The sequence below is a fragment of the Streptomyces sp. NPDC001832 genome (assembly GCF_040297265.1).
In the GTDB taxonomy this organism is placed as follows: domain Bacteria; phylum Actinomycetota; class Actinomycetes; order Streptomycetales; family Streptomycetaceae; genus Streptomyces.
This window is the reverse complement of sequence record NZ_JBEOYU010000001.1, coordinates 1-403,787: the sequence shown is the minus strand read 5'-3', so window position 1 is coordinate 403,787 and position 403,787 is coordinate 1. Positions and strand designations below refer to the sequence as shown.

General features: G+C 69.4%; 364 protein-coding genes, 1 tRNA gene, 6 pseudogenes and 3 riboswitches. Of the genes and pseudogenes, 215 read left to right on the top strand and 156 right to left on the bottom strand.

Features of this window, described 5'->3' with window-relative positions:
- Window positions 1-441: 441 nt before the first annotated feature.
- Complete coding sequence (gene glnA / locus ABT115_RS01865; RefSeq protein WP_351782839.1) at window positions 442-1,851, bottom strand: type I glutamate--ammonia ligase; 1,410 nt, start codon at window positions 1,849-1,851, stop codon at window positions 442-444.
- A gap of 264 nt (window positions 1,852-2,115) precedes the next feature.
- On the opposite strand from glnA, the gene ABT115_RS01860 reads away from it, so the two are divergent.
- On the top strand, window positions 2,116-2,583 hold the full coding sequence (locus ABT115_RS01860) for an RDD family protein (protein WP_351782836.1): 468 nt from the start codon (window positions 2,116-2,118) through the stop codon (window positions 2,581-2,583).
- 93 nt (window positions 2,584-2,676) lie between these two features.
- On the opposite strand, the gene ABT115_RS01855 is transcribed toward ABT115_RS01860, so the two are convergent.
- The 4 genes from ABT115_RS01855 to lipB form a co-directional block, all read right to left on the bottom strand.
- Window positions 2,677-3,384, bottom strand: a complete 708-nt coding sequence (locus tag ABT115_RS01855) for a DUF4191 domain-containing protein (protein ID WP_351782834.1) — start codon at window positions 3,382-3,384, stop codon at window positions 2,677-2,679.
- 19 nt (window positions 3,385-3,403) lie between these two features.
- Window positions 3,404-3,604, bottom strand: coding sequence for an SCO2195 family GlnR-regulated protein (locus ABT115_RS01850; protein ID WP_351782831.1), 201 nt, complete (start codon window positions 3,602-3,604; stop codon window positions 3,404-3,406).
- Between the two features lie 329 nt (window positions 3,605-3,933).
- Window positions 3,934-4,899 carry a lipoyl synthase gene (lipA, locus tag ABT115_RS01845; protein ID WP_351782828.1) on the bottom strand — a complete coding sequence of 322 codons (966 nt, stop codon included), beginning with the start codon at window positions 4,897-4,899 and terminating at the stop codon, window positions 3,934-3,936.
- 132 nt (window positions 4,900-5,031) lie between these two features.
- On the bottom strand, window positions 5,032-5,844 hold the full coding sequence (lipB, locus tag ABT115_RS01840; RefSeq protein WP_351782825.1) for a lipoyl(octanoyl) transferase LipB: 813 nt from the start codon (window positions 5,842-5,844) through the stop codon (window positions 5,032-5,034).
- A gap of 262 nt (window positions 5,845-6,106) precedes the next feature.
- Between lipB and ABT115_RS01835 the strand changes: the two genes are divergently transcribed.
- Window positions 6,107-7,822 carry an NsdA family TPR-like regulatory protein gene (locus ABT115_RS01835; protein ID WP_351782822.1) on the top strand — a complete coding sequence of 572 codons (1,716 nt, stop codon included), beginning with the start codon at window positions 6,107-6,109 and terminating at the stop codon, window positions 7,820-7,822.
- Window positions 7,823-7,867: 45 nt separating this feature from the next.
- Here the strand turns inward: ABT115_RS01835 and ABT115_RS01830 are convergent, their stop codons facing one another.
- Together ABT115_RS01830 and ABT115_RS01825 are read right to left on the bottom strand one after the other, a co-directional pair.
- Entirely contained in the window at window positions 7,868-9,175 is a 1,308-nt protein-coding gene (locus ABT115_RS01830) for an NAD(P)/FAD-dependent oxidoreductase (RefSeq protein WP_351782819.1), read from the bottom strand.
- A 216-nt stretch (window positions 9,176-9,391) separates the two neighbouring features.
- On the bottom strand, window positions 9,392-10,291 hold the full coding sequence (locus tag ABT115_RS01825; protein ID WP_351782816.1) for a TIGR01777 family oxidoreductase: 900 nt from the start codon (window positions 10,289-10,291) through the stop codon (window positions 9,392-9,394).
- A gap of 171 nt (window positions 10,292-10,462) precedes the next feature.
- On the opposite strand from ABT115_RS01825, the gene ABT115_RS01820 reads away from it, so the two are divergent.
- Window positions 10,463-10,990: a GNAT family N-acetyltransferase gene (locus ABT115_RS01820; protein ID WP_351782813.1), complete on the top strand. Its 528-nt coding sequence runs from the start codon at window positions 10,463-10,465 to the stop codon at window positions 10,988-10,990.
- Window positions 10,991-11,032: 42 nt separating this feature from the next.
- Here ABT115_RS01820 and ABT115_RS01815 read toward each other — a convergent pair whose 3' ends face one another.
- From ABT115_RS01815 to ABT115_RS01785, 7 genes are all read right to left on the bottom strand, one after another.
- The gene (locus ABT115_RS01815; protein WP_351783056.1) at window positions 11,033-11,554 is read right to left on the bottom strand and encodes a DUF4240 domain-containing protein; all 522 of its coding nucleotides are present in this window, start codon (window positions 11,552-11,554) and stop codon (window positions 11,033-11,035) included.
- A 61-nt stretch (window positions 11,555-11,615) separates the two neighbouring features.
- On the bottom strand, window positions 11,616-12,587 hold the full coding sequence (locus ABT115_RS01810; protein ID WP_351782810.1) for a helix-turn-helix transcriptional regulator: 972 nt from the start codon (window positions 12,585-12,587) through the stop codon (window positions 11,616-11,618).
- Window positions 12,588-12,772: 185 nt separating this feature from the next.
- Window positions 12,773-15,445, bottom strand: coding sequence for a pyruvate dehydrogenase (acetyl-transferring), homodimeric type (aceE, locus tag ABT115_RS01805; RefSeq protein ID WP_351782807.1), 2,673 nt, complete (start codon window positions 15,443-15,445; stop codon window positions 12,773-12,775).
- A gap of 254 nt (window positions 15,446-15,699) precedes the next feature.
- Window positions 15,700-16,323, bottom strand: a complete 624-nt coding sequence (locus ABT115_RS01800) for a GntR family transcriptional regulator (protein WP_351782804.1) — start codon at window positions 16,321-16,323, stop codon at window positions 15,700-15,702.
- Window positions 16,324-16,634: 311 nt separating this feature from the next.
- Window positions 16,635-18,458 carry a 2-oxoglutarate dehydrogenase, E2 component, dihydrolipoamide succinyltransferase gene (sucB, locus tag ABT115_RS01795; RefSeq protein WP_351782801.1) on the bottom strand — a complete coding sequence of 608 codons (1,824 nt, stop codon included), beginning with the start codon at window positions 18,456-18,458 and terminating at the stop codon, window positions 16,635-16,637.
- Window positions 18,459-18,518: 60 nt separating this feature from the next.
- Window positions 18,519-19,907, bottom strand: a complete 1,389-nt coding sequence (gene lpdA / locus ABT115_RS01790) for a dihydrolipoyl dehydrogenase (protein ID WP_351782798.1) — start codon at window positions 19,905-19,907, stop codon at window positions 18,519-18,521.
- Between the two features lie 376 nt (window positions 19,908-20,283).
- A complete protein-coding gene (locus ABT115_RS01785) occupies window positions 20,284-21,858 on the bottom strand; it encodes a leucyl aminopeptidase (RefSeq protein ID WP_351782795.1) in 1,575 nt (524 codons plus the stop codon).
- Between the two features lie 258 nt (window positions 21,859-22,116).
- Between ABT115_RS01785 and ABT115_RS01780 the strand changes: the two genes are divergently transcribed.
- A complete protein-coding gene (locus ABT115_RS01780; protein ID WP_351782792.1) occupies window positions 22,117-22,947 on the top strand; it encodes an endo alpha-1,4 polygalactosaminidase in 831 nt (276 codons plus the stop codon).
- Window positions 22,948-23,140: 193 nt separating this feature from the next.
- Here ABT115_RS01780 and cobS read toward each other — a convergent pair whose 3' ends face one another.
- Window positions 23,141-23,920, bottom strand: coding sequence for an adenosylcobinamide-GDP ribazoletransferase (cobS, locus tag ABT115_RS01775; RefSeq protein ID WP_351782789.1), 780 nt, complete (start codon window positions 23,918-23,920; stop codon window positions 23,141-23,143).
- Window positions 23,921-24,008: 88 nt separating this feature from the next.
- Between cobS and ABT115_RS01770 the strand changes: the two genes are divergently transcribed.
- Window positions 24,009-24,773 (top strand): hypothetical protein, encoded by a 765-nt coding sequence (locus ABT115_RS01770; RefSeq protein WP_351782787.1) that lies wholly within the window; start codon window positions 24,009-24,011, stop codon window positions 24,771-24,773.
- A gap of 7 nt (window positions 24,774-24,780) precedes the next feature.
- On the opposite strand, the gene ABT115_RS01765 is transcribed toward ABT115_RS01770, so the two are convergent.
- The 4 genes from ABT115_RS01765 to ABT115_RS01750 all read right to left on the bottom strand — a co-directional run bounded on the left by ABT115_RS01765 (window position 24,781) and on the right by ABT115_RS01750 (window position 29,976).
- On the bottom strand, window positions 24,781-26,586 hold the full coding sequence (locus ABT115_RS01765; RefSeq protein WP_351782784.1) for a phosphatidylglycerol lysyltransferase domain-containing protein: 1,806 nt from the start codon (window positions 26,584-26,586) through the stop codon (window positions 24,781-24,783).
- Between the two features lie 92 nt (window positions 26,587-26,678).
- On the bottom strand, window positions 26,679-27,779 hold the full coding sequence (gene cobT, locus ABT115_RS01760) for a nicotinate-nucleotide--dimethylbenzimidazole phosphoribosyltransferase (protein WP_351782781.1): 1,101 nt from the start codon (window positions 27,777-27,779) through the stop codon (window positions 26,679-26,681).
- Window positions 27,780-27,874: 95 nt separating this feature from the next.
- Entirely contained in the window at window positions 27,875-28,714 is an 840-nt protein-coding gene (locus ABT115_RS01755) for a class I SAM-dependent methyltransferase (RefSeq protein WP_351782779.1), read from the bottom strand.
- A 59-nt stretch (window positions 28,715-28,773) separates the two neighbouring features.
- Window positions 28,774-29,976 carry a bifunctional adenosylcobinamide kinase/adenosylcobinamide-phosphate guanylyltransferase gene (locus ABT115_RS01750; RefSeq protein ID WP_351782776.1) on the bottom strand — a complete coding sequence of 401 codons (1,203 nt, stop codon included), beginning with the start codon at window positions 29,974-29,976 and terminating at the stop codon, window positions 28,774-28,776.
- 128 nt (window positions 29,977-30,104) lie between these two features.
- Here ABT115_RS01750 and ABT115_RS01745 point away from each other — a divergent pair, with 128 nt between their 5' ends.
- Window positions 30,105-30,314 carry a hypothetical protein gene (locus ABT115_RS01745; protein ID WP_351782773.1) on the top strand — a complete coding sequence of 70 codons (210 nt, stop codon included), beginning with the start codon at window positions 30,105-30,107 and terminating at the stop codon, window positions 30,312-30,314.
- Window positions 30,315-30,548: 234 nt separating this feature from the next.
- Here the strand turns inward: ABT115_RS01745 and ABT115_RS01740 are convergent, their stop codons facing one another.
- The 3 genes from ABT115_RS01740 to ABT115_RS01730 form a co-directional block, all read right to left on the bottom strand.
- Entirely contained in the window at window positions 30,549-31,625 is a 1,077-nt protein-coding gene (locus ABT115_RS01740) for a S1C family serine protease (protein WP_351782770.1), read from the bottom strand.
- Between the two features lie 90 nt (window positions 31,626-31,715).
- The gene (locus tag ABT115_RS01735; protein ID WP_502969009.1) at window positions 31,716-32,459 is read right to left on the bottom strand and encodes a class I SAM-dependent methyltransferase; all 744 of its coding nucleotides are present in this window, start codon (window positions 32,457-32,459) and stop codon (window positions 31,716-31,718) included.
- A gap of 140 nt (window positions 32,460-32,599) precedes the next feature.
- The gene (locus ABT115_RS01730) at window positions 32,600-33,199 is read right to left on the bottom strand and encodes a DUF3043 domain-containing protein (RefSeq protein ID WP_351782767.1); all 600 of its coding nucleotides are present in this window, start codon (window positions 33,197-33,199) and stop codon (window positions 32,600-32,602) included.
- 315 nt (window positions 33,200-33,514) lie between these two features.
- Between ABT115_RS01730 and ABT115_RS01725 the strand changes: the two genes are divergently transcribed.
- The 5 genes from ABT115_RS01725 (at window position 33,515) to ABT115_RS01705 (ending at window position 40,016) form a co-directional block, all read left to right on the top strand.
- Window positions 33,515-34,297, top strand: coding sequence for a PspA/IM30 family protein (locus tag ABT115_RS01725; RefSeq protein ID WP_351782764.1), 783 nt, complete (start codon window positions 33,515-33,517; stop codon window positions 34,295-34,297).
- Between the two features lie 9 nt (window positions 34,298-34,306).
- On the top strand, window positions 34,307-34,585 hold the full coding sequence (gene pspAA, locus ABT115_RS01720) for a PspA-associated protein PspAA (protein WP_351782762.1): 279 nt from the start codon (window positions 34,307-34,309) through the stop codon (window positions 34,583-34,585).
- A 168-nt stretch (window positions 34,586-34,753) separates the two neighbouring features.
- Window positions 34,754-36,013, top strand: a complete 1,260-nt coding sequence (locus tag ABT115_RS01715) for a sensor histidine kinase (protein ID WP_351782759.1) — start codon at window positions 34,754-34,756, stop codon at window positions 36,011-36,013.
- Window positions 36,010-36,705 carry a response regulator gene (locus ABT115_RS01710; protein ID WP_351782756.1) on the top strand — a complete coding sequence of 232 codons (696 nt, stop codon included), beginning with the start codon at window positions 36,010-36,012 and terminating at the stop codon, window positions 36,703-36,705. The genes ABT115_RS01715 and ABT115_RS01710 overlap by 4 nt, the downstream gene beginning before the upstream one ends.
- Window positions 36,706-36,872: 167 nt before the next feature.
- Window positions 36,873-40,016 carry an efflux RND transporter permease subunit gene (locus tag ABT115_RS01705; protein WP_351782753.1) on the top strand — a complete coding sequence of 1,048 codons (3,144 nt, stop codon included), beginning with the start codon at window positions 36,873-36,875 and terminating at the stop codon, window positions 40,014-40,016.
- 78 nt (window positions 40,017-40,094) lie between these two features.
- Here the strand turns inward: ABT115_RS01705 and ABT115_RS01700 are convergent, their stop codons facing one another.
- Both ABT115_RS01700 and ABT115_RS01695 read right to left on the bottom strand, forming a co-directional pair.
- Window positions 40,095-40,289 (bottom strand): DUF397 domain-containing protein, encoded by a 195-nt coding sequence (locus ABT115_RS01700; protein WP_351782751.1) that lies wholly within the window; start codon window positions 40,287-40,289, stop codon window positions 40,095-40,097.
- The gene (locus ABT115_RS01695; protein ID WP_351782749.1) at window positions 40,268-41,113 is read right to left on the bottom strand and encodes a helix-turn-helix domain-containing protein; all 846 of its coding nucleotides are present in this window, start codon (window positions 41,111-41,113) and stop codon (window positions 40,268-40,270) included. The genes ABT115_RS01700 and ABT115_RS01695 overlap by 22 nt, the downstream gene beginning before the upstream one ends.
- Window positions 41,114-41,263: 150 nt before the next feature.
- Between ABT115_RS01695 and ABT115_RS01690 the strand changes: the two genes are divergently transcribed.
- Complete coding sequence (locus tag ABT115_RS01690; RefSeq protein WP_351782746.1) at window positions 41,264-41,629, top strand: hypothetical protein; 366 nt, start codon at window positions 41,264-41,266, stop codon at window positions 41,627-41,629.
- A 139-nt stretch (window positions 41,630-41,768) separates the two neighbouring features.
- On the opposite strand, the gene nadA is transcribed toward ABT115_RS01690, so the two are convergent.
- A complete protein-coding gene (gene nadA / locus ABT115_RS01685) occupies window positions 41,769-42,965 on the bottom strand; it encodes a quinolinate synthase NadA (RefSeq protein WP_351782743.1) in 1,197 nt (398 codons plus the stop codon).
- Window positions 42,966-43,188: 223 nt separating this feature from the next.
- Between nadA and erpA the strand changes: the two genes are divergently transcribed.
- Entirely contained in the window at window positions 43,189-43,545 is a 357-nt protein-coding gene (gene erpA, locus ABT115_RS01680; RefSeq protein WP_189540679.1) for an iron-sulfur cluster insertion protein ErpA, read from the top strand.
- Between the two features lie 113 nt (window positions 43,546-43,658).
- On the opposite strand, the gene ABT115_RS01675 is transcribed toward erpA, so the two are convergent.
- Complete coding sequence (locus tag ABT115_RS01675) at window positions 43,659-45,125, bottom strand: hypothetical protein (protein ID WP_351782740.1); 1,467 nt, start codon at window positions 45,123-45,125, stop codon at window positions 43,659-43,661.
- 138 nt (window positions 45,126-45,263) lie between these two features.
- Complete coding sequence (locus tag ABT115_RS01670) at window positions 45,264-45,461, bottom strand: hypothetical protein (protein WP_351782737.1); 198 nt, start codon at window positions 45,459-45,461, stop codon at window positions 45,264-45,266.
- Between the two features lie 160 nt (window positions 45,462-45,621).
- Here ABT115_RS01670 and ABT115_RS01665 point away from each other — a divergent pair, with 160 nt between their 5' ends.
- The gene (locus ABT115_RS01665) at window positions 45,622-46,596 is read left to right on the top strand and encodes a carbohydrate kinase family protein (RefSeq protein ID WP_351782734.1); all 975 of its coding nucleotides are present in this window, start codon (window positions 45,622-45,624) and stop codon (window positions 46,594-46,596) included.
- Window positions 46,597-46,610: 14 nt separating this feature from the next.
- Here the strand turns inward: ABT115_RS01665 and ABT115_RS01660 are convergent, their stop codons facing one another.
- Window positions 46,611-47,993, bottom strand: a complete 1,383-nt coding sequence (locus ABT115_RS01660; RefSeq protein ID WP_351782731.1) for a cysteine desulfurase/sulfurtransferase TusA family protein — start codon at window positions 47,991-47,993, stop codon at window positions 46,611-46,613.
- 311 nt (window positions 47,994-48,304) lie between these two features.
- On the opposite strand from ABT115_RS01660, the gene ctaC reads away from it, so the two are divergent.
- The 4 genes from ctaC to ABT115_RS01640 all read left to right on the top strand — a co-directional run bounded on the left by ctaC (window position 48,305) and on the right by ABT115_RS01640 (window position 52,779).
- A complete protein-coding gene (gene ctaC, locus ABT115_RS01655; protein ID WP_351782729.1) occupies window positions 48,305-49,267 on the top strand; it encodes an aa3-type cytochrome oxidase subunit II in 963 nt (320 codons plus the stop codon).
- Window positions 49,264-51,000, top strand: a complete 1,737-nt coding sequence (ctaD, locus tag ABT115_RS01650; protein WP_351782726.1) for an aa3-type cytochrome oxidase subunit I — start codon at window positions 49,264-49,266, stop codon at window positions 50,998-51,000. The genes ctaC and ctaD overlap by 4 nt, the downstream gene beginning before the upstream one ends.
- Window positions 50,997-51,395, top strand: coding sequence for a cytochrome c oxidase subunit 4 (locus tag ABT115_RS01645; protein ID WP_351782723.1), 399 nt, complete (start codon window positions 50,997-50,999; stop codon window positions 51,393-51,395). Before ctaD ends, ABT115_RS01645 begins: the two co-directional genes overlap by 4 nt.
- Window positions 51,396-51,513: 118 nt before the next feature.
- Complete coding sequence (locus ABT115_RS01640; protein ID WP_351782720.1) at window positions 51,514-52,779, top strand: L,D-transpeptidase; 1,266 nt, start codon at window positions 51,514-51,516, stop codon at window positions 52,777-52,779.
- 54 nt (window positions 52,780-52,833) lie between these two features.
- On the opposite strand, the gene ABT115_RS01635 is transcribed toward ABT115_RS01640, so the two are convergent.
- Complete coding sequence (locus ABT115_RS01635) at window positions 52,834-53,235, bottom strand: DNA-binding transcriptional response regulator (protein ID WP_351782717.1); 402 nt, start codon at window positions 53,233-53,235, stop codon at window positions 52,834-52,836.
- A gap of 187 nt (window positions 53,236-53,422) precedes the next feature.
- Here ABT115_RS01635 and ctaE point away from each other — a divergent pair, with 187 nt between their 5' ends.
- The 6 genes from ctaE (at window position 53,423) to ABT115_RS01605 (ending at window position 60,649) form a co-directional block, all read left to right on the top strand.
- Window positions 53,423-54,043 carry an aa3-type cytochrome oxidase subunit III gene (gene ctaE / locus ABT115_RS01630; RefSeq protein WP_351782714.1) on the top strand — a complete coding sequence of 207 codons (621 nt, stop codon included), beginning with the start codon at window positions 53,423-53,425 and terminating at the stop codon, window positions 54,041-54,043.
- Window positions 54,044-54,105: 62 nt separating this feature from the next.
- Complete coding sequence (gene qcrC / locus ABT115_RS01625; RefSeq protein WP_351782711.1) at window positions 54,106-54,915, top strand: cytochrome bc1 complex diheme cytochrome c subunit; 810 nt, start codon at window positions 54,106-54,108, stop codon at window positions 54,913-54,915.
- Window positions 54,912-55,964, top strand: a complete 1,053-nt coding sequence (qcrA, locus tag ABT115_RS01620) for a cytochrome bc1 complex Rieske iron-sulfur subunit (protein WP_351782708.1) — start codon at window positions 54,912-54,914, stop codon at window positions 55,962-55,964. The genes qcrC and qcrA overlap by 4 nt, the downstream gene beginning before the upstream one ends.
- Entirely contained in the window at window positions 55,961-57,610 is a 1,650-nt protein-coding gene (gene qcrB, locus ABT115_RS01615) for a cytochrome bc1 complex cytochrome b subunit (RefSeq protein ID WP_351782705.1), read from the top strand. The genes qcrA and qcrB overlap by 4 nt, the downstream gene beginning before the upstream one ends.
- A 124-nt stretch (window positions 57,611-57,734) precedes the next feature.
- Window positions 57,735-58,799 (top strand): anthranilate phosphoribosyltransferase, encoded by a 1,065-nt coding sequence (gene trpD, locus ABT115_RS01610; RefSeq protein ID WP_351782702.1) that lies wholly within the window; start codon window positions 57,735-57,737, stop codon window positions 58,797-58,799.
- A 105-nt stretch (window positions 58,800-58,904) separates the two neighbouring features.
- Window positions 58,905-59,022: riboswitch (SAM riboswitch) on the top strand.
- 175 nt (window positions 59,023-59,197) lie between these two features.
- Window positions 59,198-60,649, top strand: a complete 1,452-nt coding sequence (locus ABT115_RS01605; RefSeq protein ID WP_351782699.1) for an aminotransferase class V-fold PLP-dependent enzyme — start codon at window positions 59,198-59,200, stop codon at window positions 60,647-60,649.
- Between the two features lie 22 nt (window positions 60,650-60,671).
- On the opposite strand, the gene ABT115_RS01600 is transcribed toward ABT115_RS01605, so the two are convergent.
- Both ABT115_RS01600 and ABT115_RS01595 read right to left on the bottom strand, forming a co-directional pair.
- Entirely contained in the window at window positions 60,672-60,953 is a 282-nt protein-coding gene (locus tag ABT115_RS01600; protein WP_072483264.1) for an Lrp/AsnC family transcriptional regulator, read from the bottom strand.
- Entirely contained in the window at window positions 60,950-61,702 is a 753-nt protein-coding gene (locus tag ABT115_RS01595) for a rhomboid family intramembrane serine protease (protein WP_351782696.1), read from the bottom strand. The genes ABT115_RS01600 and ABT115_RS01595 overlap by 4 nt, the downstream gene beginning before the upstream one ends.
- A gap of 161 nt (window positions 61,703-61,863) precedes the next feature.
- Here ABT115_RS01595 and ABT115_RS01590 point away from each other — a divergent pair, with 161 nt between their 5' ends.
- From ABT115_RS01590 to ABT115_RS01575, 4 genes are all read left to right on the top strand, one after another.
- Window positions 61,864-62,106: a hypothetical protein gene (locus ABT115_RS01590; RefSeq protein WP_351782693.1), complete on the top strand. Its 243-nt coding sequence runs from the start codon at window positions 61,864-61,866 to the stop codon at window positions 62,104-62,106.
- Between the two features lie 37 nt (window positions 62,107-62,143).
- Window positions 62,144-63,505, top strand: a complete 1,362-nt coding sequence (locus tag ABT115_RS01585) for an NYN domain-containing protein (RefSeq protein ID WP_351783050.1) — start codon at window positions 62,144-62,146, stop codon at window positions 63,503-63,505.
- Between the two features lie 285 nt (window positions 63,506-63,790).
- Entirely contained in the window at window positions 63,791-64,816 is a 1,026-nt protein-coding gene (locus tag ABT115_RS01580; protein ID WP_351782691.1) for a C40 family peptidase, read from the top strand.
- Window positions 64,817-65,086: 270 nt separating this feature from the next.
- Window positions 65,087-66,280, top strand: a complete 1,194-nt coding sequence (locus ABT115_RS01575; RefSeq protein WP_502969008.1) for a hypothetical protein — start codon at window positions 65,087-65,089, stop codon at window positions 66,278-66,280.
- A 7-nt stretch (window positions 66,281-66,287) separates the two neighbouring features.
- Here the strand turns inward: ABT115_RS01575 and ABT115_RS01570 are convergent, their stop codons facing one another.
- Window positions 66,288-67,535, bottom strand: a complete 1,248-nt coding sequence (locus ABT115_RS01570; RefSeq protein ID WP_351782688.1) for a glycosyltransferase 87 family protein — start codon at window positions 67,533-67,535, stop codon at window positions 66,288-66,290.
- Between the two features lie 109 nt (window positions 67,536-67,644).
- Here ABT115_RS01570 and ABT115_RS01565 point away from each other — a divergent pair, with 109 nt between their 5' ends.
- Window positions 67,645-68,787: a glycosyltransferase family 4 protein gene (locus tag ABT115_RS01565; protein WP_351782685.1), complete on the top strand. Its 1,143-nt coding sequence runs from the start codon at window positions 67,645-67,647 to the stop codon at window positions 68,785-68,787.
- 84 nt (window positions 68,788-68,871) lie between these two features.
- Here the strand turns inward: ABT115_RS01565 and ABT115_RS01560 are convergent, their stop codons facing one another.
- A complete protein-coding gene (locus ABT115_RS01560; protein ID WP_351782682.1) occupies window positions 68,872-70,668 on the bottom strand; it encodes an AMP-dependent synthetase/ligase in 1,797 nt (598 codons plus the stop codon).
- Between the two features lie 282 nt (window positions 70,669-70,950).
- On the opposite strand from ABT115_RS01560, the gene ABT115_RS01555 reads away from it, so the two are divergent.
- The 6 genes from ABT115_RS01555 to ABT115_RS01530 all read left to right on the top strand — a co-directional run bounded on the left by ABT115_RS01555 (window position 70,951) and on the right by ABT115_RS01530 (window position 76,037).
- Window positions 70,951-71,757 (top strand): metallophosphoesterase family protein, encoded by an 807-nt coding sequence (locus tag ABT115_RS01555; protein ID WP_351782679.1) that lies wholly within the window; start codon window positions 70,951-70,953, stop codon window positions 71,755-71,757.
- A gap of 107 nt (window positions 71,758-71,864) precedes the next feature.
- Window positions 71,865-72,314: an SRPBCC family protein gene (locus tag ABT115_RS01550; protein ID WP_351782676.1), complete on the top strand. Its 450-nt coding sequence runs from the start codon at window positions 71,865-71,867 to the stop codon at window positions 72,312-72,314.
- 4 nt (window positions 72,315-72,318) lie between these two features.
- Complete coding sequence (locus tag ABT115_RS01545; protein WP_351782674.1) at window positions 72,319-73,644, top strand: ArsA family ATPase; 1,326 nt, start codon at window positions 72,319-72,321, stop codon at window positions 73,642-73,644.
- A gap of 83 nt (window positions 73,645-73,727) precedes the next feature.
- Window positions 73,728-74,186 carry a DUF5304 domain-containing protein gene (locus ABT115_RS01540; protein ID WP_351782671.1) on the top strand — a complete coding sequence of 153 codons (459 nt, stop codon included), beginning with the start codon at window positions 73,728-73,730 and terminating at the stop codon, window positions 74,184-74,186.
- Between the two features lie 72 nt (window positions 74,187-74,258).
- Window positions 74,259-75,200, top strand: coding sequence for an ROK family glucokinase (locus ABT115_RS01535; protein ID WP_351782668.1), 942 nt, complete (start codon window positions 74,259-74,261; stop codon window positions 75,198-75,200).
- A gap of 78 nt (window positions 75,201-75,278) precedes the next feature.
- Window positions 75,279-76,037, top strand: a complete 759-nt coding sequence (locus tag ABT115_RS01530; protein ID WP_351782665.1) for an endonuclease/exonuclease/phosphatase family protein — start codon at window positions 75,279-75,281, stop codon at window positions 76,035-76,037.
- A 79-nt stretch (window positions 76,038-76,116) separates the two neighbouring features.
- On the opposite strand, the gene ABT115_RS01525 is transcribed toward ABT115_RS01530, so the two are convergent.
- Complete coding sequence (locus ABT115_RS01525; RefSeq protein ID WP_351782662.1) at window positions 76,117-76,818, bottom strand: hypothetical protein; 702 nt, start codon at window positions 76,816-76,818, stop codon at window positions 76,117-76,119.
- On the bottom strand, window positions 76,811-77,590 hold the full coding sequence (locus ABT115_RS01520; RefSeq protein WP_351782659.1) for an alpha/beta hydrolase: 780 nt from the start codon (window positions 77,588-77,590) through the stop codon (window positions 76,811-76,813). Before ABT115_RS01520 ends, ABT115_RS01525 begins: the two co-directional genes overlap by 8 nt.
- 207 nt (window positions 77,591-77,797) lie before the next feature.
- Here ABT115_RS01520 and ABT115_RS01515 point away from each other — a divergent pair, with 207 nt between their 5' ends.
- The 4 genes from ABT115_RS01515 to ABT115_RS01500 all read left to right on the top strand — a co-directional run bounded on the left by ABT115_RS01515 (window position 77,798) and on the right by ABT115_RS01500 (window position 81,631).
- Window positions 77,798-78,526 (top strand): lysophospholipid acyltransferase family protein, encoded by a 729-nt coding sequence (locus tag ABT115_RS01515; RefSeq protein WP_502969007.1) that lies wholly within the window; start codon window positions 77,798-77,800, stop codon window positions 78,524-78,526.
- A 50-nt stretch (window positions 78,527-78,576) separates the two neighbouring features.
- On the top strand, window positions 78,577-79,800 hold the full coding sequence (gene macS / locus ABT115_RS01510) for a MacS family sensor histidine kinase (RefSeq protein ID WP_351782653.1): 1,224 nt from the start codon (window positions 78,577-78,579) through the stop codon (window positions 79,798-79,800).
- Entirely contained in the window at window positions 79,797-80,489 is a 693-nt protein-coding gene (locus ABT115_RS01505) for a response regulator (RefSeq protein WP_351782650.1), read from the top strand. Before macS ends, ABT115_RS01505 begins: the two co-directional genes overlap by 4 nt.
- A gap of 113 nt (window positions 80,490-80,602) precedes the next feature.
- Window positions 80,603-81,631: a 6-phosphofructokinase gene (locus tag ABT115_RS01500; RefSeq protein WP_351782647.1), complete on the top strand. Its 1,029-nt coding sequence runs from the start codon at window positions 80,603-80,605 to the stop codon at window positions 81,629-81,631.
- A gap of 86 nt (window positions 81,632-81,717) precedes the next feature.
- Here the strand turns inward: ABT115_RS01500 and ABT115_RS01495 are convergent, their stop codons facing one another.
- Complete coding sequence (locus ABT115_RS01495) at window positions 81,718-83,655, bottom strand: anthranilate synthase family protein (protein WP_351782644.1); 1,938 nt, start codon at window positions 83,653-83,655, stop codon at window positions 81,718-81,720.
- Between the two features lie 93 nt (window positions 83,656-83,748).
- The gene (locus tag ABT115_RS01490) at window positions 83,749-83,805 is read right to left on the bottom strand and encodes a trp operon leader peptide (RefSeq protein ID WP_107408160.1); all 57 of its coding nucleotides are present in this window, start codon (window positions 83,803-83,805) and stop codon (window positions 83,749-83,751) included.
- 114 nt (window positions 83,806-83,919) lie between these two features.
- Here ABT115_RS01490 and ABT115_RS01485 point away from each other — a divergent pair, with 114 nt between their 5' ends.
- Together ABT115_RS01485 and ABT115_RS01480 are read left to right on the top strand one after the other, a co-directional pair.
- Entirely contained in the window at window positions 83,920-85,266 is a 1,347-nt protein-coding gene (locus ABT115_RS01485) for a class II 3-deoxy-7-phosphoheptulonate synthase (protein ID WP_351783045.1), read from the top strand.
- 169 nt (window positions 85,267-85,435) lie between these two features.
- Window positions 85,436-85,732 (top strand): (2Fe-2S)-binding protein, encoded by a 297-nt coding sequence (locus ABT115_RS01480; protein ID WP_351782641.1) that lies wholly within the window; start codon window positions 85,436-85,438, stop codon window positions 85,730-85,732.
- Between the two features lie 12 nt (window positions 85,733-85,744).
- On the opposite strand, the gene bfr is transcribed toward ABT115_RS01480, so the two are convergent.
- A complete protein-coding gene (gene bfr, locus ABT115_RS01475; protein ID WP_351782638.1) occupies window positions 85,745-86,224 on the bottom strand; it encodes a bacterioferritin in 480 nt (159 codons plus the stop codon).
- A 154-nt stretch (window positions 86,225-86,378) separates the two neighbouring features.
- Here bfr and ABT115_RS01470 point away from each other — a divergent pair, with 154 nt between their 5' ends.
- Window positions 86,379-87,011 (top strand): sulfite oxidase-like oxidoreductase, encoded by a 633-nt coding sequence (locus tag ABT115_RS01470; protein ID WP_351782635.1) that lies wholly within the window; start codon window positions 86,379-86,381, stop codon window positions 87,009-87,011.
- Window positions 87,012-87,095: 84 nt separating this feature from the next.
- Here ABT115_RS01470 and ABT115_RS01465 read toward each other — a convergent pair whose 3' ends face one another.
- From ABT115_RS01465 to thiO, 5 genes are all read right to left on the bottom strand, one after another.
- On the bottom strand, window positions 87,096-87,953 hold the full coding sequence (locus tag ABT115_RS01465; protein WP_351782632.1) for a deoxyribonuclease IV: 858 nt from the start codon (window positions 87,951-87,953) through the stop codon (window positions 87,096-87,098).
- A gap of 5 nt (window positions 87,954-87,958) precedes the next feature.
- On the bottom strand, window positions 87,959-89,863 hold the full coding sequence (gene pknB / locus ABT115_RS01460; protein ID WP_351782630.1) for a Stk1 family PASTA domain-containing Ser/Thr kinase: 1,905 nt from the start codon (window positions 89,861-89,863) through the stop codon (window positions 87,959-87,961).
- 110 nt (window positions 89,864-89,973) lie between these two features.
- A complete protein-coding gene (locus tag ABT115_RS01455; protein WP_351782627.1) occupies window positions 89,974-90,768 on the bottom strand; it encodes a thiazole synthase in 795 nt (264 codons plus the stop codon).
- 2 nt (window positions 90,769-90,770) lie between these two features.
- Entirely contained in the window at window positions 90,771-90,989 is a 219-nt protein-coding gene (gene thiS / locus ABT115_RS01450) for a sulfur carrier protein ThiS (RefSeq protein WP_351782624.1), read from the bottom strand.
- Window positions 90,986-92,170, bottom strand: a complete 1,185-nt coding sequence (gene thiO, locus ABT115_RS01445) for a glycine oxidase ThiO (protein WP_351782621.1) — start codon at window positions 92,168-92,170, stop codon at window positions 90,986-90,988. The genes thiS and thiO overlap by 4 nt, the downstream gene beginning before the upstream one ends.
- A riboswitch (TPP riboswitch) is annotated at window positions 92,168-92,281 on the bottom strand. It overlaps the preceding gene by 3 nt.
- Before the next feature lie 165 nt (window positions 92,282-92,446).
- Between thiO and ABT115_RS01440 the strand changes: the two genes are divergently transcribed.
- The 5 genes from ABT115_RS01440 to ABT115_RS01420 all read left to right on the top strand — a co-directional run bounded on the left by ABT115_RS01440 (window position 92,447) and on the right by ABT115_RS01420 (window position 96,864).
- The gene (locus ABT115_RS01440; RefSeq protein WP_502969005.1) at window positions 92,447-93,628 is read left to right on the top strand and encodes an NAD(P)/FAD-dependent oxidoreductase; all 1,182 of its coding nucleotides are present in this window, start codon (window positions 92,447-92,449) and stop codon (window positions 93,626-93,628) included.
- A gap of 68 nt (window positions 93,629-93,696) precedes the next feature.
- Complete coding sequence (locus ABT115_RS01435; protein ID WP_351782616.1) at window positions 93,697-94,062, top strand: Rv2175c family DNA-binding protein; 366 nt, start codon at window positions 93,697-93,699, stop codon at window positions 94,060-94,062.
- A gap of 102 nt (window positions 94,063-94,164) precedes the next feature.
- Window positions 94,165-94,818, top strand: coding sequence for a thiamine phosphate synthase (thiE, locus tag ABT115_RS01430; protein WP_351782613.1), 654 nt, complete (start codon window positions 94,165-94,167; stop codon window positions 94,816-94,818).
- Between the two features lie 99 nt (window positions 94,819-94,917).
- A complete protein-coding gene (gene metF / locus ABT115_RS01425; RefSeq protein WP_351782610.1) occupies window positions 94,918-95,835 on the top strand; it encodes a methylenetetrahydrofolate reductase [NAD(P)H] in 918 nt (305 codons plus the stop codon).
- A 48-nt stretch (window positions 95,836-95,883) separates the two neighbouring features.
- A complete protein-coding gene (locus ABT115_RS01420) occupies window positions 95,884-96,864 on the top strand; it encodes a hypothetical protein (RefSeq protein ID WP_351782607.1) in 981 nt (326 codons plus the stop codon).
- Between the two features lie 85 nt (window positions 96,865-96,949).
- Here the strand turns inward: ABT115_RS01420 and ABT115_RS01415 are convergent, their stop codons facing one another.
- The 5 genes from ABT115_RS01415 to ABT115_RS01395 all read right to left on the bottom strand — a co-directional run bounded on the left by ABT115_RS01415 (window position 96,950) and on the right by ABT115_RS01395 (window position 103,044).
- Window positions 96,950-98,485, bottom strand: a complete 1,536-nt coding sequence (locus ABT115_RS01415) for a phytoene desaturase family protein (RefSeq protein ID WP_351782604.1) — start codon at window positions 98,483-98,485, stop codon at window positions 96,950-96,952.
- Between the two features lie 88 nt (window positions 98,486-98,573).
- A complete protein-coding gene (locus ABT115_RS01410; protein ID WP_351782601.1) occupies window positions 98,574-99,173 on the bottom strand; it encodes a DUF4126 domain-containing protein in 600 nt (199 codons plus the stop codon).
- A gap of 382 nt (window positions 99,174-99,555) precedes the next feature.
- A complete protein-coding gene (locus ABT115_RS01405; protein ID WP_351782598.1) occupies window positions 99,556-100,167 on the bottom strand; it encodes a TetR/AcrR family transcriptional regulator in 612 nt (203 codons plus the stop codon).
- A gap of 29 nt (window positions 100,168-100,196) precedes the next feature.
- Window positions 100,197-102,284 (bottom strand): YhgE/Pip family protein, encoded by a 2,088-nt coding sequence (locus ABT115_RS01400; protein ID WP_351782595.1) that lies wholly within the window; start codon window positions 102,282-102,284, stop codon window positions 100,197-100,199.
- On the bottom strand, window positions 102,256-103,044 hold the full coding sequence (locus ABT115_RS01395) for an ATP-binding cassette domain-containing protein (protein WP_351782592.1): 789 nt from the start codon (window positions 103,042-103,044) through the stop codon (window positions 102,256-102,258). The genes ABT115_RS01400 and ABT115_RS01395 overlap by 29 nt, the downstream gene beginning before the upstream one ends.
- Window positions 103,045-103,210: 166 nt before the next feature.
- Between ABT115_RS01395 and ABT115_RS01390 the strand changes: the two genes are divergently transcribed.
- From ABT115_RS01390 to ABT115_RS01380, 3 genes are all read left to right on the top strand, one after another.
- Complete coding sequence (locus ABT115_RS01390; RefSeq protein ID WP_351782589.1) at window positions 103,211-103,714, top strand: SAV_6107 family HEPN domain-containing protein; 504 nt, start codon at window positions 103,211-103,213, stop codon at window positions 103,712-103,714.
- 183 nt (window positions 103,715-103,897) lie between these two features.
- Window positions 103,898-104,656, top strand: a complete 759-nt coding sequence (locus ABT115_RS01385; protein WP_351782586.1) for a class I SAM-dependent methyltransferase — start codon at window positions 103,898-103,900, stop codon at window positions 104,654-104,656.
- A 293-nt stretch (window positions 104,657-104,949) separates the two neighbouring features.
- On the top strand, window positions 104,950-105,342 hold the full coding sequence (locus ABT115_RS01380) for an SCO2097 family morphological protein (RefSeq protein ID WP_351782583.1): 393 nt from the start codon (window positions 104,950-104,952) through the stop codon (window positions 105,340-105,342).
- Window positions 105,343-105,439: 97 nt separating this feature from the next.
- On the opposite strand, the gene ABT115_RS01375 is transcribed toward ABT115_RS01380, so the two are convergent.
- The 4 genes from ABT115_RS01375 to ABT115_RS01360 all read right to left on the bottom strand — a co-directional run bounded on the left by ABT115_RS01375 (window position 105,440) and on the right by ABT115_RS01360 (window position 111,101).
- Window positions 105,440-107,863 carry a transglutaminase TgpA family protein gene (locus ABT115_RS01375; RefSeq protein WP_351782580.1) on the bottom strand — a complete coding sequence of 808 codons (2,424 nt, stop codon included), beginning with the start codon at window positions 107,861-107,863 and terminating at the stop codon, window positions 105,440-105,442.
- Complete coding sequence (locus ABT115_RS01370) at window positions 107,860-109,254, bottom strand: DUF58 domain-containing protein (protein ID WP_351782577.1); 1,395 nt, start codon at window positions 109,252-109,254, stop codon at window positions 107,860-107,862. The genes ABT115_RS01375 and ABT115_RS01370 overlap by 4 nt, the downstream gene beginning before the upstream one ends.
- The gene (locus ABT115_RS01365) at window positions 109,254-110,297 is read right to left on the bottom strand and encodes an AAA family ATPase (protein WP_351782574.1); all 1,044 of its coding nucleotides are present in this window, start codon (window positions 110,295-110,297) and stop codon (window positions 109,254-109,256) included. Before ABT115_RS01365 ends, ABT115_RS01370 begins: the two co-directional genes overlap by 1 nt.
- A gap of 240 nt (window positions 110,298-110,537) precedes the next feature.
- On the bottom strand, window positions 110,538-111,101 hold the full coding sequence (locus tag ABT115_RS01360; protein WP_351782571.1) for a beta-class carbonic anhydrase: 564 nt from the start codon (window positions 111,099-111,101) through the stop codon (window positions 110,538-110,540).
- A 543-nt stretch (window positions 111,102-111,644) separates the two neighbouring features.
- Here ABT115_RS01360 and rsmH point away from each other — a divergent pair.
- The 16 genes from rsmH to ABT115_RS01280 all read left to right on the top strand — a co-directional run bounded on the left by rsmH (window position 111,645) and on the right by ABT115_RS01280 (window position 129,690).
- The gene (gene rsmH / locus ABT115_RS01355) at window positions 111,645-112,610 is read left to right on the top strand and encodes a 16S rRNA (cytosine(1402)-N(4))-methyltransferase RsmH (RefSeq protein ID WP_351782568.1); all 966 of its coding nucleotides are present in this window, start codon (window positions 111,645-111,647) and stop codon (window positions 112,608-112,610) included.
- A 49-nt stretch (window positions 112,611-112,659) separates the two neighbouring features.
- The gene (gene ftsL / locus ABT115_RS01350; RefSeq protein WP_351782565.1) at window positions 112,660-113,253 is read left to right on the top strand and encodes a cell division protein FtsL; all 594 of its coding nucleotides are present in this window, start codon (window positions 112,660-112,662) and stop codon (window positions 113,251-113,253) included.
- A 4-nt stretch (window positions 113,254-113,257) separates the two neighbouring features.
- Window positions 113,258-115,240 carry a peptidoglycan D,D-transpeptidase FtsI family protein gene (locus ABT115_RS01345; RefSeq protein ID WP_351782562.1) on the top strand — a complete coding sequence of 661 codons (1,983 nt, stop codon included), beginning with the start codon at window positions 113,258-113,260 and terminating at the stop codon, window positions 115,238-115,240.
- Between the two features lie 18 nt (window positions 115,241-115,258).
- The gene (locus ABT115_RS01340) at window positions 115,259-116,986 is read left to right on the top strand and encodes a UDP-N-acetylmuramoyl-L-alanyl-D-glutamate--2,6-diaminopimelate ligase (RefSeq protein WP_351782559.1); all 1,728 of its coding nucleotides are present in this window, start codon (window positions 115,259-115,261) and stop codon (window positions 116,984-116,986) included.
- A gap of 4 nt (window positions 116,987-116,990) precedes the next feature.
- On the top strand, window positions 116,991-118,397 hold the full coding sequence (locus tag ABT115_RS01335) for a UDP-N-acetylmuramoyl-tripeptide--D-alanyl-D-alanine ligase (RefSeq protein ID WP_351782556.1): 1,407 nt from the start codon (window positions 116,991-116,993) through the stop codon (window positions 118,395-118,397).
- On the top strand, window positions 118,394-119,464 hold the full coding sequence (mraY, locus tag ABT115_RS01330; RefSeq protein ID WP_351782553.1) for a phospho-N-acetylmuramoyl-pentapeptide-transferase: 1,071 nt from the start codon (window positions 118,394-118,396) through the stop codon (window positions 119,462-119,464). The genes ABT115_RS01335 and mraY overlap by 4 nt, the downstream gene beginning before the upstream one ends.
- 5 nt (window positions 119,465-119,469) lie before the next feature.
- Window positions 119,470-120,927 (top strand): UDP-N-acetylmuramoyl-L-alanine--D-glutamate ligase, encoded by a 1,458-nt coding sequence (murD, locus tag ABT115_RS01325; RefSeq protein ID WP_351782550.1) that lies wholly within the window; start codon window positions 119,470-119,472, stop codon window positions 120,925-120,927.
- Window positions 120,928-121,040: 113 nt separating this feature from the next.
- Window positions 121,041-122,489, top strand: coding sequence for a putative lipid II flippase FtsW (gene ftsW / locus ABT115_RS01320; protein ID WP_351782547.1), 1,449 nt, complete (start codon window positions 121,041-121,043; stop codon window positions 122,487-122,489).
- Window positions 122,490-122,495: 6 nt separating this feature from the next.
- Window positions 122,496-123,590: an undecaprenyldiphospho-muramoylpentapeptide beta-N-acetylglucosaminyltransferase gene (gene murG, locus ABT115_RS01315; protein ID WP_266361976.1), complete on the top strand. Its 1,095-nt coding sequence runs from the start codon at window positions 122,496-122,498 to the stop codon at window positions 123,588-123,590.
- Between the two features lie 51 nt (window positions 123,591-123,641).
- Entirely contained in the window at window positions 123,642-124,436 is a 795-nt protein-coding gene (locus ABT115_RS01310; protein ID WP_351782543.1) for a cell division protein FtsQ/DivIB, read from the top strand.
- Between the two features lie 276 nt (window positions 124,437-124,712).
- A complete protein-coding gene (gene ftsZ / locus ABT115_RS01305) occupies window positions 124,713-125,927 on the top strand; it encodes a cell division protein FtsZ (RefSeq protein ID WP_351782540.1) in 1,215 nt (404 codons plus the stop codon).
- Window positions 125,924-126,682 (top strand): peptidoglycan editing factor PgeF, encoded by a 759-nt coding sequence (pgeF, locus tag ABT115_RS01300; RefSeq protein WP_502969001.1) that lies wholly within the window; start codon window positions 125,924-125,926, stop codon window positions 126,680-126,682. The genes ftsZ and pgeF overlap by 4 nt, the downstream gene beginning before the upstream one ends.
- Before the next feature lie 6 nt (window positions 126,683-126,688).
- A complete protein-coding gene (locus ABT115_RS01295) occupies window positions 126,689-127,408 on the top strand; it encodes a YggS family pyridoxal phosphate-dependent enzyme (protein WP_351782535.1) in 720 nt (239 codons plus the stop codon).
- A 126-nt stretch (window positions 127,409-127,534) separates the two neighbouring features.
- Window positions 127,535-128,152: a cell division protein SepF gene (locus ABT115_RS01290; protein WP_351783042.1), complete on the top strand. Its 618-nt coding sequence runs from the start codon at window positions 127,535-127,537 to the stop codon at window positions 128,150-128,152.
- A gap of 70 nt (window positions 128,153-128,222) precedes the next feature.
- Window positions 128,223-128,507, top strand: coding sequence for a YggT family protein (locus ABT115_RS01285; protein ID WP_351782532.1), 285 nt, complete (start codon window positions 128,223-128,225; stop codon window positions 128,505-128,507).
- Window positions 128,508-128,556: 49 nt separating this feature from the next.
- Window positions 128,557-129,690, top strand: a complete 1,134-nt coding sequence (locus ABT115_RS01280; RefSeq protein ID WP_351782529.1) for a DivIVA domain-containing protein — start codon at window positions 128,557-128,559, stop codon at window positions 129,688-129,690.
- Window positions 129,691-129,995: 305 nt separating this feature from the next.
- On the opposite strand, the gene ileS is transcribed toward ABT115_RS01280, so the two are convergent.
- Window positions 129,996-133,229, bottom strand: a complete 3,234-nt coding sequence (ileS, locus tag ABT115_RS01275; RefSeq protein WP_351782526.1) for an isoleucine--tRNA ligase — start codon at window positions 133,227-133,229, stop codon at window positions 129,996-129,998.
- A 539-nt stretch (window positions 133,230-133,768) separates the two neighbouring features.
- Here ileS and ABT115_RS01270 point away from each other — a divergent pair.
- The 5 genes from ABT115_RS01270 to ABT115_RS01250 all read left to right on the top strand — a co-directional run bounded on the left by ABT115_RS01270 (window position 133,769) and on the right by ABT115_RS01250 (window position 137,482).
- Window positions 133,769-134,635 carry a TraR/DksA family transcriptional regulator gene (locus ABT115_RS01270; protein WP_351782523.1) on the top strand — a complete coding sequence of 289 codons (867 nt, stop codon included), beginning with the start codon at window positions 133,769-133,771 and terminating at the stop codon, window positions 134,633-134,635.
- 58 nt (window positions 134,636-134,693) lie between these two features.
- Window positions 134,694-135,284 carry a signal peptidase II gene (gene lspA / locus ABT115_RS01265; protein ID WP_351782521.1) on the top strand — a complete coding sequence of 197 codons (591 nt, stop codon included), beginning with the start codon at window positions 134,694-134,696 and terminating at the stop codon, window positions 135,282-135,284.
- 23 nt (window positions 135,285-135,307) lie between these two features.
- Entirely contained in the window at window positions 135,308-136,249 is a 942-nt protein-coding gene (locus tag ABT115_RS01260) for an RluA family pseudouridine synthase (RefSeq protein WP_351782519.1), read from the top strand.
- Window positions 136,246-136,722, top strand: coding sequence for a GNAT family N-acetyltransferase (locus tag ABT115_RS01255; RefSeq protein WP_351782516.1), 477 nt, complete (start codon window positions 136,246-136,248; stop codon window positions 136,720-136,722). The genes ABT115_RS01260 and ABT115_RS01255 overlap by 4 nt, the downstream gene beginning before the upstream one ends.
- A 181-nt stretch (window positions 136,723-136,903) precedes the next feature.
- Window positions 136,904-137,482, top strand: a complete 579-nt coding sequence (locus tag ABT115_RS01250) for a dienelactone hydrolase family protein (protein WP_351783039.1) — start codon at window positions 136,904-136,906, stop codon at window positions 137,480-137,482.
- A 59-nt stretch (window positions 137,483-137,541) separates the two neighbouring features.
- Here ABT115_RS01250 and ABT115_RS01245 read toward each other — a convergent pair whose 3' ends face one another.
- The 4 genes from ABT115_RS01245 to ABT115_RS01230 form a co-directional block, all read right to left on the bottom strand.
- Window positions 137,542-139,200 (bottom strand): alkaline phosphatase D family protein, encoded by a 1,659-nt coding sequence (locus ABT115_RS01245; RefSeq protein WP_351782513.1) that lies wholly within the window; start codon window positions 139,198-139,200, stop codon window positions 137,542-137,544.
- Between the two features lie 97 nt (window positions 139,201-139,297).
- Entirely contained in the window at window positions 139,298-140,113 is an 816-nt protein-coding gene (locus ABT115_RS01240) for a thioredoxin domain-containing protein (RefSeq protein ID WP_351782510.1), read from the bottom strand.
- Between the two features lie 49 nt (window positions 140,114-140,162).
- A complete protein-coding gene (locus ABT115_RS01235; protein WP_351783036.1) occupies window positions 140,163-140,885 on the bottom strand; it encodes a hypothetical protein in 723 nt (240 codons plus the stop codon).
- 266 nt (window positions 140,886-141,151) lie between these two features.
- A complete protein-coding gene (locus ABT115_RS01230) occupies window positions 141,152-142,486 on the bottom strand; it encodes a DUF2252 domain-containing protein (RefSeq protein WP_351782507.1) in 1,335 nt (444 codons plus the stop codon).
- Window positions 142,487-142,676: 190 nt separating this feature from the next.
- On the opposite strand from ABT115_RS01230, the gene dnaE reads away from it, so the two are divergent.
- On the top strand, window positions 142,677-146,216 hold the full coding sequence (dnaE, locus tag ABT115_RS01225; protein ID WP_351782504.1) for a DNA polymerase III subunit alpha: 3,540 nt from the start codon (window positions 142,677-142,679) through the stop codon (window positions 146,214-146,216).
- A gap of 114 nt (window positions 146,217-146,330) precedes the next feature.
- Here dnaE and ABT115_RS01220 read toward each other — a convergent pair whose 3' ends face one another.
- Window positions 146,331-146,510 (bottom strand): hypothetical protein, encoded by a 180-nt coding sequence (locus ABT115_RS01220; protein ID WP_351782501.1) that lies wholly within the window; start codon window positions 146,508-146,510, stop codon window positions 146,331-146,333.
- A gap of 224 nt (window positions 146,511-146,734) precedes the next feature.
- Between ABT115_RS01220 and ABT115_RS01215 the strand changes: the two genes are divergently transcribed.
- The 4 genes from ABT115_RS01215 (at window position 146,735) to ABT115_RS01200 (ending at window position 150,810) form a co-directional block, all read left to right on the top strand.
- Window positions 146,735-148,006: an NYN domain-containing protein gene (locus ABT115_RS01215; protein ID WP_351782498.1), complete on the top strand. Its 1,272-nt coding sequence runs from the start codon at window positions 146,735-146,737 to the stop codon at window positions 148,004-148,006.
- A gap of 154 nt (window positions 148,007-148,160) precedes the next feature.
- The gene (locus ABT115_RS01210; RefSeq protein WP_351783033.1) at window positions 148,161-149,135 is read left to right on the top strand and encodes an ABC transporter ATP-binding protein; all 975 of its coding nucleotides are present in this window, start codon (window positions 148,161-148,163) and stop codon (window positions 149,133-149,135) included.
- A gap of 27 nt (window positions 149,136-149,162) precedes the next feature.
- Window positions 149,163-150,041, top strand: a complete 879-nt coding sequence (locus tag ABT115_RS01205; RefSeq protein ID WP_351782495.1) for an ABC transporter permease — start codon at window positions 149,163-149,165, stop codon at window positions 150,039-150,041.
- Window positions 150,042-150,075: 34 nt separating this feature from the next.
- On the top strand, window positions 150,076-150,810 hold the full coding sequence (locus tag ABT115_RS01200) for an ABC transporter permease (protein WP_351782492.1): 735 nt from the start codon (window positions 150,076-150,078) through the stop codon (window positions 150,808-150,810).
- A gap of 63 nt (window positions 150,811-150,873) precedes the next feature.
- Here ABT115_RS01200 and ybaK read toward each other — a convergent pair whose 3' ends face one another.
- The 4 genes from ybaK to ABT115_RS01180 form a co-directional block, all read right to left on the bottom strand.
- Window positions 150,874-151,380, bottom strand: a complete 507-nt coding sequence (gene ybaK / locus ABT115_RS01195; protein ID WP_351782489.1) for a Cys-tRNA(Pro) deacylase — start codon at window positions 151,378-151,380, stop codon at window positions 150,874-150,876.
- A gap of 32 nt (window positions 151,381-151,412) precedes the next feature.
- The gene (locus tag ABT115_RS01190) at window positions 151,413-152,156 is read right to left on the bottom strand and encodes an LON peptidase substrate-binding domain-containing protein (protein WP_351782486.1); all 744 of its coding nucleotides are present in this window, start codon (window positions 152,154-152,156) and stop codon (window positions 151,413-151,415) included.
- A 5-nt stretch (window positions 152,157-152,161) separates the two neighbouring features.
- Window positions 152,162-153,199 carry a hypothetical protein gene (locus ABT115_RS01185; RefSeq protein WP_351782483.1) on the bottom strand — a complete coding sequence of 346 codons (1,038 nt, stop codon included), beginning with the start codon at window positions 153,197-153,199 and terminating at the stop codon, window positions 152,162-152,164.
- Between the two features lie 269 nt (window positions 153,200-153,468).
- Window positions 153,469-155,070 carry an oxidoreductase gene (locus ABT115_RS01180; protein WP_351782480.1) on the bottom strand — a complete coding sequence of 534 codons (1,602 nt, stop codon included), beginning with the start codon at window positions 155,068-155,070 and terminating at the stop codon, window positions 153,469-153,471.
- 138 nt (window positions 155,071-155,208) lie between these two features.
- On the opposite strand from ABT115_RS01180, the gene hisD reads away from it, so the two are divergent.
- The 8 genes from hisD to hisF are packed head-to-tail and all read left to right on the top strand — an operon-like array spanning window position 155,209 to window position 160,955.
- On the top strand, window positions 155,209-156,531 hold the full coding sequence (gene hisD / locus ABT115_RS01175; protein WP_351782477.1) for a histidinol dehydrogenase: 1,323 nt from the start codon (window positions 155,209-155,211) through the stop codon (window positions 156,529-156,531).
- Window positions 156,528-157,673, top strand: a complete 1,146-nt coding sequence (locus ABT115_RS01170; RefSeq protein ID WP_351782475.1) for a histidinol-phosphate transaminase — start codon at window positions 156,528-156,530, stop codon at window positions 157,671-157,673. The genes hisD and ABT115_RS01170 overlap by 4 nt, the downstream gene beginning before the upstream one ends.
- Window positions 157,670-158,266, top strand: coding sequence for an imidazoleglycerol-phosphate dehydratase HisB (gene hisB, locus ABT115_RS01165; protein WP_351782472.1), 597 nt, complete (start codon window positions 157,670-157,672; stop codon window positions 158,264-158,266). Before ABT115_RS01170 ends, hisB begins: the two co-directional genes overlap by 4 nt.
- Window positions 158,263-158,430, top strand: a complete 168-nt coding sequence (locus ABT115_RS01160; RefSeq protein WP_351782469.1) for a CG2302 family histidine operon protein — start codon at window positions 158,263-158,265, stop codon at window positions 158,428-158,430. Before hisB ends, ABT115_RS01160 begins: the two co-directional genes overlap by 4 nt.
- An 11-nt stretch (window positions 158,431-158,441) precedes the next feature.
- Complete coding sequence (hisH, locus tag ABT115_RS01155; protein ID WP_351782466.1) at window positions 158,442-159,083, top strand: imidazole glycerol phosphate synthase subunit HisH; 642 nt, start codon at window positions 158,442-158,444, stop codon at window positions 159,081-159,083.
- A complete protein-coding gene (priA, locus tag ABT115_RS01150; RefSeq protein ID WP_351782463.1) occupies window positions 159,083-159,808 on the top strand; it encodes a bifunctional 1-(5-phosphoribosyl)-5-((5-phosphoribosylamino)methylideneamino)imidazole-4-carboxamide isomerase/phosphoribosylanthranilate isomerase PriA in 726 nt (241 codons plus the stop codon). Before hisH ends, priA begins: the two co-directional genes overlap by 1 nt.
- Window positions 159,805-160,203 (top strand): RidA family protein, encoded by a 399-nt coding sequence (locus ABT115_RS01145; RefSeq protein ID WP_351782460.1) that lies wholly within the window; start codon window positions 159,805-159,807, stop codon window positions 160,201-160,203. Before priA ends, ABT115_RS01145 begins: the two co-directional genes overlap by 4 nt.
- Complete coding sequence (gene hisF / locus ABT115_RS01140) at window positions 160,200-160,955, top strand: imidazole glycerol phosphate synthase subunit HisF (RefSeq protein ID WP_327366853.1); 756 nt, start codon at window positions 160,200-160,202, stop codon at window positions 160,953-160,955. The genes ABT115_RS01145 and hisF overlap by 4 nt, the downstream gene beginning before the upstream one ends.
- 73 nt (window positions 160,956-161,028) lie before the next feature.
- Here hisF and ABT115_RS01135 read toward each other — a convergent pair whose 3' ends face one another.
- The gene (locus ABT115_RS01135) at window positions 161,029-161,661 is read right to left on the bottom strand and encodes a TIGR03085 family metal-binding protein (protein WP_351782457.1); all 633 of its coding nucleotides are present in this window, start codon (window positions 161,659-161,661) and stop codon (window positions 161,029-161,031) included.
- 84 nt (window positions 161,662-161,745) lie between these two features.
- Here ABT115_RS01135 and hisI point away from each other — a divergent pair, with 84 nt between their 5' ends.
- From hisI to lgt, 11 genes are all read left to right on the top strand, one after another.
- Window positions 161,746-162,129, top strand: a complete 384-nt coding sequence (gene hisI, locus ABT115_RS01130; RefSeq protein WP_351782454.1) for a phosphoribosyl-AMP cyclohydrolase — start codon at window positions 161,746-161,748, stop codon at window positions 162,127-162,129.
- An 11-nt stretch (window positions 162,130-162,140) separates the two neighbouring features.
- Window positions 162,141-163,634 carry an anthranilate synthase component I gene (locus tag ABT115_RS01125; RefSeq protein WP_351782451.1) on the top strand — a complete coding sequence of 498 codons (1,494 nt, stop codon included), beginning with the start codon at window positions 162,141-162,143 and terminating at the stop codon, window positions 163,632-163,634.
- A 14-nt stretch (window positions 163,635-163,648) separates the two neighbouring features.
- Window positions 163,649-164,308 carry a TIGR02234 family membrane protein gene (locus tag ABT115_RS01120; protein WP_351782448.1) on the top strand — a complete coding sequence of 220 codons (660 nt, stop codon included), beginning with the start codon at window positions 163,649-163,651 and terminating at the stop codon, window positions 164,306-164,308.
- Between the two features lie 128 nt (window positions 164,309-164,436).
- Window positions 164,437-164,685, top strand: coding sequence for an HGxxPAAW family protein (locus tag ABT115_RS01115; protein WP_351782445.1), 249 nt, complete (start codon window positions 164,437-164,439; stop codon window positions 164,683-164,685).
- A gap of 152 nt (window positions 164,686-164,837) precedes the next feature.
- Window positions 164,838-165,305 carry a DUF2752 domain-containing protein gene (locus ABT115_RS01110; protein ID WP_351783030.1) on the top strand — a complete coding sequence of 156 codons (468 nt, stop codon included), beginning with the start codon at window positions 164,838-164,840 and terminating at the stop codon, window positions 165,303-165,305.
- Between the two features lie 115 nt (window positions 165,306-165,420).
- Window positions 165,421-166,230 (top strand): indole-3-glycerol phosphate synthase TrpC, encoded by an 810-nt coding sequence (gene trpC / locus ABT115_RS01105; protein WP_351782442.1) that lies wholly within the window; start codon window positions 165,421-165,423, stop codon window positions 166,228-166,230.
- A gap of 8 nt (window positions 166,231-166,238) precedes the next feature.
- Window positions 166,239-166,451: a tryptophan biosynthesis modulator TrpM gene (gene trpM, locus ABT115_RS01100; RefSeq protein ID WP_351782439.1), complete on the top strand. Its 213-nt coding sequence runs from the start codon at window positions 166,239-166,241 to the stop codon at window positions 166,449-166,451.
- A 135-nt stretch (window positions 166,452-166,586) separates the two neighbouring features.
- Window positions 166,587-167,867, top strand: a complete 1,281-nt coding sequence (gene trpB / locus ABT115_RS01095; protein ID WP_351782436.1) for a tryptophan synthase subunit beta — start codon at window positions 166,587-166,589, stop codon at window positions 167,865-167,867.
- Window positions 167,864-168,676: a tryptophan synthase subunit alpha gene (gene trpA, locus ABT115_RS01090; RefSeq protein WP_351782433.1), complete on the top strand. Its 813-nt coding sequence runs from the start codon at window positions 167,864-167,866 to the stop codon at window positions 168,674-168,676. Before trpB ends, trpA begins: the two co-directional genes overlap by 4 nt.
- Before the next feature lie 235 nt (window positions 168,677-168,911).
- Window positions 168,912-169,730: a DsbA family protein gene (locus ABT115_RS01085; RefSeq protein ID WP_351782430.1), complete on the top strand. Its 819-nt coding sequence runs from the start codon at window positions 168,912-168,914 to the stop codon at window positions 169,728-169,730.
- Between the two features lie 107 nt (window positions 169,731-169,837).
- A complete protein-coding gene (lgt, locus tag ABT115_RS01080) occupies window positions 169,838-170,854 on the top strand; it encodes a prolipoprotein diacylglyceryl transferase (protein WP_351782427.1) in 1,017 nt (338 codons plus the stop codon).
- A gap of 146 nt (window positions 170,855-171,000) precedes the next feature.
- Here lgt and ABT115_RS01075 read toward each other — a convergent pair whose 3' ends face one another.
- The 3 genes and pseudogenes from ABT115_RS01075 to ABT115_RS01065 form a co-directional block, all read right to left on the bottom strand.
- Window positions 171,001-171,813 carry an HpcH/HpaI aldolase/citrate lyase family protein gene (locus ABT115_RS01075; protein WP_351782424.1) on the bottom strand — a complete coding sequence of 271 codons (813 nt, stop codon included), beginning with the start codon at window positions 171,811-171,813 and terminating at the stop codon, window positions 171,001-171,003.
- A complete protein-coding gene (locus ABT115_RS01070; protein ID WP_351783027.1) occupies window positions 171,810-172,943 on the bottom strand; it encodes an ADP-ribosylglycohydrolase family protein in 1,134 nt (377 codons plus the stop codon). Before ABT115_RS01070 ends, ABT115_RS01075 begins: the two co-directional genes overlap by 4 nt.
- A gap of 198 nt (window positions 172,944-173,141) precedes the next feature.
- Window positions 173,142-174,251, bottom strand: a pseudogene (locus ABT115_RS01065) (ADP-ribosylglycohydrolase family protein); the annotation flags it as partial.
- A 264-nt stretch (window positions 174,252-174,515) separates the two neighbouring features.
- Here ABT115_RS01065 and ABT115_RS01060 point away from each other — a divergent pair.
- The 4 genes from ABT115_RS01060 (at window position 174,516) to ABT115_RS01045 (ending at window position 182,395) form a co-directional block, all read left to right on the top strand.
- A complete protein-coding gene (locus ABT115_RS01060; RefSeq protein ID WP_351782421.1) occupies window positions 174,516-175,250 on the top strand; it encodes a VIT1/CCC1 transporter family protein in 735 nt (244 codons plus the stop codon).
- Window positions 175,251-175,658: 408 nt separating this feature from the next.
- Complete coding sequence (gene gltB, locus ABT115_RS01055; protein WP_351782419.1) at window positions 175,659-180,236, top strand: glutamate synthase large subunit; 4,578 nt, start codon at window positions 175,659-175,661, stop codon at window positions 180,234-180,236.
- Window positions 180,229-181,689: a glutamate synthase subunit beta gene (locus ABT115_RS01050; RefSeq protein ID WP_351782416.1), complete on the top strand. Its 1,461-nt coding sequence runs from the start codon at window positions 180,229-180,231 to the stop codon at window positions 181,687-181,689. Before gltB ends, ABT115_RS01050 begins: the two co-directional genes overlap by 8 nt.
- A gap of 199 nt (window positions 181,690-181,888) precedes the next feature.
- On the top strand, window positions 181,889-182,395 hold the full coding sequence (locus tag ABT115_RS01045; protein ID WP_351782413.1) for a pyridoxamine 5'-phosphate oxidase family protein: 507 nt from the start codon (window positions 181,889-181,891) through the stop codon (window positions 182,393-182,395).
- On the opposite strand, the gene ABT115_RS01040 is transcribed toward ABT115_RS01045, so the two are convergent.
- From ABT115_RS01040 to ABT115_RS01030, 3 genes are read right to left on the bottom strand one after another with little or no spacing between them, the layout of a single operon-like run.
- The gene (locus ABT115_RS01040; protein WP_351782410.1) at window positions 182,375-183,412 is read right to left on the bottom strand and encodes an acyl-CoA dehydrogenase family protein; all 1,038 of its coding nucleotides are present in this window, start codon (window positions 183,410-183,412) and stop codon (window positions 182,375-182,377) included. The genes ABT115_RS01045 and ABT115_RS01040 overlap by 21 nt on opposite strands.
- Complete coding sequence (locus ABT115_RS01035; RefSeq protein ID WP_351782407.1) at window positions 183,412-184,557, bottom strand: acyl-CoA dehydrogenase family protein; 1,146 nt, start codon at window positions 184,555-184,557, stop codon at window positions 183,412-183,414. The genes ABT115_RS01040 and ABT115_RS01035 overlap by 1 nt, the downstream gene beginning before the upstream one ends.
- Complete coding sequence (locus ABT115_RS01030; RefSeq protein WP_351782404.1) at window positions 184,557-185,429, bottom strand: enoyl-CoA hydratase; 873 nt, start codon at window positions 185,427-185,429, stop codon at window positions 184,557-184,559. Before ABT115_RS01030 ends, ABT115_RS01035 begins: the two co-directional genes overlap by 1 nt.
- A 93-nt stretch (window positions 185,430-185,522) precedes the next feature.
- Here ABT115_RS01030 and ABT115_RS01025 point away from each other — a divergent pair, with 93 nt between their 5' ends.
- From ABT115_RS01025 to ABT115_RS01005, 5 genes are all read left to right on the top strand, one after another.
- Window positions 185,523-186,305 (top strand): SDR family oxidoreductase, encoded by a 783-nt coding sequence (locus ABT115_RS01025; RefSeq protein WP_351782401.1) that lies wholly within the window; start codon window positions 185,523-185,525, stop codon window positions 186,303-186,305.
- 30 nt (window positions 186,306-186,335) lie between these two features.
- Window positions 186,336-186,947, top strand: a complete 612-nt coding sequence (locus ABT115_RS01020; protein WP_351782399.1) for a TetR/AcrR family transcriptional regulator — start codon at window positions 186,336-186,338, stop codon at window positions 186,945-186,947.
- Window positions 186,948-186,990: 43 nt separating this feature from the next.
- Window positions 186,991-188,148, top strand: a complete 1,158-nt coding sequence (locus ABT115_RS01015; protein WP_351782397.1) for an acetyl-CoA C-acetyltransferase — start codon at window positions 186,991-186,993, stop codon at window positions 188,146-188,148.
- A 338-nt stretch (window positions 188,149-188,486) separates the two neighbouring features.
- Window positions 188,487-188,690: a cold-shock protein gene (locus ABT115_RS01010; protein WP_003969786.1), complete on the top strand. Its 204-nt coding sequence runs from the start codon at window positions 188,487-188,489 to the stop codon at window positions 188,688-188,690.
- Between the two features lie 175 nt (window positions 188,691-188,865).
- Window positions 188,866-190,515 carry a DEAD/DEAH box helicase gene (locus ABT115_RS01005; protein WP_351782394.1) on the top strand — a complete coding sequence of 550 codons (1,650 nt, stop codon included), beginning with the start codon at window positions 188,866-188,868 and terminating at the stop codon, window positions 190,513-190,515.
- A gap of 110 nt (window positions 190,516-190,625) precedes the next feature.
- Here ABT115_RS01005 and ABT115_RS01000 read toward each other — a convergent pair whose 3' ends face one another.
- Genes ABT115_RS01000 through ABT115_RS00985 form a run of 4 tightly spaced genes read right to left on the bottom strand, consistent with a single transcriptional unit; the run spans window position 190,626 to window position 194,042 of the window.
- A complete protein-coding gene (locus ABT115_RS01000; RefSeq protein ID WP_351782391.1) occupies window positions 190,626-191,690 on the bottom strand; it encodes an NAD(P)H-dependent flavin oxidoreductase in 1,065 nt (354 codons plus the stop codon).
- Window positions 191,690-192,430, bottom strand: coding sequence for a CoA-transferase subunit beta (locus ABT115_RS00995; protein ID WP_351782388.1), 741 nt, complete (start codon window positions 192,428-192,430; stop codon window positions 191,690-191,692). Before ABT115_RS00995 ends, ABT115_RS01000 begins: the two co-directional genes overlap by 1 nt.
- The gene (locus tag ABT115_RS00990; RefSeq protein ID WP_351782386.1) at window positions 192,427-193,302 is read right to left on the bottom strand and encodes a CoA transferase subunit A; all 876 of its coding nucleotides are present in this window, start codon (window positions 193,300-193,302) and stop codon (window positions 192,427-192,429) included. Before ABT115_RS00990 ends, ABT115_RS00995 begins: the two co-directional genes overlap by 4 nt.
- Window positions 193,299-194,042 carry an enoyl-CoA hydratase family protein gene (locus tag ABT115_RS00985; protein WP_351782383.1) on the bottom strand — a complete coding sequence of 248 codons (744 nt, stop codon included), beginning with the start codon at window positions 194,040-194,042 and terminating at the stop codon, window positions 193,299-193,301. Before ABT115_RS00985 ends, ABT115_RS00990 begins: the two co-directional genes overlap by 4 nt.
- Window positions 194,043-194,128: 86 nt before the next feature.
- On the opposite strand from ABT115_RS00985, the gene ABT115_RS00980 reads away from it, so the two are divergent.
- Window positions 194,129-195,082: an SDR family oxidoreductase gene (locus ABT115_RS00980; RefSeq protein WP_351782381.1), complete on the top strand. Its 954-nt coding sequence runs from the start codon at window positions 194,129-194,131 to the stop codon at window positions 195,080-195,082.
- 59 nt (window positions 195,083-195,141) lie between these two features.
- Here ABT115_RS00980 and ABT115_RS00975 read toward each other — a convergent pair whose 3' ends face one another.
- Window positions 195,142-196,176 carry a hypothetical protein gene (locus ABT115_RS00975; protein WP_351782378.1) on the bottom strand — a complete coding sequence of 345 codons (1,035 nt, stop codon included), beginning with the start codon at window positions 196,174-196,176 and terminating at the stop codon, window positions 195,142-195,144.
- A gap of 152 nt (window positions 196,177-196,328) precedes the next feature.
- Between ABT115_RS00975 and ABT115_RS00970 the strand changes: the two genes are divergently transcribed.
- Window positions 196,329-197,105 (top strand): S1 family peptidase, encoded by a 777-nt coding sequence (locus ABT115_RS00970; RefSeq protein WP_351782376.1) that lies wholly within the window; start codon window positions 196,329-196,331, stop codon window positions 197,103-197,105.
- 29 nt (window positions 197,106-197,134) lie between these two features.
- On the opposite strand, the gene ABT115_RS00965 is transcribed toward ABT115_RS00970, so the two are convergent.
- On the bottom strand, window positions 197,135-198,940 hold the full coding sequence (locus tag ABT115_RS00965; protein WP_351782373.1) for a glycoside hydrolase family 35 protein: 1,806 nt from the start codon (window positions 198,938-198,940) through the stop codon (window positions 197,135-197,137).
- 238 nt (window positions 198,941-199,178) lie between these two features.
- Here ABT115_RS00965 and ABT115_RS00960 point away from each other — a divergent pair, with 238 nt between their 5' ends.
- The 5 genes from ABT115_RS00960 to ABT115_RS00940 all read left to right on the top strand — a co-directional run bounded on the left by ABT115_RS00960 (window position 199,179) and on the right by ABT115_RS00940 (window position 206,335).
- Window positions 199,179-200,120, top strand: coding sequence for a helix-turn-helix domain-containing protein (locus ABT115_RS00960; RefSeq protein ID WP_351782370.1), 942 nt, complete (start codon window positions 199,179-199,181; stop codon window positions 200,118-200,120).
- 11 nt (window positions 200,121-200,131) lie between these two features.
- Window positions 200,132-200,470, top strand: coding sequence for a chorismate mutase (locus ABT115_RS00955; protein WP_351782367.1), 339 nt, complete (start codon window positions 200,132-200,134; stop codon window positions 200,468-200,470).
- 151 nt (window positions 200,471-200,621) lie between these two features.
- Window positions 200,622-203,123, top strand: coding sequence for an aminopeptidase N (gene pepN, locus ABT115_RS00950; RefSeq protein WP_351782365.1), 2,502 nt, complete (start codon window positions 200,622-200,624; stop codon window positions 203,121-203,123).
- Window positions 203,124-203,525: 402 nt separating this feature from the next.
- Window positions 203,526-204,923 carry a pyridoxal phosphate-dependent decarboxylase family protein gene (locus ABT115_RS00945; RefSeq protein WP_351782362.1) on the top strand — a complete coding sequence of 466 codons (1,398 nt, stop codon included), beginning with the start codon at window positions 203,526-203,528 and terminating at the stop codon, window positions 204,921-204,923.
- Window positions 204,920-206,335 (top strand): lysine N(6)-hydroxylase/L-ornithine N(5)-oxygenase family protein, encoded by a 1,416-nt coding sequence (locus tag ABT115_RS00940; RefSeq protein ID WP_351782359.1) that lies wholly within the window; start codon window positions 204,920-204,922, stop codon window positions 206,333-206,335. Before ABT115_RS00945 ends, ABT115_RS00940 begins: the two co-directional genes overlap by 4 nt.
- A gap of 86 nt (window positions 206,336-206,421) precedes the next feature.
- Here ABT115_RS00940 and ABT115_RS00935 read toward each other — a convergent pair whose 3' ends face one another.
- A complete protein-coding gene (locus tag ABT115_RS00935; protein ID WP_351782356.1) occupies window positions 206,422-208,227 on the bottom strand; it encodes a bifunctional metallophosphatase/5'-nucleotidase in 1,806 nt (601 codons plus the stop codon).
- 95 nt (window positions 208,228-208,322) lie between these two features.
- Between ABT115_RS00935 and ABT115_RS00930 the strand changes: the two genes are divergently transcribed.
- Both ABT115_RS00930 and pyk read left to right on the top strand, forming a co-directional pair.
- Complete coding sequence (locus ABT115_RS00930) at window positions 208,323-208,631, top strand: hypothetical protein (RefSeq protein WP_351782353.1); 309 nt, start codon at window positions 208,323-208,325, stop codon at window positions 208,629-208,631.
- A 125-nt stretch (window positions 208,632-208,756) separates the two neighbouring features.
- Window positions 208,757-210,190, top strand: coding sequence for a pyruvate kinase (gene pyk / locus ABT115_RS00925; protein WP_351782350.1), 1,434 nt, complete (start codon window positions 208,757-208,759; stop codon window positions 210,188-210,190).
- An 8-nt stretch (window positions 210,191-210,198) separates the two neighbouring features.
- Here pyk and ABT115_RS00920 read toward each other — a convergent pair whose 3' ends face one another.
- Together ABT115_RS00920 and ABT115_RS00915 are read right to left on the bottom strand one after the other, a co-directional pair.
- Window positions 210,199-210,975 (bottom strand): transcriptional regulator, encoded by a 777-nt coding sequence (locus ABT115_RS00920; RefSeq protein WP_351782348.1) that lies wholly within the window; start codon window positions 210,973-210,975, stop codon window positions 210,199-210,201.
- A gap of 109 nt (window positions 210,976-211,084) precedes the next feature.
- A tRNA-Leu gene (locus tag ABT115_RS00915) sits at window positions 211,085-211,159 on the bottom strand.
- 95 nt (window positions 211,160-211,254) lie between these two features.
- Here ABT115_RS00915 and ABT115_RS00910 point away from each other — a divergent pair.
- Window positions 211,255-211,917: an ANTAR domain-containing response regulator gene (locus ABT115_RS00910; protein ID WP_351782345.1), complete on the top strand. Its 663-nt coding sequence runs from the start codon at window positions 211,255-211,257 to the stop codon at window positions 211,915-211,917.
- Window positions 211,918-211,991: 74 nt separating this feature from the next.
- On the opposite strand, the gene ABT115_RS00905 is transcribed toward ABT115_RS00910, so the two are convergent.
- From ABT115_RS00905 to ABT115_RS00885, 5 genes are all read right to left on the bottom strand, one after another.
- Complete coding sequence (locus ABT115_RS00905) at window positions 211,992-212,708, bottom strand: ABC transporter ATP-binding protein (RefSeq protein WP_351782342.1); 717 nt, start codon at window positions 212,706-212,708, stop codon at window positions 211,992-211,994.
- Window positions 212,705-213,589 (bottom strand): ABC transporter ATP-binding protein, encoded by an 885-nt coding sequence (locus ABT115_RS00900; RefSeq protein WP_351783025.1) that lies wholly within the window; start codon window positions 213,587-213,589, stop codon window positions 212,705-212,707. Before ABT115_RS00900 ends, ABT115_RS00905 begins: the two co-directional genes overlap by 4 nt.
- 5 nt (window positions 213,590-213,594) lie before the next feature.
- Window positions 213,595-215,457 (bottom strand): branched-chain amino acid ABC transporter permease, encoded by a 1,863-nt coding sequence (locus ABT115_RS00895; RefSeq protein ID WP_351782339.1) that lies wholly within the window; start codon window positions 215,455-215,457, stop codon window positions 213,595-213,597.
- 5 nt (window positions 215,458-215,462) lie between these two features.
- On the bottom strand, window positions 215,463-216,392 hold the full coding sequence (locus ABT115_RS00890; RefSeq protein WP_351782336.1) for a branched-chain amino acid ABC transporter permease: 930 nt from the start codon (window positions 216,390-216,392) through the stop codon (window positions 215,463-215,465).
- Window positions 216,393-216,492: 100 nt separating this feature from the next.
- Window positions 216,493-217,701 carry a branched-chain amino acid ABC transporter substrate-binding protein gene (locus ABT115_RS00885; RefSeq protein ID WP_351783022.1) on the bottom strand — a complete coding sequence of 403 codons (1,209 nt, stop codon included), beginning with the start codon at window positions 217,699-217,701 and terminating at the stop codon, window positions 216,493-216,495.
- 678 nt (window positions 217,702-218,379) lie between these two features.
- Between ABT115_RS00885 and ABT115_RS00880 the strand changes: the two are divergent.
- A pseudogene (locus ABT115_RS00880) lies at window positions 218,380-218,922 on the top strand (YciI family protein); the annotation flags it as partial.
- Window positions 218,923-219,206: 284 nt separating this feature from the next.
- On the opposite strand, the gene ABT115_RS00875 reads toward ABT115_RS00880, so the two are convergent.
- Both ABT115_RS00875 and ABT115_RS00870 read right to left on the bottom strand, forming a co-directional pair.
- Window positions 219,207-219,677, bottom strand: coding sequence for a PaaI family thioesterase (locus ABT115_RS00875; protein ID WP_351782333.1), 471 nt, complete (start codon window positions 219,675-219,677; stop codon window positions 219,207-219,209).
- Between the two features lie 100 nt (window positions 219,678-219,777).
- On the bottom strand, window positions 219,778-222,081 hold the full coding sequence (locus ABT115_RS00870; protein ID WP_351782332.1) for an FdhF/YdeP family oxidoreductase: 2,304 nt from the start codon (window positions 222,079-222,081) through the stop codon (window positions 219,778-219,780).
- A 159-nt stretch (window positions 222,082-222,240) separates the two neighbouring features.
- Between ABT115_RS00870 and polA the strand changes: the two genes are divergently transcribed.
- Complete coding sequence (gene polA / locus ABT115_RS00865; RefSeq protein WP_351782330.1) at window positions 222,241-224,952, top strand: DNA polymerase I; 2,712 nt, start codon at window positions 222,241-222,243, stop codon at window positions 224,950-224,952.
- 51 nt (window positions 224,953-225,003) lie between these two features.
- Here the strand turns inward: polA and ABT115_RS00860 are convergent, their stop codons facing one another.
- Complete coding sequence (locus tag ABT115_RS00860; protein ID WP_351782328.1) at window positions 225,004-225,843, bottom strand: DUF4184 family protein; 840 nt, start codon at window positions 225,841-225,843, stop codon at window positions 225,004-225,006.
- Window positions 225,844-226,029: 186 nt separating this feature from the next.
- Between ABT115_RS00860 and ABT115_RS00855 the strand changes: the two genes are divergently transcribed.
- The 3 genes from ABT115_RS00855 to pgfA all read left to right on the top strand — a co-directional run bounded on the left by ABT115_RS00855 (window position 226,030) and on the right by pgfA (window position 229,037).
- On the top strand, window positions 226,030-227,706 hold the full coding sequence (locus tag ABT115_RS00855; protein ID WP_351782326.1) for a lytic transglycosylase domain-containing protein: 1,677 nt from the start codon (window positions 226,030-226,032) through the stop codon (window positions 227,704-227,706).
- A gap of 142 nt (window positions 227,707-227,848) precedes the next feature.
- The gene (locus ABT115_RS00850) at window positions 227,849-227,989 is read left to right on the top strand and encodes an SPW_0924 family protein (RefSeq protein WP_351782324.1); all 141 of its coding nucleotides are present in this window, start codon (window positions 227,849-227,851) and stop codon (window positions 227,987-227,989) included.
- A 37-nt stretch (window positions 227,990-228,026) separates the two neighbouring features.
- Window positions 228,027-229,037 carry a cell envelope lipid trafficking protein PgfA gene (gene pgfA / locus ABT115_RS00845; RefSeq protein ID WP_351782321.1) on the top strand — a complete coding sequence of 337 codons (1,011 nt, stop codon included), beginning with the start codon at window positions 228,027-228,029 and terminating at the stop codon, window positions 229,035-229,037.
- Window positions 229,038-229,231: 194 nt separating this feature from the next.
- On the opposite strand, the gene hrpB is transcribed toward pgfA, so the two are convergent.
- Together hrpB and ABT115_RS00835 are read right to left on the bottom strand one after the other, a co-directional pair.
- Window positions 229,232-231,760 (bottom strand): ATP-dependent helicase HrpB, encoded by a 2,529-nt coding sequence (gene hrpB, locus ABT115_RS00840; protein WP_351782318.1) that lies wholly within the window; start codon window positions 231,758-231,760, stop codon window positions 229,232-229,234.
- 62 nt (window positions 231,761-231,822) lie between these two features.
- On the bottom strand, window positions 231,823-232,635 hold the full coding sequence (locus tag ABT115_RS00835; RefSeq protein ID WP_351782315.1) for a class I SAM-dependent methyltransferase: 813 nt from the start codon (window positions 232,633-232,635) through the stop codon (window positions 231,823-231,825).
- A gap of 397 nt (window positions 232,636-233,032) precedes the next feature.
- Here ABT115_RS00835 and rpsA point away from each other — a divergent pair, with 397 nt between their 5' ends.
- The 3 genes from rpsA (at window position 233,033) to coaE (ending at window position 236,308) form a co-directional block, all read left to right on the top strand.
- Window positions 233,033-234,544, top strand: a complete 1,512-nt coding sequence (gene rpsA / locus ABT115_RS00830; protein ID WP_351782312.1) for a 30S ribosomal protein S1 — start codon at window positions 233,033-233,035, stop codon at window positions 234,542-234,544.
- Window positions 234,545-234,728: 184 nt separating this feature from the next.
- Window positions 234,729-235,667, top strand: coding sequence for a PAC2 family protein (locus ABT115_RS00825; RefSeq protein WP_351782309.1), 939 nt, complete (start codon window positions 234,729-234,731; stop codon window positions 235,665-235,667).
- A 38-nt stretch (window positions 235,668-235,705) separates the two neighbouring features.
- A complete protein-coding gene (coaE, locus tag ABT115_RS00820; protein ID WP_351782307.1) occupies window positions 235,706-236,308 on the top strand; it encodes a dephospho-CoA kinase in 603 nt (200 codons plus the stop codon).
- A gap of 89 nt (window positions 236,309-236,397) precedes the next feature.
- Here the strand turns inward: coaE and ABT115_RS00815 are convergent, their stop codons facing one another.
- Entirely contained in the window at window positions 236,398-236,676 is a 279-nt protein-coding gene (locus tag ABT115_RS00815) for a DUF6343 family protein (protein ID WP_351782304.1), read from the bottom strand.
- Window positions 236,677-236,766: 90 nt separating this feature from the next.
- On the opposite strand from ABT115_RS00815, the gene ABT115_RS00810 reads away from it, so the two are divergent.
- The gene (locus ABT115_RS00810; protein WP_351782301.1) at window positions 236,767-236,973 is read left to right on the top strand and encodes a hypothetical protein; all 207 of its coding nucleotides are present in this window, start codon (window positions 236,767-236,769) and stop codon (window positions 236,971-236,973) included.
- Window positions 236,974-237,101: 128 nt separating this feature from the next.
- Here ABT115_RS00810 and ABT115_RS00805 read toward each other — a convergent pair whose 3' ends face one another.
- Window positions 237,102-237,449, bottom strand: coding sequence for a hypothetical protein (locus ABT115_RS00805; RefSeq protein WP_351783020.1), 348 nt, complete (start codon window positions 237,447-237,449; stop codon window positions 237,102-237,104).
- Window positions 237,450-237,689: 240 nt separating this feature from the next.
- Between ABT115_RS00805 and ABT115_RS00800 the strand changes: the two genes are divergently transcribed.
- The 3 genes from ABT115_RS00800 (at window position 237,690) to ABT115_RS00790 (ending at window position 243,141) form a co-directional block, all read left to right on the top strand.
- Complete coding sequence (locus ABT115_RS00800; RefSeq protein WP_351782298.1) at window positions 237,690-238,688, top strand: slipin family protein; 999 nt, start codon at window positions 237,690-237,692, stop codon at window positions 238,686-238,688.
- Window positions 238,689-238,867: 179 nt separating this feature from the next.
- The gene (locus tag ABT115_RS00795) at window positions 238,868-241,828 is read left to right on the top strand and encodes an SCO1167/SCO6262 family helicase (protein WP_351782295.1); all 2,961 of its coding nucleotides are present in this window, start codon (window positions 238,868-238,870) and stop codon (window positions 241,826-241,828) included.
- Window positions 241,825-243,141, top strand: a complete 1,317-nt coding sequence (locus ABT115_RS00790; RefSeq protein ID WP_351782292.1) for an SWIM zinc finger family protein — start codon at window positions 241,825-241,827, stop codon at window positions 243,139-243,141. Before ABT115_RS00795 ends, ABT115_RS00790 begins: the two co-directional genes overlap by 4 nt.
- Window positions 243,142-243,192: 51 nt before the next feature.
- Here ABT115_RS00790 and ABT115_RS00785 read toward each other — a convergent pair whose 3' ends face one another.
- The gene (locus tag ABT115_RS00785; RefSeq protein ID WP_351782289.1) at window positions 243,193-243,504 is read right to left on the bottom strand and encodes a hypothetical protein; all 312 of its coding nucleotides are present in this window, start codon (window positions 243,502-243,504) and stop codon (window positions 243,193-243,195) included.
- Window positions 243,505-243,907: 403 nt separating this feature from the next.
- Between ABT115_RS00785 and ABT115_RS00780 the strand changes: the two genes are divergently transcribed.
- Both ABT115_RS00780 and ABT115_RS00775 read left to right on the top strand, forming a co-directional pair.
- Complete coding sequence (locus ABT115_RS00780) at window positions 243,908-244,639, top strand: DUF7873 family protein (RefSeq protein ID WP_351782286.1); 732 nt, start codon at window positions 243,908-243,910, stop codon at window positions 244,637-244,639.
- A 31-nt stretch (window positions 244,640-244,670) separates the two neighbouring features.
- Window positions 244,671-244,756: pseudogene (locus ABT115_RS00775) on the top strand.
- Window positions 244,757-245,072: 316 nt separating this feature from the next.
- On the opposite strand, the gene ABT115_RS00770 reads toward ABT115_RS00775, so the two are convergent.
- Entirely contained in the window at window positions 245,073-245,690 is a 618-nt protein-coding gene (locus tag ABT115_RS00770) for a cysteine peptidase family C39 domain-containing protein (protein WP_351782283.1), read from the bottom strand.
- A 118-nt stretch (window positions 245,691-245,808) separates the two neighbouring features.
- Window positions 245,809-245,933: pseudogene (locus ABT115_RS00765) on the bottom strand (aminotransferase); the annotation flags it as partial.
- Window positions 245,934-246,206: 273 nt separating this feature from the next.
- Between ABT115_RS00765 and ABT115_RS00755 the strand changes: the two are divergent.
- Together ABT115_RS00755 and ABT115_RS00750 are read left to right on the top strand one after the other, a co-directional pair.
- Window positions 246,207-246,713: a cupin domain-containing protein gene (locus ABT115_RS00755; RefSeq protein WP_351783017.1), complete on the top strand. Its 507-nt coding sequence runs from the start codon at window positions 246,207-246,209 to the stop codon at window positions 246,711-246,713.
- A gap of 284 nt (window positions 246,714-246,997) precedes the next feature.
- Entirely contained in the window at window positions 246,998-247,360 is a 363-nt protein-coding gene (locus ABT115_RS00750; RefSeq protein ID WP_351782280.1) for a cupin domain-containing protein, read from the top strand.
- A 4-nt stretch (window positions 247,361-247,364) separates the two neighbouring features.
- Here the strand turns inward: ABT115_RS00750 and ABT115_RS00745 are convergent, their stop codons facing one another.
- Both ABT115_RS00745 and ABT115_RS00740 read right to left on the bottom strand, forming a co-directional pair.
- A complete protein-coding gene (locus ABT115_RS00745) occupies window positions 247,365-248,702 on the bottom strand; it encodes an MFS transporter (RefSeq protein ID WP_351782277.1) in 1,338 nt (445 codons plus the stop codon).
- A gap of 196 nt (window positions 248,703-248,898) precedes the next feature.
- A complete protein-coding gene (locus ABT115_RS00740; protein WP_351782274.1) occupies window positions 248,899-249,855 on the bottom strand; it encodes a glycerophosphodiester phosphodiesterase in 957 nt (318 codons plus the stop codon).
- A gap of 215 nt (window positions 249,856-250,070) precedes the next feature.
- On the opposite strand from ABT115_RS00740, the gene ABT115_RS00735 reads away from it, so the two are divergent.
- The 5 genes from ABT115_RS00735 to ABT115_RS00715 all read left to right on the top strand — a co-directional run bounded on the left by ABT115_RS00735 (window position 250,071) and on the right by ABT115_RS00715 (window position 257,201).
- Window positions 250,071-250,958: an MHYT domain-containing protein gene (locus ABT115_RS00735; protein WP_351782271.1), complete on the top strand. Its 888-nt coding sequence runs from the start codon at window positions 250,071-250,073 to the stop codon at window positions 250,956-250,958.
- A gap of 62 nt (window positions 250,959-251,020) precedes the next feature.
- Window positions 251,021-253,141, top strand: coding sequence for an excinuclease ABC subunit UvrB (gene uvrB / locus ABT115_RS00730; protein WP_351782268.1), 2,121 nt, complete (start codon window positions 251,021-251,023; stop codon window positions 253,139-253,141).
- A gap of 132 nt (window positions 253,142-253,273) precedes the next feature.
- A complete protein-coding gene (locus ABT115_RS00725; RefSeq protein WP_073747806.1) occupies window positions 253,274-253,852 on the top strand; it encodes a TerD family protein in 579 nt (192 codons plus the stop codon).
- A 133-nt stretch (window positions 253,853-253,985) separates the two neighbouring features.
- Complete coding sequence (locus ABT115_RS00720) at window positions 253,986-255,899, top strand: TerD family protein (RefSeq protein WP_351782265.1); 1,914 nt, start codon at window positions 253,986-253,988, stop codon at window positions 255,897-255,899.
- Between the two features lie 264 nt (window positions 255,900-256,163).
- Window positions 256,164-257,201, top strand: coding sequence for a TerC family protein (locus ABT115_RS00715; protein WP_351782262.1), 1,038 nt, complete (start codon window positions 256,164-256,166; stop codon window positions 257,199-257,201).
- Between the two features lie 122 nt (window positions 257,202-257,323).
- On the opposite strand, the gene ABT115_RS00710 is transcribed toward ABT115_RS00715, so the two are convergent.
- Window positions 257,324-257,980, bottom strand: a complete 657-nt coding sequence (locus ABT115_RS00710) for an MBL fold metallo-hydrolase (protein WP_351782259.1) — start codon at window positions 257,978-257,980, stop codon at window positions 257,324-257,326.
- 10 nt (window positions 257,981-257,990) lie between these two features.
- A complete protein-coding gene (locus ABT115_RS00705; protein ID WP_351782256.1) occupies window positions 257,991-258,680 on the bottom strand; it encodes a maleylpyruvate isomerase family mycothiol-dependent enzyme in 690 nt (229 codons plus the stop codon).
- Between the two features lie 179 nt (window positions 258,681-258,859).
- On the opposite strand from ABT115_RS00705, the gene uvrA reads away from it, so the two are divergent.
- The 12 genes from uvrA to pgi all read left to right on the top strand — a co-directional run bounded on the left by uvrA (window position 258,860) and on the right by pgi (window position 274,054).
- Window positions 258,860-261,880, top strand: a complete 3,021-nt coding sequence (gene uvrA / locus ABT115_RS00700) for an excinuclease ABC subunit UvrA (RefSeq protein ID WP_351782253.1) — start codon at window positions 258,860-258,862, stop codon at window positions 261,878-261,880.
- A 416-nt stretch (window positions 261,881-262,296) separates the two neighbouring features.
- Window positions 262,297-262,725: a Rieske (2Fe-2S) protein gene (locus tag ABT115_RS00695; RefSeq protein ID WP_351782250.1), complete on the top strand. Its 429-nt coding sequence runs from the start codon at window positions 262,297-262,299 to the stop codon at window positions 262,723-262,725.
- Between the two features lie 137 nt (window positions 262,726-262,862).
- Complete coding sequence (uvrC, locus tag ABT115_RS00690; protein WP_351782247.1) at window positions 262,863-264,881, top strand: excinuclease ABC subunit UvrC; 2,019 nt, start codon at window positions 262,863-262,865, stop codon at window positions 264,879-264,881.
- Window positions 264,878-265,843 carry an RNase adapter RapZ gene (rapZ, locus tag ABT115_RS00685; RefSeq protein ID WP_351782244.1) on the top strand — a complete coding sequence of 322 codons (966 nt, stop codon included), beginning with the start codon at window positions 264,878-264,880 and terminating at the stop codon, window positions 265,841-265,843. The genes uvrC and rapZ overlap by 4 nt, the downstream gene beginning before the upstream one ends.
- Window positions 265,840-266,874 (top strand): gluconeogenesis factor YvcK family protein, encoded by a 1,035-nt coding sequence (locus ABT115_RS00680; RefSeq protein WP_351782241.1) that lies wholly within the window; start codon window positions 265,840-265,842, stop codon window positions 266,872-266,874. Before rapZ ends, ABT115_RS00680 begins: the two co-directional genes overlap by 4 nt.
- Complete coding sequence (whiA, locus tag ABT115_RS00675; RefSeq protein WP_351782238.1) at window positions 266,865-267,854, top strand: DNA-binding protein WhiA; 990 nt, start codon at window positions 266,865-266,867, stop codon at window positions 267,852-267,854. The genes ABT115_RS00680 and whiA overlap by 10 nt, the downstream gene beginning before the upstream one ends.
- Before the next feature lie 452 nt (window positions 267,855-268,306).
- Entirely contained in the window at window positions 268,307-269,314 is a 1,008-nt protein-coding gene (gene gap / locus ABT115_RS00670) for a type I glyceraldehyde-3-phosphate dehydrogenase (RefSeq protein WP_351782235.1), read from the top strand.
- 109 nt (window positions 269,315-269,423) lie between these two features.
- Complete coding sequence (locus ABT115_RS00665; protein ID WP_351783014.1) at window positions 269,424-270,635, top strand: phosphoglycerate kinase; 1,212 nt, start codon at window positions 269,424-269,426, stop codon at window positions 270,633-270,635.
- Between the two features lie 6 nt (window positions 270,636-270,641).
- Window positions 270,642-271,418: a triose-phosphate isomerase gene (gene tpiA, locus ABT115_RS00660; protein WP_351782232.1), complete on the top strand. Its 777-nt coding sequence runs from the start codon at window positions 270,642-270,644 to the stop codon at window positions 271,416-271,418.
- Window positions 271,419-271,532: 114 nt separating this feature from the next.
- Window positions 271,533-271,769 (top strand): preprotein translocase subunit SecG, encoded by a 237-nt coding sequence (gene secG, locus ABT115_RS00655; RefSeq protein WP_351782229.1) that lies wholly within the window; start codon window positions 271,533-271,535, stop codon window positions 271,767-271,769.
- A gap of 109 nt (window positions 271,770-271,878) precedes the next feature.
- Window positions 271,879-272,214 (top strand): RNA polymerase-binding protein RbpA, encoded by a 336-nt coding sequence (locus tag ABT115_RS00650; protein WP_072483070.1) that lies wholly within the window; start codon window positions 271,879-271,881, stop codon window positions 272,212-272,214.
- A 163-nt stretch (window positions 272,215-272,377) separates the two neighbouring features.
- Window positions 272,378-274,054, top strand: a complete 1,677-nt coding sequence (gene pgi, locus ABT115_RS00645) for a glucose-6-phosphate isomerase (RefSeq protein ID WP_351782226.1) — start codon at window positions 272,378-272,380, stop codon at window positions 274,052-274,054.
- A gap of 159 nt (window positions 274,055-274,213) precedes the next feature.
- Here the strand turns inward: pgi and pgl are convergent, their stop codons facing one another.
- The 5 genes from pgl to tkt are packed head-to-tail and all read right to left on the bottom strand — an operon-like array spanning window position 274,214 to window position 280,832.
- Complete coding sequence (gene pgl, locus ABT115_RS00640) at window positions 274,214-274,996, bottom strand: 6-phosphogluconolactonase (RefSeq protein ID WP_351782223.1); 783 nt, start codon at window positions 274,994-274,996, stop codon at window positions 274,214-274,216.
- Entirely contained in the window at window positions 274,993-276,018 is a 1,026-nt protein-coding gene (gene opcA, locus ABT115_RS00635; RefSeq protein WP_351782220.1) for a glucose-6-phosphate dehydrogenase assembly protein OpcA, read from the bottom strand. The genes pgl and opcA overlap by 4 nt, the downstream gene beginning before the upstream one ends.
- The gene (zwf, locus tag ABT115_RS00630; RefSeq protein ID WP_351782217.1) at window positions 276,015-277,547 is read right to left on the bottom strand and encodes a glucose-6-phosphate dehydrogenase; all 1,533 of its coding nucleotides are present in this window, start codon (window positions 277,545-277,547) and stop codon (window positions 276,015-276,017) included. Before zwf ends, opcA begins: the two co-directional genes overlap by 4 nt.
- Window positions 277,548-277,552: 5 nt before the next feature.
- A complete protein-coding gene (tal, locus tag ABT115_RS00625) occupies window positions 277,553-278,695 on the bottom strand; it encodes a transaldolase (protein WP_351782214.1) in 1,143 nt (380 codons plus the stop codon).
- Window positions 278,696-278,729: 34 nt separating this feature from the next.
- Complete coding sequence (tkt, locus tag ABT115_RS00620; protein WP_351782211.1) at window positions 278,730-280,832, bottom strand: transketolase; 2,103 nt, start codon at window positions 280,830-280,832, stop codon at window positions 278,730-278,732.
- A 351-nt stretch (window positions 280,833-281,183) separates the two neighbouring features.
- Between tkt and ABT115_RS00615 the strand changes: the two genes are divergently transcribed.
- Entirely contained in the window at window positions 281,184-282,137 is a 954-nt protein-coding gene (locus tag ABT115_RS00615; RefSeq protein ID WP_351782208.1) for a heme o synthase, read from the top strand.
- Between the two features lie 98 nt (window positions 282,138-282,235).
- Window positions 282,236-282,592 carry a hypothetical protein gene (locus ABT115_RS00610; RefSeq protein WP_351782205.1) on the top strand — a complete coding sequence of 119 codons (357 nt, stop codon included), beginning with the start codon at window positions 282,236-282,238 and terminating at the stop codon, window positions 282,590-282,592.
- A 126-nt stretch (window positions 282,593-282,718) separates the two neighbouring features.
- Here ABT115_RS00610 and ABT115_RS00605 read toward each other — a convergent pair whose 3' ends face one another.
- The 3 genes from ABT115_RS00605 to ABT115_RS00595 all read right to left on the bottom strand — a co-directional run bounded on the left by ABT115_RS00605 (window position 282,719) and on the right by ABT115_RS00595 (window position 285,577).
- Window positions 282,719-283,732 carry a COX15/CtaA family protein gene (locus ABT115_RS00605; protein ID WP_351782202.1) on the bottom strand — a complete coding sequence of 338 codons (1,014 nt, stop codon included), beginning with the start codon at window positions 283,730-283,732 and terminating at the stop codon, window positions 282,719-282,721.
- A 100-nt stretch (window positions 283,733-283,832) separates the two neighbouring features.
- Window positions 283,833-284,600, bottom strand: coding sequence for an ABC transporter permease (locus ABT115_RS00600; protein WP_351782199.1), 768 nt, complete (start codon window positions 284,598-284,600; stop codon window positions 283,833-283,835).
- The gene (locus ABT115_RS00595) at window positions 284,597-285,577 is read right to left on the bottom strand and encodes an ABC transporter ATP-binding protein (RefSeq protein ID WP_351782196.1); all 981 of its coding nucleotides are present in this window, start codon (window positions 285,575-285,577) and stop codon (window positions 284,597-284,599) included. The genes ABT115_RS00600 and ABT115_RS00595 overlap by 4 nt, the downstream gene beginning before the upstream one ends.
- A 136-nt stretch (window positions 285,578-285,713) precedes the next feature.
- On the opposite strand from ABT115_RS00595, the gene ABT115_RS00590 reads away from it, so the two are divergent.
- From ABT115_RS00590 to ABT115_RS00555, 8 genes are read left to right on the top strand one after another with little or no spacing between them, the layout of a single operon-like run.
- Window positions 285,714-286,463, top strand: coding sequence for a helix-turn-helix transcriptional regulator (locus ABT115_RS00590; protein ID WP_351782193.1), 750 nt, complete (start codon window positions 285,714-285,716; stop codon window positions 286,461-286,463).
- A complete protein-coding gene (gene sufB, locus ABT115_RS00585; RefSeq protein WP_351782190.1) occupies window positions 286,460-287,881 on the top strand; it encodes a Fe-S cluster assembly protein SufB in 1,422 nt (473 codons plus the stop codon). Before ABT115_RS00590 ends, sufB begins: the two co-directional genes overlap by 4 nt.
- A gap of 60 nt (window positions 287,882-287,941) precedes the next feature.
- On the top strand, window positions 287,942-289,159 hold the full coding sequence (sufD, locus tag ABT115_RS00580; RefSeq protein WP_502969000.1) for a Fe-S cluster assembly protein SufD: 1,218 nt from the start codon (window positions 287,942-287,944) through the stop codon (window positions 289,157-289,159).
- Window positions 289,159-289,476 (top strand): bifunctional 3-phenylpropionate/cinnamic acid dioxygenase ferredoxin subunit, encoded by a 318-nt coding sequence (locus tag ABT115_RS00575; RefSeq protein ID WP_093899509.1) that lies wholly within the window; start codon window positions 289,159-289,161, stop codon window positions 289,474-289,476. Before sufD ends, ABT115_RS00575 begins: the two co-directional genes overlap by 1 nt.
- A gap of 7 nt (window positions 289,477-289,483) precedes the next feature.
- Window positions 289,484-290,248: a Fe-S cluster assembly ATPase SufC gene (gene sufC / locus ABT115_RS00570; RefSeq protein WP_114243913.1), complete on the top strand. Its 765-nt coding sequence runs from the start codon at window positions 289,484-289,486 to the stop codon at window positions 290,246-290,248.
- Complete coding sequence (locus ABT115_RS00565) at window positions 290,245-291,501, top strand: cysteine desulfurase (protein ID WP_351782186.1); 1,257 nt, start codon at window positions 290,245-290,247, stop codon at window positions 291,499-291,501. The genes sufC and ABT115_RS00565 overlap by 4 nt, the downstream gene beginning before the upstream one ends.
- A 26-nt stretch (window positions 291,502-291,527) precedes the next feature.
- Window positions 291,528-291,983 (top strand): Fe-S cluster assembly sulfur transfer protein SufU, encoded by a 456-nt coding sequence (gene sufU, locus ABT115_RS00560; RefSeq protein ID WP_351782183.1) that lies wholly within the window; start codon window positions 291,528-291,530, stop codon window positions 291,981-291,983.
- Window positions 291,980-292,318, top strand: a complete 339-nt coding sequence (locus ABT115_RS00555; protein WP_030974666.1) for a metal-sulfur cluster assembly factor — start codon at window positions 291,980-291,982, stop codon at window positions 292,316-292,318. Before sufU ends, ABT115_RS00555 begins: the two co-directional genes overlap by 4 nt.
- 116 nt (window positions 292,319-292,434) lie before the next feature.
- Here ABT115_RS00555 and ABT115_RS00550 read toward each other — a convergent pair whose 3' ends face one another.
- Entirely contained in the window at window positions 292,435-293,535 is a 1,101-nt protein-coding gene (locus ABT115_RS00550; RefSeq protein ID WP_351782180.1) for a DUF7847 domain-containing protein, read from the bottom strand.
- 236 nt (window positions 293,536-293,771) lie between these two features.
- Here ABT115_RS00550 and dapD point away from each other — a divergent pair, with 236 nt between their 5' ends.
- The 4 genes from dapD (at window position 293,772) to ABT115_RS00530 (ending at window position 298,729) form a co-directional block, all read left to right on the top strand.
- Window positions 293,772-294,761: a 2,3,4,5-tetrahydropyridine-2,6-dicarboxylate N-succinyltransferase gene (dapD, locus tag ABT115_RS00545; RefSeq protein WP_351782177.1), complete on the top strand. Its 990-nt coding sequence runs from the start codon at window positions 293,772-293,774 to the stop codon at window positions 294,759-294,761.
- Between the two features lie 431 nt (window positions 294,762-295,192).
- Complete coding sequence (locus ABT115_RS00540) at window positions 295,193-296,647, top strand: hypothetical protein (RefSeq protein ID WP_351782174.1); 1,455 nt, start codon at window positions 295,193-295,195, stop codon at window positions 296,645-296,647.
- Between the two features lie 207 nt (window positions 296,648-296,854).
- Window positions 296,855-298,315, top strand: coding sequence for an alkaline phosphatase PhoX (locus ABT115_RS00535; protein ID WP_351782171.1), 1,461 nt, complete (start codon window positions 296,855-296,857; stop codon window positions 298,313-298,315).
- Window positions 298,316-298,498: 183 nt separating this feature from the next.
- Window positions 298,499-298,729, top strand: a complete 231-nt coding sequence (locus tag ABT115_RS00530) for a hypothetical protein (RefSeq protein ID WP_351782168.1) — start codon at window positions 298,499-298,501, stop codon at window positions 298,727-298,729.
- Window positions 298,730-298,852: 123 nt separating this feature from the next.
- Here ABT115_RS00530 and ABT115_RS00525 read toward each other — a convergent pair whose 3' ends face one another.
- The 3 genes from ABT115_RS00525 to ABT115_RS00515 form a co-directional block, all read right to left on the bottom strand.
- Complete coding sequence (locus tag ABT115_RS00525; protein WP_351782165.1) at window positions 298,853-300,070, bottom strand: TerD family protein; 1,218 nt, start codon at window positions 300,068-300,070, stop codon at window positions 298,853-298,855.
- A gap of 242 nt (window positions 300,071-300,312) precedes the next feature.
- On the bottom strand, window positions 300,313-301,764 hold the full coding sequence (locus ABT115_RS00520) for a peptidoglycan D,D-transpeptidase FtsI family protein (protein WP_351782162.1): 1,452 nt from the start codon (window positions 301,762-301,764) through the stop codon (window positions 300,313-300,315).
- A 147-nt stretch (window positions 301,765-301,911) separates the two neighbouring features.
- Window positions 301,912-302,682, bottom strand: a complete 771-nt coding sequence (locus tag ABT115_RS00515) for an IclR family transcriptional regulator (protein ID WP_351782159.1) — start codon at window positions 302,680-302,682, stop codon at window positions 301,912-301,914.
- Window positions 302,683-302,837: 155 nt separating this feature from the next.
- Here ABT115_RS00515 and ABT115_RS00510 point away from each other — a divergent pair, with 155 nt between their 5' ends.
- Entirely contained in the window at window positions 302,838-304,358 is a 1,521-nt protein-coding gene (locus ABT115_RS00510) for an aldehyde dehydrogenase (NADP(+)) (protein ID WP_351782156.1), read from the top strand.
- A 226-nt stretch (window positions 304,359-304,584) separates the two neighbouring features.
- Window positions 304,585-305,019, top strand: coding sequence for an ankyrin repeat domain-containing protein (locus tag ABT115_RS00505; protein ID WP_351782153.1), 435 nt, complete (start codon window positions 304,585-304,587; stop codon window positions 305,017-305,019).
- A gap of 89 nt (window positions 305,020-305,108) precedes the next feature.
- On the opposite strand, the gene ABT115_RS00500 is transcribed toward ABT115_RS00505, so the two are convergent.
- Window positions 305,109-305,315: a DUF397 domain-containing protein gene (locus ABT115_RS00500; RefSeq protein WP_351782150.1), complete on the bottom strand. Its 207-nt coding sequence runs from the start codon at window positions 305,313-305,315 to the stop codon at window positions 305,109-305,111.
- On the bottom strand, window positions 305,312-306,190 hold the full coding sequence (locus ABT115_RS00495) for a helix-turn-helix domain-containing protein (protein ID WP_351782147.1): 879 nt from the start codon (window positions 306,188-306,190) through the stop codon (window positions 305,312-305,314). The genes ABT115_RS00500 and ABT115_RS00495 overlap by 4 nt, the downstream gene beginning before the upstream one ends.
- A gap of 129 nt (window positions 306,191-306,319) precedes the next feature.
- Here ABT115_RS00495 and ABT115_RS00490 point away from each other — a divergent pair, with 129 nt between their 5' ends.
- The 9 genes from ABT115_RS00490 (at window position 306,320) to ABT115_RS00450 (ending at window position 311,565) form a co-directional block, all read left to right on the top strand.
- Complete coding sequence (locus ABT115_RS00490) at window positions 306,320-306,796, top strand: ATP-binding protein (protein ID WP_351782145.1); 477 nt, start codon at window positions 306,320-306,322, stop codon at window positions 306,794-306,796.
- Window positions 306,789-307,139 (top strand): DUF6262 family protein, encoded by a 351-nt coding sequence (locus tag ABT115_RS00485; protein ID WP_351782142.1) that lies wholly within the window; start codon window positions 306,789-306,791, stop codon window positions 307,137-307,139. Before ABT115_RS00490 ends, ABT115_RS00485 begins: the two co-directional genes overlap by 8 nt.
- A 21-nt stretch (window positions 307,140-307,160) precedes the next feature.
- Window positions 307,161-307,355, top strand: a complete 195-nt coding sequence (locus ABT115_RS00480) for a hypothetical protein (RefSeq protein ID WP_351782139.1) — start codon at window positions 307,161-307,163, stop codon at window positions 307,353-307,355.
- Window positions 307,356-307,726: 371 nt separating this feature from the next.
- The gene (locus tag ABT115_RS00475; RefSeq protein WP_351782136.1) at window positions 307,727-308,560 is read left to right on the top strand and encodes an NAD(P)H-binding protein; all 834 of its coding nucleotides are present in this window, start codon (window positions 307,727-307,729) and stop codon (window positions 308,558-308,560) included.
- Window positions 308,561-308,670: 110 nt separating this feature from the next.
- Window positions 308,671-309,180: a transposase gene (locus ABT115_RS30835; protein ID WP_502968999.1), complete on the top strand. Its 510-nt coding sequence runs from the start codon at window positions 308,671-308,673 to the stop codon at window positions 309,178-309,180.
- A 460-nt stretch (window positions 309,181-309,640) separates the two neighbouring features.
- Complete coding sequence (locus ABT115_RS00465; protein WP_351783076.1) at window positions 309,641-309,877, top strand: hypothetical protein; 237 nt, start codon at window positions 309,641-309,643, stop codon at window positions 309,875-309,877.
- Window positions 309,878-309,884: 7 nt separating this feature from the next.
- Window positions 309,885-311,129, top strand: a complete 1,245-nt coding sequence (locus tag ABT115_RS00460; protein ID WP_351782133.1) for a hypothetical protein — start codon at window positions 309,885-309,887, stop codon at window positions 311,127-311,129.
- A complete protein-coding gene (locus tag ABT115_RS00455; protein WP_351782131.1) occupies window positions 311,081-311,257 on the top strand; it encodes a hypothetical protein in 177 nt (58 codons plus the stop codon). Before ABT115_RS00460 ends, ABT115_RS00455 begins: the two co-directional genes overlap by 49 nt.
- Window positions 311,254-311,565 carry a hypothetical protein gene (locus ABT115_RS00450; protein WP_351782128.1) on the top strand — a complete coding sequence of 104 codons (312 nt, stop codon included), beginning with the start codon at window positions 311,254-311,256 and terminating at the stop codon, window positions 311,563-311,565. Before ABT115_RS00455 ends, ABT115_RS00450 begins: the two co-directional genes overlap by 4 nt.
- An 88-nt stretch (window positions 311,566-311,653) precedes the next feature.
- Here the strand turns inward: ABT115_RS00450 and ABT115_RS00445 are convergent, their stop codons facing one another.
- Complete coding sequence (locus ABT115_RS00445) at window positions 311,654-311,866, bottom strand: hypothetical protein (RefSeq protein ID WP_351782125.1); 213 nt, start codon at window positions 311,864-311,866, stop codon at window positions 311,654-311,656.
- Window positions 311,867-312,486: 620 nt separating this feature from the next.
- On the opposite strand from ABT115_RS00445, the gene ABT115_RS00440 reads away from it, so the two are divergent.
- Window positions 312,487-314,076: an ABC transporter substrate-binding protein gene (locus ABT115_RS00440; protein ID WP_351782122.1), complete on the top strand. Its 1,590-nt coding sequence runs from the start codon at window positions 312,487-312,489 to the stop codon at window positions 314,074-314,076.
- A 136-nt stretch (window positions 314,077-314,212) separates the two neighbouring features.
- Here ABT115_RS00440 and ABT115_RS00435 read toward each other — a convergent pair whose 3' ends face one another.
- Window positions 314,213-316,300: a HelD family protein gene (locus ABT115_RS00435; protein WP_351782119.1), complete on the bottom strand. Its 2,088-nt coding sequence runs from the start codon at window positions 316,298-316,300 to the stop codon at window positions 314,213-314,215.
- A gap of 259 nt (window positions 316,301-316,559) precedes the next feature.
- On the opposite strand from ABT115_RS00435, the gene ABT115_RS00430 reads away from it, so the two are divergent.
- Together ABT115_RS00430 and ABT115_RS00425 are read left to right on the top strand one after the other, a co-directional pair.
- Window positions 316,560-317,279, top strand: a complete 720-nt coding sequence (locus ABT115_RS00430) for a DsbA family oxidoreductase (RefSeq protein ID WP_351782116.1) — start codon at window positions 316,560-316,562, stop codon at window positions 317,277-317,279.
- Between the two features lie 35 nt (window positions 317,280-317,314).
- Window positions 317,315-317,629, top strand: a pseudogene (locus ABT115_RS00425) (hypothetical protein); the annotation flags it as partial.
- On the opposite strand, the gene ABT115_RS00420 reads toward ABT115_RS00425, so the two are convergent.
- The 6 genes from ABT115_RS00420 to ABT115_RS00395 all read right to left on the bottom strand — a co-directional run bounded on the left by ABT115_RS00420 (window position 317,577) and on the right by ABT115_RS00395 (window position 323,437).
- Window positions 317,577-318,602 carry a VOC family protein gene (locus ABT115_RS00420; RefSeq protein ID WP_351782113.1) on the bottom strand — a complete coding sequence of 342 codons (1,026 nt, stop codon included), beginning with the start codon at window positions 318,600-318,602 and terminating at the stop codon, window positions 317,577-317,579. The pseudogene ABT115_RS00425 and the gene ABT115_RS00420 overlap by 53 nt on opposite strands.
- Window positions 318,603-318,707: 105 nt before the next feature.
- Window positions 318,708-319,601, bottom strand: a complete 894-nt coding sequence (gene thpD / locus ABT115_RS00415; protein ID WP_351782111.1) for an ectoine hydroxylase — start codon at window positions 319,599-319,601, stop codon at window positions 318,708-318,710.
- A 3-nt stretch (window positions 319,602-319,604) separates the two neighbouring features.
- On the bottom strand, window positions 319,605-320,003 hold the full coding sequence (locus tag ABT115_RS00410) for an ectoine synthase (RefSeq protein ID WP_093539722.1): 399 nt from the start codon (window positions 320,001-320,003) through the stop codon (window positions 319,605-319,607).
- A gap of 83 nt (window positions 320,004-320,086) precedes the next feature.
- A complete protein-coding gene (gene ectB, locus ABT115_RS00405; protein WP_351782108.1) occupies window positions 320,087-321,355 on the bottom strand; it encodes a diaminobutyrate--2-oxoglutarate transaminase in 1,269 nt (422 codons plus the stop codon).
- A 107-nt stretch (window positions 321,356-321,462) separates the two neighbouring features.
- Window positions 321,463-321,993 carry a diaminobutyrate acetyltransferase gene (gene ectA / locus ABT115_RS00400; RefSeq protein ID WP_351782105.1) on the bottom strand — a complete coding sequence of 177 codons (531 nt, stop codon included), beginning with the start codon at window positions 321,991-321,993 and terminating at the stop codon, window positions 321,463-321,465.
- A 337-nt stretch (window positions 321,994-322,330) separates the two neighbouring features.
- Window positions 322,331-323,437 carry a pyridoxal-phosphate-dependent aminotransferase family protein gene (locus ABT115_RS00395; RefSeq protein ID WP_351783009.1) on the bottom strand — a complete coding sequence of 369 codons (1,107 nt, stop codon included), beginning with the start codon at window positions 323,435-323,437 and terminating at the stop codon, window positions 322,331-322,333.
- A 164-nt stretch (window positions 323,438-323,601) separates the two neighbouring features.
- Here ABT115_RS00395 and ABT115_RS00390 point away from each other — a divergent pair, with 164 nt between their 5' ends.
- Entirely contained in the window at window positions 323,602-324,678 is a 1,077-nt protein-coding gene (locus ABT115_RS00390; RefSeq protein ID WP_351783006.1) for an amidohydrolase family protein, read from the top strand.
- A gap of 226 nt (window positions 324,679-324,904) precedes the next feature.
- Window positions 324,905-325,903: an SCO1860 family LAETG-anchored protein gene (locus tag ABT115_RS00385; RefSeq protein WP_351782102.1), complete on the top strand. Its 999-nt coding sequence runs from the start codon at window positions 324,905-324,907 to the stop codon at window positions 325,901-325,903.
- 133 nt (window positions 325,904-326,036) lie between these two features.
- Here ABT115_RS00385 and cobC read toward each other — a convergent pair.
- From cobC to ABT115_RS00310, 15 genes and pseudogenes are all read right to left on the bottom strand, one after another.
- A pseudogene (cobC, locus tag ABT115_RS00380) lies at window positions 326,037-327,086 on the bottom strand (Rv2231c family histidinol phosphate aminotransferase CobC); the annotation flags it as partial.
- Between the two features lie 28 nt (window positions 327,087-327,114).
- Window positions 327,115-328,023, bottom strand: a complete 909-nt coding sequence (locus tag ABT115_RS00375; protein WP_351782097.1) for a sirohydrochlorin chelatase — start codon at window positions 328,021-328,023, stop codon at window positions 327,115-327,117.
- Window positions 328,020-328,628: a precorrin-8X methylmutase gene (locus ABT115_RS00370; RefSeq protein ID WP_351782094.1), complete on the bottom strand. Its 609-nt coding sequence runs from the start codon at window positions 328,626-328,628 to the stop codon at window positions 328,020-328,022. Before ABT115_RS00370 ends, ABT115_RS00375 begins: the two co-directional genes overlap by 4 nt.
- Window positions 328,625-330,367, bottom strand: coding sequence for a precorrin-3B C(17)-methyltransferase (gene cobJ, locus ABT115_RS00365; protein ID WP_351782091.1), 1,743 nt, complete (start codon window positions 330,365-330,367; stop codon window positions 328,625-328,627). The genes ABT115_RS00370 and cobJ overlap by 4 nt, the downstream gene beginning before the upstream one ends.
- Window positions 330,364-331,620: a precorrin-6y C5,15-methyltransferase (decarboxylating) subunit CbiE gene (gene cbiE, locus ABT115_RS00360; protein ID WP_351782088.1), complete on the bottom strand. Its 1,257-nt coding sequence runs from the start codon at window positions 331,618-331,620 to the stop codon at window positions 330,364-330,366. Before cbiE ends, cobJ begins: the two co-directional genes overlap by 4 nt.
- Entirely contained in the window at window positions 331,617-332,465 is an 849-nt protein-coding gene (gene cobM, locus ABT115_RS00355) for a precorrin-4 C(11)-methyltransferase (protein ID WP_351782085.1), read from the bottom strand. Before cobM ends, cbiE begins: the two co-directional genes overlap by 4 nt.
- Window positions 332,466-332,641: 176 nt before the next feature.
- A complete protein-coding gene (cobI, locus tag ABT115_RS00350; protein ID WP_351782082.1) occupies window positions 332,642-333,388 on the bottom strand; it encodes a precorrin-2 C(20)-methyltransferase in 747 nt (248 codons plus the stop codon).
- Complete coding sequence (locus ABT115_RS00345; protein ID WP_351782079.1) at window positions 333,385-334,842, bottom strand: cobyrinic acid a,c-diamide synthase CobB; 1,458 nt, start codon at window positions 334,840-334,842, stop codon at window positions 333,385-333,387. The genes cobI and ABT115_RS00345 overlap by 4 nt, the downstream gene beginning before the upstream one ends.
- Window positions 334,805-335,404: a cob(I)yrinic acid a,c-diamide adenosyltransferase gene (cobO, locus tag ABT115_RS00340; RefSeq protein WP_351782076.1), complete on the bottom strand. Its 600-nt coding sequence runs from the start codon at window positions 335,402-335,404 to the stop codon at window positions 334,805-334,807. Before cobO ends, ABT115_RS00345 begins: the two co-directional genes overlap by 38 nt.
- Window positions 335,404-337,407 carry a putative cobaltochelatase gene (locus ABT115_RS00335; protein WP_351782073.1) on the bottom strand — a complete coding sequence of 668 codons (2,004 nt, stop codon included), beginning with the start codon at window positions 337,405-337,407 and terminating at the stop codon, window positions 335,404-335,406. Before ABT115_RS00335 ends, cobO begins: the two co-directional genes overlap by 1 nt.
- Window positions 337,408-337,574: 167 nt before the next feature.
- On the bottom strand, window positions 337,575-341,240 hold the full coding sequence (gene cobN, locus ABT115_RS00330) for a cobaltochelatase subunit CobN (protein ID WP_351782070.1): 3,666 nt from the start codon (window positions 341,238-341,240) through the stop codon (window positions 337,575-337,577).
- Between the two features lie 8 nt (window positions 341,241-341,248).
- The gene (locus tag ABT115_RS00325; protein WP_351782067.1) at window positions 341,249-342,808 is read right to left on the bottom strand and encodes a cobyric acid synthase; all 1,560 of its coding nucleotides are present in this window, start codon (window positions 342,806-342,808) and stop codon (window positions 341,249-341,251) included.
- The gene (locus tag ABT115_RS00320; RefSeq protein ID WP_351782064.1) at window positions 342,805-343,848 is read right to left on the bottom strand and encodes a cobalamin biosynthesis protein; all 1,044 of its coding nucleotides are present in this window, start codon (window positions 343,846-343,848) and stop codon (window positions 342,805-342,807) included. Before ABT115_RS00320 ends, ABT115_RS00325 begins: the two co-directional genes overlap by 4 nt.
- 145 nt (window positions 343,849-343,993) lie before the next feature.
- A riboswitch (cobalamin riboswitch) is annotated at window positions 343,994-344,122 on the bottom strand.
- 169 nt (window positions 344,123-344,291) lie between these two features.
- A complete protein-coding gene (locus ABT115_RS00315; protein WP_351782061.1) occupies window positions 344,292-344,522 on the bottom strand; it encodes a hypothetical protein in 231 nt (76 codons plus the stop codon).
- Between the two features lie 31 nt (window positions 344,523-344,553).
- Window positions 344,554-345,828, bottom strand: coding sequence for an inorganic phosphate transporter (locus ABT115_RS00310; protein ID WP_351782058.1), 1,275 nt, complete (start codon window positions 345,826-345,828; stop codon window positions 344,554-344,556).
- A 424-nt stretch (window positions 345,829-346,252) separates the two neighbouring features.
- Between ABT115_RS00310 and ABT115_RS00305 the strand changes: the two genes are divergently transcribed.
- Both ABT115_RS00305 and ABT115_RS00300 read left to right on the top strand, forming a co-directional pair.
- On the top strand, window positions 346,253-347,380 hold the full coding sequence (locus ABT115_RS00305) for an alpha/beta hydrolase (protein WP_351782055.1): 1,128 nt from the start codon (window positions 346,253-346,255) through the stop codon (window positions 347,378-347,380).
- Between the two features lie 185 nt (window positions 347,381-347,565).
- Complete coding sequence (locus tag ABT115_RS00300) at window positions 347,566-348,876, top strand: hypothetical protein (protein WP_351783003.1); 1,311 nt, start codon at window positions 347,566-347,568, stop codon at window positions 348,874-348,876.
- 39 nt (window positions 348,877-348,915) lie between these two features.
- Here ABT115_RS00300 and ABT115_RS00295 read toward each other — a convergent pair whose 3' ends face one another.
- Window positions 348,916-349,329, bottom strand: coding sequence for a VOC family protein (locus ABT115_RS00295; protein ID WP_351782052.1), 414 nt, complete (start codon window positions 349,327-349,329; stop codon window positions 348,916-348,918).
- Window positions 349,330-349,550: 221 nt separating this feature from the next.
- On the opposite strand from ABT115_RS00295, the gene ABT115_RS00290 reads away from it, so the two are divergent.
- From ABT115_RS00290 to ABT115_RS00280, 3 genes are all read left to right on the top strand, one after another.
- Complete coding sequence (locus ABT115_RS00290; RefSeq protein WP_351782049.1) at window positions 349,551-351,149, top strand: ABC-F family ATP-binding cassette domain-containing protein; 1,599 nt, start codon at window positions 349,551-349,553, stop codon at window positions 351,147-351,149.
- 342 nt (window positions 351,150-351,491) lie between these two features.
- Complete coding sequence (locus ABT115_RS00285) at window positions 351,492-351,713, top strand: helix-turn-helix domain-containing protein (RefSeq protein ID WP_018518904.1); 222 nt, start codon at window positions 351,492-351,494, stop codon at window positions 351,711-351,713.
- Window positions 351,714-351,866: 153 nt separating this feature from the next.
- Window positions 351,867-352,658 carry an enoyl-CoA hydratase/isomerase family protein gene (locus ABT115_RS00280; protein ID WP_351782046.1) on the top strand — a complete coding sequence of 264 codons (792 nt, stop codon included), beginning with the start codon at window positions 351,867-351,869 and terminating at the stop codon, window positions 352,656-352,658.
- An 87-nt stretch (window positions 352,659-352,745) separates the two neighbouring features.
- On the opposite strand, the gene ABT115_RS00275 is transcribed toward ABT115_RS00280, so the two are convergent.
- Entirely contained in the window at window positions 352,746-353,447 is a 702-nt protein-coding gene (locus tag ABT115_RS00275) for a hypothetical protein (RefSeq protein WP_351782043.1), read from the bottom strand.
- 92 nt (window positions 353,448-353,539) lie between these two features.
- On the opposite strand from ABT115_RS00275, the gene ABT115_RS00270 reads away from it, so the two are divergent.
- The 5 genes from ABT115_RS00270 to amaP are packed head-to-tail and all read left to right on the top strand — an operon-like array spanning window position 353,540 to window position 355,854.
- On the top strand, window positions 353,540-354,004 hold the full coding sequence (locus ABT115_RS00270; RefSeq protein ID WP_351782040.1) for an Asp23/Gls24 family envelope stress response protein: 465 nt from the start codon (window positions 353,540-353,542) through the stop codon (window positions 354,002-354,004).
- Between the two features lie 32 nt (window positions 354,005-354,036).
- Window positions 354,037-354,228: a hypothetical protein gene (locus ABT115_RS00265; RefSeq protein ID WP_327275937.1), complete on the top strand. Its 192-nt coding sequence runs from the start codon at window positions 354,037-354,039 to the stop codon at window positions 354,226-354,228.
- A 5-nt stretch (window positions 354,229-354,233) separates the two neighbouring features.
- The gene (locus ABT115_RS00260) at window positions 354,234-354,587 is read left to right on the top strand and encodes an Asp23/Gls24 family envelope stress response protein (protein ID WP_351783000.1); all 354 of its coding nucleotides are present in this window, start codon (window positions 354,234-354,236) and stop codon (window positions 354,585-354,587) included.
- Window positions 354,584-355,270: a DUF6286 domain-containing protein gene (locus tag ABT115_RS00255; RefSeq protein WP_351782037.1), complete on the top strand. Its 687-nt coding sequence runs from the start codon at window positions 354,584-354,586 to the stop codon at window positions 355,268-355,270. The genes ABT115_RS00260 and ABT115_RS00255 overlap by 4 nt, the downstream gene beginning before the upstream one ends.
- The gene (amaP, locus tag ABT115_RS00250; protein ID WP_351782035.1) at window positions 355,267-355,854 is read left to right on the top strand and encodes an alkaline shock response membrane anchor protein AmaP; all 588 of its coding nucleotides are present in this window, start codon (window positions 355,267-355,269) and stop codon (window positions 355,852-355,854) included. The genes ABT115_RS00255 and amaP overlap by 4 nt, the downstream gene beginning before the upstream one ends.
- A 192-nt stretch (window positions 355,855-356,046) precedes the next feature.
- Here amaP and ABT115_RS00245 read toward each other — a convergent pair whose 3' ends face one another.
- The 6 genes from ABT115_RS00245 to ABT115_RS00220 form a co-directional block, all read right to left on the bottom strand.
- On the bottom strand, window positions 356,047-356,802 hold the full coding sequence (locus ABT115_RS00245) for an SDR family oxidoreductase (protein WP_351782032.1): 756 nt from the start codon (window positions 356,800-356,802) through the stop codon (window positions 356,047-356,049).
- Window positions 356,803-356,807: 5 nt separating this feature from the next.
- Entirely contained in the window at window positions 356,808-358,607 is a 1,800-nt protein-coding gene (locus tag ABT115_RS00240) for a glycoside hydrolase family 15 protein (RefSeq protein WP_351782029.1), read from the bottom strand.
- A 131-nt stretch (window positions 358,608-358,738) separates the two neighbouring features.
- The gene (locus ABT115_RS00235) at window positions 358,739-359,563 is read right to left on the bottom strand and encodes an SURF1 family cytochrome oxidase biogenesis protein (protein WP_351782997.1); all 825 of its coding nucleotides are present in this window, start codon (window positions 359,561-359,563) and stop codon (window positions 358,739-358,741) included.
- 71 nt (window positions 359,564-359,634) lie between these two features.
- Window positions 359,635-359,868, bottom strand: a complete 234-nt coding sequence (locus ABT115_RS00230; protein WP_078532401.1) for a metallothionein — start codon at window positions 359,866-359,868, stop codon at window positions 359,635-359,637.
- Between the two features lie 64 nt (window positions 359,869-359,932).
- Window positions 359,933-360,931 (bottom strand): DEDDh family exonuclease, encoded by a 999-nt coding sequence (locus tag ABT115_RS00225; protein ID WP_351782026.1) that lies wholly within the window; start codon window positions 360,929-360,931, stop codon window positions 359,933-359,935.
- A 29-nt stretch (window positions 360,932-360,960) separates the two neighbouring features.
- A complete protein-coding gene (locus ABT115_RS00220) occupies window positions 360,961-361,635 on the bottom strand; it encodes a TetR/AcrR family transcriptional regulator (RefSeq protein WP_351782023.1) in 675 nt (224 codons plus the stop codon).
- A gap of 126 nt (window positions 361,636-361,761) precedes the next feature.
- Here ABT115_RS00220 and ABT115_RS00215 point away from each other — a divergent pair, with 126 nt between their 5' ends.
- The 7 genes from ABT115_RS00215 (at window position 361,762) to ABT115_RS00185 (ending at window position 368,466) form a co-directional block, all read left to right on the top strand.
- Entirely contained in the window at window positions 361,762-362,562 is an 801-nt protein-coding gene (locus ABT115_RS00215) for an acetoacetate decarboxylase family protein (protein ID WP_351782020.1), read from the top strand.
- The gene (locus tag ABT115_RS00210) at window positions 362,559-363,443 is read left to right on the top strand and encodes an SDR family NAD(P)-dependent oxidoreductase (RefSeq protein WP_351782017.1); all 885 of its coding nucleotides are present in this window, start codon (window positions 362,559-362,561) and stop codon (window positions 363,441-363,443) included. The genes ABT115_RS00215 and ABT115_RS00210 overlap by 4 nt, the downstream gene beginning before the upstream one ends.
- 10 nt (window positions 363,444-363,453) lie before the next feature.
- Window positions 363,454-364,731 carry an amidohydrolase family protein gene (locus tag ABT115_RS00205; protein WP_351782014.1) on the top strand — a complete coding sequence of 426 codons (1,278 nt, stop codon included), beginning with the start codon at window positions 363,454-363,456 and terminating at the stop codon, window positions 364,729-364,731.
- Window positions 364,731-365,960 carry an amidohydrolase family protein gene (locus tag ABT115_RS00200; protein WP_351782011.1) on the top strand — a complete coding sequence of 410 codons (1,230 nt, stop codon included), beginning with the start codon at window positions 364,731-364,733 and terminating at the stop codon, window positions 365,958-365,960. The genes ABT115_RS00205 and ABT115_RS00200 overlap by 1 nt, the downstream gene beginning before the upstream one ends.
- Before the next feature lie 25 nt (window positions 365,961-365,985).
- Window positions 365,986-366,699, top strand: a complete 714-nt coding sequence (locus ABT115_RS00195) for a VIT1/CCC1 transporter family protein (RefSeq protein ID WP_351782008.1) — start codon at window positions 365,986-365,988, stop codon at window positions 366,697-366,699.
- 202 nt (window positions 366,700-366,901) lie between these two features.
- Window positions 366,902-367,780 carry a sterol desaturase family protein gene (locus ABT115_RS00190; protein WP_351782005.1) on the top strand — a complete coding sequence of 293 codons (879 nt, stop codon included), beginning with the start codon at window positions 366,902-366,904 and terminating at the stop codon, window positions 367,778-367,780.
- A complete protein-coding gene (locus ABT115_RS00185) occupies window positions 367,777-368,466 on the top strand; it encodes a lysoplasmalogenase (protein ID WP_351782003.1) in 690 nt (229 codons plus the stop codon). The genes ABT115_RS00190 and ABT115_RS00185 overlap by 4 nt, the downstream gene beginning before the upstream one ends.
- Window positions 368,467-368,612: 146 nt before the next feature.
- Here the strand turns inward: ABT115_RS00185 and ABT115_RS00180 are convergent, their stop codons facing one another.
- Complete coding sequence (locus ABT115_RS00180; protein WP_351782000.1) at window positions 368,613-370,034, bottom strand: CoA transferase; 1,422 nt, start codon at window positions 370,032-370,034, stop codon at window positions 368,613-368,615.
- Between the two features lie 112 nt (window positions 370,035-370,146).
- A complete protein-coding gene (locus ABT115_RS00175; protein ID WP_351781997.1) occupies window positions 370,147-371,682 on the bottom strand; it encodes a S8 family peptidase in 1,536 nt (511 codons plus the stop codon).
- Window positions 371,683-371,972: 290 nt separating this feature from the next.
- Here ABT115_RS00175 and ABT115_RS00170 point away from each other — a divergent pair, with 290 nt between their 5' ends.
- The 3 genes from ABT115_RS00170 (at window position 371,973) to moaA (ending at window position 375,161) form a co-directional block, all read left to right on the top strand.
- The gene (locus ABT115_RS00170) at window positions 371,973-372,338 is read left to right on the top strand and encodes a DUF485 domain-containing protein (RefSeq protein WP_351781995.1); all 366 of its coding nucleotides are present in this window, start codon (window positions 371,973-371,975) and stop codon (window positions 372,336-372,338) included.
- The gene (locus ABT115_RS00165; RefSeq protein ID WP_351781992.1) at window positions 372,335-373,975 is read left to right on the top strand and encodes a monocarboxylic acid transporter; all 1,641 of its coding nucleotides are present in this window, start codon (window positions 372,335-372,337) and stop codon (window positions 373,973-373,975) included. The genes ABT115_RS00170 and ABT115_RS00165 overlap by 4 nt, the downstream gene beginning before the upstream one ends.
- 196 nt (window positions 373,976-374,171) lie before the next feature.
- A complete protein-coding gene (moaA, locus tag ABT115_RS00160; protein ID WP_351781989.1) occupies window positions 374,172-375,161 on the top strand; it encodes a GTP 3',8-cyclase MoaA in 990 nt (329 codons plus the stop codon).
- Here moaA and ABT115_RS00155 read toward each other — a convergent pair.
- Window positions 375,158-375,415, bottom strand: a complete 258-nt coding sequence (locus ABT115_RS00155; RefSeq protein WP_351781986.1) for a hypothetical protein — start codon at window positions 375,413-375,415, stop codon at window positions 375,158-375,160. The genes moaA and ABT115_RS00155 overlap by 4 nt on opposite strands.
- A gap of 245 nt (window positions 375,416-375,660) precedes the next feature.
- On the bottom strand, window positions 375,661-376,026 hold the full coding sequence (locus ABT115_RS00150) for a DUF3099 domain-containing protein (protein ID WP_351781983.1): 366 nt from the start codon (window positions 376,024-376,026) through the stop codon (window positions 375,661-375,663).
- 249 nt (window positions 376,027-376,275) lie between these two features.
- Between ABT115_RS00150 and ABT115_RS00145 the strand changes: the two genes are divergently transcribed.
- Window positions 376,276-376,551 (top strand): GlsB/YeaQ/YmgE family stress response membrane protein, encoded by a 276-nt coding sequence (locus ABT115_RS00145; RefSeq protein WP_351781980.1) that lies wholly within the window; start codon window positions 376,276-376,278, stop codon window positions 376,549-376,551.
- A 125-nt stretch (window positions 376,552-376,676) separates the two neighbouring features.
- Here ABT115_RS00145 and tyrS read toward each other — a convergent pair whose 3' ends face one another.
- The 3 genes from tyrS to ABT115_RS00130 form a co-directional block, all read right to left on the bottom strand.
- Window positions 376,677-377,942 carry a tyrosine--tRNA ligase gene (gene tyrS, locus ABT115_RS00140; protein WP_351781977.1) on the bottom strand — a complete coding sequence of 422 codons (1,266 nt, stop codon included), beginning with the start codon at window positions 377,940-377,942 and terminating at the stop codon, window positions 376,677-376,679.
- 126 nt (window positions 377,943-378,068) lie between these two features.
- On the bottom strand, window positions 378,069-379,463 hold the full coding sequence (locus tag ABT115_RS00135) for a metallopeptidase TldD-related protein (RefSeq protein WP_351781974.1): 1,395 nt from the start codon (window positions 379,461-379,463) through the stop codon (window positions 378,069-378,071).
- Window positions 379,460-380,983, bottom strand: coding sequence for a TldD/PmbA family protein (locus tag ABT115_RS00130; RefSeq protein WP_351781972.1), 1,524 nt, complete (start codon window positions 380,981-380,983; stop codon window positions 379,460-379,462). The genes ABT115_RS00135 and ABT115_RS00130 overlap by 4 nt, the downstream gene beginning before the upstream one ends.
- 319 nt (window positions 380,984-381,302) lie before the next feature.
- Between ABT115_RS00130 and ABT115_RS00120 the strand changes: the two genes are divergently transcribed.
- From ABT115_RS00120 to ABT115_RS00100, 5 genes are all read left to right on the top strand, one after another.
- Entirely contained in the window at window positions 381,303-381,551 is a 249-nt protein-coding gene (locus ABT115_RS00120) for an ATP-binding protein (protein WP_351781969.1), read from the top strand.
- Between the two features lie 506 nt (window positions 381,552-382,057).
- Window positions 382,058-382,954, top strand: coding sequence for a helix-turn-helix transcriptional regulator (locus ABT115_RS00115; RefSeq protein WP_351781966.1), 897 nt, complete (start codon window positions 382,058-382,060; stop codon window positions 382,952-382,954).
- Between the two features lie 309 nt (window positions 382,955-383,263).
- Complete coding sequence (gene fabG, locus ABT115_RS00110; protein ID WP_351781963.1) at window positions 383,264-383,983, top strand: 3-oxoacyl-[acyl-carrier-protein] reductase; 720 nt, start codon at window positions 383,264-383,266, stop codon at window positions 383,981-383,983.
- A 5-nt stretch (window positions 383,984-383,988) separates the two neighbouring features.
- A complete protein-coding gene (gene fabI, locus ABT115_RS00105; RefSeq protein WP_351781960.1) occupies window positions 383,989-384,756 on the top strand; it encodes an enoyl-ACP reductase FabI in 768 nt (255 codons plus the stop codon).
- Between the two features lie 168 nt (window positions 384,757-384,924).
- Window positions 384,925-385,317, top strand: a complete 393-nt coding sequence (locus tag ABT115_RS00100) for a hypothetical protein (RefSeq protein ID WP_351781958.1) — start codon at window positions 384,925-384,927, stop codon at window positions 385,315-385,317.
- A 38-nt stretch (window positions 385,318-385,355) separates the two neighbouring features.
- On the opposite strand, the gene ABT115_RS00095 is transcribed toward ABT115_RS00100, so the two are convergent.
- Entirely contained in the window at window positions 385,356-386,021 is a 666-nt protein-coding gene (locus ABT115_RS00095; protein WP_351781955.1) for a FadR/GntR family transcriptional regulator, read from the bottom strand.
- 120 nt (window positions 386,022-386,141) lie between these two features.
- On the opposite strand from ABT115_RS00095, the gene ABT115_RS00090 reads away from it, so the two are divergent.
- From ABT115_RS00090 to ABT115_RS00075, 4 genes are all read left to right on the top strand, one after another.
- Window positions 386,142-387,443: a CynX/NimT family MFS transporter gene (locus tag ABT115_RS00090; protein ID WP_351781953.1), complete on the top strand. Its 1,302-nt coding sequence runs from the start codon at window positions 386,142-386,144 to the stop codon at window positions 387,441-387,443.
- A gap of 26 nt (window positions 387,444-387,469) precedes the next feature.
- Complete coding sequence (locus ABT115_RS00085; RefSeq protein WP_351782994.1) at window positions 387,470-387,580, top strand: SGM_5486 family transporter-associated protein; 111 nt, start codon at window positions 387,470-387,472, stop codon at window positions 387,578-387,580.
- Window positions 387,581-387,715: 135 nt separating this feature from the next.
- On the top strand, window positions 387,716-387,922 hold the full coding sequence (locus tag ABT115_RS00080; RefSeq protein ID WP_351781950.1) for a hypothetical protein: 207 nt from the start codon (window positions 387,716-387,718) through the stop codon (window positions 387,920-387,922).
- Between the two features lie 74 nt (window positions 387,923-387,996).
- Complete coding sequence (locus ABT115_RS00075) at window positions 387,997-388,515, top strand: SixA phosphatase family protein (RefSeq protein ID WP_351781947.1); 519 nt, start codon at window positions 387,997-387,999, stop codon at window positions 388,513-388,515.
- 270 nt (window positions 388,516-388,785) lie between these two features.
- On the opposite strand, the gene serB is transcribed toward ABT115_RS00075, so the two are convergent.
- Window positions 388,786-390,042, bottom strand: coding sequence for a phosphoserine phosphatase SerB (serB, locus tag ABT115_RS00070; protein WP_351781944.1), 1,257 nt, complete (start codon window positions 390,040-390,042; stop codon window positions 388,786-388,788).
- 390 nt (window positions 390,043-390,432) lie between these two features.
- Here serB and ABT115_RS00065 point away from each other — a divergent pair, with 390 nt between their 5' ends.
- On the top strand, window positions 390,433-393,015 hold the full coding sequence (locus ABT115_RS00065; protein WP_351781940.1) for an ABC transporter ATP-binding protein/permease: 2,583 nt from the start codon (window positions 390,433-390,435) through the stop codon (window positions 393,013-393,015).
- A 92-nt stretch (window positions 393,016-393,107) separates the two neighbouring features.
- Here the strand turns inward: ABT115_RS00065 and ABT115_RS00060 are convergent, their stop codons facing one another.
- Window positions 393,108-393,881 (bottom strand): transglycosylase SLT domain-containing protein, encoded by a 774-nt coding sequence (locus tag ABT115_RS00060; protein WP_351781937.1) that lies wholly within the window; start codon window positions 393,879-393,881, stop codon window positions 393,108-393,110.
- A gap of 496 nt (window positions 393,882-394,377) precedes the next feature.
- On the opposite strand from ABT115_RS00060, the gene ABT115_RS00055 reads away from it, so the two are divergent.
- Both ABT115_RS00055 and ABT115_RS00050 read left to right on the top strand, forming a co-directional pair.
- Window positions 394,378-395,523, top strand: a complete 1,146-nt coding sequence (locus tag ABT115_RS00055; RefSeq protein WP_351781934.1) for a GAF domain-containing sensor histidine kinase — start codon at window positions 394,378-394,380, stop codon at window positions 395,521-395,523.
- Window positions 395,516-396,160, top strand: coding sequence for a response regulator (locus tag ABT115_RS00050; protein WP_351781931.1), 645 nt, complete (start codon window positions 395,516-395,518; stop codon window positions 396,158-396,160). The genes ABT115_RS00055 and ABT115_RS00050 overlap by 8 nt, the downstream gene beginning before the upstream one ends.
- A 118-nt stretch (window positions 396,161-396,278) precedes the next feature.
- On the opposite strand, the gene ABT115_RS00045 is transcribed toward ABT115_RS00050, so the two are convergent.
- On the bottom strand, window positions 396,279-397,058 hold the full coding sequence (locus ABT115_RS00045) for an Rv1486c family protein (protein WP_351781929.1): 780 nt from the start codon (window positions 397,056-397,058) through the stop codon (window positions 396,279-396,281).
- A 143-nt stretch (window positions 397,059-397,201) separates the two neighbouring features.
- Here ABT115_RS00045 and ABT115_RS00040 point away from each other — a divergent pair, with 143 nt between their 5' ends.
- From ABT115_RS00040 to ABT115_RS00025, 4 genes are all read left to right on the top strand, one after another.
- Window positions 397,202-397,999 (top strand): ABC transporter ATP-binding protein, encoded by a 798-nt coding sequence (locus tag ABT115_RS00040; RefSeq protein WP_351781926.1) that lies wholly within the window; start codon window positions 397,202-397,204, stop codon window positions 397,997-397,999.
- Between the two features lie 87 nt (window positions 398,000-398,086).
- Window positions 398,087-398,515 (top strand): NfeD family protein, encoded by a 429-nt coding sequence (locus ABT115_RS00035; RefSeq protein WP_351781923.1) that lies wholly within the window; start codon window positions 398,087-398,089, stop codon window positions 398,513-398,515.
- A 146-nt stretch (window positions 398,516-398,661) separates the two neighbouring features.
- Window positions 398,662-399,594, top strand: a complete 933-nt coding sequence (locus tag ABT115_RS00030; protein ID WP_351781920.1) for an SPFH domain-containing protein — start codon at window positions 398,662-398,664, stop codon at window positions 399,592-399,594.
- Window positions 399,595-399,656: 62 nt separating this feature from the next.
- The gene (locus ABT115_RS00025; RefSeq protein ID WP_351782991.1) at window positions 399,657-400,424 is read left to right on the top strand and encodes a sulfite exporter TauE/SafE family protein; all 768 of its coding nucleotides are present in this window, start codon (window positions 399,657-399,659) and stop codon (window positions 400,422-400,424) included.
- 60 nt (window positions 400,425-400,484) lie between these two features.
- On the opposite strand, the gene ABT115_RS00020 is transcribed toward ABT115_RS00025, so the two are convergent.
- The 3 genes from ABT115_RS00020 to ABT115_RS00010 all read right to left on the bottom strand — a co-directional run bounded on the left by ABT115_RS00020 (window position 400,485) and on the right by ABT115_RS00010 (window position 402,590).
- On the bottom strand, window positions 400,485-400,991 hold the full coding sequence (locus ABT115_RS00020) for an HNH endonuclease (RefSeq protein ID WP_093895792.1): 507 nt from the start codon (window positions 400,989-400,991) through the stop codon (window positions 400,485-400,487).
- Between the two features lie 233 nt (window positions 400,992-401,224).
- A complete protein-coding gene (locus ABT115_RS00015; RefSeq protein WP_351781917.1) occupies window positions 401,225-401,755 on the bottom strand; it encodes a YbhB/YbcL family Raf kinase inhibitor-like protein in 531 nt (176 codons plus the stop codon).
- Window positions 401,756-401,807: 52 nt separating this feature from the next.
- Window positions 401,808-402,590 (bottom strand): sporulation protein, encoded by a 783-nt coding sequence (locus ABT115_RS00010; RefSeq protein WP_351781914.1) that lies wholly within the window; start codon window positions 402,588-402,590, stop codon window positions 401,808-401,810.
- Between the two features lie 73 nt (window positions 402,591-402,663).
- On the opposite strand from ABT115_RS00010, the gene ABT115_RS00005 reads away from it, so the two are divergent.
- A complete protein-coding gene (locus ABT115_RS00005; RefSeq protein WP_351781911.1) occupies window positions 402,664-403,305 on the top strand; it encodes a DNA-3-methyladenine glycosylase in 642 nt (213 codons plus the stop codon).
- Window positions 403,306-403,787 lie beyond the last annotated feature (482 nt).

The window sequence follows — 403,787 nt, the reverse complement described above, 5'->3', positions numbered from 1 at the left end:
CTGGTGGTGAGACGCCTGGTACTCCGGCGCCTGGTACGCCGAAGCCTGGTGGTGAGACGCCTGGCACCCCGGTGCCTGGTACCCCGGTTCCTGGTACTCCGGTGCCTGGTGGTGAGACGCCTGGTACTCCGGCGCCTGGTACGCCGAAGCCTGGTGGTGAGACGCCTGGCACCCCGGTGCCTGGTACCCCGGTTCCTGGTACCCCGGTTCCTGGTACCCCGGTTCCTGGTACCCCGACGCCTGGTGGCGAGACGCCTGGCACCCCGGCCCCTGGCGGCGGCACCATGACCCCCGGTGGTGGCGTCAGCACCGCGGCGTGAGTCCTCCGCTGGTGTCCTACACCCATAGTTGATCGTTCATGAGCCCTCATCAGTTTCTTGATGAGGGCTCATGAACCTGTGCGGCAGCGAGCCACACCAAGAGGTATGGCCACCCCGCCTTTTAGAGGTCGAAGTACAGCTCGAACTCGTGCGGGTGCGGCCGGAGCTGGATCGGGGCGATCTCGTTGGTGCGCTTGTAGTCGATCCAGGTCTCGATCAGGTCGGACGTGAAGACGCCGCCGGCCTGCAGGTACTCGTTGTCCGCCTCCAGGGCCTCCAGGACGGCCGGGAGGGAGGTCGGGACCTGCTGGACGTTCGCGTGCTCCTCGGGAGCCAGCTCGTAGAGGTCCTTGTCGATCGGCTCGGCGGGCTCGATCTTGTTCTTGATGCCGTCGAGGCCTGCCATCAGCAGAGCGGAGAAGGCGAGGTACGGGTTCGACGACGGGTCCGGGGCGCGGAACTCGACGCGCTTGGCCTTCGGGTTCGAGCCCGTGATCGGGATACGCATCGCGGCCGAGCGGTTGCGCTGCGAATACACCATGTTGACCGGGGCCTCGAAGCCGGGGACCAGGCGGTGGTACGAGTTCACCGTCGGGTTGGTGAAGGCCAGCAGCGACGGGGCGTGCTTGAGGACGCCGCCGATGTAGTAGCGGGCGACGTCCGAGAGACCCGCGTAGCCTTGCTCGTCGTAGAACAGCGGGTCGCCGCCGGCCCACAGGGACTGGTGGACGTGCATGCCCGAGCCGTTGTCGCCGAAGATCGGCTTCGGCATGAAGGTCGCGGTCTTGTTGTTGCGCCAGGCGACGTTCTTCACGATGTACTTGAAGAGCATCAGGTCGTCGGCCGCGGCGAGCAGCGTGTTGAACTTGTAGTTGATCTCGGCCTGGCCCGCGGTGCCGACCTCATGGTGCTGGCGCTCGATCTGGAGGCCGCTCTTCTCCAGCTCGAGGGACATCTCGGCACGCAGGTCGGCGAAGTGGTCGACCGGCGGGACCGGGAAGTAGCCGCCCTTGTAGCGGACCTTGTAGCCGCGGTTGTCCTCGAGCGCACCGGTGTTCCAGGCGCCGGCCTCGGAGTCGATGTGGTAGAAGCTCTCGTTCGCCGACGTCTGGAAGCGGACGTTGTCGAAGACGTAGAACTCGGCCTCGGGCCCGAAGTAGGCGGTGTCGGCGATGCCGGTGGAGGCGAGGTACGCCTCGGCCTTCTTGGCCACGTTCCGCGGGTCACGGCTGTACTGCTCGCCGGTGATCGGGTCGTGGATGAAGAAGTTGATGTTGACGGTCTTGTCGCGGCGGAACGGGTCGACACGGGCGGTCGACAGGTCCGCGCGCAGTGCCATGTCGGACTCGTGGATGGCCTGGAAGCCGCGGATCGACGAGCCGTCGAAGGCAAGCTCGTCGGCCGGGTCGAAGGTCGCCGCCGGGACGGTGACGTGCTGCATCACACCGGGCAGGTCACAGAACCGGACATCGATGAACTTGACGTCTTCGTCGGCGATGTACTTCTTCGCGTCGTCAGGGTTCTGGAACATCCAACTCCTCCTACTCCCGGCCCGGGAGGGACGGGGTTGTAGCTCGTGGTGCGGCCAGTGCGGTGGCACACGCTGGACCCGACCATAGGCAGACCGGATTTCTCAAGCATGACCCATTTGTTTCGCAGAAGTAAACCGAGCTGGGGGCGAGCGGCGCCTCGTGGCCGGTCCGGAGCCCTCGTTTCTGCCGGGCGGGTGCCCACAGCGGCCCTCCTGCGGCCCCCGCCCGGAAGGGCGCGCGGGCGGGCGCAGTACCGTGGTCGGGTGGACAAGAGGCAAGCAATCGGATCGTGGCTCTCCGGGCCGCGCGCGACCGCCGAGGAGATGGGGGTCGAATTCGGCCACCGGGGCGAGCGGCTCGGTCTGCCCGAGCGAGGGCCGGGATCCGTGGCGCCGCTCGGCCGGCGTTTCGGCGCGCTCTTCATCGACTGGTCCCTGTGCATGGTGATCGCATACGGGCTGTTTGCTCGCGGTGACCAGCAGGCGGCCGCGAACTGGACGCTCGGCATCTTTCTCGTGCTGAGTGTGCTCACCGTCGGGACCATCGGCTGCACGCCCGGCAAGCGTCTCCTGGGCATCAGGGTCGTCGCCGAGAACGGCGAACGGCTCACTTTCGGGCGGGTGATCGTCCGGAGCGTGCTGCTGTGCCTGGCGATTCCGGCCCTGGTCTGGGACCGCGACGGCCGCGGCCTGCACGACAGGCTGGCCCGCGCGGTTCAGGTCCGTATCTGAGCCGAAGACGGAATGAAGAGGGCGGGTTGCGAACCGATTCGGTTCGCAACCCGCCCTCTTCCGTACGTACAGCGGATACTTACGGCGTAAGCGTCAGCGCATCTTTCCGCCGCGCGGCATCCGCATGCCCTTCGGCATCGGGCCCTTGGGCAGCGGCATGTTGCTCATCAGGTCCCCCATCGCCCGCAGCCGGTCGTTGGCGGCCGTCACCTGCGGGCCGTTCAGGACGCGCGGCAGCTTCAACATCTTGGTGCGCACCTTCTTGAGCGGCACCTGGCCCTCGTCGTTGCCGACGATGATGTCGTGCACCGGCACGTCGACCAGGATGCGTGCCATCTTCTTCTTCTCGGCCGCGAGCAGCGGCTTCACTCGGTTCGCGTTGCCCTCGCCGACCAGCACGATGCCTGCCTTGCCCACGGCGCGGTGGACGACGTCCTGGCTGCGGTTCATCGCGACCGCAGGGGTCGTGGTCCAGCCACGGCCCACCCGGTCGAGCACTGCCGCCGCGGCGCCCGGCTGTCCCTCCATCTGGCCGAAGGCCGCGTGCTCGGCACGCCGTCCGAAGACGATCGCCATCGCGAGGAGGGCCAGTACGAAGCCCAGGATGCCCAGGTAGACCGGGTGGTCGATCAGGAAACCGACCGTAAGGAGGACACCGAAGGTGACGATTCCCACACCCGCGATGACAAGACCGATCTTGGGGTCGGTCCGCCGGGTCATCTTGTAGGTCAGGGCGATCTGCTTGAGCCGCCCCGCGTTCTCGGCGCTGTCCGCGCCTTCAGTTTTTGCCTTCCTCGCCATGTACGGAAGTTTACGTGGCCTAGGAGCGGCGGTCGGCCGCGGCCTCCAGTACGGATTGGGCCTCGACCCGGTCCTTGGCCCGGCGCCGGTCCTCCAGGACGGCGGTCCAGGCGTTGCGGCGGGCAGTGCGTTGTCCGCCGCTCAGCAGCAGCGACTCGACGGCACGGAGGGCATCGGTGACGGAAGGGATGGCGGTGGCGCGTACCGGCACGGCCTGCATCGTGGAAATCTCCTCGGAGCGGATGTGCGGACTGAGTTGAGTGGACTCAGCTGCCCGGGCCGATCTGCCCGGGACTGCGTTGCGCGAAGTGGTGGCGTGCGCTGGGTGCGGGAAGCAGGGGTGGCAGCGGCCCGCAGAGTCGCTGCGCCGTTGCACCCAGTGTCATTGCTCGGTGTTACCAGCGCATGACCGGTCGGTCAAACACCAATGAAACCTTTATATGGGCGCCGCGCACGTTGACGCGGCCCATACGCGCTCCCCGCAGGGCGGGAGCGCGTATGGGCCGCGTCGAATCAGGTACTGCTGTTCAGTGCTTCTTGTGCTCGGCTTCACACGGCGGGCGCCGCCGCGACGGCGCCGCGCCGCTCGATCGCCTGCTGGAAGAGACGGCCCGCGCGGTACGAGGAACGGACCAGCGGCCCGGACATCACGCCGGAGTAGCCGATCTCGTCGGCCTCCTCCTTCAGCTCCACGAACTCCTGCGGCTTCACCCAGCGCTCGACCGGGTGGTGGCGCACGGACGGCCGCAGGTACTGCGTGATCGTGATGAGCTCGCAACCCGCGTCGTACAGATCCTGGAGCGCCTCGCTGACTTCCTCGCGGGTCTCGCCCATACCGAGGATCAGGTTGGACTTGGTCACCAGGCCGGCTTCGCGGGCCCGCGTGATGACCTCCAGGGAGCGCTCGTAACGGAAACCGGGGCGGATCCGCTTGAAGATCCGCGGCACTGTTTCGACGTTGTGCGCGAGCACCTCGGGGCGCGAGGAGAAGACCTCGGCGAGCTGCTCGGGCACCGCGTTGAAGTCGGGGATCAGCAGCTCGACCTTGGTGCGGCCGGGCTCCCGGTCCGCGGTCAGCGTGTGGATCTGGCGCACGGTCTCCGCGTACAGCCAGGCACCGCCGTCCTCCAGGTCGTCGCGTGCGACGCCGGTGATGGTGGCGTAGTTCAGGTCCATCGTGACGACGGACTCGCCGACCCTGCGGGGCTCGTCCCGGTCCAGCGCCTGCGGCTTGCCCGTGTCGATCTGGCAGAAGTCACAGCGCCGGGTGCACTGGTCGCCGCCGATGAGGAACGTGGCCTCGCGGTCCTCCCAGCACTCGAAGATGTTGGGGCAGCCGGCCTCCTGGCACACCGTGTGCAGACCCTCGCTCTTCACGAGCTTCTGCAGCTGGTTGTACTCGGGGCCCATCTTCGCCCGGGTTTTGATCCACTCGGGCTTGCGCTCGATGGGGGTCTGGCTGTTCCGGACCTCAAGGCGCAGCATCTTGCGCCCGTCGGGTGCGACAGCGGACACTCCGGCACTCCCCTTTGCTTTCACTGCATTGGATTCTTCGGCGAACACCAGGGTACGCCCGTGGTTCAAACGGCTTTACGTCTGGCCAACCTGTGGCCGGCAGGGCCTATTCCCCGCCGGGCGACCAGGCTGTCATGGCGTGGCCGCGGCATCCGTCGGGCGCTCGATGGTGCGCGGGGCGAGCTCCGCGTTCTCCAGGACGTCCTTGAGGTGCTTCTCGACGACCGGGAGCACGTCCGCGATCTTGATGTCGCGGCCCAGCTCGTACGCGAGTGATGTGACGCCCGCGTCCCGGATGCCGCACGGCACGATGCGGTCGAACCAGGTGTTGTCCGGGTTCACGTTGAGCGCGAAGCCGTGCATCGTCACCCCCTTGGCGACCCGGATGCCGATCGCGGCCAGCTTGCGGTCCTCGCGGCGCTGCCCGGCGTTGGACGGGGCGTACTCGGGGCCGTTCAGCCGCGGGTCGAACTCCTCGTCCTGCAGGCGGGGGTCGAAGTCGAGGGAGAGGCCGCCGACCGAGGGACGGTCCTCGACCGGGTCGCCGAGGACCCAGACCCCGCTGCGGCCCTCGACCCGGGAGGTCTCCAGACCGAATTCGGCGGCGGTACGGATCAGCGCGTCCTCCAGCCGGCGGACATGCGCGACGACATCCACCGGGCGGGGCAGCTTCTGGATCGGGTAGCCGACCAGCTGTCCGGGGCCGTGCCAGGTGATCTTTCCGCCACGGTCCACATCGATGACCGGGGTGCCGTCCAGCGGGCGCTCACTGTCGGTCGTGCGCCGCCCCGCCGTGTAGACGGGCGGGTGTTCCAACAGCAGACAGGTGTCCGGGACGGTGTCCTCGAACCTGGCCGCGTGCACCTCGCGCTGCTTCTCCCAGGCTTCCCGGTAGTCGACGGCTTCCTCGCCGAATCCCAGCCGGACGAACCGAAGCTCGGTCACGACAGATGCCTTCCTACTCGCGGTGCCGGGAGCCGGGGTGCCCGGAGCCACGCCACCATGCACTGAATCAGCCCCGAGCCACTGTACGACCGGACTCCGCGAGGTGGCTCAGCAGGTCGGTCCCGTCAGTACCACCCCCCAATCCTCACACGATCGGATGAAAGCGAAGCGAAGGTGGCTGCGACCGCCGCAGAGGCCGCTAAATTCACGCCGTTCCATTAGGGCTGCCCCCCGGCCCCGAAGGCAGGAGACCGTACAGCTGATGTCGGAACGACCTCCGCAGCGCACCCCCAACCGTCGGCTCGCCTCGCTCATCGCAGAGGCCGGCTTCTCCAACGCCGGCCTCGCCCGCAGAGTGGACCAACTCGGCCTGGAACACGGCCTCGACCTGCGGTATGACAAGACCTCCGTGACCCGCTGGCTGCGCGGCCAGCAGCCGCGCGGAACCACCCCCGCGCTGATCGCCGAGGTCTTCACCCGGCGGCTCGGACGCCGCCTCTCCGCGCAGGACCTGGGCCTCGACGCATGTGCCCCTGTGTACGCGGGCCTGGAGTTCGCGGCCACGCCCGCCGAGGCGGTCGACATCGTCAGCGGACTGTGGCGCAAGGACTCGGGCAGCCATGCGGAGCTGCGCAAGATCGCCTTCACCCCGGCCGGGCTCGTCGTCCCCAGCAGGGACTGGCTGATCGGCCGGGCCGACGAGTGGGTCGGACGGGGGAGCGAGTCCTCGCCCCCGGTGCCGGGCGTGGCCGGTGGTGCCCGTGCGGCTGGTGGGCTCGGCAGGTCCGTCGGGGGCTCCGGGGCCTCTGGGACTGCGGGGACTGCTGGGGCAACCGAGGCCGGCGGTCTCGGCGGGGCGCGCGGGATCGGACCGCAGGGGTTGCCCGGGCCGCACTGGCCCGGCGCCGGTGGGCACGGTGTGACGGGGGCGTCCGGCGTCAGTGGTCGCAGCGGGGCTCGTGGGCCCGTGCCGTCCCGGCGTTCCGCGCCCTCGACCGCTCCCGCCTCCCTGGGAACAGGACTGCCGGGCGCCCCCGGCGTCCCCCGGCAACGGCAGAGCGACCGCGGCTCCGGCCAGCGGGTCAGTAGCGGTGATGTCGCCGCCCTGCGGTCGGTCGGCGAACTCTTCCGCGCCCTCGACAACGCCTACGGCGGCGGCCACGCCCGGCAGGCCCTTGTCCGGTATCTGGAGCACGAGACGGAACCGATGCTTCGTGGGACCTATGGGGAGGTGACCGGGCGCCGGCTCTTCTCCGCCGCCGCCGATCTGACCCGGCTGGCGGGTTGGACCTCGTACGACATCGCGGCCCACGGGCTGGCCCAGCGGTACTTCGTCCAGGCGCTGCGGCTCGCCCAGGCCGCGGGAGACCGTGCGTATGGCAGCTACGTCCTGATCACCATGAGCCGGCAGGCGGTCTACCTCGGGCACGGCAGGGAAGCCGTACAGCTGGCCCGCGTCGCCCAGCAGGGCATCGGTTCATCGGCGCCGCCCGTCGTCCAGGCACTGCTGCACGCCGTGGAGGCGCGCGGTCACGGGGTGCTCGGCGAGGCCAGGCCCTGCACCACCTCGCTGGCGCGGGCGGAACGCGCGCTGGAGGCCGCCCGTTCGGGGGGCGAGGTGCCGCACTGGGCGCGGTACTTCGACGAGGCCCAGCTCGCCGACGAGTTCGGCCACTGCCACCGGGATCTGCAGCAGTACCGGGCCGCGGCGCAGCACGCCGAGCGCTCCCTCCAGCTGCGCGCCCCGGCGTACGCCCGCAGCCGGCTGTTCTGCCGGGTGGTGCTGGCCTCCGCGCGGCTCGGGCTCGGTGAGCTCGACCAGGCGTGCGCGCTCGGCGCCGAGGCCGCCCAGCAGGCGGCGGAGATGCGGTCGGTACGGGCGACGGAGTACGTACGGGACTTCGAGCGCCGCCTGGAGCCGTACCGGGACGCGGCCGCGGTGCGGGGATACCGCGAACGGGTCGCCGCGCTGGGGTGAGTCCGAGCAGGCCACCGGCCGGGCCCCGCGCCCGGGGAACGAGTCCTACGCCGCTTCGGGCAGCACCGCCCCGCTCCCGTGCCCCGGCCGTACACCCAGGTCGGTGAGGATGGCCTCGGCCGCGCGACGGCCCGAGAACAGGGCGCCCTGGACCGTGCTCGTGTCGCGGTGGTCGCCGCACACGTACAGCCCGGCGAGCAGCCGGACCGGGCGGCGCAGATCGTGCGGGGCCGGCATCGCGGGCACCGCCTCGGGGTCGTGGTGGGCGGCCAGCAGCTCCCAGTCGTCGGTGGGGGTGCCGTACAGGGCGGCGAGATGGGTGCGGACCGCGCGGTCCAGGTCGGGCGGCGGAGTGCCGAGCACCGTCGAGCTGATCAGGGGCCGGCCGTGCGGGGCACGCGAGGGGTCGACCGCGCTCATCACCGCGGTGTGTGTGACCGGCCCCGAGCGGTCGGCGTCCAGCAGCAGCGAGGCGCCGGTCGGCGGAGGAGCGGGGGCGGTGTGGTGAAGGACCGTCACGGGGTGGAAGGACGGCACCCGCAGACCGGGCAGCAGTTCGGCTGCGGCGCCCGCGCCGGTAGCCAACAGCAGGGATCGGCAGCCCAGTTCGCCGTGCTCCTTGGTGCGGACCGAGGTGATGTCGGCAGCCGTGACATGCACACCAGTCCGTACGGTGCCGGGCGGCAGCGCAGCCGCGAGCAGTTCAGGCAGCCTTCCCGAACCGCCCGCCGGTACGCACAGCCTGCCGCGCGCATAGTCGCGCAGGGCGAGATCGGCGCACCGGCTGGACGTGATCAGCTCCGGATCGCTGAGCAGCGCGGCGAGCAGCGGACGCAGGAAGCCGTTGACCGTACGGGAGGTCAGGCCACGGTGGGACAGAGCGGCGAGCGCGGTCTGTTCGGGCCGGGCCAGGATGCGGGCGGCCGAGGTGGCGGCGAGCCGGGACAGGGCGGCGCCCAGCCGGGCCTGGTCGATCGGCCCGCCCATCGGCGGACGAGGGGCGCTCGCCAGGGCGCGCACCACCTTGAATGCGCCCCGAGCGCCCCGTACATCACCGGTCCGGTAATGACGACCCTCGCTGTGCACGAGCACCCCCGGAGCGAAGTTGCGCAGTACGAGCCCTCCGAAGGCGGGCATCCGGCGGAGCTCCGGGTACGAGGTGCTGAGCAGCGGGCCGATGTGGTCGAGCCGGAAGCCGTCCACGTCGGCGGTGGTCATCCGGCCGCCGACCCGGGGGCCGGCCTCCAGGACGCTGACACTTACCCCTGCGCTGGTCAGTTGGTGGGCGGCTGACAGACCGGCGATCCCGGCCCCGATGATGACGACGTCCGCATGGTGTGCCGAGCTGAGCACATGCCCTCCCCGAGTCGGCGCAACTACTGGGAGGCTCTTGCCCCCAACAGGCCCTCGGAATGCCCGAGTTCGCAAGGAGGCTAGGAGGGGGGCCGGTGCGGGCGCAGTCGCGCGCGCCGGGGGCACTGTTGCACGGGGTCGCACGTCCGTCCGAATTCGAGGAGGAGGTGCGGGCCGGGGCCGCGCATGGCGCGGTCCGGTGCGTGCCCGGTGCGCTCAGCGCAGCGCCGCGCGGATCGCCTCGTCGATTCCCGGGAAGGCAAACACGAAGCCCGATTCCAGCAGTCGGCCCGGCAGCACCCGCTGGCTGCCCAGCACATCCTCCGCGAAGTCCCCCAGGGCGATCCGCAGGGCCGGTGCCGGGGCGGTCAGGAGCGTGGGGCGGCGCAGCACACGCCCCATCGCGGCCGTCACCTCGCCGTTGGTGACGGGGTCGGGGCCGGTCAGATTCACCGGACCCGACAGCGATTCCGTGTCCAGGATGTGCCGCAGGGCCGCGACCTCGTCGTGCAGCGCGATGAAGCTCCAGTACTGGCGTCCGTTGCCCAGCCGCCCGCCGAGCCCCGCCCGGAACAGAGGGAACAGGCGGCCCCAGGCCCCGCCCTCACGGCCGACGACCAGACCGGTGCGCGCGTGCACCGTCCGTACGCCCGCCTCCTGAGCGGCGGCCGTGGCCGCCTCCCACTCCACGCACACGGACGGCAGGAAGCCCTCGCCGGCCGGGGCGCTCTCGTCGACCGCGCGGTCCCCGGTGTCGCCGTAGTAGCCGATGGCCGATCCGGACAGCAGTACCTTCGGCGGGACATCCAGCGAGGCGACCGCCTCGGCGACGGCCGTCGTCCCGAGCACCCGGCTGTCCCGGATCTCCTGCTTGTACGCGGGTGTCCAGCGGTGGTCGCCGACCCCGGCCCCGGCGAGATGGACGACGGCGTCGCAGCCCACCAGGCCCGCCACGTCCACGTACTGGCGTTTGGGGTCCCACTCCACCTCGTCACCGGCCCGCGCCGGATGTCGCACCAGGCGCACGACCTCGTGCCCGTCGGCCCGCAGCGAGCGCACCAGCGCCGCTCCGATGAGTCCGGATGCTCCGGTGACAGCGATACGGGAGTGCAGCATGGGGCCCATCCTGCCGCAACGATCCCGGCGCGCCTCACTTGCCGGGCCGACGACCTCCGGCGCGTCGCCGATCCGCGCCGAGCCGCGAAGGTCCGCGCCGAGCGCGGAGATCCGCGCCGAGCCGCGAAACGGGGCTGACCGGGCAGGTGGCGGCGTGGCACAGTGGCGCGCATGCCAGAGATCCACACGGACCCCGTCCACCCGGTCCGCTCCGCTGTCCGCTCCGACGAAACCGCTCTCGGTGAACTCGACCGTGCCACCTGGTCGACGCTGCACGCCGTGGCACCGAGGCCGCAGCCCCCGTACGCGCCGTTCTTCGACGACTGCCACAAGCCCGAGGACTTCCTCGTGGCCGAGGCGGAGAACGCGGCGGGAGAGATGCGTCTCGCCGGGTACACCAGGCTGGTCCCGCCGACCCCGCTGGCCTGCAACACGCATGTCCGGCAGATACAGGGCCTCGCCGTGGCCGACTGGGCGCGCGGCCGCGGTATAGCCAGGGCCCTGCTGCGGGCCGCGTTCGCGGCGGCGCGGAGTGACGGGGCGAACCGGATGACGCTGCGGGTGCTCGGGCACAACGCACCCGCGCGGGCCCTGTACGAGTCGGAGGGGTTCGTCGTCGAGGGTGTGCTGCCCGGTGAGTTCTTCCTGCACGGGCGTTACGTCGACGACGTCATGATGGGCCGCTCGCTCGCCCCGTGACACCTCGTTCCCTTTTGCCGTCGGGCCCGCGCCCGGCGCCTCTCAGCCGGCTCCGAACCGCTCCCAGAGCGCGGGGAAGCGTTCCGCCAGGGCCGTGTCGTCCTCGAAACTGACGGGGGTGCCCTCCGGCTCGGAGGTCTGGGGCGGCAGGCCGAGGTCCGGGGCGACCACGCCGGTGAGCTGTTCGTACGCCTCGTCGGCGGCGTAGCCGAGATCCTCGGCGTCCCCGTCGATCTCCTCGTCGAAGTCGTCCAGCAGATCGGCGAGGCTGTCCGGATCGTGCAGAGCACCCTCGAAGATCTCCCGGCCCTGCCCGATCAGCCAGTAACGGAAGAAGTCGAAGGCGTCGTCGCTTGCGCCGCCGAGCAGCACGGCGGCGGCGCCCCACAGCTCCCAGCGATAGGCGCGGTTGTAACGGGCCTCGAAGTGCCTGGCGAAATCCAGCACGGCTTCGGGATCGAGCCGCACCAACCGTTCGACGAGCAGGTCGGCCTGGTCCTCGGGGTCGCCCTCGGCGGCCTCGCGGGTGCTGTCGATGATCTCCCAGAACTCCGTCTCGTCCATCACGGGACAAGCATCGGCCTTGACGGCAGGCGACGCACGCGGACGCGGCGGAAAGAAACCTTCAGCGATAGAGGTCGCGCAGGCGTTCGGCGGCTGAGGTGAACCGCGCCCGCAGCACTGCCGGTTCGAGGACCTCCGACTCCGGCCCCAGGGCCAGCAGTTGGCTGTACGCGACATCGAGGGACTCGACCGGCAGGGTGATGGTGAGCCGCCCCTGTGCGTCGGGCGGGCCGGCCGCGGCCAACGCGTCCTGGACCGCCGAACGGTCCATCGCGTACGGCAGTCGGCGTACACCGTCCTTTGTCACCCGTACCGTCACCTCGGTACGCAGGAGCGAGCGGGCGAACTGGGCGGCCCGCTCGTCCCAGAAGCCCGGAAGATCGAACCGCTCGTCGCGTTCGAACCGCTCGTCCGACAGTGCGACGGCCGAGAACCGGTCGATCCGGTACACCCGGAAGTCGTCCTCCACGCGGGCGCAGAGATACCAGACCCCGGCCTTCAGGACGAGTCCGTACGGCGCCAGCTCCCGCTCCACCTCGTCGTCCCGGCCACTGCGGCGGTAGCGGGCGTGGACGATCCGGTCGTCCCAGACCGCTTCCGCGACGGCGGGCAGCAGTTCGGGGGTGACCGGCTCCTGGTACCAGCCGGGAGCGTCCAGGTGGAAGCGCTGGGCGGCGCTGTCCGAGGCGCCTCGCAGGGACGGGAGCAGGGCCGCAGACACCTTGAGCCGGGCGGCGTACGCGGCGTCCTCCAGGCCCATCTCGCGCAGGGCGGACGGCAACCCGGAGAGGAAGAGTGCCTCGGCTTCGTTACGGGCGAGTCCGGTGAGGCGCGTGCGGTACCCGCCGATCAGCCGGTAGCCCCCGGCCCGGCCACGGTCCGCGTACACCGGCACGCCCGCTTCGGAGAGTGCCTGCGCGTCCCGGGTGACGGTCCGTTCGGACACCTCGAGCTCCTGGGCGAGCTCGGCGGCGGTCATGGCGGGGCGGGACTGCAGGAGCAGCACCATTTTGATGAGACGGGCGGCACGCATGGGGCCATTGTGGCCGCGGTGGGTTGTGGCCCGCACACCGGGGACGGCCTCGAATGCCGGTCGGTCTTGAGCCCCGGCCGGGCTTGATGTGGCTTGATTTTCAAGCCCGGGCGGGGCGCGAGGACGAGGCCCCCGCAGGACCGGGGGCGCGGCGGCAGCCGGGCGTACCCGGCCGCCGTCACGCGTCAGAGCCCGTACCGCTCCCGGGCCTCCTTGACCGCGGACGCGGTCACCTCGCCGCGGCGGGCCAGCTGGGCCAGGGCCGCGACCGTGATCGACTGGGCGTCGACACCGAAGTGGCGGCGGGCCGCTTCGCGGGTGTCGGAGAGCCCGAAGCCGTCCGTGCCGAGCGAGGACCAGTCCTGCTCCACCCACTGGCTGATCTGGTCCGGGACCTGCCGCATCCAGTCACTGACCGCGAGGACCGGACCCGGTGCGCCCTCCAGCGCCTGGGTCACGTACGGCACCCGCTGCTCACCGCGGAGCAGTGCCTCGTCGCACTCCATCGCCTCGCGGCGCAGCTCGCCCCAGGACGTGGCGGACCAGACGTCGGCCGTGACACCCCAGTCCGCGGCGAGTAGTTCCTGGGCCTCCAGGGCCCAGTGGATCGCCGTGCCGGAGGCCAGCAGCTGCAGACGCGGTGCGTCCGCCGTGGCGGGCGTGCCTTCCTTGAAGCGGTAGAGGCCCTTGACGATGCCCTCCTCGACGCCCTCCGGCATCGCGGGCTGCGGCTTCGGCTCGTTGTAGACCGTCAGGTAGTAGAAGACGTTCTCGGCCTCGGGGCCGTACATCCTCCGCAGACCGTCCTTGACGATCACCGCGATCTCGTACGCGAACGCCGGGTCGTAATTGAGCGACGCGGGGTTCGTGGACGCGATCAGGTGCGAATGGCCGTCCGCGTGCTGGAGCCCCTCACCGGTCAGGGTGGTCCGGCCCGCGGTGGCGCCGACGATGAAGCCCTTGCCGAGCTGGTCGGCGAGCTGCCACATCTGGTCGCCGGTCCGCTGCCAGCCGAACATCGAGTAGAAGATGTAGAAGGGGATCATCGTCTCGCCGTGCGTCGCGTACGACGTGGCGGCGGCGATGAAGTCGGCCATGGCCCCGGCCTCGGTGATCCCCTCGTTGAGGATCTGGCCGTCCTTGGCCTCCTTGTAGTACATCAGCTGCTCGCGGTCGACCGGCTCGTAGGTCTGGCCCAGCGGCGAGTAGATCCCGGCCGACGGGAACAGCGACTCCATGCCGAAGGTGCGCGCCTCGTCGGGGACGATCGGCACCCAGCGCTTGCCGGTCACCTTGTCCCGCATCAGGTCCTTGACCAGGCGCACGATCGCCATGGTGGTGGCCATCTCCTGCTTGCCGGACCCCTTGTACAGGGCCTTGAACGCGCGTTCCTCCGGCTCGGGCAGCGCCACAGCGTGCACCCGGCGGGCCGGCGCGGGGCCGCCGAGAGCGGCACGGCGCTCCTGGAGGTACCGGACCTCGGGGGAGTCGCCGCCCGGGTGGCCATAGGGCACCACGCCGTCGACGAAGGCGCTGTCCGGGATCGGGAGTCCGAGCAGCTCGCGCATGTCCTTGAACTCGTCGACGGACAGTTTCTTCATCTGGTGGTTGGCGTTCTTGGACTCGAAGCCCTTGCCGAGCGTGTGGCCCTTCACCGTCTGGGCGAGGATCACGGTCGGCGCGCCCTTGTGCTCGAGGGCGGCCTTGTACGCCGCGTACACCTTGCGGGCCTCGTGGCCGCCGCGCGAGGTGTAGAAGCACTCGGCGATCTTCGCGTCGGTGAGCAGCTTCGCCAGTTCGGCGAGCGCGGGATCGGCGCCGAAGAAGTGCTCGCGGATGTACGCGACGCCGCGAGTGGCGTACGTCTGGAACTGGGCGTCCGGGACCTCCCGGAGCCGGCGGACCAGCGCACCGGTGGTGTCCAGCTGGAACAGCTCGTCCCAGGCGTTGCCCCAGAGCGTCTTGATGACGTTCCAGCCGGCGCCGCGGAACGCGCCCTCGAGTTCCTGGACCACGCGGAAGTTGGCGCGGACCGGGCCGTCGAGGCGCTGGAGGTTGCAGTTGATGACGAACGTCAGGTTGTCGAGCCGCTCACGGGCCGCGAGGGCGAGGGCGGCGGTCGACTCGGGCTCGTCCATCTCACCGTCGCCCAGGAAGGCCCAGACGTGCGAGTCCGACGTGTCCTTGATGTTGCGGTTGGTCAGATAGCGGTTGAAGCGCGCCTGGTAGATCGCCGAGAGCGGGCCGAGGCCCATCGACACGGTGGGGAACTCCCACAGCCAGGGCAGCCGCCGCGGGTGCGGATAGGACGGCAGACCGTCACCGCCCGCCTCCTGGCGGAAGTTGTCGAGCTGCTGCTCGCTGAGCCGGCCGTCGAGGAAGGCACGGGCGTAGATGCCGGGGGAGGCGTGGCCCTGGAGGTAGAGCTGGTCGCCGGAGCCTCCCGCTCCCTCCTTGCCGCGGAAGAAGTGGTTGAAGCCGGTCTCGTACAGCCAGGCCGCCGAGGCGAAGGTGGCGATGTGACCGCCGACGCCGGACCGGGAGCCACGGGTGACCATCGCGGCCGCGTTCCAGCGGTTCCAGGCGGTGATCCGGGACTCCATCTCCAGGTCGCCGTCGAACGCGGGCTCGGCGGCGGTCGGGATGGAGTTGACGTAATCGGTCTCCAGCAGCTTGGGCAGCGCGAGACCGGCGCCCTCGGCGTGCTGGAGCGAGCGACGCATCAGGTACGCGGCGCGGTGCGGGCCCGCGGCCTTGGTGACGGCATCCAGGGAGGCAGCCCATTCGGCGGTCTCCTCGGGGTCACGGTCCGGGAGCTGGTCGAGCTCGCTCGGAAGCTTTCCTACGGGGTCGGTCATGATCGCCGCCTTCCGGAGTGGAGGGGGGTGGAGAAAGGCCCTGACTGGCAGGACAGGGCGACGGGGCCGGTGGGCCCGCGAGGTGAACTCTAAGTCGCCGATCGATGATCGATCAAAGGCTCAAGGGCAAAACTTCTCGATGTGAAGAAATTGGCATTCGGTGCCGCGAAACGGGGCACGGAGTGACGGGATTTAACGCACGAAAGGGGTGCTCGCCTGCACGGATGAGCGCCCCTCACGACACATGCGTACCCTCAGGCGCGCGGTGCACAGCCGAGCACATGTTCCTTGACCAGCACACCGATGTTCGGGTCCTTCCGCAGGAACGCCTCGATGAGCGCCTCGTGCTCCTCCGCGTACGACTTCTGGACCGTGCCCAGCCACCGGATCGACAGGGCGGTGAACACCTCGATGCCCAGCCCCTCCCAGGTGTGCAGCAGCACGGAGTTCCCGGCGGCCCGTACCATCTCGCGGTGGAACGCCACGGTGTGCCGCACCTGCGCTTCGCCGTCGGCCAGCCGGTCCGCCTCGTATAGCGCCGCCACATGCGGCGCGAGCCGTGAGCAGTCCTCGCCGAGCGCCTCAGCCGCCAGTTCCGCCGCGATCTGCTCCAGGCCGGCCCGCACCGGATAGCTCTCCTCCAGATCGGCCGCGGTGAGATTGCGGACCCGGACTCCCTTGTTGGGGGCCGACTCGATCAGCCGGAGCGTCTCCAGTTCCCGCAGCGCCTCGCGTACGGGTGTCTGGCTGACCTCCAGTTCGGTGGCGATCCGTCGCTCCACGATCCGCTCACCCGGTTTCCAGCGCCCGCTGACGATCCCGTCCACGATGTGCTCGCGGATCTGTTCGCGCAGCGAGTGGACGACGGGCGGGGTCATGAGGAGCTCCTTCGGGGCAAACCGGTGCTGTCTGCGCCATCACGGCTGCCGGGGCGACCGGTGATGTCCAGTGCTGCGACCGGAAAGGTTCACCGGCTCGCGACGCCCGGCACGGCACCTCGCTGCGTTGTCGCATCACCCCAGTACGTCCAGTACGAGGGCGATCCTCCGCCTTGCGATGCACCGCACCGGACGCCGCGAGCTTCCCGGCAGACCTTTCCGGACGTAGCACTAGACAATACGGCGGCGCCCCCGCCCGGAAGTGTTCCGGACGGGGGCGCCGCCGGTGAGGCTGGTTACAGCCGTCGTGCTCAGAGGCCGAGCTCGACCTCGAACTCACCGGCCTCCAGGATCGCCTTGACCGCGGTCAGGTAACGGGCGGCGTCCGCACCGTCCACCAGACGGTGGTCGTAGGAGAGCGAGAGGTACGTCATGTCGCGCACCGCGATCGTCTCGCCGAGGTCCGGGTGGTCGATGACCACCGGGCGGCGGACCGTGGCACCGATACCCAGGATGGCTGCCTGGCTCGGAGGCACGATGACGGTGTCGAACAGCGCACCGCGCGAGCCGGTGTTGCTGATGGTGAAGGTGGCACCGGACATGTCGTCCGGCGTCAGGCCGCCACCGCGGGCCTTGCCGGCCAGCTCGGCGGTCTTCTTCGAGATACCGGCGATGTTCAGGTCGCCCGCACCCTTGATGACCGGGGTCATCAGACCCTTCTCGGCGTCCACGGCGATGCCGATGTTCTCCGAGTCGAAGTACGTGATCGTGCCCTCGTCCTCGTTGATCCGGGCGTTGATGACCGGGTGGGCCTTCAGTGCCTGGGCCGCCGCCTTCACGAAGAACGGCATCGGGGACAGCTTGACGCCCTCACGGGCGGCGAACGCGGCCTTCGCCTGGTTGCGCAGCTTCATCAGCTTCGTGATGTCGACCTCGACGACCGAGGTCAGCTGGGCCTGCGAGTGCAGCGCCTTCATCATGTTGTCGCCGATGACCTTGCGCATGCGGGTCATCTTGACCGTCTGACCGCGCAGCGGTGAGACCTCCAGCTTCGGCGCCTTCGAGACTGCCGGGGCAGCGGCGGCGGCCGGAGCCGGGGCAGCGGCGGCGGCCCTGGCGGCCTCCGCGGCGGTGACGACGTCCTGCTTGCGGATACGGCCACCGACACCGGTGCCCGTGACCGAGCCCAGGTCGACGCCGCTCTCGGCGGCGAGCTTGCGGACCAGCGGCGTGACGTACGCGCCTTCGTCACCGGAGGGCTCGGCAGGGGCGACCGGGGCCGGAGCGGCCGGGGCGACCGGAGCCGGAGCGGCGACCGGCGCCGGGGCGGCGGGCGCCACCGGGGCCGCAGGGGCGGCCGGAGCGGCCGGAGCGGCCGGGGCCACCGGAGCGGCCGGGGCCACCGGAGCGGCCGGGGCCACCGGGGCCGGAGGGGCGGGTGCCACCGGGGCCGGAGCCGGGGCGGGGGCGGCGGCGGGTGCCGGAGCGGCCGGGGCCGGGGCAGCCGCCGGGGCGGCACCTGCGGCACCGATGACGGCGAGCTTGGCGCCGACCTCGGCGGTCTCGTCCTCGGCGACGACGATCTCCAGCAGCACACCGGAAACCGGGGCCGGGATCTCGGTGTCGACCTTGTCCGTGGAGACCTCCAGGAGGGGCTCGTCCTCCGTGACCTCCTCGCCGACCTCCTTCAGCCAGCGGGTGACGGTGCCCTCGGTGACGCTCTCGCCGAGCGCCGGCAGGGTGACGTCGGTACCGGCGGCGCCACCGGCAGGTGCGGCGGCGGCCGGGGCCTCGGCCACGGGGGCCGGGGCAGCAGCGGGGATCTCGGCGGCCGGTGCCGGGGCCGGGGCGGCCACGGGCTCGGCGGCCGGGGCCGCGGCGGCGGCAGGCGCAGCCGTGCCGTCGTCGATGACGGCCAGCTCGGCGCCGACCTCGACGGTCTCGTCCTCGGCGACCTTGATGGAGGAGAGAACGCCGGCCGCGGGGGCCGGGATCTCGGTGTCGACCTTGTCGGTCGAGACCTCGAGCAGCGGCTCGTCGGCCTCGACGCGCTCGCCCTCGGCCTTCAGCCAACGTGTGACAGTGCCCTCGGTGACGCTCTCGCCGAGCGCCGGAAGGGTTACGGAAACCGACATGGTTTCAGTTGCTCCTTACGAAAGTGCGGAAGTAGGTCGGTCGTCGCGCCCGTCGACTGATCAGTCGTGGGAGTGCAGCGGCTTGCCGGCCAGGGCCAGGTGGGCCTCGCCGAGCGCCTCGCTCTGGGTCGGGTGGGCATGGATGAGCTGCGCGACCTCGGCGGGCAGCGCCTCCCAGTTGTAGACCAGCTGGGCTTCGCCGACCTGCTCGCCCATGCGGTCACCGACCATGTGGACGCCGACCACGGCGCCGTCCTTGACCTGGACGAGCTTGATCTCGCCCGCGGTCTTGAGGATCTTGCTCTTGCCGTTGCCCGCGAGGTTGTACTTCAGAGCGACGACCTTGTCCGCGCCGTAGAGCTCCTTGGCCTTGGCCTCGGTGATGCCCACGGAGGCGACCTCGGGGTGGCAGTACGTCACCCGCGGGACACCGTCGTAGTCGATCGGAACGGTCTTCAGACCGGCCAGCCGCTCCGCCACCAGGATGCCCTCGGCGAAGCCGACGTGCGCGAGCTGGAGCGTCGGGGCCAGGTCACCCACGGCCGAGATGGTGGGCACATTGGTCTGCATGTACTCGTCGACGAGGACGTAGCCGCGGTCCATCGCGATGCCGGCCTCCTCGTAGCCCAGGCCCTGCGAGACCGGGCCGCGGCCGATGGCGACCAGCAGCACCTCCGCCTCGAACGTCTTGCCGTCGGCGAGGGTCACGCGGACGCCGTCCTGCGTGTACTCGGCGCTCTGGAAGAACGTACCGAGGTTGAACTTGATGCCGCGCTTGCGGAAGGCGCGCTCGAGAAGCTTCGAGCTGTTCTCGTCCTCGACCGGGACGAGGTGCTTCAGGCCCTCGATGATCGTGACGTCGGTGCCGAAGGACGTCCACGCCGAGGCGAACTCGACGCCGATGACGCCGCCGCCCAGCACGATCGCGGACTTCGGGACACGGTCCAGCTTCAGCGCGTGGTCCGAGGAGATGATGCGGTTGCCGTCGATCTCCAGGCCCGGCAGCGACTTCGGCACGGAGCCGGTCGCGAGCAGCACGTGGCGGCCCTGGACGCGCTGGCCGTTCACATCCACCGAGGTGGGGGAGGAGAGCCGTCCCTCACCCTCGATGTAGGTGACCTTGCGCGAGGCGACGAGACCCTGCAGACCCTTGTACAGGCCCGAGATCACGTCGTCCTTGTACTTGTGGACGGCCTCGATGTCGATGCCCTCGAAGGTGGCCTTGACACCGAACTGGCCGGCCTCGCGCGCCTGGTCGGCGATCTCGCCGGCGTGCAGCAGGGCCTTCGTGGGGATGCAGCCGTTGTGCAGGCAGGTACCGCCGACCTTGCCCTTCTCGATCAGAGCGACGTCCAGGCCCAGCTGCGCTCCGCGCAGGGCCGCGGCGTAACCGCCGCTACCACCGCCGAGGATCACTAGGTCGAAAACGGTGCTGGCGTCGTTCGCCACGTCACGTCCTCCATGCATGTGCGCCGTACGCCGGGCCCCGTCGCTGGGGGATGACCGGCCGGTCGGCTGGTGTTCGGCCGCTTTTGATATTCGGCCCTGTGGTGGGGGCCCTGTCCTGCCGAGAACCCATCTTTGCACTTGTTGGCGGTGGGCGGGACGCGGGGCCCGGGTCCGAGGCGGATGATCAGCCGTCCCAAGTGGTTACCGCCGCGTAATGATTTCGTTGAGAGCGAAACCTGCTGGATCCGTGCTGCGACGCCGCCGCCCATGTGCCGGTCGGTCTTACGGCCTGATCCACTCGCTATCGTGCACCAGGCCGTTACGGCCCCGGACGCATGCCGGGGCCGTATGCCGGGGCCGTATGTCAGCTGAGACCTCAGCCGAGGTCTCCGGCAGCGGTGCGCTCCGCCAGCTTCACCAGCGTGCGGACCGCGGAACCGGTGCCGCCCTTCGGCGTGTAGCCGTACGGCGCGCCCTCGTGGAAGGCCGGGCCCGCGATGTCCAGGTGCGCCCAGGTGATGTCCTCGCCCACGAACTCCTGCAGGAACAGACCGGCCACCAGGCCGCCGCCCATCCGCTCGCCCATGTTGGCGATGTCGGCGGTCGGGGAGTCCATGCCCTTGCGCAGGTCGGCGGGGAGCGGCATCGGCCAGGAGGCCTCGCCGACCTCCTCGGCGATCTCGTGGATGGAGGTACGGAAGGCGTCGTCGTTCGCCATGATGCCGAAGGTGCGGTTGCCCAGTGCCAGCACCATCGCGCCGGTCAGGGTCGCCACGTCGACGATCGCGTCCGGGTTCTCCTCACTGGCGCGGGTCAGCGCGTCAGCGAGGACGAGCCGCCCCTCGGCGTCCGTGTTGAGGACCTCGACGGTCTTGCCGCTGTACATGCGCAGCACGTCACCGGGGCGGGTGGCGTTGCCCGACGGCATGTTCTCGGCGAGCGCCAGCCAGCCGGTGACATTGACCCGGAGACCCAGACGGGCGGCCGCGACGACGCTCGCGAACACGGCGGCGGCGCCGCTCATGTCGCACTTCATCGTCTCGTTGTGACCGGCCGGCTTCAGCGAGATGCCGCCCGAGTCGTAGGTGATGCCCTTGCCGACCAGGGCCAGGGTCTTCTCCGCCTTCGGGTGCGTGTAGGCGAGCTTCACCAGACGCGGGCCGTGGGCCGAGCCCTGGCCGACGCCCAGCAGACCGCCGAAGCCGCCCTTGACGAGCGCCTTCTCGTCGAGGACCTGCACCTTGATGCCGTGCTCCTTGCCCGCGGCGGTGGCCACGGCGGCGAAGGACTCGGGGTACAGGTCGTTCGGCGGGGTGTTGATCAGGTCGCGGGCGCGGTTGATCTCCTCGACGACCGCGACGGCGCGCTCGGCGGCCGCCTTGAACGCCTTGTCGCGCGGCTTGGTACCGACCAGTGCGACCTCACCGAGCGGCAGCTTCGCGCCTCCCCCAGAGCCTCCGGCCTGGGAGGTGCCCCCTCCGTTCTTCTTGCCCTTGGGCGCCAGCTTGTTCTCGCCGCCCTGGTACGCGGTGAAGGCGTACGCACCGAGGAGCGCGCCCTCAGCGATCGCCTCGGCGTCCTCGGTGGATGCGATGGGCAGCGCGAAGCCGGCCTTCTTCGAACCGCTCAGGGCGCGGGCGGCCGAGCCCGCGGCCCGGCGCAGCGCCTCGGCGTCGTACGCGTCGTCCTTCGCCGGGACGGAGCCGAGTCCGACCGCGATGACGACCGGGACCTTGAGGCCGGCGGGTGCGGGGAGCTTGGTCACCTCGCCCTCGGCACCTGCGGCGCCCAGGGCCTCCAGGACGGTGGCGAGCTTTCCGTCGAACGCCTTGTCCACGGCCTCGGCGCCGGGTGCGAGGACCGGACCCTTTGCGCCCTTGGCGACGCCGACGACGAGTGCGTCGGCGCGCAGCGTCGCCGCACCGGCAGTGCTGAGAGTGAGAGCAGTCACGGTGGTGAAATCTCGCTTCCGTTGAGTTCGTAGTCGGTCGAGGGGTGGGCCGACCGTGCCCGGCGCATCGTAGACGCCGCCGCAATGTGCCGGGAATGAGCCTACGCGCGCCTTTGCTGCGGCATCACGGCGGCGGGTCGTCGTGCCCCGTCGCTGCGTAGATGCCACGGCTCCGGGCGGCCGGGGCCGGGGCCGTTCAGCTCGAACGGGCGGTGGAAGTAGGGTTGTTCGCAGTGCCGGAACGACGGGGGGAGAACCATGCGTGCCCATGGAGCTGCATGTGCTACCAGGCCGGGACCGGCGCTGTCGGCCACCGTGCTGATGCTGCTGCTGGCCCTGCTGACGGGCTGCACCTCGGCGCCGGAGCCCGAAGCCACGGGTTACTGGCGCCCGGAGCCGGGCATCGACTGGCAGTGGCAGCTCTCCGGTCGGCTCGACCCCACGGTGGACGTCCCGGTGTACGACATCGACGGCTTCGAGAACGAGGCTTCGGCGGTCGCCGATCTGCACCGCCGGGGCCGCAAGGTGATCTGCTACATCTCCACCGGCGCCTGGGAGGAGTTCCGCCCGGACGCCGGGAAGTTCCCCGCCTCGGTACTGGGAAAGAGCAACGGCTGGGAGGGGGAGCGGTGGCTCGACATCCGCCGCACGGACATCCTGGAACCGCTGATGGAGGAGCGGATCGCGATGTGCGCGAAGAAGGGCTTCGACGCGGTGGAGCCCGACAACATGGACGGCTACCGCAACGAAACGGGCTTCCCGCTGACCGCCGCAGACCAGTTGCGCTACAACCGGCTCATCGCCGATATCGCCCACCGCCATGGACTCGCCGTCGGTCTGAAGAACGACCTCGGCCAGATCCCGGAGCTGGAGCCGGACTTCGACTTCGCGGTCAATGAGCAGTGCGCGCAGTACGGGGAGTGCGATGCCCTCACCCCGTTCGTGAAGGCGGGCAAGGCCGTCTTCCATGCGGAGTACGAGCTGCCGGTCACCCGGTTCTGCGCCGAATCGAAGCGGCTCGGGCTCAGCTCGCTGCGCAAGAAGTACGAGCTGGGCGTGTGGCGCCAGGAGTGTCCGAAGGCGCCTTAGGGCCTGTCCGGCGGATCACGGCCGGGGTCGCGGTGTCTGGCACGGCACCTCGCGGCGTTGCCGAAACGTCCGAATAGCTCCTTCCCCAAGCTCTCAAGGAGCAGGGGAGACCCCATCTGCGGACGCCCCGGCGCCTTGCGATGCACCGCACCAGACACCGCGCCCTGTCCGACCCTGATCCGCCGGACAGGCCCTAACCAAGCGCCAGGGCCACCAGGGCCGCCGTCGCCGCAGTCTCCGCCAGTGCGCCGAAGACATCGCCGGTCACTCCGCCGAAGCGCCGCACACAGTGCCGCAGCAGGAGTTGGGCGACGCCGAGGGCGGCCAGCACGGCGAGGGCATGGTGCAGCGCCCCGTACCCGCCGAAGAGCGCACCGGCACCCGCGCAGGCCGCGACCGCGACGGCCCCGACCGCCACCGCGGCCCGGACCGTGACCGTCCCCGCCACTACCGCACCCAGCCCTTCCGGACGGGCCGCCGGTACGCCCCGACGGGAAGCCAGGGTGAGCGCCAGCCGGGCGGTGACCGCGGCGACGGCCGCCGCCACCGCTCCGTGCGCCCAGCTCTGCCCGTACAGCTGGTAAAGGGCCGCGACCTGGGCCAGCAGCACGAACAGCAGGGTGATGACACCGAACGGCCCGATGTCCGACTGCTTCATGATCCGCAGGGCGTCGTCGGCGGGCTTGCCGCTGCCCAGGCCGTCGGCGGTGTCCGCGAGACCGTCCAGATGCAGACCCCGGGTCAGCACCGCCGGCACGGCGGCGGAGGCGACCGCGGCGAGCAGCGGACCGGAGCCGAGCAGGAGCAACAGACAGCCGGGCACCGCCGCGAGCAGCCCCACCAGGAGACCGGCGAGCGGCGCGCACAGCATCCCGGCGCGGGCGGCCTGGCGGTCCCAGCGGGTGACGCGGACGGGGAGCACGGTCAGGGTGCCGAAGGCGAAACGCAGGCCATGGCTGTTCAGGGAGGTCACGGCGCGCAGGCTAATCGGTGTGACGGGCCGATAGATTGTGCAGAACGCCGCATATGGTGACAGAAGCGACTTTTCGGGAGTGGGTGGCATGGGTCACTGGTTCGATCAGAACATCGTCGAGCCGGGAAAGCTGCCGCTGCTCCTCGCCCTGGCCGCCTTCGTGCTCACCTTCGCCATCACCCGGGTCATCACGCGGATGATCCGGGCGGGGAAGGGCCCGTTCCGCAACATCACGCCCGGCGGAGTGCATGTCCACCATGTGGTGCCCGGTGTGGTGTTGAGCGTCGTCGGCGGCTTCGGGGCGGTCGCCAGCGGACGCCAGGGCGTCGCCGCAGGGGTCTGCGCGGTGATCTTCGGCATGGGTGCGGGTCTGGTGCTGGACGAGTTCGCCCTGATCCTCCACCTCCAGGATGTGTACTGGACCGAGGAGGGCCGCCAGAGCGTGGAGGCCGTGGTCCTCACCGCGGCGCTGGTGCTGCTGGTCCTGGCCGGATTCTCACCGCTCGGCGTGAACGAGCTGAGCAGTGACCAGCAGCAGGGCAGGCTCGGCGTCATCCTGACCCTGGTCGTCAACTTCTGCTTCGTGCTGATCGCCCTGTTCAAGGGCAAGGTGCGGCTCGCGGTCGTCGGAACCCTCGTCCCGTTCCTCGCGCTGATCGGGGCGATCCGGCTGGCCCGGCCGACCTCGATGTGGGCGAAGCGCTTCTACCACAACCGCCACCGCGCCCGCGCCAGAGCGGTGCTGCGCGCGTACCACCACGATGTGCGCTGGGCAGGCCCACGCCGCAGATTTCAGGACCTGATCGGCGGTGCTCCGGACCATGGAGCAGCGCCGTCAGGCAGACGGCGGTGACCAGGTCTCAGCCACCCGCCCCGAGATGCGAGCGGTGCATCCACTTGGGCAGACCGGGCGCCTCCAGGAACCCTTCGGCGCGGCCCGCCGCGAGGCCGATGCGCACGAGGTCGGAGCTCTTCTCGAAGAGCATGAAGCGCGGCTCCCAGATCGGTCGGTACTTGGCGTTGGCACGGTAGAGCGACTCGATCTGCCACCAGCGCGAGAAGAAGCTGAGCATGGAACGCCACAGCCTCAGCACCGGTCCGGCGCCGAGCCGTGAACCCCGCTCGAAGACCGACCGGAACATCGCGAAGTTCAGTGAGACCTGGGTGACCCCGATCTCTTCGGCACGCCGCAGAAGTTCGATGATCATGAACTCCATCAGGCCGTTCTCGGCGTCCCGGTCACGGCGCATCAGGTCCAGCGAGAGGCCGTTCGGCCCCCACGGCACAAAGCTCAGTACGGCGCGCAACTCACCGGGCCCGCCGCCCTCTTTGGTGGGCGAATTGCGGCATTCGAGCATCACGCACTGCCCGTCGGCCGGATCGCCAAGCCGACCCAGCGCCATCGAGAAGCCGCGCTCGGTCGCCCCGTCGCGCCAGTCGTCGGCGCGCCGCACCAGTTCGGCCATCTCGTCGTCGGGGATGTCCGCGTGCCGGCGCAAGGTCACCTCGTACCCGGCGCGCCTGACCCGGTGGTACGCCTGGCGGACGGTCCGCATCGCCCGTCCTTCGAGGGTGAAATCAGCCGTCTCCACGATCGCTTCGTCGCCCAGCTCCAGGGCGTCGAGGCCGTGCCGCGCGTAGACGGTGCCGCCCTCCTCGCTCGCGCCCATCACCGCCGGGATCCAGCCGTGCTCGCGGGCCTCGGCCAGCCACGGATCGATCGCTCCGGGCCAGGCCTCCAGGTCGCCGATGGGATCACCGGAGGCGAGCGAGACCCCGCCGACCACCCGGTAGGCGACGGCGGCCTTCCCGGTCGGTGACCAGATGACGCTCTTCTCCCGGCGCAGTGCGAAGTAGCCGAGCGAGTCGCGGTCGCCGTGCTTGTCGAGCAGTGCCCGCAGCCGGGCCTCGTCCTCGGGGGTGATCGGGTCGACGGCCCGGCGGGACCGGAACGCCGCGTACACGACGGCGATCAGCAGCAGCGTGGAGAGGATGTTGATGGTGACGTTGACCCAGCCGGGCGTGGTGATACTGGGGAATTCGGCTTCGTCGGCGGCGACCGAGACCAGCCGCAGGGCGCCGTAGCGCCAGCGGTCCAGGAAGGACGAGAGGTATTCGTTGTGCGCGGTGTTGGTGAGGGTGACCAGACCCGCGGCGATCAGCGAGGTGACCAGCAGCCCGCCGACCGCGACGGCGGCGGCCAGCTTCGGGTTGGACCGGTCGCCCTTCGCGTAGAACTCGCGCCTGCCGAGGACCAGCGCCAGGACGAAGACGGCCGTCAGCGCCAGCGAGATCCAGTTCTGCGGGTACTGCCGGACCTCCGGGGACGAGATCACCACGGCGAAGAGCAGCAGCAGAAGACTGCTCACCACCATGTTCACGATCCAGGCCGCCCGCTTGCGGCGGCGCATGGTGACCGCGAGGAAGAGCGCGACCACCCCGGAGGAGAAGCCCGCGGTGAGCAGGTACGGGGTGAAGTAGTCCGCGGTGTTGTGGCGGCGCAGATCGTTGCCGAGAGTGACCCAGACGGCGCTCAGGAAATTGATGAACGACACGACGCGCAGGTACCAGATGGTGAACGCGGCGCTGCGGCGTGACCGGACGGTGCTCGGTGGCCGAGTGCTCTCACGCCCGGATACCGAAGCGACCAATCGGACCTCTCCCATGAAAAGCGATCATATGCCGCATTACGCTGCATGAGGGGACTGCGCTGCGGCCGGTGCTCGGCGGCCGCAGCTCTGCCGGGTTCGACAGCCTCTCAGCCTTTGGTCACGTCGCTTCCGTCGGCCTCTTCGTCGGCACCGTCCTTCTCATCGGCGACGGGTGCACGCTCCGGCAGCTCGGCCGCCAGCGCGGCCGCGGCCCGGACGAGCGGAAGTGCGAGCAATGCCCCACTTCCTTCGCCCACGACGACGCCGTGGTCCAGCAACGGGTTGAGCGCCATCCGGTCCAGCGCCTTGGTCTGAGCCGGCTCACCGCTCGCCTGACCCGCAAGCCACCAGTCCGGCGCCCGGAAGGCCGCCCGCTGGCCCACCAACGCACAGGCCGACGAGACCACACCGTCCAGAATCACCGGCAGCCTGCGCACGGCGCACTGCAGCAGGAAACCGGTCATCGCGGCCAGATCCGCACCGCCCACCGTGGCCAGCAGCTCCAGCTGATCACCGAGGACCGGCCTGGCCCGCCGCAGCGCGTCCCGGATCGCCGCACACTTGCGCATCCACGCCAGATCGTCGATGCCCGCACCGCCGCGCCCGGTGACCACCGAGGCGTCCGTGCCGCACAGCGCCGCGATCAGCGTCGCCGCAGCCGTCGTACCGCCGACGCTCAGATCGCCGAGCACCACCAGATCGGTGCCGGAGTCGGCCTCCTCGTCGGCGATCGCCATGCCGAGACGTACCGCCTGCTCGGCCTCCTCGGCCGTCAGCGCGTCCTCGATGTCGATCCGGCCGCTGCCGCGCCGCACCCGGTGACGTACCACCGACTCGGGCAGCAGTTCGGGGTCGCAGTCCAGACCGGCGTCGATGATGCGTACCGGCACGGAGAACTGGCGCGCCAGCACGGCGAGCGGCGTCGCACCCTCCAGCGTGGCTCGTACCAGCTCGTACGCGCTCCCGGCCGCTCGCCCGGAGACGCCCAGTTCGGCAATCCCGTGGTCACCGGCGAAAATCACCACGCGCGGCTGCTCGATCACCTTGACCGGTACGGACTGCTGGGCGGCCGAGAGCCATTCGCCCAGCTCGTCCAGGCGGCCGAGGGCGCCCGGGGGAACAAGCAGGCGCTCCCGGCGTTCCTCGGCATCGCGCCGTACGCCGCCGTCGGGGCGTTCGATCAGGTCGGAGAAGTCGTCCAGATTCACGGGAGTCTGCCTCGCGGGTCGTTACGTGGAGTGGGCCTGCGAGCCCGGCGGCGGGCTCACTGCGGAACAGTACCCGCCATGTTTCTGACACTCGGTCAGTGCGCGGTTCCGCCCCCGAACCGCAGCTGCGTCATCGCGGGCGTCAGGGTCCGCAGCCCCGGAAGCAGTGACTGGATCCGGATCAGCTCGCCCATCGCGCCCCGTCCCCGCGGCAGCCGCAGAGCCCGCACCTCGGTGATCCCCGGGTGCGCGCCGCGCAGCTTGTGCCGCTCGCCGGGGTTCATCGCCCAGCGCATCGGCGGAATGGTCATCCCGCCGACCTTCGACGTGCCGGCCATCGTGCCCCTGGCCAGCCAGCGCGCCATCGTGTCCAGTACGAGGATGCCGCCGGGCAGCCGTTCCGCGCAGGCCGCCAGGATCCTCCGTACCTCCTTGGGGGGCAGATACATCAGCAGACCCTGCGTCGTGACGACAACACCGCGGCCCTCCGGGTCCTCGATCTCGTCCAGCCAGGACAGATCGGTCGCCGAACGGGACAGGGTGCGCAGCCGGTCCGAGGCGGGCAGCAGCGCCCGGCGCAGCTCGGCGACCTCGGGCAGTTCCACGCTCAGCCAGTGCAGCCGGCCGTTGTCGACCCGCCAGAAGCCGGTCTCCAGACCGTCGCCGAGCGCGACCACGGTGGCCTGCGGCCGGTCGGCGAGATACCTCTGCACAGCCAGATCGAAGCAGCGCGAGCGCAGGCCCTGAGCCTGTGAGAGGAAAGCGTTCGGCCGCCCGAACCGTTCCGCGAAGGGGTAGTCCAGATCCTTCAGCAACCGGACCGCCATCGGATCATCCAGCACGGCATAGGGCTGCGCCGCCTCGTACGCGCGGTTGTAGAGCGTCCACAACAAGGTCTCCGGAACCCCGCTCAGCATGGGTCGCACGCGTGCCATGTCCGCTCCTCCTTCTCGTGTCTCGTGTTCCGTTCCTGCGTTCCGTTGCCGTGTTCCGGTCAGCCACGCAGCGTCAGTACCTGCCCGGCGACCACCAGCAGCACCTGTTCGCACTCGTCGGCGAACGCGGCGTTCAGCCGGCCCAGCTCATCCCGGAACCGACGCCCGGCAGCCGTCGCGGGCACCACGCCCGAACCGGTCTCATTGGTCACGGCGACGACCGTGCGCCGCGTTCCGCGCACCGCGGCGACCAGCTCGGCGGTCCGCTCCCGCAGCGCGTTCTCGCCGCCGTTCGACCACGCCTCGTCGTCCCAGGCAGCCACCCGGTCCATCGCATCCGTCAGCCACAGCGACAGGCAGTCGATCAGCAGCGGAGGCCCATCCGACTCCAGCAGCTCCACCAGCTCACAGGTCTCCTCGGTGCGCCAGGCGGCCGGCCTGCGCTCCCGGTGCAACCCGATCCGGGCCGCCCACTCCGCGTCGCCCTCCCTGCCTCCACCGGTCGCCACGTACACCACCTCGGGGAACGTCTCCAGGCGCCGCTCGGCCTCCACCGACTTCCCCGACCTGGCCCCGCCCGTCACCAGCGTGCGCCGCGGTATGTCCGGCACCGAGTGGTACTCGCCCACCACCAGCGTCGTCCCATCCGGCACGGCCCGCGCGCCGGCTGCCGCGAGCCGCCGGTCCAGCTCGGCCCCGAGCGGTGCGTCATGGTCCAGATGGACGGCGATGATCTCGGTCGTCGGCACGATCGCCTCGACGGCCCGCAGCCGCGCCACCGCGTCAGGACGCCCGACCACATCGCCGGCCACCACGTCGTAAGGCTGTGCCACCTGGTCCGCGAGAGCGGAGGGCGCGGCGCCCGGCGGCAGGTAGAGCAGCCGTGCGCCCTCCGGAGCCGTCACCTCGTACCCCGTCCCTGGTGCGTCCATCGGCACGGCCCGCACCCGGTGGCCACTGATCAGCGTCAGCTCCCGCCCGTCCGGCACCCGTCCCGCAGGAGGCAGTCCGGCGGGCAGCTCCAAAGCGGGCCCGTCGTGCGGATGGGTGAGCAGCACCTGCCGTACGGCGCTGAGCGAGTGCCCCGCACGGGCTGCGGCGAACACGGCCCCAGGGGTGAGATCGAGCAGCAGCGCGTCGTCGACCAGCAGCGCGGTCGCGGCCCGCGAGCGCATGCCGCGTGCGGTGGCGCAGGCGGCGCAGGGGCATTCGGGTCGCGGCAGCCCGTCGGGGGCTCCGGTGCCGAGCAGAGTCAGTTCCACGCCTTTGATCCTCCCGCGTCCGCGCAGCGGGTGCGCGACCTGGGGGGCGTCCGGGCGGGTGCAGGACCCGTTCCCGCTCTGGTTCAAGGCACTAGGCTGCGGGCAGCAAAGTGACCCAGGAGGCGGACATGGCGTGGACGTGGCGGTTCGAGAAGTCCGATGGTACGGAGACGGAGCCGGCCCTGCAGCCGGAGGAATTCACTACGCAGGGCGACGCGGAGTCCTGGATCGGTGAGTACTGGAAGGAACTCCTCGACGGCGGGGCGGACCAGGTGACGCTCTTCGACGACACGACAAAGATCTACGGCCCCATGAGCCTCCAGGCCGACCAGGACTGATTCGCCCGGCGCATGAGCAGTCGTACGGGCTCGGGCCTGTCTGTGAGCCCGTACGGCTGACGACGGGCCCCTAGTGCCGCGACAGGCAACGTTCGCCCCGTCGCGACGCCCGGCACGCACTCTCGCCGCACCGGACGAAAGCCCAAGTACGTCCAGTACGAGGGCTTCCGGCCGGCACACCGAGAGCACGCACCGGACGCCGCTCCTTGACGGGAAGCGTTGCCTGCCGCGGCACTAGATCTCGCCCAGGGTGACCTTCGCCGTCGCCTCCGCCCCGTTGCGCAGATACGTCACCGTGACCTTCTCACCCGGCTTGTCCGAGGCCAGCGCCTCCGACAGGGACGTGATCGTCGTGACCGGCACATCTCCGATCTTGATGATGACGTCGCCGACCCGCAGCCCCGCCTTGTCCGCGGCGCCGCCTCTCGTCACGCTGACCAGCGCGACCCCGGCCGGCTGGTAGTTGATGTCGACGATCGTGCGTCCGGTGATGTCCAGCGCTGCCCGGCCCGAGTTGGTGACCTTGCCGCTCTTGATGATCTGATCGGCGACAGTCTGCACCATCGACGCGGGGATCGCGAACCCGATCCCCGGCGCCGCGGTCTCGTTCATCTGCGGTTCGACCGCCGCGAGCGTCGGGATGCCGATCACCTCGCTGTTCAGGTTGACCAGCGCACCGCCGCTGTTGCCCGGGTTGATCGCCGCCGAGGTCTGCACCATGTTCGCGATCGTCGCGCCCGTGCCACCACCCGCGCGGCTCTCGCTGACGGTCCGGCCCAGCGCCGAGACGATGCCCTGGGTGACGCTGGAGGACAGCCCGAGCGGCGAGCCCATCGCCAGCACGATCTGTCCCACCTCGACCTTCCTCGAGTCGCCGAACTTCGCGGGCTTCAGTCCTTTCGGAACGCTGTCGAGCTTGATGACGGCCAGATCCTGTTCCGGATAGGAGGCGACCAGTGAGGCCCGCAGCACCTTCTCGCCGGTGGCGACGGTGACCTGGAACGTCCTCTCGTTGCCGACCACGTGGGCGTTGGTCACGATATGGCCCTTGGAGTCGTAGACGACGCCGGAGCCCAGGCTGGTGGAGGTGCCGATCTGCACGACCGACGGCAGCACGTTCTTGATCACGTCCTGGTATTCGGTCTGCAGATCACTGGCGGTCCGGGAAGCGGGGGCCGACTTGGTGGCTTCGGCCGCCGGTGAACCGGAGCCCTCGTCCGAGCAGCCGCTCACCAGGACGACTGCACAGACACCTGCGGTCAGAGGCAGCAGCAGACGGCGCACACGGCTGCGGGAGTGAGATGCATCCATGCCCGAATTATCGCTTTTAGCCCTATTGGTGGCCCGTTAGGTTCGGCCGACCGGGCACGCCGCACGACTCCAACGACGGGCCCGCAGCCCTTAGCCCCGCACCCCGCAGAGATGCAGCAGCGCGGCCACCCGGCGGTACGGATCCGTCCGCCCGGCCCGGTCCTCCGCGGCCAGTACCTGCTCCAGCTCGTCGGCGGCCGGTAGTTCCACGTCATTGCTCACGTGGTCCGTGAAGACGCGTACCCCGTACCAGGTGTGCAGGGGTGCCGCGATCCCGGCGAGCGTGGCCGTCAGTGCGTCCAGCCGGTCGGCCCTTACCGGGAGACCCAGCCGATTGGTGTACGCATCGGTGTCGAAGGCGGCCAGCGCCGTGTTCCAGTCCCCGGCGGTCCCGGGGCGCATCGCCAGCGCGTCGGCGTTCCGTACGAGCAGCGAGAGCAGTCCGCCCGGGGCCAGCATCCGGGCAAGTCCGGCCAGCATCGCGTCCGGCTCCCGGACATACATCAGCACGCCGTGGCAGAGCACCACATCGAAGCTGCCGGGCAGGAAGTGCACCCCGGTGTCCAGGCCGTTGCCCTCGATGAGCCGGACCCGTTCGCGGATGCCCGCGGGCTCGCTGCCGAGCGAATCCCGGGCCACCCGCAGCATGTCGGCGTCGGCCTCCAGGCCCGTCACGCTGTGACCGGCCCTGGCCAGGCGCAGCGCCTGAGTGCCCTGGCCCATGCCTACATCGAGTACGCGCAGCCGCTGCCCGACCGGGAAGCGGGCCGCTATCTGCTCGTCGATCTGCCGGGCGACGAGCTCCTGGCGGACAGTGTTGCGCAGCCCGCCCAGCCCTTTCAGCCACGCCGAGGAGGCTCCCGAGAACCCGGTGACGGTGACAGGGGCAGGGGCAGGGGCGGGGACAGGGGCAGGGACGGCGTCGGCCGTCGGGCCGGCGGACGGACCGCCGGCCGAGCCGGAGATATCCGTACTCAGGGCCGCTCTCCACGCTTGACCTGCGGCTTCGGCAGCCGGAGCCGACGCATCTGAAGCGTACGCATCAGAGCGTAGGCGACCGCGCCACGCTTCGGCGTATCCGGGAAGCGCTCCTTCAGCTGCTTCTTCAGGCGGAACGCGAGGCCGATCGAGTCGATGACGATCAGCGCGATCACGAGGAGCCAGAGCAGCAGCGAGATGGCCTGGATGTTCGGCACCTGGATCACGCTGAGGATCAGAATGATCACAGCGAGCGGAAGGAAGAACTCCGCGATGCAGAAACGCGAGTCCACGTAGTCGCGGACGAAGCGCCGCACCGGGCCCTTGTCGCGAACCGGGAGATAGCGCTCGTCGCCACTGGCGAGCGCCTCACGCTGCTTGGCCAGGTCCACACGGCGCGCTTCGCGCTGCCGCTTCTTGGCCTCCTTGCTGTCGAGTGGCGCGCCACCGGCGGCACGACGGCGCTGCGACTGGGCTTCGCTGCGCTTGGGGGTGGGGCGACCTTTGGGGGCCTGCGGGTCGCGGGGCTGCTTGGAGAGGTCCGCCGTCACCTTGCCGGTGGGCGCCTTCTCTTCCTTCGAACGGCTACGGAACACAAGGCCCAAGGGTACGGGTTCGATCGCCGCGACCCCAGGCCGGTCGGGAACGATCCGGCAACGGCCTGTGTCCCGGCAACGACCTGTGTCCTCGCAGGTGTCCCCACGGGACCGCCGCGGACACCTCCGCCGGTTCACCCGAAACCCCGCCTACTCCCTGGGCCGGAGCGATTACCAGGTGCGGTCGTCCTTGGGGAGGAGCACATCTGCGCTCGAACAGTGCGGTAATAGAGGCAGGGCCCGTACTGTGGGTTCTGTTGGAGTGCTGGAGCTCAGTCCGTCAGAAGGGGGCGCGCGAAGCCCATGAGCGGTGTCATGAAGCGTATGGGGATGATCTTCCGCGCGAAGGCAAACAAGGCCCTTGACCGGGCCGAGGATCCGCGCGAGACCCTCGATTACTCGTACCAGAAGCAGCTGGAGCTGCTTCAGAAGGTACGCCGCGGTGTCGCCGACGTGGCGACCTCGCGCAAGCGGCTGGAGCTGCAGCTGAATCAGCTGCAGGGGCAGTCGTCCAAGCTGGAGGACCAGGGCCGCAAGGCGCTCGCGCTCGGCCGCGAGGACCTGGCCCGCGAGGCGCTGTCCCGGCGCGCCGCGCTCCAGCAGCAGGTCACCGACCTGGAGACGCAGCACACCACGCTGCAGGGCGAGGAGGAGAAGCTCACTCTCGCGGCCCAGCGGCTGCAGGCCAAGGTCGATGCCTTCCGTACCAAGAAGGAGACGATCAAGGCCACCTACACCGCGGCTCAGGCACAGACCCGGATCGGCGAGGCCTTCTCCGGGATCTCCGAGGAGATGGGCGATGTCGGTCTGGCGATCCAGCGGGCCGAGGACAAGACCCAGCAGCTGCAGGCCAGGGCCGGTGCGATCGACGAGCTGCTCGCCTCCGGCGCCCTGGACGACCCGACCGGGACGGCGAAGGACGACATCGCCGCCGAGCTGGACCGGATCTCCGGTGGTTCGGATGTGGAACTGGAGCTGCAGCGCATGAAGGCCGAGCTGGCCGGCGGCCCCACCCAGCAGCAGGCGATCGAGGGCAGCTCGCATGATGCGGCGCAGCAGCAGTCGTCGCAGTCTCCGCACAAGTTCGACAAGAGTTAAGGCAGCGTCATGATCGTACGGATCATGGGGGAGGGCCAGGTCGCACTGGCCGACAGCCATCTCGCCGAGCTCAACAGGCTCGACGACGAACTGCTCACGGAGGTGGAGAGCGGTGACGGTCCCGGCTTCCGCTCCACTCTGGAGGCACTCCTCGTCAGGGTGCGCGAGCTCGGCACACCCTTGCCGGACGACTCCCTGGAGCCGTCCGAGCTGATCCTGCCGTCGTCCGACGCGACTCTTGAAGAGGTGCGCGCCATGCTCCGGGACGACGGACTGATCCCCGGCTGACGCCGGTCGCTCTCCAGCATCCGCATCCGTGCCCCGTGTCCGGTCCGCCGGACACGGGGCACGGCCGTGTCCGCGGCATGGGGTTCCGGGGGGTTCAGCACGCTTCGTGCCGGTCTCTCCGTACGACCCGGACCGAAGCACGCGCGACACGCCGTAACGTAGCCTGGCGTGACCACCCTCGGAACCGGGGTTCTGCGCGTCCGGCACTGCCTGCGCGACCATCCCCTCGCGCTGGACGCCGCGCTCGCCCTGGTCGTACTCGTGGCCATGATCACCGGGTCGTTCGTCGACACGCACGCACCGAGCGGGCCCACCTTCGGCACCCGCAGGCCCGAGTCGAGCAGCGTGTTCCTGATGGTGCTGGGCGCCGTCGCGCTGATCTGGCGGCGGCTCAGCCCCATGCTGGTGCTCGCGGCCACCGCTGGTCTGGCGTTCGTCGAGCTGGTGAGGTTCGAACCGCCCACCCCCGTGGTGATGAGCACCGTCATCGCGCTGTACACCGTCGCCGCCCGTACCGACCGGCCCACCACCTGGCGGGTCGGTCTGCTGACGACGGCCGCGCTGACCGCCGCCGCGATGCTCTTCGGCTCAGCACCCTGGTACGGCCAGGCGAACCTCAGTGTCTTCGCCTGGACCGGCATGGCCTGCGCCGCGGGGGACGCCGTCCGTTCCAGGCACGCCTTCGTCGATGCGATCAGAGAGCGTGCCGAACGGGCCGAACGCACCCGTGACGAGGAGGCCAGGCGCCGGGTCGCCGAGGAGCGGCTGCGGATCGCCCGCGATCTGCACGACGTCGTCGCCCACCACATCGCCCTGGTCAACGTCCAGGCCGGGGTGGCCGCCCACGTCATGGACAAGCGCCCCGACCAGGCCAAGGAGGCGCTGGCCCACGTCCGGGAGGCCAGCCGCTCAGCGCTCAACGAACTGCGGGCCACCGTCGGGCTGCTGCGTCAGTCCGGCGACCCGGAGGCGCCGACCGAACCGGCCCCGGGGCTCGCGGTCCTCGACGATCTGGTGGACACCGTCCGGCGTGCCGGGCTCCCGGTCGAGGTGGCCTGCACCGATGGGTGGCCCCCGCTGCCCGCAGCCGTCGACCTGGCCGCCTACCGGGTGATCCAGGAGGCGCTGACCAATGTGCGCAAGCACGCGGGCCCCGGGGCGAAGGCCGAGGTGAGCGTCGTACAGGTCGGCGCCACGGCCGAGGTCACCGTGATCGACAACGGCTCGGGCGGAGGCGTCAACAACGGGGACGGCGGCGGTCACGGCCTCCTCGGCATGCGTGAACGTGTCACCGCACTCGGCGGCTCCCTCACCGCAGGGCCCCGCTACAGCGGCGGATTCCGGGTTCATGCGACCCTGCCCGTCGAGGCCCGCACGGCAGAGTCCAAGGAGTCGGACACGGTGGGCCGGACGGGGGAGAACGCATGACACCGCCCATCAAGGTACTGCTCGTCGACGACCAGGCGCTGCTGCGCAGCGCGTTCCGGGTGCTGGTCGACTCGGAGGCCGACATGGAGGTGGTCGGCGAGGCGGCGGATGGCGCGCAGGCCGTGCAACTGGCCCGATCGACCCGTGCCGACGTGGTGCTGATGGACATCCGGATGCCCGGTACGGACGGACTCGCCGCCACCCGAATGATCAGCGCCGATCCGGAACTGGCGGACGTACGGGTCGTCATGCTCACCACCTTCGAGGTGGACGAATACGTGGTGCAGTCGCTGCGTGCCGGGGCATCAGGCTTCCTCGGCAAAGGGGCGGAACCGGATGAACTGCTCAGTGCCATCCGTGTCGCAGCGGGTGGCGAGGCGCTGCTCTCGCCGGCCGCGACCAAGGGTCTGATCGCCACCTTCCTTGCGCAGGGCGGCAGTTCGGGCGGTGACGGGCCGAGCACGGCGGAGTACTCCGAGCGGCTCACCGCGCTCACCGGCCGCGAGCGCGAGGTGCTGGTCCTGGTCGCGGGCGGCCACTCCAACGACGAGATCGCGGAGCGGCTCGTCGTCAGCCCACTCACCGTCAAGACCCATGTGAACAGGGCGATGGCGAAGCTGGGCGCGCGGGACCGGGCCCAATTGGTGGTAACTGCTTATGAATCGGGCCTGGTGCGCCCCAGGGCGGAGTGACAGAGATGGAGATACGGCGTACTCCACCTGCGGTATACGCGGCATAAGAAAGCGACCTTGGGCCGACGTCCGGGCACTGATGGATGAGCGATCGTATGGAAGGGCCGGGTCCGTCCCCGAGTCACCCGCCCATCTGCCGCGCCAGCCACAGAAGAGAGACTCCACCCATGTCCTGGCTGTCCAGATTCAGCCTCGCGCAACGGGCCCTGATCGGACTGATCTCGATCGTCGCCCTCGTATTCGGAGCGATCGCGATCCCGCAGCTCAAGCAGCAGCTGCTGCCCACCATCGAACTCCCGATGGTGTCGGTGCTCGCCCCCTACCAGGGCGCGTCCCCCGATGTGGTCGAGAAGCAGGTCGTCGAACCACTCGAGAATTCCATCAAGGCAGTCGACGGCGTCACCGGTATCACCTCGACCGCCGGCGAGGGCAACGCCGTCATCATGGCGACCTTCGACTTCGGCAGCGAGGGCACCAAGCAGCTCGTCGCCGACATCCAGCAGGCCGTGAACCGCGCCCGCGTCCAGCTTCCCGACGACGTGGACCCGCAGGTCGTCGCCGGCTCGACGGACGACATGCCGACCGTCGTCCTCGCCGTCACTTCCGACAAGGACCAGCAGGCGCTCGCCGACCAGCTGGACCGCACCGTCGTCCCCGCGCTGCAGGACATCGACGGCGTCGGCCAGGTCTCCATCGACGGCGTGCAGGACCTCCAGGTCTCCATCACCCCCGACGACAAGAAGCTCGCGGCTGCCGGTCTGAACGCAGCGACGCTCTCCCAGGCGCTCCAGGCGGGCGGCTCGACCGTCCCCGCCGGTTCCTTCTCCGAGTCGGGCAAGAGCCGCACCGTCCAGGTCGGCGGCACCTTCACCTCCGTGAAGCAGATCGAGGACCTGCGGGTCACCGGCCAGGACCCGGCGACGGGCAAGCCCGGCAAGCCGGTCCGTGTCGGTGACATCGCCACGGTGAAGCAGGAGCCGTCCAGCGCCGTCTCCATCACCCGCACCAACGGCAAGCCGAGCCTCGCCGTGATGGCCACGATGGACAAGGACGGCAGCGCCGTCGCCATCTCGGACGCGGTCGAGGAAAAGCTCCCCGACCTCCGCAAGGACCTCGGCGCCGGTGCCGAACTGACCGTCGTCTCCGACCAGGGCCCCGCCGTCTCCAAGGCGATCTCCGGTCTGACCACCGAGGGTGCGCTCGGTCTGCTCTTCGCGGTCATCGTGATCCTGGTCTTCCTCGCGTCGCTGCGCTCGACCCTGGTCACCGCGGTCTCCATCCCGCTCTCCGTGGTCCTCGCGCTGATCGTGCTCTGGACCCGCGACCTGTCGCTCAACATGCTCACGCTCGGCGCGCTGACCATCGCGATCGGCCGCGTCGTCGACGACTCGATCGTGGTCCTGGAGAACATCAAGCGTCACCTCGGCTACGGCGAGGAGCGCCAGTCGGCGATCATCACCGCGGTGAAGGAAGTGGCCGGCGCGGTCACCTCCTCGACCCTCACCACGGTCGCCGTCTTCCTGCCGATCGGTCTCGTCGGCGGCATGGTCGGCGAGCTCTTCGGCTCGTTCTCGCTGACCGTCACCGCGGCCCTGCTCGCGTCCCTGCTGGTCTCACTGACGGTGGTTCCCGTCCTCTCGTACTGGTTCCTGCGCGCCCCCGAGGGCAGCACCGAGAACCCGGACGAGGCCCGTCGCAAGGCCGAGGAGGAGGAAGCCCGCAGCCGGCTCCAGCGGCTGTACGTTTTGGTGCTGCGCTTCGCGACCCGGCGCCGCGTCACCAGCATCGCCATCGCCGTCGTGGTGCTGCTCGGCACGTTCGGCATGGCCCCGCTGCTGAAGACCAACTTCTTCGACCAGGGCGAGCAGGAAGTCCTTTCCATCAAGCATGAGTTGGCCCCCGGCACCAGCCTGGCGGCCGCCGACGCGGCGGCCAAGAAGGTCGAGAAGGTCCTCGCCGGCGACAAGGGCGTCAAGGACTACCAGGTCACCGTCGGCTCCTCCGGCTTCATGGCGGCCTTCGGCGGGGGTACGGGCTCCAACCAGGCCTCGTACCAGATCACCCTGAAGGACGCGGGCGACTCCGAGGCCGTGCAGAAGCGCCTTGACACGGAGTTCGGCAAGCTCGACGGCATTGGTGACACCACCATTGCCGCGGGCGGCAGCTTCGGCAGCCAGGACCTCAGCGTCGTGGTCAAGGCCGCCGACGCCGACGTCCTGAAGAAGGCGTCCGAAGAGGTCCGGGCCGAGGTGGCCAAGCTCAAGGACGTCACCGACGTCCAGAGCGACCTGGCGCAGAGCGTGCCGCGCATCTCGGTCAAGGCCAACGCCAAGGCCGCGGACGCCGGGTTCAACCAGGCCACGCTCGGCGCGGCCGTCGCCGGAGCGGTCCGCGGTACCCCGTCCGGCAAGGCGATCATGGACAATACCGAGCGTGACATCGTCATCAGGTCCGCCCACCCGGCCACCACGATGGCCGAGCTGAAGCACCTTCCGCTGGGCCCCGTCGAGCTCGGCCAGATCGCCGACGTCGAACTGGTCCCCGGACCGGTCTCGATGACCCGGATCGACGGCCAGCGCGCCGCGACCATCACCGCCAAGCCCACCGGTGACAACACCGGTGCGGTCAGCGCCGCGCTCCAGAAGAAGATCAACGCGCTGAAGCTCCCGGACGGCGCCACCGCCACCATCGGCGGTGTCTCCGAGGACCAGAACGACGCGTTCCTGAAGCTCGGCCTGGCCATGTTGGCCGCGATCGCGATCGTCTTCATGCTGCTGGTGGCGACCTTCAAGTCCCTCATCCAGCCGCTGATCCTGCTGGTCTCCGTCCCGTTCGCGGCAACCGGCGCGGTCGGCCTGCTCGTGGTCACCGGCACCCCGATGGGCGTCCCGGCCATGATCGGCATGCTGATGCTGATCGGCATCGTGGTCACCAACGCGATCGTGCTGATCGACCTGATCAACCAGTACCGGGCGCAGGGCATGGGCATCGTCGAAGCGGTCATCGAGGGCGGCCGCCACCGGCTCCGCCCGATCCTGATGACCGCACTCGCGACGATCTTCGCCCTGCTCCCGATGGCACTCGGCGTCACCGGCGAGGGCGGCTTCATCTCGCAGCCGCTCGCCGTGGTGGTGATCGGCGGCCTGGTCACGTCGACCCTGCTGACGCTGCTGCTGGTGCCGACGCTCTACGCGATGGTGGAGCTCCGCAAGGAGCGCCGCGCGGAGAAGAAGGCGATCAAGCAGGCGAAGAAGGCGGGCGTCGCGGCGCCGGCCGAGGAAGTCCGCGAGGCGGAGCCGTCGGGCGTGTAGTAGATCCTGAAACGGGGAACGGCCTGTCCCACGCGGGAGCGTGGGACAGGCCGTTCCGCTTTTCTGCTTTTCCGCGCCCTACTTGAGGGAGGTGATGAAGTCGTTCCAGGCGGGGGTGGGGATGAGGAGTGCGGGACCGGTGGGGTTCTTGCTGTCGCGTACGGGGATGATGCCGGGGAAGTCGTCGGCGATCTCGACGCACTCGCCCCCGTTGGAGTTGCTGTAGCTACTCTTGCGCCAGCGGGCGGTGCTCAGCTCGGGGATGTGTCGCATGATGTATAGCCCTCCATAACCGTCCGGATCATGAGCGCCGACTCGGGCAGCGATAGCGCATTGGCCCGCAGTACCTCGTACTGACGCCGCCACTTCTTCACCACGTCCGGATCCTCGTAGAGATGGCCGGCCTGGATGCCCTCTTCGTAGGCCACCCGCGTGCCGTCGGTGAGCGTCAGCAAAGTCAGCGCGCCGCCCATGAGCGAGTGGAGCCCCGCGCTGAACGGCATCACTTGAATATTACTGTCCGGAGTATCCACTTGGGCGAGCAGTGAAGCCAGCTGCTCGTGCATGACCACGGGGCTGCCCATCTGCCGCCGCAGCGCGGCCTCGTCGATGATGGCCCATCGGAAAGGAGGCGCATCCGAGCGCTGCCTCTCCTGCCGGGACATTCGCGCCGTGACCCGTTGCTCAACCTGTTCCTGGCTCAAGTCTCTTTGACAGCGGAGGAATTCGCGCGCGTACTCCTCGGTCTGAAGCAGCCCGGGCAGGGCCTGCGCCCCGTACTGCTCTATGACTTCGGCTTTGGACTCGAAGTCCATGTACCGGCGGTACTGATCCGGATGGATCTCTCTCTTGGCCAGCTCGTACAGCCCGTGGAAGTGCTTGTCCGTACCGAACGCCGCGTCGAGCCGACCCGGAATGTCCGGCGGAGGCATCAGCTCCGCCGTCTCGATCCGGGCGAGCGTGCTCTTGCTGGAGTTCAGGATGTCCGCCAGCTGCACGAGGGAGAGATCCGCACGCTCGCGATGGCGGCGCTGCTCGGAGCCGAAGTAGTGGCGGGCGGAGAGGTACGGGGTCAGGGGCTGAGGTTTGAACGTCATGGTGCGCGCCTTCCGTGTGTCCCGCTCTCAACGCCGGGACAGGGCAACCCTGTTGGTGCGATGCGCCGCAGCGCGACGATTGCGGCACACACGGTAACCAGCGTGTGAGGCAGGGCGCCAGGGTGCCCCTCGAACGGAGGCAGTGACGACATGATGTTCGATGCGAAGGGACGGCTCATGCGGTTGCTCCCATGGGTCAACCAGAGCGGGGCGCCGTGCTACCTGAGCACCGACGACCCGGACAGCCGACTGTCGCGGTTGGCCGACGAGGTGGAGGCGGATCTGCTCGACTCCGCCGAGTACGTACTGACCGAGGCGCGGGCGCTGCTGGCGGAGACCGTGGTGGGGGAGCGGGAGTTGCGGTTCGCCGGAGTGCGGCTCGCGGAGTCGCTGCGGGACACCCTGCGGATCGCCACGAGCCGGGGAGAGCGGCTGGAGGTAGGGCTCATGCTTGCGGAGGACGACGAAACCGGGGCTTACGCAGCCGAGCACTGCTCTCGTAACAGCGGGGCTTGAGCGGCAGCCCCGGAGGGGCGGAGCAGTCCCGTGCCCCCGTACCTGTGCAAGCTGTGGGTACAGCAGCGTAGGTACGGGAGGGTCGCCCGGTGCCGGACGGGACAAAATCGGCCTGTCCGGCACCCGGTGACAGCACTCGTTACGGCAGCGCCAGCATCCGCTCCAGCGCCAGCTTCGCGTACTTCTCCGTCTCCGGGTCGACCTCGATCCGGTTGACCAGGTTCCCCTCGGCCAGCGACTCCAGGGCCCACACCAGGTGCGGAAGGTCGATGCGGTTCATCGTCGAACAGAAGCACACCGTCTTGTCGAGGAAGACGATCTCCTTGTCCTCGGCCGCGAACCGGTTCGCCAGGCGGCGCACCAGGTTCAGCTCCGTGCCGATCGCCCACTTCGAGCCGGCCGGCGCCGCCTCCAGGGCCTTGATGATGTACTCCGTCGAGCCGACGTGGTCCGCCGCCGCCACGACCTCGTGCTTGCACTCCGGGTGCACCAGCACATTGACGCCCGGAATCCGCTCGCGCACATCGTCGACGGACTCGACGGAGAAGCGCCCGTGCACCGAGCAGTGCCCGCGCCACAGGATCATCTTGGCGTTGCGCAGCTCCTCGGCGGTGAGGCCGCCGTTCGGCTTGTGCGGGTTGTAGAGGACGCAGTCGTCCAGGGACATCCCCATGTCCCGGACCGCGGTGTTCCGCCCCAGGTGCTGGTCGGGCAGGAAGAGCACCTTCTCGCCTTGCTCGAAGGCCCACTCCAGCGCCCGCTTCGCGTTGGACGAGGTGCAGATCGTGCCCCCGTGCCGACCGGTGAAGGCCTTGATGTCGGCGGAGGAGTTCATGTACGAGACGGGCACGACCTGCTCGGCGACCCCGGCCTCGGTCAGCACGTCCCAGCACTCGGCGACCTGCTCGGCGGTGGCCATGTCGGCCATGGAGCAGCCCGCGGCCAGGTCCGGCAGCACGACCTTCTGGTCGTCGGTGGTCAGGATGTCCGCCGACTCGGCCATGAAGTGCACACCGCAGAAGACGATGTACTCGGCCTCCGGGCGCGCGGCGGCGTCCCGGGCGAGCTTGAACGAGTCGCCGGTGACGTCCGCGAACTGGATGACCTCGTCGCGCTGGTAGTGGTGGCCGAGGACGAACACCTTGTCCCCGAGCTTCTCCTTGGCCGCGCGGGCACGCTCCACCAGGTCCGGGTCGGAGGGGGACGGCAGGTCGCCGGGGCACTCGACGCCGCGCTCGCTCCTCGGGTCGGCCTCGCGGCCGAGCAGGAGCAGCGCGAGGGGCGTCGGCTGGACGTCGAGATCCTGGACGGGGTGGGCCGTGGTCACGTCACGCACCCTTTCTTTTCTGCGGAGGAGCCTTTTCGTCGAAATGACGTTATCTATCATAACCGCTTTATGTCACTTTGACGATGGCGATAGTGTCGATGTGACGCATCCCCTGGGATGCCCGGTGTGCGAGCATGAATGGAACAGGCAAGCGCTTGGCCCGGAATGAATCCGCGGTCCCGTCGGTTGCAACGTCGGCAAGCAGTCTCCGTACAACCCGGGAGAGAAGCAGATGTCCGTATCGGACGAGACCACCACCGTGAGCGACGGCATCCTCCTGTCCGACGCCGCCGCAGCCAAGGTCAAGAGCCTGCTGGAGCAGGAAGGCCGTGACGACCTGGCGCTGCGCGTCGCCGTTCAGCCCGGCGGCTGCTCGGGCCTGCGCTACCAGCTCTTCTTCGACGAGCGTTCGCTCGACGGCGATGTCGTGAAGGACTTCGACGGCGTCAAGGTCGTCACCGACCGGATGAGCGCTCCGTACCTGGGCGGCGCCTCCATCGACTTCGTCGACACCATCGAGAAGCAGGGCTTCACGATCGACAACCCGAACGCCACGGGCTCCTGCGCCTGCGGCGACTCCTTCAGCTAGGCCCTGAAGGCATAGGCAGCAGCGGAGCAGCAGAACGGCGGCGGCCCCGGATTCGATTCCGGGGCCGCCGCCGTTGCCGTACGCGGGGGCTGCCGTACGCGGGGGCCAAGGCGTCAGGCGCGGGGCACGGCGCCGCCGGACGCCGCGTCGACAACGGTCCGGTCGCCGAGCGGGGCGTCCAGTGTCACCGTCCGGGTCAGCTCCTTGGCGATCATGATGCAGACCTTCTTCTCGACCGGCTTCGACTCCGTCACCGTCACCCGCACCGTGTTCCCCTCCTCGGTCGCGCTCGCCGCGTACTTACTGCACACCCCGCCCCAGAACTTCACCGACAGGGTCCGCCCGTCGGTGCTGTACGACAGGATCTGCCGCTCGGTCTTTCCCGTGTCCCCCGAAGGCGGTGCGGTCGCCGGCGGTGCGTCCTTCGCCAGATACGCGGGGTCCACGGCGATCTGCGACACGGTGTCACCCGTGTCGCCCGCGGCCGGCCGCACCGAGAAGAGCCAGGACGGTACGAGCGTCTGCTTGCCCGCCACGTACTGCTTGGTCAGTCCGAACTCCGCCTTGTCGACCGTCACGGTCGTCGTCGGCCGCTTTGCCCCGGTCCGCGTCCCGCAGTGGGCCTCCGGCGACTTAAGGTCATCCTGTAGCGGTACGGGAGTGGCGCACCCGCCGATGTCCGCGCGTCCGTCCGTCCGGGACGCCGCCCCGTTCAGCTGCTTCAGCGCCTCGCCCGCGCTGATCACCGGATAGCTGTCGCCCTTCTCCAGCCCCTTCAACTGTCCACTGCCGCCGACCACTTCACCGTCCGGACCCACCTGGATCCCGGTCGACCAGCCGTAGGTGGGAAGTCCGTCCACCACCGGGTCGGCGTTCACCACCCGTACCGAACCCATGAGTTGGCGGGCGTCGAGCGCGGAGTCGTCCTGCCCCACCGCCTTCAGAACCGGTGTCGCGGCAGCCTTGGCGGCGCTCTCGCTCACCGGGGAGCCGCTGCCGCCCGGGGCCGGTTTCTCGCTCGAACAGACCGTGGTGCTCTGGCAGTTGTCCGTACCGCCGGAGCCGTACCGGGCGAAGCTCCAGGTGCCCGGAGCCTGCTTGTTCACCCGCAGGACCGGGTCCGAGCCGTCCCCGTCGGACCCCACCTTCCAGGACGTGCCCTCCGCACGCGGCGCTCCCTGCACCCCCAGCGCCTTGGCCAGCCTGGCCACCTCCGCCTCGGTGACCGTTCCCTCCGCGCGCTGCACCGCGGCCGTACGCGGCCCCTCGGGCAGCTCGCCGGACGCGCGGTAGACGACCTGGCCGCCGTTCGGATCGGGCTCACCGACCGCGATGCCCTGGGAGGGTGCGTCAGGTGCCGTCGGGTCGCCCGCGTGCTCGTCCAGGGCCAACACGGGAGGGGTGCGCTCCCCGTTGCCCGCCGCGCTGCCGCTGCTTCCGCCTTCCCCGTCCGCGGCGGTCGCGGCCCAGTACGCACCACCGCCTCCAGCCAGCAGTACGGCTGCCGCCACCGAGGCCACGGCGAGCGGTGAACGCCGCCGGGGGCCGGTCACGTCGTTGTCGGGTCGCTCGGTGCTCACCGCATCGCTCCTTCGCCTGTATCCCGTCACAGACCGTCACCCGGCCTGCCGTCCGTCCCGCGGGTGGGGACGACGGTGGGACGGGGCACAGGAGCGCACGGTTCCCTCGGGGGGTATGGAACGCGATCGGTGCCGGTCTCAGTCGCCGTAGTCGGACATGGCGTCGATCAAGCGGGCGGACTCGGCGGGCACGGTAACCCCGTGAATCAGGGACGGTGCCACCCGAACGGGCGCGGACTTCGCGGGGGCCACCCAGTGCGGAGCCATCCGTGCGCAGTCGCCGCGCAGCTCGGCCAGGCTGATCTCGGACTCGCGCTCAGCGCTGTGGTTCGACATATCCGCACCGTAGGCCCCGCACGTCACAGGAAGAAAGTCCTACTATCGGGTAGTTTTTCCCCCTTCATGGTGAGTGCGGGGAACGGGTAGCGTGAACTGTCACGCCGCCCCGGGAACGCAGTCACCCGTTCCCCCCGATCTCCGCAGGAGCAGTCTCCCCGTGCGAATCGCAGTCACCGGCTCCATCGCCACCGACCACCTCATGACCTTTCCCGGCCGTTTTGCCGACCAGTTGGTCGCGGATCAGCTGCACACGGTCTCGCTCTCCTTCCTGGTCGACAACCTCGACGTGCGCCGGGGCGGTGTCGCCGCCAATATCTGTTTCGGCATGGGTCTGCTGGGCACGAGCCCGATCCTGGTCGGTGCCGCGGGCTCCGACTTCGACGAGTACCGCGCCTGGCTCGACCGCCACGGCGTCGACACCGATTCGGTCCGGATCTCCGAGGTCCTGCACACCGCCCGGTTCGTCTGTACGACGGATGCCGACCACAACCAGATCGGCTCCTTCTATACGGGCGCGATGAGCGAGGCCCGGCTCATCGAGCTGAAGGCCGTCGCCGACCGCGTCGGCGGCCTCGACCTCGTCTCGATCGGCGCCGACGACCCCGAGGGGATGCTCCGCCACACCGAGGAGTGCCGCTCCCGCGGAATCCCGTTCGCCGCGGACTTCTCGCAGCAGATCGCCCGGATGGACGGCGACGAGATCCGGACCCTCCTCGACGGCGCCACGTACCTCTTCTCCAACGAGTACGAGAAGGGGCTCATCGAGTCCAAGACCGGTTGCAGCGACGAGGAGATCCTGGCCAAGGTCGGGCACCGGGTCACCACGCTGGGTGCCAAGGGTGTCCGGATCGAGCGGGCCGGCCAGGAGACGATCGAGGTCGGCTGCCCGGAGGAGGAGATCAAGGCCGACCCGACCGGCGTCGGCGACGCCTTCCGGGCCGGCTTCCTCTCCGGTCTCGCCTGGGGCGTCGGCCTGGAGCGCGCCGCCCAGGTCGGCTGCATGCTCGCCACGCTGGTCATCGAGACGGTCGGCACTCAGGAGTACACCCTGCGCCGCGCCCACTTCATGGACCGCTTCACCAAGGCGTACGGCGACGACGCCGCCGCCGAGGTCCGCACGCACCTGGGCTGATCCGGAGAAGAACCTCAGGTGAGCCGGCGGACCACATAGGCCGAGCCACGGTCCGCCGGCTCCTCGCCCACGTACTCCTGCTCGCGCATCGCGCACCAGGCCGGGATGTCCAGGCGCGCCGCCTCATCGTCGGAGAGTACGGTCACCGTCCCTCCCAGCGGCACCTCTCCGATCACCTTTGCGAGCTCGATCACAGGGACCGGGCAGCGCTTCCCGAGGGCGTCGACCACCAGGGACGCGGTCACGGCAGGGGAGAGGGGCGCCGAAACGGGCGCCCCCAGCCTCTCCCGTACCTCTGCCACCACCCGGGGCAGCACGTCCAGGAAGCGCTCGACCTCCTCGTCCGTGGTGCCGACCGGCAAAGAGACCCGTACGTTCCCCTCCGACAGCACCCCCATCGCCCTGAGCACATGACTCGGCGTGAGCGTGCTGCTGGTGCAGGACGAACCGGATGATACGGAGAATTCGGCCCGGTCCAGTTCATGGAGCAATGTCTCTCCGTCGACATAGAGACAGGAGAAGGTCACCAGATGCGGCAGCCGCCGCACCGGATCACCGACCACCTCCACATCGGGCACCAGCTGCGGCACCCGGGCCCTGATGCGGTCCACCAGGGCCCGCAGCCGCACGGACTCCGCCGCCGCCTCCGCCCGCACCGCCCGCAGCGATGCCGCCGCGGCCACGATCGCCGGAAGGTTCTCGAAACCCGCGGCCCGCCCCGACTCCCGTTCGTCGGCCGGTCCTTGGGTCGCGAACCGCACCCCCTTTCGTACCGCCAGCAGCCCGACACCCGAGGGCCCGCCCCACTTGTGGGCGCTGGCAGCCAGCAACGACCAGCCGTCCGGCACGGGCCGCCAGCCCAGTGACTGCGCGGCGTCCACCAGCAGCGGCACCCCCGCCGCCCGACAGGCCTCCGCGACCTCCGCCACCGGCTGCTCGGTGCCGACCTCGTGATTGGCGGACTGCAGACACGCCAGCGCGGTGTCCTCGCGCAGCGCATCCGCGTACGCCGCCGCGCTCACCGCCCCCGACCGGTCCACCGCGACCTCGAAGACCGATCCGCCCCGCGCCTCATGGGTGGCGGCCGAATGCAGCACCGACGAGTGTTCCACCGCGGAAACGACCAGATGGCGGCCGGTACGCCGCCGTCCTGCGAGAGCCCCGGAAATTCCGGAGTGCACCGCTTGCGTCCCCGAAGGAGTGAACGTGAGCTCGTCCGGACGGCACTCGACGGCCTCAGCGGCGGTCTCCCGGGCCGCGTCCAGCAACAGCCGGGCCCGCCGCCCCTCGCGGTAGAGCCTGGCCGGGTCGGCCCACCCCTCGTCGAGCGCGGCAAGCAGCGCCTGGCGTGCGACGGGGTGCAGCGGAGCGGAGGATGCGGCGTCGAAGTAGGGCACACGACCACGCTAAGGGCTGTCCCGTAATCCGTCGCGCGCCCGCCAGGGATTACGGGACAGCCCTTGGCTCGCACCCGGGACGGGTCGCCCGTCCAGTCAGGAGAGGGAGCGTCAGATGGTGGCCGGAAGCCAGTATTCCACCCCTTCGGGGTGTCGGACGGCGCGTTGGGCACCCTCCCCGCGCGCCCCCAAATAGCGTCCAGTAGGGTTTGGTCCGCATAAACATCCAAACCCCTGCCCGCGTCAGGGCGGCGACCGACCAGACAGACGGCCGCGCCGATGCGCGGGCGAGACTCTCGGGAAGGCGCTACGTGAGTCCCAACGGCTCCGACCGCTCGTCGCGGCGCCCGATGCGGCGGAAGCTGCCGCAGGTGCTGACTGCGGGCCTGATCCTGGTGACCGCCACCGGTTGCACATATGAGGACTTTCCCCGCCTTGGTATGCCTACGCCGGTTACGGAAGAGGCACCACGGATCCTTTCTCTCTGGCAGGGCTCGTGGGCGGCAGCGCTCGTCACGGGCGTGCTGGTCTGGGGCCTGATCCTGTGGAGCGTCATCTTCCACCGGCGCAGCCGCACCAAGGTCGAGGTTCCTCCGCAGACCAGGTACAACATGCCCATCGAGGCGCTGTACACCGTGGTCCCTCTGATCATCGTCTCGGTGTTCTTCTACTTCACCGCGCGCGATGAATCGAAGCTCCTCGAGCTTTCCCCGAAGCCCGACCACACCATCAACGTGGTCGGCTATCAGTGGAGCTGGGCCTTCAACTACATCGAGAACGTGGACGGCTTGCCCTCGACGGGCAAAGAGATCCCCAAGGAGCTCGACGCCATCCCCGACAAGTACCGGGATGAATTCCCCAAGGGCGCGGAGGGTGTCTACGACTACGGCGTCCCGGGCACCCGGAACCCGCAGAACGGCAACCCGGGCCCGACCCTGTGGCTGCCGAAGGGCGAGACGGTCCGCTTCGTTCTGACTTCGCGTGACGTCATCCACTCCTTCTGGGTGGTGCCGTTCCTCATGAAGCAGGACGTCATTCCGGGCCACACCAACGCCTTCGAAGTGACTCCCACCCAGGAGGGCACCTTCAAGGGCAAGTGCGCCGAGCTCTGCGGCGTCGACCACTCCCGGATGCTCTTCAACGTCAAGGTCGTCTCCCCGGAGCGCTACCAGGCGCACCTCGAGGAGCTGGCGAAGAAGGGCCAGACGGGCTACGTGCCGGCCGGTGTCAAGCAGACTGAACCGGCCAGGAATGCGGAGACGAACAAACTGTGAGCATCCACAAGGAAACTCAGGGTGCCGCGGCAGCAGACGACTCGTACGAGGACGAGCTGCCGGTCCGGCGGAAGAAGCCGGGAAACCTCGTCGTCAAGTGGCTGACCTCCACTGACCACAAGACGATCGGCACGATGTACCTGGTCACATCGTTCGCGTTTTTCTGCATCGGCGGCCTGATGGCGCTCTTCATGCGCGCCGAGCTGGCCCGTCCCGGCACGCAGATCATGTCGAACGAGCAGTTCAACCAGGCGTTCACGATGCACGGCACGATCATGCTGCTGATGTTCGCGACGCCGCTGTTCGCCGGATTCGCGAACTGGATCATGCCGCTGCAGATCGGTGCTCCCGATGTGGCGTTCCCGCGGCTGAACATGTTCGCGTACTGGCTGTACCTCTTCGGCTCGCTCATCGCGGTGGGCGGCTTCCTCACCCCGCAGGGTGCGGCCGACTTCGGCTGGTTCGCCTACTCCCCGCTCTCGGACGCCGTCCGCTCGCCGGGCATCGGCAGCGACATGTGGATCATGGGTCTGATCCTTTCCGGCTTCGGTACGATCCTTGGTTCGGTCAACTTCATCACCACGATCATCTGCATGCGTGCCCCCGGCATGACGATGTTCCGCATGCCGATCTTCGTCTGGAACGTCCTGCTGACCGGTGTGCTGGTCCTGCTGGCCTTCCCGGTTCTCGCCGCCGCGCTCTTCGCACTGGAGGCGGACCGCAAGTTCGGTGCGCATGTATTCGACGCGGCCAATGGCGGCGCGTTGCTCTGGCAACACCTCTTCTGGTTCTTCGGCCACCCAGAGGTGTACATCATCGCCTTGCCATTCTTCGGAATCATTTCCGAAGTGATTCCGGTCTTCAGTCGAAAGCCGATGTTCGGCTACATCGGTCTGATCAGCGCGACGATCGCCATCGCAGGCCTCTCCGTGACCGTGTGGGCGCACCACATGTACGTCACCGGCGGTGTGTTGTTGCCGTTCTTCTCATTCATGACATTCCTTATCGCGGTACCGACCGGTGTGAAGTTCTTCAACTGGATCGGCACGATGTGGAAGGGATCACTGTCCTTCGAGACACCGATGCTCTGGGCCATCGGCTTCCTGATCACCTTCACCTTCGGTGGTCTGACCGGCGTGATCCTGGCGTCGCCCCCGTTGGACTTCCACGTCTCGGACTCGTACTTCGTCGTCGCGCACTTCCACTACGTCATCTTCGGCACCGTGGTCTTCGCGATGTTCTCCGGATTCCACTTCTGGTGGCCGAAGTTCACCGGCAAGATGCTGGACGAGCGGCTCGGCAAGATCACGTTCTGGACGCTGTTCGTGGGCTTCCACGGCACGTTCCTGGTGCAGCACTGGCTGGGTGCCGAGGGCATGCCGCGTCGTTACGCGGACTACCTCGCCGCAGACGGCTTCACCGCGCTGAACACGATCTCGACGATCTCCTCGTTCCTGCTCGGCCTGTCGATGCTGCCGTTCTTCTACAACGTGTGGAAGACCGCCAAGTACGGCAAGAAGATCGAGGTCGACGACCCGTGGGGCTACGGCCGTTCGCTGGAGTGGGCGACCTCCTGCCCGCCGCCGCGGCACAACTTCCTCAGGCTGCCGCGGATCCGTTCCGAATCCCCGGCGTTCGACCTGCATCACCCGGAGATCGCGGCGCTCGAGCAGCTGGAGCACCCCTCCGCGGATGACAAGGCCCTCGCCGGCGGCAAGGAGTCGGGCAAGTGAAGATTCAGGGCAAGATGTTCCTGTGGCTGAGCGTCTTCCTGCTCGCCATGGCCATCACGTACGGCGTGTGGGCGAAGGAGCCGGCCGGTACCACCACACTCTTCCTGGCCTTCGGCCTGAGCGTCATGATCGGCTTCTACCTGGCCTTCACGGCGCAGCGGGTCGACGCCATGGCTCAGGACAACAAGGAAGCCGACGTCGTGGACGAGGCCGGCGAGGTGGGGTTCTTCTCCCCGCACAGCTGGCAGCCGCTCTCGCTGGCCTTCGGTGCTTCCCTCGCCTTCCTGGGCATCGTCTTCGGCTGGTGGTTGCTCTACTTCTCGGTGCCGGTGATCCTGATCGGTCTGTTCGGCTGGGTCTTCGAGTACTACCGCGGTGAGAACCGCACCCAGTGACAGCGAGTCACCGCTCCACCTGACGGGGGGCCTGTACTTCTCCACCAAAAGGAGTACAGGCCCCCCGTTTGCAGTCACAATGCGCGCTGATAGGGATGAATCTCCATAGCGTGTGTTCATGAACCACACGCCGCCGCGCTTCCGCCCCGTAGTGAGCTGCACTCTGCTGGTCGTGACCCTGGTCGCAGGTGTCACCGCCTGCGCAGGGTCCAATAGCAACCCGCTCGCGGCGAAACCGTACGACGCGGCGAACGAGATCTCGTCCAACGTCCCCGAGGGCGACGGCAAGGCCGACTCCGACAAGCCCCTCGAAGTATCCGTCGACGGCGACGACGGCCGGATCACGGACGTGTCGGCCGTGGACGCGATCGGACGCCATCTGGCCGGCGAGCTCGACGCCGACGGGAAGCGCTGGCACTCCACCTCCCCGCTCGCCGCCGGCACCCGCTACACCGTCCGGGTCAGCACGGAGGACAGCGACGGCGCCCCGGGCAGCCGCACGCTCTCCTTCGAGACCGCCTCCGCCAAGGCCAAGAAGCTCCTGAAGGTCACCTTCGGTCCTGAGGCGGGCACCTACGGCGTCGGACAGCCCATCACGGCGGAACTCAGCGCTCCGGTCAAGGACAAGGCGTCCAGGGCCATCGTGGAGCGCGCCCTGCAGGTCCGCTCCACGCCCGCTGCGACCGGCTCCTGGTACTGGGTCGACGACAAGCACCTGCACTACCGCCCCAAGGACTACTGGCCCGCCAAGGCCACCATCGACGTCACCAGCGGCCTGGCGGGCATCAAGGTCACCGACGCGCTGTACGGAGCCCCCGCGACGGCGCTGAAGCTCACCACGGGCGACCGTGTCGAGGCCATCACCGACGCCGCCACGCACACGATGACTGTCAAGCGCAACGGGAAAGTGATCAACACCATTCCGGTGACCACCGGCAAGCCCGGCTTCTCCACGCGCAACGGCGTCAAGGTCGTGCTGAGCAAGGAGTACTCCGTACGCATGCGCGGCGAGACGATCGGCATTTCGACGGACTCGTCCGACTCGTACGACCTACAGGTCTACTACGCGACCCGCGTCACCTGGAGCGGCGAGTACGTGCACGCAGCCCCCTGGTCCACCGGCTCGCAGGGGCTCGCGAACGTCAGCCACGGCTGTACGGGCATGAGCACCAGCCTGGCCGAGTGGTTCTACAACACCGTGCGCCCGGGCGACATCGTCCAGGTGGTTCGCAGCCAGGGCGAGATGATGACGCCGTTCGACAACGGCTACGGCGACTGGAACCTGTCCTGGGACAAATGGCAGCAGGGCAGCGCCCTGCAGAAGAACGACGCCCCGGACCGCACGGACACGATCCAGGCGGCGCGACTGCGCCCCGAGGTCTGACCGGCCCGGGGAGTGCGCTGCCCCCCAGTGGGACCGCAGCCACCCGGCAGCCTCTCAGGCGTCCACGCAGTCCCTGCTGCGCAGCAGAGCGGCCAGGGCGTCCGCGAACTCGACCGGTTCGACCGGCAGGGTCACCGCGGCGTCCGCACGGCTCCAGGTGGCCAGCCAGGCGTCCTGCGGGCGCCCGATCAGCAGCAGTACGGGCGGGCAGTGGAAGATCTCGTCCTTGATCTGCCGGCAGACGCCCATGCCGCCCGCGGGTGCCGTCTCGCCGTCCAGGACACAGACATCGATGCCACCGTTGTCCAGTGCCTCCAGGACGGCGGGCAGGGTGGCGCACTCAAGGAACTCCACCGGTGGCACATCGGCCGCAGGCCTGCGCCCGGCTGCCAGCCTCACCTGCTCACGGGTGTTGGCGTCGTCGCTGTAGACCAGGACCGTGGCGGTCGGCTGCATTGTTCCTCCGTGACATCTGTGTCTTCGGGGCTTTCCGGGCATGAACCGATGGGCGGATCGTACTCCGCCCGATGGCCCGTCAGTACCGCCCGGGACAGCGGATTCATGGGCTGTTCGGGGAAGGCACACCCTGTTGACACACCGAACGGCACCCCCCGGAGTGAGGGCGGGATAAGGGACCGACATAATGTCGGTCGTGGCGACAGCAACGACAGTAGAAACCGGGCACGCGCACCCGTCGGTCAATCGACCGAACCTCACCAGCGTCGGAACCATCATCTGGTTGAGTTCCGAGCTGATGTTCTTCGCGGCCCTCTTCGCGATGTACTTCACCCTGCGATCGGTGATGGGACCCGACCACTGGAAGGAAATGGCTTCGGCCCTGAACTTCCCGTTCTCGGCGACGAACACCACGATCCTGGTGCTCTCCTCACTCACCTGCCAGCTCGGCGTCTTCGCCGCGGAGCGGGGCGACGTGAAGAAGCTCCGTACCTGGTTCGTGATCACTTTCGTGATGGGTGCGATCTTCATCGGAGGCCAGATCTTCGAGTACACCGAGCTGGTGAAGGAGGAGGGCCTCTCGCTGTCCTCCGACCCGTACGGCTCGGTGTTCTACCTGACGACCGGCTTCCACGGGCTGCACGTGACAGGCGGTCTCATCGCCTTCCTGCTTGTTCTGGGCAGGACATACGCAGCCAAGAGGTTCACCCACGAACAGGCCACCGCCGCCATCGTCGTGTCCTATTACTGGCACTTCGTCGATGTCGTATGGATCGGCCTCTTCGCCACGATCTACATGATCAAGTAACCGGGCTCGAACCCGAACCACATCCAGCATCGACGCAGAAGATCCTGACACCGGGGTAATCCGTGAAAAAGCTCTCCGCACGACGACGCCATCCGTTGGCGGCGGTCGTCGTACTACTCCTCGCGCTGGCGGCCACTGGGGGGCTGTACGCCGCGTTTGCGCCCGCGAGTAAGGCGCAGGCCGACGAAACCGCCCAGTCCCTCGCCATCGATGAGGGCAAGAAGCTGTACTCCGTCGGTTGCGCCAGCTGCCACGGAACCGGCGGTCAGGGCACCACCGACGGGCCGAGCCTGGTCGGCGTGGGCTCCGCCGCCGTGGACTTCCAGGTCGGTACGGGCCGTATGCCGGCGCAGCAGCCGGGCGCCCAGGTACCGAGCAAGAAGGTCATCTACAGCCAGGCCGAGATCGACCAGCTCGCGGCGTATGTCGCGTCGCTCGGCGCCGGTCCGATCGTTCCGACCAAGAATCAGGTCAGCCCTGAGGGTGCGGACATCGCCAACGGTGGCGAACTGTTCCGTACCAACTGCGCACAGTGCCACAACTTCACCGGCCAGGGTGGTGCGCTGACGAACGGCAAGTACGCGCCCAGCCTTGAAGATGTGGACCCGAAGCACATCTACGAGGCCATGCAGACCGGCCCGCAGAGCATGCCGTCCTTCCCGGACACGACGATGCCCGAGCAGGAGAAGCGGGACATCATCGCGTACGTCGAGGCCGTGAACAGTGACCAGACGGCGAGCCCGGGTGGTCTCTCGCTGGGTGGCCTGGGGCCGGTCAGCGAGGGCTTGTTCGCCTGGATCTTCGGGCTCGGCGCACTGATCGCAGTTGCCATTTGGGTCGCGGCCCACACCGCTAAGGCCAAGAAGTCATGAGTAGCCAAGAGATTCCAGACGAGAACCTGCCTGCTGAGCAGGGCACCGCGCGCGGCGCGGTAGAGGTCGCGGAAGACCCGTTCGCCGACCCGGGGCTGCCGGCCCACAAGCCGCGCATCCAGGACATCGACGAACGGGCCGCGAAGCGCTCCGAGCGCGCCGTCGCGTTCATGTTCACGCTGTCCATGCTGGCGACGATCGGCTTCATCGCCTCGTACGTCATCTTCCCGGTCGACCAGATCGTGTACATCTGGCCGTTCGGCCATGTGAGCGCGCTCAACTTCTCCCTGGGCCTGACCCTGGGCGTGGCCCTCTTCACGATCGGTGCCGGTGCCGTCCACTGGGCGCGCACCCTGATGTCCGACGTGGAGGTCGCCGACGACCGGCACCCCATCGAGGCCGAGCCCGAGGTCAAGGCGAAGGTCCTTGCAGACTTCGCGGCAGGTGCCGAGGAGTCCGCGTTCGGCCGGCGCAAGCTGATCCGTAACACCCTTTTCGGCGCGCTGGCCCTGGTGCCGCTCTCTGGTGTGATGCTGCTGCGTGACCTCGGTCCGCTGCCGGAGAAGAAGCTCCGCAGCACTCTGTGGGCCAAGGGCAAGCAGCTCATCAACATGAACACGATGGAGCCGCTGCGTCCCGAGGACGTCGCGGTCGGTTCGCTGACCTTCGCCATGCCCGAGGGCCTGGACGAGCACGCGGAGGACTTCCAGAACCAGATCGCCAAGGCCGCGCTGATGATCGTCCGTATCGAGCCGAAGGACATCAAGGACAAGCGCGAGCGCGAGTGGGCCCACGAGGGAATCGTGGCCTTCTCCAAGATCTGCACCCACGTCGGCTGCCCGATCAGCCTGTACGAGCAGCAGACGCACCACGTGCTCTGCCCGTGCCACCAGTCCACCTTCGACCTCTCCGACGGCGCCCGCGTCATCTTCGGTCCGGCCGGCCACGCCCTTCCGCAGCTGCGGATCGGTGTGAACAGCGAGGGCAACCTCGAGGCGCTCGGTGACTTCGACGAGCCCGTCGGTCCTGCATTCTGGGAGCGCGGATGAGTACTGCGACGACGAACACGTCTGGTGCCGGCGCACCGGGCAAGCGCAAGGCGCCCGCCGGTGAGCGGGTGGCCGACTGGGCGGACGGCCGGCTCGGGATCTACTCCCTGGCCAAGGCCAACATGCGCAAGATCTTCCCGGACCACTGGTCCTTCATGCTCGGTGAGATCGCCCTTTACAGCTTCATCATCATCATCATCACGGGTGTGTATCTGACGCTGTTCTTCCACCCGAGCATGAACGAAGTCGTGTATCACGGCTCGTACGAGCCGATGCAGGGCATCAAGATGTCCGAGGCGTACGCCTCGACGCTGGACATCAGCTTCGACGTCCGCGGTGGTCTGCTGGTTCGCCAGATCCACCACTGGGCCGCGCTGATCTTCCTGGCCGGCATGTTCGTGCACATGATGCGCGTCTTCTTCACGGGTGCCTTCCGCAAGCCGCGTGAGATCAACTGGCTGTTCGGCTTCCTGCTGTTCGTGCTGGGTATGTTCACCGGCTTCACCGGCTACTCGCTCCCGGACGACCTGCTCTCCGGTACGGGTGTCCGCTTCACCCAGGGCGCGATCCTGTCGATTCCGGTCGTCGGCACGTACATCTCGATGTTCCTGTTCGGCGGAGAGTTCCCCGGCCACGACATCGTCGCCCGGTTCTACTCGATCCACATCCTGCTGCTGCCGGGCATCATGCTCGGCCTGCTGGTGGCGCACCTGATTCTGGTCTTCTACCACAAGCACACGCAGTTCGCGGGTCCCGGCCGCACCAACAAGAACGTCGTCGGCATGCCGCTGCTGCCGGTGTACATGGCGAAGGCCGGTGGCTTCTTCTTCCTGGTCTTCGGCATCATCGCCATCATCGCGGCCATCGCCACGATCAACCCGATCTGGGCCATCGGCCCGTATCGCCCGGACCAAGTGTCCACCGGCGCCCAGCCCGACTGGTACATGGGCTTCGCCGAGGGTCTGATCCGAGTGATGCCTGGCTGGGAGATCAACATCTGGGGTCACACGCTCGTCCTGGGTGTGTTCATCCCGCTGATGGCCTTCGGACTGGTACTCGCGATCATCGCGGTCTACCCGTTCATCGAGTCCTGGATCACCGGGGACAAGCGCGAGCACCACATCCTGGACCGCCCGCGCAACGCCCCGACCCGGACGGCCTTCGGTGTCGCCTGGATCACCGAGTACGTCGTCGTCTTCATCGGCGGTGCCAACGACCTGTGGGCCACGCACTTCCACCTGTCGCTGAACGCCATCTCCTGGTTCGTCCGGATCTTCATCTTCGTCGGACCGGTCATCGCGTTCGTCGTCACCAGAAGGATCTGCCTGGGCCTCCAGCGTCGCGACAAGGAGAAGGTGCTGCACGGGCGCGAGTCCGGCATCATCAAGCGCCTGCCGCACGGTGAGTTCGTCGAGATCCACGAGCCGCTCGGCCCCGAGCAGCTGCACACGCTCACCGCGCACGAGCAGTACGAGCCGGTCGAGATCGGCCCGACGGTCGACGAGAACGGTGTCGAGCGCAAGGTGTCCGTACTGGAGAAGCTGCGGGCCAGGCTCAGCAAGGGCTACTACGGCGAGAACAACCAGATCGCCAAGCCCACCGCCGAGGAATACAAGGAGATCACCAGCGGCCACGGTCACCACTGATCGCCTGAACTGATCGCCACAGCAGGAGCCCCGTCCATCCGATGGACGGGGCTCTTCGCTGTCCGCGACGCTCGATAGGCTGGGGGTCCCCCTTTTTTTCGGCTGTGGACCCCAGGAGCGGACCATGAACGTTGTGACCCCGGTCGGCGGCGGCAGCGTGGCGGACCGTTCCTGGCCCGGCGTGCTGAACCCGCTGCTGCGTGGCGAGAACCTGACCGCGGACGACACCGCATGGGCGATGGACCGCATCATGAGCGGTGAGGCGACCGATGTGCAGATCGCCGGGTTCGCGGTGGCCCTGCGGGCCAAGGGCGAGACGGTCGACGAGGTGTCCGGCCTGGTGCGCGCGATGTACGAGCACGCCAACACCATCCACGTACCCGGTCGTACGGTCGACATCGTCGGCACCGGCGGCGACCTCGCCAAGACGGTCAACATCTCCACGATGTCGGCGATCGTCATCGCGGGTACCGGCGCCAAGGTCGTCAAGCACGGCAACCGCGCCTCCTCGTCGGCGAGCGGTTCCTCCGATGTACTGGAGAAGCTCGGCGTCAATCTCGAGCTCAGTGCGCAGCGGGTCGTCGAGGTCGCCGAGGCGGCGGGCATCACCTTCTGCTTCGCGGTGAAGTTCCACCCCGCCCTGCGCTACGCCGCCAAGGCCCGCAAAGAGCTCGGCGCCCCGACGACGTTCAACATCCTCGGGCCACTCACCAACCCGGCCAAGGTGCGCTCCCAGGCCATCGGCGTCGCCGACCTGCGGATGGCGCCCATCGTCGCCGGTGTCCTCGCCGAGCGCGGCAATTCGGCGTTGGTCTTCCGCGGCGACGACGGCATGGACGAGTTGGCGACGACCTCGACCTCGCGCGTCTGGGTGGTCCGGGACGGATCGGTACGCGAGGAGGCCTTCGACCCGCGTGACGTCGGTCTGGAGCTGGTGCCGGCACAGGCGCTGCGCGGCGCCGACGCCTCGTACAACGCGGAGGTGGCCCGCCGGGTGCTGGCCGGCGAACGAGGACCCGTACGGGAGGCCGTGCTGCTCAATTCGGCAGCGGCGCTGGTTGCGCTGGACCCGGCAGACGGCACGCTGAACGAGCAGCTTGCCGCCGGGATCGCGAAGGCCGCCGAGTCCATCGACTCGGGGGCGGCCCGGCAGGCGCTGGAGCGCTGGGTAGCGGTCAGCAACGCCTGAGAGGCCATCCGACAGCCTCTGAGAGGACGGAATGTGACGCAGGGCGCGGTCCAGATCTTGGACCGCGCCTTGCGCGTTGACCTACGTATGGCAAGATGCTCGGCAGGTCATGAGTGACAGCGACTACGGCCCCGGCCCGCTGTCCGGCAACCCTCCGTCCGTGGCGGGGTGCCCCGGGTGAAGACCAGGCCGTAGGCAGCGAGGTCTGCGGCAAGCGCGGGCCCCTCGGCATCTGTGAATGCCAGCCCCCGGGGTCCTGGTCCCTAGGGAGTCTCTTGTGAGCACGCGAATGCGATAGGGCTTCTCGGCCCTCCTCCGCACACTCTTTTTCACTTTCTGCTGCGCTGCCGCGTATCCGCCGGCGCATGCAATTCGCCTGCCTGTTACGGGAGTTCGCCATGTCTGTCTTCACCGCTGCCGCCGACCAGTCGCTTTGTACCCCTTTGCCGGTTCTGGGAAAGGATGTAACGGTTCCGCTGGTCACGGGTGGTGAAGTCGCGTACGCCGCTCTCGACTACGCCGCCAGCGCCCCGGCTCTGCAGCGCGTCTGGGACGACGTCGCCGCGTACGCCCCCTACTACGGCAGTGTCCACCGCGGTGCCGGATACCTCTCGCAGCTCTCCACGGACCTCTTCGAGAACAGCCGCGCGACCGTCGCGGAGTTCCTCGGCTGCCGCGCCGAAGACCAGGTGATCTTCACCCGGTCGACCACCGACTCACTCAACCTGCTGGCCGCCGTCATTCCCGCCGACTGCCAGGTCTTCGTGTACGAGACCGAGCACCACGCCTCGCTGCTGCCGTGGCGCGACGCCCGGGTGACCTATCTGAACGCCCCGCGCACTCCGGCCCAGGCCGTCGAGACGCTGGAGCGGGCGCTCGCCGACCGTGCTCCTTCCCCGAGCTCTCAACTTCGTTCGGGCAGGTCAGGCCCCGTTGGCCCCGCGCTGGTCTGCGTCACCGGCGCCTCCAACGTCACCGGCGAGCTGTGGCCGGTCAAGGAGCTGGCGGCTGTCGCGCACGCGCACGGTGCCCGGATCGTGCTGGACGCCGCGCAGCTCGCCCCGCACCACCCCATCGACATCGCCGAGCTGGACGTCGACTGGGTCGCCTTCTCCGGACACAAGCTGTACGCGCCGTTCGGCTCGGGCGTGCTCGCGGGCCGGGCCGACTGGCTGCAGGATGCCGAGCCGTACCTGGCCGGCGGCGGCGCCTCGCGCAAGGTCGCCCGCCGCACCGACGGCGGTGTCGACGTCGAGTGGCACTCCACCGCCGCCCGCCACGAGGCCGGTTCTCCCAACGTCATCGGCGTGTACTCGATCGCCTCCGCCTGCAAGGCGCTCACGCAGGCGGGCTTCGACAACCTGGTCGCCCGGGAGCAGCACCTCGTCACCGCGGTCCGGGCCGGTCTCGCCGACGTTCCAGAGGTCAAGGTGCTCTCGCTGTTCGGCGAAGACGCTCCGCGGGTCGGCGTGATCTCCTTCGTGGTGGAGGGCTGGAACAGCTCGCACTTCGCCGCGGCACTCTCCGCCGAGTACGGAATCGGGGTCCGCGACGGACTGTTCTGCGCCCACCCGCTGGTCCGCACCCTGCTGGGCAGCGACCCGCAGGAGGTCGGCGAGTGCGGCGTGCCCGAGGCCGGGACGGGCGAGATCCCCCAGTCTCGAACTGACTCGACCGGGGGGACCCGCTCGCTCAACGCGATCCGGGTGAGCTTCGGGGCCGGTACGCCGGACGAGCACATCGAGCGATTCGTCCGCGCGGTCAAGGAGCTGGTGAGCAAGGGCGCCCAGTGGCAGTACCGCACTGAGGACGGCCGCTGCGTCCCGGACCGGGGCGCAGCGCAGCTCTGACGCCCTGATGGAAGGGGCGTATCTACGCGTCGAGGCCGATGGCGAAGGCGGCCTCCAGGTCATGCTGCGAGTACGTACGGAAGGCCACGTGCGTGTCCGTGGCTTCGACGCCGGGGATCTTGCTGATCCGGCCGGGGATGACGTCCGCCAGATCGTCGTGCCTGGCCACCCGGACCATGGCGATCAGGTCGTACGTACCGGTGACCGAGAAGACCTCGCTGACGCTGTCCAGTGCGGCGATGGCCTCGGCGATCTCGGGAATCCGGTCCACGCTGGTTTTGATGAGCACGATCGCGGTGATCACGGCTGGCTTTCTCCCTCGGTGACCGTGGCTGGAGTCTTCACTCTATCCGTACGCCCGTAACGCCCCCAGGCGTAGAGGAAGCCGAGGGCGAAGCCGACCACATGGGCCAGATAGGCCACGCCGGGGCCCCCGCTGCCCGCGCCATGGACCGCCAGCCACTGCAGGACGAACCAGAAGATCAGCACGATCCAGGCGGGGAAGCGCAGCGGCAGGAAGAAGAGGAAGGGGAACAGGCTGGTGACCCGGGACCTGGGGAACAGGTACAAGAACGCCCCCAGCACCGCCGAGATCGCCCCCGACGCGCCGACGAGCGTCTGGTCGGACGTGGCGTGGGCAGCCGCGTAGGCGACCAGGGCGAGATAGCCGCAGCCGAGATAGAAGAAGGTGAACTCGGCATGGCCCATGCGCTCCTCGGTCATCGCCCCGAACACGTACAGGAAGAGCATGTTGCCGAGCAGATGCAGCCAGCTGCCGTGCACGAAGAGGGCGGTGAGCGGGGTGAGCAGGGCGCGTGCGGAGCCGTCCCACAGCTCGCTCGGGATCACGCCCCAGCGTTCGAAGTACCCGGCCTGGGCGGCGAGCAGGGCATCGGCGGTGCTGTGGGACGGGTTGAAGCCGGAGAGCGGGCTGATCAGGAAGACCAGACAGCACGCGGCGATCAGGACATAGGTCACCGGCGGTCCGCCCGAGGCGACCGTCCGTAGAGGTTTGCTGGTCAATCTGCCGCCCGTGGCCCGCCGATCGATCATGAGCAGAGCATGACGCAAGCGGAGCGAACGGGACAGACCGCCTCGCCGTGTCGGGGGGACGTGGGGAGGCCGTAGGGTTACGCCAGGACATCCGCAGTTCGACGGCGCACCGCGAGATCCTTGAAGCAGGCAGCACGAGGCTCGATGAAAGAGGACGCACGATGACGACGGTTCCCAAGCCGACCGACGGGACCCGCTGGCGCTGCACGCTCTGCGGAAATCTCACTCGGTTCGACGTGACGCGCTCCTCCAAAGTCATCGAGTACGTCCATCTCGACCTGGCCGGGGAGCCCACCGTCGAGGAACGCGAGGTGGTCAGTGAGACCATCGAGTCGGTGCGCTGCCGTTGGTGCAATGCGGTGGATCAGATCGAACTGGTGGACAGGCCGGCTGCCGACTCCTGACGGGGCCGTGCAGACAGACAATTTGGGGTGACGGATGGTGGAGCAGCCCGCTAGCGGCGCAGAGTCGGCCGGCGCGGCCGACGACGCCGTCGAGGCGCTCGACCGCCCGCTGCCCGAAGGTGTGCGGCGACGGGTCGTCGCGCTGGTCTCGGACGCGTTCGGCGGCCTGACGGTCACCGAACTCCCGGCCCAGCTGAGACAGTACGTCCGCTTCACCCCGACCCGGCGCGCCAAGTTCGCCGGTAACGCGATGGCGGCCGCGCTGGAGGGCGACCCGCTGTTTCGGCAACGCATCTCCGAACGGCTCAAGGAGGGGCAGCCGGAGCTGACGGCCGCGCTGGAGGCAGGTTCGCCGCCCGCCGCCGCCGATCCCGTCGATGTGGCCGCCGCGGCCTATGTGCTGCGCCCGGCCGGCTGGGTGAAGCTGGTTGTCTCCGCCGGCGAGGAGGCCCGGCGGGCCGATAGCGAGCGTGCCGAAGAGGAGAGCCGCCGCGAGCTGGAACGGCTGCGCGAGGAACTCGCCCAGGCCCGTTCCCAGACGAAGAACGAGACCGAACGGCTCCGCGGCGAGCTGGACGCGGCCCGCAAGGAGGCCGAATCCCTTCAGCGGAAGCTGCGCAGTGCCGTCAACGAGGTCAAGCGCGGCGAGGCCGCGCTGCGCCGCAGCCGGGCCGAGATCGACGCCGTACGGTCCGAGGCGGCCGCTCAGGTCTCCGCGGCCGAGAGCGAGTCCCGTCGCCTCAAGGCGCGGCTCGGTGAGGCCGAGGCATCCGTCGAGGCGGGCCGCAGGGCCGCCAGGGAGGGCCGCTCGGTCGAGGACATGCGGCTGCGGCTGCTGCTGGACACGGTGCTCGACGCAGCCCGCGGGCTCCGTCGCGAACTGGCCCTGCCGCCCTCCTCGTTCCGCCCCGCGGACAGTGCCGACGCGGTCGAGCCCGGCAGGATGTCGCCCAAGGACATTGCCGCCAGGGCCCTTTCGGAGACCGATCCGGCCTTGCTCGACCAGTTGCTCGCGCTGCCGCAGGCACATCTGATCGTGGACGGCTACAACGTCACCAAGACCGGCTATCCCCAACTGCCGCTGGAGAAGCAGCGGCTGAGGTTGCTGGGCGGTCTCGCGGTCCTCGCGGCGCAGACCGGCGCCGAGATGACCTGTGTCTTCGACGGGGCCGAACTGGCCGCCCCGGTGCTGCTGGCGCCGCCGCGCGGGGTCCGGGTGCTGTTCAGCAAGCCTGGTGTGACCGCCGATGAACTCATCCGTCAGCTGGCGCGCGCCGAACCGCCGGGCCGGCCCGTCGTGGTGGTCTCCACCGATCGCGAAGTCGCCGACGGAGTAGCGAAGGCGGGCGCCAGGCCCGTTGCATCCGTCTTGCTCCTGAAGCGCCTTTCGCGCGTCTAGTGGCACTTGCCGGGACTCGGTGGAAATCAGGGAACGGACCGTCAAGTGACCGCTACGCCCTGTGTGATGTGGGTAAAGAAGTATCTCCTGTGACGAGATTTTTCTTGTGAGGATTTGAACTGATCACAAGTTGGTCACTAGGGTCGGGCCTCGAACCTTCGCACGGTTGATCACCCATCCGGGGTGACAGCGAAGGCACCGCCGAGTCCGTGACGTCCACGGAGCCGGGGATTCCAGTCCCCCCACAGCCCGGTAGGCGGCTCGAGGAAGAAGGAGCTCGCCTTCGTGGCGTCCCACCGTCGTCCCAAGCAGCCGAGCCGCGCCCGTGTGACTGTGCTCACCGCGACCGCCGCCGCGGCCGTGGCCCTGTCCTCCCAGGCGGCCCAAGCCGACCCGAAGCCCTCCAAGAGCGAGGTCAAGGCGGAGGTCGACAAGCTCTACCACGAGGCGGAGGTCGCCACCGAGCGGTACAACGGGGCCAAGGAGAAGCAGGAGAAGCTGGAGAAGGAAGTCAGCGCCCTGCAGGACAAGGTGGCCCGCGGGCAGCAGGAGGTCAACGCGCTCCGCAGCGGCCTCGGTTCGCTCGCCGCCGCGCAGTACCGCTCCGGTGGCATCGACCCGTCGGTACAGCTCTTCCTCTCCTCGGACCCCGACAGTTTCCTCGACGAGGCCTCGGCCCTCGACCAGTTGACGGCCAAGCAGACCGAGTCGCTGGAGAAGATCCAGGAGAAGCAGCGGGTCCTCGCACAGGAGCGCAAGGAGGCCCAGGACAAGCTCGATGATCTCGAGGAGGTCCGCAAGACGCTCGGCGAGAACAAGAAGAAGTTCCAGGGCAAGCTCGCCGAGGCGCAGAGCCTGCTCAACACCCTGACTGCCGCCGAGCGCGAGAAGATGCGCGAGGACGACCAGCGCGCCAGCCGCGCCGCGAGCGACCGGGTCGATCTGGGCAACGAGGCGCCCGCCTCCGGCCTTGGCGCCGCTGCCCTCCAGGCCGCCTCCACCCAGCAGGGCAAGCCGTACGTCTCCGGCGGCACCGGCCCCAACTCCTACGACTGCTCGGGCCTGACCCAGTGGGCCTACGCCCAGGCCGGCGTCAACATCACCCGCACCACGTACACCCAGATCAACGAGGGCACCCAGATAGGGCGCGGCGCGCTGAAGCCGGGCGACCTGGTCTTCTTCAACAACACCTCGCACGTGGGCCTCTACGCGGGCAACAACACCGTCCTGCACGCCCCGTACCCGGGCGCGGTGGTCCGCTACGAGTCGATGAACACCATGGGCAGCTTCCAGGTCGGCGTGCGTATCTGACGACGCCCGAACGGGCGAATTCCCGCGCCCGCGCAGACAGTCCGCCCCGCCGGAGACCACAAGTCACCGGCGGGGCTTACCTGTTCGCGTCACCCCGTCCGCCCGGTGCGGCCTTTGGCCGCTCCATAACCGTCCGACTACTGCCTGCCTGCTGTGCGGCGTCTCCTCGGTCACCCGCGTCCGACGCGTATCCTCGACCGGGTGACCTGGATCGGCGGACGGCACACCGCACGGGCGGGGCGTGACGCAGTACTGCGCACGGCGGGAGTGCTGCTCGCCGGGATGCTGTTCGCCTCCGCCTGCGCGGCCCCCGGCGACAGCGCCGCCCCGGACTCCACCGCCCGCTCCATCCGCGCCACCTTGGACCGTCGCGCAGCCGCTGTACTGGATCACGATGCGGATGCCTATCTGGCCGCCATACACCCGCAGGCCACCGGGTTGCGCGCGGCCCAGCGCAGGGAACTGGACAACCTCGCGGACGTACCGCTGAGCTCATGGACGTACGAGCTGACGGACCTGACCGGACAGGGCGCCTACCGGGCCACTGCGGACGTCCGGCTGCGCTACCGGATCAAGGGCTACGACGCCGCCCCGGTAGTCGCGGACCGGGTGCTCGATCTGAGACGGGACAGCGCGGACGGCCGCTGGTACATCGTCGGCGACCGGGCGGGAAAGGGCGGCGGCCAGCAGCTCTGGCAGCAGGGCGATGTCCAGGTGGTACGCGCAGAGCACAGCCTTGTCCTCGGGGTTGGCCGCACCGAGCAGGAGCTGCACCGGATCGCCCAGGCCGCGGACCGTGCGGTGCCCGCCGTCTCGGACGCCTGGCCGGAACGCTGGGCCGGCCGCGTGGTGGTGCTCGTACCGCACACCGTGGAGGACATGGCGGGGCTGCTGGGGTCACCGGTGGCGAACTACCGGGGCATCGCGGCGGTCACCACCGGACAGACCGGCGGCCCGGACCGGGCGCCCACGGACCGGGTGATCGTCAACCCGCAGGCGTACGGCATGCTCGGCACCTTCGGGCAGCGGATCGTCCTCACCCACGAGACCACCCACGTGGCCACCCGCACCCGCACCTCCGCCGCCACCCCGACCTGGCTCTCCGAGGGCTTCGCCGACTGGGCGGCCTACCGCGCCGAGGACCGTACCGCCGCGCAGGCCGCGCCCGAACTGGCCGACGCGGTCCTGAGCGGCGATCTGCCCGCCGGACTCCCCACGGACGAGGACTTCGGCTTCGCGGGCGACTCGGCGCGCCTGGCGAGGGCGTACGAGGGAGCCTGGCTGGCCTGCGAGCTGATCGCCGATCACTGGGGCGAAACGAAGCTGTTCGCCTTTTACCAGGCCGTTGGAGGGCACCCGGGGCGGGACGGGGCGGTGGAGCAGGCCATGCGGGAGGTGCTCGCCACGACCCCGCAGGACTTCACGGCACGCTGGCGGGAGTATCTGCGCTCCCGGCTCGGCTGAGAGGCTGTCAGGTGCCGACCGGCTCCGCTTCCCGGCTGGCGCCGGACCGCGCAGCCGCCCGCCACCCGCCCTTGCGCGGCACCCCGGACACCGTCTGCCGCCACAGCTGCCGGCAGGCGATCAGCGTCGCCGCGACCAGCAGGCCGTTGCGCAGGAACATCAGGGTCACACCCGTCGCGTCGCTGGTCACCACATGGCCGAACCCGAGCGGGAACTCCAGCTGAGTGACACCCGTGGCGAGCAGCACCAGAACGGCCGGCAGCCCCATCCGGCTGTCGCGGAAGAGCACGCAGACCGCCGCCAGGCCGACCAGCCACAGCATGTACTGGGGGCTGATCACCCGGCTCGTCGTCGTGAACAGCAGCACCGCCGTGAACGCCGCGTCGGCCGCGGTGTTCACCCGGAAGTCACGGGCCCGCAGCCGCCACACCAGCAGCCAGCCGAACGCCACGACGGACAGACCGAGGGCGAGCGCGCTCACCAGCGGTACATACGGACCAAGGAACTCCAGCGAGCCGTAGTGCAGCTCCACCCGGCCCTGCCAGCCGAACTGCCGCCACACATGGAAGACCAGCGCCCCCAGCGACTCGACCTCGGTGCCCCGGTCGCGTTGGAAGCCGAGAAAGGCCAGCGCACCGGGCATCGCCGCGATGCACACCAACAGCAGCCCGGCCGCCGCCACCGCAGCGGCCGTCCACGCCCGGCGCGTCTGCGACCCACGAGCGGTACCGGCCAGGATCAGCGCCGGCCACACCTTCAGCAGCGCACCGACCGCGGCCAGCACCCCCAGCACCCGCGGATGCCGCACCCCCGCCAGCAGCGCCGCCACCGCCACCGCCACCACCATCACGTCGTAGCGGGCGTACGCGGTCGTACCGAGCAGCGGCACCCCCGCCACCCACACCCAGGCGCCCGCCCACCGGCCGGTCCGGCGGCCCGCGTACAGCAGCAGCCCCAGCACCAGCCCGTCGCACAGGAACGCGAGGACGAAGAAGGCCGAGGTGTAGTCCAGGAACGGCAGCAGGGCGGGGGAGAGGATGGCGAGCGCGGCGAGCGGCGGGTACTGCCAGGTGACGTCGGACTGCGGGTACGTACCGGTCTTCAGGACCTCGGACCAGCCGTGATAGATCACCGACACATCACTGGTCACGTCCGGTCCGGGCAACGTGATCACCTTCGTGACACAGAGCAGCAGCGCGACCCTGGTGAGGGCCCACACCGCCAGAGCGAGCCGCGCGCCGGTCGATCCCGTCATGAACGCTTCATCCGTTTCGTCAGTGGTACTCGGGGTGTAAGACGAGTCATCATGCCCGCCCGGCCCGCGAGAGAGCCATCGGCCCGGCCGCCCGGTACTGTCGGCCGGGATGGACAAGACCCTGATCGTGACGAACGACTTCCCGCCCCGCCCCGGTGGCATCCAGGCATTCCTGCACAACATGGCACTGCGTCTGGACCCCGGACAGATCGTCGTATACGCCTCCACCTGGAAGCACAGCCCCGAAGGCATCGCGGCCACCGCCGCCTTCGACGCCGAGCAGCCGTTCACCGTCGTCCGCGACCGTACGACGATGCTGCTGCCGACCCCGCGGGTCACCCGGCGCGCGGTGCAGCTGCTGCGCGTGCACGGCTGCACATCTGTCTGGTTCGGCGCCGCGGCCCCGCTCGGGCTGATGGCTCCGGCGCTGCGCAGGGCCGGAGCCCGCCGCCTGGTCGCCACCACGCATGGGCACGAGGCGGGCTGGGCCCAGCTGCCCGCGGCCCGGCAGTTGCTGGGAAGGATCGGCGAAAGCACGGACACGATCACCTACCTCGGGGAGTACACCCGCTCCCGGATCGCCACCGCACTCAGCCCCGAGGCGGCCGACCGCATGGTCCAACTGCCGCCCGGAGTCGACGAGAAGACCTTCCACCCGGGCTCCGGCGGGTACCTGATCAGGGCACGTCTCGGGCTCTCGGACCGGCCCGTCGTCGTCTGTGTGTCACGGCTCGTGCCGCGCAAGGGCCAGGACACGCTGATCCTCGCGATGCCCGCGATCCTGGCGCAGGTGCCGGACACGGTGCTGTTGATCGTCGGTGGCGGACCGTACGCCAAGGAGCTGAAGCGGCTGGCGGAGGAGACGGGGGTCGGCGACTCGGTGCGCTTCACCGGGCCGGTGCCGTGGGACGAGCTGCCCGCCCACTACGGCGCGGGCGACGTCTTCGCCATGCCGTGCCGGACCCGCCGCGGCGGCCTCGACGTGGAGGGCCTCGGCATCGTCTTCCTGGAGGCGTCCGCGACCGGACTGCCAGTGGTGGCAGGCGACTCGGGCGGTGCGCCGGACGCCGTGCTCGACGGTGAGACCGGGTGGGTGGTGCGCGGCGGCTCCGCGGAGGAGTCGGCCGACCGGATCGTCACCCTGCTCCGCGACCCGGAGCTGCGGCAGCGGATGGGGGAGCGGGGGCGGACCTGGGTCGAGGAGAAGTGGCGCTGGGACCTGCTGGCCGAGAGACTCCGTGCGCTGCTCTGACCCCACGTGAAGCGGTACGTGAAGCCCGCGAGGACGTGAGAGGGGCCCGCGCACACCGTGCGGGCCCCTCTCACGTGGTTCCTGTCAGCCCCGGTAGATCGACTCGACCTCGTCCGCGAAGTCCTTCGCCACCACATTCCGCTTCAGCTTCAGCGACGGCGTGATGTGACCCGCCTCCTCCGTGAACTGGGAGGCCAGGATGCGGAACTTGCGTACCGACTCCGCCTTGGACACCGCGGCGTTCCCGTCGTCCACCGCCCGCTGCACCTCGGCCAGCAGCTCCGGGTCCTCACGCAGCGACACGGCCGTCGAGCCGGCCGGCTTGCCGTGCTCCTCGGCCCAGCGGCCCAGGAACTCCTCGTCCAGGGTGATCAGCGCGCCCACGAAAGGCCGTCCGTCGCCGACCACCATGCACTCGGCGACCAGGGCGTGCCCGCGGATGCGGTCCTCGATCACCGCGGGAGCGACGTTCTTGCCGCCCGCCGTGACGATGATCTCCTTCTTGCGGCCGGTGATCGTGAGATAGCCGTCCTCGTCGAGCATGCCGATGTCGCCCGTGTGGAACCAGCCGTCGTCCAGCGCCTCGGCCGACGCCGCCTCGTTGTTCCAGTATCCGGTGAACAGGTGCTCGCCGTGCAGCAGCACCTCGCCGTCGTCGCCGATCCGGACGACCGAGCCGGGCAGCGGCTGGCCGACCGTACCGATCTTCTGCCGGTCCCACGGATTGAAGGTGGTGGCCGCACAGGTCTCGGTGAGGCCGTAACCCTCGAGGACGGTGAAGCCGATACCGCGGAAGAAGTGGCCGAGCCGCTCGCCCAGCGGTGCGCCGCCGGAGATCGCGTACTCGCCGCGTCCACCGAGCACGGCCCGCAGCTTGCCGTAGACCAGCCGATCGAAGATCTTGTGCTTGAACTTCAGGCCCATGGACGGGCCCTGAGCGGTACTCAGCGCGCGGCTGTACGCAATCGCCGTGTCCGCGGCCTTGTCGAAGATCTTGCCCTTGCCGTCGGCCTGCGCCTTGGCGCGCGCCGCGTTGTAGACCTTCTCGAAAACCCGCGGCACACCGAGGATCAACGTCGGCCGGAAGGAGGCCAGTTCATCGGTGAGGTTCTTGATGTCCGGTACGCAGCCGAGCTTGATCGGGGCCATCACCGAGGCCACCTCGACCAGCCGTCCGAAGACATGCGCGGCGGGCAGGAAGAGCAGTACCGAACACTCGCCGGTACGGAAGAGGGGCTTCAGCCGCTCCACCACATTGCCGCACTCCGCGAAGAAGCTGCGGTGCGTGAGCACACAACCCTTGGGACGGCCGGTGGTGCCCGAGGTGTAGACGATGGTGGCCGGATCGTCGGCCCGGGCGCTCGCGCTGCGCAGGTCCACGGTCTCCTCCGAGACCTCCGCACCCGCCGCGGTCAGCTCGTCGACTGCGCCCTTGTCGATCTGCCACACATGGCGCAGCTCCGGCAGCCGGTCGCGCACCGAGGCGACGGATGCCGCGTGCGCGTCGCTCTCCACGAGGACCGCGACCGCGCCCGAGTCGCCCAGGATCCACTGCACCTGCTCGGCGGAGCTGGTCTCGTACACCGGCACCGTGACCGCGCCCGCGCTCCAGATCGCGAAGTCCAGCTGCACCCACTCGTAGCGGGTACGGGACATCAGGCCGACCCGGTCACCGGGCTGGACGCCCGCGGCGATCAGGCCCTTGGCGGCAGCCCTGACCTCGGCCAGGAACTGTGCGGCGCCGACGTCGGTCCACCTGCCCGCCACCTTGCGGCTCATCACCGCGACATCGGGATGCTGAGCGGCATTGCGGCGGATGAGATCCGTCAGGTTGCCGTCCGAGGGGACCTCGTACAGGGCCGGAAGGCTGAACTCGCGCAAGACTGCTGCTCCTCATCGGGCTCCGGTGCCACGGCTCTGTGTGACGCACCGGCTGCGGTCCGAGATGGGCGGGTGCTCAGTGGGGGTGAGCACGATTGGACCTGCCCGGACGTTACCCACCAGTACTCGGTTACCGATAGGGGGTTCCGGCCAGATGTCTTACGCGTCACACACAACGGTGATCCTTGCGCGCACAGTAGTCCACTGCGGTGACCGCCCGGAGGTCGTCGCAGGTCCGGCGGCCTCTACCCAGGTGGAGAACAGAGTTCTAGGGTGATCGCCATGCCAGCCGTACCGAACAGCCGAGGAACCTCGACCGCACGGCGCACGCGCGTTCATGTGGTCAGTGACGTGCACGGCAACACCGAGGCCCTGGCCCGCGCCGGGGACGGCGCCGACGCGCTGATCTGCCTCGGTGACCTGGTGCTCTTCCTCGACTACGCCGACCACTCGCGCGGCATCTTCCCCGATCTGTTCGGCGTGCGGAACGCCGACCGGATCGTCGAACTGCGCACCGCTCGCCGCTTCGAGGAGGCCCGCGAGTTCGGCCGCGGCCTGTGGGCGGGCATGGACCGCAACGCCGCGATCGTCTCGGCGGTGCGCAAGCAGTACGCCGAACTCTTCGCCGCTTTCCCCACCCCGACGTACGCCACCTATGGCAACGTCGACATCCCCGGCCTGTGGCCCGAGTACGCGCACCCGGGCATGACCGTCCTCGACGGTGACCGCGTCGAGATCGGCGGCCGCGTATTCGGCTTCGTCGGCGGTGGCCTGAAGACCCCGATGAACACCCCGTACGAGATCGGCGACGAGGAGTACGCGGCCAAGATCGAGGCCATCGGGCCGGTCGACGTGCTCTGCACCCACATCCCGCCCGAAGTGCCGGAGCTGACGTACGACACGGTGGCGCGCCGCTTCGAACGCGGGAGCCGGGCCCTGCTCGACGCCATCCGCAGGACCCGACCCCGGTACGCACTGTTCGGCCATGTCCACCAGCCGCTGGTCCGCCGGATGCGGATCGGCGCCACCGAATGCGTGAACGTCGGCCACTTCGCTTCCACCGGCAGGCCCTGGGCCCTGGAGTGGTGACCGCACCGGCGCCGGACCCTGGAACGAGGCGCCGCGCACACGCGATAGCCTTCTGACGGCAGGCCTCTGCCGACGCACCGGTACACCGCACTGGAGGAGCCACGGCGATGGCTGAACACACCAGCTCGAGCATCACGATCGAGGCGGCGCCGGCCGACGTCATGGGAGTGATCGCCGACTTCGCCCGCTATCCGGAGTGGACCGGCGAAGTCAAGGAGGCCGAGGTCCTCTCCATCGACGGCCAGGGCCGTGCCGAGAAGGTCCGTCTCGTCCTCGACGCCGGAGCGATCAAGGACGACCACACCCTCGCGTACACCTGGATCGACGACTACGAGGTCGGCTGGACCCTCGTCAAGTCCCAGATGCTGCGCGCCATCGACGGCTCCTACGCGCTGGCCCCGCTCGGCGACGGCGAGCGCACCGAGGTCACCTACCGGCTGACCGTCGACGTCAAGATCCCGATGCTCGGCATGATCAAACGCAAGGCGGAGAAGGTCATCATCGACCGGGCCCTGGCCGGCCTGAAGAAGCGCGTCGAGTCCGTCCCGAAGGCCTGACCCGGTGCGTACGGTCCTCGTCACCGGCCCCGGCGGCGCCGGCCGTACCACCCTCGCGGCAGCGACCGCGCTGGCCGCGGCCCGCCGAGGGCGCCGCACCCTGCTGCTCTCCGCCGACGCCGTACCCGGCTTCCCCGAAGGCACGGAACCCACCGAGGTCACGGCCGGCCTTTGGTCCGCCCGCATCGACTCCGGCGAACACTTCCGCAGCGAACTGCTCACCCTCCAGGACCAGGCGTCCGGTGTGCTCGACCTGCTCGGCGGGAACCGGCTGGACAGCGAGGAACTCACCGAACTCCCCGGCAGCGCCCAGCTCGCCCTGCTGCACGCCCTGCGCCGCGCCGCCCAGGGCGACTGGTCGCCGAGCGGCTACGAACTCCTCGTCGTCGACCTGCCGCCGCTGCGCGAAGCGCTCGCCGTACTCGCCCTGCCCGAACAGCTGCGCCGCTATCTGCGTCGGCTGCTGCCCGAGGAACGCCAGGCCGCACGCGCCCTGCGCCCGATGCTCGCCCAGCTCGCCGGCGTACCCATGCCCGCCCAGTGGCTGTACGAGGCCGCCGCCCGCAGGGACGCCGAGCTGGCCGCCGTCCAGGCGCTGATCGAGGACCGGGGCACCACGCTGCGGCTGGTCGCCGAACCCGGCCCCGCCGCCGAGGACGCCCTGCGCACCGCCCGCACCGGACTTGCCCTGCATGGACTGCGCGTCGACACCCTCGCGGTGAACCGGGTACTGCCCAGGCACTCCGGCGACCCCTGGTTCGCGGCCCTCGCCGCGCAGCAGGAGAAGACGATCGAGCACTGGTACGAGGAATGGGCGCCCGCTGCGGCCCTGTGCGAAGTGCCCCACCTCGGCCGCGATCCGCGGGGCCTGGACGACCTCACTCTCCTCGACACCGGAGCCGGCTGCACCGTCCGCGAGGAGGCGGGCACCGGCGGCGGCCTCGTCGGGGGCGACGGACTCGCCGCGGAGCTGGACGACCGGAGCCCCGGCCGGGCCGACGACCCCTGGTGGATCGAGGACCCGAACGCCCCGGACGACCTCGACGAGCTGCGGCCGCTGCTGCCCGGCAGCCGGATCGTGAACACCCCGTCGTCCGGCGACGGCGACTTGGTTCTGGTCTGGTGCCTGCCCCTGCCCGGCGCCGTCAAGTCGGACCTCCAACTGGTGCGACGCGGCAACGAACTGCTCCTCACGGTGGGCCCGTTCCGCCGGATCGTCCCCCTGGAGTCCGGTCTGCGCCGCTGCACCGTCTCCGGTGCCGCCCTCACCGACGGGGTACTCCGGGTCCGGTTCACGCCGGACCCCGGTCTGTGGCCCCGCACGAGCTGAACGGCGCATCACGGTTCGGGTAACGTCGGTAGTACATGCCCCGTATGCCGGGTCGCCGACACACCACGTCGCAGGAGTCCGTCATGAGCGAAGCCGCCGATCGTCCCGTCGACGACGACGCGTGGGCGAAGGCCTGCGCCGAGGACCTCGAAGCGGAGAAGGCCCGCCGCCGCTCCCAGTACGGCCCGCCGCCCGGCTCCGCAGCCGAGGAGCTGCGCAAGCTGGTCGACGCCGTGGCCGACAAGGTCTCGTCCCTCCAGTCGCCGCTGTTCGGCGCGGCGGCCCAGGGCACCGTGCAGCAGATCATCAAGCAGGCCAAGTCCGCCGTCGCGCCCGTCATCGAACGCAATCCGGACGTCTTCGACCACATCGCCGCGGCCGGCAACGAACTCCTCGCCGCCTACCGGTCCGCCGTGGAAGGCCAGGAACGCCGCTGGACGCAGGGCGCAGGGGACCCCGCAGGCACCGAAAAGAAGGACGGCGATCCCACCGACCCGCGCGACGAGGGTCCTGCCGCGGGCGAACACATCGACCTGGACTGACCGGCACCGATGGGCCGGGTCCGGCTCGGGTACGGTTGGCCGCAGCGGGGCTCGACCGAAACTGAGGGATTCATGGGACTCACCATCGGCGTCGATATCGGCGGCACGAAGATCGCAGCTGGAGTGGTCGACGAAGAGGGACAGATCCTCTCGATGTTCAAGGTGTCGACCCCGCCGACGGCCGAAGCCATTGTGGACGCGATCGCGACGGCCGTGTCCGGCGCGAGCGAGGGACACCAGATCGACGCTGTCGGCATCGGCGCCGCCGGATATGTCGACGACAAGCGCGCCACCGTGCTGTTCGCGCCGAACATCGACTGGCGGCACGAGCCGCTGAAGGACAAGGTCGAACAGCGCGTCGGCCTTCCGGTCGTCGTCGAGAACGACGCCAACGCCGCCGCCTGGGGCGAGTACCGCTTCGGTGCCGGACAGGGCCACGACGACGTCATCTGCATCACACTCGGCACCGGTCTCGGTGGCGGCGTCATCATCGGCAACAAGCTGCGCCGCGGACGCTTCGGTGTGGCCGCCGAGTTCGGCCACATCCGGGTCGTCCCGGACGGCCTGCTCTGCGGCTGCGGCAGCCAGGGCTGCTGGGAGCAGTACGCATCCGGGCGCGCACTCGTCCGGTACGCCAAGCAGCGCGCCAACGCCACCCCTTCGAGCGCCGCGATCCTGCTGTCGCTCGGCGACGGCACGGTGGACGGCATCGAGGGCAAGCACATCAGTGCGGCCGCCCGGCAGGGCGACGCGGTCGCGATCGACTCGTTCCGCGAGCTGGCCCGCTGGGCCGGAGCCGGACTCGCCGACCTCGCCTCGCTCTTCGACCCGTCCGCTTTCATCATCGGCGGCGGCGTGTCGGACGAGGGCGAGCTCGTCCTCGAGCCGATCCGCAAGTCGTTCCGGCGCTGGCTGATCGGCGGCGAGTGGCGTCCGCACGCCCAGGTGCTCGCGGCCCAACTGGGCGGCAAGGCAGGTCTGGTGGGCGCGGCGGACCTGGCTCGCCAGGGCTGAACCACCCGGAACCGGACAGAGCCGTACGCCCGTCGCGCCCCCTGGGGAGCGGCGGGCGTGGGTCGTATCGTGAGCCCCATGGTTCTGACGCCGCTGCCCGACTCCCGTACCGAGCCGGATGGTTCGGCCGTCATCAGAGTGCTCAGCTACAACGTCCGGTCGATGCGCGGCGACCGCGAGGCACTGGCCCGCGTCATCAGCGCCTGCGACCCCGACCTCGTCCTCATCCAGGAAGCCCCGCGCTTCTTCCGCTGGCGCAAGCGCGCCGCCTGGCTCGCGGCCCGCACCGACCTGGTCGTCCTGAGCGGCGGCGCAACGGCGGCCGGGCCACTGCTGCTCTGCTCGCTGCGGGCCACGGTGGAGCGGACACAGGACGTGCTGCTGCCGCGCACTCCCGGACTGCACCGCAGGGGCTTCGCCACGTCAGTGGTACGGATCGCGGGCACCCGGATCGGCCTGCTGAGCTTCCATCTGAGCCTGCAGCACGACGAACGCCTGGCCCAGACGGAGAGGCTGCTGCAACGGCTGGCCGCGATGGGCGCCGAGCACGCCATCGCGGCCGGCGACCTCAACGACGTACCGACCGGGACCGCGTTCCGGCAGCTGGCCGGACGGCTCCAGGACTGCTGGGCAGTCCGGCCGTGGGGTGACGAGTACACCTTCTCGCCGGACCATCCGCGGCGGCGCATCGACGCGGTGTTCGCGACGGGCGGGATCGAGGTGCTGGGCTGCGGTGTCCCCGCAGGACTGCCCGGTGTCACCGACAAGGACCTGCGGGCGGCCACTGACCACCTGCCGGTGCTGGCGGCACTACGGGTGCCCGCGACCAGGCCCTGAGCCGCGCGGCAACAGCTGACGACCTCGCCCACTGCCAATCGTGGGCGAGGTCGTAAGGGCCACCTCGACCGGCCCGGTCTCAGACCACCGCTCCGCGCCCCGGGTCGTCGCCGTCCTCGTCGTCGTCCTCCATCCGCGCCACCAGGGTGACGAAGCCACCCAGGAAGCCGCCGACGCAGACCGTCGTGAGCCACCAGGTCATGTCCCACCGCAGCAGCACCGCGACCAGCATCAGCACCGGACCGCCGACGACCGCGAGCCAGGCGAACTTCGCCGTGACATCGGCCTCCGGCAGCGGCGGCGGCTCCGGGGGGACGAAATGCCCCTCGTCGCTGTCGTCGATGTCGCCGTCCTTCGGCTCCTCGACCTCGTAGTCGCGCGGACCGGCGACGCCGGGGGCGAACACGATCGAGCTGCCGAGCGGCTTCTCCGGCGGCTTCGGGGTCTTCTTCCCGACCCCCTTGTCCGGATCCAGGACGCCCGACTGATCGCCCTCCAGCAGCGCGAGATCCTCGACCGACCTGAACGGCCTGGCGCCCGGCGGGTCGGCCGGTTCCTCGCCGTACCCCGCCACGATCGCCTTCCACGCGGCGTCCTCGTCGATCGGCCGGCCGGACCGCTCGCCGTCGGCGCCCGGCGGCACTTCCTGGGCAGCAGCATCCTGCGGACCCGTACCGTCGTCGGGGGCGGGCGCTCCCTTCGCGGGAAGGTCAGTTCCTTCCGGGGGCAGGGACTCGGGTCCCTCCTCGCTGCCCGCGCGCTCCGCGTCGTGCTCAGCCACCTGACGTGCTCCCCTTCTTGCCGACGCTCGGAGCGAGGCGGCCGATGAACCGGTAGCTCTCGTCGAAGATCCGCTCCGCATCGTGGTCCAACGTCGCGACGTGGTAGCTCTGTTCCAGCAGGATCTCCTCGACATCCGTCGACGACACCCGGCTGAGGATCCGGGCCGAGTCGGCGGGCGGCACCACATGGTCCTGCGGGCTGTGCAGCAAGACGATCGGCTGGGTGACCTGGGGCAGTTCGGCGTCGACCAGGCGGAAGAAATTCCGCAGCGAATACGCCGCGTGCAACGGCACTCGGTCGTACCCCACCTCGGCGGAGCCCTCCAGGGCGATATCGCTCACCAGCCCCTTCGTCGTCCGCACCAGGTGGCGGGCGACCGGCAGTGCGTACGCCGACAGGCCGTGCACCCTGTTCGCCGGATTGACGAGCACCAGACCGCTGATCGCGTCCCCGTGCTTCGCCGCCAGCCGCAGCGTCAGCGCGCCGCCCATGGAAAGCCCGAAGACGAAGACCTGGCTGCACCGCTCCACCAGGGCGCGCAGCTCCCGGTCCACCTCCGCGTACCAGTCCTGCCAGCCCGTGAGCTGCATGTCCTCCCAGCGGGTACCGTGCCCGGGCAGCAGCGGCAGCGAGACGGTGAGTCCGCGCTCCGCCAGATAGCCGGCCCAGGGGCGCAGCGACTGCGGGGAACCGGTAAATCCGTGACAGAGAAGGACGCCGACCTCTCCGCCCTCGTGGCGGAACGGCTCGGCTCCAGGCAGGACCGGCACCAAGGTCTCCTGTTCGTGAGGCTCGAAGGGGAGCGAAAGGGGGAGTGCAGAAGGATTAACCTCACCGTACGCGACCGGACCGACACCGACCAGGGGCGTCACGGCGCCGGCCGCTTCGGCTCCGTGCCGGGCGGGAACACGGACGGCCCCACGGGATAAGGTCTGTCGGACAGCACACAGGAGGCACCCGAGTTGATCTACGGCGCAATGAAGTTCTCCGTCGGCGGCTTGTTGAAGCTCGCCTTCAGGCCGTGGGTGGAGGGCCTGGAGAACATCCCCGCGCAGGGGCCGGCGATTCTCGCGAGCAACCACCTGTCGTTCTCCGACTCCTTCTTCCTGCCGGCCGTCCTGGACCGCAAGGTCACCTTCATCGCCAAGTCCGAGTACTTCACCGCGCCCGGCGTGAAGGGCAAACTGACCGCCGCCTTCTTCAAAGGTGTCGGCCAGCTCCCGGTGGACCGCTCGGGTGCTCGTGGCGCCGGCGAGGCGGCCATCAAGGCGGGCATCGAAGTCATCGAGAGCGGCGGGCTCTTCGGTATCTACCCGGAGGGCACCCGCTCGCCCGACGGCCGGCTCTACCGCGGCAAGCCCGGCGGACTGGCCCGGGTGGCGCTGGCCACCGGAGCGCCCGTCATCCCCGTCGCGATGATCGACACGGAGAAGATCCAGCCGCCGGGCCAGGTGATTCCCAAGCTGATGCGCCCGGGTATCAGGATCGGCAAGCCGCTCGACTTCAGCCGGTACCACGGGATGGAGGGGGACCGCTTCATCCTGCGCTCGGTCACCGACGAGGTGATGTACGAGATCATGAAGCTTTCCGGCCAGGAGTACGTCGACATCTACGCGACCGCCGCCAAGCGGCAGATCGCGGACGAGGCGAAGCGCCGTGCCGAGGAGGAGAAGCAGACGCGCAGAGCGTCCGGAACGCAAGGGTGACGGAACGGTTCGGCGCGTAGCCGCGTCGTTTCCGTCCGGGGGGTGGGGAAGTGGCCAGGCGCGAGCGGGTCGTACGCATGTCGGTCGAGCAGCCGCTGTGGCGCGCGCTGACCGCGTACCGCATTCTGACGATGCTCTACGCGGTCCTGCTCGCCGTCTTCGGCCGGGACAGGTACGAACGGCCCTGGGTGGCCGTCGTCTTCCTGGTGGTGATGGTGGCCTGGACGCTCGGCACCCTCCCGAAGGTCGCGGGCGCCGTCGCCTGCACCAAACGCTTCCTCGGCGCCGATCTGGCCCTCGCCCTCGCCGGCATTCTCCTCACCCCGCTCGCCGACTTCGACGCCCAGCACATCGACGGTACGACGCTGCCGTCCATCTGGACCGCGGGTTCCGTGCTGGCCTTCGCCATCAAGGGCGGCTGGCGCTGGGCGGCCTTCGCCTCCACCTTCGTCGCCGTCGCCAACATCATCGAGCGCGGCGAGCCCAGCCGGGACACCTTCCACAACGTCCTGCTGGTCTGGGTCGCCTCCATCGCCATCGGTTACGTCGTCGAGGTGGCCAGGGCCAGTGAGCGCACCCTCGCCCGCGCCCTGGAGATCGAGGCCGCCACCCGCGAACGGGAACGGCTGGCCCGCGACATCCACGACGGCGTGCTCCAGGTCCTCGCGATGGTGCAGCGCCGCGGCACGGCGCTGGGCGGCGAGGCAGCCGAACTGGGCCGGATGGCCGGGGAACAGGAAGTCGCCCTGCGCACCCTGGTCTCCAGCGGTCTGGTGCCCACCACCCGGGTCTGCGAGGACGCCGCCGAAGGCGCCGTGGTCCGCAGCGTCGAGGTCGACGACGCCCCTTCCGGGCAGCCCGATTGCGATCTGCGCTCCCTGCTCGCCCCGCACGCCGGCTCCCGGATCAGCTTCGCGGAGCCGGGCGCACCGGTGCTGCTCGCTCACGGGGCGGCGAAGGAGCTGGCGGCCGCTGTCAGTGCCGCCCTGGACAATGTCAGGGTCCATGCGGGGGAGAACGCCCACGCCTGGATCCTCGTCGAGGACTGGCCGGACGAGGTGATCGTGACGGTCCGGGACGACGGCCCCGGCATCCGGGTCGGGCGGCTCGCCCAGGCCGAGCGGGAGGGGCGGATGGGAGTCGCCCTGTCCATCCGGGGAAGGCTGCGTGACCTGGGCGGCACGGCAGAGTTGACTTCGGTGCCCGGCCAGGGCACCGAAGTCGAGTTGAAGGTTCCGAAGGTTTCACGGGGGAAGGCAGGAACAGCAGGATGAGTACGGAGAACATTCAAGGTGCCGAGGAGCGGACCATCACGGTGATGGTCGTCGACGACCACCCGATGTGGCGCGACGCCGTCGCCCGCGATCTTTCCGAGTCCGGTTTCGAAGTGGTGGCGACCGCCGGTGACGGACCGCAGGCCGTCCGCAGGGCGAAGGCCGCCTCCCCCGACGTCCTCGTACTCGACCTCAACCTGCCCGGCATGCCCGGCGTTCAGGTCTGCAAGGAACTCGTCGGCTCCCACCCCGGGCTACGCGTCCTGGTGCTGTCCGCGAGCGGTGAGCACGCCGACGTACTGGAGGCGGTCAAGTCCGGCGCCACCGGATATCTGCTCAAGTCGGCCAGTACGCAGGAGCTGACCGAGGCCGTGCGGTCCACCGCCGTCGGCGACCCCGTCTTCACCCCGGGGCTGGCCGGGCTGGTCCTCGGCGAGTACCGCAGGCTCGCCTCCGCTCCCACACCGGTCGCCTCCGACGAACCCAAGGCCCCGCAGCTCACCGAGCGCGAGACCGAGGTGCTGCGGCTGGTCGCCAAGGGGCTCTCGTACAAGCAGATCGCCGAGCGTCTGGTCATCTCGCACCGCACCGTCCAGAACCACGTCCAGAACACCCTGGGCAAGCTCCAGTTGCACAATCGGGTGGAGCTCGTGCGTTACGCGATCGAGCGCGGCCTCGACGATGCCTGACCCATCCGCGCCCCCGTAATGCACCCAAATCGCCCCTCCGGGCCATCCCCGAGCGACCTGGACCACGAATAGCGTGGTCATCGGCGGGCTCACTTCGGCGAAGGGATGCTTCCATGCGGGTCGGAGTACTGACCGGGGGCGGCGACTGCCCCGGGCTCAATGCGGTCATCCGCGCCATCGTCCGCAAGGGCGTGCAGGAGTACGGCTACGACTTCATCGGATTCCGGGACGGCTGGCGCGGCCCGCTGGAGGGCGAGACGGTGCCGCTCTCCATCCCGGCCGTGCGTGGCATCCTGCCGCGCGGCGGCACCATCCTTGGTTCCTCGCGCACCAATCCGCTCAGCGCGGAGCACGGCGTCCGCCGGATCAGGGACAACCTCGCCAAGTACGAGGTCGATTCGCTCATCACGATCGGCGGCGAGGACACCCTCGGCGTGGCGGGGGCCCTGTTCGACGAACACGGCATCAAATGCGTCGGCGTTCCCAAGACCATCGACAACGACCTCTCGGCCACCGACTACACCTTCGGATTCGACACGGCCGTCTCCATCGCGACCGAGGCAATCGACCGGCTGCGCACCACCGCCGAATCCCATATGCGGGTCCTCGTCGTCGAGGTGATGGGCCGTCATGCGGGCTGGATCGCGCTCCACTCGGGGCTGGCCGGCGGCGCGAATGTCATCCTCATCCCGGAACAGCGCTTCGACATCGACCAGGTGTGCGCCTGGGTGACCTCCCGATTCGGCACGAGCTACGCACCGATCGTGGTGGTCGCCGAAGGTGCCATGCCTGCGCAGGGCGAGATGATCCTCAAGGACGGATCGCACGACTCCTTCGGTCATGTCCGGCTCTCCGGCGTCGGCGAATGGCTGGCCAAACAGATCGAGAGCCGCACCGGCAAGGAGGCCAGAACAACGGTCCTCGGCCATGTCCAGCGCGGCGGCACCCCCAGCGCCTACGACCGCTGGTTGGCCACCCGCTTCGGCCTGCACGCGATCGATGCCGTGCGGGATGGCGACTTCGGCGCGATGGTCGCCCTGAAGGGCACCGACATCGTCCGGGTGCCGATCGCGGTGGCGACCGCCCGACTGAAGACCGTCGATCCGGCCCTCTACTCGGAGGTGGGTGTCTTCTTCGGCTGAGCGGCGCACCGGGGACCGGGCGGCGCGCCGGGGGGGCGTGGGTCGTATATCCACCGTCGGAGCTCCTCCGGGGTCACGAGCCCCCTTCAGCCGGCCACCGGCAGCCCTGCCAGCAGCCCGGCCACGATCGTCGCGCCGCGTAGTGTCAGCACCGACTCCGGGTGGAACTGCACCGAGGCGAAGCCCGGACCGCGCAGCGCGTGCAGCTCCCCGGTCGCCTCGTCCAGGCTCGCCTCGACACCGTGCGCCGCCAGCTCGGTGACCGCGCCGTCGTCGCAGCGCGCGGTGAAGCTGTTGTAGAAGCCGACCGTCTCCGGCCGCCCGAACAGATCGATCCGGGTCTGCGTGCCCTGGTACGGCACGGTCTTGCGGACGATCTCCAGACCCAGCTCCGCCGCGATCAGCTCGTGGCCGAGGCAGACCCCCAGCAGCCCGTGCCGGTGATCACGGACCAGCTCCACGGCGAACTCGCGCAGCAGCCGCATCTTCGGGTCGGTGGTGTCATCCGGATCCCCGGGCCCGGGGCCCAGCACGACCGGACCCTCGTGTGCCCGTACGCGCTCGCGCAGCCCGGGCTCGTCGTAGCGGTGCACCGACACCTCCAGACCCGAGGAGCGCAGCAGATGCGCCAGCATCGCGGTGAAGGTGTCCTCACCGTCGATCACCAGCGCATGGCCGGACAGCTCGTGCGTACGCTCCTGCATCCGCAGCCAGAACGGCGCGAGACCGTCGCGCCGGGCGTCCAGCGCCGCCTGCACCCGCGGATCGCCCGTCAGTTGCGGACGTGCCGCCCCGTCCCGCGGCCGGCCGGGCCGCACCCCCAGTGCGGCCAGCACGCCGGCTGCCTTCGCACGGGTCTCGGCGACCTCGCTGTCCGGATCGGAGTGGCGTACGAGCGTCGCCCCGACCGGTACCTTCACATGCCCGTCGGCCGAGATGTCGGCGGTACGGATCAGGATCGGCGAGTCCAGGGTCTGCGCCCCGCCCGGCTCTTGCCGCAGCAGCGCCAGCGCGCCCGCGTAGTAGCCGCGGCCACCGGGCTCGTACCGCTCGATGACCCGGCAGGCGTTCTGTACGGGGGAGCCGGTGACCGTCGCCGCGAACATGGTCTCCTTCAGCACCTCCCGCACATCCAGCGAGGAACGCCCGCGCAGCTCGTACTCCGTGTGTGCGAGATGGGCCATCTCCTTGAGCCGCGGCCCGACCACCACCCCGCCCATGTCGCCGACGGTGCACATCATCTTGAGTTCCTCGTCGACCACCATGGAGAGCTCGTCCCTCTCCTTGCGGTCGGAGAGGAAGGCCAGCAGATTCTCGACGGTCGGGCCCTCGGCGGGGTAGCGGTACGTCCCGCTGATCGGGTTCATCACGACCGTCCCGCCGGACATCCGCACATGCACCTCGGGGCTGGCGCCGACCAGCGTCCGCCCACCCGTCACCCCTCGCCGCCCGGATGCGAAGGGCCCTTCGGGCCCGCTGTCACCTGTGTGTACGACGAACGTCCAGTACGCGCCCCGCTCACCGGCCAGCAGCTGCCGGAAGAGGGCCAGTGCGTCGGCCCGGCCGAAGCCGGGGATCTCGCCCCGGAAGGTCCGCCGGATGACGAAGTTCGCTCCCTCTCCCTGCCCGATCTCGTCCTCGATGACCCGCCGGACGATCCCGGCGTATTCCTCGTCGGGGACGTCGAAGGTGCCGCCCTCGACCCGCACCCCATGGACCGGCAGGTGGTCCAGCACCTCGGTCAGCGGCAGTTCGTACGTCTCCTGCGCGGCCAGCACGGACAGTGGCGTCCCGTCGTCGCGCGCATCGAAACCGCGCTCGGCGATCTGCCGGAACGGCACCAGGGCCAGCGAGGGCAGCGCACCGACCGGGAGATCGGCGAGCCGGTCCGCTTCGCGCACCGGGCCGATCAGCACCTCGACGGTGTCCTGGTCGTGGCCGGGGGTGCGTCGGCGCAGCAGCGCGAACGGCGGGCAGTCGTCACGCAGAAGCCTCTCGATGACGAGGTCGGTGCGGTGAGGCATGGGGGTGTTCCTTCCGGAGGGAGGAACGGCTCCCGAAACGCAGAGAAGGCCGCCCCTCGGGCGGCCTTCGCGTGGTCTGTTGCGCGCGATCGATCAGTGGGCCGCCGGATGAGCGGTCCACCACCAGTTCTGGTTTGTCTGCGCGAACATGTTCCGAACCCTAACGGATGACCAGCGGATGACCACGTCATCCGAGCGCGCGTCTCATCTGTTGAGCTTCCGGAGGGACGCACCGCCCGACCCCGTAATGTTGTCGATGTGACCGTGAACGCCAATACCTCCGTCGCCGGTGGCAACACCTGGCGAGACCTTCCCGCGGCGCAGCAGCCCGAGTACCCCGATGCCGAGGCTCTGCGCGATGTACTCGCGGACCTCGCGTCGTATCCGCCGCTCGTCTTCGCGGGCGAGTGCGACCAGCTGCGTGACCGCATGGGAGCCGTCGCCAAGGGCCAGGCGTTCCTGCTGCAGGGCGGTGACTGCGCCGAGGCCTTCGACGCCGTGTCGGCCGAGCACATCCGGGCCAAGCTGAAGACGCTGCTCCAGATGAGCGCCGTCCTGACCTACGCGGCGTCCGTACCCGTCGTCAAGGTGGGTCGGATCGCCGGGCAGTACTCCAAGCCGCGCTCCAAGTCGACCGAGACCCGCGACGGCGTCACCCTGCCGACCTACCGCGGAGACTCCGTCAACGGCTTCGCCTTCACCGAGGAAGCCCGCGTCCCGGACCCGGACCGGCTGAAGCAGATGTACCACGCATCCGCTTCCACGCTGAACCTGGTCCGCGCCTTCACCACTGGTGGTTACGCCGACCTGCGCCAAGTGCACGCCTGGAACCAGGACTTCGTGAAGTCGTCGCCGTCCGGCCAGCGCTACGAGGCGCTCGCCCGCGAGATCGACAACGCGCTGAACTTCATGAAGGCGTGCGGTACGGACCCGGCCGAGTTCAAGGCCGTCGAGTTCTACGCCTCGCACGAGGGTCTGCTGCTGGACTACGAGTCGGCACTGACCCGCACCGACTCGCGCACCGGCCAGCTGTACGACACCTCCGGCCACATGGTCTGGATCGGTGAGCGCACCCGCCAGATGGACGGCGCGCACATCGAGTTCGCCTCGAAGATCCGTAACCCCATCGGCGTCAAGCTCGGACCGACGACCACCGTCGAGGAGGCGCTCGGCTACATCGACCGCCTCGACCCGGAGCGCGAGCCCGGCCGACTGACCTTCATCGTCCGGATGGGCGCTGACAAGGTCCGCGACAAGCTCCCCGACCTGGTCGAGAAGGTCACCGCCTCCGGAGCCACCGTGGCGTGGGTGACCGACCCGATGCACGGCAACACCTTCGAGGCCGCCTCCGGCCACAAGACCCGTCGCTTCGACGACGTCCTGGACGAGGTCAAGGGCTTCTTCGAGGTGCACAAGGGCCTCGGCACGCACCCGGGCGGCATCCACGTCGAGCTCACCGGTGACGATGTCACCGAGTGCGTCGGCGGCGGACACGAGATCTTCGTGGACGATCTGCACCAGCGCTACGAGACGGCCTGCGATCCGCGGCTCAACCGCAGCCAGTCCCTCGACCTGGCGTTCCTGGTTGCCGAGATGTACCGGGACCAGTAGGCATCACCGCAGGTAGTGCGTGTACGACTGTGGGGCACGGATCGATGTGATCCGTGCCCCACAGGGCCTTCGGGGGCTTTCAACGGTTTTGGGCGCCGGGTAAGGTTAGGTTAGCCTCACCGATCAACGGGGTGGCAGCAACGACCGATCCCGCCGGGAGGTGAACCGCATGTACGTCTGCTCGTGTTTCGGTATTACGGACAAGCAGGTCAAGGAACATGCGGAAGCCGGGGCGTGCACGCCCCGGCAGATAGCCTCCGTCTGCAAGGCGGGCACGGACTGCGGCGGCTGCGTCCGTGCAATCCAGACCGTGCTCGGCCGCGGCGCCTGCCCGCGCCGCGAGCTGCTCGACCGGAAGCGGACGCCCGGCACCCCCGCCGACGCCGCCACGGACGCCGCACCCGAGACAGATCTGGGTACCTCCCCCGGTATCGCCCCGGGCATCCGTCTCTCCGAAGCAGCCTGATCCCGCCCGGGCTCAGCTGTCCGGCTGCTCGATCTGCTGGGCGATGTAGAGTGGCTCGCCGAGCTTCTCGATCAGTTCCAGCTGGGTGTCGAGGTAGTCGATGTGCTGCTCCTCGTCCTCCAGGATCGACTCAAAGATGTTCGCGGACGTGATGTCGCCCTTGCCGCGCATCAGCTCGATCCCGCGCTTGAGGCGGTCGATCGCCTCCACCTCGATCTGGCGGTCGGCCTGGAACATCTCGGTGACGGTCTCACCCACCCGCACGTGGAACAGGCGCTGGTAGTTGGGCAGCCCATCGAGGAAGAGGATGCGGTCCGTCAGGATCTCGGCGTGCTTCATCTCGTCGAACGACTCGGAGCGGGTGTATTTCGCGAGCTTCGTCCAGCCGAAGTTGTCCTGCATCTTTGCATGCAGGAAGTACTGATTGATGGCGGTCAACTCGGCGGTCAGCTGCTCGTTCAGGAACTCAAGGACCTCGGGGTCGCCCTGCATCGCAGAGGCTCCTTCCAACCGGTGAACTGGGCAAGTTGGCGGCATCCTCGCACCGCACCCCTTGATCGTCCAGTAAGTGCAGGCTTAGTACGAGTTGCCCGAATTGTCAGTACCTTGGTCGGGATCATCCCTTCCTGTCTGTCACCATGGAGTCATGGGTCAGCCGGAAAGCCGGGAAAACAGCGCGCCAGAGCAGTCCGAGCTTCCGCCGGGACAGCGACTCCAGCGCGGTTGGCCGGTTACCCACTACGGGCCCGTGCCCAAGTTCAAGCCCGACCGCTGGGATTTCCGGGTCTTCGGTGCCACGGCGGACGGCGAGAAGCACTGCTGGAGCCATCAGGAGTTCTCGGTGCTGCCGTTCACCTCGGTCGTTGCCGACCTGCACTGCGTCACCAAATTCAGCATGCTCGACGCCGAATGGGGCGGAGTGCTCGCCCGTACGGTCCTGGAACTCGCGCCACCCGCGCCGAACGTCACCCATGTGATGGTCTGGGCCGAGTACGGATTCAGCTCGAACCTTCGGCTTTCCGACTTCGCCTCGGACCGAACACTTTTCGCCACTCACAAGGGCGGTGAGCTGCTCACCGCCGAGCACGGCTTCCCGCTCCGGCTCGTCGTGCCGCATCTCTATGCCTGGAAGGGGCCCAAGTGGGTCCGGGGTGTCGAGTACATGACGGCCGACCGCCGCGGCTTCTGGGAGGAGCGCGGCTATCACAACATCGGCGACCCATGGAGCGAGCAGCGCTACTCCTACCAGGAAGAGCCCGGGGACGGCCCCGAGCTCTGACCCGACGGCTGTCGGCGGGCCCCCCTGACCATATGACCCCATGGGGTGTTCCTCGCTGGGGAAACCAGTGCGGGGCCGAGGTCCTCAGCCCCGGTCGCGCAGCCCCTTCAGCCGCGCTACATCCGCCGCATGACCTTCCTTGCCGCCCGGCGTCTCGATGATCAGCGGTACACCGGCGGTCGCCGGATGAGTGAAAAGCTCCCGGAACGGCTCCTCGCCGATGTGCCCGGCGCCGATGTTCTCGTGCCGGTCCTTGTGGGCTCCCACCACATCCTTGGAGTCATTGGCATGGATCAGTTTCAGCCGGCCCTCGCCCACGGTGTCCACCAGCAGGTCCAGGGTCTGCCGCATGCCCGCCGGGCCCGTCAGATCGTGGCCCGCCGCGTAGATATGGCAGGTGTCGAGGCAGATGCCGAGCTTGGGGTGGGCGTCGAGCGCGTCGAAGTACAGGCCGAAGTCCCAGATCCGGGAGCAGAGCGAGAACCCCTGCCCGGCAGTCGACTCAAGCAGCAGATACGGGTCGTCGTCGTGTGTCAGTTCGTCCAGGAGCGGCCGCATGTGCGTGCGTACCTGTGCGAGGGCCTGCTCGCGTGGCCGGCCGCCGGTCGCCGATCCCGTGTGCACCACGACGCCCAGGGCGCCGATCTCACGGGCCCGGCGCAGTGAGTGCCGCAACGATTCCACGGAATTCTCGAGCGTGGCCTCGGTGTGCGAACCGAAGTTGATCAGATATGGAGCGTGCACGTACGCCGGTATGGAGGCGGCGGCGCATTCGGCGCGGAACCGCTCGTCCTGGGCCGGGTTGCCGACCGGCGTCGCCCAGCCGCGCGGGTTGGCGACGAAGACCTGGACGGCCTCCGCCCCTATCGTGTGGGCGTAGGCGAGGCCGACCTTGGCGAGGCCGCCGGCCACGGGGACATGGCCGCCGACTGGGTTGCGCATAAATACTAGAGTCCCTTGGTCTTGATGGTGATGGTGCTGCCCTCAGGGGCCTGTTCGCCGCCGTCGACGGACTGGCTCGCGATCGTGTCGCTGAAGGAGAGGAACGGGCGGTCGACCTTGACCTCGAAGCCCGCGTCCTCCAGCTCGCTCCTGGCGTCGTCGACGTTCTTCCCTGTGACGTCCGGGACATCGATCATCCGCGGCCCCTTGGAGACCGTGAGCGTGATGGTGTCGCCCTCGACGGCCTGGCTGCCAGCGGCCGGCGACTGATGGGCGATGTCGCCGGCGACCTCGGGGGAGTTGATCCGGTCGGGCAGTGCCTCGGCCTTCAGCCCCTCCTCCTCCAGCGCGGCGGTGGCGTCCTCGACGGAAAGCCCGGTGACATCGGGGACATCGACCGGAGCACCCTTGCTGACGACCAGGGCGACCGCGGAGTCGGAGTGGCGCTCGGTGCCCGCCACGGGGTTCGTACGGATCACGTCGCCCCGTTCCGTCTCCTCGCTGAACTCCTTGGTGACCATGCCGGGGACCAGGCCGGCCTCCTTCAGCTCGCGCCTGGCGTCGGCGAGTGAGAGGCCCTGGACATCGGGCACCTTCACGATCTCGGGGCCACGCGACACGACGAGCGTCACCGCGTCGTTCCCCCGGATGCGGGCGCCGGACTCGGGGTCGCTGCTGATGACCTTGCCGCGCTCGACGGTGTCGCTGTAGGCCCGCTTCACGCTCTTGAGTTCCAGGCCGGCGTCCGAGAGCCGTGCCTGGGCGGTCTTCTCGGTCTGGCCGAGCACGGAGGGGACCTGGGTGAACTGCCCGGAGTTGATGTACCAGACGCCGGTGCCGATCCCCAGTGCAAGCAGCACGGCGACGACCACGGCGATGACGGGGCGCTGCGGACCGCGGCGGCGCCCCTCGTACGGGGCGGGCTGCGGTGGCATTTCCAGCCGGCTGGTGTGATGGGCGACGCCCTGGTCGGCCGGGAGCAGCCGCGGGATCACGCTCGTACGGTCCTCGGCGGCGTCGTGCGCCTCGGCGAGGGCCTGCGGCGGTACGGCGTCCAGCTGGGCGTCGGTGAGGCCGGAGCGGGCCTCGCGAGTCTCGGCGAGCAGCGCCACCGCGTCGAACGGGCGCCCCTGGGGGGCACGGGCGGTGGCGCTCGCCACCAGGTCGTCGAGCTCGACGGGGAGCCCCGGGACGACGGCTGACGGGGCCGGGACGTCCTCGTTGAGGTGCTGGTAGATGACCTGGGCGGGAGTGTCACCGGCATGCGGTTTGGATCCGGTCAGCATCTCGTACAGGACGACACCGCAGGCGTACACATCGGTGCGGGTGTCCGCCGTGCCCTGATCTATCTGCTCGGGGGCGAGATAGGAGACGGTGCCCAGGACGGACCCGGTGGTGTTGGTGACGGCGCCCACTGCCCGTACGAGACCGAAGTCGGCGACCTTGACCCGGCCGTCGTCCCCTATCAGGACGTTCTCCGGCTTCATGTCGCGGTGCACGAAGCCCGCCCGGTGCGCGGCGCCGAGGGCGGCCAGGACCGGCTCCAGGATGTCCAGCGCGGCCCTCGGCTGCAGGGCGCCGCGCTCGCGCAGCACGTCGCGCAGGGTGCAGCCCGCGACGTACTCCATCGCGAGGTAGACGTACTGCCCCTGGGCGCCCTGGTCGAAGACCGCGACCACATTGGGGTGCGCGAGCCGGGCCACGGACTTGGCCTCGCGTATGAAGCGCTCGACGAACGAGGCGTCGGTGGCGAGCGCCGGGTGCATCACCTTGAGGGCGAGCACCCGGTCGAGCCGGGTGTCCACGGCCCGGTAGACCGTGGCCATGCCGCCCACGGCGATGCGGGCATCGACGCGGTAGCGGCCGTCGAGCAGCTGCCCGACGAGAGGGTCCTGGAGGGTCGTATCCACGCATGCGAGTCTACGAGCCGCCACGGACACGGCCCACTCGCCGGGGCAGCCCCGGGCCGTACTGCAGCCGAGCCGTGACAGGGACACGCGGCCCACGGCACCCCGGTGGGTCAGAACGCCGGGCGCTCCGGGTCCAGCACCGCGCGTCCCTCCACCGGCGACGAGGCCTCGGCGAAGTGGCGGCGCGGGATACGGCCCGCGCGGTACGCCAGCCGCCCGCCCTCCACCGCGTGCCGCATCGCCGCGGCCATCAGTTCGGGCTCCTGGGCCCTGGTCACCGCCGACGCCAGCATCACCGCCGCGCACCCCAGCTCCATCGCCAGCGCCGCGTCCGAGGCCGTCCCGGCACCCGCGTCGAGAATCACCGGCACCCGGGCCTGCTCGACGATCAGCTGGAAGTTGTGCGGATTGCGGATGCCGAGGCCGGAGCCGATGGGGGAGCCGAGCGGCATGACCGCCGCGCACCCCACGTCCTGGAGCCTGCGGGCCAGCACCGGATCGTCATTGGTGTACGGCAGCACCGTGAAGCCGTCGTCCACCAGGGTCTCCGCGGCGTCCAGCAGTTCGATCGGGTCGGGCAGCAGGGTGCGCTCGTCGGCCACCACCTCCAGCTTGATCCAGTCGGTGCCGAGCGCCTCGCGGGCCAGTCGGGCGGTCAGTACGGCCTCGCCCGCGGTGAAGCAGCCCGCCGTGTTGGGCAGGACCCGGATGGAGAGTCGCTGGAGCACGGAGAGCACCGAGCCCTGGACGGTCGGATCGAGGCGGCGCATCGCGACGGTGGTCAGCTCGGTGCCGGAGGCGGTCAGGGAGCGTTCCAGCACGTCGAGGCCGGGTGCCCCGCCGGTCCCCATGATCAGCCGGGAGCCGAAGGTGATGTCGCCGAGGACGAAGAGGTCGTCGGACATGGTCAGCCTCCCTGGACCGCGGTCAGGACCTCGATGCGGTCACCGTCGCTGAGTGCGGCGGTGGGCCACTGGCCGCGCGGGACGACGGTCTCGTTGACGGCGGCCGCGACGCCGGAGTGCGCGGCGGTCAGGGTGGCGACAAGGGTGTCCAGGGTGGTGCCCGCGGCGAGGAAACGGACCTCGCCGTTCACGGACACGGAGAGCGGTGCGGGCTCGGTCATGCGGACTGCTCCTGACGTACGGAGGCGGCGGCGGACGAGAAACGGTGTGGGGTGAAGGGGCGGGCCAGCTCGGGCAGCTCGCCCTCGGCCAGCAGCTGAGCCATGACGTCACCGGTGACGGGGGTGAGCAGCACCCCGTTGCGGTGGTGGCCGGTGGCGAGGTGGAGGCCGGGCAGGGCGGTGGGCCCGAGCAGCGGGGCGTTGTCGGGGGAGGCGGGGCGCAGGCCGGCCCGGGTCTCGGTGAGCGGTAGTTCGGTGATGCCGGGCACCAGTTCGTGGGCATCCCGCAGCAGCTCGTAGACGCCGCCCGCGGTGACGGTGGTGTCCCAGCCCATCTCCTCGGTGGTGGCGCCGACGACCAGTTCGCCGTTCTCGCGCGGTACGAGATAGACATGGCTGCCCCGGACGACGGCCCGGACCGTCCGGGTGAGGAAGGGTGCGTACACGGCGGGCACGGTCAGCCGCAGCACCTGCCCCTTCACCGGCCGGACCGGCGGTACGACCTCGTCCGGCAGCCCCGGGAGCCGGCCGCTGAGGCTGCCCGCGGCGAGCACGACCTGGTCGGCGGCGAGCTCCGTACCCCCGGCGAGTACGGCTCCGGCGGCCTGGTCGCGCATCACCGTCAGACGCTCCACCCAGCCGCGGTGGAAGACCACCCCTGCCCGTTCGCAGGCGGTCAGCAGCGCGGCGGCCAGCCGACGGGGGTCGATCTGATGGTCGCCGTCGACCCGCAGACCGCCGCGGACGCCCGGCGCGAGCATCGGCTCCAGGCGACGGCATTCGCGGCCGGTGAGCCACTGCGAATCCAGGCCCGACCGCTGCTGCAGGGCGTGCAGCTCCCGCAGATGGGCACGGTCGTCGGAGTCCAGCGCGACGGCCAGGGTGCCGCAGGCGCGGAAGCCGGTCTCCTGTCCGCTCGCCGCCTCCAGCTCGGCCACGAAGGCCGGATAGCGGGCGGCCGAGGCGACATTGAGGCCCAGCAGCATCTGTTCGCCGTAGTGGAGTTCGGTGACGGCGGCCAGCATGCCGGCAGCCACTCGGGCGGCCCCGCCGCCCGGTTCGGGATCGACGACCGCGGTGCCCAGTCCGCGTTGCGCGGCCCGCCAGGCGGTCACCAGACCGATGATCCCGCCCCCGATGACAAGGACGTCGGATCCGTTTTTGTTCCGAGAAGAACGCATGGGCGTCCAGCCCCTCCCTTCGCCGGCATGACCCGGATCAGGTTCGTACGGTCGGAGGCCGCCGCAGCCTCCCTCTCAGCCCGGTGCGTCCGGGCTCCCGCGAGTGTTTCCGTCGGCCACCCTAAACCCCGTCCCTCGCGGGACGAGCACGGTGGAAGAACTCCCCCCTTCCCTGACGATCCGTCAGATGCTTAAGGTGTACGGGTGAGCGAGCAGCGGCAGTCAGAGCAGCAGGACCGGCGGGCCGGGCGCCGCGTCGTCATCGTCGGCGCGGGCATGGCCGGCGTGCAGACGGCGGTGGCCCTGCGGGAACAGGGCTTCGCCGGCCCCGTCACCCTGATCGGCGCCGAGCCGCACCAGCCCTACGACCGGCCTCCGCTGTCCAAGGCGGTGCTGCTCGGCAAGGCCGAGGGCTCCGCCTTCGATGTCGACTTCGAGGCGCTGGACATCGATCTGCAACTGGGCCGCGAGGTCGCCGGTGTGCGGCCGGGCGCGCATGAGCTGGACACCCTGTCAGGGCCCGTTCCCTACGACGTCCTGGTGATCGCGACCGGCGCCGAACCGGTCGTCCTGCCCGGTGCCGAGGGAGTTCCCGGGGTCCATCTGCTGCGCACCCTCGACGACGCGGCACGGCTGCGGCCCGTCCTCGACCGGCAGCACGGTGTCGTGGTCGTCGGCGCGGGCTGGATCGGTGCCGAATTCGCCACCGCGGCCCGCGCCGCCGGCTGCGAGGTCACCGTCGTCGAGGCCGCCGACCGGCCCCTCGCGGGCGCGCTGCCCGCCGAGGTCGCCGCTCCGATGACCGCCTGGTACGCCGAGAGCGGCGCCGAACTCCTCACCGGAGCCCGGGTCGCCCGCATCGAACCCGGCCGGGTGATCCTCGCGGACGGCCGCACGATCCCGGCCGGAGCGGTCGTCGTCGGAATCGGCGCACGGCCCGCCACCGGCTGGCTGGCCGACTCCGGCATCGCGCTCGGCCCCGACGGATCGGTGACCGCCGACGGGGCGCTGCGCACCTCGCTGCCCGATGTGTACGCGGTCGGTGACTGCGCCTCGTTCCCCTCCGCCCGGTACGGCGAACGCCTTCTCATCCACCACTGGGACAACGCCCTCCAGGGCCCGCGGACCGCCGCCGCCAACATCATCGGGGCGGGGGCCGAGGACGGCCCGGCGCCGCAGACGTACGACCCCGTGCCGTACTTCTGGTCCGAGCAGTTCGACCGGTTCGTGCAGTACGCGGGCCATCACGGGAGCGCCGACACCCTGTTGTGGCGCGGCGATCCGGCCGGTCCCTCCTGGTCGGTGTGCTGGCTGCGGGACGGCGTCCTGGTCGCGGTCCTCGCCGTCGGCCGGCCACGTGATCTGGCGCAGGGGCGCAAGCTCATCGAGGCGGGGGTGCGGCTCGATCCGGCACGGGCCGCCGACCCCTCCGTACCGCTGAAGTCGGCAACCCTCTGACGCGTTCCGTACCCCCGTACGGTCGGCCTGGCTACCGACTGTCGGTCCGGGATGGCACGCTTGTCCCTGTGACCGAGATTGACGCAAAGATCGATGCTCTCGTCCCCGCCTGGCTCCACCTTCCCGACATCGCCGAAATGCTCGGTGTCGAGGTGACACGCGTGCGGCAGCTGGTCAAGGAGGGCCAGCTCATCGCCGTACGCCGTGGTGAGAACCGGGCGCTCCAGGTGCCCGCCGCCTTCGTCGCGGGCAACAAGGTGGTCAAGGGCCTCTCCGGAACCCTGACGCTCCTGAAGGACGACGGCTTCACCGACGAAGAGATGCTGGAATGGCTCTTCACCCCCGACCCGACCCTGCCGGGCACCCCTGCCCAGGCGCTGAGCGAGAATCGCGGCACGGAGGTGAAGCGCCGCGCCCAGGCGCTCGCCGTCTGACCGCAGGCCGCATGTGAGGGTGCGGGCCGCGCTGCAGTGCGGCCCGCATCCCCGCGCCGTACCGGCAACCGCTCCACAACGCTCTCCAGGGGGAACCGCACCATGTCCACGCCTCGCGCCCTGCTGTCCGATGCCCGGCTCTATCTGTGCACGGACGCCCGCAGGCGCCAAGGTGACCTCCCCGAGTTCCTCGACGCCGTCCTCTCCAGCGGGGTGGACATCGTCCAGTTGCGCGACAAGAGCATGGAAGCGGCCGAGGAGATCGAACACCTGGCGGTCTTCGCCGAAGCCTGCAGGCGCCACGGCAAGCTCCTCGCGGTGAACGACCGGGCTGACGTCGCCCACGCCACCGGCTCCGATGTACTGCACCTCGGCCAGGGCGACCTGCCGGTCCCCGCCGCCCGCGCCATCATCGGCCAGGACGTGGTGATCGGCCGCTCCACCCACGCCGAGTCCGAGGTCGACGCTGCCGTCGCCGAGCCCGGCGTGGACTACTTCTGCACCGGCCCCTGCTGGCCCACCCCGACCAAGCCCGGCCGGCACGCACCGGGCCTGGACCTCGTGCGGTACGCAGCGTCGCTGCACCAGCGGCGCCCCTGGTTCGCCATCGGCGGGATCGACGCGAGCAATCTCGATGAGGTGCTGGACGCCGGAGCGCGCCGGGTGGTCGTCGTACGGGCGATCACCGAGGCCACCGATCCGGCCGCCGCCACCGCCGAGCTGGCCAAGAGAATCCGGGCGCGCGCCGGAGCGTGATTCGGCCAGATGTCCGAAGGGTGGACAAACAACCGGTCAATTCGGGCAATTAACGCTGGCCTGGTCCTGTGGCCGTCGCGCTCTGGTTAACCTGCCGGTATGGCCCTTGGCACACCCTCTACCAGGACAGACCACGCGCGCACGGTGCGTGAGTTCCTCGCTACCGGCAAGACTTCGTATTCGTTCGAGTTCTGGGCGCCCAAGACCGAGAAGGGTGAGCGGAATCTCTGGAATGCGCTGCGCCGCGTCGAGGCGGTGGGACCGAGCTTCGTCTCCGTGACCTACGGGGCCGGTGGCTCCACCCGTGCCGGGACGGTCAAGGCCACCCAGCAGATCGCCGCCGATTCCACCCTCACCCCGGTCGCGCACCTCACGGCGGTCAACCACTCCGTCGCCGAGCTGCGCAACATGATCGGGCAGTACGCCGACGCCGGGATCCGGAACATCCTCGCCGTGCGCGGAGACCCGCCCGGCGACCCGATGGGCGAGTGGGTCGAGCACCCGCAGGGCTTGCGGTACGCGGCCGATCTCGTCCGGCTCATCAAGGAATCCGGCGATTTCTGTGTCGGCGTCGCGGCATTTCCCGAGATGCACCCGCGCTCGACCGACTGGGACACCGACATCCGGCATTTCGTGGACAAGTGCCGCGCCGGTGCCGACTATGCGATCACCCAGATGTTCTTCAATCCGGAGGACTATTTGCGGATGCGTGACCGCGTGGTCGCTGCGGGTTGCGAAACGCCGATCATTCCCGAGGTCATGCCGCTGACCAGCGTCAAGCAGTTGGACCGGTTTGCGCAACTCAGCAACGCGTCTTTCCCTTCCGCGCTGAAAGAACGCATCCTCGCCGTCAAGGATGATCCCGCCGCTGTACGCTCCATTGGCATCGACTTCGCAACGCAGTTCTGCGCGAGGCTGCGATCCGAGGGTGTCCCCGGACTGCACTTCATTACGCTCAACAACTCGACGGCGACGCTCGAAATCTACGAGAATCTCGGACTGCACAAGCAGTCGTGACCGGCCGTACCCGCCACGACCCGGGCGGTGGCCGTAGGAGGGGCGGGCATGGGCTGGACAGTCCTCTACATCGCGTTCGGAATCGTCGCGCTGTGGCTGCTCGGTGAGGTGCTCCTGCAGTACAAGGCGCGCCTTCGCTGGCGTCTGCTCGCCTTCGCAGGCTTCTGCTGCGTGGTCGTCGGCGTACTGATGCCGTCCGTGTTCGTCATCGCCGTCGGCACGATTGCGTTCGCGACCGGTCAGACCTACGTCACGCTGTCCTTCCGGCGCGGCTTCTCGACCGGCTGGGCGATAGGGGGCGGCCCCGGCGAGAGCCGTCGCCGCCGGGGCGGGAGCGACCGAGACAGGCGCGAGCCCACTCTCGAGGTGTCGGACCTGGAGATGGAGCACGACGAGCAGGTCTTGCAGCGGGCGGACGCCGTGGCACCGGGCCCTGCGGTCTACGAGTTGGAGCCGCTGCCGGACGACACGGGGCAGTACGGCATCTACGGCGATCACCCGCAGGCGCAGCAGGGACAGAACCAGGGCGGGCAGCCCGGGCAACAGCCCCAGCACGCCGCGTACGACCCCTACGCCGACCACTCCGCGTACGCGGCGGCGGGCCAGGACGTGTACGCAGGTCAGGGCTCCTTTGCAGGTCAGGGCTCCTTCGGCGATCAGGACCCCTTCGCCGGGCAGGAGTCCTTCGCCGGGCAGCACGACTACGGCACGGGCCAGCAGCAGTACGCCGCGTACTCCGACCCGTACATCGGGACCGGCACCACCGGCGGCTCCACGCAGTACGTCTCGTACGACAGCTACGGCAACGGCTACGACAGCCACGGCAACGGCTTCGACAGCCACGGTGGCCGACAACAGCAGTACGCCGCCGATCCGTACGCCCTTGAGACCCCGCCCGGCGGTGTCTGGGTGCCTCAGCAGCGCGAGGGCGAGCAGTACCCGTCCGCCCCCCCGGAGCAGCCCACAGAGCCTGCCCCGTACCCCAACGGCTACGACACCGGCTACAACGAGCAGCCGTACCGCTACTGACGGGCGGCCCGGCAGGGGCAGGGGTCTGCAGGGGTGACCGAAGACAGGACGACCCGGCACCCCGGAGGCGCCGACGGCCTCTCCCTCATTGGGAGCCCCGGAACCCGTCCCCCTCCACGATCAGCCCGGCGACCAGAGCCCCCGACATCCCCGCGTGGGCCAGCCCGCCACCCGGATGCGACCAGCCACCCGCGGTGTAGAGCCCCGGCAGCCGGGTGCGGTTGCTCGGATGCAGATACGCGCCCTTTGCCCCGGCCAGCGCGGGCGCGGGCACCGAGCCGTCCTCGGTGCCGGTGTCGGTCGCCGTCTCGGCCGGGGTCCGCACCTCGGCGTGGAGCAGCCGCTCCCGTATGCCGGGCACGGCCGCACCGGCCGCCTCGATCAGTGCGTCGGCACACCGCTCGCGCAGCGCCGTGTCCATCCAGTCCACCGCCCCGTGCGGGGCGACCGTCGCCATCAGCGTCACTGCCTCGTGCGCGTCGTCGGGGCGGGTCGACGGGTCGTCCGGGCGCAGCACTGTCACCGTGGGACGGTCGGCGAGCCCTCCGCCGAACACCGCCTCGCGCTCCGCCGCGCCGTCCGCCGGGTGCACCAGGGTCCGGTGTACGGCATCCGCGGGCCGGGCGCCGCGCAGCGACAGCAGGACCAGGAACCGGCCCGGCACCACCCCCTGCCCCTGCCCCTGCCCCTGCCCCTGCCGAGGCTGCGCCGCGACATCGCCGTCCCGCCAGAGCTCCTGACCGGGCACCAAACCCGGATGCGGACGGGCACCCAGCACCACATGCTCGGCCTCGGCAACCGTTCCGTCCAGGAGCTCGACGCCCGCCGCACGGCCGTCCTTCTCGACGACCCGGGCCACCTCGCCGCCGAAAACGAACTCCACCTTCCGGGCCAGACACCGCTCGTACACCGCCTGTGCCAGGGCCCGGATCCCGCCGGAGACGTACCAGCTGCCGAAGGTCTCCTCCATGTACGGCAGCAGGGCGGCCGCCGCCGGGGCGCGCAGCGGGTCGAGCCCGTACGACAGGGCGTACCCGTCGAGCAGGGCGGCCAGCCGGGGGTCCGAGAGCTCCCACGCGCCGACCTCCGTCACCGTGCGCGCCTGACGGGCCGAGCGCAGCAGTCGGCGCTGCCGGATCGCCGGATACGGATCACGGCCGAGCACCTGCCAGTCGGAGCGCAACGGCTCCTCCAGCAGCGGACGCCGGGACCGGTCCCAGGCGTCGCGGGCCCGGTCGAGGAACTCGCCCCAGGCCGCGCCCGCGCCGTCCCCGAGCGCGGTGTCCAGGGCGGCGACCACCCCGGCCCGTGAGGCATTCGGCAGCGAGACCGCCGTGCCGTCCGCGAAGATGTGACGGCTCGCCGGATCGACCTGGGTCACGGTGACGCACTGCTCCAGCGGCTCCTTGCCCGTCTTCACGAACAAGTCGCGGTAGACCGCGGGAAGATGCAGCAGCGTGGGACCGGTGTCGAAGGCGAAGCCCTCATGGGCATACTGGCCGACCGAGCCGCCGAAGGTCTCCGACCGCTCGTACACCGTCACCCGGTGGCCTGCCACGGCGAGCCGAGCAGCCGCCGCCATCGCGCCCATCCCGGCGCCGATCACCGCAATTCGTGCCATGCCAGTGACCTTAACGGCCGCCTGTGACACTCACGCCCTCCCCCACGACATGGAGCGGGCTCTCGACGCCCTGCCACTCCACCACGGACTACGGGACAGCCCTTAGGCGGTTCTCCTCGCGGCGCCGGGCGCTGCGGCGCAGGAACCGGCGGATTCGGGAAGCCAGGAAGATCAGCATCACCATGCCGAGCAGCAGCAGTGCCGCGGCGATGACCGCGGCCGCCAGCGGATGGAATATCGCGAACGTGACGATCCCCGCGACACCCAGATCCTCGGCCATACTCACCGCGAAATTGCTGAACGGCTCGGGGGAGGTGTTGACCCCCATCCTGGTGCCGGCCTTCACCAGATGGCTCATCAGCGCGGTGGAACCGCCGACGGCCCCGGCCGCGAGCTCCGGCAGCGAACCGCTCTCGCCGGCCAGCAGCGCCGCCACGACGGCACCGGCGACCGGCCTGACGACCGTGTGCACCGAGTCCCAGACCGAGTCCACGTACGGGATCTTGTCCGCCACCGCATCGCACAGGAAGAGCACACCGGCCACGACGAGGACATCGGTGCGCTGCAGCGATGAGGGCACCTCGTCGGTGATCCCGGTCGCGCCGAAGACACCGAGCAGCAGGACCACCGCATAGGCGTTGATCCCGCTCGCCCAGCCGCTCGTGAACACCAGAGGGAGTACGGACACGGACGCGATCGTAACCAGGCGCCGATCGGCTCGGAGTGGGGTTCGGTGCGCGCCCTGAGTATCTGTACCCAGACAACGAAATGAGTAGGTGCGCGGATGGGCCCCCACCTGCGCGGACGGGAGAGTGGACCCCACGGAAGGGCGCGGCACCGGCACCGCCGACACGGGGCGGCGGAACGGGCGCGGCGCTCCTTCCGGTACGGGGGAGCACGACGGAGAGCCCGATGACCACGGGGGAAGACGGGGGTCACGGGGGAGGTTCTCCGGCTGCACAGCAGACGCCGGTCCGGCGCAGGCTCGGGGGGATCGAGCCTGCGTCGGACCGGCGTCTTTGTGTGTGCTGGTGTGCCTGGCCGCGTCGGTGTGCCCGGCCGGGGGCGGGTCAGCGCCCGCTGACCCGCCCGTGCAGCAGCAGCGACAGCGCCGAGTGCACGTCGTCGATCGACCGCTCCGGCTGGAACGCCTGCCAGTCCAGGGCCGCCACCAGCACCATGCCGACCAGGGCGGCGGCCGTCAGCGGGATGTCGATCTCCTCACTGAGCTCACCGTTCTTCACGCCCTCGCGCAGCACCTCCTCGACCACGGCGACAGCCTCCTGACGCACCACCAGGAGGGTCCCTTGCCAGGCCCTGTTGGTGCGCCACAGCTCAGCGACGTACAGCTGGGTGAAGGCCGGGTAGCGGTCGATGAAGGCCAGACCGGCCCTGATCATCTCGTCCAGGGCCTCGACCCGGGTGCCACCGCGTCGCTCGGTCCCCTCTGCCGCCGAGCGCAGCGATGCCGTGAGCAGGCCGACGCCGTGGCGCAGCAGCTCCTCGAAGAGCTCGGTCTTGCTCTTGAAGTTGTAGTAGACCGTGCCCTTGGCGACCCCGGCGCGCTCGGCGATCTCGTCCACCGTGGTCGCCGAGAAGCCCTTCTCGGCGATGAGAGTCACGGCCGCCTCGTAGAGCTTCTGCCGGGTGGCCTGGCGGCGCGTGGTGCTACTGCTTTCCATGTCCCTGATTCTCACAGGTCCGGGCGTGCTCACAGGCTCAGCTCCGGGTGAAGCCGGTCCAGAGTCCACACCTGCTTGCGGCGCGCGGCGACCGCGGTCAGGGCGAGGGCCCCCGCAGTGAAGGCCAGCAGCACCGCGCTGCCCTGCCAGACCGGGCCGAGGTCGCCTCCCGTGATCAGCCGGCGCAGCCCGTCGACGACGTAACTCATCGGCAGGTAGGGGTGGATCGCGTTGAAGAATCCAGGGCTGGTCTCGACGGGATACGTACCACCGGCCGAGGTCAGCTGGAGCATCAGCACCGCCAGCACCAGAATTCGTCCGGCAGCCCCGAACCGGGCGTTGAGCCACTGCACGATCGCTGTGAAGCAGCAGGTCACGAGCGCGAGGAAGCCGATCGTCCCGGCGGCACGGGTCATCTGCAGACCGATTCCCCAGTGCAGTACGGACATCAGGGCGGCCACCTGCAGCAGACCGATCGCGGCCACCGGCAGCCAGCCCGCGAAGGCGATCCGCCAGGCAGAGGCCCCGGCGGCGAGTGCGCGCCGGTTGAGCGGCTGGATCAGCATGTACGCCACCATCGCGCCGACCCAGAGGGAGAGCGGGATGAAGTAAGGGGCGAAGCCGGTGCCGTAGTTGGGGGCCTTGTGCAGCGCCTTGGAGTCCAGCTGTACCGGGTCGGCCATGACTTCCGTACGCGCGTCGCGGTCCTTCTCGTCGTAGTCGGGGATCTCGCCGGCGCCGTCGTCGAGTCCCTGAGCCAGGGTGCCCGAACCGTCGCTGAGCCGGATCAGCGCGCCGTCCAGATCGGTGGCGCCCTTCTTGAGATTGCTCACACCGGTCTCCAGGTCGGTGGAGCCGGCCTTGGCCGTGGCCAGGCCGGTGTGCAGTTCGTCCGCTCCCTTGGCGACCTCGTGGGCGCCGGTGTTGAGCGAGTTGACCTGCTTCACCGCGGCCTTCAGGTCCTCGTCCAGGTGCGGCGCGCTCTCGGCCAGGTCATTGGCCTGCTGCTGCAGCGTGGTCAACTGGGCTCGCAGCTTCTTCAGACCGCCGTTCTGGTTCGTGACCAGCGCATTCACATCGTCTGCGACCTTTGCGACATCGTCTGCGGCGGCCTTCGCGCGCTCCAGCGGCGGGCAGACGGTGGGGTCGGCGAGCGGCTGCTTTGTGCAGCTGGTGCGGTAGACCTCGGCCAGGTCGTCGGAGGCCGTGTGGGCGGCGGTGGCCGCGGTGGGCGCCGATTTCACCAGCAGGTCGAGGTTGTCCCGTATGGTCTGCGAGGCATCGGCGACCAGCCGGGCGGTGTCGCCGATCGACTTGCCGTTGTCCTTCAAGAACGGGCGGACATCGGCCGCCACCCCGCTGACCTTGTCAGCGAGCAGTTGGGTGCCCTCGGCGACCTGCCGGGAGCCGGTTTCGAGGTCGCCCGCCCCCTCGTTCAGCTTGGTGATCCCACCGGCCAGACTGCTGCTGCCGGCCTTGGCATCCTGCAGCCCGTCAGCCAGATCCTGCGATCCCTTCTTCGCCTGGCTGATGCCGCCCTTGAGGTCGTCGGCACCCTTGGCGGCCTCTGCCGTCGCGTCATGGATGTCGGAGAAGCCGATGAAGATCTGGTCGAGGTAGCTGCGCGAGGCACTGGTGGACGCGGCGGTGCGCACCTCGGAGAACACCGTCCGGGAGATCTGCCCGACGATGTAGTTGTTGGCGTCGTTGGTCTGCACCTGGAGCGCGCCGGTCTCGGGGGAGTCACCCGAACTGGACGCGATCTGCTTGCTGAAGTCCGACGGCATGGTGAGCGAGAGGTAGTACGTACCGTCCTCGACGCCCTTGTGCGCCTCGGCGGAACTCACCTCGTGCCACTCGAAGGTCTTGGAGTCCAGGAGTTCACCGGTGATCTCGTCGCCGACCGCGATGTGTTTTCCGGCGGCGGTGGCGCCCTTGTCGTCGTTGACCAGCGCGACCGGGATCTTGTCGAGGCGGCTGTACGGGTCCCAGAAGGAGCACAGGTACAGGGCACCGTAGAGCAGCGGCAGCAAAAGGAGTGCGATGAGTGCGGCGATCGGCAGCTTTCCCCTGCCGAAACGCTTCAGCTCAAGCGCGGCCAGTCTCGGCGAACGCATCGGCCGCCCCCTCCTCGGTCGTGGTTTCCTCGGCTGCGGTGTCCTGCGCGTCCGTCGGTGCGGCCGTGGTGTCGGTACGTACGGTGATGGCGCCCTCGGGTGCCTGGCTGCACACGGCGAGCACGGTCGTCCCGCTGTCGGCGATGGACCGCAGCAGCTCCCAGGCCTGAGCCCGTTCGGAGTCGGAGAGCTTGAGATCGGTGTCGTCCACCGCGAGCAGCTGGGGACGGCCGATCAGTGCGAGGGCTATGGACAGCCGAAGCGCCTCCAGTCGTTCCAGATCCCGTACGGAGGTCCGCTCGGCCTTGGGCAGCGTGGCGGGGTCGAGTCCGGCGGCGTCCAGAGCCACGTCGATCCGTCCCCGCGCGGCCGCGCTGCGCTCGGCGCGCGGACGCAGCAGAGCGCGCAGCGAGCCGTCGAAGCGGCGCTGCAGCAGCGCCCGCTCGCGCAGGTGCTCGGCGACGGTGAAGGCCGGGTCGAGCTCGCTGACCCCGGGCACCGGGCCCAGCGCACTGATGCGGCGTACGGCGGCCATCTTGCGCGGCAGGCGCAGTCCGCCGATCTCTGCCTGGCCCTCGGTGGGGCGCATCCGGCCGGTGAGGGCCAGCAGCAGGCAGGTACGGCCGGAGCCGGACGGGCCCTCGATCGCCACGAGTGAGCCGGGGCCGGCATTGATGCCTACGCCGCGGAAGGCCCAACCGCGTGGTCCCTTGAGCCCGAAATCCTCGGCGGTGACAGCTGCCCTGTGCGGGCTGTCCACAGACTCTCCTCATCGTTTGGACTGACTGGTCAGTGCAAAAAATAGTCCGGACTCGCGATCGAAGCAAAAGAGCAGGTCAGGGGGCGGTGAGCCCGATTGTCAGTGGTGCCCCTCACGATGGATGCATACGGCTACGAAGCCGTTACACGAGACAGGAGGTTTCGTCATGGCCCACTTGTCGGCAGCAGCCGCAGCCCGGCGCCGCGCAGACGGCCCTGCCCCCTCACTGACCGGTCCGGCAGACGATGTCCATCCCGTTCTGCGCCGCACCACGGCGTCGCCCGCCGCCCTCGATCTGCTCGCCCAGGCCCGCACCGGCCTCGACGAGGCCGCCGTTCTCCACGTGCCGAACGAGCGGTATGCCACCGCCCACCTCGCCGCGCTGCGCACCGCAGCCGCCGTGCTCGCCGTGCGGGGACGCCCCGAGACATCCAGGCGGCGCCGGGAGCGGATCCGCAGCGTCTGGGAGGTCCTCCCGGAAATAGCCCCCGAGCTGGCCGAATGGAGCGCGCTGTTCGCCTCCGGCGCCCGTCGCAGGGCCCGCGCGGAAGCCGGTATACCGGGCGCGGCGAGTCGGCGGGAGGCCGACGATCTGCTGCGGGACGCGGCGATGTTCCTGCGCCTGGTCGAGCGGCTGCTGGCGCTTCAGGGGCTGTCGGACGACCTCTGATCGGTCGGCCACGCCCGGGCGCACACGCTTCCCGCGTTACCGAGATGCCGCAGGCCCGGAAAGGAACGGCTTGACGCGGGATGACCGCTACGGGGGCGTGAGGCAATAGGGTGGACACCACAACCACCTGCACTTTCACGCTCCGCCTGTCAGTGGCGGCACCGTGCCGAGGAGTCATCTGCCGTGTCGGACCAGCTGCGCCCCCGAGCCTCCCTCCGTACCGCCGTGGTCTGGGATGTCCTGAAGGACGCCCTCGACCGCCAGGTCAAGGCGACCGGCAGGGACGCCCTGGATGTCCTGGACACCGGCGGCGGTACCGGTAACTTCGCGGTGCCGGCAGCCCGTCTCGGCCACCGGGTCACCGTCGTCGACCCCAGCCCCAACGCGCTCTTCGCCCTGGAGCGCCGAGCTGCCGAGGCTGGGGTCGCCGACCGGGTCCGCGGGGTCCAGGGCGACATCCACGGCCTGTTCGAGGTGGTCGAGCGCGGTGGTTACGACGCGGTGCTGTGCCACGGAGTCCTGGAGTACGTGGACGACCCCGCCGAGGGTGTACGCAACGCGGTCGAGGCGCTCCGCCCGTCCGGTGCGCTCAGCCTGCTCGCCGCCGGGCTCGGCGGTGCGGTCCTGGCCCGGGCGCTCGCCGGTCACTTCACAGAGGCCCGGCAGGTGCTCAGCGACCCGGCGGGCCGCTGGGGCGACGGGGACCCGGTGCCCCGGCGCTACACCGCGGAGCAGCTCACCGAGCTGGTTTCCGAGGCGGACGTCGAGGTCGGAGCGGTCCACGGCGTACGGATTTTCGCCGACCTCGTACCGGGCGTCCTGGTGGACACCGAACCCGGTGCCATGGAGGCCCTGCTCAGGCTGGAGGCGGCCGCGGCCGAACTGCCCGCCTTCCACTCAGTCGCGACGCAGTTGCACGTTCTGGGCACGAAGCGCGCCTGAGCCCGGTCGCAGGCCCGTGGTAGGTCAGCTGTAGCGCGGCTGATCAGGGGCGCAGCCGCAAATGGAGTACGCCCCAGGACCCCCGATCGGGTGCTTGGCCCCGTATGATCAGGGGACACCATCCGGCATGACGGATCGGAGGTTGGGGAATCAACGCCTCAGCAGCTGAGCCGTCGTGGCGGCCCGGACTGGCTGATTGGCAAAGAGGGCGGGTTTCACGGGGGCGAATCCCTGCCTATCCTGGAAGGGCCGCATACCGGCCGCCCCCCGCGGCCGACGACGAGGAGGACTCCGTGCCGCTCTCGGAGCACGAGCAGCGAATGCTCGAGCAAATGGAGCGAGCGTTGTACGCCGAAGATCCCAAGTTCGCGACAGCGCTCGAGGGAAGCGGGCTGCGTACGTACACCCGGCGACGGGTCTACCAGGCGGTCGCAGGATTCCTGGTGGGTATCGCGCTCCTCATGGCCGGAATGGTCGCCCAGCAGATCTGGATCAGCGTGGTGGGGTTCCTCGTCATGCTCGGCTGTGCGGTCCTTGCGGTCACTGGTTGGCGCAAAGCACCCAAGCCGGGCGAGCGGCAGGCAGCCGGAGGCGGTGGCGAACGCCGACACCCCAGGCAACGCCGGACCGTGATGAATCGGATCGAGCAGCGGTGGCAGCGCCGCCGTGACGAGCAGGGGCAATAGGGCCTCGGAGAATCTTGGTTGAGGGGCGGCCGCATTACTGCGGCCGCCCCTCACGTGTGCAATTGAGAACAGCGGCGGGCCGCAGAGCAGGCCCCCGTCACCCCTGTTGGCGGGACGGCCGCCGTAGCCAACCCGTCCACCGGCCCCGGCCCCACCGCGCCGCCCACTTGACGGTGAACGCCGCCCAGCGATCCGAGACTGCCCAGATCACCCGAACGGCCGAGCGCGGTGCCGCGACTGCGCGGATCCGGGCGAACCGGCTGACCGAAGCCCGCAGTCCGGCCCGTACCGTCTCCACGTCCTCGGCGAGCCCGGTACCCGACCGGGGCTCCGGGGCGTAGAGCACCTGCTCCACCGCCCCCGCCATCCGGTGCACCGCGGCGGCCTCGTCGGGGGCGAGCTGCCCCAGCCGCGCCACCCGGGCCGCCGCCTTGCGCGGGGTCTGGGAGTCGTCCGGCTCGATGCCGTGGTCCCACGCCGTGTCGATGATCTCCCGCCAGGCAGCCAGCGTTCTGGCCGTCGCATCAGCCGGTGTACGTCCGGCGGAGAAACTCAGCCTGCGCCTGCGCGCCCGAAGCCGCCAGAGCATTGGCAGCAACGGCAGCGTCAGGATCACCAAGGCGACCAGGCCCAGACCGAGGACGGTGCCTGCCGGCGTCCCGGAATCCTTTGAAGCCACCACCCCCGGCGACGCCGAGCTGCCGCACTCACCCTGCTTGCGCATCTGGGCCGGGCAACTGTCCGAGACGGACGGCGCGACCGTCGGAGCGGCCGAGGCGCCCTTCTCGGGCTGGTCCGGGTCGGATGTGCCGCCGGCCGGGGCGTCCGGCTGGGTGTAGGACGGGGCGGTGCCCCGCGCCGGGGTCGGTTCGAAACGGGTCCACCCGACGCCCTCGAAATACAGCTCGGGCCAGGCATGCGCATCGCGCAGCCCCACCGACACCGAACCGTTCGGCTGTGCGGTGCCAGGAGTGAAGCCCACCGCGACCCGGGCCGGAATACCCAGCGTCCGCGCCATCGCGGCCATCGTGAACGAGAAGTGGACGCAGAAGCCCTGCTTGTCCTTCAGGAACCGGCCGATCGCCGCGCTCCCAGTGCCCGAATTCACCGAGGTGTCATAGGTGAAGCCGCCCTCCGAGGCGAAGAAGTTCTGCAGCTTCACCGCAGCTTCGTAGTTGTTGGCGGCGCCCTTCGTCACCCTGTCCGCAGTCTGCCTGACCACCTTCGGCAGGGAGCTGGGAACAAGGGTGTACTCGCGCTGCAGAGCGGCCGGCGGGGCGCCTGCCGCGGCGAGCTGATCGGCGGTCGGCTGGACCATCAAACTGGTGACCTGGTACTGCGCACCGCGGGTCGTCTCCCCACGGTCACCGACGAGCGTCCGCCCCATCGGCTCGTACCGCCAGCGCCCGCCGATCCTGACCTCGGTCGCGGGATAGGGGAGCGGCAGATAGGTCTGCTGGTACGACTGGGACGCGGAGATGTTCGACTTGACCTCCGTGACCATCACGTCCGGGCCAAGGCCCTGCGGGGCCGGGAGCGGCTTCGGCACATCCTCCAGGCGGCGCGTGGAAGGCCGCCACTCGTTTCCGTTGAACTGGTCCAGGGCCAGGATCCGCAGGTAGAAGCCCTGCGGATCAACGGAATTGGTGCGGTAGGACATCACCTCCCGGTTCTCCGGCTGGTTCAGATTGTTCTGCAGCGAGACCAGGGGGTTGACCGCGGAGATGGTGCCGCCGCCGCTCCCCTTGCCGTTCGTGCCGCCCGTACCGGCCAGCAGACCGCTGTCGAGCGCCGGCACTGCCGCCGGTACGACCAGTGAGACCCCAAGCGCCACCGCACCGATGCGGCGTCCGGTGCGGACCGGGGCCGTCGGGCGGCCGCCGGAGATCGCCGCACCGACTGCCGAACCCCCCGGGGATCTGGTCGCGCCGCTGAAGATCCGCCCCCACTGGGAGAGCCGGTCCTGGCCCTCGGCCAGCAGAAGCAGCAGATAGCCACCAGCCGCGAGCAGGAACCAGAGCCAGTCCGCTCCGCCTTCGGCAAGTCCCGCGGCGACCGAGTACAGCGCAAGGAGCGGCAGACCGGCCGCCGCCGCGCTGCGGAACGTCACAGCGAGGGCGTCCACCACCAGGCCGACCACCAGCACACCGCCGATCAGCATCAGCCGGATGCCGTCCGTCACGGGCGCCGGAGCGGCGTACCTCCCGACATCCTCGGCGCCCGACGTCAGCAGATCCGCAAGCCGCTGGACGGCGTTCGGACCCGGCAGAACACCGGCCAACGCCTGAGTCCTGGCGAACACCACCGTCAGCAGAACCAGCGTGGCCAGCATCTGCACCGCGACGATCAGCATCCGGGGCATGGGCAGCCGACGGGCGAGCGCACCCAACCCGCTCTGGACGGCCAGCAGGAACGCGGCCTGCAGGATCCACCCGGCCGGCTCGACCAGTTGCAGCATCGAACCCGCCGTCATCAGTGTCGCCGCGAAGGCGCACAGCGTCAGCCGACCACGACCGCTCATGACCATCCCCCGGGAAAACCTGTCGTGTCACCTGCGGCGCCGCCCACGGCAGCGGACTGTGCCGTCACGCCCTGGTGTCCCGCCACCTGCTGCCAGCACCGGGCGAGACGGGTCCCGGGCGTCACGGCCACCGCCGTCCAGCCCGATTCGCGCAGCAACCGCAGTCGCCGCTGCGAAGCCGAGCCGGACTCTGTGGGCGGGGCGACGCCCTGCACCCAGTCCGTGCTGTCCAGCACGAACGCGACGGCGCCGCCACTGCGCTGCCTCATGCGCCCCGCCACCGCGACCTGCTCCTCGTCCAGATCGCCGAAGAACGCGATCAACAGCCCTTCGTTGCCCCCACGCAGCACGTCGTACGCACGCGAAAGACCGCCGCCGTCGGAGTGGTCGACCTCCGCCAGGGTGTCCATCATCAGACCCGCGGAGTCGACGGACCCCTGTGCCGATCCGGCAAAGCCTCCTTCGCCCGCGCCCGGAACCGCGCTCCCGTCGTCGGTCAGCAGCCGGACAGCGAAGCCGCGCTCCAGCATGTGCACCAGAGTGGACGCCGCCCCGGACACCGCCCACTCGAAGGCGGAGTCGGGCCCCGCTCCCTGGTAGGCGATCCGCCGGGTGTCGAGCAGCACCGTGCACCTGGCCCGCTGCGGCTGCTCCTCGCGGCGCACCATCAGCTCGCCGTAGCGCGCGGTGGAGCGCCAGTGGACGCGGCGCAGATCGTCGCCGTGCCGGTAACCGCGCGGAATCACATCGTCATCACCGGCGAGCGCCAGCGAACGCTGCCGTCCCTCGCCGTACCCCGAGGCTTCGCCCGCCAGCCGTACCGGTGGCAGCGGCTCGGTCCGCGGGATCACGACGAGGGTGTCGTACCCGCTGAACGAACGGGTCAGCTCGCACATCCCGAACGGATCGGTCAGCCGCAGCTGGAGCGGCCCCAGCGGATAGCGACCACGCAGATCCGACCGCACCCGGTAGGACACGTCGCGGTGGCCGCCCGCCTCCACCCGGTCCAGCACGAACCGGGGCCGCGGCCCGAGCACATAGGGCACCCGGTCCTGCAGCATCAGCAGCCCGGTCGGCAGCCGGGACACGTTCTCCGTCCTCAGATGGACCCGTGCGTCCGTGCCCGCGGGCACCCGGGACGGCGAGAGCCGGCGGGTGCCCGTGACCCGGTAACGGGTGCGGACGAGCGCCATCACGCAGACCAGCGGCAGCGCGACGAGCAGCAGCCCGACCCGCAGCAGTTCCGCGTGCCCCAGCACGTACGCGCAGACCGCCGCGGCGACACCGGCCGCGAGGAAGGAACGCCCACGTGTGGTCAGCCCGCTCAGAGCGGCTCGCGGGCCGCTCCTGTCGTCGCCGTCGTCCGGCGCGGCCTGCCCCCCGGCGGTCATCAGACCCGCCGCGCGCCGGACTGCTGCCGGCCGTGCACCGGACGGTCCGGTTGATGCTGGGGCCGCACCCGACCGCCGTCGGCGGTCGGTACCGGCGTCTGCTGGAGGATTTCCAGCACCACCTGCTCGGACGTGCGGTGGTTCAGCTGGGCCTGTGCCGTCGGCAGCAGCCGGTGCGTGAGCACCGCGACCGCCAGCGCCTGCACATCATCCGGCAGGCAGTAGTCCCGGCCGCTCAGTGCCGCGGAGGCCTTCGCCGCGCGCAGCAGATGCAGGGTGGCACGCGGCGAGGCGCCGAGCCGGAGATCGGGATGGCTGCGGGTGGCCCCGACGAGCTCCACCGCATACCGCCGCACGGCTTCGGCCACATGAACCGTGCGTACCGCTTCGATCAGCTTCACTATGTCGTGCGCGTGCGCCACCGGCTGCAGATCATCGAGCGGCGAGGTCCCGCCGTGCACGTCGAGCATCTGCAGCTCGGCGTCCGCACTCGGATAGCCGATCGACACCCGGGCCATGAACCGGTCGCGCTGGGCTTCGGGCAGCGGATAGGTGCCCTCCATCTCCACCGGGTTCTGGGTGGCCACCACCATGAACGGGTTGGGCAGCTCGTACGTGTGTCCGTCGATGGTGACCTGGCGCTCCTCCATCGACTCCAGCAGCGCCGACTGAGTCTTCGGCGAGGCCCGGTTGACCTCGTCGCCGATCACGATCTGGGCGAAGATCGCGCCCGGTTTGAATTCGAAGTCGCGCCGCTGCTGGTCGAAGATGGACACACCGGTGATGTCCGAAGGCAGCAGGTCCGGTGTGAACTGAATGCGCCGCACCGAGCAGTCGATGGACCGCGCCAACGCCTTGGCCAGCATCGTCTTGCCGACCCCGGGGACATCCTCGATGAGGAGATGTCCCTCCGCCAGCAGCACGGTCAGCGAAAGCCGTACGACCTCAGGCTTGCCCTCGATCACGTTCTCCACCGACCTGCGCACCCGCTCCGCAGTCGTGGTCAGATCTGTGAGGCTCGCTCGATCGTCATAGGTCGTCACCCGGCCCTCCTCGGCCCTGCCCCACGCTCGCCAGGAGCAGGGGATACCCCATTCAGAGACCGACGCGCATGTAGCGGCCCGGCCCACCCCGAAACACGGACCCCCTCCGGAAACATCCGGAGGGATCATAGGCGCATTCTTGTTGCCGATACCGCTTCGTGTCACTCGCCTGTGGATAAGTGGGTGCGATATGTCGGGGTCGGTGGGGTTATCGGGTCTGGGTGAACATCGTCCGGGCAGTCAGGAGACGGGAAGGACCTCGCGCAGCAAGCCGCTGGTCACATCGAAGACGAAGCCGCGGACGTCGTCGGTGTGCAGCAAGAACGGCGAGGTGCGCACGCGCTGTATCGACTGCCGTACGTCCTGGTCGGCGTCCTTGTACGCCTCGACCGCCCAGACCGGACGCTGACCGACCTCCACCTCCAGCTCATGGCGGAATTCCTCGGTGATCGATTCCAGGCCGCAATTCGTGTGATGAATGAGTATGACGCTACGGGTGCCGAGAGCCCGCTGGCTGATGGTCAGAGAACGGATCACGTCATCGGTGACCACGCCGCCCGCGTTGCGGATGGTGTGGCAGTCGCCGAGCGAGAGGCCCAGCGCGTCGTGCAGGTCGAGCCGGGCGTCCATGCAGGCGACCACGGCCACGCGCAGTACTGGCTTGGCATCCATGCCCGGGTCGTTGAATTCGGTGGCATACCGGACGTTCGCCTCGACGAGGCGGTCGGTGACTGTGCCCCCGGTGCGGGCCTGGCCGGCAGAGGGCACGGCAGACTCGACAGGGGAGTGCGCTGAAGTCGACATGGATATGACGTTAGCTCTCCCCGCTGGTCCCGTCGTGCTGTGAGAAGGGACAAAGAAGGTCAACGAGGCTTGTGTGAGGTAGTCCACTAAGGGCTGTCCCGTAATCCGTGGTGGATCAGCGCGCGGCGTCAGATGCGGTGCATCGCAAGGCGGAGGGACATCCGCATACTGGATGTATGCGGACGTTCCGACAGCGCGGCGAGGTGCCGTAGCTGTCGTCGCGCGCCCGCCAGGGATTACGGGACAGCCCTTGGCCTCATAGCTGTACATTCGACCGGGTGAACAGCGGGCGAGGTGACGCGCTGCCCGGTTGATTGATCGGGAATCGATCGAATGGCAGGGTGGACTAAAGTGACGGGAAGTTACCGACACCCTGCACATTCCGTAGATTTCCCCCGTGTGTGCGGCGTACGTACGGTCCGGCCCTCTCCCGCTCGCCGGTCGACCGGCGCTCCTTCCCCGGCGCCGGCCGGCCTCCCCTTCTGAGCGGGCGGGGACCAGGCCGTACGTACAGCCACACGGGACCTGAGCCTGAGAGGGCGCATGAGCCAGACCCGACACGTCCCGGTGATGCTCCAGCGGTGCCTGGACCTGTTGGCCCCGGCTCTGGAGGCGCCCGGCCCGCCGCAGCCCGTGGTCGTCGACTGCACCCTCGGCCTCGGCGGACACAGCGAGGCGCTGCTCTCCGCCTTCCCCTCCGCGCGGCTGATCGCGCTGGACCGGGACAAGGAGGCGCTGCGGCTCTCCGGCGAGCGGCTCGCCCCGTACGGAGACCGGGCCACCCTGGTGCACGCGGTCTACGACGAACTGCCCGAGGTGCTCGCCAGGCTCGGCATCCCCAAGGTTCAGGGCGTCCTGTTCGACCTCGGCGTCTCCTCCATGCAGCTGGACGAGGCCGACCGCGGATTCGCATACGCGCAGGATGCCCCGCTCGACATGCGCATGGACCAGACGACCGGCATCGCTGCCGCCGAGGTGCTCAACACGTATCCGCCGGGCGAACTGGTACGAATCCTGCGGGTGTACGGCGAGGAGAAGCAGGCCAAGCGGATCGTCTCCGCGATCGTGCGTGAGCGCGAGAAGGAGCCGTTCAGCAACAGCGCCCGACTCGTCGAGCTGATCCGTGACTCGCTGCCGCAGGCCGCCAAGCGCACCGGCGGCAACCCTGCCAAGCGCACCTTCCAGGCGCTGCGCATCGAGGTCAACGGTGAGCTCGCCGTCCTGGAGCGGGCCATTCCGGCCGCCGTGCAGAGCCTCGCGGTCGGCGGCCGTATCGCCGTCCTCTCCTACCACTCGCTGGAAGACCGGCTGGTCAAGCAGGTCTTCGCGGCGGGCGCCGCCACCACGGCGCCGCCCGGACTGCCGGTCGTGCCCGAGCGCTATCAGCCCCGGCTGAAGCTGCTGACCCGCGGCGCGGAGCTGCCCACGGAGGAGGAGGTCGCCGAGAACCGGCGCGCCGCTCCCGCCAGGCTGCGCGGGGCCCAGCGGATCCGCGAGGAGGAACGATGAGCGTCCGGCGTCCGGGAACCCGGACACCGGCGACGCCCGGGGCGGGGCGGTGACCAAGCCGGCCGGGCAGTTGAAAGGGCGGGCGGCGCGGCTCGCCCGGCTGATGCCGACCGGGCCCAGCAAGGCAGCCCGTACCCCCTTCGTCCTGCTGGTCGTGCTGCTCCTCGGTGGCGGTCTGATCACCCTCCTGGTACTCAACTCGGCCCTCAACGAAGGGTCGTTCAGGCTGAGCGAGCTGAAGAAGCAGACCACGGAGCTCACTGACGAGCAGCAGGCCCTGCAGAATGACGTCGACAACTACTCCAAGCCGGATGCGCTGGAGAAGCGCGCCCGCGAACTGGGCATGGTGCCCGGTGGCAGCCCCGCCTTCCTCGACGCGGAGGGCAAGGTCCGTGGCGTACCCGCCGAGGCCAGCGCCGATCCGGCCCCCGCAGCGCCGCGGAAGCTCAGTACCCACGGGAAGCCCCCCGCGACCGCACCGTCCGTCGGCGCACCGGCGGACGCCACCGCCTCGCCCTCGCATTCTCCCTCGGCGCCGGCCACCCCTTCGGGCGCCGCCCTGAAGCCCAGCACCCCCGCGGCACCGCCCGCCGGACAGCCGCGTACCCCGGCAGACCAGCCCTCGACGAGCCCCGGCAGGTGACGCAGTGTCTCCCAAGGAACCACCGCGTCGCCGGGTCTCCGGTCCCGCGCGCCCCCGCAGCGCCGCAGGCGGCCAGGGGCGCCCCCGGCCCGCTGCACGCCGCCCCTCCTCCCCGGCGCCACGCGCCCGCGCGCCCCGCAACCGGCCCGCGCGCCCCCTCCGCCTCGGCAGCCCGCGCCCCCGGCTCCGTCTGGTAAGCCTCGCCCTGACGCTCGTCATGCTGGTGTTCGTCGTCCGGCTCCTCCAGGTCCAGGCCGTCGACGCCAACGCGTACGCGGCCAAGGCCGAGGAGAACCGCTACTTCAGCCACACGATCTCCGCCGAGCGCGGCCAGATCACCGACCGCAGCGGTATCGCGCTGGCCACCAGCGTCGACGCGTACGACATCACCGCCGACCCGTCGATGTTCACGCCCGAATTCAGCAAGGCCCCCGACGCGCCCCAGCAGGCAGCGGCGCTCCTCGCCCCGATCCTCGGTGCCGACGCCGCCGAACTGACCGCGAAGCTGTCCGGGAAGGGCCGGTACACCGTCCTGGCCCGCCGCCAGACCCCGCAGGTCTGGAATCAGATCAAGGACCTCAAGTCCGTCTTCGCCGAAAAGGCCGCGAAGGACAAGGCGGCCGGCGGTCCCGGAGCCAATGTGCTGGCCGGGGTTTTCCAGGAGCCGACCACCAAACGCGTGTACCCCAACGGAGAGCTCGCCGCCGGGGTACTCGGTTACGTCAACGCCGACGGCAAGGGCGCGGGCGGCCTCGAATTGCAGATGGACAAAGAGCTGGCAGGTGAGGACGGCAAGATCCAGTACGCCCAGTCCGGCGGCCGGCGGGTGCCCACCGCGGGCACCAAGGAGGTCCCGGCCGTCGCCGGGTCCGACGTCGAGCTGACCATCGACCGCGACATCCAGTGGGCCGCCCAGCAGGCCATCACCGACCAGGTGAAGAAGTCCAAGGCGGACCGCGGCTATGTGATCGTGCAGAACACCAGGACCGGCGAGGTACTCGCCATGGCCAACGCACCCGGCTTCGACCCCAACGACCTCTCGCAGGCCGATGCGGCGTCGCTGGGCAATGCGGCGCTCCAGGACGTGTACGAGCCAGGCTCCACCAGTAAGGTCATGTCCATGGCCGCCGTGCTGGAGGAGGGGGTAGCCACCCCCGGCACCCATGTCACCGTCCCCAACCGACTGCACCGCGGCGACCGGCTCTTCAAGGACGACATAGACCACCCCACCTGGTACCTGACGCTCAACGGCGTACTCGCCAAGTCGAGCAACATCGGCACGATACTGGCCGCCGGAGAGCTCGGCGAGACCCAGGCCGAGGCCAACAAGGTCCTCTACTCCTACCTGCGCAAATTCGGGATCGGCTCACCGACCGGTCTCGACTACCCGGGTGAGAGCCCCGGCATCCTCGCCAAGCCCGAGGACTGGTCGACCTCGCAGCAGTACACGATCCCGTTCGGCCAGGGCCTCTCGCTCAACGCCATGCAGGCCGCCTCCATCTACTCGACGATCGCCAACGGCGGGGTACGCATCGCGCCCACGCTGGTACGCGGCACCGAGGGCCCCGACGGCCACTTCAAGGCCGCCGCCGCTCCCGAACGCACCCGGGTGGTCAGCGAGAAGACCGCCAAGTCGCTCGCCGCCATGCTGGAGTCGGTGGTCGGTGACGAGGAGGGCACCGGGACGAAGGCCCAGATCCCGGGCTACCGGGTGGCGGGCAAGACCGGTACGGCCAACCGAGTCGATCCGGTACGCGGCGGCTACCACGGATACACCGCGTCCTTCGCGGGCTTCGCACCCGCCGACAACCCGCAGATCACCGTCTACTGCGCGATTCAGAACCCGACCAAGGGCAGCTACTTCGGCGGCCAGACCTGCGGACCGATCTACAAGCAGGTCATGGAGTTCGCCCTCAAGACCCTCCAGACCCCACCGTCCGGCAACAAGCCGGCCAGGTTGCCGGTGTCCTTCCAGCCCGGCGAGTGAACACGGGGATACCAGCCAGTGACAACCATCACCCCCGATCCCGGGAACCGGAACCGGAACCACCAGAGCCCCGCCCCCTCATTTCGCGAGAGGCCGGGTGGGCCCGGTACGCTCACCGCCGTGCCCCACGCTGATCAGTTCCAAACCACCCAGAAGGACGCCCCTGTGAATCACCCGGGAGCGCCCCGCCCGGATCGGCTCAAGCCGACACCCCTCGGCGAGCTGGCAGCCCGGCTGGGAGCCGAACCGCCGGGAACCGGCGAGGTCACCGGCATCACCCACGACTCGCGGGCGGTCCGCCCCGGTGATGTGTACGCGGCCCTGCCGGGTGCCCGCTTCCACGGCGCCGACTTCGCCGCCCAGGCGGCAGGCCTCGGCGCGGCGGCGATCCTCACCGACCCGGCCGGCGCCGAGCGCGCCGCCGCCACCGGGCTGCCGGTACTGGTCACCGAGGACCCGCGCGGCCGGATGGGCGAACTCGCCGCCGAGATCTACGGACAGCCCGGCGCCGACCTCCTCCAGATCGGCATCACCGGAACCTCCGGCAAGACCACCACTGCGTACCTCATCGAGGGCGGCTTCCGGGGCGCCGGGCGCGCCACCGGGCTGATCGGCACCGTGGAGTCGCGGATCGGCGACGAGCGCATCAAGTCCGAGCGCACCACCCCCGAAGCCACCGACCTGCAGGCCCTGTTCGCCGTCATGCGAGAACGCGGCGTCGACTCGGTGACCATGGAGGTTTCCAGCCACGCCCTGGTGCTCGGCCGGGTCGACGGCTGCGTCTTCGATGTCGCGGTCTTCAACAACCTCAGCCCGGAGCACATGGAGTTCCACTCCGGAATGGAGGACTACTTCCAGGCCAAGGCTCAGCTCTTCACCCCGCTGCGCAGCCGGCAGGGCGTCGTCAACTTCGACGACGAGTACGGACGCAGGCTGGTCACCGAGGCATCCGTCCCCATCGTCACCTTCTCCGCCGAGGGCCACCCGGACGCCGACTGGCGCGCCGAGGACGTCGAAGTCGGACCGCTGGGCTCCACCTTCACCGTCGTCGGCCCCAAGGCCGAGCGGATCGCCGCCAGGGCCCCGTTGCCCGGCCCGTTCAACGTCGCCAACACCCTCGCCGCGATCGTCACGCTCGCCGTCGCGGGCCTCCACCCGCAGACCGCGGCCGACGGCGTCGCCGCCGTTCCGGGCGTCCCCGGCCGGCTGGAACGCGTCGACGAAGGACAGCCGTACCTCGCAGTCGTCGACTACGCGCACAAGACCGACGCCGTCGTATCCGTGCTGCGCTCCCTGCGGAAGGTCACCGAGGGCAGGCTGCACATCGTGCTCGGCTGCGGCGGCGACCGCGACACCACCAAACGCGGCCCGATGGGCGCCGCCGCGGCCCGCCTCGCCGACACCGCCGTACTGACCTCCGACAACCCCCGTTCCGAGGACCCCCTCGGAATCCTCGCCGCAATGCTCGCGGGCGCCGCCGAGGTGCCCGTCCACGAGCGGGGCGACGTCCTGGTCGATGCCGACCGGGCCGCGGCCATCGCCGCCGTGGTCGCCCGTGCCGAGCCCGGTGACACGGTGCTGATCGCCGGCAAGGGCCACGAGCAGGGCCAGGACATCCACGGCGTGGTACGCCCCTTCGACGACCGCGTGGTCCTGCGCGCGGCCATCAAGCGCACCCTGGGGCACAGCAGCACCGAGAGTGCCGCCCCCCGCGCCCACACCCACGAGAACAACAGTCAGGGATGACCAAGTGATCGCCCTTTCCCTCGCCGAGATCGCCGAAATCGTCGGCGGGCAGTCGTACGACATACCGGATCCGGCAGCGACCGTCAGCGGGCCTGTCGTCATGGACTCCCGAGAGGTGAAGCAAGGCAGTCTGTTCGTCGCCTTCGCCGGCGAGCGGGCCGACGGCCACGACTTCGCGCAGGGCGCCGTCGAGGCGGGCGCGGCAGCCGTGCTGGCCGCCCGCCCCGTCGGTGTTCCGGCGATCGTCGTCGACGACGTCGTAGCCGCGCTGGGCGCGCTCGCCCGCGCCGTCGTCGGCCGCCTCGGCACCACCGTCGTCGCCCTCACCGGCTCCGCGGGCAAGACCTCCACCAAGGACCTCATCGCCCAGCTCCTCGAACGCAAAGGGCCCACCGTCTACCCGGCGGGCAACCTCAACAACGAGATCGGTCTGCCGCTCACCGCGCTGCGCACCACCGAGGACACCCAGCACCTCGTCCTCGAAATGGGTGCACGCTACATCGGCGACATCCGTTACCTCACCGGCCTCGTCCCGCCCCGGATCGGCCTCGTTCTCAACGTCGGCACCGCCCACATCGGCGAGTTCGGCGGCCGAGCGCAGATTGCCCAGGCCAAGGGCGAGATGGTCGAGTCCCTGCCCGAGGACGGCCTCGCCGTACTGAACGCCGACGACCCGCTCGTGCGCGCCATGTCCTCCCGTACGAAGGCCCGGGTGCTGCTCTTCGGTGAAGCCGCGGATGCGGACGTACGGGGAGAGAATGTCCGTCTCAACGACGACGGGCGCCCCACTTTCAAGCTCCACACACCCACCGGGTGCAGCGACGTGACCATGCGCCTGTACGGTGAGCACCACGTGTCGAACGCGCTCGCCGCGGCCGCCGTCGCCCATGAGTTGGGCCTGTCTGCAGACGAGATCGCCGAAGGGCTCTCCGAGGCGGGCACCCTCTCCCGCTGGCGCATGGAGGTCACCGAGCGTCCGGACGGCGTGACGTTCGTCAATGACGCCTACAACGCGAACCCCGAATCCATGAGAGCAGCGCTGCGCGCGCTGGCCGCCATGGGGAAGGGCCGGCGTACGTGGGCGGTGCTCGGCCCCATGGCCGAGCTGGGCGACGCCTCGCTCGCCGAGCACGACGCGGTCGGACGGCTCGCCGTCCGGCTCAACGTCAGCAAGCTCGTCGCAGTCGGGGGCAGAGAAGCCTCCTGGCTGCAACTGGGCGCATACAACGAGGGTTCGTGGGGTGAGGAGTCGGTGCACGTGTCCGACGCACAGGCTGCCGTCGACCTGTTGCGCAGTGAACTGCGCCCGGGAGACGTCGTGCTGGTGAAGGCGTCCCGGTCGGTCGGCCTGGAGCAGGTCGCCATGGCACTGCTGGAGAACGCGTCCGAGGGCGAGGTCGCCGGCCGATGAGGCAGATCCTCTTCGCGGGGGCCATCGGGCTCTTCCTGACCCTGGTCGGAACTCCGCTGCTGATCAAGCTGCTGGCCCGCAAGGGATACGGGCAGTTCATCCGGGACGACGGCCCGCGCACCCACGGGTCCAAGAAGGGCACGCCCACCATGGGTGGCATTGCCTTCATCCTGGCGACGAACATCGCGTACGTCCTGGCGAAGGTGATCACCGGCGAGGAGATGCGCTACTCCGGTGTGCTGGTGCTCTTCCTGATGACCGGCATGGGTCTCGTCGGCTTCCTCGACGACTACATCAAGATCGTCAAGCAGCGTTCGCTCGGCCTGCGGGCGAAGGCGAAGATGGCCGGCCAGCTGATCGTGGGTATCGCCTTCGCGGTGCTCTCGCTCCAGTTCGCCGACGCCCGCGGCAACACCCCGGCCTCCGACAAGCTGTCGTTCGTCACGGACTTCGGCTGGTCGATCGGCCCGGTGCTGTTCGTCGTCTGGGCCCTGTTCATGATCCTCGCCATGTCCAACGGCGTGAACCTGACGGACGGCCTGGACGGCCTGGCCACCGGTGCGTCGGTGATGGTCTTCGGCGCGTACACCTTCATCGGGCTGTGGCAGTTCCAGGAGTCCTGCGCCAACGCGACGACCCTGACCAACCCCAACGCCTGTTTCGAGGTGCGCGACCCACTCGACCTCGCGGTCGTCGCCTCCGCGCTGATGGGCTCCTGCTTCGGGTTCCTGTGGTGGAACACCTCGCCCGCCAAGATCTTCATGGGTGACACCGGCTCGCTCGCTCTCGGCGGCGCCCTCGCCGGTCTGGCGATCTGCTCCCGTACGGAGCTCCTGCTGGCCGTGCTCGGCGGTCTCTTCGTGATGATCACCATGTCCGTGGTGATCCAGGTCGGCTCCTTCAAGATGACCGGTAAGCGGGTCTTCCGGATGGCGCCGCTCCAGCACCACTTCGAACTCAAGGGGTGGTCCGAAGTCCTTGTCGTGGTCCGCTTCTGGATCATCCAGGGCATGTGCGTGATCGTTGGACTCGGGCTCTTCTACGCAGGATGGGCAGCCGAGAAGTGAGCAACATGGACTGGCAGGGCAAGCGCGTCACCGTCGCGGGACTCGGGGTCTCCGGAATCCCGGCGGCCCGCGTGCTGCACGGCCTCGGGGCCGTCGTCACGGTGGTCAACGACGGAGACGACGAGCGTTCACGTGCGCAGGCCGCCGAGCTGGAGGAATGGGCTGCGGCGCGCAGCGCCTCCGGCAAGGGCGGTGGTGGGCGACGGGTGGGAATCACCGTGCGCCTCGGCGACGGGGCGACCCTGCCCGAGTCCACCGAGCTCATCGTCACCACCCCCGGCTGGAAGCCCGACAAGCCGCTCTTCACCGCAGCCGCCGAGGCGGGCGTCCCGGTCTGGGGCGACGTCGAACTCGCCTGGCGGCTGCGCGGCCCCGATGCGGCACCCTGGCTCGCGGTCACCGGCACCAACGGCAAGACCACGACCGTACGGATGCTCGCCTCGATCCTGGAGGCGGCCGGGCTGCGCACCGCCGCCGTCGGCAACATCGGCGTATCCCTCCTCGACGCCGTCCTCGGCGACGAGAAGTACGACGTACTCGCCGTCGAACTGTCCAGCTACCAGCTGCACTGGGCGCCCTCGCTGCGCGCCCACTCCGCGGCAGTCCTCAACCTGGCCCCCGACCACCTCGACTGGCACGGCTCCATGGAGGCGTACGTCGCGGACAAGGGCCGGATCTACGAGGGCAACCGCGTCGCCTGCGTCTACAACGCGGCCGAGAAGGCGACCGAGGATCTGGTGCGCGAGGCCGATGTCGAGGAGGGCTGCCGCGCCATCGGCTTCACTCTCGCCACCCCGGGCCCGTCCCAACTGGGCGTCGTCGACGGCATCCTCGTCGACCGCGCCTTTGTGGCGAACCGGCAGAAGCAGGCCCAGGAGCTCGCCGAGGTCACCGACGTCAACCCGCCGGCCCCGCACAACATCGCCAACGCCCTGGCGGCCGCGGCCCTGGCCCGCGCCTTCGGTGTCGAGCCCGCGGCCGTACGGGACGGACTGCGGGCCTTCCGCCCCGACCCGCACCGCATCGAGCATGTCGCAGACGTCGCCCAGGTCGCATACATCGACGACTCCAAGGCCACCAACACCCATGCCGCCGAGGCCTCCCTCGCGGCCTACGACCCGATCGTCTGGATCGCCGGTGGCCTCGCCAAGGGAGCCACCTTCGACGAGCTGGTGACCGGGGCAGCGGGGCGGCTGCGGGGCGTCGTACTGATCGGCCGCGACCGGGCCCTGATCCGTGAAGCCCTCGCGCGACACGCCCCCGAGGTCCCGGTGGTCGACCTCGACCGGACCGACACTGGGGCGATGTCCGAGGCGGTCCGCGAGGCGGCACGGCTCGCCCGGCCGGGGGACACCGTACTGATGGCCCCGGCCTGCGCCTCGATGGACATGTTCGTCAATTACAACAAGCGGGGCGAGGCGTTCGCGGACGCGGTCCGCGCACTCGCCGCCGAGAGCGCCTGAGGGACCCGGCCCCCGCGCCATACTGTCCCGGACGACCGGGTGCGGGCGGCCGCGCCACGGGCCCCGGCCCTCGGCGGCAGCCCCGGGCACGAGCAGTGGAGGGGACAGCGACAATGCCGGCCGAAGAGAGCCCTGCCGCGCTCCGTGGGGACCGCTCACGGGTCACCGCGGCGATCAGCCGGGCGCTCACCCCGCCCCTGCTCGCGGCGGCGGGCTCCCGGGCGCCTCTCGGCCCCGCCCTGCGGGTCCGGTCGGTCACCGGCTCCCGGCGCCCCCCGGCGCCACGCTCCAAGGGGCGCTCCACCGGCAGCCCCCGCTCCCCCCGCGGCGGCGGTGTGCGGCGGATGTACGAGCAGGCACGCCGGGCCTGGGACCGCCCTCTGACCGCGTACTACGTGATCCTGGGCGCCAGCCTGCTGCTCACCGTGCTCGGCCTGGTGATGGTCTACTCCGCCTCGATGATCAAGGCTCTGGAGCTGGACAAACCCGGCACCTACTTCTTCCGTAAACAGTTCCTCGCCGCCGTCATCGGCGCCGGACTGATGGCTCTCGCTGCCCGGATGCCCGTCAAACTGCACCGGGCGTTCGCCTATCCGCTGCTCATGGGAACCGTCTTCCTGATGGTGCTGGTCCAGGTGCCGGGGATAGGGATGTCGGTCAACGGCAACCAGAACTGGATCTATCTGGGCGGCCCCTTCCAGCTCCAGCCCAGCGAGTTCGGGAAGCTCGCCCTGGTCCTGTGGGGCGCTGACCTGCTCGCCCGTAAACAGGACAAACGGCTGCTCACGCAGTGGAAACACATGCTCGTACCGCTCGTCCCGGTTGCTTTCACACTCCTCGGGCTGATCATGCTCGGTGGTGACATGGGCACTGCGATCATTCTCACGGCGATCCTGTTCGGACTACTCTGGTTGGCCGGGGCGCCCACGCGGCTCTTCGCCGGGGTGCTCGCCTTCGCCGGAGCGATCGCCTTCGTGCTGATCAAGACCAGTCCGAACCGGATGGCCAGGCTCGACTGCATCGGTGCCAGCGAACCAGGCCCGGGGGATTCCTGCTGGCAGGCCGTGCACGGCCTCTATGCTCTGGCGTCCGGCGGATGGTTCGGTTCCGGGCTCGGTGCAAGTGTGGAAAAATGGGGTCAACTACCTGAACCGCACACCGACTTCATCTTCGCCATCACCGGGGAGGAACTGGGGCTGGCGGGGACGCTGTCGGTACTCGCCCTCTTCGCGGCTCTAGGCTATGCGGGTATCCGCGTGGCCGGACGCACGGAGGATCCCTTCGTGAGGTACGCCGCGGGAGGTGTGACCACCTGGATCACGGTGCAGGCCGTGATCAACATTGGTGCGGTGCTCGGCCTGCTGCCGATCGCCGGTGTCCCGCTCCCGCTGTTCTCCTACGGAGGATCGGCCCTGCTGCCGACCATGTTCGCTGTGGGACTGATGATCGCGTTCGCGCGAGAGGACCCCGCCGCGAAGGCGGCCCTGGCCATGCGAAGGCCCGGGGTGAGATGGAAGACGATGAGACGGCGCGTCAAGAAGCGTCCGTCCGGAGAGCGGTGAATTTCGGTGCATGTCGTACTCGCCGGTGGGGGGACCGCCGGCCACATCGAGCCCGCGCTTGCCCTCGCGGACGCCCTGCGCAGGCAGGACCCGACCGTGGGGATCACTGCCCTCGGCACGGAGCGCGGACTCGAGACCAGGCTCGTACCCGAGCGGGGGTACGAACTCGCCCTGATCCCGGCCGTGCCGCTGCCGCGCAAGCCCACCCCGGAACTGATCACCGTCCCGGGACGGCTGCGCGGCACCATCAAGGCCGCCGAGCAGGTCCTGGAACGTACCAAGGCGGACTGCGTGGTCGGCTTCGGCGGCTACGTCGCCCTGCCCGGCTACCTCGCCGCCAAGCGGGCCGGTGTGCCGATCGTCGTCCACGAGGCCAACGCCCGGCCGGGCCTGGCCAACAAGATCGGCTCGCGGTACGCCCACGGGGTCGCCGTCTCCACCCCCGACAGCAAGCTGCGCGGGGCCCGCTACATCGGCATCCCGCTTCGCCGGACCATCGCCACCCTGGACCGGGCCCGGGTCCGCCCCGAGGCGCGTGCCGCCTTCGGTCTCGACCCCAACCTGCCGACGCTGCTGGTCTCCGGCGGCTCGCAGGGTGCCCGCCACCTCAACGAGGTGGTCCAGCGGGTCGCCCCGCTGCTGCAGCGCTCCGGGATCCAGATCCTGCACGTGGTCGGCCCGAAGAACGAATTGCCGCGCGTCGACAACATGCCCGGGATGCCGCCCTACATCCCGGTACCGTACGTGGACCGGATGGATCTTGCGTACGCGGCGGCCGACATGATGCTCTGCCGCGCGGGCGCGATGACCGTCGCCGAACTCTCCGCCGTCGGGCTCCCCGCCGCCTACGTACCGCTGCCCATCGGCAACGGCGAACAGCGGCTCAACGCCCAGCCGGTGGTCAACGCCGGCGGCGGCCTGCTGGTGGACGACGCGGCGCTCACCCCCGAGTGGGTGCAGGGCAACGTCCTTCCGGTGCTCGCAGATCCGCACCGGCTGTACGAGATGTCCCGCGCCGCCGCCGAGTTCGGCCGCCGGGACGCCGACGACCTGCTCGTCGGCATGGTGTACGAGGCGATTGCCGCACGCCGCAACGCGTGAGGCGGACGGGTTCGGGGGCGGTGGCCCCCGAACCCGGCATAAGGAGCGAGCGTGGCCGGACCGATGACCGCCCAGCGCGGTGCAGCGCAGCGGAAGGACTCCCCGGCCCGCCCGCTGCGCCCACGCCCCGCAGGGCGCAGACTGCCCAGCCGCAGACAACTGATCGTGATCGGCGTGCTCGTGCTGCTGCTCGCCTCCGGTGCGATCTGGGTGCTCTACGGCTCCTCCTGGCTCCGGACCGAACAGGTCAGGATCACCGGTCTCGACGTACTGACACCGGCCGAGGTGGAGGCCGCCGCAGCGGTACCGATCGGCGCCCCGCTGATCTCGGTGGACACCGACGCCATCGCCGACCGGTTGCGCCAGAAGTTCCCTCGTATCGACTCGGTGGAAGTCGTACGGTCATGGCCGCACGGAATCGGACTCGAGGTGACCGAACGAAAGCCGGTCCTGTTGGTGAAAAAGGGCGCAAAGTTCATTGAAGTTGACGCGAAAGGCGTGCATTTCGCAACGGTGGACAAATCACCGGGGCACGTACCTCGGCTGGAATTGACGCCCGATCAGTCCGCGAGTCTGCGTCGCTTCGGCAGTGCCCGGCTGGAGCGGGAAGCGGTCCGGGTCGCGGACGAACTTCCGGACAGTGTCGCCAAGGAGACCAAGGTCGTGCGGGTCACCTCGTACGACTCGATCTCCCTCGAACTCACCCGGGGGCGCACAGTGCTCTGGGGCAGCAGTGAAGAAGGTCCGGCGAAGGCGAGGGCCCTCACCGCTCTCATGAAAGCCGCTCCCAAAGCGGGACACTTCGACGTGAGTGCACCCACCGCCCCTGCGGTGTCGGGCGGTTGACGCACATTTGGCCTGGCCAGCACCCTGGTTGGTCAGCGCTATGGGTGATCACATAGGGTGAAAAGAAAAACGGGAGGTTCGGCGTGTTCGTTGAACGTGCGCCACTTGTCGACTTAGTGTCCTGTTCGGAAGAGTCCATGAAGCAGACACACTGGTAACCCTAAACTTCAACGTTAGGGTTTGGGTCGGCGTTCCGGACCGTCCCAATCGGCATCCGTCGTCGCGGCGGTACTACGCAAAGCGACGACACGTAACTCGAGGCGAGAGGCCTTCGACGTGGCAGCACCGCAGAACTACCTCGCAGTCATCAAGGTCATCGGTGTCGGCGGCGGTGGTGTCAATGCCATCAACCGAATGATCGAGGTCGGTCTCAAGGGCGTCGAGTTCATCGCGATCAACACTGATGCGCAAGCCCTGTTGATGAGCGACGCCGACGTCAAGCTCGACGTCGGCCGCGAACTCACCCGCGGCCTCGGTGCCGGGGCCAACCCGGCCGTCGGTCGCAAGGCGGCAGAGGACCACCGTGAGGAGATCGAGGAGGTCCTCAAGGGGGCCGACATGGTCTTCGTCACCGCCGGAGAGGGCGGCGGCACCGGCACCGGCGGCGCACCCGTCGTGGCCAACATCGCGCGCTCGCTCGGCGCCCTGACGATCGGCGTGGTCACCCGCCCGTTCACCTTCGAGGGCCGTCGACGCGCGAACCAGGCGGAGGACGGCATCGCCGAGCTCCGCGAAGAGGTCGACACCCTCATCGTCATTCCCAACGACCGGCTGCTGTCCATCTCGGACCGCCAGGTCAGCGTGCTCGACGCGTTCAAGTCGGCTGACCAGGTGCTGCTCTCGGGTGTCCAGGGCATCACCGACCTCATCACGACCCCGGGTCTGATCAACCTCGACTTCGCCGACGTCAAGTCGGTCATGTCGGAGGCCGGATCGGCGCTCATGGGCATCGGTTCCGCCCGCGGCGACGACCGCGCGGTGGCCGCCGCGGAGATGGCGATCTCCTCGCCGCTCCTGGAGGCGTCCATCGACGGCGCCCGCGGTGTCCTGCTCTCCATCTCCGGCGGAAGCGACCTCGGACTCTTCGAGATCAACGAGGCGGCCCAGCTGGTGAGCGAGGCGGCGCATCCCGAGGCGAACATCATCTTCGGTGCGGTCATCGACGACGCACTGGGCGACGAGGTACGCGTCACCGTGATCGCAGCGGGCTTCGACGGCGGACAGCCGCCGGCCCGTCGCGAGAACGTCCTGGGCGCGAACACCGCCAAGCGCGAGGAGCCGGCCCCGCCGGCCCGCACTGCCGAGCCCGTGCGCCAGACCGGTGGACTCGGCTCCCTGCCTCCGCGCGAGGAGCCCCCGGTCCAGGCCGAGCCCGTTCCGGCGGCCAATGAGAGTCATCTGCCGCCGGTCGCTCCGCCGCACATCCCGCCGGCCCGTCCCTACCAGGACTCCCAGGCCGAAGAGCTGGATGTTCCGGACTTCTTGAAGTGATAGGTCCGCACCACGCAGTGCCCGCAGTGTCTTCAGTACCCTCGGGGCGTCGCGCGCACTTCGCCTTCACCGACAGGTGGGGCGGGGTGAGTGCTGCTCCGTACGAGGAGCTCAACCTCGGCGGCGCGGTCGGAGACGACCCCGCCGCCGTTCTGGCCAATCGCGAGCGCGCCGCACGGACTCTCGGTCTGGACCCGGCGCAGGTCGTCTGGATGAACCAGGTGCACGGGCGGGACGTCGCGGTCGTCGACGGCCCGTGGGGAGACGCTTCGGAAATCCCCGCGGTGGACGCGGTGGTGACCGCACAGCGCGGACTCCCGCTCGCCGTCCTCACCGCCGACTGCACTCCCGTACTGCTTGCCGATCCGGTCGCCGGGATCGCGGCGGCAGCGCACGCGGGCCGTCCCGGTCTGGTCGCCGGAGTCGTCCCCGCCGTGGTCGAGGCCATGAGCGGGCTCGGCGCCGAGCCCTCCCGGATCATCGCCCGCACCGGACCGGCGATCTGCGGACGGTGCTACGAAGTCCCGTCCCGGATGCGCACAGAGGTCGCCGAGAGCGTCCCGGCCTCATGGTCCGAGACCAGTTGGGGCACCCCGGCCTTGGATATCACCGCCGGGGTCCACGCCCAGCTCGAAGCCCTCGGGGTCCAGGACCGGCAGGCATCTTTGGTCTGCACCCTCGAATCGGGCGACCATTTCTCGTACCGCCGCGACCGCACCACCGGGCGGCTCGCCGGATATGTCTGGTTGGACTGATAGGGCATGACGGATCGTAAGACTCAACTCGCCGAAAATCTGGCACGGGTGGAGGAACGCATTGCTTCCGCCTGCGTCGCCGCCGGTCGCAAGCGGGAAGAGGTGACCCTCATCGTGGTCACCAAGACCTACCCCGCGAGCGATGTGCGGATTCTGCATGAACTCGGTGTGCGTCATGTCGCAGAGAATCGTGACCAGGATGCGGCACCCAAGGCAGCCGAATGTGCGGATCTGTCGCTCGCATGGCATTTTGTTGGTCAATTGCAGACGAACAAGGTTCGTTCCGTGGCAAGTTATGCCGATTTTGTACAGTCGGTGGATCGGATCAAATTGGTCACGGCTCTCTCGGCGGCGGCCGTGCGCCAGGAGCGCGAACTCGGCTGTCTCATCCAGGTCGCTCTCGACGCGGAGAGCGGTGAGCGGGGTGACCGGGGCGGCGTCGCGCCGGACGGGATCGAGGAGTTGGCCACCGCGGTCGAATCCGCGCCCGGGCTGCGGCTCGACGGTCTGATGACCGTCGCACCGCTCGCCGGACCGTACGCGGGACGGCAACGCGCCGCCTTCGACCGGCTGATGGAATTCTCATCCCGCCTGCGCGGGAACCATCCGGCTGCGAACATGGTCTCCGCAGGGATGAGCATGGACCTCGAGGAAGCGGTTGCGGCCGGAGCGACACATGTGCGCGTCGGTACGGCGGTACTCGGAGTCCGACCGAGGCTCGGGTAACGTCGCCAAGCAAGTCGGACCACAGCAGAAAATATGGTCATTCCCGCCTTTGGCGGGCAGGCCTCAGTGGATCGCGGGGCACTTGGTGACAGATGCCGATCCACCACAGAGCGGAGGACTCAGAGCATGGCCGGCGCGATGCGCAAGATGGCGGTCTACCTCGGCCTCGTGGAGGACGATGGGTACGACGGTCCGGGGTTCGACCCCGACGACGAATTCGAACCCGAGCCGGAGCCCGAGCGCGACCGGCGGCGGCACCAGCCCGCGCATCAGATGGAGCGGGATCGGGAAAGGGATGAACCGGTACGAGTGGTGCAGCCTCCCGCACAGCGGGAGCCGGTTCAGATCCCGGCGGAGAGGGAACGACCCGCCCGAATCGCACCCGTGGCATCCATCACACCTGAACGCCCGAACATGGAGAAGAACACACCGGTGATCATGCCCAAGGTTGTGTCCGAGCGGGAGCCCTACCGCATCACCACATTGCATCCCAGGACCTACAACGAGGCCCGTACCATCGGGGAACACTTCCGTGAGGGCACTCCGGTGATCATGAATCTCACGGAGATGGACGATACGGACGCAAAGCGACTTGTCGACTTTGCCGCAGGACTCGTCTTCGGTCTCCATGGCAGCATTGAGCGCGTGACGCAGAAGGTGTTCCTGCTGTCGCCTGCTAACGTCGATGTCACGGCGGAGGACAAGGCCCGCATTGCTGAGGGCGGATTCTTCAACCAGAGCTGAGAACACGACAAAAGGAACGACCCGGCCGTAAGGCCGGAGCTTCGAGAGCCAGGGGAGAGGGAAGCGCGAAATGGGCGTCGCACTGCAGGTTGTCTATATCGCGTTGATGTGTTTCCTCATCGTGCTGATCTTCCGGCTGGTCATGGACTACGTCTTCCAGTTCGCACGTACATGGCAGCCGGGCAAGCCGATGGTGGTCATACTTGAGGCCACCTACACTGTCACGGATCCGCCGCTCAAGCTTCTGCGGCGGTTCATCCCGCCGTTGCGTCTCGGGGGCGTGGCACTCGACCTGTCCTTCTTCGTTCTGATGATCATCGTCTACATCCTGATCAACATCGTGATCAGGCTGTGAGCGATACGGTCTTGCCGACTGCCGACGACTACGTAGAGGTGAAGAAGAGATGCCGCTGACCCCCGAGGACGTGCGGAACAAGCAGTTCACGACCGTCCGTCTCCGAGAAGGCTATGACGAGGACGAGGTCGATGCCTTCCTCGACGAGGTCGAGTCCGAGCTGACCCGCCTGCTCCGTGAGAACGAGGACCTGCGCGCCAAGCTGGCCGCCGCCACGCGTGCCGCCGCGCAGAACCAGCAGCAGGGGATGCGTAAGCCGGAGCCGCAGGACCGGCCCGGGGCACCTGTGCCCGCCGCCATATCGGGTCCGCCGGTCCAGCAGCAGCCCCCGCAGATGGGTCCGCCCCAACTGCCTGGTGGTGCTCCGCAGCTGCCCGCCGGTCCCAGCGGTCACGGTCCTGGTCCCCAGGGCCCGCACGGCCCCGGCCCGCAGGGCCCGCACGGCCCCGGTCCGATGCAGGGCGGTCCCATGGGTGGCCCGATGGGCGGCCCCATGGGTGGTCACGCCCCGCAGCAGCAGATGCAGCAGCCGCCGCAGATGCAGCAGCCCGGTCAGGGCCCCGGTGGCGACAGCGCCGCCCGTGTCCTCTCGCTCGCACAGCAGACGGCTGACCAGGCGATCGCGGAGGCCCGTTCCGAGGCCAACAAGATCGTCGGCGAGGCGCGCAGCCGTGCCGAGGGCCTGGAGCGCGACGCGCGCGCCAAGGCGGACGCGCTGGAGCGGGACGCGCAGGAGAAGCACCGCGTGGCGATGGGCTCGCTGGAGTCGGCCCGCGCGACGCTGGAGCGCAAGGTCGAGGACCTGCGTGGCTTCGAGCGCGAGTACCGGACCCGGCTGAAGTCCTACCTGGAGAGCCAGCTGCGCCAGCTGGAGACCCAGGCTGACGACTCGCTGGCCCCGCCGCGGACCCCTGCCACCGCTTCGCTGCCGCCGTCGCCCTCGCTGGCTCCGGCCGGTGCGGGTGCCATGAGCCACACCATGGGCGGCAACCACAGTGGTCACGGCAACCAGCAGATGGGTGGCAACCCGTCCATGAGCGGTGGGCCCTCGTACGGTGGCCAGCAGCAGATGACGCCGGCGATGACCCAGCCGATGGCGCCGGTGCGGCCGCAGGCGCCGCAGCCGATGCAGCAGGCTCCTTCGCCGATGCGTGGGTTCCTGATCGACGAGGACGACAACTGAGCCGGGTGCGCGCGGTGAGCGCGTAGCCGTCGGCAGGCTGAGGGTCGGGCCCCGGGGTTTTCCCCGGGGCCCGGCCCTTTTGCCGTGCACGGCAGGCGGGTGGGGTGCCTGCGACGGGCTTGTTCCCCTGCCCGCCCCTTCTCGTAACCGCGGGCTCTGCCCCGGACCTTGCTCCTCAGCGGTCACCCGACAGCCTTTCAGCCGCCGGAAGCAGCTTGCGTGTGAGGGGTGGCTTGGTTCTGCCCGGAGAACGACGGAGGCCCGCCCGGCATACTTGGTCCGGGCGGGCCTTTGATGGGCCTGGGCTACTGCTCCGTCTTGCGGAGGCGGAACGTCAGGGACAGGCCCTCGTCCTCGAACGGGGTGCCGTATGCCGTGTCCGCCTCGCCCTGCGCGTAGTCCAGCGCCAGGACCTCGTCCGCGATCAGGGCCGCGTGCTCGGTCAGGGCCTCCACCGTGGCGGGGGAGGTGGATGTCCAGCGGACGGCGATGCGGTCCGCGACGTCCAGGCCGCTGTTCTTGCGGGCCTCCTGGATGAGCCGGATCGCGTCACGGGCGAGGCCCGCGCGCCGAAGTTCCGGGGTGATCTCCAGGTCCAGAGCGACCGTCGCGCCCGAGTCGGACGCCACCGACCAGCCCTCGCGCGGAGTTTCGGTGATGATCACCTCGTCGGGGGAGAGGGTGACCGTCTCGCCGTCCACCTCGACCGACGCCGTGCCCTCGCGCAGGGCCAGCGAGAGGGCCGCCGCGTCGGCGTTCGCGACTGCCTTGGCAACCGCTTGGACGCCCTTGCCGAACCGCTTGCCGAGCGCACGGAAGTTCGCCTTCGCCGTCGTGTCGACCAGCGAGCCGCTGCCCGCTGGACCGGCGGAGGAATCAGTGAGCGAGGCCAGCGAGGAGACGTTCAGCTCCTCCGTGATCTGGGCGTGCAGCTCGGGGGAGAGGGACTCGAAGCCCGCCGCCGCGACCAGGGCCCGGGAGAGCGGCTGGCGGGTCTTGACGCCCGACTCGGCGCGGGTGGCCCGGCCCAGCTCGACCAGGCGGCGGACCAGCGCCATCTGGTTGGAGAGCGTCGGGTCGATGACCGTGAGGTCCGCCTTCGGCCAGGCGGACAGGTGGACCGACTCGGGGGCCTCCGGGGTGACCGGAGCCACCAGGTCCTGCCAGACCCGCTCGGTGATGAACGGGGTGAGCGGAGCCATCAGCCGGGTCACCGTCTCGATGACCTCGTGCAGGGTGCGCAGCGCCGCCTTGTCGCCCTGCCAGAAGCGGCGGCGTGAGCGGCGAACGTACCAGTTGGACAGATCGTCGACGAACGCGGACAGGAGCTTGCCGGCGCGCTGGGTGTCGTAACCCTCCAGAGCCTGCGTGACCTGGTCCACCAGCGCGTTCAGCTCGCTCAGCAGCCAGCGGTCCAGGACCGTGCGGTCCGCAGGGGCCGGGTCGGCCGCGGACGGCGCCCAGTCGGACGTACGGGCGTACAGGGCCTGGAAGGCGACCGTGTTCCAGTACGTCAGCAGGGTCTTGCGGACGACCTCCTGGATCGTGCCGTGGCCGACGCGGCGCGCCGCCCACGGGGAGCCGCCCGCCGCCATGAACCAGCGCACCGCGTCAGCGCCGTGCTGATCCATGAGGGGGATCGGCTGAAGGATGTTCCCGAGGTGCTTGGACATCTTGCGGCCGTCCTCGGCGAGGATGTGGCCCAGGCAGACCACGTTCTCGTAGGAAGACTTGTCGAAGACCAGCGTGCCGACCGCCATCAGCGTGTAGAACCAGCCGCGGGTCTGGTCGATGGCCTCCGAGATGAACTGCGCCGGGTAGCGGCTCTCGAAGATCTCCTTGTTCTTGTACGGGTAGCCCCACTGCGCGAACGGCATCGAGCCCGAGTCGTACCAGGCGTCGATGACCTCCGGGACGCGGTACGCCTCCAGTTGGCAGTTCTCGTGCGAGCAGGTGAACGTGATCTCGTCGATGAACGGGCGGTGCGGGTCCAGACCGGAGAGGTCGGTGCCGGCGAGTTCGCTGAGCTCGGCGCGCGAGCCGACGCATGTGAGGTGGCTGTCCTCGCAGCGCCAGATCGGCAGCGGGGTGCCCCAGTAGCGGTTACGGGACACCGCCCAGTCGACGTTGTTGTTCAGCCAGTCACCGAAGCGGCCGTGCTTGACCGAATCAGGGAACCAGTTGGTCTTCTCGTTCTCTTCGAGCAGCCGGTCCTTGATAGCGGTCGTACGGATGTACCAGGACGGCTGCGCGTAGTAGAGCAGCGCGGTGTGGCAGCGCCAGCAGTGCGGGTAGCTGTGTTCGTAAGGGACGTGCCGGAAGAGCTTCCCGCGGGCGGCCAGGTCTTCGGTGAGCGCCTCGTCGGCCTTCTTGAAGAAGACGCCGCCGACCAGCGGCAGGTTCTCCTCGAAGGTGCCGTCGGGGCGGACCGGGTTCACGACCGGGAGGCCGTAGGCGCGGCAGACGACGAGGTCGTCGGCGCCGAAGGCGGGGGACTGGTGGACCAGACCCGTACCGTCCTCGGTCGTCACGTACTCGGCGTTGACCACGTAATGGGCCTCGGCCGGGCTGTTTCCATTGCTTCCCTCGCTCACGCTCGGGCTGTGTCCATTGCTTCCCTCGCTCACGCTCGGGAAGTCGACCAGGGCGAACGGGCGCTCGTACGTCCAGCGTTCCATCTCGCGGCCGGTGAAGGTCTGGCCGGTGGTCTCCCAGCCCTCGCCCAGCGCCTTTTCGAAGAGCGGCTGCGCGACGACGAGCTTCTCCTCGCCGTTGGTCGCGACGACATAGGTGACGTCGGGGTGCGCGGCGACGGCGGTGTTGGAGACCAGGGTCCAGGGGGTGGTCGTCCAGACGAGGAGCGAGGCATCGCCGGCCAGCGGGCCGGAGGTGAGGGGGAAGCGTACGAAGACCGACGGGTCGACGATGGTCTCGTAACCCTGTGCCAGCTCGTGGTCCGAGAGACCGGTGCCGCAGCGCGGGCACCAGGGGGCGACGCGGTGGTCCTGGACCAGCAGGCCCTTGTTGAAGATCTCCTTCAGCGACCACCACACCGACTCGACGTACTCGGGGTCCATCGTGCGATACGCGTCGTCGAGGTCGACCCAGTAGCCCATCCGGGTCGTGAGCTCGGTGAACGCGTCGGTGTGGCGGGTCACGGACTCGCGGCACTTGGCGTTGAACTCGGCGATGCCGTACGCCTCGATGTCCTTCTTGCCGTTGAAGCCCAGCTCCTTCTCGACCGCGAGCTCGACCGGCAGTCCGTGGCAGTCCCAGCCGGCCTTGCGACCGACGTGGTAGCCCTGCATGGTGCGGAAGCGGGGGAAGACGTCCTTGAAGACGCGGGCCTCGATGTGGTGCGCGCCAGGCATGCCGTTGGCGGTGGGCGGGCCCTCGTAGAAGACCCACTCGGGGCGGCCCTCGGACTGTTCGAGGCTCTTGGCGAAGACCTTGCTCTCGCGCCAGAAATCGAGCACGGCGTGCTCCAGCGCGGGCAGGTCGACCTGGGCGGGTACCTGGCGGTACTGCGGCGATGTCATGGGCGGACTTCCTCCGGCGGACGTTTTCCACTTCCGTCGGAGGGACGAGAGCCTCATCGACTCCCGCGGTACCACCCTCCTTGGCCCCGGGTGTGCTCCCGTGGCCCCCTCATTGGGGTCGCGACGCCGGTTCTAATCGCCTTGCGGCTTTCTTCCGACGGCTCCGGGTGATCTTCACGACGCGCTCGCCCCCGGGCTCACACCGTCCCCGGGTCGCTCCTGGCTGCGTACGACGCTACTCGTCCCATCCACGCCTCTCGCTGAGGCCAGTGTACGGGCCCGTACGGGCGACGGCCGACCGGTTTAACCCGTGGGGCGGGGCGTGACCCGAATGGGCAGACGCGGACATACGCAGTCCCGGCGGGGGCGGGAGGCGGATTACCCGGCGGGGAGCTGGGCACAACCGATTCAGGCACGTCGGTATCCGGACACGGGGAGGGCCGGTTCGGCGGCGTGCCCCGTTGCCGCGGGGCTGGTGTCGATTTATCGTCCCAGCACGATTCGCGTGCAAGATCACAATATGTGAAGGGGCCGCGGCCATGGTGGCGAAGAAGACCGCCGCAAAGAAGTCGGCGTCAGCGAGACCCACGGGTGCGGCGAGCAGGAAGACGAGTGCAGCGGCGAGCCCGCAGGCCATCCCCGAGGGTGGCCCGACGGCTGCGGCTGCGAAGAAGACTGCGGTGAAGAAGACTGCGGTGAAGAAGACTGCGGTGAAGAAGACTGCGGTGAAGAAGTCTGCGGTGAAGAAGTCCGCGGTGAAGAAGACCGCAGCCCGGAAGCGGGCGGTGCCCGCCGAGCACGCGGTGCCGGCCAACAAGGCACCTGCGAAGAAAAGCGTGGCCAAGAAGGCTTCGAAGAAGGCCGCTGCGGCGGCCACGGTGGCGGCCGCGGCCGCCGAGAAGACGGGAGCTCACACGGTGGTAGCCAAGAAGAGCGCGGCCCGGACCCGCACGGCCGGCAAGGGTGCGGCGCCCGTGCCCCCGGCCCGTGGAACCGCCACGACAGCCACCGGCGAGCTGGCGGTCCGGCCGGGTGAGGACCCCTGGACGCCGGATGAGGTCGAAGAGGCACGGGCCGTGCTGAGCAGCGAGATCATGCGGCTGCGCAGCGAGCTGGAGGCGGCGAGTGCCGCACTCGCGGGGCTGATGCGCGACTCCGGCGACGGGGCGGGTGACGACGAGGCGGACACCGGCACCAAGAACATCACTCGCGAGCACGAGATGTCGCTCGCCGCCAACGCCCAGGAGATGTTGGACCAGACCGAACGTGCCCTGGCCCGGCTCGACGCCGGGACGTACGGACTGTGCGAGGTCTGCGGCAATCCGATCGGCAAGGCGCGGATGCAGGCGTTCCCCCGCGCCACGCTCTGCGTCGAGGACAAACAGAAGCAGGAGCGTCGCGCTTGATCGGTGGCCATGTGCCGTACCCTCGTCCTCAGTCAGGAACCTAGGTTGAGGGACTCACGTGGCAGAGGCGGAGCGCATCATCGGTACGCCGGACATCCCCGATACTCAGGGGACCGAAGGGGACGCGGCCGCGGACCGGGTCGAGGAGACGGCCCCGAGCAGGGGCAAGCGGAAGATCATGGTGCTCTTCGCCGTGGCCGTCTTCGCCTATCTGCTCGACCTGATCAGCAAGGTGATCGTGGTCGAGAAACTGGAACACCACGCGCCGATCGAGATCCTCGGCGACTGGCTGAAGTTCGACGTGATCCGTAACCCGGGTGCCGCGTTCGGTTTCGGTGAGGCCTACACGATCATCTTCACCTTCATCGCGGCGGCCATCATCGTCGTCATCATCCGCCTCGGCCGCAAGCTCTACAGCCTGCCGTGGGCCATTGCGCTCGGCCTGCTGCTCGGCGGTGCGCTCGGCAATCTCACGGACCGCATCTTCCGCGCTCCCGGCGCCTTCCAGGGCGCGGTGGTGGACTTCATCGCACCCGCGCACTTCGCCGTCTTCAACCTCGCCGACTCCGCGATTGTCTGCGGCGGCATCCTGATCGTGATCCTTTCCTTCAAGGGCCTGGACCCCGACGGCACCGTGCACAAGGACTAGTGGGCGCAAGGCATACTCGACAGGTGAGTACGTATCCCGAGGTCCGCACCCTGCCCGTACCCGACGGTCTGGAGGGCGAGCGTGTCGACGCCGCCATTTCCCGGATGTTCGGTTTCTCCCGCACCAAGGCCGCCGACCTGGCAGCTTCCGGGAAGGTGCAGGTGGACGGCGCGGTGGTCGGCAAGTCCGAGCGGGTACGGGGCGGCGCCTGGCTGGAAGTGGAGATGCCGCAGGCACCCGCTCCGGTGCAGATCGTCGCCGAGCCCGTAGAGGGTATGGAGATCGTGCACGACGACGACGACATCGTCGTGATCGTGAAGCCGGTCGGGGTCGCCGCCCACCCGAGCCCCGGCTGGACCGGCACGACCGTCATCGGCGGTCTTGCCGCAGCCGGGTACCGGATCTCGACGTCCGGCGCCGCCGAGCGCCAGGGCATCGTCCACCGCCTCGATGTCGGCACCTCCGGCCTGATGGTCGTCGCAAAGTCCGAGCGGGCCTACACCCTGCTGAAGGCGCAGTTTCGCGACCGGGTCGTCGAGAAGAGGTACCACGCGCTGGTGCAGGGCCACCCGGACCCGATGAGCGGCACCATCGACGCCCCCATCGGGCGCCACCCCAACCACGACTACAAGTGGGCCGTCACGTCCGAGGGCAAGCCCTCCGTGACGCACTACGACCTCATCGAGGCCTACCGCGCCGCCAGTCTCCTGGACATCAAGCTGGAGACGGGCCGTACGCACCAGATCCGGGTGCACATGTCGGCCCACCGCCACCCCTGCGTCGGTGACGTCACCTACGGTGCCGATCCGACGATGGCCAAGCGCCTCGGCCTGACGAGGCAGTGGCTGCACGCCGTCCGGCTCGGCTTCGAGCACCCTTCCGACGGCGGCTGGGTGGAGTTCTCCAGCAACTACCCGGACGACCTCCAGCAGGCCCTGGACATGATCGCGGCGGAGAGCGAATGACCGGCAGGTCCGCTCCGTACACCACCCGTACCGTCGTCGACGAGCAGGACCGCGCCGCCTGTTTCCAGGTCCGTAAGGACGTCTTCGTCGGGGAGCAGAACGTGCCCGAGGAGATCGAGTACGACGCCTACGACGCTGACGCGGTGCATGTGATCGCCGTCGCGGCGGACGGCTCCCCGCTCGGTACCGGGCGACTGCTGCACGGTCCGGCCGCCCTCGCCAAGACCGGCGGCGACCTCACCGTGGGCTCGCTCGGCCGGCTGGCGGTGACCAAGGAGGCGCGCGGTCTCGGCGTCGGCGTGGCGCTGGTCCGGGCCATTGAGGACGCGGCCCGCGAGCTCGGTCTGGCCGCCGTCGATCTGCACGCCCAGACCCATGCGCTCGGCTTCTACGAGCGGCTCGGGTATGCGGTGTACGGCCCCGAATTCCCGGACGCCGGGATCGCCCACCGGGCGATGCGCCGCGCTCTGTAGCGAGCGGACGAGTGCCGAGCGCCGCCCCGGCCGTACGGAGCGAGCGGGCACCCCTGCATACGTCCGGGTGGCAGGCCCCAGCGCGTCCACGCCGAGCCGGTCATCTGGGTGCTGCCGCGCGACCGGTTCTCGAACGGTTTGCTGGTGGTCGTTCTCCATGCTTCCGACCGTAGCTGGCACCATTGGCCTCATGAACATCATGCTTTTCCACTCGACGTACGGCATGCGCCCCGCGGTGCACGTGGCCGCCGACCGGCTGCGCGCCGCCGGGCACGTGGTGCACGTGCCCGATCTCTTCGAGGGGCACACTTTCGAAACCGTCGAGGATGGCATGGCCTTCAAGGAAGAGGTGGGCAAGGACGAGCTGCTCAGGCGTGCCGTGCTGGCTGCTGCGCCCTACTCCGACCGGGGCCTGGTGTACGCGGGTTTCTCCTTCGGGGCGTCCACCGCGCAGACCCTGGCGCTCGGTGATGAGAAGGCGCGTGGTCTGCTGCTGTTCCACGGCACCTCGGACATCGCCGAGAACGCCTCGGTGGACGAGCTGCCCGTACAGCTGCATGTCGCGGACCCGGACCCGTTCGAGACGCACGACTGGCTGAACTCCTGGTATCTGCAGATGCGGCGGGCCGGTGCCGATGTCGAGGTCTACCGCTATCCGGGTGCGGGTCATCTCTTCACGGACCCCGAACTGCCGGACCACGACGCGGCCTCGGCCGAGGCGGCCTGGAAGGTCGCACTCGGCTTCCTCGCCACGCTGTGACCGCGCGAAGGGCCCCGCACCGTGCGGGGCCCTTCGGACGGGTGCCCGAAGGGCGGGCCCTAGTGAACCGGGCGGTCCACCCGCTCGACCTTCTGCGTCCCGCTGAGCGTCCGGTACGAACGTGTCCAGGCGGAGGTCGCGTCCCGCTTCGTCTTGTCGGAGACGGCGTAGTAGTCCATCTGCGAGCGCTCGGCGGTCACATCGAGGATGCCGTAGCCGTGCGAGTCCATATCCACCCACTTCACATGGCGGTTGGTGGCCTTGACTGCCGCGGCTGCGACCACCGAGACGGTCTGCGGCGCGACGTGCAGGACGTCGTCGAGATTGTCCGACGTCACCGACGTCACCACGAACTCGGTGGCGGCCGACGCCGAGAGCGGATACGTTGCCGCCTTCACCGGTACGTCATTGGCCCACGCCATGTGGATGTCGCCGGTCAGGAAGACCGTGTTGGTGATCGACCGGTCCTGCAGATGCGCGATCAGCTCCTTGCGGTCGTCCGTGTAGCCGTCCCACTGGTCGACATTGACGGCAAGACCCTCCGCGGGCAGCCCCAGCAACTCGGCCAGCGGCTTCAGCAGATGCGCGGGTACGGAACCGAACGCGACCGGCGAGATCATCACCGACGTACCGACCAGCTTCCAGGTGGCGTCCGAGCCGGCCAGGCCCGACTTCAGCCAGTCCAACTGCGCCCGGCCGGTGATCGTGCGATCCGGGTCGTCGATCGAGCCGTTGCCGATCGTCGACTGCTGGGAGCGGAAGGTGCGCAGATCGAGGAGGTGGAGATCGGCCAGGTTGCCGAAGCGCAGCCGCCGGTAGACGGTGCCCTCGGTGGAGGCGCGGACCGGCATCCACTCGAAGTACGCCTGCTTGGCGCCCGCCGCCCGGTCGGCCCAGGAACCCTCCGTGTCCGGCGTGTGGTTCTCGGCCCCGCCCGACCAGGCGTCGTTGGCGAACTCGTGGTCGTCCCAGATCGCGATCACCGGGTGGGTGGCGTGCAGGGTCTGGAGGTCGGGGTCCGTCTTGTAATTGCCGTGCCGGGTGCGGTAATCGGCGAGGGTGAGGATCTCGTGCTTCGGCTCGTGCGGCCGTACGACGTACTTCGCGTCCGGGAAACTGCCCGACGCGTACTCGTAGATGTAGTCGCCGAGATGCAGCACCGCGTCGAGATCGGCGCGGGCGGCGAGATGCCGGTACGGGGAGAAGAACCCGGACTCCCAGTTGGCGCACGACACCACCCCGAAGCGCACACCGGGCGTGACAGCTCGGGCCGCGGGCGCGGTACGGGTGCGGCCCGTCGGCGAGAGTATCTCCGTACCGTCGCCCGCCGAGAAGCGGAACCAGTACGCGGTGGCCGGGCTCAGCCCCCGCACATCGGCCTTGACGGTGTGGTCGGAAGCGGCCCTCGCGACGGTGGAGCCCTGTGCGACGACCCGGGCGAACTCCTTGTCCTCGGCGACCTCCCAGCGCACCGCCGTATCGGCGCCACGGCCGGAACCGGGCACGGCGTCGGGGGTCGGGGTGACGCGGGTCCACAGGAGTACGCCGTCGGGGAGGGGATCGCCGGAGGCGACGCCGTGCAGGAAGGCCGGCCCGTCCGCGGCACGCGCGGTGGTGGCACCCAGCACGGGGGCGGCGACGGCGGTGGCGGCAGCAGCCTTGACGATTGTGCGGCGGCTGGGGGCGGATATGGGCGAAGAAAGGATTCGTCTGCTCACGGAGGAGCACCCTACTGACCGGTATAGCGAACGGGCAGGCGAATGAAGGAAGTTCGCCTGCCCGTCGGAGAGCCGCCGCTGGGGATTCGCCGTTCGGCTAGTCCTTCAGCGCTGCGTTGACCGCGGTGTTGAAGTCGGCCACCGTCATCGGAGCGTTCTTACCGTCCGGGCCGGTGAGCGTCTTGCCGTCCATCTTCAGCGTCGGAGTGCCCTGCACGCCGCTCTTTCCGAACGCCTCGCCCATCTTCACCGCCCAGTTGTCGTATGTCCCGTCCTCGACGTCCTTCTGGAACGTCTTGTTGTTCTTCAGGGCGTCGACCGAGTCGGCGATCTCGAGCAGGTAGGCGTCGTCCTTGAGCTTGTCGTCGGTCTCCTCCGGGTGGTACTTCGCGGAGAAGAGCGTGGACTTGTAGTCCAGGAAGGCCTGCGGGCTGACATTGAGGGCGGCGCCCAGCGCGCTCATGGCGTTCTTCGAGCCCTCGCCGGGGATGACATCGTCGAGGAACGTGGCGCCGATGTACTTGATCTTGTACTTTCCGGCGTCGAGGTCCTTCTGCAACGTCTCGCCGACGTTCTGCTCGAGCGTGGCGCAGATCGGGCAGCGCGGGTCCTCGTAGATCTCCAGGGTCTTCTTGGCGGTCGGCTTGCCGAGGATGACGGTCGTGCCGTCGGGGCCCGACGTGTTCTTCGGCGCAGTGACGTCCTTCGCGTCCTTCGCCGCCTCCCAGTGGCTGGGCTTGTTCAGCTGCATGACTCCCCAGCCGACACCGCCGGCGAGCGCCAGCACGGCGACGATCGAGACGCCCACGAGGATCTGCCTGCGGGTCTTGTCCTTCTTGGCCTGGCGCTCGCGCTCGGCGCGCAGACGCTCACGGGCTGCCGACTTGCTGGCCTGGCTGTTGCGCTTGCTCATGTTCGTTTTCTCCATGGTGTGGCTGGTACGTCGTCAGGGATGTGCGTGCTCAGGCGATGGCACAGGCCGAGCGCGGCGGTCCCCTCCGTCCCACGGAGTGCACGAGCAGACGGGCGTGTACGAGCAGGTGCGGGCCGTGTCCGGCGGGGCGCACCCTGCGGCGCACCGAGCGGCGGGCCGTACCCGCCACGGCGACCGCGATCAGCAGAGGACGGAACGCCAGAACTGCGACCGCGCCCAGCAGACCGACGAGCGCGGACTCGCCGCGCCGGAGCCAGGCCGCGGCGAGCAGACCGACCGTCACATGTGCGGCGAGCAGCAGCCACGGCACCGCAGGGCCGGGGGAGGCCAGCAGCGCGGCTGTCGTGTGTCCCGCACCGGCCACCGAGGCGAGCGGGGTGCCGACGTCACCGGCCTGGTGCGCACCGGCGCCGATGTCACCGCCGTCGCACAGCACATCGACGCCGACCGAGCGCAGCGGCCCGGCGATCGGGCCGCCTGCCGCGCCGTAACACAGGTGCTGCCCGGTGGTGAAGACGGTGTCGGCGGCCAGCTCCATCGGAACCAGCAGTCCGGCGATCGCCCCGAAGCCGCGCTCCTGGCCGGCCAGCGCGTACGCCACGGCGAAGACCACGCCGGCCAGCAGGGCGACGATGTTCAGTGGCAGCGGGACCTGGGAGAGCAGCACATGGGACGCAGCGGAGAGCGTCACGACGAGCGCTGTGAAAAGCGCCGCGCGAACGACTCTGAACTGCGTCCCGGAGATGTCCATCGTGGAGGAGTGTCGCATGCGAACCTGTATGCGCCGCCTGAGAGGCTGTCGGGTGGCCTCTGATCGGGCGGCCACGCCCTGGCACGCACGCTTCCCGCGTTGCCGAAATGTCCTCGTAGCGCCTTCCCCAAGCTCGCAAGGAGCAGGGGAGACCTCATCCGAGGACATCCCGGCGCCTTGGAATCGCACGCACCAGACCGCGTCCGCTTTCCGATCGGAGGCTACCCGACAGCCTCTGAAGGGCACGCGTGGGCCTGCGCGGGGACCTACAGCCCCGGAATGCGGCCGTTGCGGAAGAGGTCCACAAAGATCTGGTGGTCGGCGCGGGCCCGGGCGCCGTAGCTGTGGGCGAAGTCCACCAGCAGCTCGGCGAAGCCCTCCTCGTTCGCCGCGATCGCCGCGTCGATCGCCCGCTCCGTGGAGAACGGCACCAGCGAGTGGCCGCTCTCGTCGTCCGCCGCGGAGTGCATCGTCGCCGTCGCCCGGCCGAGGTCGGCGACGACCGCGGCGATCTCCTCCAGCTCATCGATGTCGGACCAGTCCAGATCGACCGCGTACGGAGATACCTCGGCGACCAGTTGTCCGGCCCCGTCCAGCTCGGTCCAGCCGAGCCACGGGTCGGCGTGCGCCTGCAGGGCGCGCTGCGAGATGACCGTGCGGTGACCCTCGTGCTGGAAGTATTCGCGAACGGCCGCGTCGGTGATGTGCCGTGAGACCGCGGGGGTCTGCGCCTGCTTGAGATAGATCACCACATCGTTCTCCAAGGCGTCGCTGTTGCCCTCCAGAAGGATGTTGTACGAGGGCAGTCCGGCCGAACCGATGCCGATGCCGCGACGGCCGACGACATCCTTCACCCGGTACGAGTCGGGGCGGGCCAGGCTCGACTCCGGCAGCGTCTCCAGATAGCCGTCGAAGGCGGACAGCACCTTGTAGCGCGTCGCCGCGTCCAGATCGACCGAGCCACCGCCGGCCGCGAACCGGCGCTCGAAGTCCCGGATCTCCGTCATCGAGTCCAGCAGCGAGAACCGGGTCAGAGACCGGGCGTCGCGCAGCGCGTCCAGCAGCGGGCCCTCAGCGGTGTCCAGCGTGAAGGGCGGCAGCTCCGCCATGTCGCCGTTCTTCGCGCCCGTCGCCAGTGCGTGGATCCGCTCACGGTAGGCCGTCGCGTAGACCCGGACCAGATCGGTGATCTGGTCGTCACCCAGCGCCTTCGCGTACCCGATCAGCGCGACGGAGGCGGCGAACCGCTTGAGGTCCCAGGTGAACGGGCCGACATACGCCTCGTCGAAGTCGTTCACGTTGAAGATCAGCCGACCGTTGGCGTCCATGTACGTACCGAAGTTCTCCGCGTGCAGATCGCCGTGGATCCATACCCGGCCGGTCCGCTCGTCCAGGTACGGGCCGCCGTGCCGCTCCCGCTCCAGGTCGTTGTAGAACAGGCATGCCGTGCCGCGGTAGAAGGCGAACGCCGAGCCCGCCATCTTGCGGAACTTGACCCGGAAGGCAGCCGGATCGGCGGCCAGCAGCTCCCCGAACGCGGTGTCGAAAACCTCAAGAATCTGCTCCCCGCGCTGCGCTGCGCCGGTCTGCGCTTCCGACATCTCTGGGTGCCTCCTGGTACCTGACCTGCATGAAAATGGGACGGGCTTGCATCACGAATGGGACGGGCTTCTCAGCCGCTTCAACGCGCGACCGGACCTGGGAGTGCCCTTCGACTGTCACCTCGCAGACGTAGACTTCCACGCTGTCCCCCCAGTCCGTCATCGCCAGTTTTCCCGGAGGCCCGACGTCGTGACCAAGGCGCCCTTTACGCACCTTCACGTCCACACCCAGTACTCGCTGCTGGACGGTGCCGCGCGGCTCAAGGACATGTTCGCTGCCTGCAATGAGATGGGCATGTCGCACATCGCGATGACGGATCACGGCAACCTGCACGGGGCGTACGACTTCTTCCATTCGGCGCAGAAGGCGGGCGTCACGCCGATCATCGGGATCGAGGCGTACGTCGCTCCGGAGTCGCGCAAGCACAAGCGGAAGATCCAGTGGGGTCAGCCGCACCAGAAGCGGGACGACGTCTCCGGTTCCGGTGGTTACACCCACAAGACGATCTGGGCGTCGAACGCGACGGGGCTGCACAACCTCTTCCGGCTGTCCTCGGACGCGTACGCGGAGGGCTGGCTGCAGAAGTGGCCCCGTATGGACAAGGAGACCATCGCCCAGTGGTCCGAGGGCCTGATCGCCTCGACCGGCTGCCCCTCGGGCGAGGTGCAGACACGACTGCGGCTCGGCCAGTTCGACGAGGCGGTCCAGGCGGCCTCCGACTACAAGGACATCTTCGGCGAGGGCAAGTACTTCCTGGAGCTGATGGACCACGGCATCGAGATCGAGCGCCGGGTCCGTGACGGGCTCCTCGAAATCGGCAGGAAGCTGAACATCCCGCCGCTGGTGACCAACGACTCGCACTACACCTACGCGCACGAGGCCACCGCCCACGACGCGCTGCTGTGCATCCAGACCGGCAAGAACCTCTCCGACCCGGACCGCTTCCGCTTCGACGGCACCGGCTACTACCTCAAGACGACTGAGGAGATGTACGGCGTCGACTCCTCCGACGCCTGGCAGGAGGGGTGCGCCAACACGCTGCTGGTCGCCGAGCAGATCGACACCAGCGGGATGTTCGAGAAGCGCGACCTGATGCCGAAGTTCGACATCCCGGACGGCTACACGGAGATCACCTGGTTCCAGGAGGAGGTCCGGGTCGGGATGAACCGCCGCTTCCCGGGCGGTGTCCCCGAGGACCGGCAGAAGCAGGCCGAGTACGAGATGGACGTCATCATCCAGATGGGGTTCCCGGGGTACTTCCTGGTGGTCGCCGACTTCATCATGTGGGCGAAGAACAACGGCATCGCGGTCGGCCCCGGCCGAGGCTCCGCGGCCGGCTCGATCGTGGCGTACGCGATGGGCATCACCGACCTCGACCCGATCGAGCACGGACTGATCTTCGAGCGGTTCCTCAACCCCGAGCGTGTCTCCATGCCCGATGTCGACATCGACTTCGACGAGCGTCGGCGCGTCGAAGTGATCAGGTACGTGACGGAGAAGTACGGCGCCGACAAGGTCGCCATGATCGGCACATACGGCAAGATCAAGGCGAAGAACGCCATCAAGGACTCCGCCCGTGTCCTCGGCTACCCGTACGCGATGGGCGACCGGCTCACCAAGGCCATGCCCGCCGATGTCCTCGGCAAGGGCATCGACCTCAACGGCATCACCGACCCCAAGCACCCGCGCTACAGCGAGGCGGGCGAGATCCGGGGGATGTACGAGAACGAGCCGGACGTGAAGAAGGTCATCGACACCGCGAAGGGTGTCGAGGGCCTGGTCCGGCAGATGGGTGTGCACGCCGCAGGCGTGATCATGTCCAGCGAGCCCATCGTCGATCACGCCCCGGTCTGGGTGCGGCACACCGACGGCGTCACCATCACGCAGTGGGACTACCCGCAGTGCGAGTCGCTCGGCCTGCTGAAGATGGACTTCCTCGGCCTGCGCAACCTCACCATCATGGACGACGCCGTCAAAATGGTGGAGAGCAACAAGGGCGTCAAGCTGGACCTGCTCGGCCTCCCGCTGGACGACCCGAAGACGTACGACATGCTCTGCCGCGGTGACACGCTCGGTGTGTTCCAGTTCGACGGTGGCCCGATGCGCTCCCTGCTGCGCCAGATGCAGCCTGACAACTTCGAGGACATCTCCGCCGTCTCGGCCCTCTACCGGCCGGGCCCGATGGGCATGAACTCGCACACGAACTACGCCGAGCGCAAGAACGGCCGCCAGGAGATCACCCCGATCCACCCGGAGCTGGAGGAGCCGCTCAAGGAGACGCTTGGCCTGACCTACGGCCTGATCGTCTACCAGGAGCAGGTGCAGAAGGCTGCCCAGATCATCGCCGGATACTCGCTCGGCGAGGCTGACATCCTGCGCCGCGTGATGGGCAAGAAGAAGCCCGAGGAACTGGAGAAGAACTTCGTCCTCTTCCAGGCGGGCGCCAAGAAGAAGGGCTTCTCCGACGCCGCGATCCAGGCCCTGTGGGACGTGCTGGTCCCGTTCGCCGGGTACGCGTTCAACAAGGCGCACTCCTCCGCGTACGGCCTGGTCACCTACTGGACCGCGTACCTGAAGGCGAACTACCCCGCCGAGTACATGGCGGCGCTGCTGACCTCGGTCAAGGACGACAAGGACAAGTCGGCGGTCTATCTCAACGAGTGCCGTCGCATGGGCATCAAGGTGCTGCCGCCCAATGTGAACGAGTCCCTGTCGAACTTCGCCGCGCAGGGTGACGACGTGATCCTCTTCGGCCTCACGGCCGTCCGGAACGTGGGCCAGAACGTCGTCGACTCGATCATCCGATGCCGCAAGGCGAAGGGAAAGTACAGCAGCTTCCCCGACTTCCTGGACAAGGTCGAGGCGGTCGTCTGCAACAAGCGCACCGTCGAATCGCTGATCAAGGCCGGCGCCTTCGACGAGATGGGCCACACCCGTAAGGGCCTGGTCGCCCACCACGAGCCGATGATCGACAACGTGGTGCAGGTCAAGCGCAAGGAGGCCGAGGGGCAGTTCGACCTCTTCGGCGGCATGGGCGAGGAGGAGAGTGACGAGCCGGGCTTCGGGCTCGACGTGGAGTTCTCCGACATCGAGTGGGAGAAGTCCTACCTGCTGGCCCAGGAGCGCGAGATGCTCGGCCTGTACGTCTCCGACCACCCGCTCTTCGGTCTGGAACACGTGCTGTCCGACAAGGCCGACTCCTCGATCTCCCAGCTGACCGGCGGGGAGCACGCCGACGGTGCCATCGTCACCGTCGGAGGCATCATCTCCGGCCTGCAGCGCAAGATGACCAAGCAGGGCAACGCCTGGGCCATCGCCACGGTCGAGGACCTGGCCGGATCCATCGAGTGCATGTTCTTCCCCGCCACCTACCAACTGGTCTCCACCCAGCTCGTCGAGGACACCGTCGTCTTCGTCAAGGGACGCCTCGACAAGCGGGAGGACGTGCCCCGGCTCGTCGCCATGGAGATGCAGGTCCCCGACATCTCGTCGGCCGGCACCAACGCCCCCGTGGTCCTGACCATCCCCACGGTCAAGATCACCCCGCCGATGGTCAGCCGCCTCGGCGAGGTCCTCAGCAACCACCGGGGCGACACAGAGGTGCGGATCAAGCTCCAGGGCCCCCGCAAGACCACGGTTCTCCGGCTCGACCGGCACCGGGTGAAGCCCGACCCGGCGCTCTTCGGTGACCTGAAAGTGCTGCTCGGACCGTCCTGCCTGGCTGGCTGAGAGGCCACCCGACAGCCTCTGAGCCGCTTCACGGTCGGCGTGCGAGAAGAGGGGCGCCCCGCGCATGCGGGAGCGCCCCACCCGGCCACCCGGCCGGACCGGAGACCTGCCCGGTCAGTTGTGGCCGAAGCGCCGCTGGTGCTTACGGGCCACATCAGCAGGGCTGCCCTGGCCTTGCGCCTGCGGCTGTATCTGCGACTCGTAAGCAGGCGACTGGGCCTCTTCCGCACCGCGTTGCGCACCGGACGCGCGGTTCTGCCGGCTGCTCTGCTTGCGGTTCTTGTTCTTGGCCATGGTGTTCCTCCTACGGGGACTCTCGGGGCCAGGACCGCGTTCAGATTCACATGACGGGATAAACCGTGCATGTTGGATCATTACCGTGCGTAGTGAGGGGGTATCATGCGCCGTTTTCCGGATCCGCCACGCCGATGATCGAGTTCCCGCCGTCAACCCCTGTGCGTTCGGGCAGACTCGAAGGAAACCCTTGGCAAAGACCACACCCGAACTTCTGGAAGAGGGTGGAACCCGTGGACCGTTGCGTCGTCCTGGTGGACGCCGGCTACCTGCTGGGCGCAGCCGCGAGTCTGCTGGCCGGGGAGCCCGCCCGTTCCCGCATCACCGTCGACCACGCGGCCCTCATCCGGGGCCTGCGTGAGCTGGCGGAGGCCGATACGCAGCAGCCGCTGCTGCGGATCTACTGGTTCGACGGCGCCCCCGACCGCGTACCGCAGCCCGAGCACCGCAGACTCCGCGTGATGCCCCGGGTCACCGTCCGGCTCGGCGCCCTCACCCGCAGTGACGGGCGCTGGGCGCAGAAGGGGGTCGACGCCGCGATGCACGCCGAGCTCACCGAACTCGCCAGGAACCGGGCCTGCTCCGACGTGGTGCTGGTGACCGGTGACGGCGATCTGCTGCCCGGCCTGATGTCCGCCAAGGAACACGGCGTCGCCGTCCATCTGTGGGCCGTCCAGGCCGCCGACGGCGACTACAACCAGTCCGAGGACCTCGTCGCCGAGGCCGACGAACGAAGGGTGCTCGACCGGGCCTGGATCACCCAGGCCGTACGGGCCAAGGAGACCGGCGGCGTCTGCGCCCCGCCGCCCGTGCCACGGCCGGAGATCGCCGCGATCCTCTCCGCACCGCTGCCCGAGGCAGCCCTGGCCGCCTCCGCCGAGCGGGCATCGGAGGCCCAGGCGGCGGCCGACCGCAACACTTCGGCCCCGCCGCCCGAGGAGAGTCCCACCGCCGACCGGCCCGGCCACGGTGCCAAGGGCGTCCCCACCCCGAAGGACCTGGCGGGCAGCCTGCGCGGCCCCGGCACCCAGCCTGCCCAGCCGTCGCCCGCCAACGCCACCCTGCGCTGGTCCTCCGACAAGGGCTGGATGGAGCGCGGCGGACCGCTGGGCGAGCCCGCCGAAACCGCTTCCCTCCCGACGCTGGCCCAGCTCACCAGCGCCGAGCAACGCTGGGCGGACCGCGAGGAGGACATCACCACCGTCGGCGGCGACCCTTTCGAGGTCGGACAGGTCTTCGCCCGGCGCTGGATGGAGCGGCTGCCGGATACCGCTCATCTCCAGAAGCTGTCGACCATGTATCCGCGCATCCCGCACCGCATCGACGGCGAACTGCTGCGGTACGCGGCACGGTTCGGCCTGCTCGCCCACAAGGACGACCAGATCGACGAACACGACCGCTACGCGATCCGGGCCGGGTTCTGGCGGGAGATCGATGTACGGGCCGCGGCGGAACACGCCCCGGCGGTGGAGCGGACGAGCCCGTCCGGAGACTGACGGCACAACCGGCCCGCGGTCGGGCACCCCGGCCGGCGACTGCGGCGTCGGCGCCCGGCCGGCATGCCCCCGGGCGCAATACGGGGCATCCGACCCCGTACTCTCGTACCTCGTGAGTACGGGCACAGCACAGGCGCATACGGCGACCGGGACCGTGTGCGCGGTGCGTGACCTGGTCAAGACCTATCCCGCCGCCCGCGGCCGCCGCGGTGCACCCCCCACACCCGAGGTGCGCGCCACCGACGGGATCAGCCTGGATGTGCGGCGCGGCGAGATCTTCGGACTTCTCGGCCCCAACGGCGCCGGAAAGTCGACCCTGGTACGACAGCTCACCGGCCTGATGCGGCCCGACTCCGGCAGCGTCACCGTGCTGGGCCACGACCTCGTACGCCACCCCGAGCGGGCCTCCCGGCTGATCGGGTACCTCGGGCAGGAGTCCACCGCACTCGACGAGCTGACCGTCTCGCTCGCCGCCGAGACCACCGGACGGCTGCGCGGCCTCGCGGCACGGGATGCCCGAGCCGAGCGCGACGCCGTACTCGACGAACTCGGCCTCACCGAGATCGCGGGACGTCCCCTGAAGAAGCTCTCCGGCGGACAGCGGCGGCTCGCCTGCTTCGCGGCCGCGCTGGTCGGCGAGCGGCCGGTGCTGGTGCTGGACGAGCCGACGACCGGCATGGACCCCGTCGCGCGGCGCGCCGTCTGGGCCGCCGTCGACCGGCGCAGGGCCGAACGCGGCACGACGGTGCTGCTCGTCACCCACAACGTCATCGAGGCCGAGACGGTCCTCGACCGGGTCGCCGTGATCGAACGAGGCAGGGTCATTGCCTGCGACACGCCTACCGGGCTCAAGGAATGTGTCGCGGGCGAGGTCCGAGTCGAGCTGGTGTGGCGCGAAGCGGCGCCCCTGGATGTGCCCGAGGTGGTCGCGCTGCGCGGTTCGGCCCAGGAGTCCGGGCGGCGCTGGGTGCTGCGGCTCGGCCCGGACGAGGCACGGGCGGCGGTCGCCGCGGTGACCGGCGGCGCGGCCTTTGCCGCACTCGACGACTTCACGCTGGCGAGGCCCAGCCTGGAGGACGTCTATCTCGCGCTCGGCGGGGACGCGACCAAGGGGCTGGAGAAGTCATGACCGGGGCGGGCGGGGCGACCGGGGCGCATGCGTGACCGGGCAGGGAGCGAACAGGAGCAGCACCAGGTGACGAACATCGTTCCCGCGCAGGCGGTGACCGGACCGGTCCGGACCGCCGACGACAGCCGTGCCGGTGATGAGGAGGCGGCTCCTGCGCCGCTCGCGCCGCAGGCCCGCCTGTTCCCCTCGCTCGTGGCCGTCTACCGTGCCCAGCTGTCCAGGGCCAGGGTCGCCCGTATCCCGCTGCTCTTCGTCGCGACCTTCCAGTCCGTCGGGATCATGGTGCTGATGCGCGGGGTCGTCGACGGCGGCTTGGAGGCGCGCGCCGTCGTCTCCGGATCCAGCGTCCTCGTGGTGGCCTTCGTCGCGCTCAACCTGCTCGCCCAGTACTTCGGGCAGCTGCGGGCCGGCGGCGGGCTCGACCACTACGCCACACTGCCGGTGCCGCCCGCCGCGGTGGTGCTCGGTGCGGCCGGGGCATACGCCTCCTTCACCGTGCCCGGCACGGTCGTCACGGCAGTGGTGGGGAGCGTGCTGTTCGGGCTGCCGCTGACGCATCTGTGGGTGCTCGTCGCCGTCATCCCGCTCTCCGGGGCGGCGCTCTCCGGGCTCGGTGCCGCGATGGGGCTGCTCGCGCCCCGGCAGGAGCTGGCCACGCTGCTCGGGCAGCTGGGCATGTCGGCGGCGTTGTTGCTCGGCGTCCTGCCGGCCGACCAGCTTCCCGGGCCGGTCGACTGGGCCCGCGATCTGCTGCCGTCGACGTACGGTGTCGAGGCGCTCTCCCGGTCCTTCGACGCCCACCCCGACTGGGCCGTCGTCGCACTGGATCTCGGGGTCTGCGCCGTCGTCGGCGTCCTCTCGCTGGCCGCGGCCACCTGGGCGTACCGCAGGGCAGCGGTCCGGTGAGGCGCGGCACAGGGACGCCTGGCACGATGGCACGGTGACCGCACCTCTGACTCCGCCCGACCAGCCCTCGTCCAACGGCCCCTGGCAGACCCCGCCGAAATGGGGTGGTCAGGGTGGTTCCGGCGGTCCGGCCGGCTCCCACTCCGGCAGCGCGCCGGAGTCGCAGGAGGACTGGAATCTCCGGTCGGATCTGCTGCGGGCCGCTGCCGTCACCGCTCTCGTGACCGCCGCGGGCATCGGGCTCGGACTTCTCTGGCTGTGGCTGGCGCCGCGGGTTCCGCTGATCTCCGACGGCACGGCCGTCTTCCTCAGCGACAGCGAGGGCGAGGAGGCGATCGGCGCCGACGGTACGTTCGTGCTGCTGGCGCTGGCATTCGGTGCGCTCTCCGCGGTACTGGTCTTCTTGTTCCAGCGGCGCGGCGGAATCGCCCTGGTGGTGGGGCTGGCGCTGGGCGCACTGCTCGGTTCGCTGCTGGCCTGGCGGCTGGGGGTGTGGCTCGGGCCGGACCAGGACGTGGTCGCGCACGCGCGAGCGGTCGGCAAGGGCGTGGTCTTCGATGCGCCGCTTCAGCTGCGAGCGAAGGGGGCGTTGCTGGTATGGCCGCTGGTAGCGATGGCGGTTCATCTCGGGTTGACGGCGTTGTTCGCGCCGCGGGACCCGGAGCAGGAGTCGGGTGTGTTTCCGGGGTGGGCTGCGGGTGGGCCTGTGCCGGGGGCGGGGTCGCCCGCGGGTGGGGATGCGCCGCCTGTGCCGCCAGCTGAGTCTTAGGCGGTGCCGGTGCCGGGTGGGCCGCTGCGCGGGGGCTTGTGCCCTATCCCCGGCCGATCACCGCTATCCCCGGCCGATCACCGCGAACACCGCCCCCGTCAGGGACGCCAGATCCATGGGGGACAGTTCGACCTCCAGGCCGCGGCGGCCTGCCGAGACGCAGATTGTTTCGTGGGACTGTGCCGACGCGTCCACCACCGTACGCAGCCGCTTCCGCTGGCCCAGGGGGGAGATGCCGCCCCGTACGTAGCCGGTGGTGCGTTCTGCTGCCGCCGGGTCGGCCATGGCGGCTCGTTTGCCGCCCACCGTGGAGGCCAGGGCCTTGAGGTCCAGGGAGCCGGCCACCGGAACGACCGCCACGGTGAGTGTGCCGTCGACGTCCGCGACCAGGGTCTTGAAGACCCGGTCGGGGGAGACGCCCAGGGCCTCGGCCGCCTCCTCGCCGTAGGAGGAGGCCGACGCCGGGTCGTGGTCGTAGGAATGGACGGTGAACGCCGTGCCGGCCGCGGTCAGCGCGACCGTTGCCGGGGTACCGCCGGACTGCTGCTGCTTCTTCGGCTTCTTCGCCACGGGGGAGGTTCCTCGGGTCGTTCGGTCGTCAGTCAGTTGGGGTGGGTCGGGGCACGCGTCAGGTCCACCGCGGGCAGGGACGGCAGATGCCGGATGACGGCGGTCTCGGAGCGCAGCAGCGTCAGTTCCTCGCGCAGCCGGGTCGCGGTGTCGGGTGCCTGGAGCAGCCGCTGCTTGCACGGGATGTCTAGTACGGCCGCCGCCGCGACCAGGTAGGAGACCACGGAGGGGTCGTCGGGCAGGTCCGCACCCGTCGTCAGGGACCGTTCGCTCGCCCCGGCCAGCCGCTTCTGGTAGCTGCGGAATGCCCGCAGGACGCCCTCGGCGAGTGCGCCGGCCTCCTCGCCGGGTTTCTCGTCCAGCTCTTCGACTTCGGCCGTCAGATAGGGGCCGCCCGCCTCGACGGAGAGCAGCTTGACCCGGGTGGTGCCGGTCGCCAGGACATCGAAGCTGCCGTCCGGCCGTTCCCGGATCTTCGCCGCGTCGGCGATGCAGCCGACCCGGTGGAAGGTCTGGATCGGGTCGGGGCCGAAGCCGTCGGCGGGACCACGCTCGGCGGGTGTGCTCACCGCCTGCGGCATTCCGGCGGCCGTCGGGGCGATCTCGCGGCCGTCGCGGATCGCGACCACGGCGAAGCGGCGGGGTTCGTCGGCGTCGGTCTTCAGCAGCTCGCGCATCATGGCGCGATAACGCTCTTCGAAGGCGTTCAGCGGCAGTACGAGGCCGGGGAACAGCACCGCGTTCAGCGGGAACAGAGGCAGGCGAGCGGTGGTCACAACGGTCAAGCGTAATGGCCGCGGGGCCGGTGCCGGTCGGCCCGGCCCGGCCCGGGCGTCGCGCAGGCCACCCGGAGCCGCGCGTCGCTCCTCGCGTCGAGGAACCGGCCGAGCGGATCGTCGGAGACCGACGACCACGGGAACGACGCCGCATGGGGTCCGATCTGCCGGAACTGTTCCAGCGCCTCGCCCCAGCGGCCCCGCGCGACCAGCACGTACGCCAGCAGGTTGCGGACCTCGGCGGGCCACGGATCGCCGGGTGCGAACGAGGCGGACAGCGTGATCGCCAGATCCGCCGCGGCGTCGATCCGTTCCTCCTGCACCGAGGTGGTCCGTACGTCCGGTCCCTCGATCAGCAGGGTGAAGGCGGCCCGCAGCGGCAGCGCCTGCACCAGCGAGCTGGGCAGTGAGTCCTCGGCGGCCCGCTCGGCGAAGTCGAAGCACTCGCGGTGCGAGCCGTGCCAGGCGGCGGAGAGGTATCGAAGCGCCGCGACATGGCAGCCGAAGTGGTGCGAGGAGCGCTGGATCGCTTGTTCCCACAGCGCCTCGAACATGGTGTGCGTGGCATGGGTGCCGCGTGCATGGTCGAGCGCGAGCCGCCACGGCACCGGGTCGCGGGGATCGCTCTCGGCCGCTGCGGTGATCAGCGGCCCCACCTCGCGCAGCTGCTCTGCCCGGACGGGCGACTCCCAGGCCCGGCGGACCGCCAGCTCGGCCTTGACGAGCAGCGCGTCCGGGTCGTGCGGCGCGGCGGCGAGCCAGTCGGTCAGCCATCCGTCGCGGCTGCGGGCGAACGTGACGAGCCGGCTGAGGTAGCGGTCCCGGTTCTCCCACTCGGCGCCGTCCCGGGTGGTGGCGAGGAGTTTCGCGGCCGGTTCGTACTCCCCGAGGGCGGCGGCGACGAGCGCCGGGGAGAGCCGCTCGTCGGGGGCGTCGAGCAGCACCGCGTCGTCCGCCGGCAGCCCGGCGGACCCCTGTGGGGAGTGCCGGATCAAGCGCGCGGTACGGAGCAGAGTGCGAAGGAATGGCATGGTGCAGACCATTGAAAAGCGCTGGTCGGGGTGGCGCCAGGGGGGTGCTGTGAAGCTTTGGTGCCGACTGAATGGGTTGTAGCGAGCGGTGTCAATAGAAGGTAAAGGAAAGTGGGGAATCTGGCTTGTTTCTACTGATCCGGGCATCGATCTTCGACGCTTCGGCCGTGGCTCGGCAGGTCGTTCGACCATGGCCTCCGGCCACCGTGACGGCCACTGGGCAGAGAAGCTCCGGCACGGCCGTCCGGGCGGTCGTCCGGACGGCCGTGGCCGAATTCCGCTCAGCCCCGGCGCAGCAGCCGTGAGGCACCAGCCGCGACCGTCGTGGCCAGTATCCAACCCAGCAGGACGAGCACGGCCGCCGCCCACTGCCAGCCGCCCTCCATCCGCCAGTAACCGTCCTGGCCCAGATTGATGACCGGAACCAGCAGATCGAGTGCGTACAGCGCCGGGTTCCACTGCGGATGCTCATCCTGTTTGATCGCCGCCGGAACGTGCTGGGAGAACGCCAGCACACCCGCCGCCCACAGCACCGCCATCCACACCGCGGCCCGCCCCGGCCGGTAGCCGTACGCCACCGTCCAGTCCTGGAGGAAGCCCCAGAGCTTCGCGGCGGGCGGCAGCGTCTCGCGGCGCCGCCGCTGTTTGGCCAGCAGCACTTCGCGGGCGTCCGCGTCCTCTCCGCAGTTGCGCAGCACCGTGGCGAGGCGTTCGTACGGCTCCGGCACGTACTCCGGGGTCGCCGCCGCCACCCACTCCAGGCGCCGGGAGAGCGGGAAGTGTCCGTACGGGACGAGGTTCTCGTACACGAATCCGCTCATCGCCAGACCGCCGGGGCCCGGCCAGCTGGTCGACACATCGATCAGCGTGACGATCTTCGCGCCGTTCAGCACGACCCGGCCCTCCTCCGGCCGCTCCGCGTTGAACCGCAGCTCCGGGGTGACGATCCGGCGCAGCGACAGCTCCTCGTGCCGGGCCAGTACGAACCGTGCCTTGTGCAGATCGACCGCGTCGCCGAAACGTCCGTCGTCCAGGCGCACCCCGCCGCGGCACGCGAAGATCTGCGAACGCGTACCGCGCGCCGGGGTCGGCGCCATGACGATGCCGTACGGGGGAGTGGTGCCCAGGTTCCCGGTGTCGACGCTCACCCACGCCTCGCTCATGTACAGCGTCCGCTCCACGGTCAGCTGAGGGGCGTTCAGCGCGCGCCGTCCTTCCCTGCCCCGCAGCCGGCTCCCGCGCAGACTCAGCGAACCGCCGACCTTCGCCCCGCGCAGACTCAGCTCGCCGCGGGCCTCGACCATCTCCGCCTGCAGGTCCTGGCCGACCGCCAGCCCGTCACCGGCCAGGGCTCGCCCGTTGCGGTCGGGGCCGATCTCGACCTGGTTGATCAGCAGATCGGTGCCGATCTGTGCGTCGGTGAGCCGGATTCCGCGCTTGATACGGCAGCGCGGCAGATGCAGATCACCCTCGGTGCGCAGGCGGGCCGCCTCCAGCCGCGGCATCGCGCAGCCGACCATCCGCAACGTCGTGAAGTGGCATTCGGGCAGTGCCACCTCGCTCTCGAAGCGACAGCCGGTCAGCTCGACGTACGGCGCGACGCGCCCGCCCGCGAGATCAAGTGCCCCGGTGATCCGTACACCCCGGAGCTTCAGTGCGGCGACCCGGCCGGGCCGCGGTGGCGGCCCGGACAGCAGCAGCCGGGCGACGACGCGCCCGTCCACACTGCGTTCCGGTCCCCAGACGCGCGGCGCGAACGGATCGTCCCGCGCCGGGTCGCGGGTCCGCAGATCGTAGGTGCTGCCGTTCCGGAAGGCCTGCCACATGCCCAGCTCGGCCGCGCTGAGACCGTCCGGAATATCGCCGTCGTGCGGTTCGGTCACGGGTGCCCCTTCCGCTCGGAGCTGTTCTTCCCTCTGAGTGACGATATGAACGCTATTGGTCAGCAGTGACGCCCGGGAGATGTATCAGCCAGTGATACGGGCGCCCGGACGCCGGTGGCGGTCTGCGAGAATTGCGGTGTGATCTCTCGAATCGATCTGCGCGGCGAGGCCCTCCCCGAGGGTGGAGCCCTGCGTGACCTGCTGCCCCGTGCCGAGTTCGACGTGGAAGCCGCCCTGGAGACGGTGCGGCCCATCTGTGAGGACGTACGCCATCGTGGCTCGGCGGCAGTGATCGAGTGGGGGGAGAAATTCGACGGCGTACGGATCGACTCGGTCCGCGTTCCGGCCGCGGCGATCGCCGCGGCGCTGGAGCGACTCGACCCCGCCGTACGGGCCGCCCTCGAGGAGTCGATCCGCCGCGCCCGCCTCGTCCACCGCGAGCAGCGCCGCGATACACACACCACCCAGGTCGTCCCCGGCGGGACCGTCACCGAGAAGTGGGTGCCGGTCGAGCGTGTGGGGCTGTACGTGCCGGGCGGGCGCTCCGTCTACCCGTCGTCGGTCGTCATGAACGTCGTACCGGCCCAGGAGGCGGGCGTCCAGGGCATCGCCGTCGCGTCCCCGCCGCAGCAGGACTTCGACGGTCTGCCGCACCCCACCATCCTCGCCGCCTGCGCCCTGCTCGGCGTCGACGAGGTGTACGCGGCCGGCGGCGCCCAGGCCGTTGCGATGTTCGCGTACGGTACGGCCGAATGTCTTCCGGTGAACCTCGTCACCGGGCCCGGCAACATCTACGTCGCCGCCGCCAAGCGCCTCCTCAAGGGACGCATCGGTATCGACGCCGAGGCAGGCCCCACCGAGATCGCGATCCTCGCCGACTCCACCGCCGACCCGGTGCACGTCGCCGCCGACCTGATCAGCCAGGCCGAGCACGACCCGATGGCCGCCGCCGTCCTCGTCACCGACTCCGAGGAACTGGCCGCCGCCACCGAGGCCGAGCTGAAGCCACAGGTGGCCGCGACCAAGCACATCACCGACCGGATCGAGCCCGCACTGGCCGGCCGCCAGTCCGCGATCGTCCTGGTGAACGACCTGGAGGACGGCCTCAAGGTCGTCGACGCGTACGCCGCCGAGCACCTGGAGATCCAGACCGCCGACGCCGCCGCGCTCGCCGACCGGGTCCGCAACGCCGGGGCGGTCTTCGTCGGCCCGTGGGCCCCGGTCTCGCTCGGCGACTACTGTGCCGGCTCCAACCACGTCCTGCCGACCGGCGGCTGCGCCTGCCACTCCTCGGGCCTGTCCGTGCAGTCCTTCCTGCGCGGCATCCACATCGTCGACTACACGCGCGACGCGCTCGCCGAGGTCGCCCACCATGTCGTGACCCTTGCCGAGGCGGAGGACCTCCCCGCCCACGGCGCCGCGCTCAAGGCCAGGTTCGGCGGAGAGGTTCCGCAGCAGTGACGAACAGCGACACCACCCCGACGACGCGGATCGACGATCTCCCGATCCGCGACGAACTGCGCGGCAAGTCCCCGTACGGGGCGCCGCAGCTCGACGTACCCGTGCGGCTGAACACCAACGAGAACCCCTACCCGCTGCCCGAGGCGCTCGTCGACCGGATCGCCGAGCGCGTCCGCGAGGCCGCCCGCGGCCTCAACCGCTACCCCGACCGGGACGCCGTCGAGCTCCGTACAGAGCTGGCCCGCTACCTCAGCCGCACCGCCGGGCACCAGGTCACGCTCGCCAACGTCTGGGCGGCCAACGGCTCCAACGAGGTGCTCCAGCAACTGCTGCAGACCTTCGGCGGCCCGGGGCGTACCGCGATCGGCTTCGAGCCCTCGTACTCCATGCACGCCCTCATCGCCCGCTCCACCGGCACCGGCTGGATCTCCGGACCGCGCAACGAGGACTTCACCATCGACGTCGAGGCCGCCCGGAAGGCCATCGCCGAGCACCGGCCCGACGTCGTCTTCATCACCTCGCCCAACAACCCCACCGGCACCGCCGTCGACGCCGGGACCGTACTCGCGCTGTACGAGGCGGCCCAGGCGGCCAAGCCGTCGATGGTCGTCGTCGACGAGGCGTACGGCGAGTTCAGCCACCACGCCTCGCTGCTCCCGCTGATCGAGGGCCGGCCGAACATGGTGCTCTCGCGCACCATGTCGAAGGCGTTCGGCGCCGCCGGACTGCGTCTCGGCTACCTCGCCGCCGCCCCGGCCGTCGTCGACGCGGTCCAGCTGGTGCGACTGCCGTACCACCTGTCCTCCGTCACCCAGGCCACCGCGCTCGCCGCCCTGGAGCACACCGATACGCTGCTCGGATACGTCGCACAGCTCAAGAGCGAACGCGACCGGATCGTCACCCGGCTGCGCGCACTCGGCTACGACGTCACCGATTCGGACGCCAACTTCGTCCAGTTCGGCCGCTTCGCCGACAGCCACACCGCCTGGCAGCAAATCCTCGACCGGGGCGTCCTGGTCAGGGACAACGGCGTACCGGGATGGCTGCGGGTCTCCGCGGGCACCCCGGCAGAGAACGACGCGTTCCTCGATGCGGTACGCACGCTTGTAAATGAGATCGCCAAGAAGGAGCACGACGCATGAGCCCCCGCGTTGGCCGTGTGCAACGCACCACCAAGGAAACCTCGGTGCTCGTCGAGATAAACCTCGACGGCACCGGCAAGGCCGATGTGTCGACCGGGGTCGGATTCTTCGACCACATGCTCGACCAGCTCGGCCGGCACGGGCTCTTCGACCTCACGGTCAAGACCGACGGCGACCTGCACATCGACTCGCACCACACCATCGAGGACACCGCCCTCGCACTCGGCGCCGCGTTCAAGCAGGCCCTCGGAGACAAGGTCGGGATCTACCGCTTCGGCAACTGCACCGTCCCGCTGGACGAGTCCCTCGCACAGGTCACGGTCGACCTGTCCGGCCGCCCGTACCTGGTGCACACGGAGCCCGAGAACATGGCGCCCATGATCGGCGCGTACGACACGACGATGACCCGGCACATCCTGGAGTCCTTCGTCGCCCAGGCGCAGATCGCCCTGCACGTCCATGTGCCGTACGGGCGCAACGCCCACCACATCGTGGAGTGCCAGTTCAAGGCGCTCGCCCGCGCCCTGCGGTACGCCTGCGAGCACGACCCGCGCGCTGCCGGAATCCTCCCCTCCACGAAGGGTGCGCTGTGACCGGCCTCAACACCATTCTGATCGTCGTCGGCCTCTTCCTGGCCGGCGGCGTCTACTCCTTCTCGAAGCAGAAGATGCCCACGGGCGTCATAGTGCTGCTCGGGATCGGCTCCGTGATGTGCCTGGCCGCAGGCATTTTGCGGATCGAGGGACTCTGGGACTGAGGGAGCGACCTGTGAGTGACCGGAAGAAGGTCGTCGTCTTCGACTACGGCTTCGGCAACGTCCGTTCGGCCGAGCGCGCCCTCGCCCGTGCCGGCGCGGACGTCGAGATCACCCGCGACTTCGACAAGGCGATGAACGCCGACGGGCTGCTGGTGCCCGGCGTCGGTGCGTTCTCCGCCTGCATGGAGGGGCTGAAGAAGGCCCGCGGTGAATGGATCATCGGACGCAGGCTCTCCGGCGGCCGCCCCGTCATGGGCATCTGCGTCGGTATGCAGATCCTCTTCGAGCGCGGCATCGAGCACGGCGTGGAGACGGAGGGGCTGGGCGAATGGCCCGGCACCGTCGCCCCGCTGAACGCCCCGATCGTCCCGCACATGGGCTGGAACACCGTGCGCTCCCCCGAGGACTCCCAGCTCTTCGCGGGTCTCGACCACGAGGCCCGGTTCTACTTCGTGCACTCCTACGCCGTCCACGACTGGAACCTGGAGGTCACCAACGCCAGGATCCGCGCGCCCCGGGTCACCTGGGCCACCCACGGCGGTCCGTTCGTCGCGGCCGTGGAGAACGGCGCACTGTGGGCCACCCAGTTCCACCCCGAGAAGTCCGGCGATGCCGGCGCCCAGCTGCTGACCAACTGGATTGAGACGCTGTAATGCCGAAGCTTGAACTCCTCCCCGCCGTCGACGTCCGCGACGGCCAGGCCGTCCGCCTCGTGCACGGCGAGTCCGGCTCCGAGACCTCCTACGGTGACCCGCTGCAGGCCGCCCTCGCCTGGCAGCAGGCGGGCGCCGAATGGCTGCATCTCGTCGACCTGGACGCCGCGTTCGGCACCGGTGACAACCGGGTGCAGATCGCCGAGGTCGCCCGCTCCATGGGCATCAAGGTCGAGCTCTCCGGCGGCATCCGCGACGACGCCTCGCTCGCCGCCGCCCTCACCACCGGCTGCACCAGGGTCAACCTCGGCACCGCTGCCCTGGAGACCCCTCAGTGGGTCGCCAAGGTCATCGCCGAGCACGGTGACAAGATCGCCGTCGGCCTCGACGTCCGCGGCACGACGCTGCGCGGCCGCGGCTGGACCCGCGACGGCGGCGACCTCTACGAGACGCTCGCCCGCCTCGACTCCGAGGGCTGCGCCCGCTACGTCGTCACCGACATCGCCAAGGACGGCACGCTCCAGGGCCCCAACCTGGAACTCCTGAAGAACGTCTGCGCCGCCACCGACAAGCCCGTCGTCGCCTCCGGCGGTGTCTCCTCGCTGGACGACCTGCGGGCCATCTCCTCGCTCGTCCCGGACGGCGTCGAGGGCGCGATCGTCGGCAAGGCGCTGTACGCGAAGGCGTTCACCCTCGAAGAAGCACTGCAGGTGGTCTCCGGATGAACGACTCCGTCAACCGCATCTCCTCCGGCGCCCCCTGGGAGGACAAGTTCGGCTACTCCCGCGCGGTCGAGCTGTCCAACGGCCTTGTCCTGGTCGCCGGTTGCACGTCGGTGGTCAACGGGCAGATCTCCGCCGGCGGCCCCTACGAGCAGGCCGTCACCTCCTTCAAAGTCGCCTTCGACGCGCTGAAGCAGGTCGGTCTGGGCCGTGAGGACGTCGTCCGCACCCGGATGTACATCACGCACGCCCGGGACGTGGACGAGGTCGGCCGCGCCCACAAGGAGCTGTTCGACGACGTCCGCCCCGCCGCGTCGATGATCATCGTGTCCGGTTTCGTGGACCCGAGCCTGGTCGTCGAGGTCGAGGTCGAGGCATACCGGGCAGGTGCGCGGTGACTCTCGCGGTACGCGTCATTCCGTGCCTGGACGTCGACAACGGCCGGGTCGTCAAGGGCGTCAACTTCCAGAACCTGCGCGATGCGGGCGACCCCGTCGAGATGGCGAAGCTGTACGACGCCGAGGGCGCCGACGAGCTGACCTTCCTGGACATCACCGCCTCCAGCGGCGACCGGGAGACCACCTACGACGTGGTGCGACGCACCGCCGAGCAGGTCTTCATCCCGCTCACGGTCGGCGGCGGTGTCCGTACCGCCGACGACGTCGACAAGCTGCTGCGGGCCGGTGCGGACAAGGTCGGCGTCAACACCGCGGCCATCGCACGCCCGGACCTCATCCGGGAGATCGCCGAGCGCTTCGGCCGCCAGGTCCTGGTGCTCTCCGTGGACGCCCGGCGTACGCCCGCGGGCACCTTCGAGGTCACCACGCACGGCGGCCGCAAGGGCACCGGCATCGACGCCGTCGAGTGGGCGCACCGGGCCGCCGAGCTGGGCGCGGGCGAGATCCTGCTCAACTCGATGGACGCGGACGGCACCAAGGACGGCTACGACACCGAGATGATTGCGGCAGTGCGGGAGCACGTGACCGTCCCCGTCATCGCCTCCGGCGGCGCGGGCCGGCTCGCGGACTTCGCGCCGGCCATCGCGGCGGGTGCCGACGCGGTGCTCGCGGCGTCCGTCTTCCACTTCGGCGACCTGCGGATCTCCGAGGTCAAGGGCGCTCTCCGGGAGGCCGGGCACCCGGTGCGCTGACCGCGGCACTCATCGATCGCCGGGCGGAGCCGATTTTCCGGCTCTGCCCGGCGACCGGCGCCCTGCGAACGCCCTACATCCCCAGCTCCGCCGAATGCAGCCGGGCCACCGCGTCCTTGTCGCCCTCAAGTTCCACCGTCGCCGCCTCCTGCCGGCCGAACGCGAAGAGCAGCAGTTCGCCCGGCTCGCCGGTGACCGTCACCACCGGGGTGCCCTTGTGCGCCACCACCGTCTGCCCGTCCGGGCGGCGCAGCACCAGCCCCACCGGAGATTTGCGGCCCAGCAGCCGGGCCGTCCGCTCGGCGCGCGACCACAGCACATCGGCGAAGACCGGGTCCAGCTCCCGCCGTGACCAGTCCGGCTGGGCCCGGCGCACATCCTCCGCATGGACGTAGAACTCGACGGTGTTGGCGGCCTCGTCGATCGGCTTCAGACCGAACGGGGACATCCGCGGCGGTCCGGTACGGATCAGCTGGATCAGCTCCTCGTACGGCTTGGCCGAGTACTCCGCCTGCACCCGTTCGAGGCGGTTCTTCAGCACGCCCAGCAGCACACCCCCCGCCGCGTCCGGCCGGCGCTCGCGGACCACCACATGGGCGGCCAGGTCCCGTGTCGTCCAGCCGTGGCACAGGGTCGGTGCTTCCGGTCCCGCCGCCTCCAACAGGTCGGCGAGCAGAAGTCGTTCACGCTTCGCATGGGTCGACATGCCCGCCAGCGTACGACCGTCGCACGCGGTCCGCCCAGTGGACGTCGCAGGAGGCCTCCCCCGCGGCCACGGCACAATGGGCGCATGACCAGTGCGCCCACGCCCAGCACTCCACCGCCGACCGGCAACCTCGACCCGGCCATCGCCGCCCGCCTCAAGCGCGGCGCCGACGGCCTCGTCCCGGCCATCGCCCAGCAGTACGACACCGGCGAGGTGCTGATGCTCGGCTGGATGGACGACGAGGCCCTGCACCGCACCCTCACCACCGGCCGCTGCACCTACTGGTCCCGCAGCCGCCAGGAGTACTGGGTCAAGGGCGACACCTCGGGCCACATCCAGCAGGTCAAGTCCGTCGCCCTCGACTGCGACGCCGACACCGTGCTCGTCAAGGTCGACCAGACGGGTGCCGCCTGCCACACCGGCGACCGCACCTGCTTCGACGCCGACGTCCTCCCACTCACCCAGTAGGGTCAGCCGCCATGGATCTCGATACCTTCCGCAAGCTGGCCGTCGACCGGCGCGTCATCCCCGTCAGCCGCCGGCTCCTCGCGGACGGCGACACCCCGGTCGGCCTCTACCGCAAGCTCGCAGGTGAGCGCACCGGCACCTTCCTCCTCGAATCCGCGGAGAACGGGCGCAGCTGGTCGCGCTACTCCTTCATCGGGGTACGCAGCGCCGCCACCCTCACCACACGCGACGGACAGGCCCACTGGCTGGGCACCCCGCCCGTCGGCGTCCCCCTCGACGGCGACCCGCTGCAGGCCCTGCGCGCCACCATCGAGACCCTGCACACCCCGCACGACCTGGTCGTCGACGACGGACTGCCCCCGTTCACCGGCGGCATGGTCGGCTACCTGGGCTACGACATCGTCCGCCGCCTGGAAAGGATCGGCGACAGCGTCGAGGACGACCTCCACCTTCCCGAGCTGACGATGCTGCTCACCTCGGACCTGGCCGTACTCGACCACTGGGACGGCAGCGTCCTGCTGATCGCCAACGCGATCAACCACAACGACCTCGCGACCGGCGTCGACGAGGCGTACGCGGACGCCGTCGCCCGTCTCGACGCCATGGAGCGGGACCTCTCGCGGCCGGTCGAGAACGCCCCCGCCACCCTCCCCCCGTCCGAGCTCCCCCCGTACAGCGCGCAGTGGGGCGGCAAGGCGTACCAGGACGCCGTCGAGGACGTGAAGGAGCGCATCAGGGCCGGCGAGGCCTTCCAGGTCGTCCCCTCCCAGCGCTTCGAAACCCCGTGCACGGCAAGCGCGTTGGACGTCTACCGGGTGTTGCGCGCCACCAACCCGTCGCCGTACATGTACCTCCTCCGCTTCGACGGCTTCGATGTGGCGGGCTCCAGCCCGGAAGCCCTCGTCAAGGTCGAGAACGGACGCGCCATGGTCCACCCGATCGCCGGGACCAGGCACCGCGGCGCCACCCCGCAGGAGGACCAGGCGCTCGCCGACGAACTCCTCGCCGACCCGAAGGAACGCGCCGAGCACCTGATGCTCGTCGACCTCGGCCGCAACGACCTGGGGCGGGTCTGCGAACCCGGCAGCGTCGAGGTCGTCGACTTCATGTCGATCGAGCGGTACTCGCACGTGATGCACATCGTCTCCACCGTCACCGGCCGCGTCGCCGAGGGCCGCACCGCCTTCGACGTCCTCACCGCGTGCTTCCCCGCGGGCACCCTCTCCGGCGCCCCCAAGCCCCGCGCGATGCAGATCATCGAGGAGCTCGAACCCACCCGCCGCGGACTGTACGGAGGCTGCGTCGGCTACCTCGACTTCGCCGGGGACTCCGACACCGCCATCGCGATCCGGACCGCCCTGCTCCGCGACGGCACGGCGTACGTCCAGGCCGGAGCGGGCGTCGTCGCCGACTCCGATCCGGTCTCCGAGGACACCGAGTGCCGCAACAAGGCCGCCGCGGTGCTCCGCGCGGTGCATACGGCCAACCGGCTCCACGGAGCGTGAAGCGGTAAGGGATAGTGGGGTACGTGAGTGCTGTCCCCGTACCCCAGCCCCGTGCCCGAGCCGCCACCGCGTCCGACGCCCCGGGAAGCCGCCGCAGCCTGGCCGCCGGCCTGTTCCTCGGGGCGGTCGGCGCCGCCGTCGTCCTGCTCGCTTCCGGCCAGACCTGGGCCGAGGGCCGGGCGGCCGTCGGTGGCGGCACCCTGCCGCTGAGCGCCGACGGCCAGGACGTCACCGGTCTTCCGGCGGCCCTCGCCATAGTCGGCCTGGCCGCCCTCGTCGCCGTCTTCGCCGTCCGCAGCGGCGGGCGGCTGGTCGTTGCCGGGCTCCTCGCCCTCAGCGGCCTCGGTGCCGGGCTGAGCGCCTGCCTCGGCGCCTCCGACAGTTCGGCGCTCGACGAGAAGGCCGCCGAGACCACCGGCGACGCCTCGGCGACCATTGATGCGCTCAGCCACACCGCATGGCCCTATGTCGCCGCAGCCGGCGGCCTGCTGATCCTCCTCGCCGGGCTGCTCGCCCTGCGGTACGGAAAGCGCTGGCCCAGCATGTCGGGACGGTACGAACGCGACGGCACCCCCCGCCCCCGCAAGGCCCCCCGCACCGCTTTGGACCCCGACCGGCCCGAGGACCTGTGGAAGGCCCTGGACCGCGGCGAGGACCCGACGCGCGAGGCATGACCCCCCAGCTCACGTCCCACCCGCACGTACGGGACAATGAAGCCGAGCTTTCTGCACAGCGGCACCAACAGCGGCACCAGCTTTGCGTACAGCGATACCAACAGCGCATCACCAACAAGGAGCAACTCATGGCGGGCAGCAGCCACGGACACACCCCGGCCGCCTGGACCGGTGTCATCATCTCCTTCATCGGCTTCTGCGCCGCAGGCGTTTTCATGGTCGCGGCCGAGCCGATCGGCTTCTGGGCCAGTATCGCCGTCGTCTTCCTCGGCGGGATCGTCGGCCTCGCGATGAAGATGGCAGGCCTCGGCATGCCGAAGGAGTCGCCGGAGATGGCCGCGGCCAGGGCCCGCGCCGCGCAGGCCCAGGTCTCCTGACGCACGCACCACCCGTACGCATGCGAGGCGCAGCCCGGCCCGGGCTGCGCCTTTCCGTATCAGCGGGGGACAATCACCGGGTGGACGCATCGCCTACTCCAGCCGCCGCGTCGTCGGCGCCGGGCTCCCGGCCCGCCCCCGGCCCGCCGTCGATGTCCGGATATCCCCTGACGTCCGGCCGGCAGCCGTCCCCGCCGGTCTTCCCTCCGGCCCCCGTTCCCGTCTCGCGTATCCGGCGGCTCGCCACCCCGGTGGGAGTCATGGCCGCCGTCATCGGGGCGTTCGGCTACGTCGGGGCCGTCGATCCCAATCAGCCGGGCCACTACCCGGCCTGCCCGCTGCTCCGGTTCACCGGCCTGTACTGCCCGGGCTGCGGCGGTCTGCGCAGTGCCCACGCCGTCGCGCACGGCGACATCGCCGCCGCCCTCGGCTCCAATGCCCTCGCCGTCGTCGGCTACGGGATCTTCGCCGTCCTCTGGGTGGTCTGGATGGCCCGCGCCTTTCGGGGGAAGCCCATGACCATCGCCGCGAAGCCCGTCGTCTGGTGGGGGATCGGCGCCGTGCTGCTGATCTTCTCGGTCGTCCGGAATCTGCCGTTCGGATCAGCGCTGGCGCCTTGAACGCCCAGGTAGTGGGACATTCGTCGACTGGATTCGGGCCCTTCGGCCTCCTGCGGATAGCATTGACATGGCCGATCCTGTTCCCTCATCACCCTCCCGGAAGGGGGCCGCTCGCGTGAGTGTGCTCGACGAGATCATCGAAGGCGTACGCGCCGACCTCGCAGAGCGGCAGGCGCGTGTCAGCCTCGACGAGCTGAAGGAACGCGCGGCGCGCGCTCCTGAGGCCAGGAACGGAGTCGCCGCCCTGCGCGGCGAGGGCGTGAACGTCATCTGCGAGGTCAAGCGCTCAAGCCCTTCCAAGGGGGCACTTGCCGCGATCGCCGACCCGGCCGCGCTCGCCGCGGACTACGAGGCGGGCGGCGCGTCCGTCATCTCGGTCCTCACCGAGGAGCGCCGCTTCGGCGGTTCCCTCGCCGACCTGGAGGCCGTCCGCGCCAAGGTCGACATCCCGGTCCTGCGCAAGGACTTCATCGTCACCTCGTACCAGCTCTGGGAGGCCCGCGCCTACGGCGCCGACCTCGCCCTGCTGATCGTCGCCGCCCTCGACCAGGAGGCCCTCGTCTCCCTGATCGAGCGCGCCGAGTCCATCGGCCTGACGCCGCTGGTCGAGGCGCACGACGAGGAAGAGGTGGAACGCGCAGTCGACGCCGGAGCGAAGATCATCGGTGTCAACGCGCGCAACCTGAAGGACCTCAAGGTCGACCGCTCCACCTTCGAGCGCGTCGCCCCCGAGATCCCGGACCACATCGTCAAGGTCGCCGAGTCCGGCGTCCGCGGCCCGCACGACCTGATCGCGTACGCCAACGCGGGCGCCGACGCGGTGCTCGTAGGCGAGTCCCTGGTCACCGGCCGTGACCCGCGGGCCGCCGTCGCCGACCTGGTCGCCGCCGGCGCCCACCCGGCCCTCCGGCACGGACGGGGCTGACCCGCACCATGTCCGCAGCCCGTCCCGTGCCCCGCACCCGGCCGCGCCTGGCCGTGGTGACGGCTGCCCGGGACCCGCACGCGCCACTGGCGCGCGGCTGCCGCCCCCGCGGCTGCCGGGCCCCCGCGCGCCGCGTGCACGGACGGCGGGTGCGGTACGTGATCGGCGACGAGCCCGGCCAGGTCAACGGCATGCGATGGCGCACGGGGTCCGCGCTGTAGCGAGCCCCGGCCGACGTACCTGCACCACTCCTGTCGTACGTACGACCGCACCGTCCGACCGTCCTCGGTCGCGGCGGCGCTCCGCTCACGGCGCATACGGTGAACCCCCCATTGCGATGTCGAGGAGCACGTCGGATGTCATCTGACTTCTTCATCCCGGACCCGGAAGGTCTGATCCCCAGCGCCGAGGGGTACTTCGGTGCGTTCGGCGGCAAGTTCATCCCGGAGGCGCTCGTCGCCGCCGTGGACGAGGTCGCCGTCGAGTACGACAAGGCCAAGGCCGACCCGGCCTTCGCCGCCGAGCTCAACGAGCTCATGATCAACTACACCGGCCGTCCCAGCGCGCTGACCGAGGTCCCGCGTTTCGCCGAGCACGCGGGCGGCGCCCGGATCTTCCTCAAGCGCGAGGACCTGAACCACACCGGCTCGCACAAGATCAACAATGTGCTGGGCCAGGCGCTGCTCACCAAGCGCATGGGCAAGACCCGGGTCATCGCCGAGACCGGCGCCGGCCAGCACGGCGTCGCCACCGCGACCGCCTGCGCGCTCTTCGGCCTCGAATGCACCATCTACATGGGTGAGATCGACACCGAGCGGCAGGCGCTGAACGTGGCGCGGATGCGGATGCTCGGCGCCGAGGTCATCGCCGTGCGGTCCGGCTCCAGGACCCTGAAGGACGCCATCAACGAGGCGTTCCGCGACTGGGTCGCCAATGTGGACCATACGCACTACCTCTTCGGGACCGTCGCGGGACCGCACCCCTTCCCCGCCATGGTCCGCGACTTCCACCGCGTCATCGGCGTCGAGGCCCGCCGCCAGGTCCTGGAGCGGACCGGCCGCCTGCCGGACGCCGCCATCGCCTGTGTCGGCGGCGGCTCCAACGCCATCGGCCTCTTCCACGCCTTCATCCCGGACGCCCATGTCCGACTGATCGGCTGCGAGCCCGCCGGACACGGTGTGGAGACCGGCGAGCACGCGGCGACCCTGACCGCGGGCGAGCCCGGAATCCTGCACGGCTCGCGCAGCTACGTCCTCCAGGACGACGAGGGCCAGATCACCGAGCCGTACTCCATCTCGGCCGGCCTCGACTACCCGGGCATCGGCCCGGAGCACGCGTACCTCAAGGACATCGGCCGCGGCGAGTACCGCGCGGTCACCGATGACGCCGCCATGGAGTCGCTGCGTCTTCTCTCCCGTACCGAAGGGATCATTCCGGCCATCGAGAGCGCCCACGCGCTGGCCGGTGCCCTGGAGGTCGGGAAGGAGCTCGGCAAGGACGGACTCCTCGTGGTCAATCTGTCCGGCCGCGGCGACAAGGACATGGACACGGCAGCCCGCTACTTCGGGCTGTACGACGGGACCGACGGGGTCGTCGAGGCCGATGTGGCCGACGGGGAAGAGGAGGTCACCAAGTGAGCGGCAATGTGGAGTTGTTGAGCTCTTCCCTCGCACAGGCGAAAGCGGAGAACAGGGCCGCGCTCATCGCGTATCTCCCAGCCGGCTTCCCGACCGTCGACGGCGCGATCGCCGCCGTGAAGGCGGTCGTGGCGGGCGGTGCGGACATCGTCGAGGTGGGGCTGCCGCACAGCGACCCGGTGCTTGACGGCCCGGTCATCCAGACTGCCGACGACATCGCCCTGCGTGGTGGTGTGAAGATCGCCGACGTGATGCGTACGGTCCGCGAGGCGTACGCGGCGACCGGCGTCCCGATCCTCGTCATGACGTACTGGAACCCGATCGACCGGTACGGCGTCGAGCGCTTCACGGCCGAGCTCGCCGAGGCGGGCGGCGCCGGGTGCATCCTGCCCGACCTGCCGGTGCAGGAGTCCGAACTGTGGCGCGAACACGCCGACAAGCACGGTCTCGCGACCGTCTTCGTCGTCGCGCCGAGCAGCAAGGACGAGCGCCTCGCCACCATCACCGCGGCCGGCTCCGGCTTCGTGTACGCGGCCTCGCTGATGGGCGTCACCGGCACCCGCGAGTCCGTGGGCGAGCAGGCTCAGGGCCTGGTCGCGCGCACCCGCGCCACGACGTCCCTCCCGGTCTGCGTCGGCCTCGGCGTCTCCAACGCCCGACAGGCCGCCGAGGTCGCGGGCTTCGCCGACGGGGTGATCGTCGGCTCCGCCTTCGTCAAGGGCATGCTCGAAGCGCCCGACGAGGAGGCGGGCCTGGCTACGGTTCGCTCCCTGGCGGGCGAACTCGCCGAAGGCGTTCGAAAGCGCTGAGACTCGTGTAGACCGACCTGCACATGGGGGGTGGGAGAAGGAGCGGGGCTGGGTGCGTGCAGCTGCAAGGCGGAGGATTGAGCCAACGCGGCGCGTTGGTGATTGACGACAACGCGGCAGATGCGCGTGCCCAGCCCCGCGACGCCGCCCCCCATTTGCCGGTCGGTCTAATCCAAACGGGTGGACCTGGGCCCGGGGAGGCGCGCACGTGCCTCCCCGGGTCGTTGCTGCGGGTGTGAGCGAGAAGAACGAACAGGGAAAAAGGGCCGCGCGAGACCGGCTCGTCCAGCAGCGGGAGCGTCAGAAGGCGCGCGAGCGCCGCAGGCGCAGGCTGATCGTCGGCGGCGGCCTGGTGGGTGTGCTGGCACTGGCCGCCGTTGTCGGCGTGATCGCCGCGAACACGGGCGACAAGAGCAAGACGGCGGGCCCCCTCGTCGCGCCGTCCGGTGCGACCGGCAAGGACAGCCTGGTCATCCAGGCCGGCGCGGACAACGCCCCGTCCACGCTCACCATCTGGGAGGACTTCCGCTGCCCGGTCTGCGCCCAGTTCGAGAACGCTTTCCGGGACACCATCCACCAGCTGGAGAGCACAGGACAGATCAAGACCGAGTACCGCCTCGCCACGATCATCGACGGCAACCTCGGCGGCAGCGGCTCGCTCCGTGCGGCCAACGCCGCGGCCTGCGCACAGGACGTCGGCAAGTTCGCCGCGTACCACGACGTCCTCTACCGCAACCAGCCGCAGGAGACCGACGACGCCTTCGGCGACAACGCCAAGCTGATCGAGCTCTCCGGGAAGGTCCCAGGACTCGACACCACCGCCTTCCGCAGCTGCGTGGAGGACGGCAAGCACGACGGCTGGGTCCGGAAGTCCGACGAGGTGTTCCTGAAGAGCGGATTCGAGGGCACGCCGACCGCGCTGCTCAATGGCGATTCGATCTTCCCGAAGAAGGGGAGCGAACAGATCACCTCGGCGAACCTGAAGAAGTGGGTCGCCGAGGCCAACAAGGGCAAGAAACCGGGCACGGTCACCCCGGCGCCGTCGGGCTCCTGAGAGGCTGCCGGATGGCCGACAGGGGGAACAGATGACCAGCCCGTTACCCAGAAGTTGTCGTGTGGGTTGCGGTACGCCCCACTCGGCAGGGTAGCGTCGACCCTGCCATGGACCTTGCCTTCATTCCCAGCCCGTCGACCGGCGTGATCTATCTCGGACCGATCCCGCTTCGCGGCTACGCGCTCTGCATCATCATCGGTGTCTTCGTTGCCGTCTGGTTCAGCAACAAGCGCTGGATCGCCCGCGGCGGCAGAGCCGGCACCGTTGCCGACATCGCCGTCTGGGCCGTGCCCTTCGGCCTCGTCGGCGGTCGCCTCTACCACGTCATCACCGACTACCAGCTGTACTTCGGCGAGGGCAAGAACTGGGTCGACGCCTTCAAGATCTGGGAGGGCGGCCTCGGTATCTGGGGTGCGATCGCGCTCGGTGCCGTCGGCGCCTGGATCGGCTGCCGCCGCCGCGGGATCCCGCTGCCCGCCTTCGCCGACGCGCTCGCCCCCGGTATCGCCCTGGCCCAGGCCTGCGGTCGCTGGGGCAACTGGTTCAACCAGGAGCTGTACGGCAAGCCGACCGATCTGCCGTGGGCGCTGGAGATCAGCGACGGACCCAACCGTGTCGCCGGTACGTACCACCCGACGTTCCTGTACGAGTCGCTGTGGTGCGTCGGTGTCGCCGTGCTGGTGGTCTGGGCGGACCGCCGCTTCAAGCTCGGACACGGCCGGGCGTTCGCGCTGTACGTCGCCTCGTACTGCTCCGGGCGGGCCTGGATCGAGTACATGCGGGTCGACGAGGCCCACCACATCCTGGGCGTACGGCTCAACGTGTGGACCGCGGGCATCGTGTTCGTACTGGCGGTGACGTACATGGTGATCTCGGCGAAGGTACGGCCGGGGCGCGAGGAGATCGTGGAACCGGGCGCGACGGACGACGAAGGCGGCGAGGGCGCGAAGGGCGCTGACGCCGCGGCTGACGCGGCCGGTGCTGCCGCTGGTGACGCGGACCACGACGTCGCGTCCGACGCGGATGCGGTCCCTGACGCGGACAGCGAGGCCGGGCGCGCCAAGGGCAGTGCCACGGATGCGCCGGAGAAGAACGACACCGTGGAAGCGGCGAAGAACGGCTGAGCCGTGTGCGCCTGACAGGTGGGGCCCCGAACCGGTCTGGTTCGGGGCCCCACGCTTTACGCCGACCTGCGGCCGTGCGTGTCGTCGGCGATCGATGACGAACCGGTCAGCCGGTGGGCCCGCACCGGATCCCGCCCCGTCACCCGTCACCTTGCCTTCCGCGCCAGCGCCAGCGTGCGGCGGGCCGATGCCACCACTGCCGAGTCGACCAACCGGCCGTCGGGGAGAGCCAGTGCGCCCTCGTCCGTCACGGCCGCCGCCACGATCTCCTCCGCCGCCTCGACCTCCTGTGCCGTCGGGCGGAAAGCCCGCTCGATGACCGGGAGCTGCCGGGGATGGATCGCCGCCCGGCCCAGGAAACCCAGCGCCCGGCCGTGCGCGCAGGACGCCCACAGGCCGTCCAGGTCCCGTACGTCCGGGTACACGGACTGGGTGGGTGGCGCGAGCCCGGCCGCGCGGGCGGCCACCACGACCCGGCTGCGCGACCAGTCGAGCCCGGCGTCCTCCTGTACCCCCAGATCGGCCCGGAGGTCCGCCTCGCCGAGGGCGATGGAGCGGACCTGGGGATGGGCGGCGGCGACCGTGTACGCGTGCTCGATGCCGAGCGCCGATTCCAGCAGCGGACAGAGCGCGACCCCCGGTGCCACAGCCGCGATGTGATGGACGGACGCCGCGTGTGTGATCTTCGGCAGCCGGAGCTCGGCGAGGCCCGGCAGCCCGGCCAGGGCGAGGACGTCCGCCTCGGTGTGGACCCGGACATGGATCGGCACGGCCGTCTCCTCGACCGCCTCGGACAGAAGCTCGGTGGTGGCGGACCGTGCGTACTCCTTGCGGTCCGGTGCGACCGCGTCCTCCAGATCGACGATCACCGCATCCGCTCCTGAGTCGCGCGCCTTGCGCACCACCTCGGGCCGGTCTGCGGGAACGTACAGCAGGGTGAGGGGGACCGTCGCCGTCACAGGACATGCTCCCCGAATTGCCCATCTGTGGGCTTCGGTTCCGTGTCTGCCAGCAGCCCGGCGAGTTCGATGAGATCGGTCCCCGCGAGCCGGGGCAGCGCACACCCCGCCAGGGTGCGGCAGGCCTCGCGCCAGCCGCCCGGTACGGCGCCCATGCCGCCGAGTGCGCCGGTCAGTGCGCCGGCCAGGGCGGGCGCCGAGTCGGCCACCCGCGAAAGGCACGCCGCCGCGGGAATGGCCTGGGCGATCTGGCCGCGGGCCGCGGTGGCCAGGGCGAGCGCGACCGGGACGGTCTCGGCCGCGGCGATCCCGTAGCTGTAGACGTGGTCGACGATCTGATGCTCCAGTACCGGCACGAGGGCGAACGCGCCCGCCGCCTCGCCGACGAAATCACGGGCGATCCGGACGGCGTGGGCGGCGTTGCGGGCGATCTCCGTGCCGTCGGGGAGCTGGGCGAGCGCGGCGTTCACTGCGGTGTCCACGTCCGCACCGCCCAGCGCCTCGGCGATCGCGGCCGCCATCGCGCGGGCACCGTGCACGCCGTCGCCGTCCTGGGTGTAGCGGGCGTCGAACTCGGCGAGGTCGGCGGCTGCGGTGGGGTCTGCGGGGTGGACGACGGCGAGCACGGCGGCCCGTACGCAGGCCGCGTCGTCGAAGTAGTGCGGGTTGTCGTGACCGGTGGCGGGCGGGCGCAAGCCGGCGGCGAGATTGCCGAGCCCGGCCCGCACCGAGATCCGTGCGCGCAGGGGGAGCACCGCGGACTCGACCTCGGGGGCACGGGCGGCAGCCGCGGCGACCTCGGCTGCCAGGGCGTTCCAGGCGACGTCGATGGCGGCCCGCACCCGGTGTTCGGGGGACAGCCCGTGCAGCGGACCGGCTGCCGAGGCGAGCACGGCCTGGGCGGCGAACGCCGCCCATTCGGCGTCGTCGGACGGCCCGAGCCGCAGGGGTTCGGGCGGCTGGTTGAGCGCGATGGGGACGGGCAGCGTGGTCGTGGCGTTCTGCTCGGCGAAGGTATCGAGCTCCCGGGTGAGGCGCCGGGTCCACTCGGGCATCCGGCTGGCCCGGTGCCGCGCGGCCGGCCACCCGGCAGCATCCCCGGCGGCGAGCCCGAGCAACAGCCCCTCGATCCGGGCCCGGTGGCCGGGGTCGGGACGGGCACGGAGACGAGCGGCCGGGGAGTCGGGGGCGCGGGGGGCGTCCCGGCGGGGTTCGTGCTGATTGCCGCGCGCGGCGGTCCCCACCAGCGTTCCGCCTGTGGTGGAGGAGGTTGCGGAAGGGGCGCCGGGCTGCGCGTACCCGGTGCCGGTGTCCCGTGCCGGGCCGCCCGCCGGCGTACCGGTGTCACCCCGCGCACCCTCGTACGCCTCGTCCGCGTCCTCCAGGGTGAGCAACTCCGCGATGTCCAGGACGTGGTAGCCCCGTATCGACGGCAGGCAGCTGCCCCGGACCGGGCCGATCGCCTCCCCCCAGTGCCGGGGAATCGCGGACGCCCCGTGCAGGGCACCGGCCAGGGCACCCGCCACCGCGGCCGTCGTGTCCGCGTCGCGGCCCATGTTGACCGCGGTCAGCACCGCCGTACGGAATTCGCCGCGCGCCGCCGCGAAAGCACCGAAGGCCAGGCCGACCGCCTCGGGCGCCAGGTCCGTCCATGGATAGCCGCCGACGACCACCGCGGAGCGCACCGCGCGTTCCCTGGTGAGTCGGTCGGGGTACGTGTGCTGTGCGGCCGCCACCGCGCGCCGCAGCGAGCGCGCCGTCCAGGAGTCCATGGGAACGACGGACAGCGCGGCGGCGATCACCGACGCGACCCCGGCACCCACCATCGCAGCGGCCACCCCGGCGGCCACCGCCTGGCCGCCGTAGATGCCCTCTCCGTCATGGCTGACCCGCCCGTCCACCGCGACCAGCCGCGCCGCCTCGTCCGGCCGGCCCGCCGCGAAGACGCCGAACGGCGCCGCCCGCATTGCCAGGCCGTCGCTCCAGGCGTGCCGGTGCTGGGCGGAGATCGGGGCGGCGAGGCCCCGGCGCAGATTCTCCAGCGTGCCCCGCTCACTGAACCCGGCGCCGCGGAACGGCCCTTCGTCCAGGTCGGCGATCCACAGATGCCAGGCGCGCTCCACATGGGTGACGGTCAGCGCCGAACCGTGCCGGGCGAGCAGCAGCCCGGAGAAGATCGCGTACTCCGTGTCGTCCGTACCCGCGGGGTCGTCGCTCACGAAGCCCTCGATCCGGCCCCAGCGACGACGGATCTCGGACGGCCGCAGATTCTCCGCCGGTGCGCCCAGCGCGTCACCGACCGCGAGACCGAGCAGGGAGCCCCGGGCCCGGTCGCCCAGGTCTCCCCGCGACTCCTCGCCCCGGCCCGTGCCGCCCCGTACCGCCGTCTCCTTGCCGCCCGTCCGTGGCTCTGCCGGATTTCCTGCGATCAACTCCATCGTGTCGACCCTTCGCTCACACCGAGCCAGTTCTCTTACCTGCTCGATCTGTGCCACGCGGAGCCCCGACAGAGGCCGGTAATCGCAACAAAAGGGCCAGTCGGATGACAGCTCAGAGGCAGCAAGGCAGGCCGTACTTACCTGGTCAAGTGGCAGGTAAGTACGGCCTGCCTTGCTGGCGGGGGGGCCTTTTTCGTGCGTACTTTCGATGGTGTTGGGCGGGGGTGGGGCGTGTGAAAGCCGCTGCCGGAGAAGGGGAGAACTGTGTCCATGATCGAGACCGACGCCGTACTGCACGAGGCGCACCGCGACAATCACACCCACCGCGATGTGAACGGCGGCTGGCTGCGCCCGGCGGTGTTCGGTGCCATGGACGGGCTGGTCTCCAACCTCGCACTGATGACCGGCGTCGCGGGCGGTGCCGTCTCCCAGCGGACGATTGTGATCACCGGTCTGGCGGGCCTGGCCGCCGGTGCGTTCTCCATGGCGGCCGGCGAATACACCTCCGTCGCCTCGCAGCGCGAGCTCGTGGAGGCCGAACTCGATGTCGAGCGTCGCGAGTTGCGCAAGCATCCCAAGGACGAGGAGCGGGAGCTCGCCAAGCTCTACGAGTCCCGTGGCGTCGCGCCCCAACTCGCCCGCGAGGTCGCACGGCAGTTGTCGCGCGACCCGGAGCAGGCCTTGGAGATCCACGCCCGCGAGGAGCTCGGCGTCGATCCGGGCGATCTGCCTTCGCCGCTCGTCGCCGCCGTGTCGTCGTTCGGCGCGTTCGCGTTGGGGGCCCTGCTGCCCGTACTGCCGTATCTGCTCGGTGCGAGTGCGCTGTGGCCGGCCGTGCTGCTTGCGCTGGTCGGGTTGTTCGCCTGCGGTGCGGTGGTGGCCAGGGTGACGGCGCGCAGCTGGCTGTACAGCGGGCTGCGTCAGCTGATGCTGGGCGGGGCAGCGGCGGCGATCACCTACGGTCTGGGCACGCTGTTCGGTGTGGCCGTCGGGGCGTGACATGGGCCGTCCGGCTGAGAGGCTTGGTCCTCAAAGCCGGACGCTTCAGGCCGCCATCCGTGTGACGTACGTCTTGGCGCCGGCCTCTGGGCGGACGGCTTCACCCGGCGTAAAATGAGTCTCTATACAGGGCTGCGCATATTTAGCCGTTACCTGGCGGTTTCATTTTCTTCGCCGCCGGGCATGAGGCGTAGACACCGCGGGCAACGACGCCTGCTCTCTGTGGTTTCCCCCGGGCGCCGATCCTCCGACTGCGACCCACTCCCAACGCTTCACGCGGTGTCCGCATGTTGGAACAAGCTATCCGCTTCTTGAGAAGCACCCCATCATGTAGCCTGCACGAAATTTCGCAGAGGGCCAACGTCGTCCCTCGGCACTGCATATGCCACGACGACGACGGGAGAGCCGATGCGTACCGACGCCTGGTCGCCCATGGATGGTCGCCCCGCCCAGCAGGGGATGTACGACCCCCGTAACGAGCACGACGCCTGTGGCGTCGGGTTCGTGGCCACTCTGACCGGTGTGGCCACCCATGAGCTGGTCGAGCAGGCGCTGACCGTACTGCGCAACCTCGAACACCGCGGTGCCACCGGATCCGAGCCCGACTCCGGCGACGGCGCCGGAATCCTCCTCCAGGTCCCGGACGCCTTCCTCCGCGACGAGGTCGCCTTCGACCTCCCCGAGGCCGGTGCCTACGCCGTCGGAATCGCCTTCCTGCCCGCGGCCGACTCCACCGAAGCCGTCCGGAAGCTGGAGAAGATCTCCGCCGAGGAGGGCCTCAAGGTCCTCGGCTGGCGCGAGGTCCCGGTCGGCCCGGACATCCTCGGCCACGGCGCCCGCGCCACCATGCCCGAGTTCCGCCAGCTCTTCGTCGCGGATGGCGAGAGCACCGGCATCGCACTCGACCGCAAGGCGTTCGTCCTGCGCAAGCGCGCCGAGCGGGAGGCCGGAGTGTACTTCCCCTCGCTGTCCGCCCGCACGATCGTCTACAAGGGCATGCTCACCACGGGGCAGCTGGAGCCGTTCTTCCCGGATCTCTCCGACCGCCGCTTCGCCACCGCGGTCGCACTGGTGCACTCGCGCTTCTCCACCAACACCTTCCCGAGCTGGCCGCTCGCCCACCCGTACCGCTTCGTCGCGCACAACGGCGAGATCAACACGGTCAAGGGCAACCGCAACTGGATGAAGGCCCGCGAGTCGCAGCTCGCCTCCAGCCTCTTCGGGGCTGCGCAGCTGGACCGGATCTTCCCCGTCTGCACCCCGGACGCCTCCGACTCCGCCTCCTTCGACGAGGTCCTGGAGCTGCTCCACCTCGGCGGCCGCTCGCTGCCCCACTCGGTGCTGATGATGGTCCCCGAGGCGTGGGAGAACCACACCTCCATGGACCCGGCCCGCCGCGCCTTCTACCAGTACCACTCCACGATGATGGAGCCCTGGGACGGCCCGGCCTGTGTCACCTTCACCGACGGCACCCAGGTCGGCGCGGTCCTCGACCGCAACGGTCTGCGCCCCGGCCGCTACTGGGTCACCGACGACGGCCTCGTCGTGCTCTCCTCCGAAGTAGGTGTCCTGGACATCGACCCCGCGAAGGTCGTTCGCAAGGGCCGCCTCCAGCCCGGCAGGATGTTTCTCGTCGACACGGCCGAGGGCCGCATCATCGAGGACGACGAGATCAAGGCATCCCTTGCCGCGGAGCAGCCGTACGAGGAGTGGCTGGAGGCCGGCGAGATCGAGCTGGAGGACCTCCCCGAGCGGGAGCACATCGTGCACACGCACGCCTCCGTCACCCGCCGCCAGCAGACCTTCGGCTACACCGAGGAAGAGCTCCGCGTCATCCTCGCGCCGATGGCCCGCACCGCCGGCGAGCCTCTCGGCTCCATGGGCACCGACTCGCCGATCGCCGCCCTGTCCGAGCGCCCGCGACTGCTCTTCGACTACTTCACCCAGCTGTTCGCACAGGTCACCAACCCGCCGCTGGACGCCATCCGCGAGGAGCTCGTCACCTCGCTGCGCTCCACGCTCGGCCCGCAGGGCAACCTGCTGGAGCCGACCGCCGCGTCGTGCCGCAGCGTCACGCTGCCGTTCCCGGTGATCGACAACGACGAGCTGGCCAAGCTGATACACATCAATGCAGACGGCGACATGCCGGGCATGAAGGCCGTCACGCTGTCCGGTCTCTACCGGGTCGGCGGCGGCGGCGATGCCCTCGCGGCGCGGATCGAGCAGATCTGCACCGAGGTCGACGCCGCCATAGAGGGCGGCGCCCGTCTCGTCGTCCTGTCCGACCGGCATTCCGACGCCGAGCACGCGCCGATCCCGTCGCTGCTGCTCACCTCGGCCGTCCACCACCACCTCATCCGCACCAAGCAGCGCACCCAGGTGGGCCTGCTGGTCGAGGCCGGAGACGTCCGCGAGGTCCACCACGTCGCGCTGCTGATCGGTTACGGCGCCGCCGCGGTCAACCCGTACCTGGCGATGGAGTCCGTCGAGGACCTGGTCCGCGCCGGCACGTTCATCGAGGGCATCGAGCCCGAGAACGCCATCCGCAACCTGATCCACGCGCTCGGCAAGGGCGTCCTGAAGGTCATGTCCAAGATGGGCATCTCGACGGTCGCCTCCTACCGCGGCGCCCAGGTCTTCGAGGCCGTCGGCCTGAACGAGGACTTCGTCACGAAGTACTTCCACGGCACCGCCACCAAGATCGGCGGCGCCGGACTCGACGTCGTCGCCAAGGAGGTCGCCGCCCGGCACGCCAAGGGCTACCCCGCCTCCGGCATCTCCGCCTCGCACCGCGCGCTGGAGATCGGCGGCGAGTACCAGTGGCGCCGCGAGGGCGAGCCGCACCTGTTCGACCCGGAGACGGTCTTCCGCCTCCAGCACGCCACGCGCAACAAGCGGTACGACATCTTCAAGAAGTACACGGACCGGGTGAACGAGCAGTCCGAGCGCCTGATGACGCTCCGGGGTCTGTTCGCTCTGAAGACACATGAGAACGGCAAGAGCGACCGTGAGCCGATCCCGGTCGACGAGGTCGAGTCCGTCTCCGACATCGTCAAGCGCTTCTCCACCGGCGCCATGTCGTACGGTTCGATCTCCCGCGAGGCGCACGAGACCCTCGCCATCGCCATGAACCGGCTGGGCGGCAAGTCCAACACCGGTGAGGGCGGCGAGGACGCCGACCGGCTCTACGACCCGGCGCGCCGCTCGTCCATCAAGCAGGTCGCCTCCGGCCGCTTCGGTGTGACCAGCGAGTACCTGGTCAACGCGGACGACATCCAGATCAAGATGGCGCAGGGTGCCAAGCCCGGCGAGGGCGGCCAGCTGCCCGGCCACAAGGTCTACCCGTGGGTCGCCAAGACCCGCCACTCCACCCCGGGTGTCGGTCTGATCTCGCCGCCACCGCACCACGACATCTACTCCATCGAGGACCTGGCGCAGCTGATCCACGACCTCAAGAACGCCAACCCGGCGGCCCGCATCCATGTGAAGCTGGTCTCCGAGGTCGGTGTCGGCACGGTCGCCGCGGGAGTCTCCAAGGCGCACGCGGACGTCGTCCTGATCTCCGGCCACGACGGCGGAACGGGCGCCTCCCCGCTCACCTCGCTGAAGCACGCGGGCGGCCCCTGGGAGCTCGGCCTCGCCGAGACCCAGCAGACCCTGCTGCTCAACGGCCTGCGCGACCGTATCGTCGTGCAGACCGACGGCCAGCTGAAGACCGGCCGCGACGTCATCATCGCCGCGCTGCTGGGCGCCGAGGAGTTCGGTTTCGCGACCGCGCCGCTCGTCGTCTCCGGCTGCGTCATGATGCGCGTCTGTCACCTGGACACCTGCCCGGTCGGCATCGCCACCCAGAATCCGGTCCTCCGCGACCGGTTCTCCGGCAAGGCCGAGTACGTCGTCAACTTCTTCGAATTCATCGCCCAGGAAGTCCGTGAGCTCCTCGCCGAGCTGGGTTTCCGCACGATCGCGGAGGCTGTCGGCCACGCCGAGCTGCTCGACACCGACCGTGCGATCACGCACTGGAAGGCGCAGGGCCTCGACCTGGAGCCGCTGTTCCACGTCCCGGAGCTGCCCGAAGGCACCGTCCGGCACCAGCTGGTCGGGCAGGACCACGGTCTCGCCAAGGCCCTCGACAACGAGCTGATCAAGCTTGCCGCCGACACCCTGAACGCGGAGAGCGCCGAGGCCGCCCAGCCCGTCCGGGCCCGGATCGCGATCCGGAACATCAACCGGACCGTCGGCACCATGCTCGGCCACGAGGTGACCAAGAAGTTCGGCGGCGCCGGTCTGCCGCAGGACACCATCGACATCACGTTCACCGGCTCCGCCGGCCAGTCCTTCGGCGCGTTCGTGCCGAGCGGTGTGACGCTGCGCCTGGAGGGCGACGCCAACGACTACGTCGGCAAGGGCCTGTCCGGCGGCCGCGTCATCGTCCGCCCGGACCGTGGCGCCGACCACCTCGCCGAGTACTCCACCATCGCGGGCAACACCATCGCCTACGGCGCCACCAGCGGCGAGCTGTTCCTGCGTGGCCGGACCGGCGAGCGGTTCTGCGTCCGCAACTCCGGCGCGACGGTCGTCTCGGAAGGCGTGGGCGACCACGGCTGCGAGTACATGACCGGCGGTCACGCCGTCGTACTCGGCGAGACCGGACGCAACTTCGCCGCAGGAATGTCGGGCGGTGTCGCATACGCCATCGACCTGGACCGCGACAACGTCAACGTCGGCAACCTCGGCGCGATCGAGGTCCTCTCCGACACCGACAAGCAGTGGCTGCACGATGTGGTGCGCCGCCACCAGGAGGAGACCGGTTCCACGGTCGCCGAGAAGCTGCTTGCCGAGTGGGACACCGCGGTGACCCGCTTCAGCAAGATCATCCCGTCCACCTACAAGGCAGTGCTCGCCGCCAAGGACGCCGCTGAGCTCGCCGGTCTCTCCGAACAGGAGACCACCGAGAAGATGATGGAGGCGGCGACCAATGGCTGACCCCAAGGGCTTCCTGACCACCGGGCGCGAGGTCGCCGAGACCCGCCCCGTCAGCGAGCGCGTCAAGGACTGGAACGAGGTCTACGTTCCGGGCTCGCTGCTCCCGATCATCAGCAAGCAGGCCGGCCGCTGCATGGACTGCGGCATCCCGTTCTGCCACAACGGCTGCCCGCTCGGAAACCTCATCCCCGAGTGGAACGACTACGCCTACCGCGAGGACTGGGCGGCGGCGTCCGAGCGCCTGCACGCCACGAACAACTTCCCGGAGTTCACCGGGCGGCTCTGCCCGGCGCCGTGCGAGTCGGCGTGCGTGCTCGGCATCAACCAGCCGGCCGTCACCATCAAGAACGTCGAAGTCTCCATCATCGACAAGGCGTGGAGCAGCGGCGACGTCACCCCGCAGCCGCCCGAGCGGCTCTCGGGCAAGACCGTCGCCGTCATCGGCTCGGGCCCGGCGGGTCTCGCCGCGGCCCAGCAGCTGACCCGGGCCGGCCACACGGTCGCCGTCTTCGAGCGCGCGGACCGCATCGGAGGTCTTCTCCGGTACGGCATCCCCCAGTTCAAGATGGAGAAGTCGCACATCAACCGCCGCATCGAGCAGATGCGCGCGGAAGGCACCAAGTTCCGTACCGAGGTGGAGATCGGCAAGGACATCGATGCCGCGGGGCTCCGCCGCCGCTACGACGCGGTCGTCATCGCCGCCGGTGCCACCGTCTCCCGTGACCTGCCCGTCCCGGGCCGCGAGCTGAACGGCGTGCACTTCGCCATGGAGTACCTGCCGCTCGCCAACAAGGTGCAGGAGGGCGACCTGACGGTCTCCCCGATCACAGCCGAGGGCAAGCACGTCGTCGTCATCGGCGGCGGCGACACCGGCGCCGACTGCGTCGGCACGGCCCACCGCCAGGGCGCGCTCTCCGTCACCCAGCTGGAGATCATGCCCCGACCGGGCGAGGACCGTAACGCCAACCAGCCCTGGCCGACCTTCCCGATGCTCTACAAGGTCACCTCCGCGCACGAGGAGGGCGGTGAGAGGGTCTACTCCGTCTCCACCACCCACTTCGAGGGCGACGAGGACGGCAACGTCCAGGCCCTGCACCTGGCCGAGGTGGAGTTCAAGGACGGCAAGCCGGCACAGAAGCCCGGCACCGAGCGGACAATCCCCGCGCAGCTGGTCACCCTGGCCATGGGCTTCACGGGCACCGACCAGTCCAACGGCCTGGTCCAGCAGTTCGGCCTGGAGCTCGACGAGCGCGGCAATGTCGCGCGCGACGCGGACTACGCCACCAACGTCGACGGCGTCTTCGTCGCCGGTGACGCGGGCCGCGGTCAGTCCCTCATCGTGTGGGCCATCGCCGAGGGCCGCTCCGCGGCGCGCGGCGTGGACTGCTTCCTGACCGGAGCCAGCGCCCTGCCGGCCCCGATCCGCCCGACGGACCGTGCCCTGACGGTCTGATCACGGCACACAGGATGTCCCGTACAAAGGCGTACGGAACTGAGCACGGCGCCTGCCCGTCCCCGACCGGACAATCTCGGCAGGCGCCGTGGCGCGTTCGCACCCGGCGGATGGCGGAAGCCCGGCAGCCGTGCGGCCGATCGGACGCGGCCGGGAAATGCAGACAGAAGATGTCGGGATTCCAGGGTTCCATGGACGCATGACATCGAGTTCCTGGGAAGAGTTCCAGTCGGCGCAGCCGGCCTTCGCCGACACCGTCCGGACCCGCTTCCAGCAGTACAAGCACCACGTCCTGGCGACCCTGCGCAAGGACGGATCGCCGCGCGTGACCGGCCTCGAAGTGGATTTCCGGCTGGGTGAGCCGTTCCTCGGCATGATGCCGAACTCGCGCAAGGCGCTGGACCTGCTGCGCGATCCGCGGTTCGCGGTGCAGGCCAACCCCGGGCCGGACGCCGAGATGGCCGACGGGGACGTCCGGATCTCCGGCCGCGCGGTGGAGGTGACCGACCCCGCCGTACTGGCCCGCTTCATCGAGGAGGTGAAGCCGCCGGAGCCCTTCCACCTCTTCCGGGTGGAGCTTACCGAGGTGGTACGCACCGGTCTCGAAGGCGGCGACACCTTGCTCATCCAGGTATGGCGCCCCGGTCGCCCGCTGCGCACCTTCCGCAGGGGCAACGACGACGGCTCACTGAGCGAAACCTTCTGACACGGGGGGCCGGGCGGCAGGCGCGGCCGGCCCGTCGGCGAGCACCCGCGCCCGGCACGCCCCCGGCGCCCCCCACGCATCCCGCAGGGGGCGTGCCTTGCGCAGCCACAGCGACAGATCCAGCTCCTGCGTGTACCCCACCGCGCCGTGCAGCTGCAGCGCCGCCCGCGCCGCCGCGTACCCCGCCTCGCCCGCCGCCACCTTGGCCGCCGCCACCTCGGCGCCGGCGCCCGGCGCGTCCCCGGCGAGCGCGAGTGCCGCCCCGTACAGCAGCGGACGGGCGAACTCCAGCCCGATCAGCACGTCCGCAAGCCGGTGCTTGACTGCCTGGAAGGAGCCGATGGCCGTACCGAACTGGGTGCGCTGCTTCACATACGCGACCGTGGCCCGCAGCAGCGCCTCGCCCGTACCGAGTGCCTGCGCGGCCGTCGCGAACGCCGCCCACCGAGCGGCCCGCGCCGCTGCCTCGGCCACCCGGGGCCCTGATGCCGGCAAGTCCCCGCCCGGCTCGGGACACCACAGCCGCCGGGCCGGGTCGGACGACACGCTGAGCACACCGGGTCCGGGTGCGAGTCGCAACTCGTCACCGGTCACCGTGAACACCGCGTCCACGGCATCCGCGTCCAGCGCATACGGCCCGTACCCGTCCGTCCGGAGCGTCACCGATGCAGCACCGGACGCCAGTCGCGGCAGCCACTCCTTGGCCACCGCTCCGCCCACACCTTCCAGCAGCACCCCTGCCGCGACCGTCTCCACCACCGGCCCCGGCACCGCATGCCGCCCCAACTCGGTGAAGGCAACCGCGAGTTCGACCGGCCGGGGCCCGACACCCTCGTACGCCTCCGGTATCGCGAGGGCGAACACCCCCGCCTGCGCCAGCCGCGCCCACAGGGACCTGCCCGGTCCGTGGTCACCGGCGGCCCAGGCGCGTACCACCGCAGGGGTGTCCGAGGCGGTCAGCATCGCGTCCAGCGAGCGGGCGAACTCCCGCTGCTCGTCGTCGAGGAGGAAACGCATCAGCGCCGTCCCTTCGGCAGGCCGAGCAGCCGCTCGGCGATGATGTCGCGCTGGATCTCGTTCGTACCGGCGTAGATGGGGCCCGCGAGGGAGAAGACGTACCCCTCGGCCCACTCGGACTCCGCCAGCTCCGCGTCCGGGCCCAGCAGGTCGAGAGCCGTCTCGTGCAGTGCGATGTCGTACTCGGACCAGAACACCTTGTTCAGGCTGGACTCCGCGCCGATGTCCGCGCCCGCCGCGAAGCGTGCGGCGTTGGTGCAGGTGAAGAGCTGATACGCGCGCGCCCCGATCAGCGCGTCCGCCACCCGGTCCCGCAGCGCCGTGTCCGACGGGTCGCCATGGGTGCGCCACAGTTCGGCCAGCCGGTCCGCGGCGGCCAGGAAGCGGCCGGGGGAGCGGAGCGTCAGTCCACGCTCGTTGCCCGTTGTCGACATGGCGATGCGCCAGCCCTGTCCGGGCTCACCGATGATGTCCTCGTCCGGTACGAACACCTCGTCCAGGAACAGCTCGGCGAAGGCGGGCTTGCCGTCGAGCCGCCCGATCGGCCGGACCGACACTCCCGGCGCCGACAGGTCGAACATCAGATACGTCAGCCCGTGGTGCGGCTTCGCGGCCTCCGGATCCGTACGGAAGATGCCGAACGCCCGGTCCGCGAACGCGGCCCGCGAGGACCAGGTCTTCTGCCCCGAGAGCAGCCAGCCGCCCTCCACGCGCACCGCACGCGAGCGCAGCGACGCCAGGTCCGAGCCCGACTCCGGCTCGGACCAGGCCTGCGCCCAGATCACCTCGCCGCTCGCCATCGACGGCAGCAGCCGGGCCCGCTGCTCGTTGGTGGCGTGGTCGAAGAGTGTCGGGGCGAGAAGGCTGATGCCGTTCTGCGAGACCCTGCCGGGGCCGCCCGCCGCGTAGTACTCCTCCTCGAAGATCAGCCACCGGAATATGTCGACGCCCCGGCCGCCGTACTCGGCCGGCCAGGAGACGACCGACCAGCGGTCCGCGTGCAGCTGTGCCTCCCACTCCCGGTGCGCGGCGAAGCCCTCGGCGGTCTCCAGGGACGGCAGCGGCTCGGCGGGTACGTTGGCTCGCAGCCACTGCCGCGCCTCCGCCCGGAATTTCTCCTCCTCGGCCGTGTACGACAGGTCCATCAGGCACCCGCCTTCTTCATCGAGGCGATGTCCATGCCGCCGAGCGGGTCCGCCGCCGTTTCCGCGTTGTGCGCATGGGCGAGGTGGTGCAGCCCGAAGGCCGAGTCCATGCCGGTGTGCAGCCCCTGAAGGTCCTCGGCCTGATTGACGGCGCGCTTGGTGAGGGCGAGCCCCAGCCGCGGCATTCCGGCGATCCGCAACGCCAATTCATGGGTGTGTACGGCGAGTTCGCCGCGCTCCACCACCTTGTTCACCATGCCGACCTCGTACGCCCGGCGGGCGCTCATCCGGTCGCCGGTGAACAGGAACTCCTTCGCGATCCGGGGCGGCATCACCCAGGGGTGTGCGAAGTATTCGACGCCGGGGATGCCCATCCGCACCACCGGATCGGCGAAGAAGGCGTCCTCGCTCGCCACGATCAGATCGCAGATCCAGGCGAGCATCAGCCCGCCGGCCACACACGCCCCCTGGACGGAGGCGACGACCGGCTTCGGAAGCTCGCGCCAGCGCCTGCACATGCCGAGATAGACCTCCGACTCGCGGGCGAAGCGGCTCTCCGCGCCGGTCTTGTCGGAGTGGTCCCACCACAGACCGGCCCTGCGCTCGAAGGGCAGATGCGCATCGCGCCCGGGCGTGCCGATGTCGTGGCCCGCCGAGAAGTGCTCCCCGGCGCCCGCCAGTACGACCACCTTGACCTCGGAGTCCTCGGCGGCGCGGTAGAACGCGGCGTCCAGGGCGTAGGTCATTGCCGAATTCTGGGCGTTGCGGTAGCGCGGGCGGTTCAGCGTCACGTACGCGACCGGGCCCCGGCGCTCGTACAGCACGGGATCGGACTGGAGGTCACCGGCAGATGTGTCGTGGGCAGCGGGCATCGGCTCATCCTTCCCTAACAAGTGTTTGGTAGGTTAACGTACGAGCATGAGCACCGTCGAGGATCCGCGGGCCGAGACCGAGGAGGTGCGGGCGTGAGCGCACCGCAGTACGTACCCGGACACGGTCTGCTGGCCGGCCGCAGCGCCGTCGTCACCGCAGCCGCGGGCGCCGGAATCGGCGGCGCCACCGCCCGAAAATTCCTTGAGGAGGGCGCCCGCATCGTCATCGGGGACGCGCACGCCCGCCGGCTGAAGGAGACCGAGCAGGCGTTCGCCGAGGAGTTCGGCGCGGACCGTGTCGCGTCACTGCCCTGCGACGTCACCGACGAGACCCAGGTCCAGGCACTCTTCGCGTTCGCCGAACAGGCCCACGGCGGCCTCGACATCGTCGTCAACAACGCCGGCCTCGGCGGCACCGCCGAACTCACCGAGATGACCGACGAACAGTGGACCAAGGTCCTCGATGTCACCCTGAACGGCACTTTCCGCTGCACCCGGGCCGCCCTGCGCTCGCTCAAGGCGGCCGGCCGCGGCGGCATCGTCGTCAACAACGCCTCCGTCGTCGGCTGGCGCGCCCAGAGCGGCCAGGCCCACTACGCCGCAGCCAAGGCCGGCGTCATGGCGCTCACCCGGTGCGCCGCGATCGAGGCCGCCGAGTACGGCGTACGCGTCAACGCCGTCGCCCCCAGCCTCGCCATGCATCCGCACCTGGTGAAGGTCACCTCCGCCGAACTCCTCGACGAACTGACCGAGAAGGAGGCATTCGGACGCTATGCCGAGCCGTGGGAGATCGCCAACGTCATCGTCTTCCTCGCCAGCGGCTACTCCTCGTACATGACGGGCGAGGTCGTCTCCGTCAGCAACCGGCATGCCTGACGGGAGGACGGCCGGGCGGAGAATGGGTGGGTGCCTACCAAGAAGAAGCCCCAGGTGACCCCCTCACCCGAGCGCCGCCGCGAACTGCTCGCCACCGCCGCCGAGGTGTTCGCCGCGCAGGGATACAACGCCACCACCGTCCGCAAGATCGCGGACGCGGCCGGGATGCTCGCGGGCAGCCTCTACTACCACTTCGATTCCAAGGAATCGATGGTCGACGAGATCCTCTCGACCTTCCTCACCGAACTCTGGGAGGGGTACGACGCGGTGCTCGCCGCCGGACTCGGGCCCCGGGAGACCATCGAGGCTCTCGTCACCGAGTCCTTCCGGGAGATCGACCGGCACCGCGCCGCCGTCGCCATCTACCAGAAGGAGTCCAAGCACCTGGCCGGCCAGTCGCGCTTCCAGTACCTCGTGGACTCCCAGCAGAAGTTCGAGAAGGCCTGGCTCGGCACGCTGGAACGCGGCGTCGCCGACAAGACCTTCCGCGCCGACCTCGACATCCGCCTCACCTACCGCTTCGTCCGCGACACCGTCTGGGTCGCGGCGTCCTGGTACCGGCCGGGCGGACAGCACAGCCCCGAGGAGATCGCCCGCCAGTACCTCTCGATGGTTCTGGACGGCATCGCCCTGCGTACGTAACCCGCACTCACGGACCCTTCACGCCTTACGAGGAGCAGAAGTCATGGCCGAGGCATACATCGTCGAAGCGGTACGCACTCCGGTCGGCCGACGGGGGGGAGGACTCGGCTCGGTCCACCCCGCCGACCTCGGCGCCCATGTCATCAAGGCCCTCGTCGAGCGGACCGGAATCGACCCGGCAGCCGTCGAGGACGTGGTCTTCGGCTGCCTCGACACCGTCGGACCGCAGGCCGGTGACATCGCCCGCACCTGCTGGCTGGCGGCCGGACTGCCCGAGGAGGTCCCCGGCGTCACCGTCGACCGCCAGTGCGGCTCCTCCCAGCAGGCCGTGCACTTCGCCGCCCAGGGCGTCCTGTCCGGCACCCAGGACCTCGTCGTCGCGGGCGGCACCCAGAACATGACGCAGATCCCGATCGCTTTCGCCTCCCGTCAGGCCGCCGAGCCCCTCGGCCTGGCGGACGGCCCTTACGCCGGCAGCGAGGGCTGGCGCGCCCGGTACGGCGACGCACCGGTCAACCAGTTCCACGGCGCCCAGCTGATCGCCGAGAAGTGGGGCATCAGCCGCCCGGACATGGAGGAGTTCGCCCTGCGCTCCCACCAGCGTGCGATCCGCGCCATCGACGAGGGCCGCTTCGCACGAGAGACCGTCGCCTACGGTGACGTCACCACCGACGAGGGGCCGCGCCGCGACACCACCCTGGAGAAGATGGCGGGCCTCAAACCGGTCCTGGACGGCGGCACGATCACCGCCGCCTGCTCCTCGCAGGTCTCCGACGGGGCCGCCGCCATGCTCATCGCCTCCGAGCGCGCCGTGGCCGAGCACGGCCTCACTCCGCGCGCCCGCATCCATCACCTGTCGGTGCGCGGCGAGGACCCGATCCGCATGCTTTCGGCGCCGATACCGGCCACGGCTTACGCGCTCAAAAAGGCCGGAATGGCCATCGACGAGATCGACCTGGTCGAGATCAACGAGGCATTCGCCCCGGTCGTCCTGGCCTGGCTGAAAGAGATCGGAGCCGACCCGGACAAAGTCAACGTCAACGGTGGCGCGATTGCCCTGGGTCACCCGCTCGGCGCAACCGGTACAAAATTGATGACGACGCTGCTGCACGAGCTGGAGCGCACCGGCGGCCGCTACGGCCTGCAGACCATGTGCGAGGGCGGCGGCCAGGCGAACGTGACGATCATCGAACGGCTCTGACCCCCGCCCCGGCTCCTGACCAGGTCACCGAAGCGCTCCGGCAGGGCGCCGGGAACAGTTTCGGCAGAGTCCTGAGCTCGCTGAAGGCCAGTTGCCCCAAGGGCCCGGGCAGAAGAATCCGTCGGCCGGCGGCGTGGCGTGCTCCACCGCCGGTCGGCAGAACGTGCTACGGTTGCCCAGTTGCAGTTTTGGTACCCATGAACATTATGTGCGCCTGACGGGAATGCTTCCTCAGGCGCATTATTGTTTTCCGGCTTTCTCCGGATGGGGCTCAATGCGGCGACTTGGAATCCGTAAAGTGCGGATTTCCGGCACTGCACCTCTTTTAGGAGAATGACATGGCTACTGGAACCGTGAAGTGGTTCAACTCGGAAAAGGGCTTCGGCTTCATCGAGCAGGACGGCGGCGGCGCCGACGTCTTCGCCCACTACTCCAACATCGCCACCTCGGGCTTCCGTGAGCTCCAGGAGGGCCAGAAGGTCTCCTTCGACGTCACGCAGGGTCAGAAGGGCCCGCAGGCGGAGAACATCGTCCCGGCCTGATCGCCGGACGCGTACCTCGCAGCCGGGGCCCGCACCGTGAAGGTGCGGGTCCCGGCTTGTGCTGTCCCGGGGACATGACGAAGCAGCGCGCCGCCCCACAGTGCCCCAGCAAGTCCCACGCAGTTCCCAGGAATCCCAAGCAATCCTCAGGAATCCCCCAGGAGGGCAATTCCGTATGACCCGCTCCGAACGCCAGGACCGAACCGCCCGCAACCGCCCGTCGAGGGGGCGCGGCACGGCCCCGGCAAAGGCAACCGCCAAGGGTTCCGGCAAGGGATCCGGCAAGGCGTCGCCCCGTCGCAGGGCCACGCCGCCCCAGGGCGAATTCGCCCTGCCCGAAACCATGACCCCCGCACTGCCCGCAGTCGAGGCGTTCGCCGAGCTGGACATGCCCGCCGCCCTGCTGAAGACCCTTGCCGCACAGGGCGTCACCGATCCGTTCCCGATCCAGGGCGCCACCCTGCCGAACTCGCTCGCCGGCCGGGACATCCTCGGCCGCGGCCGCACCGGCTCCGGCAAGACCCTCGCCTTCGGCCTCGCGCTGCTGGCCCGCACCGGCGGACGGCGCGCCGAGCCGCGCGCCCCGCTCGCACTGGTCCTCGTCCCGACCCGTGAGCTCGCCCAGCAGGTCACCGACGCGCTGACGCCGTATGCGACGTCCGTCCACCTGCGACTGGCCACCGTCGTCGGAGGCATGTCGATCAGCAAGCAGTCCGCCACGCTGCGCCGCGGCGCCGAGGTGCTCGTCGCCACGCCCGGACGGCTGAAGGACCTCATCGAGCGCGGCGACTGCCGCCTCGACCAGGTCGCCATCACCGTCCTCGACGAGGCCGACCAGATGGCCGACATGGGCTTCATGCCGCAGGTCGTCGCCCTGCTCAAGCAGGTCGAGTCGGACGGTCAGCGGATGCTCTTCTCCGCGACGCTCGACAAGAACATCGACCGGCTGGTCAAGATGTTCCTGACCGACCCCGTGGTGCACTCGGTCGACCCGTCCGCGGGCGCGGTCACCACCATGGAGCACCATGTGCTGCACGTGGCCGACGAGACCGACAAGAAGGCCGTCGCCACCAGGATCGCCGCCCGCGACGGCCGGGTGATCATGTTCGTGGACACCAAGCGCGCCGCCGACCGCTTTGCCAAGCGGCTGCTCGCCAGCGGTGTACGGGCCGCCGCCCTGCACGGCGGGCGTTCGCAGCCGCAGCGCAACCGGACGTTGGACCAGTTCAAGAACGGCCAAGTCACCGCGCTCGTCGCGACGAATGTGGCGGCGCGCGGCATCCATGTCGACGACCTCGACCTGGTCGTGAACGTGGATCCGCCGACCGACCACAAGGACTACCTCCACCGCGGCGGGCGCACGGCGCGTGCCGGGGAGTCCGGCAGCGTCGTCACCCTGGTGCTGCCCGAGGAGAAGCGGGAGATGACCCGGCTGATGGCCGATGCGGGCATCGCTCCGCGGACCACCCGGATCAAGTCCAGCGACGAGGAACTCACCCGGATCACCGGCGCCCGTGAGCCGTCCGGCATCGCGATCGTCATCGAGGTCCCGCAGCCGACGCCGCCGAAGCCGCGCACGCGGTCCGGCGGGGCCGCGGCCGGTGGTCCGGGCTTCCGCTCGGGCAGCCGCGGCCGGGGCCGGCGCGGTGGTGCCGGGCAGGGCGGCGGCGGTGAAGGCCGGGGTTCGGGGGGTTCCTCCGCCCGTGGCGCCGGTTCCGGTGCCGGCCGTGGCAATGGCGCTGCACGCGGTGCCGGGGCCGGGCGTTCCGGGTCCGGGGCGGGACGCGGTGGCGCAGCAGCGGGGCGTGGCCGCAGGGTCGCGTAACGACACGGATGTTGTGCGGTGACCGGATTCGTCCGGTCACCGCCCGTCCTCGATCGCCCGCGGCCGGGCGCCCATTTTGTGAGCTCCTCTTACGCCCCGCTCCCCGCTCCTCAATCGTCGGACGAGCCCAACGCGCCCGATACCGTGCCCAGCGCCGCGCAGGCCTCCTCCATCACCCGCTCCACCAGCTCCGCACAGCTGGGCAGGTCCTCGATCAGGCCCGCCACCTGACCCGATGCCATCACGCCCAGATCCGTGCGGCCGTCGACCATGGACGCCTTCAGCAGCATCGGGGTGTTGGCGGCCAGCAGGACCTGGCTCCAGGACAGGTCCTTGCCGTGTTTCATCGCGAGACCGTCGCGCACCATCCGGGACCAGCCGGTCCCGGAGATCCGCTTGAATCCCGCCGCCCTGCGCACCGCCTGGGCCAATGCCCGGGCCCGGCCCGCGTTCTCCAGCGCGGCGACCATCTCCGTACGCAGCATCCGGTGCGGGAGCCCGTCCACCGCCGTGGTGACCGTGATGTCGTTGACGCCCGCCGCCAGATAGCGGGCCTTCACCGCGTCCGGCACGGTCGAGTCCGACGTCAGCAGGAACCGCGTACCCATCGCGATGCCTGCCGCCCCGTACGCCAGAGCGGCGACCAGGCCCCGGCCGTCGTGGAAGCCTCCCGCCGCGATCACCGGGATGTCGACCGCGTCGACAACCTGGGGCAGCAGCACGGTGGTCGCCACATCACCGGTGTGGCCGCCCCCCTCGCCGCCCTGCACGATCACCGCGTCCGCGCCCCACGCCGCGACCTTCTCGGCATGGCGCCGGGCACCTGTCGACGGGATCACCACCACACCCGCGTCCTTCAGCTCGGCGATGAGCTCCTTCGAAGGGGCCAGCGCGAAGGACGCCACCTTCACGCCCTCGTCGATGATGATCCGTACCCGCTCGCGCGCATCCCCGGCGTCGGCGCGCAGATTGACGCCGAACGGTTCGTCCGTACGGGACTTGACCTCCCGTACCGCTGCCCGCAGCTGCTCCACGGTCATCGTCGCGGAGGCCAGGATGCCGAGCGCGCCGGCGCGGGCCGTTGCGGAGACCAGGCGGGGGCCCGCGACCCAGCCCATGCCGGTCTGGACGATGGGGTGGCGGACGCCGACGAGGTCCGTGAGCGCGGTCCGCATCAGACCCCGACCTCGCGGTTCCGGGTGCCCTTCGGGTCGATGACCTCGCGGATCAGGCCCAGCTCCTCGGCGGTCGGCTCCCGGGTGCACGGGACGTCGTCCGCGATCGTGAGGGCGAAGCCGGTGGCCGCGCGGATCTCGCTGGCGCAGACGCCGGGGTGCAGCGAGGCGAGGCGCATCGAACGGTCCGGGGTCGCGAAGTCGAGGACGCCGAGATCGGTGACGACGCGCGGGATGCGGTGGTAGCGGGTCGCCGACGGACCGGCCGCCGCGGCGTTGTCGTAACCGACCCCGCAGATCATGTCGACGCGCTCGACGAAGACCCGGGTGGAGTGCCTGGGAACCCAGTAACTGACCGGGTTGTTCAGGGTGTTGACCGGGGCGCCGCGCACGCCCAGGAGCTGGCGGGCGGGCTGTTCCCAGTCGCCGATGCAGGAGATGTTCTGGTTGCCGAACCGGTCGATCTGGCTCGCCCCCATCATCACGTGACGCCTGCCGCCCGTGACCATGGTGAGGTGTTGACGGTACGGCAGCCAGCCCTCCGTCGTGCCGTCCGGGGCGACGATCAGCGCCTCGCCGTCGGTGAGCAGCAGATCGGGTGAGAAGGTGCGCTTGGCGAGCCGGGCGCCGATGGACGGGATGAGCCCCATCGGGCTGGCGAGCACCTCCCCGTTGTCGCGCCAGGCATCGGCGCAGGCGATCACGCAGTACTCGGCCCGGGACACGCTCTGGGCGCTCATTTCTGCTCCTCGTGCCAGGTCTGGACGGCCAACTGGTAGCTCTTCTCGTCGCCCTGTGCGGGCAGGAAGCGGTCGCTGAAGGCCGCCCACGCGTCGGGTGCGGCGGCCGCGGTGGCGTATGCCTTCTGGAACGCCTCGTCGCGCGGGTAGTCGGGGACGCAGGAGGTGAAGTGCGCACCGTTCGGCGTCTCGACGACGCCGGTGACGGAATGCCGCTTGACGAGGAGGGTCTGCGGGGCGGCGTTGCCGGTCAACTCGGCTGTCTCCACGAGTCGTTCGCAGGAGATGTACGCGGTGTCGGCGGCTTCGCAGAACAGGTCGTCGAAGTACGGGTCGGGGCCGAGGTACTGGCCGTTGCCGAACCGGTCGGCGCGGTTCATGTGGACCAGTGCCGCGTCCATCCGCAGGGCGGGCATCGCGACGAACTCCTCGCCGTCCGCGTACGGCGAAGTGACCGTACGCAGGCCCGGATTGATCCGCATCACGTCCGAACCGATACCGGCTCGGACGGGGAGGAACGGCAGCCGGTTCGCGGCGGCGTGCAGCCCCCACATGAACATGGCCTCGTCGACCTCCATCAGTTCGAACGCGCCGCGCTGGCGGGCCGCCCTGAAGTGGGGCTCGAGCGGGATCGAGTCGAGTGTGGCAAAGGCCGCGACCAGCTTGCGGATCTTGCCGGCGGCGGCGAGCAGGCCGACGTCGGGACCGCCGTACGCGATCACGGTGAGATCGGTGATCGGGGAACGGAGCAGCGCCCGGACCAGTGCCATCGGCTTGCGGCGCGAGCCCCAGCCGCCGATGCCGATCGTCATGCCGCTGCTGAGCCGGGAGACGACCTCGTCGGCCGTCATGGTCTTGTCGGTCACTGTCATGCCTCCTTGCCGAAGGTGTTACGGATGCGGTCGGCGGCCCCGCTGAGGTTGGCCTCGAAGGTGAAGCCCTGCTCGAAGCGGTAGCTGCGGCGGACGTCCACCGGGTCGATGCCGTTGATGGCCGCCTTGGCGAGCCGGACCAGATACCCGTCCTTACCGGCGATCTCGCCCGCCAGTTCCAGTGCCGCGTCGTGGAGTCCGGCGCGCGGGACCACCTTCCAGACCGAACCGTGGGCGTGCAGTTCGGCGGCCGTGGCGGTGCGCGAGGTGTAGTACAGCGCGCGCATCAGGTGCTGTGGCACGAGCCGGGCGAGATGGGTGGCGGCACCGAGCGCGCCCCGGTCCAGCTCGGGCAGGCCGAATGTCGCGTCGTCGCTCGCCACGATCACGTCCGCGTTGCCGACGAGGCCGATGCCGCCGCCGAGGCAGAAGCCGTTCACCGCGGCGACGACCGGGACCTCGCACTCGTACACGGCAGAAAACGCCTCGTAGCAGCCGCGGTTGGCGCCGATCAGGGCGTCATGTCCGGTGTCGCGCTGTATCTCCTTGATGTCGACACCCGCGTTGAATCCACGCCCGGTGGCGGCCAGCACCACACAGCGGACCTCGGGATCACGCCCCGCGGCCCGGAGGGCGTCGGCGAGGTCGTACCACCCCTGCACGGGGAGCGCGTTGACGGGAGGGTAGTCGACCGTGACGAGGCAGATGCCCTTGCCGGGACGTGCGGTGGAGACACCCATGGGCGAATCAGCTACCTTTCCACCAAACATTTGTTAGGTGTGGAAGGTAGCAGCCTGCCCCCGCATCGCCAACAAGGAGATGTGTGATGACCGCAAGCAGTGACGGACACGGCACGGGGCTCTGCGCAGGCCGTGTGGTGATCGTGACGGGTGCCGGGCGCGGGCTGGGCCGCGCCCACGCGCTCGCCTTCGCCGCCGAGGGGGCGAGTGTCGTGGTCAACGATCTCGGCGTCGGCCCCGACGGCGACGGGGGCTCGGCGGGTCCGGCCCGGCAGGTGGTCGACGAGATCGTGGCGGCGGGCGGCGAAGCCGTCGCCCACGGGGGCGACATCGCCACGACGGAGGGAGCGGCATCGCTGGTCACTGCCGCGCTGGAGACCTTCGGACGGCTGGACACTCTGGTCAACAACGCCGGATTCCTGCGCGACCGGATGCTGGTGAATCTGGATGAGGACGACTGGGACGCGGTGATGCGGGTCCATCTGAAGGGCCACTTCCTGCCACTGAAGCATGCGGCCGCGCACTGGCGGGCCGAGGCGAAGGCGGGTCGCACGCCGGTGGCCCGGGTGGTGAACACGAGCTCCGGTGCGGGGCTGCTCGGGAGCGTCGGACAGGGCAATTACTCCGCGGCGAAGGCGGGCATCGTGGGCCTGACGCTCGTCGCGGCCGCGGAGATGGGGCGGTACGGGGTCCAGGTCAACGCGATCGCCCCGGCGGCACGGACCCGGATGACCGAGCAGACGTTCGCTCAGACGATGGCGGTGCCGGGGGAGGGGGAGTTCGACGCGATGGCCCCCCAGAACGTGTCCCCGCTGGTGGTGTGGCTCGGCTCGGCCGCGAGCGACGGGGTGACCGGGCGGGTCTTCGAGGCGGAGGGCGGCCGGATCACGGTCATGGAGGGCTGGCGCCCCGGCCCGACCGCGGACCGGGGGGCGCGGTGGGCGCCGGCGGAGGCGGGGGAAGCGGCACGGAAGCTGCTGGCGGAGGCGGAGCCGGCCCGGCCGGTGTACGGGGCGAAATCCAGCCTCCGGCGAGGCTGACTTTTCATCCCTGGGGGGCGGAGCCGCCGGCTGCCTCAGAGGCCACCCGACAGCCTCTCTCAGGTGCTGCATTCCAGGACCGTCCGGCACATCCCGCACCGGGCCCGTATCCGGCCGCGCACCGGAACGCGGATGCGCTGGTGGCAGGTGGGGCAGGTGAAGGAGACCCGGAGCCCCTGCGGGCCGTTCTCGAAGGCGTACGGGGGGTCGGGGCCCGGGGCCGCCTTCGCGCCCGGATGGTCCTGGGCGTACCGCCGGTCCTTGGCGTAGCGGTGACGGCCCGCCCAGCCGGCCGCCGTGAGGGGCGGCTGCCGGGTCTCCTGGAGGGCCTGAGCGCGCCCCTTCGTGTACGCCGTGTACGCCTGCGGGCTCGTGAACCACGGGGAGGGATCCTCGTCGAAGGCGAACGCCCGCTTGGCGAGGACGTATCCGAACTCCTCCGGGGTGAGATAGCCGAGCTTCTGGCTGGATACGGCGTCCTCGCGGAAGGCGTCCAGCAGCAGCCAGCCCGCGCCCAGGTACGTCGTCGCGGTGTCCGTGAGGATCTCGTTGTCCGTGCCGGGGAACTCCAGGCCGAGGCGGTGCAACAGCACATGCATGATCTCGTGCGAGAGCGCGGCGCCGATGTCCCTGCGATGGGTGCGGAAGCGGTCGTTGAGTTCGATGAAGTACTCGGGCCCCGCGGCGAGCTCGACACCGGCGGCGTGTTCCATCGTCCGGAAGCTGACGATCATGCGGGCGTCCGGCAGATGCAGATGTTGGACCACGGCCCGTGCCACACGCTGGGCGCCGAGGTGCAGATCGTCCTGGTCGCAGAAGGCGGCGTCGGCGGGGGCGAGGCTCGTGGCGTAACCGCGGACACCGTCGTACGACAGCCTTCGGTACAGCGCCGTGATCGCGGACCGGACGGTTTCGAGATGAGGGAAGCCGTGGACGACCGGACTTCCGCCGCCGCGGCGGCCGTGGTCCTGGCTGTTCTCCCGGCTGCTGTCCGTCACGTCCGGCCCCCATCGGCGACGCTCGACCGCTTCCACTGTAGCCGCAGCGACGCGAGTGATCTGGCCGAGAAGTGAACTTGCGGGGGTCGTGATCATTTTCCGATAATCCGAATAATGCCTTTGTCGGGGACATGACGAATGGGCTTCGCTGCCCGTGACCAGGACCCCGAGCAAGGGCACGCATCCCCACGTACCACCCCACACAAGAACCCCCCACACAAGAACCCCCCACGAAAGAAGGCAGTCCGTTGAAGCAGCTTCTGCGCGCCGTGAAGAGATGCTCCGTCATGGCCGCCGTGATCCTCGCGGCCATCAGCCTCCAACCCGCCGGAGCGTCCGCGGCCCCCACCCCGGTCGTCGGCGGAACCCGTGCCGCCCAGGGTGAATTCCCGTTCATGGTCCGACTGTCGATGGGCTGCGGCGGCGCTCTCTACGCCAAGAACATCGTCCTCACCGCCGCGCACTGCGTGAACGGCTCCGGCAACAACACCTCCATCACCGCCACCGCGGGCGTCGTCGACCTCCAGTCCTCCAGCGCGATCAAGGTCAAGTCCACCAAGGTCCTGCAGGCCCCCGGCTACACGGGCGTGGGCAAGGACTGGGCGCTGATCAAGCTCGCCAAGCCCATCGACCTGCCGACTCTGAAGACCGCCACCAACACCACGTACAACAACGGCACCTTCACCATCGCCGGCTGGGGCGCCGCCACCGAGGGCGGAAGCCAGCAGCGCTATCTGCTGAAGGCCACCGTGCCGTTCGTCTCCGACGCCGACTGCCAGCGCGCGTACGGCAGCGACCTCGTCCCCGGCGAAGAGATCTGCGCCGGGCTGATCGACACGGGCGGCGTGGACACCTGCCAGGGCGACTCCGGCGGCCCCATGTTCCGAAAGGACAACACCGGCGCCTGGATCCAAGTGGGCATCGTCAGCTGGGGCCAGGGCTGCGCCGAGCCCGGCTACCCGGGCGTGTACAGCGAGGTCTCGACATTCGCCGCCGACATCGCCTCCGCGGCGGCCAAGCTCTGACTCAGCCACCGCAACAGCCAGTGTCTGATTCACACCTCAACATCTCCGGGGGTGCCCGTCCGGACGGGCACCCCCGGGCCCAGCTCCGCATACGGCGCGCCCGCACCCTCCAGCTCCAGCACCCACACCTCATTGACGCGCTCCCGCAACACCGGCCCCGGCACGTACAGCGTCCGCTGCGGACCCGCCGACCAGTAGCGCCCCAGGCAGAAGCCGTTCACCCACACGAACCCGCGTGTCCAGCCCGGCAGCACGATCCCCGCATGCCCGGTCCCGTCCACCCCCGCGACGTCGAACGTCCCCCGGAACAGCCCGGTGCGCCCGGCCCCCTCGACGCTACCGAAGGCCACCTTGGCCACCGCGTCCGGCTCCTCGAATGCCTCCAGCCGCAGCGCCCGTGCCCGTACACCGTGCAGGAACTGACGCTCATGCAGCAGCCCGCCCGTGATCCCCTTGGGCTCACCGAGCCGCGGCCCGTAATTGACGCGGCCCAGCGACTCCACCCACAGCTCGACCTCCGCAGGCCCGGCCACCGGCTCGTTCAGCGTGCCGTTCTCGTCGCTCAGCACACCCTCCCGGACACCGTTCACGTACACCACGGCCCGGTCCCGTAGCCCCGCCACACCCAAGGCATACGGACGACGAGGACCCGGAACACCAACCTGATAACGCACCAGACCCCGGTCGACACCCAGCTCCTCGAAGGTCGGCGGAACGCCTGAAGGCGCCGATTCCTCGTCACCCAGTGCCTCCAGCACGGCGGTCAGCGAAGCCCAGTCGGTCAGCTCCGCCCGTACCGGCGCGGCCAGACCGGCAGGCTCGGACGGGAGCTCCGGAAGCGGCCCGTCCGCGTACTCGGCAAGCACCTTGCGGAACTGCCAGAACTTCTCCGTGGGACGGCCGTACTCGTCGATCGGCGCGTCGTAGTCGTACGACGTCACCGTCGGCAGAAAATCCTGGTCCTGCAGCGGACCGGACCGGTTGGCACCCGCCCACCCGGCGAAGTTCGTCCCCCCGTGCGCCATATAGATGTTCACCGAGGCCCCGCACTCCAAGATCTCCCGCAAAGCGTCGGCGGCCCGCGCCGGATCCCGTACGACCGGCTCGGCACCCCAGTGCCCGAACCACCCGCACCAGAACTCCATACACATCAGCGGCCCCTTCGGCTGATGGCGGCGCAGCACCTCGAACGCCCCTGGTGCACCCGACCCGAAGTTCACCGTGGCGAGCAGCCCCGGCACGGAGCCGCCGGAGAGCATGTGGTCCTCCGGCCCGTCGGAAGTGAACAGCGGCACGGTCAGCCCGCGCTCCCGCAGCATCCCGGCCACCCGCCGCAGATAGACCCGATCCGTGCCGTAGCTCCCGTACTCGTTCTCCACCTGGACCATGATCACCGGGCCGCCGCGTCCGATCTGCCGCTGCACCACCTGCGGCAGCAGCACCGTGAACCACCGCTCCACAGCACCCAGGTACCCCTCGTCACGCGTCCGCACCCGCCGCCCGAACCGCCCCGTCACCCAGGCCGGCAGGCCGCCGTTGTCCCACTCGGCACAGATATACGGTCCCGGACGGACGATCGCCCACAGCCCGGCCCGCTGCGCCGCGTCCAGGAACCGCCCCAGCACCGCCACGTCCCGGAAGCGGCCGGGCTGCGGCTCATGGAGATTCCACGGCACATACGTCTCGACACAGTTGAGACCCATGGCGCGCAGCATCGAAAGCCGGTGGTCCCACTGAGCCTCGTGGACCCGGAAGTAGTGCAGGGCCCCCGACAGCAGCCGTACGGGCTTCCCGTCGAGCCGGAAGTGGTCGTCCCCCACGGTGAAGTCAGCCATCGTGCTCGTACTCTCCTGTGCGTGCGGTCCCCCGGGGGCGCGCCCCGGGGCGCACGGACGCCACGCACCACGGCGGGCGAACCCGGGAGGAATGTTGCGATCAACCTTCGCCCCCTGGCGTGCGGCCGGTCCATGGACAAAGATCACTGCTGTTTGGACACAATTCTTCGGACGCGAAATATTCGGGCGCGAAATGTCGGACCAACACAAAGAAAGAACGGGGGAGAAAGGAAGGCCGATGTACCACACCTGGATGCGCTTCTTCACTCCCAGCCCACTCCACCACCGGCTGGGCCTCGTCTGCCTGGGCGTAGGGCTGCAGCACGGAGCCCTGCCGACAGTCGGCCCGCGCACCCTGGACCACCACGTGGCCGTCGTCATCAAATCCGGCAGCGGCTGGTTCACCGGCTTGGACGGCCGCCGGGTGCCCGTCGTCGCACCCAGCCTGATCTGGCTGACCCCCGGCACCCCGCACCACTACGGCGCCGATCCGGGCACCGGCTGGGACGAGAGCTTCGTCGACTTCACAGGCCCCGCCACCACCACATACACCGAGCTCGGCTACATCGAGCCCGACCGCCCGCTCGTCCCGCTCGCCGACACGGCGGGCGCCCGCGCAGCGGTGGGACGGATGGTACGGGCGGCACGGTGCGGCAACCCGCTGCTGGAGGTCGAGACCGGCGCCGCCGTCCATGAACTCCTCGTCGCCCTGCGCCGGGACCGCGCCGACACCGGCCCCGCCGGCGACCCGGTTCTGCAGTCCCTCGCCCGCGACGCCTTCCAGCCGCTCACCGTCGCCGAGCACGCGGCCCGGCACGGCATGACACCCGCCGAACTGCGCACGGCGGTACGGCGGGGCGCGGGCTGCAGCCCGAAGGACTACCTCCTCGGCATCCGGCTCGGCCGCGCCAAGGAGCTCCTCGCCGCCACCGACCTGCCGGTCGCCGCGGTCGCCCGACGCGTGGGCTACGACGACCCGGCATACTTCTCCCGCCTCTTCGCCCGCCGGGTCGGCACCGCCCCCGTCCGGTTCCGCGATCAGCAGGGCCGCACCGTCCCCGGCGGCTGGAGCGACCAGGTCCCGGACCCGGAAAACCCACCGACGATCACCCCTCCGGGACAGCCCTTAGCGACCTCCCACAGCAGGGAGCCCACTCACTATCGCGGGGGGAGGCCGTAAGCTCGCTGACCATGACCACGAGGGACATCGACGAGTCCGCGAGCACGGAACTGAACCGGCTGCGCGAAAGCATCGACAACATCGACGCCGCTGTCGTCCACATGCTCGCCGAGCGCTTCAAATGCACCCAGCAGGTCGGCCACCTCAAGGCCGCCCACCAACTCCCCCCGGCCGACCCGGCCCGCGAGAGCCGACAGATCGCCCGCCTGAGGCAGCTGGCGGAAAGCGCGCATCTGGATCCGGCCTTCGCGGAGAAACTGCTGAATTTCATCGTCGCGGAAGTCATCCGCCACCACGAGCGGATCGCGGAGGAGTCGGCGACGAACGGCGAGACCGGCGCCGGGTCGTGAACGGGGCAGACCCGGCCCCGCTCCTCCTCCCACTCCCGTCCACCGGCCGGCCCCAGCCCTGAAAGGCCCGCCGACCCTTCCCGCCAGGCCTTCGATCAGCCCTGGGAGAACCCGCCTGCGCCCCGCCCACCCCGTACGGCAGCATGGGTTCATGTCCGTACTGACGCGCGACGAAGCGCAGACCCGAGCCCAGTTCCTCGACGTACACCGGTACACGATCGACCTCGATCTGACCGCAGGGGAGGAAACCTTCGACTCCCACACCATCATCCAGTTCACCGCAGCCGCGGCCGGAGACACGTTCGTCGAACTCAAGCCGGCCACCCTGCGCTCGATCAGCCTCGACGGACAGCCCCTCGACCCCGCCGACCTCACCGAGAACCGCTTCCCGCTCACCGCACTCACCGCCGGCGCACACGAACTGCGCATCGACGCCGCCATGCGCTACTCCCGCACCGGCGAAGGCATGCACCGCTTCACCGACCCGACCGACGGCGAAACGTACGTCTACACCCAGCTGTTCATGGAAGACGTCCAGCGCGTCTTCGCCGCGTTCGACCAGCCCGACCTCAAATCCGTCTTCGAGCTCACCGTCACCGCCCCCGAAAGCTGGACCGTCCTCGGCAACGGCATCGCCGAGCACCAGCGCGACGGCCGGTGGACCCTGGCAGCCACCCCGCTGATCTCCACCTACCTCGTCGCCGTCGCCGCAGGCCCCTGGCACTCCGTGACCACCGAACACGCCGGACTGCCCTTCGGCATTCACTGCCGCCGCTCGCTGGCCCCATACCTCGACGCGGACGCCGACGAGATCCTCGACATCACCCGCGCCTGCTTCGACCGCTTCCACGAAAAGTTCGACGAGCCCTACCCCTTCGACTCCTACGACCAGGCATTCGTCCCCGAGTTCAACGCCGGCGCCATGGAAAACCCCGGACTCGTCACCTTCCGCGACGAGTTCGTCTACCGCTCCGCCGTCACCGACACCGAACGCCAGACCCGCGGCATGGTCATCGCCCACGAAATGGCCCACATGTGGTTCGGTGACCTCGTCACCCTCGCCTGGTGGGACGACATCTGGCTCAACGAGTCCTTCGCCGAGTACATGGGCTACCAAACCCTCGCCGAGGCCACCCGCTTCACCGACACCTGGGTCGACTTCGGCGTCGCCCGCAAGGGCTGGGGATACGACGCCGACCAGCGCCCCTCCACCCACCCCGTCGCCCCCGACCCGGCAGCCGTCCCCGACACCGCATCCGCGATGCTCAACTTCGACGGCATCTCCTACGCCAAGGGCGCATCCGCCCTGCGCCAACTCGTCGCCTGGCTCGGCGAGAAGGACTTCCTGGCCGGCATCAACACCCACTTCGCCCGCCACAAGTTCGCCAACGCCACCCTCGCCGACTTCATCGACAACCTCGCATCAGCCACCGACCGCGACGTCCACGCCTGGGCCGACGCCTGGCTGCGCACCACCGGAGTCGACACCCTCACCCCCCAGGTCGAAGAGTCCGACGGCATGTGGCACCTCACCGTCGACCGCGACGGCAGCCGCCCCCACCGCATAGCCATCGGCGCATACGACCACGCACCCGACGCCCACTCCGGCCCCGACCAGCTCGTCCTGCGCGACCGGTTCGAGATCGACGTCCCCCAGAACAACACGGTCAAGACGATGACCGGCCGGCGCCCCGCTCTCATCGTCCTCAACGACGGCGACCTCAGCTACGCCAAGGTCCGCCTCGACACCACATCCTGGGACACCGTCCTACGCGACCTGTCCGGCATCCCCGACGCACTGACCCGCGCCGTCATCTGGAACACCGCACGCGACATGGTCCGCGACGGCGAACTCACCCCCACCACCTACCTCGAAGCAGCCCGCGCACACCTCCCCCACGAAACCGACCTCGCCCTCACCCAAGGCGTACTCGCCTTCGCCGACACCCAGATCGCCGGCCGCTACCTCACCCCCGAGGACCGCCCCGCCGCCCTCGCCACCCTCACCGCCCTGTGCCGCGACCTCATCCGCCGCACCGAGGACGGCCACAACCCCGGCCTGCGCCTCGTCGCCGTACGCCACCTCATCACCGCCGCCACCCAGCCCGACACCATCCAGGACTGGCTCACCAACGGCACCGTCCCCGGCGGACCCGAACTCGACCCCGAACTGCGCTGGCGCATCCTCACCCGCCTCGCCGTCCTCGGCGCCACCGACGAAACCGCCATCGCCGCCGAACTCGAACACGACCCCAGCGCCACCGGACAGGAAGGCGCCGCCCGCTGCCGGGCCGCCCTCCCCACCCCCGAGGCCAAGGCCACCGCCTGGCACACCCTGTTCAACGACGACAACCTCTCCAACTACCTCTTCACCGCCACCGCCCAAGGCTTCTGGCAGCCCGAACAAGCCAACCTCGTACAGGACTACGTGCCCCGCTACTACCCCGAGGCCACCCAGCTCGCCGCCCGCCGCGGCCCCGCCATCGCCGAAGCCACCGGCCGCTACGCCTTCCCCGCGTACGCCATCGACGCCGACAACCTCCACCTCGGCGAACAGGCCCTGAACGACAAGGCCCTCATCCCGGCCCTGCGCCGCAAACTCATCGACCAGATCGACGACCTGCGCCGCGCCTTCGCCGTACGCACTCGCTGACCAGCAGCATTACACCAACTCAGGCCTCCCGCAGTGAGAACGTGACTGCGGGAGGCCAACCAATTTCAACAAATGAAAATTGACGGCGCCGCGACAGATACGCAGCCACACTCAAAGCGATACGAGCCATTCGGCCGAGCGTGACGCGAAGCCCCGCAAACGGCTGGGTGCCCCAGCAAGAAGCCTTGAACCAACCGGCAGAACAGTGCCCATGCCCCCGCAAGCCCCCGACCACCAGGACCTCCCCGCCCGCTACCAGCAGCAGACAACTGAACCATCCTTCTCAGCACATCCGTACCACTTTCGAGTTGAGAACCTTCCACCCCCCGGGCACATCGCAAGGAGTCCGTACAGGCTGAGGTGACCGCACACCAAGCGCACCCTCAGAAGGACCCCACCACCATGCCCACCCCACCCCTCGCCGGATCAGCCACCGGCCCCGCCGCCCTGCGCCCCCTCATCGACACCGTCCTCACCGCACTCCACGACGGCACCCACCGACGCGACGGCCCCCTCCCCGCAGGAGGACCCGACGCCGTCACCCCCCGAATGCGCACCGCCACCCACCCCGTCATCCCCCACCACGGCACCGGCCCCCACGACGCACTGCACACCCTCGTCAGCGCACTCGCCGAAGGCACCGCAGACCCCGCACACCCGCTCTGCGCCGCCCACCTCCACACCCCGCCCCTCGCCCTCGCCGCCGCCGCGGACCTCGCCGCCTCCGCCCTCAACCCCTCCATGGACTCCTGGGACCAGGCCCCCGCAGCCTCCACCCTCGAAGCCGACATCACCACCGCACTCGCCACCGAGATCTACCCCCACCAGCCCTCACCCGACGCACTCGTCACCACCGGCGGCACCGAAGCCAACCAACTCGCCATACTCCTCGCCCGCGAACGCAACGGCCCCGTACAAACCATCTGCGCCACCAACGCCCACCACAGCATCAGCCGCGCCGCCTGGCTCCTCGGACTCCCCGAACCCGTCGTCATCCCCGCCCCCACAGGAGTCATGGACCTCGCCGCACTCCACGAAGCCCTCACCCAACTCCACCGCCCCCTCCTCGTCACCGCCACCGCAGGCACCACCGACACCGGCCAGATCGACCCACTCGCCGACATCGCCGACCTCTGCACCACCCACGGCGCCGAACTCCACATCGACGCCGCCTACGGCGGACCCCTCCTCTTCAGCCCCACCCACCGAGGCAAGATCCACGGCCTCGACCGCGCCCACAGCATCACCCTCGACCTGCACAAACTCGGCTGGCAACCCGCACCCGCAGGCATCCTCGCCGTCCCCGACCGCACCCACCTCCACACACTCCACCACCACGCCCCCTACCTCAACGCCGACGACGACACCCAAGCCGGCCTCCCCGACCTCCTCGGCCGCTCCCTGCGCACCACCCGCCGCCCCGACGCCCTCAAAATCGCCGTCACCCTCAAGGCCCTCGGCCGCACCGGACTCGCCGACCTCATCGACCGCACCATCGCCACCGCCCACCACCTCGCCGACCTCATCGCCCAAACCCCCACCCTCGACCTCTACGACCGCCCCACCATCAGCACCGTCCTCTTCCGCCCCACCAACACCGACGACAACACCGTCGCCACCATCCGCCGCACCCTCCTCACCCGAGGCCACGCCGTACTCGGCCGCGCCCACACAGACAACCGCCTCTGGCTCAAAGCCACCCTCCTCAACCCCCACACCACCCCCGACGACCTCCGCACACTCCTCGACCTCGTCAACCACCTCGCCAACGACCTCGCGGAAGGCAACACCCCCCGATGACCCACCTGCCCACCCCCGAGACCGACCAGCCACACGACCTCCTCGGCATCGGCATCGGCCCCTTCAACCTCTCCCTCGCCGCACTCGCCCACGCCATCCCGGGCAACCCCCACCCCCTCGCCACCGCCTTCTACGAACAACGCCCCGCCTTCCACTGGCACCCCGGCCTCCTCATCGACGGAGCCAGCCTCCAAGTCCCCTTCCTCGCCGACCTCGTCACCCTCGCCGACCCCACCAGCCCCTGGACCTTCCTCAACTACCTACGCAACCGCGACCGGCTCTTCCCCTTCTACTTCGCCGAACGCTTCCACATCCAACGCGCCGAATACGACGCCTACTGCCGCTGGGTGAGCAACCAACTCCCCGGCCTCCACTTCAGCCACCAAGTCGACGCCGTCCGCTGGAACAACGAACGAGACCTCTTCGAAGTCGACTTCACCCAACTCGACACCGACGGCGAAGCCCAAGCACTCGGCCGCACACACACCCGCCACATCGCCCTCGGCATCGGCACCGAGCCCTACATCCCCGAACCCCTCAAACCCCTCGCCGAAGCCGAAACCATCCCCGTCATCCACTCCGCCGACTACCTCCACCACCGAAAAACACTCCTCAACGCCGAACACATCACCGTCATCGGATCCGGACAATCAGGCGCCGAAATCTTCCTCGACCTCCTCCGCGCCCGCCCCGCAGGTCACGAAAAACTCCACTGGCTCGCCCGCACCCAGGCCTTCGCACCCATGGAGTACTCCAAACTCGGCCTCGAACACTTCACCCCCGACTACAGCCGCTACTTCCACGCCCTCCCCGAATCCGTACGCGACGAACTCGTCCCCCACCAATGGCAACTCCACAAAGGCATCGACACCGACACCATCGCCGCCATCCACGACGAGCTCTACCGCCGCACCCTCCACGGCGGCTGGCCCGACACCACCCTCACACCCGGAGTCTCCGTAAGCACCGGACGCGTCGCCAACACCCGCATCGAACTCCACCTCGAACACACCCAGCAGAACACCCGCTCCCGCCTCACCACCGACGCCGTCATCCTCGCCACCGGCTACCGCGAACGCCCCCTCGACCACATCCTCACCGGCCTCAACCCCTACATGCGACGCGACGCCTCCACCCGCCCCCGCATCGACAACCAATTCCGCCTCGTCCTCGACCCCGCCATCACCGGCAACGTCTACGTACAGAACGCCGAACGCCACACCCACGGCGTCGGCGCCCCCGACCTCGGACTCGCCGCCTGGCGCAGCGCCACCATCCTCAACAACCTCACCGGCACCAACACCTACCACCTCCCCGAACGCACCGCCTTCACCACCTTCGGCCTCACCCCCCAACACACACCCATCCCCACCCAGAACCCCGACCGCATCCCCCTCACCCAAAGCAACTGACACCCACCCCCCCCCCACAGACAGACAACGGCCGCCCCCTCCGCAAGAAGAGGACGGCCACCGACCCACACCCCAAGGGCGAACGCCTAGAACACCGGCGCACCCTCCCGCGTCAAACGCCAGTCCACCGAAGCGAACTCCGCACCGTCCACCGAACCCTTCGCCTGCACCCACGCAATGATCGTGTTACGAATCTCCTCCGAATTCGCCCACAACTGCTTCGCACCCGCCACATGCGGGAAATTACCCCCACCACTCGCCCGATAGTTGTTCACCGCCAGCACGAACTGCGCCGCCGGATCGACCGGCTTCCCCCCGAACGACAGATTCACAATCCGCGAACCAACCGGCTTCGCAATGTCGATCTCATACGTCAGACCCGACACCGCGTCGTAGTTGTAGTCCGGAATGTTGTCCGCGTTCGTCAACTTCGCCGTATCCACCGGAGCACCCGCCGCCGTCTGCACGTAGTACCGGGCAGAAAACTCCAGATAATCCTCGATCTGCGCCCCGGTCAGCAGCCGCGCCTCAAGGGTGTTCTCGAACGGGTACAGACCCGCCGCATCCTTGATCGTCACATTCCCCGCCGGGATCTGCGCCGTACGCGAGAAACAAGACGCCTGCGAGAGAACGGGAAGCGCCGCATACGCACCACCCGCCAACGCCGCCTTCACCGTCTCCGCCTGGACGACATTGATCAGATCGATGATCGCCTCATCCTTCCAGGCCGCCTCCGCCGTCGACATCGCCGCCGTGGACGTACCGATGACCTGATTGACGTACCCCACCACCTTCTCGTGCTCATCCATGAGCAACTTCGTGATCTCCGGATCCTCTTCCACGGTGTTGGAGTTCAACACCTGCGAACCCGCCCTCTCCACCACCCAGCGGCCCTTCTCCCACACCAGATCGAAATCGAACAGCGTCAGCCGCTGCCCCCACTTCAACGGCTCCGAAAGCACCACCTTCTTGCCCGTCTGCTTGTTCTCCACGAAATACTCGGGAATCTCCAGATGCGCATGCCCGACCAGAATCGCGTCGATACCCGGAACCTGCTCAGCCACCAGACCCGCCGCATTCTCGACATACGGGACCTGATCACCCCACGACGACGTACCACTGTGGCCCGAGTGCGCCGACACAATCACGACATCCGCACCCATGGAACGCAGCCGCGGCACGAACTTCGCTGCCTGCTCCTCCAGCCCCGGGAACACCATCTTCCCGCTGACATTCGCCTTGTCCCAGATGGCGATACCCGGGTTGGTCAAACCCAGGATCGCGACCTTCACATCCCGACCGTGCGGGGTACGCAGCCTCTTGATGACATACGGGGCGAACGCCGGCCGCAACGTCTTCGCGTCCAGCGCGTTCGCACCCAGCAGCGGAAAGTCGCACTGCTCCTCGAACTTCCGCAGCACCGGGATACCGTAGTTGAACTCGTGATTGCCGAGCGCCGCGGCGTCATAGCCGATCGCGTTCATCGCCTGCGCCATCGGGTGCACCGGGCCGCGCTTCGCCGTGATCGGATCAACCCTGGCGTAGTAGTACGACAACTGGGTGCCCTGGATCGTGTCACCCGCATCGATCAACAGAGTGTTGTGACGGCCCTTCTCCCGGCGCACCTGATCCACCAGCGTGGAGATCTTCGCCAGACCGACGTCATTGTGGGCCTTGTCGTCGAACTCCTTGTCAGTGAAGTAGTCCCAGTTGAAGACATTCCCGTGCAGATCGGTAGTGCCCATCACCGTGAACGAGTACCGCTTCGGCGGACGCCCGTGTCCGCCCCCATGACTGTCGGCGGCGGCAGGAACGGCGGAGCCACCAGCGATCGCCACACCGGCACCGGCAGCCGCCGATGTGCCCAGGAACGTCCTACGGTTCAGCGGCATTTGTTCTCCCACATCTCAGTTCTCGCAGTACACAACGCGCGTAGATGATGACCCAGGAGCCACACCCGGCAACACCCCTTACGGGTTTCGATCTGATGACCACCCGTTGTCGCACCCGGATCCGAGAGTGGACCCATGACCGACACCCCGCCGCCCTACGGCACCCCGACCACCCAGACGCCCTCGGCGCCCACCCCACCACCCTGGCCGAACTCGCCGACCTCGGCGCGGAAAACACCACCCCGACCATAGCCATGCCCGCCCCCCCCGGCGGCATTCGAGGCCGCACGACATACGGCGGCGCAGCCCTCGAACGCACCCCGGCCCTCGACCTCGAACCGCAACGCCAGACGGTCCACGCCCAGGTCAACGTCCGCTTCACCATGTCAGCGCCAAAACTATAAAGAGAACGCTCATCCGAGCACCCCGGCGCACAATTCAAAACTTGTCAATAACCTTTCATCCAAAGGATGTTGAGTAGTCACGCAGCGCCAAACGGCTACCCGCAGGTAAGGTCTAGGCTCAAACCATGCGCCGAGCAAAAATCGTTTGCACCCTGGGCCCCGCCACCGACACATACGACCAGATCCAGGCATTGGTCGAAGCGGGAATGGACATCGCCCGCCTCAACCTCAGCCACGGCACCTACGCCGAACACGAAGAGCGATACCACCACGTACGCAAGGCCTCCGACGAAAGCGGACACAGCGTCGGCATCCTCGTCGACCTTCAAGGCCCGAAGATCCGCCTCGGACGCTTCCGCGATGGCCCCGTACTCCTTGAACGCGGCGACAACTTCACCATCACCGTCGAACCCATGGAAGGCGACCGCCACACCTGCGGCACCACCTACGACGGCCTCGCCACCGACGTCACCACAGGCGAACGCATCCTCGTCGACGACGGCCGCGTCACCCTCGAAGTCACCGAGGTCGACGGCCCCCGCGTCCACACCACCGTCATCGAAGGCGGCATGGTCTCCGACCACAAAGGCCTCAACCTCCCCGGCGTCGCAGTCTCCGTCCCCGCCCTCTCCGACAAGGACATCGAAGACCTCCGCTGGGCCCTGCGCACCGGCGCCGACGTCATCGCCCTCTCCTTCGTACGCAGCGGACGCGACATCGAGGACGTCCACCGCATCATGGACGAGGAAGGCCGCCGCCTCCCCGTCATCGCCAAGATCGAGAAACCCCAGGCCGTCGAGAACATCGACGGCATCGTCGCCGCCTTCGACGGCATCATGGTCGCCCGCGGCGACCTCGGCGTCGAAATGCCCCTGGAACAGGTGCCGATCGTCCAGAAGCGCGCGATCAAACTCGCCAAGCGCAACGCCAAGCCGGTCATCGTCGCCACCCAGATGCTCGACTCGATGATCGACAACTCCCGCCCCACCCGAGCCGAGGCCTCCGACGTCGCCAACGCGGTCATCGACGGCACGGACGCGGTGATGCTCTCCGGCGAGACCAGCGTGGGCAAGTACCCCATTGAGACGGTCCGCACGATGTCCCGCATCGTCGAAGCCGCCGAGGAGGACATCCTCGCCAAGGGCCTCCCGCCCCTGACCGACCGCAACAAGCCCCGCACCCAGGGCGGCGCGGTGGCCCGCGCGGCGGCTGAGATGGGCGACTTCCTGGGCGCCAAGTTCCTGGTCGCCTTCACCCAGAGCGGCGACACGGTCAGGCGCCTCTCCCGCTACCGCTCACCCATCCCGCTCCTGGCCTTCACCCCAGCCCCGGCCACCCGCTCCCAGCTGAACCTCACCTGGGGCGTCGAGACCTTCCTCGGTCCGCAAGTGGACTCGACGGACGCGATGGTGGCCCAGGTCGACGAGGAGCTGCTGAAGATCGGCCGCTGCGAGAAGGGCGACATCGTGGTCATCACGGCCGGCTCCCCGCCGGGAGTCCCGGGCTCGACGAACCTGGTCCGGGTGCACCACATCGGTGAGGACGACAGTCCGAAGTAGGCCGGTCGTCAGTACTTCGGCCCGACGTGGGCGTCCATGAGCGCGACGGACGCCCGTCGGGCGACGGAGATGTTGAACGGATCGCTGCCGCGCGCGAGAGTCGTCCATTCGACTCCGACGGCAGTCAGCGTGTCGCTGAAGAGCTTGCGAATGTCATCCGACTTGTTGGTAAAGAAGTACCGAGGGTATTCGTATCGCTTTCGCTCACCTCCAACGAGACGAGTCGTCCAGTTGATGATCCGGCAGCCGTCCGAGTGGATGAGGCCCCGGATGAACTCCCAAGGGTGTGCATCCACGATGTCCTGCTGCCAAAGGGCGAGAGTGATCTTGCGGTTGTGTTTCTTTCCCGGGCCGTGCTGGGGGAAGAGGCAAGGCCAGTGCTTGCTGGAGCAAGTCACGTACTGGCAGCCCGGACTTGACACCCGGCACACCTTGTTGGCCGGTCGTGTGACCTGTACGGCTTCGACGCAGGCGTTGATGAGGCCCGGCCAGGCGTCGGCGCATGCGATGCGGAGGGAGTACACGCCCCGTTTGTTCGAACTGATGCAGCCGTCGCCGAGGTAGAGGCCGAGCAGATACGCGTATGCGTCGGGAGCATCGGGGGGTCTTGGGGTATCCATGCACCGAGGGCAGTCGGCGCCGCGGTTGTATCCGAGGGGCTCTATTCGCGTCTGCCAGGAACGGATGGCGGCTCGGGAAATTCCGGTTTTTTTGCTTACGGAGTTCTGGCTGAAGCCCTGATCGAGGAGGGCCAGCGCATGCTGACGCGTTTCAAGGTCGTACACGTGGCCGAGCCTGGACGGATCGTTGTGTTCTGGGGCGGAAACGGCACTGCAGTCACACGATCACGTGAATCTGTGCCGTTTCCTCGCGACCTTGGAATCTAAGGAAAAGTGCCCCAGGTGGGATTCGAACCCACACTTTCGGCTGTTTGAGAGCCGCCTCTCTAACCAGTTGGAGTACTGGGGCCTTAGAAAGGGAGGGCTGCAAGCGCCCTGCGTAGTGACACCATACCGTAGCTAGGTAGGCTCGTGGAGAGCCATATGCCCTGAACGAGGAGCCCCGTGACCACCCCCGAGCCGCCCCAGCCCGCAGCCGACGACGACAAGTCGCACGTTCCGCCGCTGACGACCCGCGTCGTCATCGCCGAGGACGAGGCGCTCATCCGTCTCGACCTCAAAGAGATGCTGGAGGAAGAGGGCTACGCGGTCGTGGGCGAGGCGGGCGACGGGCAGAAGGCCGTCGAGCTCGCCCGGGAGCACCGGCCGGACCTGGTCATCCTCGATGTGAAGATGCCGATCCTCGACGGGATCTCCGCCGCGGAGAAGATCGCCGAGGAGTCCATTGCGCCGGTCCTGATGCTCACCGCGTTCTCGCAGCGTGATCTCGTCGAGCGGGCGCGGGACGCGGGGGCGATGGCGTATCTGGTGAAGCCGTTCAGCAAGAGCGACGTGGTGCCGGCCATCGAGATGGCGGTGTCGCGGTTCGCGGAGCTGAAGGCGCTGGAGACCGAGGTCGCCGACCTTGCGCAGCGGCTGGAGACGCGGAAGCTGGTGGATCGGGCGAAGAGCATTCTGCAGACGGATTACGGGCTGTCGGAGCCTGCCGCGTTTCGGTGGATCCAGAAGACGTCGATGGACCGTCGGCTGTCGATGCAGCAGCTTGCTGAGGCGTTGATCGAGGATGCCGAGGAGAAGAAGAGGGCGGCGAAGGACGGCGACCAGTAGGCGCGCGTATCCGAGTAAGGCCCGCAGCCTGGATCGATCGGGGTGCGGGCCTTACTCGTACGGTCGGGCGGGGTTCAGTCCTCGCCGAGGTAGGCCTTGCGGACGGACTCGTCGTGGAGGAGGTCTGCGCCGGTGCCGGAGAGGACGATCTTGCCGACCTCCATGACGTGGCCGTGGTCGGCGAGGGAGAGCGCGGCTTGGGCGTTCTGTTCGACGAGCAGGATGGTGGTGCCCTGGGCCTTGAGTTCGGCGATGGTCTCCATGATCTTCTGCATCATGATCGGGGAGAGGCCCATGGAGGGTTCGTCGAGCATCAGGAGTTTGGGCTGGCACATGAGGGCCCTGCCCATGGCGAGCATCTGCTGTTCGCCGCCCGAGAGGGTTCCGGCGGCCTGTTTGCGGCGTTCCCCGAGGATGGGGAAGAGGTCGTAGGCGCGCTGGATGTCCTTCTCGATGCCTGCCTTGTCGTTGCGGAGGTAGGCGCCGAGCTGGAGGTTCTCGGTGATCGTCAGCCGGGGGAAGATGTGGCGTCCCTCGGGGGAGTGGGCGAGGCCCAGGGAGACGATCTTGTGGGCGGGGATGTTGTTGAGCGGTTTGCCGTCGAAGGTGATGCTGCCGCCGACGGGTTTGAGGAGCCCGGAGAGGGTGCGCAGGGTGGTGGTCTTGCCGGCGCCGTTGGTGCCGATGAGGGTGACGACCTGGCCTGCTTCGACGGTGAAGGAGATGCCCTTGACGGCTTCGATCTTGCCGTAGGCGACGCGGAGGTCCTCGACCTCTAGCAGTGCGGTCATCGGGTGTCCTCCTCCTCGGTGCTGGTGGTGTCGGCGGTGTGGGTGGCGCCTGCTTCGGCGGCTTCGACCTCGGCGACTTCTTCGGCGCCGGGGGCGCCTTCGAAGGGGGTGCCGAGGTAGGCGGCGACGACGCGTTCGTCGCTCTGGACGATGTCGGAGGTGCCTTCGACGAGTTTTTCGCCCTGGACGAGGACGGCGACGCGGTCGCAGAGGTTGAAGATGAACCGCATGTCGTGCTCGATGACGAGGACGGCGATGCCCTGGTCACGGATGGCGAAGATGAGTTCTTCGGTGACGCGGGTTTCCTGCGGGTTCATGCCGGCGGTGGGCTCGTCGAGGAGCAGGAGTCCGGGGTCGCTGGCCAGTGCGCGGGCGATTTCCAGCTTGCGCTGGTCTCCGTAGGGGAGGTTGCGTGCGAGGTGGTCGGCCTTGTCCTGGAGGCCGATGAACTCCAGGAGTTCCATTGCTCGTTCGCGGCTGGCGTTCTCGGCCCTGGTGAAGCCGGGGAGTCGCAGGAGGGCGGACCAGAGGCCTTCCTTGGTCCTGGTGTGGCGTCCGACGAGGACGTTTTCCAGGACGGTCATGTTGGCGAAGAGCCGGATGTTCTGGAAGGTGCGGGCGATGCCTGCCTGGGTGACGAGGTGGGGCTTGGGCGGCAGGACGGTGCCCTTGTAGCTGACCTTGCCCTCGGTGGGGACGTACAGGCCGGTGAGGCAGTTGAAGAAGGTGGTCTTGCCGGCGCCGTTGGGGCCGATGAGGCCGACGATCTCGCCCGCGTTGACGGTGAGGTCGACTTTGCGTACGGCGGTGAGGCCGCCGAAGCGCATGGTGACGCCGCTGGCGTCGAGGACGGTGGTGGCGGTTTTCGTGGTGGTGGTCATGGTGGTCACGCCCCCGCCTTGGCGGTGCCGACGCCGGTCTCTTCGGACTGTCGTGGCTCCGGTACGTCGAGCTGGTCGGTTTCGTGGAATTCGAGCTGCTTCCTGCGGTCGGCGACCAGGCCTTCGGGGCGCAGGCGCATCAGGAGGATGAGTGCGACGCCGAAGAGGAAGAGTTGGTAGTCCTGCATGAACTGCAGTTTGGCCGGGATGAGGTAGAGCAGTGCGGCGCCGACGAGGGGTCCGCTGAGGGTTCCCATGCCGCCGAGGATGACGGCGGCGAGGAGGAAGGCGGAGTTGGGTGGTACGGAGCCGGCGAACTGGTATTGCTCGGGTGTCACTGTGTAGTTGACGTGTGCCTGGACGGTGCCGGCGAGGCCGGCGAGGGTGGCGCCGAGGGCGAAGGCGAGCAGTTTGAGCCGGAAGGCGTTGATGCCCATGGCGGTGGCTGCGGTTTCGTCTTCGCGGATGGCGACCCAGGCGCGGCCGATGCGGGATTCTCCGGAGCGGCGGAAGACGAGGACGACGACGGCGGTGAAGACGAGCATCAGCAGGTAGTAGTTGGCGGACCTGCCGAGGGTGAAGCCGAGGATGTCGTGCTTGAGCCCGAAGTCGAATCCGAAGAAGTTGAGGTCGGGGATGCTCGGGATGCCCTGGGAGCCGTTGGTGAGGTCGGGTCCGCTGTTGCCGTTGAGGTTGTTGACGGTGAGGCGGAAGATTTCACCGAAGCCGAGGGTGACGATGGCCAGATAGTCGCCGCGTAGTCGGAGTGTGGGTGCGCCGATGAGTACGCCGAAGACGAGCGAGGCTCCGGCGCCGGTCAGGACGGCGGCCCAGAAGGGGAATTCGACGCCGATGGCCGACATGGTGGAGCCGGAGACCAGGGCGGCGGCGTAGGCGCCGACGCCGAGGAAGGCGACGTATCCGAGGTCGAGGAGGCCGGCGAGGCCGACGACGACGTTGAGGCCGAGTGCCACGGTGCCGAAGATGAGGATGTTGGCGCCGATGAGCGCGTATTGCTCTTTCTGCTGCGTGAACGGGAAGCAGAAGGCTGCGACGAGGGCGGCGGCGAGTGTGATGTTGCGGTGCTTCGCGGTCAGTGCGGTGAGGCGGGAGACGAGTCCGGCCCGGTGGAGGGCGGTGAAGGCGAAGCCGGCGGTGATGAGGAAGCCGATGAAGAGTTCGGTGTAGTCGGTGTCGATGCCGTAGGCGAAGACGTAGAGGCCGATGCCGAACGAGGCGACGATGATGAGGATTTCGGCCCAGTCGGGGAGGGGTTTGGCGCGCGGCAGGGTGCGGTCGACCTTGCCGAGCCTGATGCGGCGGTGGAGCCAGACGAGCAGGGCGGCCGAGCCTGCGCCGACGAGCACGCCGAGGAGGATCAGGAGTGGCAGCTTCAGCCGGATCTTCGGGATGGACGCCCGGGTCTTGCGGTCCAGCGGCAGGCCCAGGGCGCCGAGTACGGCGATGAGTGTGGCTGCCGCGGCGACGTATCCGCCGGGTTCTAGGTTGGCGAGGCCGCCGAGGTCCACTGCGATGGCGATGACAGTGAACCAGGTGGTGGCCAGGGTGCCGAGGGCCAAGAAGAACGTGGCGTTGTTGCTGCCCAGGGGGTTCAGCCAGCCGAGGCCTCGGATGCCGTGGCCGGCGATGGCGAAGACCAGGGTGATGATTCCGCTGATGAGGGTGAGGACTTGGAGGCCGCCCGGGTAGCCGGTGACGGTGAGATCGCCGGGGAATTCTGAGGTCCAGGTCCATGCGAGGAACGTGGAGGCGATGGTGAGCGCGGCGCCGATCGCGGTGGTCGCTCGGGCTGCTGCCTGGGGCAGGGGGAGGACCGGTGTGATCTCGGTGTTGTTGTCGGTTGTCATCCGTATCACGCCCGATCCGCGACGCGTTCGCCGAGCAGACCTTGGGGTCGGATCAGCAGGACGACGATGAGGAGGACGAAGGCCCATACGTCCTTCCAGGCGCCGCCGCCGAAGAGTTCCATGCCGGGGACGTCGTTCATGTAGCCGGTGGCGAGGGACTCGGCGACGCCGAGTACGATGCCGCCGAGCATGGCGCCGTAGATGTTGCCGATGCCGCCGAGCACGGCTGCGGTGAAGGCTTTGAGGCCCATGAGGAAGCCCATTCTGAAGCCGATCGTGCCCTGCTTGAGTCCGTAGGCGACGGCGGCGATGGCGGCGAACGCGGCACCGATGGCGAAGGCCATGACGATGATGCGGTCGGTGTTGATGCCCATGAGCTTTGCGGTGTCGGGGTCCTGGCTGGTGGCTTGCATGCCGCGGCCGGTGCGGGTCTTGGAGACGAAGAGGCCGAGAGCGATCATGCAGAGGGGGGCGGTGATGAGGACGAAGAGGTCACCGCGTTGGATGTGGGCGCCGAGGATGTCGAAGGCGTCGCCCTTGAACTGGGGGAAGGAGCGGTCCTTCTTGGCGTCGGGGTACCACTTCCAGATGGCTTGCTGGAGGGCGAGGGAGAGTCCGATGGCGGTGATGAGGGGGGCCAGTCGGGGGGCGTTGCGCAGGGGCCGGTAGGCGAAGCGTTCGGCGGCTGCGCTGACGGCGACGGAGCAGATGACGCCGCCGATGATCATGAGTGGGATGATTGCGAGGAGGGAGACGCCGGCCGGCATCCAGAGGTACACGGTGAGAGCTCCGAAGCCTCCGATCATGAAGATCTCGCCGTGGGCGAAGTTGATGAGCTGGATGATTCCGTAGACCATCGTGTAGCCGATCGCGATGAGTCCGTACATCGCGCCGAGGATGAGTCCATTGGCCAGCTGTTGCGGCAGTTCGTTCACCGCAGGGCCTCCGTGGAGTGGTTCGGATATGGCACCGCGCGGGGCGCTGGTGGCGCTCCCGCGCGGTCTGGGTGGGTGTCAGGCCTGGCCCGGGAGCTTGTTACGGCTTGTAGGCCTCGCTGAGCTTGGAGGTCCACTTGCCGCCGTCGACCTGGTAGGCGGTCATCATGGTGTTGGTGGTGTCGCCGTACTCGTCGAAGGAGACGGGGCCGGTGACGCCGTCGAACTTGACCTTGGCCATGGCTGCGAGGACCTTGGCGCGGGCGTCGTCGGGGAGCTTGCCGTTGTTCTCGGCGACGGCGATTTTGACGGCCTCGATGATTGCCCAGGTGGCGTCGTAGGTGCCGCCGCCGTAGGCCTCGTAGGCGTCCTTGTATCCGGCCGTCTTGTAGTCCGCGATGAACTTCTTGGCGGAGTCGAGTTCCTCGACGGGCTTGCCGACGGAGGTGGCGATGTCGCCCTGGGCTTTCTTGTTGAGCTTGATGAAGTCGGCGCTGTACATGCCGTCGCCGCCCATGAGGGGGATCTGGACGCTGTCCTTGAGCTGCTGGCTCAGAGGTGCGCCGGCGGGGTACTCGCCGCCGTAGTAGACGGCCTTGGCGCCGGACTTCTTGACCTTGGTGACTACGGCGTTGAAGTCGCGGTCGTCGGGGTTGACGTGGTCGTTGCCGACGATCTTGCCGCCGAGGGTGGTGAAGGTGTTCTTGAAGGAGGCGGCGAGGCCGGCGCCGTAGGGCTTCTGGTCGTCGATGAGGTAGACCTGCTTGATCTTCGCGTCGTTGAAGAGGTACTTCGCTGCGAAGGCGCCCTGGATCTGGTCCGTGGTGGCGGTGCGGAAGTAGGTCTTGTAGGGGCGCTTCTTGTCGCCGGTCTTCCAGTTCTCGCCCTGGGTGAGTTCGGTGCCGGTGTTGGCGGGGGAGATCTGGGTGAGGCCGGCGTCGTTGAGCGGCTTCTGCATCGACTGGGAGACGCCGGAGTTGAGCGGGCCGACGACGCCGACGACGGTGTCGTCGTCGATGAATTTCTGGGCGTTCTGCTGGCCGACGGAGGGCTGTGCCTGGTCGTCGAGCGGCTTGACTTCGAACTTGATGCCGGGGACGGTCTTTTCCTTGTTGGCCGTCTTGGCGGCGAGGTCTGCGGAGTTCTTGATGCCGAGGCCGAGGGCGGACAGGTCGCCTGTGATGGGCGCGTCGACGCCGATGACGACGGTCTGGGTGTCGCCGCTGCTGCTGTTGTTGCTGTCGTCGCGCGACCCGCAGGCGGTGAGTGTCAGTGCTCCTGTGGTGAGCACTGTGGTGAGGATGAGCAACGAACGGTGTCGCACGAAAGGTCCTTTCCCTGGCGCGGCCTCCTCTGCTTGAGGTGCCGTGTCGTTCGCCGGGCCGTACTGGTTGGTACAGGGCCGTGCTGCAGACGCGCCCGGCGGCGCGGTGACTGGCGGTGACTCTAGGCGTAGGTGTGGGGGTCGGGGGTGGGTCCGCCGCAGGATGTGACTGTCTTGTTATGCCCTTGAGCAAGGCTTGAGGTGGCTGTGCCGACATGTACGGTTTTTCTACTGGTCGGTGAAGTGACCGGATGGCGTGAACTCGCAGCTCTGCTAAGGGGCTTGAGGTGATCTTGCTGCTGTCGCGGGGAGAGGGCCTGGTGAGGGCGTGATGGGTCGCCCGGCGTCTGGGGGTGGGGTTCGGAGTGTTGTGCGGAAACGTTTGCGCACTGCACGCTTGTTACGCACTGTTACATCGGCGTCGTTATGGTCGACGCGGTGTTGTGTGCGCGGGGTGCGTGTCGGGTCTGTCAGGGGTGCCGAGTTGGCCACACAACGGGCCGTAGGGTCAAGGGTGTTGGCCGGTTGAATTGTGCAACTCGACGCAATGACCGCGATGCGCTGCGCGGACTGCGCGCGGGCTCTGCCGGAGCAGGCCGCCGAGGAGGCGTCGCAGTGTGAAACCCGCTCGACCTGGCTACCTCAGTGAAGAGATCCTTGGGCATGGAATTTCTCTGTTACCACCGCGACCGGTCCGGCTCGCTGCCGCTGCGCGACGAGCTACTGGAAAAGCATTGGTCCTATATGGACCGGTACGCGAAGGAGATGATCGCCCGGGGCCCGACCCTCGCCGCCGACGGCAGCACACCCACCGGCAGCGTGCACATTGTCGACCTGCCCGATCCCGCCGCTGCCCGTGCGTTCGCCTTCGACGAGCCGAACTATCAGGCCGGCGTCTACCGGGACGTGTTGCTGCGACGGTGGCGCAACACGCTGGGGCGCACCATGTGGGACTTTCCCGGCGGCCGGATGGGCGGCAACCGGTATCTGGTGGTCGGCCTCGGCACGGGGCAGGGCGTCGACCTCGCAGTGCCGCCCGACCTGGACGAGCTGATCGCCTACGGGCCACTGCTGTCCGACGACGGCGTCACTTGGCTGGGCACCGCGTCGCTGGTCCGGGCGCCGGACCCGGACACGGCACGCGCCATCCTTACCCCGGACCGTTACGCCGACATTGAGGTGCACAACTGGCAGTTCGGCGGGCGCCGCGCCGACTGCTGCCCGCCGGAGCAGCACCTTCGACCGGCGTCGCAACCGTCCGGCAGAGCCGTGCCCGGCATGAGCCCCTGTGCCGCTTGCGACGCCTGATCCTCAGCCGGGTTGTTCGGCCGTGACGACCAGCACCGGCCCGCTTTGTTCGTTTGTGGGGAGCCGAAGTTCGGCGACCGGGCGCAGTCCAGCCTGTTCGATCAGGTCCATGAGTTGTTCCGGCCGCCATTTGTGTGTCGTCCAGCGAACGGGTACGCCTCCGTAGGCCCGTGCGCGGTCGGTCAGGCGGCGTTGGGCTGGGGTGCGTCGCGGAGCATGCAGGTGAGGCGGGCGGTGCAGACGCGCTTGTCGTGCTCGTCGGTGATGACGATCTCGTACGTGGCGGTGGAACGGCCGCGGTGTACGGGGGTGGCGACGCCCGTGACGAGTCCGCTCCGCACCCCTCGGTGATGGGTGCAGTTCAGGTCGACACCGACAGCGAGCTTGGTGGCGCCGCCGTGGAGCATGGAGCCGACGGAGCCGAGGGTCTCGGCGAGGACGGCGGAGGCGCCGCCGTGGAGCAGTCCGTACGGTTGGGTGTTGCCCTCGACGGGCATGGTGCCGACGACGCGGTCCGCGGAGGCTTCGACGATGGTGACGCCCATGCGCTCGCCGAGGTGGCCGGCGGAGAAGAGTGCGGGCAGGTCGACGCCGAGGGTGGCGTATTCGTCGATGATCTCCTGGGGGAACTTGGGTGCGGTGTGCTCGCCCATGGGGTTCGGCTCCGATCGTCTGCGTGATTCATAGCTTTATTGCTGTGCGTCGTTCTTATCAGACGACTGAGCGAACGCTTAGCGGGTTGTGAGGTACGCATCACCTCCGGGCGGTCTGCTCCTGGACGTTCCGTTCCTGGGTGTTCTCGAAGCGCACGACGACGGACTTGCTGGCGGGGGTGTTGCTGGTGTCGGCGGTGGAGCCGAGGGGGACCAGCACATTGGTCTCCGGGTAGTAGGCGGCGGCGCAGCCCCGGGCGGTCGGGTAGTGGACGATGCGGAAGCCGGGGGCGCGGCGCTCCACCCCGTCCTTCCATTCGCTGACGAGGTCGGTGTAGGCGCCGTCGGCCAGGCCGAGTGCGCGGGCGTCGTCGGGGTTGACCAGGACGATGCGGCGGCCGCCCTTGATGCCGCGGTAGCGGTCGTCGAGGCCGTAGACCGTGGTGTTGTACTGATCGTGTGAGCGCAGGGTCTGCAGCAGCAGCCTGCCTTCGGGGAGTTCGGGGTACTCGACGGGGGCGGCGGTGAAGTTGGCCCTGCCGGTTGCGGTGGGGAAGCGGCGTTCGTCGCGCGGGGCGTGCGGGAGGGTGAAGCCGCCGGGGTGTGCGACGCGGGCGTTGAAGTTTTCGAAGCCGGGGACGACGCGGGAGATGCGGTCGCGGATCGTCGCGTAGTCCTTCTCGAACTCTTCCCAGGGGGTGGCGGATCCGGGGCCGAGGACGGCGCGGGCGAGGCGGGCGACGATGGCGGGCTCGGAGAGCAGATGGGGGCTGGCCGGGGTGAGGTTGCCGCGTGAGGCGTGGACCATGCCCATGGAGTCCTCGACGGTGACGAACTGCTTGCCGCTCGCCTGGACGTCCTTGTCGGTACGGCCCAGTGTCGGCAGGATCAGCGCGCGGGTGCCGGTCACGGCGTGCGAGCGGTTGACCTTGGTGGAGACGTGGACGGTGAGGCGGGCGCGGCGCATGGCGGCTTCGGTGACGTCCGTGTCGGGGGTGGCTGCGACGAAGTTGCCGCCCATGGCGAAGAAGACTTTGGCGTCGCCGTCGCGCAGGGCCTGGATGGAGCGGACGACGTCGTAGCCGTGGTGGCGCGGTGAGGTGATGGAGAATTCCTTGTCGAGTGCGTCGAGGAATTCGGGTGCGGGCCGTTCGAAGATGCCCATGGTGCGGTCGCCCTGGACGTTGGAGTGGCCGCGGACGGGGCAGACTCCGGCGCCGGGGCGGCCGATGTTGCCGCGCAGCAGGAGGAAGTTGACGACTTCGCGGATGGTCGGCACGGAGTGCTTGTGCTGGGTGAGGCCCATGGCCCAGCACACGATGGTGCGCTTCGAGGCGAGGACCATCGCGAGGGCCTCTTCGATGGCGCTGCGGTCGAGGCCGGTGGCGGCGAGGGTCTGCTCCCAGTCGGCTTCGCGGGCCGCGGCCGCGAACTCCTCGTAACCATGGGTGTGTTCCCGTACGAAGGTTTCGTCGACGGCGCCCTCGGTGTCCAGGATCATTTTGTTGAGGAGCCGGAAGAGGGCCTGGTCGCCCCCGATACGGATCTGCAGGAAGAGATCGTTGAGCGCGGCGCCCTTGATCATGCCGAGTGGGGTCTGCGGGTTCTTGAACCGCTCCAGACCGGCCTCGGGCAGCGGATTCACCGAAATGATCTTCGCGCCTGCGGACTTGGCCTTCTCCAGGGCGGAGAGCATCCGGGGATGGTTCGTGCCGGGATTCTGCCCGGCGACGATGATCAGGTCCGCCTGGTGGACATCCTTCAGTGAGACGCTGCCCTTGCCGATGCCGATGGTTTCCGTCAGTGCCGAGCCGGAGGATTCGTGGCACATGTTGGAGCAGTCGGGGAGGTTGTTCGTGCCGAACTCGCGGGCGAACAGCTGGAGCAGGAACGCGGCCTCGTTGCTGGTGCGTCCCGAGGTGTAGAAGAGGGCCTCGTCGGGGGAGGCGAGCGCGCGCAGTTCCTCGGCGATGATGCCGAAGGCGCGTTCCCAGGTCACTGCCTCGTATCGCTCGGCGCCCTCGGGGAGGTACATCGGCTGGGTGATCCGCCCCTGCTGACCCAGCCAGTACCCGCTGCGCGAGGCGAGGTCGGCGACCGGGTGCGCGGCGAAGAATTCGGGGGTGACACGGCGCAGCGTCGCCTCTTCGGCGACGGCCTTGGCACCGTTCTCGCAGAATTCCGCCGTGTGTCGTTGGTCGCCCTCGGGCCAGGCGCAGCCGGGGCAGTCGAAGCCGTTTTTCTGGTTGACCTTGAGGAGGGTCTGCGCGGTGCGCCGCAGGCCCATCTGCTGCTGGGCGGTGAGCAGGCTGTGCGCGACGGCCGGCAGTCCGGCGGCGGCGTGCTGTGCTGCGACCCGCGGCGCATCCTGGATCGGGTCACCTGTGGGCGGCTTCGTGGCCATTTCGTGCTCCCCTCTGGGCCGACAGCGAATCTGCGCAGTGCGCTGTACGCGTTGATGCGGTGCGTGTTCCTTCGCCGATCCTGTCATGAGGTACCGACAGAGCGTCCGGCGAGCCATGGCCGGTCGGGATTGTCGGTGGTCCGTGGCAGGATCGAGGGCGTGGCTGAGACGGCATCGAAGAAGACGGCAGACAACCGACCGCGCCTGCTCCTGATGGACGGGCACTCCCTGGCGTACCGGGCGTTCTTTGCGCTGCCTGCGGAGAATTTCACGACAGGGTCGGGGCAGCCGACGAACGCGGTGTACGGTTTCGCGTCGATGCTGGCGAACACGCTGCGTGATGAGGCGCCGACGCATTTCGCGGTGGCGTTCGACGTCTCCCGCAAGACCTGGCGTTCGGAGGAGTTCCCCGAGTACAAGGCGAACCGTTCGAAGACCCCGGACGAGTTCAGGGGCCAGGTCGAGCTGATCGGCGAGCTGCTCGACGCGATGCACGCCGACCGTTTCGCGGTCGACGGCTTCGAGGCGGACGATGTCATCGCCACGCTGGCCACGCGGGCCGAGGCGGCGGGCTTCGAGGTGCTGATCGTGACCGGTGACCGGGATTCGTTCCAGTTGATCACGGACAATGTCACCGTGCTGTACCCGACGAAGGGCGTCTCGGAGCTGACGCGTTTCACTCCGGCGAAGGTCGAGGAGAAGTACGGGCTCACGCCGCAGCAGTACCCGGACTTCGCGGCACTGCGCGGTGACCCGTCGGACAACCTTCCGGGCATTCCCGGCGTGGGTGAGAAGACGGCAGCGAAGTGGATCAATCAGTTCGGTTCGTTCGCCGATCTGGTGGAGCGCGCCGATGAGGTCAAGGGCAAGGCAGGTCAGAATTTCCGGGACCGCCTGGATACGGTGCGGCTCAATCGCAGGCTGACCGAGATGGTCCGCGATGTGGAGCTGCCGAAGACTCCGCAGGACCTGGAGCGCGCACCGTACGACCGCACTGCGGTGACAGGCGTGCTGGACGTTCTGGAGATCCGTAACCCGAGCCTGCGCGAGCGGCTGCTGGCCGTCGACCCGGGCGCGGCCGAGGCCGAACCCGCGGCTCCGGCCGCGGGCATCGAGCTGGACGGCGTGGTGCTGGGCGCCGGCGAGCTGGCGCCCTGGCTCGCCGAGCACGGCGGGCAGCCGCTCGGCGTCGCCACCGTCGACACCTGGGCGGTGGGCAGTGGCACGGTCACCGAGATCGCGCTCGCCGCGGCCGGCGGGGCGGCGGCCTGGTTCGACCCTGCCGAGCTCGACGAGGGCGACGAGCAGGCGTTCGCCGCCTGGATCGCCGACGCGCGGCGGCCGAAGGTCATGCACAACGCGAAGAGCGCCATGCGGGTCTTCCCCGAGCACGGCTGGCAGGTCGACGGCGTCACGATGGACACCGCGCTCGCCGCCTATCTGGTGAAGCCCGGCCGCCGTTCCTTCGCGCTGGACGCGCTGGCGGTGGAGTATCTGGGCCGGGAGCTGGCCCCCGCGGCGGCGTCCGACGGCCAGCTGGCCTTCGGTGCGGACGACCGGGCCGAGGCCGAGGCCCTGATGACACAGGCCCGTGCGGTCCTGGATCTGGGCAATGCGTTCACCACCCGGCTGGCAGAGGTCGGCGCGGCCGAGCTGCTGCATGGCATGGAGCTGCCGACGTCCGCTCTGCTGGCCCGTCTGGAACGGCACGGCATCGCGGCCGACCGGGCCCATCTGGAAGGCATGGAGCAGCAGTTCGCCGGTGCGGTGCAGCAGGCGGTGAAGGAGGCGCACGCCGCGGTCGGCCGTGAGTTCAACCTCGGTTCGCCCAAGCAGCTCCAGGAAGTTCTCTTCGGCGAGCTGGGCCTGCCCAGGACGAAGAAGACGAAGACCGGGTACACGACGGACGCCGACGCCCTGGCCTGGCTCGCCGCACAGACCGAGCACGAGCTGCCGGTCATCATGCTGCGCCACCGTGAGCAGGCGAAGCTGCGGGTCACCGTCGAGGGCCTGATCAAGACGATCGCGGCGGACGGCCGTATCCACACCACGTTCAACCAGACAGTGGCGGCGACCGGGCGGCTCTCCTCCACCGACCCCAACCTGCAGAACATCCCGGTCCGTACGGACGAGGGCCGGGCCATCCGCCGGGGCTTCGTCGTCGGCGAGGGCTTCGAAACGCTGATGACGGCCGACTACAGCCAGATCGAACTGCGGGTGATGGCCCACCTCTCCGAGGACGCGGGCCTGATCGAGGCGTTCACCTCCGGCGAGGACCTGCACACCACTGTCGCCTCGCAGGTATTCGGCGTCGGCAAATCGGCCGTCGACCCGGAGATGCGCCGCAAGATCAAGGCCATGAGCTACGGACTCGCGTACGGGCTGTCCGCGTTCGGCCTCTCCCAGCAGCTGAACATCGAGGCGGGTGAGGCGCGCGGCCTGATGGACACCTACTTCGAGCGGTTCGGCGGAGTGCGTGACTATCTGCACCGTGTGGTGGAGGAGGCCAGGGCAACCGGCTACACGGAGACGGTCTTCGGACGCCGCCGTTACCTCCCCGACCTCAACAGCGACAACCGCCAGCGCCGCGAGATGGCCGAGCGGATGGCGCTCAACGCACCGATCCAGGGCACAGCAGCGGACATCGTCAAGGTCGCCATGCTCCAAGTCGACCGGGCGCTGACCGAGGCGAATCTGAAGTCCCGGATGCTGCTCCAGGTCCATGACGAAATCGTTCTGGAGATCGCCGAGGGCGAGCGGGCACAGGTGGAGGAGATCGTCCGCCACGAGATGTCCACGGCCGTGCAGTTGCGCGCCCCGCTGGATGTCTCGGTGGGTGTCGGCACGGACTGGGAGTCCGCAGCACACTGACGCGGCGGCGCCGGACGGGTCAGGGGGCTCGCTCAGGACACTCCTGGCGAGTCAGGCCCGTCCGGCGGCCGTGGGCACGCAAGAGCGCGACCGCCGCAGCCGCATCCACGCCCCGTACAGCACCAGGCCCGCCGCCAGTCCCGCCCCGGCGCCGAAGCACGCGGTCGGGATGATGTCCAGCGGGGTGTCGATGTGCCCGAAGTACGCATACCAGCGTGCGCAGCGGTGCATGACACCGAGCAGGACGCAGACGCTCAGCAGGACCCCTGCCGACCACCGCCCCCGGCGGCCCAGCACCGGCACGGACGGCGGGGTGGGGCGTGCCCCGGTCCGCCGCAGTCCCGAAGCCGTGAACCAGGCGAGCACGGCCAGTGCCGCCGCCGAACTGCCGTACTGCACCAACTGGAACACGGGAAGCCCTCCGACGTTCCCGTCGAGCACCGGCACCAACCGCACACCCCACCGGTCGTGATGGGTGAAGGCGTCCCAGACGACATGGGTGACGGACCCGATGACCGCCGACAGCACGAACCACCCACCGTCCCGGACACCCCAAGCCCCCCGGCCGGATCCGTGCCGCTGCCCTCGCACGAACGCATGCGCCCGCCCCTGCCAGGCCCTCGGAAGCAGCGCCACCAACGGTTCGCGCAGCAGCAGCCACAGCGCCACCACGGCCGCGGTGATCAGCACATCGACAGTGAACACGCCCCACACCGAGTGGGTGACCCGACCGAACTCCATGGCACCCGGGATCGCGGTGTCCGCGTAGTACGTCATGTCGGGGGCGAACGAACCGGAGACGAGGGCAGAGGCGAGAAGCGGCCCGCGCGCCGTTCCGTTCCGCCGCATACCCGGCAACACGGCAGCGGCATGACTGAGTGTGAACGGCATGGCGGCAAGTATGCGCGAGCCGCCGCCACTTGCCCGACGACCGCCGTACAACTTGCTGTCCGGAACGTGAAAAACAGGTGAGAACCGGTCAGTGCACGGTGTTGCGGCGGCACAAGTTGCCGTAGGGTCGCCTGAGTCCTGGCGCTGGGGAGCGCGGACAGCCGTCGAAGGGGAGGGGCCACAGGTATGGCAGCGCAATTCGGTCGCCGACTTCGCAAGGGGGCGACCACGACCGCTGTGGCCGCAGTCGCCGTGGCGGCACTCTCCGCCTCAGGTGCTCCTGGCGCAACGCTGGCCACCGGGAGCGGCGATCAGCAGTCCGCCGGAACGACACCTTCACCCGACGACAGCGCGGCCACCGGCAACTCGCCGTACTACACGGACCTGCCCCCGCTGAACACGCCCAACAAGCCGGGAACCACAACCGGTCTGCCCATCACCGGCAGTGCGGAATCCGGCATACCGGCTTCGATCCTGGCCGCATACAAGAAGGCCGAACAGACCGTCGCTGGCAGCGACGCCGCCTGCCGGCTGCCGTGGCAACTGCTCGCCGCGATCGGCAAGGTCGAGTCCGGCCAGGCACGCGGCGGCAGGGTCGACGCGAACGGCACCACGTTCTCGCCGATCCTCGGCCCGGTCCTCGACGGCCGGGGCTTCGCCATGATCAAGGACACCGACAACGGGGCGTACGACGGGGACTCGACGCACGACCGTGCCGTCGGCCCGATGCAATTCATCCCGTCCACCTGGGCGACCTGGGGCCAGGACGGCAACGGAGACGGCCGCAAGGACCCCAACAACATTTACGACGCGGCGCTCGCCGCCGGACGCTATCTCTGCGCCGGCTCCCGCGATCTGTCCATCGCCGCGGATCTCGACCGTGCGGTCCTGAGCTACAACCACTCGGACGCCTACCTCCGTACGGTCCGCTCCTGGTTCGACTACTACAAGCGCGGCACCCATGAGGTCCCCGACGGCACCGGCGCGGTCCCGCCGGGCCTCGGTGGCGGTACGGGCCCGAGCCCGAGCCCGAACCCAGGCACTCCCGGCGCTTCGCCGTCCCCGACTCCGCCGCGGAAGCCGCAGAAGCCGCAGAAGCCGCAGAAGCCGGGCGGCGGCACTCCGACCACTCCGAAGCCCACCCCGCCCACGCCCCCACCGTCCCAGACCCTCGCGGGTGTGGAGAACGCCGGCACCGGAGCGCTCACCGCCACCGCGGGCGACGACTTCGCCGAGCGGATCAAGGTGCGGGCCAAGAACAAGCTCGGCGGCCCGCTCGCCAAGGTGCCCGTGACCTTCACCATCACCGGTGACACGGACGCCACCTTCGCCGGCGGGAAGAACGCGGTCACCCTGGTCACCGGAGCCGACGGCACGGTCACCGCCCCCGTTCTGCAGGCGGGCGAAACGACCGGGAAGTTCACGGTTCGGGCCGCTGCCACCGGCCGCTCGCTGCCCGCCGTCACCTACACCGCGACCGTCACCGCCCGGCAGGCCGACGCGATCGCCAGGACCGACGACAAGGCGCTGACCGCCGCGCCCGGCGCCGAGTTCGCCGACACCGTCGAGGTCAAGGCCACCTACAAGGACGCGATCGCCGCAGGTGTCGCCGTAACCGCAACCATGATCACCGACGCCGCGGAGCCGGCCGAGAACGACAAGGGCCCGTACTTCAAGGACGCGGCCGGCAAGCCGGTCCGTACCCTCACGGACCTCAAGACCGACGCCGACGGCATCCTGAAGCTCCCGAAGATCTACGCCGACGACACCGCCGGCACGTACAAGCTGCGTCTCACCACCGAGGGCGGCGCCACAGTCGTCATCGAGCTCAAGGTCGAGGCCCCGGCGGCCCCCGCTGCCTGACCCGCTCGGCCGCACGTCACGACAGCCCCTCCGCCGCCACGCGGCAGAGGGGCTGTTCCACGTGTTCTCATCTCACGCCCGCATTGCTACGGTGCCCCAACCCTGACGCCCCATCAGATCCGTGCTTTCCGGGAGGACCGGCATGCGTGCCCTCGTCGCCGCCGCCATCGGGCTGGCCGCAGCCCTCGCGCTCGTGTTCACGATCAGCGCGATCGGCGCGCCACCCGGAGAGACCTCGCCCAAACCCCTGCTGACCACCGTCCCGGGCCCCAAGAGCCAGTAACCGGAAGAAGCAACAGAAGCTGAGGGAGGGCATCACCATGCGCCGCCGAGCCAGCCTCGTACTCCTGGCCTTCGCCGTCTTCTTCGCCGCCATGTCGCCACTGCTGCGCTGGTACGCCTTCCCCAGGCTGGCGAAGATCCCGCCCAGTCAGTACCAGGAGATGGTGCTGGAGGCGAAGCCCGCCACGCTCCTCGACTACAACGACAACATGAAGGTCAAGCAGGTCCCGAAGGTCACGATCGTGCAGACCCTCAAGGGCAATGTGGAGGAGTCCGAGAAGATCGAGCGCAGCGCCGGCCGCGACGTCGTCGTCTGGGACTCCCTCAGCTACGTCGCCGACCCGAACGGCAAAATGGTCTCCCAGATCCCTGAGCGCTACATCTTCGACGCCCACAGTCAGGCCCCCGTCCACGCCACCGGCGAATCGGTCGACGGCGATCCGGTCAGGCGCGAGGGCATCGAGTTCAAGTGGCCCTTCCTCACGGAGAAGCGCGACTACGAGTACTTCGACGCCCAGACCCGGACGAGTTCACCCATCCACTACAAGGGCACCCGCACCTTCCGCGGCATGGACGTCTACTACTTCGAGCAGACCATCCCGTGGACCAAGGTCCCGATGCCGAAGAAGATGCCCATCAAGGGCGTCACAGCGGAGCAGGTCGCCAAGACGGGCATGACCCGTTGGTACACCACCAAGCGGATGTTCTGGGTCGACCCGGTCACCGGAGCGCCTGTCAACGGCGAGGAGATCCACGCGGAGGAGCTGCGCAACGCCAAGGCGATGGGCATGTCCCAGGACACCGTCACCGCGTTCGCCGGGCATGTGAAGATGCGCGAGGACTACATCGATTCGACCGTTGCCCTGGTCAAGTCCCAGCGTGTGCTGATCCTGCTGCTCACCTCGTACCTGCCCTGGGGATTCGTCCTCCTCGCCGCCGGACTGCTCGCGCTCGCCCTGTGGCTGGAGGCGCGCTCCCGGCGCCCGGACGGCGAACTGCCCGGCGGCGCACCGCCATCCGCCCCGGACCCGGAACCTACTCCCGCCTGAGCCGCGCCCCAGAGGGCCCGGCGGTAGGCTTCGCGGCGTCGCGGGGCTGGGGCACGCACCTCGCGGCGTTGTCGTCAATCACCAACGCTCCTTCCCCGAGCTCTCGGCTGCGCTCGAGCAGGGGAGACCCCATCTGATTCAAGCCACCGCCTTGCGATGCACGCACCCCAGCCCCGCTCCTTCACCCGCGCTGCCTACCGCCGGGATTTCGTGAACCGGGTCGCCTCCACCGTCGTGGGGTCCTTCGGCCACGGATGCTTCGGATAGCGGCCGCGCAGCTCCGCCCGCACAGCCCGGTAGCCGTCCCGCCAGAACGACGCCAGATCCGCGGTGACGGCCGCGGGACGGCCGGCGGGGGAGAGGAGATGGACCAGAACCGGCACACCGGCCACCCTCGGAGTCTCCTGCAGGCCGAACAGCTCCTGGAGCTTCACCGCGAGTACGGGCTGCGCCCCGCCGTACTCCACCCTGATACGGGAGCCGCTCGGCACCTCGATCCGCTCCGGCGCCAGCTCGTCCAGGCGGGCCGCCTCACCGGTCGCCCACGGCAGCAGCCGCCGCAATGCCTGCCCCGCGTCGATCCGCGCCAGATCGGAGCGCCGCCGGACCCGTGACAGCTCGGGCTCCAGCCACTCCTCGGTACGGTCCAGCAGCGCACCGTCCGACACATCCGGCCAGGGCGCACCCGACGTCCGGTGCAGAAAGGCGAGCCGCTCCCGCAGATGCCCGGTCTCACGCGTCCAGCGCAGCAGCCCGAGCCCTTCGCGACGCAGGCCCTCGATCAGCGCCTCGCGCACCAGCTCGGGCGCCGGCTCCTTCAGCGGGCGCACCGACAGCTCGACGGCACCCAGCCGCTCCACCCGGCGCGCCACCACATCGCCCTCGGCCCAGCGGACCTCCTCGCCCGCGAACCGCAGATGCCCGGCGGCCGTCCGCGCCGTGTCCTCGTCGATGACGGCGGCGAGCCGCACCCGGGCGGACGCCGCGTGCGCGGGCCGGTCGGCGACCGCGACCGCCAGCCACGGCACACTGCGCAGCCCGGACCCCTCCCGCAGCTGCGCCTCCGTACCCGACGCCATCAGGAACGCCCCCTCGCCCCGGGCCCGCGCCACCCGCTCCGGGAATGCCAGCGCGGCCACCAGGCCGACGGCTCCATCGTCCGGACCGGAACCCCCACCCACATCCTTGACCGACGAGGACAGCCGCCGGACCTCCTGCCGCCAACGCGCCGCATAGCCGTCCCCGCCTCGCCGGGCGGTACGCAGCGCGGCAGCCAGATCGTCGCCGTACTCCCGCGGCGGCTCCTCGCTCAGCAGCGCCACCACCTCGGCCGCCCGTCGCCCGCCCACCTCGGCGGCGCCGTCCAGCAGGGCCCGTGCCAGGCGCGGGTGGAGGCCGAGCCGGGACATTCGTACGCCCCGGCCGGTCACCCGTCCGCCGGCGTCCACGGCGCCGACCGCCGTCAGCACTTCGCGGGCCGCGGTCATCGCACCCGCGGGCGGCGGATCGAGCAACGCCAGCCCCGACGCGTCCGGATCGCCCCAGCACGCTGCCTGCAGCGCGAACGCCGCCAGATCCGCGACCTTGATCTCCGGCGACGGGAACCGCGACAGCCGCCCGTCCTCCGCCTGCTCCCAGCACCGGTACACCGCCCCTGGCGCCTCACGCCCGGCCCGGCCCGCCCGCTGCCTCCCCGTCGCCTGCGACGCCCGTACCGTCGTCAGCGAGCCCAGCCCCCGCGCGTGATCGGTACGCGGCTCCCTGGCGAGCCCGGAGTCGACCACGACCCGCACACCGGGCACCGTCAGGGACGACTCCGCCACCGAGGTCGCCAGCACCACCCGCCGGCTGCCGGACGACCCGGCCAGCACCGCCTCCTGCACAGCCGCCGGAGCCCGCCCGTGGACCTGGAGCACCTCGGCGGCCACCCCTGCCAGCTGCCCCGCGACCCGTGCGATCTCGCCGACGCCGGGCAGGAAACACAGCACATCGCCGTCCCGTTCGGCGAGCGCCCGGCGCACCGTCGAGGCGACATGCGTCAGCAGCGCCGGATCGACCCTTCCCCAAGCTCTCGGCTGCGCTCGAGCCGGGGATACCCCATTCCCCTGCGGCGGCCGCACCGGTCCGGCGGGCGGTGCCCAGACCACCTCCACCGGATGCGAAACACCCTGCGCCTCCACCACCGGGGCGTCGCCCAGCAGCCGTGCCCAGCCTTCCGCGTCCGTCGTCGCGGACGCGGCCACCAGCCGCAGATCGGGCCGGATCGCCTCCCGCACGTCAAGCAGGAACGCCGCGACCGTGTCCGCGTCCAGGTGCCGCTCATGGCACTCGTCGATGATCACCGCGTCGACCCCGGCCATCTCCTGGTCGCGCTGCAGCCGCTGGAGCAGCACCCCGGTGGTCACCACCTCCACCACGGTGTCGCGCCCCACCACCCGCTCCCCGCGGACCGTGAAACCCACCCGTCCGCCGGCCGACTCGCCGATGAGCCACGCCATCCGCCGCGCCGCCGCCCGTGCGGCGATCCGCCGCGGCTCGGCGACTACCACCCTGCGCACCGGGCCGCCCCCCACCAGACCGGCCAGGACCAGCGGTACGAGGGTCGTCTTGCCGGTGCCCGGCGGCGCGCACAGCACCGCGGCACCGCAGTCGTCGAGCGCCCGCTCCAGGGCGGGCACAGCGGTGCGTACGGACAACTGGTCCAGGGCGTGGGTACGGATCACGCCCCCAGTCTCGTACGGGGCGCCGTGGCTTCCGTACCGCGAGGCCGGTCCCGGCCCCCGTATCAATCCCGTACGCAGACGAAGATCGCCGTCCCCGGGATCAGATTCCCGCGCAGCGGGGACCAGCCGCCCCACTCCTGGTTGTTCCAGGCGGGCCACTCCGGTTCGACGAGATCGATCAGCCGGAATCCGCCGGCCACCACGTCCCGCACCCGGTCGCCCAGCGTCCGGTGGTGCTCGACGTACACGGCATTGCCCTGTTCGTCCTGCTCGACATAGGGAGTGCGGTCGAAGTACGAGGCCACGACCGAAAGTCCCTCGGGTCCCGGCTCGTCCGGGAACGCCCAGCGGACCGGATGCGTCACCGAGAAGACCCAGCGGCCTCCGGGGCGCAGCACCCGGTGCACCTCGCGGAACACCTGCAGGGGATCGGCGACGAACGGCACCGCGCCATAGGCCGAACACGCCAGGTCGAAGGAGCCGTCCCGGAACGGCAGCACCCCGGCGTCCGCCTCCACCAGGGGGACTTCGTCGCCGATCCGCAGCGCGTGCTGCAGCTGTCGGTGCGAGAGGTCCAGGGCCACCGGACGGGCGCCCTTGGTGGCCAGCCAGCGCGAGCACTGCGCCGCGCCCGCACCGATCTCCAGGATGTCCAGGCCCTTCAGCGACTCGGCGGGGCCGAGCAGACCGGCCTCGGCCTCGTCGAGCCCTTCCGGACCCCAGACGAAACGGGCGTCGCCGAGGAAGGCGCCGTGGTCGCTCTGGTACTCGTCGGCGTTCCGGTCCCACCAGCCGCGACTGGCCCGGCTGCTCTCGGCCTCCGACGCGCTGCGGCGAGTCGCTTCGGGTTCGGCCGCGTAGATCTCTTGGCTCATCGTGTCCGTCGCTGTAGTTTGCATTTACCCGCCCGCACACGGCATGTACCCAGGGGCACCCGTGAGTACGGCGCATACCCACACATTGTCTCCCCGGGGCCGATGTGGCCTCGGAGAACAAGAATTGTGCCGGATATGCGCCCTTGTGCCCCCGGTGTGGGCCTTCGCGCATTGACCGTGCCCAGCTGCCCCCGTATGCTACAAGTTGCGCTGCGAGCCTGCGCGCCTCAGACATAGCAGGCCGCGCTCGCGTCTGTTGCATGTCCCCTCGGTTCACGAGGCGCCTCCCGTTCAGCGGGTTCCGCGCTTCCCGGGCTGTCCGGCTTCTGCAGAGGCGATACGGGCTCCGGCGTAGCAGTACCTACGACTCACTGTCCGTACCGGAGCCCTTTCCCACATGACGAGCAGCACCGAGACCACCGCCACCACCCCGCAGGTAGCGGTCAACGACATCGGTAACGAGGAAGCCTTCCTCGCCGCGATCGACGAGACGATCAAGTACTTCAACGACGGCGACATCGTCGACGGCGTCATCGTGAAGGTCGACCGGGACGAGGTCCTGCTCGACATCGGTTACAAGACCGAAGGTGTCATCCCCTCCCGCGAGCTTTCGATCAAGCACGACGTCGACCCCAATGAGGTCGTCAAGGTCGGCGACGAGATCGAGGCCCTGGTTCTCCAGAAGGAGGACAAGGAAGGCCGCCTCATCCTGTCCAAGAAGCGCGCTCAGTACGAGCGTGCCTGGGGCACGATCGAGAAGATCAAGGAAGAGGACGGCATCGTCACCGGTACCGTCATCGAGGTCGTCAAGGGTGGTCTCATCCTCGACATCGGCCTCCGTGGCTTCCTGCCGGCCTCCCTCGTCGAGATGCGCCGCGTCCGCGACCTCCAGCCCTACGTGGGCAAGGAGCTCGAGGCCAAGATCATCGAGCTGGACAAGAACCGCAACAACGTGGTCCTGTCCCGCCGTGCCTGGCTGGAGCAGACCCAGAGCGAGGTCCGCCAGACGTTCCTCACGACCCTGCAGAAGGGCCAGGTCCGCTCCGGCGTCGTTTCCTCGATCGTCAACTTCGGTGCGTTCGTGGACCTCGGCGGCGTCGACGGTCTCGTGCACGTCTCCGAGCTGTCCTGGAAGCACATCGACCACCCCTCCGAGGTTGTCGAGGTCGGCCAGGAGGTCACCGTCGAGGTTCTCGACGTCGACATGGACCGCGAGCGCGTCTCGCTGTCGCTCAAGGCGACGCAGGAAGACCCGTGGCAGCAGTTCGCCCGTACGCACCAGATCGGGCAGGTCGTTCCCGGTAAGGTCACCAAGCTCGTTCCGTTCGGTGCGTTCGTGCGCGTCGACGAGGGCATCGAGGGCCTGGTCCACATCTCCGAGCTGGCCGAGCGCCACGTGGAGATCCCGGAGCAGGTCGTCCAGGTCAACGACGAGATCTTCGTCAAGGTCATCGACATCGACCTCGAGCGTCGCCGCATCAGCCTCTCGCTGAAGCAGGCCAACGAGTCCTTCGGTGCCGACCCGGCCTCGGTCGAGTTCGACCCGACCCTGTACGGCATGGCTGCGTCCTACGACGACCAGGGCAACTACATCTACCCCGAGGGCTTCGACCCCGAGACCAACGACTGGCTCGAGGGCTACGAGACCCAGCGCGAGGCGTGGGAGACGCAGTACGCCGAGGCGCAGCAGCGCTTCGAGCAGCACCAGGCCCAGGTCATCAAGTCCCGCGAGGCCGACGAGGCCGCTGCTGCCGAGGGCGCTGCCGCCCCGGCCGGTGGCGCCCCGGCTGCCTCCGGCGGCAACGGTGGTGGCTCGTACTCCTCGGAGTCCGCGGACAACTCCGGCGCCCTGGCGTCGGACGAGGCCCTGGCTGCCCTGCGTGAGAAGCTGGCGGGCGGCCAGAGCTGACGCTCTGCCCCTCCAGCCGGTGATCGGCTGCAGTAGCTGAAAGTGAGGCCCGCTCCCTTCGGGGAGCGGGCCTCACTCGTATCAGCGGCGCGGTGCATGAAACGCCAGGTGAACGGGCACGGTCCGGGAATGCCCGTGCCACGCCGGGCGTTCTTCTTCAAGAACACGAGGAGGAGCGGTAACCGTGCCTGATCCGCAGAGTTTGTACGAATGGGAGCCGAAGGGACTGGCCGTCGTCGACATGGCGCTCGCCCAGGAGTCGGCCGGTCTGGTCATGCTCTACCACTTCGACGGATACATCGACGCGGGCGAGACCGGTGAGCAGATCGTCGACGGTCTGCTGGAAACGCTGCCGCACCAGGTCGTCGCCAGCTTCGACCACGACCGGCTCGTCGACTACCGCGCACGGCGCCCGCTGCTGACCTTCCGGCGCGACCGATGGACGGCCTACGAGACCCCGACGCTCGACGTCCGGGTCGTCCAGGACGCCACCGGCGCGCCCTTCCTGCTGCTTTCCGGTCCCGAGCCGGACGTGGAGTGGGAGCGCTTCGCCGTCGCTGTCGAGCAGATCGTCGAGCGGCTCGGTGTCCGCCTCGCGGTGAACTTCCACGGCATCCCGATGGGCGTCCCGCACACCCGCCCCGTCGGCATCACCCCGCACGGCAACCGCACGGACCTCATGCCCGGCCACCGCAGCCCGTTCGACGAGGCGCAGGTGCCCGGCTCGGCCGAGGCACTGGTGGAGTACCGGCTGATGGAGGCCGGACACGACGTCCTCGGCGTCGCTGCCCATGTGCCGCACTACGTGGCCCGCTCCGCCTACCCGGACGCGGCGCTCACCGCCCTGGAGTCGATCACGGCCGCGACCGGCCTGGTTCTGCCGACCGTCGCCCATGCGCTGCGCACGGAGGCCCACCGCACCCAGACGGAGATCGACCGGCAGATCGACCAGGGCGACGAGGAGCTCGTCTCGCTCGTGAAGGGCCTTGAGCACCAGTACGACGCGGTCGCGGGCTCCGAGACCCGGGGTAATCTGGTCGCCGAGCCGCTCGACCTGCCGTCCGCCGACGAGATCGGTCTCGAGTTCGAGCGGTTCCTCGCGGAGCGCGAGGGGGATGCCTGACCGGCTGCCCCGTCACCCCTCGTACTAGGCTGCCCGGCATGCTGAAAGTGGGCCTGACCGGTGGGATCGGCGCCGGCAAGAGCGAAGTGTCACGACTGCTCGTCCGATACGGGGCCGTGCTGATCGACGCGGACCGCATCGCCCGGGAAGTCGTCGAGCCGGGAACCCCTGGGCTTGCGGCCGTCGTCGACGCGTTCGGTGTCGGCATCCTCACCGCCGAAGGCACCCTGGACCGGCCGAAGCTCGGCTCGATCGTCTTCTCCGACGCCGACCGGCTCGCCACCCTCAACGCGATCGTCCACCCACTGGTCGGCGCCCGCTCCGCCGAACTGGAGCGGGCCGTGCGTCCCGACTCGGTCGTCGTCCATGACGTCCCCCTCCTCGCCGAGAACGGCCTCGCCCCCCTGTACGACCTGGTGGTCGTCGTGGATGTCAGTCCCGAGACCCAACTTGACCGGCTCGTACGGCTGCGCGGCATGACCGAGTCCGAGGCCCGCGCCCGCATGGCCGCGCAGGCCACCCGGGAGCAGCGGCGTGCCGTGGCCGACCTGATCGTCGACAACGACGGACCGCTGGAGGAGCTGGAGCCGCAGGTCCGCAAGGTCTGGTCGGAGCTGACCCAGCGGGCCGCAGGTATCTGAAGGCGGCGCGCTTCCGGTCGGCAGACTGACGCCCGCCGCCGGGCCCTGGCATGCGCCGGAACCCGTCCCGGCCCCGGGGCGCGCCTGCATCAGTGCCCGTACCTGCCGCGTCCGCCGTGGTCGGGTTCGTACGGCGGGATATTGCGGCCCGGCTGGTAGTGCGGGCCCTGATGGATGTGGTGGATGATCACCGCAATGTCCACAAGGACCAGCAGGAGCAGTAGACCGCAGGCCGCTGCCCAGCCCGGGCGGCCGGTCAGCGTGAAGGCAGCCAGGCCGAAGACGGCCCAGGCCAGCCCCCATAGACTCAGGCAGAGCCGCAGCCGCAGAGGGCTGCGGGCTGTCGTCGGTTCATTCCCGGTACGCATGGCGATCGCCTCTCCTACCAGCATGGACCCGCGGCGGCGATTGCGACTCGTCGACTTCGGATTGAGGGGAACGCGCGTGAACGGCACATCGTGGGGCGACCGTACCGGCCGCAGGGCGAGGGGCCGGGGCTGTCTGCTGGGCGGGGCGGCGCGCTCCACGGGGACGTACACCTTCCGTCGTCCTGGCTGGTGGCGCCCGAAGGGCGAGCGCTGATCACCGAGGTGGCCGACGATCTGTGCGTGGAGTTCGAGCGCGCGGTCGTGTGGCCTGCCGACCGCTACCCCACGGTGTACTGACGGTTCGGCCATACGGCTTCGGCGCCGACGATCCGCCAGTACACCAGGCGGTGACTGCTCGTCAGACCGTCAGCATCTTGGCGCGCAGCGCGGCCACCGTCGCGTCGTCGGACTTTCGCGCACGCCGGTCAGTGGACCGTGCTGAAGCTGCGCCACGGGAGGGCGCTGACCCCCTTGACGTCACTGAAGGTGGTTGCGAGGTACGTCGTACCCGGACCGGTGCAGTCGGGTGTGTGGTACAGGATGATGTCGATCAGGGTGCCGTTGCTCACTTCCTTGGCGCCCGCGGGATCGAGCCGGTGGCAGCCCCTGACCGACGGGCTGTTCACCATGATCACGGCGTCTCGCTCGGTCGTGTAGCTGACCGGCCCGACCGCGGTCCGGCCGAGGCTGGAGCAGCCCGCGACGGTCAGGGTCAGGAGCGCGGTCCCGGCTGCGATGCCGAGACGGCAACGTCGGTGATCGATCACGGGCATGGGCGGGTCCTCGTCTGTCTCGTCCGGCTCATCCGTCAGCACTGTGCAGGCCACGGATGACGTGCTGACGCTGGTCACCCTGCCTGCTCCTGGGCGACTCGGCATCCGGTGCGCGGCTGGCCGGGCGACAGCCGCGCCGGGCGGGACCCGACCCGTGTTCATATCGGTTGATATTGGGCATACCGTGGTAATAGGGACTGCTTCAGTGGTTCAGATGTTTCCGGCTTTCAGGGGGCCGTCATGGTCCAGGAGCTCGTGATCGCAATAGTTGCGGCTGCCTCGGTGGGTGGGCTGTACGCGGCGGCTGCGGCCAAGATCGTCAAGCAGTACGAGCGGGGCGTCGTGCTGAGGCTCGGCAGGCTCCGTGACGACGTGCGAGGGCCCGGATTCACCATGGTGATCCCCGGTGTCGAGCGGCTGCGCAAGGTCAATATGCAGATCGTGACGATGCCGGTTCCCGCACAGGACGGCATCACACGGGACAACGTGACGGTGCGGGTGGACGCGGTCATCTACTTCAAGGTGGTCGATGCGGCGAGTGCCCTGATCCAGGTGGAGGACTATCGCTTCGCGGTGTCGCAGATGGCGCAGACCTCACTGCGGTCGATCATCGGTAAGAGCGATCTGGACGATCTGCTCTCCAACCGCGAGAAACTGAATCAGGGTCTTGAGCTGATGATCGACAGTCCGGCGGTCGGATGGGGTGTGCAGATCGACCGGGTGGAGATAAAGGACGTGTCCCTACCGGAGACGATGAAGCGCTCCATGGCCCGCCAGGCCGAGGCCGACCGTGAGCGGCGGGCCCGGGTCATCAACGCGGACGCCGAGCTCCAGGCGTCGAAGAAGCTGGCAGAGGCGGCGAAGGAGATGTCCTCGCAGCCGGCCGCGCTCCAGCTGCGCCTGCTGCAGACGGTGGTGGCGGTCGCGGCCGAGAAGAACTCCACCCTTGTGCTGCCGTTCCCGGTGGAGCTGCTCCGCTTCCTGGAGAGGGCGCAGCATCCCGTACAGCAGCCCGCGACGCAGCCGCAGCAGCCCGCACAGCCGCAGCGCCCCGCGCAGTCTCAGCCACGACCACGTCCACGGCCGCGGCCACAGCCGCCGTCCGGGGCTCCTGCGCCCGCGCCCGCGCCCGCTGCTCCCGCTCCCGCTGCTCCCGCTCCCGCTGCTCCCGCGCCCGCTGCTCCCGCAGCCGCCGCGCCTGAGCGGCCTCCTCGTCCGAAGCCGCTCGCCAGGCACTGAGCTGAGAGGCTGTCCGTGCCGGACCGGCCCCGCTCCGTGGACCGGCCGGGTCGGTCCATACTGTATTTGACCTGCTGGAATGCGGGTGAACGACCGGTTGTCAGACCCCCCGCCTAGACTCGCAGGAGTCATAAGGATCAAGCGGATCAAGAGGATCGCGGCGGGACGGGAGGGGACCGATGATCACGGCGCAGCACCAGCTGGACGCGGCGGCTGTCCGCCTCACGCGCTGTGCCGCTGTCTTCCTGCCCGCATCGCTGCCGAGGAACGGGCGCGTCGCCTTCTGGGATCCCGATAGGGGCTCTCTCCCGGAGCCGGATACTTTCTCCGGACACTCCGAAGACCTTGAGAGTTCCGCACCCGGCGCGACTGCCGCCGAGATCACCGTCGTCCGCAGCCACGGACAGCGGGACGGCGTCCGGCGGCGTACGGTGCCCGCCCTACTGCTGTCCGTGGCCGATGCTGTGCCGTTGTTGGCCGGTGCCCGGCACCAGCAGTCCGCCCACCCTGCCACCCGCTGCTGGGGCGCCGCCGCACTTCACGCGCTCAACCTGGCGGCGCGCGGCAGGCTGCTCCCTGGCCTGACGGGCGACGACCACGACGCCTGGCGGGCCGGACCGCGCGACGCCGAGGACATCGCCCATCTCCGCGCGATCGCCGCCGCCATGCCGGTCGAGGGGCACGCGGTCCCGCTCCCGGACCGCACACCGCTCCGGCTCCCCGATCCCGAGTGGCTGCTCGGGGCCTTCCTCGACGCGGTGGCCGACACCCTGCCCCGTACACCCGCCGCGGCGTATGCGATGGGGGCACCCTTCGCGGCCCGTGAGGCTCAGCATCTGCCAGGCGCCCGTGACTGGGCCGTCGAAGTCGCGACCGGGCTCGATGCGGGTGTACGGGTGTCGCTGCGCCTGGACCTGTCGGCGTACGAGCTCTTCGACACGGCCGATACGCACGACAGCCCCGACGGCAACGACGCCGTCGACGGCAACAGCGTCCTGGACGTGGGCACGGATGCCCGGCCCGGTGCCGCGCGCCACGCCGCCGCGGCCATCACCCAGGTGCACAGCCTGGCCGACCCGACCTATGTCGCCGACGCCGCCGCACTGTGGAACGGCGGAGCCGGAGAGCAGTTCGGTCCGCGCGCCAGGATCGACGCCGTGCTCGCGCTGCGCCGCGCCGCCCGTATCTGGGCGCCGCTGGAGCGACTGCTGGACCAGCCGGTGCCCGATGTGCTCGCACTCGAAGAAGACGAGTTGTACGAGCTGCTGAGCGACGCCGGGACCCGGCTGGCGGAGGCCGGGGTCAGCGTCCACTGGCCCAGAGAACTCGCCCGGTCGCTCACCGCCGCCGCCGTCGTGCGGCCCGCACCCGGCTCGGCCACCGACGGCACCTCGTTCTTCGACGCCGAGCAGCTCTTCGCCTTCAACTGGCAGTTGTCGCTGGGCAACGAGCAGCTCACCGAGGCGGAGATGGACGTCCTGGCGGAGGCCCACCGGCCCGTGGTGCGGCTGCGGGACCAGTGGGTCGTCGTCGACCCCGCGCTCGTACGCAAGGCACGCAAGCGGGAGTTGGGCCTGCTCGATCCGGTCGACGCCCTCGCCGTTGCCCTGACCGGCAGCGCCGAGGTCGACGGCGAGCAGGTCGAAGCGGTGCCGGTCGGGGCGCTGGCCGCACTCCGTACCCGTATCACCGCCGAGGACACCGCCATCGCCCCGCCGCCCGGCCTGGACGCCACGCTCCGCGACTACCAACTGCGCGGCCTCGCCTGGCTGGACCGGATGACCTCACTCGGCCTCGGCGGTTGCCTCGCCGACGACATGGGCCTGGGCAAGACGATCACCCTCATCGCCCTGCATCTGCACCGGGCCCACTCCGCGCCCACCCTCGTGATCTGCCCCGCCTCCCTCCTGGGCAACTGGCACCGGGAGATCAACCGCTTCGCTCCGGGGGTCCCCGTGCGTCGCTTCCACGGCACCGACCGCACACTCGCCGAACCCGACGGAGGCTTCGTCCTCACCACATACGGCACGATGCGTTCGAGCGCGGCGCAACTCGCCGGCCACAGCTGGGGACTGATCGTCGCAGACGAGGCCCAGCACGTGAAGAACCCGCACTCCTCCACGGCGAAGGCGCTGCGCACCATCCCGGCTCCGGCCAGAGTCGCCCTCACCGGCACCCCCGTGGAGAACAACCTCTCCGAGCTGTGGGCCCTGCTCGACTGGACCACCCCCGGACTGCTCGGCCCCCTCAAGGCGTTCCGGGCCCGGCACGCCCGTATCGTCGAGAACACCGGGACGGCTGCCGGGCTCGCCAACGACGAAGCGGTCGAACGGCTTTCCCGGCTGGTCCGGCCCTTTCTCCTGCGCCGGAAGAAGTCCGACCCGGGCATCGCCCCCGAGCTGCCGCCCAAGACGGAGACCGACCACCCCGTCTTCCTCACCCGCGAGCAGGCCACGCTCTACGAGGCAGCGGTCCGCGAGACGATGGCGTTCATCGAAGCCTCGGAAGGCATCGCCCGCCGCGGTCTGATCATGAAACTGCTGGCCTCGCTCAAGCAGATCTGCAACCACCCCGCGCAGTATCTGAAGGAGGAACCGACCCGCCTCGTCGGCCGTTCGGGAAAGCTCGCCCTGCTGGACGAACTCCTCGACACGATCCTCGCCGAGGACGGCTCCGCCCTCATCTTCACCCAGTACGTGACGATGGCCCGGCTCCTCTCCGCCCACCTCGCCTCGCGCGCCATACCCTCTCAACTCCTTCACGGCGGTACGCCGGTGGCCGAGCGGGAGCGGATGGTGGACCGCTTCCAGTCCGGCGAGGTTCCGGTCTTCCTGCTCTCCCTCAAGGCGGCGGGTACCGGGCTGAATCTCACCAGGGCCGCCCACGTCATCCATTACGACCGGTGGTGGAACCCGGCCGTCGAGGAACAGGCCACAGACCGGGCGTACCGCATCGGCCAGACGCAACCCGTGCAAGTGCACCGGCTGATCGCGGAAGGCACGGTCGAGGACCGGATCGCCGAGCTGCTGCGGACCAAGCGGGTCCTGGCCGACGCGGTCCTCGGCGCCGGCGAGGCCGCGCTGACCGAGCTCAGCGATCGTGACCTGGCCGATCTCGTCTCGCTCCGGAGGCCTTCATGAGCCCCCGTCCCCAGCCCCGTCCTTACGCCCGCCCCGAGCCCCGCCCTGTCGCACGCTCGCGTCCCGGCCCCGACGATCTGCGGCGCACCTTCGAGGCCGTGCCGCCCCGCACGTCCGACGGCGACGAACCCTTCGCGGACAGCTGGTGGGGGCGCGCCTGGGTGGCCGCCCTGGAGTCCCTGCCGATGGACGAGGGACGCCTCTCCCGTGGCCGTACGTACGCCGACAGCGGCAAGGTCGCAGCGATCACCGTCACGCCCGGACGAGTCGTCGCCTACGTCCACGGCAGCCGCCCCCGCCCCTACCGCGCCGAGCTGCGTCTGAGGTCGCTCACCGACGTCGACTGGGACACGTTCCTGGACGTGGTCGCCGCCCGCCCCGGTCACCTTGCCGCGCTGCTCACCAAAAAGATGCCGAACTCGCTGGCCGACACCGCGGCCGAGGCCGGTGTCGGACTGCTGCCCACCGCGGGCGACCTCGACCCCGGCTGCTCCTGTCCCGACCACGGCTGGCCCTGCAAGCATGTGGCCGCCCTCTGCTACCAGATGGCCCGGCTCCTGGACGCCGACCCGTTCGTCCTTCTGCTGCTGCGCGGCCGGGGCGAGCGTGAACTCCTCGAGGAGCTGGGCCGTCGCAACGCCGCACGCTCCGCCAGGGAACGCCCCAAGGCCCCCGCCACCCCCTCCGTACCCGCTCGAGAAGCCCTCGCCGACCGCTACCTGCCGCCGCTCCCCGCCCCGCTCCCGGTCCTGCCACATCCCGGGCAGCCACCCTCGTACCCGAGCCTGCCCGGCGTCCGCGACCCGCTCGCCCTCGACCACCTTGCCACGCATGCGGCGGCCCGTGCGCACACGCTCCTCACCACCGGCCTCGACCCGCTCGCCGGCCTCACCCCCTGGCAGGACGCGGTACGACTGGCCGCGTCCCGTCACACCGCCGGACTCACCGCAACCACTCGCGCCCTCTACCGCGAGCTGGCGTACGCCACCGGCCGCACACCCACCGACCTGGCCCGAGCCGTTGCGGCCTGGCGCCAGGGCGGCGCCGAAGGGCTGGCCGTCCTCGAAACGCCCTGGGATCCTCCAGCCGGCCCCTTCGACCGGGCCCGCCCCGCACTCGCAGCCGCCGAATTCCCCCGCTTCCACCCCTGGCGCAACCACCTCACGCACCCCAGCGGCACGCTCCAGCTCCGCTTCGGCCATGACGGCCGCTGGTACGGCTACGAATCCGAGCCGGGCGAGAACGACTGGTGGCCCCGCGCCACCTCGGACTCCGACCCGGTGGGTGTGCTCATGGAACTCAGCGGAGGCTGAACACACGCCGGACCCGGTCTCGCACCGCACTCGCCCGGCCCGGTCCGGACCTCAGGAATTCTGCAGATAGACGAAGAGAACGATCAGCAACACGGCGGCGATCGGCAGCATGATCAGCCGTGCCTTGCGAAACCCCTCGTTCTCTTGCTGGGACAGGCCCCGGTCGGCACCGTGCACCGATGCCAGATGCTCCCCGGCCATGTCGGTGATCTTCTTGATGGTCAGCAGTGACGGCGACCAGTCGCAGTGGGTGCACACGAGGAAGTCGCGGTACGGGTCGTACCGGAAGTCCCGCTCGATATTGACCGTGAATACCTGACCGTCCGGTGTCGTGGCCGTGAAGTGACGTACTGGCGTGCCCATGTGGATCGTTCCCCGTTCCGTGCCTGTGTCTGGTCCCGTACCCGGCCGCGGCACAGTATCCGACCCGACCGCTCCCGCTCCCGTCGCCGTCAGTGAGGCAGTACGGCATCAACGACATCCCGGGCGAATTCGGGCGGCACCGGTTCGCGGCGAAGCAGCGAGTCCTGCGCATTCCCGGCCGTCCTGGATGGTCAGTCCGGTCGGGAAGCGAAAGCGCGGTGTGACCTCCTCGCCGATGGATGCCAACGGCCGATCACATCAAGTCCGCCGTCGGCGGGTTCGGTGCCGACGAAGAGCCCGCCTGAACCGCGAGACCCGAGGCCCGGGCATTGCGAGAACCTGAGGTGCTGGCACCTCGAATAAGTTTTTGTCCCGGCCGAGTTGGCGCTGCTAGTTTGCGCGAGTGGCGAAACTCAATCAGATCATCGCAGTGGAGAAGGGCGTCAAGTCCAAGGCTCACCAGGACCTGACGGCGGCGCATCACGGCCTTCAGAAGACCGGTCTGCTGGCCGGGATCTCCCGGACGTATCAGCCGAAGGACGAGGAGGGCGAGCAGTTGCCGCCCGAGTCGACCCTGGTGCAGATCAAGGCCGAGGACGTGCTGCGGGAGACCGCGACGACCCTGACCCGGCTCTTCGATGTGACCGCCACGAAGGACTGGGCGAACTGTTCGGCCCGCGCGGATGTGAAGGTCGACGGACGGGTACTCGTGAGCGAGGTGCCGGTGTCGTATCTGCTCTTCCTGGAGAAGCAACTGACGGACATCAACACCTTTGTTCGCAAGCTTCCGGTGCTCGACGCCTCCGAGGCCTGGACCCAGGACCCGTCGACGGACTCCTGGAAGACCGAGCCGGTGCGGACTCTTCGTACGAAGAAGGTGCCCCGCAACCATGTGAAGGCGGAGGCCACCGACAAGCACCCGGCGCAGGTCGAGGTGTACTACGAGGACATACCGATCGGGTACTGGACGACTGTGAAGTTCTCCGGAGCCCTTCCCGCGCGGCGCGTCAACGATTTGCTGGACCGGGTGGAGAAACTCCAGCAGGCCGTGAAGTTCGCCCGCGAGGAGGCCAACGGCGTGGACGTCACCGACCAGCGGGTGGGTGATGCGGTATTCGGTTACCTCTTCGGGTGACCGACCATGGATTCCCCGGCCGTTCATCACGGCTGGGGTGCGCGAGGAGCGCAAGCTGAAACTGAAGCTTGTCGTGACGACGCGGTTCCAGTGGAGGTTCGAGTCCTCCCCCCGGCATTCCGTGCCGCCCGCACATGAACAAGCCGGGGTAGCCCAAATGGCAGAGGCAGACCGCGATCAATCTCAGACTCTTGCTCCAGACTCAGCATTCGCCACCCATCGCCGAATCAAACGGGCCCGTGCCCATGGGCGTCGAGATGCCGGTTCGACTCCGGCTCGCAGAGCTTCGATCTGCGGTCGTCTAAAGGCAGGACGCGGCGACATAAACCTGACATGGGTCCTTAAAAGTATCGGCGTGCCGAATGGGTGGCATCTTCAGGGCTCGGGGGCCGGCTATGCCCCCGGGCCCGCTCCCGTTTCCCGGAACGTCCCCTCACACGCCCGCGGGCAGTGACACCCCGCGCCCCGCGAAGAAGCGCTCGAATTCGGGCAGCGGAAGCTCCGCTGCGCGCGTCCCGGCCGTTGTGCCGGACGGGTTGTGGAAGTGGACGCCGGTGCCGTCGGCCGTACGGGACGTCAGCAGCACCAAATGCCCGCCCCGCCCCGGAGCGGGCCGCTGCGGATGGCGGATGCCGTAGTGTACCGAGGCCATGACCGTCCGGCCGCCGTCGAGCAGACCGAGGATCTCCTGCGACGAGAGATGACGGTGGACCGTGACGTCGAGGCCGTGCGCCTCCCTTGCATACTCTGCGAAGGGGGCGTAGATCAGGCCCCGAATCACCCCCTCCGCATCCTCCGTGTACGCGCCGTACTTGAGCGCACCGTCGCGCAGCGCGAACAGCGACGGGGCCCCGGCGCCGAGTGCCATGCGCAGACAGGTCATACCGCACAGATGACCGGACCAGCGCGCGTACTCGGTCGGTGATGCGGCGCCCGACTCCGCCCAGGCCGGGTCGGTGGCCGGATCGAGTCCGCCCTCCACGATCGGGCCGACGAGCTCGAACGAGGCGAACTGGGTGAGGACGGGAAAACGGCAGGCGAGGCAGGTCACCAGGGGTATCCGATCACTGGCGGTATCCGGTCAGGAAGCGGCCGATGCGGCTGATCGCCGCGTCGAGGTCGTCAGCGTACGGGAGTGTCAGGATCCGGAAGTGGTCGGGCCGCGGCCAGTTCCAGTCCGAGGCCCCGCCGCAGCTGTAGTGCACGGCCTTGCCGCCCGCGAGGGTCACCACCGCGTCCACAGCGGAAAGTCGGGGGCCGGGATCAGCACCTCGTCGCCATCCTCCAGTACGGAGATGGTCCGGCCGCCCACGCCGATGCCCGTATCGCACTCGATGTCGAGGCCTGCCTGGCGCTCGGACAGGGTGATCTGACGCTTGCTGAGGCCGTCAAACACGGACGTATCGAGGTATCGGGTGACGGGCCACTCGCTGTCGAACTTCGCGGCGAGTGGCCGCCGGACAGAAAGGGTTCCGCGGCTCAACTCGCGGGTAGCGTGGGGGCATTCGGGATGTCCGGTTCGGGATGTCCAGGACGCTTCCGGGACGCTGAGGCAGAGGAGTCGTGGGTGAAGGCCGGCAGACAGCAGGGCAGCCGCGGGCGACGGGCACGGCAGGGACGGCTCGCCAAGGCTCTTGTCATAGGCGGCTGCGCGGCCGCGCTCGGCTTCGTACCGTCGGCGGCCGTCGCCACACCCGGCAGCGGTGTGAGCGGCACGGTGGTCGCGAAGGGCACATCGCAGGGAAAGTTGAAGGTGAAGACCCCGAACGGCCGCACGGATGTGACCTTTCGGACCATCACCGTCGAGCCGGGCGGCTCCACCGGCTGGCACACCCATAGCGGGCAGCTGATCGCAGTCGTCGAGTCCGGGACGCTGACGCGCACTCTGGACGACTGCTCGGTCGAGGTGACGCCTGCGGGCTCGTCCTTCATCGAGCCGTCCGGGGCCGATCACCGCCACATCGGACGCAACCTGGGAACCGAGCCCGTCGTGCTTTGGGTGACCTATCTGCTGCCCGAGGGCAGTGCGCTCTCCGATGACGCCGACGCGGTGGAGTGCGACGCGAAGAAGTAGCGAACGACGCTCGCCCGCGACATGTCACTGAATCCGACGCACGGCTGCCGCTCAGAGGCGGAAGCGGTCGCCACCGTGGGGGATGCCCCGGTCCGTGACGCACCCACCCGGCCCAGGCGGGGTGCGGCACGCCGTCCGGCGCCAATGGCGCACGTGGCGCTCGCCGGCCGACAGCCCGCCCTCAAACGTGCGGAAGGGGCACCGGCCGCATCACCCGTCCCCTCCGCACGTTCTCCCAGTCCTGGTGCCAAGTCGCCCCGAACCGGTCGCTAGGGTGACTCGCCATGACCACACTTGATCAAGCTCCTGCCTCATTTGCCGTGCACATTCCGGACGCCGAACTCGAACCGGAACCGCTCGACCCCGCACAGATCGTCTCGGGCGAGCCCGTGGTGACCGGCAAGGTGCTCTGGGAGTCGCCCGACGGCAAGCAGATGCGCGGGATCTGGCAGATCACGCCGGGCGTGGTCACCGACACGGAGGCCAACGAGCTGTTCGTGGTCGTCAGCGGGCGCGCGACCGTGGTGGTCGAGGGCGGGGCGACGCTGGAGGTCGGGCCGGGGGACGCCTGCGTACTGCGCGAGGGCGACCGAACGACGTGGACCGTGCACGAGACGTTGCGCAAGGCCTACCACATCAGTCTCTGAAACCTCAGAGGTCGGTGCTGGGTGCAGATGTGCCTGCTGCGCCGGGTGAGTCGGGCGCAACGGGTGCGGTCGGCCGGGCGAGCGCCCGGCGCAGCGCCAGTGCCGCCATCGGCAGCAACAGACATGCTCCGACCACGTTCAGCCAGCCGTAGCCCGCCCGGGCGACGATCACTCCGGCGATCGCTCCGCCGATGCCCGCCGCCGTGTTCATGGTCAGGTCCGACAGACCCTGCACCGCGGCGCGGGCGGGCTGCGGTACGGAGTCGGTGAGCAGCGCCGAACCGGCGACCAGCCCGGCCGACCAGCCGAGTCCGAGCAGGAACAGGCCTGCCGCCGTCTGACCATGGCTGGGGCCCGCTGTGCCGGCCAGGAGTGCGGCGCAGCAGAGCAGCCCGACCGCAAGACCGATCACGGCGAGCCGACCGAATCGGTCCGACAGCCAGCCCATCACCGGGGAGAATGCGTACATACCCGCGATGTGGCCGCTGATGACCAGGCCGATGAGCTGGAGTCCTGCGCCGTGATGGCCCAGATCGACCGGGGTCATCACCATGATCGAGACCATTACGGTGTGCGAGACGGCCACCGTCACCAACGCCAGCCGCGCCATCGGAGACGCCCGGACCGCTGCGACGCCGGCACGCAGTGAACGGCCTGAGGGGGAATCATTGTCCTGCGGCGCCAGCGCCCGCGCGGTGAGCAGCGGGTCCGGCCGCAGCAGCACGCCGACCACCACGGCGGCCAACAGGAAGATCCCGGCTGCGAAGAAGAACGGGCCCGCCTGCTCCGATATCGCGGTGCCGCGGAAGACATGCCCCGCCGGGGCCGCGATGTTCGGTCCCAGAACCGAACCGATCGTCGTCGCCCAGATGACGGTGGAGATCGCCCGGCCGCGCCGGTCGGGCTCGACCAGATCCGCAGCGGCGAACCGGGCCTGCAGATTGGCCGAGGAACCGGCACCGAACCCGGCCATGCCGAGCAGCAGCAGCGGGAAGCTCTCCACGACGGTGGCCAGTACCACGAGCCCCGCGCCGAGCGCACCGATCAGATATGCCAGTACGAGACCGGGGCGCCGGCCGCGTGAAGTCATCAGCGCGGCCAGCGGCAGCGACAGCAGCGCGGTACCCACCACCGAAGCGGTCGGGGCCAGGCCGGACAGCGCCTCGGAGCCGCTCACCTCCGTGGCCAGGACGGGGGCCAGGGCGATACCGATGGGCACACCGAGGCCGCCGAGTATCTGGCTGACTACGAGCACCGCTGACGTTCTGCGCTGCAATCGGGGCAGCTCGGCCGCCGTTATCCGGCCGGCGGGGGTGTCAGGTGTATCGAGGTTGTTGGTCACTGGCGCAGTGTGCCAGTCCGTACACAGGTACGGAACCAGGGTCCGTCCGAGGCACGGACCGGGCACGGATCGCACCACCACCGGCAGCGGACTGGACCCCATGGCCGCCCCGACCGCCTGCGCCGCGCCCGGCTGCCCCGCGCGCTCGGCGAGGTCCCCGGCGACGACCCTGGCTGGGGAGACGGGCGGCGAGCTGTCAGCCCGTGGCCTCGCGTACCACATCGGGGGTGTTGGTGATGATCCCGTCGACGCCGAAGCCGTCCATCTTCGCCGCGGTCGCCGCGTCGTTGACCGTCCAGGTGTTGACCCGGAGCTTCTTGCCGTGTGCGCCCTTCAGCGCGTGCACCGCCGTCACGTAGTCGGCTGAGATCGACGTGTGCGAGGGGTTGATCTGGTCGGTGAACGCTGCGTACGAGGGCAGATCGGCCACCGCGGGGGTGCCGAGGAAGCCGGTCGTGATGTCCGGACGCCGCTGGTGCACCTTCTTCACGCTTTCCGCGCCGAAGCTCTGGATGACGAGCTTGTTGTTGACGTGGTTGCGGTCGAGCCACCCCTCCTCGCTCAGCACCCGCAGGGTCTCCTTCTCGATGCCCGGGTAGATCTCCGGGCTCTTGATCTCCAGCAGCAGCTTCTGGTGGTTGCGCTCGATCCGGTCCAGGTACTGCTTGAGGGTGGGTACCCGGGTTCCGGCAAACTGCGGACCGAACCAGCTGCCCGCGTCCAACTGGGCGATCTCGGCGGCCGTGAAGTCCTTGACCGCCCACGGCGCACGGTCCGGGAAGACCTCCTCGACGTTGGTGGTCCGCTTCAGATCGGTGTCGTGCATGACCACCAGCACGCCGTCCTTTGTCAACTGGACATCGTTCTCCACCCAGTCGAAGCCGAGGGCGTCGGCCTTGTCGACGGCGGCCAGGGTGTTCTCCGGCGCATAGGCCGAAGCGCCCCGGTGGGCGAAGACGACCGGGGCGCCCGGCTTCGCGTCCGCGGTCCGGGCACTCACGGTCTGTATGCCCGTGCCTGTGCCCGTGCTCCCGTGACCAGCCGTGGCCGTGCCTCTGCCCGTTGTCTGCGTATCGGCGGTCGACATCAGCAACGAGCCGGCACCCATGAGGGCGGCGGCAGCGACGGCGGCGGTTGCGGTGCGTGCGTACACGTGTACTCCTTGCGTCAGAGCTGCGGACGGACCGAGAGTGGCAGCTGCCCCGCAACGGGGGGCAGGCGAAGGATGGCCATTTCGTGAACGTCGCTGTTGAGGCCGGGGCACGGGCCGATTTCCACGTCGATAAAATGCAGCTCTTCTGTTTGTCTGCCGGGCCGTGCGGCTTAGGGTCACCCCCGAATCCGGGCTTCCGTGAAGGGCGTACGAGCATGCAGGGCACGATCGACGGTTTCAGCTACGGAGCGGTGACGCCCGTCGTGGCCTTCCTCATGGCTTGCCTCGGGGCGGCCCTCGGGCTGCGGTGCACGGCCCGTTCGCTGCGCACCGAGCGTTCCTTCAAGGCCGGGTGGCTGGCCCTCGGTGCGACATCCATAGGCTCCGGCATCTGGACGATGCACTTCATTGCGATGATCGGCTTCTCCGTCGAAGGGGTGACCATCAGCTATGACAAGCCGATCACCTTCGCCAGCCTCGCCGTCGCGATCGGCATGGTCGCCATCGGTATCTTCATCGTCGGGTACCGGGGCGCCACCCGGATGGCAATGGTGACAGGCGGCACCATTACCGGGCTGGGCGTGGCCACCATGCACTACCTGGGCATGGCCGGCATGCGTTTTGAGGGGCAGTTCGAGTACGACACGATCACCGTGGCCCTCTCCGTCGTCATAGCCGTGGTGGCTGCCACGACCGCATTCTGGGCGGCCGTGTCCATTGACGGCTTCCTGCCCAGTCTCGGCGCCGGCGTCGTGATGGGCGTCGCGGTGAGCGGCATGCACTACACGGGCATGGCCGCGCTGAGTGTCCATCTGCACCCCGGCGCCCTCGCCGACACGGCTTCGGCCGGCGGACGGACCGCCCCCCTCATACCGCTGCTGATCGGCCCCGGCTGCTTCCTGCTCCTCGCAGCGGTGGTCGTGATGTTCGACCCCCTGATGGTGATGGGCACCCCGGACTGGGACGACCCCAGGGCCATGAACGGGGCCGGACGGCCCCCCGGAGTCCCGGCCCAGCGGCAGGTTCCGCGGTTCGGAACACATGCCGACCCGGCGTCGTTCCACTCCCGGACGCGGGATCCCGCACCGCCGGAAGAATGGTGACCACGCCCCGGCACTGCGGCTGACCCGGCCCGGTTGTCAGTGATGGGTCGTACGGTGGTTGCATGCGGCCCGTTTCGAAGATCGAACGTTCGGTGGCGCCTTTCGAGGTCGTCAGTCCTTACCAGCCCAGCGGCGACCAGCCCGCGGCCATCGCTGAGCTGGAGCGGCGCATCCGTGCGGATGAGAAGAATGTCGTCCTGCTCGGCGCGACCGGCACCGGCAAGTCGGCGACCACCGCCTGGATGATCGAGAAACTTCAGCGCCCCACCCTCGTGATGGCGCCGAACAAAACGCTCGCGGCCCAGCTGGCGAACGAGTTCCGCGAGCTGCTGCCCAACAACGCCGTCGAGTACTTCGTCTCGTACTACGACTATTACCAGCCCGAGGCGTACGTCCCGCAGTCGGACACCTACATCGAGAAGGATTCATCGATCAACGAGGAGGTCGAGCGGCTGCGCCACTCCGCGACGAATTCGCTGCTCACCCGGCGAGATGTCGTCGTGGTCGCCTCCGTCTCCTGCATCTATGGCCTCGGTACGCCCCAGGAGTACGTGGACCGGATGGTCCAGCTCAAGGTCGGCGACGAGATCGACCGCGACCAGCTGCTGCGCCGCTTCGTCGAGATCCAGTACAGCCGCAACGACCTCGCGTTCACCCGGGGCACCTTCCGGGTCCGCGGCGACACCATCGAGATCTTCCCGGTCTACGAGGAACTCGCTGTCCGAATCGAGATGTTCGGCGACGAGATCGAGGCGCTTTCCACTCTCCACCCGCTCACCGGCGAGGTCATCAGCGAGGACCAGTCCCTTCACGTCTTCCCCGCCAGCCACTACGTCGCAGGCCCCGAGCGCATGGAGAAGGCGGTCAACGGCATCGAGCAGGAGCTGGAGCAGCGCCTCGCCGAGCTGGAGAAGCAGGGCAAGATGCTGGAGGCCCAGCGGCTGCGGATGCGTACCACGTACGACATCGAGATGCTCCGGCAGATCGGCACCTGCTCCGGCGTCGAGAACTACTCGATGCACTTCGACGGCCGCTCACCCGGCACCGCCCCCAACACTCTCCTCGACTACTTTCCCGAGGATTTTCTCCTCGTCCTCGACGAGTCGCATGTCACTGTGCCGCAGATCGGCGCCATGTACGAGGGTGACGCCTCCCGCAAGCGAACCCTCGTCGACCACGGCTTCCGGCTCCCCTCCGCGCTCGACAACCGCCCGCTGAAGTGGGAGGAGTTCCTGAGCCGGATCAACCAGACCGTCTATCTCTCCGCCACACCCGGGAAGTACGAGCTCTCCAGGGGAGACGGCTTCGTGGAGCAGATCATCCGCCCCACCGGCCTCGTCGACCCGGAGGTCGTCGTCAAGCCCACCGAGGGGCAGATCGACGACCTGGTGCACGAGATCCGCACGCGCGCCGAGAAGGACGAGCGGGTCCTGGTCACCACCCTCACCAAGAAGATGGCCGAGGACCTCACCGACTACTTCCTGGAGCTCGGTATTCAGGTCCGCTATCTGCACAGCGACGTCGACACCCTGCGCCGCATCGAGTTGCTGCGCGAGCTGCGCTCCGGTGAGTACGACGTACTGGTCGGTATCAACCTCCTGCGCGAGGGCCTCGACCTGCCCGAGGTGTCGCTTGTCGCCATCCTCGACGCGGACAAGCAGGGCTTCCTGCGCTCGGGGACGTCCCTGATCCAGACCATCGGGCGCGCCGCCCGTAACGTGTCGGGGCAGGTCCATATGTACGCGGACAAGATCACCCCGGCGATGGCGCAGGCCATCGACGAGACCAATCGTCGCCGCGAGAAGCAGATCGCCTACAACACCGAGCGCGGGCTCGACCCGCAGCCGCTGCGCAAGAAGATCAACGACATCGTCGCGACGATCGCCCGCGAGGAGGTCGACACCGAGCAGCTGCTCGGCACCGGCTACCGCCAGGCGAAGGGTGCCAAGGCCCCCGTGCCCACGCTGGGCGTCAAGGCAGCCGGCTCCAAGGAGGCCGGAGGCTACGGCGCGGTGGTCACCGACCGGCCCGCCGCCGAACTCGCCGGAATCATCGAGGAGATGACCGACCGGATGAGGGCAGCCGCTGCTGACCTGCAGTTCGAAGTGGCGGCCCGGCTGCGCGACGAGGTCGGTGAGCTGAAGAAGGAGTTGCGCCAAATGCGGGAGGCGGGTCTCGCTTGACCCCGTCGCACCTGGTGTGTTGCAGCACCGACACAAAAACACCTCAAGCGGCTGCATTCTCGGCGTGACTGCGTAGGGTGCTGTGAAAACCGCGCACGGACGGTTGCGGGGCAAGCGGAGAGGGGACAGCGCGTGACGGTCAATATGACCAAGGGTCAGGCCATCAGCCTGCAGAAGAGCGACGGGGGGACCCTGACCGCAGTACGGATGGGGCTCGGCTGGCAGGCGGCGCCGCGCCGCGGTCTGTTCGGTTCACGAACGAGGGAGATCGACCTCGACGCTTCGGCGGTGCTGTTCGCCGACAAGCAGCCGGTCGACGTGGTCTTCTTCCGGCACCTCGTCAGTGACGACGGCTCGGTCAAGCACACCGGCGACAACCTGGTGGGCGGCGCCGGTTCCGGCGGCGACGACGAGGCGATCCTCGTCGATCTGCAGCGGGTGCCGGTCCACATCGACCAGATCGTCTTCACGGTGAATTCCTTCACCGGCCAGACGTTCCAGGAGGTGCAGAACGCCTTCTGTCGCATCGTCGACGAGACCAACGGGCAGGAGCTCGCCCGCTACACGCTGGACGGCGGCGGGCAGTACACCGCCCAGATCATGGCGAAGGTGCACCGTTCGGGGAACGGGTGGCAGATGACCGCCCTCGGCAATCCCGCCAACGGCCGCACCTTCCAGGACCTGATGCCGGCGATCCTGCCGCACCTGTAGGCACGGCCGGACCAGCCGGTCGACATCGGTACGCGCAGCTCCCGGAGGCATCGGCCACCGGGAGCTGCACCACATCGCGCCGCACCGCACGACAACGCACCGCGCAGCGGCAACTCATCGAGGGGACAGGGCAATGACGGCCGAGCTGGTCCGGGGGCAGAACCACACCTTGCCCCAGACCCGTCTGGAGATCCGCGTATCGGTCGGCACGCCAGTCGTGGCCGGTGCCACGCTCGGCGACGAGAACGGCACCGTGCACGGCACCGAGTGGGTCGCCCACCCGGGATCGCCCCGGTTGCCCGGACTCGAGGTGTCCGGACAGGCCGCCGCCGACCACCGGCTCGCCGTGGACCTCGACGCCCTGCCCGCCTCGGTGCACCGGGTCACCGTTCTGCTGGCCTTGCCCATGGGTGTCGGCGGCCCGGTCCGGTTCGGCGCGGTCGCCTCACCGTTCGTCGCCGTCACCGGGCTCGAAGGCAGCGAGATAGCCACCTTCACCCTCACCGGCCTGGACGCCGAGTCCGCGGTCACCGCCCTGGAGCTCTACCGTCGCCAGGGCGCCTGGAAGGTCCGCGCCGTCGGTCAGGGCTACGCGGGCGGCCTCGCCGCCATGCTCGCCGACCAAGGCCTGACGCAGGCGGCCGAGCTGGCCCACTCGATCCAGGACGCCGTCGCCCGCGCGATGGCCCGCTCGGTCGCACCGCCCCCGCCGCACGCCCCGGGCCCTGTACCGCCCTCGGACGACCGCCGGCCTCCCGTCGCGTCGCCGACGGCCGCCCAGCCCCCCGAGCTCACCACCCCGCCGTCCGCGGCCACGACGGGCGGCCCCATCAACTACGCGCACCCACGCCGCCAGTCATCCGCGCCTCCGCCGCCCCCTCCCACCACACCGCCCGCCGAGCCGGGTGGCCCCGCCCGGCCCGTCGCCGGAGACGCGACCGGCTGGTCCATGGAGGAGCGCCTCTACAACCAGATCTGGGGCATGTTCGAGGACCTGGCCCGCACCACCGCCGCGTACCGCAGCGCCGTCGACTTCGCAGAGTCCCGCATGGACCAGGAGCTCGACCGGACCCTGTCCGACCCGCGCAACCGGATCGGCGGCGCCGGCGACCGGGCCCGCGAACAGGCCCGTACCAAGCGCGACGAGCTGACCGCCCGGGCCCGCGAGGTCCTCGATCGCGACCTCGCCCAGCTCGCCGCCGAGTCCGCCGTCGTGGAACCCGCACTCCCCGCCGCGTACGCGGGATGGGACAACCCCGTCTGGCACGCCTACCGCGTCCCGATGGAGATCCCCATGGCGCTGCGCATCGGTGACCTCCATCTGCCCGAGAGCCCCGACCTGCGAATCCCGCTCCTGGTCCGGCTCCCTCTGGAGCGCGGGATCTGGGTCGACAGCGGCCGTACGGCCTCCGAGGCCGCAGCGCTGAGGGACACCGCCCAACTGCGCCGCCTGGCCGTGGAGAACGTGGTCGCGCACGCGGCCCGGCTGCTGGCCGTCTACCCGGCCGGCGAGTTCTCCGTCCATGTCATCGACCCTGCGGGCTCGGCGGCCGGAGCGCTCGCTCCCCTGGTCGATTCTGGGGCCCTCGCCGGGCCACCGGCCGCCGGAGCCGCGGGAGTGGCCTCGGTCCTCGCACAGCTCACCCGGCGCGTCGACCTGGTGCAGATGGCGATCCGGGCAGGCGCAGCCGATTCACTTCCGCCGGACCTCGACACGGGCGAGCAACTTCTGATCGTCAATGACTTCCCACACGGCTTCGACGACCGAGCCGTCACCCAGCTGCGCTACCTCGCCGACGAGGGGCCTTCGGTCGGCGTCCATCTGCTGATGGTCGCGGACCGAGAGGACACCGGCGCGTACGGGCCGTTGCTCGACCCCCTGTGGCGCTCGCTGCTCCGCATCACGCCGGTCGCCGACGACCACCTGGCCGACCCCTGGGTGGGCCACACCTGGACGTACGAGCCGCTGAGGATGCCCCCCGGCAGCCGGGTGCTTGAGCAGGTGCTTGCCAGGGTGGCTGCGGCCCGCCATCCCCGGCGCTTCTGAGCCGTGGTGTGGCAGCAACTACGTACCAACACCCCTGACCCGCCATTTTGAAAAACCTTTGCCCTTCTCTTTACCTTTCCTTGGTGTTCCTTGTACTGTTCTTTGGGCGGAGGGGAGTACTCCCATACGCGGCGTGCCCGTCAGTACGGACTGTGACCGGTCCCGGGGCGTCGGCCCGTGGTGCGCAGCCCGTGCGCCCGGGTGGAAGAGACCTCCGGCAGCGACGACGCTGATCAGTAGCCGTAGCGAACTGCCGGAGGCGCAGTGGACGTTTCATGGACCCTCTGGGTGCTGACCATTCTTGGTCTGTCAGCCCTTATTGCCGTCGACTTCTTCATCGGGCGCAAACCCCATGACGTGACGACCAAGGAAGCCGGGATCTGGACGATCATCTGGATCGCACTGGCTGCACTCTTCGGAATCGGCCTGCTGGTCTTCGGTGGGAGCCAGGCGGCCGGCGAGTTCTTCGCCGGCTTCATCACCGAGAAGTCGCTCAGCGTCGACAACCTCTTCGTCTTCGTCCTGATCATGGCGAAGTTCTCGGTCCCGTCCCACCTCCAGCAACGGGTGCTGCTCGTCGGTGTGCTGATCGCGCTGGTGCTACGAGCGATATTCATCGCTGCCGGTGCCGCCGTCATCGCCAACTTCTCGTGGGTCTTCTACATCTTCGGCGCGTTCCTGATCTACACCGCGTGGAAGCTCATCCAGGAGGCGCGGGCCGACGAGGAAGAGGAGTTCGAGGAGAACCGACTCCTCAAGACGATCGAGCGCCGCTTCGGAGTCGCCGACCGGTACCACGGCACCAAGCTCTTCATCCGCAAGAACGGCAAGCGCGTCCTGACGCCGCTGATGGTCGTCATGCTCGCCATCGGCACCACCGACGTGCTGTTCGCGCTGGACTCCATCCCGGCGATCTTCGGCCTGACCCAGGACCCGTACATCGTCTTCACTGCCAACGCCTTCGCCCTGATGGGGCTGAGGCAGCTGTACTTCCTGATCGGCGGTCTGCTGACGAAGCTGGTCCACCTCAGCTACGGCCTGTCGCTCATCCTCGGTTTCATCGGCGTGAAGCTGGTGCTGCACGCACTGCACGAGTCCGGAGCGCACGTCCCCGAGATCTCCATCCCGGTCTCGCTCGGCGTCATCTGCGGCGTGCTGGTGATCACCACGATAACCAGCCTCATCGCCAGCAAGAAGCAGGAGCAGGCCGAGGCGGCCGCGGAAGCGAACAAGGCCGTGGAAGCGAACAAGGCCATGGGAGCGGACGAGGCCGCGGACAAGGGTTCCAGCATCGACGCCTGACCCTGGCGGCCGGCCCGGAGGCCGTCCGGCCGAGGCAGAAACCCGCACCGGCTGGGGCGCGCAACTGTCCGTTGCTCGCCCCGGCCGGTGTTCGTACGGGTGGAATGCCCCCGCGGCTGCCGTCACCAGCCGCGGGCGCGCCACTGCGGCAGATGCGGACGCTCGTTGCCGAGCGTGGTGTCGTGACCATGGCCCGGATAGACCCAGGTCTCATCGGGCAGTTGGTCGAAGAGCTTCGTCTCCACATCGTGGAGCAGGCTCGCGAAGGCATCAGGATCCTGGTGCGTATTGCCGACCCCGCCAGGGAAGAGGCAGTCCCCGGTGAACAGATGCGGGGCGCCGTGCGGGTCGTCGTAGACGAGCGCGATGGAGCCCGGGGTGTGACCGACGAGGTGACGGGCGGTCAGAGTGACTCGGCCCACCTGGATCGTGCCGTTGTCGTCGACCAGGACATCGGTCGGGACCGGGATGCCCTCGGCGTCGTACCGCCCGGCGTACGTACGCGCGCCGGTGGCCGCCACCACCTCGCCGAGCGCCTGCCAGTGGTCGCCGTGCCGGTGGGTGGTGACGACGGAGGTGATGCCGTCGTCACCGATCAGCTGCAGCAGGGTCCCGGCCTCGTTGGCCGCGTCGATCAGGAGCTGCTCGCCGGTGGCCCGGCAGCGCAGTAGATAGGCGTTGTTGTTCATCGGGCCGACGGCGACCTTGGAGATCATCAGATCCGTCAACTCGTGTACATCAGCACGCCCGCCGACCTTGACCGCTCCGCTGTACGTCATACGTCTCAGCCTATAGCGGGGGCAGTACGGGAAGGGGGCCGCCTTCGACGGTCAGCGCCGAGCCGTCGCGGCGCCCGGAGAGCCAGCCGAGCAGCTCGGGGGCCGTACCGCGGACCGTGACAGGGCCGCCTTCGGTGCCGCCGCCCGTCGTCCTGATCCGGCCCTTGTCGTCGGCCACACGCGTGGACACGACGTCGGGGTGTCCGTCGAACCGCTCGGCGAGGAAGTCGATCTCCCGGGTGACGAACTCGTCCGGGAGATCCTCCAGCTCGTAGCCGATGCCCAGGTCGACATGGTGCAGCTCGACCTCGACGCGGCGGCGGAAGGGGATCCGGGAGGCCGAGTCGGCCACGCCGTTGCGCATCGTGACCGTGCGGGACCAGTCGGCCGGGGCCGAGGCGGCGTCCACGAAGCGGGCCGCGCTCCCGACCAGGTCGGCCAGTTGCTCGGCCTTCGGCCGGGGTGCGCCGCGTTCGATGTCGCGGTCGCGGGTTTCGCTGTCTGCGTACATGGGCCGGCCCTGGAGAACATTTACGAGCGCGTCGGCGTTACGGCAGAGGTGGGCAACGACATGGCCGCGGCTCCAGCGCGGCAGTCGCGACGGCTCGGCGAGTGCAACGTCGTCCAATTTCTCGGTGGCGCTGAGCAGCCGATCGGTCGCTTCACGTACGGCGTCCAGGTCGTGCGCGTGATCAATCATGAGGCCGAGCCTAAGGGCTGTCCCACAATCGGGTGAAGGAGTCAGCGACCGTCCGTAAATCGAATGCGCGTGCTATACGCTCGGACTCGAAAGCTTTCGTACATCGCTGTGGCGCCCCCCATACCCTGGGACAGGGGCTCAGTTCCCCCACTTCTCTCTCAAGAAAGGTGCGGACCGGCGTGGCCGACCGTCTCATCGTCCGTGGCGCTCGCGAGCACAACCTCAAGAACGTCTCGCTCGACCTCCCCCGCGACTCCCTCATCGTCTTCACCGGGCTTTCCGGGTCGGGCAAGTCGTCTCTCGCGTTCGACACGATCTTCGCCGAGGGGCAGCGACGCTACGTGGAGTCCCTCTCTTCGTACGCCCGCCAGTTCCTCGGCCAGATGGACAAGCCGGACGTCGACTTCATCGAGGGCCTCTCGCCCGCCGTCTCCATCGACCAGAAGTCGACCTCGCGCAACCCGCGCTCGACGGTCGGCACCATCACCGAGGTCTATGACTACCTCCGGTTGCTCTTCGCCCGGATCGGCAAGCCGCACTGCCCCGAGTGCGGCCGGCCCATCTCGCGCCAGTCGCCGCAGGCCATCGTCGACAAGGTGCTAGGTCTCCCCGAGGGCAGCCGCTTCCAGGTGCTCTCGCCGCTGGTGCGCGAGCGCAAGGGCGAGTTTGTCGACCTCTTCGCCGATCTGCAGACCAAGGGCTACAGCAGGGCCCGGGTCGACGGCGAGACCATCCACCTCTCCGAGCCGCCCAAGCTGAAGAAGCAGGAGAAGCACACCATCGAGGTGGTCATCGACCGCCTCACGGTGAAGGACAGCGCCAAGCGTCGGCTGACCGACTCGGTCGAGACCGCGCTCGGGCTCTCCGGCGGCATGGTCGTGCTCGACTTCGTCGACCTCCCTGAGGACGACCCCGAGCGTGAGCGGATGTACTCCGAGCACCTTTACTGCCCGTACGACGACCTCTCCTTCGAAGAGCTGGAGCCGCGCTCCTTCTCCTTCAACTCGCCCTTCGGCGCCTGCCCCGACTGCACGGGTATCGGTACGCGGATGGAGGTCGACCCGGAGCTGATCGTCCCCGACGAGGAGCGGTCTCTGGACGCGGGCGCCATCCACCCCTGGTCGCACGGCCACACCAAGGAGTACTTCGGCCGGCTGATCGGCGCGCTCGCCGAAGCCCTCGGATTCCGTACGGACATCCCCTGGGCCGGTCTGCCGCAGCGTGCCAAGAAGGCCCTGCTCTTCGGTCACAAGATCCAGACCGAGGTCCGCTACCGCAACCGCTACGGGCGCGAGCGCGCCTACACCACCCCCGCCTTCGAGGGAGCGGTGCAGTTCGTCAAGCGGCGGCACTCCGAGGCCGAGAGCGACTCCAGCCGGGAGCGCTTCGAGGGCTATATGCGGGAGGTGCCCTGCCCGACCTGCGAGGGCACGAGGCTGAAGCCGATCGTCCTGGCGGTGACGGTGATGGAGAAGTCCATCGCCCAGGTCTCCGCGATGTCGATCAGCGAGTGCGCCGAATTCCTCGGCCGGTTGAAGCTGAACGCCCGCGACAAGAAGATCGCCGAACGGGTGCTGAAGGAGGTCAACGAACGGCTGAGGTTCCTGGTCGATGTCGGCCTCGACTACCTCTCGCTGAACCGCGCGGCAGGCACTCTGTCCGGCGGCGAGGCCCAGCGCATCCGGCTGGCCACACAGATCGGCTCCGGCCTGGTCGGCGTGCTGTACGTGCTGGACGAGCCGTCCATCGGCCTGCACCAGCGGGACAACCACCGGCTGATCGAGACGCTGGTCCGGCTCCGCGACATGGGCAACACGCTCATCGTCGTCGAGCACGACGAGGACACCATCAAGGTCGCCGACTGGGTCGTCGACATCGGCCCCGGCGCTGGTGAGCACGGCGGCAAGGTGGTCCACTCCGGGTCGCTCAACGAGCTGCTGGGTAACAGTGATTCGATCACCGGTCAGTATCTGACCGGCAAGAAGTCGATCGCGATGCCTGACATCCGGCGCCCCGTCGACCCGACGCGCAGGCTCACGGTGCACGGGGCCCGGGAGAACAACCTCCAGGACATCGACGTCTCCTTCCCGCTCGGCGTGCTCACGGCCGTCACGGGTGTCTCGGGCTCCGGAAAGTCGACGCTGGTCAACGACATCCTCTACACCCACCTGGCACGCGAGCTGAACGGCGCCAAGTCGGTCCCCGGCCGCCATACCCGGGTCGACGGGGACGACCAGGTCGACAAGGTCGTGCACGTCGACCAGTCGCCCATCGGCCGAACGCCCCGGTCCAACCCGGCCACGTACACCGGCGTCTTCGACCACATCCGCAAGCTGTTCGCGGAGACGATGGAGGCGAAGGTGCGCGGCTATCTGCCGGGCCGCTTCTCCTTCAACGTCAAGGGCGGCCGCTGCGAGAACTGTTCCGGTGACGGCACGATCAAGATCGAGATGAACTTCCTGCCGGACGTGTACGTCCCGTGCGAGGTCTGCCACGGGGCTCGGTACAACCGAGAGACCCTGGAGGTCCACTACAAGGGCAAGTCCATCGCCGAGGTGCTCGATATGCCGATCGAGGAGGGTCTGGAGTTCTTCGAGGCCGTCCCGACGATCGCCCGCCACCTCCGCACGCTCCATGAGGTCGGCCTCGGATACGTCAGGCTCGGCCAGTCCGCACCGACGCTCTCCGGCGGCGAGGCGCAGCGTGTGAAGCTCGCGAGCGAGCTGCAGAAGCGCTCCACCGGCCGCACGGTCTACGTCCTGGACGAGCCGACCACGGGTCTGCACTTCGAGGACATCAGCAAGCTCATCAAGGTGCTGTCCGGGCTGGTCGACAAGGGCAACTCCGTGATCGTCATCGAGCACAACCTCGATGTGGTCAAGACCGCGGACTGGGTCATCGACATGGGCCCCGAAGGGGGCAACGGCGGCGGTCTGGTCGTCGCCGAGGGCACCCCGGAGCAGGTAGCCGGGGTTCCGACCAGCCACACCGGCAAGTTCCTCCAGGGCATCCTGGTCCCGGATCGGGTGAGTGAAGCCTCGGTGCCCGCAGCCCGCAAGCCCGTGCGGAAGGTGGCCGCGAAGAAGGCGGTCGCCGCGAAGTCGGCCCCGGTCAGGAAGACGGCCACGGCAAGGACCGCCAAGACGGTTGAGGCGAAGAAGCCCGCGGCGAAGAAGGCAAGCCGCGCGCGCAGGGCCTGACGGCCCTGTGCCCGGGCTGCGGCCCCCGGAAATCGGGGGCTGCCGCTTCAGTCGGTACGGCGCCCCGCTCGCCGCAGGACTCGGTATGGCTGCGCGCCACCACCAGGGCTCGGTGAGGCCTTCGCGCGGCCGATGCGTGCACGTTCCAGGCGATTCGGTCCGCCCACGCGTGGCCGCGTGCCCGTACGCCCGCCCGCTCGCCCCTTCCCACGTACCCCGGTTGGTCCTGTCAGCCGTTCCTAACCTCCTGACCAGGGACAATCACACTTGGGTGGCCCGGCCACCGACCCTCCGGTCTCCGCCGGTATCGTCGGTTCTGTCACCGATGGCTCTGATGCCCGCGGGCACCTCTGGTGCTCCCGGTGCCTCAGCTGCCCCCGGAACCTTCTGCCCCCCCTCTGACCAGTGGAGACCGCATGCCCGGCCAGCCCGCCGCCCGCCGTACCGTGCTGAAGGGTGCCGTTCTCGCCGGCGCCGCAGGGCTGGGAGTGGCCGGCTGCTCGACCGAATCGAAGCTCGGCCACGCCGAAACTCCGACGCCGACCGCCCCCGTCGCGCTCGGCGCAGCGGAAGAGGTTCCGGTCGGCGGGTCCAAGCTCTACCGCGACCAGCGGGTCATCGTCACGTGCCCGGCCAAGGGCCAGTACAAGGCGTTCAGCGCCCAGTGCACCCACGCGGGCTGCCTGCTGGACAAGGTCGAGGACAACGTGGGGAACTGCCCCTGCCACGGCAGTCGCTTCGATACGACGACCGGCAACGCGCTGGAAGGCCCGGCGACCGCGCCGCTGCCCTCGGTCCCGGTCAGGATCGAGGGCGGGAAGCTCGTCGCGGGCCCCGACGCCTGACGCCCTGCCCGGGACGGACTCACTCCCAGTGCCGCACGGGCGCTGCGCGGCGCGCCCGCCGAGACCTGGGCGCACCCCTGAGCACGGCCCACTGCCGAGCCGCCGCACTGTCACTGCCCGCAAGTAGGGTGGTACACATGGCAGACCCCTCCAGCTACCGCCCCAAGCCGGGACAGATCCCCGACTCCCCGGGGGTCTACAAATTCCGCGACGAACACCGCCGGGTGATCTACGTCGGAAAGGCCAAGAACCTGCGCCAGCGCCTGGCCAATTACTTCCAGGATGTGGCCGCGCTCCACCCGCGCACGCGCACGATGGTCACCACGGCCGCCTCGGTGGAGTGGACCGTCGTCTCCACGGAGGTCGAGGCGCTCCAGCTGGAGTACTCCTGGATCAAGGAGTACGACCCCCGGTTCAACGTCAAGTACCGCGACGACAAGAGCTATCCGTATCTCGCGGTCACGCTCAACGAGGAATTCCCGCGTGTCCAGGTCATGCGAGGGTCCAAGAAGAAGGGTGTGCGCTACTTCGGTCCGTACGGCCACGCCTGGGCGATCCGCGAGACCGTCGATCTGATGCTCCGGGTCTTTCCCGTACGCACGTGCTCCGCCGGTGTCTTCAAGAACGCCGCGCGGACCGGCCGCCCGTGTCTTCTCGGATACATCGGCAAGTGCTCGGCCCCCTGCGTAGGCCGGGTCACCCCCGAAGAACACCGCGAACTGGCGGGCGACTTCTGCGACTTCATGGCCGGGCGCACCGGCACGTACATCCGTCGCCTGGAGAAGGACATGATGGCGGCGGCCGAGGAGATGGAGTACGAGCGGGCGGCCCGGCTCCGTGACGATGCGGAGGCCCTCAAACGGGCCATGGAGAAGAGCGCCGTCGTCCTCGCCGACGCCACCGACGCCGACCTGATCGCGGTCGCCGAGGACGAGCTCGAAGCCGCCGTCCAGATCTTCCATGTGCGCGGCGGCCGGGTGCGCGGCCAGCGCGGCTGGGTCACCGACAAGGTTGAGCACGTCGACACCTCGGGTCTGGTCGAGCACGCCCTGCAGCAGCTGTACGGCGAGGAGACGGGCGACTCCGTCCCCAAGGAGGTCCTCGTCCCGGCCCTCCCCGAGCACCCCGACGCGGTCTCCCAGTGGCTCGCCGACCGCAGGGGCTCCCATGTCAGCCTGCGCATCCCGCAGCGCGGCGACAAGAAGGACCTGATGGTGACGGTCCAGCGCAACGCCCAGCAGGCCCTGGGGCTGCACAAGACCAAGCGCGCCTCCGATCTGACAACCCGCTCCCGCGCGCTGGAGGAGATCGCCGAGGCGCTCGGCCTCGACACGGCGCCGCTGCGCATCGAGTGCTTCGACATCTCCCATCTCCAGGGCGATGACGTGGTCGCTTCCATGGTCGTCTTCGAGGACGGGCTGGCCCGCAAGAGCGAGTACCGCCGCTTCCAGATCAAGGGCTTCGAGGGCCAGGACGACGTCCGGTCCATGCACGAGGTGATCGGCCGCCGTTTCAAGCGGTATCTCCAGGAGAAGGAGCGGACGGGGGAGTGGGAGGAGACCCCCGCGCCGACCGGTCCCGTCCCGGGCACCACCCCCGATCCGGACGCCGAGCCCCGCGAGGACGACGGCCGTCCCAAGCGGTTCGCCTATCCGCCGCAACTCGTCGTGGTCGACGGCGGCCAGCCGCAGGTCGCCGCCGCCAAGCGCGCCCTCGACGAGCTCGGGATCGACGACATCGCTGTCTGTGGCCTCGCCAAGCGCCTCGAAGAGGTCTGGCTGCCCGATGACGACGACCCCGTCGTCCTGCCCCGCTCCAGCGAGGGCCTCTACCTCCTCCAGCGTGTCCGTGACGAGGCCCACCGCTTCGCGATCACGTATCAGCGGGTCAAGCGGGCCAAGCGCATCCGTTCCAGCCCCCTGGATGCCGTAGCCGGCCTCGGCGGGACCCGGAAACAGGCGCTGATCAAGCACTTCGGCTCCGTGAAGAAGCTGAAGCAGGCGACAATCGACGAGATCTGCGAGGTTCCGGGGATAGGTCGCAGGACGGCGGAATCAGTGGCTGTCGCCCTGGCCTCGGCCGCCCCGGCCACGCCCGCCGTGAACACGGCGACAGGAGAGATCATTGAGGATGACGACGGGGGCAGCACCACATGACTGAGCACGAACACGAAGTCGAGCACGACGGCACCGACCGAGCAGACGGAGCAGGACACGTGAGTACGGGCATCACGATCGATACGGGTGACGGGAATGCGGCCATCCCCGAGCTGGTGATCATCTCGGGGATGTCGGGCGCCGGACGCAGCACCGCGGCCAAGTGTCTGGAGGACCTCGGCTGGTTCGTCGTCGACAACCTGCCGCCCGCCCTGATCCCCACCATGGTCGAGCTCGGTGCGCGCTCGCAGGGCAACGTGGCCCGGATCGCCGTGGTCGTCGACGTGCGGGGCCGCCGCTTCTTCGACAACCTCCGCGAGTCCCTCGCCGACCTGGAGGCGAAGCACGTCACCCGGCGCATCGTCTTCCTGGAGTCCTCCGACGACGCCCTGGTCCGCCGCTTCGAATCGGTCCGCCGCCCGCACCCCCTCCAGGGTGACGGCCGGATCGTCGACGGCATCGCCGCCGAGCGCGACCTGCTGCGCGAACTGCGCGGCGACGCCGACCTGGTGATCGACACCTCCAGCCTCAATGTGCACGAACTGCGCGCCAAGATGGACGCCCAGTTCGCCGGCGACGCAGAGCCGGAGCTGCGCGCCACGGTGATGTCGTTCGGCTTCAAGTACGGCCTGCCGGTCGACGCCGACCTGGTGGTCGACTGCCGCTTCCTGCCCAACCCGCACTGGGTCCCTGAGCTGCGCCCGTTCACCGGGCTCAACGAAGAGGTCTCCGCCTACGTCTTCGACCAACCCGGAGCCAAGGAATTCCTCAACCAGTACACCGAGCTGCTCCAGCTCGTTGCCGCCGGGTACCGCCGTGAGGGCAAGCGCTATGTGACGATCGCCGTCGGCTGCACGGGCGGCAAGCACCGCTCGGTCGCCATGTCCGAGAAGCTCGCGGCCAGGCTCACGACCGAAGGGATCGAGACCGTCCTCGTCCACCGGGACATGGGGCGCGAGTGACCAGCCGTAATCTGCGCCTGCGGCGGCTGCGCAGAGCTGCCTCCGCGCTCTCCGGCCGCAAGCGCGGCGCGCAGCCCAAGGTCGTCGCCCTCGGCGGCGGCATGGGCCTGTCCGCGTCGCTCGCAGCGCTCCGCCGGATCACCGGCGATCTCACGGCAGTGGTCACCGTCGCCGACGACGGCGGCTCCAGCGGCCGGCTCCGCGAGGAGCTCGGAGTCCTGCCGCCTGGCGATCTGCGCAAGGCGCTCGCCGCCCTGTGCGGTGACGACGACTGGGGCCAGACCTGGGCCCAGGTCATCCAGCACCGCTTCCAGTCCAAGGGTGATCTGCACGAGCACGCGGTCGGCAATCTGCTGATCGTCGCCCTGTGGGAGCAGCTCGGCGACCATGTCCAGGCCTTGGACCTGGTCGGCAAGCTCCTCGGGGCGCACGGCCGGGTGCTGCCCATGTCCGCTGTGCCGCTGGAGCTCCAGGCGCTGGTCCGGGGACACGACCCGGCCCGCCCGGACGAGGTGGACACGGTGCGCGGCCAGGCCACCGTGGCGCTCACCCCGGGCGAGGTGCAGTCCGTCCACCTCGTCCCGAACGACCCGCCAGCCGTTCCTGAGGCCGTCGCCGCTGTCCTGGACGCCGATTGGGTGGTGCTCGGCCCGGGGTCCTGGTTCTCCTCCGTCATGCCGCATCTGCTCGTCCCGGAACTGCTCGACGCGCTCATCGAGACCAAGGCCCGCAAGGTCCTCTCGCTCAACCTCGCACCGCAACCCGGCGAAACTGATGGCTTCTCTCCGCAGCGTCATTTGGAGGTTTTGGGACGACACGCCCCTAAACTCGCCATGGACGTGGTGCTGGCCGACGAAGCCGCCGTGCCCGATCGCGAGTCCCTCGCCGACGCCGCCAAGCGGCTCGGCGCCGCGGTCGAGCTGGCGCCGGTGGCCTCACCCGACGGCGTTCCGATCCATGATCCGGAGCTGTTGGCCGCCGCGTACGACCGTATTTTTCGGATGCATGGAAGGATCGGCCCATGGCGATGACGCCAGCGGTGAAGGACGAAATCTCTCGGCTTCCCGTGACCCGGACCTGCTGCAGGAAAGCGGAAGTCTCGGCGATTCTTCGGTTCGCGGGCGGGTTGCACCTGGTGAGCGGCCGGATTGTGATCGAGGCGGAGCTGGACACCGCGATGGCGGCGCGCCGGCTGAAGCGGGACATTCTCGAAATCTTCGGGCACAGCTCGGAGCTGATCGTGATGGCCCCCGGCGGGCTGCGGCGCGGCTCCCGCTTTGTCGTACGGGTGGTGGCGGGCGGCGATCAGCTGGCGCGCCAGACCGGCCTGGTGGACGGCCGTGGCCGGCCCATCCGTGGCCTGCCCCCGCAGGTGGTCTCGGGGGCCACCTGCGATGCCGAGGCCGCCTGGCGCGGGGCCTTCCTGGCCCATGGCTCGCTCACCGAGCCGGGCCGCTCCTCTTCACTGGAGGTGACCTGCCCGGGCCCGGAGGCGGCGCTCGCGCTGGTCGGCGCGGCCCGCAGGCTCTCCATCGCGGCAAAGGCCCGTGAAGTGCGCGGGGTGGACCGGGTCGTCGTTCGTGACGGCGACGCGATCGGTGCCCTGCTCACCCGGCTCGGCGCCCATGAGCAGGTGCTGGCCTGGGAGGAGCGGCGGATGCGCCGGGAGGTCCGCGCCACTGCCAACCGGCTCGCCAACTTTGACGACGCCAACCTGCGTCGTTCCGCGCGGGCCGCGGTCGCCGCGGGCGCCCGGGTGGGGCGCGCGCTGGAGATCCTGGGCGAGGAGGTGCCCGAGCACCTCGCGGCGGCCGGACGGCTGCGCATGGAGCACAAGCAGGCCTCCTTGGAAGAGCTGGGCGCGCTCGCCGACCCGCCGCTGACCAAGGACGCGGTCGCCGGCCGGATCCGCCGACTGCTGGCAATGGCCGACAAGCGGGCCCAGGACCTGGGCATCCCGGGCACGGAATCCACCCTCAGCGAGGAGCTCGCCGACGGCCTGGTGGGCTGAGAGGCTGTCGGGTGAATCGGGCGGCCGCGCCCCGCCACGCACGCTTCCCGCGTTACCGAAATGTCCTAGTATTTTCTTCCCCGAGCTCTCAAGGGGCGGGGGAGACCCCATCCGAGGCCATCCAGGCGCCTTGGAATCGCACGCACCAGCCCGCGGCTGCTTTCCGATCGGAGACCGCCCGCCATCCTCTGGCGTGCGAGGGCCATGAAACCGGTCGAATGCGGAACGCGCAGCATTCCCAGGAGTGTTGACGCTCCGTAAGTATTGGCGCAAATGCGGCCGAGTATCCGGAGGTCCGTAATCCTATCGAGGGGTACGGACCTCTGCGGCTCCAGCGGCCCCGCTCGATGTCACTCCAGGGGCATCGGAGGAGTAGGGTCGAAGGCGGTCGGGGACATCTCATACAACTCGCCGGGGTTGAAACCCCGCGTACCTAACGAGGAGATCGGTTCGTGACGATCCGCGTAGGCATCAACGGCTTTGGCCGCATCGGTCGTAACTACTTCCGCGCGTTGCTGGAGCAGGGTGCGGACATTGAGATCGTGGCTGTCAACGACCTGGGTGACACTGCGACCACGGCGCACCTCCTGAAGTACGACACCATTCTGGGTCGTCTCAAGGCCGAGGTGAGCCACACCGCCGACAGCATCACTGTCGACGGCCACACCATCAAGGTGCTCTCCGAGCGCAACCCGGCTGACATCCCCTGGGGTGAGCTGGGCGTCGACATCGTCATCGAGTCGACCGGCATCTTCACCAAGAAGGCCGACGCCGAGAAGCACATCGCGGGTGGCGCCAAGAAGGTCCTCATCTCGGCTCCGGCCAAGAACGAGGACATCACCATCGTGATGGGTGTCAACGAGGACAAGTACGACGCGGCCAACCACCACGTCATCTCCAACGCCTCCTGCACCACCAACTGTGTCGCGCCGATGGCCAAGGTTCTGGATGAGAGCTTCGGCATTGTCAAGGGCCTCATGACGACGGTCCACGCGTACACGAACGACCAGCGCATCCTGGACTTCCCGCACTCCGACCTGCGTCGTGCCCGCGCCGCCGCGGAGAACATCATCCCGACCACGACCGGTGCCGCCAAGGCCACCGCTCTGGTGCTTCCGCAGCTCAAGGGCAAGCTCGACGGTATGGCCATGCGTGTCCCGGTCCCGACCGGTTCGGTCACCGACCTGGTCATCACGCTGGAGCGCGAGGTCACCCGCGACGAGGTCAACGCCGCCTTCCAGAAGGCTGCCGAGGAAGGCCCGCTCAAGGGCAAGCTGTTCTACACCGAGGACCCGATCGTGTCCTCGGACATCGTCTCGGACCCGGCCTCCTGCACATTCGACTCCCTGCTTACCATGGCAGAGGGCTCGCAGGTCAAGGTCATCGGCTGGTACGACAACGAGTGGGGCTACTCCAACCGCCTCGTCGACCTGACCGTCTTCGTCGGCAGCCGGCTCTGACCGTCGAATCGGCAGGCACCTCGATGTGAGCACGGGGCTCGAACAGCGCAATACCGCGCTGTTCGAGCCTCGTTGCATGCTCTCTCGTCCTCCCAAGGAGTCCAGCAAGATGAAGACGATCAACGAACTTCTCGCCGAAGGGGTCACCGGAAAGCGCGTATTCGTCCGCGCCGACCTCAACGTGCCGCTGAGCGGCACCACCATCACCGACGACGGCCGCATCCGAGCCGTCCAGCCGACCGTGGAGAAGCTCGCCGCGGCCGGCGCGCGGGTCATCGTCGCCTCGCACCTGGGCCGCCCCAAGGGCGCCCCGGACCCCGCCTTCTCCCTGGCGCCCGCTGCGGCCCGTCTGGGTGAGCTCATCGGCGCCGACGTGGCGTTCGCGACCGACACGGTCGGCGAGTCCGCCCGCGCCACGGTCGCCGCCCTCGCCGACGGCCGGGTCGCCGTCATCGAGAACCTCCGCTTCAACCCCGGTGAGACGTCGAAGGACGACGCCGAGCGCGGCGCGTTCGCCGACCAGCTTGCCGAGCTCGCCGATGTGTACGTGGGCGACGGCTTCGGAGCCGTACACCGCAAGCACGCCTCGGTCTTCGACCTCCCGGCCCGGCTGCCGCACGCCGCCGGCGACCTGATCGCCACTGAGGTCGGCGTACTGAAGAAGCTCACCGAGAACGTCGAGCGCCCGTACGCCGTCGTACTCGGTGGCTCCAAGGTCTCCGACAAGCTCGGCGTCATCGACCACCTGCTGGAGCGCGCCGACCGCATCCTCATCGGCGGCGGCATGGCGTACACCTTCCTCAAGGCCCAGGGCCACGAGGTCGGCAGCTCGCTTCTGCAGGAGGACCAGATCCCGGCGGTGCTGGAGTATCTGAGGCGCGCCGAGGAGAAGGGCGTGGAGTTCGTGCTCCCCGTCGATGTCGTGGTCTCCGAGCAGTTCCCGGACCTCAAGACCAAGGCTCCGACCGAGCACCGTACCGTGCCCGCGGACGCCATCCCGGCCGGTTTCATGGGCCTGGACAACGGCCCCGAGACCAACAAACTGTATGCCTCGAAGCTCGCCGACGCCGTCACCGTCTTCTGGAACGGCCCAATGGGAGTCTTCGAGCACCCTGATTACGCCGAGGGCACCCGGGCTGTCGCCCAGGCTCTCGTCGACTCCTCGGGCTTCAGCGTGGTCGGAGGTGGCGACTCCGCCGCAGCCGTCCGCATCCTGGGCTTCGACGAGAATGCATTCGGACACATCTCGACCGGTGGCGGCGCCAGCCTCGAATACCTTGAGGGCAAGACGCTTCCCGGCCTCGCCGCACTGGAGGACTGACCTTTCATGAGTACCCGTACCCCGCTGATGGCGGGCAACTGGAAGATGAACCTCAACCACCTCGAGGCCATCGCACACGTCCAGAAGCTCGCCTTTGCCCTGGCCGACAAGGACTACGACGCCGTTGAGGTCGCGGTCCTGCCGCCCTTCACCGACCTGCGCTCCGTGCAGACCCTGGTGGACGGCGACAAGCTGAAGATCAAGTACGGCGCCCAGGACATCTCGGCGCACGACTCCGGCGCGTACACCGGTGAGATCTCCGGCCCGATGCTCGCCAAGCTGAAGTGCACCTATGTCACCGTCGGCCACAGCGAGCGCCGCCAGTACCACGGCGAGACCGACGAGATCTGCAACACCAAGGTGAAGGCCGCCTTCAAGCACGGCCTGACCCCGATCCTCTGCGTCGGCGAGGAGCTGGAGGTCCGTGAGGCGGGCAACCACGTCGCGCACACGCTCGCGCAGGTCGACGGTGGTCTCAAGGACCTCCCCGCCGAGCTGGCCGAGTCGATCGTGATCGCGTACGAGCCGGTCTGGGCGATCGGGACCGGTAAGGTCTGCGGCTCCGAAGACGCCCAGGAGGTCTGCGGGGCGATCCGCAGCCGCCTCGCCGAGCTGTACTCGCAGGACCTGGCCGACACGGTCCGTATCCAGTACGGAGGCTCGGTGAAGTCCGGGAACGTCGCCGAGATCATGTCAAAGCCCGATGTGGACGGCGCGCTGATCGGCGGGGCCGCACTGGACGCCGACGAGTTCGTCAAGATCGTCCGCTTCCAGGACCAGTGAGTATGCGGTAGCGCGGATCCGTCGTACCCTTGCGGGGGCCGAGGAGGGTGTAGCCTCCCGGCCCCCGCTGTTCGCACATGCAGTCCAGAGAATTCCGGAAAGTAGGGACCAGCCGTGATTTTGGCGTTCCAGATCGCCCTGATCGTCTTCAGCCTGCTGCTGATGCTGCTGGTGCTGATGCACAAGGGAAAGGGCGGCGGCCTCTCCGACATGTTCGGTGGCGGCATGCAGTCGTCCGTGGGCGGCTCCTCGGTCGCCGAGCGGAACCTCGACCGGATCACCGTGTTCATCGGTCTGGCCTGGTTCGCGTGCATTGTTGTGCTTGGTCTGCTGATCAAACTGGACAACTGACCCGTCGTACGCGATTCCCGGTGGGGGTGTAACTCCTTTCACTGGACGCGCGTTGGGCCTTACGTAGACTGGGGCATCTTCGAGCACCATCACGCAGGGAGTTACGACCGTGGCAAGTGGCAACGCGATCCGGGGAAGCCGGGTCGGAGCGGGGCCGATGGGGGAGGCCGAGCGGGGCGAGTCCGCGCCGCGCCTCCGCATCTCCTTCTGGTGCTCGAACGGGCACGAGACGCAGCCGAGCTTCGCCAGTGACGCGCAGGTACCGGAGACTTGGGACTGCCCGCGCTGTGGTTTCCCGGCCGGCCAGGACCGGGACAGCCCGCCGGACCCGCCGCGCACCGAACCGTACAAGACGCACCTCGCGTACGTACGCGAGCGGCGCAGTGACGCGGACGGCGAGGCCATCCTCGCCGAGGCCCTGGCAAAACTCCGGGGTGAGATCTAGTCACCCCGGTTGTTGTTCACCGGCCGGACACCTCACTGGGTGTCCGGCCGGACTGCTCTTGCTGTGCCGCAGCTCGCAATTGCCTGTCAATCCCTCTGATCAATTAAGTTGGAAGGGCAGCGGGGCATCTGCAGGCACAAGAAGAAGTGGGCTGATATCCGGGATGAATACACCAAGCCGAACCAGGCTCAACCAGACGCCCGAGTGGACCGCTCTGGGCAAGCACCGCGAACAGCTCGGGACGACGCATCTGCGGCAGCTCTTCGCGGACGATCCGGACCGCGGCACCGGATATACCCTCCGGGTCGGCGATCTGTATGTCGACTACTCCAAGCACCTGGCCACCGACGACACGTTCCGGCTGCTGCGCGGGCTCGCCGATGCCACCGGCGTGGCCGAGCTGCGGGACGCGATGTTCCGCGGCGAGAAGATCAACACCACCGAGGACCGCGCCGTCCTGCACACCGCGCTGCGTGCCCCGCGCGATGCGGTGATCGAGGTCGACGGCGAGAACGTGGTGCCCGCCGTGCATGCCGTACTCGACAAGATGGCGGCCTTCTCCGACCGCATCAGGTCGGGAGAGTGGACCGGTCACACCGGTAAGCGCATCAAGAACATCGTCAACATCGGCATCGGCGGCTCCGACCTCGGCCCCGCCATGGCATACGAGGCGCTGCGCTCCTTCACGGACCGCGCCCTCACCGTCCGCTTCGTGTCGAACGTCGACGGCGCCGACCTCCACGAGGCCGTGCGCGATCTCGACCCGGCCGAGACGCTCTTCATCATCGCGTCGAAGACCTTCACCACGATCGAGACCATCACCAACGCCACCTCCGCCCGCAACTGGCTGCTGACCGGCCTGGGGGCCGGTCAGGACGCGGTCGCCAAGCACTTTGTGGCGTTGTCCACGAATGCCGAGAAGGTCACGGACTTCGGCATCGACACCGCCAACATGTTCGAGTTCTGGGACTGGGTCGGCGGCCGCTACTCGTACGACTCCGCCATCGGACTCTCGCTGATGATCGCCATCGGCCCGGACCGGTTCCGCGAGATGCTCGACGGCTTCCACCTCGTCGACGAGCATTTCCGCACCGCCCCCGCCGAGGACAATGCGCCGCTGCTGCTGGGCTTGTTGGGCGTCTGGTACGGCGCGTTCTTCGACGCGCAGTCGCATGCCGTGCTGCCGTACAGCCACTATCTGTCCAAGTTCACCGCTTACTTGCAGCAGCTGGACATGGAGTCCAACGGCAAGTCCGTGGACCGGGACGGCAATCCGGTCGACTGGCAGACCGGACCGGTCGTCTGGGGCACCCCCGGCACCAATGGGCAGCACGCCTATTACCAGCTGATCCACCAGGGCACCAAGGTCATCCCGGCCGACTTCATCGGCTTTGCCGAGCCGGTCGCCGACCTGCTGCCCGGTCTGGTCGCCCAGCACGATCTGCTGATGGCCAACTTCTTCGCCCAGACCCAGGCGCTGGCCTTCGGCAAGACGCCGGACGAGGTCCGGGCCGAGGGCGTCGCCGAGGAGCTGGTGGCGCACAAGACCTTCCAGGGCAACCACCCGACGACGACGATCCTGGCCGACAGGCTGACCCCGTCCGTCCTCGGCCAGCTGATCGCGCTGTACGAGCACAAGGTCTTCGTCCAGGGCGCCATCTGGAACATCGACTCCTTCGACCAGTGGGGCGTCGAACTCGGCAAGGTCCTCGCCAAGAAGATCGAGCCGGTGCTGACCGAGACCTCGGCATCAGCCGCTGCCACGGCGGAGGGGGGCGAGCAGCTGGACAGCTCGACCGCCGCGCTCGTCCGGGCGTACCGCGCCCGCAGGGGGCGCTGAGCCGATGGCCACGGGGGAGCGGAGGCTGAGGCCGCCGAACAATCGGTGATTGGTTCCCGGACACTTCAGCCGTTCACGCCGCAGGCCCGGCCGCTCCGTAGAGCGAGCCGGGCCTGTGTGCAACGTTGAATCGTGGGTAAGACCGTTACTGACGAGTGCTCAGGGAGAGGCCGGCGGATACAGTGCGCGCGGCAGCCGCGAGGCCGCCGCCGCGTCCAGCAGCCACAGAGTGCGGCTGCGTCCGTACGCTCCGGCTGCCGGGGCCTGGATCTCTCCGGCGCCCGAGAGCGCGATCTCCGCGGCCTCCGCCTTGTCCTCGCCCGCGGCGAGCAGCCACACCTCGCGCGCCGCCCGGATCGCGGGCAGCGTGAGCGAGATGCGGATGGGCGGCGGTTTGGGAGCGCCGTGCACACCGACGACGGTGCGCTCGGTCTCCCGCACCGCGGGCAGCTCCGGGAAGAGCGACGCTACATGCGTGTCCGGGCCGACGCCCAGCATCAGCACATCGAACGTCGGCACCGGACCGTGGTCCTCCGGACCGGCCGCCGTGGCCAGTTCGACGGCGTACGCGGCCGCTGCCGCGTCGGCGTCGTTGCCACAGGGGCCGTCCGAAGCAGGCATCGCGTGCACCCGGGACGGAGTCAGCGGCACCGAGTCCAGCAGGGCCTCGCGGGCCTGCGTGACATTGCGCTCCGGGTCGCCCTCGGGCAGGAACCGCTCGTCACCCCACCACAGGTCGAGCCGGGACCAGTCGATCGCGTCCCTGGCGGGTGCGTCGGCGAGTGCGGCCAGCAGGCCGTTGCCGTTGCGCCCGCCGGTGAGCACCACCGAGGCGTGACCGCGCGCGGCCTGGGCGTCCACGATCTTCGTGATCAGCCGGGCCGCGGCGGCCTGCGCCATCAGCTCCTTGTCGTGGTGCACAACAAGTTGAGGGGCACTCACTTCGCCGCCGCCTTCTTGGCCGCGGTCTTCTTCGCGGCGGAAGGGGCGGCAGGGGCGGCAGGAGCGGCAGCGGGTTCGGCCGGCTTCGGGTCCGCCGGTCCGCCGAGCTTCTCCACGCCGAACTTCACCGTCGCCTCGTAGGTGTTGTCCGGGTCCAGGCGCCGCAGCTCCTCGGCGAGCAATTCGGCGGTGTCCCGCCGCTTGAGCGCCACCGCACGATCCGGCTGGCCCTGCATCGAGAGCGTGGCCAGCGAACCGTCCGGCCGGTCCAGGACGATGACGCCGTTCTTGGTCTCCATCCGCACGGCCGTCAGACCGGGGCCGCCGGACAGGGTGCGCTCCACCGGAACCTTGAGCCGGTTCGCCAGCCACATGGCGAGCAGCTCACAGCTCGGGTTCTCCGACTCGCCCTCGACCATCGCCGAGACGACCTCGACGTGCTGCTGGTCGAGCGCGGCCGCCAGCATCGAGCGCCAGGGCGTGATGCGGGTCCAGGCCAGATCGGTGTCGCCCGGGGTGTACGACCGGCCGCGCACCACGAGTTCGTCGCTCGGGTGCTCCGCCGAGTACGCGTCCGTGATCCGGCGCTGGGCGAGCGCGCCCAGCGGGTCCTTCGCCGGGTCGTCGGGGGCGCCCTCGGGCCACCAGACCACTACCGGGGCGTCCGGCAGCAGCAGCGGCAGGACCACCGACTGGGCGTGGTTGGCCAGCTCGCCGTGGAGACGCAGGACGACGGTCTCGCCGGCGCCCGCGTCGGAGCCGACCCGCACTTCTGCGTCGAGCCGGGCATCCCGGCGGCTGCGCGGCGAGCGGCTGACCCGCTTGATCACCGCGATGATCCGCGAGGGATGTTCGCGCGAGGCGTCGCCGGCCGACTTGAGGGCGTCGTACGCGTTCTCCTCGTCGGTGACGATCACCAGGGTCAGCACCATGCCGATGGCCGGGGTGCCGATGGCACGACGGGCCGACACCAGCGCCTGGTTGATCTTGCTGGAAGTGGTCTCCGTGAGATCGATCTTCATGGCAGGCGCCAGCTCCGTCCGTCTCGTGCAAGCATCTCGTCCGCCTCGGCGGGACCCCAGGTGCCCGCCGGGTACTGCGCGGGCTTGCCGTGCTTGTCCCAGTACGCCTCGATCGGGTCGAGAATGTTCCAGGAGAGTTCGACCTCCTGGTGCCGCGGGAACAGGTTGGCGTCGCCGAGCAGCACATCGAGGATGAGCCGCTCGTACGCCTCCGGGCTGGACTCCGTGAAGGACTCGCCGTAGGCGAAGTCCATCGTGACGTCCCGGACCTCCATCGAGGTGCCGGGCACCTTGGAGCCGAACCGCACGGTGACGCCCTCGTCCGGCTGGACCCGGATGACCAGGGCGTTGCCGCCCAGCTCCTTGGTCGCGCCGGACTCGAAGGGCAGATACGGAGCGCGCTTGAAGACGACCGCGATCTCCGTGACCCGGCGGCCGAGCCGCTTTCCGGTACGGAGGTAGAACGGCACACCGGCCCAGCGGCGGTTGTTGATCGTCAGCTTGATCGCGGCATAGGTGTCGGTCGTCGACTTGGGGTCGATGCCGTCCTCTTCCAGGTAGCCGGGGACCTCCTTGCCGCCCTGCCACGCGTGCGCGTACTGGCCGCGCACCGTGTGCTTGCCCAGGTCCTCCGGTAGCTCCACCGCCGTGAGCACCTTGAGCTTCTCGGCGACCAGAGCCTTCGGGTGGAAGGAGCCGGGCTCCTCCATCGCGGTCAGCGCCAGCAGCTGGAGCAGGTGGTTCTGGATGACGTCACGAGCGGCGCCGATGCCGTCGTAGTAGCCGGCCCGGCCGCCGATGCCGATGTCCTCGGCCATCGTGATCTGGACGTGGTCGACGTACGACCTGTTCCAGATCGGCTCGAACATCGTGTTGGCGAACCGCAGCGCCAGGATGTTCTGGACCGTCTCCTTGCCCAGGTAGTGGTCGATCCGGAAGACCTCGTTGGGCGGGAACACGTCGTGCACGAGCTGGTTGAGCTCCTGCGCGCTGGCGAGGTCGTGGCCGAAGGGCTTCTCGATGACGGCACGCCGCCAGGAGCCTTCCTTCTGGTCGGCAAGACCGTGCTTCTTGAGCTGCTGGACGACCTTGGGGAAGAACTTCGGCGGCACGGACAGGTAGAAGGCGAAATTGCCGCCCGTGCCCTGTGCCTTGTCGAGCTCCTGGATCGTGGCCTTCAGTGTTTCGAAGGCGTCATCGTCGTCGAAGTTGCCCTGGACGAAGCGCATCCCCTGGATGAGCTGCTGCCAGACCTCTTCGCGGAACGGCGTACGGGCGTGCTGCTTGACTGCGTCGTGGACCTCTTCCGCGAAGTCCTCGTCGTGCCACTCGCGGCGCGCGAAACCGATGAGGGAGAAGCCCGGCGGTAGCAGGCCGCGGTTGGCCAGGTCATAGACGGCGGGCATCAGCTTCTTGCGGGACAAATCGCCCGTGACGCCAAAGATGACCAGACCCGACGGGCCCGCGATACGCGGGAGCCGTCGGTCCTGGGGGTCACGAAGCGGGTTGGCTCCGGGAACACCGGACAAGGTGGTCAGTCCTCCGAAGGAGCGAGGCGCTTGAGCTCCGCCTCGGTCGAGTTGAGCAGGTCGATCCAGGACGCCTCGAACTTCTCGACGCCCTCGTCCTCGAGGAGCTGGACGACGTCGTCGTAGGAGATCCCGAGCCCCGCGACGGCGTCGAGCTCGGCGCGGGCCTGCTCGTAGGTGCCGGCGATGGTGTTGCCCGTGATCCGTCCGTGGTCCGCCGTGGCGTCCAGGGTGGCCTCTGGCATGGTGTTCACCGTGCCGGGGGCGACCAGTTCGTCGACGTACAGGGTGTCCTTGTATGCAGGGTCCTTGACACCGGTCGAGGCCCACAGCGGACGCTGCTTGTTGGCCTGCGCCTTGTCCAGGGCGGCCCAGCGGTCCGACGGCGGTGTCGATGCGTCGGCAGAGCCGAACACCTCCTCGAACGCCTGGTAGGCGAGCCGGGCATTGGCGAGCGCCGCCTTGCCCTTGAGCGCCTTGGCCTCCGGGGTACCGACCGTGTCGAGCCGCTTGTCGATCTCGGTGTCCACCCGGGACACGAAGAACGAAGCCACCGAGTGAATCCTGGACAGGTCCAGGCCTGCGGCCTTCGCCTTCTCCAGACCCGCCAGGTAGGCGTCCATGACCTCGCGGTAGCGCTCCAGCGAGAAGATCAGCGTGACATTGACGCTGATGCCCTTGCCGATGACCTCGGTGATCGCCGGGAGACCGGCCTTCGTCGCCGGGATCTTGATCAGCGTGTTGGGCCGGTCCACCAGCCAGGCCAGCTGCTTGGCCTCGGCGACAGTGGCATCGGTGTGATGGGCCAGACGCGGGTCGACCTCGATGGAGACCCGGCCGTCCTGACCGTCCGTGGCGTCGAAGACCGGACGCAGGATGTCCGCGGCGTCCCGTACGTCCGCCGTCGTGATCATGCGGATGGCCTCGTCGACGGTGACCTTGCGGGTGGCGAGGTCGGTGAGCTGCTGCTCGTAACCATCGCCATGTGAAATCGCCTTCTGGAAGATCGACGGGTTGGTCGTGACACCCACGACGTGCTGCTCGTCGATCAGCTCCGCAAGATTGCCCGAGGTGATCCGCTTGCGCGACAGATCGTCGAGCCAGATCGCCACACCCTCGTCGGAGAGGCGCTTGAGTGCGTCTGTCATGAGAATTGCATCTCCTGCTAGTCGTATAACGGTGTCAGCGCGTGGCGGCGGCGAGAGATTCCCGCGCAGCAGCGGCGACGTGCTCGCCGGTGAAGCCGAACTCACGGAAGAGGACCTTGGCGTCGGCCGAGGCACCGAAGTGCTCGAGCGAGACGATCCGGCCGGCGTCTCCGACGTACTGGTGCCAGGTGAGACCGATACCGGCCTCGACCGCGACCCGGGCCTTCACGGACGGCGGCAGAACACTGTCCTTGTAAGCCTGGTCCTGCTCCTCGAACCACTCGACCGACGGCATCGAGACCACTCGGGTCGGGATGCCGGCGGCCTGCAGCTCCTCGCGCGCCTCGACGGCGAGGTGCACCTCGGAGCCCGTACCGATCAGGAGGACCTGGGGCGCCGTGTTCTGCCCTTCGGGCCCTTCGGCCTCGAAGAGCACGTAGCCGCCCTTGGCCGCGTCCTCGTTCGCCTCGTAGGTCGGCACGCCCTGGCGGGTCAGCGCCAGACCGTGCGGGGCTCCCTTGCCGAACACCTTGGTGTAGCGGCGCAGGATCTCGCGCCAGGCGATGGAGGTCTCGTTGGCGTCGGCCGGGCGGACGATGTTCAGGCCCGGGATGGCGCGCAGCGAGGCCAGGTGCTCCACCGGCTGGTGGGTCGGGCCGTCCTCGCCGAGACCGATCGAGTCGTGCGTCCACACGTACGTCACCGGCAGGTGCATCAGTGCGGACAGGCGCACGGCATTGCGCATGTAGTCGGAGAACACCAGGAAGGTGCCACCGTAGATGCGGGTGTGGCCGTGCAGCGCGATGCCGTTCATCGCCGCGGCCATGGCGTGCTCGCGGATACCGAAGTGGATGGTGCGGCCGTACGGGTCCGCGCCGGGCAGCGGGTTGCCCGTCGGGAGGAACGACGACGACTTGTCGATCGTGGTGTTGTTCGAGCCCGCGAGGTCGGCTGAGCCACCCCACAGCTCGGGGATGACCTCGCCGAGCTGCTGGAGCACCTTGCCGGAGGCGGCGCGGGTGGCGACGCTCTTGCCCGGTTCGAAGACCGGAAGCCTGTCCTCCCAGCCCGTGGGCAGCTCGCCCGCGGAGATCCGGTCGAACTCGGCGGCGCGCTCCGGGTTGGCGGTGCGCCAGGCGGCGAGCGCCTTCTCCCACTCGGCCTTGGCCTCGCGGCCGCGGTCCAGCGCCTCACGGGTGTGGGAGATGACCTCGTCGGAGACCTCGAAGGACTTCTCCGGGTCGAAGCCGAGGACCTTCTTCGTCGCGGCGACCTCTTCGTCGCCGAGCGCAGAGCCGTGCGAGGCCTCGGTGTTCTTGGCGTTCGGGGCGGGCCAGGCGATGATCGAGCGGGCCGCGATGAACGACGGGCGCTCGGTCTCGGCCTTGGCGGCCTGCAGTGCCTTGTACAGACCCGCCGGGTCCAGGTCGCCGCTGGGCAGCTGGTCGACGCGCTGGACGTGCCAGCCGTACGCCTCGTACCGCTTCAGGGTGTCCTCGGAGACCGCGGTCTGCGTGTCGCCCTCGATGGAGATGTGGTTGTCGTCCCACAGCAGGACCAGGTTGCCGAGCTTCTGGTGTCCGGCCAGCGAGGACGCCTCCGCGGAGATGCCCTCCTGGAGGCAGCCGTCGCCGGCGATGACCCAGACCATGTGGTCGAACGGGGAGGTGCCGGGGGCCGCCTCCGGGTCGAACAGGCCGCGTTCGTAGCGGGCGGCCATCGCCATGCCCACCGCGTTGGCGACGCCCTGGCCCAGCGGGCCGGTGGTCGTCTCGACGCCGGTGGTGTGGCCGTACTCCGGGTGACCCGGGGTCTTCGAGCCCCAGGTACGGAAAGCCTTGAGGTCATCGAGCTCCAGGCCGTACCCGGCCAGGTAGAGCTGGATGTAGAGGGTCAGGCTGCTGTGACCCGCAGAGAGCACGAACCGGTCGCGACCGCTCCACTCCGCGTCGGTGGGGTCGTGCCGCATGACCTTCTGGAAGAGGGTGTACGCGGCGGGAGCCAGGCTCATCGCCGTGCCCGGGTGGCCGTTTCCGACCTTCTGTACGGCGTCGGCGGCAAGGACGCGGACGGTGTCCACGGCCCGCTGGTCCAATTCGGTCCACTGGAGGTCTGTGGTGGTCGGCTTGGTGCTCACCCTGAGTCAGGGCTCCTCTCCACGGTTGTAAACCGGTGACTGTGACCGCACCGGGCTTTGTCGAGCCTACCCCCGTCGGAACCAGCATTTTCCGGCTGCTTTCCAGGGTGCAGGCGGCCTGCGGAGTTCGCCTCCCGTGTGAGCGCAGCGGCTCACGTATGCGCTACTCCGATGAGCGTGCCCCCTCACTTCTGGGCCCTCCTGTGAGCGCGTCCTTTTACTCCTGCGCCACTTCAACACGACCCCACCCCCGCGAATGGGGGCCTGTCCCCAACGTCTACAGTGGTCTGGTTCGCGCAAGTCTTTACTGGGCCTTCACGCCCGGAGCTTGCTGGGATTTCTCTGTCAGGGGTGTGCGTGACGGCCGTCGAGTCCCGACCCGCAGGGGTCGCCTTGACTCCCAGTCCAGGGGGCCATCGCCCGTTCGGGGCCCGTGTCAAGGCATTCGTGGCACTGACCAAGCCTCGGATCATCGAGCTGTTGCTGATCACCACTGTTCCGGTGATGTTCCTCGCCGCTCAGGGCGTACCGGACCTGTGGCTCGTCCTCACCACCACCATCGGCGGATATCTCTCCGCCGGCGGTGCCAACGCACTGAACATGTACATCGACCGCGACATCGACGCGTTGATGGACCGTACGTCGCAACGTCCGCTGGTCACCGGCATGGTGAGCCCGCGTGAGTGCCTGGTCTTCGGGTTCACCCTCGCGGTGATCTCCACCCTCTGGTTCGGACTGCTCGTCAACTGGCTGTCGGCCGCGCTCGCGCTCGGCGCGCTGCTGTTCTACGTGGTCGGCTACACGATGCTGCTGAAGCGCCGCACCTCGCAGAACATCGTCTGGGGCGGCATCGCCGGCTGCATGCCGGTCCTCATCGGCTGGTCCTCCGTGACCAACTCGATGTCCTGGGCCGCGGTCATCCTCTTCGCCGTGATGTTCTTCTGGACGCCGCCGCACTATTGGCCGCTGTCAATGAAGGTGAAGGACGACTACGCCCGGGTCGGCGTCCCCATGCTTCCGGTCATTGCCTCCAACCGGGTGGTGGCCCGCCAGATCGTCATCTACAGCTGGGTGATGGTGGCGGTCTCGCTGCTGCTCACCCCGCTCGGCTACACCGGCTGGTTCTACACCGCGGTGGCGCTGCTGACCGGCGGGTTCTGGCTCTGGGAGGCGCACGCTCTGCAGAACCGGGCGAAAGCCGGGGTGTCCGGGGCCAAGCTCAAGGAGATGCGGCTGTTCCACTGGTCGATCACCTATGTCTCGCTGCTCTTCGTCGCTGTGGCGATCGACCCCTTCGTGAGGTAGTCCCGCTTCATCGATTCCTGCCGACGGGCGGGGTGCGTGGTCCATGCCACGTGCCCCGCCCGTCGCCGGTTTGTCTACTCATCGATAGCATTCTGAGCATGGCAGAGACGGCAGAGACCCAGGTTGACAGCGGCAGGCAGGCGGCCCGCGCGGAGCGCAGGGCGGCGAGGCTCGCCAAGCAGATCGGCGCCTTCTCCAAGGCACACGGCGGCGCGGAGGGACAGCTCGCTTACATCGGGCAGATGGGCACCCGCATCGTTCTCGTGGGCGAGGACGGCGACTGGGGCGATCTGGTCGCCCCGTCGTACGCGATCGCTGAGAGCGCCACTCGGAAGGCCGGGATCACGATGCACGAGTCCTTCGACGGGGACTTCGCCGCGAAGGTCCGCACTGGCCCGTACGAGTGGACGCGGATGGCCGGCATTCAGCTGGGCGGCCCCTCCAACAAGGCCTGAACGGCCCTTCATACGTCGATCGCCGGACGGGCCTGGGAATGCAGGCCCGTCCGGCGATCGACGTATGAAACACGCCCTAGCGGAGGCCCGGGGCTCTCCCGCGCCCAGAGGCCACCCGACAGCCACTCAGCCCGTTGCGGCGGGCTGCGGCTGCTCGGCAGCGGGGCCGGGCACCGCGGCGACGGACACCGGGCGCTCACGCAGCGACAGCAGCATCCGCACGACGGCGATCCACACCATGCACGAGCCGAACATGTGCAGGCCGACGAGGATCTCCGGGGTGTTCGTGAAGTACTGGACGTAACCGATCACGCCCTGTCCCAACAGCACCAGGAAGAGATCACGGGCGCGGTGGAGCGGACCGATCGGCGCGTCCACGGCCTTCAGTACGAACCAGAGAGCGACGGTCAGCGCCACCACGGCCCAGGCCAGATCGGCGTGCAGCTGCGTGATCATCTCCCAGTCGATCGGAATGCGGTGGACGTCGCTGGAGTCACCCGCGTGCCGTCCGGCGCCCGTGACGACCGTGCCGACCGTGATCAGCAGCCCCGCCACGACCGTGAGCAGCCAGGTCAGCTGGGACACCGCCTTGCCCACCAGCGGACGGGGCGCCGCGTCGCCCTCACGGACCCGCTGCCAGGTCACCATCGCGACGGTGAGCAGCGCCGTGGAGAGCAGGAAGTGCGCGGCGACGGTGTACGGGTTGAGGCCGACCAGCACCACGATGCCGCCGAGCACCGCGTTGCCCATGACCACCCAGAACTGCGCCCAGGCGAGCCGGGTGAGGCTGCGGCGCCAGGGCTTCGCGGACCGGGCGGCGATGATCGCCCACCCGACCGCCGCGCACAGCACATACGTCAGCATCCGATTGGTGAACTCGATGACGCCGTGGATGCCCATCTCGCTCGTCGCCGTCAGGCTGTCTTCGGTGCACTTGGGCCAGGTCGGGCAACCGAGGCCGGAACCGGTCAGCCGCACCGCGCCGCCGGTCACGACGATCAGCACGGCCATGACGACGGCCGACATGGCCGCACGGCGGACCGTGCGGGGTGACGGAGTCCATCGCTCGGCGATGTAGAGGAGCGGGTTCCGCGTGGCTTGAGCGACTTCGGCTCGGGTCAGCTTGGGCACGCGCACCATCGTAGGCGGCGGCTTGTGCAAGCTTTCACGAGGGGGACGAGTTACCCCGAAACGTCGACAGAACGTGTCCGCCGCTCGGTCCAGGACCGACCGGGCCCTCCTACTCCCAGCGGAAGAACTTCGCCGCCGCGCCCAGCCCGAGCACCGCCCACACCACGAGGATGCCGAGGTCGCTCCACGGCATCGACGCGCCGTGCTGGAGCACATCCCGCAGTCCGTCCGACAGCGCCGTGATCGGGAGCAGCCCCAGCACCGACTGCACCGCGTCCGGGAACTTGTCCAGCGGAACGATCACCCCGCCGCCGACCAGCAGCAACAGAAAGACCAGGTTGGCCGCGGCGAGCGTCGCCTCCGCCTTCAGCGTCCCCGCCATCAGCAGCCCGAGCCCGGAGAAGGCCGCGGTGCCGAGCGCGAGCAGCATCAGGACGGCGAAGGGGTTGCCGTGCGGCGACCAGCCCAGCGCGAACGCGATCACCGTGAGCAGCACCACTTGCAGCACCTCGGTGACCAGTACCGCAAGCGTCTTGGCGGTCATCAGCGCCCAGCGGGGCAGCGGCGAGGCACCGAGCCGCTTGAGCACCCCGTACCGCCGCTCGAAACCGGTGGCGATGGCCTGGCCCGTGAAGGCTGTCGACATCACGGCGAGCGCGAGAATGCCCGGAGTCAGGAAGTCGACGGACTCGCCCGCCCCCGTGTCCACGATGTCGACCGCGCTGAACAGCACCAGCAGCAGCGTCGGGATGATCACGGTCAGTAGCAGCTGCTCGCCGTTGCGCAGCAGCATCCGCGTCTCCAGCGCGGTCTGTGCGGTGATCATGCGGGACAGCGGGGCGGCGCCCGCCCGCGGGGCGTACGTACCGGCGCTCATGCGCGCAGCTCCTTGCCGGTCAGTTCCAGGAAGACATCCTCCAGGGTGTGACGCTTCACGGAGATGCCGGACGGCATCACTCCGTGCTGCGCGCACCAGGAGGTGACAGTGGCCAGCAGCTGCGGGTCGACGTCGCCCGTGATGCGGTAGGTGCCGGAAGCGACCTCGGCAGCCTCCACGCCGTCGGGCAGTGCCTTCAGGAGGGAGCCGAGGTCGAGACCGGGGCGGCCGGTGAAGCGCAGGGTGTTCTCGGCGCCGCCGCGACAGAGCGTCTCGGGGCTGCCCTGGGCGATGACCTTGCCCGCGTCGATGACGGCGACGTCGTCGGCGAGCTCCTCGGCCTCGTCCATGAAGTGGGTGGTGAGGACGACCGACACGCCGTCGGTGCGCAGCTCCCTTACGAGATCCCAGGTGGAGCGGCGGGCCTGCGGGTCCAGGCCGGCGGTCGGCTCGTCCAGGAAGACCAGTTCGGGGCGGCCGACGACGGCCATCGCCAGGGCGAGCCGCTGCTGCTGGCCGCCGGAGAGCCGGCGGTAGGTCGTACGGCCGCAGCTGCCGAGGCCGAGGCGCTCGATCAGGGCGTCGACATCCAGCGGATCGGCGTGGAGTTTCGCCATGTGGCGGAGCATCTCGTCGGCGCGTGCCCCGGAATAGACGCCGCCCGACTGGAGCATCACGCCGATCCGGGGGCGGAGCTTCGCGGCGTCGGCGACCGGGTCGAGACCGAGAACCCGCACCGTCCCGTCATCCGGGCGGCGGTAGCCCTCGCAGGTTTCTATGGTGGTGGTCTTGCCGGCGCCGTTGGGGCCGAGGACGGCGGTGACCAGGCCGGTGCCCACGCGCAGGTCGAGGCCGTCCACGGCGGTCTTGGGGCCGTACCGCTTCACCAGGCCATGGACCTCGATGGCGAGGTGCGGCGCGGAGCGCCTCGACGGGGGGTGGCGGCCGGGTGACGGGCGGACGGGCTCGCTCTTCATGGCCGGTAAGTCTAGGCAGGGGCGGGGAAGGCCCGTCTCCCGGGGCTGAATTAGGTAACCCTAAGTGATGAACCGCACCGTAGATCGTTTCGGACCGTGGTTGTCAGGGCTCGATGAATTACGCAACAATGGCGTTGTGAAAAACGGCGAGGCCAGGCGGGAGTCACCGCAGGAGGAACTCGCGACCGGAGAGCGCTCGACGCGCAACCGGGTCGCGCGCTCCGTCCTGGACCACGGCCCGTCCACTGTCGCCGAGCTGGCGAAGCGCCTCGGCCTCACCCAGGCCGCGGTCCGCCGCCATCTCGACGCCCTCGTCTCGGACGGCGTCGTCGAGGCCCGCGAACAGCGGGTGTACGGGGCGCGGACCCGAGGCCGCCCGGCCAAGGTGTTCGCCCTCACCGACTGCGGGCGGGACGCCTTCGACCAGTCCTACGACAAGCTCGCCGCGGACGCGCTGCGCTGGATCGCCGAGACCTCGGGTGACGAAGCGGTCGTCGCTTTCGCCCGGGCCAGGATCGCGGCCCAGTCCGAGGCGTACCGTGCGGCGATCGAGGCCGCAGGCCCCGAGCGGCGCACCGAGGCGCTGGCCAAGGCCTTGTCCGCCGACGGGTACGCTGCTATGGCGCGTAGCGCGCCCGGCCCGCAGCAGGGCGAGCAGCTGTGCCAGCACCACTGCCCGGTCGCCCATGTCGCCGAGCAGTATCCGCAGCTGTGCGAGGTGGAGACGGAGTTCTTCTCCAGCCTCCTCGGGACGCATGTGCAGCGTCTGGCCACCATCGCCCACGGCGACGGTGTGTGTACGACGTACATTCCGCGCAGCGGCCACTCAGCACCGAAGACCACCGATTCAGCATCTGCAAGCACGGCCGGGAGGAACCCCGCATGACGCTCCCCACGGAGACTGCCCACCCTGAACTCGAGGGTCTGGGCACGTACGAATTCGGCTGGGCCGACTCCGACGCGGCAGGCGCCGCAGCCAAGCGCGGGCTCTCCGAGGATGTCGTCCGCGACATCTCGGCGAAGAAGAACGAGCCCGAGTGGATGCTGAAGCTGCGCCTCAAGGGCCTCAGACTCTTCGACAAGAAGCCCCTGCCGAGCTGGGGCTCCGACCTGTCGGGTATCGACTTCGACAACATCAAGTACTTCGTGCGGTCGACGGAGCAGCAGGCGGAGTCCTGGGAGGACCTGCCCGCCGACATCAAGAACACCTACGACAAGCTCGGCATCCCGGAGGCGGAGAAGCAGCGCCTGGTCGCCGGTGTCGCCGCGCAGTACGAGTCCGAGGTCGTCTACCACCAGATCCGTGAGGACCTGGAGGAGCAGGGCGTCATCTTCCTCGACACCGACACCGCGCTGAAGGAGCACCCGGAGCTCTTCAAGGAGTACTTCGGCACCGTCATCCCGGTCGGCGACAACAAGTTCGCCTCGCTGAACTCGGCCGTGTGGTCCGGTGGTTCGTTCATCTACGTGCCCAAGGGGGTCCACGTAGACATCCCGCTGCAGGCCTACTTCCGTATCAACACGGAGAACATGGGCCAGTTCGAGCGGACGCTGATCATCGTCGACGAGGACGCCTACGTCCACTACGTCGAGGGCTGCACCGCGCCGATCTACTCCTCCGACTCGCTGCACTCCGCGGTCGTGGAGATCATCGTGAAGAAGGGCGGCCGCTGCCGCTACACGACGATCCAGAACTGGTCGAACAACGTCTACAACCTGGTCACCAAGCGCGCCGTGGCCTACGAGGGCGCGACCATGGAGTGGGTCGACGGCAACATCGGCTCCAAGGTCACCATGAAGTACCCGGCCGTCTACCTGATGGGCGAGCACGCCAAGGGCGAGACCCTGTCCATCGCCTTCGCGGGCGAGGGCCAGCACCAGGACGCCGGCGCCAAGATGGTCCACATGGCGCCGAACACCTCGTCCAACATCGTCTCCAAGTCGGTGGCACGGGGCGGCGGCCGCACCTCCTACCGCGGTCTGATCGAGATCGGCGAGGGCGCGCCGGGCGCGAAGTCCAACGTCCTCTGTGACGCACTGCTGGTCGACACGATCTCGCGCTCCGACACCTACCCGTACGTCGACGTCCGCGAGGACGACGTATCGATGGGGCACGAGGCGACCGTCTCCAAGGTCTCCGAGGACCAGCTCTTCTACCTGATGAGCCGCGGTCTGACGGAGTTCGAGGCGATGGCGATGATCGTGCGCGGCTTCGTCGAGCCGATCGCGAAGGAGCTGCCGATGGAATACGCCCTCGAGCTCAACCGGCTGATCGAGCTGCAGATGGAGGGTGCGGTCGGCTAGCCACAGCCTGACGACCGAATCCCCCGACTTTTGACAGAGAAAGCGAGCACTACGACAGCCATGGCTGAGGCTCAGAATTCCCCCACTCTCGGCTCCGTTCGAGCGGGGGGACCCCCTCCGGCGGGGTCCACCACCACCGGGTCCATCGCGGTGGCCGCCGAGTCGACCGTCGCCACGCGGATGAGCGCACCCCCGTCCTTCGACGTCGCGGACTTTCCGGTCCCGCACGGCCGCGAGGAGGAATGGCGGTTCACGCCGCTGGAGCGGCTGCGCGGGCTGCACGACGGCACGGCCGTCGCCACCGGTGGCGGTGTGAAGGTCACGATCGAGGCCCCCGAGGGCGTCACGGTCGAGACCGTCGGCCGGGACGACTCCCGGCTCGGGAAGGCCGGCACCCCGGTGGACCGCGTCGCTGCCCAGGCGTACTCGTCCTTCGAGCAGGCGTCCGTCGTCACGGTCGCCAAGGAGGCCGTGCTCCCCGAGCCGATCCGCATCGCGGTGCACGGCGAGGGCGGCGTGGCCTACGGCCACCAGGTCGTCGAACTGGGTGCCTTCGCCGAAGCCGTCGTCGTCATCGACCACACCGGTGACACGGTGCTCGCCGCCAACGTGGACTACATCCTCGGTGACGGCGCGAAGCTCACCGTCGTCTCCGTGCAGGACTGGGACGAGACCGCCGTCCACGTCGGCCAGCACAATGCGCTGGTCGGCCGGGACGCCTCGTTCAAGTCGATCGTCGTCACTTTCGGCGGTGACCTCGTCCGTCTCCACCCGCGCGTCAGCTACGCGGGCACCGGCGGCGAGGCCGAGCTCTTCGGTCTGTACTTCACCGACCAGGGCCAGCACCAGGAGCACCGCCTCCTGGTCGACCACAACACCCCGCACTGCAAGTCCAACGCCGCCTACAAGGGCGCGCTCCAGGGCGACGGCGCACACGCGGTGTGGATCGGTGACGTCCTCATCCAGGCCAGGGCCGAGGGCACCGACACCTACGAGATGAACCGCAACCTCGTCCTCACGGACGGAGCGCGGGTCGACTCGGTGCCGAACCTGGAGATCGAGACCGGTGAGATCGTCGGAGCCGGCCACGCCTCCGCGACCGGCCGCTTCGACGACGAGCAGCTCTTCTACCTGATGTCCCGCGGCATCCCGGCCGAGGAGGCCCGCCGACTCGTCGTGCGCGGCTTCTTCGCCGAGCTCGTCCAGCAGATCGGTCTGCCGGACGTCGAGGCGCGGCTGCTCGACAAGATCGAGACCGAGCTGAAGGCGTCCGTCTGATGGCCTTCGTCAAAGCCTGCGCGCTGAGTGAGCTGGAGGACGACACCCCGAAGCGGGTGGAGCTCGACGGCATTCCGGTGTCCGTCGTCCGTACCGAGGGCGAGGTGTTCGCGATCAACGACATCTGCTCGCACGCGAACGTCTCACTGTCCGAGGGAGAGGTCGAGGACTGCATGATCGAGTGCTGGCTGCACGGCTCCAGCTTCGACCTCCGCACCGGCAAGCCGTCCGGCCTTCCCGCGACGCGCCCCGTCCCCGTATACCCCGTCAAGATCGAAGGGGACGATGTGCTCGTCTCCGTCACCCAGGAGTCCTGAGTCACCCATGGCAACGCTTGAAATCCGCGACCTGCACGTCTCCGTCGAGGCCGACAACGCCACGAAGGAGATCCTCAAGGGCGTCGACCTGACCGTGAAGCAGGGCGAGACCCACGCCATCATGGGCCCCAACGGGTCCGGCAAGTCCACCCTCGCGTACTCCCTCGCAGGTCACCCCAAGTACACGATCACCCGCGGTTCGGTGACGCTGGACGGTGAGGACGTCCTGGAGATGACCGTCGACGAGCGCGCCCGCGCCGGTCTGTTCCTCGCGATGCAGTACCCGGTCGAGATCCCCGGTGTCTCGGTCTCCAACTTCCTGCGTACCTCCGCCACCGCCGTCCGCGGCGAGGCGCCCAAGCTGCGTACCTGGGTGAAGGAGGTCAAGGAGACGATGTCTCAGCTCCAGATGGACCCCGCATTCGCCGAGCGCAACGTCAACGAGGGCTTCTCCGGCGGTGAGAAGAAGCGCCACGAGATCCTTCAGCTGGAGCTCCTCAAGCCGAAGGTCGCGATCCTCGACGAGACCGACTCCGGTCTGGACGTCGATGCCCTGCGCATCGTCTCCGAGGGGGTCAACCGGGTCCGCGAGACCGGCGAGGTCGGCACCCTGCTGATCACGCACTACACGCGGATTCTCCGCTACATCAAGCCCGACTTCGTGCACGTCTTCGCCAACGGCCGCATTGCCGAGTCCGGCGGCGCCGAGCTCGCCGACAAGCTGGAGAACGAGGGCTACGAGGCATATGTGAAGGGTGGCGCTTCCGCGTGACACAGCTGCCGGGCCTCCTCGACACCGAGGCGATCCGCAAGGACTTCCCCGTGCTGGATCGTACGGTCCACGACGGGAAGAAGATCGTTTATCTGGACAACGCGGCGACCTCGCAGAAGCCGCGCCAGGTGCTCGATGCTCTCAACAAGTACTACGAGCGGCACAACGCCAACGTGCACCGTGGCGTGCACGTGCTCGCCGAGGAGGCCACGGCGCTGTACGAGGGCGCCCGTGACAAGGTCGCCGCGTTCATCAACGCGCCCAGCCGCAACGAGGTGATATTCACCAAGAACGCCTCCGAGTCGCTCAACCTCGTGGCCAACATGCTCGGCTGGGCCGATGAGCCCTACCGGGTGGACCACGACACCGAGATCGTCATCACGGAGATGGAGCACCACTCCAACATCGTGCCGTGGCAGCTGCTCTCGCAGCGCACCGGCGCGAAGCTGAAGTGGTTCGGCATCACCGACGACGGCCGTCTCGACCTGTCCAACATCGACGAGATCATCACGGAGAAGACGAAGATCGTCTCCTTCACTCTGGTCTCGAACATCATGGGCACGATCAACCCGGTAGAGAAGATCATCCGCCGTGCCCAGCAGGTCGGCGCGCTGGTCTGCGTCGATGCCTCGCAGGCCGCCCCGCACATGGTGCTCGACGTGCAGGCGCTGCAGGCCGACTTCGTGGCTTTCACCGGCCACAAGATGGTCGGACCGACCGGCATCGGCGTGCTCTGGGGCCGGCAGGAGCTCCTGGAGGACCTGCCGCCGTTCCTGGGTGGCGGCGAGATGATCGAGACCGTGTCGATGCACTCGTCGACGTACGCCCCCGCGCCGCACAAGTTCGAGGCCGGTACGCCCCCGATCGCCCAGGCCGTCGGTCTCGGCGCGGCCGTGGACTACCTCTCGGCGATCGGCATGGAGAAGATCTACCGGCACGAGCACGCGATCACCGAGTACGCGGTGAAGCGGCTCCTGGAGGTCCCGGACCTCAGGATCATCGGTCCTGCCACGGCCGAGGACCGCGGCGCCACGATCTCCTTCACGCTCGGCGACATCCACCCCCATGATGTGGGCCAGGTACTCGACGAGCAGGGCATCGCGGTCCGGGTCGGACACCACTGCGCACGGCCGGTCTGCCTGCGGTACGGAATTCCTGCTACGACGCGAGCGTCGTTCTATCTGTACTCCACGCCCGCCGAGGTCGACGCCCTGGTGGACGGTCTGGAGCACGTACGGAACTTTTTCGGTTAATAGGCACTGCGGCTGAGGGTTGACTGGTGAAGCTTGATTCCATGTACCAGGAAGTGATCCTGGACCACTACAAGCACCCCCACGGGCGCGGCCTGCGGGACGGCGACGCCGAGGTGCACCACGTCAACCCGACGTGCGGCGACGAGATCACTCTCCGGGTGAAGTACGACGGCGAGACCATCGCCGATGTGTCGTACGAGGGTCAGGGCTGCTCCATCAGCCAGGCCAGCGCGTCCGTGCTGAACGAACTGTTGGTCGGCAAGAAGCTGGGCGAGGCGCAGAAGATCCAGGAGACCTTCCTGGAACTGATGCAGTCGAAGGGCCAGCTGGAGCCGGACGACGCGATGGAGGAGGTACTGGAGGACGCGGTCGCGTTCGCCGGTGTCTCGAAGTACCCGGCCCGGGTCAAGTGCGCGCTGCTGAGCTGGATGGCGTGGAAGGACGCGACGGCGAAAGCGCTGTCCGAAGGGAAGACGGCATGAGCGACAACGAGACTCTTACCACCAAGCCTGCCTCCGAGGAGGAGGTTCGCGAGGCCCTGTACGACGTCGTCGACCCCGAGCTGGGCATCGACGTCGTCAACCTGGGCCTGATCTACGGCATTCACATCGATGACGCCAACATCGCGACCCTCGACATGACCCTGACGTCCGCGGCCTGCCCGCTGACCGATGTCATCGAGGACCAGGCGAAGTCCGCGACCGACGGCATCGTCAGCGAGCTGCGGATCAACTGGGTCTGGATGCCGCCGTGGGGCCCGGACAAGATCACGGACGACGGGCGCGAGCAGCTGCGCGCGCTCGGCTTCAACGTCTGAGCCAACTGCAACGCCGAACGGCCGCCGGCTTTTGCCGGGGGCCGTTCGGCGTTTGAAAGGCCGTCGGGTGGCCATCCGATGAGAGGTCACCCGGCAGTCTCCGAGGGGGCGCGGGCCTACACGCCGTACTGCGGCGGCGGTACCGCCGCCGCCTCGGCGAGGACCGGGCCCAGGTTCTCCGTACGCATGCGCCGGTCGACGTAGAGAAGTCCGGTCACCAGCTGCGGGAACGTCGCCGAGACGAGCTGACCGATCAGCTGTCCCAGCAGGACGAACACCACATAGCCGCTCATGGCGTAGGCGACCGCCGCGAGGTTCGGGGCGTCGTTCAGGGTCGAGCCGCCGACGACGCCGGAGAACATGCCGAGGAACGAGAACGGGATCTGGATGATGTAGTTCACCACGGCCGCCATGGCGAAGGCCAGCAGGCCGATCCCGAAGATCCGCCACCAGTCGCCGCGCACCAGTTGCGACGAGCGGCGCAGTGCAGCCACCGGGCGCTGCCCCTCGAAGACCACAGCCGAGGGGGCCAGGCTGAATTTCACCCAGAGCCAGGCCGCCAGGGGAGCGGTGACCAGGGCACCCAGGAAGCCGAGCGAGGCCCCCAGCGCGACTTCGGGAGCCCGTGTGATCGCGCCGATCATGAGGGCGGCGAAGCCGACCATCGCCAGTACCAAGGGGATCATCGCGATCAGGGCCGCGAGGATCACCGTTCCGATCAGCGCCGGCACGCGGGCCCTGGCCCGGCGCCAGACGACGGACAAAGTGGTCGGCCTGCCCAGCACAGCCTCCTGCAGGACCACCGGAACGGTCGCGTGCATCATGGCTGTGCCGATCACGGATGCGACCACGGCGACCAGCCAGACGGCGCCGAGGGCGATCAGTACCGGTGCGAGGTCCTTCGACGACGGGTCCTTCTGGGCGCTGAGCGTGATAATCCGGTGCAGATGGCTACCGACCGCCCAGTACGCAATCAGGGCCGTCGCCCCCACCACGACCAGTGCCCCGCCGTACACGGCCACGCCGATACCGTACAGCTGCTTCCAGTAGCGCCCCATCGCGCTGAAGGCGCCGCCGAGTATGTCCCCGAGCTCCAGGGGTGCCAGCGGTATCACTCCCGGCTTCGGCGGCGGCATCCAGCCGCCCCATCCCGGCGGCCCGCCGTACGGTGCTCCGCCGTACGGCGGGCCACCGCCCCACCCTGCGTCCTGAACCACTGCTGCTCCGTTGTGTGTTGTCGTCCTGTGCGCTGGTCGGGACACCGTAGCGTCCCGGTGGCGCAAAGCTGCCGTACGGATCGACGGCACGGCCGAGTTGCTGTCCCGGCGGACCGATCCGGCCGAACGGCAGGTGCAGCCCGGCTGACCAGCGGGTCGGGGCTCCCGGGGGCCGCGCGCGACCATCCGGCGAGACCGGTTGGCTCCGGCGGTGCCCCGCCGGTTAGGTTCGTGTCATGACCGACACGACTCCTGCTCGCACCACCGGCGCCGTCGCCGCCGGCCTCGCCACCATCGCCGGCGACGGTTCCGTTCTCGACACCTGGTTCCCCGCCCCCGAGCTCACCGCTGAGCCCGGCCCGGCCGGAACCGAACGGCTCACCCCCGATCAGGCCGTCAACCTCCTCGGCGAGGGTGCCGCCAAGGCCATCGGGGTGGACGCCCGCCGCGGTGTCGAGATCGTCGCTGTGCGTACGGTCATCGCCTCGCTCGACGACAAGCCCCTCGACGCGCACGACGTATACCTGCGTCTGCACCTGCTCTCGCACCGCCTCGTCCGGCCGCACGGCCAGAACCTCGACGGGATCTTCGGCCTCCTGACCAACGTGGCCTGGACCTCGCTCGGCCCGGTCGCCGTCGACGACGTGGAGAGGGTGCGGCTGAATGCCCGGGCCGACGGCCTGCACCTCCAGGTCACCTCGGTCGACAAGTTCCCCCGGATGACGGACTACGTCGCGCCCAAGGGCGTCCGGATCGCCGACGCGGACCGGGTCAGGCTCGGCGCGCACCTCGCCTCCGGCACCACCGTCATGCACGAGGGCTTCGTCAACTACAACGCGGGCACCCTCGGCACGTCGATGGTCGAGGGCCGGATCTCCGCGGGTGTCGTGGTCGGCGACGGCTCCGACATCGGCGGCGGCGCCTCCACCATGGGCACCCTCTCCGGTGGCGGCAAGGAGCGCATCGTCATCGGCGAGCGCTGCCTGATCGGCGCCGAGGCCGGTGTCGGGATCGCGCTCGGCGACGAGTGCGTCGTCGAGGCCGGGCTCTACATCACGGCCGGCAGTCGCATCACGATGCCGGACGGCCAGATCGTCAAGGCCCGTGAGCTCTCCGGCGCCTCGAACATCCTCTTCCGCCGCAACTCGGTCACCGGCGCTGTCGAGGCCCGCCCGAACAACGCGGTCTGGGGCGGCCTCAACGAGATCCTGCACAGCCACAACTAGTGCCGGTCGCGGTACTTGTGCGTGTTTCGCTCGTAGCGGCGAGAAGTTCCTCGTACGCCCTCCGCAGCCCGTCGGTCGCCTCGCGTCCGGCGGGCTGCAGCGGCTCGCGGACCGGCCCGGTGTCGCGCAGAGCGCGCGGCCGAAGGGGGCTACAGGTGCTGTCATCCCTGAAGTGTCGGTCGCCAGACCGTGAAGGTCTACTTAGTTCTTCTTGGGGTGAAGGAGAAGAAATGCTCAATAGTTGTGGGAGGTATCAAGGGTAGGGTGCGGATATCTACGCGCGTCAACCCTTGTGTGGCAAGGAAGTTGTCAAGGTTCCAGGGGCGGACCACCGCTGTCTGTCGCAGGAACCGGGTGGCATGGGACGAAATGCGTCTACGCTTGGGGCGCCTGAACCCGTACGCCCCGTACGTCCCGAGGAGAACCACCTGATGTCCGCAGAGCGCCCCACCCTGCCGCCCGTACGGCTGCACACCGAGGCCGAGCTGGCACGGGACGCGCTCGCCGCGCCGCTGCTCGCCCGTGCTGTCCGGCTCGCCCGCTGGGCGGGCCCGGAGACCCGGGTCGGCGCCGGCGGCGAACTCGTCGAGGAACAGCTGCCCGCAGCGGCCGAATACCTCGGCCTCACGGCGGACGAGGACGGTGCGGCGGAGGCGAGCGAGGCGTGGCGGCTCGCGGTCGACACGGGGCTCGTCGACGTCGAGGACCCGGAGGAGGCCGCGGGGGAGGATGCGGAGGGGACCGCCGCCGCCGGTGAGAACCTGGCGCTGATCACCGGCGGTTCGCCGCAGGATGTCCTCTCGATCTGGCTCGACGGCCTGGAGGCCGTCCAGGTGGACGCCACCATGCCGTTCTTCGACGACCTCGCCGATCTCGTCGGCGAGGACGGCTCGATCGACTTCGAATCCCTGGACTGGGACGCGGATGCCGAGGAGGAATTCCTCGACGCGATCCTCGGCAATCTGTATGTGCTCACCGCAGGCGACGCCGGCATGGACGCGGGGCCCGTACCGCTGCCCGCGCTCGCCGCGTCGCTGATCGTCCCCGACGACATGGTTGAGCCCACCGACGACATCCTTGAGCAGGTGTCCGAGGCGATGATGCGCCTCGACGAGCAGTTCCGGGTCCTCGAACCCATCGGGATCGTCGAATACCGCCCGGTGGACGAGGCGTTGCTGGCCGAGGAGGGCGAGGACGCCGCCCCGCCGGCCGACGACGAGGACATCACCCGGTACGGAATGGTGAAGCTGACCCCCCTCGGCCTGTACGGCATCCGGGCCCGGATGCTGGAGGCCGGAGTGGACGCCCCGGTGATCGGCGACCTCGCGGAGAAGGATGCCGACGCGCTCCTCGACGGCATCGCTTACTACTCCGAGACGGTGGCCCGCAGCGAGGTCGAGCTGTGGCTCGCCCGGCGCGGCGCTGACGGCGCCGCGGCCGAACTCCTCGCAGCGGCACGCGGCGCGGACCAGCAGGCGCCTCTGCGTCGCCTCCACTGCCAGCAGGCGCTCGCCCTGGTCGGCGCGGAGGCGGAGCCCGCAGTACGCGCGGTGCTGGACGATCCCGAGCTGGGCGGTCTCGCGCGGGTCTGGCTTGCGGAGCTGGGCGCGGCGGACGTACCCGCACCGCCGGAGCCGATGATCTTCTGGCTCGCCATCGACACGATGGCGGCCCAGCTGGAGGCCGATGGTGACCTGGACGAGCTCCAGGGCCTGGTCGAGGGCCTGGCAGGCCAGCACAGTGGCTTCTTCGACGAGGCGTGGCGGGTGGAGCACCCGGCGACGGCGGACGTCCTCGAAGCGATGGGGCGACTGCACAGCGACAAGAAGAAGGCCAAGGAGGCCCGCAAGGCGGCGTTCAAGGCGCGGTCGCGGACGGGTTCCTGAGCCGAGAGGCTGTCGGGCCGCCCTGCTCACACGAGCCGCGTGAGCAGGGCGGTCTGCGGCGGACGGCACGGACCAGGTGCGGTATCCGGGCAGGCCAAGTGCACAGGAAGGATGCCACTCGACGTCGTCCGTAGTTCAACTGGTGTTGGCACAGGGGCGCGAGTGTGGGCGTGCCAACAACCCGCCCAGTTGCTCCAGGAGTACGTGATGCCCTTCACACGTAGGGAATTCACCAGAACGTCCGCCCTCACCGGTGCCGGGATCGCTTTGACCGGTACCGTCGCATCGCTGGCCACCGCGCCCGGTGCTCTGGCCGCGGAGGACTCGAAGCACGGTCACGACGACCACGGGCAGGGTCAGGGGCACAGCCACGAGCCCGGTTACGGGCCGCTGATCAACGACCCGGAGGGCCTCCTCGCGCTGCCCGCCGGCTTCTCCTACAAGGTCATCACTCGCACCGGTGTCACCAAGCTGGAGTCCGGCGAGTACACCCCCTCCAACCACGACGGCACGGCCGCCTTCGAGGGCCCGCGCGGCGTCACCCTGCTCGTCAACAATCACGAGCTGGCCGGCACCCGCGCCGACTGGGAGCACCCGGTGCCGCTGGCCGAGGGTCTCGTCTACGACCCGGTCGCGGCCGGCGGCTGCACCGTCGTGGAGACCCGCCGCGACGGCCGTACCGCCGAGTGGGTCGGCATCGCCGGTACGTCCACCAACTGCGCGGGTGGCGCCTCCCCGTGGGGCACCTGGCTCACCTGTGAGGAGACCGAGGACAAGGCCGGCAAGAAAGGCCTGCTCAAGGACCACGGCTACGTCTTCGAGGTCGATCCGTACGACAACCGCGCCAACCGCGACCCGCGCCCGATCAAGGCGCTCGGCCGGTACGCCCACGAGGCCGTCGTCATCGACCCCAAGCGCGGCCACGCCTACCTGACCGAGGACGCCGCGGGCCCCAACGGACTGCTCTACCGCTGGGTTCCGCCGCACGGCTTCCGGCACGGCCGCGGCCAGCTGCGCACGCTCGCCGACGACGCCGGTGTCCTCCAGGCCACCAAGTGCTTCGACAGCAACGGCAAGTTCGTCGACGACCTGTCCCGCGCCACGAAGATCGGCACCGTGTACGGCGTGGACTGGGTCGACGTACCCGACCGTGACGCGAAGACCGTCTCGGTCCGCAAGCAGTTCGCGGACAGCGAGGTCACCCGCGCACGCAAGCTCGAAGGCATGTGGTGGGGCGACGGCGGAGCGTACATCGTCTCCTCGTTCGCCCGCGGGGAGAGCCCCGTCCAGCACGACGGCCAGGTCTGGTTCTACGACCCCAAGCGCCGCACGCTGACGCTGAAGGTACTCCTCGGCGTGAACGCAGACCCGTCGAAGGACGGCGCCTACGACGGCCCGGACAACATCACCGTCTCGCCGTACGGCGGTCTGGTCATCGCCGAGGACGGCGACGGCATCCAGCACCTGTTCGGGGCGACCGACAGCGGCCGCACGTACCCGATCGCCCGCAACGAGCTGAACATCGGCAGTGAACAGGAGCCGGAGTACAGCGAGTTCACGGGTGTCACGTTCTCGCCCGACGGCAAGACGCTGTACGCCAACATCCAGACGCCGGGCATCATGCTAGCCATCACCGGTCCGTGGAAGCGTCAGCCGAACCGCCACTGACGCTGTGTGGACTGCTCTCGGATCTGCGATGAAAACCCTTGGTGAGTCCGGAGGCTGATCCTTCAGGGTCCTGTTTGTTGTCCAGGTGCGAAGGCAGGACCTGCTTTACGAATCCGGTATCAGTGTGCCCCCAGGGGTGGACGGGCATGGCGTCGGGCGTTCCCAGGGCGCATACTCAAGGTAATGAAACAGTCAGCCGGATCCCGGCGCCACCTGCCTTCCAGTCCCTTCAACCGCCCGGCCCAGGCGGCTCCACCCGTCGAATTGTTCAATGTGGGCGACAGGGTGTCGCACGACCAGTTCGGACTCGGTCGCGTCCTTGCGGTCGAGGGCGACAACGACGCAGTGCTCATTGACTTCTCGGGGCGACAGGGGAGGATCCTGAGCCCGTACTCCAAGCTGACCAAGCTCTGAGAGAGGCGGCGAGCACGCGCAGCGTCCGCGTCTCCGTAATGCTCTCCGCGTCATGCTCTCCACCTTCAGGGGCACCTGCGCATGCGCAGGTGCCCCTGAAGCCGTGTCGGAAGCCTTTGCGGGTTACAGCGCCCGGGAGGCGGGCTTCACCATGCCTCGGACGGTGCGCGACTTCACGAATTCGCCCATGGCTGTCATCTCCCACTCGCCGGAGAACTGCTTGATCAGCTTGGCCATCATCACGCCGGTCTGCGGCTCGGCGCCCGTCAGGTCGAAGCGGACCAGCTCCTCGCCGGTGGCGGCGTCGATCAGCCGGCAGTAGGCCTTGGCCACTTCGCTGAACTTCTGGCCGGTGAACGAGTTGACCGTGAAGACCAGACCAGCCGCCTCCGCCGGGATCCGGCCCAGGTCGACGACGATCACCTCGTCGTCACCCGCGCCCTCACCCGTGAGGTTGTCGCCGGAGTGCTTGACCGCGCCGTTCAGGATGGAGAGCTTGCCGAAGTAGCAGCTGTCCAGGTGGTTCCGGTTGGGGCCGTAGGCGATCACCGAGGCGTCGAGGTCGATGTCCTTGCCGCGGAACGCGGGCTCCCAGCCGAGGCCCATCTTGACCTGGGAGAGCAGCGGTCGGCCGCCCTTGACCAGGGAGACCGTCTGGTTCTTCTGGAGGCTGACCCGGCCCTTGTCGAGGTTGATCTTGCCGGAGGCGGCGGGAGCGGGAGCGGCGGGCGGGGCCGAAGGGGCCGGCGGGGCCGGAGGGGCCGGAGGGGCCGGAGGGGCGGCAATCCGCGGGTCCACCGGGGGTGCGGCGGGCGCAGGGGAGGCGGCGGGCGCGGGCTCCTCCTCGACCGAGACGCCGAAGTCCGTGGCGATACCGGCCAGTCCGTTCGCATAGCCCTGGCCGACCGCGCGAGCCTTCCAGGCGCCGTTGCGGAGATAGACCTCGATGACCACGAGCGCCGTCTCGGTGCCCAGCTGTGGCGGGGTGAAGGTGGCGAGCACGCTGCCGTCGTCGGCGTTGCGTACGGTCGCGGTGGGTTCGATGCCCTGGAAGGTCTGGCCCGCCGCATCCGGGCTCGCCGTGACGACGATCTTCTCGATGTCGGACGGCACTACGGTGGTGTCCACCACGATCGCGTCCGGTGCGGTCCCGCCGCCGGAGCGATAGGTCACGCCGGGGCCGGCGGGCTGGTTGTAGAAGATGAAGTCGTCGTCGGAGCGCACCTTGCCGTGGGCGGTGAGCAGCAGGCCCGAAACGTCGAGCCGCACCGGTGCGGAGACGTCCACTGCCACGCGGGCGGCGGAGAGAGGGATGTTCGAGCCGGGGGTCATAGCGGTCATGCACGAAATAACGAACAACCGGGCTTTGCCGTTCCCTTACCTTCACCTACCTTCGCCTACCTTCACCCGCCTTGGCGCACTCCGCGGACGATGTCGCAAGCGCAGTGGTGATGGTCCGTCCGGAGCGATACGGGCCGGGCGATCGTGACGAGGCTGCCCGACCACACCGGGCGAAGGAACGCGGCGCGGAGGCCATGGGCCGGATTCCGGCAGTCGGAGCCCGGCCTCCGCGCCTGTCCTTCTCACTCCTTGATCGCCGCCTGCATCATCTTCTTGGCGATCGGCGCCGCCAGACTGTTGCCGCCGACCTCCGCGCGGGCCGCGCCCGAGTCCTCGACGATCACCGCCACCGCGACCTCCTTGCCGGTGGCGTTGTCCTTCGCGTACGAGGTGAACCAGGCGTACGGGGTGTTGCTGTTGTCCACGCCGTTCTGCGCGGTACCCGTCTTGCCGCCCACCTCGGCACCGGGGATTTGGGCGTTGGTTCCGGTGCCCTCTTCGACGACGGTCACCATCGCGCTGCACAGCTGCTCGGCGGTGGACTGTGAGACGACCCGCTTCGTGTCCCCGTCCGCGAAGTCCTGCAACGTATCGCCCTCGGAGTCCGTCACCTCGGACACCATGTGCGGTGCGGCCAGTTCGCCGCCGTTGGCGAGGGTGGCCGAGACCATGGCGACCTGCAGCGGCGTCGCGGTGACCTCGAACTGGCCGATGCCCGTGAGAGCCGTCTGCGGCTTGTCCATGCCGGACGGGTAGACGCTCTCGGAGGCCCGGACCGGCACATCGAGCTTCTCGTCGTTGAAGCCGAACTTCTCCGCCATCGCCTTGACCTTGTCCTGGCCGAGGTCGGCGGCGACCTTCGCGAAGACGTTGTTGCAGGAGTACTGGAGCGCCGTGCGCAGCGTGGCGTTCTCGCACGGGGCCGAGGGGTTCTCGTTCGTCAGGACGGTGCTGGTGTCGGGCAGGGTGTACGGGTTGGGGCTGGCCGTGGGCTCGTCGACGGAGCCGTACAGGCCGTCCTCCAGCGCCGCGGACGCCACCACCAGCTTGAACGTCGAACCCGGTGCCAGCGGCTGCCGCAGCGCACGGTTGACCGTCGGCTTGTTCTCGTCGTCGAGCAGCTTCTGCCAGGCGTCGCCGTCCGTCGTCCCGCTGATCGTCGACGGGTCGTACGAAGGGGTGGAGACCACGCTCAGGATTTGCCCGGTCGCCGGGTCGATCGCGACCGCCGCGCCCTTGTCGCTGCCGAGCGCCTCGTACCCCGCCTTCTGCACATCGGGGTCGATCGTCGTCACGACGTTGCCGGGGTCCGCCTGCGAGCCCGACAGCACGTCCATCGGCTTCTTCAGCCGGTCGTCGGTGCCGTCCAGCACATGGCTGTAGATCCCTTCGAGCTGCGTGGCACCGTACGCCTGCGAGCTGTAGCCGGTGACGGGTGCGTAGAGATCGCCCTCCGTATAGGTGCGCTTGTACGCGAGGTCGCTGTCCACCGTCCTCTTCGATCCGGTGACCGGGCTTCCGGCCACGATGATGTCGCCGAGCGGCTGCGCGTACTGCGCGATGGTGTTCCGCCGGTTGTGTTCGTTGTCTGAGAGCTCCTCTGCCTGGTACGCCTGCAACCACGTCGCCCGCACCAGCAGGGCGAGGACCAGGACCAGGCAGAAGACCGAGGCATGTCTGATCGTTTTGTTCATCCCGCAGGGGGACGAACGGGGCACCGTGCAGTGTTCCCGGTTGTGCCGTTTCTCACCGATTCCTCATGATCGGCCAGTCCGCGCCGGCAGGGCGCACAGCAGTTCGTCGGTGTCCTCGCCGCGGGCGTTCCGGTGCGACGCGCATGATCAGAGTCTCCGGGTGGCCAGCGTCAGCCGGTCACGCGCGTCGAACAGCGCGTCCCTCACCATCTGCTCGTGCGCGGGCGTGAGCCGGGCGACCGGAACGGAGCAGCTGATGGCGTCGCGGGCCGGGGTGCGGTAAGGGATGGCGACGCCGAAGCAGCGCAGCCCGAGGGTGTTCTCCTCGCGGTCTACCGCGTACCCCTGCTCGCGGATCAGGTGCAGCTCCTCGATGAGCTTCTCGCGGTCGGTGATGGTGTGCTCGGTCAGCGCGGGCAGCGTCTCGGGGAGCATCTCGCGGACCTGCTCGTCGCTGTGGGTGGCCAGCAGCGCCTTGCCGAGCGAGGTGGAGTGGGCGGGCAGCCGGCGGCCGACGCGGGTGAAGGGGCGCAGATAGTGCTGGGACTGCCGGGTGGCCAGGTACACCACGTTCGTCCCGTCGATGCGGGCCAGGTGGATGGTCTCCGTCGTGTCGTCGGAGAGCCGGTCCAAGGTCGGGCCGGCGGCCGCGACGACCTCGTCGCCGTCGATGTAGGAGGTGCCCACCAGCAGGGCCCGTACGCCGATCCCGTACCGCGTGCCCGTCGCGTCGGTCTCCACCCAGCCCAGCTCGACCAGCGTGCGCAGCAGCATGTAGAGGCTCGACTTGGGATAGCCGACGGCCTCCTGCACCGTCGCGAGGGAGTGCATGCCAGGCCGCCCGGCGAAGTATTCGAGCAGCTCCACCGTCCGCACCGCGGACTTGACCTGTGCCCCACCAGACTCGGCAGCCGACATCGCCCTGCGCTCCTTCCGGCCCACTTACGAAACCCTGCGACTTCTTGCCAACACTGAACGCCCGGAAATAGAGTCGCTTCATATTCACGATCAGGAACTCTGTTCAGAATACCGAACAACTCTTGATGTGTAGCAGTGGAGCGGAAGGAATCACGGTGGCAGCAGCACCAGTCTGGAGCGTCGACCCCCGCACCGGGAACCCGCGTGAGCAGGTTGCGGTGGAAGCTACGGCGGAGGAGGTCGACCGCGCGGTCCGGGCCGCCCATGCGGTACGCGACTCGCTCGCCGACCGCACGGTGCGCGCCGCCTTCCTGCGCACCGCGGCCGATCTGCTCACCGAGGCCGGGGAGCACGTCATCGAGGCCGCAGACGCGGAGACCGCACTCGGCCCGGCCCGCCTCACCGGCGAACTCGCGCGTACCGCTGCCCAGTTGCGGGCCTTCGCGGAGGTCGTCGACGAGGGCGCCTTCCTGGACATCCACATCGACCACGAGGACGCCACCAGGACCCCGCCCTGGCCCGACCTGCGCCGCTACAAGATCCCGCTCGGGGTCGTCGCCGTGTACGCCGCCAGTAACTTCCCGCTCGCCTTCTCCGTCCCCGGCGGTGACACGGCGAGCGCACTGGCCGCCGGCTGCCCGGTCGTCGTCAAGGCGCACCCCGACCACCCCGCCACCTCCGAACTGTGCGCCTCCGTACTGCGCCGGGCAGCGGCGCAGGCCGGACTGCCCGAGGACGTACTGATCCTGGTCCACGGCTTCGATGCGGGCATCGAGCTGATCAAGCACCCGCTCGTCGCCGCCGCCGGCTTCACCGGCTCCGTACGCGGCGGCCGAGCCCTGTTCGACGCGGCGGCGGCCCGCCCCGCTCCGATCCCCTTCCACGGCGAGCTGGGCTCCCTCAACCCCGTCGTCGTCACCGAGGCGGCCGCCGCCGAGCGCGGCGAGCAGATCGGCGCCGGGCTCGCGGGCTCGATGACCATGGGCGCGGGCCAGTTCTGCACCAAGCCCGGCCTCGTTCTGACCCCGGCCGGTGAGACCGGCGACCGGCTGCTGAAGTCCCTGACCGGCGCGCTCAGCGACACCGAGGCGGGCGTCCTGCTCGACCACCGGATGCGCGACGCCTTCGTCGCAGGCGTACGGACACGGGCCGAACTCCCCGACGTGGAGGCCCCGGTCACCCCCGGCGCGGGCGGCGACCACACCGTCGCGGCCGGCTTCCTGACCGTACCGGCGCACCTCCTGACCACCGAGGGCCCGCACGACGCGCTCCTGGAGGAGTGCTTCGGGCCGGTCACGGTCGTCGCCCGCTACACCTCCGAGGACGAGATCACCGCCGTCCTCGCCCGGCTCCCAGGCAACCTCACCGCCACCCTCCAGACCGCCACCGACGGCACCGACGTCGACGCCCCCGGACTCCTCGCGGCCCTCACCCCGCTGGCCGGCCGGGTCCTCGTCAACGGCTGGCCGACCGGCGTTGCCGTCGCCCCCGCCCAGCACCACGGCGGCCCCTACCCGGCCACCACCTCCACCTCCACCTCGGTCGGCGCCACGGCGATCGAACGCTGGCTGCGCCCCATCACCTACCAGACGACCCCCGAGGCCCTGCTCCCGCCGGAGCTCCGCGAGGACAACCCCCTGAACCTGCCCCGCCGGGTGAACGGCCGCCGTGCATGACCTGCGCGACGGCAGCTGAACGCTCGCGCGCTTTCACCGTCACCCTCGCTCTCCGGACCGGAGGGCGAGGGTGTTCGCTTGCTGGCGTCTGGTGGCTCCCTGGCGCAGGCCCCGGCCGCGTACCGCACGAAGTGCTTCCAGCTGCGTAGCGTCCGTGCTGGTCGCCGCCATCAACGCGTGAATATGACTGGCCCCGCCGCGTACCCGGTCGTTAACCTCGGCACCCATGAACCAGCGGCAGCGGAAGAAGCTCTCCCGGCAGCTCATCGAGGCAATTCTGGTGGGTGACACCGCCCGCGTGAAGGCGGCTCTGCGAGCTGGAGCCGACCCGGAGCGAGGAGACAGCGAGGGCATGACCCCTCTGTACGCGGCATCTGTGGGTGGGAAACCCGAGATCGCCCGCCTGCTCTTGACGGCCGGAGCCTCCCCTGACGCCGAAAGCAGCGGACTCGGCTCGGAGGGCACGCCCCTGTGCGCAGCCTCATGCTGGGGGCACACCGAGACGGTGCGCGAATTGTTGACGCACGGCGCCGATCCGAACCTTCATGAAGATCACGGCGCGGGCCGCTCCCCCCTGGACTGGGCGGTCCGCGGACCTCATCCCGAAACTGTCGCTCTCCTCATCACAGCGGGAGCAATCGTTCCTAACCAGTGCGCATGAGTGAGCAGCTGAGCCCGGGCGGCACGTTCGTGCTGTCGGACGCGGATGAGCGCCCGGCGTCACGCGGTTGACGCCGGGCGACCAGTCGTTCAGGCCCCGGCCGCGTACCGTACGAAGTGCCTCCAGCCGGTGGGGCCGAGTGTCAGGTGGGGGCGGGATGTGTCCTTCGAGTCGCGGACGAGAATCGCCTGTTCGGTAATGGATACCTCGACGCACTCGCCGCCCTCGTTGGAGCTGTAGCTGCTTTTGAACCACGAGCTGTCTGCCGGGCACTGAACGCGGACGTCGGGCTTCATTGGTCTTTCAGCAACCTTTCGATCAAAGCCGAGGACTTACGTGGTGTGAGTGCCTGGGACCGGATGCATCCATACCGCGAAGCCAGGATACGGACATCTTCCTGGTCGGTGATCAACCGGCTGATGTTCTGAACCTCAAGGTAGCCGACCTGGGGCTTGCGCATGGGCGTGAGAAGAATGAACGGGCCAGCCAGACCTGCGTGTTCGGGGTGGTCCAGTGGCATGACCTGCAGCTCTACGTTACGCAGTTTGCCAAGCCTGATCAGCTCTTCGAGCTGTTCCTTGTGAACGTCCCATTCACCGATCGGGCGTCGCAGGACGGCCTCCTCGATGACGCAGTTCACCATCGGGGCCGGTCGGTTCGTCAACACCGCCTGCCGTGCCAGGCGTGCCGACACACGTTGCTCGATCAACTCGTCGTCCAGCAGCGGCTTGCGCATGGCATACAGGGCGCGCGCATGAGCCTCGGTCTGGAACAGGCCGGGCACAGTGTGGTTGCTGTAGTAGGAGAGCTCGACGGCATCCGCCTCCAACTTCGCGTAGTCCTTGAACCACGCCGGATGCCTCACCCGAGCCCGTGCCTTCGCCCGTGCCACGTCCTCCTTCGCCGCCCGCAGTAGTCCGCCCGCCTCCAGCAGGTCGTCGGCCGCGTCAAGGAAGTCCGGCTGTGGTGTCCTGCGTCCTCGTTCCAACGACCGGATCAGGTCCTCGCTGTACCCGAGCCGGTCTCCCAACTCCCGTTGGGTGAGGTCGGCCCGCTCCCGCAGCAGCCGGACCTGGCGGCCGATCACGCGGAACAGGTCCGCGGCCTCCTCCGAGTCGTCGTTGTCACCGATCGCACCGTCCAGCTCCATTGCTGCCCGCCTTCGTTCCATGGGTCGACCGCGTGCGCCGTCACGTCACGGCGGACAACTGGTACCGGTCGCCGTGCGTACCGGTACGCACACGCTACGTACCGCTTTCGTTGCTGGTCAGCGTACGGTCACTTGGCCACGCTGAGTGGCGTGACGAGTGAATCCGTACAGATCGAAACTGCCCAACAGTCGACTCCCGCACAACAGTTCGCACAACTGTTCAGTGCGACCCGCCGTGGCGCCCGCCTTGCCCGGCTGCTCGCCGTGGAGCAATTGGTGGCATGGGGCTGGCCGCGCGACGGTGAACGCACCGACGCGGCCGCGCTCGTCGTCGCCGAACTGGCGGCGAACGCGGTCATGCACGGGCGGCTGGACGGGCGGGGGTTCCGCCTCGGGCTCGCCCTCCTCCCGAGCGGACGACTGCGGATCGAGGTCACGGATCCGCGTGGCGAATGCCTGCCTGCCGCGTCCCGGGAAGCCGTTGAAGGAGGCAGGGGGCTGATCATCGTCAATGCCCTTGCGGCGGACTGGGGTGTACAACCGTGCCTGCCGGCCGGCAAGACGGTCTGGGCAGAGATCTCCGCGACGCGAAAGACGTCGGGCGACACCCTTTCGGTGATTGCCTGAGCCCCGCACTGTCGCTGTCCTGGCAGCCCGCCGCGGAAAGACCGACACGGCCCTCGTGCGGGTCCGCGAGTCCATCGCCCGGCTCCAGCGCGAGAAGGCCCGGGCCAGCGTTTCTGCTGTCGCCCGGCGGGCGGACGTCTCACGCACCTTCCTCTATGCCAACCCCGAGGCCCGGGCGGCCATCGCCACGGCGACGGCCGAGGCAGGTGACCGCCGGACCCGCCTGCTTGCCGACCAGGACGACGAGCGCGAGGTGACTTGGCGCGAGCGCGCGTTGAACGCAGAGGGCGCTCTCCATGCCATCCAGGCCGAGATCCTCGGCCAGCGCGCCAGAATCGGCTAACTTCTCGGCCGGATAAGGGACTTGCAAGCCGAGTGGTCTGGCCATCCAGCGGATCACCACGAGAACACCGCCCTCAAGCAACGTGTCCGCCAGCTGACCGCTGACAATCGCACCCTGGACGAGCAGATCAAGGCTGCCCGCTCCAACCTCCGCTTCCAGGACCGCCGCGTCGCCGACCTCGAAGCACAGATCACCACTCCGGGGTCAACTCTTTGAATCTGACGCACCGTTCCGGCTCAACGGCCCGTCCACCGTTCCGGTGGACGGGCCGCCCCAGGCGGCCTGGAAGGTGCAGGTCATTGCGTCGTGTTGCCGGATGCCGTTGGCTCGGGGGCGCGCACCCACACCCGGTACTCAGCGGCCTGGACGTCGCCGTCCGACTGGTGGAGAGGCAGTATTCCGAGGGTGCGCTATTCGTGGTTCAAGTTGCGCACCAGACTCTGACTGAGAGCAATATTTTGTCGGTGAGTTCGGATGACGCGCCGGGTTCTCAGCGTGTGCCTGGCAGTGGAGCCTTCTTGACCTCAAGCGCGATTGAGCTTCTAGCGTGTCCTGAAGTTGATCTCTGACGACAGGAGAACGCGCTCGTGATCCTCGTGACCGGAGCCACCGGAAACATTGGCACTGCGCTGCTGAGGGAGTTGCACATATGCGGTGCGGGGCCGCTCAGAGGGTTCACTCGTGACGCTTCACGGGCGGCGTTCCACGAGGGTGTCGAGGCCGTTGTGGGTGATTTCGCGGTGCCGGAGTCGTTGAAGCCTGCTCTGGACGGGGTGCGCTCGCTGTTCCTCGTCTCGCGTGTGGGCCCGGATGCGGACATCCTTGCGGCAGCCCGGCGGGCGGGTGTGGAGCACGTGGTGCTGGTGTCGTCCATTACCGTCCAGACCCATCCGCACCTGGGTCCCGCCGGAGAGAACCTAGTGGTCGAGCGGCTACTCAAGGACAGCGGCATGGCTTGGACGATCCTGCGGCCGACACAGTTCGCCTCGAACGCCATGATGTGGGCGCCGTCGATCCGCAGCGGTGAGGCGGTCCGCGCGCCGTATGCGGACATCGGGCTGCCCACGATCCACCCGGCGGATATCGCGTCTGTGGCGCGGGTTGCGCTGACCGAGCCCGGCCACCGGGGGCGGACGTCTGCCCTGACCGGTCCGGAGCCAGTGACAGCCAGGCAGCAGGTTGAGGCTATCGCGGAAGTACTCGGGCGGGATGTGCCCTTCATCGAGATCAGCCGACGGCAGGCTCGTGCTCAGATGGCCGCGGTCTTCGGGGAGGAGGCTGCGGATGCGGTGCTCGATGTCACCGGCGGAGACGTCAATGACGAGCTGCTGGCAGTGCGTGACACGATTTCGCAGGTCACCGGTTCTCCGGGGAAGCCGTTCCGGCAGTGGGTTGAGGAGAACGCCCACATATTCCGCTGAGACAGCCGGCCGGTGAGAGCTGGTCCTCCGATGGTGGCAGTCCGCGTCCACGATGATGCGCAAGCGAAGGTTGCCGTGCCGACGCGATCCGTTAGGGCGTGTTCTGAGTCGTGATCTCGGTGCCGGTGATCGCTTCCGGCAACGTGATCGAACTGGTAGAACGCCTGTGTGTTGCGACGCGAACTAAACGATGCAGGCTGGGAGTTGATCTGCCCTCACCCGCCCATCGGGCAGTACGGCCCCCTATTCGGAGCATCTGCGCGACCAACTGGAGGGAATCATTTGGCGGTTCGCACCGACAACCGTGGCGGGATGTGCCGGAGGCGTTCGGCTCCTGGTCCACGGTCTACGACTGGTTCGCCCAGTGGCGCGACGCCGGGGTGTTCGCCGCCGTGCTGGAGGCCGTGATCGCCGAGGCTGCCCGTCGCGGGCAGGCGGACTTGTCCCTAATCAGCGTGGACTCCATCACCGCCCGCGCTCACCACGACGCGGCCGGCATGGTCGTGGACGAGGCGGTCTTGTCCGCTCTGGAGAAGGCCGCCGAGGATGAAAAGGGGGCACGCGAAAGGCGCGAAAGGCACGAAAGTGGCGCAAGCGGCAGGTCGCAGCCGAGGCGGTGACCCCGCCGGAGGACACCGAGGCGGAGCCCGATGCGGAGCGCGAGGAGCGCCGCCAACAGCGGCGTCGGCGCCGGGCACGGTTGAAGGCAAGCCCATCGGTGTCTGTCAGACCGGGGCAACTCCACAGCCGGACTGCACCCGGTTGGAAGACTTGGGGCGGGTCGGTTGGTCACATCAGCAGAGTGGATAATGGAATCCGCGCAGCGGGACCCGCCGCGTGGACTGTCGGGGGACGGAAACAGTATGGCGTGGGACGAGTGGGAACAGCTGAAGGCTGAGGCGGCGGAGAGGCATTCGGCGCAGATGCAGCTCAACCAGCTTCCTGCCGAAGCCGGGACCGGTGGGGGCGGCGGGCAAGGCGGCAAGGGGGATGAGCTCCGCGTGAACCACGACTCACTCAACGGGAACTCGAACTCTTTGATCGAACTGTCAGGGCTCCTGTACGAGGGGCGGCCCGACGGTGACCTGTGCACGATGGCACGCGCCACGCTCACACACGGACGTCGCGGCGAAGGTCGACCGGTTCGCCCGCTTCGCCGACGACCAGTATCAAGACGTCACGTCGCTGCTCGCCGCGCTCTCCACACGGCTCAGGGAAACGAACGGCACGTTCGTCGACTACGACGGTGACGTGGTCGGCGGCATGATGAACGCCATCCTCGAGCTCGGGCAGTACACGGCCCCGGAAGACAGGTGAGACTCCCGTGGCCTACATCTACCGGCAGGACGTCAAGTTCCTGGACGACTGCAACCCCGCTCTCGTGGAACGCAACGCCCTGGAGTTCAAGAGGCTGCGTGACCTGCTGCTCGATGTCAAGCCCGGTGCGAAGCGGGCGGCGACCCACACGCAGTGGGTGAGCGAGAACCGCAAGCCGTACGACAACCGGCTCCGCGAGGCACGCGATCTGATCACGCACCTGGCCGACGGCTATGACAAGGCGCAGAGCGCGCTCCTGCACTACGCCTCCGCGCTTGAGTCGGCCAGGTCGCACTACTCGGACGGTAAGTCGGCGGAGCAGACGCTGGCCGGCCTCATATCCCAGGTCGCGGACGCTGCGACACGTCAGGCGCAAGAGGCCGGACCGATGCGTCAGTGGGAGGACCTGCGGGGCACGACCGGGTTCCTTGACTGGGCAGCCGAGCTCACGGTGGACATCGATGACATCAAGGATGAAGCCAACCGCGCCCACGACCAGGCCAGCGCCGCTTACCACCGCGCCAAGACCGTGGAAAGCGAAGCCCGGCACACGTGCACGGCGGCGCTCGACAAGGCATACAACGCCCTGCCTGACTTCCGCGGTGGCAACTTCGTCGACGCTAAGAGCATGATCGACGCGATTCCCGCGCTGCGAGCCGAAGCCGCCGAAGCCAGCCGGGACTCGCTCACCCACCTCCCCGGCAGCGAATCCAAAGCGGAATTCACCAAGGCAGTGGGCAGGGACGACGTATCGCCGTCCCTCATGGACATCAGGATGCGCCTCACCGAGCTCCCCGAGGCCACCGACGCCTACTGGGCCGTACCCAGGAACGCTGAGGAACGTCGCGAGTGGATCGCTGCGAACAAGGACATCATCGCCGAAGCGGCGCAGCGCTCCGGCCTGCCCACCGACATGGTCGCAGGCATCGCCTGGCAAGAGGTCGGCGGACAATGGGGCTGGATGGACGACGGCGTCGACACCGTCCGCGGACTGGCCGAGGACGGCTGGTTGGACGTCACCCCGGAGAGCCTGCCCTCACGGCTCGGCGGCTCCCCGGACGAGACGTCCTTCGGCCCCATCGCCATCCAGGGGAGGTCCTCGGATACGACCCTGCAAACCTCACAGAGGGCCAACGGGACACCATCGAAGCCTCACTCCAGGACCCCGGACAGAACATCTTCATCGCCTCCGACTATCTGGCCATGCTCAAGGAAGAGAGCGGCTTCGCCGACGTACCGGCCGACGAGATGACACGGGAACAACGCCAGGAACTTGCCGCTCGCTACAACGGTGGCCCCTACTGGCAGGATGAAAGCGCCCAGGCCTACGGCCGCGGCTTCGACATGAACCTGGACGACGCAAGGGGCGCCCTGAAATGACCGGCCTGCTCCGAGGGCCATGGGGCGTAACCCTCATCCTCGCCAACCTGCTCAGCGCCTACGTCGCCTACGGCGCACTCGTCACCCAGCCACAAGGGATCTGGGAGGAAAGCACCCTGACAGGAATTGAGTTCGCCTGCGCCCTGCTGATCACCCTCAGCATCATCACCTCCCTGCTCGCCCTGGTCCCCGTTGTGCGGCACACTCTCAGCCGTTGGTGGTTGGCGCCATCACTGACCTTCCTGGCAGTAGGCGTGGCACGCTGGGCATACATCGTTCACACCTACCCGCAGGCCCCCGGCGGCTGAGCGGCACAGCAGTCCACATTTACCGCAGGGCGGCGCACCGATCACCAGATCCGACCGCGCCGTAATGATCCCCGGTCGTGAGCCCTGCTCAGGTCCGCGTGGATGCGTGGGCTCCATAGGTCCCGCGGGACCTATGGAGCCCACGGATCTTCTCCGTGAGCTCGGCGTCCTCCCGCCGCCGGCGGGACGGGCCGCGGTCCTTCCAGGCGTAATAGCCCTGCCGTGACACACCCAGCAGCCGGGCCATGAGAGAGACGTCGTGGTGTGCCGTGTTCTCGTCGATCAGCCGGTAGCAGATCACCGGCTGGTCTCCCGGACGAGCCGTCCCGCCCCGGCAACCTACGGTCCCCCGGCAGCAATTGAGTGCAACCGCACTTCGTTGTTCCGTGGTGATCCGTCGATTTTCGGCCTCGGCGGTGCGGTGGTGGAACGTGATGGCTGCCGGAGCTGCTGGGCAGCCATGATTCCGGGCGAGCGGCCCGCAGCGCCGCCGTGCGGCCCGCTTTGTTCCCCCGGGGCCCTTTCGTCGATCGGCCGGGCGGAGGTGGCGATCGGGTCGGTCGGCTCGGCCCCGCGATCTGATACCAGGCATACCAGGCCAACACCACCGGATGTCAGCGGGAATTTTTGGCGCACGATGCGCCATCCTGCGGCGTTGGTGTACTACTAGGTTGTCCAAGGGCACCACGAGACTGACCGCGACCTGCCCTTTGTCGTTCACCGAATGGAAATTTGACAGTTAGTTATCAAGCTTGCAATTTCTGGTGAACGCCGAGTCCAGGCACGCTGTCTGTCCGCACCATCACGCCCGGCCGGGCTGACAGTGCTGGACGGGTCGCGGCGTTCGCAGTACTTCCTGACCTGATCCGGTTGTCCGGGGACGCTCCCCACGCGGCCGGCCGAGAGTATGAGGCACGTTCTGTGAAGGTTCGGACGAGACGGTCGAGCACCCTGATTGCCGGGGGATTGGCAGTGGTGCTGCTGACGGGCTGCGGCTCCCAGGATCAGATCTGGCCCTTCGAGTCCAAGGAGAAAATGGTCATCGGGATGTCCGATGGCATCCTTGCGACGGATCCGGCCGCGGGGTACGACCCGGGGTCCTGGCTGCTGTTCAACAACGTCTTCCAGTCCTTGTTGAGCTTCCCGCCCGGGAGTTCCACCCCTGTGCCGGAGGCCGCCGAGGAGTGCCATTTCTCGGACGGCAGCAAGACCTACACCTGCACCCTGCGTGGCGGGTTGAAGTTCAGCAACGGCAACAGCCTCACCTCGGCGGACGTCAAATACTCCTTCGACCGGTCGATCGGAATCAACGACCCGGCGGGCCCGGCGCCGTTGCTCTCCACCATCTCGTCGATCAGTACCCCGAGTGAGAAGACCGTCGTCTTCCACCTCAAGGTGCCCGATGCGACATTTCCCAGCAAGATCGCATCGGGTGCCGGTTCCATCGTGGACCGTCATGTCTATCCCAAGGACAGGCTGCTCAAGGGAGGCAAGACGGTTGGTTCCGGTCCCTACCAGCTGGACTCCATCGACAAGTCGAAGGCCGTCTTCTCGGTCTACTCCGGCTACCACGGAACCGCCGAGGTGAAGAACTCCGGCGTGACGCTGCAACTTTTCCAGGGCGACCAGCAGGCCCTCAAATCCTCTCTGGAGAAGGGCGAGGTCGACGTCGCATACCGTGGCCTGACCGCCAAGGCGATAGCCGCCCTGGATGCCTCGCCCACCGCAGGGAAGGACGGCATCGACGTAGTCCAGGGGAGCAGCGCCGAGGTCCAGCACCTGGTCTTCAACATGGCCGACCCCGTGGTCGGCAAGATCGCCGTGCGCAAGGCCATCGCCTATCTCGTCGATCGCAACTCCCTGTTGAGCGAGGTCTACGAGTCCACGACGACGCCGCTTTACTCGGTCGTCCCGGGCGGCATCACCGGCCACGGCACTTCCTTCTTCGACACGTACGGCGACGGCGCGCAGCCGCAGAAGGCGAGGGAGGTCCTGAGGGACTCCGGTATCACCAGCAAGGTGAAACTCACCCTCTGGTCCACCCCGAGCCGTTACGGACCGGCTACCGACGACGAATTGCGGACCATCGCCGATCAGCTGAACCAGAGCGGACTCTTCGACGCCAGGATGAAGACTGTTCCGTTCGATCAATACGAGCAGGACATCGCCGACGGCAAGTACGGCGTCTATGTCAAGGGCTGGGTGCCGGACTATCCCGACCCCGACAATTTCACCCTGCCGTTCTTCGGTAAGGGCAACGTCCTGTCGAACAATTACGAGAACAGCGAGATAACCAACCAGATCATTCCGCAGACCTCGTCCATGACCGACCGCGCTAGCACCCGGCAGAAGTTCATCAAGCTGCAGGACATCGTGGCGCGCGAGCTGCCGCTCCTGCCGCTCTGGCAGGGCAAGCAGTACGCAGTCGCCCACGAGAACGTCCGGGGTTTGCAGAATTGCCTGGACACATCGACTGTCTTCCGGTTCTGGGAACTCACCACTGCGTATTAGACCGGCCGTTTCCTGCTGAGTCTGCTGGGGCCCGCCACCCGGCAGCCGGCGGTCAGCGTCAGCAGTACAGCGCTGGGCGCCAGGCCGGTCCGCAAGCCCTCCTCGAAGCCGCCGGGTGACGGTTTGGGGTGGTCCGTCAAGCGGGCCGAATGGCAATGGTGCAGAGGCGTTTGGTGGCGCGGGTGAGGGCGACGTACAGGTCCCTTTCTCCGCCGTGGCGGGCTGCGGTGATCTCCTGCGGCCCCACGACGACAGCCGCGTCGAACTCCAGGCCCCGCGCCTCGGATGCCGGAACCAGGTGCGCATGCCGGGCGATCCCCGCGGACAGCAGCTCCTCCACCCTGCTGTCCGGGCAGATCACTCCGAGCAGTTCGCCGGGGTGCGCCGCGGCCTGGGCCTGGAGCTCCCCGGCGAGTGCGGCGGCGAGTGCGTGCGGGTGCGCTGTGAGGGTGCGGGGCGTGTCCCCGTGGCGGATCGACTTGCTCGGTGTCTGGCCAGGAGCGATCCGCGCGAGCAGGTCCCGGGTGGTGGCCAGGATCTCCTGCGTTGTGCGGTAGCTGACGGTCAGGGTGTGCAGATCGAAGCGCCGTCCGATGTGCGGGTCCAGGGCTTCGTTCCAGTTGCGTGCGGCCGACGCGGCGCCGGCCTGGGCGAAGTCGCCCACCAGCGTCATCGACCTGGCGGGGCACCGGCGCACGACCATCCGCCACTGCATGGCGGTGAGCTCCTGCGCCTCGTCGACGACGACGTGCCCGTACGTCTGTTCCGGCGGGCCGTCGACCAGGCTTGCCGCCTCATCCAGGAGCGGCGCGTCGGCGTCGGTCCACGGGGCGTCAGGAGCACGCAGCAGACGGGACCGTTCGTCGTCGGTGAGCTGGGGCAGGTGTGCGGCCTGCGCGTCGGGGTCGGTGAGGAGGGTCCGTACGACGTCCTCGCCCGCGAGACGCGGCCAGAGGGATTCCACGACCTGGTCGACGTGGGCGTCGTCCAGGAGTTCGGCCCGGACGGCGTCCGCGTCGAACCCGTTGGCTGCCTCCGCCCCCGGCGCCTCGTCCATGCCGAGGTTGCGCAGGTCGGCCGCCACGACGCGGTCGAGGTCGACGCCGGTGAGCTGCGCGACCTCGGCATCGATGCGCTCCAGGGTCTCGGCGGCGCCGCGTGCCAGCGTGTCCGTGACGGCGTCGACGAGGAGCTCCTTGAACACCTGACGCGCCGGGTTGTGTGCGAGGCCGCTCGCCACGGCCGCGTCCCGCGCCCCGGCGACCTCCCCGTCCTCCAGACGGATCCACTCCTGCCCCACCCGCACCGCCAAGTCGCCGCCCGGTGCCTGCCGGGAGCGCACCAGGCCCGCCAACGCGTCGGCCAGCGCGGAAGCGCCCTTGAGCCGCGCCACGTCGAACGCCTCCAGGGCGTCCGGCACGATGGCTGCCAGCTCCTCACAGGTCGCCAGGACGACGTCGTTCTCCCCGAGCGAGGGCAGTACCTGCGAGATGTACTCAAGGAACCGCGTGTTCGGCGCGAGTACCAGGACACCCCGTTCGGCCACACGCGGAAACGCGTACAGCACGTATGCCGCCCGGTGCAGTGCCACCACGGTCTTACCGGTGCCGGGGCCGCCCTGCACCACCTTCACCCCCCGGTGCGAGGAGCGTACGATCGCGTCCTGCTCGGCCTGCAGCGTCGCCACCGCCGTCCCCATCCGTCCCGTGCGGCGTGCCTGCAGGGCCTGTGCCAACGGCCCGTCGCCGACGACGTCATCGGCGGTCGGCGCCGAGCCGTCCAGCAGCTCGTCGCTCACCGCGACCACCGTACGTTCCTCCAGGCGGAGGTGACGGCGGCGCCGCATGCCCATGGGATGGACCGGTGTCGCCTCGTAGAAGGGCCGCGCCGCGTCCGCCCGCCAGTCCACGAGCACCGGCAGCTCGTCCTCGTCCCTCTGCAGACCGAGCCGTCCGATGCGCAGGGCGGTCCCGTCCGCGGCATCGATCCGGCCGAAGACCAGCCCGCCCTCAGCCCCCTCCAGCCGACGCACCTCCTTCGCCAGACGCTCAGCCGCGACCTCCCTCTCGTACACGGCACCCGCACCGGTGGCCGGCGACCTGAGTACGTCCGCCAGCTGCGCTCGTGTGTCGGCGAGCCGTTCGTCGAGCAACCCCCACATGGCGGACACCTGAATTCGCTCCAACTCCACCTGGTGCACGGCGTTGTCATTGATCTGCGACAAGACGGGGTCTCCTCTCGAGTCCGGCCCGCCACTATGCGGGTGGACCCCGGAGAAGTCAAAGTTGACTAATCGGCCTGCTCCGAGTCCTCGAGACCGAGAACTGCTGCGCGAGGCCGGCAGGCTGACCGCGGCGCCGGTCGCGGTGGCCACGGTCCGATCCGGGGAATGAGGGCCTTCGCTCGCACGTTGACCACAGGAGCGGAGGATGGCTCCGCGCCGCCTGAGCTGTACGTACGTGAAAACGGAGAGAAGAAGAGACATGCGCGTCGAGATCTGGAGCGACATCGCCTGCCCCTGGTGCTACATCGGGAAGGCCCGCTTCGAGAAGGGCCTGGCGGGGTTCGCGAACCGCGACGAGGTCGAGGTCGTGCACCGGTCCTTCGAGCTCGACCCCACGCATGTCAAGGGCGACACCGTGCAGGTGATCGACATGCTGGCGCAGAAGTACGGGCGCACTCGCGAAGAGGCGAGGGCCATGGAGGCGAATGTCGCGGCCAACGCGCAGGCAGAGGGGCTCGGCTACCTCACCGAGGGCCGCGACCATGGCAACACCTTCGACATCCACCGGCTGCTCCACCTGGCCAAGGCCCGCGGCCGCCAGGACGAGCTGCTGGGCCTCGCCTACCGGGCGAACTTCGCGGAGGAGCGTTCCGTCTTCGACGGTGACGTGCTGGTCGAGCTGGCTGTCGAGGCCGGGCTCGACGCCGACGAGGCGCGCGCCGTCCTCGCCGACCCGGAGGCGTACGCCGCCGAGGTGCGGGCCGATGAGCGCGAGGCGTCCGAGCTGGGGGCCAATGCGGTGCCGTTCTTCGTGTTCGACCGGCGGTACGGGATCTCCGGCGGCCAGCCCGCCGAGGTCTTCGCCCAGGCGCTCGAACAGGCGTGGAAGGACCGACCGCTGACCGCGATCGGCGAGGACGCCGCGGCATGCGACGCCGACGGTGCCTGCGAGGTCCCGCAGACGGGCAGCAACGCCTGAGCTCGCAGCGCGGCACCATCGCCCGGTACCGCGCTCTGCTGGGCGAGGTCGGCGTCGACGCCGTCCACGCCCACGCCACCGGGCTCGCGGCCCGCATGCGCGCCGGGCTGGCCGGGCTGGGGCACGAGGCGGTGCCGGGGGAGTCGGCGATCGTGGCCGTGCCCGGACTCGGCGGGCGGGCGCCGGAGCTGGCGTGGGCCGGGCTGATCGTCTCGAACCGGGCGGGAAGTCTGCGCGCGGCCTTCCACCTGTACAACACGGAGGCCGATGTGGACCGGGCCCTGGACGTGCTGTCCGCTACTCCTCGCCGGACTCGTCCAGCGGCGCACTGTGCCACTTCCACGAGGTGACCCGCGGACGGCCGGGCAGCTCCGCGCGGCCGGTCGACCAGAGCAGGACGGCCCACCGGTCGGCGTCCTTCGGGGCGTCCGGGAACAGCCGGGCCAGTACCCGGTCGCAGAGTTCGGCGGGCGGAGCCCAGGGGACATCCAGGCCCGCGGCCAGGTCATGCACGTGCACCAGGGTCTCCACGATGCCCATGGCGGCGAAGCCCTCCGGGTCGGACACCCCGTAGGAGTGGTACGAGCGGACTCCGGGCGAGGCGGTCCGTACCATCGCCGCGAGCAGCGCGCCGCTCGCCTCCAGCGTCTGGAGCAGCCCGGCGGGTCCTGCCGTCCGGTCGGCGAAGATCGCGTTCACCGGACCGCCCCTGTACTCGGCGCTCCAGCGGTACGGGACATATGTGTCCAGCGGCGGCTGCCGCGGGCCCAACTGGGCGGCGTAGGAGAAGAGATCGTCGCTCAGGTGCTCCGCGGTCTCCCAGCAGTTCCACTCCAGTGACCCGGCCGGGACCAGCCAGTTGTCCACCGGGGACTCCCGGAGCGCGGCGACCGCGAGACGGACCGCGGTGGTCACGTCGTCCGCCGTGACCGGGAGCCGGGTCCCGGTCAGCGCAGCCCTTTCCGCCGCACTGCACACGACGCAGAACTCATTGCCCTCCGGATCGGCGAGCGTCGCCCAGCCCCGCCCGTTCGGCTTGCGGTGGTCGGCCACGAGGGTGGCACCCAGGCCGAGCAGCCGCTCGACCTCCTCGTCCCGGGTACGGTCCTGCGGCTGAAGGTCCAGGTGCATGCGGTTCTTGGTGCTCTTCGGCTCCGGCACCGAGATGAACAGCAGCGCGGCACCGGGGGCCTCGACGAGTGCCTCGGGATCGCCGGGGGCGTCCTCGTCGGAGAGCGGGGCGCCGAGTACCCCGGACCAGAAACCGGCGAGCTCGTAGGCGTCGGCGCAGTCGATCGTGATGTGACGTACGAGTGAAGTCATGGGCCTCACTGTCGCCGCTCACGGCCGTCGCGGTCCACCGAGTTAGGCGAGGGGGTGGCGCGATGGACGTCGCCCCACCCCTGCTCGGTCCAGCTCGCCTGCACGTCACTTCACCGGGGTGAAGTCCCGCGCCCCGATGAACTCCGGACGCCGCGCCGGCGCCGCGAACGGCTCCTCGGCGGCGTTCTCCACACTGTTGAAGACGATGAAGACATTGCTGCGCGGGTACGGGGTGATGTTGTCCCCCGAGCCGTGCATGCAGTTGCAGTCGAACCAGGTCGCCGAACCCGCCTTGCCCGTGAAGAGCTTGATGCCGTGCCGGTCGGCCAGCTCCGTCAGCGCATTGTCTGACGGCGTGCCGGCGTCCTGCATCTTCAGGGACTTCTTGTAGTTGTCCTTCGGCGTCTCGCCCGCACAGCCGAGGAAGGACTTGTGTGAACCGGGCATGATCATCAGCCCGCCGTTGGTGTCGTGGTTCTCGGTCAGCGCGATCGACACGGACACCGCCCGCATGTTCGGCATTCCGTCCTCGGCGTGCCAGGTCTCGAAGTCCGAGTGCCAGTAGAACCCCGAAGCGCCGAAGCCAGGCTTGACGTTGATCCGGGACTGGTGGACGTACACGTCCGAACCGAGGATCTGACGGGCCCGGCCCACCACGCGCTCGTCGCTGACCAGCCGGGCGAAGACCTCGCTGATCCGGTGGACCTCGAAGACCGACCGTACCTTCCGCGACTTCGGCTCCACGATCGAGCGCTCGTCGGCCCGCACCGCCGGATCGGCGATCAGCCGGTCCAGTTCGGCGTGGCAGACGGCGACCTCGTCCGGTGTGATCAGCTGGTCCATGGTGAGGAAGCCATCACGCTCGAAGCCCTGCAGATCCTTCACAGCGACCGGCCCCGGGGCGCCGGGCAGGGACCAGATGACCGGGTCCTGGCGGGGCGTCATCATCTCGGCTGCGCCGCGTGTGGGGTACGGATCGACGCGTACATCGGCGGTCATGGTTCAGCCCTCCTCGGTCAGCAGGGGGTAGACACCGTTCTCGTCGTGCTCCTCCCGTCCGGTGACCGGAGGGTTGAAGACGCAGACACAGCGGAAGTCGGTCTTCGGCCGCATGGTGTGGTGCTCATGGCCGTTCAGCAGGTACATCGTGCCGGGGGTGATCCAGTGCTTCTCGCCGGTCTCGTCATTGGTGAGCTCGGCCTCGCCCTCGACGCACAGGACGGCCTCGATGTGGTTCGCGTACCACATCGATGTCTCGGTACCCGCGTACATCGTGGTCTCGTGGAGCGAGAAACCCACCTTTTCCTGCGCGAGCACGATGCGCTTGCTCTCCCAGGTTCCGGAAGCGGCCTTCACATGCCGGTCGGTGTTTTCGATGTCACTGAACGATCGGACGATCACGGTGGTCGGTGCCTTTCTCTCTGCGGAGGTGCTTCTGTTCGTGCCCGCCCGGGACGGGAGGAACCCGGGCGGTGGTCAGGTGGTCAGGACGTCTCGCGGACCGCGCGGGCCAGCGTCCGCAGGCCCTCGTCCAGCTCCTCGGGGGTGACGGTCAGTGGCGGCAGCAGCTTCACGACCTCGCTCTGCGGACCGGAGGTCTCGACCAGGAGGCCCAGCTCGAAGGCACGGGCGCAGACCGCGACGGCGCGCGACTTGTCGGTGAACTCCATGCCCCAGACCAGGCCGCGGCCCCGGAACCGCGCACCGAGCCGGGCGTGTTCGTCGCAGATCGCAAGGAGTGCCTGTTCGATCTGCTCGCCCCGGGCCAGGGTCTGCTTCTCCGTCTGGCCGTCCGCCCAGTAGGCGTCCAGCGCGGCGGCGGCCGTGACGAACGCCGGGTTGTTGCCGCGGAAGGTGCCGTTGTGCTCGCCCGGCCCCCAGATGTCCAGCTCCGGCTTGAACAGGCAGAGTGACATGGGCAGTCCGTAGCCGCTGATGGACTTGGACAGGGTGACGATGTCGGGGGTGACGCCGGCTTCCTCGAACGAGAAGAACGCCCCCGTACGTCCGCAGCCCATCTGGATGTCGTCGACGATCAGGAGCATGTCGCGCCGGTGGCACAGATCGGACAGGGCCCGCAGCCACTCGGGGCGCGCCACATTGATGCCGCCCTCGCCCTGCACCGTCTCGACGATCACGGCGGCGGGCTTGTTGAGACCGGAGCCCTCGTCCTCCAGTAGCCGCTCGAACCAGAGGAAGTCGGGTACCCGGCCGTCGAGGTAGTTGTCGAACGGCATCGGAGTGCCGTGCACCAGCGGGACACCGGCCCCGGCCCGTTTGAAGGCGTTGCCCGTGACGGCGAGCGAGCCCAGCGACATGCCGTGGAACGCGTTGGTGAACGAGACGATCGACTCGCGCTCCTTCGCCTTGCGGGCCAGCTTCAGCGCCGCCTCGACCGCGTTGGTGCCGGTCGGTCCGGGGAACATCACCTTGTACGGGAGGTCACGCGGGCGCAGCACATTGTTCTGGAAGGACTCCAGGAAGGCGCGTTTCGCGGTGGTGGCCATGTCGAGGCCGTGGGTGATGCCGTCGCGTTCGATGTAGTCGATCAGCGCGCGCTTCAGTACCGGGTTGTTGTGGCCGTAGTTGAGAGATCCTGCGCCGGCGAAGAAGTCGAGGTAGGTGTGGCCGTCCTCGTCGGTCAGGCGGGCGCCTTGCGCACGGTCGAACACTGCGGGCCAACTGCGGCAGTAGCTCCGTACCTCAGACTCCAGGGTCTCGAAGACGCTCAGTGCGGGCGGGGTGATGGTCACAGGGAATCTCCTGCTTGAGGGGGGTGGTGTGCTCAGGTACGGAACGGGCCGGTGCGCCCGGACGTGGAACGGGCCGGTGCGCTCGCAGGCGGAACGGGCCGATGCGGTCAGGCACGGAACGGGCCGATGCGGTACAGCACTTCCGGCAAATGCGTTCCCTCCGGGAACAGCCCGCCGTCGAAGAGCACTTCGCGCTCCAGGGCCACGTCATGGCGCTGCGCGTAGGAGGTGAACAGTCGGTCCGACGCGGTGTTGTCCGGGGTCACGGTGGTCTCGACCGAGGCCAGGCCCTGCTCGGCGGCGACCCGCGAGGTCAGCGCGTCCAGCAGCGTTCCCGCCAGTCCCCTCCCGCGGTGGCCGTGGTCGACGGCCACCTGCCAGACGACGAGTGTCTCGGGGCGGTCCGGCCTGAGGTATCCCGTCACGAAGGCGACGGGTCCACCGGTCTCGTCGCGGGCGACCACGGAGGTGGCCGCGAAGTCACGGCACCACAGCAGGTAGCTGTACGAGGAGTTGAGGTCCAGGACCTCGGAGTCGCGGGCGATGCGCCAGATCGCGGCCCCGTCCTCCACTTGTGGGGTGTCGATGGTGAGGAATTCGCTTCGGGCACTTGCAAAATCTGCTGGTGCGGCGGTCATGCGAATCGAACTTACCCAGCAAATTCTGAAATTGCATTGTCGTAAGGGGTTGGGCGGGGCGATTCCTTGTGTTATCACGCGGGCGCGTGCACCGGCGCGATCCGGCCGCGCTTTCCCCCATTTTGAGGGCCATTTATCCGGCATAACGGTCGCGATGTGGAGTCGGTCACAAGGTTGTAACTCTCGGGTGACGCAATGGAATTGTGTGGATAGAACTGCTGAAAACTTGCGTGTTTAGGGTTCTGGAAAGCGGGCAGAAGAATGCGGGGAGCTGCTCGGAATAAAGCAGCTCCCCGCATTCATGGAATATGGACGCTCCGGTGCTGATTCGGAGTGATTACTCGCTCGGCCAGGTTTCCGAAACGGCTTTGCGGGCAGCTTCGAAGTCGACCTGCCGGCCGGCATCGGCCAGCGCCGCCCCCAGAGCCGCGAGCGAGGACTGCACCGCGCCCCGCGTCGCATCCACACCGTAGTGATTGACCCGGATCATCTCCTTGGACAGCGCACCGCCGCCCGCGATCAGCGGCAGCGACGGGCCGGCTGCGCGTGCCCGCGCGACCAGCTCGGAGGCGTCGACGCCCGCCGGGGCGCGCAGCGTCGTCGCGACCGGCGCGGCGTCCTTCGCTTCATGGACATACGGCGACAGACCGCCACCGAGAGCCACCGCACCCGCGCGCGTTGCCGCGGCAGCTGCGGCGTGCCGGGCCATCAGCGCATCCAGGCCCTCGGCTTCGATCCGCTCCACGCACGCCGCCAGAGCCAGCATCTCCAGCTGGGCGGGGGCGTGCAACAGTGCCTTGCGGCCGCCGTTGATCCAGCGTTCCTTCCAGTCCAGGAGCGAGAGGTACGAGCGGCGCGGGGCCTGGGGGTTGGCGGCGATCCGCTCCCAGGCCCGCTCGCTCACGGACACCGCCGACACCCCGGCCGGGCCGCCCATCGCCTTCTGCGCGCCGATCACACAGAGGTCGACTCCCCATACGTCCGGCAGCAGTGGCTCAGCGCCCACCGATGCGACGGCGTCCAGCATGAACAGTGCCCCGTGCGAACGGACCACCTCGCCGATCTCGGCGACCGGATTGGTGTTGCCGGTCGCCGCCTCGGCGTGGACCAGGGAGACGAAGTCGATCTCCGGGTGCTCGGCCAGCGCCCGCGCGACCTGGTCGGCGGTGACCGCCGTGTGGAACGGAACCGCCAGGTCGACGACATTGGCTCCGCAGTCCCGCAGCCAGTTCCCGAAGGTCTGTCCGTATGGCCCGGTGACGACGTTCAGGGCGGTCGAGCCGGGCCGGGCGCCGCCCCGGATGCAGCCTTCTAGGGGGAGCAGCGCCTCGCCCTGCATGATGACGACGTCTTGCTCGGTGGCGAGGAGGCCGGCCACCCGGCTCTCGATGGCCGCGAAATGCGCGGCGGTGAGCGGGGCGAGGTCGAGGAACGGGTGCGTCACGGTGGTGCTCTCTTCGGATCGGGTCGGTGCGCTGCTGCTTACGACCTCGCCCACGATTGGCAGTGGGAGAGGCGGTTACGGACAGTGCCTCCGTCGAAGCGTACTCAGGGTGCCGGGCGGCACCTCGTACAGTGCTTTTCATGAGCGATCACAGGGCACCGCAGGTGCTGCACGTGAAGGGGCGGGTGCTCGTCGGACCGGAGGACGTCCGCGACGAGCTCTGGGTCGTCGACGGACGGATCTCGTACGGGAGGCCGGCCGGCGTGGACGAGGCGGTGACCGTCACCGGCTGGGCGCTGCCGGGGCTGGTCGACGCCCACTGTCACGTCGGGCTCGACCACCACGGCGCCGTCGACGCGGCGACCAGCGAGAAGCAGGCCATCGCCGACCGGGAAGCGGGTGCGCTGCTGCTGCGGGACGCGGGTTCCCCGTCCGACACCCGGTGGATCGACGACCGCGAGGACCTGCCGAAGATCATCAGAGCTGGACGTCACATCGCCAGGCCCCGCCGGTACACCCGGAACTACGCCCACGAGATCGAGCCGGACGATCTGGTCGCGTACGTCGCCCAGGAGGCGCGCCGCGGCGACGGCTGGGTGAAGCTGGTCGGCGACTGGATCGACCGGGAGGTGGGTGACCTGACGGCCCTCTGGCCGCGCGAGGCGGCCCGGGCGGCCATCGCCGAGGCGCACCGGCTCGGCGCCCGGGTCACCGCGCACTGCTTCGCCGAGGACTCGCTGCGCGATCTAGTCGAGGCCGGGATCGACTGCATCGAGCACGCCACCGGGCTGACCGAGGACACCATTCCGCTCTTCGCCGCGCGCGGTGTCGCGATTGTCCCCACGCTGGTCAACATCGCCACCTTCCCCTCGCTCGCGGCGGGCGGTGACGCCAAGTTCCCCCGCTGGTCGGCCCATATGCGGCGGCTGCACGAGCGGCGCTACGACACCGTGCGCGCCGCGTACGACGCCGGGGTTCCGGTCTTCGTCGGCACCGACGCGGGCGGGGTGCTCGCCCACGGGCTGGTGGCGGACGAGGTCGCCGAGCTGGTGAAGGCGGGCATCCCGGCCCTGGACGCACTGTCCGCGACGACCTGGGGTGCGCGGAAGTGGCTCGGGCGGCCGGTACTGGAAGAGGGCGCACCGGCGGACCTGGTGGTGTACGACGAGGACCCGCGGGCGGACGTACGGGTGCTGGCGGCGCCGCGACGCGTGGTGCTGAACGGCCGGGTGATCGGCTGAGAGGCTGTCGGGTGCCTCTGAGCGCCTGTCGGTGACCCCGAGGAAAGAACGTACCGAGATAATCGAATACAGGCGCGAAAACCCCCCTTTGGGGTGAACTCACGTCAGGTGTCTGCCAGTTCACCCTCCGTGCGTAAAGCTTTCGGGGTCGAGGTCACCAGTGCCCGCGATGTCCCCCATTGGACGGTGCCGGTGACTCCATGTCTCTTGTGGGGGTTCCACCATCTTGAACAGCAACACCTTCCGCCTGGCCGCCCTGGCGGTCGCCGCCGCTCCCGTCGCCCTGCTGGTCGCCGTCCCGGCGCAGGCCGCCACCGCGACCACCACGACCACCGGCGACGGGAAGGCGAGCGCGGTCGTGCTCCGAACCGCACTCGACGTCTCGCTCCTGAACAAGACGATCGATGTGCCGCTCAAGGTTACGCTCAATGAAGTGCAGGCACCGGCCAGCGCCGACAAGACCGCGCTCAGCGTGCGGCTCGACGGGGTGGACGACGGACGGTCGTTCAGCGTGCTGAGCGCCGATGTGGCCACCGCCAGGGCCACCGTCGGTGAGCACAGGGCCGAGGGTTACAGCAATCTCGCGAAGGCCTCGGTCCATGTGCCCGGACTGCCGCTGCTCTCGCTGATCGAGGTCGAGAAGGTCACCTCCAAGGCGGTCTGTGAGGTGGGCCGGAAGCCGGTCGCCGAGTCGAACGTGCTGGGGCATGTGTCGGTCCTCGGCAAGCGGATCACCCTCAGCGCAGGCGGCACCACACAGGTGAAGGTGCCGGGCGTCGGAGAGGTGACCCTCGACCTGTCGAAGACGCAGACCACCTCGCGCACCGCGGCGGCGGCCGCGCTTCAGCTGAAGGTCTCGGTCAACCCGCTCAAGCTGAACGTCGCCGATGTACAGGGCGAGGTCACGCTCGCCGAGGCGACCTGCGAGACACCGAAGGCGACAGGAGGCGGCGATAACGGCGGTTCCGGCAACGGCGGAACGAGCGGCGGAGGCACCTCCGGTAGCGGTGGCTCCAGCGGCGGCGGCACGTCCGGTAGCACGTCCGGCGGTGACGGCGGCAATGTGAAACCCCAGACCGGCACCGGCCACGCCCCGGCCGTCGACTCCAACCTCGCAGAAACGGGTGGCAGCTCCACGACGCCGTACATCGCGGGCGGCGCGGCCGTGCTGCTGGCGGCGGGTGCCGGGGCGATGGTCGTGGTCAGGCGCCGCGCACAGGGCTGACCTCTCAGAGGCCACCCGACAGCCTCTCAAGGCCCGAGGGGGGAGGCCGTAGGCCAGGAGGGGAGCGGGGGCGGTGTTCGCATGACGGAACGCCGCTCCCCGACAGCCTCTGAGACGGAGCGCGGCCGTCCCGTCAGTGTGTGACCGCAGTCAGCGTTTGCAGTGCCTGGTCGAGGGCCTGCAGCAAGCGGTTGGTCGTCGCACGGTCGCGTACTGCCAGCCGCAGCCACTGCGGACCGAGCCCCGGAAACGTGTCTCCACGCCGCGTCGCGAACCCCAGAGCCCGCAACCGCTCCCGTACCTCGGTGGCCCCCTCCAGCCGCACCAGGACGAATGATGCCTCGGCTGGTTCCACCACCCGCACTTCGGTGAACTCCCTGATCCCCGCGACCAGGTGGGCCCTGTCCACCGCGATCCGCTCCGCCGCGGCAGCCGCCTCGGCCAGGGCTCGCGGCTCCATGCACGCCTCGGCCGCGGCCAGCGCCGGGGACGACACCGGCCACAGCGGCTGCGCCTCCTCCAGTGCGCGGATCGTCTCCGGGGCGGCCAGTACGTAACCGATCCGCAGCCCCGCGAGCCCCCAGGTCTTGGTGAGGCTGCGCAGTATGACGAGCCCCGGGACGTCCGTACGCCCGCACAGCGCCTCGCGCTCGCCCGGCACCGTGTCCATGAACGCCTCGTCGACCACCAATGTCCGCCCGGGGCGCGCCAGTTTTTCCAGTGCGGCCGCCGGATGCAGGACCGACGTGGGGTTGGTCGGATTGCCGATCACCACCAGATCCGCGTCCTCGGGCACGGCCGCCGGGTCCAGCTGGAAACCGGCCTCGGCCGACAGCAGCACCCGTCGCACCTCGTGCCCGGCCGCACGCAGCGCCGACTCGGGCTCGGTGAACTGCGGATGGATCACGACCGGACGGCAGGCCGGCAGCGCCCGTGCGATCAGCACGAACGCCTCCGCCGCACCCGCCGTCAGCAGCACGCGCTCCACCGGCAATCCGTGCCGGCCCGCGACCGCCGCCCGCGCCGGACGGCCGTCCGGGTAGGCGGCGAGCGTGCCCAGCGACGCGGCTATCCGCGCCTTCAGCCAGGCCGGGGGCGTATCGGCCCGTACGTTGACGGCGAGATCGGTCAGATCCCGGCCCCGTCCCCTTACTTCCGCGTCACCGTGGTGCCGCAGATCATGTGTGCCCGCGCCTGTGGCGCCGGGTCTTTCAGTGGAAGTGTGCATGGCCGCCGTGGGGGTGGTGGTGATGGCCGTCGTCGTCGGGGTGGAAGTGCGGCTGCTGCGGCAGCCCCACCTTGTCCTCGAAGCCCGGCAGCGAGATCCGGTACACGCAAGCGTCGCAGTTCATCCGCAGATCGCCCTTGACGGCCTCCCGGTAGCGCTCCATGACCAGGTCGTACAGTTCCTCGGCCGCACCGATGACCTCGGCCGAGCGGACATCGAGCTCCGGGTGGGCCGCGGCCCACTCCTCGGTCTGATGACGTACCCGGTCCGGCAGGACGCCGGTGAAGAGGAAGTACGGCAGAACGACTATGCGCCCGGCACCCAGCTTCACGCAACGGTCGAGACCGGACGGTACGTCCGGCGCCGCGAGCGAGACGAACGCCGTCTCCACCCCCGCGTACCCGCGGCCCTCCCAGAACAGCCGCGCCGCCTTGTACACCTCGGCGTTGGCGTCCGGGTCGGTCGAACCGCGCCCGACCAGCAGCACCGTCACCTCGGACCGGTCGCTGTCGCCCAGCACCGCGTCGACCCGGCGCTCCAGCACCTTCAGCAGCGCCGGGTGCGGGCCGAGCGGACGGCCATAGGTGTACGAGATGCCGGGGTGGCGCTCCTTCTCACGGGCGAGCGCAGCCGGAATGTCCCCCTTGGCGTGCCCGGCCGACACCAGCATCAGCGGCACAGCGGCGAAGCGCTCGGCACCGCGCTGGACCAGCTCGGTCACGGCGTCGCCGAGCGGCGGCGGGGACAGCTCGATGAAGCCGCCCGCGACGGGCAGTTCGGGGTGGCGCCCGCCCAGCTCGGTCACGAAGTCACGGAACGCCGCGGCCCCGCCCTCGTCCCTGGTGCCGTGGCCGGCGATGAGCAGTGCGGGCTGGCTGGACGCGGTGGTCACAGGTTCTCCTCGGTGTTCATGGGAGGTACGGGGTGGTACAGCAGGGCATTGAGAGCAGCGGCGGCGACGGCCGAACCGCCCTTCTCGGACACATTGCTCACGGCGGGCAGCCCGCTCTCGCGCAGCGCTGCCTTCGACTCGGTCGCGCCGACGAAACCGACTGGCAGCCCGATGACGAGCGCGGGCGCGGCATCAAGGACGAGCAGTTCCTCCAGCGCGGTCGGCGCATTGCCGATCACCCAGATCGCACCGGGCCCGACCTGTTCGTACGCGAGCCGGATCGCATGTGCCGAACGGGTCAGCCCGGGACCGGACCTGGCCTCCTTCAGACGGCACACGGTCTCGCGACGGGTGATGCCCGCCGCGACCATCTCCACATCGGTGACGACCGGCGCACCGGCGTGCAGCGCCGCATGTGCGACGACGAGCGACGCCTCGTCGCAGACCAGGTCCCTCGCATACGCCAGATCTGCCGCGGAGTGAATGACCCGCTCCACGACGGCCCGGGTCAGCGGTGCGAAGTGCGAGGTGTCCAGGCGGGTACGCAGCCGCCGGAACGACTCCTGCTCGATGGGATGAACGGTTCTCTCCCAGGGCCGGTTCACTCGGCTTCCTCCCGCGCCGAGGCCGTGTCGGCCGACTGCCAGCGGTAGCCGCGCGGTGTCACCATGAGGCCCGCGATCTCCCGGGTGGCCGTGTTGCCGACCGTCACGACCGTCATCATGTCGACCGTCGCCGGGTCCAGACCGGCGAGCGAGGTCACCCGGCTGCTTTCGTCCGGGCGTGAGGCATTGCGTACGACTCCGACCGGTGTCGCCGGTTCCCGGTGTTCCGACAGGATCGAGAGGGCCTTCGGGAGCTGCCAGTCGCGGCCCCGGCTGCGCGGGTTGTAGAACGTCACGACGATGTCGGCCTCGGCCGCGGCCCGTACCCGGCGCTCGATTACCTCCCACGGCGTGTGCAGATCGGAGAGGCTGATCGACACATGGTCGTGGCCCAGCGGGGCGCCCAGGATCGCGGCAGCCGCCAGCGCGGCCGTCACACCCGGCACGCCCACCACATCGATATCGGCGCCGGCCTCGGCGAGCGCGGGCGACGCCATCGCGTACACGCCCGCGTCACCGCTGCCGATCAGCGCCACCGCATGTCCCTTGCGTGCCTCGGCGACCGCCGTACGGGCCCGCGCCTCCTCGGCGCCCAGCCCCGACTCCAGGATCGTGGTGCCGGGCCGCAGCAGGTCCCTGATCTGGTCGACGTACTGATCGAGCCCGACCAGCACCGAGGCCCGCCGCAGCTCCTCGCGGGCGCGCGGAGTCAGTAGATCGCGCGCACCCGGGCCGAGACCGACGACGGCCAGTCGCCCGCGCGGGCTGCGGCGCACCACCGCACACGTGGCCATCGCGGCCCGCCGTTCAGGGCCAAGAGGTGGCCACCCCCTCGACTTCCGCTTCGGCACGAGGAGTTCGCCCCCCGCGGCGAGCGCGGCGGCCTCGGCGACAGAGGGCGTACCGACGGCGGCGAGTGGCGCGCCCGACGGATTGGGCACCTTGATACGGGCCAACTCGTCGGCGGCGTACGTCCGCAGCGGTACGCCGAGCTGCGAGGCCGCGGCGACTATCCCCGGCTCGTCCGCCTTGGCGTCGACCGTCACCAACTCCGCGATGCTCAGCGGCGACAGCCCGGCCTCGCGCAGGGTGTCCCGGATCAGCCCGACGACCTCCCCGGCCGGCGCACCCCTGGACGCACCGACCCCGACAGCGAGCGACGCGGGCCGCAACACGACGGCCTGTGCCCCGAGTTCGACGACCCGGTCGCTGACATGGAGCACCGCCACGCCCTCGGCGCCCAGGGACACATTCGGCGGCAACGCCGGCAACGGCCATACCGCATCCGCCCGCAGCTCCACCCGCGCCCCGTCGAGCATCGCGCGCGACACCCCAGCCACGTCGCCCTCCACGGCCAGGCCCAGCATGTCGAGCCCCGGCACCCCCGCCGCGTCCGTCGCCGTCGTCACCACCGGCGCCGCGCCCAGCACCTCACCGACCGCCCCGGCCAAGGCGTTCGCCCCGCCACCGTGCCCGCCGAGCAACGCCACCGCATGGCGGCCCGCCTCGTCGACGCAGACGACACCCGGGTCCGAGGACTTGTCCGACAACAGCGGCGCGAGCAGCCGCACCACGGCCCCCGTCGCCAGGAAACACACCAGCTGCTCGCACTCGGCGAACGCCCGCTGCACGGCCTCGCGCACCGGTCCCTCGTAGACCACGGTGCGGCCGGGCCAGGCCGCGGCCAGCCGGTCGCGGGCGACTGTGCCCGCCGCCGTGGCGGAGATCAGGCCGATCACTGGGTTGCTCCTTCACTTGCACGGACCGCGGGGCGGGTGCCCCACAGCAGAAAGACCGGGTTGGTCGAAGCGAGCCGCGTCACCTCACCGGGGAGCGGCGCCAGCCGGGAGGACTGCAGCAGTACCCCCTCGGGCACGAGCCCGGCACCGGTCAGCGCCGCACGGACCTCCGGCACCCGGTCCAGCGCGGCCAGCGCCACCACCACCGAGCGCCGCGCCCGCCGGGCGCACGCCGTCACGATGGCGGGCAGCTCACGCCCGCCGCCACCGATGAACACCGCGTCCGGGTCGCTCAGGTCGTCGAGCACGGCAGGCGCGGAGCCGTGCACCGCACGGACGTACACCGCGTGTGCGGCCGCGTTCGCCCTGATCCGCTCGACCCCGTCCGAGGTCTTCTCCACGGCGACGGCAGCCGCGCCGAGCCGTGCGCACTCCACCGCGACCGAACCCGAACCCGCACCGATGTCCCACACCAGGTCACCGGTGCGTGGCCCCAGCCGGGCCAGCGCAAGCGCCCGCACCTCGAACTTGGTGATCATCGAATCGCGGTGCTCGAACTCCGTCTCGTCCAGCGCCCACCGGCCCGGCCCGGCGGGTGTTCCCGCGAGCGTCCGGACCGGGGAGAGCACCTGGGACTCGTCCAGACACAGCACCACACTCACCGGATCCGGCCAGTCGCGCGCCGTCGCCTCGCCGGGAGAAAGCCGCTCGACACGCTCCCGCTCCGGATCGCCGAGCGCCGTCGCCACGACCAGGGTGCGCCCCCCGGCTTCGTGCACCAGCCCGGCCGCCAGCTCCGCGGGCCCGGCGCCGGGCCCGGTCAGCACGGCCACCTTCGGGTGCGCCAGACATGCGTTCACCGCGGTCTGCGGGTCGCGGCCGTGCGCACTGACCACGACCGCGTCGTCCCACGCCAGCCCGAGCCGGGCGAACGCGACCGCGACGGACGGCGCACCCGGCCGCACATCGAGCACCTCCGGCCCGAAACGCTCCGCCAGCGCTCTTACGATCCCGAAGAATCCGGGGTCGCCGGAGGCCAGCACGACCACCCGCGCCCCGACCCTGTGCGCATGCTCCGCGATTCGGTCGAGCGCGGGCGCCAGCGGACCGAGCACGATGCGTTCGGCCTGCTCCGGCAGCCCCGCGGCTTCCAGATGACGCCTGGCGCCGACCACCAACGTGGCCACGGCCAGCGCCTCCTGGGCATCGGGACCGAGCGGTGCGCCCGTCCCCGTACCGAAGACTCGGATCACGAGCCGGACCGCTGGGCGCGCAGCTCGGTGCGCGCCGCCTTGTCGGCCTTGCGGAAACCGTGGAAGTGCCCGGGGTGGTAGAGGTGCGAACGCGTTCCCGAAGCCGAAAGCGCCGGGCCGACCAGGAAGAGGGTGTGCTTCCAGAGCTTGTGCTCCTTGACCGTTTCCTCCAGGGTCTCGATCGTGCAGTGCAGGATCAGCTCCTGAGGCCAGGTCGCCTGGTACGCGATCACGACCGGCGTCGACGTCGGATAGCCGCCCTCCAGCAGCTCCTGGGTGAGCTGCCCGGACCGCGCCGCAGACAGGAACAGCGCCATCGTCGTGCCGTGACGCGCGAATTCCCGTACCTCCTCGCCCGGCGGCATCGGCGTCTTGCCGCCACCCAGACGCGTCAGGATCACGGACTGCGCGACCTCCGGAATCGTCAGCTCCCGCTGCGCGATGGCGGCGACTGCCGAGAACGACGACACCCCCGGCACGATCTCGACCGCGACCCCCAGCCCGGCACACCGGTCGGCCTGCTCCTGCGTGCCACCCCACAGGGCCGGGTCACCGGAGTGGATACGGGCCACCTTCAACCCCTCGGCCGCCGCACGTTCGTACACGGCGACGACCTGCTCCAGCGACATCTGCGCCGAGTCGAGGATCTCCGCGCCCTCCCGGGCATGCTCCAGGACCTCCGCCTGCACCAGGCTCGCCGCCCAGATGACGATGTCGGCATCCGCGATGGCCCGCGCCGCTCGGAAGGTCAGCAGATCGGCGGCGCCGGGGCCGGCACCGACGAACGTCACTTTGCCGTGGGTGGGCGCGGCGACCGCACCGGCTGCGTCGACTGCTTCGGACATGGGACTGGGTCCTTTCGAAAAGCGGGAAAACGGGTCAGAAGGGTGGGACGGGCGGCAGGGTGCGGTGAGATGCGCACACAGCGGTCATCGGCCGACCGGAGCGCATGGCGGTGTTCGTCGCGCTCGGCGCTGGTGGAGGGCATCGCGGACCAGCCACCGCCCCGCACCCGGGCGCCTCACAATTTCCCGCCCCGCCCGCCGTCGCGCGGCGCGGGCGCGATCAGCGTCGACAGATACGGCAACGGCCCCCCGGTCAGCTCCGCCGCCGACCGGATCGACTCCTCGGGCAGCCCGAGCGCCGAACCCCACACCGCGTCCTCGGTGCGCCCCGTCTCACGCAGCGCCGTGGCCACCTCCGCGGCCAGCCGCCCGAACTTGTACGCGACCACCGTCCCGGGACCCTCCAGGGCCTCCCTGAGCACCGCGGCCCCGGCGGTCACCGGCACCAGCGTCAGCGGCTCCGTGCCCTCCGTCAGCACCGCGCCGCTGCGCGCGGCCAGATCCTGCATCGCCGTGATCCCCGGCACGGTCTCCACGGCCGTACCCGGCAGCAGCTCACCCATCGTGTGCGCGAGATACGTGAACGTCGAGTACACATGGGGATCGCCGATCGTCGCGAACGCCACCGAACCATGCGTACGCAGCAGTTCCGCGACCCGTTCACCCGCCGCGTCCCACGCCGCCTCCCGGCGCGCCCGGTCCGTCCGCTCGTTCAGCGCGAACACCACACGTACGACCTTGTCGGCCGCCACGTAATGCAGCACGGTCGCCTCGGCCCGCCCCCGCTCACCGGTGTCCATCACCGGCACGACGACGACCGCGGCGTCACGCAGCGCGTTCACACCCTTGATGGTCACCAGTTCCGGGTCACCGGGCCCGACACCGACGCCGACCAGCCTGCTCGTGCCGTGACCGTGGTTCATCCCTTGCACCTCTCGACGAATCGGCGGGCCATCCCGGGCGCCGAAGCCCAATGCGTATGCAGATAACTCGCGTGCACGCCCTGCTGTACGAACCCCTCCACGCGCCGCACCGGCTGATGCAGACCCCACGCCGGTTCGGCCCCGGCGCCCGGCTCCAGTACGGTCCGGTGGAACTCGTGACCGCGCACCCGCGTCCCGGGCGCCGCCAGCACACTGCCGGAGACCGCCACGGCCTCCCGGTAGCCGAGCGTCAGCCGCTCGGACATCCGCCCCTCGGCATCGAGGACCCCGCACATCGGCAGCCCGTCGAGCGAACGCGCCAGATACAGCAGCCCCGCACACTCGGCAGCCACCGGAGCTCCGGAGTCCACCAGCTCGGCAACGGCCTTGCGCAGCGCCGCGTTGGCGGACAGCTCCGACGCGTACACCTCTGGAAACCCCCCACCGATGACCAGTCCCCGCGTGCCCTCGGGCAACGACTCGTTCCGCAACGGGTCGAACGGCACGACTTCGGCCCCGGCAGCGGTGAGCAGTTCGGTGTGCTCGGCATAGGAAAAGGTGAACGCGGCCCCGGAGGCGACGGCGACCCGTGCGGGCCGGGCAACGGGCCCACCGCACGTGCCCACCGCCCCGGCCGCATCCCACACCTCACCCGGCACCGCAGGCACCGACCGCGCCAACGCCATGACCGCGTCCAGGTCGCACCCCGCCCGCACCCGATCCGCCATCGCCGCGACAGCGGCCACCGCGTCGCCCCGCCGCTCGGCCACCGGCACCAGACCCAGATGCCGCGACGGCACAGCTACCTGCTCGGCCCGCCGCAACACCCCCAGCACCGGCACCCCCGACTCGTCCAACGCCTCCCGCAACAGCACCTCGTGCCGCTGGGAGCCGACCTTGTTCAGAATCACGCCACCGATCCGCACCTGCGGATCCCATGAGGCGAAGCCGTGCACCAGCGCGGCCACGGACCGCGACTGCGACGACGCGTCGACGACCAGCACCACCGGCGCCCGCAGCAGCATCGCGATCTGGGCGGTCGACGCCAGCTCACCGTGCCCGACCCGTCGCCCGCCGCCACCTTGCCCGAGCACTTCGCGCCCTGCTTGGATTCCAGCCCCGTCGTACAGCCCCATCACCCCCTCGACGACCGCCAGATCGCAGCCGCGCGCCCCGTGCGCGAACAGCGGGGCGACCAGCTCGGGGCCGCACATGTACGCGTCGAGATTGCGCCCCGGCCGTCCCGTGGCCAGCGTGTGGTACCCGGGATCGATGTAGTCGGGCCCGACCTTGTGCCCGGACACGGCAAGTCCCCGCCCCGCGAAGGCCGCCATCAGGCCCGTGGCAACGGTGGTCTTGCCGCTGCCCGACGAGGGCGCGGCGATCACCAGACGCGGAACGTTCACCGCGGACCCCTCACCATTCGATGCCCCGCTGACCCTTCTGACCGGCATCCATCGGGTGCTTCACCTTCGACATGTCGGTCACCAGGTCGGCGGCCTCCACCAGTTCCTGCGGCGCGTTGCGCCCGGTGATGACCACATGCTGGGTACCGGGACGGCTCCGCAGCACCTCGATCACCTCGTCGGTGTCGACCCAGTCCCAGTGCATCGGGTAGGCGAACTCGTCGAGGACGTAGAGCCGGTACGTCTCGGCAGCCAGGTCGCGCTTGACCTGCTCCCAGCCCTCGCGTGCCGCCTCCTCGTTGTTCAGCTGCTTGTCGCGCTGCACCCACGACCAGCCCTCGCCCATCTTGTGCCAGGCCACGGACCCGCCTTCGCTGCTCGCCCCGAGGACCTTCAGCGCGTTTTCCTCGCCGACCTTCCACTTCGCCGACTTGACGAACTGGAAGACCCCGATCGACCACCCCTGATTCCAGGCCCGCAGCGCGAGCCCGAAGGCCGCCGTCGACTTCCCCTTCCCGATGCCGGTGTGCACCACCAGCAGCGGACGGTTGCGGCGCTGACGGGTGGTGAGCCCGTCGTCCGGCACGGTGGTCGGCTGTCCCTGCGGCATTACGCGGCTCTCCTGCTGGTTCCCCGAACGTTCTTGACGAGCCCGGCGATCGAGTCGGCCCGCAGTTCGTCGAGCGTGACGGCGGTGCCGCCGAGATCCCGTGCGAGGCCGGTCGCGAGCCCGAGCCGCACGGGCCCCGACTCGCAGTCCACGACGACGGACGCGACGCCCTCCGCCTCGTGCAGCCGCGCCGCCCGCGCCGCCAGCGCCACCGGCTCGGGCCCCCCGGTCGCCCGTCCGTCGGTCACCAGGACCAGCAACGGCCGCCGCGACGGATCACGCAGCCGCTCCACCCGCAACACCTCGTGCGCCTTCAACAGCCCGGCCGCGACGGGGGTACGCCCACCGGTCGGCAGCATCTCCAGCCGCGCCGCCGCAGCGTCCACCGACGATGTCGGCGGCAGTACCACCTCGGCACCCTTGCCCCGGAAGGTGACCAGCCCGACCTTGTCCCGCCGCTGATACGCGTCCAGCAGCAGCGAAAGAACGGCGCCCTTCACGGCACTCATCCGCTGCCGGGCGGCCATCGACCCGGAGGCGTCCACCACGAAGAGAACGAGGTTTCTTTCGCGTCCCTCCCGGGTCGCCTGCCGCAGATCGTCCCGCCGGACCACCAGTCCCCGCCCCGTCCGCCCCCGCGCCCGCTGATGCGGCGCGGCGGCCTGCACGGTCGCGGCCAGATGCAGCTTGGTCAGGGCGCCCTGCGGACGCCGCGCACCGGTGGTACGCCCGTGCTCCGTACGCGCCCGGGAACGCCTCCCGGCCGCGCCCTCGCCCAGACCGGGCACGCTCAACATCTTCGTACGGAACGGCTCGGCAGCGCGTACGGGCTGCTGCTCACCGGCCCCGGAAGACTGCTGCCCCTGCTCGGGCACGGACTGCGCGGGCGTGCCGCCGGCCTCGCCCTCGGGCTGCGGCGGCGCGTCGGGGCCGTCGCCCTGCGGGGGTCGGCCGCCGCCACCGGGGCCGTCCGGGTCCGGGTCGTCGTCCTCGCCGCTGTGCTGCTCCAGCGTGTCGTCGAGCTTGGACTCGTCCAGGCCCGGCGCGTCGAAGGGATTGCGGCGGCGCCGGTGGGGGAGCGCGAGCAGGGCGGCCTGTCGCACGTCCTCGGCGAGCACCTCCGTCCGTCCGGCCCACGCGGCCAGCGCGGTGGCCGTCCGCGCCATCACGATGTCCGCGCGCATCCCATCGACCTCGAAAGTCGCGCAGGTGGCCGCGATCTGCCGCAACGCCCCGTCCCCGAGCCGCACTGCGGGAAGCAGCGCACGCGCGGCGACGATCCGGGCCCGCAACGCGCCTTCCTCGTCGGCCCACTCGGCGGCGAAGCCCGCAGGATTGGCGTCGTACGCGAGGCGCCGCCGCACGACCTCGACCCGCTGATCGGTCTCGCGGGAGGCGGCGACCTCGACGGTCAGCCCGAACCGGTCGAGGAGCTGAGGCCTGAGCTCCCCTTCCTCGGGATTCATGGTCCCGACGAGCAGGAAGCGCGCTGCATGCCGTACGGAGACACCTTCGCGTTCCACGTACGAGGCACCCATGGCGGAGGCGTCGAGCAGGACGTCGACCAGATGGTCATGCAACAAATTGACTTCGTCGACGTACAGAATGCCTCGGTTCGCGGCAGCCAGCAGACCCGGCTCGAAGGCCTTCACACCCTCGGCGAGTGCCCGCTCGATGTCGAGCGCCCCGACGATCCGGTCCTCGGATGCGCCGACGGGCAATTCGACGATGCGTGCCGGGCGCGACGCTCGCGGACTGGCCTCGTGTGGCCCGTCGGGGCATGCCGAGTCGGGCGAATCGGGAGCGCACGAGAACCGGCAGCCGGCAACGACATCGACCTCTGGCAAGAGAGTTGCAAGCGCACGGACGGCGGTGGACTTCGCTGTGCCCTTCTCGCCGCGTACGAGCACTCCGCCCACGGCAGGACTGATCGCATTGAGAATCAGAGCAAGCCGGAGACTCTCCTGCCCGACAACTGCGGTGAACGGGTAGGGCCTACTCATACGGGATCACTCCTTCGAGTGGCTGAGATCGGTTTCGGGTAGGCGAGGTCTCTCTCGCCACAGGATGAAGGCATGCTCCCCGCTCATGCGGGGATGTTCCGCTGCTGCACGAACACTTGGTGGACCTGCTGCTCTGGTCCCCGCCCACGCGGGGATTGCAAGGGGGCTCACGCGCCCCCCTCCAGATCTCCCTCGAGTTCGAGGTAGGTCGCCCGGAGCCGGTCCAGGGTCTCCTGGTCCGGCTCCGCCCACAGCCCCCGCTCGGCCGCCTCCAGCAGCCGCTCCGAAATCCCGCGCAGCGCCCAAGGGTTGGACTGTTCCATGAACTTCCGGTTCTCCGGCGAGAACACGTACTCCGACGCAAGTTGCTCGTACATCCAGTCGTCCACGACCCCCGCCGTCGCGTCGTACCCGAACAGGTAGTCGACGGTCGCGGCCATCTCGAAGGCACCCTTGTACCCGTGCCGCCGCATCGCGCTCATCCACCGCGGATTCACCACTCGCGCCCGGAAGACCCGGTGCGTCTCCTCGCCGAGCGTGCGCGTCTTCACCTGATCCGGCGTCGCCGAATCCCCCACGTACGCCTCGGGCGACTCGCCGGTCAGATGCCGGACCATCGCCACCATCCCGCCGTGGTACTGGAAGTAGTCGTCGGCGTCGTGGATGTCGTGTTCCCTGGTATCCACGTTCTTCGCCGCCACCGCGATCCGCCGGAACGCCGTCTCCATGTCCCCGCGCGCCGCCCGCCCGTCGAGCCCGCGCCCGTACGCGTAACCGCCCCAGACCGCGTACACCTCGGCCAGATCCGCGTCCGACCGCCAGTTCCGCGCGTCGATCAGCGGCAGCAGCCCCGCCCCGTACGCTCCCGGCTTCGACCCGAAGACGCGTGCCGTCGCCCGACGCCGGTCGCCGTGCTCCGCCGTGTCCTCGTCGGCGTGCGCCCGTACGTAGTTGGCGTCGGCGGGCTCGTCCAGCTCCGCCACCGCCCGTACCGCGTCGTCGATCAGTCCCACCACATGCGGGAACGCGTCGCGGAAGAACCCGGAGATCCGCACCGTCACATCAATGCGCGGGCGCCCCAGCTCACTCACCGGCACGACCTCGAACCCGGTCACCCGCCGCGATGCGTCGTCCCACACCGGCCGGCAGCCGAGCAGCGCCAGGATCTCCGCGATGTCGTCGCCCTGGGTGCGCATGGCGGAGGTACCCCACACGGTCAGGCCGACCGACTTCGGGTAGTCGCCCGTGTCGGCGAGATACCGGGCGATCAGGGAGTCGGCGAGCGACTGCCCGACCTCCCACGACAGCCGGGACGGAATCGCCTTCGGGTCCACCGAGTAGAAGTTGCGGCCGGTCGGCAGCACATTGACGAGCCCACGGGTGGGCGAGCCCGACGGGCCGGCCGGTACGAAACCGCCGTCCAGCGCCCGCAGAATGTGATCGATCTCGTCCTTCGTCCGGGCAAGGCGCGGCACGACCTCCTCGCACGCGAACCCCAACACGGCCACCGCGTCCGGAAGTTCGAAGCCCAGCACCTCCTGGACCAGCCCCGCCGCAGCCGCGATGTCCCAGCCGCGCTCCTCCATACCCTCCGCGAGTCGACGGCACAGCCGCTCCAGCAGGTCGATCGCGTCCGCGCCGGTGCGCGCCGGGCCGTCGACCAGTTCGGTCAGCCCGACCGGAACCTTCACCGCAGCGCCGGGCTCGGCCAGCAGCTCCTTCTCGCTGAGCCCGAAGTGCTCGGCGACCGACGCCCGCAGCCCCGGCAGCGCGTTCGCTGTTCCGCCCCACACCTGCGAGGCGCGCAGCACGGCCAGCACCAGGTTGACCCGCGCCTCATCGACGGGACCGCCGCCCAGGATGTGCAGGCCGTCCCGGATCTGGACGTCCTTGATCTCGCAGAGGTAGCCGTCGATGTGCATGACGAACGAGTCGAAGTCGTCGTCGCCGGGCTGCTCGTCGACATGGAGGTCGTGGTGCAGCTCGGCGGCCTTCACCAGCGTCCAGATCTGCGCCCGCACCGACGGAGCCTTCGCCGGGTCGAGATCGCTGACCAGCGCGTACTCGTCGAGCAGCTGTTCCAGCTTGGCCAGGTCGCCATAGGTGTCGGCGCGCGCCATTGGCGGCACCAGATGGTCCACCACCGTGGCGTGCCCACGCCGCTTGGCCTGGGTGCCCTCGCCCGGGTCGTTGACGATGAACGGGTAGATCAGCGGCAGTTCGCCGAGGACGGCATCGGGGCCGCAACCGGCGGACAGGCCGAGGCCCTTGCCCGGCAGCCACTCCATCGTGCCGTGCTTGCCCATGTGGACGACGGCATCCGCGCCGAAGCCCCCCTCCGATGTTGCGGCCTCCAGCCAGCGGTACGTCGCCATGTAGTGGTGGGACGGCGGCATGTCCGGGTCGTGGTAGATCGCGATCGGGTTCTCGCCGAAGCCGCGCGGCGGCTGGATCAGCACCACCACATTCCCGAACCGGAGCGAGGCGAGGACGATTTCGTCTCCGTCCACGTACAGCGAACCCGGCGGCTCGCCCCAGTGCTCCAGCATCGAGTCGCGCAGTCCCGGCTCCAGCTTGTCGAACCAGGCCCGGTAGTCGGCGAGCAATACACGCGCGGGGGCTGCCGCGAGCTGCTCCTCGGTCAGCCACTCCACGTCGTGGCCACCGGCGTTGATGAGACGGTGGATGAGCTCGTCGCCGTTGTCGGGGTGCCCGTCGACTCGGTATCCGGCGTCGCGCAGGGCGTCCAGGACCCGTACCGCGGATGCGGGCGTGTCCAGGCCGACGGCGTTGCCGACGCGCGAGTGCTTGGTCGGGTAGGCGGTGAAGACGAGGGCGAGCTTCTTCTCGGCGTTCGTCTTGTGCTTGAGGGCGGCGTGGCGCACCGCGATCCCGGCGACGCGCGCGGCCCGTTCGGGGTCGGCGCGGTACACCGGTACGTCGTCGGGACCCTGCTCCTTGAAGGAGAACGGCACGGTGATCAGGCGGCCGTCGAACTCGGGAATCGCGACCTGCATCGCGGCATCCATGGGGGAGAGCGCGGCGTCCGACGCGTCCCACGCGGCGCGTGTGGAGGTCAGGCACAGGCCCTGCAGCACAGGGACGTTCAGATCGGCGAGCGCGCCGATGTCCCAGGCCTCGTCGTCGCCGCCGGCGGAGGCGTCCGACGCACGGGTGCCGCCAGCCGCGAGCACGGTGGCGACCAGGGCGTCGGCCCGGCCGAGCAACTCGAGGAGACCGGAGTCCGCGCCGCGCAGCGAACCGCAGTACACGGGCACCGCGTTGGCGCCACGGGCCTCGACGGCGTCGCAGAGGACGTCCACGAACGAGGTGTTCCCGGACAGCTGGTGCGCCCTGTAGAAGAGCACGCCGACGGTCGGGCGGCCCTCGACGAACTCGCGGCTGCCGTACAGACCCCACTCGGGCATCTTCTTCGGCTCGGCGAAGCCGTGGCCGGTCAGCAGGACGGTGTCGCAGAGGAAGCGGGCCAGTTCGACGAGGTTTGCAGGGCCGCCCTCCACGAGGTAGCGCAGCGCCTCGGCGACGACACCGGCGGGCGCGGACGACTCGGCCATCAGCTCCGCGTCCGGCACGGCCTCGCCGCCCAGCAGCACGGTCGGGATGCCGGACGCCTTGAGGACGGCCAGCCCGTCCTCCCAGGCGCGCTTACCGCCGAGGAGACGGACGACGGCGACGCAGGAGCCCTCGATCAGCGCGGGGAGGTCGTCGTGGGCGTCGACGCGGGTGGGGTTGCCGATCCTGTACGGCGCGCCGCAGGCACGGGCGGCGAGGAGGTCCGTGTCGGCGGTCGACAGCAACAGCACGGTGCTCATAGGGGCATTCATGCGTGTGCTCCAGGTGCTCCGGGGGCGATGAAGGGAAGTCCTGACGGTGCGCCCGACTCGATGAGCCGCAGCAGTGCGTCGGTGTCGGCGTGTTCTTCGATGAGGTCGCCGAGGCGGTCGAGCTGTTCCTCGCGCAGCGCGGCGAAGCTGGTGCCGGGGGCGGGGACGAAACGCCGGCCGGCCGCCCGCGCGACCTCGGCCAGGAAGCGGCGGCGGAATTCGTCGCTCTCCAGTGAGCCGTGCCAGTGGGTGCCCCACACGGCGCCGGCCCGGCAGCCGTCCAGGCTGCGACCTCGGCCATCGGAGATGAACCCTTCCCCGCCGTGTACGTCTGCGACGCCGTGGTGGATCTCGTACCCCTCGACGGGGGCGCCGAGCGCCTCGCCGACGGGACGGGCGAGGGTCTTCTCGCGGTCGAAGCGGATGCGTACGGGCAGCAGGCCGAGGCCGTCGACGTGCCCGGCCCTCGACTCGACCTCGTCCTCGATGTGTTCACCGAGGATCTGGAAGCCACCGCAGATGCCGAGGACCGGCCGGCCCTCGGCGGCGCGCCGCACCAGGGCATCGGCGAGGCCGAGCTCGCGCAGCCAGGCCAGTGCCTTCACGGTGCCGCGGGTGCCCGGGACGATGACGAGGTCGGCGTCGGCCAGCTCCTCCGCGCGGTCCACGAACCGGACGACGACGCCCGGTTCGGCGGCCAGCGCGTCCACATCGGTGAAGTTCGACATCAGGGGTACGGCGCACACCGCGACGCGCAGCACTTTGTCGCCGTGCGGCGGCGCGACAACCGATTCGCCTCCGGCTCCGCGCAGCGCTGTGCTGTTTTTGAAAGCGGGTCTCAGACCGTCCTCCTCGTCGATCCCGAGGCCATGGGCGAAGGGCAGCACCCCGTACGTCTGCCTCCCGGTGATCTGGCGCAGCATCTCCAGCCCCGGCTCCAGCAGCGACACATCGCCGCGGAACTTGTTGACGAGGTATCCGGCGATCAGCGACTGGTCCTCGGCGTCGAGCAGCGCCGTGGTGCCGAAGAACGAGGCGAAGACGCCGCCGCGGTCGATGTCGCCGACGACCACCACCGGAAAGCGTGCCGTCCGTGCGATGCCCATGTTCACGATGTCCGTGCGCCGCAGATTGATCTCGGCCGGACTGCCCGCCCCCTCGCAGATCACTGCGTCATGCGTGCCCCGAAGCTGCTCGAGACAGTCCACGACCGTGCCGAGCAGCGCTTCCTGCCTGCCGCCGTGGTAGCCGCGTGCGCTCATCTCGCCCACCGGTCTGCCCATCAGGACGACCTGGCTGGAGCGGTCGCTGCCGGGCTTGAGCAGGACCGGGTTCATCAGCGCGGTCGGCTCCACCCGGGCGGCCTGGGCCTGCATGGCCTGGGCGCGCCCGATCTCGGCGCCCTCGCGGGTGACGAACGAGTTCAGCGACATGTTCTGCGCCTTGAAGGGCGCCACCTTCACGCCCCGCCGTACGAGCCAGCGGCAGATACCTGCCGTGACGACGCTCTTGCCCGCGTCCGAGGTGGTTCCGGCGACCAGCAGCCCGCCGCTCATGTCCGTCTCCGTCCTGCGATCCGACGTCCTGCCATCCGACGTCCCGTGACCTGAAGTCCTGTGACCCGACGTCCTGCGGACCGACGTGCTGCGATCCGTCTCGCGACGAGGCCCGCACCCAGTCGTCCCGCCACACACATGCCGAGGGCCAGCGCACTCACCCGGCGCGACAGCCGTACCGCGCGTTCGATGTCCTCGGTCTCCACCGCCCGGCCCGTCTCCCCGTTGAGGACGGGGCGGTGTTCGACCCGACCGCCGTACGCCAGGGTCCCGCCGAGCCGTACGCCGAGCGCACCCGCGAACGAGGCCTCCACCGGGCCCGCGTTGGGGCTCGGGTGCTTGGCCGCGTCTGCCCGCCACGCCCCCGCCGCTCCACGTGGCCGCCCCCCGGCGGCCACGGTGAGCAGGGCTGTGAGCCGGGCACCCGGCCAGCCCGCGAGGTCGTCCAGGCGGGCCGAAGCCCAGCCGTAGCGTCGGTGGCGTGGCGATTTGTGGCCGACCATGGCGTCGAGGGTGTTCGCGGCCCGGAAGCCGACGAGCCCGGGCACACCGGCCAGCGCACCCCACACCAGGGCGCCGACCACGGCGTCCGAGGTGTTCTCGGCCACGGATTCCACCACGGCACGGGCGATCTGCGGTCCGTCGAGAGACTGCGGGTCGCGTCCGCACAGATGCGGCAGCCGCTCGCGGGCCGAATCGATGTCACCGGCGGCCAGGGCGCCCGCGATAGTCCGGGCCTCACGCCCCAGGGACGTACCGCCGACGACGGACCAGGTGGCGGCCGCGGTCAGTGCGACGGAGGCGGCGGGGTGGCTGCGCACGGCACGGGTGATCAGCGCGGCACCACTTGCGGCGCCTCCGGCGCAGACGAGCGTGTGCAGCGCGCCCGACCCGCGGTGGTCGCGCCAGAGACGGCGCTCGACGCCTGCCGCGACCCGCCCGAAGGCGGCGACCGGATGCCCCCTGCGGGGGTCACCGAGCAGCAGATCGCCGATCAGACCGGCCGTGGCGCCGTACGCGAAAATGCGGTCGGCACGCACGGCTCAACCGGCCGTTACGCCTCGAAGGAGCTTCGTACAGGCGGCTCTCGTCGAGAGCGCCACAGCAACGGACGCACGGCAGCCAGGCATGGCGATATGTCCTCACTCAGGGTCCGCGCCCTGGTTCGACGTGACCGGCGACGAGAGTCTCCTGGCTCCCGGATCCGCAGTTCCCCCGGCCTTCCAGCCCGCTCGCGCGGGCCGTGACTTCCGGTGTGGGGGACTGCTCCCCGGTGACAGTGGCGGGACCGCGCCGGATTCGCACCGGCTTCCTCTGCTGTCGTCGTAATTGGCTCCGGCAGTCCACCACGCTCCGCGAACGCCCGTCAACCTGCTGTTGACCTGTGGCGGTGCGGTGTGCTGAGCCCCACATCGGGCCGGGCACACCAAGACGGGCCGGACACACGTCGTGTCCGGCCCGTCAAGGAGCGCGAGGAAGATGCTCAGGCGACGATCAGATAGATCCCGTACGCGACCGCCGCGGCGCACAGCGCGAAGCAGACGTACCCGCCGGCGCGGGCCAGCAGCAGCGAGCCGCCGGAGCCGCCCTGCGCCTCAGGTTCGGGCTGCTTGGAGAGACCGACGATGCCCAGGGTGAAGAGGCCCACCAGCGCGACGGTGACGACGAGGGAGACGCCGAAGACGGAGCCGAGGGCTGCCCAGTCGATGTTCATGCTGAATCCTTAGACGGCCGGCCTAGGCGGCCTAGACGGTGGCGGTTCGCGCCGGGTCCTGGGTGGTTCCGGCCGGAGCCGGAATGGTGGCACTGAGGTCCTGGGCCGCTGCCTGCGCCGCGGTGAGCGGCGGGCTGACGGCCGCGATGGCCGCGGTGGCCGCGGTGGCGGCGTCGACGGGCTCGGCGTCGCCGCCCGTGTGCGCGACATCGCCGTGGCCGACCGGCTTGCGGCGCGATACCAGCCAGATCGCCCCGGAGCCCACGATGAGCAGCGCCGCGACGACCACGACACCCCAGGTGCCCTGCTCGGTGAGGACTTCCGCACCCGCGCCGACCAGGCCCGCGGCCGGCAGGGTCAGACCCCAGGCGACGAACATCCGGGTGACGGTGGACCAGCGGACCACACCGCCCTGGCGGCCGAGGCCCGCGCCCATCACGGCGCCGGAGCAGGCCTGGGTGGTGGAGAGGGAGAAGCCGAGGTGCGAGGAGGCCAGGATGACCGTGGCAGCACTGGTCTGGGCGGCGAATCCCTGCGGCGGCTTGAGGTCGGTGATGCCGCTGCCCATGGTGCGGATGATGCGCCAGCCGCCCAGGTAGGTGCCGAGTGCGATGGCCGAACCGGCGCAGACGATGACCCAGACCGGCGGGTCGGAGTCGGGCTGCAGGACTCCACCGGTGACCAGGGCCAGGGTGATGATGCCCATGGTCTTCTGCGCGTCGTTGGTGCCGTGGGCGAGGGAGACCAGTCCGGCCGAGGCGATCTGACCGGCGCGGTAGCCCTTGGCGGTGGCCTTCTCCTGGGCGCCGTCGCGAATCTTCCCGCCGATCCGGTACGTGAGCCTGGTGGCCAGCAGCGCGGCCAGACCGGCGACGATCGGGGCGGCGACCGCGGGGATCAGCACCTTGGTGACGACGGTGTCGCCGTTGACCGAGGACCAGCCCGACGACATCACCGCCGCACCGATCAGGCCGCCGAACAGGGCGTGCGAGGAGCTGGACGGAAGTCCGACCAGCCAGGTCAGCAGATTCCACAGGATGGCGCCGACGAGTGCCGCGAAGATGACTTCTGTTTGCAGCCCGTCCTCGTTGATGATCCCGCCGGAGATCGTCTTGGCGACCTCCACCGACAGGAACGCGCCGACGAGGTTGAGCACGGCGGACATGGCCACCGCTGTCTTCGGTTTGAGTGCGCCGGTCGAGATGGTGGTCGCCATCGCGTTGGCGGTGTCATGGAAACCGTTCGTGAAATCGAACACTAGAGCTGTCGCGATCACAATCGCGAGCAGCAGCGTGATGTGTTCCATTTACCCAGGCAATCGTTCGACGTCATTGGCACGTGGACCGTAGTCAACCTGGATGAACGGAAGATGAACTGAGCGGGGCGCTGTGGTGTCTCCAGCTGTATCCGGGTTGTTCTGTTCGCCCTTCGCAGGGTAGCGCGGTCGGGCATATGTCCTAATCGCACCTAATTCTGACCCAATTGACCTTTTATTAACTTCTTTGATGGGTCGACCGAATGCCCGTTCGCCTCCCGGGCTGACAGCATCTCCGCATGAGCGATCCGCAGCGGGACGCGATCGACGTGCCTGGAGACACTGAAGGGATACGAGCAACCGGGGTGACCCGGTCCCTGCCTGTCCCCGCTGTCCTGACTGTCCCATCCCATCTGTCCCACCGAACGGCCCCCGTCAGCTGGCCGGGTGCGGCGGACCCCACGACACTGGAACAGTGCGCCCGGCAACAGTCACGGCAGTAGCCGTCACGACGATCCTCGGCATCGGTGCGGCAGCGGTCGCGGCCGGCCGATACGCCAGCGATGCCGCCCTCAGGGCACCGTCCGGACGGCCACTCCCCGCCGACCGCAGACTCACCGTGCACGCCACGGCGGCCGGGCAGGTCACCCTGACCCGTTCCTTCGCCGCCCTGCGGCCCGGCAGGTACGGACTGATGGGCGACGACGTCCACGCCGTCGTCGGCCCGGTGATCGAACATGCCCACCACGCCCCCGACACCGTCGTCCGCAGACTGGAACGCGTCAACCGCGGCAGCTTGGAAACCGGCGCCGAGGTCCGGATCAGCCCACAGCTGCACAGCGGCGACCCCTCCTCAGCCCTCGGCCTCGAGCACACGGAAGTCGAGATCCCCGGCGAACTCGGCGCCCTGCCCGCCTGGTTCCTGCCCGGCCCCCGCGACACCTGGGTCATCACCGTGCACGGCCTCGGCACCACCAGGGAACACCCCATGAACATCATGGAGTTCCTGCACGATCTGCGCCTGCCCGTGCTCGACCTGGCCTACCGCGGCGACCCCGGAGCCCCGCGTTCTCCGGACGGCCTGGCCCACCTCGGCGAATCCGAATGGCGCGACCTGGACGCGGCGATCCGCTTCGCCGTGCGGTACGGCGCCGAGAATGTCGTCCTGTACGGCTGGTCCACCGGTGCCTCGATGGCGCTGCACGCGGCCGTCAACTCCGCGCTCCGCAACCGCATCTGCGGTCTCGTCCTCGACTCCCCGGTCCTGGACTGGGTCGCCACGTTGCGCGCCCTGGCCGTCGCCCGCGGTGTCCCGAGCGCACTGCTGCCGCTCGCCGTCCGCGCCGCCCAGGGACAGACCGGGCTACGCGGCACCCGGCTCCTGGACGGCTCCCTCGTACCGGCGCTGCATGTCCCGACCCTGATCTTCCACGGCCCGGACGACACCCTGGCCCCCTGGCAGCCGTCCCGCGAACTCGCCGCCCGCCGCCCGGACCTGGTCGACCTGCGCGCCGTACCGCAGGCTCCGCATGCGGCGATGTGGAATGCCGACCCGGTCCACTACGAGGAGGCCCTGCGCCGCTTCCTCACGCCTCTGATGTGACCTGATGCGAGGGATCGGCCGATCGGTGCCGTCCCCCGCCCGTCACTCCTTCCACCGCGAATTCGGGTTCCGTTTGGGCTTTCGGGCCGTCAGGGGCAAGACTGCTCCCCGTGACGTCCCGTACCCCGCGCGACTCCAGGCTGCGACTTGTCCGCCCGCGACCCCTTGCCACCGCTCGCAAGGCCGTGACCACCCGGCGCACCAGGCCGGCTCCCCGCCCCCCGGAGGGCACCCCGCCCAGGGCGGAACTGGCCCACCAGGCCAGGACCGTCCTCGCCGACGCCGTACGGATCGCCCGCTGGGCAGCCGACGGAGCGATCCCCGGCGCGCCGCCACTGGCCGCCCAGGCTCTCGAACGGGCCGCGACAGCCCTGGAGTTGTCCCCGGCCCAGGTGCGCTCCGGCTGGGACCGGGCCCGGCTCGCCGGTCTGGTCGAACTGCACGGCGACACCGCACGCCCCGGCTGGCGGCTGCGCGCCTGGGACCGTGACGACTCCGCCGTGCTCCGCGGCTGGGTGGCGCTCTTCGATGCCTGGTCGCTCGTCCACCCGGCGCCCGAGGGCATTGAGTCCACCGCGGTCGCAGAGGCCGTCGAGGCCGTGCCGCAGGTGCTCTCCCTTCTCCAGCTCTCGGCGGGTTCGGTCGCCGTGCCCGCCCTCCTGGACCTTCTCGGCCAGCGCGTCGCGGAACTCCACGAGGAGCGCTGCGAGGTGCCGTACGGGCCGCAGGCGCTGCCCGAACCGGCCGAATCCGCCCCCGCGGCGCACCCGGCCGCCCTGGTCGCCCTCCTTCTCGACTGGGCCCTTGAGGGACTGGCCGCCGTCGGCGCGCTCACCCTCGGTGCCGGACACGCCACCCTCACCCCGCTCGGCAACTGGGCGGTCTGGGTGAAGCTGGAGCAGATCTGCGTCGCGGCCCAGAGCCTGGCCGGGAACATCGAGCAGTCCGCCGCCGACATGCTGCTCGGCTGCGCCCGGCTCACCCCCGGCCCGGCCCGCGCCGAATACCGTGCCTGGCTCGCCGCCCGCCCCGTCGGCAGCGCCGTCGCCGAACTCCTTGGCGTCGCCCGCGGGGAGGACGCGCTGCTGCGCGGGCTCGCCTTCGAGGCGCTCAGGGTCGTGGGCGCCCCCGCCGAGCCCGAGGTGCGCTCCGTCGTGAGCGACGCCTCGCTGCGCCCCTACGCGCTGCTGTGGCTGGCCGAGTACGACGGAACGGACCCCGAGGACGCCCAGGACGTCCTCAGCAGGGAGGAAGCCACCTGGCTCTGGGTCGACACCGCGGCGGCCGTCGCCGACCACGGCGAGACCGGGCTGCTGGTCCGCCATCTCGACTCGGCCGTCCAGGGCACGGTGCCGGCGCTGCTGGACGAAGTACGGGCGGTCGGCCACCCGCGCACCGTGCAGGTCCTGGTGGCCCTGGCCGCCGCGCACCCGGACCCCGCGCTGGCCAAAGCAGTGCGCCGGGCCGCGTTCCAGGTGCACACGGGCGGCGCGTAGCACGAGTGAGTCCGCGCGCCGGACGGGCCCGTCCGGCCGTCAGTCCGCCGACCCCGGTGCGTACGTCCCGAAGCTCCACACATTGCCCTCCCCGTCCCGCGCGATGAAGTCGCGCGAGCCGTAGTCCTGGTCCGTGGGCGGCATCAGAATCTCCACCCCGTACTCCACGGCCCGGGCGTGGTGCTCATCGACCTCGTCCACCACGACGTAGACACCGGCCGGGCCCGCGCCCTGCATCGCCTTGGCGAAGACACCCCCCCGACCCTTGGAGCCCAGCATCACTCTGCCATTGCCGCAGGACAGCTCCGCGTGGAGCACCGAGCCGGCCTCGCCCTCGTACACCGCTTCCTGAGTGAAGCCGAGGCCCTCCGTCAGCGTCCTGATCGCGGCCTTCGCGTCGTCGTACAGAATCGTCGGATAGATCGTCGGAACGCCGGCCGGTACGCCTGCCATCGCGCTCACCCCTTCTCGCGCTCCCGTGACCAATTCTGTGATCTGCATCTCAGTCTTTCACCGGCCACCGGCAACGGCCCGGCTCGGTTCACAGAGGCGGAAAAGCAGTTGCACGCCGCCAGTAGAATGGCCCGCATGGCAATTCTCCTTGTGCATTAGACGGCGTCGAGACAACTCCGCCCTCGTCCCGTCCGCCGTCCACACAGCCCTGGAGTTTTACCGTGATCACCGCTTCCGGCATCGAGCTGCGCGCCGGTGCCCGCATCCTCATCGAGTCCGCCTCCTTCCGTATTGCCAAGGGCGACCGCATCGGCCTCGTCGGCCGCAATGGAGCGGGCAAGACCACTCTCACCAAGTGCCTCGCAGGCGAGGGCAACCCCGCCGGCGGTGCCATCACCCGCTCCGGCGAGGTCGGCTACCTCCCGCAGGACCCGCGCACCGGCGACCTGGACATACTCGCCCGCGACCGCATCCTCTCCGCCCGCGGTCTCGACGAGATCCTGCGCAAGATGCGCGAGAACGAGGAGCGGATGGCGAACGGCAAGGGCGCCACCCGCGAGAAGGCGATGAAGAAGTACGAGCGCCTGGAGACGGAGTTCCTCACCAAGGGCGGTTACGCCGCCGAGGCCGAGGCCGCCACCATCGCCGCCGCGCTCAGCCTGCCCGACCGGGTGCTCGGACAGCCGCTCCATACGCTCTCCGGCGGTCAGCGCCGCCGCGTCGAGCTGGCTCGCATCCTGTTCTCGGACGCCGACATCCTGCTGCTCGACGAGCCGACGAACCACCTCGACGCCGACTCGATCGTCTGGCTGCGCGACTACCTCAAGAACTACCGCGGCGGCTTCATCGTGATCTCTCACGATGTCGAACTCGTCGAGACGGTCGTCAACAAGGTCTTCTACCTCGACGCCAACCGCTCGCAGATCGACATCTACAACATGGGCTGGAAGCTCTACCAGCAGCAGCGCGAGGCCGACGAGAAGCGCCGCAAGCGCGAGCGGCAGAACGCCGAGAAGAAGGCTGCGGCCCTCAACTCGCAGGCCGACAAGATGCGCGCGAAGGCCACCAAGACCGTCGCCGCGCAGAACATGGCCAAGCGCGCCGAGCGGCTGCTCTCCGGTCTGGAGGCCGTCCGGATCTCCGACAAGGTCGCCAAGCTGCGCTTCCCCGAGCCCGCGCCGTGCGGCAGGACCCCCCTGATGGCGGAGGGCCTGTCCAAGTCGTACGGCTCTCTCGAAATCTTCACCGATGTGGACCTCGCCATCGACAAGGGCTCCCGGGTCGTCATCCTCGGCCTCAACGGTGCGGGCAAGACCACGCTGCTCCGGCTTCTCGGCGGCGCCGAGAAGCCCGACACCGGTCAGGTCATCGAGGGCCACGGACTCAAGCTCGGCTACTACGCCCAGGAGCACGAGACCCTCGACCCGGAGCGCTCCGTCCTGGAGAACATGCGCTCCGCGGCACCCGACCTGGATCTCGTCGACGTCCGCAAGACGCTGGGCTCGTTCCTCTTCTCCGGCGACGACGTCGACAAGCCCGCCGGCGTCCTCTCCGGTGGTGAGAAGACCCGTCTCGCGCTGGCGACCCTGGTGGTCTCCTCCGCCAATGTGCTGCTCCTGGACGAGCCGACGAACAACCTCGACCCCGCCAGCCGCGAGGAGATCCTCGGCGCGCTGCGTACATACAAGGGCGCCGTCGTCCTCGTCACGCATGACGAGGGAGCGGTCGAGGCGCTTCAGCCGGAACGCATCATTCTGCTGCCGGACGGTGTCGAGGACCTGTGGGGCGCGGACTACCAGGACCTTGTCGCGCTGGCCTGATCCCGGTCCCGTCGCCGTCTGATCCACTTCGTCTGGATCATTCGGCCTACGCGTGATCCATCATCTGAGTGAGTATGTCTCGTACCTCGGCGCGGCACCCGGCAGATGCCTGCCGGGTGCACCCATTTGGGGCCGCTATCCCCGTGTGGCCCTGACCTGGCGGTTCCGTCCCGAGCCTGTCCCCACCCGTCTCCACAGCCCCACCGAATGCAGGATTCCGGTCGTGTGGGCTGGTTCCCCGGGCGGGAATCCGGTTGCACGGACCTTGCCGAATGGGTGGCCAGGAAGCCTCCGAGGGGTGATCATGAGAGTCCAGAGCGCACTTCCCATGAGGAGGCACGGGTGGCCGAGACTCTGAAGAAGGGCAGCCGGGTTACCGGCGCCGCGCGCGACAAGCTCGCGGCAGACCTGAAGAAGAAGTACGACTCCGGTGCGAGTATCCGGGCGTTGGCCGAAGAGACCGGCCGCTCCTACGGATTCGTCCATCGGATGCTCAGTGAGTCGGGAGTCACGCTGCGCGGACGCGGCGGAGCGACACGAGGCAAGAAGGCCGCCACGGCCTGACGGCCTTCGGCGGATCGGGGCAGGCCGTCAGGCCTGTCCCGGGGCTCACCGGTTTCGGCGGTGGCCACCCGGTCGATAGTGATGTCGACCGGTTGGTTACTGTTCAGTCACTTAGATCGACCGGTGCTGACTGACCCGATCCGGAGACGCCCCATGACCTCTCTCGACTCTGTGCTCGACAAGGACGGCGTACGACTCACCGTCGACGACGCGGTTGCCACGGTGACCCTCGCCAATCCGGCCAAGCGCAACGCTCAGTCTCCCGCTCTGTGGCGGGCGTTGACAGAGGCCGGACGGGCACTGCCCGGCAATGTGCGGGTCGTTGTGCTCCGCGGCGAGGGCAAGTCCTTCTCCGCGGGTCTCGACCGGCAGGCGTTCACCCCCGAGGGGTTCGATGGTGAGCCGTCCTTCTTCGACATGGCGCGCGGCCCGGAAGCCGAGCTCGACGCGACCATCGCCGAGTACCAGGAGGCGTTCACCTGGTGGCGCCGCAACGACATCGTGTCGATCGCGGCAGTCCAGGGGCATGCGATCGGTGCCGGCTTCCAGCTTGCCCTCGCCTGCGATCTGCGGATCGTCGCCGAGGACGTGCAGTTCGCCATGCGCGAGACCAGCCTCGGTCTGGTCCCCGACCTCACCGGCACACACCCCCTGGTCAACCTGGTGGGGTACGCCCGCGCGCTCGAAATCTGCGCCACGGGCCGCTTCGTGCACGCCGAGGAGGCCGAGCGCACCGGCCTGGCCAACCTCGTCGTCCCCGCCGACGAGCTGGACGCCGCAGCCCGCGACCTGGCCGGCGCACTGCTGGCCGCCCCGCGCGATGCGGTCGTGGAGACCAAGGCGCTGCTGAGCGGTGCCGTCTCCCGCGGGTACGAGGAGCAGCGCGCCGCCGAGCGCGCCGCGCAGGGCCGCCGTCTGCGCGACCTGGCGGGCATCACTGACTGAGAGGCTTCGGGTCACCTCTGGTCGGGTGACCTCTGATCGGGTGGGCCCGCTCCTCAGGCCCACCCGGTGGTCAGCTCCGTCCGGTGGTCAGTCCTGCTCCACCACCGCCGTGACCAGCACCGCGACCGAGGGATGCCCCTCTACCACGTCCGCCACCGCGCCCCGCACCGCACGTGCCACATCGAGCGCCCGGCGGCCGGAGTCCGTCGCCAGCTCGACCTGTACATGATCCGGGCCCCTGTGCACCGCGTTGCCCAGCACCCGGGTCAGAGTCACGACACCGGGAACACCTGCGGCGGCGACCCCCGCCACCCCCTCCGGCCTCGCCGAGTGCACCTCGACCGGTGCGGGCGCCCGCCGTTCGGGTGGTGTGTCCAGCAGCTCCGTCACCCGGAGATCCACCTCGGCGACCACCAGACCCAGCCGGTGCTCCGCCGCCGTCAGCAGCGCCGAGCGCAGAGCCGCGGCCGCGTCGGGCAGCGGCCGGTCGTACATCGCCGACATGGTCGCCTCGATGCGCAGCGGTCCCGGCGGCAGCGCACTCGGCGGCGGTTCAACCTCCGCGTCCGGGGCCCGGTCCGGATCAGCCACACAGATCCTGAGCTCCCCGAGCACCGGTCCGGGACCCGGCCCGCCCACCGCGTCGCGCAGCACCCAGGCCGCGGCCCGCTCCGAGATCCAGGCACCGTCCGCCGGACCGCCCAGCGGGAGCAGCCGGCCGAGGCTGAGCCGTTGCCGAACCGCTGCTGTCCATCCGTCGACCCTGTGCGGGCTGTCAGCCGTCGTCATTTCTCCAGCCTGCCTCATCCACGGCGCGAGAAGAGGCAAGCGCACTTAGTGTGGGCAACGAGGTTCAACCTGCCCCGAAGGGAAGAGTGGCGATGACCGAAACCCCACAGCGGAACCGTCCCGAGAGTCCCGACAAGGAATCGAGTCCGCTCACCAAGCGTGGCGGGGGAGCCCCCGCCAGTCGTGGCCGTACGACCATCGCCGACGGTGTGGTCGAGAAGATCGCGGGAATGGCAGCACGTGACGTGGTCGGTGTCCATGCGATGGGCAGCGGCTTCGCGCGTACGTTCGGAGCGGTACGCGAACGGGTGCCCGGCGGTGGGAAGTCCGTCACCAGGGGGGTCAAGGCGGAGGTCGGCGAATCACAGACCGCCCTCGACCTGGAGATCGTCGTCGACTACGGCGTGTCGATCATCGATGTCGCCCGTGACGTACGGGAGAACGTCATTGCGGCGGTCGAGCGGATGACCGGCCTGGAAGTCGTCGAGGTCAATATCGCGGTGAGCGATGTGAAGCTGCCCGACGAAGAAGAAGAGCCCGAGCCACGTCTCCAGTAGACCTCCTGACCGAGGCAGTTGAGGAGCGCACGATGAACATGGCTGTGGTCGGCATGGTGGCCGGCATGGCGCTCGGATTCGCCGGGTACTTCGGCGGATTCGGGGCCTTTCTGCTGGTGGCCGCGTTGGGGGCGATCGGCTTCATCGTCGGTCGCTTCCTGGAAGGTGACCTGGAGCCCGGCGACTTCTTCCGTAGTCGCGAGCGCGGAGACCGACGGCGGTGACGGCGTTGTCGGGGGTGAGCGGCCGGGTCGCCGCCGGTGAGCGCGGGGAGACCCGGATCGCCGACCGGGTGGTCGCGAAGATCGCCGCACAGGCGGCGAAGGAGGCGATCGACGAGCCGCCGAAGGAAGGTGTCTCGCCGCGCGCCTCGGTCACGGTGCACCGCGACACCGCCCGGGTCCGGGTGAGCCTGGAGCTCGGATACCCCTCCGACATCGGCCGTCAGTGCGGCGGGGTGCGTCGGCATGTTGCCGAGCGGGTAAAGGCGTTGGTGGGGATGGCAGTGCCCGAGGTTGCCGTACAGGTCGAGCGCCTGCATCCGACGGGAGCGAGCATCGCGGCACAGGGGAGGATCCGATGACCGAGCCCCACGACCCGGAACACCGTACGCAACGGCTGCCCACCACCCGGCCCGTCGAACAGGGGGCGGTGCTCGAACTCGACCAGTCCGCCTCGTCCGCCGCCCACGACCCGGTGCCCACGCAGCAGGAGAGCGGTGGCAGGGCGGGCCGTTTCTGGTCCGCGCGCCGTATTCCGGCGGCGGTCCTTGCCCTGGTGATCCTCGGCGGTACCGGTCTGCTGCTCTACGACGTGGCAGCCGTCCAGACCGGCCAGCCGGCGATGCAGTGGCGCCGCACGCTGGCCTACGAACTCGCCCACCGGCCGCTGGACAACATCTGGGTGCTGGCCGGCGCGGCGGCCGCCGTGGTGATCGGCCTGTGGCTGTTCGTGCTCGCCATCACCCCCGGACTCCGCGACCTGCTGCCGATGCGCCGCGACCGCCCCGGCGTACGGGCGGGCCTCGACCGGGCCGCGGCCGCACTGGTCCTGCGGGACCGGGCCATTGAGGTGTCCGGTGTGCAGTCGGTACGGGTCCGGGTCGGCCGGGGCAAGGCCGGGGTGCGTGCGGTGTCGCACTTCCGTGAACTCGACGACGTACGGGCCGATCTGGACACCGTGCTCGGGAGCGGCATCAAGGAACTGGGCCTGGCCAGGCCACCGAGCCTGTCCGTACATGTCCGCCGTCCGGCGAAGAAGGGGTGAGCTCGTTGCTCAGGACCGTCAACCGAGTACTGCTCGGTCTGGCCGGGCTGGCGCTGATCTGCGGCGGCGGTGCGGTGCTCGCGGCCGGGCTCGGCCTTTCCGTACCGTCCTGGTGGCCCTGGTACGGCAAGGGCGATGTGCTCCTCAGCGAGGCGGCCCGGGACCGCTGGCGCGGCCAGGGCTGGTGGTGGCCGACGGTGATCGCGGTCCTCGCCGTCGTGGTCGTCCTCGCCATGTGGTGGCTGCTGGCCCAGCTGCGCCGCGGCCGTCTTGCCGAGGTGCTGGTGGACAGCGGCGACGGCGAGGGCGCGCTGTTGCGGGGCCGGGCCCTGGAAGGGGTGCTCGCCGGTGAGGCAGGGACCTTGGACGGGGTGGCCCGCGCCCAGGTCCTGCTGACTGGCCGGCGCCGTTCGCCGCACGCCAGGATCCGTCTGCTGATGGAGCCGCACGCGGCGCCGGACGAGGCGCTCGGCCGTCTCACCGACGAGGCGCTGGCCCATGCGCGGGATTCGGCGGGGCTGGCGGAGCTGCCGGCCGAGGTGCGATTGAGAGCGGTCAGGCACCGTGCGGAAAGGGTGAGCTAAGGACTGTCCCGTAATCCGTGGTGGATCGAGGTGCCGTAGCTGTCGTCGCGCGCCCGCCAGGAACTACGGGACAGCCCTTAGTGCCGCGACCAACGCCGCGATCCGGCGCACCGGCCGCCACTTCCTTTCGGGCAAACCCTGCCGGCTGGAGGAATCGAACCTGCCCGGCAATCCAGGACACAGCGGTCCGGCTCAGAAGCCGTTCCGGGAGCCCCCGTCGACCGGCAGCATGATGCCCGTCAGATAAGACGCCGCGGGCGAGAGCAGGAACGCCGCAGTCCAGCCGAACTCCTCTGGCGTGCCGTAGCGCCGCAGCGGAATACGTGCCTCATTGGCCGCACGAGAGGCTTCCGCATCGCCCGAGAGCGCATCCAGTTCACGCACCCGGTCCGTGTCGATCCGGCCCGGCAGCACGCCCACCACGCGGATGCCCCGGGGGCCGAGCTCATCGGCCAGGGACTTGGCGAAACCGGCCAGGCCGGGCCGCAGACCGTTGGAGATCGTCAGCCCGGCGATCGGCTCGTGCACGGAGCCGGAGAGCACGAAACCGATGACACCGCCCTCGCCGAGTGTGGCCGCCGCGGCCCTGGCAAGGCGAACCGCCCCCAGGAACACCGACTCGAAGGCCGACTGCCACTGCTCGTCCGTGTTGTCGGCGACGAAGCCGGGCGCCGGTCCACCGACGCTGATGAGTATGCCGTCGAGCCGCCCGAACCGCTCGTGCGCGCTGTCCAGCAGACGCTGCGCGGAGGCGGGGTCGGCGTTGTCGGCGGCGAGGCCGACGGCGTCCGGCCCCAGTTCGGCAGCGGCCGCCTCGACGCGCTTCTCGTCCCGACCGGTGATGATCACCCTCGCGCCGTCCTCGGTCAGCGCCCGCGCCGTGGCGTTGCCCAGCCCCCGGCTCGCTCCGGTGACGATGTACACACGGTCCTTCAGCCCAAGATCCATGGGCCCTATTCTGCCGCGTCGGGTTCCAGCGCGTTCTCCCCGGCCAGCGCCATGGCGGTGCCCACCAGTCCGATATGACTGAACGCCTGCGGGAAGTTGCCGACCTGCCGGTGTCCGACGATGTCGTACTCCTCGGAGAGCAGCCCCACATCGTTTCGCAGTGCCAGCAGCTGCTCGAACAGCTCCCTGGCCTCCTCGGTGCGCCCGGTCAGGCGCAGGGTGTCGGCCAGCCAGAACGAGCACGCCAGGAATGCCCCTTCGCTGCCGGGCAGCCCGTCGATCGAGGCGCCGTCCGTGCTGTACCGGCGGACCAGGCAGCCGCTGCCCAGCTCGTCCCGGACCGCGTCGATCGTCCCGACCACCCGGGGATCGTCCGGCGGCAGGAATCCGGTCCGGGCGATCAGCAGCGTCGCGGCGTCCAGATTCCGGGAGCCGTAGGACTGCGTGAAGGTGTTCCGTACCGGGTCGAACCCCTTCTCGCACACCTCCCGGTGCACGGCGTTCCGCATCGCCCGCCACCGGCCGGCGTCTCCGGCCAGCGAAGGGTCCTTCTCCAGGGTGCGTACGGCACGGTCGGCGGCGACCCAGGCCATCACCTTGGAGTGCACGAAGTGGCGGCGCTGGCCGCGGATCTCCCACAGCCCCTCGTCCGGCTCGCGCCAGGCGGACTCCAGGAAGCCGAGCAGGCTGAGCTGCAGATTCCAGGCGTGCGGCTTGTAGCCCAGGCCCGCCTCGCGCGCGAGCCACAGCGAGTCGATGACCTCCCCGTACACATCGAGCTGACGCTGGCGGACCGCGGCGTTGCCGATCCGTACCGGGCTGGAGTTCTCGTATCCGCGCAGCCACGGCAGCTCCGACTCGGGCAGTCTGCGCTCGCCCGCCAGGCCGTACATGATCTGCAGGTCGGCCGGGTCGCCGGCGACGGCCCGCAGCAGCCAGTCCCGCCAGGCGGCAGCCTCCTCCAGGTAGCCGGCCGAGATGAGGGCGTCGAGGGTGAGGGTGGAGTCCCGCAGCCAACAGAAGCGGTAGTCCCAGTTCCGTACGCCGCCGACATCCTCGGGCAGCGAGGTGGTGGGAGCCGCCACGATGCCGCCGGTCGGGCCGAAGGTGAGCGCCTTCAGCGTGATCAGTGAGCGGATCACCGCATCCCGGTACGGGCCCCGGTACTTGCACCGCGCGGACCACTCGGCCCAGTCGGACAGCGTGCTCTCCAGTGCCTCGAACGGGTCGACGAGATCGGGGCGGGGTGAGTGCGAGGGGTGCCAAGTCAGGACGAATGCCACCTGCTCGCCCCCGGAGACGGTGAACGACGAGCGGGTGGAGAACTGCTGGCCCCATGTCTTGACCGGCGGCTCGCTGCGCAGCCAGGCCGAGTCCGGCCCCGCGACCGCCACCCGGTGCCCCTGCGAGCGGCGCATCCACGGCACGATCGAGCCGAAGTCGAAGCGCAGTCGGATCACGGAGCTCATCTCGACAAAGCCGCTGACGCCCTCGATGATCCGCATGACATCGGGTTGCTGGTCGCGCTGCGGCATGAAGTCGATGACCTTGACCGTGCCGGTACGGGTCTCCCAGAACGTCTCCAGGACGAGGGAGTCGCCGACATAGCCGCGCCGGGTGCAGGTGTCCGCGCCTTTCGGGGCGATCCGCCAGTGGCCGTTGTCCTCGTCGCCGAGCAGGGCCGCGAAGCAGGCGCCCGAGTCGAAGCGGGGCAGACAGAGCCAGTCGACAGAACCGTTCCTGCCGACCAGAGCGGCTGTCTGCAGATCGCCGATGAGGGCATAGTCCTCGATGCGTGGGGTCACGCTCTGGCGTGTTCCCGAACCTGGGCCTTCCTAACGGTCTCACCCACGATTGGCAGTGGCGTCGCAGCGCCTGGGACCCGAGGAGGTCTCACGGGAGGCGGGGGCGCGTCGGCATTCGGACGGAGACGGTGTCAGGCCGTCGCGGGTTCCGGCCGCTCCGGATCGTTCGGCTCGGAGTCGTCCTGCTCCGCTGCGGCGGCCTTGGCCGCCGCCTCTGCCCGCTCGCGTTTCTCCCTGCGGACGAGGACGACGAAGCCGACGGGGACAGCGGCGGCGAACAGCCACCACTGCACGGCGTACGCCATGTGCGGGCCGATCGAGCTGTCGTCGGGGGCCGCGATCAGCTCCGGGGAGCCGCCGGAGGGCTCGGGTCCGGTCTGCTCGATGTAGCCGCCGAGCACGGGCCGGGAGAGCCGCTCGGCCTCCTGGGCGCTGTTGATCAGCATCACCTGGCGGTCCGGCAGGTCCGAGATGTCCTTGATGCCGCTGCTGCTCGTCGTCTCGTCTGCCTTGAGCCGCCCGGTGACGGTCACTTCGCCCTTGGGAGCGGCCGGTACGTCCGGGTACGCGTGCTGGCTGTCGGCGGAGGGCACCCAGCCGCGGTCGACCAGGACCGTGCCGCCGCCCTTGAGGTCGAACGGGGTCAGCACATGGACGCCGATCTCGTCGTCGTTGGAGGTCCTGCGGCGTACGACCACCTCGTTCGCGGTGTCGTACGTACCCGTGGCCGTCACCGTTCGCCAGTAGTCGGAGCGCGGGACCGTGTGACCCGGGGAGGTGAGCGAGGTGACCGGAACCGGTTTCGCCTTGAGGTTGCGGGAGATCAGGGAGTTCTGCGCGACCTTGTTCTCATGCCGGTGCAACTGCCAGAAGCCCAGCTCGACCATCGTGGGGATCAGGACGAGGGAGAGGACGGCGAGGATCAGCCACTGCCGGGTCAACAGGAAGCGGTACACCCCATGACGGTACAACTGCGTCATGGGGTGTACCGCGGAGGGGTGGGGAAGGGAGGCGCGGCGGCCGCTGATCAGACTTTGTCGATGATGCCCACCTTCCCCTCGGCGCGGGCGCAGTGACCGCCGCAGAACCAGTGGCCTTCGACCTCGACACCCTGGCCGATGATCTGGACCCTGCAGTGTTCACAGATGGGCGCCATACGGTGGATGGCGCAGGAGAAGCAGTCGAAGACATGCACCGCTCCCTGCGCGTGAACCTCGAACGACATGCCGTAGTCGTTTCCGCAAACCTCGCAACGTGCCATGCGCCACAGGTTGGGACGCAAGGGCGGCGGCGGGCGAGCGGCGGGCGGGCGAGTCGCCCCCGGTTCACTCCGATGACGGCGCGGCTGCCCGCGCCGACGCCGGCGCCACATCGCGCAACAGATGGGTGAACGCGCTCTCGTCCAGAACCGGTGTGCCGAACGACTTCGCCCTCACCGTCTTCGACGTCGCCGAGTCCGGGTCATTGGTGACGAGCAGACTGGTCAGCCGGGACACACTGGTCGCCACATGCAGCCCGGCCTTTACGGCCCGGTCCTCCAGCAGCTCGCGGTCGACGGAGGTGTCCCCGGAGAACGCCACCCGCATGCCCTGCATGAGAGGTTTGTCCTTCTCGTACCGCCCAGGGTTCGGATACGGGCACGCCGGGCGCTTGCGCGAGGGGCGCCAGCTGTTCTGACCGTACGAAGGCTGGTAGCCGACCCGTGGTGTGACCGGGGAGTCCGACCACTCGGTCAGCGGCCGGCACTCCAGCAGCGGCAGCCGCACCCCGCCCCGCGCCGCCGCATGCAGACTCGGCCGGAACGCCTCGGCCAGCACCCGGGCGTCGTCCAGGGCATGGTGGGCGCGCTGCTGCACGACTCCGAAGTGCGCGGCCAGCGAAGACAGCTTGTGGTTGGGCAGCGGCAGCCGCAGCTCCTTGGAGAGCGCGATGGTGCACAACCGCTGCTCTACGGGGGCGGTGACCGAGGCCCGTGCGTACTCCCGGGCCAGCATCGACCAGTCGAAAGCCGCGTTGTGCGCGACGAGCACGCGGTTCGCGAGCTGCTCGGAGAGCTGGGCGGCGACCTCCGGGAAGAGCGGAGCGCCTTCGAGGACATCGCTGGTCAGCCCGTGGATCCAGACAGGGCCGGGATCACGCTGAGGGTTGACGAGGGTGTACCAGTGGTCCTCGACATTGCCCTGCGCGTCCAGGCGGTAGACGGCAGCGGACACTATCCGGTCGTCCCGTGCGAGTCCGGTGGTCTCCACGTCGACGACCGCGTACCCCTGCGGGTAGGCGGTCGGCCACGGTGCTGCGGTCTGGCGGTCGTCGAGCATGGTCACAGAGAATACGGGCCGCGGCTGACAGTCTTCTATCCGGCCGTCTCCCGCCCCTGCGTGCCGGTTCCGCGGCGCGACCCCTGTTGTACGGGGGCCGCCAGCAGCCCCTCCACCAAAGCCCGTACGGAATCCGTGAACAGCCGGTCCGGGTCGGCGGGCCGGGCCAGTGCACGGGCCAGTGCCGGGTCGCCGTTCGTGGTGGACGCGGCCCACAGATCGCCCTCGCCGGGGGACTGGACGGGGGACCGCTCCCGGTTGCGTTCGACGAGAAGGAAGCCGACGGCCTGGAACTGCACCGCCCGCACCGCTGCGGCCGCCCGCGCCCCGCGCAGCCCCGCGGCGTGCACCTCCTGGACAAGGGCCTGTTGCGCGGGGAGGAACATCCGCTCGGTGAGCCCTCGTTCATGGACCATCGCGATCAGATGCGGCCGGGCCCGCAGCTCGCGACGCAGGCCCCGGGCGACGGAGACGATACGGGCCGCCGGGGTCCGGCCGGCCGGGCGGAGGGTGCCCATCTCCTGCACGGTGCGCTCGACGAGCGCGTCCAGCAGCGATTCACGATTGCCGACGTGCCAGTAGATCGACGTGACCGCGGTACCCAGTTCGGCGGCGAGAGCGCGCATGGTGAGGGCCTGCGGGCCGTGCCGCTTCACCAGGGCGGCAGCCGCGTCCAGGACCTCTTCGCGGGTCAGTGACGATCGCGCCACAGCGCTCCTTGATTCTCGAACTCCGTTACCTGCATGCCTATTTACCCTTCATCTGTGTCGGTGTAACTGTGTTACAGAACCCGCACGGAGAACCGGGACACGGAAGACCGAGAAGGGTGGCACGGCATGGCACGTGTACGGTACGGCGCGCGCACCGGGGCCGAGATCGCGGCGGCCCGCGCGGCCCGCTCCACGCTCCCCGACATCTGGTCCACCGGCGTGGTGGCCCTCTGGGAGAGCGACCCCGACGCGGTGGCGGCCGTCATCCCACCGCCGCTCAAACCCGCACAGCGCCCGCTCGTCCGGGCCAACATCAGTACGGTCGAACTCCCCGGCTACCCACTCGGTGCGGGCTCCGTCGCAGTCGCCGCCGTCCACGACGGGCACGAGGGCTGGTATCCGCTCGTCATGCCGATGACCCATGAACGGGCGCTGACCGGCGGCCGGGAGGTGTTCGGCGAACCGAAGAAGCTCGGCGAGGTGACCGTCGAACGCGACGGTCTCGTCGTCCGGGCCGCGCTCGCCCGGCACGGCATCGCGTTCGTCGAGGTGCGCGGCGCGGTCAGCGGACCGCTCCCGCTGCCCGAGCCGACGGCCAAGCTCGACTTCTACTTCAAATTCCTGCCCGCGGTGGACGGCGAAGGCTTCGACTCGGACCCCGTCCTGATCCACTGCACCCGCCACGAGAAGGTCCGCAGACTGGAACGGATCTCGGGTGATGTGGTGTTGCGCGAGTCGATGTACGACCCGGTCGCCGACCTCCCCGTACGACGGCTGGTCGACATCACCATCGGCGAGAAGACCAGCGACCAGCAGGGCAGGGCCGTGGAGCGGGTGAGTGCCGAGGCGCTGCTGCCGTACATCCACCAGCGTTACGACGACCCGCAACAGATTCATGACGGCCCGCCGGAAGGGAGCGTCCGATGAGACTGCAGGAGGGCCAGGTCGCCGTCGTCACCGGCGCCGCGAGCGGCATCGGCCTCGCGATGGCGCGCAGGTTCGCGGCCGAGGGGCTGAAGGTCGTCCTCGCCGATGTGGAGGAGGGTGCGCTCGACAAGGCGGCAGGCGAATTGCGCCAGGACGGTGCGCAGGCGCTGGCCCGGGTCGTCGACGTCGGCGAGCGGGAATCCGTACAGGCCCTGGCCGAAGCCGCGTACCACACCTTTGGTGCCGTGCATGTGCTGTGCAACAACGCCGGTGTCGGCTCCGGAGCCGAGGGCCGGATGTGGGAGCACGAACCGAACGACTGGAAGTGGGCGTTCGCGGTCAATGTGTGGGGTGTCTTCCACGGCATCCAGGCGTTCGTGCCCCGCATGATCGCGGACGGCGGCCCCGGCCATGTCGTCAACACCTCGTCCGGCGACGGCGGGATCGCCCCGCTGCCGACCGCTTCCGTGTACGCGGTCACCAAGTCCGCCGTCGTCACGATGACCGAGTCGCTGTATGCACATCTGAAGGCGGAGGGCGCGCCGGTCGGCGCCTCGGTCCTCTTCCCCGGCCCCCACATGCTCCGTACCGGACTGTGGGAGTCGCACCGCAACCGCCCCGAGCGGTACGCCAAGGAACGCCCGCGCAGGAGCCCGTACCGCAGCCTCGACCAGTGGGAATCCGCCATGCGGGCGGCAGGCCACGAGGTGGAGTTCACCCCGGTGGAGGACGTCGCGGGGACCGTCGTGGACGGGATACGCGCCGACCGCTTCTGGATGCTGCCGGAGAGCGAGCACAGCGACCGGCAGATCCGCGCCAGGTCGCAGTCGATGCTCGATCGGGCCAACCCGTCGTACCTGGAGAGCTTCATACTCGATTGAGGAGCGAGCGATGACCGACGACCCGTACCTGATCATCTCCTCCGACTGCCACGCCGGGCTGCCGACGGAGGAGTACCGGCCCTATCTCGACCCCCGCTTCCACCGGGACTTCGACGACTTCCTCGCCGGGCGCGACCGCCGCCGCGAGGAGATGACCCGCCTCGGTGTACGCAACGAGGCCTTCGCCGACAAATGGTTCCAGGACAACGAGGAAGGGCTGAGGGGTGGTTGGGACGCCGCACAGCGTCTCAAGGAACTCGACGGCGACGGGGTGGCGGCCGAGGTCGTCTTCCCCGACGCGGACGCCGTCGACAGCCGGACCGCCGCCCCGTTCGGTGTGGGCCTCGGGCTCTCCGGCGACCAGGACCCGGAACTGGGCATGGCGGGCGCGCAGGCCCACAACCGCTGGCTCGCCGACTTCGTCTCGCAGAACCCCGAACGCCACTGCGGGGTCGCCCTGTTGCCCGTCACCGGCGAGGTCGACCGGGTTGTCGCGGAGATCCACCGGGCGAAGGAGTCCGGACTCGGCGCGCTCATGATCCCCTCCATGTGGGTGGACAAGGCCCCGTACCACGACCGCCGATACGACCCCGTGTGGGCGGCCGCCGCCGAGACGGCCATGCCGGTGGTCACGCACTCCGGTGCGGCCCCGCGCCACGAGTACGGCGACCACCTCGGGATCTACGTCTCCGAGGTCACCTGGTGGCCGTCCCGCCCGCTCTGGTTCCTGCTCTGGTCGGGCGCTTTCGAACGCCACCCCGGGCTGAGGTTCGGCGTCGCGGAGTCCGGCTGCTGGTGGCTGCCGAACCTCCTCTGGTTCATGGACCGGCTCTACCTCGGCGCCCACGGCGGAAAGAAACTCTCTCCGTTCGCCGAGCTGAAACGGCCCCCGCACGAGTACCTCGACCGCCAGGTCTTCATCTGCGCCACCAACACCAAGCGCCGCGAACTCGCCCAGCGGTACGAGATCGGCGTCGACAACATCCTGTGGGGCAGCGACTTCCCACACCCCGAAGGCACCTGGCCGAACACGGCGAACTGGCTGCGCAACACCTTCCACGACATCCCGGTGGCCGAGACCCGCCGGATGCTGGGCCTCGCCGCCGCGGAGGTCTTCGGCTTCGACACGGCGAAGCTCGCGCCGATCGCCGAGCGGATCGGCCCGACACCCGAGGACCTCGGCCAGAGCGTCGACCAGACCGCGGTCGAGGCGTCCTGGGCGCGCTCACGCGAGGTCGGCCGGCACTGGCTGACCGATCACGACTTCCCGGTCCTGGGGGCCGGCTGATGTCCCGCGAGCGCTACACCGTCATCTCCGCCGACTGCCACGCGGGCGCCGACCTCCTCGACTACAAGCCGTACCTGGAGACCAAGTACCACGACGATTTCGACGCCTGGGCGGCCGACTACGTCAATCCGTACGAGGACCTCCTCGCCGACACCGCCGACCGCAACTGGAACTCCGCACGCCGCGTCGCTGAGCTGGAGGCGGACGGCATCGTCGCGGAGGTCGTCTTTCCCAACACCATCCCGCCCTTCTTCCCCTCTGCCTCCCTGGTGGCGCCCGCGCCGTCGCGGGCGGAGTACGAACAGCGCTGGGCCGGCCTGCGCGCCCACAACCGCTGGCTCGCCGACTTCTGCGCGCAGCTGCCGGGCCGGCGCGCGGGCGTCGCGCAGATCCTCCTCAACGATCCGGCGGAGGCGGTCCGGGAGATCCGCCGCACCAAGGAGGCGGGGCTCACCGGCGGCATCCTGCTCCCCGGCACCCCGCCGGGATCCGGCATCCCGGAGCTGTACTCCCAGGTGTACGACCCGCTGTGGGCGGTCTGCGAGGAGCTGGACGTACCGGTGAACCACCACGGCGGCTCGGCCTCCCCGCCGCTCGGCGAGGAACCGGCGGCACGCGCCGTCTTCATGGTGGAGACGACGTGGTTCTCCCACCGGGCGCTGTGGCACCTGATCTTCGGCGGGGCCTTCCGCCGCCATCCGGGACTGAAGCTGGTCCTCACCGAACAGGGCTCCGGCTGGATCCCGGGCGTCGTGGAGATGCTGGACTACTACCACGGACGGCTGGTCGCGGCGGCAACGAGGGCATCCACCGCCGAATCCAAATTCGGTGCGGGGCTCGCCGCTTCGATGGGCGCGAGCCCCGGCGAGGTGTGGCGCGACAACTGCTATGTCGGCGCCAGCTTCATGCGGCCGCACGAGGTGCCGCTGCGCGACCGGATCGGCATCGACAAGATCATGTGGGGCAGCGACTACCCGCACGACGAGGGGACCGCCCCGTACTCACGGGAAGGCCTGCGGATCGCGTACGCGGGCCTGCCGCCCGAGGAGATCGCGGCGATGGCCGGCGGCAATGCCGCGTGCGTCTACGGGTTCGACCTGGCGGCGCTGGACCGCATTGCGGCGGAGGTCGGCCCGACGGTCGAGGAGATCGCCGAGCCGCTGAAGGAGGTTCCGTCCGACGCGACCAGTCCGGCCTTCGTGCCGGGCGGGTCGGTACGCGTCTGGTGACCGGGCGGGGTGCGACCATTCCCGGGTGACGTATACCCAGGCGCATGACGAAGCGCACGGCAACGGGCTCGGCGCGCGGCTGAACTGGCTGCGCGCCGCGGTCCTCGGCGCCAACGACGGTGTGGTCTCCACCGCGGGCCTGGTCGTCGGTGTGGCCGGCGCCACCGGCGACCGCGGCACCCTGCTCACAGCGGGCCTGGCCGGACTGCTGGCCGGGTCCATGTCGATGGCGGTGGGCGAGTACGTATCGGTCTCCACCCAGCGCGATTCGGAGAAGGCCGCTCTGGCGACGGAGAAGCGCGAGTTGTCGGAGGCCCCCGACGAGGAACTCGTCGAGCTGACCGGCCTGCTGGAGGGCAAGGGCCTGAGCCGTGAGGTTGCCCGTGAAGCCGCCCTCCAGCTCACCGAACGCGATGCGCTGCGCGCCCACGCCGTGGTCGAGCTGGGCATCAACCCGGACGAGCTGACGAACCCGTGGCACGCGGCGGGCGCGAGCTTCCTGGCGTTCACGGCGGGCGCGCTGCTGCCACTGCTGGCGATCGTGCTGCCGCCGTCGTCGCTGCGGCTGATCGTCACCGTGCTATCGGTGCTGGCGGCGCTGGCACTGACGGGCTGGTGGAGCGCACGGCTGGGAGACGCCAGGGTGGGGCTCGCGGTGCTGCGGAACATGGGCGGGGGAGCGTTGGCGATGGCGGTCACCTATGGGGCGGGGGAGCTGCTGGGAGCGGTGGGGGTTTAGGGTGTGTTTCGACCCGTCTGGCCGGGCGCCTACAGTTCGGTGCGCAGCCGCTCGGGCTCCGCGCCCACGGCGGAAGCTCCAGCGCAGAGCTCGTACGACGTCCGAATTGGCAGAAGTCACCAAATACTGCTGACACCACGTCTCGCATACTTGTTGGTAACTACGTCTGGTCCCGGCCGACCTGCGGCTCTACGGTGCTCGTATGCCGCCGAACCTGCCCGATGTCGTTCTCTGGTCCATACCAGCCTTCGTCCTGCTCACTGTCCTCGAGATGGCCCTCCACCACTTCCATCCCGATGACGAAGCCGCCGGGTACGAGGCGAAGGACACCGTCACCAGCATCACCATGGGGATCGGCAGCCTCGTCTTCGACCTGCTGTGGAAAGTGCCCATCGTCGCGATCTACACCGTGGTCTACGAGCTGACCCCGCTCCGCGTGCCCGTGCTGTGGTGGACCGTCCCGCTGATGCTGCTGGCGCAGGACTTCTTCTACTACTGGTCCCACCGCGGCCACCATGTCATCCGGATCCTCTGGGCCTGTCACGTGGTCCACCACTCCAGCCGGAAGTTCAACCTCTCCACCGCGCTGCGCCAGCCCTGGACGTCGCTGACCGTCTGGCCGTTCTATGTGCCGCTCATCGCCTGCGGTGTCCATCCGGCCGCGCTCGCCTTCTGCTCGTCGGCGAACCTCGTCTACCAGTTCTGGGTGCACACGGAGCGCATCGACAAGCTCCCCAGGCCCTTCGAGTACGTGCTGAACACGCCCTCCCACCACCGCGTGCACCATGCATCGCAGGGCAGCTACCTGGACCGGAACTTCGGCGGCATCCTGATCGTGTGGGACCGGCTCTTCGGGTCCTTCACCGCCGAGACGGAGCGGCCCGTGTTCGGCCTCACCAAGAACATCGACACATTCAATCCGTTCCGTGTCGCCACCCATGAGTACGCGGCCATCGCCCGCGATGTGGGGGCCGCGGGCAGCTGGAGCGAGCGGGCCGGGCGGATCTTCCGCGGGCCCGGCTGGCAGCCGGCCAGAACGGACGCCCGCACGGCCGTCCCCGCCCAGGAGCGCACCGGATGAGCGCCGCTGCCGTCACGGACCGGCGGGAACGTCTCGTACGCCCGCTGCTCATCGCCTTCCTCGTGGCCGCGGCCGTCGACCTCTTCGGCCTGCTCGCCGGTGTCTCGGTCGCCCACCTCGTCGCCAAGCCCCTGCTGATGCCGCTGCTGGCCGGGTACGCCGCCGCCCGGCGCGCCCCCCGGCTGCTCATCGCTGCGCTCCTGTTCGGCTGGGGCGGCGACACGTTCCTGCTGTTCGACGCCGATGCCGCCTTCCTCATCGGGATGGGCTCCTTCGCCGCAGGCCATGTCTGCTATCTGTGGCTCTTCGGACGTGCCCGTAGCTCACTGCCCGTCGGGGTCGTGTACGCCGCTGTCCTGGTCACCTTCGTCGCGCTGCTCTGGAGCGGGCTGCCGGCAGACATGCGGATTCCGATCGCCGGCTACAGCCTGCTGCTCACAGTGATGGCGTACCGCGCCACCACCCTCGGCCCGTACGCGGCCGTCGGCGGGGCGCTCTTCCTGCTCTCCGACGCCCTCATCGCCTCCGGGATCGCCGACTGGCCACAGCTGCCCGCCCCCGACTTCTGGGTCATGCTCACCTACATCGCGGCGCAGTTCCTGCTCACCGTCGGAGCGCTCGCACCCGGCGGGAAACTGGCCGGTGCCGCCGCGGAGGCGCACCGTGAGCAGAGTACCGGCGTCTGAACTCAGCAGGGGTCCCTCGCATGTGCGCCACCGTCATCCACGCACCCACGACACGCGTGTGACAGCGCATCGGGCACGAGTTCCCCGGCATCGTCGCGGAGGCGGGTTTTGAGGCGGCCGTCGAGGTACGGCGTTGAGGGCGTTCGTCAAGCCGTGAGCCAGGCGGCCGCGTCCGCCCCCAGCGGGCCCGGCGGACGCGACCAGTCGGCGGGCGAACCGTCGAAGGCGACCGGCGGCAGGGCGTGCCGCAGCCGGCCGAGCGGACTGTCCGTCTTTGTGAGCCACTTCTCCGGATCGTACGAACCCACGGCCACGGCCCTGCGGTCCGGCTGGGCGGGCAGCTCGTCGAGCAGCCACGCGGCGGTACGGGCGAGCGAGAGCGTGACCAGCCGGGAGCCGCCCTCGTCGTGCTGCTCGGTCAGTGCGCGCAGCACGGCGGCGGCCAGCAGATAGCCCGTGCCGTGGTCGAGCGCCTGGGCGGGCAGCGCACCGGGCGGGTTCTCGGGCCCTGCCGTGGCCTCGACCGAGGCGATGCCGGTGGCCGCCTGCACCAGACTGTCGAAGCCGCGCCGCTGCGCCCATGGACCGTGCCCCCAGGCCGAGATTCGTCCGATCACCAGCCCGGGCCTGCGCGCGGCCAGGGACTCCGGCGTCAGGCCGAACCGCTCGATCGCACCGGGCCGGTAGCCGATGACGACCACATCCGCGTCGGCCAGCAGTTCGTCGAATACGGCCATACCGGAGCGGCTGCCGAGATCCAGCTCCGCCGACCGCTTCCCGAATCCGGTGTCGCTGTGCGCGTCCTGGCTCTCCGGGAGCTGCGGGGCGTCGATCCGCAGGACGTCCGCGCCGAGCAGCGCGAGCGTACGGGTGGCGACGGGCCCCGCGATGACCCGGGTGAGGTCCAGCACGCGCAACCCGGCGACGGGCAGCAGCGGTTCACCGGCGAGCGCCGCCGTCCGGCGTACCGGCCCGCTGCCGATGCGGTCCCTGGCCACCAGCGGCGTGCTCGCGACCGCCGCGCTCCGAGGGTCGGCCGCCCACTCCTCGGGCGTACGGGCGACCACGGCCAGGCCGCCCGCGGCGTACACCGTCTGCTCGATCTCCGGTCCCCGGCGCCCGGCGAACGAGGCCGCGACGGCGTCCACGGCGGTGTCGTCCGAGGTGTCCGCGGGCAGCCCCAGCGTGGCGAGCAACCGGGCCCGGTGGTGCGGGTAGTTGGCGTGCGTACGGACCCAGCCGTCCGCCGTGCGCCAGAACCGGGACAGCGGGGCGAAGTTGGTCGGCGCGCGCCCGCCGATCCGTAAATGGCGCTCGCTCGTGAACGCCGTGGCCACCGCACCGTCGTCGACCCGGACCTGCGGCACGGGGCGCGCGGTGCGGCGCGCGGCCAGTTCGGCGGCGGCCAGTGAGCAGACCGCGACGGCGGAACGCGCCAGTTCCATGGCGGGCAGCCGGGCGCGCAGCAGCCCGTCGGGACTGCTGGTCCCGACGTGCGCAAGAAGGGCGGAATCACCGCCGAGCGCCGCCCAGGCCTGCTCCGTACCGGACATTCGTGCATGGGTCATTCCCGGACTATGGCACTGAGTGCCACCTTTCGGGAAGGGGAGCTGGGAGAGGCGCGGGACAGGCAGGGGGCGGGGCTGTCGACTCCAGCCCCGCCCAATGCCGTTGCGCTCCCTACCAGCGGACCGCGTTCAGGGCGTTGACGATGCCGTGGCCGTAGTAGCCGTTTACCTTGTCGTCGCCCTTGCAGGTCGTCGCGTCGATCAGCTGGCCGGCCGAGTTGTAGACCTTGGACGGGCAACCCGGGTTGACGGCCTGGGCCTTCAGCAGCTCCTGCAGATGCGCAGGCGTGGCCTTCGGGTGCGTACTCTTCAGCAGGGCCGCGACGCCCGCGACATGCGGGGTGGCCATCGAGGTGCCCTGTTTGTAGCCGTACTCGCCGTTCACGACCGTCGAGAGCACACGGCCGTTGGCGTCCGGGGTGGCCGGGATCTGCCACCTGTCGCCGCCGGGGGCGGACACGTCGGCGACGCCCAGGCCGAAGCTGGAGAAGTACGACTTGAAGCCCTGAGAGCCGGTCGAGGACACCGTGACGACGCCCGGCAGCTGGGTCGGGATGTCGAAGCACTTGTGCGGGTCCACGGTGCGCGGCCCCGGAGTGGTGTCGTTCGGGCTGGACTCGTCGAGGATCTCGTGCGACGCCAGGTCGTAGTTCTCGTTGCCCGCCGCGGCGACATTGAGGACGCCCTTGCGCTCGGCGTACTTCGTGGCGCGGGTGAGGGCGTCGAGCAGAGCCTTCTGGTCCGGGTCGTCCTTGCAGTTGAAGTACCAGGGGTCGACGTAGTAGCTGTTGTTGGTGACCTCGATGCCGTGCTCGGCGGCCCAGACGAAGCCGCAGACGACCGCCTCGGTGTAGAAGAGGCTGGTGCCGGGCTCACTGACCTTGATGCCGGCCACCTTGACACCGGGGGCGACACCGGTGACGCCGATGCCGTTGCGGGCGGCGGCGATCGTACCGGCGACATGCGTGCCGTGGTCACTGCCGTTGGCGTACGGACGCCAGGCGCCCTCGCTCGTGTCCGCCACACCGCCGACGCAGTTGGCCGACTGCTTCCTGGAGAAGTTCGCCTTGAGGTCCTCATGGGTGTCGTCGACACCTGTGTCGATCACGCCGACGGTGACCGAGGCGCTGCCATCGTTGATCTTGCTGGCCTTGTCGGCCTGAATGGCGCGCATGTCCCACTGGTTGGGCTCCAGCGGCTCCTGGCCCGGGCCCGCGGCCGCGGCGGCCTTCGCGGCCTCCTCGGCGGTCAGCAGCTCGGTGCTGCCCTCCTCGGTCGTGGCGACGGACTGGAGCGGGGCGGTGCGGGTGGCACCGGCCGACTCGACGCCCCGGGCGTTGCGAATGGTCTTCGCGAAGTCGGGGTTCGAGGAGTGGACGACGATGACACCGATCTGCTCATGGGCGACGACCACTGTGCCGCCGGCCTCGGCTATCGCCTTCTTCACCTGCTTGACGGTCTCGTGACCGCCTCGCGTGTTGACCACGTAGGAAAGTTTCGGGCCGTCCGTCGACACCGCCGCCGTCGGCTGCGCGTCCACGGGTGCGGCAGAGGCGGCACCCGTCGTCAGGAAGCCGAGGGAAGCCGTGAGTGCCAGTCCGACGGGCAGCGCCAGTGCGCGTGCCCGTCTGGATCCCAGATGAGCCATGGGGTCTCCACATCATCCGTGCCGGGCGACCGGACACGGGCGTGTCCAGTCGCGTACATGACGAGTGAAGCTATCGCTGATCATCCCCGCTCATCAATGAGTTCGGCGTCCCCGGTTCGGCCTGACGTTCGCAATGTGGCGAGTTCGAGAAGTACGCACCCGCGGTGAACCGCTTCGCTGCGCTCTCCGTGCCGTTGTCAGGGGAGACGCACCATCACCCCGATACCGAGGTTCCCGCCGTGAGATCCAACGTCCCCGTCACCACCGCACCCGCGTCGCGAGGAGATTCCGTGGCTACCGATGCACCGCCGCCCGAGGGCATTACGGAAACCCGCCCTGCCGAGCTTACGACCGAGGCGTTCATCGCGACGCAGGAGAGCGAGGAGTTCGGCGAACTGCGCCGCTCGTACCGCTCGTTCGCCTTCCCGCTGACCATCGCCTTCGTCCTCTGGTACCTGCTGTACGTGCTGCTGTCCAACTACGCGGGCGGCTTCATGGGCACCAAGGTGTACAGCAACATCAACGTCGCCTTCGTGCTCGGTCTCGCCCAGTTCGTCACCACCTTCCTCATCGCCTGGTTCTACGCGCGGCACGCCGCGGTGAAGCTCGACCCCAAGGCCGAGGCCATCAAATCCCGTATGGAGGCCGACGCATGAGCGCCGCGTACGACTCGCACCACGTCATCCAGCTTGCCGCCTCGTCCACCGCCGAGCACCGGCCGCTGATCATCACGCTCTTCGCGGCCTTCGTAGCCGCGACCCTGGGCATCACGGTCTGGGCCGGGCGGCAGACCAGGAGCGCCTCCGACTTCTACGCAGGCGGCCGCCAGTTCACCGCCTTCCAGAACGGGCTCGCGGTCTCCGGCGACTACATGTCCGCCGCCTCGTTCCTCGGCATCGCCGGTGCCATCGCCCTCTTCGGCTATGACGGCTTCCTCTACTCGATCGGCTTCCTCGTCGCCTGGCTGGTGGCCCTGCTGCTCGTCGCGGAACCGCTGCGCAACTCCGGGCGCTACACGATGGGTGACGTCCTCGCCTACCGGATGCGGCAGCGCCCGGTCCGTACCGCCGCGGGTGTCTCCACCATCGTCGTCTCGATCTTCTATCTGCTGGCGCAAATGGCGGGCGCGGGCGTGCTCGTCTCGCTGCTCCTCGGCATCACCAGCGACGCCGGAAAGATCCTCATCGTCGCCCTGGTCGGCGTCCTGATGATCGTGTACGTCACCATCGGCGGCATGAAGGGCACCACCTGGGTACAGATGGTCAAGGCCGTCCTGCTCATCGCTGGTGCCCTCCTGATGACCTTCCTGGTGCTGCTGAAGTTCAACTTCAACATCTCCGACCTGCTGGGCACGGCTGCCTCGAAGAGCGGCCACGGAGCGGCCTTCCTGGAGCCCGGGCTCAAGTACGGCGCCACCGGCACCTCGAAGCTGGACTTCCTCTCCCTCGGTATCGCCCTGGTTCTCGGCACCGCCGGACTGCCACACATCCTGATCCGCTTCTACACGGTGCCGACAGCCAAGGCCGCCCGTAAGTCGGTCAACTGGGCCATCGGCATCATCGGCGCCTTCTACCTGATGACGATCGCGCTCGGATTCGGTGCCGCGGCGCTCATCGGTCCGGACGAGATCAGGGCCAAGAACCAGGCCGGCAACGCCGCGGCTCCGCAGCTCGCCGAATACCTCGGCGGAGTCGGTACGACGGGCGGAGCGGTGCTGCTCGCCGTGATCTCGGCCGTCGCCTTCGCCACGATCCTCGCTGTCGTCGCGGGACTCACCCTCGCTTCCTCGTCCTCCTTCGCCCACGACATCTACGCCAACGTCATCCGCAAGGGGAGGGCCACCGAGAGGGAGGAGATGCGGGCCGCCCGGTGGGCCACCGTCCTCATCGGCGCGGTCGCGATCCTCCTCGGCGCCTTCGCCCGTGACATGAACGTCGCCGGCCTGGTGGCTCTCGCCTTCGCGGTCGCCGCCTCAGCCAACCTCCCGACCCTCCTCTACAGCCTCTTCTGGAAGCGGTTCACCACCCAGGGGGCACTGTGGTCGATCTACGGCGGTCTGGCGGGCTCGGTGTTCCTGGTGCTGTTCTCGCCGGTCGTCTCCGGCAACCCGAAGACGTCCATGTTCAAGGGCGTCGACTTTGCCTGGTTCCCACTGGAGAACCCGGGCTTGATCTCCATCCCCCTGGGCTTCCTGCTCGGCTGGCTCGGCTCCCTCCTCTCGAAGGAGGAACCGGACAAGGGCAAGTACGCCGAGCTGGAGGTCAAGTCCCTCACGGGGGCCGGGGCGCACTGAGGGGAATGATTGTCCGAGGAGTTCGCTCCACGCGTCACTCCGGCTCCGTGGCCGCGTCGCAGGGTCCTACGACGCGGCCACGCCGCTCTTCGTGGCAATCGGGCCCTTCCGATGTCACAGGCCTCGCGTAGTCTCGGAGGAACTGGCCAAAGGAGCCAGATCCGCAGCAGGGAAGTTGCTGAGGGAGGGGGCGTACATGCTCATCGACACTTACGACCGGGTCGCCACCGACCTGCGTGTCTCACTGACCGATCGGTGCAATCTGCGGTGCACGTACTGCATGCCGGAAGAAGGCCTGCAATGGCTGGCCAAGCCCGACCTGCTCAGTGACGAAGAGATCGTCCGGCTGGTCCGTATTGCCGTCACCCGGCTCGGCATCACCGAGGTCCGTTTCACCGGCGGTGAGCCGCTGCTGCGCCCCGGGCTCGTCTCCATCGTCGAGCAGTGTGCGGCCCTGAACCCGCGCCCCAAGATGTCGCTCACCACCAACGGCATCGGGCTGAAGCGCACAGCAGCCGCGCTCAAGGCCGCCTGCCTGGACCGGGTCAATGTCTCGCTGGACACCCTGCGCCCCGACGTCTTCAAGACACTCACCCGCCGTGACCGCCACCACGACGTACTGGCCGGCCTGGAAGCCGCCCGCCATGCCGGTCTCACCCCGGTCAAGGTCAACAGTGTCCTGATGCCGGGACTCAACGACGACGAGGCCCCCGACCTGCTCTCCTGGGCTGTCGAGCATGACTACGAGCTCCGCTTCATCGAGCAGATGCCGCTCGACGCGCAGCACGGCTGGAAGCGCGAAGGCATGATCACGGCAGGTGACATACTCCAGTCGCTGCGCACCCGCTTCGTCCTCACCGAGGAGGGCGAAGACGAGCGCGGCTCCGCCCCCGCAGAGCGCTGGCTCGTCGACGGCGGACCCCACCGTGTCGGTGTCATCGCCTCCGTCACCCGCCCTTTCTGCCGGGCCTGCGACCGGACCAGGCTCACCGCCGACGGCCAGGTGCGTACCTGCCTGTTCGCCCGCGAGGAGACCGATCTGCGTGGCGCCCTGCGCTCGGATGCGCCGGACGAGGAGATCGCCAGGATCTGGACGCTCGCGATGTGGGGAAAGAAAGCCGGATCCGGTCTGGACGACCCGTCCTTCCTGCAACCCGAGCGGCCGATGTCGGCGATCGGCGGCTAGGGCGTGTTCGAACCTGATTCGCCGGACTCCCACTCGGTCAGCGTCACGACATCCTTGAGGAAGCCCCGGACGTCCAGGAACGAGGAGAGATGCTCCCGATGATCCTCGCAGGCCAGCCAGGTCTTACGGCGCTCCGGGGTGTGCAGCTTCGGGTTGTTCCAAGCGAGCACCCATACGGCGTCGGCCCGGCAGCCCTTGGCGGAACAGATGGGTGCGGCGGCAGTGCTCTCGGCCGCGGATTCAGGGGAGTTCACGGGTCAACCCTAGGGTGTGTGCCGACCTAACGGGCCAGCCGCCTGACGCATCCCGTGCCGGAGAAAAAGCGACGCCGAGCAGCCACGGGGGGAGCTGCCCGGCGTCGGTCTGTCGCTCCGACGGGGGATGCGGAGCACCTTCGAAGTATGTCACGCAGACCGGGGTGCGGTGCACCGTACTTCATGATTGATCTGACGATTCCTTGAGCCTTGAGTGCAGCGCGGCCCCAACCGGGCATAGCTTCTTATGCCGATTCCTCACCGCGCTGTGCCCCGTCGGCCTCTGGACCGGATTCCGCAGAACCGGGCACGGGTGCCGCGTCGAGCGCCGGACGCATCGGCGCCGGGACGAAGGTCGAAGGAAGCGAAGGGTTGCTCTCCCGGCCCGCGTTGGCGATGACCACCGCCACGTACGGGAGCAGAACCCCGAGCACGAGCGCCACGATCGCGACATACCGCTCGACGTTCCACAGCACGGCGGCCAGGATCACCGAAACCGTCCGTACGGACATTGAGATCACATAGCGCCGCTGCCTGCCGCGCACATCATCCGCGAGCCCCTTCCGGGCCCCCGTGATCCGGAAGACCTCGACACCGTTCTGCTTGCGCATCACGTCTTCACCACCCTCACCCCAGCACCTCGCGGGCCGGGGGATACCTCATTCCCGCGCCGGACTCTCCCCGGACCGGACCGCATACACCGTACGCCCGGCGTGCGACGGCTTCGAGGCCGGGGCGCGCCGCATTCGTGCATATCGGCAGCCGTGCCGCGCGTACGGACGCGTCCGACATGCGGCGTGCGGCCCACGGGCCGAGACTGGGCGCACATGCGCGACATCGCGTCGCACCGAGGAGGCGACATGGGCTGGTTGTGGGCAATCATCGTCGGTCTGGTGCTCGGTCTGATCGCGAAGGCGATCCTGCCCGGCAAACAGCACATCCCACTCTGGCTGACGACGATCTTCGGCATAATCGGCAGCGTCCTCGGCAATACCGTCGCCACCTGGATCGGTGTCAACGAAACCAAGGGAATCGACTGGACGCGCCATCTGTTCCAGCTGATCGGTGCGGTGATCATCGTCGGTGTCGGCGACATGCTGTGGACCTCCCTCCGCGGCACCAGGCAGAAGGCCTGAGCAGGCACAAGGCCTGAGCCACAGACGGCCTAGACCGACAGACGGCCTAGGGCACCGACGGGCCACAACGCACCACGGCCGGACACGCGTGACGCGTGCCCGGCCGCAGTGCCGACGTCCAGGGATCAGCCGGTGACCTCGACGGCGGCGATGTTCTTCTTGCCCCGGCGCAGCACCAGCCAGCGTCCGTGCAGCAGATCCTCGCGGGCCGGGGCACTCTCGCCGTCCGTGACCTTGACGTTGTTCACGTACGCACCGCCCTCCTTCACCGTGCGGCGGGCGCCCGACTTGCTCGGCGCCAGGCCGACCTCCACCAGGAGGTCCACCAGCGGGCCGAGCTCGGTGACCTGTGCGTGGGGCACCTCGGACAGTGCGGCGCTCAGCGTTGCCTCGTCCAGCTCGCCGAGCTCACCCTGGCCGAAGAGCGCCTTCGACGCCGCGATGACCGCAGCGCACTGGTCGGCACCGTGCACCAGCGTCGTCAGCTCCTCGGCCAGCGCGCGCTGCGCCGTCCTGGCCTGCGGACGCTCCTCGGTGACCTTCTCCAGCTCCGCCAGCTCCGCGGGGCTCTGGAAGCTGAGGACGCGCATGTACCGGGAGATGTCCCGATCGTCCACGTTCAGCCAGAACTGGTAGAACGCGTACGGCGTCGTCATCGCCGGGTCGAGCCAGACGGCCCCGCCCTCGGACTTGCCAAACTTGGTCCCGTCCGCCTTCGTCATCAGCGGGGTCGCCAACGCGTGCACCTCGGCGCCGGGCTCCAGGCGGTGGATCAGGTCAAGACCCGCGGTGAGGTTGCCCCACTGGTCGCTGCCGCCCTGCTGGAGTGTGCAGCCGTAGCGCCGGTACAGCTCCAGGTAATCCATGCTCTGGAGCAGCTGGTAGCTGAACTCGGTGTAGCTGATGCCCTCGTCGGACTCCAGCCGCCGGGCGATGGAGTCCTTGGTCAGCATCTTGTTGACGCGGAAGTGCTTGCCGATGTCCCGGAGGAACTCGATCGCGGACATGCCCGAGGTCCAGTCCAGGTTGTTCACCATGACCGCCGCGTTCTCGCCCTCGAAGGACAGGAACGGCTCGATCTGGGACCGCAGCCGGGACACCCAGTTGGCGACCGTCTCCGGGTCGTTCAGCGTGCGCTCGGCGGTCGGCCTCGGGTCACCGATCTGACCGGTGGCCCCGCCCACCAGGGCGAGCGGCCGCAGACCGGCCTGCTGGAGCCGACGCATGGTGAGCACCTGCACCAGATGTCCGACGTGCAGACTCGCCGCGGTGGGGTCGTAGCCGCAATAGAACGTGACGGGACCGTCCGCGAGAGCCTTGCGCAGTGCGTCTTCATCAGTGGACTGAGCGAACAGCCCACGCCACTTCAGCTCGTCGACGATGTCCGTCACGGTTCCGTGTCTCCTCAGCTACGTGTATCGAAAGGCAACAGTCAGTCTAAGGGCTGCCCCGTAATCCCTGGTGGGCGCACGACGACAGCTGCGGCACCCCTCATCACGGGACAGCCCTTGGGCCGGTCACACGCCCAGGCTCACCGAGCTCATATTGAAGTCCGGGATCCGCAGCGCGGGCATGGCGGCCCGGGTGAACCAGTCGCCCCACTCGCGTGGCAGCGTCTTCTCCGTACGGCCCGCTTCCGTGGCCCGCGACAGCAGATCCACCGGCGACTCGTTGAACCGGAAGTTGTTCACCTCGCCGACGACTTCGCCGCCCTCGACGAGATACACCCCGTCGCGGGTCAGCCCGGTCAGCAGGAGTGTCGCCGGATCGACCTCCCGGATGTACCACATGCAGGTCAGCAGCAGCCCGCGGCCGGTCGTCGCGGCCACCATCTCCTCCAGGGACCGCTCGCCGCCGCCCTCCAGCACCAGGTTGTCGATCGCCGGTGCAACCGGCAGCCCGGTCAGCCCCGCCGTGTGCCGGGTGGTCGTCAGATGCTCCAGCCTGCCGTCCCGGATCCAGTCGGTCGACGTCAGCGGCAGACCGTTGTCGAACACGGAAGCGCCGTCCCCGGAGGCATGGGCGATCACGAACGGCGCCGACTCCAGGCCCGGTGCGTGCGGGTCGCTGCGCAGCGACAGCGGCAGCTCGGACAGGGTCTCGCCGATCCTCGTCCCGCCGCCCGGCTTGGAGAACACCGTCCGGCCCTCCGCGGCGTCCCGTGCCGTCGACGACCACAGCTGGTAGATCAGCAGATCGGCCACGGCGGTCGGCGGCAGCAGCGTCTCGTACCGCCCGGCGGGCAGCTCGATACGGCGCTCCGCCCAGCGCAGTCGCTGCGCCAGCTCCGCGTCGAGCTCGGCAGGGTCGACATCCTTGAAGTCACGCGTGGAGCGGCCCGCCCAGGTCGAACGGGTCCGGTCGGGGGACTTGGCGTTGAGCTCCAGCGTCCCGTTCGGTTGGTCGTGGCGCAGCCGCAGCCCCGTCGACGTACCGACGTACGTCGAGGTCAGCTGGTGGTGGGCGAAGCCGTACAGCTCACGGCCACCGGAGTGGGCACGGGCGAAGGCATCGCCGAGCGCCGGGGCGAACTCCGCGAAGACCTCCGAGCCTGTCTCGGCCGGCGCGTCGGTGAAGTCGGGCGACGCGAGGACCCCGCTGACCAGCGGCTGTGCGTCCTCCGCCGGACCGGCCCCGCGCGCGGCGGCCTCGGCGGCCCGTACCAGCGGTTCCAGATCGTCGGCGGTGACCGCGGACCGCGACACCACCCCGGACGCGGTGCCCTGCGCACCGTCGACGGTCGCGATGACGGTCAGGGTCCGCCCCCGCGTCACCCCGTTCGTCGTGAGCGCATTGCCTGCCCAGCGCAGATTCGCGGACGACTCCTCGTCGGCGATGACGACACAGCCGTCGGCGGCGGAGAGTTCGAGCGCCCGCTCGACGATCTCGTGCGGCTTGCTGACGCGGCTCATCGTCCGGCCTCCTGCGTCGTGTTAAGGATGTTCACGTCCCGGAAGAGGGCGGAGGGGCAGCCGTGCGAGACGGCCGCGACCTGACCCGGCTGGGCCTTGCCGCAGTTGAAGGCGCCGCCCAGGACATACGTCTGCGGACCGCCGACCTTCTCCATCGAGCCCCAGAAATCCGTCGTCGTGGCCTGGTACGCGACATCGCGCAGCTGCCCGGCCAGCCTGCCGTTCTTGATGCGGAAGAACCGCTGCCCGGTGAACTGGAAGTTGTAGCGCTGCATGTCGATCGACCAGGACCGGTCGCCGACCACATAGATCCCGCGCTCCACCCCGCCGATCAGATCCTCCGTGGACAGCCCGCCCGGATCCGGCTTCAGCGACACGTTCGCCATCCGCTGTACGGGGACATGGCCCGGCGAGTCCGCATACGCGCAGCCGTTGGAACGGCCCAGACCCGTCAGCTTCGCGATCCGCCGGTCCAGCTGGTACCCGACCAGCGTCCCGTCCTTGATCAGGTCCCAGGACTGCGCCTCGACACCCTCGTCGTCGTACCCGATGGTCGCGAGTCCGTGCTCGGCGGTGCGGTCGCCCGTCACATTCATCACGAGGGAGCCGTACGCCAGCTTTCCCAGCTGGTCGAAGGTGGCGAACGAGGTCCCGGCATACGCCGCCTCGTACCCCAGCGCCCGGTCCAGCTCGGTGGCGTGGCCGATCGACTCATGGATGGTCAGCCAGAGATTGGACGGGTCGACGACCAGGTCGTACGTCCCCGCCTCGACGCTCGGCGCCCGCATCTTCTCGGCCAGCAGCCCGGGGATCCGCTCCAGCTCGTCGTCCCAGTCCCAGCCGGTCCCGGTCAGGTACTCCCAGCCTCGGCCCACCGGCGGGGCGATCGTCCGCATCGAGTCGAACTCACCGGTGGTCCCGTCCACGGCGACCGCGGTGAACTGCGGATGCAGCCGCACCCGCTGCTGGGTAGTGACGGTGCCCGCTGTGTCCGCGTAGAACTTGTTCTCGTGGACGGTCATCAGCGAGGCATCCACATGCGCGACACCCTCGGCGCCCAGGAGCCGGCTGCTCCACTCGGCGAGCAGCCCCGCCTTCTCCTCGTTCGGTACGTCGAAAGGATCGATGTCGTACGCCGAGACCCAGGTCCGCTCACCGTGCACCGGCTCGTCCGCCAGCTCGACCTGCTCGTCGGACCCGGCCGCCGCGATCACCTGCGCCGACAGCTTCGCCATGGCGACGGCCTGAGAGGCCACCTTCGCCGCGGCGTCCATCGTCAGGTCCACGCCGGACGCGAACCCCCACGCCCCGCCGTGCACGACGCGCACCGCATACCCGAGATCGGTGGTGTCCGACGTCCCGGCGGGCCGGGCGTCCCGCAGCCGCCAGGACGCGCTGCGCACCCGCTCGAACCGGAAGTCGGCATGCGCGGCCCCCAGCGCGCGGGCGCGGGCGAGCGCCGCGTCGGCGAGGGCCCGCAGGGGGAGTGCCAGGAATGACTGATCTACCTCGTGGGCCACGAAGGGCTCCCCTCCTCTGATTGGTCCTGGCAGTGAATCACGAGCGGACCGTCATCGGTCGGCTACAGGTTTCCCGGGTTTCGACTGAGCCACACGGCAGTAGGCTGCCGGCACCCCGCACCTGACGGGCTTATCCCGCTCACCTGCAACGAGATCCAGCGACTGTTCATCACCTTGGTCGTCCGGCCCGTGCGAGAGGTAGCCCACCGGCTCGCCTGGTCCGGGAACAAAGCGCCGCCCACGGCTCCTCGGCGCGGGCGTCACCCCCGACCGGGTCGACTCCGCTCAGCTCGTCCTCTCCGAGCTGGACGGCAATGCAGTGCGCGCCTGCGGTGACTACGTCCCGCTGGTCGCCGAGGTCGAGTCGGCGCCCGCCGGGGTCTGGATCAGGCTCCACGACCCGGACCGGCACGGCTTCCCGCGTCGCAGCGGGGTGCAACTGGACGACCCCGCAACCGAGTCCGGTCGCGGTCTCCCGCTCACGGACCTGCTTGCGCCGGGCTGGGATGCCACGCCGACCCCTGTCGGCAAGCAGATCTGCGGCCTGGTCCGTCACGGCGGCGGCTGACGGCTGGTCGCACGCATCCTCAATTGCCGTATTGGCGTGCGATTTCGACGATTGTCAGTCCATCAGGGTAGTCTCCCGGTCACGCCGAGTTGACGGTCAACTTCGCAGACGGCGCCGTGCGTTGGGGAGATGGTGGATGGTCGGGCGCGAGTTGTCACCGGCGGATCACCAGGACAAGGAAATCCGTGCAGTTCTGAAGCGGCTCGTGGCCGGCGGCTGGACGTTGCACAAGGAAGGGCACTGGGGGCGGTTGTACTGCCCCTGTGCCGGAGGGGGCTGTCTCACCATCCCGGTACCGGGTACGGCGAAGGATCCGGGGCGTGCGGCGCGCCGGCTCGCGCGCCGCGCGAACCTCTGTCCGCTCCCCGAGGGTGACCCGCGCCGTTCCCCCGATGGGGGTGTTGTCGTTTGACAACGCATGGGAGCTGGGTAAGTCTGCCCTTGCAGGGGTGGCGCACCCTGGCGCGAGACTGGTGAGTGCACGCTCGAAGGGGGATGAGGGCGAGATGGAGTATGAGTTTCTCTTTGTCGTGGACGGCGTCAGCGTGGACGACGATCTGGCGGTCGGCGTCATTTTCGACGAGTTCGACGGGCTGCTCACCCACCACAGGGACAAACACCTGCTCGATCTGGCCGAGTCCGGGGACGGTGCCATCGACGCTGCTCATCGCCTGGTGGTCCGGCTCCGGAAGGCGCTTCCGCAGCTGAGGCTGCTGCGGCTGGACCCGGATCTGGTCGGGGTGTCCGACATCGCGGAGCGGACGGGCCGCAGCAGGCAGAACGTTCTGCAATGGGTGAACGGCGAGCGGCGCGCGGACGCCGGAGCGTTCCCCGATCCGGAGGGCACGGCCGGGCGCTCACTGATTTGGCGCTGGTCGGAGGTCAACGCCTGGCTGGCGCGCATCGGCGAGCAGGCCGGGGACGGGGGAGCGACCCGGGAGGAAGCCCTGTACATCGACTTCATGCTGCCGCGCTGGCAGCAGACACTGGCCGAGGGCCTGCCGATCGTGCGCTTCGTGAACAGCCAGGAGGACGAGCGCTCGAAGGACCGTTCCGGCGTGGCTCAGCTACTGGAAGGCACCCTCTCCGCACCCGGGCTGCTCGACATGATCTCTGCGTTCCCCCGGGCCGAACGGCAACGGATGACCGTGGTGTGCGCCGTGCTGCCCGACCGGCTGAGCGCCGTGGTCGAGCGCATCCGCTCGGACGATGCCGGAGTGGTGCTGGCCTTCCAGGGTGAGAAGAACGAACTGCATCTGATGCCCGTCGCCGCCCGAGACGTCCCAGGGGCGCGCCCTGTATCGGAACTGGGCCTGGGCGACGATGCGACAGTCGGTGATCTGCTCCTGGTCGTCGCGAACGGTGCCGTACAGCCGACCACCCCCCTCGCCCTCGTCGGCTGAACGCCGCAGCACGCCCCTGCGGGCCCAAGGAACGGAAGCTGTGCCCACCGCCTTCGACACGACCCTGCTTCCGACCGAGACCGACGCGTGGCGCACCCTGCTGGAGCTTCTCCTGGCCGACCGCGAAATGGGCGACCGTTGATCTCGTCCCACGCACGCGCCCGGGACGGCGGAATGAGGCCGGGCCGGTCACAACTGTAGGAACCCCACAGTGGCTCGCGGAAGGCGCTGTCAGGGGCCGATTCCCCGTGGGGCGGGTGGTACCGATAGATTTTTGAGGTACCAGACCGCTATCGAAAGGGTGATCCGTTGAGCCGCTCGGTTCTCGTCACCGGAGGAAACCGGGGCATCGGCCTCGCCATCGCCCGCGCTTTCGCCGGCAACGGCGACAAGGTCGCGATCACGTACCGCTCGGGCGAGCCCCCTCAGATCCTCACCGAGGCGGGCGTTCTGGCCGTCCGGTGCGACATCACGGACGCCGAACAGGTGGAGCAGGCCTACAAGGAGATCGAGGACCAGCACGGTCCCGTCGAGGTACTGGTCGCCAACGCCGGTATCACCAAGGACCAGTTGCTGATGCGGATGTCCGAGGAAGACTTCACGTCCGTACTCGACACCAACCTCACTGGCACCTTCCGGGTCGTCAAGCGCGCCAACCGCGGCATGCTGCGCGCCAAGAAGGGCCGCGTCGTCCTCATCTCCTCCGTCGTCGGGCTCCTCGGCTCGGCCGGGCAGGCTAACTACGCCGCCTCCAAGGCTGGTCTGGTCGGCTTCGCCCGGTCGCTGGCCCGTGAACTCGGCTCGCGGAACATCACCTTCAACGTCGTCGCACCCGGCTTCGTCGACACCGACATGACCCAGGTGCTCACTGAGGAGCAGCGCAAGGGCATCGTGTCCCAGGTGCCGCTCGGCCGCTACGCGCGGCCCGAGGAGATCGCCGCGGCAGTGCGCTTCCTCGCCTCCGACGACGCGTCGTACATCACTGGAGCCGTCATTCCCGTTGACGGCGGATTGGGCATGGGTCACTGATCACCATGATCGGAATTCTCGACGGCAAGCGCATCCTCATCACCGGTGTGCTGATGGAGTCGTCCATCGCCTTCCACACCGCCAAGGTGGCCCAGGAGCAGGGTGCCGAAGTCATCCTGACCGCCTTTCCCCGGCCCACACTGACGGAGCGCATCGCCAAAAAGCTGCCGAAGCCGGCCAAGGTCATCGAGCTGGACGTGACCAACGCCGAGCACCTGGACCGCCTCGCCGGTCTGGTCCGTGACGAGCTCGGTTCGCTCGACGGTGTCGTTCACTCCATCGGCTTCGCGCCCCAGGACGCGCTCGGCGGCAACTTCCTGAACACCCCGTTCGAGTCCGTCTCCACCGCGATGCACGTCTCGGCGTTCTCGCTGAAGTCGCTTGCCATGGCCTGCAAGCCGCTGATGAGCGAGGGCGGCTCGATCGTCGGCCTCACCTTCGACGCGCAGTACGCCTGGCCGCAGTACGACTGGATGGGCCCGGCCAAGGCCGCGCTGGAGGCCACCTCCCGCTACCTCGCCCGTGACCTGGGCAAGGATGACATCCGCTGCAACCTGATCTCGGCCGGACCGATCGGCTCCATGGCCGCGAAGTCCATCCCGGGCTTCTCCGAGCTCGCGGACGTGTGGAACACCCGCTCCCCGCTGACCTGGAACATGGCGGACCCGGAGCCGGCCGGCCGCGGCGTCGTCGCCCTGCTCTCGGACTTCTTCCCGAAGACCACGGGCGAGATCATCCACGTCGACGGCGGCGTGCACATGATGGGCGCCTGATCCCGTACGACAGACTGTGAAACGGCCGCATACTGCCTCTGAACAGGCGGTATGCGGCCGTCGTACGTCTGCGCCCGGCCGTGACCCGCTCAAGTCGAAAAGCTGGTCGATCCACCGCAGAATGTGGTGGAACCGGACTTTTGGTCAGGCTGCGGGGAGGAGGTCGCTGTGCGCTCCACACATCGCCGAACCTGGGCGCTGCTGGCGGCTTCCATAGCCGCCGCCGCACTTCTCGCCCCCGTAGGCATATTCGTGGTGGGGCGGGCAGGAGCCGGGGCGTCCGCGCCCGTCGCTCCGAGCCCCGACCCCGCCGGATCCGAATGCCGTACGTCGGTCCGGGGCTCCCGGGTCGTCGCCTACTGCCACAACCCGTACCCCTCCACCGACCGCGTGCAGCTGCACACCGAATGCCGCCGCTGGTGGGACATAGACGCGGACGCCACCCCGGTCGACGTGGGACCGGGCCGGACCGTGCGGCTCGACGACCGTTGCTGGAAGGAGGTCGGCTCCGTCTGGATCACACACCGGGTGCAGGACACGCTCCAGCGCCGTCCGGCCTAGTGCCGCGACCGGCAAGGTTTGCCACGTCGCGGCGGTAGCTACCGGTCGCAGCTCAGCGCATGACTCGCCGCCTCGGCCGCCGCCGCCTCCGCGTCCCCCGCCCGGATCGCCTCGACCAGCCGGCTGTGGTCCATGTGATTCTCCGGCCGCAGCTCCTGACCGATGTCGCCCCTGAGATAGTCGCGCAGCAGATCGCCCAGGTCGGCGTAGAGACCGGTCAGTACGTCGTTGTGCGAGGCCGCGACCACGGCCAGATGCAGCGTCGCGTCCGCCGCGACGAATGCCTCGGCGTCACCCGCGGCCCAGGTCTCCTCCCGGCGCGCCATGAGCGCGTCCAACTGTTTCAGATCCCGCTCGGTGCGCCGGGCAGCGGCCAGCCGCGCCGCCGACGACTCCAGGGTGGAGCGCAGCTCGGCGACATGGCGCGGATCGGCGGAGGCGAAGCGGCGGTGCATCACCCCGGCCAGTTCGCTGGTGGCCACGACATAGGTGCCCGAGCCCTGCCGGATGTCGAGCAGCCCGTTGTGCGCGAGCGCGCGCACGGCCTCGCGGACGGTGTTACGGGCCACACCCAGCTGCTCCACCAGCTCGGGCTCGGTGGGAATCCGTGAACCCACGGGCCACTCGCCCGAGGTGATCTGATTCCTCAGCTGGGCAATCACCTGGTCGGCGAGTGCCGAACGCCGCGGAGACGTCAGCGCCATGGTGCTCCTTGCTCGGTTGCTGGGGGACAGGGGGGGTGCTCTGCTTACAGCGAATGGTCTCAGAAGGGTCCCCGAAGGAGATTGGACAATCAATCATCCCATGATTCTATGATGGACCTCATGCCCGACGATGAGACCCTGCCCCTGAGTCCCGCCACCACGGCGGACACCCTCACGAAAACCCCGACCCCGCAAGCCTCACAGGGCCAGCAGGCGGCACCGGCCGCCGCCGGGCCTTCCCCATGGCTGCTGCGGCTGGTCACCATGGGGCTCGTCCTCGCTGCGCTCAATCTCCGCCCCGCCGTCACCAGCCTCGGCGCCCTCCTCGAAGAGGTGCAGGACGGGCTGCACATGAGTGACAGCGTCGCCGGAGTTCTCACCTCCGTACCGCCGCTCTGCTTCGCGGTCTTCGGCATCATGGCGCCCCGCCTCGCCCGCCGCTTCGGCCCGGGCGCGGTCGTCTGCGCCGGCATGCTCGCCATCACGGCCGGTCTGGTGATCCGGCCCCTCGTCGGCAGCACTGCCGGATTCCTCGCCGCGAGCGCCCTCGCCCTCATGGGCATCGCCGTCAGCAATGTCCTGATGCCGGTGATCGTCAAGCGCTGGTTCCCGGACCGCGTCGGCTCCATGACCGGGCTCTACTCGATGGCCCTGGCCCTCGGCACCTCGCTCGCCGCCGCCGTGACCGTTCCTATGACCAGTGCCCTGGGCGGCAGCTGGCGGGCGGGTCTCGGCATCTGGGCGGTGCTCGCTGCCGCCGCGGTCGTGCCCTGGATCCCGCTGGTCCGGGACCGGCACGGTGCCTCCGGGCAGCCCGCCGCACACCACCAGGACTCCCCGACGCTCAGGATCACCCGCAGCCGTACCGCCTGGGGCCTCGCCTGCTTCTTCGGCCTGCAGTCCACCGCTGCCTACATCACCATGGGATGGATGCCGCAGATCTACCGCGACGCGGGGGTCTCGGCCGGTACGGCGGGCGTACTGCTGGCCGTGACCATGGCGATGGGCGTCCCGCTCGCCTTCGTCATCCCCCGGGTCGCCACCCGTATGAAGAACCAGGGCCCGATCGTCGTCGCCCTGGGCAGCTGCGGCCTCATCGGATACGCGGGCCTCTACCTCGCGCCGGCCGACGGGGCCTGGGCCTGGGCGCTGCTCCTCGGCATCTCGAACTGTGCCTTCCCGCTCGCCCTGACCATGATCGGCATGCGGTCCCGCAGCGGCGCAGGAGTGGTCCGGCTGTCCGCATTCGCGCAGTCCACCGGCTATCTGATCTCGATCCCCGGCCCGCTGCTCGTCGGCGTGCTCCACCAGCACAGCGGTGGCTGGGGGCTGCCGATCGCACTGATGGCTGGCCTCATGGTGCCGCAGATGGTGGCCGGAATCCTGGCCGGGCGGGACCGGACGATCGAGGACGAATGCTGAGATGCGAAACTGAGCTCATGTCTCCTGTGCTCGACCCGAATCCTCAGAACGGTCAGAAGAAGCTGCTCCTCGTGCTCGGGGCGATGCTGCTGGTCACCGTGATCATCGCGTTGATCGCCTCAGTGGCTTCCCCCTGAGCAGTGGCTTCCCCCTGAGCGCCACCATCCCCTAGGGGGCAGGGCCAGGGTCAAGTGGGTGGGTCACCGGATGGGGCCGACACCCCCGCATCCGTAGGTTCCGGGTATCACAACCGACGACCCACGGAGGCGGAGATGCCGGCCCGTACGCACACCCGGTCCACCCACCCGGCTTCGGGCAGCGTCGAGTTCCGGCTGCCGTGGTGGGCCGTCGCGCTGCCCGCGATCGCGTTCGTCGCGCTCCTGCTGTTGATCGTGGGATCCGGCGAGGCGCACGCGGCGACGACCGACCCCGCGGTCGGCCGGTTGCTTGAGCGAATCATGGCCCTGATGGCTCGCTGACGGTGCCCACGTGCACCGCAGGAGCCCTTCAACACCCTGCGCCGGGCGGCACGTTTCGTGCGAAGCTGAGGTGTATGAGCGTCGATACACCTCGTAGGATTGTCCTTCTCAGGCATGCAAAGGCGGAATGGTCGCAGGATTCCGACCATGAGCGGCCGCTCGCGGAGCGCGGCCGCAAGGATGCCCCCGTCGCAGGCCGCAAACTCGTCGACTCCGGGATCGTCCTCGATCTGGCCCTCTGCTCGACCGCTGTCAGGACACGCGAGACGTGGAAGCTGGCGGTCCACGAGATGCCGCAGCGTCCCAGGACCGTGTACGAGGAGCGACTGTACGAGGCTTCTCCCGGCGAACTGATCGCTCTGATCAATGAGACCCCCGACGATGTGCACGACCTTCTGCTCATCGGCCACAACCCCGGTATGCACGCCGTCGCCGACGCCCTCTCGGAATCGGCCGAGGGCGACACCCTGGCCCGGATGAACCGCGGCGGCTTCCCGACCGCCGCCTTCGCCGTCGTCGAGTTCTCCGGCTCCTGGAAGGGCGTGGAGCACGGAGTGGGCAAGCTGATCGAGTACTGGACGCCCAACGACTGATCCCGCTGTCGTACGGACAGGGAAAGGGCCCGGGTGCGGAAACCACCGGGGCCCTGCCCGTACGCGGGTACGTCTCAGAGCCTGCCGGGTGACCTCCGACCGGGCGGCCACGCCCTGGCACGCACGCTTCCCGCGTTGTCGTCAGTCACCAACTCCCCCATAGCCTTGAAGGCATGGGGGGACCCCCTTCGCGTTGACTCCCTCCTCCGCCTTGGAATCGCACGCACCAGACCGCGTCCGCTATCCGATCGGAGGTCACCCGGCAGGCTCTCAGTCGACGAGACCGTCGGCGGCCTCGACCTCCTCGCGGGTGATACCGAGCAGATACAGCACGGTGTCCAGGAACGGTACGTTCACCGCGGTGTGCGCGGCTTTGCGGACCACAGGCTTGGCGTTGAAGGCCACCCCGAGCCCGGCGGTGTTCAGCATGTCGAGGTCGTTCGCACCGTCACCGATCGCGACGGTCTGCGCCAGCGGCACCCCGGCTTGCGCGGCGAAACTGCGCAGCAGCCGGGCCTTGCCGGCCCGGTCGACGATGTCGCCGACGACCCGTCCGGTGAGCTTTCCGTCGACCACTTCCAAGGTGTTGGCAGAGGCGAAGTCGAGCCCGAGCCGCTCCTTCAGGTCGTCGGTCACCTGGGTGAACCCACCCGAGACCACACCCACTTGGTAACCGAGCCGCTTCAGCGTACGGATCAGCGTGCGGGCACCCGGTGTCAGCCGCACCTCGGCGCGCACCTTGTCCACCACGGACGCATCGAGCCCCGCCAGCAGCGCCACCCGTGCGTGCAGCGACTGCTCGAAGTCGAGCTCGCCGCGCATCGCCTGCTCGGTCACCTCGGCGACCTTGTCCTCGCAGCCGGCGTGGGCAGCGAAGAGCTCGATGACCTCGTCCTGGATGAGCGTCGAGTCGACGTCCATGACGACCAGCCGCTGCGCCCGGCGGCTCAGCCCGGCCGATACGACCGCCACATCGACACCGATCCCGGCGGACTCCGTCGCCAGCGCCGTCCGCAGCTCCTCGGTCCCGGTGCCGGACACCGCGAACTCGACCGCCGTGACCGGGTACTTCGCGAGCCGGAAGATCCGGTCGATGTTCCCGCCGGTCGAGGTGATCGTGGCCGCTATGGCGGCGGTCGACTCCGCGGTCAACGGGTGCCCGAGCACCGTCACATGGGAACGTCCGTAGCCACGTGGCCGGTTGTCACCCGTACCGGAGATGATCTCGGCCTGCAGCTTCAGCGAATCGGCCCAGCTGTGCACGGTCGCCCGCAGGTCGCCCTCGGTGGTGCCGCCCGCGGTCGGGGCGGTGACCAGCGCGCACAGGACGATGCGGCCACGGGTGACGACCTGCTCGATGTCGACGACATCGACCGAGTAGGCGGCGAGGGTGTCGAAGAGCCCGGCAGTGATCCCGGGGCGGTCCTTCCCGAAGATCTTCACGAGAAGGGTGGGTGCGTCCGTGCCCTGACGGGACTCAAGGGGCTCAGGAGACGGAGGAGACTGAGGTGGCTGAGATGCGCTCATGGTGTTCCCACCGTATCGGTCCGCGTCATCGCACCGGAGGCCCGTCCCGAGGACCGGCCAGCGAGTCGTCCCCGTACCCCCGCCCGGATCACAGACAGCGTGACGGACGGCACGCACCCGGGCACGCTCGGCGACCGAGGCGGACGCGAGGTGTGACCGGGATGGTCCCGGGGCGGCCTGTTCGCTCACCGTCCGCACGCGCTCGTACGCGCTCACGGGACTTGCCGCTCCCCCAGCCCGTTTCTCCTGATCCGACGGCGCAACGGCGATAGTTTCAGGGGGTCTTCACCCTGCCCGACTTTCGTATCGGATGCTGCTCCTGGAATAGTTCCCCACGATGTTCAGCATCCCTAGGCATCCCTGTGATGGGGGTAACTCGGGGGACAACTAGTGGGGCGCGGAGTGCCGGAACTCGTACTGGAATTGAATGGCAGGACCTGGACGCTCGATCCGTCCAGGTCGTACACCCTTGGGCGCGATCCGCAGGGCGACCTGACGCTCGACGACGCCAGGGTGTCGTGGCGGCATGCCACGATCAGCTGGGGCGGCCACAGTTGGTTCATCGAGGACCACGGCAGCACCAATGGCACCTACGTGCAGGGCCGGCGGATCCGGCAGCTGGAGATCGGGCCCGGCTCCGCCGTACACCTGGGCAATGCCACTGACGGACCGCGGCTGAGCATCGGCGCCGCAGCAGGTGCCGATGTGTACAGCGGGCAGGGCGCGGGTGCGAAGCAGGCCCCTGTTCAGCAGCCCCAGCAGGGTGGTGCCCACTGGCCCGGCCAGCAGGCACCCGTTCCGCAACAGCCGCAGCAGGGCCGGCAGCAGGCCCCTCAGGTCCAGCCGCAACAGCAGCCCGCGCAACCCCAACAGCCTCAGGTCCCGCACCAGCAGGGCATGGCGAAGACGCCCGTCGCAGGCGGGCCGCCCGGCGGTGTCGCAGGGGCCCCGCCGGTGCACGGCGACCGCAGCCCGACCACTTTCCACCAGCTGGCCCTCGACCGCGTCATGCGCATCGGTCGTGCGCTCGAGAACGAACTGGTCGTCTCCGACCTCCAGGTCTCCCGCCACCACGCCGAGTTCCACGCGACGCCCGACGGCCGCTTCGAGATCCGTGACCTCGGATCCCACAACGGCACCTACGTCAACGGTCAGCCGCTCTCCAAGTCCGGCTCCGCGCTCATCGGCCCGAACGACATCGTCGGCGTCGGTCACTCGACCTTCCGCCTGGTCGGCGACCGGCTCGAGGAGTTCGTCGACACCGGTGAGGTCTCCTTCTCCGCCCGCCACCTCACGGTGACGGTCGACGGCGGGAAGCAGATCCTCAAGGACGTCTCCTTCGGCGTCCCGGAGAAGTCGCTCATCGCGGTCATCGGCCCGTCCGGCTCTGGCAAGTCCACCCTGCTCAAGGCGCTCACCGGCTACCGGCCCGCCAACCAGGGCGATGTCCTCTACGACAACCGGAACCTGTACAAGCAGTTCGCCGAGTTGCGCCAGCGCATCGGTCTGGTCCCGCAGGACGACATCCTGCACAAGGAACTCACGGTCACCAAGGCCCTCAAGTACGCGGCCAAGCTCCGCTTCCCCGCGGACACCACCGAGGCCGAGCGTCAGGCCCGGATCCTCGAAGTCCTCGCCGAGCTCAAGCTCGACATCCACAAGGACAAGAAGGTCACCTCGCTCTCCGGCGGCCAGCGCAAGCGCGTCTCCGTGGCCCTGGAGCTGCTCACCAAGCCATCGCTGATCTTCCTGGACGAGCCGACCTCCGGCCTCGACCCGGGCATGGACCGCGATGTCATGCAGTTGCTGCGCGGCCTGGCCGACGACGGCCGTACGGTCCTCGTCGTCACGCACTCCGTCGCCGAGCTGGCGATCTGCGACAAGCTGCTCGTCATGGCGCCGGGCGGTTCCGTCGCCTACTTCGGCCCGCCGGAGGAAGCGCTCAACTTCTTCGGCTACACCACCTGGGCCGACGTCTTCTCCGCGTTCGAGAACTACCGCGACTACGACTGGGCGGACCGCTGGCGCGGATCGCAGCACTACCAGATGTACGCCGCGGACATCGACGCCGTCGCCGCGCAGTCCGTACCCATGTCACCCCCGCAGCAGATGCGCCAGCCGAAGCCGCAGAGCTGGACGGCCCAGCTGTGGACGCTGATGCGCCGCTACGTCTCGGTGATCGCGTCCGACAAGGGCTTCATGGGCCTGATGGTGATCCTGCCCGCCGTGCTCGGCATCGTCAGCGTGGTCATTCCGGCCGACTTCGGCCTGGCCCCGCCGCAGCCGCCGTCCCGGTTCAACGGAGCCGCCGGAACGATCATGCTGATTCTCGCGGTCGGCATGTGCTTCTCCGGCGCGGCCAACTCCGTACGAGAACTGATCAAGGAACGCGTCATCTACGAACGGGAACGGGCCACCGGTCTGTCCCGCTCCGCCTACCTGATGTCCAAGGTGATCGTCCTCGGCGTGATCACGGCCATCCAGGGCGTCATCATCTGCAGCATCGGTTTCGCCACCCGTGAGCTGCCCGCAGAGGGCCTGATCATGCCGCCGGCCGTCGAGCTCTGCCTGACGATCATCGTGCTCGGCTTCACCTCGATGATGTTCGGCCTGGTGATCTCCTCGCTGGTGAAGACCGCCGAGAAGACCATGCCGCTGCTGGTCATGTTCGCGATCGTCCAGGTCGTCTTCACCGGCATCCTCTTCCAGGTGTACGGAACGCCCGGCCTGGAGCAGTTCGCCTGGCTGATGCCGTCCCGCTGGGCCATCGCCGGCGCGGGCACGACGCTCGACCTCTCGCACCTCATGGCGCCGTGGGACCCGAAGAACCCGACCGACCTGGACCCGCTGTGGGAGCACTCGGCCAGTCAGTGGGCGATCGACATCTCGGTGCTGCTGCTCCTCGGAATCATCTGCGGCATAGTGGTCGCGCGACTGCTGCGCCGCCACGAGCCGGAGGTCATGCGCAAGTAGGCGCGGGCACCGGCACGGAACACCGAAGGGCGGCACCCATGGGTGCCGCCCTTCGGCGTATGCCCGGGTCGCCCGAGGGTGTCCGGAGCCGATCAGTACGCGCTGTTGACGTTGTCGATCGAGCCGTAACGGTCGGCGGCGTAGTTGGCCGCGGCGGTGATGTTGGCGACCGGGTCGTAGATGTTCGTCGAGGTGCCGGGGACGTGGTACGCGTCGAACGTCGGCGGGATGACCTGCAGCAGGCCCTTGGACGGAATGCCGTTCTGGGCGTTGATGTCCCAGCCGTTGATCGCGTTCGGGTTGCCGCTGGACTCCCGCATGATGTTGCGGTGCAGACCGTCGTACGAGCCGGGGATGCCGTAGGCATCCATGATGTCCAGCGCCTGCTTGATCCAGCCGTCCAGGTTGTTGGCGTAGACCGGGGTGCGGACCTCGGAGCGGCCGGCGGGCCGCGTCTCGGTGCGCTCGGCGGCGGCCTCGGCCTCGGCACGGGCCTTCGCCTCGGCGCGGGCCTCGGCCTCGGCGGCGGCCTTGGCCTTCGCGGCGGCCTGAGCCCGGGCCTTGGCCTGGACGGCGGCGGCCTCTTCGGCCCTGGCGCGGTCGGCGGCCTTCACCAGATTCTCGGCGGTGGAGTGCTGTTCGATGATGCTGGCCTGCATGGCCTTGGCCTGCGGAGTACCGGCGACCGATGAGAGGACCACGGGGGTGGCGGACGCGTTGGTCTGCGACTCGGGCTTGTCTTCGGCATTGGCGGGGACGAGCGAGAGCGAGAGCGAGGCGACGGCGATGGCGGAGATACCCGCGACGGAGAGCTTCTGAGTCTTGTTCAGGCGACGACGGCGGCCGGGGATGCTGGACACGGACATGCAGGCATACCTCTTCGAATGGCGGGAGTCCTCACGGAGGACGAAGACGGGAAGCGGTTTCGCATCTCCGTCGGGGACGAGTGCAATTCTTAGCGCCAGCAAAATTCTGTGGCAAAGGTGTGACGTACGACCCCGGGTAGTGGATTGCGGCCGCGCTCGAACGTGACGGCCCGCGCTCATACCCACCAATGCGGCGCCTGTGTGCCCACTAGCCGGCTTCGTAAGTGACGTGGGTCCTGTGCTCGGCCTCACATCGACCGAGTAGCAAACTCACAAGCCGTTGCTTAAGCAATTCGGAGTGTGAGGTTTCGTCTCGGGGAGGAGTGGATGGACGCCGCCGAACTCCCTCGAGCCGCACCAGGACAAGGCACTCCGGCCCAGGCGACAGGACCTGGACCGGTACCGACAGGACCTGGATCGGTCCTAGTCCCTGCGTCCCGATCAGCACCGTCCACAGGCCGATACGGCCTCCCTGCCCCGCCGGTACGGTGAGGCCATGAGCCATCGCCCACAGTCGGGCCTCGCAGCGGTGAGCGCCGCACTGCTCGCCATGAGCCGGCATCTCGAAGTGCGTGATGTCCTGAAGACGATCGTCGCCTCGGCCCGCCGGCTGCTGGACGCCGAGTACGCCGCCCTGGGCGTCCCGGACGACCACGGCGGCTTCGCCCAGTTCGTCGTCGACGGCATGAGCGACGAGCAGTGGAAGGCCATCGGTCCCCTGCCCCGGCAGCACGGCATCCTCGCCGCGATGCTCCACGAGGCGAAGCCCGAGCGTCTCGCCGATGTCCGCAAGGACCCCCGCTTCGAGGGCTGGCCCGCCGCCCACCCCGACATGTCCGACTTCCTCGGCCTGCCCATCAGGGACGGCGACGAGATCATCGGCGCACTCTTCCTCGCCAACAAGCGCTGCCCCAAACCCGAGGGCGGTTGCGGCTTCACCGCCGAGGACGAGGAACTGCTGTCGATCCTCGCGCAGCATGCGGCGATCGCCCTCACCAACGCCCGGCTGTACGAACGCAGTCGCGAGCTCACCATCGCCGAGGAGCGTTCCCGGCTCGCCCATGAGCTGCACGACGCGGTCAGCCAGAAGCTGTTCTCGCTGCGGCTGACGGCTCAGGCCGCCACTGCCCTGGTCGACCGCGACCCGGCCCGCGCCAAGGAAGAACTCCACCAGGTTGCCGCGCTCGCCGCGGAAGCCGTGGACGAACTGCGCGCCGCCGTCATCGAACTGCGCCCGGCAGCGCTCGACGAGGACGGCCTCATCGCCACACTCCGTACCCAGATCCAGGTCCTGGACCGCGCGCACACGGCCCGTGTCACCTTCGAGAGCCTGGGCGTACGTGCCCTGCCCGCCGCCCAGGAAGAAGCGCTGCTCAGAGTCTCCCAGGAGGCCCTGCACAACGCACTGCGCCACTCGGGCGCCGAGCACGTCGACGTCACCCTGGCCCGGCACGGCAGCGGCACGCTGCTGCGGATCACCGACGACGGCAGCGGCTTCGAACCCATGGCGACCCGGCAGGCAGGCCGCCACCTGGGCCTGGTATCGATGCGGGACCGCGCAAGCGGTGTCGGAGGAAGGCTCACCGTTGAATCGGCGCCCGGCAAGGGCACCACGATCGAGATGGAGGTCCCCGGTGGCTGACAAGATCATCAGGGTGCTGCTGGTCGACGACCACCAGGTGGTCCGCCGCGGTCTGCGTACCTTCCTGGAGATTCAGGACGACATAGAAGTGGTCGGCGAGGCATCCGACGGCGCCGAGGGGGTGGCCAGGACCGAGGAGCTCCGCCCCGACGTCGTCCTGATGGACATCAAGATGCCCGGCACCGACGGGATCGAGGCCCTGCGCAGGCTCCGCGGGCTGGAGAACCCGGCCAAGGTCCTCATCGTCACCAGCTTCACCGAGCAGCGCACCGTGGTCCCCGCCATGCGAGCCGGAGCCTCCGGATACGTATACAAGGACGTCGACCCGGACGCCCTGGCCGGCGCCATCCGCTCGGTGTACGCGGGCCACGTCCTCCTTCAGCCGGAGGTCGCGGGAGCCCTGCTCGCCCAAGACGACACGGGCAACGGTACGGGCCGGGGCAGCACCCTCACCGAACGGGAGCGGGAAGTACTGGGCCTGATCGCTGACGGCCGGTCCAACCGCGAGATCGCGCGAACACTGGTCCTCTCCGAGAAGACCGTCAAGACGCACGTCTCGAACATTCTGATGAAGCTGGATCTCTCGGACCGAACCCAGGCGGCCCTCTGGGCCGTCCGGCATGGGGCGGCGGGCTGACCGGGTGTGCACATCCCGGTGCAATGTGCCGGTCGGCCCAAGGCTACGGAGGGGATCGAGGACAAAACGGCCCCGGACGGCCCCAAGTAACAGCCGCCCCCGCCCGGCCGTCCAAGGCCTACCGCTCCCGCTCCTCCACATACGCGTTGTACGCGGCAACCTGCGCCCGCCGAGCCACCCGCTCCACCGGCCTCAGTGCCTCCCCCCGAGCCGCGATCTCCGACGCGCTCACCGCCCCGCCGTGCCCGTTCTCGGACGCCACCGAGATCAACAGCCCGACCCGCTGCGCCAGCTCCAGCACCCGTACCGCCCGCGGCGGATACCCCGGAGCCAGCGCCTCGCGCCCCCGCTCCGCCCGCGCCCGGTACGCATCCACCGCCGCCTCCGCCACCGGCCCGGAACCGGCCACATCCAACCGCGACAGCACCGCCGTCGCATCCCGCAACACCTCTGCGAGCTCCCGCTCCGCCTCACCCAGCGACGGCACATCGGCCGGCGGCGCCTCCCGCACCGGCAGACAACACCACACCACCTCGACGTGCAGATCCCCGTCCGGCCCCACCTCATGCACCTCGGGAACCAGCCCGTACGGCGCACCGAACGCGACCACCGCCTCCTCGGCCTCCAACGCCCGCGCATTGAAGTCCGGCGGACCGCTCAGCCCCAGCGGATGCCCGGGCGCCGGCAGTGCGACCCGGAAACCGGTCACCCCCAGACTCCGCAACCGCCCGAGCGCCAGCGTGAGCCCGACCGGCCCCGTCTCACCCGGCAGTCCCTCGACGCGGTGCACCGCGTCCTCCCCGACGATGGCGAGCACCGCGTCGTCCGGCGACACAAGCCCGGCCAGAAGTGCGTTTCCCCAAGCGGTCAGCAGCCCTGAGCGTGGTTCCGAAAGCATGGGAACAGCCTAAGGAACGAACCCGGGGCCTGTCGTCACACGGGCCCAGCGCCTGGGGCTCTCCTGCGGTGGCGTAGATTTCCCTGGGAGCTGTGCCCACAGGCACGCGACGATCTCGACACTGCATGGGGAGACAACGCGCCATGAGCGAAGTACTGGAGCTGGTGGACGTATCCGTGGTCCGCGACGGACGTGCTCTGGTGGACGACGTCTCCTGGCAGGTCAAGGAAGGGGAGCGCTGGGTCATCCTCGGCCCGAACGGCGCCGGCAAGACCACCCTTCTCAACATCGCTTCCAGCTACCTCTTCCCGACCACAGGCACCGCCAAGATCCTTGGCGAGCAGCTCGGCGGCGTCGGCACCGATGTCTTCGAGCTCCGCCCCCGCATCGGTATCGCAGGCATCGCCATGGCCGAGAAGCTGCCCAGGCGCCAGACCGTTCTGCAGACGGTGCTCACCGCCGCCTACGGTATGACCGCCACCTGGCACGAGAACTACGAAGCCGTCGACGAGGAGCGCGCCCGAGCCTTCCTCGACCGGCTCGGCATGACCGAGTGCCTCGACCGCAGGTTCGGCACCCTGTCCGAGGGCGAGCGCAAGCGCACCCTGATCGCCCGCGCCATGATGATCGACCCCGAGCTGCTGCTCCTCGACGAGCCTGCCGCGGGTCTCGACCTCGGTGGCCGCGAGGACCTGGTCCGCCGCCTCGGCCGACTGGCCCGCGACCCGTACGCCCCCTCCATGATCATGGTCACCCACCATGTCGAGGAGATCGCCCCCGGCTTCACCCACGTCCTGATGATCCGCCAGGGCAAGGTGCTCGCCGCGGGCCCCATGGAGACCGAGCTCAGCTCCCGCAACCTCTCCCTCTGCTTCGGCCTGCCGCTCGTCGTCGAGCGCAACGGCAACCGCTACACGGCCCACGGACTGCCGCTCTCGTAGGCGCAGCCGGACGACAGTCTCCGGACAAAACGGCGCAGTCGCCCGGCGCCCTGTCCGCGAGGGCACCCGCAGTCCTACCATGACCACGTGGACATCGATGCGTGGGTGTGGTGGCTGATCGGCGCGGTGGGACTGGGCATCCCGCTCGTCCTGACTGCGATGCCCGAGTTCGGCATGTTCGCCGTCGGAGCAGTGGTTGCGGCAGTCGTCGCGGCACTCGGCGGCGGCATCGTGGCCCAAGTGCTGGTATTCGTCGCGGTCTCCGTGGCCCTCGTTGCCGTGGTCCGCCCTATCGCCGCCAGACACCGTGGCGACCGGCCCCAACTCGCCACTGGCATGGATGCGCTGAAAGGCCGTCAGGCCGTCGTCCTGGAAAGGGTCGATGGCGCCGGCGGCCGGATCAAGCTGGCCGGAGAGATCTGGTCCGCCCGCGCACTCGACGAGGACCAGAGCTTCGATCCGGGCCAACAGGTCGATGTCGTCGACATCGACGGAGCTACGGCAGTCGTCATGTGACCGAACTACCCACACAACAGAGCGCGTTCTGTCAGACTCGATGTCGATCATCATAAGATCGGGGCCGTCGAGGTGTACGGCCCCTCCCGCGATCTCGACCTCGATCATCGCGATCAGTCGGCAACCGAAGGGCAACGAGGAACACGATGCAACCGATCATCATCGTCCTGATCATCCTGGTGGTGCTCGTCTTCATCGCCCTGATCAAGACGATCCAGGTCATCCCGCAGGCCAGCGCCGCCATCGTGGAGCGCTTCGGCCGCTACACCCGCACGCTCAACGCAGGCCTGAACATCGTCGTTCCATTCATCGACACCATCAGGAACCGCATCGACCTCCGTGAACAGGTCGTACCGTTCCCGCCCCAGCCGGTGATCACCCAGGACAACCTGGTCGTCAACATCGACACCGTCATCTACTACCAGGTGACCGACGCGAGGGCCGCGACCTACGAAGTCGCCAGCTACATCCAGGCGATCGAGCAGCTCACCGTCACCACCCTTCGCAACATCATCGGTGGCATGGACCTGGAGCGGACCCTGACCTCCCGCGAGGAGATCAATGCCGCCCTCCGCGGAGTCCTCGACGAGGCCACTGGCAAGTGGGGCATCCGCGTCAACCGCGTCGAGCTCAAGGCGATCGAACCGCCCACCTCCATCCAGGACTCGATGGAGAAGCAGATGCGCGCCGACCGCGACAAGCGCGCCGCGATTCTCCAGGCTGAAGGAACTCGGCAGTCCGCCATCCTCACCGCCGAGGGCGAGAAGCAGTCCGCGATCCTGCGCGCCGAAGGTGAGGCCAAGGCCTCGGCCCTGCGCGCCGAGGGCGAGGCCCAGGCCATCCGCACGGTCTTCGAGTCCATCCACGCGGGCGACCCGGACCAGAAGCTCCTCTCGTACCAGTACCTCCAGATGCTCCCGAAGATCGCCGAGGGCGACGCCAACAAGCTCTGGATCGTGCCCAGCGAGATCGGCGACGCCCTCAAGGGCCTCAGCGGCGCCTTCGGCAACCTCGGCAACGGTGCCCCCGGATTCGACACCACCGGCAAGGAGCGCCGAGAGCAACCCCCGGTCGACTGACGCGTACACGCCGTCGTGCATGATCAGTGCACCACGCACCGATCATGCACGAGGGATTCGCCATGACCACCTGGGAGATGCTCGCCGTCTTCATCGCGGGCATCAGCGCCGGCACGATCAACACGATCGTCGGATCGGGAACGCTGATCACCTTCCCCGTGCTGCTCGCCACCGGCCTGCCCCCGGTCACCGCCACCGTCTCCAACGCCCTCGGCCTGATCCCCGGTTCCATCAGCGGCGCCATCGGCTACCGCAAGGAACTCGCAGGACAGGCTCGCCGCGTCCTCAAGCTTGCCGTCGGCGCCCTGATCGGCGGCCTCACCGGCGCCAGCCTCCTGCTGGCCCTGCCCTCCACGGCCTTCGAGATGATCGTGCCGATCCTGGTGGCCCTGGCCCTCATCCTGGTCGTCCTGCAACCCAGCATCAGCAAAGCCGTCCAGCGCCGACGCGAACACACCGGCACCCCCGGCCGTCACGACGGCGGCCCGCTCCTCTTCGTCGGACTGATGCTCGCCAGCGTCTACGGCGGCTACTTCACCGCCGCCCAGGGGATCATCTACCTCTCCCTGATGGGCATGCTGCTCGACGACACGATGCAGCGCCTCAACGCCGTCAAGAACGTCCTGGCCGCCGTCGTCAACAGCATCGCCGCGCTCTTCTTCCTCTTCGTCGCGGACTTCGACTGGACGGCCGTCGTACTGATCGCCGTCGGCTCCGCACTCGGCGGCCAGATCGGCGCCAGGATCGGCCGCCGCCTCAGCCCCACTGTCCTGCGCATATTCATCGTCGTGGTCGGCACGGTCGCCATCGCCCAGTTGCTGCTCCGCTGACATACGAATGCCCGCCTTCCGAGAAGACAGGCATCCGATACGACAATATGCGGACGTCGACTACGCCGCGGTGCGGTCCAGCCACTCCGGCAGCGCCGACCGCTCACCGGCCCCCAGGGCCAGCAGCATCGCCTCCGCCGGCGACGGTACGAACGGCTGCCGCAGCAGCGGCATCCCCGCTTGCTCCGGCGTCCGGGCCGCCTTGCGGTGGTTGTCCTCGGCGCAGGACGCCACCGTGTTCAGCCAGGTGTCCTGACCGCCCTGGGCGCGCGGCACCACATGGTCGACGGTGCTCGCCCGCCGCCCGCAGTACGCGCACCGGTGCTGGTCCCGTATCAGTACGCCCCTTCGGGACCATGGAGCCTGTCTTCGGAAGGGCACCCGTACGTACCGGCAGAGCCTGATCACCCGGGGAACAGGAATGTCCACGGCGGCGCCACGCATACGGAGATCGGGGTGCGACTGCTCGACGACAGCCTTGTCCTGCAGAATCAGCACCACCGCACGGTTCAGCGTCACCGTCGACAGCGGCTCGAAGCTCGCGTTCAAAACCAGCGTGTCCCGCATCTCGTCCACCTCCCGTGTGCCGCCCACCCCCTGGCAGGCCCGGATCAACTCTGGCTGGGCAGGCCGTGATGGACAACGCAATAAAAAAATGCCCTGCCCTGATCTCTCCAGGACCAGGGCAGGGCAAACGGCGGGGGAACTCTTGGTGTACCAGAGGTGCTTCGAAAGTCCCGTCTGGCCGGGGGCGTCTGGCCCCGCCCTGCGGGCGGACGACGCTACTTTCGAAGCACGCCTCAGGCGGGACCCGTGTACTGGCCGATCAGCTGAGCACGGCCCAGCGTGTGAAACCGCAGATTGAATCCGACGACCGCGGGCGACACATCGCTGCCGACACCCAGCTTCTCGCTGTCCACCGCGTACACAGTGAAGACGTAGCGGTGGTTCTCACCGGCCGGTGGCGCGGCACCGCCGAAGTCCTTCGATCCGTAGTCGTTACGGACCTGTACGGCACCGGCCGGCAGCCCCTCGAACTTCCCGCTGCCCGCACCGGCCGGCAGCTCCGTGACCGACGCAGGGATGTCGAAGAGCACCCAGTGCCAGAATCCGCTGCCTGTAGGAGCATCGGGATCGAAGCAGGTCACGGCGAAACTCTTGGTCCGATCCGGGAACCCTTCCCACCGCAGCTGCGGCGAAGTGTTCCCAGCGGCGAACACCTGGGCGTCCGCCAGCACAGCCCCGGGCGCGAGATCGTCGCTCACCACCGTGAACGACGGCACCTCGGGATGGAAGTCGTGCGGCAGCGGCGCCCTCTTCGGCTCGGTCACGTCAGCACCTCTCCTGATCGCTCTACTGCTGTCAGCAGATCTCCCACCGACCCTAGAGCCAGTTGCGCCGACCGCCGACCTGGGCGAGCCACTGATTGAGGTACGCCGCCCAGTCGGTCCCCTGGAAGTCGTTCAGCCCGACCTTGAACGCGCGGTACGAGTCGCTGCCCTCGCTGAAGAGCCCCGGCTTCTTGTCCATCTCCAGGACGACGTCCATCTCTTGGCCGTCCGCGACGAACGTCAGCTCCACCTGGTTGAGCCCGCGGTACTGCTGCGGCGGGAAGAACTCGATCTCCTGGTAGAACGGCAGCCGCTGGCGCGTACCGCGAATGTGGCCGCGCTCCATGTCCGCGCTGCGGAAGCCGAAGCCGAGCTGCCCGAAGGCGTCGAGAATGGCCTGCTGGGCCGGGAGCGGGTGCACATTGATCGGGTCCAGGTCGCCCGAGTCCAGCGCCCGTGCGATCGCCAGCTCCGTGGTCACGCCGATGTTCATGCCGCGCAGATGCTGACCGGCGAACATCGTGATCGGCGTCTCCCACGGAATTTCGAGCCCGAACGGTACGACGTGCACGGCACCGGCCTGCACCTCGAACGCGCCACCGAGCCGAAGCTTGGTGAACTCAATGTCCTGCTTGCTCTCCGTGTCGTGGCCCTCGACCTCGACCCGGGCCTGCAGACCGACGGAGAGCCCCTCGATCTGCTGAGCCACGGATCCGCCCTGGATCCGCACCTCTCCCTGGACGACCCCACCCGGTACGACATTGAGTTCGGTCAGCTCGGTCTCCACCGAAGCACCGCCGGCACCCATGCTCGCGAGCAGCCGCTTGAAGCCCATTTTTACTCCTCCTTGGTCCTGACCCCTAGATACGTGCAACGACCGTATTCGGTTCCCGGTAACCTCCAACGCCATGAGCGAGGGCCTGGACCGTACGCCACTGACACGCGACTTCTTCGACCGCCCCGTACTGGACGTGGCACCCGACCTCCTGGGCCGGACCCTGGTACGCGCCACCCCCGACGGCCCCATCGAACTCCGCCTCACCGAGGTCGAGGCCTACGCCGGCGAGAGAGACCCCGGATCACATGCGTTCAGAGGCCGCACCCCGCGCAACAGCGTCATGTACGGACCACCAGGCCACGCGTACGTTTACTTCACGTACGGCATGTGGCACTGCCTCAACCTGGTGTGCGGCCCGGAGGGACGGGCCAGCGGCGTCCTGCTCCGTGCCGGCGACATCCAGATCGGCGCCGACCTCACCCGCAAACGTCGAATCTCGGCCCGTAATGACAAGGAACTGGCCAAAGGTCCAGCCCGACTGGCCACTGCCCTCGACGTCGATCGCGGCCTGAACGGCACCGATGCCATCGCCCACCCGGGCGCCCTGCTGTCGGTACTGCACGGCACCCCACCACCCCGCGGCCAGGTACGCAACGGTCCGCGCACCGGAGTGGGCGGCGACGGAGCCACACATCCGTGGCGCTTCTGGATCGACGGAGACCCCACAGTGAGCCCCTACAGAGCCCATGTGCCACGTCGCCGAGCAACTTGACTCGCCCTTGGGGGCCGCCTAATGTAGCCCGAGCCGCTTGAAACGGGTACTGCCATCGGTACGGTCCACCCGACCGCCCCGAGCATCCGGGAGCGGCCAACCACTACCTACGACTCACCCTGGCGGGTGCGAATTCGGTATGCCGTAATTCGAACCCCATCGACTCGATTATGAGTCGCCAAGGAAATCGGTTAATGTAGCGGGCACGCCGAAAGGCAAGGCCATTCCAACGGCCACCTGAATTCAAATTCGGACCGGAAACGGAACGAAAAGAGTCTGGTAAGGTTGGAGCCGCCGGAAAGGGAATCGCGAAAGCGAGGAACTGGAAAGCGCAGTAAAAATTCTCCTGCTCCGCAGGGGGCCGCTTCGACCGGGAATCGGACACGAAAGAGTCTGATAGAGTCGGAAACGCAAGACCGAAGGGAAAAGCCCGGAGGAAAGCCCCAGAGAGTGTTCTGCGGGTGAGTACAAAGGAAGCGTCC

What these genes read in the sequence shown, in the direction of transcription:
- glnA (WP_351782839.1), bottom strand. Translation starts at nt 1,851, where the DNA reads ATGTTCCAGAACCCTGACGACGCGAAGAAGTACATCGCCGACGAAGAC.
- ABT115_RS01855 (WP_351782834.1), bottom strand. Translation starts at nt 3,384, where the DNA reads ATGGCGAGGAAGGCAAAAACTGAAGGCGCGGACAGCGCCGAGAACGCG.
- ABT115_RS01850 (WP_351782831.1), bottom strand. Translation starts at nt 3,604, where the DNA reads ATGCAGGCCGTGCCGGTACGCGCCACCGCCATCCCTTCCGTCACCGAT.
- ABT115_RS01835 (WP_351782822.1), top strand. Translation starts at nt 6,107, where the DNA reads ATGTCGGAACGACCTCCGCAGCGCACCCCCAACCGTCGGCTCGCCTCG.
- ABT115_RS01825 (WP_351782816.1), bottom strand. Translation starts at nt 10,291, where the DNA reads ATGCTGCACTCCCGTATCGCTGTCACCGGAGCATCCGGACTCATCGGA.
- ABT115_RS01820 (WP_351782813.1), top strand. Translation starts at nt 10,463, where the DNA reads ATGCCAGAGATCCACACGGACCCCGTCCACCCGGTCCGCTCCGCTGTC.
- ABT115_RS01815 (WP_351783056.1), bottom strand. Translation starts at nt 11,554, where the DNA reads ATGGACGAGACGGAGTTCTGGGAGATCATCGACAGCACCCGCGAGGCC.
- ABT115_RS01810 (WP_351782810.1), bottom strand. Translation starts at nt 12,587, where the DNA reads ATGCGTGCCGCCCGTCTCATCAAAATGGTGCTGCTCCTGCAGTCCCGC.
- aceE (WP_351782807.1), bottom strand. Translation starts at nt 15,445, where the DNA reads ATGACCGACCCCGTAGGAAAGCTTCCGAGCGAGCTCGACCAGCTCCCG.
- ABT115_RS01800 (WP_351782804.1), bottom strand. Translation starts at nt 16,323, where the DNA reads ATGACCCCGCCCGTCGTCCACTCGCTGCGCGAACAGATCCGCGAGCAC.
- sucB (WP_351782801.1), bottom strand. Translation starts at nt 18,458, where the DNA reads ATGTCGGTTTCCGTAACCCTTCCGGCGCTCGGCGAGAGCGTCACCGAG.
- ABT115_RS01780 (WP_351782792.1), top strand. Translation starts at nt 22,117, where the DNA reads ATGCGTGCCCATGGAGCTGCATGTGCTACCAGGCCGGGACCGGCGCTG.
- ABT115_RS01770 (WP_351782787.1), top strand. Translation starts at nt 24,009, where the DNA reads ATGGGTCACTGGTTCGATCAGAACATCGTCGAGCCGGGAAAGCTGCCG.
- ABT115_RS01765 (WP_351782784.1), bottom strand. Translation starts at nt 26,586, where the DNA reads ATGGGAGAGGTCCGATTGGTCGCTTCGGTATCCGGGCGTGAGAGCACT.
- ABT115_RS01755 (WP_351782779.1), bottom strand. Translation starts at nt 28,714, where the DNA reads ATGGCACGCGTGCGACCCATGCTGAGCGGGGTTCCGGAGACCTTGTTG.
- ABT115_RS01745 (WP_351782773.1), top strand. Translation starts at nt 30,105, where the DNA reads ATGGCGTGGACGTGGCGGTTCGAGAAGTCCGATGGTACGGAGACGGAG.
- ABT115_RS01740 (WP_351782770.1), bottom strand. Translation starts at nt 31,625, where the DNA reads ATGGATGCATCTCACTCCCGCAGCCGTGTGCGCCGTCTGCTGCTGCCT.
- ABT115_RS01725 (WP_351782764.1), top strand. Translation starts at nt 33,515, where the DNA reads ATGAAGCGTATGGGGATGATCTTCCGCGCGAAGGCAAACAAGGCCCTT.
- pspAA (WP_351782762.1), top strand. Translation starts at nt 34,307, where the DNA reads ATGATCGTACGGATCATGGGGGAGGGCCAGGTCGCACTGGCCGACAGC.
- ABT115_RS01710 (WP_351782756.1), top strand. Translation starts at nt 36,010, where the DNA reads ATGACACCGCCCATCAAGGTACTGCTCGTCGACGACCAGGCGCTGCTG.
- ABT115_RS01705 (WP_351782753.1), top strand. Translation starts at nt 36,873, where the DNA reads ATGTCCTGGCTGTCCAGATTCAGCCTCGCGCAACGGGCCCTGATCGGA.
- ABT115_RS01700 (WP_351782751.1), bottom strand. Translation starts at nt 40,289, where the DNA reads ATGCGACACATCCCCGAGCTGAGCACCGCCCGCTGGCGCAAGAGTAGC.
- ABT115_RS01695 (WP_351782749.1), bottom strand. Translation starts at nt 41,113, where the DNA reads ATGACGTTCAAACCTCAGCCCCTGACCCCGTACCTCTCCGCCCGCCAC.
- ABT115_RS01690 (WP_351782746.1), top strand. Translation starts at nt 41,264, where the DNA reads ATGATGTTCGATGCGAAGGGACGGCTCATGCGGTTGCTCCCATGGGTC.
- erpA (WP_189540679.1), top strand. Translation starts at nt 43,189, where the DNA reads ATGTCCGTATCGGACGAGACCACCACCGTGAGCGACGGCATCCTCCTG.
- ABT115_RS01670 (WP_351782737.1), bottom strand. Translation starts at nt 45,461, where the DNA reads ATGTCGAACCACAGCGCTGAGCGCGAGTCCGAGATCAGCCTGGCCGAG.
- ABT115_RS01640 (WP_351782720.1), top strand. Translation starts at nt 51,514, where the DNA reads ATGAACCACACGCCGCCGCGCTTCCGCCCCGTAGTGAGCTGCACTCTG.
- ABT115_RS01635 (WP_351782717.1), bottom strand. Translation starts at nt 53,235, where the DNA reads ATGCAGCCGACCGCCACGGTCCTGGTCTACAGCGACGACGCCAACACC.
- ctaE (WP_351782714.1), top strand. Translation starts at nt 53,423, where the DNA reads ATGTCGGTCGTGGCGACAGCAACGACAGTAGAAACCGGGCACGCGCAC.
- qcrA (WP_351782708.1), top strand. Translation starts at nt 54,912, where the DNA reads ATGAGTAGCCAAGAGATTCCAGACGAGAACCTGCCTGCTGAGCAGGGC.
- qcrB (WP_351782705.1), top strand. Translation starts at nt 55,961, where the DNA reads ATGAGTACTGCGACGACGAACACGTCTGGTGCCGGCGCACCGGGCAAG.
- trpD (WP_351782702.1), top strand. Translation starts at nt 57,735, where the DNA reads ATGAACGTTGTGACCCCGGTCGGCGGCGGCAGCGTGGCGGACCGTTCC.
- ABT115_RS01605 (WP_351782699.1), top strand. Translation starts at nt 59,198, where the DNA reads ATGTCTGTCTTCACCGCTGCCGCCGACCAGTCGCTTTGTACCCCTTTG.
- ABT115_RS01595 (WP_351782696.1), bottom strand. Translation starts at nt 61,702, where the DNA reads ATGATCGATCGGCGGGCCACGGGCGGCAGATTGACCAGCAAACCTCTA.
- ABT115_RS01590 (WP_351782693.1), top strand. Translation starts at nt 61,864, where the DNA reads ATGACGACGGTTCCCAAGCCGACCGACGGGACCCGCTGGCGCTGCACG.
- ABT115_RS01570 (WP_351782688.1), bottom strand. Translation starts at nt 67,535, where the DNA reads ATGACGGGATCGACCGGCGCGCGGCTCGCTCTGGCGGTGTGGGCCCTC.
- ABT115_RS01565 (WP_351782685.1), top strand. Translation starts at nt 67,645, where the DNA reads ATGGACAAGACCCTGATCGTGACGAACGACTTCCCGCCCCGCCCCGGT.
- ABT115_RS01555 (WP_351782679.1), top strand. Translation starts at nt 70,951, where the DNA reads ATGCCAGCCGTACCGAACAGCCGAGGAACCTCGACCGCACGGCGCACG.
- ABT115_RS01550 (WP_351782676.1), top strand. Translation starts at nt 71,865, where the DNA reads ATGGCTGAACACACCAGCTCGAGCATCACGATCGAGGCGGCGCCGGCC.
- ABT115_RS01540 (WP_351782671.1), top strand. Translation starts at nt 73,728, where the DNA reads ATGAGCGAAGCCGCCGATCGTCCCGTCGACGACGACGCGTGGGCGAAG.
- ABT115_RS01535 (WP_351782668.1), top strand. Translation starts at nt 74,259, where the DNA reads ATGGGACTCACCATCGGCGTCGATATCGGCGGCACGAAGATCGCAGCT.
- ABT115_RS01530 (WP_351782665.1), top strand. Translation starts at nt 75,279, where the DNA reads ATGGTTCTGACGCCGCTGCCCGACTCCCGTACCGAGCCGGATGGTTCG.
- ABT115_RS01515 (WP_502969007.1), top strand. Translation starts at nt 77,798, where the DNA reads ATGAAGTTCTCCGTCGGCGGCTTGTTGAAGCTCGCCTTCAGGCCGTGG.
- ABT115_RS01505 (WP_351782650.1), top strand. Translation starts at nt 79,797, where the DNA reads ATGAGTACGGAGAACATTCAAGGTGCCGAGGAGCGGACCATCACGGTG.
- ABT115_RS01500 (WP_351782647.1), top strand. Translation starts at nt 80,603, where the DNA reads ATGCGGGTCGGAGTACTGACCGGGGGCGGCGACTGCCCCGGGCTCAAT.
- ABT115_RS01495 (WP_351782644.1), bottom strand. Translation starts at nt 83,655, where the DNA reads ATGCCTCACCGCACCGACCTCGTCATCGAGAGGCTTCTGCGTGACGAC.
- ABT115_RS01480 (WP_351782641.1), top strand. Translation starts at nt 85,436, where the DNA reads ATGTACGTCTGCTCGTGTTTCGGTATTACGGACAAGCAGGTCAAGGAA.
- bfr (WP_351782638.1), bottom strand. Translation starts at nt 86,224, where the DNA reads ATGCAGGGCGACCCCGAGGTCCTTGAGTTCCTGAACGAGCAGCTGACC.
- ABT115_RS01470 (WP_351782635.1), top strand. Translation starts at nt 86,379, where the DNA reads ATGGGTCAGCCGGAAAGCCGGGAAAACAGCGCGCCAGAGCAGTCCGAG.
- ABT115_RS01465 (WP_351782632.1), bottom strand. Translation starts at nt 87,953, where the DNA reads ATGCGCAACCCAGTCGGCGGCCATGTCCCCGTGGCCGGCGGCCTCGCC.
- ABT115_RS01455 (WP_351782627.1), bottom strand. Translation starts at nt 90,768, where the DNA reads ATGTCCGACGACCTCTTCGTCCTCGGCGACATCACCTTCGGCTCCCGG.
- thiS (WP_351782624.1), bottom strand. Translation starts at nt 90,989, where the DNA reads ATGACCGAGCCCGCACCGCTCTCCGTGTCCGTGAACGGCGAGGTCCGT.
- thiO (WP_351782621.1), bottom strand. Translation starts at nt 92,170, where the DNA reads ATGCGTTCTTCTCGGAACAAAAACGGATCCGACGTCCTTGTCATCGGG.
- ABT115_RS01440 (WP_502969005.1), top strand. Translation starts at nt 92,447, where the DNA reads ATGGCCGGCGTGCAGACGGCGGTGGCCCTGCGGGAACAGGGCTTCGCC.
- thiE (WP_351782613.1), top strand. Translation starts at nt 94,165, where the DNA reads ATGTCCACGCCTCGCGCCCTGCTGTCCGATGCCCGGCTCTATCTGTGC.
- metF (WP_351782610.1), top strand. Translation starts at nt 94,918, where the DNA reads ATGGCCCTTGGCACACCCTCTACCAGGACAGACCACGCGCGCACGGTG.
- ABT115_RS01420 (WP_351782607.1), top strand. Translation starts at nt 95,884, where the DNA reads ATGGGCTGGACAGTCCTCTACATCGCGTTCGGAATCGTCGCGCTGTGG.
- ABT115_RS01415 (WP_351782604.1), bottom strand. Translation starts at nt 98,485, where the DNA reads ATGGCACGAATTGCGGTGATCGGCGCCGGGATGGGCGCGATGGCGGCG.
- ABT115_RS01405 (WP_351782598.1), bottom strand. Translation starts at nt 100,167, where the DNA reads ATGGAAAGCAGTAGCACCACGCGCCGCCAGGCCACCCGGCAGAAGCTC.
- ABT115_RS01400 (WP_351782595.1), bottom strand. Translation starts at nt 102,284, where the DNA reads ATGCGTTCGCCGAGACTGGCCGCGCTTGAGCTGAAGCGTTTCGGCAGG.
- ABT115_RS01390 (WP_351782589.1), top strand. Translation starts at nt 103,211, where the DNA reads ATGGCCCACTTGTCGGCAGCAGCCGCAGCCCGGCGCCGCGCAGACGGC.
- ABT115_RS01375 (WP_351782580.1), bottom strand. Translation starts at nt 107,863, where the DNA reads ATGAGCGGTCGTGGTCGGCTGACGCTGTGCGCCTTCGCGGCGACACTG.
- ABT115_RS01370 (WP_351782577.1), bottom strand. Translation starts at nt 109,254, where the DNA reads ATGACCGCCGGGGGGCAGGCCGCGCCGGACGACGGCGACGACAGGAGC.
- ABT115_RS01360 (WP_351782571.1), bottom strand. Translation starts at nt 111,101, where the DNA reads ATGTCGACTTCAGCGCACTCCCCTGTCGAGTCTGCCGTGCCCTCTGCC.
- rsmH (WP_351782568.1), top strand. Translation starts at nt 111,645, where the DNA reads ATGAGCCAGACCCGACACGTCCCGGTGATGCTCCAGCGGTGCCTGGAC.
- mraY (WP_351782553.1), top strand. Translation starts at nt 118,394, where the DNA reads ATGAGGCAGATCCTCTTCGCGGGGGCCATCGGGCTCTTCCTGACCCTG.
- murD (WP_351782550.1), top strand. Translation starts at nt 119,470, where the DNA reads ATGGACTGGCAGGGCAAGCGCGTCACCGTCGCGGGACTCGGGGTCTCC.
- ftsW (WP_351782547.1), top strand. Translation starts at nt 121,041, where the DNA reads ATGCCGGCCGAAGAGAGCCCTGCCGCGCTCCGTGGGGACCGCTCACGG.
- ABT115_RS01295 (WP_351782535.1), top strand. Translation starts at nt 126,689, where the DNA reads ATGACGGATCGTAAGACTCAACTCGCCGAAAATCTGGCACGGGTGGAG.
- ABT115_RS01290 (WP_351783042.1), top strand. Translation starts at nt 127,535, where the DNA reads ATGGCCGGCGCGATGCGCAAGATGGCGGTCTACCTCGGCCTCGTGGAG.
- ABT115_RS01285 (WP_351782532.1), top strand. Translation starts at nt 128,223, where the DNA reads ATGGGCGTCGCACTGCAGGTTGTCTATATCGCGTTGATGTGTTTCCTC.
- ABT115_RS01280 (WP_351782529.1), top strand. Translation starts at nt 128,557, where the DNA reads ATGCCGCTGACCCCCGAGGACGTGCGGAACAAGCAGTTCACGACCGTC.
- ileS (WP_351782526.1), bottom strand. Translation starts at nt 133,229, where the DNA reads ATGACATCGCCGCAGTACCGCCAGGTACCCGCCCAGGTCGACCTGCCC.
- ABT115_RS01270 (WP_351782523.1), top strand. Translation starts at nt 133,769, where the DNA reads ATGGTGGCGAAGAAGACCGCCGCAAAGAAGTCGGCGTCAGCGAGACCC.
- ABT115_RS01255 (WP_351782516.1), top strand. Translation starts at nt 136,246, where the DNA reads ATGACCGGCAGGTCCGCTCCGTACACCACCCGTACCGTCGTCGACGAG.
- ABT115_RS01240 (WP_351782510.1), bottom strand. Translation starts at nt 140,113, where the DNA reads ATGAGCAAGCGCAACAGCCAGGCCAGCAAGTCGGCAGCCCGTGAGCGT.
- ABT115_RS01235 (WP_351783036.1), bottom strand. Translation starts at nt 140,885, where the DNA reads ATGGACATCTCCGGGACGCAGTTCAGAGTCGTTCGCGCGGCGCTTTTC.
- ABT115_RS01230 (WP_351782507.1), bottom strand. Translation starts at nt 142,486, where the DNA reads ATGTCGGAAGCGCAGACCGGCGCAGCGCAGCGCGGGGAGCAGATTCTT.
- ABT115_RS01220 (WP_351782501.1), bottom strand. Translation starts at nt 146,510, where the DNA reads ATGGCCAAGAACAAGAACCGCAAGCAGAGCAGCCGGCAGAACCGCGCG.
- ABT115_RS01205 (WP_351782495.1), top strand. Translation starts at nt 149,163, where the DNA reads ATGCGTGACCGGGCAGGGAGCGAACAGGAGCAGCACCAGGTGACGAAC.
- ABT115_RS01185 (WP_351782483.1), bottom strand. Translation starts at nt 153,199, where the DNA reads ATGGTCTGCACCATGCCATTCCTTCGCACTCTGCTCCGTACCGCGCGC.
- hisB (WP_351782472.1), top strand. Translation starts at nt 157,670, where the DNA reads ATGAGCCCCCGCGTTGGCCGTGTGCAACGCACCACCAAGGAAACCTCG.
- priA (WP_351782463.1), top strand. Translation starts at nt 159,083, where the DNA reads ATGCCGAAGCTTGAACTCCTCCCCGCCGTCGACGTCCGCGACGGCCAG.
- ABT115_RS01145 (WP_351782460.1), top strand. Translation starts at nt 159,805, where the DNA reads ATGAACGACTCCGTCAACCGCATCTCCTCCGGCGCCCCCTGGGAGGAC.
- ABT115_RS01135 (WP_351782457.1), bottom strand. Translation starts at nt 161,661, where the DNA reads ATGTCGACCCATGCGAAGCGTGAACGACTTCTGCTCGCCGACCTGTTG.
- hisI (WP_351782454.1), top strand. Translation starts at nt 161,746, where the DNA reads ATGACCAGTGCGCCCACGCCCAGCACTCCACCGCCGACCGGCAACCTC.
- ABT115_RS01125 (WP_351782451.1), top strand. Translation starts at nt 162,141, where the DNA reads ATGGATCTCGATACCTTCCGCAAGCTGGCCGTCGACCGGCGCGTCATC.
- ABT115_RS01115 (WP_351782445.1), top strand. Translation starts at nt 164,437, where the DNA reads ATGGCGGGCAGCAGCCACGGACACACCCCGGCCGCCTGGACCGGTGTC.
- ABT115_RS01110 (WP_351783030.1), top strand. Translation starts at nt 164,838, where the DNA reads ATGTCCGGATATCCCCTGACGTCCGGCCGGCAGCCGTCCCCGCCGGTC.
- trpM (WP_351782439.1), top strand. Translation starts at nt 166,239, where the DNA reads ATGTCCGCAGCCCGTCCCGTGCCCCGCACCCGGCCGCGCCTGGCCGTG.
- trpB (WP_351782436.1), top strand. Translation starts at nt 166,587, where the DNA reads ATGTCATCTGACTTCTTCATCCCGGACCCGGAAGGTCTGATCCCCAGC.
- lgt (WP_351782427.1), top strand. Translation starts at nt 169,838, where the DNA reads ATGGACCTTGCCTTCATTCCCAGCCCGTCGACCGGCGTGATCTATCTC.
- gltB (WP_351782419.1), top strand. Translation starts at nt 175,659, where the DNA reads ATGCGTACCGACGCCTGGTCGCCCATGGATGGTCGCCCCGCCCAGCAG.
- ABT115_RS01050 (WP_351782416.1), top strand. Translation starts at nt 180,229, where the DNA reads ATGGCTGACCCCAAGGGCTTCCTGACCACCGGGCGCGAGGTCGCCGAG.
- ABT115_RS01045 (WP_351782413.1), top strand. Translation starts at nt 181,889, where the DNA reads ATGACATCGAGTTCCTGGGAAGAGTTCCAGTCGGCGCAGCCGGCCTTC.
- ABT115_RS01040 (WP_351782410.1), bottom strand. Translation starts at nt 183,412, where the DNA reads ATGCGTTTCCTCCTCGACGACGAGCAGCGGGAGTTCGCCCGCTCGCTG.
- ABT115_RS01035 (WP_351782407.1), bottom strand. Translation starts at nt 184,557, where the DNA reads ATGGACCTGTCGTACACGGCCGAGGAGGAGAAATTCCGGGCGGAGGCG.
- ABT115_RS01030 (WP_351782404.1), bottom strand. Translation starts at nt 185,429, where the DNA reads ATGCCCGCTGCCCACGACACATCTGCCGGTGACCTCCAGTCCGATCCC.
- ABT115_RS01015 (WP_351782397.1), top strand. Translation starts at nt 186,991, where the DNA reads ATGGCCGAGGCATACATCGTCGAAGCGGTACGCACTCCGGTCGGCCGA.
- ABT115_RS01010 (WP_003969786.1), top strand. Translation starts at nt 188,487, where the DNA reads ATGGCTACTGGAACCGTGAAGTGGTTCAACTCGGAAAAGGGCTTCGGC.
- ABT115_RS01005 (WP_351782394.1), top strand. Translation starts at nt 188,866, where the DNA reads ATGACCCGCTCCGAACGCCAGGACCGAACCGCCCGCAACCGCCCGTCG.
- ABT115_RS01000 (WP_351782391.1), bottom strand. Translation starts at nt 191,690, where the DNA reads ATGCGGACCGCGCTCACGGACCTCGTCGGCGTCCGCCACCCCATCGTC.
- ABT115_RS00995 (WP_351782388.1), bottom strand. Translation starts at nt 192,430, where the DNA reads ATGAGCGCCCAGAGCGTGTCCCGGGCCGAGTACTGCGTGATCGCCTGC.
- ABT115_RS00990 (WP_351782386.1), bottom strand. Translation starts at nt 193,302, where the DNA reads ATGACAGTGACCGACAAGACCATGACGGCCGACGAGGTCGTCTCCCGG.
- ABT115_RS00985 (WP_351782383.1), bottom strand. Translation starts at nt 194,042, where the DNA reads ATGGGTGTCTCCACCGCACGTCCCGGCAAGGGCATCTGCCTCGTCACG.
- ABT115_RS00980 (WP_351782381.1), top strand. Translation starts at nt 194,129, where the DNA reads ATGACCGCAAGCAGTGACGGACACGGCACGGGGCTCTGCGCAGGCCGT.
- ABT115_RS00975 (WP_351782378.1), bottom strand. Translation starts at nt 196,176, where the DNA reads ATGATCACGACCCCCGCAAGTTCACTTCTCGGCCAGATCACTCGCGTC.
- ABT115_RS00965 (WP_351782373.1), bottom strand. Translation starts at nt 198,940, where the DNA reads ATGGCTGACTTCACCGTGGGGGACGACCACTTCCGGCTCGACGGGAAG.
- ABT115_RS00960 (WP_351782370.1), top strand. Translation starts at nt 199,179, where the DNA reads ATGTACCACACCTGGATGCGCTTCTTCACTCCCAGCCCACTCCACCAC.
- ABT115_RS00955 (WP_351782367.1), top strand. Translation starts at nt 200,132, where the DNA reads ATGACCACGAGGGACATCGACGAGTCCGCGAGCACGGAACTGAACCGG.
- pepN (WP_351782365.1), top strand. Translation starts at nt 200,622, where the DNA reads ATGTCCGTACTGACGCGCGACGAAGCGCAGACCCGAGCCCAGTTCCTC.
- ABT115_RS00945 (WP_351782362.1), top strand. Translation starts at nt 203,526, where the DNA reads ATGCCCACCCCACCCCTCGCCGGATCAGCCACCGGCCCCGCCGCCCTG.
- ABT115_RS00940 (WP_351782359.1), top strand. Translation starts at nt 204,920, where the DNA reads ATGACCCACCTGCCCACCCCCGAGACCGACCAGCCACACGACCTCCTC.
- ABT115_RS00935 (WP_351782356.1), bottom strand. Translation starts at nt 208,227, where the DNA reads ATGCCGCTGAACCGTAGGACGTTCCTGGGCACATCGGCGGCTGCCGGT.
- ABT115_RS00930 (WP_351782353.1), top strand. Translation starts at nt 208,323, where the DNA reads ATGACCACCCGTTGTCGCACCCGGATCCGAGAGTGGACCCATGACCGA.
- pyk (WP_351782350.1), top strand. Translation starts at nt 208,757, where the DNA reads ATGCGCCGAGCAAAAATCGTTTGCACCCTGGGCCCCGCCACCGACACA.
- ABT115_RS00905 (WP_351782342.1), bottom strand. Translation starts at nt 212,708, where the DNA reads ATGACCGCACTGCTAGAGGTCGAGGACCTCCGCGTCGCCTACGGCAAG.
- ABT115_RS00900 (WP_351783025.1), bottom strand. Translation starts at nt 213,589, where the DNA reads ATGACCACCACCACGAAAACCGCCACCACCGTCCTCGACGCCAGCGGC.
- ABT115_RS00895 (WP_351782339.1), bottom strand. Translation starts at nt 215,457, where the DNA reads ATGACAACCGACAACAACACCGAGATCACACCGGTCCTCCCCCTGCCC.
- ABT115_RS00875 (WP_351782333.1), bottom strand. Translation starts at nt 219,677, where the DNA reads ATGGGCGAGCACACCGCACCCAAGTTCCCCCAGGAGATCATCGACGAA.
- ABT115_RS00870 (WP_351782332.1), bottom strand. Translation starts at nt 222,081, where the DNA reads ATGGCCACGAAGCCGCCCACAGGTGACCCGATCCAGGATGCGCCGCGG.
- ABT115_RS00860 (WP_351782328.1), bottom strand. Translation starts at nt 225,843, where the DNA reads ATGCCGTTCACACTCAGTCATGCCGCTGCCGTGTTGCCGGGTATGCGG.
- ABT115_RS00855 (WP_351782326.1), top strand. Translation starts at nt 226,030, where the DNA reads ATGGCAGCGCAATTCGGTCGCCGACTTCGCAAGGGGGCGACCACGACC.
- ABT115_RS00850 (WP_351782324.1), top strand. Translation starts at nt 227,849, where the DNA reads ATGCGTGCCCTCGTCGCCGCCGCCATCGGGCTGGCCGCAGCCCTCGCG.
- pgfA (WP_351782321.1), top strand. Translation starts at nt 228,027, where the DNA reads ATGCGCCGCCGAGCCAGCCTCGTACTCCTGGCCTTCGCCGTCTTCTTC.
- ABT115_RS00835 (WP_351782315.1), bottom strand. Translation starts at nt 232,635, where the DNA reads ATGAGCCAAGAGATCTACGCGGCCGAACCCGAAGCGACTCGCCGCAGC.
- rpsA (WP_351782312.1), top strand. Translation starts at nt 233,033, where the DNA reads ATGACGAGCAGCACCGAGACCACCGCCACCACCCCGCAGGTAGCGGTC.
- coaE (WP_351782307.1), top strand. Translation starts at nt 235,706, where the DNA reads ATGCTGAAAGTGGGCCTGACCGGTGGGATCGGCGCCGGCAAGAGCGAA.
- ABT115_RS00815 (WP_351782304.1), bottom strand. Translation starts at nt 236,676, where the DNA reads ATGCGTACCGGGAATGAACCGACGACAGCCCGCAGCCCTCTGCGGCTG.
- ABT115_RS00805 (WP_351783020.1), bottom strand. Translation starts at nt 237,449, where the DNA reads ATGCCCGTGATCGATCACCGACGTTGCCGTCTCGGCATCGCAGCCGGG.
- ABT115_RS00800 (WP_351782298.1), top strand. Translation starts at nt 237,690, where the DNA reads ATGGTCCAGGAGCTCGTGATCGCAATAGTTGCGGCTGCCTCGGTGGGT.
- ABT115_RS00795 (WP_351782295.1), top strand. Translation starts at nt 238,868, where the DNA reads ATGATCACGGCGCAGCACCAGCTGGACGCGGCGGCTGTCCGCCTCACG.
- ABT115_RS00790 (WP_351782292.1), top strand. Translation starts at nt 241,825, where the DNA reads ATGAGCCCCCGTCCCCAGCCCCGTCCTTACGCCCGCCCCGAGCCCCGC.
- ABT115_RS00785 (WP_351782289.1), bottom strand. Translation starts at nt 243,504, where the DNA reads ATGGGCACGCCAGTACGTCACTTCACGGCCACGACACCGGACGGTCAG.
- ABT115_RS00750 (WP_351782280.1), top strand. Translation starts at nt 246,998, where the DNA reads ATGACCACACTTGATCAAGCTCCTGCCTCATTTGCCGTGCACATTCCG.
- ABT115_RS00735 (WP_351782271.1), top strand. Translation starts at nt 250,071, where the DNA reads ATGCAGGGCACGATCGACGGTTTCAGCTACGGAGCGGTGACGCCCGTC.
- uvrB (WP_351782268.1), top strand. Translation starts at nt 251,021, where the DNA reads ATGCGGCCCGTTTCGAAGATCGAACGTTCGGTGGCGCCTTTCGAGGTC.
- ABT115_RS00720 (WP_351782265.1), top strand. Translation starts at nt 253,986, where the DNA reads ATGACGGCCGAGCTGGTCCGGGGGCAGAACCACACCTTGCCCCAGACC.
- ABT115_RS00710 (WP_351782259.1), bottom strand. Translation starts at nt 257,980, where the DNA reads ATGACGTACAGCGGAGCGGTCAAGGTCGGCGGGCGTGCTGATGTACAC.
- ABT115_RS00705 (WP_351782256.1), bottom strand. Translation starts at nt 258,680, where the DNA reads ATGATTGATCACGCGCACGACCTGGACGCCGTACGTGAAGCGACCGAT.
- ABT115_RS00695 (WP_351782250.1), top strand. Translation starts at nt 262,297, where the DNA reads ATGCCCGGCCAGCCCGCCGCCCGCCGTACCGTGCTGAAGGGTGCCGTT.
- uvrC (WP_351782247.1), top strand. Translation starts at nt 262,863, where the DNA reads ATGGCAGACCCCTCCAGCTACCGCCCCAAGCCGGGACAGATCCCCGAC.
- rapZ (WP_351782244.1), top strand. Translation starts at nt 264,878, where the DNA reads ATGACTGAGCACGAACACGAAGTCGAGCACGACGGCACCGACCGAGCA.
- whiA (WP_351782238.1), top strand. Translation starts at nt 266,865, where the DNA reads ATGGCGATGACGCCAGCGGTGAAGGACGAAATCTCTCGGCTTCCCGTG.
- ABT115_RS00665 (WP_351783014.1), top strand. Translation starts at nt 269,424, where the DNA reads ATGAAGACGATCAACGAACTTCTCGCCGAAGGGGTCACCGGAAAGCGC.
- tpiA (WP_351782232.1), top strand. Translation starts at nt 270,642, where the DNA reads ATGAGTACCCGTACCCCGCTGATGGCGGGCAACTGGAAGATGAACCTC.
- pgi (WP_351782226.1), top strand. Translation starts at nt 272,378, where the DNA reads ATGAATACACCAAGCCGAACCAGGCTCAACCAGACGCCCGAGTGGACC.
- opcA (WP_351782220.1), bottom strand. Translation starts at nt 276,018, where the DNA reads ATGAAGATCGATCTCACGGAGACCACTTCCAGCAAGATCAACCAGGCG.
- tal (WP_351782214.1), bottom strand. Translation starts at nt 278,695, where the DNA reads ATGACAGACGCACTCAAGCGCCTCTCCGACGAGGGTGTGGCGATCTGG.
- ABT115_RS00610 (WP_351782205.1), top strand. Translation starts at nt 282,236, where the DNA reads ATGGCAGAGACGGCAGAGACCCAGGTTGACAGCGGCAGGCAGGCGGCC.
- ABT115_RS00605 (WP_351782202.1), bottom strand. Translation starts at nt 283,732, where the DNA reads ATGGTGCGCGTGCCCAAGCTGACCCGAGCCGAAGTCGCTCAAGCCACG.
- ABT115_RS00600 (WP_351782199.1), bottom strand. Translation starts at nt 284,600, where the DNA reads ATGAGCGCCGGTACGTACGCCCCGCGGGCGGGCGCCGCCCCGCTGTCC.
- ABT115_RS00595 (WP_351782196.1), bottom strand. Translation starts at nt 285,577, where the DNA reads ATGAAGAGCGAGCCCGTCCGCCCGTCACCCGGCCGCCACCCCCCGTCG.
- sufB (WP_351782190.1), top strand. Translation starts at nt 286,460, where the DNA reads ATGACGCTCCCCACGGAGACTGCCCACCCTGAACTCGAGGGTCTGGGC.
- sufD (WP_502969000.1), top strand. Translation starts at nt 287,942, where the DNA reads ATGGCTGAGGCTCAGAATTCCCCCACTCTCGGCTCCGTTCGAGCGGGG.
- ABT115_RS00575 (WP_093899509.1), top strand. Translation starts at nt 289,159, where the DNA reads ATGGCCTTCGTCAAAGCCTGCGCGCTGAGTGAGCTGGAGGACGACACC.
- sufC (WP_114243913.1), top strand. Translation starts at nt 289,484, where the DNA reads ATGGCAACGCTTGAAATCCGCGACCTGCACGTCTCCGTCGAGGCCGAC.
- ABT115_RS00555 (WP_030974666.1), top strand. Translation starts at nt 291,980, where the DNA reads ATGAGCGACAACGAGACTCTTACCACCAAGCCTGCCTCCGAGGAGGAG.
- dapD (WP_351782177.1), top strand. Translation starts at nt 293,772, where the DNA reads ATGACCGACACGACTCCTGCTCGCACCACCGGCGCCGTCGCCGCCGGC.
- ABT115_RS00540 (WP_351782174.1), top strand. Translation starts at nt 295,193, where the DNA reads ATGTCCGCAGAGCGCCCCACCCTGCCGCCCGTACGGCTGCACACCGAG.
- ABT115_RS00535 (WP_351782171.1), top strand. Translation starts at nt 296,855, where the DNA reads ATGCCCTTCACACGTAGGGAATTCACCAGAACGTCCGCCCTCACCGGT.
- ABT115_RS00530 (WP_351782168.1), top strand. Translation starts at nt 298,499, where the DNA reads ATGAAACAGTCAGCCGGATCCCGGCGCCACCTGCCTTCCAGTCCCTTC.
- ABT115_RS00525 (WP_351782165.1), bottom strand. Translation starts at nt 300,070, where the DNA reads ATGACCGCTATGACCCCCGGCTCGAACATCCCTCTCTCCGCCGCCCGC.
- ABT115_RS00520 (WP_351782162.1), bottom strand. Translation starts at nt 301,764, where the DNA reads ATGAACAAAACGATCAGACATGCCTCGGTCTTCTGCCTGGTCCTGGTC.
- ABT115_RS00515 (WP_351782159.1), bottom strand. Translation starts at nt 302,682, where the DNA reads ATGTCGGCTGCCGAGTCTGGTGGGGCACAGGTCAAGTCCGCGGTGCGG.
- ABT115_RS00505 (WP_351782153.1), top strand. Translation starts at nt 304,585, where the DNA reads ATGAACCAGCGGCAGCGGAAGAAGCTCTCCCGGCAGCTCATCGAGGCA.
- ABT115_RS00500 (WP_351782150.1), bottom strand. Translation starts at nt 305,315, where the DNA reads ATGAAGCCCGACGTCCGCGTTCAGTGCCCGGCAGACAGCTCGTGGTTC.
- ABT115_RS00495 (WP_351782147.1), bottom strand. Translation starts at nt 306,190, where the DNA reads ATGGAACGAAGGCGGGCAGCAATGGAGCTGGACGGTGCGATCGGTGAC.
- ABT115_RS00455 (WP_351782131.1), top strand. Translation starts at nt 311,081, where the DNA reads ATGCTCAAGGAAGAGAGCGGCTTCGCCGACGTACCGGCCGACGAGATG.
- ABT115_RS00450 (WP_351782128.1), top strand. Translation starts at nt 311,254, where the DNA reads ATGACCGGCCTGCTCCGAGGGCCATGGGGCGTAACCCTCATCCTCGCC.
- ABT115_RS00430 (WP_351782116.1), top strand. Translation starts at nt 316,560, where the DNA reads ATGCGCGTCGAGATCTGGAGCGACATCGCCTGCCCCTGGTGCTACATC.
- ABT115_RS00420 (WP_351782113.1), bottom strand. Translation starts at nt 318,602, where the DNA reads ATGACTTCACTCGTACGTCACATCACGATCGACTGCGCCGACGCCTAC.
- thpD (WP_351782111.1), bottom strand. Translation starts at nt 319,601, where the DNA reads ATGACCGCCGATGTACGCGTCGATCCGTACCCCACACGCGGCGCAGCC.
- ectA (WP_351782105.1), bottom strand. Translation starts at nt 321,993, where the DNA reads ATGACCGCCGCACCAGCAGATTTTGCAAGTGCCCGAAGCGAATTCCTC.
- cobM (WP_351782085.1), bottom strand. Translation starts at nt 332,465, where the DNA reads ATGTCCGAAGCAGTCGACGCAGCCGGTGCGGTCGCCGCGCCCACCCAC.
- cobI (WP_351782082.1), bottom strand. Translation starts at nt 333,388, where the DNA reads ATGAACCACGGTCACGGCACGAGCAGGCTGGTCGGCGTCGGTGTCGGG.
- ABT115_RS00345 (WP_351782079.1), bottom strand. Translation starts at nt 334,842, where the DNA reads ATGCCGGTCAGAAGGGTCAGCGGGGCATCGAATGGTGAGGGGTCCGCG.
- cobO (WP_351782076.1), bottom strand. Translation starts at nt 335,404, where the DNA reads ATGCCGCAGGGACAGCCGACCACCGTGCCGGACGACGGGCTCACCACC.
- ABT115_RS00335 (WP_351782073.1), bottom strand. Translation starts at nt 337,407, where the DNA reads ATGAGTAGGCCCTACCCGTTCACCGCAGTTGTCGGGCAGGAGAGTCTC.
- cobN (WP_351782070.1), bottom strand. Translation starts at nt 341,240, where the DNA reads ATGAGCACCGTGCTGTTGCTGTCGACCGCCGACACGGACCTCCTCGCC.
- ABT115_RS00325 (WP_351782067.1), bottom strand. Translation starts at nt 342,808, where the DNA reads ATGAGCGGCGGGCTGCTGGTCGCCGGAACCACCTCGGACGCGGGCAAG.
- ABT115_RS00315 (WP_351782061.1), bottom strand. Translation starts at nt 344,522, where the DNA reads ATGAACATCGACTGGGCAGCCCTCGGCTCCGTCTTCGGCGTCTCCCTC.
- ABT115_RS00310 (WP_351782058.1), bottom strand. Translation starts at nt 345,828, where the DNA reads ATGGAACACATCACGCTGCTGCTCGCGATTGTGATCGCGACAGCTCTA.
- ABT115_RS00295 (WP_351782052.1), bottom strand. Translation starts at nt 349,329, where the DNA reads ATGGCAGGCGTACCGGCCGGCGTTCCGACGATCTATCCGACGATTCTG.
- ABT115_RS00280 (WP_351782046.1), top strand. Translation starts at nt 351,867, where the DNA reads ATGACCTCTCTCGACTCTGTGCTCGACAAGGACGGCGTACGACTCACC.
- ABT115_RS00275 (WP_351782043.1), bottom strand. Translation starts at nt 353,447, where the DNA reads ATGACGACGGCTGACAGCCCGCACAGGGTCGACGGATGGACAGCAGCG.
- ABT115_RS00270 (WP_351782040.1), top strand. Translation starts at nt 353,540, where the DNA reads ATGACCGAAACCCCACAGCGGAACCGTCCCGAGAGTCCCGACAAGGAA.
- ABT115_RS00265 (WP_327275937.1), top strand. Translation starts at nt 354,037, where the DNA reads ATGAACATGGCTGTGGTCGGCATGGTGGCCGGCATGGCGCTCGGATTC.
- ABT115_RS00255 (WP_351782037.1), top strand. Translation starts at nt 354,584, where the DNA reads ATGACCGAGCCCCACGACCCGGAACACCGTACGCAACGGCTGCCCACC.
- ABT115_RS00245 (WP_351782032.1), bottom strand. Translation starts at nt 356,802, where the DNA reads ATGGATCTTGGGCTGAAGGACCGTGTGTACATCGTCACCGGAGCGAGC.
- ABT115_RS00230 (WP_078532401.1), bottom strand. Translation starts at nt 359,868, where the DNA reads ATGGCACGTTGCGAGGTTTGCGGAAACGACTACGGCATGTCGTTCGAG.
- ABT115_RS00215 (WP_351782020.1), top strand. Translation starts at nt 361,762, where the DNA reads ATGGCACGTGTACGGTACGGCGCGCGCACCGGGGCCGAGATCGCGGCG.
- ABT115_RS00210 (WP_351782017.1), top strand. Translation starts at nt 362,559, where the DNA reads ATGAGACTGCAGGAGGGCCAGGTCGCCGTCGTCACCGGCGCCGCGAGC.
- ABT115_RS00205 (WP_351782014.1), top strand. Translation starts at nt 363,454, where the DNA reads ATGACCGACGACCCGTACCTGATCATCTCCTCCGACTGCCACGCCGGG.
- ABT115_RS00200 (WP_351782011.1), top strand. Translation starts at nt 364,731, where the DNA reads ATGTCCCGCGAGCGCTACACCGTCATCTCCGCCGACTGCCACGCGGGC.
- ABT115_RS00190 (WP_351782005.1), top strand. Translation starts at nt 366,902, where the DNA reads ATGCCGCCGAACCTGCCCGATGTCGTTCTCTGGTCCATACCAGCCTTC.
- ABT115_RS00185 (WP_351782003.1), top strand. Translation starts at nt 367,777, where the DNA reads ATGAGCGCCGCTGCCGTCACGGACCGGCGGGAACGTCTCGTACGCCCG.
- ABT115_RS00180 (WP_351782000.1), bottom strand. Translation starts at nt 370,034, where the DNA reads ATGACCCATGCACGAATGTCCGGTACGGAGCAGGCCTGGGCGGCGCTC.
- ABT115_RS00175 (WP_351781997.1), bottom strand. Translation starts at nt 371,682, where the DNA reads ATGGCTCATCTGGGATCCAGACGGGCACGCGCACTGGCGCTGCCCGTC.
- ABT115_RS00165 (WP_351781992.1), top strand. Translation starts at nt 372,335, where the DNA reads ATGAGCGCCGCGTACGACTCGCACCACGTCATCCAGCTTGCCGCCTCG.
- moaA (WP_351781989.1), top strand. Translation starts at nt 374,172, where the DNA reads ATGCTCATCGACACTTACGACCGGGTCGCCACCGACCTGCGTGTCTCA.
- ABT115_RS00150 (WP_351781983.1), bottom strand. Translation starts at nt 376,026, where the DNA reads ATGCGCAAGCAGAACGGTGTCGAGGTCTTCCGGATCACGGGGGCCCGG.
- ABT115_RS00145 (WP_351781980.1), top strand. Translation starts at nt 376,276, where the DNA reads ATGGGCTGGTTGTGGGCAATCATCGTCGGTCTGGTGCTCGGTCTGATC.
- ABT115_RS00135 (WP_351781974.1), bottom strand. Translation starts at nt 379,463, where the DNA reads ATGAGCCGCGTCAGCAAGCCGCACGAGATCGTCGAGCGGGCGCTCGAA.
- ABT115_RS00115 (WP_351781966.1), top strand. Translation starts at nt 382,058, where the DNA reads ATGGAGTATGAGTTTCTCTTTGTCGTGGACGGCGTCAGCGTGGACGAC.
- fabI (WP_351781960.1), top strand. Translation starts at nt 383,989, where the DNA reads ATGATCGGAATTCTCGACGGCAAGCGCATCCTCATCACCGGTGTGCTG.
- ABT115_RS00095 (WP_351781955.1), bottom strand. Translation starts at nt 386,021, where the DNA reads ATGGCGCTGACGTCTCCGCGGCGTTCGGCACTCGCCGACCAGGTGATT.
- ABT115_RS00090 (WP_351781953.1), top strand. Translation starts at nt 386,142, where the DNA reads ATGCCCGACGATGAGACCCTGCCCCTGAGTCCCGCCACCACGGCGGAC.
- ABT115_RS00080 (WP_351781950.1), top strand. Translation starts at nt 387,716, where the DNA reads ATGCCGGCCCGTACGCACACCCGGTCCACCCACCCGGCTTCGGGCAGC.
- ABT115_RS00075 (WP_351781947.1), top strand. Translation starts at nt 387,997, where the DNA reads ATGAGCGTCGATACACCTCGTAGGATTGTCCTTCTCAGGCATGCAAAG.
- serB (WP_351781944.1), bottom strand. Translation starts at nt 390,042, where the DNA reads ATGAGCGCATCTCAGCCACCTCAGTCTCCTCCGTCTCCTGAGCCCCTT.
- ABT115_RS00060 (WP_351781937.1), bottom strand. Translation starts at nt 393,881, where the DNA reads ATGTCCGTGTCCAGCATCCCCGGCCGCCGTCGTCGCCTGAACAAGACT.
- ABT115_RS00055 (WP_351781934.1), top strand. Translation starts at nt 394,378, where the DNA reads ATGAGCCATCGCCCACAGTCGGGCCTCGCAGCGGTGAGCGCCGCACTG.
- ABT115_RS00045 (WP_351781929.1), bottom strand. Translation starts at nt 397,058, where the DNA reads ATGCTTTCGGAACCACGCTCAGGGCTGCTGACCGCTTGGGGAAACGCA.
- ABT115_RS00040 (WP_351781926.1), top strand. Translation starts at nt 397,202, where the DNA reads ATGAGCGAAGTACTGGAGCTGGTGGACGTATCCGTGGTCCGCGACGGA.
- ABT115_RS00030 (WP_351781920.1), top strand. Translation starts at nt 398,662, where the DNA reads ATGCAACCGATCATCATCGTCCTGATCATCCTGGTGGTGCTCGTCTTC.
- ABT115_RS00025 (WP_351782991.1), top strand. Translation starts at nt 399,657, where the DNA reads ATGACCACCTGGGAGATGCTCGCCGTCTTCATCGCGGGCATCAGCGCC.
- ABT115_RS00020 (WP_093895792.1), bottom strand. Translation starts at nt 400,991, where the DNA reads ATGCGGGACACGCTGGTTTTGAACGCGAGCTTCGAGCCGCTGTCGACG.
- ABT115_RS00010 (WP_351781914.1), bottom strand. Translation starts at nt 402,590, where the DNA reads ATGGGCTTCAAGCGGCTGCTCGCGAGCATGGGTGCCGGCGGTGCTTCG.
- ABT115_RS00005 (WP_351781911.1), top strand. Translation starts at nt 402,664, where the DNA reads ATGAGCGAGGGCCTGGACCGTACGCCACTGACACGCGACTTCTTCGAC.